At 36.8% G+C, this 350,152-nt stretch carries 357 protein-coding genes, 6 tRNA genes and 3 pseudogenes; 247 read left to right on the top strand and 119 right to left on the bottom strand.

What is annotated here, in order from left to right; all coding sequences use genetic code 11:
• From PHQ93_RS00005 to PHQ93_RS00050, 10 genes and pseudogenes are all read right to left on the bottom strand, one after another.
• Positions 1-232 (bottom strand): annotated as a pseudogene (locus PHQ93_RS00005) (hypothetical protein); the annotation flags it as partial.
• Between the two features lie 162 nt (positions 233-394).
• Positions 395-1,432 (bottom strand): hypothetical protein, encoded by a 1,038-nt coding sequence (locus tag PHQ93_RS00010; protein WP_299939349.1) that lies wholly within the window; start codon positions 1,430-1,432, stop codon positions 395-397.
• A gap of 9 nt (positions 1,433-1,441) precedes the next feature.
• On the bottom strand, positions 1,442-2,713 hold the full coding sequence (locus PHQ93_RS00015; protein WP_299939351.1) for a restriction endonuclease subunit S: 1,272 nt from the start codon (positions 2,711-2,713) through the stop codon (positions 1,442-1,444).
• Positions 2,703-4,331: a class I SAM-dependent DNA methyltransferase gene (locus PHQ93_RS00020; RefSeq protein ID WP_299939352.1), complete on the bottom strand. Its 1,629-nt coding sequence runs from the start codon at positions 4,329-4,331 to the stop codon at positions 2,703-2,705. The genes PHQ93_RS00015 and PHQ93_RS00020 overlap by 11 nt, the downstream gene beginning before the upstream one ends.
• Entirely contained in the window at positions 4,325-7,351 is a 3,027-nt protein-coding gene (locus tag PHQ93_RS00025; RefSeq protein ID WP_299939354.1) for a type I restriction endonuclease, read from the bottom strand. Before PHQ93_RS00025 ends, PHQ93_RS00020 begins: the two co-directional genes overlap by 7 nt.
• Complete coding sequence (locus PHQ93_RS00030; RefSeq protein ID WP_299939356.1) at positions 7,352-9,100, bottom strand: N-6 DNA methylase; 1,749 nt, start codon at positions 9,098-9,100, stop codon at positions 7,352-7,354.
• Positions 9,101-9,211: 111 nt separating this feature from the next.
• Positions 9,212-10,093, bottom strand: a complete 882-nt coding sequence (locus PHQ93_RS00035) for a YafY family protein (protein ID WP_299939357.1) — start codon at positions 10,091-10,093, stop codon at positions 9,212-9,214.
• Between the two features lie 3 nt (positions 10,094-10,096).
• Entirely contained in the window at positions 10,097-10,291 is a 195-nt protein-coding gene (locus tag PHQ93_RS00040) for a hypothetical protein (RefSeq protein WP_299939359.1), read from the bottom strand.
• Between the two features lie 2 nt (positions 10,292-10,293).
• Positions 10,294-11,877: a hypothetical protein gene (locus PHQ93_RS00045; RefSeq protein WP_299939360.1), complete on the bottom strand. Its 1,584-nt coding sequence runs from the start codon at positions 11,875-11,877 to the stop codon at positions 10,294-10,296.
• Positions 11,870-13,606 (bottom strand): hypothetical protein, encoded by a 1,737-nt coding sequence (locus PHQ93_RS00050; RefSeq protein ID WP_299939361.1) that lies wholly within the window; start codon positions 13,604-13,606, stop codon positions 11,870-11,872. The genes PHQ93_RS00045 and PHQ93_RS00050 overlap by 8 nt, the downstream gene beginning before the upstream one ends.
• Before the next feature lie 113 nt (positions 13,607-13,719).
• On the opposite strand from PHQ93_RS00050, the gene PHQ93_RS00055 reads away from it, so the two are divergent.
• Positions 13,720-13,959 carry a helix-turn-helix transcriptional regulator gene (locus PHQ93_RS00055; RefSeq protein WP_299939363.1) on the top strand — a complete coding sequence of 80 codons (240 nt, stop codon included), beginning with the start codon at positions 13,720-13,722 and terminating at the stop codon, positions 13,957-13,959.
• On the opposite strand, the gene PHQ93_RS00060 is transcribed toward PHQ93_RS00055, so the two are convergent.
• Entirely contained in the window at positions 13,956-14,576 is a 621-nt protein-coding gene (locus PHQ93_RS00060; RefSeq protein ID WP_299939365.1) for a hypothetical protein, read from the bottom strand. The two genes, PHQ93_RS00055 and PHQ93_RS00060, sit on opposite strands and share 4 nt — an antisense overlap.
• A 265-nt stretch (positions 14,577-14,841) precedes the next feature.
• Here PHQ93_RS00060 and PHQ93_RS00065 point away from each other — a divergent pair, with 265 nt between their 5' ends.
• The 8 genes from PHQ93_RS00065 to PHQ93_RS00100 all read left to right on the top strand — a co-directional run bounded on the left by PHQ93_RS00065 (position 14,842) and on the right by PHQ93_RS00100 (position 19,156).
• Positions 14,842-15,015 (top strand): hypothetical protein, encoded by a 174-nt coding sequence (locus PHQ93_RS00065; protein ID WP_299939367.1) that lies wholly within the window; start codon positions 14,842-14,844, stop codon positions 15,013-15,015.
• Between the two features lie 141 nt (positions 15,016-15,156).
• The gene (locus tag PHQ93_RS00070; RefSeq protein WP_299939368.1) at positions 15,157-15,966 is read left to right on the top strand and encodes a DUF932 domain-containing protein; all 810 of its coding nucleotides are present in this window, start codon (positions 15,157-15,159) and stop codon (positions 15,964-15,966) included.
• A gap of 18 nt (positions 15,967-15,984) precedes the next feature.
• On the top strand, positions 15,985-16,224 hold the full coding sequence (locus tag PHQ93_RS00075) for a hypothetical protein (protein ID WP_299939370.1): 240 nt from the start codon (positions 15,985-15,987) through the stop codon (positions 16,222-16,224).
• Between the two features lie 12 nt (positions 16,225-16,236).
• The gene (locus tag PHQ93_RS00080) at positions 16,237-16,824 is read left to right on the top strand and encodes a hypothetical protein (RefSeq protein ID WP_299939371.1); all 588 of its coding nucleotides are present in this window, start codon (positions 16,237-16,239) and stop codon (positions 16,822-16,824) included.
• A gap of 12 nt (positions 16,825-16,836) precedes the next feature.
• Positions 16,837-17,577 (top strand): Rad52/Rad22 family DNA repair protein, encoded by a 741-nt coding sequence (locus tag PHQ93_RS00085; protein WP_299939372.1) that lies wholly within the window; start codon positions 16,837-16,839, stop codon positions 17,575-17,577.
• A 1-nt stretch (position 17,578) separates the two neighbouring features.
• Complete coding sequence (locus PHQ93_RS00090; protein WP_299939373.1) at positions 17,579-17,740, top strand: hypothetical protein; 162 nt, start codon at positions 17,579-17,581, stop codon at positions 17,738-17,740.
• Between the two features lie 179 nt (positions 17,741-17,919).
• A complete protein-coding gene (locus PHQ93_RS00095; protein ID WP_299939374.1) occupies positions 17,920-18,216 on the top strand; it encodes a DUF2958 domain-containing protein in 297 nt (98 codons plus the stop codon).
• A 268-nt stretch (positions 18,217-18,484) separates the two neighbouring features.
• Positions 18,485-19,156, top strand: a complete 672-nt coding sequence (locus tag PHQ93_RS00100; protein WP_299939375.1) for an inovirus-type Gp2 protein — start codon at positions 18,485-18,487, stop codon at positions 19,154-19,156.
• A gap of 191 nt (positions 19,157-19,347) precedes the next feature.
• Here the strand turns inward: PHQ93_RS00100 and PHQ93_RS00105 are convergent, their stop codons facing one another.
• The 3 genes from PHQ93_RS00105 to PHQ93_RS00115 form a co-directional block, all read right to left on the bottom strand.
• Complete coding sequence (locus PHQ93_RS00105; RefSeq protein WP_299939376.1) at positions 19,348-22,176, bottom strand: type IV secretion system DNA-binding domain-containing protein; 2,829 nt, start codon at positions 22,174-22,176, stop codon at positions 19,348-19,350.
• A 198-nt stretch (positions 22,177-22,374) separates the two neighbouring features.
• On the bottom strand, positions 22,375-22,788 hold the full coding sequence (locus PHQ93_RS00110) for a hypothetical protein (protein WP_299939377.1): 414 nt from the start codon (positions 22,786-22,788) through the stop codon (positions 22,375-22,377).
• A gap of 4 nt (positions 22,789-22,792) precedes the next feature.
• Positions 22,793-23,011 carry a helix-turn-helix domain-containing protein gene (locus tag PHQ93_RS00115; RefSeq protein ID WP_299939379.1) on the bottom strand — a complete coding sequence of 73 codons (219 nt, stop codon included), beginning with the start codon at positions 23,009-23,011 and terminating at the stop codon, positions 22,793-22,795.
• A 255-nt stretch (positions 23,012-23,266) separates the two neighbouring features.
• Here PHQ93_RS00115 and PHQ93_RS00120 point away from each other — a divergent pair, with 255 nt between their 5' ends.
• Positions 23,267-25,162, top strand: a complete 1,896-nt coding sequence (locus PHQ93_RS00120) for a hypothetical protein (protein ID WP_299939380.1) — start codon at positions 23,267-23,269, stop codon at positions 25,160-25,162.
• 115 nt (positions 25,163-25,277) lie between these two features.
• Here the strand turns inward: PHQ93_RS00120 and PHQ93_RS00125 are convergent.
• From PHQ93_RS00125 to PHQ93_RS00140, 4 genes are all read right to left on the bottom strand, one after another.
• Positions 25,278-25,366: transfer RNA gene (locus tag PHQ93_RS00125), tRNA-Ser, on the bottom strand.
• 28 nt (positions 25,367-25,394) lie between these two features.
• Positions 25,395-25,468, bottom strand: a tRNA-Cys gene (locus PHQ93_RS00130).
• Positions 25,469-25,495: 27 nt separating this feature from the next.
• A tRNA-Leu gene (locus PHQ93_RS00135) sits at positions 25,496-25,582 on the bottom strand.
• A gap of 49 nt (positions 25,583-25,631) precedes the next feature.
• A tRNA-Gly gene (locus PHQ93_RS00140) sits at positions 25,632-25,706 on the bottom strand.
• Between the two features lie 140 nt (positions 25,707-25,846).
• Here PHQ93_RS00140 and ilvD point away from each other — a divergent pair.
• From ilvD to infC, 3 genes are all read left to right on the top strand, one after another.
• The gene (gene ilvD / locus PHQ93_RS00145; protein WP_299939381.1) at positions 25,847-27,532 is read left to right on the top strand and encodes a dihydroxy-acid dehydratase; all 1,686 of its coding nucleotides are present in this window, start codon (positions 25,847-25,849) and stop codon (positions 27,530-27,532) included.
• Positions 27,533-27,651: 119 nt separating this feature from the next.
• Entirely contained in the window at positions 27,652-29,445 is a 1,794-nt protein-coding gene (gene thrS / locus PHQ93_RS00150; RefSeq protein WP_299940103.1) for a threonine--tRNA ligase, read from the top strand.
• Positions 29,442-29,957 (top strand): translation initiation factor IF-3, encoded by a 516-nt coding sequence (infC, locus tag PHQ93_RS00155; protein WP_299939382.1) that lies wholly within the window; start codon positions 29,442-29,444, stop codon positions 29,955-29,957. Before thrS ends, infC begins: the two co-directional genes overlap by 4 nt.
• 24 nt (positions 29,958-29,981) lie before the next feature.
• On the opposite strand, the gene PHQ93_RS00160 is transcribed toward infC, so the two are convergent.
• On the bottom strand, positions 29,982-31,298 hold the full coding sequence (locus tag PHQ93_RS00160) for an MFS transporter (RefSeq protein WP_299939384.1): 1,317 nt from the start codon (positions 31,296-31,298) through the stop codon (positions 29,982-29,984).
• 108 nt (positions 31,299-31,406) lie between these two features.
• On the opposite strand from PHQ93_RS00160, the gene rdgB reads away from it, so the two are divergent.
• Positions 31,407-31,994, top strand: coding sequence for an RdgB/HAM1 family non-canonical purine NTP pyrophosphatase (rdgB, locus tag PHQ93_RS00165; protein ID WP_299939385.1), 588 nt, complete (start codon positions 31,407-31,409; stop codon positions 31,992-31,994).
• 21 nt (positions 31,995-32,015) lie between these two features.
• Here rdgB and PHQ93_RS00170 read toward each other — a convergent pair whose 3' ends face one another.
• Positions 32,016-32,786, bottom strand: coding sequence for an undecaprenyl-diphosphate phosphatase (locus PHQ93_RS00170; RefSeq protein ID WP_299939386.1), 771 nt, complete (start codon positions 32,784-32,786; stop codon positions 32,016-32,018).
• Positions 32,787-32,905: 119 nt separating this feature from the next.
• On the opposite strand from PHQ93_RS00170, the gene PHQ93_RS00175 reads away from it, so the two are divergent.
• The 26 genes from PHQ93_RS00175 (at position 32,906) to PHQ93_RS00300 (ending at position 56,418) form a co-directional block, all read left to right on the top strand.
• A complete protein-coding gene (locus PHQ93_RS00175; protein WP_299939388.1) occupies positions 32,906-34,021 on the top strand; it encodes an alanine--glyoxylate aminotransferase family protein in 1,116 nt (371 codons plus the stop codon).
• Positions 34,018-34,866, top strand: a complete 849-nt coding sequence (locus PHQ93_RS00180) for an ATP phosphoribosyltransferase regulatory subunit (protein ID WP_299939389.1) — start codon at positions 34,018-34,020, stop codon at positions 34,864-34,866. The genes PHQ93_RS00175 and PHQ93_RS00180 overlap by 4 nt, the downstream gene beginning before the upstream one ends.
• 12 nt (positions 34,867-34,878) lie before the next feature.
• Complete coding sequence (locus PHQ93_RS00185; protein ID WP_299939391.1) at positions 34,879-36,129, top strand: adenylosuccinate synthase; 1,251 nt, start codon at positions 34,879-34,881, stop codon at positions 36,127-36,129.
• 12 nt (positions 36,130-36,141) lie between these two features.
• Complete coding sequence (locus PHQ93_RS00190; RefSeq protein WP_299939393.1) at positions 36,142-36,561, top strand: flagellar export protein FliJ; 420 nt, start codon at positions 36,142-36,144, stop codon at positions 36,559-36,561.
• Positions 36,558-37,067 (top strand): PDP protein, encoded by a 510-nt coding sequence (locus PHQ93_RS00195; RefSeq protein WP_299915090.1) that lies wholly within the window; start codon positions 36,558-36,560, stop codon positions 37,065-37,067. Before PHQ93_RS00190 ends, PHQ93_RS00195 begins: the two co-directional genes overlap by 4 nt.
• A 76-nt stretch (positions 37,068-37,143) precedes the next feature.
• The gene (locus PHQ93_RS00200) at positions 37,144-37,695 is read left to right on the top strand and encodes a DUF507 family protein (protein ID WP_299939395.1); all 552 of its coding nucleotides are present in this window, start codon (positions 37,144-37,146) and stop codon (positions 37,693-37,695) included.
• Positions 37,696-37,701: 6 nt separating this feature from the next.
• Positions 37,702-38,829 carry a glutamine-hydrolyzing carbamoyl-phosphate synthase small subunit gene (gene carA / locus PHQ93_RS00205; protein ID WP_299940105.1) on the top strand — a complete coding sequence of 376 codons (1,128 nt, stop codon included), beginning with the start codon at positions 37,702-37,704 and terminating at the stop codon, positions 38,827-38,829.
• Between the two features lie 263 nt (positions 38,830-39,092).
• Entirely contained in the window at positions 39,093-40,586 is a 1,494-nt protein-coding gene (gene ccoN / locus PHQ93_RS00210) for a cytochrome-c oxidase, cbb3-type subunit I (RefSeq protein ID WP_299939397.1), read from the top strand.
• Positions 40,587-40,601: 15 nt separating this feature from the next.
• Positions 40,602-41,294 (top strand): cytochrome-c oxidase, cbb3-type subunit II, encoded by a 693-nt coding sequence (gene ccoO, locus PHQ93_RS00215; RefSeq protein ID WP_299939398.1) that lies wholly within the window; start codon positions 40,602-40,604, stop codon positions 41,292-41,294.
• Positions 41,295-41,305: 11 nt separating this feature from the next.
• The gene (locus PHQ93_RS00220; protein WP_299915085.1) at positions 41,306-41,512 is read left to right on the top strand and encodes a cytochrome c oxidase, cbb3-type, CcoQ subunit; all 207 of its coding nucleotides are present in this window, start codon (positions 41,306-41,308) and stop codon (positions 41,510-41,512) included.
• Positions 41,513-41,521: 9 nt separating this feature from the next.
• A complete protein-coding gene (locus tag PHQ93_RS00225) occupies positions 41,522-42,445 on the top strand; it encodes a c-type cytochrome (protein WP_299939399.1) in 924 nt (307 codons plus the stop codon).
• A gap of 10 nt (positions 42,446-42,455) precedes the next feature.
• A complete protein-coding gene (locus PHQ93_RS00230; RefSeq protein WP_299939401.1) occupies positions 42,456-42,665 on the top strand; it encodes a DUF4006 family protein in 210 nt (69 codons plus the stop codon).
• 109 nt (positions 42,666-42,774) lie between these two features.
• Complete coding sequence (locus PHQ93_RS00235) at positions 42,775-43,473, top strand: 3-dehydroquinate dehydratase (RefSeq protein ID WP_299939402.1); 699 nt, start codon at positions 42,775-42,777, stop codon at positions 43,471-43,473.
• Positions 43,466-43,972: a FixH family protein gene (locus tag PHQ93_RS00240; RefSeq protein WP_299939404.1), complete on the top strand. Its 507-nt coding sequence runs from the start codon at positions 43,466-43,468 to the stop codon at positions 43,970-43,972. Before PHQ93_RS00235 ends, PHQ93_RS00240 begins: the two co-directional genes overlap by 8 nt.
• Before the next feature lie 14 nt (positions 43,973-43,986).
• Entirely contained in the window at positions 43,987-46,332 is a 2,346-nt protein-coding gene (locus tag PHQ93_RS00245) for a PD-(D/E)XK nuclease family protein (protein WP_299939406.1), read from the top strand.
• Positions 46,333-46,375: 43 nt separating this feature from the next.
• Positions 46,376-46,606: a VF530 family protein gene (locus tag PHQ93_RS00250; protein ID WP_299939408.1), complete on the top strand. Its 231-nt coding sequence runs from the start codon at positions 46,376-46,378 to the stop codon at positions 46,604-46,606.
• Positions 46,607-46,627: 21 nt separating this feature from the next.
• The gene (locus tag PHQ93_RS00255; RefSeq protein WP_299939410.1) at positions 46,628-49,363 is read left to right on the top strand and encodes a RecB-like helicase; all 2,736 of its coding nucleotides are present in this window, start codon (positions 46,628-46,630) and stop codon (positions 49,361-49,363) included.
• Between the two features lie 64 nt (positions 49,364-49,427).
• Positions 49,428-49,952: a C40 family peptidase gene (locus tag PHQ93_RS00260; protein WP_299939411.1), complete on the top strand. Its 525-nt coding sequence runs from the start codon at positions 49,428-49,430 to the stop codon at positions 49,950-49,952.
• Positions 49,953-50,080: 128 nt separating this feature from the next.
• The gene (gene rplM / locus PHQ93_RS00265; protein ID WP_299939415.1) at positions 50,081-50,503 is read left to right on the top strand and encodes a 50S ribosomal protein L13; all 423 of its coding nucleotides are present in this window, start codon (positions 50,081-50,083) and stop codon (positions 50,501-50,503) included.
• A 9-nt stretch (positions 50,504-50,512) separates the two neighbouring features.
• Entirely contained in the window at positions 50,513-50,902 is a 390-nt protein-coding gene (gene rpsI, locus PHQ93_RS00270; RefSeq protein WP_299939417.1) for a 30S ribosomal protein S9, read from the top strand.
• A gap of 103 nt (positions 50,903-51,005) precedes the next feature.
• The gene (locus PHQ93_RS00275; protein WP_299939419.1) at positions 51,006-52,502 is read left to right on the top strand and encodes a peptide-binding protein; all 1,497 of its coding nucleotides are present in this window, start codon (positions 51,006-51,008) and stop codon (positions 52,500-52,502) included.
• Between the two features lies 1 nt (position 52,503).
• Positions 52,504-53,142 carry an HAD family hydrolase gene (locus PHQ93_RS00280; protein WP_299939421.1) on the top strand — a complete coding sequence of 213 codons (639 nt, stop codon included), beginning with the start codon at positions 52,504-52,506 and terminating at the stop codon, positions 53,140-53,142.
• 123 nt (positions 53,143-53,265) lie between these two features.
• Positions 53,266-53,823: a pyruvate flavodoxin oxidoreductase subunit gamma gene (locus PHQ93_RS00285; RefSeq protein WP_299939422.1), complete on the top strand. Its 558-nt coding sequence runs from the start codon at positions 53,266-53,268 to the stop codon at positions 53,821-53,823.
• A gap of 10 nt (positions 53,824-53,833) precedes the next feature.
• Entirely contained in the window at positions 53,834-54,229 is a 396-nt protein-coding gene (locus PHQ93_RS00290; protein ID WP_299939424.1) for a 4Fe-4S dicluster-binding protein, read from the top strand.
• Positions 54,229-55,452: a 2-oxoacid:ferredoxin oxidoreductase subunit alpha gene (locus PHQ93_RS00295; RefSeq protein ID WP_299939426.1), complete on the top strand. Its 1,224-nt coding sequence runs from the start codon at positions 54,229-54,231 to the stop codon at positions 55,450-55,452. The genes PHQ93_RS00290 and PHQ93_RS00295 overlap by 1 nt, the downstream gene beginning before the upstream one ends.
• Before the next feature lie 9 nt (positions 55,453-55,461).
• Positions 55,462-56,418 carry a thiamine pyrophosphate-dependent enzyme gene (locus PHQ93_RS00300; RefSeq protein ID WP_299939428.1) on the top strand — a complete coding sequence of 319 codons (957 nt, stop codon included), beginning with the start codon at positions 55,462-55,464 and terminating at the stop codon, positions 56,416-56,418.
• A gap of 159 nt (positions 56,419-56,577) precedes the next feature.
• On the opposite strand, the gene PHQ93_RS00305 is transcribed toward PHQ93_RS00300, so the two are convergent.
• From PHQ93_RS00305 to PHQ93_RS00320, 4 genes are all read right to left on the bottom strand, one after another.
• Positions 56,578-57,354, bottom strand: coding sequence for a CheR family methyltransferase (locus tag PHQ93_RS00305; protein ID WP_299939430.1), 777 nt, complete (start codon positions 57,352-57,354; stop codon positions 56,578-56,580).
• Positions 57,354-57,926: a chemotaxis protein CheB gene (locus tag PHQ93_RS00310; protein WP_299939432.1), complete on the bottom strand. Its 573-nt coding sequence runs from the start codon at positions 57,924-57,926 to the stop codon at positions 57,354-57,356. The genes PHQ93_RS00305 and PHQ93_RS00310 overlap by 1 nt, the downstream gene beginning before the upstream one ends.
• Complete coding sequence (locus PHQ93_RS00315) at positions 57,923-60,505, bottom strand: EAL domain-containing protein (protein WP_299939434.1); 2,583 nt, start codon at positions 60,503-60,505, stop codon at positions 57,923-57,925. Before PHQ93_RS00315 ends, PHQ93_RS00310 begins: the two co-directional genes overlap by 4 nt.
• Before the next feature lie 157 nt (positions 60,506-60,662).
• Entirely contained in the window at positions 60,663-62,621 is a 1,959-nt protein-coding gene (locus PHQ93_RS00320) for a methyl-accepting chemotaxis protein (protein ID WP_299939436.1), read from the bottom strand.
• A gap of 176 nt (positions 62,622-62,797) precedes the next feature.
• Between PHQ93_RS00320 and luxS the strand changes: the two genes are divergently transcribed.
• Genes luxS through PHQ93_RS00335 form a run of 3 tightly spaced genes read left to right on the top strand, consistent with a single transcriptional unit; the run spans position 62,798 to position 64,359 of the window.
• Complete coding sequence (gene luxS / locus PHQ93_RS00325; RefSeq protein ID WP_299939438.1) at positions 62,798-63,301, top strand: S-ribosylhomocysteine lyase; 504 nt, start codon at positions 62,798-62,800, stop codon at positions 63,299-63,301.
• 2 nt (positions 63,302-63,303) lie between these two features.
• Positions 63,304-63,606: a hypothetical protein gene (locus PHQ93_RS00330; RefSeq protein ID WP_299939440.1), complete on the top strand. Its 303-nt coding sequence runs from the start codon at positions 63,304-63,306 to the stop codon at positions 63,604-63,606.
• A gap of 3 nt (positions 63,607-63,609) precedes the next feature.
• Entirely contained in the window at positions 63,610-64,359 is a 750-nt protein-coding gene (locus tag PHQ93_RS00335) for an MnmC family methyltransferase (RefSeq protein ID WP_299939442.1), read from the top strand.
• Here PHQ93_RS00335 and recQ read toward each other — a convergent pair.
• The 5 genes from recQ to PHQ93_RS00360 are packed head-to-tail and all read right to left on the bottom strand — an operon-like array spanning position 64,349 to position 67,981.
• Positions 64,349-66,124, bottom strand: a complete 1,776-nt coding sequence (gene recQ / locus PHQ93_RS00340; RefSeq protein ID WP_299939444.1) for a DNA helicase RecQ — start codon at positions 66,122-66,124, stop codon at positions 64,349-64,351. The two genes, PHQ93_RS00335 and recQ, sit on opposite strands and share 11 nt — an antisense overlap.
• On the bottom strand, positions 66,124-66,735 hold the full coding sequence (gene ribE, locus PHQ93_RS00345) for a riboflavin synthase (protein WP_299939447.1): 612 nt from the start codon (positions 66,733-66,735) through the stop codon (positions 66,124-66,126). The genes recQ and ribE overlap by 1 nt, the downstream gene beginning before the upstream one ends.
• A 3-nt stretch (positions 66,736-66,738) precedes the next feature.
• On the bottom strand, positions 66,739-67,014 hold the full coding sequence (locus PHQ93_RS00350) for a type II toxin-antitoxin system RelE/ParE family toxin (protein ID WP_299939449.1): 276 nt from the start codon (positions 67,012-67,014) through the stop codon (positions 66,739-66,741).
• The gene (locus PHQ93_RS00355; RefSeq protein WP_299939451.1) at positions 67,001-67,261 is read right to left on the bottom strand and encodes a hypothetical protein; all 261 of its coding nucleotides are present in this window, start codon (positions 67,259-67,261) and stop codon (positions 67,001-67,003) included. The genes PHQ93_RS00350 and PHQ93_RS00355 overlap by 14 nt, the downstream gene beginning before the upstream one ends.
• A gap of 33 nt (positions 67,262-67,294) precedes the next feature.
• Entirely contained in the window at positions 67,295-67,981 is a 687-nt protein-coding gene (locus PHQ93_RS00360) for a tetratricopeptide repeat protein (protein ID WP_299939453.1), read from the bottom strand.
• A gap of 249 nt (positions 67,982-68,230) precedes the next feature.
• Between PHQ93_RS00360 and mnmG the strand changes: the two genes are divergently transcribed.
• The 7 genes from mnmG (at position 68,231) to PHQ93_RS00395 (ending at position 74,431) form a co-directional block, all read left to right on the top strand.
• Positions 68,231-70,105 (top strand): tRNA uridine-5-carboxymethylaminomethyl(34) synthesis enzyme MnmG, encoded by a 1,875-nt coding sequence (gene mnmG, locus PHQ93_RS00365; protein ID WP_299939455.1) that lies wholly within the window; start codon positions 68,231-68,233, stop codon positions 70,103-70,105.
• A gap of 2 nt (positions 70,106-70,107) precedes the next feature.
• Entirely contained in the window at positions 70,108-70,974 is an 867-nt protein-coding gene (locus tag PHQ93_RS00370; protein ID WP_299939457.1) for a hypothetical protein, read from the top strand.
• 59 nt (positions 70,975-71,033) lie between these two features.
• Positions 71,034-71,558: a ubiquinol-cytochrome c reductase iron-sulfur subunit gene (petA, locus tag PHQ93_RS00375; protein ID WP_299939459.1), complete on the top strand. Its 525-nt coding sequence runs from the start codon at positions 71,034-71,036 to the stop codon at positions 71,556-71,558.
• Between the two features lie 12 nt (positions 71,559-71,570).
• Positions 71,571-72,785, top strand: coding sequence for a cytochrome bc complex cytochrome b subunit (locus tag PHQ93_RS00380; protein ID WP_299939461.1), 1,215 nt, complete (start codon positions 71,571-71,573; stop codon positions 72,783-72,785).
• A 10-nt stretch (positions 72,786-72,795) separates the two neighbouring features.
• Positions 72,796-73,743, top strand: coding sequence for a c-type cytochrome (locus tag PHQ93_RS00385; protein ID WP_299939463.1), 948 nt, complete (start codon positions 72,796-72,798; stop codon positions 73,741-73,743).
• 185 nt (positions 73,744-73,928) lie between these two features.
• Complete coding sequence (locus tag PHQ93_RS00390; protein WP_299939465.1) at positions 73,929-74,162, top strand: hypothetical protein; 234 nt, start codon at positions 73,929-73,931, stop codon at positions 74,160-74,162.
• The gene (locus PHQ93_RS00395) at positions 74,159-74,431 is read left to right on the top strand and encodes a type II toxin-antitoxin system RelE/ParE family toxin (protein ID WP_299939467.1); all 273 of its coding nucleotides are present in this window, start codon (positions 74,159-74,161) and stop codon (positions 74,429-74,431) included. Before PHQ93_RS00390 ends, PHQ93_RS00395 begins: the two co-directional genes overlap by 4 nt.
• 6 nt (positions 74,432-74,437) lie before the next feature.
• Here the strand turns inward: PHQ93_RS00395 and PHQ93_RS00400 are convergent, their stop codons facing one another.
• On the bottom strand, positions 74,438-74,902 hold the full coding sequence (locus PHQ93_RS00400) for an RDD family protein (protein WP_299939469.1): 465 nt from the start codon (positions 74,900-74,902) through the stop codon (positions 74,438-74,440).
• 298 nt (positions 74,903-75,200) lie between these two features.
• Between PHQ93_RS00400 and PHQ93_RS00405 the strand changes: the two genes are divergently transcribed.
• The 7 genes from PHQ93_RS00405 to PHQ93_RS00435 all read left to right on the top strand — a co-directional run bounded on the left by PHQ93_RS00405 (position 75,201) and on the right by PHQ93_RS00435 (position 80,398).
• On the top strand, positions 75,201-76,442 hold the full coding sequence (locus PHQ93_RS00405) for a hypothetical protein (RefSeq protein WP_299939470.1): 1,242 nt from the start codon (positions 75,201-75,203) through the stop codon (positions 76,440-76,442).
• Positions 76,443-76,581: 139 nt separating this feature from the next.
• Positions 76,582-77,223 (top strand): SHOCT domain-containing protein, encoded by a 642-nt coding sequence (locus PHQ93_RS00410; RefSeq protein WP_299939471.1) that lies wholly within the window; start codon positions 76,582-76,584, stop codon positions 77,221-77,223.
• 151 nt (positions 77,224-77,374) lie between these two features.
• Positions 77,375-78,340, top strand: coding sequence for a GTP 3',8-cyclase MoaA (moaA, locus tag PHQ93_RS00415; RefSeq protein ID WP_299939473.1), 966 nt, complete (start codon positions 77,375-77,377; stop codon positions 78,338-78,340).
• 99 nt (positions 78,341-78,439) lie between these two features.
• Positions 78,440-78,682 carry a hypothetical protein gene (locus PHQ93_RS00420; protein ID WP_299939475.1) on the top strand — a complete coding sequence of 81 codons (243 nt, stop codon included), beginning with the start codon at positions 78,440-78,442 and terminating at the stop codon, positions 78,680-78,682.
• Positions 78,679-79,053, top strand: coding sequence for a PIN domain-containing protein (locus PHQ93_RS00425; protein ID WP_299939476.1), 375 nt, complete (start codon positions 78,679-78,681; stop codon positions 79,051-79,053). The genes PHQ93_RS00420 and PHQ93_RS00425 overlap by 4 nt, the downstream gene beginning before the upstream one ends.
• Positions 79,054-79,058: 5 nt before the next feature.
• Positions 79,059-79,817 carry a 7-carboxy-7-deazaguanine synthase QueE gene (locus tag PHQ93_RS00430; protein WP_299939477.1) on the top strand — a complete coding sequence of 253 codons (759 nt, stop codon included), beginning with the start codon at positions 79,059-79,061 and terminating at the stop codon, positions 79,815-79,817.
• Positions 79,817-80,398 (top strand): 6-carboxytetrahydropterin synthase, encoded by a 582-nt coding sequence (locus PHQ93_RS00435; RefSeq protein WP_299939479.1) that lies wholly within the window; start codon positions 79,817-79,819, stop codon positions 80,396-80,398. Before PHQ93_RS00430 ends, PHQ93_RS00435 begins: the two co-directional genes overlap by 1 nt.
• 223 nt (positions 80,399-80,621) lie before the next feature.
• Here PHQ93_RS00435 and PHQ93_RS00440 read toward each other — a convergent pair whose 3' ends face one another.
• Positions 80,622-81,842 carry a molybdopterin molybdotransferase MoeA gene (locus PHQ93_RS00440; RefSeq protein ID WP_299939480.1) on the bottom strand — a complete coding sequence of 407 codons (1,221 nt, stop codon included), beginning with the start codon at positions 81,840-81,842 and terminating at the stop codon, positions 80,622-80,624.
• 37 nt (positions 81,843-81,879) lie between these two features.
• Between PHQ93_RS00440 and PHQ93_RS00445 the strand changes: the two genes are divergently transcribed.
• From PHQ93_RS00445 to PHQ93_RS00500, 12 genes are all read left to right on the top strand, one after another.
• Positions 81,880-82,287: a hypothetical protein gene (locus PHQ93_RS00445; protein ID WP_299939482.1), complete on the top strand. Its 408-nt coding sequence runs from the start codon at positions 81,880-81,882 to the stop codon at positions 82,285-82,287.
• Positions 82,278-82,955, top strand: a complete 678-nt coding sequence (locus PHQ93_RS00450) for a 16S rRNA (uracil(1498)-N(3))-methyltransferase (protein WP_299939484.1) — start codon at positions 82,278-82,280, stop codon at positions 82,953-82,955. Before PHQ93_RS00445 ends, PHQ93_RS00450 begins: the two co-directional genes overlap by 10 nt.
• Positions 82,956-83,055: 100 nt before the next feature.
• Positions 83,056-83,256, top strand: a complete 201-nt coding sequence (gene rpmE / locus PHQ93_RS00455) for a 50S ribosomal protein L31 (RefSeq protein ID WP_299939485.1) — start codon at positions 83,056-83,058, stop codon at positions 83,254-83,256.
• A 3-nt stretch (positions 83,257-83,259) separates the two neighbouring features.
• On the top strand, positions 83,260-84,075 hold the full coding sequence (gene rsmI, locus PHQ93_RS00460; RefSeq protein ID WP_299939486.1) for a 16S rRNA (cytidine(1402)-2'-O)-methyltransferase: 816 nt from the start codon (positions 83,260-83,262) through the stop codon (positions 84,073-84,075).
• 39 nt (positions 84,076-84,114) lie between these two features.
• On the top strand, positions 84,115-84,795 hold the full coding sequence (rlmB, locus tag PHQ93_RS00465; protein WP_299939487.1) for a 23S rRNA (guanosine(2251)-2'-O)-methyltransferase RlmB: 681 nt from the start codon (positions 84,115-84,117) through the stop codon (positions 84,793-84,795).
• Positions 84,792-85,727, top strand: coding sequence for a hypothetical protein (locus tag PHQ93_RS00470; protein ID WP_299939489.1), 936 nt, complete (start codon positions 84,792-84,794; stop codon positions 85,725-85,727). Before rlmB ends, PHQ93_RS00470 begins: the two co-directional genes overlap by 4 nt.
• Positions 85,721-86,572, top strand: a complete 852-nt coding sequence (locus tag PHQ93_RS00475) for a hypothetical protein (protein WP_299939490.1) — start codon at positions 85,721-85,723, stop codon at positions 86,570-86,572. The genes PHQ93_RS00470 and PHQ93_RS00475 overlap by 7 nt, the downstream gene beginning before the upstream one ends.
• Before the next feature lie 72 nt (positions 86,573-86,644).
• Positions 86,645-87,865: an LL-diaminopimelate aminotransferase gene (locus tag PHQ93_RS00480; protein WP_299939491.1), complete on the top strand. Its 1,221-nt coding sequence runs from the start codon at positions 86,645-86,647 to the stop codon at positions 87,863-87,865.
• 1 nt (position 87,866) lies between these two features.
• The gene (locus PHQ93_RS00485) at positions 87,867-89,126 is read left to right on the top strand and encodes a homoserine dehydrogenase (RefSeq protein WP_299939494.1); all 1,260 of its coding nucleotides are present in this window, start codon (positions 87,867-87,869) and stop codon (positions 89,124-89,126) included.
• A 6-nt stretch (positions 89,127-89,132) separates the two neighbouring features.
• Positions 89,133-89,852: an SDR family NAD(P)-dependent oxidoreductase gene (locus PHQ93_RS00490; protein ID WP_299939496.1), complete on the top strand. Its 720-nt coding sequence runs from the start codon at positions 89,133-89,135 to the stop codon at positions 89,850-89,852.
• A 105-nt stretch (positions 89,853-89,957) separates the two neighbouring features.
• Positions 89,958-92,021, top strand: a complete 2,064-nt coding sequence (locus PHQ93_RS00495; RefSeq protein ID WP_299939498.1) for a molybdopterin-dependent oxidoreductase — start codon at positions 89,958-89,960, stop codon at positions 92,019-92,021.
• Positions 92,022-92,351, top strand: coding sequence for a YraN family protein (locus tag PHQ93_RS00500; protein ID WP_299939500.1), 330 nt, complete (start codon positions 92,022-92,024; stop codon positions 92,349-92,351).
• Here the strand turns inward: PHQ93_RS00500 and PHQ93_RS00505 are convergent.
• Positions 92,348-92,752, bottom strand: a complete 405-nt coding sequence (locus tag PHQ93_RS00505; protein WP_299939503.1) for a thioredoxin family protein — start codon at positions 92,750-92,752, stop codon at positions 92,348-92,350. The genes PHQ93_RS00500 and PHQ93_RS00505 overlap by 4 nt on opposite strands.
• The gene (locus PHQ93_RS00510; protein ID WP_299939505.1) at positions 92,745-92,957 is read right to left on the bottom strand and encodes a hypothetical protein; all 213 of its coding nucleotides are present in this window, start codon (positions 92,955-92,957) and stop codon (positions 92,745-92,747) included. The genes PHQ93_RS00505 and PHQ93_RS00510 overlap by 8 nt, the downstream gene beginning before the upstream one ends.
• Positions 92,958-93,032: 75 nt before the next feature.
• Here PHQ93_RS00510 and PHQ93_RS00515 point away from each other — a divergent pair, with 75 nt between their 5' ends.
• The 8 genes from PHQ93_RS00515 to PHQ93_RS00550 all read left to right on the top strand — a co-directional run bounded on the left by PHQ93_RS00515 (position 93,033) and on the right by PHQ93_RS00550 (position 102,497).
• Positions 93,033-94,448: an aldehyde dehydrogenase family protein gene (locus tag PHQ93_RS00515; RefSeq protein ID WP_299939507.1), complete on the top strand. Its 1,416-nt coding sequence runs from the start codon at positions 93,033-93,035 to the stop codon at positions 94,446-94,448.
• A gap of 24 nt (positions 94,449-94,472) precedes the next feature.
• Positions 94,473-94,880 carry a low affinity iron permease family protein gene (locus PHQ93_RS00520; protein ID WP_299939510.1) on the top strand — a complete coding sequence of 136 codons (408 nt, stop codon included), beginning with the start codon at positions 94,473-94,475 and terminating at the stop codon, positions 94,878-94,880.
• Positions 94,881-94,978: 98 nt separating this feature from the next.
• Positions 94,979-97,528 (top strand): alanine--tRNA ligase, encoded by a 2,550-nt coding sequence (gene alaS / locus PHQ93_RS00525; protein ID WP_299939511.1) that lies wholly within the window; start codon positions 94,979-94,981, stop codon positions 97,526-97,528.
• A gap of 197 nt (positions 97,529-97,725) precedes the next feature.
• Entirely contained in the window at positions 97,726-98,208 is a 483-nt protein-coding gene (locus PHQ93_RS00530) for a hypothetical protein (protein WP_299939513.1), read from the top strand.
• Positions 98,208-98,753, top strand: a complete 546-nt coding sequence (gene maf / locus PHQ93_RS00535) for a septum formation inhibitor Maf (RefSeq protein ID WP_299939516.1) — start codon at positions 98,208-98,210, stop codon at positions 98,751-98,753. The genes PHQ93_RS00530 and maf overlap by 1 nt, the downstream gene beginning before the upstream one ends.
• Entirely contained in the window at positions 98,753-99,847 is a 1,095-nt protein-coding gene (locus PHQ93_RS00540) for a pyridoxal phosphate-dependent aminotransferase family protein (RefSeq protein ID WP_299939518.1), read from the top strand. Before maf ends, PHQ93_RS00540 begins: the two co-directional genes overlap by 1 nt.
• On the top strand, positions 99,844-100,533 hold the full coding sequence (locus PHQ93_RS00545) for an ATP-binding cassette domain-containing protein (RefSeq protein WP_299939521.1): 690 nt from the start codon (positions 99,844-99,846) through the stop codon (positions 100,531-100,533). Before PHQ93_RS00540 ends, PHQ93_RS00545 begins: the two co-directional genes overlap by 4 nt.
• The gene (locus PHQ93_RS00550; RefSeq protein ID WP_299939524.1) at positions 100,530-102,497 is read left to right on the top strand and encodes a penicillin-binding protein 1A; all 1,968 of its coding nucleotides are present in this window, start codon (positions 100,530-100,532) and stop codon (positions 102,495-102,497) included. Before PHQ93_RS00545 ends, PHQ93_RS00550 begins: the two co-directional genes overlap by 4 nt.
• Before the next feature lie 97 nt (positions 102,498-102,594).
• Here PHQ93_RS00550 and PHQ93_RS00555 read toward each other — a convergent pair whose 3' ends face one another.
• A complete protein-coding gene (locus PHQ93_RS00555; RefSeq protein ID WP_299939526.1) occupies positions 102,595-103,017 on the bottom strand; it encodes a hypothetical protein in 423 nt (140 codons plus the stop codon).
• 75 nt (positions 103,018-103,092) lie between these two features.
• Here PHQ93_RS00555 and PHQ93_RS00560 point away from each other — a divergent pair, with 75 nt between their 5' ends.
• From PHQ93_RS00560 to PHQ93_RS00580, 5 genes are read left to right on the top strand one after another with little or no spacing between them, the layout of a single operon-like run.
• Positions 103,093-103,821 carry an outer membrane lipoprotein-sorting protein gene (locus PHQ93_RS00560; RefSeq protein ID WP_299939528.1) on the top strand — a complete coding sequence of 243 codons (729 nt, stop codon included), beginning with the start codon at positions 103,093-103,095 and terminating at the stop codon, positions 103,819-103,821.
• An 11-nt stretch (positions 103,822-103,832) separates the two neighbouring features.
• Complete coding sequence (locus PHQ93_RS00565; RefSeq protein WP_299939530.1) at positions 103,833-105,053, top strand: FtsX-like permease family protein; 1,221 nt, start codon at positions 103,833-103,835, stop codon at positions 105,051-105,053.
• Positions 105,046-106,251 (top strand): FtsX-like permease family protein, encoded by a 1,206-nt coding sequence (locus PHQ93_RS00570; RefSeq protein ID WP_299939533.1) that lies wholly within the window; start codon positions 105,046-105,048, stop codon positions 106,249-106,251. The genes PHQ93_RS00565 and PHQ93_RS00570 overlap by 8 nt, the downstream gene beginning before the upstream one ends.
• Entirely contained in the window at positions 106,248-106,928 is a 681-nt protein-coding gene (locus PHQ93_RS00575; RefSeq protein WP_299939536.1) for an ABC transporter ATP-binding protein, read from the top strand. The genes PHQ93_RS00570 and PHQ93_RS00575 overlap by 4 nt, the downstream gene beginning before the upstream one ends.
• On the top strand, positions 106,912-108,048 hold the full coding sequence (locus PHQ93_RS00580) for a hypothetical protein (protein WP_299939539.1): 1,137 nt from the start codon (positions 106,912-106,914) through the stop codon (positions 108,046-108,048). Before PHQ93_RS00575 ends, PHQ93_RS00580 begins: the two co-directional genes overlap by 17 nt.
• Before the next feature lie 53 nt (positions 108,049-108,101).
• Here the strand turns inward: PHQ93_RS00580 and leuA are convergent, their stop codons facing one another.
• The 6 genes from leuA to pstC all read right to left on the bottom strand — a co-directional run bounded on the left by leuA (position 108,102) and on the right by pstC (position 114,716).
• Complete coding sequence (leuA, locus tag PHQ93_RS00585) at positions 108,102-109,760, bottom strand: 2-isopropylmalate synthase (RefSeq protein ID WP_299939543.1); 1,659 nt, start codon at positions 109,758-109,760, stop codon at positions 108,102-108,104.
• 150 nt (positions 109,761-109,910) lie between these two features.
• Positions 109,911-111,341: a type I glutamate--ammonia ligase gene (glnA, locus tag PHQ93_RS00590; protein WP_299939545.1), complete on the bottom strand. Its 1,431-nt coding sequence runs from the start codon at positions 111,339-111,341 to the stop codon at positions 109,911-109,913.
• A 156-nt stretch (positions 111,342-111,497) separates the two neighbouring features.
• Positions 111,498-112,169, bottom strand: a complete 672-nt coding sequence (locus tag PHQ93_RS00595) for a PhoU domain-containing protein (RefSeq protein WP_299939547.1) — start codon at positions 112,167-112,169, stop codon at positions 111,498-111,500.
• A gap of 43 nt (positions 112,170-112,212) precedes the next feature.
• On the bottom strand, positions 112,213-112,998 hold the full coding sequence (gene pstB / locus PHQ93_RS00600; RefSeq protein WP_299914588.1) for a phosphate ABC transporter ATP-binding protein PstB: 786 nt from the start codon (positions 112,996-112,998) through the stop codon (positions 112,213-112,215).
• 18 nt (positions 112,999-113,016) lie between these two features.
• Positions 113,017-113,859 (bottom strand): phosphate ABC transporter permease PstA, encoded by an 843-nt coding sequence (gene pstA, locus PHQ93_RS00605; protein WP_299939550.1) that lies wholly within the window; start codon positions 113,857-113,859, stop codon positions 113,017-113,019.
• A complete protein-coding gene (pstC, locus tag PHQ93_RS00610) occupies positions 113,859-114,716 on the bottom strand; it encodes a phosphate ABC transporter permease subunit PstC (protein ID WP_299939552.1) in 858 nt (285 codons plus the stop codon). Before pstC ends, pstA begins: the two co-directional genes overlap by 1 nt.
• A gap of 92 nt (positions 114,717-114,808) precedes the next feature.
• Here pstC and ppk2 point away from each other — a divergent pair, with 92 nt between their 5' ends.
• The 8 genes from ppk2 (at position 114,809) to PHQ93_RS00650 (ending at position 122,228) form a co-directional block, all read left to right on the top strand.
• Complete coding sequence (gene ppk2 / locus PHQ93_RS00615) at positions 114,809-115,666, top strand: polyphosphate kinase 2 (protein ID WP_299939554.1); 858 nt, start codon at positions 114,809-114,811, stop codon at positions 115,664-115,666.
• Between the two features lie 57 nt (positions 115,667-115,723).
• Positions 115,724-116,728, top strand: coding sequence for a phosphate ABC transporter substrate-binding protein PstS (gene pstS / locus PHQ93_RS00620; protein WP_299939556.1), 1,005 nt, complete (start codon positions 115,724-115,726; stop codon positions 116,726-116,728).
• A gap of 232 nt (positions 116,729-116,960) precedes the next feature.
• Positions 116,961-118,250 (top strand): hypothetical protein, encoded by a 1,290-nt coding sequence (locus tag PHQ93_RS00625; protein ID WP_299939558.1) that lies wholly within the window; start codon positions 116,961-116,963, stop codon positions 118,248-118,250.
• A gap of 170 nt (positions 118,251-118,420) precedes the next feature.
• Positions 118,421-119,341 (top strand): branched-chain amino acid transaminase, encoded by a 921-nt coding sequence (locus PHQ93_RS00630; RefSeq protein ID WP_299939560.1) that lies wholly within the window; start codon positions 118,421-118,423, stop codon positions 119,339-119,341.
• 36 nt (positions 119,342-119,377) lie between these two features.
• On the top strand, positions 119,378-120,475 hold the full coding sequence (locus PHQ93_RS00635; protein ID WP_299914742.1) for a prohibitin family protein: 1,098 nt from the start codon (positions 119,378-119,380) through the stop codon (positions 120,473-120,475).
• An 8-nt stretch (positions 120,476-120,483) separates the two neighbouring features.
• On the top strand, positions 120,484-121,164 hold the full coding sequence (gene hisIE / locus PHQ93_RS00640) for a bifunctional phosphoribosyl-AMP cyclohydrolase/phosphoribosyl-ATP diphosphatase HisIE (protein WP_299939562.1): 681 nt from the start codon (positions 120,484-120,486) through the stop codon (positions 121,162-121,164).
• A gap of 3 nt (positions 121,165-121,167) precedes the next feature.
• On the top strand, positions 121,168-121,680 hold the full coding sequence (locus tag PHQ93_RS00645) for a DUF2393 domain-containing protein (protein WP_299939564.1): 513 nt from the start codon (positions 121,168-121,170) through the stop codon (positions 121,678-121,680).
• Positions 121,677-122,228, top strand: coding sequence for a DUF2393 family protein (locus PHQ93_RS00650; RefSeq protein ID WP_299939566.1), 552 nt, complete (start codon positions 121,677-121,679; stop codon positions 122,226-122,228). Before PHQ93_RS00645 ends, PHQ93_RS00650 begins: the two co-directional genes overlap by 4 nt.
• Before the next feature lie 11 nt (positions 122,229-122,239).
• Here the strand turns inward: PHQ93_RS00650 and PHQ93_RS00655 are convergent, their stop codons facing one another.
• From PHQ93_RS00655 to PHQ93_RS00680, 6 genes are all read right to left on the bottom strand, one after another.
• Positions 122,240-123,199, bottom strand: coding sequence for a TIGR01212 family radical SAM protein (locus PHQ93_RS00655; protein ID WP_299939568.1), 960 nt, complete (start codon positions 123,197-123,199; stop codon positions 122,240-122,242).
• Positions 123,199-124,554 carry an amidophosphoribosyltransferase gene (purF, locus tag PHQ93_RS00660; protein WP_299939570.1) on the bottom strand — a complete coding sequence of 452 codons (1,356 nt, stop codon included), beginning with the start codon at positions 124,552-124,554 and terminating at the stop codon, positions 123,199-123,201. The genes PHQ93_RS00655 and purF overlap by 1 nt, the downstream gene beginning before the upstream one ends.
• A 93-nt stretch (positions 124,555-124,647) precedes the next feature.
• A complete protein-coding gene (dapB, locus tag PHQ93_RS00665; RefSeq protein ID WP_299940107.1) occupies positions 124,648-125,415 on the bottom strand; it encodes a 4-hydroxy-tetrahydrodipicolinate reductase in 768 nt (255 codons plus the stop codon).
• 13 nt (positions 125,416-125,428) lie between these two features.
• The gene (trxB, locus tag PHQ93_RS00670) at positions 125,429-126,370 is read right to left on the bottom strand and encodes a thioredoxin-disulfide reductase (protein WP_299940109.1); all 942 of its coding nucleotides are present in this window, start codon (positions 126,368-126,370) and stop codon (positions 125,429-125,431) included.
• 246 nt (positions 126,371-126,616) lie between these two features.
• The gene (gene trxA, locus PHQ93_RS00675; RefSeq protein WP_299914600.1) at positions 126,617-126,937 is read right to left on the bottom strand and encodes a thioredoxin; all 321 of its coding nucleotides are present in this window, start codon (positions 126,935-126,937) and stop codon (positions 126,617-126,619) included.
• A gap of 124 nt (positions 126,938-127,061) precedes the next feature.
• Positions 127,062-127,841, bottom strand: a complete 780-nt coding sequence (locus PHQ93_RS00680) for a histidinol-phosphatase (protein ID WP_299939572.1) — start codon at positions 127,839-127,841, stop codon at positions 127,062-127,064.
• A 90-nt stretch (positions 127,842-127,931) separates the two neighbouring features.
• Between PHQ93_RS00680 and PHQ93_RS00685 the strand changes: the two genes are divergently transcribed.
• From PHQ93_RS00685 to PHQ93_RS00795, 23 genes are all read left to right on the top strand, one after another.
• On the top strand, positions 127,932-128,654 hold the full coding sequence (locus tag PHQ93_RS00685) for a chemotaxis protein (RefSeq protein WP_299939574.1): 723 nt from the start codon (positions 127,932-127,934) through the stop codon (positions 128,652-128,654).
• Positions 128,654-129,946: a peptidase U32 family protein gene (locus tag PHQ93_RS00690; protein ID WP_299939576.1), complete on the top strand. Its 1,293-nt coding sequence runs from the start codon at positions 128,654-128,656 to the stop codon at positions 129,944-129,946. Before PHQ93_RS00685 ends, PHQ93_RS00690 begins: the two co-directional genes overlap by 1 nt.
• Positions 129,947-129,978: 32 nt before the next feature.
• Positions 129,979-130,476, top strand: a complete 498-nt coding sequence (purE, locus tag PHQ93_RS00695; protein ID WP_299939579.1) for a 5-(carboxyamino)imidazole ribonucleotide mutase — start codon at positions 129,979-129,981, stop codon at positions 130,474-130,476.
• A gap of 21 nt (positions 130,477-130,497) precedes the next feature.
• On the top strand, positions 130,498-130,974 hold the full coding sequence (locus PHQ93_RS00700; RefSeq protein WP_299939581.1) for a DUF3972 domain-containing protein: 477 nt from the start codon (positions 130,498-130,500) through the stop codon (positions 130,972-130,974).
• Between the two features lie 12 nt (positions 130,975-130,986).
• A complete protein-coding gene (locus PHQ93_RS00705) occupies positions 130,987-131,844 on the top strand; it encodes a DUF89 domain-containing protein (RefSeq protein ID WP_299939583.1) in 858 nt (285 codons plus the stop codon).
• Between the two features lie 66 nt (positions 131,845-131,910).
• A complete protein-coding gene (gene glyQ / locus PHQ93_RS00710) occupies positions 131,911-132,792 on the top strand; it encodes a glycine--tRNA ligase subunit alpha (protein WP_299939585.1) in 882 nt (293 codons plus the stop codon).
• A gap of 3 nt (positions 132,793-132,795) precedes the next feature.
• A complete protein-coding gene (locus tag PHQ93_RS00715; RefSeq protein ID WP_299939587.1) occupies positions 132,796-133,356 on the top strand; it encodes a zeta toxin family protein in 561 nt (186 codons plus the stop codon).
• Complete coding sequence (locus PHQ93_RS00720; protein WP_299939589.1) at positions 133,353-133,532, top strand: hypothetical protein; 180 nt, start codon at positions 133,353-133,355, stop codon at positions 133,530-133,532. Before PHQ93_RS00715 ends, PHQ93_RS00720 begins: the two co-directional genes overlap by 4 nt.
• A gap of 101 nt (positions 133,533-133,633) precedes the next feature.
• Positions 133,634-134,515, top strand: coding sequence for a DNA adenine methylase (locus tag PHQ93_RS00725; protein WP_299939591.1), 882 nt, complete (start codon positions 133,634-133,636; stop codon positions 134,513-134,515).
• Complete coding sequence (locus PHQ93_RS00730) at positions 134,512-136,215, top strand: AIPR family protein (RefSeq protein WP_299939593.1); 1,704 nt, start codon at positions 134,512-134,514, stop codon at positions 136,213-136,215. Before PHQ93_RS00725 ends, PHQ93_RS00730 begins: the two co-directional genes overlap by 4 nt.
• A complete protein-coding gene (locus tag PHQ93_RS00735; RefSeq protein ID WP_299939595.1) occupies positions 136,212-137,093 on the top strand; it encodes a type II restriction endonuclease in 882 nt (293 codons plus the stop codon). The genes PHQ93_RS00730 and PHQ93_RS00735 overlap by 4 nt, the downstream gene beginning before the upstream one ends.
• Before the next feature lie 85 nt (positions 137,094-137,178).
• On the top strand, positions 137,179-137,451 hold the full coding sequence (locus PHQ93_RS00740) for a hypothetical protein (protein WP_299939597.1): 273 nt from the start codon (positions 137,179-137,181) through the stop codon (positions 137,449-137,451).
• Positions 137,438-138,184, top strand: coding sequence for a DNA methyltransferase (locus PHQ93_RS00745; RefSeq protein WP_299939599.1), 747 nt, complete (start codon positions 137,438-137,440; stop codon positions 138,182-138,184). The genes PHQ93_RS00740 and PHQ93_RS00745 overlap by 14 nt, the downstream gene beginning before the upstream one ends.
• 148 nt (positions 138,185-138,332) lie before the next feature.
• Complete coding sequence (locus PHQ93_RS00750) at positions 138,333-140,570, top strand: AAA family ATPase (protein WP_299939601.1); 2,238 nt, start codon at positions 138,333-138,335, stop codon at positions 140,568-140,570.
• A gap of 73 nt (positions 140,571-140,643) precedes the next feature.
• Entirely contained in the window at positions 140,644-141,498 is an 855-nt protein-coding gene (locus PHQ93_RS00755; protein WP_299939603.1) for a TIGR01777 family oxidoreductase, read from the top strand.
• Positions 141,499-141,513: 15 nt separating this feature from the next.
• On the top strand, positions 141,514-142,086 hold the full coding sequence (gene amrA, locus PHQ93_RS00760) for an AmmeMemoRadiSam system protein A (protein ID WP_299939605.1): 573 nt from the start codon (positions 141,514-141,516) through the stop codon (positions 142,084-142,086).
• Between the two features lie 23 nt (positions 142,087-142,109).
• A complete protein-coding gene (gene amrB, locus PHQ93_RS00765) occupies positions 142,110-142,898 on the top strand; it encodes an AmmeMemoRadiSam system protein B (RefSeq protein ID WP_299939608.1) in 789 nt (262 codons plus the stop codon).
• Positions 142,891-143,205: a cupin domain-containing protein gene (locus PHQ93_RS00770; protein WP_299939611.1), complete on the top strand. Its 315-nt coding sequence runs from the start codon at positions 142,891-142,893 to the stop codon at positions 143,203-143,205. The genes amrB and PHQ93_RS00770 overlap by 8 nt, the downstream gene beginning before the upstream one ends.
• A gap of 97 nt (positions 143,206-143,302) precedes the next feature.
• Positions 143,303-144,340, top strand: coding sequence for a DUF475 domain-containing protein (locus tag PHQ93_RS00775; protein ID WP_367278354.1), 1,038 nt, complete (start codon positions 143,303-143,305; stop codon positions 144,338-144,340).
• Between the two features lie 105 nt (positions 144,341-144,445).
• Positions 144,446-145,522, top strand: a complete 1,077-nt coding sequence (locus PHQ93_RS00780) for a CNNM domain-containing protein (protein WP_299939617.1) — start codon at positions 144,446-144,448, stop codon at positions 145,520-145,522.
• A gap of 11 nt (positions 145,523-145,533) precedes the next feature.
• The gene (gene aguB, locus PHQ93_RS00785; protein WP_299939619.1) at positions 145,534-146,388 is read left to right on the top strand and encodes an N-carbamoylputrescine amidase; all 855 of its coding nucleotides are present in this window, start codon (positions 145,534-145,536) and stop codon (positions 146,386-146,388) included.
• A gap of 42 nt (positions 146,389-146,430) precedes the next feature.
• Entirely contained in the window at positions 146,431-146,901 is a 471-nt protein-coding gene (locus PHQ93_RS00790; protein WP_299939621.1) for a DUF2780 domain-containing protein, read from the top strand.
• 80 nt (positions 146,902-146,981) lie between these two features.
• Positions 146,982-147,785 (top strand): J domain-containing protein, encoded by an 804-nt coding sequence (locus tag PHQ93_RS00795; protein WP_299939624.1) that lies wholly within the window; start codon positions 146,982-146,984, stop codon positions 147,783-147,785.
• On the opposite strand, the gene PHQ93_RS00800 is transcribed toward PHQ93_RS00795, so the two are convergent.
• A complete protein-coding gene (locus PHQ93_RS00800; protein ID WP_299939626.1) occupies positions 147,778-148,731 on the bottom strand; it encodes a DUF234 domain-containing protein in 954 nt (317 codons plus the stop codon). The two genes, PHQ93_RS00795 and PHQ93_RS00800, sit on opposite strands and share 8 nt — an antisense overlap.
• Before the next feature lie 12 nt (positions 148,732-148,743).
• Positions 148,744-150,015 (bottom strand): DNA polymerase IV, encoded by a 1,272-nt coding sequence (locus PHQ93_RS00805; protein ID WP_299939628.1) that lies wholly within the window; start codon positions 150,013-150,015, stop codon positions 148,744-148,746.
• Positions 150,016-150,095: 80 nt separating this feature from the next.
• Between PHQ93_RS00805 and PHQ93_RS00810 the strand changes: the two genes are divergently transcribed.
• The 26 genes and pseudogenes from PHQ93_RS00810 (at position 150,096) to PHQ93_RS00935 (ending at position 178,527) form a co-directional block, all read left to right on the top strand.
• Complete coding sequence (locus PHQ93_RS00810; RefSeq protein ID WP_299939630.1) at positions 150,096-150,566, top strand: hypothetical protein; 471 nt, start codon at positions 150,096-150,098, stop codon at positions 150,564-150,566.
• On the top strand, positions 150,559-151,404 hold the full coding sequence (nfo, locus tag PHQ93_RS00815) for a deoxyribonuclease IV (RefSeq protein ID WP_299939633.1): 846 nt from the start codon (positions 150,559-150,561) through the stop codon (positions 151,402-151,404). Before PHQ93_RS00810 ends, nfo begins: the two co-directional genes overlap by 8 nt.
• 48 nt (positions 151,405-151,452) lie before the next feature.
• Positions 151,453-152,661 (top strand): OmpP1/FadL family transporter, encoded by a 1,209-nt coding sequence (locus PHQ93_RS00820; RefSeq protein ID WP_299939635.1) that lies wholly within the window; start codon positions 151,453-151,455, stop codon positions 152,659-152,661.
• A gap of 8 nt (positions 152,662-152,669) precedes the next feature.
• Complete coding sequence (locus tag PHQ93_RS00825; RefSeq protein ID WP_299939637.1) at positions 152,670-154,406, top strand: ATP-binding protein; 1,737 nt, start codon at positions 152,670-152,672, stop codon at positions 154,404-154,406.
• Position 154,407: 1 nt separating this feature from the next.
• Complete coding sequence (locus PHQ93_RS00830; protein ID WP_299939639.1) at positions 154,408-154,851, top strand: nucleoside deaminase; 444 nt, start codon at positions 154,408-154,410, stop codon at positions 154,849-154,851.
• 288 nt (positions 154,852-155,139) lie between these two features.
• A complete protein-coding gene (locus PHQ93_RS00835; protein ID WP_299914631.1) occupies positions 155,140-155,529 on the top strand; it encodes an NAD(P)H-quinone oxidoreductase subunit 3 in 390 nt (129 codons plus the stop codon).
• Complete coding sequence (locus tag PHQ93_RS00840; RefSeq protein WP_299914632.1) at positions 155,511-156,020, top strand: NADH-quinone oxidoreductase subunit B family protein; 510 nt, start codon at positions 155,511-155,513, stop codon at positions 156,018-156,020. Before PHQ93_RS00835 ends, PHQ93_RS00840 begins: the two co-directional genes overlap by 19 nt.
• Positions 156,020-156,826 carry an NADH-quinone oxidoreductase subunit C gene (locus PHQ93_RS00845; protein ID WP_299939641.1) on the top strand — a complete coding sequence of 269 codons (807 nt, stop codon included), beginning with the start codon at positions 156,020-156,022 and terminating at the stop codon, positions 156,824-156,826. Before PHQ93_RS00840 ends, PHQ93_RS00845 begins: the two co-directional genes overlap by 1 nt.
• A gap of 8 nt (positions 156,827-156,834) precedes the next feature.
• On the top strand, positions 156,835-158,073 hold the full coding sequence (nuoD, locus tag PHQ93_RS00850; protein WP_299939643.1) for an NADH dehydrogenase (quinone) subunit D: 1,239 nt from the start codon (positions 156,835-156,837) through the stop codon (positions 158,071-158,073).
• A complete protein-coding gene (locus PHQ93_RS00855) occupies positions 158,073-158,294 on the top strand; it encodes an NADH-ubiquinone oxidoreductase subunit E family protein (RefSeq protein ID WP_299914635.1) in 222 nt (73 codons plus the stop codon). Before nuoD ends, PHQ93_RS00855 begins: the two co-directional genes overlap by 1 nt.
• A 14-nt stretch (positions 158,295-158,308) precedes the next feature.
• Positions 158,309-160,342: an FAD-dependent oxidoreductase gene (locus tag PHQ93_RS00860; RefSeq protein ID WP_299939645.1), complete on the top strand. Its 2,034-nt coding sequence runs from the start codon at positions 158,309-158,311 to the stop codon at positions 160,340-160,342.
• Positions 160,343-160,354: 12 nt separating this feature from the next.
• Positions 160,355-162,601: a 2Fe-2S iron-sulfur cluster-binding protein gene (locus PHQ93_RS00865; RefSeq protein ID WP_299939647.1), complete on the top strand. Its 2,247-nt coding sequence runs from the start codon at positions 160,355-160,357 to the stop codon at positions 162,599-162,601.
• A complete protein-coding gene (locus PHQ93_RS00870) occupies positions 162,598-165,084 on the top strand; it encodes an NADH-quinone oxidoreductase subunit G (protein WP_299939650.1) in 2,487 nt (828 codons plus the stop codon). Before PHQ93_RS00865 ends, PHQ93_RS00870 begins: the two co-directional genes overlap by 4 nt.
• Positions 165,085-165,087: 3 nt before the next feature.
• Entirely contained in the window at positions 165,088-166,074 is a 987-nt protein-coding gene (nuoH, locus tag PHQ93_RS00875) for an NADH-quinone oxidoreductase subunit NuoH (protein ID WP_299939653.1), read from the top strand.
• Positions 166,075-166,083: 9 nt separating this feature from the next.
• Positions 166,084-166,719: an NADH-quinone oxidoreductase subunit NuoI gene (gene nuoI, locus PHQ93_RS00880; protein ID WP_299939656.1), complete on the top strand. Its 636-nt coding sequence runs from the start codon at positions 166,084-166,086 to the stop codon at positions 166,717-166,719.
• An 11-nt stretch (positions 166,720-166,730) separates the two neighbouring features.
• The gene (locus PHQ93_RS00885; RefSeq protein WP_299939659.1) at positions 166,731-167,306 is read left to right on the top strand and encodes an NADH-quinone oxidoreductase subunit J; all 576 of its coding nucleotides are present in this window, start codon (positions 166,731-166,733) and stop codon (positions 167,304-167,306) included.
• Positions 167,303-167,611 carry an NADH-quinone oxidoreductase subunit NuoK gene (gene nuoK, locus PHQ93_RS00890; protein ID WP_011373432.1) on the top strand — a complete coding sequence of 103 codons (309 nt, stop codon included), beginning with the start codon at positions 167,303-167,305 and terminating at the stop codon, positions 167,609-167,611. The genes PHQ93_RS00885 and nuoK overlap by 4 nt, the downstream gene beginning before the upstream one ends.
• A gap of 3 nt (positions 167,612-167,614) precedes the next feature.
• A complete protein-coding gene (gene nuoL / locus PHQ93_RS00895; RefSeq protein WP_299939661.1) occupies positions 167,615-169,537 on the top strand; it encodes an NADH-quinone oxidoreductase subunit L in 1,923 nt (640 codons plus the stop codon).
• 3 nt (positions 169,538-169,540) lie between these two features.
• Positions 169,541-171,094, top strand: a complete 1,554-nt coding sequence (locus PHQ93_RS00900; protein WP_299939664.1) for an NADH-quinone oxidoreductase subunit M — start codon at positions 169,541-169,543, stop codon at positions 171,092-171,094.
• On the top strand, positions 171,094-172,602 hold the full coding sequence (gene nuoN / locus PHQ93_RS00905; RefSeq protein WP_299939667.1) for an NADH-quinone oxidoreductase subunit NuoN: 1,509 nt from the start codon (positions 171,094-171,096) through the stop codon (positions 172,600-172,602). Before PHQ93_RS00900 ends, nuoN begins: the two co-directional genes overlap by 1 nt.
• Before the next feature lie 37 nt (positions 172,603-172,639).
• A complete protein-coding gene (locus PHQ93_RS00910) occupies positions 172,640-175,000 on the top strand; it encodes a lipopolysaccharide assembly protein LapB (protein WP_299939670.1) in 2,361 nt (786 codons plus the stop codon).
• 237 nt (positions 175,001-175,237) lie between these two features.
• Positions 175,238-175,546 (top strand): metalloregulator ArsR/SmtB family transcription factor, encoded by a 309-nt coding sequence (locus tag PHQ93_RS00915; RefSeq protein ID WP_299939672.1) that lies wholly within the window; start codon positions 175,238-175,240, stop codon positions 175,544-175,546.
• Complete coding sequence (locus tag PHQ93_RS00920) at positions 175,543-176,799, top strand: arsenic transporter (protein ID WP_299939675.1); 1,257 nt, start codon at positions 175,543-175,545, stop codon at positions 176,797-176,799. The genes PHQ93_RS00915 and PHQ93_RS00920 overlap by 4 nt, the downstream gene beginning before the upstream one ends.
• Positions 176,800-176,868: 69 nt before the next feature.
• Positions 176,869-177,387, top strand: a complete 519-nt coding sequence (locus PHQ93_RS00925) for a manganese efflux pump MntP family protein (protein ID WP_299940112.1) — start codon at positions 176,869-176,871, stop codon at positions 177,385-177,387.
• Positions 177,388-177,402: 15 nt separating this feature from the next.
• Positions 177,403-177,795 (top strand): annotated as a pseudogene (locus PHQ93_RS00930) (arsenate reductase ArsC); the annotation flags it as partial.
• A gap of 285 nt (positions 177,796-178,080) precedes the next feature.
• Positions 178,081-178,527 carry a rhodanese-like domain-containing protein gene (locus PHQ93_RS00935; RefSeq protein WP_299939678.1) on the top strand — a complete coding sequence of 149 codons (447 nt, stop codon included), beginning with the start codon at positions 178,081-178,083 and terminating at the stop codon, positions 178,525-178,527.
• 9 nt (positions 178,528-178,536) lie between these two features.
• Here the strand turns inward: PHQ93_RS00935 and miaA are convergent, their stop codons facing one another.
• The gene (gene miaA, locus PHQ93_RS00940; protein WP_299939681.1) at positions 178,537-179,433 is read right to left on the bottom strand and encodes a tRNA (adenosine(37)-N6)-dimethylallyltransferase MiaA; all 897 of its coding nucleotides are present in this window, start codon (positions 179,431-179,433) and stop codon (positions 178,537-178,539) included.
• Positions 179,434-179,499: 66 nt separating this feature from the next.
• Here miaA and mqnP point away from each other — a divergent pair, with 66 nt between their 5' ends.
• The 16 genes from mqnP (at position 179,500) to argS (ending at position 193,540) form a co-directional block, all read left to right on the top strand.
• On the top strand, positions 179,500-180,360 hold the full coding sequence (gene mqnP / locus PHQ93_RS00945; protein ID WP_299939683.1) for a menaquinone biosynthesis prenyltransferase MqnP: 861 nt from the start codon (positions 179,500-179,502) through the stop codon (positions 180,358-180,360).
• Positions 180,357-180,878 (top strand): hypothetical protein, encoded by a 522-nt coding sequence (locus PHQ93_RS00950; protein ID WP_299939686.1) that lies wholly within the window; start codon positions 180,357-180,359, stop codon positions 180,876-180,878. Before mqnP ends, PHQ93_RS00950 begins: the two co-directional genes overlap by 4 nt.
• Positions 180,875-181,393: a hypothetical protein gene (locus PHQ93_RS00955; RefSeq protein ID WP_299939688.1), complete on the top strand. Its 519-nt coding sequence runs from the start codon at positions 180,875-180,877 to the stop codon at positions 181,391-181,393. Before PHQ93_RS00950 ends, PHQ93_RS00955 begins: the two co-directional genes overlap by 4 nt.
• A gap of 5 nt (positions 181,394-181,398) precedes the next feature.
• Positions 181,399-182,562, top strand: coding sequence for an FtsW/RodA/SpoVE family cell cycle protein (locus PHQ93_RS00960; protein WP_299939691.1), 1,164 nt, complete (start codon positions 181,399-181,401; stop codon positions 182,560-182,562).
• Between the two features lie 24 nt (positions 182,563-182,586).
• The gene (gene murG, locus PHQ93_RS00965; RefSeq protein WP_299939694.1) at positions 182,587-183,636 is read left to right on the top strand and encodes an undecaprenyldiphospho-muramoylpentapeptide beta-N-acetylglucosaminyltransferase; all 1,050 of its coding nucleotides are present in this window, start codon (positions 182,587-182,589) and stop codon (positions 183,634-183,636) included.
• Positions 183,637-183,680: 44 nt separating this feature from the next.
• On the top strand, positions 183,681-184,262 hold the full coding sequence (locus PHQ93_RS00970) for a cytochrome b/b6 domain-containing protein (RefSeq protein WP_299939696.1): 582 nt from the start codon (positions 183,681-183,683) through the stop codon (positions 184,260-184,262).
• 15 nt (positions 184,263-184,277) lie between these two features.
• Positions 184,278-184,745 carry a thioredoxin-dependent thiol peroxidase gene (gene bcp, locus PHQ93_RS00975; RefSeq protein ID WP_299939698.1) on the top strand — a complete coding sequence of 156 codons (468 nt, stop codon included), beginning with the start codon at positions 184,278-184,280 and terminating at the stop codon, positions 184,743-184,745.
• Between the two features lie 236 nt (positions 184,746-184,981).
• Entirely contained in the window at positions 184,982-185,761 is a 780-nt protein-coding gene (rpsB, locus tag PHQ93_RS00980) for a 30S ribosomal protein S2 (RefSeq protein WP_299939700.1), read from the top strand.
• A gap of 2 nt (positions 185,762-185,763) precedes the next feature.
• Positions 185,764-186,819, top strand: a complete 1,056-nt coding sequence (gene tsf / locus PHQ93_RS00985; protein WP_299939703.1) for a translation elongation factor Ts — start codon at positions 185,764-185,766, stop codon at positions 186,817-186,819.
• A 135-nt stretch (positions 186,820-186,954) separates the two neighbouring features.
• Positions 186,955-188,151 (top strand): FAD-dependent oxidoreductase, encoded by a 1,197-nt coding sequence (locus PHQ93_RS00990; RefSeq protein WP_299939706.1) that lies wholly within the window; start codon positions 186,955-186,957, stop codon positions 188,149-188,151.
• Between the two features lie 18 nt (positions 188,152-188,169).
• Positions 188,170-188,814: an ABC transporter ATP-binding protein gene (locus PHQ93_RS00995; RefSeq protein ID WP_299939708.1), complete on the top strand. Its 645-nt coding sequence runs from the start codon at positions 188,170-188,172 to the stop codon at positions 188,812-188,814.
• A gap of 13 nt (positions 188,815-188,827) precedes the next feature.
• A complete protein-coding gene (gene fliR / locus PHQ93_RS01000; RefSeq protein ID WP_299939710.1) occupies positions 188,828-189,592 on the top strand; it encodes a flagellar biosynthetic protein FliR in 765 nt (254 codons plus the stop codon).
• 48 nt (positions 189,593-189,640) lie between these two features.
• The gene (locus PHQ93_RS01005; protein ID WP_299939712.1) at positions 189,641-190,966 is read left to right on the top strand and encodes a DNA topoisomerase IV; all 1,326 of its coding nucleotides are present in this window, start codon (positions 189,641-189,643) and stop codon (positions 190,964-190,966) included.
• Positions 190,966-191,586: a guanylate kinase gene (gene gmk / locus PHQ93_RS01010; RefSeq protein ID WP_299939714.1), complete on the top strand. Its 621-nt coding sequence runs from the start codon at positions 190,966-190,968 to the stop codon at positions 191,584-191,586. Before PHQ93_RS01005 ends, gmk begins: the two co-directional genes overlap by 1 nt.
• A 106-nt stretch (positions 191,587-191,692) precedes the next feature.
• Positions 191,693-191,941 (top strand): twin-arginine translocase TatA/TatE family subunit, encoded by a 249-nt coding sequence (locus tag PHQ93_RS01015; RefSeq protein ID WP_299939716.1) that lies wholly within the window; start codon positions 191,693-191,695, stop codon positions 191,939-191,941.
• Positions 191,942-191,944: 3 nt separating this feature from the next.
• Positions 191,945-193,540, top strand: a complete 1,596-nt coding sequence (argS, locus tag PHQ93_RS01020; RefSeq protein ID WP_299939718.1) for an arginine--tRNA ligase — start codon at positions 191,945-191,947, stop codon at positions 193,538-193,540.
• Here argS and PHQ93_RS01025 read toward each other — a convergent pair.
• The gene (locus tag PHQ93_RS01025) at positions 193,537-194,217 is read right to left on the bottom strand and encodes a L,D-transpeptidase family protein (RefSeq protein WP_299939721.1); all 681 of its coding nucleotides are present in this window, start codon (positions 194,215-194,217) and stop codon (positions 193,537-193,539) included. The genes argS and PHQ93_RS01025 overlap by 4 nt on opposite strands.
• Positions 194,218-194,279: 62 nt before the next feature.
• Here PHQ93_RS01025 and PHQ93_RS01030 point away from each other — a divergent pair, with 62 nt between their 5' ends.
• Positions 194,280-194,903: an acyl-CoA acyltransferase gene (locus PHQ93_RS01030; RefSeq protein ID WP_299939723.1), complete on the top strand. Its 624-nt coding sequence runs from the start codon at positions 194,280-194,282 to the stop codon at positions 194,901-194,903.
• Between the two features lie 131 nt (positions 194,904-195,034).
• Here the strand turns inward: PHQ93_RS01030 and PHQ93_RS01035 are convergent, their stop codons facing one another.
• Both PHQ93_RS01035 and PHQ93_RS01040 read right to left on the bottom strand, forming a co-directional pair.
• Complete coding sequence (locus PHQ93_RS01035; RefSeq protein ID WP_299939726.1) at positions 195,035-195,778, bottom strand: 3'-5' exonuclease; 744 nt, start codon at positions 195,776-195,778, stop codon at positions 195,035-195,037.
• Positions 195,779-195,901: 123 nt separating this feature from the next.
• Entirely contained in the window at positions 195,902-196,282 is a 381-nt protein-coding gene (locus PHQ93_RS01040) for a hypothetical protein (RefSeq protein WP_299939728.1), read from the bottom strand.
• A gap of 87 nt (positions 196,283-196,369) precedes the next feature.
• On the opposite strand from PHQ93_RS01040, the gene PHQ93_RS01045 reads away from it, so the two are divergent.
• From PHQ93_RS01045 to PHQ93_RS01065, 5 genes are all read left to right on the top strand, one after another.
• A complete protein-coding gene (locus PHQ93_RS01045; protein ID WP_299939730.1) occupies positions 196,370-197,032 on the top strand; it encodes an N-acetylmuramoyl-L-alanine amidase in 663 nt (220 codons plus the stop codon).
• A complete protein-coding gene (locus PHQ93_RS01050; protein ID WP_299939732.1) occupies positions 197,029-198,162 on the top strand; it encodes a DUF819 family protein in 1,134 nt (377 codons plus the stop codon). The genes PHQ93_RS01045 and PHQ93_RS01050 overlap by 4 nt, the downstream gene beginning before the upstream one ends.
• Before the next feature lie 90 nt (positions 198,163-198,252).
• On the top strand, positions 198,253-198,501 hold the full coding sequence (locus PHQ93_RS01055) for a hypothetical protein (RefSeq protein ID WP_299939734.1): 249 nt from the start codon (positions 198,253-198,255) through the stop codon (positions 198,499-198,501).
• Positions 198,498-198,893 carry a PIN domain-containing protein gene (locus PHQ93_RS01060; RefSeq protein ID WP_299939736.1) on the top strand — a complete coding sequence of 132 codons (396 nt, stop codon included), beginning with the start codon at positions 198,498-198,500 and terminating at the stop codon, positions 198,891-198,893. The genes PHQ93_RS01055 and PHQ93_RS01060 overlap by 4 nt, the downstream gene beginning before the upstream one ends.
• Positions 198,894-198,898: 5 nt before the next feature.
• Positions 198,899-199,978 (top strand): dipeptide epimerase, encoded by a 1,080-nt coding sequence (locus PHQ93_RS01065; protein ID WP_299939738.1) that lies wholly within the window; start codon positions 198,899-198,901, stop codon positions 199,976-199,978.
• Positions 199,979-200,073: 95 nt separating this feature from the next.
• On the opposite strand, the gene PHQ93_RS01070 is transcribed toward PHQ93_RS01065, so the two are convergent.
• From PHQ93_RS01070 to PHQ93_RS01095, 6 genes are all read right to left on the bottom strand, one after another.
• A complete protein-coding gene (locus PHQ93_RS01070; protein WP_299939740.1) occupies positions 200,074-203,148 on the bottom strand; it encodes a CusA/CzcA family heavy metal efflux RND transporter in 3,075 nt (1,024 codons plus the stop codon).
• A complete protein-coding gene (locus PHQ93_RS01075) occupies positions 203,148-204,215 on the bottom strand; it encodes an efflux RND transporter periplasmic adaptor subunit (RefSeq protein ID WP_299939742.1) in 1,068 nt (355 codons plus the stop codon). The genes PHQ93_RS01070 and PHQ93_RS01075 overlap by 1 nt, the downstream gene beginning before the upstream one ends.
• Positions 204,216-204,217: 2 nt before the next feature.
• The gene (locus PHQ93_RS01080) at positions 204,218-205,408 is read right to left on the bottom strand and encodes a TolC family protein (protein WP_299939745.1); all 1,191 of its coding nucleotides are present in this window, start codon (positions 205,406-205,408) and stop codon (positions 204,218-204,220) included.
• On the bottom strand, positions 205,405-205,728 hold the full coding sequence (locus PHQ93_RS01085) for a hypothetical protein (protein WP_299939747.1): 324 nt from the start codon (positions 205,726-205,728) through the stop codon (positions 205,405-205,407). The genes PHQ93_RS01080 and PHQ93_RS01085 overlap by 4 nt, the downstream gene beginning before the upstream one ends.
• A 73-nt stretch (positions 205,729-205,801) precedes the next feature.
• Positions 205,802-206,116: a hypothetical protein gene (locus PHQ93_RS01090; protein WP_299939750.1), complete on the bottom strand. Its 315-nt coding sequence runs from the start codon at positions 206,114-206,116 to the stop codon at positions 205,802-205,804.
• Positions 206,117-206,169: 53 nt separating this feature from the next.
• Complete coding sequence (locus tag PHQ93_RS01095) at positions 206,170-207,279, bottom strand: multiheme c-type cytochrome (RefSeq protein WP_299939753.1); 1,110 nt, start codon at positions 207,277-207,279, stop codon at positions 206,170-206,172.
• A gap of 72 nt (positions 207,280-207,351) precedes the next feature.
• On the opposite strand from PHQ93_RS01095, the gene PHQ93_RS01100 reads away from it, so the two are divergent.
• The 3 genes from PHQ93_RS01100 to PHQ93_RS01110 all read left to right on the top strand — a co-directional run bounded on the left by PHQ93_RS01100 (position 207,352) and on the right by PHQ93_RS01110 (position 210,190).
• The gene (locus PHQ93_RS01100; protein ID WP_299939755.1) at positions 207,352-208,611 is read left to right on the top strand and encodes a hypothetical protein; all 1,260 of its coding nucleotides are present in this window, start codon (positions 207,352-207,354) and stop codon (positions 208,609-208,611) included.
• A complete protein-coding gene (locus tag PHQ93_RS01105) occupies positions 208,608-209,603 on the top strand; it encodes a MoxR family ATPase (protein WP_299939759.1) in 996 nt (331 codons plus the stop codon). The genes PHQ93_RS01100 and PHQ93_RS01105 overlap by 4 nt, the downstream gene beginning before the upstream one ends.
• A 71-nt stretch (positions 209,604-209,674) precedes the next feature.
• Positions 209,675-210,190 (top strand): ferritin-like domain-containing protein, encoded by a 516-nt coding sequence (locus PHQ93_RS01110; protein ID WP_299939761.1) that lies wholly within the window; start codon positions 209,675-209,677, stop codon positions 210,188-210,190.
• A gap of 46 nt (positions 210,191-210,236) precedes the next feature.
• Here PHQ93_RS01110 and PHQ93_RS01115 read toward each other — a convergent pair whose 3' ends face one another.
• The 3 genes from PHQ93_RS01115 to PHQ93_RS01125 form a co-directional block, all read right to left on the bottom strand.
• Entirely contained in the window at positions 210,237-212,744 is a 2,508-nt protein-coding gene (locus PHQ93_RS01115) for an MMPL family transporter (RefSeq protein WP_299939763.1), read from the bottom strand.
• Between the two features lie 160 nt (positions 212,745-212,904).
• Positions 212,905-212,979 (bottom strand) — tRNA-Asn (locus tag PHQ93_RS01120).
• A gap of 11 nt (positions 212,980-212,990) precedes the next feature.
• Positions 212,991-213,067, bottom strand: a tRNA-Met gene (locus tag PHQ93_RS01125).
• A gap of 224 nt (positions 213,068-213,291) precedes the next feature.
• Here PHQ93_RS01125 and groES point away from each other — a divergent pair.
• Together groES and groL are read left to right on the top strand one after the other, a co-directional pair.
• Positions 213,292-213,552 (top strand): co-chaperone GroES, encoded by a 261-nt coding sequence (gene groES, locus PHQ93_RS01130; RefSeq protein ID WP_299939765.1) that lies wholly within the window; start codon positions 213,292-213,294, stop codon positions 213,550-213,552.
• Between the two features lie 119 nt (positions 213,553-213,671).
• Complete coding sequence (groL, locus tag PHQ93_RS01135) at positions 213,672-215,300, top strand: chaperonin GroEL (RefSeq protein WP_299939768.1); 1,629 nt, start codon at positions 213,672-213,674, stop codon at positions 215,298-215,300.
• Positions 215,301-215,419: 119 nt separating this feature from the next.
• On the opposite strand, the gene pgeF is transcribed toward groL, so the two are convergent.
• Positions 215,420-216,148, bottom strand: coding sequence for a peptidoglycan editing factor PgeF (pgeF, locus tag PHQ93_RS01140; RefSeq protein ID WP_299939772.1), 729 nt, complete (start codon positions 216,146-216,148; stop codon positions 215,420-215,422).
• 28 nt (positions 216,149-216,176) lie between these two features.
• On the opposite strand from pgeF, the gene ovoA reads away from it, so the two are divergent.
• From ovoA to PHQ93_RS01160, 4 genes are read left to right on the top strand one after another with little or no spacing between them, the layout of a single operon-like run.
• Positions 216,177-218,276 carry a 5-histidylcysteine sulfoxide synthase gene (ovoA, locus tag PHQ93_RS01145; protein ID WP_299939775.1) on the top strand — a complete coding sequence of 700 codons (2,100 nt, stop codon included), beginning with the start codon at positions 216,177-216,179 and terminating at the stop codon, positions 218,274-218,276.
• A complete protein-coding gene (locus PHQ93_RS01150) occupies positions 218,261-219,460 on the top strand; it encodes a pyridoxal phosphate-dependent aminotransferase (protein WP_299939778.1) in 1,200 nt (399 codons plus the stop codon). Before ovoA ends, PHQ93_RS01150 begins: the two co-directional genes overlap by 16 nt.
• Entirely contained in the window at positions 219,457-219,693 is a 237-nt protein-coding gene (locus tag PHQ93_RS01155; protein ID WP_299939780.1) for a hypothetical protein, read from the top strand. The genes PHQ93_RS01150 and PHQ93_RS01155 overlap by 4 nt, the downstream gene beginning before the upstream one ends.
• A complete protein-coding gene (locus PHQ93_RS01160; protein ID WP_299939782.1) occupies positions 219,683-220,105 on the top strand; it encodes a pyridoxamine 5'-phosphate oxidase family protein in 423 nt (140 codons plus the stop codon). Before PHQ93_RS01155 ends, PHQ93_RS01160 begins: the two co-directional genes overlap by 11 nt.
• A gap of 19 nt (positions 220,106-220,124) precedes the next feature.
• On the opposite strand, the gene PHQ93_RS01165 is transcribed toward PHQ93_RS01160, so the two are convergent.
• Positions 220,125-220,304, bottom strand: coding sequence for a uracil-DNA glycosylase (locus tag PHQ93_RS01165; protein WP_299939785.1), 180 nt, complete (start codon positions 220,302-220,304; stop codon positions 220,125-220,127).
• 72 nt (positions 220,305-220,376) lie between these two features.
• Here PHQ93_RS01165 and PHQ93_RS01170 point away from each other — a divergent pair, with 72 nt between their 5' ends.
• Together PHQ93_RS01170 and PHQ93_RS01175 are read left to right on the top strand one after the other, a co-directional pair.
• On the top strand, positions 220,377-221,069 hold the full coding sequence (locus PHQ93_RS01170) for a dUTP diphosphatase (protein ID WP_299939788.1): 693 nt from the start codon (positions 220,377-220,379) through the stop codon (positions 221,067-221,069).
• Between the two features lie 3 nt (positions 221,070-221,072).
• Positions 221,073-221,642 (top strand): ATP-binding cassette domain-containing protein, encoded by a 570-nt coding sequence (locus tag PHQ93_RS01175; protein ID WP_299939791.1) that lies wholly within the window; start codon positions 221,073-221,075, stop codon positions 221,640-221,642.
• Here the strand turns inward: PHQ93_RS01175 and crcB are convergent.
• From crcB to PHQ93_RS01210, 7 genes are read right to left on the bottom strand one after another with little or no spacing between them, the layout of a single operon-like run.
• Positions 221,632-222,021, bottom strand: a complete 390-nt coding sequence (crcB, locus tag PHQ93_RS01180) for a fluoride efflux transporter CrcB (RefSeq protein WP_299939794.1) — start codon at positions 222,019-222,021, stop codon at positions 221,632-221,634. The genes PHQ93_RS01175 and crcB overlap by 11 nt on opposite strands.
• A complete protein-coding gene (locus PHQ93_RS01185; RefSeq protein ID WP_299939797.1) occupies positions 221,990-222,688 on the bottom strand; it encodes a 1-acyl-sn-glycerol-3-phosphate acyltransferase in 699 nt (232 codons plus the stop codon). The genes crcB and PHQ93_RS01185 overlap by 32 nt, the downstream gene beginning before the upstream one ends.
• Positions 222,666-223,802 (bottom strand): hypothetical protein, encoded by a 1,137-nt coding sequence (locus tag PHQ93_RS01190; RefSeq protein WP_299939800.1) that lies wholly within the window; start codon positions 223,800-223,802, stop codon positions 222,666-222,668. The genes PHQ93_RS01185 and PHQ93_RS01190 overlap by 23 nt, the downstream gene beginning before the upstream one ends.
• Positions 223,799-224,473, bottom strand: a complete 675-nt coding sequence (gene purQ, locus PHQ93_RS01195) for a phosphoribosylformylglycinamidine synthase subunit PurQ (RefSeq protein ID WP_299939802.1) — start codon at positions 224,471-224,473, stop codon at positions 223,799-223,801. Before purQ ends, PHQ93_RS01190 begins: the two co-directional genes overlap by 4 nt.
• Positions 224,470-224,712 carry a phosphoribosylformylglycinamidine synthase subunit PurS gene (gene purS / locus PHQ93_RS01200; RefSeq protein WP_299939805.1) on the bottom strand — a complete coding sequence of 81 codons (243 nt, stop codon included), beginning with the start codon at positions 224,710-224,712 and terminating at the stop codon, positions 224,470-224,472. The genes purQ and purS overlap by 4 nt, the downstream gene beginning before the upstream one ends.
• Before the next feature lie 38 nt (positions 224,713-224,750).
• Positions 224,751-225,464 (bottom strand): phosphoribosylaminoimidazolesuccinocarboxamide synthase, encoded by a 714-nt coding sequence (purC, locus tag PHQ93_RS01205; protein WP_299939808.1) that lies wholly within the window; start codon positions 225,462-225,464, stop codon positions 224,751-224,753.
• A gap of 2 nt (positions 225,465-225,466) precedes the next feature.
• Positions 225,467-226,783: a S41 family peptidase gene (locus PHQ93_RS01210; protein ID WP_299939811.1), complete on the bottom strand. Its 1,317-nt coding sequence runs from the start codon at positions 226,781-226,783 to the stop codon at positions 225,467-225,469.
• 140 nt (positions 226,784-226,923) lie between these two features.
• Here PHQ93_RS01210 and PHQ93_RS01215 point away from each other — a divergent pair, with 140 nt between their 5' ends.
• From PHQ93_RS01215 to PHQ93_RS01250, 8 genes are all read left to right on the top strand, one after another.
• Entirely contained in the window at positions 226,924-227,364 is a 441-nt protein-coding gene (locus PHQ93_RS01215; RefSeq protein WP_299914717.1) for a hemerythrin domain-containing protein, read from the top strand.
• 15 nt (positions 227,365-227,379) lie between these two features.
• A complete protein-coding gene (locus tag PHQ93_RS01220) occupies positions 227,380-228,678 on the top strand; it encodes a hypothetical protein (protein WP_299939813.1) in 1,299 nt (432 codons plus the stop codon).
• A gap of 2 nt (positions 228,679-228,680) precedes the next feature.
• Positions 228,681-229,196: a shikimate kinase gene (locus tag PHQ93_RS01225; protein ID WP_299939816.1), complete on the top strand. Its 516-nt coding sequence runs from the start codon at positions 228,681-228,683 to the stop codon at positions 229,194-229,196.
• Complete coding sequence (locus PHQ93_RS01230) at positions 229,189-229,608, top strand: DUF255 domain-containing protein (RefSeq protein WP_299939819.1); 420 nt, start codon at positions 229,189-229,191, stop codon at positions 229,606-229,608. The genes PHQ93_RS01225 and PHQ93_RS01230 overlap by 8 nt, the downstream gene beginning before the upstream one ends.
• Complete coding sequence (hisD, locus tag PHQ93_RS01235) at positions 229,605-230,906, top strand: histidinol dehydrogenase (protein ID WP_299939822.1); 1,302 nt, start codon at positions 229,605-229,607, stop codon at positions 230,904-230,906. Before PHQ93_RS01230 ends, hisD begins: the two co-directional genes overlap by 4 nt.
• Before the next feature lie 363 nt (positions 230,907-231,269).
• A complete protein-coding gene (locus PHQ93_RS01240) occupies positions 231,270-231,908 on the top strand; it encodes a 4Fe-4S dicluster domain-containing protein (protein WP_299939825.1) in 639 nt (212 codons plus the stop codon).
• Positions 231,908-232,807 (top strand): NrfD/PsrC family molybdoenzyme membrane anchor subunit, encoded by a 900-nt coding sequence (gene nrfD, locus PHQ93_RS01245; RefSeq protein WP_299939827.1) that lies wholly within the window; start codon positions 231,908-231,910, stop codon positions 232,805-232,807. Before PHQ93_RS01240 ends, nrfD begins: the two co-directional genes overlap by 1 nt.
• Before the next feature lie 12 nt (positions 232,808-232,819).
• Positions 232,820-236,212, top strand: coding sequence for a molybdopterin-dependent oxidoreductase (locus tag PHQ93_RS01250; RefSeq protein WP_299939829.1), 3,393 nt, complete (start codon positions 232,820-232,822; stop codon positions 236,210-236,212).
• A gap of 130 nt (positions 236,213-236,342) precedes the next feature.
• On the opposite strand, the gene PHQ93_RS01255 is transcribed toward PHQ93_RS01250, so the two are convergent.
• Positions 236,343-236,840: a protein disulfide oxidoreductase gene (locus PHQ93_RS01255; RefSeq protein ID WP_299939832.1), complete on the bottom strand. Its 498-nt coding sequence runs from the start codon at positions 236,838-236,840 to the stop codon at positions 236,343-236,345.
• A gap of 76 nt (positions 236,841-236,916) precedes the next feature.
• Between PHQ93_RS01255 and PHQ93_RS01260 the strand changes: the two genes are divergently transcribed.
• The gene (locus PHQ93_RS01260; protein WP_299939835.1) at positions 236,917-237,417 is read left to right on the top strand and encodes a nitrous oxide reductase accessory protein NosL; all 501 of its coding nucleotides are present in this window, start codon (positions 236,917-236,919) and stop codon (positions 237,415-237,417) included.
• 29 nt (positions 237,418-237,446) lie between these two features.
• Here PHQ93_RS01260 and PHQ93_RS01265 read toward each other — a convergent pair whose 3' ends face one another.
• From PHQ93_RS01265 to PHQ93_RS01295, 7 genes are all read right to left on the bottom strand, one after another.
• Positions 237,447-238,937 (bottom strand): inorganic phosphate transporter, encoded by a 1,491-nt coding sequence (locus PHQ93_RS01265; RefSeq protein WP_299939838.1) that lies wholly within the window; start codon positions 238,935-238,937, stop codon positions 237,447-237,449.
• A 90-nt stretch (positions 238,938-239,027) separates the two neighbouring features.
• Positions 239,028-239,567 (bottom strand): peptidylprolyl isomerase, encoded by a 540-nt coding sequence (locus tag PHQ93_RS01270; RefSeq protein WP_299939841.1) that lies wholly within the window; start codon positions 239,565-239,567, stop codon positions 239,028-239,030.
• 162 nt (positions 239,568-239,729) lie between these two features.
• Positions 239,730-240,014 carry an HU family DNA-binding protein gene (locus PHQ93_RS01275; protein WP_299939843.1) on the bottom strand — a complete coding sequence of 95 codons (285 nt, stop codon included), beginning with the start codon at positions 240,012-240,014 and terminating at the stop codon, positions 239,730-239,732.
• A 96-nt stretch (positions 240,015-240,110) separates the two neighbouring features.
• On the bottom strand, positions 240,111-240,344 hold the full coding sequence (locus PHQ93_RS01280; protein WP_299939846.1) for a hypothetical protein: 234 nt from the start codon (positions 240,342-240,344) through the stop codon (positions 240,111-240,113).
• Positions 240,345-240,348: 4 nt separating this feature from the next.
• A complete protein-coding gene (locus PHQ93_RS01285; protein ID WP_299939849.1) occupies positions 240,349-240,588 on the bottom strand; it encodes an XRE family transcriptional regulator in 240 nt (79 codons plus the stop codon).
• Positions 240,589-240,885: 297 nt separating this feature from the next.
• Positions 240,886-242,559, bottom strand: a complete 1,674-nt coding sequence (locus PHQ93_RS01290) for a flagellar assembly protein A (protein WP_299939852.1) — start codon at positions 242,557-242,559, stop codon at positions 240,886-240,888.
• Entirely contained in the window at positions 242,540-243,211 is a 672-nt protein-coding gene (locus tag PHQ93_RS01295) for a hypothetical protein (protein WP_299939855.1), read from the bottom strand. Before PHQ93_RS01295 ends, PHQ93_RS01290 begins: the two co-directional genes overlap by 20 nt.
• A 113-nt stretch (positions 243,212-243,324) precedes the next feature.
• Here PHQ93_RS01295 and fbaA point away from each other — a divergent pair, with 113 nt between their 5' ends.
• A complete protein-coding gene (gene fbaA, locus PHQ93_RS01300) occupies positions 243,325-244,398 on the top strand; it encodes a class II fructose-bisphosphate aldolase (protein WP_299940114.1) in 1,074 nt (357 codons plus the stop codon).
• A 15-nt stretch (positions 244,399-244,413) separates the two neighbouring features.
• Positions 244,414-245,121, top strand: a complete 708-nt coding sequence (gene cmoA / locus PHQ93_RS01305; RefSeq protein ID WP_299939858.1) for a carboxy-S-adenosyl-L-methionine synthase CmoA — start codon at positions 244,414-244,416, stop codon at positions 245,119-245,121.
• Between the two features lie 196 nt (positions 245,122-245,317).
• Here the strand turns inward: cmoA and PHQ93_RS10710 are convergent.
• Positions 245,318-245,455: pseudogene (locus PHQ93_RS10710) on the bottom strand (hypothetical protein); the annotation flags it as partial.
• A gap of 36 nt (positions 245,456-245,491) precedes the next feature.
• Positions 245,492-246,133, bottom strand: coding sequence for an endonuclease III (nth, locus tag PHQ93_RS01315; protein WP_299939864.1), 642 nt, complete (start codon positions 246,131-246,133; stop codon positions 245,492-245,494).
• Positions 246,134-246,230: 97 nt separating this feature from the next.
• Between nth and PHQ93_RS01320 the strand changes: the two genes are divergently transcribed.
• The 10 genes from PHQ93_RS01320 (at position 246,231) to ruvX (ending at position 255,844) form a co-directional block, all read left to right on the top strand.
• Positions 246,231-247,076 (top strand): peptidylprolyl isomerase, encoded by an 846-nt coding sequence (locus PHQ93_RS01320; RefSeq protein ID WP_299939867.1) that lies wholly within the window; start codon positions 246,231-246,233, stop codon positions 247,074-247,076.
• A gap of 66 nt (positions 247,077-247,142) precedes the next feature.
• Complete coding sequence (locus PHQ93_RS01325) at positions 247,143-247,964, top strand: 1-aminocyclopropane-1-carboxylate deaminase (protein ID WP_299939869.1); 822 nt, start codon at positions 247,143-247,145, stop codon at positions 247,962-247,964.
• Positions 247,965-248,097: 133 nt separating this feature from the next.
• Positions 248,098-250,674, top strand: a complete 2,577-nt coding sequence (locus tag PHQ93_RS01330; protein ID WP_299939871.1) for an AAA family ATPase — start codon at positions 248,098-248,100, stop codon at positions 250,672-250,674.
• An 83-nt stretch (positions 250,675-250,757) separates the two neighbouring features.
• A complete protein-coding gene (rpmH, locus tag PHQ93_RS01335) occupies positions 250,758-250,892 on the top strand; it encodes a 50S ribosomal protein L34 (RefSeq protein ID WP_299939874.1) in 135 nt (44 codons plus the stop codon).
• A 14-nt stretch (positions 250,893-250,906) separates the two neighbouring features.
• The gene (gene rnpA, locus PHQ93_RS01340; protein WP_299940117.1) at positions 250,907-251,230 is read left to right on the top strand and encodes a ribonuclease P protein component; all 324 of its coding nucleotides are present in this window, start codon (positions 250,907-250,909) and stop codon (positions 251,228-251,230) included.
• Positions 251,227-251,562, top strand: a complete 336-nt coding sequence (gene yidD / locus PHQ93_RS01345) for a membrane protein insertion efficiency factor YidD (protein ID WP_299939877.1) — start codon at positions 251,227-251,229, stop codon at positions 251,560-251,562. The genes rnpA and yidD overlap by 4 nt, the downstream gene beginning before the upstream one ends.
• Positions 251,556-253,166 carry a membrane protein insertase YidC gene (yidC, locus tag PHQ93_RS01350; RefSeq protein ID WP_299939880.1) on the top strand — a complete coding sequence of 537 codons (1,611 nt, stop codon included), beginning with the start codon at positions 251,556-251,558 and terminating at the stop codon, positions 253,164-253,166. The genes yidD and yidC overlap by 7 nt, the downstream gene beginning before the upstream one ends.
• A complete protein-coding gene (locus tag PHQ93_RS01355) occupies positions 253,159-254,082 on the top strand; it encodes a Jag N-terminal domain-containing protein (RefSeq protein ID WP_299939882.1) in 924 nt (307 codons plus the stop codon). Before yidC ends, PHQ93_RS01355 begins: the two co-directional genes overlap by 8 nt.
• A 2-nt stretch (positions 254,083-254,084) precedes the next feature.
• Positions 254,085-255,428 (top strand): tRNA uridine-5-carboxymethylaminomethyl(34) synthesis GTPase MnmE, encoded by a 1,344-nt coding sequence (mnmE, locus tag PHQ93_RS01360; protein WP_299940119.1) that lies wholly within the window; start codon positions 254,085-254,087, stop codon positions 255,426-255,428.
• 5 nt (positions 255,429-255,433) lie between these two features.
• Positions 255,434-255,844: a Holliday junction resolvase RuvX gene (gene ruvX, locus PHQ93_RS01365; RefSeq protein WP_299939885.1), complete on the top strand. Its 411-nt coding sequence runs from the start codon at positions 255,434-255,436 to the stop codon at positions 255,842-255,844.
• Here the strand turns inward: ruvX and PHQ93_RS01370 are convergent.
• Positions 255,821-256,321 carry a MarR family transcriptional regulator gene (locus tag PHQ93_RS01370; protein ID WP_299939887.1) on the bottom strand — a complete coding sequence of 167 codons (501 nt, stop codon included), beginning with the start codon at positions 256,319-256,321 and terminating at the stop codon, positions 255,821-255,823. The two genes, ruvX and PHQ93_RS01370, sit on opposite strands and share 24 nt — an antisense overlap.
• Before the next feature lie 91 nt (positions 256,322-256,412).
• On the opposite strand from PHQ93_RS01370, the gene PHQ93_RS01375 reads away from it, so the two are divergent.
• The 3 genes from PHQ93_RS01375 to PHQ93_RS01385 are packed head-to-tail and all read left to right on the top strand — an operon-like array spanning position 256,413 to position 261,843.
• On the top strand, positions 256,413-257,645 hold the full coding sequence (locus PHQ93_RS01375; RefSeq protein WP_299939890.1) for a TolC family protein: 1,233 nt from the start codon (positions 256,413-256,415) through the stop codon (positions 257,643-257,645).
• Positions 257,646-258,737, top strand: coding sequence for an efflux RND transporter periplasmic adaptor subunit (locus PHQ93_RS01380; RefSeq protein ID WP_299939892.1), 1,092 nt, complete (start codon positions 257,646-257,648; stop codon positions 258,735-258,737).
• 1 nt (position 258,738) lies between these two features.
• Positions 258,739-261,843 (top strand): efflux RND transporter permease subunit, encoded by a 3,105-nt coding sequence (locus tag PHQ93_RS01385; protein ID WP_299939895.1) that lies wholly within the window; start codon positions 258,739-258,741, stop codon positions 261,841-261,843.
• 76 nt (positions 261,844-261,919) lie between these two features.
• On the opposite strand, the gene PHQ93_RS01390 is transcribed toward PHQ93_RS01385, so the two are convergent.
• On the bottom strand, positions 261,920-262,543 hold the full coding sequence (locus tag PHQ93_RS01390; RefSeq protein ID WP_299939896.1) for a hypothetical protein: 624 nt from the start codon (positions 262,541-262,543) through the stop codon (positions 261,920-261,922).
• 107 nt (positions 262,544-262,650) lie between these two features.
• Between PHQ93_RS01390 and ilvC the strand changes: the two genes are divergently transcribed.
• Positions 262,651-263,673, top strand: coding sequence for a ketol-acid reductoisomerase (gene ilvC / locus PHQ93_RS01395; protein WP_299939898.1), 1,023 nt, complete (start codon positions 262,651-262,653; stop codon positions 263,671-263,673).
• Positions 263,674-263,916: 243 nt separating this feature from the next.
• On the opposite strand, the gene trpA is transcribed toward ilvC, so the two are convergent.
• On the bottom strand, positions 263,917-264,657 hold the full coding sequence (trpA, locus tag PHQ93_RS01400; RefSeq protein WP_299939901.1) for a tryptophan synthase subunit alpha: 741 nt from the start codon (positions 264,655-264,657) through the stop codon (positions 263,917-263,919).
• Positions 264,654-265,058: an Hpt domain-containing protein gene (locus PHQ93_RS01405; protein ID WP_299939904.1), complete on the bottom strand. Its 405-nt coding sequence runs from the start codon at positions 265,056-265,058 to the stop codon at positions 264,654-264,656. Before PHQ93_RS01405 ends, trpA begins: the two co-directional genes overlap by 4 nt.
• 77 nt (positions 265,059-265,135) lie before the next feature.
• Here PHQ93_RS01405 and panB point away from each other — a divergent pair, with 77 nt between their 5' ends.
• From panB to PHQ93_RS01420, 3 genes are read left to right on the top strand one after another with little or no spacing between them, the layout of a single operon-like run.
• The gene (gene panB / locus PHQ93_RS01410) at positions 265,136-265,927 is read left to right on the top strand and encodes a 3-methyl-2-oxobutanoate hydroxymethyltransferase (protein ID WP_299939906.1); all 792 of its coding nucleotides are present in this window, start codon (positions 265,136-265,138) and stop codon (positions 265,925-265,927) included.
• A gap of 8 nt (positions 265,928-265,935) precedes the next feature.
• Positions 265,936-266,949 carry a Holliday junction branch migration DNA helicase RuvB gene (ruvB, locus tag PHQ93_RS01415; RefSeq protein WP_299939909.1) on the top strand — a complete coding sequence of 338 codons (1,014 nt, stop codon included), beginning with the start codon at positions 265,936-265,938 and terminating at the stop codon, positions 266,947-266,949.
• A complete protein-coding gene (locus tag PHQ93_RS01420) occupies positions 266,946-267,980 on the top strand; it encodes an AI-2E family transporter (RefSeq protein WP_299939912.1) in 1,035 nt (344 codons plus the stop codon). The genes ruvB and PHQ93_RS01420 overlap by 4 nt, the downstream gene beginning before the upstream one ends.
• Here PHQ93_RS01420 and PHQ93_RS01425 read toward each other — a convergent pair.
• Positions 267,977-268,867: a lipid A biosynthesis lauroyl acyltransferase gene (locus PHQ93_RS01425; protein ID WP_299939915.1), complete on the bottom strand. Its 891-nt coding sequence runs from the start codon at positions 268,865-268,867 to the stop codon at positions 267,977-267,979. The genes PHQ93_RS01420 and PHQ93_RS01425 overlap by 4 nt on opposite strands.
• 133 nt (positions 268,868-269,000) lie before the next feature.
• Here PHQ93_RS01425 and PHQ93_RS01430 point away from each other — a divergent pair, with 133 nt between their 5' ends.
• The 7 genes from PHQ93_RS01430 (at position 269,001) to PHQ93_RS01460 (ending at position 275,232) form a co-directional block, all read left to right on the top strand.
• Positions 269,001-269,906, top strand: a complete 906-nt coding sequence (locus PHQ93_RS01430) for a PDC sensor domain-containing protein (protein WP_299939918.1) — start codon at positions 269,001-269,003, stop codon at positions 269,904-269,906.
• Between the two features lie 3 nt (positions 269,907-269,909).
• A complete protein-coding gene (gene hisH, locus PHQ93_RS01435) occupies positions 269,910-270,521 on the top strand; it encodes an imidazole glycerol phosphate synthase subunit HisH (protein WP_299939920.1) in 612 nt (203 codons plus the stop codon).
• A 75-nt stretch (positions 270,522-270,596) separates the two neighbouring features.
• Positions 270,597-271,307 carry a 1-(5-phosphoribosyl)-5-[(5-phosphoribosylamino)methylideneamino]imidazole-4-carboxamide isomerase gene (hisA, locus tag PHQ93_RS01440; RefSeq protein WP_299939922.1) on the top strand — a complete coding sequence of 237 codons (711 nt, stop codon included), beginning with the start codon at positions 270,597-270,599 and terminating at the stop codon, positions 271,305-271,307.
• Positions 271,308-271,387: 80 nt separating this feature from the next.
• Complete coding sequence (locus tag PHQ93_RS01445) at positions 271,388-271,762, top strand: chemotaxis response regulator CheY (RefSeq protein ID WP_299939925.1); 375 nt, start codon at positions 271,388-271,390, stop codon at positions 271,760-271,762.
• Positions 271,762-272,595 (top strand): 50S ribosomal protein L11 methyltransferase, encoded by an 834-nt coding sequence (locus PHQ93_RS01450; protein ID WP_299939928.1) that lies wholly within the window; start codon positions 271,762-271,764, stop codon positions 272,593-272,595. Before PHQ93_RS01445 ends, PHQ93_RS01450 begins: the two co-directional genes overlap by 1 nt.
• A 2-nt stretch (positions 272,596-272,597) precedes the next feature.
• Positions 272,598-274,595, top strand: coding sequence for an ATP-dependent zinc metalloprotease FtsH (gene ftsH, locus PHQ93_RS01455; protein WP_299939930.1), 1,998 nt, complete (start codon positions 272,598-272,600; stop codon positions 274,593-274,595).
• On the top strand, positions 274,585-275,232 hold the full coding sequence (locus tag PHQ93_RS01460) for a phosphatidylserine decarboxylase (protein ID WP_299939932.1): 648 nt from the start codon (positions 274,585-274,587) through the stop codon (positions 275,230-275,232). Before ftsH ends, PHQ93_RS01460 begins: the two co-directional genes overlap by 11 nt.
• A 27-nt stretch (positions 275,233-275,259) precedes the next feature.
• On the opposite strand, the gene PHQ93_RS01465 is transcribed toward PHQ93_RS01460, so the two are convergent.
• Both PHQ93_RS01465 and serS read right to left on the bottom strand, forming a co-directional pair.
• Entirely contained in the window at positions 275,260-277,602 is a 2,343-nt protein-coding gene (locus PHQ93_RS01465; protein ID WP_299939934.1) for a tetratricopeptide repeat protein, read from the bottom strand.
• A 50-nt stretch (positions 277,603-277,652) separates the two neighbouring features.
• A complete protein-coding gene (gene serS, locus PHQ93_RS01470; RefSeq protein ID WP_299939937.1) occupies positions 277,653-278,900 on the bottom strand; it encodes a serine--tRNA ligase in 1,248 nt (415 codons plus the stop codon).
• A 103-nt stretch (positions 278,901-279,003) separates the two neighbouring features.
• Between serS and PHQ93_RS01475 the strand changes: the two genes are divergently transcribed.
• Positions 279,004-281,118 (top strand): GGDEF and EAL domain-containing protein, encoded by a 2,115-nt coding sequence (locus tag PHQ93_RS01475; RefSeq protein ID WP_299939939.1) that lies wholly within the window; start codon positions 279,004-279,006, stop codon positions 281,116-281,118.
• A 6-nt stretch (positions 281,119-281,124) separates the two neighbouring features.
• On the opposite strand, the gene PHQ93_RS01480 is transcribed toward PHQ93_RS01475, so the two are convergent.
• Complete coding sequence (locus PHQ93_RS01480) at positions 281,125-282,036, bottom strand: methylenetetrahydrofolate reductase (RefSeq protein WP_299939942.1); 912 nt, start codon at positions 282,034-282,036, stop codon at positions 281,125-281,127.
• A 54-nt stretch (positions 282,037-282,090) separates the two neighbouring features.
• Here PHQ93_RS01480 and serB point away from each other — a divergent pair, with 54 nt between their 5' ends.
• On the top strand, positions 282,091-282,714 hold the full coding sequence (gene serB / locus PHQ93_RS01485; RefSeq protein WP_299939944.1) for a phosphoserine phosphatase SerB: 624 nt from the start codon (positions 282,091-282,093) through the stop codon (positions 282,712-282,714).
• A complete protein-coding gene (locus PHQ93_RS01490) occupies positions 282,714-283,043 on the top strand; it encodes a hypothetical protein (protein ID WP_299939947.1) in 330 nt (109 codons plus the stop codon). The genes serB and PHQ93_RS01490 overlap by 1 nt, the downstream gene beginning before the upstream one ends.
• Positions 283,044-283,072: 29 nt before the next feature.
• On the opposite strand, the gene PHQ93_RS01495 is transcribed toward PHQ93_RS01490, so the two are convergent.
• The 4 genes from PHQ93_RS01495 to rpsF form a co-directional block, all read right to left on the bottom strand.
• Positions 283,073-284,326, bottom strand: coding sequence for a hypothetical protein (locus tag PHQ93_RS01495; RefSeq protein ID WP_299939949.1), 1,254 nt, complete (start codon positions 284,324-284,326; stop codon positions 283,073-283,075).
• Positions 284,327-284,433: 107 nt separating this feature from the next.
• The gene (gene rpsR / locus PHQ93_RS01500) at positions 284,434-284,697 is read right to left on the bottom strand and encodes a 30S ribosomal protein S18 (RefSeq protein ID WP_299915740.1); all 264 of its coding nucleotides are present in this window, start codon (positions 284,695-284,697) and stop codon (positions 284,434-284,436) included.
• A gap of 27 nt (positions 284,698-284,724) precedes the next feature.
• Positions 284,725-285,246, bottom strand: coding sequence for a single-stranded DNA-binding protein (locus tag PHQ93_RS01505; protein WP_299939952.1), 522 nt, complete (start codon positions 285,244-285,246; stop codon positions 284,725-284,727).
• A gap of 44 nt (positions 285,247-285,290) precedes the next feature.
• Positions 285,291-285,701, bottom strand: a complete 411-nt coding sequence (rpsF, locus tag PHQ93_RS01510) for a 30S ribosomal protein S6 (RefSeq protein ID WP_299939954.1) — start codon at positions 285,699-285,701, stop codon at positions 285,291-285,293.
• A gap of 223 nt (positions 285,702-285,924) precedes the next feature.
• Here rpsF and PHQ93_RS01515 point away from each other — a divergent pair, with 223 nt between their 5' ends.
• Together PHQ93_RS01515 and PHQ93_RS01520 are read left to right on the top strand one after the other, a co-directional pair.
• Positions 285,925-287,028, top strand: a complete 1,104-nt coding sequence (locus PHQ93_RS01515) for a divergent polysaccharide deacetylase family protein (RefSeq protein ID WP_299939957.1) — start codon at positions 285,925-285,927, stop codon at positions 287,026-287,028.
• Position 287,029: 1 nt separating this feature from the next.
• Positions 287,030-287,806 (top strand): DNA-processing protein DprA, encoded by a 777-nt coding sequence (locus PHQ93_RS01520; RefSeq protein ID WP_299939959.1) that lies wholly within the window; start codon positions 287,030-287,032, stop codon positions 287,804-287,806.
• 4 nt (positions 287,807-287,810) lie between these two features.
• Here PHQ93_RS01520 and queA read toward each other — a convergent pair whose 3' ends face one another.
• The 6 genes from queA to PHQ93_RS01550 are packed head-to-tail and all read right to left on the bottom strand — an operon-like array spanning position 287,811 to position 292,682.
• On the bottom strand, positions 287,811-288,851 hold the full coding sequence (gene queA / locus PHQ93_RS01525) for a tRNA preQ1(34) S-adenosylmethionine ribosyltransferase-isomerase QueA (RefSeq protein WP_299939962.1): 1,041 nt from the start codon (positions 288,849-288,851) through the stop codon (positions 287,811-287,813).
• 1 nt (position 288,852) lies between these two features.
• Positions 288,853-289,653: a twin-arginine translocase subunit TatC gene (gene tatC / locus PHQ93_RS01530; RefSeq protein WP_299939965.1), complete on the bottom strand. Its 801-nt coding sequence runs from the start codon at positions 289,651-289,653 to the stop codon at positions 288,853-288,855.
• Positions 289,646-290,065: a Sec-independent protein translocase protein TatB gene (gene tatB, locus PHQ93_RS01535; RefSeq protein WP_299939967.1), complete on the bottom strand. Its 420-nt coding sequence runs from the start codon at positions 290,063-290,065 to the stop codon at positions 289,646-289,648. Before tatB ends, tatC begins: the two co-directional genes overlap by 8 nt.
• Before the next feature lie 55 nt (positions 290,066-290,120).
• Positions 290,121-291,173 (bottom strand): radical SAM family heme chaperone HemW, encoded by a 1,053-nt coding sequence (gene hemW, locus PHQ93_RS01540; RefSeq protein WP_299939969.1) that lies wholly within the window; start codon positions 291,171-291,173, stop codon positions 290,121-290,123.
• A 3-nt stretch (positions 291,174-291,176) separates the two neighbouring features.
• Entirely contained in the window at positions 291,177-292,289 is a 1,113-nt protein-coding gene (locus PHQ93_RS01545) for a methyl-accepting chemotaxis protein (protein WP_299939971.1), read from the bottom strand.
• A 9-nt stretch (positions 292,290-292,298) separates the two neighbouring features.
• Complete coding sequence (locus tag PHQ93_RS01550; RefSeq protein WP_299939974.1) at positions 292,299-292,682, bottom strand: PAS domain-containing protein; 384 nt, start codon at positions 292,680-292,682, stop codon at positions 292,299-292,301.
• A 116-nt stretch (positions 292,683-292,798) separates the two neighbouring features.
• On the opposite strand from PHQ93_RS01550, the gene PHQ93_RS01555 reads away from it, so the two are divergent.
• From PHQ93_RS01555 to PHQ93_RS01580, 6 genes are read left to right on the top strand one after another with little or no spacing between them, the layout of a single operon-like run.
• Positions 292,799-293,269 carry an RNA pyrophosphohydrolase gene (locus PHQ93_RS01555; protein WP_299939976.1) on the top strand — a complete coding sequence of 157 codons (471 nt, stop codon included), beginning with the start codon at positions 292,799-292,801 and terminating at the stop codon, positions 293,267-293,269.
• The gene (locus tag PHQ93_RS01560) at positions 293,270-294,481 is read left to right on the top strand and encodes an aspartate kinase (RefSeq protein ID WP_299939979.1); all 1,212 of its coding nucleotides are present in this window, start codon (positions 293,270-293,272) and stop codon (positions 294,479-294,481) included.
• A 4-nt stretch (positions 294,482-294,485) separates the two neighbouring features.
• Positions 294,486-295,034 (top strand): HobA family DNA replication regulator, encoded by a 549-nt coding sequence (locus PHQ93_RS01565; protein WP_299939981.1) that lies wholly within the window; start codon positions 294,486-294,488, stop codon positions 295,032-295,034.
• A complete protein-coding gene (locus tag PHQ93_RS01570; protein WP_299939984.1) occupies positions 295,021-295,644 on the top strand; it encodes a DNA polymerase III subunit delta' in 624 nt (207 codons plus the stop codon). The genes PHQ93_RS01565 and PHQ93_RS01570 overlap by 14 nt, the downstream gene beginning before the upstream one ends.
• Positions 295,634-296,776, top strand: coding sequence for a dihydropteroate synthase (gene folP, locus PHQ93_RS01575; RefSeq protein WP_299939986.1), 1,143 nt, complete (start codon positions 295,634-295,636; stop codon positions 296,774-296,776). Before PHQ93_RS01570 ends, folP begins: the two co-directional genes overlap by 11 nt.
• Before the next feature lie 11 nt (positions 296,777-296,787).
• The gene (locus tag PHQ93_RS01580) at positions 296,788-298,116 is read left to right on the top strand and encodes a diguanylate cyclase (RefSeq protein WP_299939988.1); all 1,329 of its coding nucleotides are present in this window, start codon (positions 296,788-296,790) and stop codon (positions 298,114-298,116) included.
• Here PHQ93_RS01580 and PHQ93_RS01585 read toward each other — a convergent pair.
• The 5 genes from PHQ93_RS01585 to grpE form a co-directional block, all read right to left on the bottom strand.
• Positions 298,113-300,221: a diguanylate cyclase gene (locus PHQ93_RS01585; protein WP_299939990.1), complete on the bottom strand. Its 2,109-nt coding sequence runs from the start codon at positions 300,219-300,221 to the stop codon at positions 298,113-298,115. The two genes, PHQ93_RS01580 and PHQ93_RS01585, sit on opposite strands and share 4 nt — an antisense overlap.
• Entirely contained in the window at positions 300,218-301,435 is a 1,218-nt protein-coding gene (locus tag PHQ93_RS01590) for a transporter substrate-binding protein (RefSeq protein ID WP_299939991.1), read from the bottom strand. Before PHQ93_RS01590 ends, PHQ93_RS01585 begins: the two co-directional genes overlap by 4 nt.
• A gap of 67 nt (positions 301,436-301,502) precedes the next feature.
• On the bottom strand, positions 301,503-302,486 hold the full coding sequence (locus PHQ93_RS01595; protein WP_299939992.1) for a hypothetical protein: 984 nt from the start codon (positions 302,484-302,486) through the stop codon (positions 301,503-301,505).
• Between the two features lie 154 nt (positions 302,487-302,640).
• Entirely contained in the window at positions 302,641-304,521 is a 1,881-nt protein-coding gene (dnaK, locus tag PHQ93_RS01600) for a molecular chaperone DnaK (protein WP_299939993.1), read from the bottom strand.
• 177 nt (positions 304,522-304,698) lie between these two features.
• Entirely contained in the window at positions 304,699-305,244 is a 546-nt protein-coding gene (grpE, locus tag PHQ93_RS01605; RefSeq protein WP_299915711.1) for a nucleotide exchange factor GrpE, read from the bottom strand.
• A gap of 199 nt (positions 305,245-305,443) precedes the next feature.
• Between grpE and PHQ93_RS01610 the strand changes: the two genes are divergently transcribed.
• From PHQ93_RS01610 to PHQ93_RS01620, 3 genes are all read left to right on the top strand, one after another.
• Positions 305,444-307,456 (top strand): hypothetical protein, encoded by a 2,013-nt coding sequence (locus PHQ93_RS01610; protein WP_299939994.1) that lies wholly within the window; start codon positions 305,444-305,446, stop codon positions 307,454-307,456.
• Between the two features lie 71 nt (positions 307,457-307,527).
• A complete protein-coding gene (locus tag PHQ93_RS01615) occupies positions 307,528-307,731 on the top strand; it encodes a hypothetical protein (protein ID WP_299939995.1) in 204 nt (67 codons plus the stop codon).
• Positions 307,721-308,125: a PIN domain-containing protein gene (locus PHQ93_RS01620; protein WP_299939997.1), complete on the top strand. Its 405-nt coding sequence runs from the start codon at positions 307,721-307,723 to the stop codon at positions 308,123-308,125. Before PHQ93_RS01615 ends, PHQ93_RS01620 begins: the two co-directional genes overlap by 11 nt.
• Here the strand turns inward: PHQ93_RS01620 and PHQ93_RS01625 are convergent.
• The 6 genes from PHQ93_RS01625 to PHQ93_RS01650 form a co-directional block, all read right to left on the bottom strand.
• The gene (locus PHQ93_RS01625; RefSeq protein ID WP_299939998.1) at positions 308,118-310,034 is read right to left on the bottom strand and encodes a bifunctional diguanylate cyclase/phosphodiesterase; all 1,917 of its coding nucleotides are present in this window, start codon (positions 310,032-310,034) and stop codon (positions 308,118-308,120) included. The genes PHQ93_RS01620 and PHQ93_RS01625 overlap by 8 nt on opposite strands.
• Positions 310,028-310,456, bottom strand: coding sequence for a hypothetical protein (locus PHQ93_RS01630; protein ID WP_299940000.1), 429 nt, complete (start codon positions 310,454-310,456; stop codon positions 310,028-310,030). The genes PHQ93_RS01625 and PHQ93_RS01630 overlap by 7 nt, the downstream gene beginning before the upstream one ends.
• Positions 310,457-312,322, bottom strand: a complete 1,866-nt coding sequence (locus PHQ93_RS01635) for a TonB-dependent receptor (RefSeq protein WP_299940002.1) — start codon at positions 312,320-312,322, stop codon at positions 310,457-310,459.
• Positions 312,323-312,376: 54 nt separating this feature from the next.
• Positions 312,377-312,952, bottom strand: coding sequence for a ComF family protein (locus PHQ93_RS01640; protein WP_299940004.1), 576 nt, complete (start codon positions 312,950-312,952; stop codon positions 312,377-312,379).
• A gap of 134 nt (positions 312,953-313,086) precedes the next feature.
• Positions 313,087-314,877 (bottom strand): translation elongation factor 4, encoded by a 1,791-nt coding sequence (gene lepA / locus PHQ93_RS01645; RefSeq protein ID WP_299940006.1) that lies wholly within the window; start codon positions 314,875-314,877, stop codon positions 313,087-313,089.
• A gap of 13 nt (positions 314,878-314,890) precedes the next feature.
• Positions 314,891-315,817 carry a ribose-phosphate pyrophosphokinase gene (locus tag PHQ93_RS01650; RefSeq protein ID WP_299940008.1) on the bottom strand — a complete coding sequence of 309 codons (927 nt, stop codon included), beginning with the start codon at positions 315,815-315,817 and terminating at the stop codon, positions 314,891-314,893.
• 129 nt (positions 315,818-315,946) lie between these two features.
• Between PHQ93_RS01650 and PHQ93_RS01655 the strand changes: the two genes are divergently transcribed.
• The 6 genes from PHQ93_RS01655 (at position 315,947) to PHQ93_RS01680 (ending at position 324,771) form a co-directional block, all read left to right on the top strand.
• Complete coding sequence (locus PHQ93_RS01655; RefSeq protein WP_299940011.1) at positions 315,947-317,347, top strand: mannose-1-phosphate guanylyltransferase/mannose-6-phosphate isomerase; 1,401 nt, start codon at positions 315,947-315,949, stop codon at positions 317,345-317,347.
• 93 nt (positions 317,348-317,440) lie between these two features.
• Positions 317,441-318,214 (top strand): ABC transporter permease, encoded by a 774-nt coding sequence (locus PHQ93_RS01660; RefSeq protein ID WP_299940014.1) that lies wholly within the window; start codon positions 317,441-317,443, stop codon positions 318,212-318,214.
• On the top strand, positions 318,215-319,420 hold the full coding sequence (locus tag PHQ93_RS01665) for an ABC transporter ATP-binding protein (protein WP_299940017.1): 1,206 nt from the start codon (positions 318,215-318,217) through the stop codon (positions 319,418-319,420). It begins immediately after the preceding gene.
• 173 nt (positions 319,421-319,593) lie between these two features.
• Positions 319,594-320,976, top strand: a complete 1,383-nt coding sequence (locus PHQ93_RS01670) for a glycosyltransferase family 1 protein (RefSeq protein ID WP_299940020.1) — start codon at positions 319,594-319,596, stop codon at positions 320,974-320,976.
• Positions 320,973-321,338, top strand: coding sequence for a hypothetical protein (locus PHQ93_RS01675; protein ID WP_299940023.1), 366 nt, complete (start codon positions 320,973-320,975; stop codon positions 321,336-321,338). The genes PHQ93_RS01670 and PHQ93_RS01675 overlap by 4 nt, the downstream gene beginning before the upstream one ends.
• On the top strand, positions 321,328-324,771 hold the full coding sequence (locus PHQ93_RS01680) for a glycosyltransferase (RefSeq protein ID WP_299940026.1): 3,444 nt from the start codon (positions 321,328-321,330) through the stop codon (positions 324,769-324,771). The genes PHQ93_RS01675 and PHQ93_RS01680 overlap by 11 nt, the downstream gene beginning before the upstream one ends.
• Here the strand turns inward: PHQ93_RS01680 and PHQ93_RS01685 are convergent.
• Positions 324,747-324,875 (bottom strand): hypothetical protein, encoded by a 129-nt coding sequence (locus PHQ93_RS01685; RefSeq protein ID WP_299940029.1) that lies wholly within the window; start codon positions 324,873-324,875, stop codon positions 324,747-324,749. The two genes, PHQ93_RS01680 and PHQ93_RS01685, sit on opposite strands and share 25 nt — an antisense overlap.
• A gap of 123 nt (positions 324,876-324,998) precedes the next feature.
• Between PHQ93_RS01685 and PHQ93_RS01690 the strand changes: the two genes are divergently transcribed.
• Positions 324,999-326,141, top strand: a complete 1,143-nt coding sequence (locus tag PHQ93_RS01690) for a glycosyltransferase family 1 protein (protein WP_299940032.1) — start codon at positions 324,999-325,001, stop codon at positions 326,139-326,141.
• Between the two features lie 144 nt (positions 326,142-326,285).
• Here the strand turns inward: PHQ93_RS01690 and PHQ93_RS01695 are convergent, their stop codons facing one another.
• The 7 genes from PHQ93_RS01695 to PHQ93_RS01725 all read right to left on the bottom strand — a co-directional run bounded on the left by PHQ93_RS01695 (position 326,286) and on the right by PHQ93_RS01725 (position 333,475).
• Entirely contained in the window at positions 326,286-327,785 is a 1,500-nt protein-coding gene (locus PHQ93_RS01695; RefSeq protein ID WP_299940035.1) for a nidogen-like domain-containing protein, read from the bottom strand.
• Between the two features lie 272 nt (positions 327,786-328,057).
• Positions 328,058-329,878, bottom strand: coding sequence for a DUF4214 domain-containing protein (locus tag PHQ93_RS01700; protein ID WP_299940038.1), 1,821 nt, complete (start codon positions 329,876-329,878; stop codon positions 328,058-328,060).
• A 78-nt stretch (positions 329,879-329,956) separates the two neighbouring features.
• Positions 329,957-330,151 (bottom strand): hypothetical protein, encoded by a 195-nt coding sequence (locus tag PHQ93_RS01705; RefSeq protein WP_299940042.1) that lies wholly within the window; start codon positions 330,149-330,151, stop codon positions 329,957-329,959.
• Between the two features lie 15 nt (positions 330,152-330,166).
• Complete coding sequence (locus PHQ93_RS01710; RefSeq protein WP_299940045.1) at positions 330,167-331,192, bottom strand: hypothetical protein; 1,026 nt, start codon at positions 331,190-331,192, stop codon at positions 330,167-330,169.
• Between the two features lie 39 nt (positions 331,193-331,231).
• The gene (locus PHQ93_RS01715; protein ID WP_299940048.1) at positions 331,232-331,435 is read right to left on the bottom strand and encodes a hypothetical protein; all 204 of its coding nucleotides are present in this window, start codon (positions 331,433-331,435) and stop codon (positions 331,232-331,234) included.
• Between the two features lie 56 nt (positions 331,436-331,491).
• Positions 331,492-333,186 carry an MBOAT family protein gene (locus PHQ93_RS01720; RefSeq protein ID WP_299940122.1) on the bottom strand — a complete coding sequence of 565 codons (1,695 nt, stop codon included), beginning with the start codon at positions 333,184-333,186 and terminating at the stop codon, positions 331,492-331,494.
• A gap of 124 nt (positions 333,187-333,310) precedes the next feature.
• Entirely contained in the window at positions 333,311-333,475 is a 165-nt protein-coding gene (locus PHQ93_RS01725; RefSeq protein ID WP_299940050.1) for a hypothetical protein, read from the bottom strand.
• A 55-nt stretch (positions 333,476-333,530) separates the two neighbouring features.
• On the opposite strand from PHQ93_RS01725, the gene PHQ93_RS01730 reads away from it, so the two are divergent.
• Positions 333,531-333,764, top strand: a complete 234-nt coding sequence (locus tag PHQ93_RS01730) for a hypothetical protein (RefSeq protein WP_299940053.1) — start codon at positions 333,531-333,533, stop codon at positions 333,762-333,764.
• Positions 333,748-334,131, top strand: coding sequence for a type II toxin-antitoxin system VapC family toxin (locus tag PHQ93_RS01735; protein WP_299940057.1), 384 nt, complete (start codon positions 333,748-333,750; stop codon positions 334,129-334,131). The genes PHQ93_RS01730 and PHQ93_RS01735 overlap by 17 nt, the downstream gene beginning before the upstream one ends.
• A 199-nt stretch (positions 334,132-334,330) precedes the next feature.
• On the opposite strand, the gene PHQ93_RS01740 is transcribed toward PHQ93_RS01735, so the two are convergent.
• On the bottom strand, positions 334,331-334,477 hold the full coding sequence (locus tag PHQ93_RS01740; protein ID WP_299940059.1) for a hypothetical protein: 147 nt from the start codon (positions 334,475-334,477) through the stop codon (positions 334,331-334,333).
• 27 nt (positions 334,478-334,504) lie between these two features.
• Between PHQ93_RS01740 and PHQ93_RS01745 the strand changes: the two genes are divergently transcribed.
• The 5 genes from PHQ93_RS01745 (at position 334,505) to PHQ93_RS01765 (ending at position 336,692) form a co-directional block, all read left to right on the top strand.
• Entirely contained in the window at positions 334,505-334,789 is a 285-nt protein-coding gene (locus PHQ93_RS01745) for a GIY-YIG nuclease family protein (protein WP_299940061.1), read from the top strand.
• Between the two features lie 378 nt (positions 334,790-335,167).
• The gene (locus tag PHQ93_RS01750; protein ID WP_299940064.1) at positions 335,168-335,374 is read left to right on the top strand and encodes a hypothetical protein; all 207 of its coding nucleotides are present in this window, start codon (positions 335,168-335,170) and stop codon (positions 335,372-335,374) included.
• The gene (locus PHQ93_RS01755; protein ID WP_299940066.1) at positions 335,364-335,801 is read left to right on the top strand and encodes a PIN domain-containing protein; all 438 of its coding nucleotides are present in this window, start codon (positions 335,364-335,366) and stop codon (positions 335,799-335,801) included. Before PHQ93_RS01750 ends, PHQ93_RS01755 begins: the two co-directional genes overlap by 11 nt.
• Before the next feature lie 152 nt (positions 335,802-335,953).
• Positions 335,954-336,289, top strand: a complete 336-nt coding sequence (locus tag PHQ93_RS01760) for a nucleotidyltransferase domain-containing protein (protein ID WP_299940069.1) — start codon at positions 335,954-335,956, stop codon at positions 336,287-336,289.
• Positions 336,279-336,692 (top strand): HEPN domain-containing protein, encoded by a 414-nt coding sequence (locus tag PHQ93_RS01765; protein WP_299940072.1) that lies wholly within the window; start codon positions 336,279-336,281, stop codon positions 336,690-336,692. Before PHQ93_RS01760 ends, PHQ93_RS01765 begins: the two co-directional genes overlap by 11 nt.
• Positions 336,693-336,721: 29 nt before the next feature.
• On the opposite strand, the gene PHQ93_RS01770 is transcribed toward PHQ93_RS01765, so the two are convergent.
• Positions 336,722-336,958, bottom strand: a complete 237-nt coding sequence (locus tag PHQ93_RS01770; RefSeq protein ID WP_299940075.1) for a hypothetical protein — start codon at positions 336,956-336,958, stop codon at positions 336,722-336,724.
• Positions 336,959-337,050: 92 nt separating this feature from the next.
• On the opposite strand from PHQ93_RS01770, the gene PHQ93_RS01775 reads away from it, so the two are divergent.
• From PHQ93_RS01775 to PHQ93_RS01830, 12 genes are all read left to right on the top strand, one after another.
• A complete protein-coding gene (locus PHQ93_RS01775; RefSeq protein WP_299940078.1) occupies positions 337,051-340,449 on the top strand; it encodes a DUF4214 domain-containing protein in 3,399 nt (1,132 codons plus the stop codon).
• Between the two features lie 123 nt (positions 340,450-340,572).
• On the top strand, positions 340,573-340,827 hold the full coding sequence (locus PHQ93_RS01780; RefSeq protein ID WP_299940079.1) for a hypothetical protein: 255 nt from the start codon (positions 340,573-340,575) through the stop codon (positions 340,825-340,827).
• Positions 340,828-340,965: 138 nt separating this feature from the next.
• Positions 340,966-341,217: a hypothetical protein gene (locus PHQ93_RS01785; protein ID WP_299940081.1), complete on the top strand. Its 252-nt coding sequence runs from the start codon at positions 340,966-340,968 to the stop codon at positions 341,215-341,217.
• Positions 341,218-341,660: 443 nt separating this feature from the next.
• On the top strand, positions 341,661-341,894 hold the full coding sequence (locus PHQ93_RS01790; RefSeq protein ID WP_299940084.1) for a hypothetical protein: 234 nt from the start codon (positions 341,661-341,663) through the stop codon (positions 341,892-341,894).
• 240 nt (positions 341,895-342,134) lie between these two features.
• The gene (locus tag PHQ93_RS01795; protein WP_299940087.1) at positions 342,135-342,365 is read left to right on the top strand and encodes a hypothetical protein; all 231 of its coding nucleotides are present in this window, start codon (positions 342,135-342,137) and stop codon (positions 342,363-342,365) included.
• 181 nt (positions 342,366-342,546) lie between these two features.
• A complete protein-coding gene (locus tag PHQ93_RS01800) occupies positions 342,547-342,789 on the top strand; it encodes a hypothetical protein (protein WP_299940089.1) in 243 nt (80 codons plus the stop codon).
• A 252-nt stretch (positions 342,790-343,041) separates the two neighbouring features.
• Positions 343,042-343,287 carry a hypothetical protein gene (locus tag PHQ93_RS01805; RefSeq protein WP_299940091.1) on the top strand — a complete coding sequence of 82 codons (246 nt, stop codon included), beginning with the start codon at positions 343,042-343,044 and terminating at the stop codon, positions 343,285-343,287.
• Positions 343,288-344,234: 947 nt separating this feature from the next.
• A complete protein-coding gene (locus PHQ93_RS01810; RefSeq protein WP_299940093.1) occupies positions 344,235-344,804 on the top strand; it encodes an aminodeoxychorismate/anthranilate synthase component II in 570 nt (189 codons plus the stop codon).
• Positions 344,801-345,994 carry a hypothetical protein gene (locus PHQ93_RS01815; RefSeq protein WP_299940095.1) on the top strand — a complete coding sequence of 398 codons (1,194 nt, stop codon included), beginning with the start codon at positions 344,801-344,803 and terminating at the stop codon, positions 345,992-345,994. Before PHQ93_RS01810 ends, PHQ93_RS01815 begins: the two co-directional genes overlap by 4 nt.
• Positions 345,995-346,081: 87 nt before the next feature.
• Entirely contained in the window at positions 346,082-347,416 is a 1,335-nt protein-coding gene (locus PHQ93_RS01820) for an ATP citrate lyase citrate-binding domain-containing protein (RefSeq protein ID WP_299940097.1), read from the top strand.
• A gap of 9 nt (positions 347,417-347,425) precedes the next feature.
• Entirely contained in the window at positions 347,426-349,240 is a 1,815-nt protein-coding gene (locus PHQ93_RS01825; protein WP_299940099.1) for a citrate/2-methylcitrate synthase, read from the top strand.
• Between the two features lie 141 nt (positions 349,241-349,381).
• A complete protein-coding gene (locus PHQ93_RS01830; RefSeq protein WP_299940101.1) occupies positions 349,382-350,026 on the top strand; it encodes a type II secretion system protein in 645 nt (214 codons plus the stop codon).
• The last annotated feature ends 126 nt before the right edge of the window (positions 350,027-350,152 follow it).

The following is a 350,152-nucleotide window of genomic DNA, read 5'->3' on the forward strand; positions in this document are numbered from 1 at the left end:
TAGAGTAAACCTTCTGCTGGCTCTGCTCGTTTGTCTGCCAAAAAAGGTTATGAGAGTATTTTTTAGGGTTAAATACTACTACATCATCAATATCAACTGCGTTTATTTTCTCTTTTGCTTCATCATACTTTAGAGATTCAAGCAGATTATAAAGCCTGTGACGATTTTTCTTCCAATCTCTTAGAGTTCTATCCGGTACATCCAATAATTTACTAATTTGTTGTTGCGTCATGCTAGTACCTCTCTAATTTTTTATTATTATAGGCGAATATCGCCTAATAGTCAATTAAATCTAAAAAGTATTCTTGAAATATTACCTTTTCAAAAAACTAAATAAGCGCTTTGTTATTGATTTTAATACCCAATCTGACGCAGTTTCAAGCTTACATAGAATTTAATTGTCACTACTTTCTTGTGTAATAGTAGCTATTAATTTTTCAATAGTCGTATTGCCATTAATTGTTTTAGTCTTAATTGTAAGTGAGACAGCTGTTCTATTGGCTAAATGCGACGATAAAATACTAAAATCAATATCTTCATCATCAGTATCAAACTCAACAATTCCACTAATCTCAGTAGAAGTACTAGCAATTTTAACTTTATACTTGTTATTTTCCTCTAATGCTTCGATATATTTTACAAAAAAACTATCATTGATAATATCTGTCTCTGATGTACTTCTTTTTGTTTTTAATATCTTTTTGGCTTTTTCTTCATCTATAATATATGGTGTTTTAATTGTCTTATTATCATCATCTAAATTATCAGATGGTTGTAGAGTATAACTGTTATTTTGTCTTACAGGTTTTAATACCGCTTTTTGACCATTTTTAATGGCTTCTTTATATAGAGGTCTTAACTGTATTTCACGGGTTACATCTGAAAATCCTTTGATAATAGCTTGTGTTCTTTCAGTTTCTTGTTGACCTGCTTGTATTGTTTTATTATTCTCATCTTGTTGTTTTAAATAATCAAAATACTCACTACCAATATAACCTGCCGTTAATGCCATAGCTACAATAGCCACTACGATTACTTTTTCTTTTCCAGTCATATCTTCCACCATCTTTTCAAGTAGTTTTCTAATATTTTTTATTATCTCTTTTGTACTGCCATCTGCAATTTTTACATAGATTCTAAGAGCAGCCAATTCTTCATCAGACAAAGTATGCGGTATATCTTGATATTTTATTACTTTGTATAGATTATTGATGAAATCTTGCAAATCAACTATTGCAGAAGCTAATGTAACATCTATCGTTCCATGTAACCGATCTAAACTGTCTTTATAGTCTAATACAAACTCAAAATTTTCTAAAAAATCATCCATAGATATTGACAATACATCATCTGCAACTTCACCATCTTTTACTTTTGAATAATAAAAAAAGATATCATCTAAAGATTTTATTTCAACTGTATTTGTACTCATTTTCATCCTTTATTTTATACTCACTTGCCCATTCATAAGCATTGGAAGAAGCCAATCTCTTAGTTTTGCTAGTTCTTGATTTTGTTGTTCGTTAACATACATTTTTTTCAAAATAGGTTTTATTTTTTTATCAAAAAGCTTAATGATTTCATTACCTGAGTATGCAAATTTAAATGTTTTTAAATCAGTATGTCTAACACCTTTATGAATACTACCAGCTGAAACGTTATTTGTGTAAGCCTTCATAAAATCACTCGACAACAGCATAAACAAAAAGTCTGATGAAACCAAATTATAATCAGGTCTAACCGTAAACACAGATTCATTGATGTTCCAATTTTTTGGTTGCTCTTGGATTAAATATGTAACTCCTACAGGTTGAATACTTGTAAATAAAATATCCCCAACTTTTAGATCAGATCGTTTATTGATTATTTTTAGTGCTTCATCATCAACCTTATCGCATTTGTCATCTAAAATCACTTTCCCTTGTTCAATATTTTTAATAGTTACATAATAATTATTACCAAAACCTAATTTAAAATTATCTCTAGGATTTAATCCTGTGCCAGTTTTTACAATAACATCATCAAGCTTCTTAACTTCCCACCCCTGTGGAATCTCCCTTTTTAATTCTTGATTACAAACCATCTTCCCACCTGATGATTTATAAGGTTTCCCATCTTCATCAGGAAAATCAAACTGCACAAACCAATAATCATAAAGAGTTTTTGCCATAGCTTCTAGTTCTTTATTTATCTTACCGTTTAGTTCTATTTTTACATCAAGGGAAGATAAGATTTTTACTAATAAATTTTGTTGTTCTTGTGATGGTAATAATATAGGACAATCAGCAAAAGTTTGAGCATTGATATTGCCCCTTGTACTTCCTACAGACAAATTTGCAACCCAATTTTTATATTGTTTCGATACTGTAAAATACTTTAAATATTTTGGATTAACTTTTTTTGAATCAAGTCCATATTTAATTAAGAATCCAGCAAATGCCAATGTGCCATTTTTTAACTCATGATAATATGCTCTGCCTGTAGAATTTCCTGTTCTGGCAAAAACTAGATCACCTTCTTTTAGAATGTATTTATCAATATCTTTAGATGAAACAGATTTTTTATCGTTATCCATTAAATTTCCAAAATCATCAATATCACTGATTCTTAAATATCTAGTCTTTTTTATTGAAAAATCTTCCGCAGAAGCAGGTATTCCATATTTGCCTATTTCACCTTCAATACATAGTTCTTTTAAAGGCTTACTGACCATAAACCAACCCTACCAACTGCTTCTTTATCTCATCCTCAAGCTCTTTTGATTCACTAAACATAGCTTCTAAATTATCACTAAAACTTTTCATCTTAGCATCAAACTCATCTTTTGTGATATCTACATACTCTATCTTCACATCAAAATATTGACCTGCACTAAAAGAGTAATTTTTGGTTTTTATATCATCGTAGCTAACAACCACAGAGAAATCCTCTACTTGAACTTTGTTATTGAAAGTATCTATGATTTGTTGTTCTTCTTCTGGCTGTAAAACTGTTTTTTGATTTTTACCATCTTTTACAGTACGACCAAGATTTGAAGCATCTATCAGCACTACATCTTCTTTGTTTGAAGCATCTATAAATACAATAGATACATTCGTACCAGTTGTAGCAAAAATATTACTAGGCATTGATACTACACCACCTAACATTTTCTTTTCAATAAGATATTCTCGTATCGCTTTATCTATTCCACTTTGAGCTGTGATAAATCCAGTCGGTACAACAACCGCTGCTTTTCCATTTGCTTTGAGCGAGTAGATGATGTGCTGTAAAAATAGGCTATAAATAGACATAGATTCAAGTTTTTTAGCTGGAATTTTTGGAATGCCTGCAAAGAATCTCTCTTTATTTTCTTTTGTATCCAAATCATCTCTAAAGTCTGTAAAGTCCATCTTAAATGGTGGATTTGAAACGATATAGTCAAACTTTTTGAGGTTATTATTTTCTTTGTGAAATGGGTGTAACATCGTGTTACCCTGAATAATATTTGAAATTGAGTGTACAAGGTTATTTAAAATAAGATTGAGTCTTAGTAGATTTGATGATTTTTGAGAAATATCTTGGGAATAGATAGTACATCTATCTTCACCGATAGCATGAGCTATATTCATAAGGAGTGTTCCTGAACCTGCACTTGGGTCATAGCACGATACATTTTTAACATCACCAGTTACTAAAATCGCAGCCATAATCTTAGCTACTGCATGAGGTGTGTAATACTCTGCATACTTTCCACCGCTGTCTTTATTGTAGTCTTTGATTAGGTATTCAAAAATCGTTGCGAAGAAATCGTACTTTTGGTTAAAAATACTTTCCAAACTAAAATCAGCAACTTTGTTTATGATGGCTTTACAAAAAGAATCTCTCTTTGATTCATCAGAGATAAAGTTACTTAGTCCATTTTGTTCAAAGAGTGTGATTTTTGTACCACCATCTGTTTTTACTGCGAATATGTCATTGTTTTGTTTTGCTATCTCTCGCAAAGTATCATCAAACAGTTTGGCAAAATCTGCTTCATTTTGTCTATTGTAAAGATGGGAAATAAGATGCTCAGGTTTAAGTATCGCTGTATCAGCACCTAACTGTAAACTTAACATCTCTCTATCATCATCACTTAGAGCCTTAAATGCTTCTTCCCATTTTTGGGCATTTGCTATAGTTTTGTTTGCTTTTTTTAGCTCATGGGCAAATTTATCATTTAGAAATTTATATAAAAATGCTTGAGTGATAATCTTAAACTCATTTCCATCATTGCCAAGTCCATAACTTGCACATATCCCTTTTAGACTATCTATTAACTGTTTCGTTTTTATTTCAAATTCTGCTACCAAGCTGTCACTCCATTAAATTCGTTTATATATTCATTTATTACAAGTTTGTTTATATATTTTGTTACATCTGCATTAATATCAAATTTTTGCTCATTTTTAAATCTATTAATCACATTTGTTATCATCAATCTTTCAAAATAGCTTTCGTTATTTAGCATATCACTATTTGAAAGAACCTTATCATCTGCATCAATTTTTACACCTGTAAGTGCATCAAAGATTTGAGATTCTCTTTTTGAGATGTTACCTCGCTCTATTATCCTCTTATGAATTCTTGCATATTTTGGATCGTTGTTGTATTTGCTACTCAGTAGATTGTTTTGTCTATTGAGTTCTTTTATTTTTGCATCAATTTTTCTAAGTGCTTCAATATTTTTAATCATCTCATCTTGTGTAACTTCACTTAGTTTCTTTTGTTTAAAAAGTCTTTCAAGCTCCTCTTTTAAAGAAATAAATTCTGGGTCTTTTTTGTCAAAATTACTAGCAAGTGCTTCTCTTGTTTTTCGTAAAGTATCTTTGAGTTTATCAGCTAAAATAAGCTCTTCTTCCCCAATTTTCTTAAACATAAATATAATATCTTCAAGTGCTGCATTGAGTAGATTTGTAGTATCTGCTCCATCTTCTATTTTATTTTTGAGATTCAAAATATTAAGATGATTTTGAGCCTCTCTATATAGGAGAGTTAATTTAGCAAAATCTATTTTTTCTAGTAAATCATAATGTCCAAAAAGTCTTATAAGATTGTATAAGCTTTTTACATTATCAAGAACTTTAACAATCCCTTGCATCTGTTTTATATCTTCTATTTGGCTTATTTGCTGTGAAAAGTTTTCAGCATTAAGAGTATCAAATCTAAAAAGCGTATCTTTAATCTCTGTGATTTCGTCCTCTATTTCCTCTTTTGATTTAAAAAGTTTTGAGTACGTTTCCATCTCATCGCCTAACTCACTTTGAAGTTCATCAAAATAAGCTTTGTTTGTAGCATCAAACTCTTTACTAATATCCGCAAAATCAACCACAAAACCGTATTTAAAATCTTTATAAGTCCGATTTACCCTAGTGAGAGCTTGTAGAAGATTGTGTTTTCTAATAATTCTTCCAAGATAGAGTTTTTTAAGTCTTTTAGCATCAAAGCCTGTCAGAAGCATATTATAAACAAACAAAAAATCAATTTTTCCATCTTTGAAATCTTCCACAAAATCTTTTCTCTCTTGTTTTGTCCCGATGTCGTGAAGTATCAAAGCAGCCGATGTAGCAAGTTTTTTATTGTCGGTTACTCTATTGGCATATTTTGAATTAAATATTTCAAACATCTCTTTGGCTTGTTCTGAACTTTCACAAATAACCATTCCACCAATAGTGTTATCGTTAAACCGAACTCTGCTATTTTCAAAATCAGTCACTATATACTCAAGCATTGGCTCTACAAAATTTTTATGAGCATAGATGAACTTCTTATCTACATCACCCTTTAAAATTTCAATATCTTTTAGTATCTGTTCTAGTTGCAGTTTATAGTTAGTTTCTATCTCTTCACGAATGAGCCTAAGTGTGTAACCATCAGCTATTGAAGCATTATAGTAATACTTATGAATATAACCCCCAAATAAAGCCTTAGAGTTATAGTCCTCTCCTAAGAGCGGTGTTCCTGTAAGTCCTATTTTAATAGAATTTGGGTCTGATTCATTTAGATTTGCTAAAAAACTCCCTTTTGGGTTGTAGCTTCTGTGGACTTCATCTAAAAAATACACCCTTTGAACTTCAAAGTTATAATCTTTTGAAGTAACTACATCTGGGTCATCTTTGAATTTTTGGATATTTACGACAGTAATTTCAGCTTTTCCACTATGATTATGAATCGCTGTAGTTTTCTTTATATCTTTTACAAAATCATCTCTTGAACTTATGGTATGGACTACTAGACCACGACTTGTGAACTCCCTATGGGATTGTTGCAATAAGTCTATTCTATCAACGATAAAATAGAACTTAGGAATAACATTTTTAGCTTGAAAATAATCAGTCAAATGTTTTACATTGTAATATGCAAGTGCTGTTTTACCACTTCCTTGTGTATGCCAAATAATACCTTTTTTTATACCCTCATCAAGTTTTGAAGCTATAGCTTTGGTTGCAAAGATTTGAGGGTATCTCATAATATGTTTTTCAATACCTTTTGTTTCATTTACATAAGCAATCCCATATTTTAAAATGAAAGCTAATCTTTCTTTACTAAAGAGTGATGTTGAAAGTTTATTAGTGGGAGTATTTGGATCTTTATTTGTTAGAAATTCTGGACTGTTCTTTATGACATTTAAGTTGTTATCTTTTAAGATGAAATTTTCAGTATCTTCATCAAGGGGAGTAAGCATATCTTCTAAATCAAAATGCTCTTCCTCTCTAAAATAGTTAAATATTGGTTTATGATAAGAGGTTGTAGAATAAAAAGCACCTTGTATAGGCTCGCTTGATTCATTATCATATTCCATATTATTGGAAAAAACCATTAATTGAGTTAAATTTACAAATTTTTTAAATGCTTTGTTTTGGAATCTTGTTTCTATTCGTTTTCGTTCAGCTCTTACACCGTCAGTATTATTTGGTTTCTTAACCTCTATAAATACAAGCGGGATGCCGTTTATAAGTAAGATAATATCTGGTCGAAACTCATCCTCATCTTTTTTGTATGTTAGTTCGGTAACTACATTAAAAGTATTGTTAGAAAAGTTATCAAAATCTATTATTTTAATCCCTGATTTTTCGGTTATTCTGTCGTAAAAAGCACGACCAAGATCATCGTTTTCAAGCAGAAGTAAAATATTCCCATAGAGTCTATTTATATCATCATCTTTAAGCTCTAAACTTTTATTGATATTTTTGATGCTTTTAGCAAAAATATCTTTAAATATGTTTGTCTCTTCATCCCATAATGAATCTTTTATAGAGATATATTCATACCCTAAGCGTGTTAAGTGCAGTATAGATGGTATTTTTACTCTTGTGTCTTCGTTGAACTTCATTTACTTTGCTCCTAAAAAACTGTCATGGATTGATTGAACATCTGTATAAATTTTATTTATTTCATTATACATTTTTATCTCACTGTTGAAGTTTAAAACTGTTTGCTTTTCTTGCTCTTTTGTTAAAATGGGGATACTCAGCTTTTTTATCTCTGCTGTTGCAATTTGTGGCATAGCTACACCCGATACCAAAGTCGAAAGTATGGTTTGTCCTAAATTTGATTTTAAAAACATATAGAGAGCTATTGCTTTTTCTTTTTTATCAGCAGCTTTTAGTCTTATAACCTGTACCGCTTGAGATGCAATGATTGTTTCACTTATTTCACCGACTATTGCTACTTTCCCAATAGTTCCTTTAGTGCTTAGTAGTACATCATAAGGCTCTAATTTGTAAGTTTGAAGTCTTTTATATTGTGAGCCGATTTGCTTGATTTTCCCGCACTCTAAAAGAAATCCAGCTTTATTAAAATCTGAAGGAGATACTTCATAAACTTCTTTTCCCTCTCCCTCATCTTTAAATAGTTGTGATCTTCTGATATCTGCTATGTCTTCTAAATTAATTAATTCAAAACTTTGTAGCTTTTTTTGTACCTCTGCAATCCCTCTGGAAATGATGTATCTATCAATTGCAAAAGAGTAGCTGTTATTGCTTATCTCATCAGAAGTAACAAACCTTGATATACTTTCTATCTCTTGTTTATTTTCATAAATTGATACAATGTTATCAACATCATTAAGCACAAGCTTTCTACCCTCTCTTTGTAAAAAGCTTTCATGCTTTAGATTTAAAAAGTAAATATCATTATTCTTTTTGTGTCTATCGATAATGATAAAGGTCGTTTCAATTGAAGTGGCGTTATGCAGGTTTGGTGGCAGCTGTATAACTGCTTCTAAGAGATTATTTTCAACTAGATATTTTCTAAATTCTTCATCTTGATTGCCTCTGTAGGTGAAACCAACAGGCATCAAAACAACGGCTTTACCACTAGTTTGAGATAAAATATGCTCAAAATGCGCAACTTCTCTATTTGATTTAACTTTATGGAATTTAAATCGATTGAATTTATCAGTATGTAAAAAGTCGTTGTTTGTCGATAATCCCATAGGTGGGAATGAAAGGATGCAATTAAACTGTTCTAATAAGTGTGGGGCGTTGGGGTTAATGTAAGTTGGATTTTCTAGTGGATCTGTAAAAGTAAACTCAATATCAATACCATCTATAATTTTCATTAGCTCTATAACATATTCATTTGCAAATGATTCAGCAACTATTTTTTTATCTGTAGAATACGCAATGTTGTAGCCATTACTAAAAGGCGAATATATTGTATCGCAGTTGCCATCTAGCAACTTCACTCCGAAATTAGCTATCTGATTAGCAACTGAAAAATCCATATAGCCATCAAGTATAGAATAAAAAATATCAAAAACATTTGGTACAGCCAACTCTTCGTTAGCTATACCACAAAGTTTGATAAGTTCATTACTTTCAATTTTATCTATTCTGATATTTTGATTTAAAAAAAGCTCAAATAGTTTTATAGATTTTGATAAATCTTTTACAACTGATTGAAATTTCTTTGTTTCTATCTTTTGATTATAAAAATATTCAAAAGTCAGTTCTTCTTTCTTTATTTGTGGTGATAGTTTTTTCCATGCGATTAAAAGATAGATAAATTTAGCAAAGTGCTCTACTTTTAAACCACCTTTTAATTCTCTAAGTAATACGGTAAATTGTTTTTCATTCATAACGTCACTCCAAAATAAAGTAAATAAAAACTAAATACTAGTCTTGTATTTACTGATTATATTGAAATGTTATCAGTTTTTTAAAAGTTTGTCAAGTAGTCTAGTATTTACTTATTTAAGCAAGTATCCCTTTAAAGAATCATTTAACTTCTCTTTTAAATACTGTGGCTTTACAATCTTGATATAGGGTATCCAATATTTTACAAGCTTTAGTATCTCATCATCGTAAGATATTTTTGTAGAGATGATAAAGTGATTCTCATTTTGTTCTAGTATCTTTTGATTTGCTAATATATCTTTTCTAGTAAAATACTCTTTTGCCTCATTGTCTATTTGAAGTGTTACTTCGATAAGTTCATTTGAAAACCAGTTGGTGTCGTTTTTTACTATTTGCACTAAAAACTCTTTTTTAGGAGTAAATATTTTTATGTCATCTTCCCATCTAAACTTTTGAATCTTTGAAAATGTAAATGTTTTTAGTTTGTCATTTTCATCTGCAAGTAAGTACCAGATAGAATTATTGTTTACAAGTTTGTAAGGGTTTACAGTTCTATTTTTTTCTTTATATTCAAAGTTTACAGGACTATTTTTAACTATAGCTGCACTTAACATTTCAAACCACTCTTTTTTTAAGCTAATATCTTCAAAGCCTTGATTTTTGATAAGGTAGGCACTATTTAGTTTTGCATTTAAAATATCAGTTATAAATTCATTTGATAATGATGGATAGAGTGACTTTATCCCGCTTAAAGTGGCAAAATTTTTAATATCTTCAAAGCTTAGTTTTCCTAGAGCATAACTTTCCATACTGTAGTAATCACCATTTTTTTGTATAGGTATGTAAGAGAGTCTTTCTTTTATATCTCTTTGTATCGTTCTAATACTTACATTAAACTCATCAGATAATTCAATAGCAGTGAATCTTTCACCACTATTGAGTTTTGTAAGGATTAAAGAGAGTCTATAAGCTAGAGTGTCGTGTGATTTTGCCATTTGCTAAAAATATTTTCTAAGAAAAAGTAGATATTTTGATTGTACTTTACCGTACTCTATAAAAAATGATATAGACACAGCAATACCAAAAGCCAACACAAAATCTAAAAACTTGATAGTTGTAAATAGATTTGTGATGACTGCTAAAGATATAAACATTACAGTTAGTATAAATAGTACTTTGAAATATGTTAGCATTATTATTTTCCCTTTTTTATTTCTGCTTTTAACATTCTTTTTAAATCATTGGTAAGATATTCATCCATTGCCTCATCATCAATCTGTCCACTATTGTACCAAGCATAGACTTCTTTTAATGATAAGTGACCAAACCTCACCCACGCAATTAAATTTGTTCTCAATAAAAATTTAACCATATCTCCGCCTGAACGAATAGCCGCATCTGCTCCATCCATAATACATAATGTTCCATGTCCTACTAGCAACATTCTTCTTACTTCTGGAATATTTTCCTTTGGAATGCAATCTTCCCATTTTTTTTGATGATAAAATTTACCTTTCATTGTATACATAAATCTTATAAGTAATTCATTTATTAAAACTGGGATAGCCATAGCTACCCCATGCCTTGCTTCGTAACCTTCTTCAAAAACTTGTGTTGCAATTTTTGCAAATTTTTGTTTATCTTTACCAAACTCTCCAAAATCTAGTAGTAGAAATAGTTCAAAAAAAGGTATAGGTACGCCTTTCCCTCTATTTCCTAATTTTATTGAACTATTTGAACCTGATAAGTCTGACATTATATGTCCAAACCAATTTGCAAAACCACAAAATATTTTAGCAATAAAATTATGTCCTTGTAAATTTATTTCAGATTCATGAGTTTCAAATGTAATTACTTTCCCATCACTTACAAAAGTTGAAGTATTTGTAAATTGATTTAAAATTGATACTATTAAACCTATAATATCGGTTGCATGCCCTAAGTTTTTCAAATGATGATTTGAAGGATATAAATTATTAATTTTCCCATTTGTTCCAGCTTTGCCTTTTTTGTTAGTATGGGTTTGATCATAATTTACTTTAAATTTATTTTCTAAACATTGAATTACTTTTTGTCTTGTACTAATATCTTTATTTTTTTCACATACAAAAGTTGCAAATTTTTCTACAATTTTAAAAGCAAACTCATCAACTTTATCATTAAGTTTACCTTGTTTATGGACTTTTTTAGTTTTTATTTCACCCTTTTTTTTCCCATTTTCGTAATACTTTAAATTACCTTTATCATCAAGCTTTGGTACAGTTTCTGCATCTACATAGACAAATAAAATATCAATTAATCCTGCTATAACACCACATGTTCCTGCTATCATATAGTCGTATTTGTCACATTGAGCATTTTTAAAAGTAAACTCATCTTCTATTCGATTTTGAAATTCTATTTTCTCTGATTCTGTCATCAAGTCTTTAAAAGGGTCATCTTTTAAATCAAGATTATTTCTAAAACCATAATCCTTAACTAAATCAGAATACTCCTTCCAAGTCATATTATTATGAGCTTCAATCTTATCAAGTTCATCAACCACTTTACATGTACTTAAAGTATGCTTTTTTTCATTTGATAATTGAATATCTCCGCCTTGTAGCAATGTATGCATATTGTTGAACATTTCATCCAAAGTTTCATTGTTGATCTCTTGTTCTTGTTTTATGTCCCTTAAAGACTGGTCTATCTCAGTAAGCTTATAAGTAGAACTATTTATTTGGTGTTTTTGTACTTTAAGTGCAGTTGCTTCATCTTTTAAATATTGCTCATCCATTGGGTAAACCTTTAATATTATTTAGCCCATTCAATGCAGCACCTCTTAAGACATTATCTGTTTCAAAATAGCCTAGATTTTCTAATATTCTTGATATTTCATCTAAAGTATCAGTATCAACATATTCATTTAAAAGCAAAGTCTCTTTATTGTAATTTTCAATTACTAATCTATATAAGTGTTCTTTAGCAACATCTGTAGTTAAAATTTTTAATCTTGATTCATCTAAAATTTTAGGAACTTTTATTCTACTCATTGAGTTTTGAGATTGTTTTTGTTTATTATCTATGCATTTTAAGGTACTTGCCATTAAAAGTGTAAGTTCATTTATTTTTGAATTTTGTTTTTTTTGCTCTACTGTAGTGTCATTGAGTGCTCTTATTACATAATTTATGTCATCTATCAACATTGAAATTGTTTTTTGTGTTAATTTAATAACTTCATGTAACATAAATTCTCTTGTCTTATATTTGTCTAGCTTATCTACACCGCTTAAATGCTTGATGCCCTTGTATGTTACTGTTCCAATTAATATGGCAGTTGCTATTCCCGCAGTCATAGGATTTAAAAAACCTAATCCTCTCATACCCAAAAAAGCAAGTCCTGAAGATATACCTGAAGCTGATAGTCCAACTACACTTCCTGATAAATAAACTGCACCTAACGGCACTCCAATACTAGAAGCTGTCGCACCAAATTCAGTAAATATCTTCTTGATTGAATTATCATCAAGATCTTTATGTATAATTTTGTAATCATTTGCAATTGCCAGATAAGCCAAGAATATATCTTCATCTGAAACATTAAATAATTTTCTATTTGTTTCTAAAAAATTAAAATTTATCGATGACATGACTTTTTTAGCTTGTTCTATATCAATTTCTTTATTATTTTTTACAGCTGAATCTATATCTTTTATTATGTGCTCTATACTTTCGTCTTTTTTTGTACTAAAATAAATATTTATCATATCTTTTAAAAGTGATATCATTATTGATTTATAATGTAGTAGATTAGAAGTGTTAATAACTTTATTGAGTAAATCTTCATTAGGTATGATATTCTCATTTGAAATATTGGCAATATATAATCTGATTTCAAATCTTGAATCTTGAGTTAACTCTAATCTGGTTATTAGTAAAAGTAACTCTGCTAATTCTTTTTCATCGATTTTATTATCGTCATCAAATGTCATATTGACAATAATTTTTAAATAAGCAATTTTAAATTCTTCAGGCATTTTATCAAAAGATTTTAGTTTATTTTCTTCTTCTTTATATGTATCAAATTCAGAAATGATTTTATCTATAAACTCTGCAAGTAAATTATAATTAAAGTTTTTAGAAGGCAACATACCGCATAGATTATCTATAATATAATCTTCACTATTCATGTTTATTTTTATATATTCATAAATATTTTGTTTACCTAAAATACCTTTTTTTATTTCAGATAAATATTCAACAGATTTAATATTTTTATAGTTAAATACTACAATTTCTTTACCATTATTATAAAGTATTTTTTCACCAGTAAAAAGTAAACCTTCTTTACCTGTGCCTAATTTTGTAGTATCGTATAAAGCAATCACATATTTATGTAAATTTTCATCACAGTCAAAAGCTTTTATTGCATTGGTTAATTTTTTATCAGAAATTTCTAATAATATAAGAATGTCATCATTTACCGCTTTTATATTATCTTTTATAAATAAATTCACATTTTTCATTACATACCTTTATTGTATTATCTACTACTATACACTGTATTAAAACAGATTGAGATTAGATTGTACAACAGCTAGACTTATAAGAGAATAATCACTATAAGTAGGTTGTACACATGGAAAAACTAACTCCTGAACAGCTTTACCAAATCATTGGTAAAAATGTTGCCAAATATCGCAAAGCAAGGAATCTGTCTCAGCTTGATTTATCTTTACAAATGGGCTATAAGTCAGTTTCTGTCGTATCGGGTTCTGAAATTTGTTATAACAACAAACACTTCAATCTTGAACAACTTTTAAAAATATCACAGATACTTGAAATTGATTTATGTGATTTTTTTACTCCTAAATCTTAATCAATAATCGTTTCTACCTTTCCAAATCCTCTTTTAACTTCTCTTGATATAGTCATCTTGTCATAAGTCATTTTTGAATTATCAATTTTATCTATGGTTGTACAAAGATATGCAAAATTTTCAACAAACTTTTTATCTTCTTCACTGTATGTAGTAAAGTCATTTGAGCTTATGATAATTGTATCAAGGCTATCAAGATGTTTATCAATATAGTGTTTAGTTTTTTGAAGTATTTGTGTAAATTTTTCAATATTTTTTAGAGTCTCATTATGAAAAAATTTAAAGTCATATTTTTCCACTAATTCAATATTTGTAATTACCAGCTCTTTATCTAAGTTTTTTATCTCAAGTAGAGCTGTTCTTAATTCTCTTAGACTACCGTTAAACAGTTTTACCTTAACATCTACATATTTATCTATAGCTTCTTTTAGTTCAGGCAAAACATCTTTGTAATTTGACAAATCTACAAAAAAACTGTGTCCCTTATCTTCTTCATTACTGTTTTTATCTAAAGTATCGTTAATTAGACCATTGATAACACAACAATCTTCAAAGTACCTTTTTACTCCATATCCAGTTGCTGCAAGTGCAACTCCTCCAATTAATTGTTTAACCATATCACATGCTCCTCAATATTCATTTTAAGAAGTATTACATAGTTTACTGACAGGTGGTGTCGTTTTAAAAGTAAAAATTTGTATTTTAAAATTTTTTAACAATATATCATCAATATAGACAAAGTGGAGATTACTTTGAAAACTAAACATAAGGAGAAAACACAATGTTTCAAAAATTAAAAGAGTTTTGTGTGTTCACTACAAAACCGTCATTTGATGATTTGATGTGTGACGGTAAAAATTGGAATAGCTCAAGGGGTATGTTATGAAAATGAAAAATCAACAAGAAAAAGATTTTGAATTAGGATTGTCATTTTCAGAGTGTCTTGATTACTTTTCAAAAGAGCCTACAAGCAAAGAGCTAGATGATATGGAAAAAGAATCTTTTAAAATCACTCCTATCAATAACAAACACTACCAGCCTTTAAAAGGAGCATAAAAATGATACCGCCGTCAGTTTTATTAGCAGTGATTATTGCAGGAGCAACCATTATCAAAGAGACTTTAGAGTCGCAACAGGATTAGTCTCAAAGACTTTCAACCATAGAATAAACATAAAAACTAAAAAAAGGATACACCCATGTCACAATTTCCACTAACCCACGCAGAACTAATGAACCAAGCCCCAGCACTCTTCACAGAGCAACCACACAGCGATGTAAGCGATAAATACCACTTTATCCCGACCATAGATGTCATAGATGAAATTAAGAAAAACAACTGGTATCCAGTCAGTGTATCAGAAGCAAAAGTCAGAGATGAAGACAAAGAGGGATACCAACAACACCTCGTTCGCTTCAGACACTTTGAAGATTTATTGTCTCCACCAGAAAACGCAGTTGAGCTACTTCTGTTTAACTCTCACGACAGAAGCAAAAGCTTTACCATATCAGCAGGCATCTTTCGTTTCGTATGCAGTAACGGTCTTGTCATAGCAGAGAGTGTATTTGAGAGCTATAAGATAAAACACATAGGCGATAGAGAAAACGATGTAGCCACTGCAGTTGCAAACATTACAGCCATCAAACCAAAACTGATGGCAAAGATTCAACTCTTAGAGTCCATAAAACTAAGCCAACATGAAAAAGAGTCATTTGCACGCAGTAGTATTCCTCTAAGATTTGAGAAACACTTACAAGTAGATTATCAAGATTTACTGGTTCCTCATAGAGAAGAAGATAGTCGTGATGATTTATACACTGTGCTCAATGTTATCCAAGAGAATCTCCTTCGTGGCAACATCTCAGGAACCAACAAAGAGACAAAGAGACGTTTTACAAGCAGAAAAATAGTCTCCCTCTCAAAAGACGCAGAAGTCAATCAAAATTTATGGGATATGGCAGAACGCATAGCTTCCATTAAGGAGCCAACTTACCAAGTTGCAGCATAAGCATAAAAAAGTGCATCTATGAAAAACAGATTACATACACCAAACAGACCAACCACCCAAGAGATAATCCTACTAGAGATGAAGTTCATTCAACTTCAACTCTACCTAGCTAAAAAGAGTGCCAATGAGATATATACACTCCCAATCACTCTACCTAAGCTAGAACTCTACCTCGAAAACGCACTCCGTAGTATTCATCATCTCATATCTAAAATGGATGATTATAAATCAAACACAGCAAATGAGCTGCAACAATAAAGGAAACACTTTATGAAAATGACAAACTACCGTCTCCAAAGCGAAATGGAGAACATTAACCCACAAAGCCAAGAGTGGTTCAAAAACTATGTACGACAAGTTTTAGAATCAAACAAACCTTACCATGCAAAAGCCGATTACTTAGGTTTAAGTATCCAAGAAATCCAAAACAAGATAGACTATCTCACAGCAGACATCCAAGAGATGAGTGCTTTAAAGAAAAATCTATCACTTGCAAAAGCTACAGCCCTTGAAGCAACAGCAGCAGTTCTAGCGGAGTATGGCATAGATAGATTAGACGGAACCTCTATATCCTCAATCACAATCACACCTCAAAAGACAAAGCTTACAGAAACTTTTAAAATCATCAACCCAGATGCTCTTATAAAACTTGGATATTACAATGTAGTCGTAGATGAGCAAAGCGTGAAAGATGCAATGCTTACAGTCGATGGTATGAATGAGATAGATTCGTTTGTAGAAGTTGGTGTTACTAAAGAAGAGATACCAGCAAAAATAAAAGTCAACGCTAGACGCTCTAGCTCTAACAATCAAGCTGCAGAACTACTGAATTTAGTAGATTCTCAGATAGCCGCATAAGGAGATAGAATCATGTTCAACGAAAAACAGACACAGGTTCTCTCGTATGAGCTAGACAGTAGTAGAATTAAAAGCCGCTCTAAAGGAAATATCAATCTCTCCTATCTTGAAGCGTTTGATGTTTTAGAAACAGCCAATAGAATATTCGGATACGGGAATTGGTCATATGCTATTACCAGCTTAGCAGAAGTCTCACAAGAGACAAACTCTAATCAGAACATCATCATAGCCTATAGGGCAGTCGTTAATGTAACCGTAAACGACCTCTCACACAACAAACATATCTCAAGAGAAGATGTAGGGTTTGGCACAGGTATTGCAAAAACACTCTCTGATGCACATGAGGGAGCAGCAAAAGAAGCTGTCACAGATGCCATAAAAAGAGCCATGAGAACATTTGGAAACCAGTTTGGTAACAGTCTTTATGACAAAAACCGTAATCAGCAGAACCAACCGCAGCAGATGCAACAACAGCAATATTCTCAGACAAAGCAGTTACAACAGCCACAACAATACAATCAACAGCATACACAGCAACCACAGGCTCAGCAACAGACACAACAATCTCATAATCCCTACGACTACACCTCTCTTTACAATCTTGGACTCACCATCATAGAACAAGGTCAAAACCTAATCCTTGCAGGAGAGGATATGTACAATAAAAGAGACTCTATCAAAGCATGTGGATTTAGATTCGATGCACCTAGTAAAACTTGGTGGAAACCTATAGAACAACAGCAGGCAGCATAAGATGTCAAGTGAGTTCTATTTAAAACAAGAAGCTAAAAAACACTTTAGAGATTGGACGATAGGAGGATTAAAGTTTTTACTCCAAAAAGGTGAACTTCAAACAGATGTAGAAATAGAGTGTAAAAAGGCTATAACAAGGCTCCATTCTCAACAAGACTTATGATCCGAACAATAAAGAGATTATCAATATGCAAATATTAGGTTCAGAAGAAGGGGCGGATATTTTAAAAACTTTTAAACAAGCCATTCCTATTTGAGAGAATTTGCATTTAAAGATATAAATGCCATTGAGTGTATCGGTGATTTTATACGAAATTTAGAACTGTGAAAGGAGGTGATATTATGGAATTAATACCAAAAGAAGTAAAAGCGATAGTCCCTAATCTTTACGCTACGGAGGAAGACAAAGACCCGATTGTTTATGTAAAACTCTTTTTAGACGGCTGGACTTGGTACATTACGGAGCTTTCAATCGATAAAGATATTTGCTTTGGATATGTCGTTTCACCCTTTGGTAGTGAACTGGGATACTTTTCGCTTCACGAGATACAAGAAGTAAAAGGAAGTCTTGGCTTGGGTGTTGAGAGAGATTTATACTTCAAATCTACGCCGCTATCTGCGATTAAAAAGACTTTATAAGTGAAAATTCTATAGCTACTTTTTGGTAGCTGTAGTTTTTATTTTTTTCTTTTCAAAATCTCTAACTCTGTATATTACAACAAATTATAAATCATCGTAAAGCGAGAACTTTACAAATTTTGTATACATAGTTTACTCAGTATATTATGTAACACTCATTTTAGGTTATTAATATTATTAATAATTATAGATATGCACTGTAACCATTATTCTCATAGATATACTATTTAAAATAATATATAAACGTAGATAGAAGTGTAGCTATAGAGTGTCTTCATCTATAACACAAATAAAAAAAATAATTGTATACATACCTTTTATTGAAATAAAAATAAAAGGATATGAAATGTTAAACAACAAAACAGTAAACAAAAGATTAGAGAGTACCAAAGAGTACATAGATGCATTACAAGACAAATACTCTAAATTATGTGTTGTAAGAGTAGACCTTGGATATAAGAAACCTCATAGTGATAATATTGTGCTAGATGATGCTAATGATGATTTTAACCGTATGCTAAACAATAGAAGAGGTAAGCCATCAGTCTTTAAAGACCAAGTAGGATATATGTGCTTAAAAGAGTACACGGAAGATAAGGGAGTTCATTTACACACAATTTTTATATACGATGGTAACAAAGTGCAAAAAGATGCTCATATGGGAGATAAGATTGGTGAATACTGGAAAGAGCTAACAGATGGTAAAGGTAGCCATTTTAATTGTAATCGCAAGAAGTATAAACATAAAGGGGTAGGTATGCTTCATCATAGCGATACTGATAAGCGAGAAATTTTAGATGAATATGTAACCTCATATTTATGTAAAACTGATGAAGAGCAAGATTTAGCACCTGTTAAAAATAACAGTAAAGATAGAGCGTTTGTAAGGGGGATTATGCCAAAAAGTAAAAGTAAGATAGGAAGACCTAGAAATAAATAGTATATTCTGAAATCATACCATTAAACGGGTCATTTTATAGAAAATACATATTTACTGAAAAATGGAATAAAGCCCTTATTTAAGGTATTCTATGGGCTATTCTAAGTGTATTCCAAAGGTATATAAAAATATCTGGAATAAAAAAAGAGCATCCCAGAATGGCTCTGGAATACTCTTGGAATATAGATAAACTACAGTAGCTTGTATCGAAATTTATCATTATATTTTTTGTGATCTTTTGGGTTTTGTTTAAACACTTCATATCTGTTTCGCAGTTCAGATAAAAATAGTTTGTTATCACTGACATGTGCTTCAGAGGATATGATATTGAAATAGAAACTCATTTCAGGTTGAGCAACAAATCTACCATTTTCATCATCTACAAGATTATACAAAAATTCAGCATATTTTTCTGGATACTTTTGTAATTGCTCGAAATATTTTAAATCAATAACTTCTGATAGTAGTTTTCCGACAAATTTATCTACAGCCTCATCAAAATTAAACACTTTGGTACTTCGATAGTAGTTTGTAAGTTGATATTGTTTATGCTCTTGCCATTGAGCATCAGATATCTCTTCTTTGCCATCTAGTAGTTTATCAGTGTTGTTGATTTTAATAATGTCATTAGAACCAGCTGATAGATAAAACTCTCCAGCTTTAAGAGTTTCAACATCCTCTAATTTTGTATTTAGAGTCTTGTTCATAGCTTCAAGGGTTTTATTACTATTTTTACCAATGATTTTAACATTAGTCATAGTCGTCATAATGTCTCTAAGATTTGAGTCTCTTATTTGGGTAATTGCTTGATGGGCAAAAGTAACAAAAAGCTTGTATTTTCTTGACTCAGTAAGTATCTCACTAATAGTTGCTGTTGAAGAGATAAAGTTATGTGCCTCATCGATGTAAAGATGAGTATGTGTTCTCTCTTCTTCTGAAATATCAGCTCTTTTCAATGCCAAAATTTGGATATACTCAACTATAAATCTAATATAGTATTTGTAAGTATTTGTCATCTTACCCTTTGGGATATTAAAGATAATAACCATGCCTTTAGTGTTCATCACTTTTTCTAAATCAATTACATTTTTACCATTCATCATATTTGAGAAAACATGATCATTTAGAAGTTTTTTAAGTCTTCTTCTAAGAGCATCTTTTGTTACTGATACCTTTGGATTTTTAAAATCATCGTCAAAAAATTCTGATTCTAAAGGATTAGGACTATTTATACCAAACTCAATAAGGTCATCATTTCTATTGTCGTTGAGAAACCTATAAAGCTCTTGAAAGCTGCCATTACCTCTTCTAAGTAATACTCTAATACACATCTCTAAATGATCTTCCATTGCACCACTAAAAGATTCATCTGAGTTAATCCCTTTTAATACATTAAGGATAATCTGTGTAACTCTTGCGATGTTAGCTTCACTTTTATCTTCTAAATGAAATAGATTAATAGTTGGTGCTTGATTTTCACCTAGAAATGGATTTAGATAAACTAATCTTGTTTTATCATGAACCATTTTTGCAACTTGTTCACTAAGATCACCATGGGGTTCTAACAGTACAACTGAGCCATCAGCTCTTAAAATATCTCTTAATATCAATGTTTTTAAAAGCTCTGACTTACCACTGCCTGTTTGTCCTGTAATATAACAATGCTTGTACCTTTCAATTACTGGAATCAAATTCTCAAAGTTATCATCAAATGGATCCAACAGATTATTTTTTACAAGTTTGACAATCTCTTCATCTATATCATCAAGTAGTTTGATAAACTCTTCATTTTGATTATGCTTTTGTTGTGAATTATCATAAGGCATACTTCCAAGTACTGAAAGTTCTTTTGAAAAAGCAGTGAGGCTATTTTGTAGTTTATGATGAAAGGATATTTTATCCTCTTCTTGTAGCTTTGTCATGATATTTTCCATAGAGTCTATAAAAAAAATATCACTTGAGCTTAAAAAATCTTTTAAGAAAGGGTGTGCTTTATCCATAGTGATAAAAACTTGTCCGTGAATTGGAACAAATTGATTTTCAATTTGAATAAATTTATCTACTAAAATTGAAATCAATATCTCTCTTAGTTTTTCTCTATCTTGTTCAGATTCTGGGATATGGCTAATGTGATAAATCAGTTTATGTTTTACAATATCTTCCATGCTCATGGTTCGCAACATTTCATCCGTAATAGTTGTACAAAATTGTGACCCAAATATTGGCTTTAGCACTCTGTTGAGTAAAATTCCTTCTGAAACATCTTTATTTCCAACTAGAACAATAGCATTGGATGAATTTAAATGTTTAAAATTTTTTCCTAGTCTACTAGTTAAGAATTTTAAATCTTTTAGATTTGTTATATTCTGGATAACATGTTTAGCATAGCTTTCTGGCTCATTTTTTAAATCAAAATCATAAAACCTATTAACCAAATATGATGAATAAGATAGAGTATTTCTAGAGTGTGAACCTTGATGGTTGACAAATATCTCTTCCATTCGAGTTATATCAAAAACTTCTTCATCTACAACAGGTATAGAGTTTTTAGCAATATATGTTGTATCAATTCTTATATCCATCTTTTTGTAAGATAGGGCATCATTAAGATCACTGACAAAAACTACATTTATATTGTTATACCTACTACTAATTTCCTCAGCTATTTTCTTTTCGTCGCCAATAATTAATGAACTAAATAAACTAGGTCTATAATAAAATTTATCTTTAATCCTCCATAGAAGAATAGATTGGTTTGGTTTATTTATATCTCTAACAATTGCTTGCTCTTTATGTTTAAAGAAATCATATCTCATCTCTTCATTATTCACAATTCGACTATAATCGATTTGAGCATCCCAGTATCTGTTATTAGAGATTTCAAGGTCTCTAACATTTTTGCCATAAAATCTAACTTGACGATACATATCGTCGTTAGCCATTGCTAACCTATTAGCGTCATCTTCATACTTTTGTAAAGCACTTTCTATTTGTATATTTTCATCTATTAAATATTTCATTAAATTTCCTTTTTTAAAATGGTTAAAATCCTTACAAATAATTCATAGTTACAACAACAGGCAATAGCCATGAATCTGAGGTAAGAGTTCTTAAGTAATTGATTTACTTAACACCTTTAGTTTAAAACACAAGCAAAGACATTGAATTTGCTTTGATTAATATTAAACTTTGTAGCGTTTAATGGGCTAATAATCAAACTAACAATTCATAGCTAGTTGAAGCTCTTCAAATGGATTTTTAACTCTCTCTTCATTTGTAAAACCCACAAATCCTTGGTATGTAGAGGAGCTGAAGTGTTCCCTCAAGTACCATTCAATACCGTACGCTTTTATTCTAATTTGTTCAGCCCACTCATCTGCATCGATACCATCGAAACAAAAATTCAACTCTATTGATGCTGCACACGCTTCAAGCTCTTCAGGTATAGTGGCATTTTCAATAGCTAATTCGTAAATGCATTTTTCTAAGCTCTGAAACTTTTCATGTTTTTCATCAACAGCCATACTATTGTTATAATAATGTTTCATGCATTCATACCTTGCAGTATCCATTAAATCTAACAACTTTTTAGTTGTTTTTGCTGTATTCACTTTTTCTATTATATTTTTCATAATCCTATCCTCTTACTTGGTGTTCTTCTAACCATTTATCTATAGAAGCCCTTGAATATCTAATATATTTACCACCAACCTTTGAAAAAGGTATTGTTGAATTTGAGCTTTGCATACGCATTTTGCTTTGTGTGCTTTTGCTAAAACCGTATTCATCTGCTAAATCATCCGGCGACAACCATCTTTTTGTTGATTTTAAATAACCAACTTCTTCTAAATTCATTGACATATTTAATCCTTGGTATAAATTTAGAAATTGCAATTCCTGTTATCTCAGAAGCAAGATGTTTGAGCTCTTTCTGCTTCCGATTAGTGAAAGTATTTATAAAAAGGCATAGTTTTGTGCTGGGAAAATTTTAAAAATTTCCCCAGTAACAATTTAATAGTTAAAAAGTATTAAATTGTTACTAAGAAAGAAAAAAACTAAGTATAAGTTGATTAATTAGGTAAAATCACTATTATGTTTTTAGGATCAATTATGGAAAAAAATTCAAAAGACCCCTCTATTTTCGATTCTTTATTGCGAAAATTTAAATGTGAACTCCCAAATAATTTAAAAACAAAAAAGATATATGAAGAAATTCAAAACTTCAAAGATGCGGAATATATATACTGCATTGCATATGAAATGCTCATCAGAACATATGAATATAATAATCTCCTGAAAGAATATGACATTTTTTTAGATGAGTCATCGAAAGAAATCACCAATGAAGAACTGGTTAGACTTAATAAACTGATTGACAGTATGAATAAACTAGGTCTTAAAAAAACTAGTTTTTTAGGGTTTGATTGTGAGGATGACTTTGATAATGTATTTAAAAAAATAAAATACTATGATGAAATACGCAGTAGTTCTTGGAGTGTAAGGCTATTGCACAAGTTTAAATTGGATCATAAATTAGGGTTTAAGAGTATATTTCACTTGGTAATCGATTTTTATTATAAAAGAGAAAAGTTATATTTTCTTACAGACAATAATGATTGTGAAATAATAAAAAATGTTAATATATCTGAGTTTTTGGATGCGAATGATAGTGTAACTTTAAATCAGCATTTGTATTTATTTTACATTCCATGTACCTTAACTGGAGATGTACAATATAAGTCACTAAGTGATGATATTTATCTTAATGAATTAGATAAAGATTTTGTATCGATTTTAGAAGAGAAAAAAAAGCAAGATTTGCTAATATCAGTAAAATCAGAATATTCAAAACATAATTTTGATTTTTGGTATAAATATTCTATAAATGACATTAAAGATGGCTTTGATAGATTAGTCAATTATCACATACATACTAAACATATATATAATCAGGATTCTGAACATATGGATGTAGCTGTAGAAAAAGTTTTTAATAATCCATCAGAGTTTTATATTCCCTGTGTAAATCGCATAAATGAACCAGTACATAATAGCTGGGAAAAAGGCAATAGCAAAATATCAAAAAATGATTTTACGTTAAAGCTTGAACAAGACGGCTATAAATGTGTCTTTGGAGCAAAAGGATATGTTACAACTCATAAAATCGAAAATATTTATTTAATTAAACTTCAAAAAGATATTCCTCTTATAATATTGGATAGTGAATTTTTAGAAACACTTGAGTATGAGGATTTAAAAAATAACTATATAAATACTGAACCTTTGTTTAGTAGACCAAGATTAATGTTTGATGAGGCAAGGCTTGTAAATATACCTATAAACTTGAACTTATCAAAAGAAGATCTTTTGTTATATGTTGCACAAATAAAAAATGATTATGATAAAAATAAAAATATCGTTAAAAATGATGTAGAGTATTTTTTTGACCTATCACTAGAAAGTGATAGGTCAAAGCTTCCTGAAAATGTGAAACACCCAGAAGAAAAAAAAGACACAAAGAAATTGTTGCCCAATGGAAGATTACCATTTAAAAAAGCAATGGCAAGAGCATTTTACATATATGACCTGTATAAATTTCTTATACCAATAATTGAAAAAGAAAGAAAAGAAATAAAAGACAGTGAAAAGTCTAAGATAGCAATAGTGAAAGAAAAGCATACGTTCACAAGGGATCCTTCTGGTAGAAGAGATGAAATTAGATACATTAAGCAAAATACTAAAGGAAGATTAGATAATAATGATATTTATACAGTGATTGGTAATGTTTTGGAGGATTTGTCAAGAGAGCAAATTATATATTATCTAGATGCTATGAAAGAGTTTATTCATGGAGTAAACATGAAAGATGAAAATAACGTGTTGAAAAAAGAATACACTGGCAATAAAGATGAAAAATATACACCAAAATATAAAGATTTAATTATTGGAAATTCATATCTGCTTAAAAGTAAAATTCCAGATTTGATGAGAAGTTTATTTAACTAGATGTGAAAGGATTGTGTATAAAAGTCGGGAACCAAGTCGGGAACCATATATTTCTTAAGTAAAAAATGTTTTTTTGATTTTTGATTTAAGGCTCTTATTTTATGGGGTTTTGAAGTGGTGGACCCTCAGAGATTCGAACTCTGGGAGGTATAACCCTCGCCGGTTTTCAAGACCGGTGCTATCGACCAACTCAGCCAAAGATCCACATTTGTAAAGAAGTTATTATAAAAATTGGAGGTGCCACCCAGATTTGAACTGGGGATAGCAGCTTTGCAGGCTGCGGCCTTACCACTTGGCGATGGCACCAGTTTCAACAATAACTTATAATAATAATGGTGCCCGAAGCCGGACTTGAACCGGCACACCCTTACGAGCGAGGGATTTTAAATCCCTTGTGTCTACCGATTTCACCACCCGGGCTTCGAGTTTTTTTAAGATATCGGATATCTTTTTTTTATTTAATATTTTATGGAGCGGGAAACGAGGTTCGAACTCGCGACCCCAACCTTGGCAAGGTTGTGCTCTACCACTGAGCTATTCCCGCAATTTTGTCACTTATTTTTTAAGTGGACGGAATTATAGCCGTTTAATTTTCATTTGTAAAGAGTTTTTACGAAAAAATTTGAAAAAAATGCTATAATCTCGTAAATACTAAATATATAAGTTATAAATTAAAGGATTTTTATGAGAAGTGATACTATAAAAAAAGGGTTTGACAGAGCTCCTCACCGCTCATTGCTTCGAGCAACAGGCTTAAAGGATGAAGATTTCGACAAACCTTTTATAGGTATAGCAAATAGCTATATAGATATCATTCCGGGGCATTTTTTCTTGCATGAGTATGGTGAAATTGTAAAAAAAGCTATTCGTGAAGCAGGAGGGGTGCCGTTTGTTTTTAATACTATAGGTGTTGATGATGGAATTGCAATGGGGCATGACGGAATGCTTTACTCTCTCCCTTCTCGCGAAGTAATAGCAGACTCTATTGAAACGGTTATGAATGCGCATAAATTAGACGCTCTTATCTGTATCCCAAATTGTGACAAAATTGTTCCCGGTATGATTATGGGGGCGCTTCGCGTAAATGTTCCTACTGTTTTCGTTTCAGGCGGTCCGATGCCGGCAGGGCATAAAAAAGACGGTACGCCTATAGATCTAGCTACTGCATTTGAAGCAGTCGGTGTTCACGCTGAAGGAAAAATGACGGATGAGGAGTTGTACGACATAGAGTGCAACGCATGTCCAAGCGGCGGAAGCTGTTCTGGTATGTTTACTGCAAACTCTATGAATACTCTTTGTGAGGCTATGGGTATTGCGCTTCCGGGAAACGGTACCATTTTAGCGATGACACCGGAGAGAATCGAGCTTGTTAAAAAAGCTGCTAAGAGAATCGTAGAGATGGCAAAAGCAGATGACAGCAAATACAACTTGCGAAATGTTTTAAATGAAAAAGCTGTTCATAATGCATTTGTTGTAGATATGGCGATGGGAGGAAGTTCAAATACCGTTCTTCACATGCTGGCAATCGCAAAAGAGGCGGGGGTTGATTTTCCAATTGAGAAAATTAACACGATAGCAGACAATGTTGCGCATATCGCTAAAATATCTCCATCATTAACAACTGTTCATATGGACGATATTAACCGCGCGGGTGGTGTAAATGCCGTTATGAAAGAGGTTAGCCGTAGAGGCGGGCTTCTTCATCTTGACAATCCGACGGTAACAGGTGAAACACTCGGTGAACGCATAGCAGATGCTAAAATTTTGGATGAGAGTATTATACATACAAATGAAAATGCTTACTCGCAAGTTGGCGGGTTATCAATTCTTTTTGGAAACTTAGCCCTTGAAGGTGCCGTTGTAAAAACTGCCGGAATTGAACCGAATATGAGACAGTTTAAAGGCACGGCAATCTGTTTTAACTCCCAACCGGAGGCGATAACAGGAATTATGTCGCATAAAGTTAAGCCAGGAAATGTCGTAGTTATTCGTTATGAGGGACCAAAAGGCGGACCGGGTATGCAAGAGATGTTGGCACCTACCGCACTTATTCAAGGAATGGGGCTTGGAGATAGCGTAGCTCTCATTACCGACGGTCGTTTTTCCGGTGCTACAAAAGGTGCAAGTATCGGGCATGTATCCCCGGAAGCTGCAGAGGGCGGTTTGATAGCTCTTGTAGAAGACGGTGACGAGATAGAGTTAGATACTGACAAGCATCTGCTAAGATTAAATGTTAGTGATGAAGAGATAGCAAAAAGAAGAGCTGTTTGGAAACCTTACAAAAATGAGGTTAAATCAAAGTGGCTTAAACGATACCAGCTTTTAGTTTCAAACGCTTCAAACGGCGCAGTTTTAAAAACAGAACTTTAATAATTTGTACGCAAAATGAGCAAAGCCCATTTTGCTGCGCTAGCCGCTGAGGCACTAAAGCTTGCCTCTTTTGAGGCAGAAAATAATAAATAAGGGTAAAAATTTTGAACGCAATAGCAATAAAACACAACGGCGAAATAATTGATCTGCAAACTGCAAAAGAATCAGGTTTTGAGGGTGAGCAGATACTTTTAGATAATTCGGAAGAGTCTTTAAATATTCTTAGACACTCAACGGCACATTTGATGGCTCAAGCAATAAAATCACTTTATTCGGACGCAAAATTTTTCGTGGGTCCAAATGTAAAAGAGGGTTTTTACTATGACTTTAAAACAAGCCATGAGATAGGTGAGGCCGATCTTAAAGAGATTGAAAAAGAGATGCTCTCGATAGCTAAAAAGAAGTATCCGATAGAGAAGTATGAGATTACTATGGATGAAGCAAAAGAGAAGTTCAAAGATGATCATCTCAAACTTTTTGTAATGCAAAGAATCCCAAGCGAAACAGTTTCTATCTATAAGCAAGGTGACTTTGAAGACCTTTGCCGCGGTCCACACTTGCCAAATGTAGGTCTTATAAGATATTTTAAACTTACTAAAATTGCGGGTGCTTACCTTGGCGGAGACTCTAACAATGAGATGCTAACTCGTATATACGGTATAGCGTTTGCAGACAAAGAGGCGTTAAAAGCTCATCTTGATATGATTGCAGAGGCTGAAAAAAGAGATCACCGCAAGCTTGGTGCAGAGATGAAAATGTTTACATTCCGCGAAGAGGTAGGAGCAGGTTTTCCTATTTGGCTTCCTGCAGGAGGACGACTTCGTGCGAGATTAGAGTCACTTCTTTTTAAAGCACACCGTAAACGAGGTTATGAGCCGGTAAGAGGACCTGAGATGCTTCGTTCAGACTTATGGAAAACATCGGGTCACTACCAAAACTACGGTGAAAATATGTATTTTACAAATATTGACGAGATAGAGTTTGGTGTAAAACCTATGAACTGTGTCGGTCATATTAAGATATATGAAGAAGATTTGCACTCATATAGAGATTTACCGCTTAAATATTTCGAGTACGGTGTAGTTCACCGTCATGAGATGACGGGTGCGCTTCACGGACTTTTCCGTGTTCGTGAATTTACTCAAGATGATGCACATATCTTTTGTAGAGCAGATCAGATTGAAGAGCAAATTATAGAAGTTGTTGATTTTGTCGATAAGATTATGTCGACTTTTGAATTTAACTATAAAATGATGCTCTCAACAAAACCTCAAAAAGCAGTCGGAAGTGATGAAGTGTGGGAAGTTTCTACACAGGCGCTAAAAAATGCGATGGATAAAAATGGACTTGTTTACGAGGTAGATGAGGGCGGCGGAGCTTTTTACGGTCCAAAAATAGATATAAAAATTACAGATGCAATCGGGCGTGAGTGGCAATGTGGTACAATACAGCTAGACTTTAATCTGCCAAGCAGGTTTGAGCTTGAGTATAACGGTGAGAATAACGATAAAATTCAGCCGGTTATGATTCATAGAGCAATTTTAGGTTCGTTTGAGCGTTTTATTGGTATATTAACAGAGCATTACGCTGGAGAGTTTCCAATGTTTATCGCTCCGACTCAAGTTGCAATCGTTCCGATTGCTTCTACGCATAACGATTATGCAAAAGAGTTGGCGGATAAATTGATAGATTTAGGCGCAGACAGCGAAATCTACTCAAAAAATGATTCTTTAAATAAAAGAGTAAGAACAGCGGAAAAAACAAGAGTTCCTATGTTAGTAATCATAGGAGATGAAGAGGTCGAGTCTCGTAGCGTTGCGATTCGTGACAGAAGAACGAGAGAACAATACAATCTAAGTGAGAGCGAATTTCTCTCTCTTATACAAACTAAAATAAATGAGGTAAATTTTTGAACAAAAAAGACCGTGTCATAATGAATGACGAAATCCGTGTGCCAGAAGTGCGTTGTAATGTAGATGGAGCAGAATCTTTAGGAATTATTTCCACGGATGAAGCTATGGAAAAAGCAAATGAGTTAGGTTTAGATTTAGTTCTAATTGCTCCTGATGCAAAGCCTCCTGTTGCTAAGATTATGAATTACGGTAAGTATAAGTATCAAGAAGAGAAAAAACTTAAAGAGCAGAGAAAAAATCAAGTTAAGATTGATATTAAAGAGATTAAGCTCTCTGTAAAAATTGCAGAAAACGATATCAATTATAAAGTAAAACATGCAAGAGAGTTCTTGGCTGAAGGCAAACATGTAAAATTTCGCGTATTTTTAAAAGGTCGTGAGATGTCAAACCCTGATTCGGCAAAAGATGTTCTTTTAAAAGTTTGGTCTATGATTGAAGATGTTGCGATTATGGATAAAGAGCCTAAGTTTGAAGGGCGTTACTACAACTTGTATGTGCTTCCTAAAAAATAGACTTTTATAGGGACAAATTTGTCCCTATTTAGATATTTTTTCTCTTAAAATTTCTTCTTCTATTGCATTTGCCACATATTTTACGATAACAAGATTTTCACTCTCATTGATATACCATTCTGCAATATGCTCATTTTCAAGATTTTCAAGCTTTAAGATATCAACATCATCCTGTGAAATATAAAGATGAGAAAACTTTGTCGGATTTTGAAGTTTAAGCGTCCAGAGAAGCCAAAGAGTTGCCGTGATAGCAACGGACACACCGATAGTCTCTCTATCGCTAAATCCTAATAGCAATCCTGCCGATGTTCCTCCGATAAATGTAGAAAAATAAGCAACAGAGTTAGCGATTCCGAGTGCGGCACCTTTTTGGTGTACCTTGGCAAATTTTGTAATCATTGATTGAACCAACGGTTCCATCATATTAAACGCAATGAAAAACATAACAACACCGATTATAAAGAGTGTGCTTGAAGTTGTAAGTCCCATAATTAAAAATGAGCCTATAAAAAGAGCTATAGAGAGTAAAAATATCTCTCTTGGTTTATTATATTTTTCACCAAATACGGCAGCAGGTCCCATCGCAGCCAAACCAAAAACCATAGCAGGCAGATATGCCATATAAAGATCTGATTTTTGCCAAGCAAAATCTTCACCGGTAAGAATAATAGGAATAAGAACAAATGCAACGGTCATAAGACCTTTTTGCATAGCATTTATAATAATCATATTTAAAAGGTTCGGATCTTTTAAGATATCGAAAGTTTTCGCTTTTTCATGGTAAGTATGTTTGATTTTTGGAGGTGTCGGCACTTTAGTAAAGAGAATAATAATTGCTAGAAGTGCAAAAATAGCCGTTAATATAAAAAGAAATCCAACACCGAATTTAGCACCCAAAACAGGACCCAGACCCATTGCTAGAGCAAAGCTTATCGCAATAGAAGCCCCCATAACCGCCATGGCTTTACCGCGAATCTCTTCTTCAACCAAATCTGATATCATTGCCGCAATAACCGAACCGATTGCACCGGCACCTTGGAGAAAACGACCGACCATAAGAGTATATATATCACTTGTAAAGGCACATATGATTGACCCGACTAAAAATATAATAAGACCGACAAGAAGCGTAGGTTTTCTGCCTATTTTATCGCTCATTGCACCAAATGGAACTTGAAAAAGCGCTTGAGTGAGCGCATATCCGCCGACGACGATACCTACTAGAAGCGGAGTTGAGCCCTCAAGCTCAAGTGCATAAACTGAAATAACAGGTAAAACTAAAAACAGACCCAAGAACCTAAGAGAGAGAATTGCCGAGAGAGGAAATACTTTTTTAAACATTGTGTACCTTAAATATTATATAATTCGCAATTATATTTAAAAGATTATTTACACAAACTTTGTGAGTCAAAATATTGCAAGTTTAAAGAAAATTATAAGGGTTATGAGATGAAATTAGTATTGGCTACTTCCAATAAAGGGAAAGTTAAAGAGATAAAAGCACTTTGCGAAGATTTTGAAGTAATTCCCTATAGTGAACTGATGGATGAATTTGAGATAGTCGAAGACGGAAGCAGTTTTAAGGAGAATGCCCTTATAAAAGCCAGAGCGGTTTTTAAAGCTTTAGATAGCGATGATGTAATAGTGATGGCGGATGACAGCGGGATAAGTGTAGATGTTCTTGATGGAAAACCCGGAATTTATAGCGCAAGACATGCGGGTAAAAATGCAAACGATAAAGATAATCTATATAAGCTGATTCAGGATATAAAAGATAAAAATGTACAATCTTCGCCGGCACACTATACGGCAGCAATAGCAATCGTTACAAAAAAAGGGGAGTATACGGTTCACGGCTGGATGTATGGAACTGCAATAAGCGAAGCAGTCGGTGATGGCGGTTTTGGATATGACCCTATGTTTATTCCGCTAGGGTATGATAAAACTTTAGGTCAGTTAGATAATGAAATCAAAAAAAAGCTGTCTCATCGTGCAAAAGCACTTGAGTCGGCAAAAATAATTTTGCAGACTTTATAGCATTTGCCTTTATTTTGTTATCTACTGCCCAAACACGGTTAGAAATAAAATCCCGACAACTATCCTATAAATCCCAAAACTTATAAATGTATGTGTTGTAAGAAATTTCATCATCGCCTTAACGGTTGCAAATGCAACAAGAAATGCTGTTATAAATCCTATTATCAAAAGAGAGTAGTCGTCTATAACAAGATCATTTCGGTTTTTAAATAAATCATAAGCAGTTGCAACAAACATAGTCGGAATTGCCAGTAAAAAAGAAAACTCGGCTGCGCTTTTGCGAGACAATCCGGCAAAAAGCCCTCCTATCATAGTGGCTCCCGAGCGGCTAGTGCCAGGTATCATTGAAAGAGTTTGAAATAACCCTATCATGAAGGATTCTTTTATGCTTAAATCATCTACGCTCTTATCGGAAGAGTCGTCATGGTCTCTTCTGAAATATTCGATAATCAAAAATATAACACCACCGACAATTAGCATTATCGCAACTGTTTCTATGCCAAAGAGTGATTTGATTGTTTTGTAAAATAAAAATCCAAAAAGAGCCGTCGGTAAAAATGCCGCTATTATCTTAAGCCACAAAGTTTTGTTTACAAGAAGCTTTTGTTTAAACAAAAACAAAACTGCCAAAATACTGCCAAGCTGAATAGATACCTCAAATGTTTTGTGAGCGTTTGTTTGTTCAAGTCCTAAGAAATGAGAGGCTAATATCAGATGACCCGTAGAAGAGATTGGTAAAAATTCCGTTAAGCCTTCAATTACTCCTAAAATTATCGAATCAAGTATAGTCATAAAAGCCCTTAAAGAAATTTTTATTGCAATTTTAGCATAAAGGCACCGCTAAAGAGTCAATTTAAGTTATTAGGATATAATACGGACTTTTAAATCATAATCAATTTAGGAATTTTTATATGTTACTTTTTACTCCCGGACCTACTCCAGTACCTCAAAATGTTCGTAATGCTATGTCAGATGAGACAATGCATCACCGTACACCCGAATTTGAAGCTATCTTTGAAAAAACCAGAAAACATCTTTTTAACCTTTTTGGGAGCGATGAAGTTATAATGCTTGCATCAAGCGGAACGGGAGCGATGGAGGCTGCGGTTGTAAACCTATGTCACAACACTCTTTTAAATGTAAACTCCGGAAAATTCGGTGAGAGATTTGGAAAAATCGCAATCGCCCATGGACTTAAAAATGTTGAGATAAAAAATGAGTGGGATACTCCCGTAAGCATTGATGAGGTTGTAGAGGCAGTTAAAAATAATCCTGATATAGATGCTATTGCCGTTCAGATAAGCGAATCGGCAGGCGGACTTCGTCATCCTGTTGAAGCAATTGCAAAAGCTCTAAAAGAGATAAATCCGAATATTATGATTATAGCAGACGGTATTACCGCCGTGGGTGTTGAGAAGATTGATATAACAAATATCGATTGTTTGATTGCCGGAAGCCAAAAAGCGCTTATGCTTCCTCCGGGACTTGCAATTTTAGGACTAAGTAACGCAGGAATTGAGAAAATCGGCAAAGGGAGAGGTTACTACTTTAACCTTGCTACCGAGATAAAATCTCAAAGAAAAAACACTACCGCTTGGACGGCTGCTACGACTTTGACTATCGGACTCTTAGAGATACTAGAAACTATCGAGAAAAACGGCGGATTGGACAAACTTTATGAAGAGACTGCTACTAGAGCAAATGCCGTTATCTCTGCACTTCAAGCAATCGGTTTGCATATATATCCAAAAACTCCGGCACTCTCTATGACTACGATTGACGATGAAAACGCATCTCAAATCAGAAAAATTTTAAAAACTGATTTTGGCGTAAATGTCGCAGGCGGGCAAGATCATTTAGAGGGCAAAATCTTTCGTATAAATCAGATGGGTTTAATCGCTCCGTATGAGATTTCATGGGTTGTAAATTCTGTTGAGCTCGCCCTTGTTAAACTTGGAAGAAGAGCATATGACGGGACTGCAAACAAAGTTTTCAATGAAAAATATTTTAAGTTGGCGAGTAAATGATACTAGAACACGAAATTCCTAGCGGTTCAAAACTCTACTTCGGCAAAAGTGCCAAGATAAAAAGAGAGATAGAAAAAGTCGCTAGCGATATTTTATACTCTAAGGGATTTGAGGAGATTGTTACTCCTATATTTTCATATCATCAGCATAAAAGCATTGCTGATGAGAGAGAGTTGATAAAAGTAAATGATGAAAACAACAACTCTATCTCCCTAAGAGCCGATTCAACAATAGATGTTGTTAGAATTATTGAAAAGAGACTTGGGCGAAATACCGAACATAAAAAATGGTTTTACATTCAGCCGGTTTTTCGTTATCCCACAGATGAGCAGTTTCAAATCGGCGTTGAATTTATGGATGAGAGTAAATTATCATCGGTTTTAAATATTGCAATAGATATTTTTGATAAACTAGAGGTTGAACCTCTTATTCAAATATCAAACATGATGATACCGAAGCTTTTGGTTGAAATGTTCGATGAACTGACTCTTGATGATTTTAGACATATAAATATAGAAAAATTTTTAAATTTAAAAGTTGATTGGATAGAAAAGCTTGTTTATCTTCAACATGTAGAACAAGTTGACGAACTGCTTGAGATTGTTCCCTTTGAAATAAAAACAGAATTAACAAAGATGAAAAATCTATGCGGTGCATTATCTTATAAAAAAAGCGTTTTAGCTCCGATGTATTATGCAAAAATGCTCTACTATGATGAACTGTTTTTTAGAGTTATAGACAAAAATGAAGTTTATGCTCGTGGCGGAAGATATAAAAATTCAGAACTTAGTTCCGTAGGTTTTGCGATTTACACAGATGTATTGATAGAAACAAAAGCGAAGTAAAAGAGGAAGAAAATGAAAGCAGATTTAGTAGTTGGGATACAATGGGGAGATGAAGGCAAAGGCAAGATTGTCGATAGACTTGCAAAAGAGTATGACTTTGTATGCAGAAGCCAAGGCGGACATAATGCAGGACACACGATTTGGGTGGACGGTACAAGATACGCACTTCATCTTATTCCATCTGGAGTATTAAATCCGGCGGCTATAAATATCATCGGAAACGGTGTTGTTTTATCTCCTGCTTCAATAATTAAAGAGATGCAGCAGTTTGATAATCTTGAGGGGCGACTTTTTATCTCCGACAAGGCTCACTTAAATCTGCCTTACCACTCGTTAATTGATCAAGCTCGTGAAAAACTAAAGGGCGAAAAAGCGATAGGAACAACGGGCAAGGGCATAGGACCTTCATACTCTGACAAGATAAACCGTATCGGTTTTAGAGTCGGCGAACTTCTAAATCCGGCGAAATTGTGCGATTCTATTATGGATTATTTTGAACAAAATAGAGCTATTTTTGATATTTTAGATGTTAAAACTCCTAGCAAAAGTGAACTTTTAAGTGAGCTGGAGGAGTATAAGGCTAAATTAGCTTCATTTATCACGGATACAACACAGATGCTTTGGAAAGTACTTGACGAAGACGGTAAAAGAGTTCTTCTTGAGGGCGCGCAAGGTACCATGTTAGATATCGACCACGGAACTTACCCGTTTGTAACTTCAAGCTCAACGGTGAGTGCCGGAGCTTGCACAGGGTTGGGACTCAATCCTAAAGATATAGGAAAAGTGACCGGAATCGTAAAAGCGTACTGTACCCGCGTTGGAAACGGTCCGTTTCCAAGTGAAGACTTAGGCGAAGAGGGTAAAAAAATTCGCGAAAACGGTCATGAATTTGGAACAACGACGGGCAGACCGAGAAGATGCGGCTGGTTTGATGCCGTTGCGTGCAGATATGCAAGCCGCCTAAACGGTTGTGATGAACTTGCACTTATGAAACTTGATGTCTTAGACGGTTTTAGCGAAGTAAAAGTTTGCATTGCTTATGAATTAAACGGAGTTCAGATTGATTATTTGCCTGAAAATTTAGAGAGTGTAAAGCCGGTTTACAAATCTTTTAAAGGCTGGGACGGATCAAAAGGTGCCAGAAAATTTGAAGACCTTCCAAAAGAGGCACAAGAGTACATAAAAGCCATAGAAGAGATTACAAAAACAAAAGTCGGTATAATCTCAACATCACCTGAGAGAGACGATACGATAATTTTGTAAAAGGTTAAAGTTGTGAAAACCCGCTTTAGTTCATTGGTAAAACTTAAAAAAAACAGTATGCAAAAAAGCGAGGAGATGTTACAAAAGGCAAATATAAATTTAAATAGTGCTTCTACGGCATTAGAGTCGTCACATCTTTCTTTAAAAGAGTTAGAGTCTCCAAAGAGCGGTACGGTAGGCGAGATGTTGGCTTCGAGAGTTTTGTTTCATTCTCAGATGGAGACCATAAATCATAATAAAGAGTGGGTCGGTTTTGCGACAAATCAAGTAGTTCAGGCAAAGAAGCAACTAAAACTTGATATGATGGAACATGAAAAATTTCAATATTTAGAGTTTGAAGAGATAAAAGAAGAGCTTAAAAAAAGAAAGCTTAAAGAGGCAAAAGATCTCGATGAAATTGCTTTAATGACATACACAAGGAAAAATAGATGAAAAAACTCGCTCTTGCTCTTTTTATATTAACATCTTTAAGTGCGTTGGAGACAAGTGATAAGCTATTTGAATGTACTGAAATTTTCAAAGCCAGAAAGAGCGAGCTTCTAATAGAGCTTGAGAGAATAGATGAGCAAAAACAATCACTCAGCGCATTAAAGACGGCTACTGAAGAGTTGTTGAAAAAGAAAGAGGCAAAAATATCTCAAGATGAGAAGGTTATCGGGGGGAAATTATCTGAAATTTCATCTAAAGAAGAGTCCATAAAAAAAATGCTTCAAAAAAATGAAGAGGTTTTAAAAGAGATAAAAAATGCAAAAATGAATAAAACTACTGAAACTTTTGCAAAGATGAAAGCAGCCAATGCGGCAAGCGTACTATCGGAAATGGAGCCTGAAGAAGCCGCTAAAATACTCTCATTGTTAAAGCCTGCGACGGTAGGAACCATTTTAAGCAAAATGGAAGCAAAAAAAGCTTCAAATTTGACTTTATTGTTGGCAAAATAACTCTTTTTCTAATCGTAAACTAACCTTACTTATTGTAAAATTACAAAATTTATTTTAATGTAACTAAGGTCTATCGATGAAAATATCACTAAAAACTGTACCTCACATATCAAACAAAATCGCAATAGACTTAAATAAAAGTGGTGTTGTTACAATGACAAAGGGTCTTGAGCCGGTTATGCAAGAGGCGCAAAAAATATTGTTACATAACATTAAGCAAGAGATTGCACTTGAAGAAAAAGCTCATGAAATCTGTGAAGCTAATGAGCAAGAGATAGAATTCAACCTTGTTGACGAGAGACAACTTTTCTATATGATAAAGAAAAAACTAGCTCCCGAGTTTGGTATTATATTGAACTATGAAGAGCGATATTCTGATATTTCACATAAGATTCTTGATGAACTTTATGAAGAAGATTTGATCCATTTTGATGTTACGGAAAACCGTATAAAAAACATCATCTATAATGCGATTACATCGTTTGTCAGCGAGTCTTCGGAGCTGGACAATGCGATAATGGATAAGATTAAAACATACAAAAAGAGATATATTCCCGGAACGGACGAGTTTGATATTTTATATGAAAAGTTATACAGAGAAGAGATGATAAAGAGAGGAATGGAGTAAATGAGTATGAAAAAAGTTTGGATTTATCTTGAAAACGGAACATTTTTAGAAGCGAACAGCTTCGGTGCATCTAATACCGTAGTCGGTGAGATAGTTTTTAATGTCTCTATGAGCGGTTATCAAGAGATAATGTCCGATCCCTCTTATGCAGGTCAATTTGTAACATTTACAATGCCTGAGATAGGAAATGTCGGTGTTAACTCTCAAGATATGGAAAGTTGTGCGGCTCATGCAAAAGGTATGCTGGTAAGAAAATATCAAGATAGATACTCAAATTTTAGAGCAGAAGACTCACTTGCTAACTTTTTAATAGAGCAAAATGTCATGGGAATTTGCGACATAGATACAAGATATATAACAAAGATGCTAAGAAGCGAGGGTGCTATGATGATGATAGCATCTACCGAGATTAGCGACAGAGATGAGCTAAAAAAGATTTTAGAAAACTCTCCGAGAATTGAAGATATAAACTATATAGAGCAAGTCAGTACAAAAGTTTCTTACAAGCACACTCAATCAACATATAACGATAGAGATTTTAAATATGACGAAGCACCGACTCCCCAAGCAAATGTAGTAGTTTTAGATTTTGGCGTAAAAACAAATATTTTAAATGAGTTAGTAAGTGCAAATATCGGTGTAGAGGTTATTCCTAACAATTTTAACGGCGATGATCTTATAAAAAGATATAACGCTAAAGAGATTGACGGTGTATTTTTATCAAACGGACCGGGAGATCCGCTTGTTCTGAAAAATGAACAGCGTGAAATTAAAAAGCTAATAGCTGCAAAAGTTCCGATGTTTGGAATTTGCTTGGGGCATCAACTTCTCTCTATCGCTCACGGGTACGACACATATAAACTAAAATTCGGTCACCACGGCGGAAATCAACCTGTTAAAAATATGAAAACAGGCTTGGTTGAGATTACTGCTCAAAACCATAACTACAATGTTCCTGATAATATCGTAGAGATTGCAGAGGTTACGCACACCAATCTTTTTGATAATACAATCGAGGGATTAAGATATAACAACTCTCCAATCTTTTCAGTCCAACATCATCCGGAATCAAGTCCCGGTCCAAAAGAGAGCAGATATATATTCAGTGAGTTTTTATCTTTGATAAGAAGATAAAAACTTATCCCTCTTTACTTCTTTTTTCCTCTTCTTTTATCACTTAATATACTTTTTAACCACTATTATATTTGTTAAATTTTAGAACATCTTATTGTTAATTTAGCGTTAAAAGTAAATAAAAAATTAACAGAATTGTAAAAATGTCATAAAAATGTCACCGTTTAAGAATTCTTAAATATTTATACTGTTACTATACTAATGTTAATATGTTTAATAAATTTAATTAAACATAATTGCTTTGAATTTTAAGGAGTCCATATATGGTTAATCGTCCATTAGAGTATGACTACACTATTACAAAGATGTTTATGCTTACGACAATCGTTTTAGGGATTGTCGGTATGCTCATCGGTGTAATCTTGGCATTTCAACTTGCTTTTCCAAATGTTAATTTAATTTTCGGAGAAGGTTTGGCTGAATATACTAACTTTAGTCGTCTTCGCCCGCTGCATACGGATGCGGTAATATTTGGTTTCACGCTGAGCGGTATTTTTGCCACTTGGTATTATGTCGGTCAAAGAGTACTAAAGGTATCAATGGCTGAATCAGCTATATTGATGTTTTTAGGTAAATTGCATTTTTGGCTCTATTTAGTAGTTGTAGCAGCTGTTGTTGTTTCGCTTTTAGCAGGTGTTACAACTTCAAAAGAGTATGCTGAATTTGAATGGCCGATAGATATTGCCGTTGTTCTTGTTTGGGTTATTTTTGGCGCAAGTATATTCGGTCTTATCGGTATTCGTCGCGAGAAATCTCTATATATTTCAGTATGGTACTATATCGCTACTTTCATAGGTATAGCAATGCTTTATCTATTTAACAATATGGAAATACCTACAATGTTCGCAACATCTGCGGCAGGCGAGAGCGGGATTGGCTCATGGTATCACTCCGTTTCTATGTATTCGGGTACGAATGATGCGCTTGTTCAGTGGTGGTACGGTCATAATGCTGTTGCATTTGGTTTTACTGTTCCAATTGTTGCGATGATTTACTACTTTTTACCAAAAGAGTCTGGTCAGGCAATCTACTCATATAAACTCTCACTTCTTTCTTTTTGGGGATTGATGTTTGTTTATTTATGGGCCGGTGGGCATCACCTTCTATACTCGACTGTTCCTGACTGGATGCAGACGATGGGTTCTATTTTCTCAGTAATCTTAATTTTACCGTCATGGGGATCGGCTATAAATATGCTTCTTACCATGAAGGGTGAGTGGCAGCAAGTTGCGGCTTCTCCGCTTATTAAGTTTATGATTTTAGCTTCAACATTCTATATGTTCTCAACATTAGAGGGTCCTATTCAAGCTATAAAATCTGTTAATGCGATTGCTCACTTTACAGACTGGATTATTGGGCATGTTCATGACGGTGTTCTTGGATGGGTCGGATTTATGATTATGGCGGCTCTATATCATATGGCTCCTCGCGTATTTAAGAGAGAGATATACTCTAAGTCACTTATGGCGGCACAGTTCTGGATTCAAACTCTCGGTGTTGTTCTGTACTTTACATCTATGTGGATTGCAGGTATTACTCAAGGTATGATGTGGCGTGCGCATGATGAGTTCGGTAATTTGGCTTACTCATTTATCGATACGGTTACGGTTCTTCACCCTTACTACACTATTCGCGGTGTCGGCGGTCTTTTATATCTAGTCGGTTTTTTAATGTTCGCATATAACATCTATAAAACTATGTCTGCTCGCCCTGTTGAAGAGCACGAGCTACAAAATGCATCGCCTATGGGCGCTTAATAGAAAGGATAAAATATGTTTCATTGGTTAGAAAAACATCCGTTCTTTTTTGCGGTAGGTGTGTTTTTAGTAATTTCGTTTGCAGGTTTGATAGAGATTCTTCCAAACTTTGCTCAAGCTTCTCGTCCTGTTATCGGAACTGCTCCATACTCTACTTTAGAGTTGGCGGGTCGTCATGTTTACATAAAAAACAGTTGTAATGCGTGCCATTCACAGCTTATTCGCCCGTTTAAATCAGAGACTGACCGTTACGGTCACTACTCATTAAGCGGTGAGTATGCATACGATAGACCGTTTTTATGGGGTTCTAAAAGAACCGGACCGGATTTGATGCGTGTGGGTAATTATAGAACTACCGATTGGCATGAAAATCATATGAAAAATCCGGCTTCGGTTGTTCCGGGCTCTGTTATGCCGGCATATAGATGGCTATTTACAAACAACACTGATATAAATACTGCATTTGCAGAGCAGTTGACGGTTGCGCAGCATTTCTCAGTTCCTTATAACCAACCGGTGCCGATGAAAGACGGAACTACTAAAGTTGTAAAAATGGGAAGCAGCGTTGCAAATGCGAATGCTATCGCAATAGAAGAGGCAAAAGTAATCGCAGCGGATATGAGAGATCAGGATGTTAAAGATGCAGTTGCTCGCGGTGAGATTCCTGAAATAGTTGCATTGATTGCATATTTGAATAGTCTTAAGTAAAGAGGTTTATAGTGGATATTGCACAACTTCAGGCTTACGGATACTTTATATTAACTACACTTCTCGTGATTGCACTCTATGGTTATATATACCATCTGTACAGTAAAAAGAGAGATGTTGATGGAGTTGACTATGAAAATTATAGCAATATGGCACTAAAAGATGATATTTCCGATGCTCCGGTATCGGCAAAATCTCATGATGACAAAGAGAAATAGGAGAGATATATGAATAAGCTTTATCTTTGGGGAATTATAATAATAGCCGTAATGCTTGGTGCTACTTACTTATCGGTAGGCGGTTCAAAAGGCGGACTAAACGGCGATATCGTCAATATACTTGCGGTTACGGGAGCTGTTTCGCTTGTAACTATTACGGTATTTGTCGTAGTTAAGTATGTTCGCCAAATGCAGGTTGACAGCGCGAGCGGTGAACTTGCCGATGAAAATTGGGATGGAATAGGCGAGTATAAAAATGAGCTGCCTACAGGTTGGGCAGTTATGTTTTTGCTGCTTATGGTATGGGGTATGTGGTATTTCACAATAGGATATCCCGTAAATGCGTACTCACAAATCGGTGAATACAATGAAGATGTTGCAGTGCATAATTCAAAATTTGAAGCAAAGCATAAAAATATCACCGGCGATAAGTTAGTTGAAATGGGTGAATCCGTTTTTCTTGCCGAGTGTAAAGTTTGTCATGGAATTAACGCAGACGGTATTAATGGAGCAGCAGCAAATTTAAATAAAAGAATTGATGAAAAATCTGTTAAACATGTAATTGAACATGGTTCGAACAACAAGCTTTTAGGTATGGAGATGCCGATGCCAGATCGTAACGGTCTCTTTAATGCAAGCACAGGTGCTTTGATTACTGATGCAGAGATTGCTACCGTTTCTAAATATGTAGCTAACGGTATGAAGGGCGATGGTGCTGAAATTTTTGCAGGAACTTGTGTAAGTTGTCATGGTGAGGGTGGAATTGGTATGGATAGTGTTGCGCCAAATATAGCTAAATTTTCACCGGCACTTGTAAGCACTGTTTTAACAAACGGTAAAAAAGGTGTTATCGGTATTATGCCGAAATTTGATAGACTTAATGATAAACAAAAAGAAGCTGTTGGTGCTTATATCACTAGCTTAAGCAAATAAGGGGTCTGGTATGAATGAAAATAGAAGCATATTTGCTCTTGATGGAATAACCGGCATGCTAATTGCAACCGTACTGCTACTGTGCATTTTAGTTGGATTGACAATTTGGGGTATAAATGTTCAAAATGGAAGTGCAAATAATTTTTATGATATTAAAGATGAAGCATCTATTAAAATGTTTGGCTCAAAACAAGCCGACCATGTTGTTAATGCGAAGTAAAGGATAGATTATGGAAAAAATTATTTCTTGGGGGCTTGTAGTTATGGCTCTTTACACACTTTACGCAGTTCTTACTCCAAATCATCTATTTATCGGTTAGGAAATTTCATTGAAGATTTCAAGAGGGCTTATCGCCCTCATCCTCACACTTTTTTTTAACGCCTCACTTAGCGCACAATATTTATATAAAGATGAAGTTATTTTCAATCCTGCATTTAATGCGGAAATTGAAAAATTGGGCTTAGAGCTCTATGAAAAAACAGGAATATCTTTAAGGCTTATAATGCTTAAAGAGTTGCCTCAAGGCATGAGTATAGTAGATTATGAAAAAGAGCTTATGAAAGAGTTTAGCGAACCTACGATACTGCTTACATTTTCAGAAATGAACTCTAAAGTAGATATTTTGGCACAACCTGCATCTTTATATGAGTATTTTGACAAAAAACAGATACTTAGTCCGGTCGCTTCAGCCGTACAGGCATTTGTAATGGCGGTTTTTTATAGTGACGGTTTTTCATCATTTAAAGAGATTGCATCTAGTTACGGCGGGACTATCATTCCCCTTTTGGCTCAAAAAGCAAAAGATGGTGAACTGCTCGGCAAGTACTCAGGGTCTATGTTTAACGGTTATGCCGATATTGCAGAGCAGGTTGCAAAGAGTAAAGGTGTAGTGCTTGTAAATGCGGTAGGAAGCGCAAATCAAAACAGTATACTGGTTGTAAAAGTATTATTTTACGGTTTTATTCTTTACGGTATATTTATGTACATCAAAAGAAAATTATTTATAAGAGGGCAAAAAATTGAATAAAAGTAGCGGCAGAATTTGGCCATACGCAATCGGCGCGTCAATTATATTTGTATTTAGTGCATGTGTAGCGACTATTGTTATCACAAATAAAATGCCTGTAGAGAAGAGCGATACCTATATGATGGGCTATCATGAAGCAGATGAAAAAGTAAACGACATATTAAAAGCTGCAATCGATTTTAACAAAAGGTATAAAGTCGAGTATATTACGGATGCGTTTGAAGCGCAAAATTATGTTATAAAATATAGAGTCAGCGACATAAATTCCAATCCCGTGAATAATGCAAACATAAAAGTCGTTGTAACAAGACCCGATAATCATAAACATGATCAAGAACTAAACAAGCATAGTATTGAGAACGGTATTTACACTTTTGACGCAATCAAGCTTCCGCAAGAGGGTAGATGGGACATTATGGCAAAGGTAAGCGTGGAAGATGCTCAGAAGTTTTATAACATTAAAACAGATACAAGAAGCAAGGAAGTGGTAGAATATTAGGTTATAATTAACCTATGAATAATTCTATTATAGTCCTGCCATCAGCCCGTGCAATCCGACATAAGCAATTGAGTATTGAGGGAGATACCCTCTTTTTACCAAACTACATCACTATGAGTGACTTTATATCTAAGCTCTGCATAGTAAAAGATTTTAAAACATTAGATAGCGACGGCAGAGTTTTACTCCTTTTAGAGGCATCCGACTTTAAATCATTTTCAAAGTTACAAATCCAGAGAAACTTTTTTACTTTTACCAAAAATTCGTCATATATATTCAAATTTTTTGAAGAGTTAAGTGCAGAGCTGTATGACATAAAAAAGTTAAGCACCTCTGATATTTACGGCGAGTATGAGGAGCATATAGCCATACTTCAAGAGTTGTATGCAAGATATGAACTTCTATGCAGTCAAAGAAAGCTTCTTGATAAAATATTTTTGCCAAAACTTTATACTTTTAATGAGAATTTTGCAAAAACCCATAAAAATATTGAGCTTCATATAGAGGGGCATTTGACTAACTTTGAGTTGGAGCTTTTAGATAGATGTACGCAATTTTGCACCGTAGATATTATCTTTAACGCAACAAGGTTCAATACCAAAATGCAGAGCAAGTTTTTGGAGCTAGGCGTGGAGTTGGAGCAGGGTTTTAGATATAAAATCTCACTAAATGCAAAAGAGACACTCCAAAAAGATAGATTGATGCAAAACAAAAAAGTTACATGTGAATCTTTTAGCGAGCCGATTTTACAAGCGGCATTTGTACAAAAGAAACTGTATGATTTTGTAAAAATGGGCTACAAACCTGAAAATATTGCAGTTATTTTGCCCGATGAGAAATTTTCGCAAATATTAAAGAGTTTTGATGAGAAGTCAAACTTTAACTTTGCGATGGGCGAGCCGTTTAGCTCAACAGATATTTATGAGAAACTAGACGCTACTTGTATGTTTATAGAACAGGACTCTAAAGAGAATGAAGCAAGGCTGGCGCGAGTCGGAGATGAATTTTATGCAGAGCTTTTAAAAATTTACTATAAAAGCAGCCAAGAGGCGGATATTTTAGAGTTTTTAAAAAAGTATAAAGAGAGTTTTGCAGACAAAAGAGAGCTAAAAATCTACGAAGAGGAGCTTTACGGTTTTAAAAATATTTTGCCCTTTATGAAAGAGATGAGTATAAAATCGCTACTTAGCGTTTTTCTGCAAAGATTGTGCGCCAGAACCCTTGATGATGTGCGGGGCGGAAAAGTAACCGTAATGGGAGTTTTAGAGACTCGCACGGTAGAGTTTGACGCGGTTGTGATAGTTGATTTTGATGATTCAAATGTTCCAAAAAAGAGCCAAAAGGATATGTTTTTAAATACCGCCATCAGAGAGGCTGCAAACCTACCGACGATGAGCGATAGAGAGAGTCTTCAGAAGCACTACTACGAAATGTTGATAAACAAAAGCAAAGAAGTCGCTATCTCTTTTGTAAAATCTAAAGAGAGCAGCGGTTCTAGATTTTTAAAACAGCTTGGCATAAAAGAGAAAAATATTTACTCTGAAACAAATTACGCAGAGATACTTTTTGACAAAGCAGTGCCGAATTTATATGAAGAACAAGAGATAGTTTTAGAGTATAGTTTTAAAGATAAAAAACTCTCCGCAACAAAACTCAAAACATTTCTTACATGCAAGAGAAAATATTACTACAGATACATAAAACAGATAGAAAATCACGAGATACCAAAAGATATGCCGCAGGAGTATGAGATAGGTTTGGATGTTCACGAGGCGCTTAAAAATCTCTACACAAAAAAAAGTTTTTATAGGGATGCGAGTGAGCTGAAAAAAGATCTGCATGCAGAGTTGGACAACGCTTGCGGAAAAAGTGAGCTTGAGAAGTATCTTATCGCTATGCAAAAAAGAAGAATGGATATCTTTTGCCAAAATGAAGTTAAAAGATTTAATGAGGGCTACAAAGTAGAGCAGTGCGAGGCAAGCTTAGAGACCGAGTTTGCAGGAATGAGATTAGTCGGGCAGATAGACAGGGTTGATAAGATAGACAATGAGATATATGTCCTTGACTATAAAACAGGTTCATATCCTCTTTACACGGAGAAAAATTTTACGGATGCGACAGATTTTCAGCTAGAGTTTTACTATCTTCTAGCCCAAAATTTCGGCAATGTTATCGGTTGCGGATATTATGACCTCAAAGAGTCCAAAATAGTAGATGAGCCATTTTTAAGAGAAAAACTGGCACTTTTAGAGTCGCATGTGAAAGATTTGTTAAACATTGAGGATGTAAATTTTAGTAAGTGCGAAGATTTGAAGAGCTGCACTTTTTGCGAATATAAAGTTATGTGCGGTAGAGAGTGATGTTTATAGATGAGAAATTAAGAAAATATAGCGAAGGAAAAAAATGAGTGAAGAAGAAAAAAACAAAAATAATCCGTTGCATGGTGTCACACTGCAGCATATTTTGGAGACTTTAGTTGAGCGTTACGGGTTTAAAGAGTTGGGCAACAGGGTTGACATTAGATGTTTTTTGATAAACCCGACTATAAGTTCATGTTTGAAGTTTCTTAGAAAAACACCGTGGGCGAGAACAAAAGTTGAAGAGCTGTATATCAGAGAGTGTAAAAACAAGTAGGCTAAAATAAATGGAGATACGGTGTTCATAAATAACCTAGCCTATGAGGCGAGTGCGGGGAGCGGTAAGACTTTTATGCTTGTCGTGCGTTATCTTAGTCTGCTTTTTAAAGGTGCGCAGCCTTCTAAAATTTTGGCTCTTACTTTTACCAACAAAGCTGCAAATGAGATGCAGGAGAGGATTGTTCAAACTCTTGAGGAGTTACAGAGCAGAGGTGAGTTGGATGAGATAGTAAAAGTTACTGAACTCTCATCTGAGTATCTGCTTGCTAATCGTCAAAGAGTTTTAAATGAGTTTTTAAATTCGCATACGAAGATAATGACGATAGATAGTTTTTTTACTCAGATTTTACGCAAATTTTCGCTCTATGCCTCTTTGATGCCAGATTTTTCAACTTTTTCTTCTCAGCATGAGTTAAAACTTCTTTCGCGGTTTTTAAAAGAGGTAAGTGTTGCAGGCAAAAAAGATACTCTCATCACACTTTGGCTTGCTTCAAACAAAAGGCTTACTGATATATTTGAGCTTTTAGACGAGTTTTACATCAAGTTTGGGGAGCTAAAAGATATAGAGTTTAAAAAACAAGATGTTGTGCAGTTTGAGACTCTTGCTCTTGCTTACATGTCGGAGTTAAAAAAAATAGTGACTTCTTGCAAGGCGGCTTCAAGTACGGCTATAAAATCTGTTCAAGCAGAGAGTTTTGATGAGCTTTGCGCTAAAGCTTGGATAGAGAGAGACAGCCTAAACTATAGTACATTTTCTAAGTGCTTTACTCATGTTATGGATGATTTGCTGCTTAAAATAAGAGAGGCTATAAAAGAGCAAAATAGAGCCAAAGAGCAAAACTTCTTCTTTGCCGTAAAAGAGCTTGTAGATATCTATGTAAAGAGCAAAAAAGCACTCTATATGGATGATAGCGAGCTTAGTTTTAACGATGTTACATATCTTGTTTATGAGATTTTAAATCTTATCGACGACAGCGAATTTTTATATTTTAGGCTTGATTCACAGATTGAACATATGCTCCTTGATGAGTTTCAAGATACGAGCATATTGCAGTATGAGATTTTAAAACCGCTTATAAGCGAGATAACGGCGGGTAAAGGTATCTTTGATAACGGAAGTTTTTTCTTTGTCGGAGATGTGAAGCAGTCTATTTACAGATTTCGCGGCGGAGTGAGTGCACTTTTTGATACGGTACGGGAGCAAAACGGCACACGGGTAGAAAAACTTCTTACAAATTATCGCTCGCAAAGGGAGATTGTAGAGTTTGTAAATAGCGTATTTGAACAAAAGATAAAAAACTACACACCGCAGTTGGCAAGAGAAGAAGCAAGCGGCGGTTTTGTAGAGGTCGTGCAAAACGATGAGGTGCTTCAAGAAGTTATAGCTCAGGTTCAAAAATTTTTAGAACTGGGTGCCGATATAAACGAGATAGCCGTTCTTTGTGCAACAAATAAAGACGGTGAAGAGATTAAAGAGGCACTTCATGCCCAAAATATAGATGTAGTAACCGAGACGACCACAAAACTCATAAATCAAAAAAGCGTAAAAGCCATTTTGGAGTATCTGAAATATCTATATTTTGCGCAAGATATCTACGCGCACAACTTTTTTGCTATTATCTCGCAGGAAGTCCGCCCTATAAAAAAGGTTGATTTTAACAAAGCAAAAATTTTAGATGTCGTTAAAAATGTTATAGATGAGTTTGGACTATTTAGCGATGATTTTAATCAAATAAGATTTTTAAACGAGGTGTCAAGGTACAGTGACATTGAAGCGCTTCTCTTTGAGTATGAGAGACTAGAAGCCGGTGCGGCAGCAAGCGAGTTAATCGGTGTCAGGGTGCTTACGATTCATAAGTCAAAAGGTTTGGAGTTTGAACATGTCATAGTTACGGACAGACTCAAAAAAGTCCCTGCTGCTCGTGATGCCGTTATCTACGAGTATGACGGTATAACTCTAAAAAATATCTATCTTCGCATAAAAGGACGGGATGCGGTAGATAGGGAGTATGCAAATGCTTTAGCCAAAGAGAAATATTTAGTTCGTGAAGATAGTTTAAATGCTCTTTATGTTGCATTTACAAGAGCCAGAGAAAATCTTGTCGTAGTTTTAAAATCAAAAGACTCTTCGTTTGATATTTTAGATTTAAGTCCTAAGAGCAGCGGAAGCTTAAAGTGTAAAAACGAGTCTGACACCTTAGCCTCCCGGATACAATCCCAAACTTTAGAGTATAAAGCGCTTTACTACGGAACGCAAAGCGATATTTTAGAGGTTGAAAAAGTTCAAGAAGAGGATTTAAAGTCCATAAACTTCGGACTTGCAATGCACTATATGTTAGAGATGTTAGGTGAGTTTACCTCGGTCGTGCCTGACGCGAAAGAGCAAAACATATCCTATGCAAAAGATATGATGATAAATAAATACGGCACTCTTTTAGAAGATGAAGAGATAGAAGATATAGAAAATAGAGTAGGACTGCTTTTAAAAAATGAAGAGTTTATCTTTTTGACTAGTGGTGAGTTCTACAGAGAAAAGGCTATTAGATACAAAAACAACCTCAGATATATAGATCTTTTAGTAAAAAATGATTCCGTATGGAGTGTAATTGACTATAAAAGCGCTACCTCTTATTCAGAACATCACATAAAGCAGGTTGAGTATTATGTAAAAGCGATAAAAGAGATAACGGGAGATAGTGTGGAGGGTTATATCTGTTACTTACTGGAAAATAATATAAAAATTGTTAAGATATAATCTAAATTAAAGTTTTGTAAGTTTATAATGGTTAAAGCAACTTTAAAAAATAAGAGGAGACCGAATGATTAAAAAATGTTTATTTATTGCTTTTTTTCTTCTTTTCGGAAACCATTTATATGCAAAAAGTCATCAGGTAAAGCAAGTTAGCTCTCCATATCTGCTTGTTGATAAAACAGAAGAGTCTTCATCAAAAAATAAAATCATAACAAAAGCGGAAGAGTATCTCGGCAAATCTTACGGATTTGGAAATAGAAATGATTTCAAAACAGATTGTTCAGGATTTACTCAAGAAATTTTTGAACAATTCGGTTTATCTCTACCAAGATCTGCGGCATTGCAGTCTAAATACGGTTCAAGAGTCGATATTAAAGATTTGCAAGTCGGTGATTTGCTCTTTTACCGCACATACAAAAAAGAGCCTTCTCATGTTGCTATTTATGCAGGAAACGGGCAAATGATTCATGCATCTTTTAGAAGCAGACAAGTTCAGTATGATGATATAGGCAAGAGTTATTATAAGCAGCGATTTATGTATGCAAAAAGACTTGCCCTGGTTGATCAAGATTTGTCTACTCAAACAAACTAGCCTCACTTTTAACAAACCTTAAAAAAACCATAAATTAAGTTATTTATAAGTATATTAAGATATACTTTCGCCAATTAAACAAACCATTATAAATGATTTGTTAAGAAAATTACTTGAAAGGTTCAAGAATGAAATTTACGAAAATTGCAACTCCTGAACAAATCGATCAAAAATGGGTTTTGATTGATGCTGAAGGTAAAACTTTTGGTCGTATTATTACTGAAGTAGCAACAATACTTCGTGGTAAAAACAAACCGTGTTTTACTCCAAATATCGACTGTGGTGACTATGTAGTCATAGTTAATGCTTCAAAAGCGAAATTTAACGGTCTTGGAAAAGTAGCTAACAAAGAGTACTTCTCTCATTCAGGTTACTTCGGTAGTACAAAAAGCGTTAAAATGACTGAACTTTTAGAGAAAAATCCTGAGAAGTTGTATAAACTAGCTGCTCGCGGTATGCTTCCTAAAACTAAACTTGGCGCTAAAATGATTAAAAAATTAAAAATATATGCAGGTGCTGAGCATCCTCACACTGCACAATTAGCTAAGTAAGGATACCGGATGGCAAAAGTATATGCAACAGGTCGTCGTAAGGCGTCAATAGCAAAAGTATGGTTAACTCCAGGCAGCGGAAATATGACTATAAACGGTCTTTCATTAGATGCGTGGTTAGGTGGATTAGAGGCTAAAAAACTTCGTGTTAAGCAACCTCTTGCTCTAACTAAACAAGATACGTCGGTTGATATCGTAGCTACTGTTTTAGGTGGTGGTTTCGGTGGTCAAGCTGACGCTCTTCGTCATGGTATTTCTCGTGCATTAGTAAGATTTAACCCTTCACTAAAAGCGATTTTAAAACCTGAAGGTATGATGACTCGTGACTCTCGTACGGTTGAGAGAAAAAAACCGGGCAAGCGCAAAGCTCGTCGTTCTCGCCAGTTCTCAAAGCGTTAATCGTTTTAAGAACTTCTTTGTCAGTGCTTTTTGCACTGATAAAATCTCCTTTAAAATCTTCCTATTAATAACTTTGGTATAATCACTCAAAAAAAGAGTAATTTTGCGCTATATTTTCCTTCTATTTTTATCTATAAACCTTTTTTCATCAACACTCAATCTTGCGATATCTGCCAATCCATCAAGATTAAACCCTATTTTAGCCACAGATTCAAGCTCATCGGAGATAACAGGCTTTTTGTTTAACGGACTTGTAAAGTACGATAAAGATTTGTCGACAATTATCGGTGATTTGGCAAAAGAGTTCTATTTTGAAGATGAGACGACCCTGCTTTTTAAACTTCACGAAAATATAAAGTGGCATGACGGCAAGAAATTTAGTGCAAAAGATGTTGTTTTTACTTATGAGGTACTTGTATCGTCAAAAATAAGCTCACCATATAGTGCAAATTTTAGGTTTGTAAAAAGTGTTGAAGCGGTTGATGAGCTTACCGTGAGGGTGAAGTATAAAGAGCCTTATTTTAAGGCGCTTGAGACTTGGATGATGGGAATTTTGCCTCGGCATATACTTAAAGATGAGCAAAATTTAATGAACTCGTCGTTTAACACAAATCCCATAGGAACGGGTGCATATAAGCTTCATCAGTTGGAACACTCTAAAAATATTATACTAGTTGCATTTGATGACTATTTTGAAGGTCGTGCAAAGATTGATAAAATATCTTTTCATGTCATAGCAGACCCGATGACACGCTTTTTAATGTTAAAATCATCGGCTTTAGATGTAGGAAGCATAGAGCCTATGCAGTATGAGAAACAGCTTGATAAAGGGTTTTTTAACAAATTTAACATATATGAAAATATTTCGCAGTCATATACATATCTCGGTTTTAATTTGCGGCTTGAGAAGTTTAAAAACCCCAAAATCAGGGAGGCTCTCTCTTTAGCCATTAATAGAGAAGAGTTGGTAAAAATCCTATTTTTTAATCATGCAAAAGTTTGCACGGGACCTTTTCTTCCCGGAACAAAAGCGTTTAACGAAGATGTAAAAGTACCTCTTCAAAATATAAAAAAAGCAAAAGAGCTTTTAAAAGAAGCCGGCTATGATGAAAATAATCCTTTTACTTTTGAGATTGCAACATCAAATTCAAGCGAAATCAGACCATACGCAGCTCAAATTTTACAGCATCAGCTTAAAGAGGCGGGTATAATCGTCACTTTGCGGGTTATGGAGTGGCAGGCATTTTTAAATATGGTTGTTTTTCCTAGAAAATTTGACAGCGTGCTGCTTGGATGGGGACTCTCTCCTACACCCGATCCGTATATGTTTTGGCATAGCCAAAGCGATAAAAAGGGCGGGTTTAATCTGGTAGGTTATTATAATCCGAAGATAGATAAGATGATTGAAGAGTCGCAAAGCATGATAGATAACGAAAAATTGTCTAAGAGCTGGAGAGAGATGTTTCAGGTAATAACCGATGAAAATCCGTATCTGTTTTTATACATCCCAAACTCCATAACGACTGTAAGTAAAGAGATAAAAAATGTAGAACCGAGTAAGGGCGGTATCTGGCATAATTACATAAAATGGGAGAAATAAATTGATAATACTTTTTGATTTAGACGGTACGCTTATCGACTCTACCGAGGCAATTTTGGAGTCGTTTCACCACTCTTTTGATTTTCATAAAGCTCTCAAGCAAAAAGATGAGGATATAAAAGCTCTTATAGGCTACCCGCTTGACACAATGTATGAAAAACTTGGGGTAGAGAGCGATAAAGTTTGGGATTATGTTGCAACTTATAAAGAGCATTACAGAAAAATTGCGACTCAAAAAACCGAGCTTTTACAAAATGCCAAAGAGGCGGTTTTGTTAGCCAAAGAGTTTGCTACGCTTGGGATAGTGACGACAAAAACGGCACTTTATTCTAGGGAGTTGATGGAGCATTTTGAACTTATGAGCTATTTTGAAGTTCTTATCGGCAGAGAAGATGTAGAACATCCAAAACCTCATTCAGAGCCTATACTAAGAGCCTTAGAGAAATTAGAGACTAAAAATAGAGAAATATGGATGATTGGAGATACAAAATTGGATCTAATCTCTGCAAAAAATGCAAATATAAATTCAATAGGTGTTTTGAGCGGTTATGATACGTATGAGAGTTTAAAAGAACATACAAATATTATATTTAATGATGCACTTGAAGCTATGATTTATCTGCAAAATAGGAAAAAATAACACACTTTTTTTTCTTCTTAAAAAAGAGCCCGCTTTCAAGCTATATTTAAGAGCAACTTGTCTAAAATAAGCGGTTAAAATAGAATTGATGGTTCTTATATTTATTAAAAAGAAGGAGAGTTTATGCTAGAAATTAGATGGCATAGTCGTGCTGGACAAGGCGCTGTTACGGGCGCTAAAGGTTTAGCGGATGTTATTTCTACAACTGGTAAGCATGTACAAGCGTTTGCATTTTATGGATCTGCAAAACGCGGAGCTGCGATGACAGCTTATAACCGTGTAGATGATAAAGTGATTATGAATCATGAAAAATATATGAGACCTGATTATGTTTTTGTTATTGACCCTGCGTTAGCAATTACGACTGATATTACAATAAACCATAAAGATAGCACTAAGTATATAATAACAACTCATATGAGTACACAAGAGTTGATTAAGGCTCAGCCTAAGCTTGAGGGGAAAGATGTTTATACTGTTGACTGTATAACAATTGCAAATGAGACTATCGGTCGCGCAATTCCTAATACGCCGATGCTCGGTGCATTTATGAAAGTTTCCGGAATGTATGACATCGAATTTTTTAAAGATAGTATGAAGAGAGTTCTTGGAAAATTACCACAAAAGATAATTGATGCAAATATGCTTGCAATTCAACGCGCTTTTGATGAAGTGAAATAAGGGATTTATGATGGCGAAAAAAGGGTGGGATGAGTTTGAAATCGGGGCTATGCTTCGTACTTTCAACGGAAAAATAGAAAATATTGCAGCAACTCAGCAGCAAGACCGTGATTATTCAGAAAATAGTTCATATACTGCTAGTGTAGCTGACTGGAGGCTGATTAAGCCGATATTTAACAAAGATTACTGTATTGACTGTCAATTTTGTTGGGTATATTGTCCGGATGTATCAATCATATCAAGAGATAAAAAATTGATTGGCGTAGATATGGATCACTGTAAAGGCTGTGGTATTTGTGTTGAGGTTTGTCCTACAAACCCAAAATCACTGCTAATGTTCCCTGAACAAGCAGACGAAGAGTCAGAAATTGCAAACTGGCCGAAAAAAGATGAGAAGGAAGCGTAATGGCATTTGATAAAATGGAATTAAGAGAAGTAGAAGTATGGGACGGTAATTATGCCGCTGCTCATGCAATGAGACAAGCTCAAATTGATGTTGTTGCTGCTTATCCTATTACACCCTCAACTCCTATCGTTGAGAGTTATGCACAGTTTTTAGCAGACGGTTACATCGAGGGCGAGTTTGTAATGGTTGAATCGGAACATGCTGCAATGTCAGGATGTATAGGCGCTGCTGCGGCAGGTGGGCGTGTTGCAACAGCTACATCTTCTCAAGGTCTTGCTCTTATGTCTGAAACACTTTATCAAGCATCGGGAATGAGACTTCCAATCGTTTTAAATCTTGTAAACCGTGCGCTTGCATCACCGCTGAATGTTAACGGCGACCATTCTGATATGTATATGATTCGCGACAGCGGTTGGATTCAGTTTGATGCATTTTGTCCTCAAGAAACTTATGATTTAAATCTTATGGCATTTAAAGTAGCCGAAGATCACGATATAAGACTTCCTGCTATCGTAAATCAAGACGGTTTTATGACATCTCATACTGCTCAAGGCGTTCATACTCTAAACGATGATGTTGCTTACGGATTTGTCGGTGAGTATAAACCGATGAATGATATGCTTGACTTTGAACATCCCGTAACTCACGGTGTTCAGACTGAAGAGGATTGGCATTTTGAGCATAAAGCTCGTCAACATAGCGACTTAATGACGAAAGTTATGCCGAAAATTCAAGAAGTATTTGCTGATTTTGAAAAGCTGACAGGCCGCAAATATAATCCTGTAGAAAAGTATGATATGGATGATGCGGATGTATGCGTTGTTTGTATGGGTAGTTCGGTTGAAACTGCTCGTGAAGTTGCAACGGAAATGAGAACAAAAGGTATTAAAGCCGGCGTTGTCGGTTTACGCGTAGTTCGTCCGTTACCGTTTTTTGAAATTGCAGAGGCTCTAAAAGGCGTAAAAGCAATCGCTGCACTTGACCGTTCATCACCAAACGGTGCCGCAGGAATGTTGTTTAACGAGATTGCAGGAGCGCTGTTCAATACGGATACAAAAGCACTTCTTTCAGGTTATGTATACGGTCTAGGCGGTCGTGACTTAACGAAAGCACATTTAGTTGCATTATATAATGAGTTGCAAGCAAATGCTGATGCAGGTAAAGTGACTACACAATTACAACAATTTATCGGTGTTCGTGGACCGAAATTAGCATTTTTATAGGAGAAAACTGTGAGCGAAGTAAAAAATATTAAAAACTTAAAAGAGTTTTCGACATCGGCTGACCGTTTTGAAGGTGCAAACCTTTTATGTCCCGGTTGTGCACACTCAATTATTGTTCGTGAAGTATTAAATGCAACAAATGATGACTTGGTTTTAGCAGCATCTACAGGATGTTTAGAAGTATGTACGGCAGTTTATCCATACACTTCATGGGATGCTTCTTGGATTCATATCGGTTTTGAAAACAGTTCAACTGCTATTGCAGGTGCAGAGACAATGCATAAAGCGTTGAAGAAAAAAGGTCGCTTAAAACAACCGGATAGAAACCCTAAATTTATCTCTTTTGCAGGAGATGGTGCATCTTATGATATCGGTTTTCAGTGGATTTCCGGATGTATGGAACGCGGTCATAATATGATGCATATCGTACTTGATAACGAAGTTTATGCAAATACGGGAGGACAAAGATCTTCATCTACTCCTATAGGTTCTTCTGCTACGACTGCTCCTGCGGGAAAAATCAGTTATGGCGAGAAGAGAAACAAAAAAGATATGATGGCTATTATGGCAGCGCATGGTATCCCTTATGCTGCGCAAGTTTCTCCAAATAAGTGGAAAGATATGGTTAAAAAGATTCAACATGGTATGGCGGTTGAAGGACCTGTATTTATCAATGCTGTTTCACCGTGTACTACAGAGTGGAAGTTTGATCCAAAAGACACTATGAACATAGCTGATTTGGCGACTGACTCTTTAGTGTTTCCACTTTATGAGATAATTGACGGTCGTGAATTAAATATCACTTATAGACCTAAAAATGTTGTTCCTGTTGAGGAGTATTTAGCTGCTCAGGGGCGTTTTAAACACCTTTTTAAAGATGAGTACAAGTACTTAATCAAAGAGTGGCAAGATAGAGTAGATGAGAAGTGGGCGTACTTACAACGCCGTGAAGAAGCTAGAATCTAAAAAAGCTTTATCTTCGGCGCGCTTTGCGCCTAACTCAGACACGGCATACTGCAGTATAGCCTTAGTCTGAGTTAAACACAAATCACACCAAATCTAAAACTTTCTTCCGTTATTTTATACTTGTCATTGCGAGCGAAGCGCGGCAATCTATTTAAAATCTTAAAACAAATCCGCATGTCCAAAAAATATCTCTTGATTTGGGTCTTTTCTCAAACTCTCCAGTATATTTTTAGCTTTTAATTTTGTCTCTTTATCGAAGTATATAAGCATATTTCTTGAAAATATAAAATCAAACTTCCCTATTGCGGCAAATGACGGATCAAATAGATTTAGCGTCCTAAAAGCCACAAGCGATTTAACGCTATCTTTTAAAACATAGAGATTCTCTTTTTTTGTAAAATATCGCTCAATTATTTGCGCAGATAAATTTCTTACATTTCTCTCTTTGTATATAGCTTCTTTTGCTCTATTTATGGCATCCGAGTTGATATCAATTGCCGTTATGCAAAAACTGCTTTGAGCCACGCCGGCTTCAAGCAGAGCTATGGCGATTCCGTAAGGCTCTTCGCCGGTAGCAGAGGGTGCGCATAAAATATCTACTTTTTTATGCGCAATTTTTACAAGTTTTACAAGCTCTTCTATCTGTTTAAACTCTCTATAAAAAAATGTCTCGTTTGTTGTAAGTGCGTCGATAAGCTCTTGTTTAAGCTCACTGTTATATTTTATTTTCTCAAGAAGTTTTATAAATGAGCCGATTTTTCTATGTTTACAAAAAGTTGTTACTTTGTTTTTTAAGATAGACTCTTGTTTGTCAAATGTCACGCCCGTCTCATCTTTAAAATATACGGCAACTGCTCTTACATCATTATAGTCTTGTGCCAAATCCTCTTTCGCTTCGTTAGCAAATGCCTCTTTTTTTCTAAAAAAACTAAACATTAGCTGCAAAACCCCTTTATTTTTTCTCTAATTCCCTCTATATCCGATACTTCAATGTCTAAAATCTCTTTTCTTGCCCTGCACGGCATACCGTCAACTATGGCGCTTTGAGCATCTTGGGTTATGGTTGAAGCACCCATAAGCGATAGCTCCTTGCATCCCTCCACCCCGTCGTCGCCGATGCCTGTTAGAATAACTCCTAATATTTTTATCTCTTTTGCAAAAGGAGCGATGGATTTAAAGATAGAGTTTATATCGGGATTATATCTATGCTCTTTTGAGGGTTCAACGCTAAAATTTAATTCATAACCATGTTTTTTTATACAAGTCATACCTGAACAGATATATATATTTCCGGCTTCAACTACACTGTTATTGCTAGCAAGAGTAACGGGGTTGATGCCGTGTTCTTGAAGCCTTTTGATAAAACTCGGTATAAAATCCGCTGCCATATGCTGGGCGATAATTACGGTTGTATCATAAAGCTTGTAGAGTGATTTAATGATATTTTCTATCTGCTTGGGTCCTCCGGTAGAAGCGCCTATAATAACTATTTTGCTAGGCATTTTCATGCCAAACTCTCTTTCGCTGCAGAAAAGTAATACCCTTGGGAGTAGTCGATTCCCATCTCTCTTACTATCTTAAATATCTCTTCATTTTCTACAAACTCTGCTATTGTCTTCATGCCAAGTTTTTTTGAAAATTCAACTATTGTTGAGACGACTATAAAAGCATTTTTATCCTTATCAAGATTTTTGATAAGCGAGCCGTCTATTTTTAGGTAGTCGGCTTTGAGTTTTATGAGGTACTCAAAGTTGCTGTATCCCGTACCGAAATCATCTATCGCTATTTTGCAGTTATATTTTTTTACTTGATTTATAAAGTTTATGACACCCTCAAAGTTTTCGATTGATTCCGATTCTACTATCTCAAAAACTACTTTTTGTCCGATGTTATACTCTTGAAGCATCGTTAAAATATAGTTAAATATTTGAACTTCTAATATGTCTTTGATGGATAGATTTATGGAGAACTCTATATCTTTATCTTTAAACATCTCAAATGATTGGCGAATTACAGCTTTTGTGATGTCAAAGTATTGTCTGGTCTGTTTAGCAACTTCTAAAAAGAAAATCGGAGCTATAATCTTATCTTCATCTCTCATTCGTACTAATGATTCATACTTTTCATGCACTAAGTTTGAGTTGTTTACGATTGGCTGATAATAGGTGATGATGTTCTCTTTTTTTATAGCATCGGAGAGTTTTTTAGCCCAGTGTAAGTTATTTTTATACTCATTATTGAGAGAGATATCTTCGTTGTACACTAATAAATTTGAGTTGCTTCTTTTTGCAATCTTTAGTGCCATATTTGCACTTGATAAAATATGCTCTTTGTCCTCAAAAGAGATGCCGCAGCTGCAAGAAGTCAGTATCTGCTCTTCATCTATGTTTATACTCTCATTTATGCTTATTAAAACACTCTTTGCTACCGATTCAAACGCATATTTGGAGTAAGAGGTAGATAAAATTACAAATTCATCTCCCTGAAGCCTATAAAATCTTAAATTTTCATCATCAAAAATCAAGCTGTGTATCTTATTTGCGATTGAGATGATGATTTTATTTCCGAACTCATGCCCGTAAAAATCATTGATTTGTCTAAAATTATCAAGATTAAAAATTGCTAAAGAGATATTTTGCAGTTTGCTTATATCGTTGTTTAACTTTGTTCTGTTTCCGTAACCCGTCATAAAATCAATATTTGATGCCTCTTTTATCTCCGTTATGTTTGATCTGATGCAGATATGCTCTACTACTTTGCCGTTGCTGTTCATAATGGGATTTATAATAGCTTTTACCCAGTATGAAGTGCCATTTTTATTGCGATTTTGTATCTCGCCAGACCACGGCTCTTTTAGCTCTTTTATCGTATGCCACATAGATTTGAATATCTCTTTTGGCGTATCCGGATGCCTGACTATATTGTGCGGTTTTCCTAATAGTTCCTCTTTTGAATATCCGCTTATCTTGCAAAACTCACCGTTTACATAAGTGATAATACCTTTTGCATCTGTTTTTGTGACGATAAAGCTTTTTTCAACAGTTGTTTTATACTGCTCTAAGAGCAAAAGAGAGTTGCCGTATTCTTTCTCCAGCATGCTTGTTGATGAGAGTATTTTTCTTATAACAAATACCATTAAAATAGTAATTAAAACGGCGGTAACGGTTAAAGAGAAGATAAGAAGGGCTATTTTATAAAAAATTGAATCCAGCCTTTCGTTTATCGATTTGGTTACATGTTTAAAAAGTTCATCTTCGGTTTTTTTAAGCAGGTTGATAGACTCGGTCGCTTTTTCAAACCAAAGAGATGCCGAAGTATTAAAGTTTCGGCTACCTCTATTTTTTACGGCATCGCGAATCATTTGAAATGTCTCTTCGATGGCAGGGTGATTGAAGTTATTATTATGAAAAGTAAGCAGTTCCGCAGGCAAAATAAGTTTAAAATCGTCACTGTTTGATTTGTATATTTCTAAATTACCGGCAAAAGATAAAAAAAGATTATCTGAAAATTTGTTGGTAGTAAAGACTTCATTTAGAGTTGCCCTGATTTGTCCTAATGCCTCTTTAGCCGTTGATAAGTCGTTATAAGCGGCTATAAGTGTTCTGTTTTCTTTAGTATTCATAGTTGTCGGTATGGTTTTGATAAAATTAAGAAGAGTTGTTATATTTTTGGTGTAATAATCTTTAGCATCGGAAATCGACATATTTAGAAGATAGATACTTTTTCTGTTTGTTCTAATACTTTCAAGTACATCTAAAATATGACTACTGCTGTTTTGTGAAATATGTAAAAATATGAATTTTGCTTCATCTATGGCTTTGTCCAAATCATCCATCGCCGATAAAAGTTTGTCATCTTTGCTATTTAAATATTCGCTTGCGATAAATCCTGCCGTCATCCCTCTTTCTATCTGCATATAGTGGATAACTTTAGATATCGCTTCTGCTTCAAGGATTCTATACTTTGTAAGTTCAAGATTTTTTTTGTTATCAAAAAGCTCAAATAAAATTATAGATGATAAAACTATAACAAAAAGCAGAGGTATGATTGATAAAAAGAGCAGTTTTGATTTTAGATTTAAGTTCATTATTGAAAAATTCTTTGACTGTACATTAGTTAATCTTTCTGTTTTAGTTGCATGGAGTTTTTGAAGCAAATAGAGATTGCCGCGCTTCGCTCGCAATGACAAGTGTGGCAATCTCCAAGACCGTCATCGCGAGAAGCGAAGCGACGCGGCAATCTCTTTATGTCCTAAAAATCTCAAGCTTTGCATGCAGTTCATCAGTCATAGAGTTTAGATGATCGGCTGCCGCTGCAATTTCTTCAACATTTCTTGCATTTTTTGAAGATATTTCATTGATTTGAGAAACCTGAGATACTATGGACTCTACATTTCTTCCCGTCTTTTCAAAGTCGCTTACCGTTCTATCGCTTGCACGAACTGCTTCATTTACTATCGATACGCTCTCGTTTATCTTCTCTTCAACATCTGCGGCACTATCTGCCAGCTCTTGAATATCATCTGAGTTAGAACTCATCTGTCCGCTTACATCTACGATAGATTGGACTATTACATTTATGGTTGCGTTTATCTCCGTAAGACTTCTTTGAGTTCTCTCCGCAAGTTTACGCACTTCATCTGCAACAACTGCAAATCCTCTTCCGTGTTCGCCTGCTCTTGCTGCTTCGATTGCGGCGTTAAGTGCAAGCAGGTTTGTCTGGTCTGCGATGTCTGAGATAATTTCAAGAACACTCTTAACCTCATTTGCATCATGTGAGAGTGTTTGCATTCTTTGTGAAAGCTCCACTTCAAGCTGTGCGCTGCTTTGAACTTTAGCAGCAAGATTAACTATTTCGTCTCTAGCACGATTTAGATTTTCATTTGCTCTGATGATATCTTTTTTACTGTTTTGCGCCTCATAAATTGCTCTTTGAATCTCATCTTTAATCTCGCTTGCTTTTTTGGTAGCTTCATCTATCACCACAACAGACTTCTCGACATTCTCTCCTACTCCCATAGCCGTTGTAGAGAGTTCATGTGAGATGGAAGCATTTTCGCTTGAACTCTGCTTTGAAGTCTCTATAAGCTCTTTTAATGTTTTTATAAGAGCATTAAAACCGTTTGCCATTTGAGAGAGTTCCAGCGGAGCGTTTTCGTCTGCTTTTATGGTTAAATCATGGTTTGTGCTGATTGTTAATAAAGTATTTTTAAAGTTCTCTATAGGTTGAGAGATAGATACTTTTGTAAGATACCATATAAAAGATGCAAAAAGAGTTATGCCGATAATCAATCCTGCCATCAAAAGCATAATATTGAGAGAAGACTCTTCTATCTTTTTATCCACCGACTTATAGACGGTTTTATACAACTCAAGCTCTACATTTCTAAGCAAGTCAATCGAAGTGGTAACATTTGTAAACCAAACAGACGGTTCAACACCGAATCCGCCGGCAGCGCCTTTTGCTTGTGCGATACCAATCATGGCAAAAGTTTTATCAACAGCGTCTCCTTTAAATGTGCTTTCGTAAAATTTGCTTAACTCTGTCGGAGCCAAAGTAGCAAACTTTCTTGAATTTACATTATAAGCACCTACGCTTCCGCCAAAGCTAAGTAGGGTATTTCCGGCAAAACCGTCTTTTGTAAAAGCGCCGTTTAGATTTGCCCTGATTTGTCCAAGCTGCTCTTTTGCCGAAGCTAAGTGCGTGTATGCCTGAATGGTATTTCTGCCCTCTTTGTCATCCATAAGAGATGGTATTATCGTAGCACTGTCTATAATAGAGACGATAATTTTGGAGTAGTAAGCTCCGACATCCGGTGCACTCATGGAGAGGCTGTCTATGGCAGATCTTTTTTGAGTAAGTTCGCTTAAGTTGTTTAAAACGGAACTATCACCTTTTGTTTTTGCGTAAATTTCTCTTATTTCGCCGACTGCACTATCTACTTTTTGTCTTATCTCAGGCAGCATATCTTTGTTTTTTGTACCGTTGCTTGCGCTAAATCCGACACTCAGTCCTCGCTCTATCTGCATAAAGTGAATGGCTTTTGCTAAAGATTCGACTTCCAAAATACGGTTTTTTGTGATTGTAAGGTTCTCTTTTATGCCGATGTCATAAAATATTCTGCCGACGGACAGCGCTAAAATAACTATAATAGGAACTATTGCTAGAACCGACAATCTCGCTTTTATGCTTAAGTTTTTCATTAACTTCTCTTTCTTTAATTTCTTTTTCTAAGCAATTCTAACATAAAAGTTTTTATTTATAATTAATATTACTTAAAATAATTTAGTTTAGCTAAAGAAATGATTTTTATATACACCTTTTTATTTTTTATGCGATAAAAAAACGATACAATAACTAAAAAATAGAGGTAATACATATGCCGTTACTAGATAGTTTTAAAGTAGACCATACGATTATGCCCGCACCCGCAGTTCGCCGTGCAAAGGGTATGAAGACGCCAAGGGGCGATGATATAACGGTGTTTGATTTGAGATTTGTTCGACCTAACAAAGAGATTTTATCTTCAGAGGGGATTCACACACTGGAGCATCTTTTTGCAGGATTTATGAGAGATCATCTAAATAGCGATAAAGTGGAGATTATCGATATCTCTCCGATGGGATGTCGCACCGGTTTTTATATGAGCCTAATCGGCACTCCGGGTGAGGCAGCCGTAGCGGACGCTTGGAGAGCTTCTATGGAAGATATACTCAAAGTAAAAGAACAAAAAGATATTCCCGAGTTAAATGCTTATCAGTGCGGAACTTATAAGATGCACTCGCTAAAAGACGCAAAAGAGATAGCTTCGGAAGTTTTAAGCAGAGGTATCGGCGTGATGGACAACGATGCGTTGGCACTTGATGAATCAAAGGTAGGATGAGTATGTATATTTTAATTCCGATGGATACTCAAGATAGCGATGAGGGAACTATCTCAAAAATAAATGATGTAAAAAGCTGGGCTCAGATTCTTTTAGAAGAGGGCGAAGTCGTCGAGGTCGCGTTTAATGAAGATAAAGACGCATTTTCTAATTTTAGCGAAGTGCTTATCGTGATGGATGACACTGAATATGTCTGGCCTTTTATTGAACTTGGTATGATGGTTCTTGTAGCACATACGCAAAGAAGCATTGATGATATTATGGAAGCGTTTTTATTTAGAGAGCTTAATGAATTGGCGTATTAACCGATGTTTGATAGTCAATTGCATGAGATGGTTTTAAGCGGGGACGGGAGCTATACCGCATACTCGAAAGAGTACGGTGAACATTACCACTCCACGAAAGACGGTGCGCTTTATGAATCGCTTATAAAACATGTAGAACCTGCCTTTAAAATCAAAAAGGACTCTAAAGAGCTAAATATTTTAGATATCTGTTTTGGTCTTGGTTTTAATACTCTAGCAACTATTTATTACCATAAAAAGAACTCTTTTACTTCAAAACTAAATATTTTCTCACCCGAACTTGATGGCGCTCTAGTAAAATTTTTGGCGAATTTTAACTATCCAAAAGAGTTTGACGAGCTTAGGCATATTATTATAGAACTCGTAAATAATGGAGTTTACAGCGATGAAAATCTGCATATAGAGCTTTTTTTAGGCGATGCCAGAGAGTATATAAAAAAATTTCCAAAAGCCAAGTTTGATATAGTTTATCAAGATGCTTTCTCTCCCTCGGCAAATCCATCTTTGTGGACAAAAGAGTATTTTAGCGACATTAAAAACATCATAAAAGAAGACGGCGTAGTGACTACATACTCAATCGCACTTCCGACAAGATTGGCTCTTTATGAAAACGGTTTTAGTGTTTATATAAACAGCGGAGATGGCTTTAGAGATGCAACAGTTGCCTCTTTAAGCCCTCTTAACGGGTTTACGGGCGTAGATATGGAACATAAGATAAAGTGTAATCCGGATGCGGTTTCGCTTAGGGATTGATAACCTCTAAAAACTGCTCTCCAAACTGCTCAAACTTTTTTTCTCCGACACCGTTAACTTCGAGCATGCTTATTTTGTCACAAGGTTTGCTAGAAGCTAAATTTTTAAGCACTTTATCTGAAAAAATAATGTATGCAGGAACTTTCAGCTCACTTGCCATCTGAGTTCTTTTGATTCTGAGTCTCTCAAAAAGTTCTTCATCAAAATCTACCGCTTCATCTCTTTTGACTTTTTTCTCTTTAACGGCTATCTCAAGTCTTGAAGATTTTATAAAGAGCTCTTTTTTACCCCTTAAAATATCTGCCGCTTCTTGGGTGAGTTTTAAAACGCTAAATTCGCCAAGCAACAGGATTTTTAATTCCAAAAGTCTTTCTAAAACAACAAACCACTCTTTTTTGCTTAAGTCTGTTCCGATGCCGTAAACTGAGAGTCTGTCTGCACCGTTTGCTAAAAGTTTTTGCTCTTTTGAGCCTCTGAGTATGTCGATAATGTAGTTTTTTCCAAAATTTTGCTCTGTTTTATAGATAGCACTAAGTATCATCTGCGCCTCTTTGGTGATGCTCTGTTTTTTCGCATCACCCTGCATACAGTTATCGCATCTATCCATGCATTCATCAAGAGTATCGTCAAAATACTCGGCTAGCTGTTTATGAAAGCAGATTTCGCCTGTTGCATACTTGTAAATCTTGTCTATTTTTTGAGCTAAATGCTCTTTGTACTCGCCATTTTGTATCTCATCTAAAAATCTTTTGTGCTGGGCAATATCTCCTGCATTAAAAAGCAAAAGAACTTCTGAGTCTTCACCGTCTCTTCCTGCCCTGCCTATCTCTTGATAGTAGTTTTCAAGTGATTTTGGCAACGACATATGAGCTACAAAACGGATGTCGCTTTTATCTATCCCCATCCCAAAAGCGATGGTTGCGACCATAATATTTACCTTGTCGTTTACAAAAATTTTAAAATTCTGCTCTCTTACATGTTGAGGCAGTCCTGCATGATAAGGGAGTGATTTATAGCCGTTTGTGTTAAGATAAATGCTTAATTCTTCAGCTTTTTTTCTTGAACTTACATATATAATTCCGCTCTCATTTTTATGGCGATGTAAAAAGGCTTTGAGCTGTAAATGCCCATTGCTGACTCTTCTTTGCGCTGAGATGAAGATGTTTTTGCGAAAGATTTTGCCTTTTAAAAGCAGTGGATTTTCAAGTCTTAACTCTCTTAAAATATCATCGGTTACATGGTCGGTTGAAGTTGCGGTAAAAGCGCAAATTGAAGTGTTTGGAAAATTTGTTCTTAGATTTCCCAAAGCTCTGTAATCATCTCTAAACTCATGTCCCCATTGAGAGATACAGTGAGCTTCATCGACTACAAAAAAGTTTATATTTAACCCTCTTAGCATAGCAATCGTTGCTTGGTTGTTGAGTCTCTCGGGAGAGAGATATAAAAATTTCAGTTCGCCATTATAGGCTTTTTGAATTATCTCATCTACTTCATCACGACTCTGAGCCGAACTTATCATATCAGCACTAATTCGTTGAGCTTTTAGGGCAGATACCTGATCTTGCATAAGTGCGATAAGGGGCGATATGACTATGCTTATGCCGTCTTTTAAAATAGTCGGAAGTTGATAAACTAACGATTTTCCGCCACCGGTCGGAAGAATCATCAGCAAATCACGCCCACTTAATATAGCATCCACACCTTCTTCTTGAAGCTCCCTAAAACTGTTATGTCCAAAATTGTTTTTTAGTGCAGCATATTTCATTAATATCTAGCTGATATAGAGTCGACATCATCCCATGTGAGGCTATTTTTTTTATGAGAGATGATATGTGCGACATATCTTGCAAACATATCCGTTTCTATGTTTATGAGTGAGCCTTTTTTATAGTTTTTAAAAAGCGTCTCTTTCATCGTATGAGGAATGATGGTAAGCCTGAAACTATCGGGAAATACATCGTTTACGGTCAAGCTAACGCCGTCAATAGTTATTGAGCCTTTTGGGATAATGTAAGGGATAAATTTTTTATCAACCTTTATAAAAACATCAAAAGAGTTTCCGCTGTTTTTTATCTCTTTTATTTCTCCGAGGCAGTCCACATGTCCTTGCACGATATGTCCTTCAAATCTATCGCCCATCATCATTGCAGGCTCTATATGAACTTCATTTTTGTAGTTCTCCATTGCCAAAAGCTTTTGACTCTCAGGAGATAGCTCAACGCTAAAACCGTCGTCTAAAACTTCTATAACGGTCAAACAAGCCCCGTTTATGGCGATAGAATCACCAAGTTTTGCTTTATGTTTAGCACGAATAGTAAGTTTACTTCCGACTAAACTTTTAACATGTGCTATTTCGCGTATCAATCCTGTGAACATTTACTATCTCTCTTGATTATTTTTAAAAATATTTAAGATGACTATTTTTTCATCTTCAACCAAATATGGTATACAGTAACCTTTATATATTAAATCTCTGATATTTTCATCAAAATGGTAGAGCGATTTTCTAAATTTAAATGGCATAAACTTCAAATCATCAATTTTTTTATTTAGTTCGCTATTAAATAAAAGAGCCTGATTTAAACTATCTTTAGCAATAAACTCTAGGGTAGATTGAAGAGAGGTTAAAAATTTTACATCTTTAGTTATTTGCATATTTTTCTTTTAATTTAGATATAAACAAATTCATCTCTTCATCGTATTTTTTCTCATCCAAAAGCTCTGCCTTGCCAGCTTTATAATCATTTATTTGTTTACTTAAAGTCTCTTTGTCTTTTTGAAATTGTATATCAAAGCTGCCGCTCTCAAAAGATGTTACAACTATGTCATTTTTAAAATCACTTAAATAGTTAAGAATTTTATTAGCGATTGAAGAGTCGTTTACATTTATAGCTATTTGCATAATTTTCTTCCTTTTTATAAAATTGTATCATAGTTAAAATACAATCTTGCCCTCATCTTGAAGACCTTTTATAATCTCTTTTGCTTTGGCATGTCCGTTGTAGGCAGCTTTTCGGCATAAATCAAGTGCCGTATCATGGTTTTGTTCGCACCCAATGCCTTGATCATAAAGCAGCCCCAAGTTGTAAAGCCCTTCAGCCAAACCACCATCAGCCGCTTTTTTAAAACAGATAAAACATCTTGCCTCATTTTTCTCTACGCCGTGCCCCTCTTTGTATAAAACACCCAAATTGTTAAAAGATTGCAGATGTCCTCGTTTAGCTCCCTCTTCATACCAAAAAGCAGCCTCCGAGTAGTTTTGAAGACATCCCAAGCCTCTCTCAAGCATAAGAGCAACTTCATACATTGCGGGCGGAACTTCTCTGATTGCCGCTTCCATAAAGAGTTCATGAGCCTTAAACTGGTTATGTGTGGCTCCGCCAAGCCCGTTCATGTATAAAATTGCTAAGTTATAAAGGGCATATGGTTGTTTTAACTCCGCCGCTCTCTCATAAAGCTCTAGCGCCTTTGCATCATTTTTCTCACACCCTTGAGCATTTTGATACATGTATCCTAACGATGTCATAGCATCTGCATCGCCGCTATTTGACAATTGCGTATAGAGTTCGAGTGCAGTTTTAAAATCTTTTTTATTATATGCTTCGTGTGCTTTTTTTATCATTTTCTTTAAACCATATTAAAATATATTGTTGAACTGATTTTATGCTATAAATGAGCAAAGCCCATTTATAGGCAGAGACTAAAGTCCCTTGCAACCCCCTAAAGCTACAAAACGAAGTTTCTTTAGAAAAAACAAGTTTTTTGAGATTTGAGAGGGATTGAGCACTCTTTTTCGCAAAAGAGTACAACATCAGTGTTCAAATGATACTCAAAAATGATAAAATTCGCTTTAAGATAGACGGAGCAGTGTATGAATTATGATGTAATAGTAATCGGCGGTGGACATGCGGGAGTAGAAGCTTCTCTCTCGTGTGCAAGAATGGGTAGTAAAACTTTGCTAATCTCTATGTTGGCGGAAAATGTCGGTGCAACGAGCTGTAACCCTGCAATCGGCGGTTTGGCAAAGGGGCATTTGGTGCGTGAGATTGATGCGTTGGGCGGAGAAATGGGACTTATAACCGATGAAGCGGGGATACAGTTTCGTATACTCAATGAGACAAAGGGTCCTGCCGTTCGCGGAAGTCGTGCTCAAATCGATATGGACAGATACCGTGTAATCGCCAGAAACAAAATCCTAACCACTCCAAACCTTGACCTTGTTCAAGAGATGGCGGAGTCGCTTATCGTTGAAGATGGCGAAGTAAAAGGTGTCATAACTAACCTTTTAAACGAGTACGGCGCTAAAAAAGTAATCATCACAAGCGGAACATTTTTGCGTGGTGTTATCCATGTCGGTGAGATAAAACAGATAGGCGGACGATTTGGCGAGCAGAGCAGTGAAGGTCTTAGTGCATCGCTTCGAGCGTGCGGTTTGGAGATGGGAAGACTCAAAACAGGAACATGTGCCAGAGTTGATGCTTCATCTATTGATTTTTCCGTTATGGAGAGACAAGACGGCGATGAGATTCCAAGCCCGTTTAGCTTTAGAACCGACCGCAAAGAGTTTAGAAAAACTAAAAAGCAGGTTCCGTGTTTCATAGCCTACACAAACGAAAACACTCATAATATTATAGAGAGCAATTTTTACCGCGCACCGCTTTTTACGGGTCAAATCGAGGGAACTGGACCGAGATACTGCCCAAGTATAGAGGATAAAATCAACCGTTTTCGCGATAAAGACAGACATCATCTCTTTATCGAGCCGCAAACTTTTGAAAATACCGAGTGTTACATTAACGGTATGAGTACATCTCTTCCGCCTGATGTTCAACAACAGATGATTCACTCCGTTAAAGGTATGGAAAATGCAAAAATTGTTCGTTACGGATACGCTATCGAGTATGATTTTGTGGACCCAAGAGAGTTAAAACACTCTCTTGAGACTAAAAAAATCAAAGGACTTTATCTAGCAGGACAGATTAACGGAACAACAGGTTATGAAGAAGCAGCCGCTCAAGGACTAATGGCGGGGATAAATGCATCGCTTAGCCTGCAAAACAAAGAGTCTCTTATTTTGCGCCGCGATGAAGCTTACATAGGTGTTTTGATAGATGATTTGGTTACAAAAGGAACAAAAGAGCCTTACCGTATGTTCACATCTCGCGCCGAGTACAGACTGCTTTTGCGCGAGGAGTCGGCAGATACCAGACTTAGCCGTTACGGACATGAAATAGGACTAATAAGTGATGATGTTTATAAGAGAGTCGTATTTAAAGATGAGCAGATTCAAGAGGGTTTGAGAGTTTTAAATGAGACTACATTTACCCCAAACAAAGAGTTTATAGCATTTTTAGAGTCAATCGGCGAAGAGAAAATAAGCGATAGTATAACCGCGCAACAACTCGTTGCCAGAAAGAGTTTTGATATACAAAAGATGGTAAAAATCGTTCCTCAGTTTGACAAGTATGACGAGTACATAAAAGAGGAAATTTTGGTTGAGGGAAAATATGCTCGTTATGTTGAAAAACAAGCTCAAGAGATAGAGAAAATGAAAAAATATCTCAAAGTAGAAATTCCGCAAAGCTTTAGCTTTAAAACGATAAGCGGACTAAGCAAAGAGATAGTAGAAAAACTAGAGAAGTTCAATCCGCCGACACTTCAAGCAGCATCGCAAATCAGCGGAATAACCCCCGCAGCAATTGAAATTTTGCATATATTTATAAAAATCGAACAAAAAAAGAGATAGTTGTGAAAATATTCTATTATGTCCATACGGGTCACAGAATAGGGCTTGATAGATTTAGAAGAGCATGTACTATTATCCGTGCTTTGGGAGATGTAGACATTACTCTGCTTTGTTCGGATTTTCGTATAGCTCATCAAGCAAGAGATTTTGGAGTTAAGAACTCTGTCGGCATAGATGATGTTAGAAATATCCCAAAAATAGCAAATCACGGCGATAAAATCATTTTTGATTCCGATGAAGCAAATCCTTTCATGTTAGACGATATGCGAAAATATTTTTCTACTTTTATTCGAATAAGCGATGACAAAAATGATAAAAAAGCAGATAATGAGTTTCTAATCTCTACATATTTGAGCGGTGAGAATATTTGTAACACTATTGTTGTAGATGAGAAATATTTTAAACAAGAAGAAAAAACAATCAAATTGTCATATTTTTTCGGCGATGATGATTATGAGAAAGATTTAGAGAAACATTTAGCGTTTGTAGATGGCTTAAACCCTCATCTGCAGCTTGGTTTCTACTACTTTTTTGATTATGAAGATATGTTAAAAAATAGATTTAAAAATCATTATGAGTTTGAAGAGTATGATGAGACTATTAAAAAATCGCAAATTCTTATATCTGCTTCACCGCAAGCCGTTTTAGAGTCTCTCGCGTCCGGTTCAAAGCCAGTATATGTGCAAAGAGATGACTATACGACAAATTTTTTAGAGCTGTTTGAGAGCTTAAATATACCTATAGTGAAAAATTATGACAAAGCGTATCTTATCGATATTATAAACTCAATAAATAATCATAACTATTTCAAAATGGAACACAATTGCGAAAAAGTAGCAATTTTTATAAAGAATAGCTTAAATTTATAATTAATTAAAACTATTTTAGTATATAATCAGCCTTTTATTTTACAGGAAAGAGAGCAAACATGCATAACAGTAGCCGTAGAGGTTTTATGGGTAAAGCATTTGGCGCCGTAGCAGGTGTTGGTGCAGTTGGTTCATTGGTTGCAATGAAAAAGTCTTGGGACCCGCTTCCAAGCGTTAAAGCTGCAGGTTTTACTACTCTAGATATGTCAATATATCCGGAGGGTGAATTAATAACAGAAAAGTGGAGAGGAAAGCCAATCTTCGTTTTGAAAAAAACAGCAGCAATGATTGCAAAACAGACAGAGAGCCAAAAAGCTAGAGATATCGTTGTAGGCGATGCTCACTTTATGTTAGCTATCGGTTTGTGTACACACTTAGGTTGTATCCCGGCATATATTCCTGCTGAAGAGTCATTCCTTTGTGCATGTCACGGTGGACAGTTCAACTGGGCAGGTGAAGTTACAAAAGTTCCGCCACCGCGTGCTTTTGATATTCCTCCATTTAAAATTGAGGGTACTAAACTAGTTCTTGGCGAAGTCGGTCCGGAATACCAAAAAATGAAAGATAGCGGCATAACGCTGTAAAGGAGGAAAAATATGGCACATTTTACAGAAGCAACAAGTGTTAAAGATTGGTTAAACCAACGTTTAGCAATTGAAAAAGTTGAAAAAGTTATGGCATCCGAGTATTGGATTCCAAAAAACATTAACTTCTTGTGGGCGATGGGTATGGTTCTTGCAATCACATTCGCACTACTTTTAGTTTCAGGTATTTTCTTGTTGATGTATTATCAACCGGATGTAAGAACAGCGTTTTATAGTGTAAACTACACTATTATGAGAGATGTTGACTTTGGTTGGTTATGGAGACATGTTCACGGTGTTGCCGCGTCTGTTGTTTTCTTAGTTATCTATATCCACATGTTTACGGGTATTTACTACGGTTCTTATAAGAAGGGTCGTGAGATGATTTGGATCTCAGGTATGCTTCTATTTGTAACATTCTCTGCTGAAGCGTTTAGCGGTTATATGCTTCCATGGGGACAAATGAGTTACTGGGCAGGTATGGTTATTACAAACATTTTCAGCCTTGGAGGATTGCATTTAGATGGTTTAGTTGAGTGGATTCGTGGGGATTATGTTCCTGCTCAAGCATTCTTGACTCGTTTCTTTATGTTACATGTTCTTTTACTTCCTTTAGCAATTATGGGACTTATCGGGCTTCACTTCGCTACTCTTCGTATACCGCATGTTAACAACCAAGACGGTGAAGAGATTGATTTCGATGCAGAGAGCAAAAAATATTTAGCAGGCGACAAAGCAGGCTCAAAAGTTATGCGTTTCGCAAACGACTTTATGAGTAAAGATTTAATGGTTGTAGGTTTCTACTTGATTTTCTTCTTTTACCTTGTATTTTTCCAATACGGTTTCGCGCTTGACCCTGTAAACTTTGATCCTGCAGACGGACTTAAAACTCCTGCGCATATCTACCCTGAGTGGTATTTCCTATGGTCGTACGAAATTCTTCGTCCGTTCTCTGTTAATATCGGTCTAATAGCATTCGGTTTTGCACAAGTTATTTTTATGTTATTACCGTTCTTAGACAGAAGTCCAAATGCTATTCCGGCAAGTCGTCGTGGTGCATTTAGTGTTTGGTTCTGGGCGCTTTTAATAGATATGATTGTACTAACAGCTATGGGTAAACTACCTCCAGAGGGTATTTTCAGTACTATAGGTTTAGTTGCTGCATTAGCATTTATAGTTTTATGGATAGCACTTCCATTTATAACTATGAACGAAAAAAAAGCGTAAGGAGAATAGGATGAAAAATAAAGAACCTTTAATATTGGTTGTTGTTGTTGCTTTTACTCTCCTAACTTATTGGTTAGTTGAGCCGTATGCACACTCAGTAATGCATAAACATGTAGACGGTCAAAGTTTTACTTATGCTGATTTAGCACCGATTACAAAAACCGGTGATGCTACAAACGGTAAAAATTTAGTAGCGGGTGCTGCTGCTTGTACTGGTTGTCACTCAATCGAAAAAGCTGGAATGCCTGCTGCCGTTGATGCGGTAACTGCTGCACAAACTTACGGTGTAAACCCACCAGATTTAAGTAATGCAGGTGCTATTTATGACGCTAAATTCTTAGCTGATTTGATTAAAAATCCGGCACATGCTCTAAAAGTTGAGCATAAATTTGATGCTGCAAAAGGCAAAATGCATCCGATGGTTGCATTCTACGGTGCAGGCGGAGATTTAGATCAAGAAGTAGCAGATATGGTTTCTTACTTACAGTCAATCGCTGTAAAGCCAAACCAAGTTACTCCTAAAATGGCATATGAAAATGCTTGCGGTAGATGTCACTCGGTTTCTTATGAGAAATGGACTCAAATCGGTGAAAAACCTGCATTTAAATTTGAAAAAGACTCTTTGGCATTTGACATTAAAGTGTTAGAATACCAAGAAGCACTTACAAAATATATGGGTAAATTGCCTCCGGATCTTTCAATGTACATTCGTTCTCGCGGTGAGCATTTTATCACTACATTCATTGAGAACCCTCAAGCTCACCTTGAAGGTACTGCAATGCCAAGAGTAGGTGTTACAGCTGATTCTGCAGGGAAAGTTATTGAGTACCTAGAAGATGCAGGCGATACAAAAAGACATGAAAGAGAGTCAGTAGGTAAAATGGTATTAATTTACTCTATTATATTTGCTGTTTTCGCTCTTCTATGGAAAAAACAAGTGTGGAGAGATTTACACTAATCTTCTAAAATGATCTGCCTCTTTTGAGGCAGGCTTTTTATCTTCGTCATTAAAAAATCAAACATAATATCGCCATAAACTAAACCATGTCTTCCAAACTAATCGCACATCTGTTATATTAACTTGACAAACAGCTGATTTGTATATACAATTAGATATCCACTAATATATAAAGGGCGTTTAAAATGGCAAGCGTAAAAAAACTATTTTCTTTAGATGAAAATATTGTCAAAGAACTTGATATTGTAGCAGCAGCATTGCATAAATCCCAAAAAGAAGTAGTAGAGGCAGCGCTAGATTACTATTTTGATTATACTGACGGTATTGTTGCCGATAAAATTACACAAGATATAAAATCAGGTAAGATGAAAACCTATGATAGCAAAGATGTTTATAGAGAATTAGGCATCGAACTTTGAAAATACGCTACTCAGAACACTCAGTTAAAGACTTAAAAGATTTTAACGCACCTGAGCGAACTTTAGTGGCTAAAAAAATTGAGTACCTTGCCGATAATTTTGAAGTTTTAAAAGCAACAAAAAAAGTACGCGAATTAAAAGGCACACAATTTGAAGGGCAATACCGATATACTATTGCAAGAAAAATACGAGCAATATTTCGCATAGAAGATGGAAATTTGATACTGCTGATTTTAAGGATAGGCAAACGCAAAGATATATATGAATAAAAGTTACTACTTCTTAACAGCCACCACTAAAGTTTGGCAAATCAAATCATGCAGAGCTTTTTTGTCTCTTCTATAAAATGGAACAAATAGTCCTAAAAGAGTTGTTGCCGTAAATAAAAAGGCAACAAACCTAAAAATCGCTCTAACAAAAGTTAGATTTTCTCCGCTCTTATCATCGACTACTTTTATCTCGTAAGCTTTTTTACCGGGAGTTTGTCCAAACTTATTCAAAAGCAGTGCGTAAATAACCCCGTATAAAGCCACTCCGGCAAAAGGAGCAAGTTGTGATGACTGAAAATCATCCTTGCCGTTCATAGCCACATAAGTAATCAGATAAAGTATAGGAGCATATATCATAAACAAATCTGTTATAAAAGCTTTTACCCTATAGCTATAAGGGGCATATATAAGTTTTAACGACTCTTTTGTTTCTATTGTTTTTTTGTTTTTTTTCAGGTTTCTAAATCTCATGATGCAATTATAGCAAATTAGATTCCAAACTTATACCGCAAGTGTATTCCTTTTGGTCATTTGGAATCTAAAATAACATTTTTTGTGTAACTAAACGTCCCATTTTGTACAATTAATAACAAATGGTAAACAAATTGTCTACAAATGGCTTCATTTAAACTTAATTTAAAAATTAGGGGTGTAGAATATGCCAAGTCAGAACTTTCACATAAGTAAGAAGTGATGTATAAGTAATACGAATATTATTTATGCATCACTTCTATATGGGTGATTAATAGACAAAAAACAGGAGAAATAAATGAGAAAAATTATACTATCGGTTGCTGTTGCAGCAATGGCACTTTCTACAGCAGCTAGCGCTTTAGAAGATATTAAAGTTAGCGGTCAAGCAAAACTTTGGTATGAGACTGACAATGCGGGAAATACTGCTGCAAACCCAGGTAACCTTTTTAACAAGACTGATTCATCAGGGGAAATCGTTTTCAAACTTGGTATGACAGGTAAACAAGGTAATGTTGGATTTGGTGCTACAGTATACCAATCTTCTTCTATGGGCTTAGAGGGTAATTTAATTAATAATTACCGTACTGAAGTAACAAACGGCGATATGTTTGTTGGTGAAGCTTATGTTACTGCTCCAATGGGTGCTGGTACTACACTAAAACTTGGTAAACAAGAGTTAAATACTCCGTTCCTATTTACAGAAACTTGGAATGCACTTCCAAACACATTTAACGCAGCTGTGGTTACTAACAAATCAGTTGAGAATTTATCTTTAGTTGGTATGTATGTTGGTCAAGACAATTCAGCTTCATTTAAAGTTAATGGAAATGTAAATGATCAAATATTTGGTGGTGCACTTGTAGCTGGAGCACTTTATAAAAACAATGCATTTGATGTAAATGCTTGGTATACACATATCAGTAATGCTGTTGGTACAACTGCTAGCACAAATGCTACTGGAACTAATGGTATTGTTGAAGTTAGTAGTCCTCTTGGATATACAGGCGGAACAGTGGTTAACGCTTACTGGGTAGACGCTGGTACAAAAGTAGCAGATATCAACCTTAGAGCTTATGCTACACTATTTGATGTTAAAGCTAATGCAGACAGCACAAATGCATTTGCATTAAGCGCTGGTACTAAAGTTGGAGATTTTGATTTATTTGCAGCAGCATCTACTGTAAGCAAAGATGGTGGTCATAATGTAGCTAACGTTTCTACAGGCGGCAAAAAATCTTCTCTTCCAACAGAGGGTGTTTATACTGACGGTGTTTATGTAGCACAAAATGATTCAGTAGCGGTTAAAGCTAAAGTATCTACAAAAGTTGGCTCAACTGGTGTTGCACTACAAGCTGTTAACAATACAAATGATTCAGTAGCTGCAAAAGAGACAACAGAAGTTGACTTATTCTTAACTGACAAATTCGGTGATTTCAGTACAACTGCTATCTTAATGCACCGTAGTTTCAAAGATAATGCGACAGATGATTTATCTGGCGGATTCTACGCTCGTTTCATCGTTGCTTTAAATTTCTAATATTTTATAGTAACCCCGTCATCTTAGCATGACACATCTCTCCCAAGCGAACGCTTGGGGGTTCTGCAAAAATCCTCGTTTATGTTAAATTTAAAAATATTCTTGTATAATCATATAAATTCATAAAAAGACGGTTATCATGAAAAAAATCCTTATTCTATCTTCTCTTCTGGCAGTTGCCGTTATGTTTTCGGCATGTGGCTCCAAGTCACCTTATAAAGAACAAAAGCCGCTTGATGATGCAGCGCTTGTTTATGTTTATGTAGTATCGCAAAGCGGTGTAGCTGATAATAATAAAGATCATGCATATAAAATTAAAGTAAATGGAAAAAATGTAGAGGGCTATGTAAAAGCTGATGAGTATATAGCGCTTGATTTAAAGCCTGGGAGTGTTGAAGTAACTGCTATAAGAGCAGACGTAGAAGCACAGTCAATAAAACTGGAGCTTAAAGCCGGAGATATTAATTATCTAAAAATTAAAAGTTTCTCGGATGGTTTCGCTAAATTTGATATTATTAAATCGCAAAGCGTAGTTGCAAAAAAAGAGATAGCTAAAACTGTAAGTGCTAATTCTAAAAATATAGTAGAAAAAGAGATAGAATCTGCGACAATATTTGCAGAGAAAAAAGAGCCTGCTAAAGAGAGCGTAGTTCAAAGCACACCTGTTGCCGCTTCGGTTTCAAAAACAGATGAGTTAGAAAAAGCTTACAAGCTAAAAGAGAAAGGCATTATTTCAGAAGAAGAGTTTAAAACTCTAAAATCTCAGATTATCACTAAATAATTAGACCCTGAATCAAGTTCAGGGTGACGACCAACCGTCATTCCAAGCTTGACTTGGAATCTCTCTTCTATTTTCAAAATTTCCCCATCAGTACAAACTTTATTTTAGTTCCAAAAGATATAATACATTTATAAAAAATTTAGGAATTATAATGTTAATAGATAGCTACAATAGAGTAGTTGACTACCTACGCATCTCGGTAACGGAGCGCTGTAACTTTAGATGTCAGTACTGTATGCCTGAAAAACCGTTTTCATGGGTGCCAAAAGAGAATCTGCTGACATTTGAAGAGCTTTTCTTGTTTGTAAAAGTAGCAATAGACGAGGGTATCAAGAAAATCAGAATTACGGGCGGAGAGCCGCTGTTGCGAGAAGATTTGGATAAATTTATAAAAATGATTTTTGATTATGCTCCCGACATAGATCTTGCAATGACGACAAATGCGTATCTGCTAAAATCAACGGCACAAAAGCTAAAAGATGCAGGACTAAAACGCTTAAATGTAAGCATTGATACACTAAAACCTGAAGTTGCACAAAAAATAGCGCAAAAAGATGTTTTGGCGAATGTTTTAGAGGGTGTTGAAGAGGCTAGGGCAGTCGGACTAAAAGTAAAAGTAAATATGGTTCCTATGAAAAATATGAACGCAGATGAGATTGTAGATGTTTTGGAGTATTGTAAAGAGCGAGGTATGTCGATTAGATTTATCGAATATATGGAAAATCAATTTGCCTCTAAAGAGATAAGCGGACTAAAATCAAACGAGCTTTTAGCTATATTAAGAGAGCATTACGAGTTTATTGACGAGGGATTTGACGGCTCATCACCGTCTCATTACTACCGTATGAAAGATGGATACAAGTTTGGGATAATTGAGCCGTATGAGGATGATTTTTGTAAACAGTGTAACCGTATCCGTTTAACTGCAGAAGGTCAGCTTATACCGTGCTTATATTTTGATGAAGCGCTAAGCATAGGCAAAGCTATCAAAGAGGGAAATATTGAAGCTGCTGCCGAAGTTTTAAGAGAAGTCGTAAGAAATAAACCGGAAAAAAATCGCTGGGGCGGTGAAGAGGGTGAAGTTTCAACAAGAGCATTTTATGAGACGGGCGGGTGAAACTGCTTTGCCATTTTAAATCAAGCTTGGAACCATTTTATGCCAAGCGTTATGAATATGATATAATTTTAAGTAATATAGTTTTAAAAAGGATGATAAATGCATACATTGACTTTAAATGTAAAAGATAATGCTTACAATAATATTATTTATTTTTTAAAAAATTTGTCTGCTGATGTAGAAATTGTATATGACAAAAAAATTGCTAAAGAGAATGAGAAAATTTCACAAAATAATTTAAAAGGTGTTTTTCACAGATATTGCGATATTTCAAAAATAGATCAAGAAGATGAAATAGTAAAAAAACATGTAATTAACAACTATAAAAAAGAGAATTTTTGATTTTTATAGACACTAACTATATTATCAGATATTTAATGAACGACAATGTAGAAATGGCAAATATTGCCGAAGATGTATTAACAAACCAAAATGTGTATATTTCAAATGAAGTTTTAGCTGAAGTAATTTATGTATTAATAGGCGTATATGAAATCTCAAAAGAAGAAGTTTCAGATATGCTTATTTTGTTAATATCTTTGAATAATATTTCTACATTGGATGAAGAAATAATCAATAAGACTTTAACTATTTTTAAAGAAAAAAATATTGATTTTGTGGATTGCTTGCTTTGTGCATATTCTTCAAATAACACTATTAAAACATTTGATAAAAAGCTTCTAAAATGTATTGAAAATACAAAGAAAGATTAATATAGATGCTTTACTTAGTCGAACATTTTTACAGCATCCAAGGTGAAGGAAGGTATACAGGTACGCCGTCACTTTTTTTTCGTTTTGGCGGATGCAATATGAAGTGCGAGGGGTTTGGTTGTCAAGAGACGGCAGCAGACGGCGCAAAAGTTTTGGGATGTGATACGGTCTATGCGGTAAACAAGGAGCATTTTTTACAAAACTGGATACCCATAAACAGTTCAAATGAACTTTTAAATATTTTAAAACTTTATGAGTTGCCCAAAAAAGTAGATATCGTCTTAACGGGCGGAGAGCCGCTTATCTATGCAAGCGAGGCTATTTTTGTAGAGTTTTTGGAAGCTTTGCACTCCGGCGGGCATAGAATAACATTTGAGACAAACGGTTCCCTGCGGGTGGATTTTGGGCGATACCCAATCTATAAAAAGTGCATTTTTGCTCTCTCCGTTAAGCTTGAAAATTCAAATGAACCTTTTAGTAAAAGAGTTAGAGGCGATGTCATAAACTCCATTGCAACAAATGCAAAAGAAGCTTTTTTCAAGTTCTCAATTGATTCGGAGTCTATAAACTTGGGGCTTGAGGAAGAGATTTCGGAGATAATTTTACATTCGCCAAACACACAGGTTTACTGTATGCCTATTGGCGGAAATAAGAGAGAAGTTGAGGCAAATACCGAACCTCTTATAGAGTTTTGCAAATCAAAAGGGTACAATTTTAGTGATAGGCTTCATATCAGGATTTGGGATCAAAACAAAGGTGTGTGATGATAATTAGAAAACTTTTTAAATTTGAAAATGCCCATATTGTAAGAGGATGTTCTACGATTAGATGTAGAAGTTCTCTGCATGGGCACTCTTATAAAGCAGAGCTTCTTTTTTCCTCAAACTTTTTAGATAACGGTCAAATGGTTTATGACTTTGGACTTATGAAGCAAAATATAAAAGCCATTATTGATAGTTTTGATCATGCCGTTGCTATTTGGAGCGGGGATGAGGGCGAGTATATAGAAGATATGAAAAAACACTCTGATAGATGGGTGCTTATCCCCGTTTCTCCCTCTGCAGAGCAATTTTCCCGTCTGATTTTCGTGCTTATAGATAAACTTTTGGAGTTGACTACAACTATAAACGGAGAAAAAGAGGTAAAGCTTCATAGCGTAATAGTTCACGAGACCGATACCGGATATGCTCAAGCTTTTAGAGAAGATGCCTATTCTAAAAACATGGGTATTATAAACTTGGATGAGATTATCTTTAGCGATGAGATACAAAATAGCTGGCAGGACTGCAAGCTGTTTGAGAAGATAAAAAAGGGTGAGGAGTTTGTTAATCCTCAGAGTGTTTGAAATATTATGGTATAATTCTTTTTGCGAGTAGAACTTTTATATGTATAGTGGGGCTGAAGCCTAGGGGAGTAATTAACCTCTAGGCTTTTTTTTTGTCTATGCAAAAACAGTCCCTAATACATATAAGGGGGATTTTATGAATAAGCTACTACTCGCAATATTACTTATTTGCATTTTTGCAACTAAGCTATGTTAGCTTATTTAGGGGCTTGTCCCCTATCCCCTATCCCCTATTTATTAAATCAACAACTTCTTTAGAATTAAAACTAAATCTTGTCGGAATTATTTTAACGCTGCTGTCTTTTTTAAGAATTTCGCAATTATCTTCTACTATTATATAAGAGTTGGATACTGCTAGCGGTGATATCATTCCGGGTGAGAAATTTTCATACGGTGTAAAAGAGGTACCGTCAAAAGAGCCGGGAATAAGCGTTCTTCTTCCACCTTTTACTATGCACTCATTTGCCATTTTTGTTTCTATCGTATTTATATACTTTGCTTCATCTCCGCTAAGAGCTAAGATAATGCTTTGAGCAAATAGCTCAAAGTTAAGTGCGGCAGCTAGAGGGTTTCCCGGGAGATTTAAGACTAAAGTCTCTTTTACGCGACCAAAAGTTGTCGGTTTCCCCGGCTTAATCTCGATTTTGTCAAAAAATATCTCATAACCGAATGCTCCAAACGCCTCTTTTGTAAAATCGGCATCGCCTACACTTACCCCGCCTGATGTTATGATCAAATCGCTATCAAGTGCACTTTTAATATATTTTTTTATATCTTCAAGCGAATCGCAAGCAGTCCCGATAAAATCAACTTCGCAGCCAAGCTCTATTGCTCTTGCAAAAAAAGTCGGAGTGTTTGTGTTGTAGAGCTGATGCGACTCAACACTCTCGTAATGCATTTTAAGCTCGTTTCCGGAAGCGAAAATAGCTATTTTTGGTTTTTTATAAACTTTGATATGGCTAATGCCTTGTGAAGCTAAAATAGTAATGTGGTGTGCATAAATTCTTTGCCCTTTGTGTAATAAAACGGTTCCGCATTTAATATCTTCGCCGGATAGACGGATATGTCTACTTTTTTTGAGATTATTCGGCAGGATTACTCCGCCTTCACACACTAAAGCATCTTCAATAGGAACAATACACTCGCACCCTTGCGGAATTTTTGCACCGGTCATTATCTTAATGGCAAATCCGTCCTTTAGCTCTTCGCTTGAGTTATCTCCCGCAAAAATCGTATGATTTACTCTAACTTCTCTGCCGCCGTCTTCAATCTTTACTGCATAACCGTCCATTGCGGAGTTATCATATGGGGGAAGATTATGCATTGCCATAATCTCCTCCGCTAATATATGTCCTAAAGCTTGCTCAAGAGGTACTATCTTAACTCCTTTTTGGATAGAGTTTTTATAAATATATTTAAGTGCTTCTTCTATCGTAACAGCCATGCTTCTTCTTTTATTAAATTTATTGTAAGATTTCACTATGAATGAAATGTATGATATGAGTATTGTAACACATAACTGGGGTGTTATGTCGGTTTTGGGTGTGATTTTAATAAATATTTTTATGCTATTGGGCATAAAAAATATAGCAAAATACACAAGGGCAATGTCGCTTTTTACGCCGATTGTAGGAACGACTATAGGTATGGTTATTTTTACGGGCGTAGTTATGATGGCTGCAAAGCATCTCGATTTTACGGTGCAAAATATTGCAATGATAACTTTTGCCGTGATTCTGATTTATCTTGAAGTTAAGCGCTCTAAAGGGCTTCAAAATCTTAATAAAAAAGATGAAAATGCAGTAAAAGAGTATAGAGCGTATGCCTTGAAAATTTTTCTTTTAGAAATTTTCGTAACGCTTAGTATCTCATTTTGGATGTGGCATTGATATATATACTTGATGATGAAGCAGGAGCGCAAACACTCCAAATAAGAGGCGATTTACACAAATACCTAATCAAAGTCCGCCGTCATAAAGAGGGTGATGAGCTTAGTTTTAGAGCAAGGCAAAATATAGAAATTTTGCATAATTACAAGTTAGAGAGTGTTGAAGCCAGAAGTGCGGAGTTATCGCTTATCTCTTCAAAAGTAGCGGAGGTAAAGAGCAAAAAATCTCTGCATATAGGTTGGTGCATTATAGACTCAAACTCCATAGAAAAGGTTCTTCCCTCTCTTTGTGAAATAGGCGTGGAGAAAATATCTTTTATCGCTTGTGAGAGAAGTCAAAAAAACTTTAAACTTGATTTTAAAAGATTTGAGAGAATACAAGAAGCCGCAATGCAGCAATGCGGAAGAAGCACATATATAGAGTTTGATACATATAAAAATATCAAAGAGTTTATAGATAAATTTCCCCATGCGAATGTGTTTGATTTTTGTGAAAACAGTTTGCAGGATTACAGCGATATAAAAACTGTTTTAATCGGATGTGAGGGAGGTTTCTCTTCTAAAGAGAGAGAACTTCTTTCATCATTAAAGAGGTTTAGGCTGGATACTCCTATGGTTTTGCGTTCAGAGAGCGCTGTTTTGGCAGTTGCAAGTAAAATAGTCCTTTAAGATAATTTTTGGTAAAATTCCGCTTGTAAAAATCCGCACCCATACGGATTTAAAAAATATATAGATATTCGCACGTTAACGAGTATCAAAAGGCAAAAATATGAAAAAAGATATCCACCCAAAACTAGTGGCTTGTACAGTAACATGTTCATGCGGAAACAGCTTCGTAAATGAAGGTCTAAAAGAGGAAATGAGAGTAGATATTTGTAATGAGTGTCACCCGTTTTTCACAGGTTCTGAGAGAATGGTAGATACTGCAGGAAGAATTGAAAAATTCAACCAACGCTATACAAAAAAGTAATCTTTGCTTACACTTGTTCCAACTCCCATTGGAAACATCGGCGACATATCGCTTAGGGCTATCGAAGCTCTAAGCGGTGCCGATACTCTTCTATGCGAAGATACCCGCGTTACTAAAAAACTTATCCATATTTTAAAAGAACGCTACAACACCTCTTTTAAATCCGAGCAAAACTTTATCTCACTTCACTCGCACAACGAAAAAGAGTTTATAGAAAAACTCTCTGTTTCTTTTTTTGAACAAAATGTTATCTATGTCAGCGATGCGGGAATGCCCGGTATCAGCGATCCGGGGCAGGCTTTGGTAAAATACTGTCAAGAAAACGGTGTAAAATACGATATATTACCCGGCGCAAATGCTCTATTAACCGCTTTTGTAGCCAGTGGTTTTGTTGAAACAAAGATGCTTTTTTGGGGTTTTTTACCGCATAAGGGTAAAGATAGGGATGCTTCTCTTCAAGGTGCCCTAAATAGCGGATTTACCACAATTTTATATGAATCGCCTCATAGACTTGATAAGCTTTTAAACGAACTTTCACATGAAGACTCTTCGCGAAAAATATTTTTAGCAAAAGAGCTTACTAAAAAGTATCAAAAATACTATTTTGGAACTGCTGATGAGATTAGGCAAAAAGTTGATGCCAATCTTAGGGGTGAGTGGGTTGTAGTAATTGAGGCTGCCGCGACGCAAAATAGCAGTGCAATAAGCCAAAACGATATCTTGGAGCTTGATTTGCCTAAGAAAGTCCAAGCAAAACTTATTAGTAAAATAACAGGCGAAAATACAAAAGCATGTTATGAGAGACTCTTAAAAATATAATTATTCTATTTTTTTATTTTTTTTAGATAGAATTCCTTTATGTTAATTTATGCAAAACAACCAATCAATTATATTATTAATAATCATCCTAGCAAAATCAAGGTTTTGTATCTTGCTAAAGAGATAGATAAAAAAGAGTACTCACGCCTAATGAAGATGGGTTTTGAGATTAAAAGAATTCCTTCTGATGCAGCAGGAGTGATGTGCAAAAATGCTTCTCATCAAGGTATTTTGGCGGAGGTAGATGAGTATAAGCTGCATGATTATAAAACATTTTTAAATTATGAGTTTGTACTTGTTTTATCAGGACTTACGGATATCGGAAACATCGGCGCAATAATTAGAAGTGCGTATGCGTTAGGTGTTGATGGAGTGATTGCATGTGGAGTAAAATCATTGCCTCTTGAAGCTATAGTCAGAACAAGCACTGGTGCGCTTTTTGATATGCCCTTTGCAATAGAGACAAATATCCATGATGTTATGAATGATCTTAAAATGTCCGGTTTTTGCACATACGGAGCGGATATGCTCGGCAGAGATATTCGTGAAGTTAAGATAAAGCAAAAGAGAGCGCTCTTTTTGGGAAGCGAGGGAGAGGGACTTAGTGCTAGAGTAACTTCAAAACTAGATGAAATTGTAAGTATAAAAATGTCGCACGAGTTTGACTCTTTAAATGTGAGTGTGGCAGGGGCTATTTTAATGGATAGGATGAGAGTATGAGTGAAGATTTTGAAAAATTAAAAAGTATCGGTGTCCAAAAAATTCATGAGGCAACTCATATACCTAGAGCACATGTTCAAGCGATACTGGATGAGAATTTTGAAGATTTGCACAGTGTTCAGCTTTCCGGTTTTATATCTATACTTGAGAGAGAGTACTCTCTTAATTTAAGCAGGCTAAGAAATAAGAGTAAAGAATATTTTGAAAGTAAAAAGCCCGTACAGAAATCAAAAAAATCTGCTACTTTACTTATTGCATCTAAGAAAAAAAAGAATTTCACGCTAATCTATACAGTTCTTGGGGTAGTTATTTTTGTGATGTTTGCAATTTTTAATAAACCATCAGACGGTGAAATGTCTAAAATTGATAACAGTGCAATAAAAAGCGCTCAAAATAGTATTTTAGTAGTTGCTGATGAAAAGAACGCTTCTAAAGTTGAGGATAATACGACCGTAAATGCTCAAAAAACGCTAGAGCCTGCCGTGCAGCAAGAGATGATGCAAAATCCGGTAGAACCTGTGGCACAGCCGATAAAACAAGAGGCGGTTCAAGAAGTAGTGAGTCAGGAAGCAATTGCTAAAGCACTTCAAGAAGTAACTCAAGAAGCAAATAAAACAGCAGTTCAAGAGACAGTTAAAGAAGCAACGCAGGGATCATCCTTGAAAATTATTTCAAAAAATAAAGTGTGGCTTGGTTATATTGACTTGAGCGATTATAAACAGCATCAAAAAACATTTTTAGGAGAATTTACATTGGATTCTACAAAAAATTGGCTTTTAGTTTTTGGGCACGGTATAGTAGAAATTGAGGCGAATGGAGTAGTTACAAAATTTGAAAAATCACAAAATATAAGATTTTCATATATAAATTCAGAATTAAAAGAGATAAACACCGATGAGTTTAAAAAACTAAACAAAGGCGTTAAATGGTAAAATTTTTTTTATTTTTTGCTCTGTTTTTCTCTTTTTCTTATGCAGATAAACCGACGACAGTTGACCAAGAGCTTTTGATTAAAAAAATAAAAAATTTGATTAACCCTTCTACATTTACAAAAGATAGAGCTTATATAGATGTTATTTTCTCTCCTAAAGAGGATTATTTTAGAAGTGACGGAAGCGTAAATGCCATTAAAGTTATTCAAACTCTTAAAGATAACGGTATATTGAATCTTTTTTTTAAAAAGCCTCGTGATATCAACGTAACCTTTAAAACTGCGGGCGAACCTCAATTTTTTGTAAAAATAATGAGTGACTCTTTACAAAATATAGGTTATTATAAATATGTAACAAGCGAGTCAAAATTAAGCGAGTCGGAATTTAGCTGGAAAATAAGTTTGACATCCGAATATGCTGCAGATCCTATCATACTAAATCAAGAACTAAAAAAAAGTAAGTGTGAAATTGTTGATGTAATAAGAGAAAACGAGACGGATTGGGTATATGTCATAGATATGAAAAATGCCAAACTTGATGTTAGCGTACTTGAAGATGCTAAAGAGTTTAGATTAAAGAGATCTCTCTACTCATACTGGATTGATGTTTCAAAAATAAATAATATACATATATCAAGTTCTGCTAGAAATGATTGGTATCCGTATATTGCTTATTATGATAAATCTTTAAGGTTGTTAAAGGTTACAAAAATAGATACAAAAAAAACAAATTTAACTCTTGAAATGGGAAATAATACTCATTATATAAAGATTTCAGATATCTATACTCTTAAAAATATTAAAGACGATCTGGTTTTAATGCCGAGTGCTAAAAAATCAGATTAATTGTATATTTTTTTCGATAGAATACCGCTAATTATTTAGGGGCATTATTTAGCATCCCAACGAGGAAACAAAATGTTTGATGAGATACAATTTGATAGAATGAAGAGATTACCGAAGTATGTTTTTGCTGAGGTAAATGAACTTAAGATGGCAGAACGAAGAGCCGGTGTCGATGTTATTGATTTTTCTATGGGAAATCCCGACGGAGACACTCCTGAACATATTAGAGAAAAGCTTATAGAGTCTGCACAAAAAACAAGAACGCATGGATATTCCGTTTCAAAAGGTATCCCGAAACTTTTGGTTGCAATTGCCGATTGGTATAAAAGAAGATACGGCTGTGATTTAGACCCTTCTACCGAGTGCGTTGCTACTATGGGTTCTAAAGAGGGATACGCTCACTTGGCTTATGCTATTACAAATCCGGGTGATGTTGCTATCGTTCCTGACCCTACTTATCCGATTCACGAGTACTCTTTCATCCTAGCAGGCGGAAATGTTGCAAAATTCGGAATCGAGTTTGATGAAGATTATAAACTTAACGAAGATAAATTTTTTGAAGATTTAGAGAGAGTTTTTAAAGAGAGTTCGCCAAAACCGAAATATGTTTTAGTCAATTTCCCTCACAATCCGACAACTGCAACGGTAACGCAGGATTTTTATGTTCGCTTGGTTGCTATGGCAAAAGAGAAAAGATTTTATGTTATCAGTGATATAGCTTACGGCGATATAACTTTTGATGGCTATGTAACACCGTCTATTATGAGCGTACCGGGAGCAAAAGATGTGGCGGTTGAGAGTTTTACGCTCTCTAAAAGCTACAATATGGCAGGTTGGCGTGTCGGTTTCTTTGTAGGAAACAAAAAACTAATCGGCGCACTTCAAAAAATCAAATCTTGGCTGGATTACGGTATGTTTACTCCTATTCAAGTTGCGGCTACGGTTGCATTAAACGGAGATCAGCAGTGTGTTCAAGACATCACGGATAAATACAACCATCGTCAAGAGACCCTGCTAGAGGCGTTTGACAGAGCTGGTTGGCATATACGAAAAAATCAGGCAAGTATGTTTGTTTGGGCAAAACTGCCTGAGTGTTGTGCACATTTAGGTTCGTTAGAGTTCTCAAAAAGACTTTTAAAAGAGGCAGGCGTTGCTGTTGCTCCCGGTATCGGTTTTGGCGTATACGGCGATGATTATGTTCGTATAGCGCTTATTGAAAATGATAACCGTATCCGTCAAGCGGCTAGAAATATCAAAGAGTTTTTAAAACAATTTCAAGACGAAAACAAATAATATGCTAAGAGTCGGAATAATCGGTGTCGGAACTGTCGGAACAAGTGTCGTAAATATCTTAAAAGACAATGCTGCCGTTATTTCTGCAAGGGCAGGTGTTGATATAGTAGTTAAAAGCGGAGTTGTAAAAAATCTAAACAAAGATAGAGGTTTAGATATCAAACTCACTGACAATGTAGATGATGTCTTAAATGATAGTGAAATTGACATCGTTGTCGAGCTTATGGGCGGCGTTGAAGAGGCGTTTGAAGTTGTTAAGCGCGCACTTAAGAGCGGTAAAGCGGTTGTAACTGCAAATAAAGCGCTTTTAGCGTATCATCGTTATGAACTTCAAGAGATTGCAAAAGATATCGCTTTTGAGTATGAAGCTAGTGTTGCCGGCGGTATTCCTATTATTAATGCCCTTCGCGACGGCTTGTCGGCTAATCATATTGAGTCAATCATGGGAATCTTAAACGGTACATGTAATTATATGATGACAAAGATGACAAACGACGGTGTTGCTTACGATGTCGTTTTAAAAGAGGCTCAAGAGTTGGGTTATGCGGAAGCTGACCCTACCTTTGATGTCGGCGGATATGATGCGGCACATAAACTTCTTATACTTGCGAGTATCGCTTATGGGATAGATGCAAAACCTGAAGATATCTTGATAGAGGGGATACAAAATATCTCTCAAGATGATATCTCTTTTGCAAAAGAGTTCGGTTATGTTATAAAACTTCTAGGAATCGCAAAAAAAGATAAAAATGAAGTTGAGCTTAGAGTTCATGCCTGTTTAATCAAAAAAGAGAAGATGATAGCAAAAATCGACGGCGTTATGAACGGTATTAGCGTAGTCGGCGATAAAGTCGGCGAGACGCTCTATTATGGAGCGGGTGCCGGCGGAGATGCAACGGCAAGCGCGGTTGTCGCAAACATAATAGATATAGCAAGAAGCGGAAAAAGTAAACCGATGCTCGGTTTTGACAGACCGATGGAAGCTGGGCTTGTTTTAAAGCCGATACAAAATATAGAGTCAAAATATTATCTTCGTATAAATGTTTCTGATAAAATAGGTGTTTTGGCTAAAATTACTAAAATATTTGAAGATAATTCAATTTCTATAGAAGCAATTTTGCAAAGACAATCATCAAAAGATAGCGCAAATCTGCTTATCTCCACTCACATGGCGGTTGAGAGAGATATACAAGCGCTTATCTCTTCGCTTGAGAAGTTAGAGTTTGTAAACTCTAAGCCGGTAATGATTAGGATAGTGTAAAAAACATTGAGAATATTAATCACCGGTGCAAGCAGCGGAATAGGGCGAGAGCTTGCGAAGCTCTACGCTACAAAAGATAACGAGCTTATATTGTTAGCCCGTAGAGAAGATAGACTTCAAGAATTACAATCGCAGCTTTTAAATGCCAAAAGCGTTGAAATAGTCGTAGCCGATGTCGGTGAGTTTGATGAACTGCAAGAAAAAATCAGAGATATCGGTATTGTCGACACGGTTATACTAAATGCAGGCATATCGCTCGGTCACTCTTTGGAAATCACCCCTTTTTATGATTTTAAAAAACTCTACGATATAAATCTACTCTCAAATCATGCGATATTAGAAGTTTTATTGCCGCAATTTAAAGCCAAAGGGAGCGGAAAAATTGTTTTTATCTCATCTTTGGCTTCACTGATAAGTATGCCGACTTCGGTTGCGTACAGTTCGTCAAAAAGAGCGATGAACGCCTATGCGGAAGGTATTAGATATAAGTATAAAAACAGCGGAATAAAAGTTATAAATATTTTGCCAGGATTTATAAAGAGTGAAATGACTGATAAAAATAGTTTTAAAATGCCGTTTTTGCTTGATACCGATGCAGGTGCCAAGAGGATTTATGATGCAATTGCCAAAGAGAAAAGGTTTTATCCGTTTCCTTTTAGATTTTATTTAATCATCAAGCTTTTAAATTTGCTTCCGCAATTTTTAAGAGATAAGATTGTAGAATGACTGATTTTAAACGCTTTTAGGAACTCGTCCCGACAAGCTACGCAAGAGGCTATGGCACTGAAGCTTGACGCATAAAGCGTCAGAAATTGATAAATGGCAGGTTTTATGGAAAATACAGAGACGATAGATAGCGTTTGTACTTATTGCGGTGTCGGCTGCGACATTGCCGCACATGTTAAAGATAACAAGATTGTAAAGATTTTTGCACATCCCGACGGAGTCGTTTCACAAGGAAAACTTTGTGTAAAAGGGAAGTACGGATTTGATTTTGTCGACTCAAAAGAGCGGCTCCGCATCCCAAGAATCAAAAAAAGCTTTTTAGAGAAAAATCCTGCTATAAAAGAGACGATTTTTTCATCTTTGACCCAGTTTGACGATGTCTGGTATGAGTGCAGCCTTGAGGGGGCAACTACGGCGGCAGCAATGAAGCTAAAGGAAGTTCAGGCAAAACATGGACGAAAAAGCGTAGCTTCTATCGGCGGGGCGAGAACTTCATGCGAGAGCGCTTACATTTTTCAAAAATTTACACGCCATACCCTTAACTCCCCGCATGTAGACAATTGTGCCAGAGTCTGCCACTCTCCAAGTTTAAAAGGAATGAGAACTACTATCGGTGAGGGAGCTGCTACAAATCCGTACAACGACATCTATAACTGCGAATTTATGATAGTTATGGGCTCAAATACAATCGAAGCACATCCAATCATAGCAAACCGCATAGTCGAGATGGCGGTAAAACATGACAATATGGCCGTTTTTGATGTCAGAGAGATAAAACTTCATAAGTTTGCAAAGTATAAAGCAATCGTTCCGTATGAGGCGAATCTATTGGTTTTAAATATGTTGGCGTATGTCATCATAACAGAAGAGCTTTACAGTGAGAGTTTTATAGCCGAGAGAACAAAAGGTTTTGCAGAATTTAGAGAAAAAATCTTAAACGACCCATTTGCAAATCCGAAATATTTTGAGCAAATTGAGGGTTATGAACAACTAAGCAAGATGATTCCAAAAGTAGCTCGTGAGTATGCGCTTAAAAAGTCTATGATTTTTTGGGGTCTTGGGATTACCGAACATATAGACGGTTCGTATGCCGTTATGGCGATAACTCATTTAGCTCTTATGACGGGGAATATCGGAAAAGCCGGTGCAGGGCTTATGCCTCTAAGAGGACAAAACAATGTTCAAGGTGCGTGTGATATGGGAATGTTGCCGTACTATGACCCTGATTATCAAGTGCCAAAAGAGATTGGACTCATGACTCCGCAACTCGTCGATGAGATGTTAGAGGGCAGAGTAAAAGCAGTTTTAAATATCGGCGAAGATTTAATGCATATCCATGCAAATATTAACAAGATAGAAAAAGCTTTAGAGAGTTTAGAATTTATAATGGTGCAAGAACTTTTTATGACGGAGATAGCACAAAAAGCAGATATTGTAATAGGCGTAAAATCGGCTTATGAAAAAACAGGCGTTTATGTAAATGCGATGAGAAGACTGCACCTCTCGCAGCCGCTAGTGCAATCGGACTTACCGGATGATTGGGAAGTTATCCAGATGTTAGATAATAAAATGGGCGGAAGTTACGCTTATAAAAACTCAAATGAAGTTTGGGATGAGGTTCGTGAAGTTGCATACCGCCGCTTTAGCGGAGCGTCTTATGTTAGGCTGGAGCGACATAGAAAAAGAGGGCTTCAATGGCCTGTTCATACCGAAGATACGCCGATACTTCATCAGCTTGATTTTAGAACGGATGACGGTTTGGGCGAGTTTCATTACCATCAGTACAAACTTCGCGGTATGGTAAAAGAGATAGTTGAGAAGAATTTTAGCGGTTATTATCTTACGACGGGCAGAACTATCGCTATGTACAACAACTCTGCCCAAACAAAGCAAACACCGAGTTTGATGGATAAATATAGCGAAGATTTGCTTTTGGTAAACGAAAATGATGCGAATGACTTTAGAAGTGAGAGAGTGATTTTAAAAACAAAAAACGGTCAAACAACACCGCTTAAAGTTAAGTTTACGGATAAGGTGGAACCAAAAACTCTCTTTGTAACATTTCATCATGCCGACTCCAAAATCAATGCGCTCTTTGGAGATGAGAGTGACGAGCTGATTTTAACGGCTGCTTTTAAATCCGTAAAAGTGGAAGTGGTAAACTTATAAATGAGCAGAGCCAAGGGAAACTATGCAGAAGATAAGGCTTGCGAGTTTCTCTTAAATAACGGTTTTATGATAGTTGATAGAAACTTCTATTCTCGTTTTGGGGAGATAGATATCATTGCTATAAAAGATAAAGTTTTGCATTTTGTTGAGGTAAAGAGTGCGATTGACTATGAACTTGCCGTTCAAAATATCACAAAATCTAAGTTATCAAAATTTATAAAAACAAGTTATGTATATCTTAAAAAAAACAGTTTAAATGTAGACTATATGTATGATGCAGTAATAGTTACACCGCAAAAGATTTGGCACTTGGAGAATATAACTATTTAATCCCCTTTTTTTAAACTTACCTCTTCAAGCAGGCTTAAAAATCCGTCCGGTTCGCGGCTTCCTCTGTCTTCGTATATAACAGTACCGTCACTTTTTAAAAAGTAGTGTCTCGGCACTCCTTGAGTCGTAAATTTACTTGGGATTTTATGTCTATCTCTTGACATATAAAGTAATATATATTCCTGCTTTAGTCTGTTTATAACATCTTTTTTTGATAGGGTTAAATCTTTAAATCTATCGCACCATCTGCATGTGTCTGCACCGATAAAGAGGTAAACCATTTTTTTCTCTTTTTCGGCTTGCTTTAGTGCTGCATCATAATCGTTTATCCAGCCCAATTCACTGCCATAAAGGGTAGAGGAGAGCAGAAATATATAGATTAAAAATTTTATTTTATGCATAAATATCTAAACTGCCCTCTACTTTAGGAGTCACCCCTTTTGTTTGTGAATCCTCAAAAGCTGAAGCTTTATTAGCTGCTTTGCTAGTCGATTCAATGATTTGCGGCATATCGCCTCCTTTGTCTTGGCTTGTAGTAGTGTCCGGTTTTCCTATCTGAACCTGATTTGAATAAGGTGATTGAAATATATAGCGAGTTACTTCCATAACATCCTCCTTCTTATTTTTTACACTATAATAACATAAAAATAAAATAGAAAAAATAAAAGTTTGGGGATTTTTATGGTAGCAAATCTATATTTTGGCTCACTTGAAGTAACAAAAGATAAGTATCAAGAGAGAGTAAGTCCATACAGCGGTGAAGTAGTTTCAAAAGTAGCAGTTTGTGACGCAGATGATGCAAAAAAAGCTCTAAGTATTGCAAAAGAGGCTTCAAAAGAGGCTAAAAAAACAACTATTGCGCAGAGATGCAGCTGGCTTTTAGATGTTGCTCAAAAACTAAGAGAGTCTAAGGAAGAGATGGCAAAAACCATAACAGATGAAGTAGGCAAACCCATAACATTCGCAAGAGTTGAGGTTGACAGATGTATTGAGACGCTCACTATTGCTGCCGAGACGATGCGTACTATGCACGGTGAGACTATAAATACCGATGCTATGAGTAGCGGAAAAAAAACTATCTCCTATTTCGTAAGAGAGCCTGCAGGCGTTGTTGTGGCGATTACCCCATTTAACTTTCCGCTTAACTTAATAGCCCACAAATTGGCTCCGGCTCTCGTAGCCGCAAATGCAGTAGTGCTTAAACCGACTCCTGAAGCTCCGCTAACCGCTTATAAATTTGCAAAACTCTTTATCGAGAGTAAATATGCCGTAAAAGATGCTCTAAGTATTGTTTACGGAGATGCAGAGGTTGGAAGTGCGTTAGTGACAAGCGATATACCGCGAGTAGTAAGTTTTACGGGAAGTGTAACTGTAGGTAACATTATTGCAAAGAGTGCGGGAATAAAAAAAGTCTCTCTTGAGCTTGGCGGAAATGCAGCGACATATATAGATGAGAGTGCGGATTTAGATTTGGCAGCTGCTAGATGTACAATCGGCGCTTTTATAAACTCAGGTCAGGTTTGTATCTCGCTTCAACGAATCTATGTAAATGCAAAAATTTATGATGAGTTTGCTTCAAAAATGGCGCAAGAGAGCAAAAAGCTTATTGTCGGTTCCCCATATAACGATGAAACTTTTATGGGACCGCTCATTAATGATGAAGCGTGCCAAAGAGCGATGAAATGGGTAGAGAGTGCCATAAGTGAGGGAGCTACTCCGATGTTGGCTCCTCAAGCAGAGGGAAAAATCTTTTATCCGTGTATAATGACGGATGTCCGCGATGATATGGCGATTGTGTGTGAAGAGGTTTTTGCTCCGATAGTCTCTTTAGTTAAAGTGGAAAGTTTTGATGAGGCAATCTTAAAGATGAATAACTCACCTTACGGTTTGCAATTCTCCATTTTTACAAATGATTTAAAGCTTACGCAAAGAGCAATATATGAACTTGATGCGGGCGGAGTGGTTATAAATGATATGCCTACCTTGCGTTTTGATATTCAGCCTTATGGCGGCGTGAAACTAAGCGGAATAGGCAGAGAGGGACCTCGTTTTGCTATTGAAGAGATGAGCGAGATTAAGAGCGTTGTAATTTGCTAAAATTATTTTAAAGAGGTATGTCTTATGAATTCACAAACATGGTACTCACATTTTACAAAACGGATTGCACGCTTAAGTGGTAGATCAATGACTTTTGTTATGGCAATTGTTTTGATTGTTTTTTGGCTTTTAAGCGGTCCTTTTTTTGATTATAGTAACACTTGGCAGCTTGTTATCAATACGACAACAACTATCATAACTTTTATTATGGTTTTTGTTATTCAAAATACTCAAAATAGAGATACCGAAGCAATACAAGTTAAGCTTGATGAACTTATACGAGCAACACAAGGAGCGCATAATGCTCTTTTGGATTTGGAAGAACTTGAGGATGAACAGATTGATTTCTTTAGAGCTCACTATGAAAATTTAGCAACAGAGGCTCGTCAAAAACTTGGCGATAAAGCCTCTGATATTTTTAATGATGATTAAAATTAATATATAAAAACGGTTTGCAATTTGCTTTAATTTAACAGCTTTAGTGCGATTTTTAGATATAATCGCACAATTTTATAATAAGAGATATGTTTATGGATATTAGAGAAGAGTTTTTAAAATTTTTTGAATCAAAAAACCACAATAGAGTAGCAAGTGCCCCACTTGTGCCGGATGATGCAACACTGCTTTTTAACAATGCCGGCATGGTGCCTTTTAAGTCTATTTTTACAGGCGAGATTCCTGTTCCGCAAAATCCGCGTGCTACTTCATGCCAAACATGTATTCGCGCAGGCGGAAAACACAACGATTTGGAAAATGTAGGCTACACTGCAAGACACCACACTTTTTTTGAGATGCTTGGTAACTTTAGCTTTGGTAATTACTTCAAAGAAGATGCGATTGATTATGCTTGGGAGTTTATAACCGGAGTTTTAAAATTTCCAAAAGAGAAGCTTTGGGTAACGGTTCATGAGAGTGATGATGAGGCTGAAGCGCTTTGGCAAAAACATATAAGCATAGATAGAATTATGCGTCTGGGCGATAAAGATAACTTCTGGCAGATGGGCGATACTGGACCGTGTGGACCATGTAGCGAAATCTTTTTTGACCAAGGTGCTGAGAGTTTCAGCGGCTCAGAAGATTATATGGGCGGAGACGGCGATAGATTTTTAGAGATCTGGAACCTTGTGTTTATGCAGTTTGAGAGAAGTAGCGACGGCAAACTCACACCTCTTCCAAAACCATCAATCGACACAGGTATGGGACTAGAACGTGTTGTTGCAATTAGCGAGGGCGTAACAAGCAACTACTCTTCATCTCTATTTATGCCGATTATCAAAAAAGTTGAGGAGATGCTTAATCAAGAGTATCTTTATGCTACCGGTGCATCTTACCGCGTTATAGCAGACCACATAAGAACCGTACTCTTTTTACTTGCTCAAGGTGTAAACTTCTCAAACGAGGGGCGCGGTTATGTTCTTCGTCGTATCTTAAGACGAGCAGTTAGACACGGATATCTGCTTGGATTTAGTGAACCGTTTATGCACAAACTCGTAGATACGGTAGTAGCGATTATGGGCAAAGAGTATGACTATTTAGCTACAAAATCAAATGCCGTAAAAGAGCAGATAGAGCTTGAAGAGGCGAGATTTTTCAAAACTATCGCATCTGGAATCGAGCTTTTTAATGCTGAGCTTGAAAATACAAAAGAAGTTTTCAGCGGAGAGGTTGCGTTTAAACTTTATGACACTTTTGGTTTTCCGCTTGACTTAACCGAAGATATGTTAAGAGAGAAAGATTTAAAACTAGACTCTGCCACATTTGATATGTTGATGCAAGAGCAGCGCACTCGCGCAAAAGCTGCTTGGAAAGGCAGCGGAGACGACGTGGTTCACGGAGATTTTAAAGAGCTTTTAGAAAAATTCGGCGAAAACAGTTTTGTGGGTTATGAGAGCACAAAACAAAAAAGTAAAGTTTTGGCACTTTTAGATGAGAGCTATCATCATACGGATAAGCTTAGTAAGGGTTCAAACGGCTGGGTATTTTTAGATGTTACTCCGTTTTATGCTCAAAGCGGCGGCCAATGTGGAGATAGCGGAGAGCTTGAGAGTTTTGCAAAGGTGCTTGACACTAAAAAATTCTTTGGACTTAATTTATCACAAATTTCGGTAGAAAAAGAGCTAAAAGTCGGAGATACGGTTGATGCGCATGTAGATATCTCAAGAAATGAGATAACAAAACATCACTCTGCAACTCACCTGCTTCACTCTGTTTTATTTGATGTCTTAGGAGATCATATCTCTCAAGCGGGTTCATTAGTGGAAGCGACAAGACTAAGATTTGACTTCTCACACCCAAAAGCACTTACTCATGAAGAGTTGGTGGAGATAGAGACAAGAGTAAATTATGAGATTTTAAGAGGTCTCGGCGGTAAAACAGAGGTTATGAGCATTGATGAGGCTAAAAAGTCGGGTGCAAAAGCTCAGTTTGGCGAGAAGTACGGAGATGAAGTCCGCGTTGTAAGTTTCGGCGATGTGAGTGTCGAGTTTTGCGGCGGCGTGCATGTAAATAACACGGCGGTTATCGGCTCGTTTATCATAACAAAAGAGAGCGGTGTAAGTGCAGGTGTACGACGTATAGAAGCGGTTTGCGGACATGCGGCATATGAGCATTTTACAGAGCAAAGAGTGTTAATCAAAGAGATTCAGTCTGAAGTTAAAAACTTAGATGTTATGGCTGGCATAAGCAGACTTAAATCAAATATAGCAGAGCTAAAAACAGAGCTTCATGCTGCTTTAAACAGCGTAAAAGCAGATATGAAGGTTGAGCAAATCAACGGTGTAAGCGTTGTTGTCGATGAGCTTTTAAGCGGTGATATTAAAGAGAAGATAGACGAGCTTAAAAATCAACATGATAAACTTTGTGCTATACTATTTCAGGTAAAAGACGACAAAGTTATGATGGCTGCGGGTGTAAAAGATGCAGAGGCTAAGGCAGGAGATTGGATTAAACATATTGCTCCGCTTCTTGGCGGCGGCGGCGGCGGAAGAGCAGATTTTGCACAAGCCGGCGGTAAAGATATCTCAAAACTAGCAGAAGCAAAAATTGAGGCGATGAACTTTATAGTAAAAGCTCTTTCGTAGAATAGGTTTCTTACAGTAAATATATAATTGACCTTATGCACTAAAAGTGCGTAAAGAACCTCTTACTCTCCCGCATTTGCGGGTAGCTTTAGGGGGTTGTAAGGGACAAAGGTGTCCCTGCCGCAAATAGGGGCGGTGCTCCTATTTGTGCGTAACACCAGTATATAACAAACTTTGTGATAAGACGGAGGTTTAAAATGCAAGAGTTTTTTCTGGAAAATAAAGTTATCATTGTTTTTTTACATGTCATAAGCGGTGTGATTTGGGTTGGCGGAATGATTGCGATGCGTTATGCCGCGCATCAATCGTTTTTAAAAATAGAGTCACCCCATAAACGCTTAGAGCATATTGCCTATGCGCTTAAGCGGCTCTTCTACATAGTTTTCCCGTTTGTAATTACCCTGATGGTAACTGCTATTTTTATGATAAAGGGCTATGGACTCTCAGAGAGTGATTTTTCTGTCTATGCATATTTCAAAGAAGTTATCTGGAGTGTTATGTTTCTTAACTTAATGATTATGATTTATTTAAGAAACAGGGGTGAGATGCTTTTAGCAAAGGGCGATATGGTCGGCGCAAAAAATCAGCTTGAGCTTATCGGGAAAATTATGGTGCCGCTAAATATAGGACTTGGTGTTGTGGCAATATTTTTTGGAACTTATCTCTCAAGTAATTTATAGTGATAAGGCTCGCTTCATCTTCGCCGACCCGTGCACGGCTTCTTAAGAGTTCCGGCATTGAATTTATACAAGAGAGTGTTGATTTTGATGAAGATAGTATAGTCGCCTCGTCTCCTAAAAATTTCGTTTATATCGCTACACTCGGAAAATTTGAAGCAAACATTAAAGCATTCGGATACAATGATTATCCGCTTTTGGTTGCCGATACCGTCGTTACGGCAGGCGGTAAAATACTCAGAAAAGCAAAAACGCTAGAAGAGGCGAGAGAGATTTTACTCACTCAAAGCCAAAGCATTACAAGCATAATTACATGTATGATTTTTCAATCAAAAGAGATGAAGATTATAGATATCTCTAAGACGGACTATATTTTTGATGCTTTTGATTTGGATGATGTAGAGAGATATCTTCATGGCGGAGATTGGCGCGGAAAAGCCGGTGCATGTATGGTTGAGGGCTTTTGCAAAAGATACATTAAAAGTGTAAGAGGGTATGAGAGTACCGCTATGGGGTTAAATATAGAAATATTAAAGAGATTTTTGTAATGTACTATACAAAAGAGCTTGAGGCTCTAAAGAGATCAAAAAGATATAGAACCAGAGAGGTTGTCGATAATAACATTTTGGATTTTGCGTCCAATGATTATCTCGGACTTGCTCATAATAAAGAGCTTCATAATGCGACATGCAAAATTTTGTCGGATATGCCGCTGCATAGTTCAAAAGCTTCACTTTTAGTAAACGGATATCATCAAATTCATAAAGATTTTGAAACAGCATTGTGCGAAGCAAACGGCTTTCTTGAGGGGGTGATTTTGGGGAGCGGATTTAACGCAAATATGGCACTCATCGAATCACTCGTGCGAAGAGGCGATACCCTTTTTATGGATGAAAAGTACCATGCTTCTGGAGTTTTGGCAACAAGATTAAACGGTATGGATGTTAAATTTTTTACTCATAACGATATGAGTGAGTTAGAAGAGTTACTAAAAGCATCAAATGCAAATAGAAAAATAGTTGCGGTTGAGGGAATCTACTCAATGGACGGTGATTTGGTTCATAAAGATGTATTTGAAATTTGCAACGGGTATGATGCGATTTTGATAGTGGATGAGGCTCACAGCAGCGGAGTCGTCGGTAAAAAGCTTATGGGAGTGTTTGACTACTATGATGTAGCGATAAAACCAAACCATATCAAAATGGGAACGCTTGGCAAAGCGTACGGGAGTTTTGGAGCTTTTATCTTGGCATCTTCTCATATAGTAGAGTACCTTGTAAACCGTGCAAAACCAATTATCTATGCAACTTCGCTCTCGCTCTATGATACTCTTTTGGCACATAACGCTCTTAATTATATATTAGAAAACAAAGAGTCTTTAAAGCAAGAGATAAAAAAAAGACAAGAGATAGTTTATGAGGAACTTGGCATTAGGATTGAGGGTTTGATAGTTCCGATTGTTATAAACGATAATGAAAAAGTTATAAAAATTCGTGATGAGTTGAAGAGTTTGGGTTATGCCGTAGGCGGCATAAGACAGCCGACAGTTGAGCGTGCCATCATAAGATTGATAGCAAGATTAGGCAATAGTTGCGAGAAGTTAAGAGAGTTGTGTATAAATTTGGCTAAAATAAAAAAATGAATGTCTCAAGGCTGCATATAACAATCGATAAAAAGAGTTTGGTGGATATAGGGTTTAGCATCCCTTCTTCACTGGCTTTGGTAGGGCAGAGCGGAAGCGGTAAAAGTTTGACCATTAAGGCACTTCTTGGAATGTTGCCTCGCAGCATGGAAGTAGAGCTAGAGTATGAAAACGGCTTTGAGTTTATTGCCGGAGATACTTTGGCATTTGTGCCTCAAAATCCGTTTACGGCACTCTCTCCGCTTACAAAGATAAAAAAGCAGTTTTTTATTCCGCTGCCAAAAGTTGAAAAACTTTTTGCGCAAGTGGGATTGGATGCGGGGCTTTTAGAGAGGTTTCCGCCGGAACTCTCAGGCGGACAGCTTCAAAGAGTAGTAATCGCCATGGCGCTTAGTCATGAGCCAAAGCTTATTTTGCTTGATGAGCCGACAACGGCGCTTGACCCGCAGATGAGAGTCGTGATTTTAACTCTTTTAAAAACTCTTCAAAGCGAGTTTGGATTTAAGATACTTTTTGTGACGCATGATATCTCATCTGCCAAGATTTTATGCGAAGATATTTGTGTTATAAAAGACGGACAAGTAGTAGAGAGCGGAAAAATGGATAGTGTACTGCAAAATCCGATTGCCGAGTATACAAAAATTTTAATTGATGCAAATTTTGCAAATAGGAAATTTAGAATATGAAAATTATAAAAAAAATATTTTTTACCGTCGTTTTGCTTGGATTGTTAATCCCGTTTTTAATGATGGGGTATTTTCTTAGTGAATATAGGTATGACATATCATCATTGACTGATTATAAGCCACCCGTTACAACAAGATTTTATGATAAAAACGGTGAAAAAATCGCAAATATTTTTGATAAAGAACATAGATATTATGCCTCTTTTAATGAGATTCCGCCAAGAGCCATAGAGGCACTTTTAGCAATAGAAGATACCACTTTTTTTGAACATACCGGTATAAATGTAGATGCTATTTTTAGAGCAATTATAAAAGATGTTCAAGCAGGCAAGATGGTTGAGGGTGCAAGTACAATTACGCAGCAGCTGGTAAAAAACAGACTCTTAAGCAGAGAAAAAAAGTTAGAAAGAAAAATGCAAGAGGTTATCTACTCTATGATAGTGGAAGCGGCACTAAGTAAAGAGGAGATACTGGAGAGATATTTAAACGAGATATATTTCGGTCATGGATATTATGGGATAAAAACGGCGGCGGACGGCTATTTTCATAAAAAATTATCCGAGTTGACACTAAAAGAGATGGCTATACTTGTAGGTTTGCCAAAAGCGCCTAGCACTTATACCCCGACTAAAAATTATGAAATATCTATGGGCAGAGCAAATCGTGTAGTATCAAGAATGTATTCTCTTGGCTGGATAGATGAAGAGACGCACAATAAAGCTCTGCAGGAAAAACCGAAAGTTTTTGATGATACGCTAACACAAAACAGTGCTCCGTTTGTAGTGGATGAAATTTTAAGAAAAGCCGAAGAGTTAGGTATCCATGATATAAAAACAGGCGGGTATGAGATATATACCACGATAGATATAAAGCTTCAAGAGGCGGCGGAGAGTTCGTTGAAAAAAGCTTATGATATGTCGATAGAGAGAATGAAAGGGTATAAAATTGACGCGGCAACTTTAGAAGCTAAGACAAAACTTTTAAACGGTGCACTTGTTTCATTGGACTCAAAAACAGGAGATATCTTGGCACTCGTCGGTAGTGTTGATTATAAGAAAAATTCATATAACAGAGCAACGCAGGGTCGTCGTCAACCGGGTTCTGCATTTAAGCCGTTTATATATCAGGTCGCGATTGATTTGGGATATTCGGGTGCAACGGAACTTGTAGATATTGCTAAAACATACACATATGAAAGAGACGGCGAAGAGGTTAAGTGGCAGCCGAAAAATTATGAAGACAATTATGAGGGTATATTAACGCTTAGAGAAGCGCTTATCCACTCAAGAAATCTAGCGACTATCAATCTTGTAAGCGATATAGGGCTAAGCCAGCTTCTTAAAGAGTTTAAAAAGTTCGGCATTGCCAATGTTCCCGAAGATTTGTCAATAGCGCTTGGGACTATCTCTCTCTCGCCTTTGGATTTGGCAAAATACTATACATCTTTTGCAAACTCAGGTATTCAGATTGAACCAAATTTGATACGATACATAGAGAAGGGCTCGGCTAAGATTTATGAGAAAAAAGAGAAAACCCGTTTTATTACCGAAAAAACACAAGCCTATATAATGACGACAATTTTAAAAGATGTCGTAGAAAGAGGAACGGGAAAACAGGCTAAAGTTGAGGGGATAGAACTTGCAGGAAAAACCGGAACTACAAATAACAATATAGATGCATGGTTTGCAGGGTATTCGCCGACGATTCAGACTGTTGTCTGGTTTGGAAACGATGATAACACTCCTATGTACAGTATAGAGACGGGCGGTAGAGTAGCTGGACCTGCTTTTGCTTTATACTATCAGCATATATTAAAACTGTATCCTCAGATTCAGAGAAAGTTTGATGTCCCAGAAGGTGTTAGAGAAGTTACTATAAACGGTAAAAAAGAGTACTTTAGCAATACTTCAAAACCGCCTCGCGCCGAAGCGGAGGTTACTGCCGGAGATAAACTGCTTTTTTAACTGATGTTACGCACTAAATGGGCTTCGCTCATTTAGTGGCAGGGACAAAATGTCCCTTGCAACCCCCTAAAGTTACGAAAAACAAGTTTTTTGTGTTTTAATATTCGTCGCGGACGAGATTATGACAGCGAAAACAAGCGTGTTCTATGTAGGTGTAAGCTCTTTGAGCTTCCTCTCTGCGAACTATGCCTGATTGATTGCGCTTATTTTCAATAGCATCTAAAATAATTTGAACATTATGGCTGATAATCTGCGCACTCATAACGGCTTCACTTGCTTTATGCTTTTTGCTAGCAGGAAGCATTTCCGAAAACTTTTCTTTGTTTCCAAGCAGCTCTTGCGAATGTTGGGCAAAACGCTTAATAGATTTTTCTACACCGCTTTGATCGCTTGAGATAAACCCTCTTTGAACTTCGCGAAGCTCTTCATTGAGAAGCAGCATATTTGACTTTAAATCATACGCCGCAAGTGATGTAAATAGCAACGGTACAAGACTTATTAACACTCTTTTTTTAAACATAGTTCCATCCTTAATTGTTATCTTTTTCAATTGTATCATAATTTTATAGTAAAATTAAAATTGCAAAGGGCGGCAATGGGCAAAATATTTTTAAGTATATTTCTGTTTAGTACATATTTAGTGGCTGATGAAGCGCATGAAATTATCAAAAAACTTGATGAAAATTTCAGAGGCAAAAGTATCTATATGCAGTTAAATATGAAGATAGTCTCTATGGGGCATGAACGGGTTATGAAAGTGCAGAGCTACTCACAAGGAACAAAGAAAAGTTTTGTGAAAATCATCTATCCTCCAAAAGATGAGGGAATAACCTTTTTAAGCCTTGATAAAGAGATGTGGCAGTATGTGCCGAAGATAGAGAGAGTTATAAAAATTCCGCCCTCTATGATGCTTCAAAAGTGGATGGGAAGTGACATAACCAACGATGATATGGTAAAACAGAGTTCGATGGTAGAGGATTATGAACCAAAAATCATCAAAAGAGAGGGCAGCGTAGTAACTATCGAGCTTATACCAAAAGAGAATGCTCCCGTGGTTTGGGGTAAAATCATAACAAATATAGACACCGCGACTTACACTTCCCATAAAGATATCTTTTACGATGAAGAGGGCAAAGAGGTGAGATTTTTTATATACGAGAAAGTAAAAAAAGTAGGCAGCTATTTTATCCCTACTTATTGGAGAGTAGAGGCAAGCGACGCAAAGGGCAGATATACCGAAATGGTTATAGAAGAGGTTGAGTATGACACGAAAATCTCTGATGAGTATTTCACCAAAAGTGCGTTGAAGAGGTTTTCAAAGTAGGATGAGCAGAAATGTTTAAACTTGCACTTAAAAATACTCTTTTTTACAAAGGTCGCTCTATTGCGACGGCTATTTTGACCTTTGTATCGACGATGCTTTTTATACTTTTTATATCCTTGCAAGACGGTTCACACAACTCCATGCTTGAAAATTCACTTAAAATTTACACGGGTGCCATAGAGATTTACCGCAAAGATTATCGCGATGTAGGCGGTAACGAGTATCTTATAGAAGACGCCAAAGCTATTACTGACAAACTTGCTAAAATAGATGCTATTGAAGCTTTTAGCACAAGGTATGAAACTTATGGTCTATTTTCAAGCAAAGAGTACTCTGCGGCTTCTATGGTTGCGGGTATAGAGCCAAATAAAGAGAAAGTTTTAAGCTCTCTTGGCTCGGCGCTTAAAGAGGGTCGGTTTTTAGATGAGAATATCGGGAATTGTATCTATATGGGTGCAGAGTTGGTTAAAAAACTAAAGCTTGGCATCGATGATGAGGTTGCTTTTGTCGGGGGTGCAAGTGACGACTCTTTTGCGGCTGATATATTTAAGCTGTGCGGAGTTTTTAAAACGGGTTTGTTTGAGTTTGATTCCAGTGCCTCTTTTGTCTCAAGGAGCTATCTTGATGAGTTGATGCATGCAAAAAACAAGGCTTCGTATATAACTATAAAGCTAAAAAACATCAATGATGCAGAGAAAGTAAACAGCGAAATCATAAAAATTCTCGGGGATAAAGAGTTAGAGTCTCTTACATGGAAAACTCTTATGAAGAGTATGGTTGAAGCTATGGAAATTGATGCTATTTTTGGATATATCTCCCTCTCTTTGTTTCTTGTAGTAATATTTTTTGTTATTATGATTTACGGTTTCATAAATATCAGTTCTCGCATAAAAGAGTTTGGAGTTCTGCGCTCTATCGGACTATCAAAGAAAAATATCTTTTTGCTTCTTTTTTATGAGATTTTTATACTTTCGACTATTTCGGTTATTTTAGCTACGCCGATAGCTGCTTATATCTGTTATTACTACCATATAAACCCTGTCGTAATCGAGGGAATAGCCGATATGTACAAAGATTACGGAGTAGTTTCGGATGAGATACCGTTTAATTTTGACATCTTTACCATCTTTTGGAATGTCACGATTGTATATATGCTGAATTTTTTGAGCATTTTGTATCCATACCTATACATAAATTCATTCAAACCTATTGAGGCGACAAGACATGTATAAACTCATACTAAAAATGGCTTGGAAAAACTCGTTTATAAGACTCTCCCGCACGCTTCTTGTCATAATTATGATTGCCGTTAGTATGAGTATGATGCTTGGAATTCAAGGTATTTATGACGGTATGGTCAATAATATGGTAGATAAAAACAAAAGAAGCGACAGCGGAGATATCAGTATTTTTGCAAAAGATTACAGGGTAAACAGAGATTTGATTTATAGAGTAAAAAACGCACACGAGATAAAAGATGAGATACAAAAGATGGATGGAGTAGAGGCTGTTGCTTTGAGGCTAAGAGCAGAGGGGCTTCTCTCTACCGCCAGAAAATCATCCTTTGCTTTGGTTATCGGCATAGATTTAAAAGAGGAAGAGCGTTTTGGAAAGTTTAGCGAGTTTTTAAAAGAGGGTGCTATCGATTTGCAAAAGCAAGGCGCTATCATAGGGATAGAGTTGGCAAAAACATTAAAAGTTCGTGTCGGCTCGAAGGTCATTTTTTCTACTCAAGACGGCTCGGGAGAGATAAACTCTATAGCGCTTTATATTAGAGCAATTGTTCAAACGACAAACATCGCACTCGATAACAGTGCCATTTTTATAGATATAGATCAACTGCATAAGTTTTTAGGCACTGCTTCAACGGAAGCTACGCAGATTGCCGTTAGAGGTGATGGGCTATATGATAAACTTAAAGCAAAATACCCAAATCTCGATGTTAAGAGCTTTTTAGAACTGCAGCCTATGATAAAGCAGATGCAGGATTTGATGGTTATATTTAACTCTGTTACTTTTTTTATAGTTATGAGCGTTGTTTTTGTGGGAATATTCGGCGTTATGTATGTTTCAATCCTTGATAGAATCCGTGAATTCGGAATTATGCTAAGTGTCGGAATGCACTACAAGTATATAAGATTGCAGATATTTTTTGAAGCTCTGTTTGTCGGTCTCATAGGATATCTAAGCGGAGCGGTTTTGGGAGCGGTTATATTGATATATCTTAAAAATCATGGGATTGATTTAAGCTCGTTTTCTGACGCTTTGGAGATGTGGGGTTATGAATCTACTATACACGGCACCATAAAAATCTCATATTTTACGACCACTTTTGCCTCGATTATAACTGCATCGATTTTAAGCATACTCATTCCGCTTAGAAAAATAAAAAAACTAAATCCAATCGAAGTAATCAAGGCTGACAAATGATAAAACTCCAAGGTGTAAATAAGTACTTTTTCAAAGGCGAGCCAAGAGAGGTTCACGCACTTCGCGACATAAACCTAACCATAGAAGAGGGAGAGTTTACACTCTTTAGCGGAGCATCGGGCTGCGGAAAGACAACGCTTTTAAATGTAATAGGCGCGCTTGATAGCTGCGAGAGCGGTAAAATATTCCTTGATGAAAAAGAGATAAGTTCATTGGATGAAGATGCGCGTACTACGCTTAGGCTTAATGAGTTGGGATTTGTTTTTCAGGCATATAATTTAGTTCCGGTTTTGAGTGTTGAAGAGAATATAGGTTTTATTATGAGGCTTCGCGGCTTTAGCGATGAGGAGATAAGAAGAAGAGTTTTGGAGGTTGCAACGCTTTTAAAGATAGAAGATAAGTTAAAGTCACTTCCAAATACGCTAAGCGGAGGGCAGCAGCAAAGAGTGGCAGTTGCACGTGCCGTTGCCGCAAAACCTAAAATCATCTTAGCCGATGAGCCGACTGCAAACCTTGACTCTAACAACTCGCAAATACTTATGAATATGATGAGAGAGCTAAATGAAAAAGAGGGAGTATCTATTTTGTTTGCTTCGCACGATGAGTTGATTATGCGAAGTGTTAGAAGGGTTATAACACTCAATGACGGTGCGGTCATAGATGATTACAAGCAATAAAAAGTTATTTTTCTTGCTGCTTTTTTTTGCGGAGTCTCTCTTTGGGGATATTGATTATAAGTTTACAAATACCAATATTACCGTAGCAGGGGATTCAAGCCTTCAAAACGAAAACAGAAGTTACATCTACAACTATAACAGAGCCAGATTTTATGTCAATTATGTAAACGAGGGCTATTTCGGCAGTGCAATCGGTGACGCTGTTAACTATCACGGCGATAGCTATACGGACTCAAACTCATTTAATTATCTAAAAACATTTCGCTCCGACACTCCGTTTAAAACACAAACAAATTTCAAAGATTACGGCGAGGGTGCGGCTTATGCAAAACTATATAGACTTTACGGAGGTTATGAGGATGCAAAAAACAGAGTCGTAATCGGTCTGCAAAATATATCTATGGGAGTAGGGCGGATATGGACGCCTACAAATATATTTAACCCGAAAAATATCTACGCGATAGAGCCTGATGAGACTTTCGGCGTATCTGCACTCTCTTATGTAAGACATTTAAACGATACTTCGCATATAACACTTGTCGCTGCTCAAAACAGAGAACACGATTTTAAGTACGCAGGGCAGTACAAAGGCTTTTTAAACTTTGCAGATATTGCAATAAATGTCGTGAATTCTAATAATACCAAGATGGTCGGCTACGAGATAGAGGGTAATCTGGCAAATACGGGAATAGAGCTTAGAAGCGAAGCGGGATACATAAGAAGCAATCTTTTGCATTTAGATAACAGAAACTATGAGGAGGAGCTTTTTCAGGGAATCTTAGGGGCAGAATACGGTTTTAAAAATGGAGTAACTTTGGTAGTTGAAACGCTATATAGCTCAAAAAAATTCTCTTATAATGAGGTACTCTTTAATCTTAATTCAGATATTTTATCAAATTTAGTTTACTCAAACTTCTACACTGGAGCAACTCTCTCATACAGTTTCAATCTGTTTTTAGATGCTTCACTGCTTTATATAGAGAGTTTTGACGATAAAAATTTGCGTTTTGTATCGCCGAGTATAAATTATATATTGAGTGAGAGTAACTCGTTTACGCTGGGTGCTCAGATGCAAAACGGTAAAAATAACTGCTTTTTTAAGTGGAGCTTATCATTTTGACTAAATTATATTGCCGCACTTGTCATTGCGAACGAAGTGCGGCAATCTAAAATCTAATGAAACGCTCTATTTAACGCGCAAAACAGCGCTTTTATGGAAGCCATAGCGATATCGTTATCGGCTCCTACGCCAAAACAAGATAGGGTAGTCTCAGACTGTATCTCGATGTAAGCTATCGCCTTTGCAGAGCTTAAATGTCCGCAAGAGTGTTCATAGTATGAATTGATGATAAAACTGTTTTTATAATCTTTCATCAAAGCATTTTTACATGCGTCAACAGGACCGTTTCCCTCACCTTGTGCGATAATCTCTTTGCCGTTATAGATATATGTTAAAGTACATTTTGAGACGCCTTTTACGGAAGCAAGAGTAAAATCGACTAGCGATATATGCTCTTTTACTTTGAAATAATTTTCATTAAAAATCTCTAAAATTTCATTTGCACTTAGCTCTTCGCCTTTTTTATCGCTTACATCTTGGACAAGCTTTCCGACTTCCGGATGCATCGCTTTTGGAAGCTGATATCCGAAGTTTTTCTCTAATATATATGCAACTCCGCCTTTTCCGGATTGCGAATTGATACGGATAATACTCTCATAACTTCTTCCGACATCCTCAGGGTCAATCGGGAGATACGGAACTTCCCAAAAAGCATCTTTATGCAATTTTCTATGTGCCAAACCTTTATTGATGGCATCTTGGTGCGAACCTGAAAATGCGGTATAGACAAGTTCTCCGACATACGGATGACGAGGATGTGTTTTCATCTCCGTACATCTCTCGACTACATCTAAAACCTCATTTACATTGCTAAAGTCAAGATGAGAATCTATACCTTGCGTTGTCATGTTTAGAGCAAGCGTAATGATATCGACATTCCCTGTTCTCTCACCGTTACTTAAAAGCGTTCCCTCAACTCTGTCAGCTCCGGCTAAAAGTGCAAGTTCCGTTGCCGCGACACTCGTTCCTCTGTCGTTATGCGTATGAGTTGAGATGATTACATTTTCGCGATTGTCCAAGTGATTGCTCATCCACTCAATCTGGTCTGCATAGATATTCGGCGTTGCCATCTCCACCGTTGCGGGAAGATTGATGATAACTTTTCTATTTTCATTTATGCCCCATCTAGCAGTCACGGCGTTTGAAATCTCTGCCGCATACTCTAACTCAGTTCCGGTAAAGCTCTCCGGTGAATACTCTAAAAATATCTCCCCGTCATGCTTTGCTTCATACTTTTTTACAAGGTCAACACCCTCTAACGCAAGAGCGATTATCTCATCTCTTGATTTTTTAAAAACCATTTTTCTCTGCGCTGTTGAAGTAGAGTTATAAAGATGCACGGTTGCCTTTTTTACACCCTCAAGCGCTTCAAAAGTTTTTGCGATTAAGTGCTCTCTTGCTTGAACCAAAACCTGAATCGTCACATCATCGGGAATTAAATTCTCTTTAACCAATCGGCGTAAAAAGTCAAACTCAACTTTTGAGGCAGAGGGAAAACCGACTTCTATCTCTTTAAATCCGATTTTGAGTAAGAGTGCAAAAAGTTCAAGTTTTTTGTTCATGTCCATAGGGTTGATAAGTGCTTGATTGCCGTCGCGTAAATCTACACTGCACCACTTAGGAGCTTTTGTTATGCTATTGCTTGGCCATTTTCTATTTGGCAAATCTATTTTTGGGTAGGGACGATATTTCCCTTGAGGAATATTTTTCATAATAAACCTTACAACTTGAATTTCAATAACGCACTCTTACATACTGTTATTGTTGCGGAATTATAGCGAATTTGTGATTAGTTGATTGTTTTTGATGTAGAATTTTTAAGAAATATTTTTGAATAAATCCCGCAAAAGCGGGATTTATTATTAGCAGCTATAAGTTGTTTTAAACTCATATGCTGTCGGGCGGCTCTCATCCGGCCAGATTTGTCTCTCAAACATATAGTGTTGATAATCTTCGATAAATCTATCTGTAAATACAGGTTTTAAGAAGTCATTATCAGCGATAAGTGCTTCAGTAGCCTCTCTTAGAGTATGTGGCATTTGTTGGATACCTTTTTCGCGAATCTCATCAAGAGTAAGTTCAAATAAATCCTCATCCATCGGTCCAGCCGGAACAGTTTTATTTTTGATACCGTCAAGTCCCGCCATCATCATAGCTGAGAATGCTAAGTATGGACAAGAAGTCGAATCCGGGAATCTCATCTCGATACGAGTAGCTTTTTCACCTGCACCGTATGGGATACGGCAAGATGCAGAGCGGTTTTGCATAGAGTAAGTTAAGATTGAAGGAGCTTCAAATCCAGGGATAAGTCTTTTGTATGAGTTTGTTGACGGGTTAGTAAGTGCCGCAACTGCTTTTGCGTGCTGGAAAATTCCGCCTGCATAGTGAAGAGCCATCTCTGAAAGGTTAGCGTAGTTACCCTCTTTATAGAAAAGGTTTTTACCCTCTTTCCATAGTGATTGGTGAACATGCATACCGTTTCCGTTGTCGCCGAAAAGCGGCTTTGGCATAAATGTAGCAGTTTTACCGTTTAGGTGAGCTACCATTTTTACAACATATTTTAGTTTTTGAACATTGTCTGCTGCACCGATAATGTCAGAGAAAACGATACCGATTTCGCCTTGACCTTGTGCAACTTCGTGGTGACCTAAAACTACTTCAAGACCTACTTGTTCTAGTACATCCATCATTTCAGCTCTTAAATCTACCTGTGTGTCAAGTGGAGCTACCGGAAAGTAACCGCCTTTTACGCCGCCACGGTGACCTGTGTTGTAACCGTCTTTATAGCGAGTATTTGAGTTCCACTCACCCTCTTCGGTGTCAATTTTATATCCTGCTTCATTCATGTTGTCGATAAATCTCACATCGTCAAAAACAAAAAATTCATTTTCAGGTCCAAAATATGCAGCATCTGCGATTCCTAAAGATTCAGCATGTTTAAGTGTTGCTTTTGCGATTGAACGAGGACATTTCTCATACATTTGACCTTTGTAGATATCGTAAACATCACAGAAAATGATTACGGTAGGATCAGCTGTAAAAGGATCTAAAAATGCAGTAGGAACATCAGCTTTTAAAAGCATGTCCGACTTGTTAATCGGCTGCCATTTTTCTATAGACGAACCGTCAAAAGGGAAACCGTTTGTTAGATTTCCTTCGTTTACAGCGCTCGCTCTATATGTAACATGGTGCCATGTTCCTTTTAAATCAGTAAATCTTAAATCTACATATTTAACATCATTTTCTTGGCAAAAAGCAAAAAATTCTTCTATGTTGTTTACAAATTTCCCCATTAGTTTTCTCCTAAATTTTATCGGCAATAGTATACCCAAATAGCTTATGAAAAAAAAGAGTTAGCTGCTTAAATTTTAAGCAATTACAACATAATTGTAAAAACATCTTGCTATTCTCGAAAAATAATTTTTTCGAAGCTTTAGGGGTGCGTAACATCAGTTAAAAAGTTTAATCTCTCCGCCTTGTTCGGCATACATCATTAGGTTTGCGATATTTACGCTTCTGTCGCATGATCTCTCAAGTTTTCTTAAACTTCCTAAAATCTTGACATAATCAATTGAAAGCTCTTTTTCGTCTATGATTTTGTGAAGAATCTCTTTTTCAAGAACCGCAAAAAGGTCATCGTTCATACTCTCTTCGACAAGAACCTTTCTGTAAGTATCTTCATAGTTGCACTCCTCTTTTTTATTGAAGCACTCTAAGATATATTTTAGAGCATTTACGCTACTTTTATGCAGAAGCAAAATGCTTGGTTTAAAAGGCTCAAGGTTGCATCCGCTAGTTGTATGTTCGCTCATTCTTTGGGCATATTTTTTTACACCCTCTCCCGTACGAACAATCTCGTTTGTCATTTTTAGGTATGCGACTAAAGAACGAAGCTCTTTTGCCTCAGGTCCGAAAAGAGCGAATGTTTTGATGATTTCATTATCGATATCATCACCTTTTAATCCGATTTTATCGAGCATATTTTCAACTTCTTTAAACTTTGCCGCATTTGATGATTTAAAAGCCTCCAAAGAGAACTCATCTGCCGTTGTAATCGTTTCTAAAAGAAGAGATATTTTTCCTCTGATGTTATTTATTTTTTCATGATATTTTGTTGACACTTTCTGTTCCTTATCTATAATCTATTTTTATAAAATTTGTTTATCAACCAAACTTACCGGTTATATACTCTTCCGTCAATCTTTCTCTAGGTGTTACGAAAAGCTCTTCCGTTCGCCCAAGCTCTATAAGCTCTCCCAAATACATAAATCCGGTATAGTCGCTTACACGCGCAGCTTGTTGCATATTGTGAGTCACTATAATGATTGAGACTCTATCTCTTAGCTCAACGACTAACTCTTCAATCCCGCCGGTTGAAATCGGGTCTAGCGCGGAGGTCGGTTCATCAAAAAGTAAAACTTCAGGCTCAACCGCAATCGCTCTTGCGATACAGAGTCTTTGCTGCTGTCCGCCCGATAAGCCGTTTGCATCATGTTTTAGTCTATCTTTAACTTCTTTCCAAATTGCTGCATCTTGAAGCGCTTTTTCAACTCTTCCTTGAAGTTCGGTTTTGTTTTTTATCCCCTGAAGCCTCATCCCGTAAGCGACATTGTCAAAAATGCTCATCGGAAAAGCCGTAGGCTTTTGAAAAATCATCCCTATTTGAATTCTAAGTTTGATTAAATCCTCTTTGGGGGTTAAGATATTTCTATCTTTAAAGATAATTTCTCCGTCATATTTGTTACCGGGATATAAATCGTGTATGCGGTTAAAACTTCTAAGAAGCGTTGTCTTGCCGCAGCCTGAAGGTCCTATAAGAGCCGTTATGTTATGTCTTGCAATAGGCATTGACAGCTTTTTTATGCTAGGTGCATCTGCCTTTGCGTAAGTAAATTCAAAATTCTTAACTTCTAATGCTTTTGGTTCGTTTATTTCAATAATTGTCGCCATTATCTACATCTACCTTTATTATTTATTTTTCTTTTTAAGTAAAAACAGTCGTCCGAATATGTTTAAAGATAAGATAAACATACTTAAGATGAATGCGGCAGCCCATCCGAGTTTTTGCCAATCTTCATACGGACTTGTCGCATAGTTATACATAGTTACGGTAAGTGATGCCATCGGCTGGTTCATATCCATATTTAAAAAATTATCATTAAACGATGTAAAAAGAAGCGGTGCAGTTTCTCCTGCAACTCTGGCAACACCGAGTAAAACACCCGTTAAAATCCCTGCTTTTGCTCCGCGATAAACGATTTGAATAATTACTTTATATTTCGGTGCACCAAGAGCAAAGGCAGCCTCGCGAAGGGTTGAGGGAACAAGCTGCAACATGTCATCGGTTGTTCTTAAAATAATAGGTATCATAATAATAGTAAGCGCAATTGAGCCAGCCCAACCGCTAAAATGACCCATGGGTGAAACTACAATCGCATAAACAAATGCGCCTATAACGATTGATGGAGCAGACATCATAATATCTGAGATATCGCGTATCGTTTCTGACAATTTAGATTTCAATCCGTACTCGCTTAGGTATGTCCCTGCTAAGACGCCAAGCGGAACACCGAACAGTGCCGCATACGATACAAGCATAAGCTGACCGATAAGAGCGTGTTTTAAACCGCCGTTATCATTTCCCGGAGGTGCTCCTTCATTGGTAAAAATAATCATACTAAGCGCATCCAAGCCGTTTATAACCAAAACGCTAAGTATCCAAAGTAAAAAACCTATTCCTATAACTGCAGAGAGCGTAGATAAGAACATCACTATATTATTGATTAAAATTCTTTTTTGCGTGTGTGTCATCAAGCAATCCTTTTTCTTCGTAAGAAGTAGAATTTTGCTACGGAAATAATCGTAAAGCTGATAACCAACAGAAAAAGCGATAATTCAAATAAAGATGAGTAGTAAAGTGCGCTGTCGGCTTCTGCAAACTCATTTGCAAGTGTTACGGGAATCGATGTTGCAGGTTCGGTTAGATCTACTGAAATTTTATGAACATTACCCATAACAAATGTTACAGCCATAGTCTCACCGATTGCACGACCGAGTGCAAGGATAAACGAACCGATAATTCCTGCTTTTGCATACGGAATTATGATATCTTTGATAACATCCCATTTGGTTCCGCCTAATGCGTATGCAGACTCTTTAAGTATATCTGGAGTCGTATTCATGGCATCTCTTGTTACCGCTGCCATAAACGGAAGTATCATAATGGAGAGAATAATCCCTGCCGTTAGCATACTTATTCCGATTCCGCCAAAAGTGTCGCGGATAATCGGCACGAAGTAAAAAAGTCCCCACATACCGTATATAACAGATGGAATAGCCGCTAAAAGTTCTATGGATATGCCTACTGGTGCTTTTAGTTTTGCATGAGCAATTTCGCTTAAAAATATTGCAATTCCGATGGCAACCGGAACGGCTAACATCATTGCCAAAAATGTTGACACGACCGAACCGTAAATAGCAGGAAGCGCACCGAATTTTTCTACATTCGGCGCCCATTTATCTTCAGTTATAAATGTGAATCCAAAGGCTTTTATCGACTCGACGGAGTGTTCAAAAAGTACTACAAATATCCAAGCGACAAGTAGTAGTACGCCAAAAGCGATAAGCTTTGTCGTGTTGGCAAAAATTTTATCGACTATACTGCTCAATAACTATCTCCAAATATAAAAGTTTTGCATTTTATGATTGTTTGATTACAAAAAGGTTACAAAAAAATATATACTTATACAAAGGATTTTTTATGAAAGAAAAAAGAGAAGCCGGTACGGATAGAAGAGAAGTAGATAGAGACAGAAGAAAAGAGTATAAAGAGGGAAAAGTCCGAATCTGGGTTAAAGAAGAGACACTTCTTTATGAAAAAGAGCTAGTAAAATTGCAGGTTGAACTTTTAAAGTATCAAAACCATGTCAAAGAAAAAGGGTTGAAAGTTTTGATGCTTTTTGAGGGTCGCGACGCGGCGGGCAAGGGCGGAACCATTAAGCGAATAACTGAACATTTAAACCCGAGGGGTGCTAGAATCGTTGCACTTGCCAAACCCAATGAGCAAGAGAGGACGGAGTGGTATTTTCAAAGGTACGCAGAGCATTTGCCAAGTGCAGGTGAGATAGTTATCTTTGACAGGAGTTGGTATAACAGAGCAATGGTTGAACCGGTTATGGGATTTTGCAGCGATGAGGAGTATAGCAGATTTTTAAATGATGCGCCTACTTTTGAACAGCTTATAATAGACAAAGATACGAAAATTTTTAAATTTTACTTCTCAATATCTAAAGAAGAGCAGGCTAAAAGGCTTCAAGATAGAGAAAACGACCCGTTAAAACAGTATAAACTCTCTGCTATTGATCAGTCGGCACAACGGCTTTGGGATAAATATACGGCTGCAAAATATAAGATGCTAAAGGCGACAAATACAAAATATGCCCCTTGGACGATTATAAAAAGCGATAATAAGAAAAAAGCCAGAATAAATGTGATGAAACATATTTTAAATCTTGTAGATTATCCGAATCAGATTGATTCAAAAGAGATAACCGTAGATAAAAATATAATCATCGATGCAAAAAAAGAGGTGCAGAGAATGGAGAAAGATTCTTTGTAATCATCTTGTAATATAGGGCTCATATAATTTCGCAAAACATTCGTAAAAGGATAAAAAATGTTAAAGAAATTAGCTCTGGTTGCATTGATTGCATCTGCGTCTATCAGTTCTGTTTTTGCCGAAGATAAAATAAACGGTGCGGGTGCGACTTTCCCTGCTCCGCTTTACTATGATTGGGCATTTAATTATAAAAAAGATACAAACAATCTTGTTAATTATCAGTCAATCGGCTCAGGCGGAGGGATTAAACAGATAGCTAAGAGAACGGTAAATTTCGGAGCATCCGATGAGGCACTGGATACTTTAGAACTTGCAAAAGATAATTTATATCAGTTCCCTGCGGCTATCGGTTCTATCGTTGTTGCGTTTAATGTAGCAGGAATAGCGGATGAAAAATTAAAATTAACCAACGAAAATGTTGCAGATATTTTTGCAGGAAAAATTACGACTTGGAATGACCCTGCAATTCTTGCAAACAATCAAGGTTTAAATCTTCCAAACCAAAAAATTACCGTAGTTCACCGTTCAGACGGTTCAGGAACGACATTTAACTTTACATACTATCTTTCACAAAGTTCTAAAGCATGGAAAGAGAAGTTTGGAACAGGCAAAGCAGTTGATTGGGCTACGGGAATCGGCGGAAAAGGGAACGAGGGTGTAACAAACTTAATCAAACAGACTCCTTTTTCAATCGGTTATATAGAGCATGCGTATAAAGAGAAAAACAATCTAAGCGCTGCCGTACTTCAAACTGCAAGCGGTAAATGGGTTGCTGCAAAAGAAGAGAACTTCAAAGCTGCTGCAAAGTATGCGACTTGGACGAAAGAGAAACACTTTTACTCTGTTTTGGCACTGCAACAAGGTGACAACTCTTATCCAATCGTTGCGGCAACATTTATTTTGCTTCCTAGAGAAGGCGGCGACATGAACAAAAAAGTAATAGCTTTTTATGATTACGCATTTAAAAACGGCGATGAAACGGCTAAAAAGCTAGGTTATATCCCTCTTCCTGAGGACACTAAAAAGATGATTAGAGAGTATTGGGCAGCCAATATTAAATAGTTATCAAATTTTACTCTGTTTTCCTTTTTAAACTCTCCTAAAAAAACCTCTCTTTCTTGACCAAAGAGAGGTTTTTGCATTTAAACTTCTTTTTTTCTCGCCATAGACTTCACTATATAGATAAAGCTTAAATTACGGACTTAAATCCGTGTTGTAATAAATTAACCGCTGTAATCTTTTCGTAACCTAGCCGTTTTATAATTCTCCCAACAAAAAAACAAGGGATTAAAAAATGAAAAAAATCGTTCTATCTGCAGTAGCTGTATTAGCGGTTGGCGTAACAAGCTTAAGTGCTTCACAACAATTTTATATAGATGAAAAAGGTCAAGTGTTTACGACATCTGCACCTGATCGTGTAGCTTTAAAAGATGAATCAAGCTCGGTGTTTTCTAAGGCAAAAAATCTTGAATTTAGCGGAACTCACTATTTCGGTTACACATCTGCTAATCCAAATACTACGGCACCGACGGCAGATGCTTCCGTTCCTACAACAGTCGCCGTAGGAAGTGATACGGCTAAGTATGCAGGAAGTTCCAACGGTTTTGAACTTAGAAGAAATTATCTTCAAGTAAAAGGATTTTTTAATGATAAAGATTACTGGCGTGTAACTCTTGATACGACAAAAGAGTTGGCATCAACTACATCTTATGCAAACGCTTATGTTAAATATGCTTACCTCTATTTAGACGGAATACTTCCATATACGGGAGTAGAGTTCGGTATCGCTCACCGTCCATGGATTGACTATGAAGAGCACAACAGCTGGTACTATCGTTCATTTAACAAAGTTATGCTTGAAGAAAAAGGAACTGCAACAGAATCCGGTCTTGATCTTGTAAATTCGGCAGACCTTGGGATAAATTTTCAAACTAAAACAGATATGTTTAGCTCTGAAATAGGAATCTTTAACGGTGAGGGCTATCATGCGGATAAAAAAGCAGCCAACCAAGAAAATAGTTCAGATTTATCGGTAGAGTGGCGCTTAACGGGTCACCTTATCGGCAGCGGAACTAAAGTTGGCAAAAATGACCGTACAAAAGATACTTATGCGCATATCTCGACATTCGGTTTGATTTCACAAAATCATAAAGACGATACGGTAGCAATAGGAGGAGCAGGTGAATATGACCGTGCATTTTACGGCATTCATGCAGTGTATAACCAACCGTTATTCTTGATTGCAGCACAATATCTCACTGCAAAAGATGATGCGCGAAATACCGCTCTTACAGATGGCAAAGAGTACGATGCCTTCTCAATCAATGCCGAAATAAGACCGTTTAAAGATTGGGCAATAATCGGAAGATATGATGATTACAAGATAGACAAAATCGCTAAAATAACAGGCGACAAAACAGTTTCGACAGACGGCACTAAAGTTATCGCTGCTTTGGCATACAAATACAATAAAAATGTAAGTTTTATCGGCTCGGCAAAATTCATCAATGAAGAAAAAGCAAACGGCGGCGACACGGGTGAATCAAAAGATGTTTATATGTTTACTACCGAAGTTAAATGGTAAAATCATATAAAACAAAATAGTTTTTCCCTTTTTTCTTTCTCCCCTAAATACAAAGCTCTAAAGGCTTTGTGTTACCAAATCAAACTCATAAAAACCGATACTTAATACAATATAAACACCATTTTAGATAGAATACAAAAATTTTAATATTATTACGATGGAGACTTTAAATGGATGCTGCCAAATATATTTGGATGAATGGAAAATTTGTAGCTTGGGATGATGCAAAAGTTCATGTTCTATCGCACACTATTCATTACGGAAACGGTGTAATAGAGGGAACAAAAGCATACAAAACTGCCAAAGGCTATGCTATTTTTCGTCTAAACGACCACACAAAAAGACTCAAAGAGTCTGCAAAAATGACACTTATGAACATACCATACAGCGTTGAAGAGATGAATGCTGCTCAAGTGGAGTTAATCAGAAAAAATGAATTTACGGGCGATAATGTCTACATTAGACCGTTTGCATTTTTAGGCTACGGCGTTATGGGAGTTTACCATAAAAATGCTCCCGTCGAAACTGTTATGTCTGCTTGGGAATGGGGTGCTTACCTTGGTGAAGAGGGTATGAAAAAAGGCATAAAGCTTAAAATCGTCTCCATGACAAGACCTGCAAACACATCAAATATGGGTAAAGCAAAAGCAACGGCAAACTACTTAAACTCTCAAATGGCAAAATATGAAGCAATCGACTGCGGATATGAAGAGGCACTTTTACTTGATGATCAGGGTTATGTTGCAGAAGCAAGCGGGGCTAGCTTTTTTATGGTAAAAAACGGTGTGCTTATAACTCCTCCAAATGACAACTCATTAGAGTCTATTACTCAAAAAACAGTTATAGAGATGGCTGAAAATATGGGTATAAAAGTTGAACGCCGCCGTATAACCAGAGAAGAAGTTTACATTGCCGATGAGGCGTTTTTAACGGGAACTGCTGCTGAAATAACGCCTGTTCGCCATGTTGATGGCAGAGATATCGGATGCGGTGCACGCGGTGAAATGACGGAAAAACTGCAAAGTGCATATTTTGATATAGTATTCGGTCGAAATAAAGAGTATGAGCATTATTTGACTTATGTAAACTAAACCAAGGAAGTATAAAGAATGAAGGATAATATTTTAATGGCGTCAGATATGAATGACTACTTTAACAAAAAAAAGAGTGAGGGCGGAGGTTTTGAAAAGAAACCAAGCGGTGGAAGCGGCGGCGGAAACACTCCGCAAATGCCGAAAATAGATTTTAACTTCGGCGGCTCAAAAGCAGGTATCGTTTACTTTCTAATTGCCGTTGCCCTGATATTGGTTTTGTCAAAACCTTTTACAATCATTCAAGAGGGTGAGAGAGGTATTTTGAGTACAAACGGTAAATATTCCGATCAGGCACTTCTTCCGGGGCTTCATTTTATAATTCCCGTTATTCAAAAAGTTTATATAGTTGATACAAAAGTTCGTATAATAAACTATGCGTCAAGCGTTGAAGCAGGAAGCGGAAATATGTCATCCGGCATTAGTGTCAAACCTGCTATTACGGTTCTTGACAAGCGCGGTTTACCGGTTTCTATCGAACTTACGGTTCAGTATAGACTTAATGCACAATTTGCAGCTCAAACCATCTCAAACTGGGGCTTTAGCTGGGAAGATAAAATTATCAATCCTGTCGTAAGGGATATTGTTCGTAATGTTGTCGGTAAATATGACGCAGAAGTTCTTCCGCAGATGAGAGACAATATCGCCGCCGATATAGAAGCCGGAATAAGAAAGAGTGTAACAGGGCTAGAAAATGCTCCTGCTGATTTACAGTCAGTTCAACTTCGTGAAATTTTGCTTCCTCCAAAAGTAAAAGAGCAGATAGAGAATGTTCAAATAGCAAAACAGCAAGTTCAAAAAGCTGAACAAGATGTACAGCGTGCCGAACAAGAGGCTTTAAAACGCGCAGCGGAAGCAAGAGGTGTTGCTGAAAAAGCTAGAATTGAAGCTCAAGGTATTGCAGATGCAGTAACTATTGAAGCGGATGCAAAATCAAAAGCAAATCATCTAATCTCTAAATCATTAACTTCAGACCTTTTAAAGCTTGAACAGATTCAAATTCAAGGTAAGTTTAATGATGCTCTAAAAGAGAACAAAGATGCTAAAATTTTCTTAACACCGGGCGGTTCGACCCCAAATATCTGGGTTGATATGAAAGACGCTAAACAGAGAACTTCAACAGCTTCCGAGTAAGTAAATAGATGCAAGAGATTATAAATAAAATAGACTGGCAAAAGATAGAACTTCTGCCGGTTATCGTTCAAGATGTGCTAAGTAACGAAGTTTTGATGATGGCTTATATGGATAAGAAAGCATTAGAACTATCCCTCTCAACAAGAGTTGCGCACTACTTTTCTCGCTCCAAACAAAGAATTTGGAAAAAGGGCGAGAGTAGTGGACATATCCAAGAAATTCACTCTTTTAACATAGATTGCGATAACGACACGCTTCTTATTAAAGTTACGCAACACGGTGTAGCATGTCATACGGGACGACCGTCATGTTTTTTTACGGAGTTAGAAACTGGTAAAATCGAGAGTGAAGTCAAAGTGAGCAGTGAAGCGATTTACGGCGTCATAGATACTCTTTATCATACGATTCAAGAGAGAAAAAATGCAGACCCCTCAGTATCGTGGACGGCAAAACTTTTAAGCAAAGGCGATAATACGATTTTGAAAAAAGTTGTAGAAGAAGCGGGAGAGTTTAGTTTTGCATGTAAAGATAATAACGAACATGAGATAATATATGAAGCCGCAGATTTGACATACCATGTACTTGTGGCACTTGCGGCTAAAAATATCTCTCCTGATAGGATTAAGCAAGAGTTGGCAAGAAGGTTCAATATGAGCGGCATTGCCGAGAAAAGCTCAAGAGACGCCTAAAAAATGAAGGGTATAATCACTAAATATATAAATGAGTTGATAATTTATGATTATATCCTCTTTGGCGGCTTGCTGCTTATTTTTCTTCTATTTATAATTATAGGAATCATTCTTAGAAACAGAGTGGGTCTGGCACTTTTTTTTATACTATTTGCATTTATAGAGCTTGTTGCGGGTTCTACCTACGGATATATAAAGATGCATGAGTATCTCTTTAAAAACGAAATTTCTATCACAACACAAAAAAAATTAACTTTTACCCAAGCAATAGTGATTTATGGGACAATAAAAAATATATCAAAAAAAGATTTTGCAAGCTGTAAAATAACGGCTAATGTTTATAAGGTAAGCGAAAATAAATTTAAAGATTATGTGCTAAAATTAAAGCCGATTAATAAAATGTCGATTATTGAGAATGATATTCCAATAGGTCAAGAGCATGAAATAAAGCTTATAATTGAGCCGTTTACATACGAATATGACTATAATATTTCAATAGGAGCTGATTGCAAATGAGTACGCTATTTAATTTTTGGCACTATTTGGCACTATTTATTTCACTACTTATTTTTATAGGCGGCGTCGTGCTTGCATTTCAAGAAGAGGGCTTTATATACAGAATACAGGTAATCTTTGCGTTTATTCTTATATCTATATTTGTAGCCGTTTTTAGTATATATGCGATAGATGTATATACAAAAGAAGCAAAGCTTTATAAGTTAGAGAGTAAAAGGATATTAAGCACCGAAAAAATTATGTTTACCGGAGTTGTAAAAAATGAGGGAAGCTATGAAATAGGAGAGGTCGTTTTAGAGATAAAACTGGTAAATAGAGGAGACGCCGTCGGCAGTGTAAAAACAGGCGAATTCTTTAAACAGGGCAGTTTGCTTGATTATTTCTCATATAGCAATCTTCATAGAGATGTTAAGCCTCAGCAAATTACTCAAGAGAGCGTGGTAGCTAAAAATTTAAAGCCGGGTGAAACTAGGGATTTTGCAATTTATCTTGATTATCCGCCTTATTTTAGCGGTGTTTCACACTTTCCAAAGATTTATGCACATTAATATCTAATTATTTAATATTTAAGTTTTAATGGAATTAAAGCTTGATTTATTTTTTTTATTTGACTATTTTTATCTCTACACCAATCAGGAGAGAGCAGAGAGTCATCATCTATCCCTGCTGTTACTCTTTGGACGGAGATGTTTCTTGGTTTCATTATTATAGATTTTATCAGCACATCAAGATAATCATCTTCAGTGATAGGGGTGAATTTCCCCCTTATAAAATCATTTGCAAGAGCCGTCTTTTTCACGATGTAAAGCGGATGATATTTTACTGAGTCGATTCCCCACTCATAAGCTTGTTTTGCGGTCTCTAACATCATCTCCTTGCTCTCGTCGGGAAGACCGAATATAAGATGACCGCATACATTTAAGCCTTTGCTTTTTGCTTTTAAAATCCACTCTTTTACATTTTTGCTGTTATGTCCGCGGTTTATCTTCTCTAAGGTTTCATCAAAAACGGATTGGATGCCAAACTCAATCCATATCTCTTTTTTAAGATTCAGCTTTGCCAAATAATCCAGTGTTTCATCCGTTATACTGTCTGAACGAGTACCTATGCTAAGACCGACAACATTATCAAATGAGAGTGCTTTATCATAGAGTGCTTTTAGCGTTTCAAAGGGTGCATATGTATTTGTAAAGGATTGAAAGTAAACTAAAAACTTCTCGGCACCATATTGTTGGCGCTGTTTTTTGCTAATAGCATTAAACTGGAACTCTAGCTGTTGTAGTTGTTTGTCTAAATTTGGATTTGATTTTGAGTTAAGGTTTAGGTAAAACCCTTTTAATTCTTGAGTTTCGCCCGTACTTGCACTAAAAGAGTCATTTTCGCAAAATGTACAGCCGCCTTTGGCAACTGTGCCGTCTATGTTCGGGCATGTAAAACCGGATATATTTACGCCGACTTTATAGACTTTGCAACCGAATTTATTTTTTAAATAGTTGCCAAAGGTGTAAATCTGCTCCATTAAACTATGTATTTTCCTGTGAAACAAGCAGTACAGTAGTTATCTTCTTTCGTATTTACGCTTCTAAGCAGTGATGCTTCGTCTAAATATGCAAGCGAGTCCGCTTCTATGAATTTACAAATATCATCAAGACTCATATTTGCCGCAATAAGCTTGTTTTTGTTTGGCGTGTCTACACCGTAGAAACATGGGTCAGTCGTCGGCGGAGAAGATACTCTCATGTGAACTTCTTTTGCACCTGCCTCTTTTAACATTCTTACGATTCTTTTTGAAGTTGTTCCGCGAACTATCGAGTCGTCAACTACAATAACCCTTTTGCCTTTTATAATATCAGTCATCGGTGAGAGCTTCATTTTAACTTTTAAGTCTCTCATCTCTTGCGTAGGTTCAATAAAAGTTCTTCCGATGTAATGATTTCTCATAATTCCCATCTCATAAGGAATACCGCTCTCTTGCGCATATCCGATAGCTGCCGGAACTCCGCCATCAGGTACAGGGATTACCATATCTGCTTCAACAGGTTTTATGCGTGCGAGCTCTATGCCCATATTTTTTCTAGTTTGATAAACATTTTGCCCAAAAACTCTTGAATCAGGTCTGGCAAAATATACATACTCGAAAATACAGTGCTTTGGAGTCGGTTCAAACACTTTTATACTCAGGGGTTCTTTGTTCTCATCAAAGATTAAAAGCTCACCCGGCTCAACATCTCTAATAAATTCTGCTCCGACAAGGTCAAATGCACATGTCTCACTTGCTACAATATAACCTCCGCTTGGAATTTTCCCTAAACTAAGCGGACGAAAACCGTGTCTGTCGCGCATAGCAAACATTTTTGTTCTGCTTAGAAAAACAAGTGAAAAAGCACCCTCTATTCTTTGTACGGCATCAATAATTCTATCAAGAAGTTTTCTTTTTTCACTTTTTGCTATAAGGTGTATAAGATTTTCAGTGTCCATAAATGTTTGAAAAATCGCACCTTTGTCGATTAATCTATTGCGAATCTCTTCTGCATTAGTTAAATTTCCGTTATGAACGATTGCCATCTCGCCTAAATCATATCTGGCAAATACCGGCTGAGCATCTAAGATAGAGTCGTCTCCCGCTGTTGAGTAGCGAGTATGCCCAATAGCACTTGAACCTTTTAGTGTTTCAAGTTTTTTCTCATCAAATACGCGCATAACTAAACCGCGCTTTTTAATCGTGTGGAGTTTTTTACCGTCTGAAGAGCTTATTCCGGCTGCTTCTTGACCACGATGCTGAAGTGCATGTAGTGAAAAATAAGCCAGTTTAGAAGCCTCTTTATTGCCATAGATTCCTACAACTGCACATTTTTCATTTACATCTTCTAGCATATTTTTCTCCTAAAGAATAGTTAAACAATTTTGGAATTATACAAAAGAGCACCTCTAAAAACCCTTAATAGAATTTTGAAGGAGAAAATTGATTTATATATCCAAACAGTCGCTTATTGTATAAAGTCCCGCTTCTTTATCGGCAAGCCAAGATGCGGCTCTAAGAGCACCTTTACTGAATGTGTTTCTTGAAGTTGCCGTATGATTTAACTCTATAAATTCGCCGTCATTATAAAATCCGACCGTATGACGACCGACTATATCGCCGCCGCGAAGTGCCATTACGGCAATCTCATCTTTGCTTCTTGCACCGATATTGCCGTCTCTGCCGCTTATACGAACTTTGTCTAAATTTAAGTCGCGACCCGCAGCTGCCGACTCTGCAAGAGTAAGAGCGGTTCCGCTAGGGGCATCTTTTTTGTGCCTATGGTGCATCTCGACTATCTCGATATCAAAGCCGCCGAGAGCAGCTGAGGCTTGATATACAAGTTTATTTAATAGTGCCACTCCCAATGACATATTTGTAGCATAAAGAACAGGCATATTTTCACTTGCTTGTTTAAGAAGATTAAGCTGATGCGTATTTAGTCCCGTCGTCCCGATAACTAGCGGTTTTGGAGTTTGAAGACATGCTTCAAGCAGAGACTCGCAAGCCTCGGGAAGTGAAAAATCTATAACAACATCACATGCATTTAGAAATGATTTTATATCGGTAGTAACCAAAACAGAGGGGTCGATTGAAAAATCAAGCGAATTTCTAACAAAAACCGAACTCAAACTAATGTTTTTCGTCGTTTTTAAATCATCTATAAGAAGTTTTCCGACTCTGCCGTTTGCACCGAGAACACCAACTTTTACTATCATTTGAATACCTTTAAGAATTTAATTTTTCATCAACATATGAGATTACCTGCAGTGCCGCAACTGCACCGTCACCCGCAGCACTCACAACTTGTTTTGGAGCGGACAGACGCATATCGCCTGCTGCAAAAAGCCCGGCAACGGATGTTCTCATATTGATATCTACTACGACTTCGCCATGTTTGTTAACATCACACAAAAAACTCCCGTCTTCTTGAAGAAGGATTTTATTATTTATATCATTTCCGACAAAAGTAAATACACCAAGAACTTGGATATCTCGAACCTCTCCTGAGCTGTTTTTTATGCGAAGTCCCGTAACACCCATCGCATCACCGTAAACTTCTTCGGGAATAGAGTTTAAAATAAGTTCGATATTTGCACTTTTTTTCACTCTCTCCACAGTATTTGGAGCCGAGCGAAAACTATCTCTTCTATGAATCAGATAAACTTTAGAACATATTTTTGCCAAGTAGAGAGCTTCTTCAAGTGCCGTGTCTCCGCCGCCGATGACTGCAACCTCTTTTCCTCTGTAAAAAAAGCCGTCACATGTAGCACATGTACTCACGCCTCTTCCAAAAAGCTCATCTTCACCTGCAAATCCGGCGCGTCTGGGAGCTGAACCGGTACAAATTATAACACTGTGAGCTTGTGTAATCGTTCCGTCTTCTTTATAAATTTTAAAAATATCGCCATCTTTGCTAACCCGTGTTACTTCTACCATTTCATGTTTTAGACCAAATTTTTGGCACTGGGCAGGCCACGGCATCATAAAATCCATACCGCTTATTTCACCTACTACACCGGGATAATTTTCTATCTCTGAGCTTTGAGTGATTTGCCCTCCCGGCATACCCTTTTCAAACATAACCACATTCTCTAAACCACCGCGTGTCGTATACATTCCGGCTGTTAATCCGGCAGGACCGCCGCCTATGATAGCGCAATCTAGTATCATAAATAATCCTTAATTTTATTTGACAACCCATTTTAATTATCTAGTTTTAGTATGATACTATCTTGTTTATAAAGGTACTCTTTGTTTTTTTTAATAAAAAAATATATATGGAATTTTATGATATTTATATTTTATGAATGTATCGCTGAAGTTTAAAGAATAGCGCCAAAAAAAAAGCAAGCAGAGTAAGATGTAAAGAGAAAGGATTTTTGCCTTTCTCTTAGGTGTTACATTGTTTTTAAGTTATGCTAAAAGAGCGTCTATTTTTTGTGCAAGAGCAGCTTTTGATTGTGCTCCGACAACTTGATCTACCATTTTACCATCTTTAAAAAACATAATCGTAGGGATAGAACGAATGCCGAATTTAACAGCGATATCTTGCTCTTCATCGGTATTTACTTTACAGATTTTAGCTTTACCGTCGTAATCATTTGCCAACTCTTCAATTACGGGAGCGATCATACGACAAGGTCCACACCACGGCGCCCAGAAATCTACCAATGATACACCTTCGTTCAAAGTTGATTCAAAATCTGAACTAGTTAATTCTATATATTTACCCATTGTTATTTCCTTATTTAATTTTAAGTACGACCATTATACAAGTCTAACTCTTTAAAATTGCTTTATCATTTTTTTTAAACGCAAAACCCTACAAAGTCCCGCTTTGCTACGCTAGGCGCTGAGTTTAAAGCTTAATAAACTCTTTTTTTCTATTGCGATAGATAACGCACTCTTCATATCCGGCATTTTTTGCCATCTCTATAGCTTCGTCGCTGTAGAGTCCGACCTGTTCAGGTTTGTGGGCATCTGAAGCAAAAGTAATGGGAATATCTAGTTTTTTAGCCTCTTTTAAAAGAGCCAAAGATGGGTATGCTTCGCCAATCGGTTTTCTAAATCCCGCTACATTTATCTCTATCGACATATCTGCTTTTTTTATTGCAAGAAGTGCATTTTTTGCAATTTCAACAACCTCAATGCTAGGCATAAATTTAAAAATTTTGATAAGGTCTAGGTGAGCGACAATGTCAAATAGTTTGCTTTGCGCCATCTCTTCTATGGCATTAAAATATTTTTGCCAAATCTCGTCTATATTTTGATCTGCATAACCGCCTATAAATTCTGGATTGTCAAATCCCCACTCTTCTATAAAGTGTACGGAGCCTATGAGATAATCAACATCGGCATTTAAAACCCTATCATCCATATAACCTCTAAGATAGTCTACCTCATAACCTAAAAATACCTCTATCTTCTCTTTGTACTTCTCTTTTGTACTTAAAACAGCCTTTTCATACTCTCCCATCTGCTCAAAACTTATGCGATATTTTTCATCAAAATTCATCGGGGCATGCTCGGAAAAACCGAAATATTTTATGCCGCACTCTATCGCTTTTTCGATATATTCAAATATCTCTCCCTCTGCATGATTGCAAAGTTTGGTATGGTTATGCAGGTCGGCTATCATTGGATTTATTCTCGTATTTATATAATTTTATGATATTATAGTGGTAAAAATTAAATTTAGCGAATTTTATATAAAAATGGAGAATTGGTTATGACTCAAGAAGAACTTGACGCTTTAATGAGTGGTGATATTGATGATATGGAGTCTTTTGAAGATAGTGCTGATAGCTTTGCAGAGGATAATCTGTCCGCCGATGATTTCCTAGATGAAGAACCGGTAGTAAAATCAAGCGCAAAAGAACAAGATGAGCATATTTACGGCAATCAAAAAAAAGATACTATTCTCCCGATGCCGGCTACAAACGAGAACAAAATGGTTCATCAGCTGGACGATGTCACAAAAGAGTCTGAAGAGAAAGCAAGTGAGATTTTTGATATCATAGACGGTGTTTCAAATCAATTGATGGAGAGCGAAGGGGCTATGAACAGTGTTCTTGAGACATTAAATAGCAATATTGAACTTTTTACGACTTTAAATAAAAAATTCCCTGATGTCGGAGCATTTGCGGCACAACTAGAAAAAAACAGCTCTGCATTAGAAGAAGCAAATCAAACCCTTGAAACTCTTCGCTCAAGCGGCGAATCTATAATGAGCGTTATGGATATTATGCAATATCAAGATATTCATAGACAAAAAATAGAACGCGTTATAAATGTTATGCGTGCACTCTCTAACTATATGAATAGTCTTTTTGAGGGCAGAATCGAAGATGAAAAAAGAGTTTCGTCTGCTCACCATATAGCCGGCGACACACACAATGATCTTGCTTCAAATGAAGATATAGAAGCGCTTTTAGCACAGTTTGTAAAATAATGCAAAAAGTAGAGTTACTATCTCCTGCGGGAACGCTGGAAAAATTAAAAATAGCTATTGATTTCGGTGCCGATGCCGTGTACGGGGGCGTGAGTCACTTCTCTTTGCGTATTCGTGCAGGAAAAGAGTTTAGTTTTGAAGAGTTTGCCGAAGGCATTGAATATGCACACGCAAGAGGCAAAAAAGTTTATGCAACTATTAACGGGTTTCCGTTTAATTCGCAGCTGGGTCTTTTGAAAAAGCATATTTTAAAAATGGCGGAGTTAAAACCCGATGCTTTTATAATCGCAACTCCGGGTGTGTTAAAACTTTGTCATGAGCTGGTACCTGATATGCCTCTTCATCTCTCAACTCAAGCAAATGTTATGAATGTTCTTGATGCAAAAGTTTACTATGATATGGGTGCTACCCGCATTATTACGGCGAGAGAGATATCGCTAAGGGATTTAGTTGAGATAAAAAAAGAGTTACCTGATTTGGAGCTGGAAGTTTTCGTTCACGGTTCTATGTGTTTTGCGTATAGCGGAAGATGTCTTATCTCAACGCTTCAAAGCGGGCGCGTACCGAATCGCGGAAGCTGTGCAAACGACTGCAGATTTCCTTATGAGATGTACGCCGCAAATCCTGAAACAGGAATGCTCTTTAGGCTGGAAGAGGATGACGGTGTCGGAACATATATAATGAACTCAAAAGATTTGAATCTGGCTTCGCATTTAAAAGAGATTTTAGATACTGGTGCGGTGGATTCAATCAAAATTGAAGGTCGTACAAAAACCGCTTATTATGCGGCGGTAACCGCAAAAGCTTACAGAATGGCGATTGACGACTACTACAACGGCGTAAATGATGTAGATAAGTATCAGTATGAGCTTAACTCTCTTCAAAATCGCGGCTATACGGATGCTTATCTTATTACAAGACCTTTTGAGAAGCATGATACGCAGAGTTTAGACTTTACTATGCAGCTGGGAACTCATCAGGTAAGCGGACAGGTTGAAGAAAACGGGGAGTACTTTTTATGTAAATATAAAACACTGCCGAATGATGAGCTTGAGATTGTCGCTCCGCTTGACTCCGTTATAGAGATTGTGGATAACGAGATAGGCACGACTTATGAGAAAGACGGAAAAGTTTATATGAAGCTAAAACAACTCTTAGCAGAAAATAAAAAAGTTTGGAACGAGGTACATAGCGGAAATGTAAACCCTATAAAGCTTCCGACAAAACTCCCGCCTCATACATTTTTAAGAATTCCGTCACATCCGGATATGGGAACTTATCCAAAAGTATAATATAATTTCAAAAAATTAAGGAAGACAACTAAATGAAATTTGTTTCAATTGTAATAGGCTCAAGAAGTGATTATGAGATTATGAAATCTTGTTCGGATACGCTAGAGGCTTTTGGTGTTAAGTATGAGATGATTATCTCTTCGGCTCATCGTTCACCTGAGAGAACAAAAGAGTATATTATCACGGCTGAAAAAAAAGGTGCTCAAGTGTTTATTGCCGCTGCGGGAATGGCTGCGCATTTAGCTGGCGTTTTATCTTCTAAAACCGTAAAACCTATTATCGGTGTTCCGATGAGTGCATCGGCTCTAAGCGGAATAGATGCACTTCTCTCAACTGTGCAGATGCCGGCGGGTATGCCGGTTGCTACTGTTGCAATCGGAAAAGCAGGGGCGATAAACTCGGCTTATTTGGCTATGCAGATTTTAGCGCTTGATAACGAAGAGTTGACTATCAAACTAAAAGAAGACCGCATAGCAAAAGCTAAAAAGGTTGAGATGGATTCTATGGAGATAGAGACAATCCTCTCTTAAAAATTTGCAATAGGGGCATAAATGAAGTGGATGCGTGATGAAGAGTATATGGAACTCACAGGGCTTGAACTCTCTGCTATCGATGATTTGGCTGATAGAGGAAAACTTACTACAAAAGTAGAAAATGGAGTTAGATACATTGACCCGTCTAAAGGCAGCGGAGAAGTAGTTCCCGTCCAACTCAGAGAGTTGTCTTTTCACAATACCAAAGAGATGTTGGTGCAGCCCCAATTTGTTGAAAAAACCATAGGTACTATAATAAATCTTCATGAAAAAGTTCTTGACGCAAAAGATGAAACCCTAAAAGCGGTCAGAGTTGAAAATGAGTTTTTAAGAGAGGCTTTAGCTTCTCTTCAAGAGCTATATGATGAAGATAGAAAAACAATACATACGCTTCAAGAGCAGCTAAAACTTTCACAACAAGAAGTTGAATTTATGAGAAGAAAATATAAACTGATGTGGAATAAAGCTATAGAAGAACATACAGATAAACAGTAGATATCTCATAATATGACTATTGATGAGGCTTGTGTAAGCTGTATAATAAATCAAAGCGTTAAAGTTGCAAATGCCATACACGCAGATGATTTGCTCTCAAAGAGATTAACATCCACGGTTGAAGAGATGAGCAAATCTTTCTCTTACAACGATGCTCCGCCTGAAATCGCCTCCTATGTCTATGAAGAGATGGCTCGCATAGCCCATAAAACAGACTTGTATGATGAGGTTAAAGAACTCTCAACAAAAAAAGCGCTCTCATTTGTTCCGTTTTTAAAAGAAAAACTTTTTACATCCCAAAATAAGCTTTTAACTGCCACAAAAATAGCAGTAGCCGGAAATGTTATAGATTTGGCGGCAGAGGTTGAATTTGATTTGGATGAAGAGTTAGAGAAGATATTTCATACGGAGTTTGCTCACGATGATTTTGCTCTCTTTGAACAGAAACTTTGTCGTGCAAAGAGTGTTTTAATAATCGGCGATAATGTCGGAGAACATATATTTGACTATCTGTTCATAGAGACACTCAGAGAGTCTTATCCAAATAGTGCATTTTTGTATATGGTTAGAGGAAACCCAATCATAAACGATGTGACTATAAAAGAGGCAAAAGAGGCTGGGTTTGATAAAATTTGTGAACTAGTTGACAGCGGAGTAAATACTCCGGGTTTTACATACAATCGAGCAAACGCATACTCAAAAGAGCTTTTTGACAGTGCAGATTTGGTTATAAGCAAAGGGATGGGAAACTATGAGTGTATGAGTCCCTCACACAGAAAAAATATCTGTTTTTTGCTAAAGGTAAAGTGCAGTGTCGTTGCAGCATCTCTACAAAAAGAGGTCGGTGATATCATCTGTAAAATGGCGTAACCTCAATAAATCTAATTTTTAACTCAGCTTGGTATAATTACAAAATAATAAAATCAAGGCATATAGATGATAACTTTTAGCTCCATGTTACTAAAACTACAAGAATTTTGGATGAAACAGGGGTGTAACATTGTTCAGCCTTACGATATTGCCGCAGGTGCGGGAACATTTCATCCGGCTACATTTTTGCGCTCACTGGATTCTACTCCGTGGTCGGTAGCTTATGTGGCACCTTCTCGCCGCCCGACAGACGGAAGATACGGTGAAAATCCAAACCGTCTTGGAAGCTATTATCAGTTTCAAGCGCTTATAAAACCATCACCTGACAACATTCAAGAACTTTACCTAAAGTCGTTAGAATATTTGGGTCTTGATGTAAAAAATCACGATATCCGCTTTGTTGAAGACAACTGGGAGTCGCCGACACTCGGAGCGTGGGGACTTGGCTGGGAAGTTTGGCTAAACGGAATGGAAGTTACACAGTTTACTTACTTTCAACAAGTCGGAGGGATAGAGTGCAATCCCGTTGCAGTCGAGATAACTTACGGAACAGAGCGACTTGCGATGTACTTGCAAGGAGTTGATACCGTTTTTGACATCGTTTGGGGTGAAAATGAGCATGGTAAAACGCTTTACCGTGATGTTCACAAAGAGGCAGAGATAGAGTTTAGTAAGTATAACTTTGAAGTAGCGGATACTGCAATGTTGTTTGCGGAGTTTAATGCAAAAAGTAATGAGTGTTTAAGAACTATCGAAGCAGGGCTTCCTCTTCCCGCATACGACCTATGCATGATGGCGGCAGGAACTTTCAATGTACTTGATGCCAGAAAAGCAATCAGCCAAACAGAGCGACAAAACTACATCCTAAAAATCCGTGAACTATCAAAAGGATGCGCGGAGCTTTATAAAGCGCAGGAAGTTGATAGAAATAAGAGGGTTAAAGCGTAAAATATGGAAGCTGAAAAAACTCTATATATTATAGCAGGTGCGAACGGAAGCGGAAAAACTACCTTCGCACTTAGTTATGTAGAGTTAAACAACCTTCATTTCATAAATGCCGATGAAATAGCTAAAAAATATGATCCTCAAGATATTCAAAAATATAAAGTAAAAGCTGGTAAAGAGTTTTTTAGACAGCTTCATTTAAGCCTCACAAAAGAGAGTTCTTTTATGATAGAATCTACACTATCCGGAAAATATCTTGCCAATATTATAAAAGAAGCTAAAAATAAAGGATTCGTGGTAATATTGATATACCTTTTTTTAGAAAATGATGTTGAAAATATACTAAGAGTGCGAAACAGAGTGCTCAATGGCGGGCATAATGTACCAGAGGAAGATATTAAAAGAAGATATATTAGAAGTAAAAAACTTTTTTACAATACATATAAAGACATGGTAGATGGGTGGATGCTATTTTTTAATGGCGATGATAATTATGAACTAGTTGCTAATAAAGAGCAGATATTTTTGGATGACTTGTATAATAAATTTTTAAAAGGGTTGATATGAAAGATTTAAAACTTGAAATGGATATTTTAAAAATAGCTTCAAAAGCGGTTAAAGAGGCTCAAAGAAAGAGCTTGGAAAATGGGGTTGCTAATGTTTACGCCAAGAACGGAACTATCTATTTTCAACTCCCAGACGGAACAATAACGCAGCAGATGCCAAAAGAGTATATTAGATAAAAAAGAGAGTTAAAGCGTACAGTATGGCAATTTGTCATACTTTGTAGATATTTAAAAATAATTTATTAGACTTTTACTGAGATAAATTTACAGGACAAAAGATGACCGCACCGATAAACCAATCCAACTTTACAAAGTATCAGCCGTTTGTAAAATGGGTTGGCGGTAAAAGGGGTTTGCTTTCTCAGATTCTCCCGCTTATTCCAAAAGAGTTTAACAACTATTTTGAGCCGTTTGTCGGAGGCGGTGCACTTTTTTTTGAACTCTACTCGCTTGGAATTTTAAAAGACAAAAAAGTTTATCTATTCGATATCAATTCAGAACTCATCAATGCTTATAATGTTGTAAAAAACAGTCCCTCAGAACTTATAAAAAATCTAAGAGAGTTTAGAGAAAAACACTCCAAAGAATTTTACTATGAGATAAGAGCTTGGGATAGAGAAGAAAGTTTTTTAGGAAAAGGTGATGTTTTAAGAGCAACAAGATTTATCTATCTCAATAAAACCTGCTTTAACGGGCTTTATAGAGTAAATAGCAAAGGGTATCACAATGTACCGATAGGGCACTATAAAAATCCAAATATTTGTGATGAACTCGTAATATATAACGCAAGTGAAGCCTTGCAAAAAGCCACTATTTTAAATTCTTCATACAAAGAAGTAATGCAACACGCTTCAAAAAATGATTTCGTATATTTTGATCCTCCGTACTATCCACTGACTCCTACATCTAGCTTTACATCATATAGTGAATTTAATTTTTTAGATAAAGAGCAGATTGAACTTTTTGAAGTTTTTAAAAAGTTGGATAAAAAAGATGTTTTTGTTGTACACTCAAACTCTGATACAGAGTTTATAAAAAGTTTATATGGTGAATTTCATATCGAAGAGATACAAGCGAATAGGTTTATAAATAGCAAAAGTAGTGGGCGAGGGAAGATAAGTGAGGTGTTAATTAAAAATATTAAAGGAATAAAAAAATGAAAACGATTAGATCTTTTCAAGATTTTCAACTAATAGATACAAAATTAAATCTTTCTTTGAAGGAGTATGGGCAAAAGTATAAATTTACTGAAAAATCAATTGCTTATATGTTTTTTGTTCTGGAAGAGCTTTTTGAACTTCAAGATGATGAAATACATAATGCGTTAACAGATACTAGCTTTATTACTAGACAATCTGAATACAATGACAAAGAACATTTTCCGCATGATAAGGGAATTGATGCAATTATTATTGATGAAGAAAATAAAGTTGTACACTTATTTAATTTTAAGCATATTTCTAATTTTGAAACTGCTAAAGGCAAAAAATTTGAGAGTGGAGAGATTGATAAGATTCTAAATTTTCTTACTTCTCTTTTCGAAAGAGATCCTGACAAAAATTCCAATCCTAAAATAATAGAAAAAATGCAGGAAATATTCTTAGCTCAAGAAAACGGTGTTGTATTTACTTATAAAATATACTTTAGTGCGAACATTTACGAAGGATTTACACCTGATGAAGAAAAAAGATTAGAAGAGAAATTAAAATCATTTAGAGGAGTTACATTCGATTATATACTTATTGATTCGATTATAAAAAAAATTACCTCTTATAATGAACAAATAAATGCCAGATTTAAAGTAATTGATAATCATTTTTTTGAAAAAAGTGAATACGGACGCAGAGCACTTATACTTGAAATGTATGTAAAAGATTTAATTAGAATAGTATCAGATGATGAAAAATTAAGAAGTGATATTGAAGCGAGTGATGAAGTGATAAATGAAGCAAAAATTAATGAAAACGCTTTTGAAGATAATGTAAGAATTTATAAAGAACAAGGTACAAGTGTAAATAAAAATATTAAAAGTACTGCACTAGATGAAAATGAAAGTAAAAAATTCTTTTTTTATAATAATGGAATAACTATTACATGTAATGAATTAGATTATCAAGGGCATAGAAGTATGCCAATAACTTTGAATGGGTTGCAAATTGTGAATGGAAGTCAAACTATTCATTCTTTGAAAGATGCTATGCATGAAAATAAAGAATATTTTAATGATATATCAGTATTGTGCAGAATATATGAAACAAAAGAACAAAGTTTTAAAAGTAAAATTGCAGAATATACAAATAACCAAAATCCTGTTACAAATAGAGATATTAGATCTATTGATGTTGTGCAAATTAAATTAGAAAAAGATTTATTTGCGCACGGTTATTTTTATGAAAGAAAGAAAAATCAATATAAAAATGAAGATAAAGATAAAAGAATTGACTCTGAAAAACTTGGACAAGCTTTTTTAAGCTACTACGAAAAAATGCCGGCTGAGGCAAAAAATAAGAAAAGCATTATATTCTCAAGTAAATATAATGAAATTTTTAATGATAATATAACAGCTGAAAAAGCATTGAAAGTTTATAATCTTTATAACTTAGTAGAAAGTAAAAAACTTGAATATATGGATGAAAAACCATTTTTAGCACATGCATCATATTATATATTGTATTTTATTTTTTTAATATCTGAAGATAGAACAATAGATTCTATTGATTTTTATGACGAAGCTATTGAGAAGATAGAATATATTCGAAATAAAGAAAAAGATAAATTGTCAGATAAATTTTCTGATGCAGTTCTATTTAAGGGAAATATACCTAAAAATTACTTATCTGAGTTAGGAATATCAAAATGAAAAACTTTGAAATCCTAAAAAACACACTTCAAGACTCTATTTTTACATGGAATTATTTTACTGACTTTGAAAAAGTAAAAAAGAATGTCAAAAAGATAGAAAAAGAGTTAAATCTTCTTAATTATCTCATTGGAAAAGAAAAGCTTGAGGAAGAGTTTTTATCTTTAGTCGAAGAGTATCCCAAAGTGAGAAAAATACTCCCGATACTTATAGCGATTAGAGATGACAAGCTATCTTCTACGCCTGTTATTACAAACATTGAAACTTTGATGCCTGAAAATAAAAAATATATTTTTCATGATCCGATTGATGAAAACATAAAAAAAGAGCTGCTTATATTTTTTAAAGAGAGTGGATTAAAAGATATTTTTGAAAGCAAAGCGATTAAAAATTTAGTTGATTACTGTTTTGGTGTTGAGGTCGGTTTTGATACAAATGCTAGAAAAAACAGAACGGGCGACATTATGGAAAAACTTGTCTATAAGTTTTTAGAAGAGTTTTGTGATGAAGACAAAAACCTGCAATTTATAGAACAAGCAACGCAAAAAAGAATAAAAGAATTTTTCAACTACGATATAAAAATTGATAAAAATAGCAGAAGATTTGACTTTGCTTTGTTCGATAAGACAAAAAACAGACTTTTTTTGATTGAGGTAAACTACTATAGCGGCGGCGGTTCTAAGCTTAAAGCAACCGCTGGCGAATATCAATACTTAAATAATTTTGTAAAATCTCAAAATATTGATTTTATCTGGGTAACAGACGGTAAAGGTTGGCTTACCGCACTTAAACCTTTAGAGGAAACTTTTATTCATAATGATTATGTAATAAATTTAGATATGTTAAAAAATGGAGTTCTAAAACAAATCTGTTTATAGTTAATTATATGACAAATTGCAATATTTCTTAATTTTTGCTACTCAATTTGATATTATATATTTAATATTATTTGAGGATAAAACCATGAAAAAAACATATTATGAATCACTCTATATATTAGATGTTGATGCTTTAGAAGAGGATGAACAAAATAATTTGCTTATGTGCGGTTCACAAAATTGGGATTACTATTTTCATGTAAATTCTGAACAAGCGAATATTGAAACTTTCTCAAATGTTAGTATTGTAGAATTTGAAAATATTGATGATTTTAAAAAATTTGTAAATTCAAATCAGATTATTGATTATTCAATTGAACATGACAATCAAATGGTATTAGTTTATGGCAAAGATTAAAAAGCTTCATCCCGAAGAGTTTGAACAAGAGTGTACGACGGTTTGGAGTTTTAAGCGTCGTGGTAATTGGGCTACGCATAACTCAAAATATCGAGGTAATTGGGCACCAGAAGTGGTTAGAAACTTGCTTTTAAGATACTCAAAAGAGAGAGACTGCATTCTTGACCCGATGATTGGTGGAGGAACTACTGCCGTAGAGTGTAAACTTTTAAATCGCCATCTTTTAGCCTTAGATATAAATCCGCATGCAATAGAGTTGACGAAAAAAGCACTTGAATTTGAGTGTGAATACAATCCCAAAATAAGAGTTGAGCTTAATGACGCAAGAGATTTATCGCTTCTTAAGGACGAAAGTATCGACTTTGTTTTAAACCATCCGCCTTATGCAGACATTATAAAATACAGCGAAAAGCAGATTGAACAAGATATTTCAAATATACATGACTTAGAAAAATTTTGCGATGAGATGCAAAAAGTGGCACATGAGCTTTATAGAGTTTTGAAAAAAGATAAATACTGTGCTATTTTAATTGGAGATACAAGAAGAAATAAGATGTATCAGCCACTTGCTTTTATGGTGATGCAGCGGTTTTTAAAAGCAGGGTTTGAACTCAAAGAGGACATTATAAAGCAGCAGCATAACTGCAAAGCTACGGGGTTTTGGGTAAAGAAAAGTAAGGAAGCAAATTTTTTACTAATAATGCATGAACATCTGTTCGTATTTAAAAAATAATAGTATTTACAAAGTCTATTTGAAGCCAATTGACTATGATAATGTCGTATTATTAGGAATGGATTCCTTATTTTGGGTATAAAATATGGATTGCACTCTTTAAAAAAGTTGCTTTGTACGATGATAATAAAATAGATAGGTTTAAATATTGAATGAAACCCTAATAGGTCAGATTGACAAAATCCTTTTTGAAGAGGATGGTTTTTTTATAGCAGTTTTAAAGAGCGGCGAGAAGATAAGCGGTACATATTTTGAGAGTAGCGTTTCGCACTTAAAAGATTCTGCTATCACGCTAAGGGGGTATTGGGAAGAGCATAAAAAGTATGGAAAAACTTTTAAATTTGAGTATATAAAAGTAAATCAAAACGAGCTTTTTTTCTTTTTAAACAAAATCATAAAAGGGTTTACAAAAAAGCTTACTGCTGAGCTTATAGAGCATTTTGGAAATGATGGACTTGTTGAGATTTTGGACAATGATATTGAGCGGCTTTTGGAGTTTAACGGCATCAAAGAGAAAAAACTCAAAAAGATACAAGTTTCATGGAAGAAATTTCGTTCTATGCGTAAAATCGGGGAGTTTTTAGCTCCTTATGATGTGACTCCCGTACTTTTAACAACAATTGCAACTGCTATGAGAGATGTTGATGAGCCGTGTGAGAGGATAAAAAACAATCCCTACATTTTAACTTCCGTAAACTCCATAGGTTTTAAAAGAGCCGATGAACTAGCACTCAAGATGGGTGTAAAAAAAGATGATGAAAATCGCATAGGCTCGGCTATGGACTATCTGCTTTTAAACTATTGCGAAGGGTACGGTAACTCATGTGTAGAAAAAAGTATACTTTTTAGCAAGCTTGATGAGTTGTTAGCTTTTAGCGATAAAAATCATCTTTACGAAGCAACGCTTATAGAAAGAGTAAGCGAGGGCAGTATTGTTTTGATGAAAAATGAGCGTGTTTCACCCTCTCGTCTTTACGATGCGGAGAAGTTTTTATATGACGAGTTTAAAAGAAGATCAAAGTTAGATAACGGCGGGTTTGTAAAAGATTTGGACGAGTTTTTAAAAGATAATGAGCTCCAACTCGGCGAGCAGCAAAAAGAGGCAGTTTCGTACATAAACAAGGGTGCGTCTGTACTATTTTTAGTCGGATATGCAGGAACCGGTAAAAGTACGACTTCAAGAACTATACTTGATTTGTTAAACACAAAGTATGACAAAAAAGAGATTATTACTTGTGCACTCAGCGGTATAGCTTCACAGCGCATTGCAGATACGACGGGTTATGAGAGTGCTACTATTCAGTCTCTGCTGGTTAAATTTGAAGATAGAGATGATTTTCCATACTCCGTAGTGCTCATAGATGAAGCGTCTATGATAAACTCCTCTCTTTTTGCAAGGCTGGTTTCAAAAATCAGCAAAAACGCAATTATTATAATTGTCGGGGATGATGCACAGCTCCCTCCCATCGGTGCTGGAAATGTTCTAAGCGATGTTTTGACACTCGGACTTGCACCTATCGTAAAGCTTACAAAGATTTACAGGCAGAGCGAAGATAAAGCCATAACGGTTATTGCAAACGATGTGCGAACGGGTGTTGTACCTGAGTATAAAAAAGAGTACGAAGATTTTGAGTTTATAGATATCTCCATACAAAACTATTATGCGCTCAAAAATCAACTCTCTCAAAAAGAGCTGCAAGATTTAAGAGAGAAGAACTCGGCACAAATAGTTGCCGAGATTGCCCATAAAGTTGTGGAGTCTATTGAAAAAGCAAGATATAGACTAAACAATAAGCAGATAAAAGAGTACCTAAACTATTTTCAAGTTATTACTCCGATGAAAGGCGGAACTCTGGGCGCAAATAACTTAAATGTAGTTTTGCAGGAGTATTTCAATCCAAATCCTAAAAAATGCGTAAAAAAGGGCGGCGTAGAGTTTAGGCTTATGGATAAAGTAGTTCACACAAAAAATGAAAATATGACCTCTTGGAGTAGCGAAGGGTTTAAAAACGGCGAAGATTCGGCAATTCGGCGTATATACAACGGTATGAGCGGGCTTCTTTTTAAGATAGAAGAGGATGATGAACAGGCGTTCGTTTTCTACCCAAACGAAGATGTCGTGGTCGTTTACGATAACGAGGAGCTAAAATCTCATCTTATGCTCTCCTATGCCCTGACGATTCATAAAGTTCAAGGTATGGAGTATGACATTGTAGTAATTCCAATGAGCTTTTCTCACTACATTATGCATAACACAAAACTTATCTATACCGCTATAACAAGAGCAAAACATCGCTGCGTGGTTATCGGCGAGAGCACTGCATTTGAGAGTGCATGCAAAAAACTTGAGATAACGGCAAGAGATACGGTGCTTTTAGAGCTATAAGCACTATTTTATAAATATAGATTTATAATGACTCATCTAAGTCGTGGAGTTTTGCATGTCGATAGGAAATAGATTGAAAATAGCTATTTGCGGTAAAAGTGGTCTGGTAGGCTCAAAACTAGAGAGACTGTTTACCTCACAACACAATGAAGTTATCGGTATAAAAATTCGTGAAGATACATCAGCCCTTGATGTTGCAAAACAGATTGAGAAGTGCGATATTTTAATCAATTTAAGCGGAGTTACCATTTTAGCCCGATGGAGTGAGAGTTACAAAAAAAAGCTCTATAGCAGTCGTGTAGATACAACAAAAAAATTAGTTGACGCCATAGAGATTTGTAAAGAGAAACCGAAACTTTTTTTGAGCGCTTCTGCTGTGGGTATTTATGACTCTGCTCATTCGCATGGCGATGATTCAACAAATTTTGCCGATGATTTTTTATCTATGCTTTGTAGGGATTGGGAAGCCCAAGCAAACAGAGCTAATAACTTCGGAGTTAGAACCGTTGCAATGCGTTTTGGCGTAATCTATGCAAAAGAGGGCGGTGCAATGGAAAAAATATTACCGCCTTTTAAAATGGGAGTCGGCGGAAAGCTTGGAGACGGAGAGCAGATGGTATCGTGGATACATATAGACGACCTCTTAAGAGCGATTTTGTTTATAATGAAGACTCCGGATATAAGCGGCAGCGTAAACTTTACTTCTCCGTTTCCTCTTACAAATAGCAAACAGACTGAAATTTTAGGCAAGATTTTAAATCGTTCTACATTTTTAGGCGTTCCGTCATTTGCTATTAAATTGGTTTTTGGAGAGGGTTCTAGGGTTGTGCTTGACTCAAAAGAGGTTTATCCTACAAAGCTTCTAGAACACGGATTTGTTTTTGATTATGAAAAATTTGAAGATGCTTTGCTGGAAATAGTAAAGTAGCCAAAGGAAAACAAGATGTTAGATCCAATTTTACTAAGAGTTGCAAAAAGTGCGATAATGCGTAAGTTTGATAGCTCGTACATATTTGACGAAAAAAATTTGCTTGAGGCTTATCCGCCATTAAAAAAAGAGGGCGCAGCTTTTGTGACGCTAAAATATGATCATCATTTACGCGGCTGTATAGGTTCCATCATCGCACATCGTTCATTGTACGAGGATGTAGTTAACAATGCTGTATCGGCTGCATTTAATGACCCAAGATTTCATCATCTGCATGAAAATGAACTTTCGCATATTTGGGTTGAAGTCTCCGTTCTTACCGAACCGGAAATCTTAGAGTATGAAGATTTTAATGATTTGCTTCAAAAAGTAGAGCAGGGTGTTGACGGGCTTATCATAAAACACGATATATATCAGGGAACTTTTTTGCCTCAAGTTTGGGAGCAGTTAAAAACGCCTAAAGAGTTTTTGGAACATTTAAGTATGAAAGCGGGTTTAAGCCCGTCCGTGTATGACCTGCATCCCGCTATATATAGATATCATGTTGAAGCAATAGAAGAGAAATTTGATGATATATTGCCGCTATAGCGATAAAATCGTAGGAGTGTAAGATGAAACGAAAGATGAATGTAAGCGGTGCTTTTTATCCGGGAAGAGCCGTCGAGATTGAGAGATATTTTGAACACTTTAGTACAATCTATGATGAAGACAGCGTTTTGCCGAATATAAAAAGCAAAATAGTCATAGTTCCCCATGCCGGTTATGTCTACTCCGGATACAGCGCAAATGTAGCTTATAGGGTATTGCAAAAGAGCAGAGTGAAAAAGTTTGTCGTAATCGGACCGTCGCATAAAGTTGCGTTTGAGGGGATATCTCTATGTGCATTTAGCTCGTATGAAACTCCTTTTGGAGATATAGAGTGTTCGGACTTTTTACTGCAAAGCCTAAAGGAGCAGTTTGATCTTCCATGTATCTTGCAAGCGCATGTCGAACATAGTACGGAGGTTCAATTTCCTTTCATAAAACACTATATTGAAGATGCCCAGATAGTAGAGTTGGTATATTCGCAAGTTGAAGCCGAGGCGTTATCAAAAGTTATAGATTTTGTTTTAAAACATGATGATTGCGGTGTTATCATAAGCAGCGATTTAAGCCATTTTTACACTCTTAGCAATGCAGCTAGGTTGGACAATATCTGTTTAGAAGCAATCAAAAAAATGGATACGCATACGCTTCATGAAGGGTGTGAGGCTTGCGGGATGACGGGTATTGAAGCACTGCTTATAAGTGTTAAAAAAAAGGGTTTAGCTCCTCTTTTGCTTGATTATAGAACCAGTGCGGATGCAAGCGGCGATATGCATAGAGTAGTCGGGTATGTAAGCGCATGTTTTTATGAATAAAAATATATTTCAAAATATTCCAAAGCCTTGCGAAAATGAGTTTTTTGAAGAGCTTATTTTAAAAAATGGAGTAAAAGTAGAGAGAATTGTCTCTTTCGGGCACACGACGACAGAGTTTGAGTGGTATGACCAAGAGAGTGATGAATGGGTAGTTTTGCTTCAGGGAGAAGCAGTACTCTCTTTTTTAGACGAAAGCGATGTAAGAATGAAAGCCGGAGATTATATAAATATACCGGCTCATAAAAAACATAGAGTATCATGGACAAAGCCGGATGAAGAGACTATCTGGTTAGCCGTGCATTATTAAGATGTATAAAAATTAGGTAAAATGCCGAATTAAAAAATTAGATTATAAATGACCAAAGGAAATGCCCTTGTGGTGCAAGTTTGGAATAAGGATTGATATATTGAAACATTTTAGGCTCTCTTTTATTTTTACAATTATATGTTTGCTTATCGCCGGAGTGTGGGGGTATAAGTTTGGAGGTTTGGTTAACGCCGTAAATTTAATGTTTATAGCGTTGATTCTCGGACTTATGGAGGTATCTCTCTCTTTTGATAATGCCGTCGTAAATGCTTCTATCTTAAAAACTTGGGATGAGCATTGGAAAAAACTCTTCTTAACGGTCGGTATAGTGGTTGCGGTTTTTGGGATGAGACTCCTTTTTCCACTTGTGATTGTGGCTCAAACTGCTGATTTGGGACTTTTAGAAGTTTGGAACTTAGCACTTGATAATCCTGTAGAATATTCTAACAAGCTTGTTGCTCATCATGCCGAAATATCTGCTTTTGGAGGGATGTTTTTACTGCTTGTTTTTCTTAACTTTATGCTTGATGAAGAGAAGAGCGTTCATTGGTTTGAAGCGCTTGAAGAGAAGTTGGGATTGCTTGGAAAGATTGAAGCCATCTCTATTTTTATAGCGATTGTAATTTTAATGATTTTTAGCTCTTTTATTGGGCAAGAGAGCAAATTAGTCGTGCTAAGTGCGGGACTATGGGGGATTGTTATATATGTAGGCGTTGATATTATCGGAGTTATTTTAGAGAAGGAAGAGGATGATCCTTCTCTTGCCGATGTTGTAAAAAGAGGGAGTGTAGGCAGCTTTTTATATTTAGAAGTTTTGGATGCATCTTTTTCTTTTGACGGCGTAATAGGCGCTTTTGCCATAACAAAAGATATAGTAGCCATTATGCTGGGTCTTGGAATCGGAGCAATGTTTGTGAGATCTTTGACTATATATCTGGTTGAAAAAGGAACGCTTGACGAGTATGTATATCTGGAACACGGTGCACATTATGCTATAGGAATATTGGCTCTTATTATGCTCTTTGGTATGGAATTTCATATACCTGAAGTATTTACCGGACTTATCGGTATAGCTTTTATAGTGTTATCGTTATGGTCTTCGGTTAAAAAAATAGAGCTTGAAACAAAGCAGTAATTGAAATATGCTATAATACTGCCATAAAAAATAAAGGAATTTTATAATGACCCAAAGCGACCCCGCCTCGCAAAGTTTTAACCATGCTGACATAGGAATGTGCCTATGACACTATTGATAATTTATCTCTCAATCGCTCTCTTGATATCGTTTATGTGTTCCGGTTTGGAAGCAGTTTTACTCTCAAGCACCAATTCGTATGTTGAAAGCTTGTCTAAAGATCATAATGAAGATTTAGTCAACAAAATCAAAAGATTAAAAGCAGACATAGACAAACCAATCTCATCAATTTTAACAGTAAACACTTTTGCCCACACTATGGGTGCAGCAGGTGTAGGTGCTCAAGCTCAGATTGTTTTTGGTGATGAGTGGCAAACACTTATTGCTTTTATCGTGACGCTGCTTATATTATATTTTTCAGAGATTATTCCTAAAACATACGGTGTTTTGTATTGGAAAAAATTGCTGATTCCATCGGCTCATTTGATCTCGTTTTTAGTGGCTATTACTACGCCTTTTACATGGTTTTCTTCGTTTTTAACAAACTCTATTTCAAAAAATAAAAAACATCAAAGCAGTTTTTCGCGAGATGAGATTATGGCAGTTGTTGCTCTGGGTGAAAAAGAGGGAACTATCCTTAGTAAAGAGAGTGACCTTATTGAAAATCTTTTAAAACTAAAAAATATTAAAGCTAAAGATATTATGACTCCAAGAAGTGTTGTTTTTGCTATGTCTGCTTCTACGACGATAGAAGATGCCATAGAAGACGACCGAATGTATATCCATTCGCGTATACCTATTTTTAGGGAGACTCTTGATGATGTCGTCGGTATTGTTTTTAATCAGCGAATCCTTGAAGAGAGCAATGAAGATAATGACAATATTACTTTAGAGAGCATCTCGCATGAAGTGCATATGGTGTCTGAAAATCTTCCTGTTCCAAATCTTATAGACCAGTTTGTAAAACGAAAAACACACCTTTTTATAGTGTATGACAACTATGGACAAACGGTAGGCGTCGTTACTCTTGAGGATGCCATTGAGACTCTTTTGGGTGTTGAAATCGTAGATGAGATGGATGAGATCGAAGATATGCAGGTTTTTGCAAAAGATAGAAGCAAACAGTTTCAAGACCGTATGAAAATTGAGAGAAAAAAACTTGAAAAAGCTAAGCTTGCTTAGTGGAGAAGAGCATGGTTAAAGTAAGCGCAATTCAGATGAGTATGAGCGAAGATAAAGTCTCAAATGTCGATAAAGCAGAAGCATTAGCAAGAGAAGCTTCAAAAAACGGCGCACAAATCATACTTTTACCTGAACTTTTTGAGGGTTTTTACTTCTGTAAAGATATGGATGAAAAATATTTCTCGTGGGCAAAAGAGAGAGAAGGCAATAAACTTATCGAGAGATTTAGCAACTTGGCAAAAGAGTTAAAAGCCGTTATCTTGATTAGCTATTTTGAAAAGAGTGATGAGGGATACTTTAACTCTTTGGTTGTTGCGGATGCAGACGGCCGCGTTATGGACAACTACCGTAAGACTCATATTCCCGATGGTCCCGGATATGAAGAGAAATTTTATTTTAAACCTGGGAACAGCGGTTTTAAGGTTTATGATACCGCTTATGCCAAAATAGGCGTGGGAATTTGCTGGGATCAATGGTTTTGTGAAACGGCAAGGGCTTTGACGCTTATGGGTGCGGAGATTATTTTTTATCCCACAGCTATCGGAAGCGAGCCTGAGATAGGACTTGACTCTAAAGAGCATTGGCAAAGAGTTCAGATGGGACACGCTGCGACAAATACCGTTCCCGTTGTTGTAGCAAACCGCATAGGTGAAGAAAAAGGCGATACATGTACGCTTAATTTTTACGGCTCATCATTTATAACGGACTATACAGGTGCAAAAATCGCCGAGGCCTCAAGAGATAAAGAGGAGATAATCTACGCCGAGTTTGACATCCAAGAGAACCAAAAACAGAGACACTACTGGGGACTTATAAGGGATAGGCAGCCAAAAGCGTATAGTAATATTTGCGATATCAATAACTGATAATTTACTATAATCTATAAAATAGACAAAAAAGGGGAAAATATGAGAAAAATACAAATTTCGTCACTTTTGGTTTTAAGCTTGTTTGCAACACAATCTTTTGCGCTTGATATGGGTTCGATGTTAAAGTCGGTTGCTCCTATAGCTGTAGATAGTGTTGCGCAAACTCAAAGTGTTAAAGATAGTGCTCTTTTAAACTCTTTAAGCTCTTTGGGCGTAACACCGGCTCAAGCGGCAGGCGGTACGGCAGTCCTTCTAAATAGTGCAAAAACCAAGATGGAACCGAGTCAATTTTCGACACTGACAAAACAAACTCCTGATCTTAATGATATTTTAAGTAGTGGAACTGCCGCTTCGTCACTATTGGGCGGTGCGAGTGTTGGAGATCAATTTAAGGGTTTAGGAATGAACTCTTCAATGATTGGTCAATTTACTCCGATAATACTTAATTATGCAAAAGGGTATGTCTCTCCTGAAATAGCAGCGGCACTTTCCGCAGCACTATCTTTTTAAAAGAATCTACTTTTTATCAACATAAAAATTGGAACTGTTATTGCTTTAAATAGCAAAACAGTACAAAAAAGGTTATGTTGATGGAGATCGTATTAAGAAATAATCTTATTCTTGTTACTACCGACTTTGATACATTAAATACCCAGTGGATGAAAGAATTTTTAAACAATCATTCAAGAGGTATGCTTTTTTTACCAAAAGCCGTAATGGTATTTAGAAATGAAACTTTATCAGAGTCAAGAGAAGAGTTTATAAAAGAGTTAAGCCAGTATCATGCCTCAAAACACGACTTCTCTCACGAGTTTTTCCTGCGTTCAATGTTAAAATTTGGAAATCAGCCCATTAGAATAGAGCTAAAGAGAGATGAAGAGCCGCAAAATGTCAAAGTCAATCTTTATGCCTACAACAGCGATACGGTACTGATTACTCTTGATTATCCAAACTCATGGGTTTTAAGCTATCTTCGTTCCCAGCTTGAAGTTTATGTAGAGAGAGGAACGGATACATCTTTGGTTCTTGATGTCTCTGATTATAGAGCAAAAGCCAGATTGGAGAGAGCTCTAAATAAACGCCATGTCCTACACTATCAAATAAGCTATAGTTATAATAACCGTTTTATTAGCAAACTATATAGTGATTTTGCAAACTTTAGTTTTGGAACTCTTTGCAGGGATGAAGAGGATACTCAAAAAAACTATTTTTATACTGTTTTACAGTGTCCAATCGGAGCTAGCCAAGACGCTATAAAAGATAGTTATAAGAGGCTGGCAAAAGCTTATCATCCGGATAAAATCCTACAAGAATCTCCACATATGGTAAAGCGTTACACTCAAAAATTTCAACAGTTACAAGAGGCATATTCTGCACTTCGAGTAGTCAGTTAAACGCATCTTTAAAAAGTTCTTCCCTCGGCTCATCTTTTTTTATATTTTTCAAAAGTGCGTTAAAATCATTTGCCGTGTATAGTGCCAATTTTTTGCCTTGGTCTTTTGATAACTCTTTTGAGAAGCCTCTTTTTGAAAATATAACAATTTGAGTCGGCTCAATCTGCAGTTTTTCGCACTTCTCTACGATTCTGTGCCACTCGCTTTTGTTTACTTTGTGGTTTGTCCACTTGCACTCCGCAACATAAATTTTTTCATCTTTTGTTATCGTAAGTATATCTATCTCGACATTCGCATCCCAGTAACTGCCTGAACTAAGGATTTGCGAATCTCTGAGATTATAATTTAGAAGAATCTCGGATAGTTCTTCAAAAACCAGACTTGTATAACCATTTTGTCTTATCTGAAAATCTTTAAAAAACTCATCATATTCGCCTTGTTCTATTTTTTTTGCATTCGGAGCTATAAAGTAGAACCAAAATCTTATAAAAGGGTGCGTGAAAAGCACTTTATGAGATATTCTATGTCTTGCAATCTCTCTTTTTAGTTTGCCGTTTGGGTTGAGGCTGCGTGCGGGTTCTTCTCTTGAGAACTCTATTTGAATCAGCCCTTTTTGCACAAGATAGTTTAAAGCGCTTCCGCCGTTTGCATTGTTAAGACCTGCTCTGTTAAATGCTGAGAAAATCTTTCTATCACCCACCGCTAAAGCATGTAGAAGTCGTAAGCACTCCCTGTTTGCTAAGGTTAAATCTTCTATTTTCTTATTTATTGTTTTGTAATTCTTAAGTATGAGCTCTTTTATTAAAAAAGTTATCTCTTTGGTGGTATCTATCTCCCAGCCAAGTCCTCCAAACACCGCAAAGTACTCAATCTGCACTTCCATGTCATCGGGATAATTTCTTGCATAAAATGAACGAAATTGTTCTAATAGTTTGTTTTTTAACATAAATTTATTTTATCATAATTCACTTCCCCATTTCAACATATCGATACCGTATTTCTCTCTTATGTTTTGCGAATGTTGTGTCAGTTTGTGCATTTTTAGCTCATCATGAAATCCTATAAGCGATAACTCTTTTTTGGATTCTCTCGTAAAACTTGAACAGTTTATGCTTATCCTGATTACATGAAGTCTTTTATAAACATCTGCTTCGTTAAAAAGAGCCAAACATAAAGAGTCAAACTTCTTTTCGGTAAAAATCTCGCATAAACTTATGTTTGTATGGGATTTTTGATTCATCTCGTAAGCGATACTTAGATGAAAAATGGTAGGAATAACCTTTAGTTTTAAGACGGCAAAGCTTAGATGACGAGCAAGGATATGGACTCTCCTCTCCAACTCGCCTCTGTCGTATAGGGGGTCAAAAGTTCGTGATATCCCGATGGATTTTCGCCTGTGCTGGGTTTGAATCTCGTCATCGCTAATCCCGCACACTCTGGCATATAACTCTTTTGCATAAGCTCCCCATGATTCAACGGTTCCCCTTCTTTTTTTTAACTCACCAAGCGTATGAATTTGTGCAGATTTTAATTTTTCTTTCATACTTTTACCGATTCCCGCAAACTCTTCTACGGGAATTTTCTCTATAAAACTTTCCAACTCATGCGGATATACGACTCTGCACCCAAACGGTTTGGCGTAGGTCGTAGCAAGTTTGGCAATGTAGCGGGTTTTTGCCGAACCGATTGAGACGGGAAGTTTTATAGTCTCTTTTATCTCATTTTTTAAATTTTTTATAAAATCTTCCACATCGCCATCTTCAACCCAGCCGCTCAAATCTCCGTAAAACTCATCAATGCTCGCTTGCTCGATTAACGGTATCTTTGTTTGCAAAAACTCATGAAGCTCATGTGAGAGTTTTTGGTAGAGCGACATATCGGGCGCTTTTATGATTAGATGCGGACACAATTCCAAAGCCTCTTTAATGCTCATAGCGGTTTTTACTCCGTAAGCTCTTGCTTCATAGCTAGAGGTTGTAAGTATGCCTCGCACACGCCCGTCTTCATCCCTAAAAGCATCTATATCATCATCGCTTTTGTCATAAGTTTTATAAAAAGTCGGCACAAATGAGCCTGAATTTTGCAGATTTATGCTTTGGTTCTTTGCTTCTTTAGAGAAGATTTTCGTATCGCTTCTTCCGCCTATCGCAACGGGTCTTCCAAGAAGTGACGGCTCTTTAATCCGTGCGGCACTGACAAAAAAGCAGTCTATATCTATGTGTATTTTCATAAGTTAATTATAGATAAATTTATGGATTGAAATTAAAAATATGGCAAATTGACAATAAAATTATTGCTATAATTTCGCTTATGAAATATATATTACTAATTTTTGTTCTTCTCTTTAGCGCATGCGGCACTAAAAAATATGAGCAAACACAAACAAAAATCATCACCATAAAATCACCCAAGATTAAGTTTTCCGATGTCGGATACCTGAGAAATAGCGACAAAAGTGTTGAATTGGAACTTTTTATGGCGGGCAAGTGTATAGAAAAAATTGCCGTAAATCATCTAATCTGCACCAGTACCGGATGTATGAGCAAAAGCGGATTTAACAAGGATTATCTAAATCAGATATATCCGGATGATATTATGCAAAATATGCTTCTCTCCCATGCTATCTACAACGGGAAAAACTTGGTAAAAACAGATGGCGGATTTGAACAGCAAATCAAAGATGAAACCGTAGATATATTTTACAAAGTTGACTCTCACGGCGTGCAGTTTAAAGATAAAAAAAATGACATAATTTTTAAGATTAAGGATACCGATGAGTAAATTTGTAGGAGCTCATGTAAGTGCAAGCGGGGGCGTTTTTAATGCAGTTGCAAATGCGTGCTCAATAGGCGCAAAAGCGTTCGCGCTATTTACAAAAAACCAAAGACAATGGAACGGCAAAGAGCTTGATAGTAATACAATAGATAAGTTTAAAAAAGCATTGGATGATAGCGGAATTTTACCCAAATATGTACTTCCGCATGACTCATATCTTATAAATCTCGGACATCCGGAAGATGATCAAAGAGAGAAGTCTATGGAGGCTTTTTTAGACGAAGTAGAGAGATGCGCGCTTTTAGGTCTTGATAGACTCAATTTTCATCCCGGAAGCCATCTAAAGAAGATAAGCGAAGATGAGTGTCTGGGTAAAATTGCAGATGCCATGAACATAACGCTGGAGAAAACAAAAGGCGTGAGTTTGGTTATTGAAAACACCGCAGGGCAGGGGAGCAATCTTGGTTGGAAGTTTGAGCATTTAGCACAAATTATTGACAAGATTGAGGATAAAAGCCGTGTCGGAGTCTGCATAGATACTTGTCATATGTTTAGCGCGGGTTATGACATACGAACAAGAGAAGCTTATGATAAAACATGGAGCGAATTTGACAAGATTATAGGGTTTAAATATCTTATGGGTATGCACATTAATGACTCAAAGGCAAAATTCGGCTCACATGTAGACAGACACCACTCTTTAGGCAAAGGCGAAATCGGTCTTGATGCGTTTAGATTTATAATGAATGATGAGAGAATGAACGATATTCCGCTAATCCTTGAGACGATTGATGATAGCATCTGGAGCGAGGAGATAGCACTGCTTTACTCTTTTGTAAATTAAGGGCGATTTGTGTAAAATCAACCATTGTTTATTAGAAAAGGGTTGATAATGAGAAATGTTTTTTTATTTTTTTTATTTGGAAGCAGCCTAATCGCAGGCGGCTATAAAATTCCTGAGACTTCGCTAAACTCGGTTGCCCTAAGTGCCGCAACCGTTGCACACTCAAATAGCGCAGACACGGCTTATTACAACCCTGCAAATATGGTTTTTATGAAAAATGAGAACGCATTAGAAGCAAATTTGATTTATATCGGACTTAGCGATGTAAACTATAAAGGCTCGTATACAAACAGTTTAGGTACGACAACAACGGGATATGATATAGAGTCAAAAAGAGAGAATTTTTTTGTTCCATCGTTTCATTATGTATCGGAAGATTTTAGCGGTGCCCGTTTTGGACTAAGTATAGTTTCTCCTGCAGGACTCTCTAAGAGATGGAACTCTGCCCCTGCAATTTACAGCGCAGAGGAGTTTACGCTCAAAACGGTTGAGGTAAATCCGAGTGTTGCATTTCCTATCGGAGATAAAGCGGCATTTGCAGTCGGAATTAGAGCAATCTACTCCGAGGGCGTAGTTAAAAGCAGTTCATCTATGGCATCTCGCGATATGAGCGGTGATTCTATTGATTTTGGATACAACTTGGCACTATCGTATAAGCCTACATCAGAGTTAGGGTTGGCTTTGACATATCGTTCAAAAATCGACTTGAGCGTAGAGGGTGATGCCGCACTCTCATATTTAACAAACAGTTCTACTAGCGGCGCATCGGTCAGCGTGCCTGTTCCGGCTCTGCTAAATCTTGCACTCTCTTACACATTGCCGAGTGATACGACGATAGAGTTTGTCTATGAGAGAAACTATTGGCACGCATATAGAGAGTTGGACTTTAACTACGGTTTTGGTGTAAATCCGGTTGCAAATATCGTCTTTGGCGCGCCGATAGCAAAAAACTGGAAGGATACGGATGTTTTTCGTTTAGGTATTACCCAAAAGTTGGATAAACTTACTTTAATGGGCGGTTTTGTTATAGATAAAACACCTGCTCCAAATTCTACAATCGGGTTTGAACTGCCTGATAGCGACTCCTTGTCTGTATCGTTTGGTGCAAGATATCAGATAAGCCAGAAGATAAACATAGGAGTAGCGGCTCTCTACTCGATGAGAGAAGATAGAGCGGTTTCAAACAGTGCGATAAACGGGGAGTTTAAAGACTCAAATGTATTGATAATTTCGTCCGCATTAGAATATAGATTTTAAGGAATTCTTTGGAAACATTAATAAATTTTTTAGAAGCAAAAAATGTAGAGAAATCTATCATTTTTGCACAACTAAAATGTAGTAAAACAGAAGCCGTATTGTTGCAAACTTTAGCAAAAAGATATATGCGCGGGGAAGATGATGTTGTAGTTCTTGAACTTTTGCAAGAGATTTACGGCAAAGATAAATATGAGGGTATAAAGCATCTAGGAGAGGTAAAAATTCTTTTAGAACTTGGCTGGTTGCATCAGCAGAGTTTTACGCCTATAAAAATTTCTGAAGTGACACCGCTGGAACTTTTAAACAGTGCAGTCGGCTTGTCGCCCTCATTTCTAAAGATACTCCAAGACGGTGCTATTGAGAGTGAGTTGCCCGATATCAAGCCGTATTCGGATCATCTTGAGTACTTGCAAGACCAGTTTCTTCGCATAGACCTTTATCAAAAAATGAGTGCAATTCGTCAAAATGTTCATGAACACTCACTTGGAATTGACAGAATGCAGACCAAACTTAAGCTTTTAGAAAAACGCATAGAAGACAGGGTTGAGCAAACGACGGGGAAACTCGTGCTTGACAAGTTTTTTAAACAAAAAAAGATGAGTTCTAAAGAGCAGGTGATTTTTTTGGCTCTTCTTCGTGAAGAGTACAGCGCAACGGACGCTTCGCTTAGAGAGATGAATGCTTTGATTGAACTCATTTCGCTTGATGAGTATGAACGCATTAAAAACCGTTCACTTTTAGAAGACGGCTCGAACCTTATAAATGACGGAATCATCGACTATGAAGAGATGTTAAATCCTTTCGGCGGGATTTCAAGAGCTTTTTACATAGTTGATGAGGTTTTACACAACATAATCCATCCTCAAAAAAACAAAAAAGTTCGTCGCATAAAACTAAATACGCTTATAGATGAGCAAGATATTTTTGAGTTGGTAGACCCTGAGACTTCGCTTGAAGATGTTGTTTTGGCAAAAGAGACGCAAGAAACGCTTAAAAATCTTATGAGACAATTGGATAAAGAGGTTATAGGTAGACTTGTAGAGTGGGGAGTGAAAGACAAAAAAAGCGGAATTGACGCAAGGATAATCTTCTACGGAGCAGCGGGAACCGGTAAAACGATGACTGCATATTCGCTTGCAAAATCGCTTAAACGACAAGTTTTGGCATTTGATTGTTCAAAAATTCTCTCTATGTATGTCGGCGAGAGCGAAAAAAATGTTCGTAAAATTTTTGACACTTTTTATGATTTGTGCGAAAAAACAAAATCAGAACCGATACTTTTGTTAAATGAGGCAGACCAGTTTTTAGGAGCTCGTTCAAGCGGAGTAAACAGCGGAGCTGATCAGATGCATAACCAGATGCAAAATATTTTTTTAGAGCAGATTGAGAAGTTCAAGGGTGTTTTGATAGCGACTACAAATCTGTTGGAAAATATAGACAAAGCATTTTCAAGACGATTTAACTACAAGATAGAGTTTAAAAAACCAAATAAAGAGCAGAGACTCTCTCTTTGGAAAAAAATGCTTCCCTCAGGTGCTCCTTATGAGAAGAATTTTGATGTGAATGCTCTTGCCGATTATTCTCTTACGGGCGGGCAGATAAATCTGATTATAAAAAATACGGCATACAAAGTAGCCGTTAGAGAAAAGCCGCTATTTTCCTTAGAAGATTTTGAACAAGAAATCAAAAAAGAGAAAGATGCAAGTTTTGACAGTGAAAAATCTATGGGATTTTTAAATAAATAGTATGAATGTCTATATGCACCAAGCCGTAAAAGAGGCGCTGGATGGAGTACAAAAAAATCACGGCGGACCTTTTGGCGCCGTGATAGTAAAAGATGGCATGGTTATAGCAAAAGCTCACAACCAAGTCTTAAAATCAAATGACCCGACCTCTCACGCCGAGATAAATGCGATAAAAAAAGCCTCCAAAAAACTAGGCACATATGATCTTAGCGGGTGTGAAATCTATACGACTTGTATGCCTTGTCCAATGTGCAACGGGGCTATTAAATGGGCAAATATAAAAACTGTCTACTACGGCGCGACAAGCGGGGATGCAGATAACATCGGATTTAGAGATAAAGAGTTTTATGAGAAAGAGTTTTTAGATATAAAAAATATTGATAGAGCGGAGTGTCTAGAACCCTTTAGGGTATGGCAGGCAAAAGAGGATAAGACAATCTACTAAAACTAAATTTAGAGCCTCCCTCTAGGTAATTAGTGTTACAAATCTGCATTTTGTAATTTTTATATCTCAAAAACTGTTTCTAAAATACTCACTAGCTATGATAGCCCAAAAAAATGTGTAGTATTTGGTAACAGTAATCACTTCAAATATCATCATAATCTTTTATTTAATACTCTTTTTGCTACAATCTATGCAACTGTTTTTTCTAAAAATATGTGAAGATATTTAAGTCAAACGGCTTATGTTTTTGTGCGTTTTAAAACAATAATAATAACAAAGGTGGGTTATATGGAGCATATTAGTACTGCAAATCCGTATTTTGGGGTATTTGTACTTTTTCTTGTAACATTCGGTGCATTTACGATAACGACGATTGTCGCTCGTTTGGCAAGTCGCGCTTTAGCAGCTAAAAATAGCGAAAAAATCAAATTATCGGTTTATGAGTGTGGACCTGAGGTTACAAAGCAGCCAAATAGAATATCTCCGCAGTTTTATCTATTTGCACTACTTTTTTTACTCTTTGATGTAGAGATAGTTTTTATGTTTCCATGGGCAGTTGATTTTAAACTACTTGGATGGTTTGGTTTTGCCGAGATGTTGATGTTTATACTTTTATTAACAATCGGGTTTGTATATGCATGGAAAAAAGGAGCGCTAGAATGGCACAACATAAAGTAAATTATACGCAAAACGGCGGTTTGCCGGTTGCACTTACAAGTATAGATAAAATCGTAAACTGGGGTCGTTCAAACTCTCTTTGGGCGCTTACTTACGGTCTTGCTTGTTGTGGTATCGAGATGATGGCAAGCGGTGCTTCAAGATATGACTTCGATAGATTTGGGACAATCTTTAGAGCATCTCCTCGTCAAGCCGATGTTATGATAGTTGCAGGAACGCTTACGAAAAAACATGCAGAGTTCATTAAAAGACTTTATGACCAAATGACTGAGCCGAAATGGGTTATCTCTATGGGTTCATGCGCAAATACGGGCGGTATGTTTAACACTTATGCAACGGTTCAAGGCGTGGACAGAATTATTCCTGTGGACTTGTATCTTCCGGGCTGTGCGCCAAGACCTGAAACACTTCAGTACGGCGTAATGTTACTACAAAAGAAAATTCGTGCAAATCAAGCTTCAAGAGCGCAAAAAGCTAAAAGGTTAATGTAATGAGAGCTTATAAACCTAAAGACAATGTACAAGCAAAACCGTACTATACGGATAGATTTTATGTATCTCCTCAAGTTCCGAAATTTGAAGTAGAGAGCGATGAAGTTTTCGCGCACGATTTAGAGGCGATAAAAGCAAAGTTTGATGTACTTGACGCATACATTCAAGTCGGTCAAATGGTTGTTTTTATCAATCCTGAGGATAATTATAAAGTTTTAGAGCTTATGAAAAATGAGCTTGAATATGTTCAACTCACGGAGCTTAGCGCGATTGACTGGCTTGCTGCAAGAGGCGGTTTTGAAGTTTTTTATCAAATGCTAAGCATGAGCAAACGCAAACGCGTTCGTATAAAAATGTTTATCAACAAAGGTGAAGCCGTAAATTCCGTTGAAAAGCTCTTCCGCTCTGCTGATTGGTCTGAGAGAGAGATGTTTGATATGTTCGGCATAGAAGCAAACGGACATCCGTTTATGAAGAGAATTCTTATGCCTTACGATTGGCAGGGGCATCCACTTCTAAAAACTTATCCGCTTCAAGGCGATGAGTTTGCCGCATGGTATGAAGTAGATAAAATCTACGGTAAAGAGGCAAGAGATATAATCGGACCTGAACTTCGCGATACTGCAAAAGTCGACAGATACGACAGCGAGAGATTTGCCCGTCTTGGACATGAAGTGCCTAAGGGAACAAAAATTACGGGTAACGAGCCTAAGATAGTTCAAAACTATCAAGAAGAGGGCGGTGTTTTCATGGTTAAAAAATTCGATAAAAAAGATTCGGTCGTTATTGACGATCCTCAAAGATAGGTAGTAATATGCAAGTAAAAAATAGATTAAACCCGTTTTTTGAAAATATCACTTTTGATAGAGAAGATAATGAGATTATCCTAAACTTTGGTCCTCAACACCCATCGGCTCACGGACAACTTCGTTTGATGCTTCATCTTCAACAAGAGATGATTGTAAAAGCTCATCCGGATATCGGATATCTTCACCGCGGTATGGAGAAGATGGCTGAAAATATGATTTACAATGAGTTTATGCCGACGACTGACCGTATGGACTACATCGCATCATCTTCAAACAACTACGGTTTTGCTTTGGCGGTTGAGAGACTTATCGGTCTTGAAGTTCCTCGCCGTGCAAAAGTAATCCGTATGATGCTCTTAGAGATTAACCGTCTTATGAGTCATCTTTTCTGGCTGGCAACGACTGCGCTTGATATCGGTGCTATGACGGTTTTCCTTTTTGCTTTCCGCGAGAGAGAGTATCTGATGGATATCATCGAAGGTTATTGCGGAGCTAGACTTACGCATGCCGCTATTCGTATCGGAGGAGTTCCCTTAGATATTCAAGATAGTTTCATATCTCAGCTAAGAACATTCTTAGACAAACTTCCTGCAAATATTAAAGATTATGAAGATCTTCTTGACACTAACCGTATCTGGTTAATGAGAATGGAAGAGGTCGGAACTATATCAAAAGAGATGGCGCTTTCTTGGGGCTGTTCAGGTCCTATGCTTAGAGCATCAGGCGTTGCATGGGATATCCGTAAAGAAGAGCCGTACGAGCTTTATGACGAAGTAGAGTTTCGCGTTCCTTACTCTGATAAAGGTGACAACTTTGCAAGATATAGAATGTACATGGAAGAGATGAGAGAGTCTGCGAAGATTCTTTATCAAACTATCGATATGTACGAGAAATGCGTAAAAGAGGGGCAAACTGAGCTTATGGCACATGCGCCGAAATATGTTTCAGCTCCAAAACTAGACATTATGACTCAAAACTACTCTTTGATGCAGCACTTTGTTCTTGTAACGCAAGGTATGAGACCGCCTGTCGGAGAGGTTTATGTTGCAACCGAATCACCAAAAGGCGAGCTTGGTTTTTTCATAAATTCTCAAGGCGGACCGTATCCGTATAGACTAAAACTTCGCGCACCGTCATTTTGGCATACGGGAATCTTAACAGACCTTTTACCGGGACATTACATTCCCGATGTTGTTTCAATCATAGGTACTACAAATATCGTATTTGGTGAGGTTGATAGATAATGAAAAGATATGATTTAAGACATTTAAAAGATGGTTTTGAGCCTCGTATGAGAGAGATTTTAGCATCTCATAAGGTTGGAGAAGTTGCAATCTTTTTATTTGAAATCGGTGATTTTACTCCAATTCAAAGATCTGCGGATTTGGTAAAAGAGTGTAGATATGAGTTACTTAACTCTTTAAAGTTTAACGAAGTCGACTGGACTATCGTAGTAAAAAAATAGGCAGGATGTAGATTTTGAGTAAAGTATATTTTTCTACTTGGAACGGTGAGTTTGTTAATAATATTAACACGCCGCAAGAGGAGTGGAAAGAATCAGCTTATAACTTACCGGCACAATATGATAGCCACCGTGCGTCAAAAGCTTTTATAGGCTGGGACGGTGTTGCGCTTTTTGATAAAGATGTAGATGTTATCCGTTTAGCGATGGAATATGCCGCACAGTATCAAGAGTATTCTGAAGCATGTGGAAGATGTGCGCCCGGACGATGGGGTGGACGAATTTTATATGATTTGTTGGATAAAATTGCCCGCGGTGAGGGAAGCAAAGCTGATTTAGACCATTTAAAAGAGATTGGCAAAAGTATGCAAGTCACTTCAAAATGTGAGATTGGGAAAACCGTTCCAAATCCTATTATTGATTTGATGGAACATTTTGAAGCTGAATTTTTAGAGTGCATAGATGAACAAAAACACTCAAAACATTACCATGAAGAGGTTGGTTATATAGCAAAAATAACTGCACCTTGTAGCGATGCTTGTCCTTCGCATGTGGATATTCCTGCGTACATCGAGGGAGTAAGAGACCTTAGAATGGACGACTCTTTGATGGCGACTCGCCAAACAATGCCATTAGCGCATGTTTGCGGTCGTGTTTGTCCACATCCTTGCGAAGAGGCTTGCAGAAGAACAAATCTTGACGAGCCGATTTCTATTATGTCGCTAAAGAGACTCGGTGCCGATTGGGAAACCGATCACGGATACGATTTCTTTCATCCGATGCAGAAAAAACCGAGCAACGGCAAAAGAGTTGCGGTTATCGGCGGAGGTCCTGCAGGACTTACGACGGCTTACTATCTTGCAGCCGATGGCGTAGAGGTTGATGTTTATGAAGAACTTCCAGTGCTCGGCGGTGAAGTAGCAGTCGGTGTTCCTGAGTACAGGATGCCGATAGGCAAATACAACAAAGATATCGAATGTGTTAAAGATATGGGTGTTAACTTTATAGTAAACTCTAAAATCAATGCGGACGATATGAGAAGATTTGAGCAAGAGTATGATTCTGTTATGGTTGCAACCGGTACTCGAATCTCTAAAAAAGTTTACTGCAACAACGAAAGAGCGGATATAAAAGGGTATTGGGGCGCAATAGACTTTTTAGATAAAGTAAATCTTTATGAGAAGTACGGCTATAAAATATCAAAAGAAGAACAAGAGAAAAACCTTTTAACCACCGACTTTGTTGATTTAACGGGGAAAGTCGTTGTATGTGTGGGCGGCGGTTTTACATCTATGGATGTCGTTAGATGTGCCATCAGAGCAAATGCAAAAAAAGTTTATATGATTTACCGTAGGGATGAGAAAACCATCATCAAAAATACGACATATGAAGAGTACCATGAAGCAGTAGAAGAGGGTGTAGAGTTTCTGTTTCACTCCGCTGTTGCAGAGATGGTTGATGAAGAAAATATCTTAAAATCTCTTTTAATTGATAAGTATGAGTTGGTTCCCGATCCAAACGGCGGTCGTGCAGAGCTTGTAAAAGTGGAGGGTGCTTCTTATATCATAGAGGCTGATTATCTTATCCCTGCCGTTTCTCAGTCGGCTGACTTGAAACTTCTACCTCCTGAGTGGGAGATTGAGATGACCTCTTGGGCGACTATTAAAACAAACGGCAAGGACTATATGACATCTCGCAAGGGTATTTTTGCCTCAGGGGATTGTGAATACGGTCCTATGACGATTGTAAATGCGGTCGGTCAAGCAAAACGCGCGGCTTCGGTTATGAGCAGATATGTTTTAAGCGGTGAAGTCACCCTAAGCGATGATGAGATTATGGAAGATCATCTTAGAAAACTCAAAGTTTATGACAAAAAAGAGAAGATTACCGGTTGGTTAAAAGGCGTTGCCAGACAGCACTCAGAAGTTCTTGAAGTTGAAGATAGAAAATACAACAACAAAGAAGTGAACTTAGGCTTTACGCAAGAAGAGGCTATGAGTGAAGCAGAGAGATGTATGCGCTGTTACTATATAGCTATGGTGCAGGCGTAGAGGATGGGAGATATGAATAAATTGATTAATTTTAAAATTGACGGTATCTCTGTAGAAGCACAAAGAGGCGAGACTATTTTAACAGTGGCTCGCAAAAACGGGATTTATATCCCGACTATGTGCTATATATCTAAAACTTCGCCGTGTGCGTCATGCCGTATGTGTGTCGTTGAAGCTGAGGGAGTTGAGGGTTTTATTCTTAGCTGTAACACTCCACCGACTGAGGGCGTAGAAATTACGACAAACACGGCTGCATTGCAAAATGAGCGAACGAACATAATGAAGCTTTATGATGTAAATCATCCTTTAGAGTGCGGTGTTTGCGATAAATCAGGAGAGTGTGATTTACAAAATAAAACTTTAGAGTTTAGTGTTGAGAGACAAAGTTTCTCCGCTCGTGATCAGCTTCGCCCGCTTCAGCATTGGGGACTTATAGACTATGAACCGTCGCTATGCATTATGTGCGAAAAGTGCGTGCATGTATGTAATGAGGTTATCGGCGATGACGCAATCGAAGTAAAATTCGGCGGATATAGTTCGACGATTATTCCAAAAAACAGTGAAACTCTTGATTGTACTTTTTGTGGAGAGTGTATTGCAGTTTGTCCTGTCGGAGCGCTTGTCAGCAGCGGTTTTAAATATAGAGCAAATGCATGGGAGTTAGAACGAGTTCCCGCAACATGTGCTCACTGCTCGGCAGGCTGCCCTCTTGAGTATGAAACAAGACACGCTTCCCTAAACGGCGCTGATGAGATATTTAGAGTTAAAAACAATTTTGAGTTTGCTTCACTTTGCGGTGCAGGGCGATTCGGTTTTGATTTTGACAACAGAGCGCTTAAAAATGAAAACGCATTTAACAGAGCGATTGAAGCGTTAAAAAATGCAAAAGCCATAAGATTTTCTTCTATGATTACAAATGAAGAAGCGCATATTTTAGAACTTCTAAAAGATAAATTGGGCGTAAAACTATTTAATGAAGATGCAAGAAAATTCGCCGAGTTTATGAAGTCGTATAGCTCTATAAGCTCAAAACTTCATCATAGCGGCTCTCTTGATGCAATTAAACAATCAGACGCTCTAATCGTTATAGGAAGCAGAATAGCAACGGATAATCCGGGTGTTAGATACGCTCTAACGACTGCTTCAAAACATAACGGTGCGAAAATCGTCTATGCGCACCCTATGGAAGATACTTTGATGCAGAGTGTTATAACTCAGATGATGAAGTATGAAGTAGGAACGGAAGAGGGCGTTATGGCACTTCTGGCTCATACGATTTTAAAAGATAGTGATTTGGATGAGAGCGAGAGAGCATTTTTTGATGAGCTGGATTTCGGCTACTTGTATGCCGAGACAAATATAGGCGAAGAAGAGCTGTCTCATATGATGAAATCATTTATGCGAGCAAAAAAACGCACTCTTATCATAGGTAATGATTTGATTGCACATGATCGCTCAAGCAATATAGCTAAATTAGCTGCTCTGATAGAGAAGTACAGCGATTTTTCTTTGATAGTAGTCCCAAGAGAAGTAAATACCCTTGGCGTATCGCTTATAAATTCACTGGATCGTGATGAGAAGATATCAGATGTCGTAGGTTATAACGCTAAAGGCGACTTTGTTATCTCTTCGCTAGAGGGTGCCGATTTGGCAATTCCTTCGCTTAACCAACAAGAGGGGACTTTTGTAAGTATCGATAACAGAGTATTGCCTACGAATGTAGCGTTAGAGTTTGACGGATATACGCTAAATGATATTGCAAATGCTCTTGGAATTTATAATAAAAACACGATTGACTATACAAAAGAGTTAAATAAAAATTCCGGATTTAAAGATATAAGCTTTGATGATTTAGAGAATTTCTTATCGCCTCTGGGTGAAGACAACCGCGGTTATCTGCTTGATGAAGTTGAGTGTGCGGCGGACGGTAAACTTGAAGAACTTGACGATATGCCGGAGTTTAACGGAACTATTATCTATCAATGTAATCCGGTGCTTCAGTTTAACAACTATACTTTTAAAACTGCGCAACTCCCTAAAGAGAACTTTTTGCGAGGTTCAGCTCAGTTTGGGGTCGCGGCTAAGATAGCAGACGGCGATATGGTTGAGATTAGTTACAAAGAAACAAAAATTCAAAGAAAATTTAAGCTAGACAGTGAGCTTAAAGGAACTATAGCGCTAAATCCTACTTTTGATATAAGCGTAGATGCAAGCAGATATAGATTTGAAAAATCCAAAATAGAAAGAGTAATGCAATGAGTAAAATTACTATAAATATTGATGGAAAAGAGATAGAGACGCAAGAGGGCGAGTATATACTCAATGCCGCTCGCGCAAACAATATCTTTATACCGGCGATTTGTTATTTAACACGATGCAGCCCTACGCTTGCGTGCAGATTGTGTCTTGTTGAGGCAGACGGAAAGCAGGTATACGCTTGTAACGCTAAATCAAAAGACGGTATGAGTATTACGACGACGAATGAAAATATAGCAAAAGAGCGTCGTGCGATTATGGAAGTTTACGATGTAAATCATCCACTTCAGTGCGGTGTTTGTGACCAGTCAGGCGAATGTGAACTGCAAAACTATACTTTAGAGATGGGAGTTGACGCTCAAAACTATGCTATCAAAGATGTTAACAGAAAAGATAAAGATTGGGGGCATATCCACTACAATCCTGGTCTTTGTATAGTTTGTGAGAGATGTGTAACCACTTGTAAAGATATGATCGGCGATAATGCTCTAAAAACAGTAGCACGCGGTGCAGATGCGATAGAGGCAGAGTTTAAAGATAGTATGCCAAAAGATGCTTATGCGATGTGGAATAAACTCAACAAATCTCTTATCGGTTTAACAAGCGGCGAAGAGATGCTTGATTGTACGAGCTGCGGCGAGTGTGCAGCAGTTTGTCCGGTCGGCGCGCTTGTAGATACTCACTTTATCTACACTTCAAATGCGTGGGAGTTAAAACAGATTCCTGCAACTTGCGGACACTGTTCTGCAGGATGTCAAATCTCTTATGATGTTAAACATACAAGTATCGACAATACGGATGAGAAAATCTACCGTGTTATGAATGAGTGGAACTATGTTGCACTCTGCGGTGCGGGAAGATATGGATTTGACTATCAAAATGAAGTTAAATCAAAAGACGAAGCGGCATTTGCCAAAGCAGTAGAAGCATTTAAAAAAGCAGATACTATAAAGTTTACTTCAACTATTACAAATGAAGAGGCTTACTTGCTTCAATCTTTAAAAGAGAAATTTGGATACAAACTTGTCAACAGTGAAGCAAAAGCATTTCAAACATTTTTAAATGATTACAGCGAGATTAGCGGTACTAAGCTTTACGGTTATGACCTTGAAGCGACTCATAATGCAAACTTTGTTATTTCGGTTGGAGCGGCTCTAAAGAGCGACAACCCAAATGCAAGATATGCGTTAAATAACTCTATGAGCATAAACAAAGGTGCGGGATTATATTTTCACCCTGTAAAAGACCCTGTTATAGAGGGGCTTGGAAAAAGCATAATGACGCTATATCATGCTCCGCTTCAAGAAGAGGCTGTGCTTTACTTGATTCTTGATTTGTTTGCAAATAAAGAGAAACTGCCATCAGACATAGCAGACTATTTGGCGACATTTCACTCGCAAAAAACTATAACCGTTGAAGAGATAATCAAAGAAGAGATTATAGAGATAGTTAAAGTCGTAAAGAAAAACGAAGAGACGGGCGAAGACGAAGAGATAGAGGAAGAGAAGAAAAAGATGGTTCCTAAGAAAATCTCTAAAGAGGTTGCCGTAGATGATAACCGCCTTTTAGCTATTTTAGGAGCTGATGATAAATTTATGGAAAATTTAGAGAAGAACTTGGCTAAAAAAGATAGTTTTGCTCTTATTGCAGGAGCAGACCTCTATACGCATCCAAACTCTAAAAATCTTGCTCGTCTTTTGGCGTTAATAGAGAAATATACGGCTTTTGAATTAACGATGATTCCAAATTTAACAAATACTCTTGGAGTATCTCTAATCTGCGAGCTTGACGATGAAGTAGGTTCATATACGATAGGCTACAACACTAAAGGAGATTTTACTCTCTCAGCTTTAGGCAACGGCGATTTGGATATGCCTGCTATCAATCAGCAAGAGGGAACTTTGACAAGTATAAACAAAAGAGTAAATCCTACAAATGCAGCAATCGGCTACAAAGGGTATGAACTTAACGATATCGCAAATGAGCTTGGTTTAAGAGCTGAATTAGTGATTGATTATACCTCTATGTTACCGACGAACAAAGGATTTAAGAGTAAAAACTTCGATGATTTGCCGAACCATTATGAGAATGACGGAACGGAATGCCGCGGATATCTGCTTGATAATGTAGCGGTTGCGACAAGTGGTAACGAAAGCGTTGCAAAGTTTGGCGAAGAGAAGCTTAGCGGAACTCTTATATATCTTGCAAATCCTGTAAGACAGTTTACCGATTTTACAAATAAAGCTACCAACCTTGATGAGATAAGCGGTATCTATATGAGTGAAGAGTTCTTAAGTAAATCTGATTTGAATGAGGGGGACAGCGTGAAGGTTAAAAACGAAAATGGCGAAATTATTGTTAATATCGTAAGCGATAATAAAATCAGCGGCGATATTGCACTTTTACCGACATTTGATTCTAAGATAAATTCAGAGGCTCTGTTTAGCGGATACCGTTTTGCAACAGCTTCGATTGAAAGGGTGTAGTAGATGGAAATGGCATATTTGATTGAAACGGTTATAAAAATCGTTGTAATTTTACTTATATTTTCTGCATTAGCGGGAATTGGAACATATTTTGAGAGAAAGGTTCTCGCATTTATGCAACGCCGCCTTGGACCGATGAATGTCGGTCCTTTTGGGTTACTGCAAGTTGCAGCCGACGGTGTTAAGCTATTTACGAAAGAGGATATTGTTCCGACAAATGTAGTCGCTCGTGTATTTAAAATTGCACCTGTTATTACGGCGGCAACTGCATTTATGGCTGCTGCTGCAATTCCGTTTTTACCGTCGTTTACGCTCTTTGGATATGAAGTTCATCCGATAGTGGCAGATGTTAACATCGGTATTTTATATATACTCGGAATCATGGGTGTCGGTCTGTACGGTCCTCTTCTTGCAGGTATGGCTTCAGCAAATAAGTTTTCGCTTTTATCTGCTGCAAGGGGTGCTGCGGTGTTTATCTCTTATGAGGTTATCACGGGTCTCTCTATCCTAGCTCCGATTATGATGGTCGGTTCGCTCTCACTGATTGATTTTAATGCTTATCAAGCAGGCGGCATTACAAGTTGGATACTCTGGTCTCAACCGGTAGCATTTGTGCTATTTTGGATAGCTGCATTTGCTGAAACAGGTCGTACACCGTTTCACCTTATAGCAAACGATCACGAGATTATTGATGGATTTGGAACAGAGTACTCAGGTATGAGATGGGGACTTTTCTTCATCGGTGAGTATGCAAATATGTTCTTTATCTCTTTTGTAATCTCTATCATTTTCTTAGGCGGATATGGAGACGGAAGCTTTTTAGGCGCACTCGGACTTCTTGGCAAAGTTGCATTTTTCTTCTTCTTCTTTCTATGGACAAGAGCGGCTTGGCCTGATGTTAGACCTGACCAACTTATGTGGTTGTGTTGGAAAGTTTTAATGCCGATAGCAGTTTTAAATATTTTAATTACTGCTATAGTAATGATGTAAGGGGTGGCTATGCATATTGAACATATTGACGAACATTTTAACAATAGAAATGTAACTGAAATGAATAGTGACTATTATTTAGTCGGTATTGAAGATTACCCTACGGACAATTGGGGTAGATTTAAGAGAGTTATAAAGAGAAGCTTTAGAGGCGAACTTTTTGTCGGTCTTTGGGTTGTAATGCGTGAAATGATTAGATTTGATATTCACACTGTTAAATACCCTGAGGAGAAGATGCCTATAGGTCCAAGATACCGTGCTATTCATCAGATGAAAAGACTTTGGGAGTCTGACGCTGAGAGATGTATCGGCTGCGGGCTTTGTGAGAAGATTTGTATCTCTAACTGTATCCGTATTGAGACAAAGCTTGATGCTTCCTCTCGAAAAGAGGTGTCTGAGTACAGTATCAATCTCGGTCGTTGTATTTTTTGCGGGTATTGTGCCGAAGTTTGTCCTGAACTTGCGATTACGCACGGCGGAGAGTATGAAAATGCGAGTGACCAAAGAGAGCATTTTACGATGTATCAAGATATGTTAACGCCGCTTGATATGATGAGAGCAGGAACACAGTTAGAGTTTGAAGGCTTTGGTTCGATTACACCACATGAAGACGAGCGTGTTAAAAAAACACCTCTAGCATATTAAGGAGTTTGGTTATGTTTGAAGCAGTTGCTTTTTATCTGTTTGCTTTTTTGACAATAACGATGTTTTATATAGCGGTAACGACTTCACAGGCGTTATACGCTTTAAGTTCATTGGCAGCAGGAATGATTTTTATATCGGCATTTTTCTTTATTTTAGGTGCCGACTTTTTAGGTGCGGTTCAAATCGTTGTTTACTCCGGTGCCGTAATGGCTCTTTATGCTTTTGGTATGATGTTTTTTGATACGACAAGAGATGTAAAAGAGAAACAGGGTAACAAAGCAATAATTTTGGGACTAAGTATTTTATCTGCAATCTTGCTAATTGTAATAGTTTCCGCTCCGATAGTCGGTAACAATATAGAAGCACTCTATCCTGTCGGAAATGCTGGTAATGTTCAAGAGGTCGGCAAAGTGCTTTTTACAAAGTATCTTGTTCCTTTTGAAGTTGCGGCTGTTATGCTTCTAGTTGCCATGGTAGCAGGAATCGTACTTGCAGGAAAGAAAATGGATCTCTCTCTTACTCTTATGACTGAAGCGGAGATTTTAATGATGAAAGAAGAAGATAAAAATAAAAAGGTGCTCTCATGATGGAAATAGGACTAAATCACTATCTTGTACTCTCAACCATCCTTTTTGCTATAGGTTTAGTCGGGGTCATGAGAAGAAAAAATTTACTTATGCTGTTTTTTGCAACGGAGATACTGTTAAACTCGGTAAATATCTCTTTTGCTGCAATTTCACACTATTACGGTGATTTAACCGGACAGATGTTTGCATTTTTCGTAATAGCGATTGCTGCATCAGAAGTTGCCGTAGGACTTGGTCTTTTGATTGTTTGGCATAAAAAACATAACAACATAGATCTTGACAATATGTCAACGATGAGGGGATAATAGATGGAACTGTTTTTATATACCGCACTTTTCTCGCCGTTAGTCGGTTCTTTATTTGCCGCACTATTTGGTGCGTCGCCTAAGACAAAAATAGCAGGAATTGTTCCGAGTGCTTTGCTTGGAGTCTCATTTTTAAGCAGTCTTGTACTTCTTGTTTTGGTTATGGGCACAGGACTTACTCTTCATGTTGAGATGATGACATGGATGGCAACGGGAGATTTATACATTCCTTTTGGATTTGTCGTAGATCAGGTAAGTGTTACTATGATGATAGTCGTAACGCTTGTTTCAACCGTTGTACATGTATACGCTATCGGTTATATGGATCATGACAAAGGGTTTAATAGATTTTTCTCTTACCTTTCGGCATTCGTTTTTTCAATGATGATACTTGTTATGAGCGATAACTTTGCAGGTCTTTTCATCGGTTGGGAGGGAGTAGGTCTTTGTTCATGGCTTTTAATCGGCTTTTGGTACCACAAAGAGAGTGCGTCTTGGGCGGCAAACGAAGCGTTTATTATGAACCGTATTGCCGACCTTGGGATGCTAATCGGTATCTTTTTGGTTTACTGGAACACGGGTACGCTTCAATATAAAGAAGCTTTTGCAGTAATGCCGTCTTTGGATAATGCAATTTTAACTTGGATGGGAATCTTCCTTTTTATCGGTGCAATGGGTAAATCGGCTCAGTTTCCGCTTCATACTTGGCTGGCAGATGCGATGGAGGGACCGACTCCGGTTTCAGCTCTGATTCACGCTGCGACAATGGTTACTGCGGGTGTTTATCTTGTTGTTCGCGCTAATCCGCTTTACAATTTAATACCGCATGTCGGACTTTTCATAGCTTCTTTAGGCGCATTTGTAGCACTTTTTGCAGCTTCAATGGCGCTAGTAAATCGAGATATGAAGAGAGTTATTGCGTACTCGACGCTCTCTCAGCTCGGATATATGTTTGCTGCTGCAGGTTTGGGTGCATACTGGGTGGCACTTTTCCATCTTATGGCTCACGCATTCTTTAAAGCGCTTTTATTCTTGGGTGCAGGAAATGTTATGCACGCTATGCACGATGAACTAGATCCGTTTAAAATGGGAGGTCTAAGCAAGGTTATGAAGGGTACATTTTTAATGATGACTATCGCTTCGGTTGCACTTGCAGGTATCTTTCCGCTTGCGGGATTCTTCTCAAAAGATTTAATCTTAGAGGTAGCGTTTGTAGAACATCACTATATTATCTACTCAGTATTGCTATTTACTGCCGCTTTAACAGCATTTTACTCATTTAGACTTGTTGCACTTATTTTCCACGGAGAAGAGAGATACAAACTATTCGGTATCCATCCGCACGAAGCGTACAAATTTATGCTTGTTGCTATGAGTCCGCTTCTTCTTTTGGCAATCATAGCAGGTGCATTCAAGATGAGTTACTTTGAGATGGTTTCTAAGCTTTTACCGGCTACCGAGTATCATGTTCATTCGGCTGCGACTTACTGGATAATGACAATCGGAACTCAGCTTTTAGTTATTTTGGCGATTGCTTATGCGTACAAAAAATATACAAGCAGAGATATCGCGGTGCCTGATGGAACTTCAAAAATGGAAAATAGTTTTGCATATAAACTGCTTATCAACCAATACTATATTCCATATTTTTATCAAGAGTATATCGTTAAAGCATATAGAGAACTCTCAGAGGTTTTCTGGACAAAAATTGATCAAAAAGTTGTTGATGCTACTGTTGACGGTATTGCAAATGTGTTCTATCAAACGGGTGAGCGAACAAGAGTTATGCAGAGCGGTAATCTATCGACTATGCTTAAGTGGATGGTAGCAGGAACTGTTGCCTTGTTATCATTAGCTGTGGTTTTTGGACTAGCAGCTAGATATTCTGGAGAAATAAGAGTATTTCTTTCAGGTTTAGGAGTTTAATAGATGTTAGACCATATCTTATCGATTTTAATTTTCTTCCCTGCTCTTGCTGCAATGCTTGGGTTTGTAGTTCACAAAGACAGTATGCGCTCTTACGGTGTAGCGGTTGCGACTATCGAGTTTGCACTCTCTTTATGGCTTTGGTTTGCATTTGACTCAACTATATCGGGAATGCAGTTTATGGAGCAAATTGCGCTTGTTCCGACATTTGGTATAAACTACATAGTCGGTGTTGATGGAATTTCGCTATTTATCATCATCTTAGCATCATTTTTTACTATGATAGGTATAGCATCTCTTGGTGAGACCAAAGATGTTAAAAATATGATTATAACGCTTCTGTTTTTACAGATGACTATGGCGGGTGTATTTGCCGCGCTTGATGCTATCGTGTTTTATCTGTTTTGGGAACTATCGCTTGTACCGATGTTATATATCATCGGTGCATGGGGCGGACCGCTTAGAATCTATGCATCCGTAAAGTTTTTCTTGTACACATTTGCAGGTTCGCTTGTTATGCTTGTGGGTATGCTGTTTATGGCGTACTTTTACTTTCAAGCGACGGGACAGTGGAGTTTTGCAATTCTTGACTGGTACCGTTTGATTTTGCCGGAATCATTCCAACTTTGGTTATTTGTGGCATTTTTTCTCGGTTTTGCTATCAAAGTTCCGATGTTCCCGTTTCATACATGGCTGCCGTACGCTCACGGTCAAGCGCCGACTATCGGTTCTGTAATACTTGCGGCAATTTTGCTAAAAATGGGTACATACGCATTTATCCGTTTTTCACTGCCTCTGTTTCCGGATGCGTCGGTTTACTTTATGTATCCGATAGCGGTTTTAGCGATTATTATGATTATCTATACTGCAATGGTTGCATATGCGCAAAAAGATATTAAGCAGGTTGTTGCTTACTCTTCAGTTTCACATATGGGTGTAATTATTCTGGGTACTTTTGCTTTAAATGTTGAGGGTATTTCAGGTTCAATTTTCCTTATGATAGCTCACGGTGTAGTCTCAGGCGCACTCTTCTTCCTTGTCGGTGTGATTTATGATAGAAGACATACTAAGTATATGAGTGAATTCGGGGGTTTAGCACATGTTATGCCGAGATATGCAACGATATTCGGGCTAATGATGATGGCTTCTGTCGGGTTACCTTTGACTATCAACTTCGTAGGTGAGTTTTTAAGTTTATTAGGGTTTTATAAACAGTCACATGTCTTAACGCTTTTAGCGGGAACTGCTATCATTGTTGGCGCAATTTATATGTTATCGGCATATAAAAAGATGTTCTTTGGCGTAATCACAAAAGATGAGAACAGAAATCTTCCCGATGTAAATAAAAGAGAACTTCTTGCTCTTATTCCATTGGCGATTATAACTGTTTGGTTGGGTATATATCCTAAGCCTGTTTTAGGAACGATTGACACAAGCGTAGAAGCAGTTGTTTCGTTAATGCATGAAAAAGCTATATCTAAAGAGGCAAAATCTAGAATTCCTAATATTGCTAACGAGACAGATATGACTAAAAATTCAGTAGAGGAGGCACACTAATGTTATCATCTGTAAATGTTTCAATCGAGTCGTTAAATTTAATGACTCTGGTGCCAATGTTAATTCCAATTATCGGCGCTTTATTAATTTTAGTTATTGACCTATTTAAAAGCGAACAAGACAGGTCTTTATATGTAATGTTAAGCCTTCTTGTTTTAGGGGTTGACTTCGCTTCTTTAATGGATTCGGCCGGTGTGTTTTCTAAAAACGGTACGGTTACGGGCGTTTTTGATGTAATGCTTATAGACGGTTTGGCTATTTTATCGCAATTTATAATTGTCGGTGCATCTATGCTGTTTATTCCGTTGGCACTTACTCATAAAAGATTCCATGAGTTCTCGTATCCTGAGTTCTTTGCACTCTTTTTGTTTATGATTGGCGGTTTTCAGTTTATGGTAGCAACCGACAATCTTATACTAGTTTTTGTAGGACTTGAAACTGCTTCATTAGCGCTCTATACACTTATAGCTATGCATAACCGCGATAAATCGTTTGAAGCTGCCGTAAAGTATTTTACGATGGGCGCATTGGCTGCAGGATTCTTTAGTTTCGGCTCGATGATATTCTACGCTCTTACGGGTTCGGTAGAGATAAGCCAAATAGCTACGGTTCTCTCTGCTAACAATTATGCAGACATAGGGTTTGTTCTTATCGGCGTAGTATTTTTACTTGCATCGTTTGGTTTTAAACTCTCAATGGTTCCTTTTCATACATGGACGCCGGATGTTTACGAGGGTTCATCGGCAGCACTGGCAGGTTATATGTCGATTGTTCCAAAAATTGCCGCATTCGTCGTAGCTATGAGATTTTTTGAATTTTTAATTCATAGCGGCGTTGTTTGGCTAGAAGTTATCTTATATATGGGCGTAGTTGTTACTATGACAATGGCAAATATATGGGCGTTGGTTCAAACAGATGTAAAAAGAATGTTAGCTTATAGTTCTATTTCTCATGCCGGTTTTGTTATGGCGGCAATTTTAATAGGTACGACACAATCAAACAGTGCGCTATTTTTATATTGGATACTTTTTAGTTTTACAAACTTGGGATCATTTTCTATGTTATGGATAAGCCGACAAAAAAATCTCCCTGTTCATCAGCAGTCGGATCATAGTTACAATAAATTTGCGGGAATGATTAAGACGGCTCCAGTAGCTGCGACAATTATGGCTCTTTTTATGTTAAGTTTGGCAGGTCTTCCCCCGTTTGGGTTATTTTGGGGTAAAATGTATATGATAAGTTCGGCAGTTACCGGCGGATATACGGTTTTAGCGCTTATTATGGCTCTAAACTCGGCAATTGCGGGTTATTACTACTTAAAACTTATAGTTTATATGTTTATGAGAGACCCGATTGTTGAAGATGGCGGTCATATTTATAGTGCAAATGCAACGCTTCCGTTAAAAACTATCATCGGTATTGCCGCGATAGGAACTATTTTTGCTTTTTTAGCTATTAATAAACTTTTAGAGTTTGTTACGGCATTTGTATACAACAGCGGATACTAATTAAAATAGATTCTTATATAAAGGTAGGGGAGAGCGTTTGTTTAAAATAATACTCCTTGTCTTTTTGTCAATAAATGTTTTTGCCCTTGAGATTTCTCTTCAAGGAGCAAAAGAAAAACATCAAGATTACTCAACACTTCACTTAAAAGATAAAGATAAATTTTTATGCCAAGAGATAAAAGACGATTTTGGCGTTGTTGTTAAGATAGTTTGTGCATTTACAAAATCCCCGACACAAAAAATACAAAAAATACAAAACAGTTTTTTCGAAATAGATACGGAGTCAAAGAAAAAAACATTTTTTTTGGTTATCAAGCCTTATCATAAAATGAAACTTATGCCGATAGTTTTTAATTTGACCAAAGATGATACGACTTTTAGTTCTAATGTAGAGCTATCAAACCACTGGATGATTGTAGGATATAAAGAGGTGATTCCATATATGGATAAACGCGCAGATTCCGATGTTTCTATTAATTTCCCATTTACATCTTCAGAAGATAAATTCCCGTATGTCGGCAGTCTTGATATAAACGGTAATCCCGTATATGTAAAAAGAGTAGGAGATGTTACGGATTATATAAAAATTAAAAAGAACTATAAAGAAAAAAATTATGAGCATACTTTAGGGTTAATTAATGACATTATGAAAGAGTATCCAAATTCGCTATTTAAAGCTGAGCTACTTTTTTATAAAATCAGAGTTTACTCAAAACTCGGCGAGAATGAAAAGCTTATCGAGGTTGCAAAAGATTATCTTAGAGATTATTCTTCCGATGAAAATGTTCCTGAGGTCTTGTCTCTTATAGCAAGATCATGCGATAAAGCCGGTATGAGCAGCGATGCAGATTATTTTTACGATAGGCTATTTAGCGAACATGCAGATTCTGTCTATGCCAAATGGGGATACATCTATATGGCTCAAGCTCTAGAAATATCAGGAAATTCGGCAAAGGCTAAAGCTCTATATGAAAAAGTGCTTAAGGAGACTGACAATATAGATGTTGCATTAGAAGCCTCATATAAATTGGCACAAAATAATTTAGCAAGCTCAAATTTTAAAGAGGCCGCAGAGCATATACAAAAAATAATAAAAGCCAGACCTGAGTTTTTTTCAAACGAAAATACGGACAGATCAATGGGTATGATGTATGAGTTTATAGATAATTCTGATTATATATCCGGTACTACAATAGCTAAAGCAATATTTGAGCATATGGAGCCGGATGATGACAGGTATGAGAAGCTCTCAAAAAATATCGGTATCTGGCTGAGTAAAACAGAGCAAAAAAAAGAGGCTTTAGCGGCTTTGAATGTCTATCTTGAGAAGTTTAGCGAAGGCGATTTTGTAAAAGAGGTGCAAGTTGCAAAAGATGCCCTCTTTTTTGATGTGAACGATGAGAACGCATCTGCTAAACTTACTGCTTTTGATAAGCTGATGCAAGAGTACGGCGGAGACAGTATCGGGAATAAAGCTATATATGAAAAAGCGAAACTCTTAATGTCGGAGGGTAAGTTTAAAGCAGCACTCGATATGGAGAAACAGCTTCTTACATTGGATGCACAGGAGTATCAAGATATTCCTAAACTAATTACCGATGCTGCAATAGGAACAATGAAAAAAGCATTGGAGGCAAAAGAGTGCAACAGTGTGCTTGTCATCTCTTCCCAACACAAAATAGAGTTATCAAACGAGTGGGATGATGGAATCTATGAGTGTGCCATGAAAGGAGCCGACTTTATGCTGGCTAAAAAAATGGCGGATAGAAACTTAAAATCAAAAGATATACAACAGAGAAAAAAATGGCTCTACAGATATATAAAAGTTGATTTTGCCACAGGAAACTATAGTAATGTTATCGAGGCATCCAAAGAGCTTATTACGCTTATAGGAAATGACCAAAATTCAGAGTACAAAGATGTGCATAGATATATTTTTGATACCTATCATAGGTTAGAAGATGCAAACAGGATGATAGAGGCTATAACTAATCTTATAAAAGTGTATAAAGACGACTATGTCGATGTAGATAGATATGTGGCTATTATGGTAGTCGGAAGCAATAAAAAGGATAATAATTTAGTCATTGAGTATGGTGAAAAGATTATGAAAATACAAAAGATTTCGGTATCGCATGCACAGAGCCCTTTTGTCGAATTTGCACTATATCAAGCATATATAGATAGAGAAAATTATAACAGAGCGTACGAAGTTATAAAATCTTTAGATACTTTAGAACTAAACAAGAGTGACAGATCAAGACAAAAATACCTTTTAGGAAATATTCTTACAAAACTTTGGAAAGATAAAGATGCGCAAAAAGCTTATCAAGAGGCTATTGACGCAGATAAAAATTCAGCATGGGCTCAACTTGCAAAGAGTGCTAAAGATATGTAGCTCTGCGTCAGTTTTGCTAAAAAAAGACTTTTTACAATAGACTTCTTTCTATAATACCCTCAAGTAACTAAAATCTTCAAATTATATTCCAAGTGAGCTTGGAATGACGAGATTTTTGAACTTTCGTCATCCTGAACTTGATTCAGGATCTAAGTTATAGAAAGAAGTTTAATTTATATATCAATATATCTTGATATTTCGCTATAATTTTGTAATTTGAATATTTCAAGGAGTTATATGGAACTGTTTTTGCAAACCGTCGGTTCTATCTACGACGAGACTAGAGTTAAAATTTTAAAGTTTATAAACAAAAACGGTGAGCTTTGCGTTTGTGATATAGAGAACTCCTTTGAGATGATCCAGTCTCGTATATCAAGACACCTGAAAATCCTAAAAGATGGCGGTTTCTTAAAGGTTGAGCGAAGAGGAACTTGGGCGTACTACTCTATCCGCTCGCCTCTTGATGAGTTTAGACTCTCCGTGCTTAAAGAGATTGATTTGCTAGATATTGAGATTCCGAAACTAAAAAAAGGGTGCGCTTTATGATTGCTTCAAGTTTTATTTTTTTAGCGACTCTTATCTTTGTTATATGGCAGCCAAAAGGGCTTAAAATCGGTACAACTGCGATAATAGGCGCAATAGTCTCTTTGACTCTTGGTACGGTAAGCTTTGGTGATGTGCTTATTGTAAGCAACATTGTATGGGATGCGACTTTGGCGTTTATCGGCATTATTATAATGTCTATGATTTTGGATGAGATAGGTTTTTTTGAGTGGTGCGCTATAAAAATGGCAAAATTAAGTCATGGCAATGGGCATCTTATGTTTGTTTATGCTCTGCTTTTGGGTGCTTTTGTTTCTGCTCTTTTTGCAAACGACGGTGCCGCTCTCATACTCACACCTATACTTTTGGCGAAGATGAGACTTCTAAAGTTAAACGCAAAAACTATCATTGCATTTTTGCTTGCAGGCGGATTTATAAGCGACTCGGCATCGCTTCCTTTTGTCTTTTCTAACCTTACAAACATAGTAACGGCTAACTACTTTAACATAGGATTCGTGGAGTATTTAAGCGTAATGTTTATGCCGTTTGTTGTAAGCGTAATTATCTCCATATTGGTTCTATGGCTTGTTTTAAATAATGATATACCAAAAACTATAGATGTAAATCTGCTTAAAAATCCCGATGATGTACTAAAGAGCAAACCGCTTTTTTACATATCATGGTTATTTTTGGCGCTTTTGCTATTTGCTTATTTTATAGGCGATGCTTATCATCTGCCGATTTCACTCTTTGCACTGGGCGGGGCAGTTCTCTTTTTAGCTATTGCATCGTACATGGGGGCTGCTCGGGCAGGACTTACTATAAAAAATGCTCCATGGCAGGTTGTATGGTTTAGTATCGGACTCTACATTGTGGTTTATGGGCTTAAAAATGCAGGGCTAACCGACTATCTGACTCTTGTTTTAAAAGATTTGGCAACACAAGGCGATTTTATAGCGATAATGGGAACAGGCTTTATTAGTGCGATTTTGAGCGCTGTTATGAACAATATGCCAACGGTAATGATTATGGATATAGCACTCGTGGACATACCGAATAAGGCGTTGGCTTATGCAAATATCATCGGGTGCAATTTAGGGCCGAAAATGACTCCTTTTGGCTCTTTGGCAACTCTTTTATGGCTTCATGTGTTGGCACAAAAAGGTGTAAAAATCAGTTTTTGGGAGTACTCTAAGTTTGGACTTCTTGTTACGCCGCCTGTTTTATTTGTAGTATTGCTAGCGCTTTGGTCTTAAAACAAAAGTTGATTTTTTTATAAAAAGGATATAAGTTTGGAACTATTTTTGATTGCAATTGCATTAGCGATGGATAGTGTTGCGGTAAGTATCGCCGGCGGAGTAAAATATAAAAAGATAAATCTATTTTTAGCTCTAAAAATCGCACTCTTTTTTGGTTTTTTTCAGGGTTTTATGCCGATGATCGGTTTTTATATGGGTAATTTGTTTGCCGGTTTTGTAGATGACTATGACCATTTTATCGCTTTTTTTATATTGGTCTTTTTAGGATACAAAATGATAAAAGAAGCCAAAGAGAATGAATTTGAAGATGAAGTTACGGATTTAAAAAACAGAACTCTACTTTTTCTAGCGATTGCTACAAGTATCGATGCTTTAGCCGTAGGTATAACATTTTCATTTCAGAATGTTGATATTTTATATGCGGTCGGCTTGATAGCCATCGTTACTTTTGTGCTTTGTGCGGCAGGAGTCTATATCGGTAAATTTTTGGGTGGTTATTTGGAAAGCAAGGCTGAGTTTTTAGGCGGGGTAATTTTGATAATTTTGGGTTTTAAGATTCTTCTTGATGGTCTAAATTTAATTTAATAAAAGGGTTGTGTTATGAAAAAAGTTTTAGTTTTATGTACGGGAAATAGTTGCAGAAGCATTATCGCAGAGGCGTTGATAAATGCTAAGTTAGACGGTGTGGAGGCAAAAAGCAGTGGAGTGAGAGCTAGCGGAAAAGTAAACCCAAATGCAAAAAAACTGCTGGAAGAGAAGGGAATCTGGAGAGAGGAATACCACTCAAAAACACTAGATACCGTGATAGATGAAGAGTTTGATTTGGTTGTTACGGTTTGCGACCACGCAAACGAGACATGCCCGATGTTTCCCCGCCCCGTAAAAAAGATACATGTGGGCTTTCTTGACCCGGACGCTAAGGGCTATGAGGCATTTGAGGCGACTTACAAAGAGATAGAGGAAGTTTTGCTTCCAAAAGTAAAAGAGGAGTTATTTGGGATGAAAAAAGAGGTAACACAACTGCGTAGCGGCGTGTCGATAAAGTTCAGCGGTGCGGTGCAAAAAGAGAGTATTGTTAAAATGGTGCAAAACTGCAAAACAGGTGCGTGTGAGTGCATGAGTGACGACACAAAAAAGAAGATAAAAGATATGCAGGTGAGTGGGGATGACGGCGAAGTGCTGCTTGAACTCAGCGGAGAGGTTAAAAAAGAAGAGATAGAAGCGGCACTTGCCAAATCAAAAGCTTTACAACATTAATAAAATTTAAAGAGGGTAAAAATGAAAAAATTAACAATAATCTTATCTTTGGCAGTTTTAGCTTTTGGCGGTGATTTAAAACAAAAAGATTTTGATGCGTATCTAAAGAGCTTTAATGTTCAAGAGACCGCAGATATGAAAATAAAATCTACTGATATGCTCGAACTTATCAAAAGCAATGAAGCAGTATTGATAGATGTGAGATTTGCCGAAGAGTTTAAAGCGTGGAATATGCCTTTTGCAAAAAATATTCCTCTAAACGAGTTGCCAAACCGCCTTGCTGAACTCCCCAAAGACAAACTTATCATCACCGCTTGCCCGCATAACGACAGGTCAAATATGGCAAGAGTTTATCTAACTATGAAAGGGTACAATGCAAAGTACCTAAATGACGGACTTTTAAAAGTAACCGATTACCTAAAAGGCGGCACCGCAGTTGGATTTATGCAAGAGTTAGAGAAAAAATAGAGCATAGCCTTAAAGTTTTATACTAGATAAAATAAGACCTTCTAGTTCCTCAAGCGGTGCATTGATAACACCCTCAAACTGAGTACGGTTAAAAGTTTGCTGTCGTTTTGCCAGTTGTGCCGTATGGGTTGAGATATTTTCACACATCTCATCTTTTGTGACTTTGCTATCAAGATACTCTAAAACTTCAACTATTCCGATTGTATTCATAGAGTGAGGAAGTCTCGTGTAGCGCTGTTCTAAGCGGCACACTTCATCTATCAGACCGCCCTCAAGCATCTTTTGTGTGCGTTTTTTTATCCGCTCTCTTAAAATATCTCTATCAACATCAATGTTATAAATAGGAAGATTCTCTATAACGGGTTTTGGCGGATTTTGCCTAAACCATTCGCTTGGAGTAAGCTTTGAAGCTTCATAGATGAGAAGTGCTTTTTCTATCCTGTATCTGTCGTTAGTAGATATGTTTTTCATATACTCACTGTCTTGTGTGCATAAAAAATCATAACTCTCTTGCAGGTTAAGCAGCCTTTTTTCAACTCTTTTTTTTGTTGTATCATCAATTTTCGGGATATTAGAGAGACCCTCAATGAGAGTTTTGAGATAAAATGAAGTTCCGCCGACGATGATGAGGTTTTTAGCGTCATCTTGGCACTTTTGCAGCACCTCTTTGTAAAGCCGTATAAATATATCAACGCTAAAGTATTCATTCGGGTATAAAACATCTATGCCGAAATGCCTAACCTCTTGGAGTTCCTCATTTGAGGGTTTCGCAGAGACGATATCTATCCCTTTGTATATGCTAAGAGAATCTATTGAAAGTATATAAGCGTTGATTTTTTTAGCGATTTTGATAGCTAAATCACTTTTTCCCGAAGCTGTTGGACCGATAATGGCTAGTTGAATCATGACGAAATTATATCATTTTAAATCAACTTTGGGTAAAATGAAACAAAAAGTAATTTAGGGTTAAATTTGCAAAAATATATAAATAAACTTAAAGATTTTAATGAACTGGTTATGTTTGAACACTCCATATTTTCACTTCCTTTTATTTTTATAGCTATGATAGTGGCGGCTGATGGATGGTTTGGCTTTACTCTGCTTATTTTAGGAGCGCTTGCGGCAGTGAGTGCTAGAAATTTTGCAATGGGATTAAACAGATTCGCAGACAGAGACATAGATGCGCAAAATCCCAGGACGATGTCGCGGCCGAATGTAGACGGCAGGCTTGATGCTTCATCTATATTAATTTTTATTGTGGTAAATGCTTTTGCTTTTGTCGGAGTGGCATATCTCATAAATTCTTTGGCATTTTATCTTAGTTTTCCGATTTTAGTCGTTCTTGGAAGTTACTCATATTTTAAAAGATTCTCATCATTGGCGCATATAGTACTGGGGATGTCGCTCGGGCTTGCTCCGATTGCCGGTGTTGTTGCTGTGAGTGCCGAGATAACTGCTTGGTCGGTTATGCTTAGTTTGGGTGTTATATTTTGGGTTGCGGGTTTTGATCTGCTATACTCTTTGCAAGATATGGATTTTGACAGAGAAAAGGGGTTGCACTCTATTCCCTCAAAATACGGCTCCGACGCAACACTTAAAATTTCGGCTTTTTTTCATATGCTAACCGTAATTTTTTGGGTGTTGTTTGTCTGGGTTGCAGGGCTTGGAGTATTTGCTTATACTGCCGTAGCTTTGAGCACTTTTATGCTCGGCTATGAACACTATTTAGTTAGAAAAGATTTTACTAAGATAGACCGTGCTTTTTTTACGGTAAACGGTTATCTCGGTATTGCTTTTTTTATTTTAATCGTATTGGATGAGGTGATATTATGAGTGTAAGATTAGTTAGCGCGCCGATTAATATAGTTTTTAGTAAAGTAGATGCGGACAAAGAGGCATATTTAAGAGAGTATCAGTACTTAAGCGAGAGTGAAGATGATTCAATAAATCAGTGGTTAAAACTGGCTCGCGCAAAGGGCGAAACAAACGATACTGATCCTGTTTTGTTAAATCTCATAGTAGAGCTGCACAAAAAGATAGACGCCCTAGAGCGTTTTTTAAAAAATGAAGAGCCTAAAAAATTGTCTCTGATGTATGAGATTCCCATAGAGTCTATAGGATTTGAGCACTTTAAATTATCGCAGGATATTTTAGAAGAGGGCGTGGAGTATTACGGCAGAGTTGAAATGCCTGTTCGCCCAAGAAGAGATGTCTGCATATTTTTTACTGCAATCGATAAATCACTGGCTAAAATAACTAAAATACATGAACGAGAAAACAGAGAGTGGGCTGCATATTTAACTGCAAGAGAGAGAGTACTCATTCGTGAAGCGAGAGAGAGCAAAGAATGAATTTTGAGCATATAAACATAGAGTATTTAGTGGTTGCTATGGGAGCCATGATTTTGTATTTAATCTACTATGTTTTTACAAAAGATTCAGAGTATAATAAAAATATTCGCGCAGTTGCGACTGTGGCAGAAGAGTTAAATAAAGAGATTTTTTACCTAAAAAAAAAGCTAAACGATACACAAATCAATATTAAAAATAATAGTTCTCGTATGAACGATGAAGATATTTATCAAGAGATAGAGAGAACGGTTTATGATATGGTTAAGCCTATTTCGCTTAGTATAAAAAGATTAGAAGAGGGTATCCAAAGAATAGATGAACATGTTGATGCAAGAATTTCTTCACTGGAGAGCGGTGTGAAGCAGATATCTATTCCCGCTTCGATACACGGAAATGATGATGAAAAGATTATATCGCTATATAAACAGGGAATAACACTCGAGACTATCTCAAAAGAGCTTCATATATCTAAAGCAGAAGTTGAATTTGTACTGAAAATCAACAAGATAAAGTAACATATATGGCGGATAGAAAACTCTTTACATTTGTCTCAATGTTAATCGGCATTAGTATTTTTCTCATATATTCACTCTCCGTATATACGACTATACTTTTTGGAGTAAACGAGTTTCATTTTGCAATAAGACAAACAGCTTTTGGGTTTTTAAGCATATTAATAATTTGGCTTTTAGCTCAAGGAGATCCCGATAAACTTTTAACACCCATAGGGTTTACACTCTTTATCGGTTCGGCAATTTTGATGATAGCTATGCCGTTTTTGCCCAGTTTTTTGGTTTCAGCAGTAGGCGGAGCAAAGAGATGGATAAAAGTTTTTGGATTTTCACTAGCACCGGTTGAGTTTTTTAAAGTCGGATTTGTATATTTTTTAGCATGGAGTTTTTCAAGAAGACTCGGACATCACGGCGGCATGGGAGTAAAAGAGGAGTTTATCAGATTTACTCCGTACGGGATAGTTTTTATACTCTCTATGTTTATTATAGCTTTTGTTCAAAATGACTTGGGTCAGGTTGTGGTACTAGGTCTTACTCTTCTTTTTATGCTTATGTTTGCCGGAAGCAGTTTTAGGTTCTTCTTGACTCTCATGATTGGCGCGGTACTCTTTTTTCTATTTTTCATTTTTACGGCAGAGCATAGGATACTGCGTATAAAATCTTGGTGGGCGTTGGCACAAAATAGTGTTTTAGAGATTTTTCCAGAAGCCGTAGCGGCACGCTTAAGAGTTCCGACAGAGGTTGAACCGTATCAGATAGGACACTCGCTTAATGCTATTCATAATGGAGGACTCTTTGGCGTGGGAGTGTCAAACGGAACTTTTAAGTTAGGATTTTTAAGTGAAGTTCATACCGACTTTATTTTAGCAGGGCTTGCCGAGGAGTTCGGGTTTATCGGGGTTTTGGTTGTTGTAAGTATATTTATATTGATGCTTCAGAGAATTTTTAAGATTGCAAATAGAACAGATGACTCAAGAATATATCTATTTAGTTTGGGTATTGGATTTTTACTCGCTTTTGCATTTTTAGTAAATGCGTACGGAATCAGTGGAATTACCCCGATTAAAGGAATCTCCGTTCCGTTTTTAAGTTATGGAGGATCTTCGATTTTAGCCGCTTCCGTCGGAATAGGTATGGTTCTTATGGCATCTAAAAAAATAAAAATGGATTAATATATACATAATATGGAGAGATAGATGAAGTTTTGCATTACAGGCGGCGGCACGGGCGGACATTTGATGATTGCAGAGGCTCTGGTCGAAGCTGCGGTAAATGACGGACATGAAGCCATCTTTATAGGCTCGATGAGCGGGCAGGATAGAAAATATTTTGAATCGCACAGCCTTTTTTCACATGTATATTTTTTGGAAACGACAGGCGTCGTAAATCAAAAAGGTTTTGGTAAATTAAAAGCTCTTTGGCTTGTGTTTCGCGCATTTTTTGAGTCAAGAAAAATACTTAAAAAGCATAATATTGAGGCGACTTACAGTGTAGGCGGATTTTCGGCCGCTCCCGCATCAATTGCCACGCTAAGCAGATTTATGCCTCTTTTTATACATGAACAAAATGCGGTAGAGGGAAGATTAAATTCACTCTTAAAACCATTTAGCAAAAGATTTATAAGTGCGTATGATAAAAATTCGCCCATTAAAGGCTATCCGGTTAAAGATGAATTTTTTAAAACCGCAAGAGCAAGAAGCGAGATAAAAACTATTATTTTCTTAGGCGGTTCACAAGGTGCAAAAGCTATAAATGATTTGGCTTTAAGTGTGGCAAAAGAGCTTCAAGAGTTAAGCATAAAGATAATCCATCAAGCCGGCGAGAGAGATTTTGAGAGAGTAAAAAAAGAGTATGAAGAGTTGCAGGTAGAAGCAGAACTTTACTCATTTACAAAAGAGATGAGTTACCTAATGTCTAAGGCGGATTTAGCTATAAGCCGCTCAGGTGCGAGTACGCTTTGGGAGTTGTGTGCAAACGGTTTGCCTGCACTATTTGTTCCGTTTCCTCATGCGGCATCCGATCATCAATACCATAATGCTAAGTTTATAGTTGAAAATGATTTAGGTTGGTGCAAGAGAGAAGATGAGGATTTAAAGTCAATTTTAATTTCAATTTTGCCTCAAAACTTAGAGAGTAAAAGCAGAGCTCTTTTAGACCGTTCAAGCAGAGATGTAGCAAAAAAGATGATTCAGGATGCGGTTGAGATAGTAAATAAAAAGAGTGGTATATTTAATAAAATAAAGTAGAATGTTAACAGGCTTAAATAAATTACAGACATAAAGGATTTTGTATGAAATATACATTGAAATTTAGAATTTGGCACTGGTTAAATGCGATAGTTATTCTTGGTTTATTGGCAACCGTATTTTTGCGTAAAACATTTCTTAGTTACAAAACAAATGCAGAGATTTTAATGACTAAACTCTCGGATATGGGAGTTGAAATAACAATCGAAGATGCAAAAATATTAGCAAAAGCGATTCGTGCAGGTATGTGGGAGTGGCACATAATATTGGGTTATGCGCTGGCATTTTTGGTGCTATACAGAATCTACCTATTTTTTACGGATAAAAGCAAAAAAGAGGATTTTAACTCGTTAACACTGCATAAAAAAGCGGTGAAAATATCATACTATGTAGTATATACGACTATTTTATTTATGGCAATAAGCGGTTTTGCCATATATTTTTATAAAGAGATAGGTATGAGCAAAGAGTTTGCAGGTGCTATTAAAAATATTCATGAATTTGCTTTTAATATTATTATGATTTTTGTACCGCTTCATATAGCCGGCGTTATCGTAGCTGATGCAAAAGAGGAACATGGGCTTATTTCAACCATGATAAACGGAAAAACAAAAGAAAATTTTTAAATTAAAGGTATAAAAATGGTTAAAATTGATAGTACGGCTCCTGAGTTTTGTCTGCCAAACCAAGATGATGTCGAGATATGTTTGAGAGATTTAAAAGGTAAGTGGATAGTGCTATATTTTTATCCAAAAGATAACACTCCGGGGTGTACGACTGAAGCTTGTGATTTTAGCGATGCCGCGCCGGATTTTGGCAGTTTAAATGCTATTGTGATAGGAATTAGTGCAGATAGCACAAAAAAACATCGTGACTTTATAGAGAAAAAAGATCTCTTTATAACACTGCTTAGCGATGAAGATACTTCAATGTTGCAAGAGTACGGCGTTTGGCAGTTGAAAAAAAATTACGGAAAAGAGTATATGGGGATAGTTCGCACAACCCTGATTATAGACCCAAGCGGTGTTATAAGAGCGATTTGGGAGAAGGTAAAAGTTAAAGATCATGCACAAGAGGTTATGAAAAAACTTCAAGAGTTGCAGGCATAACAATTACAAAATTATATAACATGAACTTGTAGAAGAAAATAGTTCCTTAAAAGCTTGGCTTAAATATTTTTTAGATAAAATTCGCGGATTTTCTTTGCCGCAGATAAAGCCAAAGAAATATTAACAGGTATATATCATAAAGTCAGTGCAACTCCCTCTTTAGGTGCAGATTTGCCCGATATTGCCGAAGCTAACTGACAAAAAATCTGGCTGAAAATGCCCTTAAAGGACCTTGAATGGTAACTATGAAAGACTTATTAGAGTGTGGTGTACACTTCGGACACCAAACTCGTCGTTGGAATCCGAAAATGAAAAAATATATTTTCGGTGTTCGTAAAAACATCTATATTATAGATTTACAAAAAACTCTTCGTTACTTCCGTAACACTTACCAAATCGTTGTAGATACGGCAGCTGAAGGAAAAACTGTTCTTTTCGTCGGTACTAAAAAACAAGCTCGTTCTTCTGTAAGAGATGCAGCAATCGCTTGTGGAATGCCGTATGTGGACAATAGATGGTTAGGCGGTATGCTTACAAACTTCCCGACTATTCAAAAATCTATCCGTAAACTTGATGTTATTTCTGAGATGCAAGAAAACGGTCAAATCGACCTTTTAACTAAAAAAGAAGCACTTATGCTTTCTCGCCAAAAAGAGAAACTAGAAGTATATTTCGGCGGTATCCGCAATATGAAAAAACTTCCTGATATGCTTTTCGTTATGGATGCAGTTAAAGAGCATATCGCTGTTTTAGAAGCTCGTTGTTTAGGTATCCCTGTTGTTGCTCCGCTTGACACAAACTGTGATCCTGATTTAATTACTTACCCAATTCCGGGAAATGACGATGCAATTCGTTCTATCCAACTTTTCTGTCGTGAAATGACTGAAGCTATTAACGAAGGTAAAGCGTTAAGAAGCGGCGGACGTGATGATATTCAACAAGAAGTTGCGGCAGCGCCGGTTGCTGAAGATATGGATGCTTTTGAAGTAGAAGATTTCGATACAGAGGAAGCATAATCATGGCAGAAATAACAGCAGCAATGGTAAAAGATCTTCGTGCATCAACTGATGCACCGATGATGGATTGTAAAAAAGCTCTTGTTGAGTGTGATGGAGATATGGAAAAAGCGACAGCGTGGCTAAAAGAGAGAGGTATCGCACAATCTGCTAAAAAAGCAGACCGTGTTGCAGCTGAAGGTCTTGTTGGACTAAAAATTGCAGACGATTTCTCTAAAGCTACTGTTGTTGAAATTAACTCTGAGACAGACTTTGTTGCAAAAAATGAGGGCTTCCAAAACCTAGTACTTAGAACAACAGAAGAGATTTATGAAACTTCTCCTGCAGATGTTGAGAGCCTAAAAGCTACATCATTTGGTTCTTATTTTACAGAGAGCGTTGCAAAAATCGGTGAGAAAATCGAACTTCGCCGTTTCAAAACGATTAAAGCTAGCGATGAGACCGTTGCTATTAACGGGTATGTTCACTCAAACAACCGTATCGCAGTTATCGTAGCTGCAAAGTGTGACAGCAAAAAAACTGCCGATGCACTTCGTCCTATGCTTAAAAATGTTGCAATGCATGCATCTGCTATGAAACCAAGAACGCTATCTTTTAGAGATTTTGATATGGATTTCGTAACATCTGAAACGATAGGAAGAATTGAAGCTATCAAAAAAGAGAATGAAGAGTTAGCAAGACTTAAAAAACCTCTTAAAAATGTACCACAATATATCTCTATGGCACAGCTTACTGATGCAGTTTTAGCACAAGCTGAAGCAGAAATCAAAGAGGTTCTTAAATCTCAAGGTAAGCCTGAAGCAATCTGGGACAAAATCGTCCCGGGTCAATTAGCTCGTTTTATTGATGATAACACGACTTTAGATAAAGAACTTGCTCTTTTAGATCAGACTTATGTTTTAAATGATAAATTAACAGTTGCTCAGGCTGTTGAAGCTGCTGCTAAAGAAGCAGGCGGAAATGCTGAGATCGTTGATTTCGTTCGTCTTGAAGTAGGTGAAGGAATTGAGAAAAAAGTTGACGACTTCGCTGCTGAAGTTGCGGCTCAAATGGGTTAAGGATTTATCCTTACCCATACTTAGATAAAAAAACCGCTTTTTAAACTCTCTTACTCTCTTCCACCTGACTTTCTTGTAGCATAGATGCTCTAAAAAAATGATATAATTTTTTCATATAACTCAAAGGGTTTTCTTTTGAAAAAAAACAGAATAATTGTTATCGGCGGTGGCTACGGCGGTCTTCGTGTTGTTGAAAAGTTGGCAAAAAATCCTCAAAATGAAATAATACTTTTTGATAAAAACCCATACCATTTTATGCAAACCGATGTGTATGACTTGATAGCAAATGAAGATGATTTTGCACAGGTTACGGTTGATCTTTTTACTTTTTGTTCAGGATTTGAGAGCAATGTAACTTTTTTAAAGCAAGAAGTCGGCAATATTGATTTTAAAAACAAAAAAGTGATTACTTGCGTACAGAGATATAGTTATGATTATCTTGTGATAGCCGCCGGTGCCCGTACAAAATTTGCATCAGATGTTATCGGGCTTCGTGAGTATGCCCACGGTATAAAATCATTGCATCGCGCTATGTATTTTAAACAAAAATTCGAGATGTCGCTCTTTCGTAAAGTTGATGAGGGTGGAACAAGTTGTACACCGATTAATATCGTCGTAGCGGGTGCAGGTCTTAGCGGAGTTGAAATAGCGGCGCAAATGGCATCGTTTTCTAAAGAGTTTTATAAAAACAACAACTTTATTTGTAGAAAATTAAATATCGTCTTAGTTAATTCTTCTAAACATGTTTTAGGAGGATTTGAAGAGGAGCTCGCAGGTAAGACGGATAAAAGATTAAGAGAGTTGGATGTAATTATCAAAAATGAGAGAAAAGTAGTCGAGGTTACGCAAAACAGCGTGAAGCTGAGCGGCGGTGAGATACTTGATATGGATTTTATGATATATACCGGCGGTATAGAGCCAAATGGTTTGGTGAATAATCTAGCGCTGGATAAAAATGAGAGAGGATATATTGTTTCAAATAAATATCTGCAATCTCAAAATTATAGCGATGTATTTGCTATCGGTGACTGCACGACGATATACAATAATGATAAAATCGTACCTCCGACTGCCGATACTGCAGAGCAGATGGGCGAGTTGTGTGCCAAAAACATAAATAACCTTATATCAAACAAACCTTTGATAGAACATCATATCAAGTCGCGGGGTGTGCTTATTGCTCTTGGAAGAGGTTATGCCGTTGCTAGAGTTTTCGGGTTTTATTTTAGCGGATACTTCGCCTATATAATGAAAAATATTATCGAGAAAGTTTATTCAAAAAGATTAGAAATTCGTTCAAGAAAAGGGTGTAAAAAGATATTTTGCGAGTAAATAGGTTATAATCTCCTTATGAATTTATTATCTGCAAAAAAATTATCACACACCTTTGATTATGAGCTTTTTTCCGATGTATCGCTTGATTTGCAAGAGGCGGAATCAATAGCAATTATTGGAATAAGCGGCAGCGGAAAGTCGACTCTGCTTAATATCCTCTCAACGCTTTTAAAACCGAATGAGGGGAGCGTCTCAATATTCGGTGAAGAAGTTTCATCCATGAACAAGAAGAGATTGTCTCAAATAAAAAGAGATGATCTTGGACTTGTTTTTCAATCTCATTACCTGTTTAAAGGGTTTACCTCCTTGGAAAATCTAGAAGTAGCTGCAATTCTCTCAAATCAGAGCATAGATACCAAACTTTTAAAAAGATTAAAAATAGACGGCACTATGGAGCAAAAAGTAACGGAACTCTCAGGCGGTCAACAGCAAAGAGTCTCAATTGCCAGAGTTTTAACAAAACAGCCTCGCATCCTTTTTGTTGATGAGCCGACCGGCAATTTAGATAAAACAACTGCAAATGAAGTTATGGATATCTTTTTTGAATATATACAAAAACATAATGCAGGAATGATTCTTGTAACGCATGACGAAGAACTTGCGCATAGATGCCATAAAGTTTACAAACTAATCAACAAAGAGTTAGTAAAAGTTAACTAAGAGGATTTGTTAGATGAATTGGCCTCAGATTTTTAGCGATGCTTACATAGTCGGCTTTATTCTTCTTTTTTTTAGATTCGGCGCACTCTTTATGGCTGTGCCTATATTTTCTCACAATAGTATACCTGCCGAAGTAAAAGCGTCAATGGCATTTTTTTTCACTATAGTTTTTTACTCTTCTATGCCCCCTCTAGCAATACCCATAACCGTACCAAGCATAGTATTGGCAATACTAAGCGAGATGTTTTTTGGCTTGGCAATAGGCACGATTTTGCAACTTGCATTTAATGTTATAACCTTTGCCGGTGGACAGATATCTTTTATGATGGGTTTTTCAATGGCGAGTGCGATAGATCCGCAATCTGGTATCTCAATGCCAATTGTTTCTCAATTTCTCTCTCTTATAGCACTTATGATTCTCTTTGCTATTGATATGCATCATTGGATGCTGCTTTTTATAGATAGTTCATTGCAGCATATTCCGCTTGGCGGTTTTTTAATGAATAATGATTTCTTTGGTTATCTTATAAAGGCAGCATCAAATATGTTTGTAGTCGGTTTTATGATTGCATTTCCTATTACTGCCCTCTCTTGGCTTGCCGATATGATATTTGGAATGCTTATGAAAACAATGCCTCAATTTAACCTTCTCGTAATCGGTTTTCCGATAAAAATTACGGTCTCATTTGCCATACTTATTGCGACATTTAGCGCGATTATGCTGATTTTAAAAGGGCAAATGCTTGAAGCTTTTAATTTTTTAGAGATGTTTTTTTAGTTTTTTTTGATACAATAATGTCAAAAGAGCCTCCAAAGGGAACATGTAATGAGAATATTACTTTTAAACAATAATCCTGTAGTAAATAAATTAGTAACTTTAAGTGCGCAAAAGACTTCAAATACACTGGACACCGCAGATAGCGTTGAGGCTGTAGAATCAAAAAATTATGATATCTTGATTATTGATGATGCTTTGTATAGCGAAGATGCTATGGAAAAGTTAGAGAGTAAAATAGAATTTAATAAATCTCTTTATATTTGTTCAAAAGACGCAAAACCTCAAGATAGGTTTACCAGAACTCTTAAAAAACCTTTTTTACCTACTGATTTAGTCGAGTTGTTAATATCTTTGGTAAAAGAGGCAGATACGATTAATCTCGACAAATCGGATAAAAGTCTAGACACTTTTGATGAAATTGATGAGATTGATGAGATTGATGAGATTGATGAGATTGAGGATCTTGATAAAATTGATGAGATTGAGGATCTTGATAAAATTGAAGATTTTGATGAGTTAGAGAGTTCGGATGAAGGGGAGATAGACTTCGATGAGTTGCATGATGACGATTTAGAATCAAGTCAAAAGATGACTGATAGCATTCTTGATAAAGATGAACTTCAAGAGGTACAAAATCTTTTAGAAGAGACTGAAGCCCAAGACGATGCGATAGAAGATACATTTGATGATTTAGAGTTTGGAAATGACTTAGAACTCGGTGATGACTTAGAATTTGATGAAGATGAACCGAAGCTTGAGGATGATTTAGAGTTTGGTGAAGATGAGCTGAAACTTGAAGATGATATACAAGAAATTGAGTCAAATGAAGCCGATAGTTTAAATTTTGATGAAGAGATAAAAGATGATTTAGAGCTTGAAGATAGTTTGGACTTTAATGAAGAGGAGAGTTTAGAAAAACTTGAATCAATTGACGAGCTTGATGAACTTGAAGATTTAGAAGATTTAGAATCTCAAATAGAGAGTGCGGTAAAAGAGTTAAGTGACGAAGATTTACAAAGCGAGATAGATGAAAATATGCTCTTAGATATTGACTCTTTAACAAGTAGAGATTTGAAACTCGCAATCGGCGAAGAAGTTAATGATGAAGAGTTTGATGAATCCGGAACAATTAATGAAGTAGAGCCGCATGATGAAGAGATTCAAGAGAGCGGTATGAGTAAAAAAGAAGAGCATAAAGAGAGAGCAGTAGAGGATTTTGATAAAAAAATAGATGTTTTAAAAGAGCCAAGCGAGAGTTTAGATGAAGGAGTAGAAGCTCTAAAAAAACTTTTAAAGGCATTGTCAAACGAGGATGTGGTCGCCTCTTTAAAAGGGATGAAGATAAGTATCAATATAACGCTAGGTGACAAGTAGTGAATCATAAATCGGGTGCTATTTTAGTTTTGTCGGGTCCAAGCGGAGCCGGTAAAAGCTCTTTACTAAATAAAATAATAGGCGATATAGGCGAGTGTTACTTCTCTATCTCAACAACAACACGCTCTATTAGAGAAGGTGAAATAAACGGTGTTCATTATCATTTCGTAAGCGAAGAAGAGTTTAAAAAAGATATCGAAGATGAATTTTTTTTAGAGTATGCGTTTGTGCACGGTAATTATTACGGAACATCGATAAAACCGGTAAAAGAGGCTTTAAAAACGGGAAAATTGGTTATATTTGATATAGATGTTCAAGGAAACGCGACTATAATAAACAGACTCGGCGATATTACAACTTCCGTGTTTATCTCTCCGCCCACGCTCTCAGAGCTAAAAAAAAGACTTGAATTTCGTTCGACAGATACGCAAGATGTTATTGATCGTCGCATAAATATGGCAAAGAGAGAGATGCAAAGAATCAGTGAATATGATTTTTTAGTCGTAAACGACAATATTGAAGTTGCCGCAGATATATTAAAAGTCATAGCAAACGCAGCTAGAGTTAAAATCCCGGCAAATGAGATAAATGATTTTGTTAGAAAATGGGAAGATATATAGTGTTATAAAACTATAATATTAAAACACTATAATATTATAATAAGCAAAGTTACAGCAAGCAATAGATACAATCTGGGCTAAATTTTAAAAAAAGAGGAACACAATCATGAGTATGCCTAGCGGAATGGAGTTATTGCTAATATTTGGAATTATCGTTCTAATGTTTGGTTCAAAAAAAATACCTGAGTTAGCAAAAGGTCTCGGTCAAGGTATTAAGAGCTTTAAAAAAGAGATGAAAAGTGATGAGGTTGAAGATGCAACTATAAAAACTGCTCAAACAGACGCTCCTAAAAAAGTAGAACCGACTGGAACCGCTGCAACAACTGAAGCTCCAAAAACTACACACCAAGCGTAAATCTTGAAACAACGAGTATCGGCGCTTTTGCGCGAAAAGTTTGGTCGTGAAGTTGTTTTAGAAAAGCCAAAAGATCGCTCTTTTGGTCATTTTGCCACTCCTATAGCCTTTTCTTTAGCAAAAGAGCTTAGGGAATCTCCTATGAAAATCGCTGAAGAGTTAGCCTCTTCATTCCATGAAACCGATATATTTAGCAGTGTTGACTCAGTAAAGGGCTACCTCAATTTTCGTCTTAGCGAAGATTTTTTAAATGAGTATGCACAGTGGGCATTAGAAAATAGGACTGCGTTTGCAAAAGGTGAAAAAAAAGAGAAAATTCTTTTAGAATTTGTTAGTGCAAATCCAACAGGACCGCTGCATATCGGACATGCAAGAGGTGCCGTTTACGGAGATACTCTTTATAGACTGGCAAAACACTTAGGCTATGATATAACGGCAGAGTATTATGTAAATGATGCCGGAAATCAGATAGATTTGCTTGGGCTTTCAATTCAGCTTTATGGACGCGAAAACATACTTAAAGAGAGTGTTGAGTACCCGCAGAGTTATTATAGAGGCGATTATTTAGCACCTTTGGCACAAAAAGCGGTAAAAGAGTTCGGTATAGAGATTTTAAGTGATGAATCTCGTCAAAAAGAGCTGGCACTTTGGGCTAAAGACGGTGTTATGGAGATCATCAAAAATGATTTGGCAGATACAAATATCTTCTTTGACACTTTTGTTTATGAATCGTCGCTTTATGATGATTGGGACAGAGTTATGGCAAAGATGGGCGATGGCATCTATAAAAAAGATGATAAAATCTTTATAGCATCAAGCCAAAAGGGTGATGATGCCGATAGAGTCGTTGTTCGTGAAGACGGCAGACCGACATATCTGGCGGGTGATATAGTTTATCACAATCAAAAATTTGAACGCGGATATGATTATTACATAAATATCTGGGGAGCCGATCATCACGGATATATAGCTAGAGTAAAAGCGGCAGTAGAGTTTTTGGGTTATGAGAGTTCTAAACTTGAAGTGCAGCTTTCTCAAATGGTAAGTCTTTTAAAAAACGGTGAACCGTATAAGATGAGCAAGCGCGCCGGCAATGTAATACTTATGAGCGATATCGTAGAAGAGATAGGTTCCGATGCTCTTAGATTTATTTTTGCTTCAAAAAAGAGCGATACGGCACTAGAGTTTGACTTGGCTGAATTTAAAAAGCAGGATAGTTCAAACCCGATTTTTTATATCCAATATGCACATGCCAGAATTAAAACAATTATCTCAAAGAGTAATTTGAGCCAAGATGAAATAATGTCGGCAACGCTAAAAAACTTAGATGAGAATGCCGATATTTTGATGTTTGATGCTCTGCTTTTGCCTGAGATTGTCGATGATGCGTTTAGCTCAAGACAAGTTCAAAAGCTTCCCGAGTATCTAAAATCGCTTGCGGCTTCTTTGCATAAGTTTTATTATGATTGCAGAATCATCGGAACTGAGGATGAAGCAAAACTTCTTAAGCTTTTAATGCTTGTCGGTCTGTCTCTTAAAACGGGATTGTCTTTGATGGGGATAGAAGCAAAAGATTATATGAGTAAAGAAGAGAATTAAAACTCAAGTTTTGGATATAACTTCGATATTTGACCTAATTGCGACTTCGTAATTTGTATAAGAATCGGGTTTTTACTCTTATCCAGCCAAGAGACTATTTTTAGGATATCTTCTAGCTTCATAGAAGTACACCCTGCCGTGGGTGCATCTTCTGAGCTTTCTACATGTAAAAATATACAAGATCCTGCTTCTCTTATCTGCTCTTTATTGTGTCCTACAACTATGCCCAACTCATACTGAGCGTCGTCTCTTCTCATCTCTTCAAAGCTTTTTGGCATTACTTTTGGTGTTTTAACGATTTGATTGTAAAAGCTTGACTCTGAATCATCAACGCAAATCAGATCTTTTGTTGCATAGAGATAAGGCATTTTTATTTTTATATCTTCATCGTACCCAAAAACGGCATCAAGAGTGAAAATACCGACAGGCGCTTTTTTATCGCCCTCTTGTTTTAGAGGCTCCGATGGAGTGTGCAAAAGCTCTATTTCTCCCAAACCATGACCGAGACCGCCTTTACCGATATTTACTTCAAATGAGTCAAAAACCGGTTTATTATCTTCAAAACAGCTAAGCGCTGCTTTTTGAGAGTTAAAATCATCAGCTATTACCAAAATTATTTGCTCATCGGCAAATAGAAAGATTTTGCAAATTATAAGAATTAAGAAACTTTTTACCATAAAGTATGTTACTATTACTAAAATATGAAACAGATTAATTTTTTAGATATGGAAAAAGGTTTATGAGTATTAACATAAGAAAAGCAACTAGTGCCGACGCACCGTTTTTAGCGCAAATGATTTTACAAAGCACTAGAGCTGATAAAAAAATCGGAGTTTATGATCTGATTTTTAAAACCACGAATGACGAGCAGATTTTAAATTATTTAGAAAAATTAACAAATACGACGGCGAAGTGTAGTTGTCATTTTAGTAACTTCTTAATTGCAGAAATTGATGGCAGAAGTGTCGGTTCACTTTGTAGTTATGAGCCGAGAATTGTAACAAGAGAGGTTTTTATAGCCGCTCTTGGTGAAATCGGCATTAACGGCGAAGAGAGTGAATATCTAGGGCTTATGGATATTTGCGGATTCAGCCTTAACAATAGAACTCTTGTTTTTGACTACATGGAAGAGTTAGAGGGTTTTATGGATGTCGGAATCTTAAAGGCGCTTATGCATAAAAGTTTGCTCAACGCAAGATTAAAAGGGTATCGCATCGCGCAAACGATAGTTGAAATAGGCTCGTTGGAGACTTTGCTCTATTATAAAAAACTTGGTTTTAAAGAGATAAAACAAAAAGAGTGTGAGCCGTATAAAGAGATTTTCGGCAGAGCAGGTTTAGTTTTATTATCGATTGAATTTTGAGAAGTTAAGCATATAAATTCCTATACTTTTACTTTTGCCGTCTTTTATAGCTACTTTTGAACTTTTTTTCTCTTTGCCTCGTTTGGCACTTGTTCTTAGCTATATTATAGACCGTTTTATCTTTGTAGTGTTTAGTTTCCTAAAACTTCATTGATAGAATATTTTAAATCTTCATCAAGCTTTTCCATGCCGCCAAGCATCCATCTTAGATAAGCGGCGTCGCTTGAGGCAACTTCTTCTAAGGTTTTACCTTTGTATTTTCCGAAGTTGAATGATTTTATTAAAATAGGAGTTAGGGTTAAATCAACCATTTTCTCAACCGGATTTGCAGTCGGAAATTTTGCTAAGACCATCTCTTTTAGCTTGCTTAAAAATAATTTTAAAACTAAAACATCACCGATAGCATCGTGAGCTTTTATTACTATGCCCAAAGCATCTGCCTCTTTTTGCTCATCTTTATAGAGATTCATTTTATAACGAAAGTATTGAAGTCTATGAGCCTCTTCATCGGGAAGAAGATGTTTTGCGACTCTAAGGGTGTCTATAACTCTCATTTGGGTTTTAAAACCCTCTCTCTCAAGCATCGTTATATCAAAAGGCGCATTGTGAATTATGAGATAGTTCTCGTTTGTATTGAGTTCTAATAGTCTTTTATATGAACCGCTATCTCTGCACTGGGGTTTGCCCTCAAGCATATCAGGCGTAATCCCGTGAACTTCCATCGCGCCAAAGCTAATAGGAACACTTGAGCTAAAAAACTCATTTTGCACTTCTATATTTTTTTCACCCAAAACCATAAACCCGAGCTGTATAACTCTGTCCGTTTCACTAGTTCCCGTTGTTTCCGTATCTAAAATAATATATCGTTTTGCCAAATTTTTACCTTTTGTTTTTCTGCCTTAAAAAGCCTCTTGCGTTCAAACCATCTGCCGCTTTATGCGGCAAGCTTTAGTGCCATAGCGGCTAGCGTAGCCAAAGGAATTACTTCCTTTGGCGTTTTAAAATAATAAAAAAGAATCTAACATATATTCACTTTGAGCGTGCAAATACTCAGGGCTTAACTCTATTTTTATGGTTTCTTCCCCGATTTTATAGTTGCAAAATTGAATGAATTTAAGCTGTGTCGTCTCTCCGTGAAACTCAAAATTTCTAACGGCAAGCGGTTCGTTTAACTCTTCTAATAAATTTTTTATATCTGTTATAGAGTCTGCACACGGATGAAGGTTTAGAAGTTTGAAAAAAGTCGGGATTTTTATCTCTAATGAGAGTTCCTCATCTTGCGCTATATAGGTGTTGTATATACCGCGCGCCAACTTTAGCGCATTTTGGCTTAACGGTTCTGCTAATAAATTTTGTTTTACAATCTCTTTTGACTTCATAATTGCTATATTATAAAGATAAGCATTAAAAGCATATAAAAGTTAATTGTAATATACTGTCTTTAAATCTTTTTTGAGGCATTTTGCATGTATAAAACCTTTTTATTAGCTCTTTTTGTTCCTCTTTTTTTGACGGCTTTAGAGATAAAACAGACTCCCATAGAGTTTGGCGAGATAAGAGTGGAACTTACGAAAAAATATATCAAATCCCACTATAATTTAGATGTGCAAGATATAAAAATAGTTCCCAAAATTGTTATGATTCATCATACGGCGATAGATGATTTTAATGATTCGCTCTCAAGATTTACTTCGCAAACATTGCCAAGCGACAGACCGGATATAAATAACGGTGGGGCAGTTAATGTCTCGGCTCATTTTATGGTTGAGAGGGATGGAACTATCCATCAGCTGATGCCGCTTGATTTTATGGCAAGACATGTAATAGGGCTTAACTATAACTCAATAGGGATAGAGAATGTCGGTGGGCAAAACTCTAAGGATAACCTAACACAAGAGCAGTTAAAGGCGAATATAGAGCTGGTTAAAGAGCTTAAAAAAAGGTTTTCGACGATAGAGTATGTAGTCGGACATTATGAGTACAGATGTTTTGAAGCAGACGAGATTTGGCTTGAGGTCGATAAAAAATACAGAACGCATAAGGATGACCCTTCGGTAAGGTTTATGAGTGAGCTTAGAGCAAATTTGAGCGGTTTTAAGGGTGCGCCTTGCACTAAAGTGCATAAATGATTAGTTCGCCGCTTCTATATCTTTTGGCACTTGTATTTTTGGCTTCTGCTATTAGTTTTATTGAGCAAAAGAGCAAGTCGAAATTTTTTAAATACCTTCCTGCGGTTGTGTTGATTTATATATTTAGTATGGTTTTGGCTTCTTTAAATGTATTTGAACAAAATGAAGCTATAGATACCGTTTATGAAAATGCAAAAAAGTATCTGCTTCCCGCTATGCTTTTTTTGATGCTCTTACAAGTTGATATCAGGGATTTTTTCAAGCTTGGAAAATCTCTTCTTATCGCATATACTCTGGCTGTTTTCTCCATTGTTTTTGGTTTTATAGCCGTCTCTTGGGCATTTAGTTTTGATACCGATATGGCAGGGGCATTCGGTGCATTAAGTGGGAGTTGGACTGGCGGCATGGCAAATATGGTGGCGGTAGGCACGGCGCTGGATGTAAGCCAAGAAGCGTTCGGATATGCGCTTATAGTCGATAGCGTGAACTATACGATATGGATGATGTTTTTGCTTTTTTTGACCCCGTTTGCGCACTATTTTAACTCGTTTACGACTTCGCATGAGCAGATGGCAAAACTTGAAGCAATAGGGTGCGTATCTGCCGTTGGAAAAAAGAGATATTGGCTTTTGATATTTTTGTCTGCTCTTGTTTCCATAAGTGTTAATTTTTTGGCATATAGTGGATTTGAGATATTGAACTACACCACTACAACCGTAATCCTTGCAACCGTGCTTGGTATTTTAGGCTCATTTACAAAACTAAAAAATATAAACGGCTCTAGCTTGGTAGGTTCTGCAATGCTCTATATGCTTATAGCTCTCATCGGCTCAAAAGCGTTGTTTGAAAACTTTAGCGGAGTCGGGGTATATGTCATTGCCGGATTTTGTATATTGGTTATTCATTCACTAATAATGGTCGCAGGTGCAAAGATGTTTAAACTTGACCTCTTTAGTGTAAGCGTTGCTTCACTCTCAAACATCGGCGGAGTAGCATCCGCATCCATTTTGGCGGCTACTTACAACAAAGCACTTGTCGGCGTCGGTGTTTTGATGGCAGTTATGGGCTTTATAATAGGCACTTTTGTCGGTTTAATGGTAGGTAATATTTTGATTTGGATGGCGGGGTAATAGATTAAAAAATTATATATGTTTTAATTGACAAGTAAATATATATATGATAATATGTACATATTTAAAAGGAGTCTAAAAGGAGTCACTATGTTAGAACTTGGTATCTCTCAGGCACAAGCGCAGTTTACAAAGCTTTTATCTCAAACGGTTTTTATAATTGATAAAAAAGCACATCAAAAAAAAGCGGTTATTTTACCTTATGAAGAGTATGAAAAATTAGTAAAACAATCTACTACAAAAGAGAGCCTAAAGAGTGGTTCTTTCAATCAGTTTGTCGGTATTTTGGATAATGACTATGAGATAGATGATGAAAAATATAAAAGAGTTGTTCAATGAAAATTTTCATTGATACTAATATTTTTTTAGATTTGCTGCTTAAGCGAGAAGGTTTTGAAAAAGCATTGTTAATTTTTAATGCAATAGAGAAGAAACTTTTTAGCGCTACTATTTTGGATATTACGATTTTAAATATTGATTATATAGCAAGTAAGCAAGTCAAAGATATAAAAGCTTTTTTAAATCTTGTAAACAAACATTTTGAAGTAGTGGGTGCTACCAATGAAATGATAGATTTTGCATTACAAATGCAAAACAGTGATCTTGAAGACAATCTTCAATATATATGCGCCAAAAAACAAAAATGCGAGTGTATTATCACAAATGACAAAAATTTTTACTCTCCAGATATTGAAGTTTTGACGAGTAGCGAGTTTAGCGAGAGAATTTAAAATTTATGGCAAGTGATGATGAGATGTGGGGCAAAGGGTGGATATTGGATTGTAAAATGAAAATAACAAAAATAGAAACAGAAATAAAATATATAGAGCTAAAAACCCCGTTTAAAACTGCTCTTCGCACCGCTACTCATGTGGAGTTTGTCAGGGTTTATGTGGAGTGTGATAACGGATTTGTTGGGGTTGGCGAAGCACCTGCTACGAAAGCGATTACGGGAGAAGGGATAGAGGATATTTTAAACTCTATCGGTAGTGTCAAAAAACTGTTTTTGGGGCTTTCGCCAAAAGAGGCACTTGTCAAACTCCATGCTGCACAAATCGGCTCAAGTGCAAAAGCTGCACTTGATATAGTGTTTGTGCATCTGCTTTCTCAAGAGGCAAAAAAACCGCTTTATGACTACTTTGGTGCAACGGATTTAACTCCGCTTCAAACGGATGTGACTATTAGTTTAAATGATGCGAATGTTATGTTAAATGATGCTAAAAAGGCTTATGACGAAGGTATGGAGATACTTAAAGTAAAAGTCGGCGGCGATATAGAACATGCGCTAAAAGTGGTAAAAGAGATTGCCGATGCACTGCCGAGTGCAAAAATATTGGTCGATGCAAATCAGGCTTGGAGTTTGGAAGATTCACTTTTTTTTATCCAAAATGTAAAGGGTACTCAGATAGAGCTTATAGAACAGCCCGTTATTGCTTCTGATTTGGATGGTTTAAAAAAGATAACAGAGGCTTCACATATCCCGATTTTAGCCGATGAAGCTGCATTTACTCTTGAAGATGTGAAAAAAGTGCTAAAGTCAAAGAGCGCTGACATGATAAATATAAAGTTTATGAAGTGCGGCGGAGTGAGCAAGGCGATAGAGATTTTGGAGTATGCAAGAGAGAAAAAAGTCCCTTGTATGCTTGGTTCGATGCTTGAGGGTCCATACTCTATAAATATGGCGCTGCATCTGGCGTTTGCTTATAGAGATGTTATAAAGTATATCGACTTGGATAGTCCGCTGCTTTATAAAGAGATGCCTCTTGAGCTTGATTTTGAGTTTAGGGGCTGTAAAATAGTTCTCGTTTCTAAATAGACTTTTTTTAGATTGCTTCACTTTGTTCGTGATGACGGTTATTTGAAGTCTGATAACTCCTGCACATAAGAGTGCAGAAGTTTTTAAAATTAGCTCTATTCTTTCTCTAAATCATACTGCTTAGTAAATTTAAGATAGAGTAGCGGCAGTACGATTAGAGTCAAGAGTGTTGAACTAATCAAGCCATTTATAACGACAATTGCAAGCGGTTTTTGTATTTCTGATCCCGGGCCCGTTGCAAAGAGCAGCGGCGCTAAACCGAGTGCGGCGATGGTCGCAGTCATAAGAACAGGACGAAATCGTTTTATGGTACCCTCACGTACGGCATCTATGACTTCATAGCCATTTTGCACAAGATAGTTGAAGTAGTTGACTAGCACCACACCGTTTAGTACCGCGATGCCAAGGAGTGCGATAAACCCGACCGATGCGGGAACAGATAGGTATTCGCCGCTGATATATAGTCCTGCAAAACCTCCGATAAGAGCTAGTGGTACATTTATTAAGACCAACAGTGCTTGAGTTATGGAGTTGAATGAAACAAACAGCAGTATAAAGATTAAAAATAGTGCAATCGGTACGATTATAGTCAGTTTTGCGGCTGCTCGTTGTTGATTTTTAAATTGACCTCCATAAGTTACATAATAACCGGCAGGCATTTTGACAGTTTGTTCAATTTGTGTTCTTACATCTTCGACAAAACCTACAAGATCTCTACCCATAACATTGCTCTGCACGACTGTTTTACGATACCCGTTTTCATGCTCGATTTGTACTGGTCCGGTTGTTTTTTTAAATGTCACAAAGTTGGTTAGAGGAATGCTTCTGCCGTCTGCTAAAGTATAATGGAGCGTCTGTAATGTGTTTAGTGAGTTGTGCATAATATCTTCACCCTTAACCATTAGTTTTATGCGGCGCATCCCCTCTTGGATGATACCTACTTGAACTCCCGTAACCATAGTTTTCATAAAACCTGCAATATCTTGTTCGTTTAATCCATAGTAACCTAGCGCCTCTTTGTTAAAGCTAAGTTCAAAATACTCAATCCCTTCATTGCTTTTTTTGTACACATCGCTGCTTCCGTGAGTCTGCTCTAAGATGGTTTTTATTTCGGCGGCTATGCGTTCAAGCTCGCTATGATCGTCTCCAAAAACATTGATAGCTAAATCACCGCGCACGCCTGTTAGCATCTCTGATATGCGCATTTCGATAGGTTGGGTAAATACATGTCCAATACCGCCCATGCCATCAAGAGAGTCCCTTATGCGATTTTTTATCCACTCTTTTGATTGTTCTCGCCACTCTTTTGTTGGTTTGAGAAGAAAAAAGGTATCCGTGTCATTAAGGCTCATAGGATCCAGCCCAAGCTCATCGGTACCGGTACGAGCGATAATAGATGAGATTTCTGGTATATCAGCCATAAGCTTTGTCTGAATTTTTTTGTTTAACTCTATACTCTCTTCAAGGCTGATGGATGGCAGAGATTCTATCATCGTAACTAAAGTCCCCTCATCCATTATAGGCATAAAAGCTTTGCCTGTTTTTGAAGCAAGATAAAGAGAAGCTCCAAACATAAGTATCACCGTTATAAATACGGTAGTGGCATGTTTGATTGCAAAATCAAGAGTAGGTTTGAAAAACTTTAACAAGGTTCTAATCAACCAAGACTCTTTATCGGGATGAATTTTTAAGATAAATGAGCTAAGTACGGGAATAAGAGTAAGAGAGAGGATTAAAGAGCTAAAGAGTGCAAAAACTATGCTTAGTGCAACAGGTTTAAACAACTTTCCTTCAAGCCCTTCAAGCGTTAAAAGCGGCATAAACACTATGATAATAATGAGTACTCCCGTAATAATCGATGGTGCCATATCAACGGCGGCATTATATATAATATTTATTTTGTTCTCATTTTTGCGTTTTTCATTTCCTAGTTCTGCCATAATATGTTCGACCATAACAACGGCGGAATCCACTAACATACCTACGGCTATGGCGAGTCCGCCTAAGCTCATTAAGTTGGCGCTTAACCCAAAATAGTCCATAGCGATAAAACTCATCAGTAGTGCAAAGGGCAAAATAAGCGCAACGCTAAAGGCAGAAGCAAAATTTCCAAGCATCAGTAAAAGAATGATAATAATTAATACAGTGGCTTCAAATAGTGAATTTTTAACAGTATTAGTCGCCAAATCAACTAATTTTGAGCGGTCATAAAATATATCTATTTTTGTGCCCTCAGGGAGCATTGATTCCATTTGAGCAAGTTTTTCTTTTACCTCTTGGAGTACTTTTTGAGTATTTGCACCTTTTAACCCAAGAACTATTCCCTGAACCGTTTCACCCTGTCCATTTTTTGTTGAAAAGCCGGCTCTTGTTAGGTGACCTATATTTATATCCGCTATATCTTTTATGCAAATCACCTTACCATCAACCGTGGCAACGCTTAAGTGACCAATGTCAAAAATATCGTTGATGCGCCCGACACTACGCACAAGAACACTGTTTACCCCTTGCGTAACTCGTCCTGCACCGTCATTGAGGTTGTTTTTTTCAAGCGTGGATATAAGCTGCGCTAAGCTGATGCCGTATGTACGCATCGTATTGAGGTTAGGAGTTACCTCATATGTTTTTACCTTACCTCCTAGAGTATTGACCTCTGCAACTCCGCTGGTGGAGCGAATTTTTGGCGAGATTACCCAGTCTAAGAGAGAACGTTTTTGTGTTAAATCAAGCGTTTGCGACTCAATTGTAAACATTAAGATTTCACTCAAAGGCGTGCTTATTGGAGCAAGTCCGCCTTCAAGATTTACAGGTAACTCATTCATTATAGCATTTAGACGTTCGCTGACTTGCTGGCGTGCCCAATATATGTCGGTTCCCTCTTCAAAGTCGATAGTAATATCACAAATACCGTATTTGGCGGTTGAACGCATAATTGTTTGATGAGGTATGCCAAGCATTCCCATCTCAATGGGAATAACTATACGCGATTCGACTTCATCGGGTGTCATACCGCTGGATTTCATGATGATTTCTACCTGCGTAGGTGAAATATCGGGAAAAGCATCAACAGCAAGATTGTAGTATGACTTAACGCCAAAACCTAAGATTACAAGAGCCAACAAAGAGATAAAGAGCCGCTGAGAGAGCGTAAAAGAGATTAAATTACGCATTATTTGCCTTGTTGCAGCTTGTTTTGCAACACGCTAGTTGCAGTAATTGCAATCGGTTCTTTTAGTTCGGCATTATAATCAAGATAACATACCTCACGATTCTCGGCAATAATATTTACTTTTAGGGCATGGTATGTTTGACCTCTTTTTATAAATACTATAGTATCTGCACCGTTTTGGATTAGAGCCTTTTTATCTACTACAAAAGCTTTTCTCTCAACACTAAGTTCAGCTTTGGTTCTTAGCCCGGCTAAAAATTTTGTCTCCTTTGGCAGGGAAAAACGAACATATCTACTTTGGTTTAGAGGGTTTAGAGTAGGAGATATAAGCAATATTTTTGATTTTATCTCTTTATCGTCTATTTTAATAATAACCTCTTGTGATGATTTAAGAGTAGTTGCGACTGCTTGAGGAAGATCACCCTCGAGCCAATCCTCTCCATCGGTTTTGATAAGAAAAAGAGCGTTTGAAGATGAGATATTTTTGCCCACTTCAATATCTGTTTGTAAAATCACCCCTTTGACCGTAGAACGCAGTTCGATGCTTGGAAAAATAGTAAGGTCTTTAAAGAGTGTTTTTATCATCTCATCGGTTGCACCGTAAGTTTTAAGTAATGCTTTGGATGATAAAAGTTTTATAGTATCTGTTTTAACCTCTGCTTCTGCCGTAATGCACTCTTTTTGAGCGATAATCTCCTCTTTACAAAGCTTTGATTTGCGACTCGCTTCACTCTCGCTGTGCGTTAGTTTTATCAAAGCGGCAATTGCCTCTTTTTGAGCTTCAATCCATTGAGGCGAGTTTAGAAGAGCTAAAACCTCTCCTTTGTTAACGCTTTCAAAATTTGCTTTATTTAGCTGTATAACTTTAGCTTCGTAAGGCAGTGAGATTGTATGCAGAAGTTTTGGCGGAGTCGTAACTCTCATCATATACTCATCAAGAGGCACATGCGTAACCTCCTTACCAACGGCTGTTTGAATCTGCCAATTTTTCTCTTCTTGGGGCGTAAGCGTGACATTTGCCATAAGCGATATAGTTAACATTAAATGTAAAATAATAGTTTTTTTCATAATTACTCCTTGATTTGTAAAACACTATAGAGTTTAAATAATGTTTCGTAATATTTTTTATTGTGTACGGTAAGTTCTTCTTTTAACTTCCATAATTCTCTTTGACTTAACAGATACTCGATAGCCGAATCCTCACCCAAAGCATATCCGCTCTCGATAAGAGGCATCAGCTCATTTTCATACCTTTCTAACATAGCATTTTGTGCAGTGATACTCTCAAAACTTTGTGTCAACTCTTTTTTTAACGCCTCGGCATTAGATGCTTGCAGCAGTTTAAGCCCCTCTTTTTCATACTGAGCGGCACTTTTTTTATGCATAGCTGCCGCACGGCTCTCTTCGTTGATAGATGTAGTAAAGTTAAGAGGTACGGATAAGCCAATGGTAAATCTAGCTGCATCGATCTCATTTTGGTAAGATGCTCTGAGTGCAAACGAATCAAACGGTGCGTTGTATTTATCAAAATCACTTTGAAGGCTTTGGATTTTCTTATTTAGCGACTGCTCTTGCAGAGATTCTTGTGCATCGTTAAATGGAAGCTCGTTTGTAACTGTTTTGATATCTCTGCAAGAGAGTTCTTTGTCTTTAAAAAAAGGCAGAAGAATTTTAGATTGTAAATTATCACGAGAAATTTTTACTTCATTCTCATAAAATTTATACTCATTTTTAAGCCTATCTAGTTCGATTTGAAGCTGTAAAAGCTCTTTTTTGGAGATTTCTCCATATTTGTAGGACTTCTCTTTTTTCATATATAGCGCTTCAAAAGCTAAAAAAGATTTTTTATACTGCTCTATATTTTTTTGATCAAGGCAGTTTATGTGGTAAAGAAGCCGTACCTCATTTTCTAAAAGCGCAAAATCATGTTTTAAGCTTAAAATCTCAGCATCGCTCGCATACTTGGCAGATTTTATTGTATTTTTTTTAACACTCGGATGCATAAAGTTTTGTTCAACTCCAACGCTATACTCATATCCGGACTTATCAAAATCAGGTTTTGCGTAGGTTCCTTCTGTAAAAAAACCAAGCGGCTGTCTTGATGATATTACCTTGTTTTGTGAATCATAGGCATGCTCAACGGCTTGAGTTGATTTTGCCATAGGATGTTCATGTTGGAGTTTTTGCAAAATCTCATCTAAACTAAGTGTTGTTGCATGTAAAAACAGAGTATATACAAGCAGAAAAAATAGAGCTTTCATTTAGGCTCCTTTTCTATAAGAGTACCGTCGAGTGCATTTATGATAAGAGTATAGTGCTCTGTGGATACCTTGTAAATGAGATAATTGCCGCTGGTTGTTAGTTTTAGATATTTACTCTCTTCCTGCGTCAACTCTTTAATGATGGATTTTGCTTCTTGCTCGTCTATTTTATGCAGTTTATGCATTCTTGCTTCCTGATTATATTTTTGTCTAAAAGGCTGCTTGTCCGCATTGTTAAAATAGAGAGAATCGGAGACACTCATCGTCTCGCCTGAAGCAAAAATAATAAACGGAATGATTAATAGTATAAAAGTTTTCATAATTACCTTTTTTATTACGCATAGAAATATGCGGCTGTGTTTTAAATTTTATAGGTTGTGATTAAAAAAAGGGTTATGCTATAGGGGGTTTAAAAAAGCTGAAGTAGTCTAATGAAAGAAATATCTCGTTGTATGCGAAAAAATCCTCTCTTTTTTGGATGATTGGGATGTAAGCTGATTTTTCTAAAAAAATATACGGTGTATGATATTCTGTATGAATCTTGCATAATGTATCTGTTGTTTCAGTTGAAAATGCAGACGACAGTTCGCTAATGCACCCATTTGCAGAGCAGTGACTGCCATCCAAAACGGCAAAAGTATAGTCATGCAACATTGAGAAGCTCATTGCAAAGAACAATAGCAGTGACCATATTTTTTTTGAATTCATGTCGCTATTTTACTAAAAAAACGGTTAATGTTATATTTTTATTGTCGCTCTTGTTAAAATGAAAAGCTTTGTTTTTTAAACACTCTAAACTCCGTTGCCGCTTTTTCGTTTTGCAGTCCAAGTGATTCAAGGGCTTGAGGATTTACCAAGTACCATCCCAATACGATATCGACTTTGTCGCCCTTTTCCAGTTTAAACTCTCGCTTTACGGCTCTTTTTTCGTTTGCTTGTATCATAGTATCTTTTAGAGTCGTATCAGCCGCCCACGGCATGGCAGGCTTGCCATCTTTTCCTATCACTCTGACAAAAACCTCTTTCTCCAATTCTATGGTTTTTTTATCTCTAATTACGCTTATTTTTAAAACCGCTAAACGCATAGGATGAAGCAAAAGCGCATGTGAAGAGCGGTTGTCAACATTTACTATAAAGTGGTCTATATTTTTAAGAATAGAGATATCGACATATTTGCCAAGCATCTCAGAGTTATTGTGCGCTCCGGCAAAACCGTGAAATGAGTGAGTTTTCGTCTCAATTATAGATGAAAAACTACCTTCAACTTTTGGCATATGACAGCTTACGCAATTTGCTTTGTTCATTTCATTATTTACATTTGTCGAGCAGAGGTTTAAATCAAATTGGTTGACATTGTGTGAATGGCATCCGACACAGACATTTCCGTTTGCAAAATGCTCATTCTCTTTTGTCATAATCTTATGATACGGAGAGTCAAGAGAGCTTCTTCCCGAACCGTAGTACTCTTTTTTGGTTTTGCTTATGATGTTTGTGTTGCTCTGTTTATGCTCTTTGATACTCTCGATACGATGGCAATATGCACAGCTAACTGCCTCTTGATGAGTTTGGTTTTTAACGTCAGGCATAGCTTTTTGACCATCAGTCAACATTTTGTCTAAGTCGTTTGCAGCAGGAGAGTGGCATTTTCCGCAAGAGTACTGCTCAAGCTTCGTATTATGCGGATGTTTGTCCCAAACAGCTTTATGTATTACATCTTTATCGGGCGTTGAGTTGGCGTGCATCGAGCCATAGTACTCACTATATATTTGCGGATGGCACGCTTGACACTCTTTACTTTGGGCAAACTCATGAACGCCGTCGTTGGCAAACATAGCAAAAGCCAGAGCCAAAAATAGAGATAATTTTTTCATAAAAAAACCTTTTTATATATCTAACCTACTATTATAACACGCTTCTTAATCAACCGGTGCTATAATTTATGTATGAATTTAAAAGAATTAAAAGATAAAAAAATAGTGCTTTTTGGTAAAAGCCGCGCTTTTGGCATGGATGAGTTTTTAGCACAGTTAAAGTTTCACAAGATAGGTTTGGTATCTGAGTTTGAGGATGGCGTGGAGCTTATTGTTGAGGGTAAAATGATGACGCCTTATGAGCAAAAAGCAAGTGATGAGTTGTATGAAAAAGAGTTTTATAGATTAAAATTTATACCCATAGATGTTTTAGAAAAAGAGCTGGCAAAAGAGATTGACGAAAATACTCTTTTGATGAGTTTAAAACTTAGCCACGATAAAGAGAGGCTAAGGAATTTTATTCAAAACGGAGCGATAAGCGATAAACTTTTCTTTAAACTGCTTAAGATGTACAAATGGGGCGGCGAAGATTTTTTTGAAAACGACTCTAACCGCGATGTGAGTGCCGCTATAATTTTACGGTTTTATAAAAATATCGAGCGAAATCACAATGTTCAGTATGCAACTTCTGGATTTATACATTTAATAGCGCAAACCCATAGCAAGGAGCTTATAGAAGCTCTTTTGGAACTTGAACCGCTGCAAAACAGCGCAAATTCAAAGATTAAAACTCTTATAGCGATGCGAAATGATTGTGATGAAAAGATGCAAACGGCTCTTTATAACTCTATGGATGAGAGCGTGCTCGAAGCGCTTTGCCGAAATGAAAATCTATCCAAAAATGTACTTTTTAAGCTTTTGAGTATTGAGAGATATGCAGATGATTTAGCGCAACACGCAAAACTTGATGATGAACTTTTTGAGAGATTTTTACAAAACAATCCGCTAGAGTTGGCTAAAAACGGCACTTTAACACAAGAGATGCAAGAGAGATTAATCGCTTTGGATGATAAAGCCATAAATCTCTCTTTGGCTTCAAACGAAAATATCGGTGCTTCGGTAGTAAAAAAACTGCTCTCTTGCGGCTCTTTTGAGATAAAGTCGGCGATTTATAAAAACCCGACTACTCCCGTAGAGATGCTCAAAGAGGCATACAAAGAGAAGCAAAATCATATCTCTTTGGCGCACAATGAAAGTACGCCGTCGTATATACTATCGGCAATGGCAGATGAGCTTGATGCGGAAATTTTAAAAGGTTTGGCTAAAAATCCAAGCACGCCGATAGAAGTTTTATACCAACTGCAGCTAGACTCCAGATTTGCACGCGCGGTAAAAGAAAATCCGACATTCGGCAGACATATACAACAAGAAAATATAGGATGGGAAGTGTGAGAGCAACAAATTTAATAGCGACTATAACCTCTTTGGTTGAGCAGAGAGTTCCGACATTTTTATGGGGTGCTCCGGGAATCGGAAAGTCATCCATCGTAAAGCAGATAGCCGAAGACAAAGGAATCGGTTTTATTGATTTAAGACTTGCTCTTATGGATCCGACCGACTTAAAAGGCATCCCGTTTTACGACAAAGAGTCTCATACCGCACTTTGGGCGCCTCCGGCTTTTTTACCTAAGAGCGGTGAGGGAATTTTGTTTTTAGATGAGTTAAACTCTGCACCGCCAAGCGTTCAAGCCTCTGCATATCAACTTATACTGGATAGAAAAGTAGGCGAGTATGAACTTCCGCACGGCTGGGCGATAGTCGCTGCGGGAAACCGCGAGGGGGACAGGGGTGTGACTTACCGTATGCCAAGCCCTTTGGCAAATAGATTTGTTCACTTTGAGATGGAAGTCGATGTCGGAGATTGGCGGTTGTGGGCTTATAAAAAAGGGCTTGATGAGAGGGTTATTTCATACATCTCATATAAGAATGAACATCTGTTCACTTTTGATGCAAAGAGTGATATAAAAAGCTTTGCAACCCCGAGAAGCTGGGAGTATGTAGACAAGATACTAAAGAGTACGATTACAAAAGAGCTGCTTTTAGATACTCTTAGCGGAGCAGTCGGGCGAGAAGTTGCGGTCTCCTTTTTGGCATTTGCAAAAGTTGCGGACAGATTGCCGAGTATCGAAGATATATTAAGAGGTGAGGGCGGCGAGTACAGCAATGAGGTTGATGTTCTTTATGCTCTAAGTACAGGACTTGTCAGTGGGTACCTGAAAGATAATCGAGATGAGAGATTGGAAAATCTACTCAAGTATACGCTTGAGTTAAAGAGCGAATTTGCGGTTATGATAGTTCAAGATTTGCAAAGAAATGGTGTGAGGATGGAACACTCGGAGGTTTTTAAAGAGTGGGTTAAGAGATTTGCTTATCTTTTAGCCTAAATTTTTAAAACGAAATTAATAAACTTAGCTGTAAGATGGAGTGATTTAAAAATTTTTAAGAGGAGTGCAATATGGCTAGAGTAGGTAATTCGATTATCAAAGGTATAGAAGTCTCAGAAATCATTAAACTTTTAAACAAAGCGTATGCGGATGAGTGGTTGGCGTACTATCAATATTTTATTGAGAGCAAAGTCGTAAAAGGGATTATGAAAGATGCTGCAATCGTAGAGCTAAATCAACATGCTGCAGATGAACTAAGACACGCAACTATGATAGCAGATAGAATCATACAGCTTGGCGGAACACCGCTTTTGCACCCGAAAGAGTGGATGAAAAAAACAAATTGCGGTTACGAAGAGCCTAAAAATTTTGATGTCGTAGCGATTTTGCAAGATGCTATAAACGGTGAGCAGTGCGCGATAAAAACATACTCAAGTATAGTTGATTTGACAAGAGAAAAAGATATAGTGACATACGATGTCGTCTCTCAAATCCTTGCAGACGAAGTTGCACATGAAGAAGATTTGCAGACACTGCACGATGATATAACAGAGTTTGTAAAAGATTTGAAAAAGAGCCTAAAATAATACTTTGAGACTGCCACTCTCGTCATTGCGAGCGAAGCGCGGCAATCTATCTCTTTAGCGTAAAAGGTTTAAAGAACACCACCAAAAGCGGTGAGAAGAGAAGGTCTGAGACGATAGCTACAAGTAAAACTATAACGGTCAAAAGACCAAAAATAAGCGTCGGGATGAAATTAGAGGTTACCAATACCAAAAAGCCGACAATAGTTGCAAGCGAGTAGTAAAACATTCCAAAAGCAATAGTTCCGTGTGCTCTGTGCATAGACGCCATATAGTCTCCGTCGCGCGCAAGCTCCTCTCTAAAACGGTAGAAGTAGTGAATGGTATTGTCTACAGTGATACCGAGCGCTATTGAGGCTATTGTTATGCTCATAATATCCAAAGGAATTCCCGCAACACCCATAATGCCAAAAATAACACTGATTGGTACCATATTGACGGTGAGCGCTACAATTGCAATTTTTAAAGAGCGGAATAAAAACAAGAACATTGCTCCAAGTGAAAGAAGCGCAAGCCCAAGTGTCGATATTTGCGAGTCAAAAAGGGATTGGAGCATGTTATTGTAAAGTACCATCATGCCCACGAGTTTGAAGTTCTGCGGCTCGAGCCCAACTTTTTTCTCAAGATCTTCTTGAATTTTTTGAAGCAGTTCGTCGCGTCTGAGATCTTTGTTGGAGTCTACTAGTCGAACTACAAAACGCGCCTCGTTATACTCGGTATTGACATACGGAGAGAGAAGAATTTTTTTAAACTCCAGCGGCAACTCATTGTACATCAGTGCCAACTCAACGCCGTCAAAATCTTTACCCTCTTTCAAGATTCGCCCAACTTTTGTGAGCGTGCCTAGCGAAGATACATTTCCCACCTCAGGTAAAGAGACCAAATAGTCATGCACTTTAAGTATGGTCTCCATTTTTTGTGCTGTAAACCAGTATTGTGCGTCATTACCCGTCTCTTTAAATTCGTTTGTAAAACTATCAAGTTCATCAGAAGCAGCCGTACTTTTCGTCTTTTCTTGAGGTTCTGCGCTTTTTGGTTTCTCCTCATTCTCCGTTTTAGGGAATTTTACAACTATTTCCAAAGGTGTCGTACCGCCTAAATCGTTGTCGATTTTTTGCATACCTTTATAGATTTCGGTACCCTTTTTAAAGTAGTTAATAAAACTGTTTTCAACTACCAATTGCGTGGTGCCAAAAAGGCTAAAACCGAGAATCGCAACTACTATCGCAATTATTTTTTTACCGTGATGTTCTACGGTATGAGCAAATATGGTATTGAGCGTAAAAGCTTTATCAAATGTAAGCACAGGCTCTTTTTTAGCAAAAAGCATCATCATAGACGGAAAAAGAATGTACGCCGCAATCAGCGAAATGGTTACACCGATATTCATCATCGTACCCAAATCGATAATCGGTAAAATATCGCATGTCATAAGCGAGCCAAATCCGGCAACTGAGGTAAGGATTATAAAAACAGATGGAACCGACATACGCTTTAGTGTAATCTCAAGAAGCTCTTTTTGTGAAAAATGCGGGTAAAGTGCATACTCTTCACGGTAACTTACTATAAGATGGATAACTATAGAGAGCGTGGTGATGAGCTGTATTGCAACATAATTTGATGAGACGACCGTTACTTCAAGACCCAAAAGTGCGTTAATGCCCGTCGTAATTACGACGGCACAAAGCGATACTACGATAGGCAAAACCACAAAACGCACTTGTCTGAAAATAATCCACAGCATTAGCACCATAATAATCATAATAGCCGTTCCGTAGATGGCAATATCGCTCTTTACAAAACCTATCATATCATCCGCAATCATCATAACTCCGCCTAGGAAAAGCTCCCCGTCTTTGCGGAACGGATCTATGGTAGAACGAACATTTTCAATCAATTGATGGACTTCATCCCTCGTGCTGTAACCATACTCTTTAAAGGCTTTTTTTGAGGATTCAAACTCTTTTTTTTCTTCTTTGCTTAGTTCTCTTTTTTGCTGCAATTCTATAAAAACATTTCGTTTTTGAAGAAGCTCGGTGTATTTGGCATCTTCTTTGAGATTGACTAAAATAGCGGTTGTTTTAAAATCATCGCTTACGAGATTTTTTGCGTATAGAGGGCTTGAAGTAAACTCTTTTTGAACCATCGTTTTATTGATGTCAGGGGATGAGAGAGTACGCACATTTTTTACAACTTCGGAAACTGCCCTTGGCGGACTCTCAAGTAACGGAACATCGAGCAGCGTAGTAACGCTTTCAACTCCTTTTATCTTCGACAAAGAGTCTTTAAGCGCTTTTATCGTAGCAAGTGTAGTATCGGAGAGCATATACTCTTTAGGGCTAAAAGCGATTACGAGATAATCGGGGCTGATGTAACGCCCGTGAACTTCACGCGTTAACTTCAAATCAACATCATTTTCCAATAAAAGCGTCTCAGCCGAAGCGTCAATACTTAAAAATTGTGCATAATACCCAAAAATCCCCGTCGTTATCGCTACTAGAACCAAAACAGTTTTGAAATAGTGTGTTGTAAAATCAATATATCGTTGTAAAAACATAGTGCAACTTTCATAAAAAATTTATTTAATTTTTGAAATTATAGCTTTTCATTTATAAATTGCTGATATATCGTTGAGTGGGAGTGGAATTTAGCTACTATATAGTCACCAAAATTTTTTAAAGCTTTGAAATATCTTATCTAAGGGATTTTAAATGTGGTGGCTCCGAATACTGGATTCGAACCAGTGGCCAAGTGATTAACAGTCACCTACTCTACCGCTGAGCTAATTCGGAATCTTAAAAAATGGTGTCAGAGGGGGGACTCGAACCCCCGACCCCCGGCTTATGAGACCAGTGCTCTAACCAGCTGAGCTACCCTGACATCTTTTAAGAGGCAGAATTATACTTGTTTAAAACTTTAAATAACCTAAGATAGGAAGAAGATTTATTAAAAAATAGAATGAAAAATAAAAAAAGCTTATTGCCATCAATAATCTTGAGTGCGTCTTGTAAATAAGCCTTAGTCGTACAGGCTAAGAGTATTGACTTTGTTACCTTTTTTATGTAATATTGCGCGTGTAAACAATATTATTTAAGGAGTTTTATATGAATTTTCAACCATTAGGTAAAAGAGTCCTAGTAAAAAGAGTAGAAGAAGCAAATACTACAATAAGTGGTATTATTATTCCTGATAATGCGCAAGAAAAACCATCAAGAGGCAAAGTGATGGCAGTTAGCGCAGAAGTTACAGAGCTGGCTTGCGGCGAAATTGTAGTTTTTGGAAAATTTTCAGGTAGTGAAATTTCACTTGAGGGTGAAAAGTTTCTAGTTTTAGAAACAGATGATATTTTTGGGATAATTAACTGATATTACGCACTCAAACGAACAAGTCCGTTTGAGTGGCAGGGACAGATGTCCCTACAACCCCCTAAAGCTACGAAAAATGAATTTTTCGAGATTTATATAATAAATAAAAGGAAATAAATATGGCAAAAGAGATAATTTTTTCAGATAACGCAAGAAATGCATTAGCTCGCGGTGTTGCAAAACTAACTGACGCGGTAAAAGTAACGATGGGACCTCGCGGTCGCAATGTTTTGATCCAAAAAAGTTACGGTAATCCGGTTATAACAAAAGACGGTGTTTCCGTTGCAAGAGAGATTGAGTTAAAAGATAAGCTAGAAAATATGGGTGCTACTCTTGTAAAAGATGTGGCTTCTAAAACTGCCGATGAAGCAGGTGACGGTACTACGACTGCTACCGTTTTGGCAAACGCTATTTTTTCTGAAGGTCTTAGAAATATCACTGCAGGTGCTAATCCTATCGAAGTAAAAAGAGGGATGGATAAGGCTTGTGAGGCGATTTTAGCAAACCTTAAAGCGTCAAGTAAAGCAATCAACGGTAAGAAAGACATAGCGCAAGTTGCAACTATTTCTGCAAATTCTGATGAGCAAATCGGTAATATGATAGCTGAAGCTATGGAGAGAGTCGGTCAAGACGGTGTTATAACCGTTGAAGAGGCTAAAGGGATAGTTGATGAACTTGATGTTGTTGAGGGCATGAAGTTTGATCGCGGATATTTGAGTCCATATTTCATTACAAATCCTGAAAAAATGATAGCTGAGATAGAAAATCCGTGGATTTTACTAGTTGAGAGCAAGGTTACTTCACTTAAAGATCTGCTTCCTGTTTTAGAGCAAGTTCAAAAAACTTCTCGTCCGCTTTTAATAATCGCTGAAGATGTAGACGGTGAAGCGCTCTCAACTCTTGTCGTAAATAAACTTCGCGGCGTATTAAATATCTCTGCCGTTAAAGCTCCGGGTTTTGGAGATAGAAGAAAAGCGATGCTTCAAGATTTAGCAATACTTACGGCAGGAACCGTGATTTCTGAAGAGACTGGTCATACGCTAAGCGGTGCTACTATTCAACACCTTGGACAGGCTTCTCGCATCGTGATAGATAAAGACAACACCGTAATCGTAAACGGGGCAGGAAAAGCTGAAGCGGTAAAAGCGAGAGTTGCCGAGATCAAAGTTCAAATGAACACGACTACCAGCGAGTACGACAAAGAGAAGCTTCAAGAAAGACTTGCAAAATTAAGCGGCGGTGTTGCGGTTATCAAAGTCGGAGCTGCAAGTGAAACTGAGATGAAAGAGAAAAAAGACCGTGTTGACGATGCCCTCTCGGCTACAAAAGCTGCCGTTGAAGAGGGAATCGTTATCGGAGGAGGAGCTGCGCTTGTTCGCGCCGGTGCAAAAGTAAAACTTGACTTGAGCGGTGATCAAAAAATCGGCTGTGAGATAATTCTTCGCGCCATAAAAGCTCCGCTCAAGCAGATTGCAACAAATGCCGGTTATGATGCAGGTGTGATTGTAAATGCGGTTGAGAATGCTAGCAATGAGAATATCGGCTTTAACGCTGCAACCGGCGAATATGTAGATATGTTTGAAGCCGGAATTATCGACCCGTTTAAAGTAGGACGCGTAGCACTGACAAATGCTACATCAATATCTAGTCTTCTTTTAACTACTGAAGCGGCAATTTACGAGATACCTGAAGAGAAACCTGCAGCTCCGGATATGAGCGGTATGGGCGGTATGCCGGGAATGTATTAATCATTCCCGTTCTCTTAAAATTCTGAATAATTAGATTGCTTCGCTGCACTCGCAATGACAAAACTGCGTCACTGCGAGGAACGAAGTGACGCGGCAGTCTAAATAAATATTCAGAAAGTTCAACTATCTTTTATCATTAAAACTCCCGCAAATCTTCCCGTCTGTTTCTCTGCTCTGTATGAGAAATATTTGTGTGTGTTACAGCTTGTACATTCGTTGAAAATCTCAATATTTTGCTCATTTATACCGCACTCTATAAGTTGTTTTTTTAGGATTTTATTTACATCGAGATAAAATTTATCATCTCTTTTTTGCATAGCGTACTCCAAATGAAGTGCTTTTGCCTCTTTATAAATCTCGCTCCCGACTTCATAACAGCAAACTCCGATACTCGCTCCGATGCTAACTTGCATATCTTTTGGATTTGAGCCGAACGCTTTAGCCATTTTATCGACTACGATTTTTACTATATTTTTAAATGCTCCGGCTCGACCTGCATGAGCGGCAGCTATAGCTTTTTTTTCATCATCGTAAAAAAGAACAGGAGAACAATCCGCCACCATAACCATAAGCGGAGTATTTGGTCTGTTTGTGATGAGCGCATCGCATGTCGGCGGAGCGTTAAACTTCTCATCGCTTACAATACAGACTAAATCTGAATGAATTTGTTTCATATGAACAAGTGTTTCTTTCTGATATTCAAGAGTATTTGCCAGCAGAATATGATTTTTTTCTACACTTAACTCATCATCGCCGACATGAAAAGCTAAATTTCCACTTTTTCTTGAAGTAAAAGCGTGAGTGAGATTTGTAAATGGAGTTAATTTTTTACTATAATAAAATTTCATAGAAAAATTATATCTAAAAGGTTGTTTTTTGAGTAAATTTAGTTTATATCCGCCTACACTTGATGGCAATGACATAGAAGCAAAACGCAAAGAGATAAGAGAATATTTTTATAACACATATAACATCTTTGAGAAGATTTTTGAAGTCTTAAAAGAGGATGAAGTTTTTTACAAAAAATCGGAGCCGACAAGACATCCGATGATATTTTATTTCGGACATACGGCAACATTCTTTATAAATAAACTAATCAATATGAAGATAATCAAAGATAGGATAAATCCCGAGTTTGAGTCGATTTTTGCCGTCGGTGTAGATGAGATGAGTTGGGATGATGTAAATAGCAGTAATTATAAATGGCCAAGAGTAGAAGAGGTTAGAGAGTATAGAGCAAAAGTAAGAGAGTTTGTCGATGAACTGATAATGACTCTTCCTTTGACTCTGCCGATTACTCAAGAGAGTGCTATGTGGGTAGTTTTGATGGGGATTGAGCATGAGAGGATTCATATAGAGACTTCTCTTGTTTTGCACCGTCAGATGCCGCTAGAGTTCGTAAAAGAGGTAAAAGAGTTTAACATCTGCCCTCATAGTTCAAGCACTCCAAAAAACGAGATGGTCTCTCTTGGCGGCGCAAGCGTTGTTTTGGGAAAAGAGGTTTCTCATAATCTTTACGGATGGGACAATGAGTATGGAGAGTATAAAGAGAGCGTGAGTGATTTTCAAGCTTCAAAATACCTTGTAAGCAACGGCGAATTTATGGAGTTTGTAGAAGAGGGCGGTTATGAAAACGAGGAGTTTTGGGATGATGAGGGAAGAAAATTTTTAGCCATAAGCGGTGCGAAATATCCTTCGTTTTGGGTCAAAGAGAAAGACGGCTTTAAGTATAGGGCTTTGGCAAAAGTTATAGATATGCCCCTTGATTGGCCCTCTGATGTAAATGCACTTGAAGCCGAAGCGTTTTGTCGCTACAAAAGCAAAAAAGATGGAGTCCTCTACTCATTGCCGAGTGAGGCGGAGTACCGCATTATGTATGAATATGCAGGGTTAAAAGATATTCCTGAATTTCATCAAAGCAGGGCAAACTTGAATTTCTACCACTATTTTAGTTCATGTCCGGTCAATGAGTTTGGTTTTAACGGTATCTATGATGTTGTCGGAAATGTTTGGCAGTGGAGTAGAACGCCTATTTTTGGCTTTAAAGGTTTTGCTGTCCACCCCGCTTACGATGATTTTTCAACGCCGACTTTCGATGATAAGCACGCGCTAATTTTAGGTTCATCATGGGCTAGCAGCGGAAACCTTATTATGAAACACTCTCGCTATGCATTTCGTAAACACTTCTTTCAAAACGCGGGTTTTAGGTATGTGATATCTGATTCAAGCGTAAAGAAAGAGTCGGATGTTTATGAAAGTGATGAACAGGTCTTGCAATACTGCGAGTTTCAATACGGTGATGAATATTTTGGAGTTAAAAATTTTGCGCCAGAGTGTGCGAAAATAGCTTCAAAATTTGCAAAAAATCAAAAAAAAGCACTTGATTTGGGATGTGCAACAGGGAGAGCAACATTTGAACTCGCACAAAGTTTTGATGAGGTAGAGGGAGTTGATTTTTCGGCTAGATTTATAGGAGTCGGTGTAAAACTCAAAAGTGAGGGCTATGTCGCATTTTCTTCAAAAACTGAGGGCGATTTGGTGCAGAAAAAAAAGGTAACCATAGAGGAACTCGGCTACGAAAATCTAAAAGAGAGAGTCTCTTTTTGGCAGGGAGATGCTTGTAACTTAAAGCCAAATTTCAACTCTTACGATTTGGTAATGGCAACAAATCTCATAGACAGAATTTATAATCCTAGACTATTTTTAGAAGATATCAAAAATCGTATAAATAGCGGCGGGATTTTGATGCTTACCTCCCCATACAGCTGGCAGGAGAACTCAACAAAAAAAGAGTTTTGGCTCGGCGGATACAAAGATGAGAGCGGTAAAGAGATTAGAACGCTTGATACTCTAAAAGAGATTTTGAGCGAAAAATTTGAACTTATCCATCTGCAAGATTTGCCTTTTGTCATAAAAGAGACGGATAGAAAATTCCAGCATAGCGTTGCGGAGGTTAGTGTTTGGAGAAAAATATGAACTACGACTTTTCAACCTCTGCTAGTAGAGAAAACACAAACGCAGAGAAGTACGCCTTAAGAGAGAAACTCTTTGGTACAAACGATGTTATGCCTCTTTGGGTGGCGGATATGGATATAGATACGCCCGATTTTGTTCTTAGTGCGGTTAAAAAACGCCTAGAACATCCAATCATAGGTTATGAAGAGGTGCCAAGCAGTGCATTTTTGGCGCAGATAGAGTGGATGAAGAGGGAACATAATATAGAGTTTGCACTTGAAGATATGCTCTATTCGCACTCGGTGGTTGCTAGTATGAATGTCGCCATTGAAGCATTTACGCAAAAAGGCGATAAAATCATAGTCCAAACTCCGGTATATCCGCCTTTTTTTCATAGTGTGATAGAGCATGAGAGAGAGCTTTTAAAAAATCCGTTAAAGCTAAAAGATGATGGAACTTACACTTTTGATATAGAAGATTTAAAATCAAAGATAGACGAAAAAACCAAACTTTTGCTTCTCTGCTCTCCTCACAATCCGGTTGGGCGAGTTTGGAGAAAAGAGGAGTTGGAGCAGATTTTAGAAGTATGTTTGAAGCATGACATAGTCGTCTTTAGCGATGAGATTCACTCTGATTTGGTATATGCGCCAAATATACACATCCCCTTTGCCTCACTCTCAAAAGCTGCAAGAGATATAACCGTAACTGCCATAGGAGTAGGAAAAACATTCAATATGGCAGGTTTTGCAATGAGCAGTGTTGCCGTACCGAATTATGAGCTGCGAGAAAGATTCTTAAAAATATATAACCGTGTTCACTTTGCGCAAGGAAATGTACTCTCTCACGCTGCTTTTGAAGCGGCATATAAAGAGGGCAAAATTTGGCTTGAAGAGTTGAAATCGCATCTTTTTAAAAATTTTCTTCTCTTAAGGGAGCTGTGTGATAAATATCCGCATCTTATAAAAATAACTCCGATTGAGGGAACTTACCTTGCTTGGCTTGATTGTCGCGGTATGGGATTTCGTGATAAGGAGCTTAGAGATTTTTTTGTTTATAAAGCAGGGTTGGGTATTAGTGCGGGAATTGGTTTTGGCAGAGAGGGCAGTGGATTTATGAGGTTGAATTTTGCCGTCTCATCTGCTAAAATGTTGCAAGTAGTAAAAAAATTAGAAAAAGCCCTACAAGATTACGGGAGCAAAGATTGATTGAAATAAATTGGGAAGAGTTTAAATTTTTTAAACAGTATAGCGATAAAAAAAGTGATAATTTTGAAGTTTTGCTCGATTTCTTAAAAAGTCATTATAAAATGACATCCACAAAAGAGATGTTTGAGACTATGATGAATGATGATATCGCACAACTTATGTTAAAAAAGAGAGATATGTACTCATTAGAAGATTTAGAAAAGTATCTATACAAAGGTTTTAATGTCAAGTGATTTGCAAAAGGTAAACTCTTTTTTACAAAAACATCATGTGCTTACACTTGCCACGACGGATGGAGGAGAGCTTAGCGCATGTAACCTCTTTTACGTATTTGATAACCAAAAAATCGCTTTTGTTGTAGCAAGCGGTGACGATACGATGCATATAAAAAATATAACAAAAAATCCAAAAGTTGCAGGAACTGTTGTTTTGGAGACAAAAACAGTCGGTAAAATAGAGGGAATTCAGTTTAGAGGTGACTTTTTGCCCTTAGAGGATGACGAGTTAAAAAAACAATACTTTAAAAATTTTCCTTACGCGCTTGCTATGAACCCTAAGCTTTGGCAGATAAAAATAAACTACTTTAAATTAACGGATAATACTCTGGGATTCGGCAAAAAGATTATTTGGCAGGAGATATCTTAAGGCTTTAAGTCAAAGAGAGTTACTGATTTTTAGGAGTACTTTTCTCTTTAAACATAGTACACTCACTTCCGCTGCTTTGAAAGACAACCATAGACGGAATTTGTGGCGATTTAAACCCGTAAGCCTTGCACCCGTGAGGTCTCGCGGCTTCCCATGTAACAAAATAGTATTCACATCTTCTGCAATTAATTCTTTTCATATATATCTCGGTTTTAAGTGCGCTATTTTAGCATATTTGGTACAATAGAGAAAAATTTTTAATGAGAGAATTATGGATAAAATATTACTTATGCTGCAACTTCAAGCAACTTTAAACGAGGCTACAAACGGGGAAAAATGGACTGAGGGCATTACAAAAAACGGCAAAGTTATAAAATGGAAGAGATGTATCTACATGGAGTGCGCCGAAATGATAGATAGTTTTTCTTGGAAACACTGGAAAAACATTGACAAAGAGGCAGACTGGGCTAACTTGCAGATAGAAGTTGTCGATGTTTGGCACTTTATTATGAGTTTGGCAATAGAGAACTATGCGCAAACACACAGAGGCACACTAGAGGATTTAGCACTTAATATATCTCATTTAAACACTTTTAGCAAGATAGATACTCAAAATGAACTCTTTGCCGCGCAGGATGAAATTATACAAAATATTGAATCCATTATGCTTGATACCCTCTCAAAAGAGACGCTAAACCTTGAAAAACTTATCTCAGATTTCTTTGATTTGGTGGATATGAGCGGATTAAATTTAGAGACTCTCTATAAACTTTATGTCGGAAAAAATATTTTAAATCAGTTTAGACAAGACCACGGCTATAAAGACGGTTCTTATATAAAAGTTTGGGATGGCGAAGAGGACAATGTCGTTATGAAGAGAGTCTTGGATGCAAACAGCTCTCTTGCTCCTCAAGCACTTTATGCCGAACTTGAAAAAGTTTACCAAACACTTCATAAGAGTTGATAGTTGAATAGCGTATTAGAAGTTGAAAATCTCTCTTTCGGCTATAAGAAAGAGTCTTTGCTTTTTGATAACCTCTCATTCTCTTTAAAAAAAGGCGAGATAAAAGCTATCGTAGGAGCAAGTGGAGCAGGAAAAAGTACTCTTTTTGAACTTATTTTAAAAAACCTGAAACCGCTTGGGGGAACAATTAAAAGCTCATTTTGCTCAGAGGTTTTTCAAGACCCTTACAGCTCATTTCATCCAAGCTATACCTTGCTAAATCAGATAAAAGATGTGGCAAAGCTCGATGAGTTGGAACTCTATCTCAAAAATATAAATCTTGATTATGAACTGCTTTTAAAACTTCCTCATGAACTCTCAGGCGGGCAGCTTCAACGCGCTTCCATTCTTCGCGCAATGCTAATGAAACCGGATTTGCTTCTGCTAGATGAGCCGACTTCCGCACTTGATAATGTTATTCAGTTAGAGGTTATGAGTATGCTCATAAAACACCTTGATAGGATGGGAATGCTGCTTATCACACATGATTTAGATTTAGCTAAATGGTGCGCGGATGAGATTATTATGCTTTAAGAATATACTTCACTATATAAAAACCGCCGCCTGCCATAAAGATAGAACCAAAAGCATTAAGAGAGATGTTCGCAAGAGCCAGAGCTATTTGCCCGCTGTTTAGAAGAAAAAAACTCTCAATAGCAAATGCCGAGTAGGTTGTAAGTCCGCCCAAAATACCGGTTGTTAAAAAAGATTTTACGTGAAGTGGAAAAATAGTAGTGTACATAAAATAGGCTATAAGTATACCCATTATAAAACTGCCGACTAGATTTACTCCCAGAGTTCCAAAAGGTAAATCGTGCGGCATTTTGTGTGATATGACGCCGTTTAGATAAGCCCGAAGTACGGCACCGATAAAGCCGCCGCTACCTACTGCTAGGATTGTTTGCCAACTCATCATTATACACCTTTTGCATTTTTATTCGCAAGTCGCTAAGCCAATTCTCATCGCTTTTATCCGCTATAAACGACTCCAAAAAGATTGCTTTTATGCGTCCAGGTTTGTAGTAAAATTTTTTTGTATTATAATATTTTCCACTTTGCATAAGCACTACGGGCTGAACACGAAGTTTGTTTGCATCGGCTACTATTTTTGCGCCGGATTTAAAAGGGAGCATTACATCTTTTGTAGAACGCGTACCCTCAGGAAACATAGCTATTGCGCGGTTTGTTTTAAGAACATGTTTCGCATCTTTTAGAAGTTTTATAAGTGATGTTTTACTCTCTCTCTCAACTGCTATATCTTGTGGCAGTTTAAGCGCTAAACCAAAAAAAGGTATCTCAAAAAGCTCTTTTTTGGCTACCCAAGCGATATCTCTCTTTGTTATCGTCTCTAGAACTACTATATCCAAGTCGCTTTGGTGATTGAGTAAAAACATTTGAGCATCAGAATCTTCTTTGCCCTCTACTTCTATTCTAAAAAATATAGCAGTTCTGATAAGCCATGCGGAAAATTTTCTACTATATGGTCTAGGCAGCATATAAAAAGTTATAATCATAATAGTAAGAGATATTGCTATTACTATTGTTGCAAATAACCAACTAATGTGAGCAAATATCTTCATTTTTTACCCAGCCTATCTTTTTGTTTTCTAGCTGCACTTTAATCCAACCTTTTACTTCTTCCTCTTTTTGCAGATTGTATTTGCTTTTGGTTGTTTCAAATATAGTTCCGTTTGCAACAGGAAGCAGATATATTTTTGCTCCCTCTTTTATACATACCTCTTTAGAGGGAACACCGACATAAAGAACATATGAAAGAGGAACAATGACAAAGATTAGGTAGATATAATTTTTTTTCCATAAAAGCATAACAAGAGCAAGAAAAGCTACTATTGCGGCTATGCTCATCTTTAGTATTTCATTAGACTGATCTTTTGGTTTTAGATCACTCTGTGTTGTAACGCTGTCGTCGTTTACGACTATCGGTAAGTCAATAGTTATAAATTTGTTTTTAGTTATGTTGAAGTATGAAAAGGACAAATTTTCTACTTTTTTATCAATGATTGCATAATAGATGATTTTAGAGTCAAGGTGCGACTCCGTGATAGATTCCGTTCCCTGTTTGTATACATTATGCAGTTTAAGAGCGGAGATATCGCAGTTTGTAGCGGTAGCTACAAATACTACTATATTTCTAGCTGCGTCATAGCTTGTAGTTTTATGTTCTACAATTTCAAAAGAGCTTGCTACTATATTTGAAAAATCTTTGCCGGGGTTGAGTGAGATAACATTGAGTTTATCACCTGCTAGAGTCGTCGTTGCATATCGCGTATTGTTTTTGTCTATCAATGTAGCCGTAAAATCAGGAAGAGTAGCGTTCTCTGATGTTGCGATAAAATAAAAAGTTTCATAATAGTATTTGGACTCTACACTTCTAGTCGGAGAGTTATTTAAAAGTTTCAAACCTTTTGAGTTTGATAGTTCATATTTTATATCTATAAAATTTTTAACGGTAGAGATGGTTTTAATAGTTACTTCAAATACTTCACCTTTTAAAACTCTTGATGGAATTTTTTCATAACTTAAGTAGATAACTTTTGCTACCTCTTGTGCTTCTGCTTCGCTAGAATTTGCGATGTTTTGCGTATTGGCAGAGTTATCCGCCTCCGGTGCATCGGTAGGAGTTGCAAACAGAGTTGTGCATAGAAGCAGCCATGCTAATAGAAAGGTTTTCACGCTTGTAAAAAACCTTGCAGCATTTTAATACCGTCATTGCTTCCAAGAAGTTTCTCCATCGCTCTCTCAGGGTGAGGCATAAGACCGAAAACATTTTTCTCTTTGTTGCAAACACCGGCAATTGAATCTACGCTGCCGTTAGGATTTTTATCATTTCCCTCTTCATCGCAATATTTTAAAAGAATTTGATTGTTCTCATACAACTCTTTTAACCCGTCTTCATCTATATAATAATTTCCGTCATGATGTGCAATAGGAATATTGACAATATCGCCGTTGTGAAGTTTTTCTAAAAATATATTGTCGTTGTTTACAACTTTTAGATGATGATGTTTTGAGAGAAAGTGCAGGCTCTCGTTTCGCTTAAGGGCACCCGGAAGAAGACCCGCTTCCGTTAAAACTTGAAAACCGTTACATATACCTAAAACTTTTCCGCCGCTCTTTGCATATTTAGTCACGGCTTGCATAACAGGACTAAATTTTGCGATAGCACCGCTTCTTAGATAATCACCGTAGCTAAAACCGCCGGCAACGACTAGTAAATCGGTATCCTTTGGTACAACTTCAGATTTATGCCACAAAATTTCAGTATTTGCACCTAAAGATTTAAATGCGTGCTGCGTGTCATATTCGCAGTTCGTACCGGGAAACTGTAAAATCGTTACTTTCATTTGATTAGCTCGATTGCATAATCTTCAATTACGGTGTTAGCAAGAAGATCTTCACACATTTTTGTAACATCTGCCATAGCTTTTTTCTCATCACTCTCATCGAGATTGAATATTATCTGTTTTCCGACACGAACATTGCTAACATTATTAAAGTGTAAAGACTCAAGCGCATGATGCACCGCTTTACCTTGAGAATCTAAAACACCCGCTTTTAAAGATACATTTACAATTACTTTCATCTATTACTATTCCTTAATTTTATTTTTTGCACTAGTGCTTATTTACCTAGTATACGGTTTAGAACTTGCTCGTAAGCTACTTTTAGACCGCCTAAACCTTGGCGAAATCTGTCTTTATCCATCTTTTCGCCACTTTCCATATCCCAAAAACGACAATTATCAGGACTAATTTCATCAATAAGGATAATATTACCGCTCTTGTCTTTTCCAAATTCAAGTTTAAAATCAACCAACTTTAAACCCTTGTCCGCAAAATAAGGCTTGAGTATATCATTTACTTGTCTAGCCATCCTTCTAAGCTTGTCTAATTCATCTTGATAATCAACTAGACCTAAAATCAGTGCATGTTGATCATTAAGTTTCGGGTCTCCGAGTGCATCGTTTTTATAGTCAAACTCAACCAAAGTAAAAGGAAGAACCGTTCCGTCTTTGATTCCAAGATTGCGAGTAAGACTTCCCGTGGCAATGTTGCGAACGATTACTTCGATCAATATAACTTTAGTTTTTTTATGTAACATATGATTGTCATCTAACATTTTTACAAAATGAGTCTGTATACCGTTAGCTTCTAAAAGTTTAAAAAGTTCAGTTGAAATCTTGTTATTAAGTGCGCCTTTGCCGGCTTCACTTGATTTTTTTTCTCCGTTAAATGCAGTTAAATCATCTTTAAACTCTGATATAACTAGATTTTCATCATCTGTTGAAAATAGCTTTTTTGCTTTTCCTTCATAGAGCAGTTCTCTTTTTTCCATTTTTATAGTCCTTTTGTAATAATTAAAGCTTTTATAATATCAACACCGGCTTTGAGTTGACTATCTTTATTCATCGTCTCATCGGTTATGATAAGTTTTGAATCCTCTAAAGGTTCATCTTTGCCTTTTTTCCCGTCAACTTTCTCTAGCTCTTCTTTTAAGTGTTTCTTTAAGTCAGCCTCTTTTAATGCGAAATCATTTTTAGTAGTATTTATTTCACCAGGGAAAACTACGATATCAGGTTTTACGCCCACAGCTTGAATAGTTCGCCCGCTTGGAAGGTAATATCTTGCGATTGTTAGCTTAATCGCTTCTTCTTCCGTTACGGGAAGCACAACCTGAACGCTTCCTTTTCCGAATGTATTTTGACCGACTACTATAGCGCGTTTATGATCTTGCAGCGACCCGCTTACGATTTCGCTCGCACTGGCACTTCCGCCGTTTACAAGCACGACTAAAGGTACTCCGGTTAAAGTGTTTTCAGGTTTTGCCGTATAAATTTCATCATCGGCTTTATTTCTGCCTTTTTGAGAAACGATATTGCCTTTTTCAACAAATATGTTTACAAGCCCGACAGCTTGATCAAGAAGTCCGCCCGGATTGTTTCTTAAATCAAGAATGATTCCTTTAGTTGTCGATTTTTTCTTCTTAATAGCTTTAGTAACCTCGCCGATAACTTTTTTATCAAAACTTGTTACGCGAATATATTGAATATCATTGCCGATAGATTTTGTATATACCGATTCTATTGTGATATTTCCTCTTACTATACTAATTTTAAGAGGTTTTGCCTCTCCTTCTCTTACAAGTGTCAATTCAATCGGAGCGCCGATTTTACCTCTCATAATTGCAACAGCATCGTCAATAGTCATATTTAGGGTAGATTCATTATTGATTTTAAGAATTATATCTCCGGCTTTTACGCCCGCTTTATCGGCAGGAGTGCCTTCAATAGGAGCAATAACGGTAATGGCACCGTCTTTTATCCCTACTGTAATTCCAAGTCCGCCAAACTCCCCGTTTGTTTGAACTTTTAAATTTTTATAATCTTTTTGCGTTAGATAGTTAGAGTGAGCATCAAGATTGCTCATCATGCCGTTAAGTGCTTTGTCCATCAGCTCTTCAATAGTTACGTTATCAACATTGTACTGCTCGACGATACTGATAACTTTTGTAAACTTTGCCAAAGCCTCAAGTCTTGAAGCCTCTTTGCTCCCTTTTTTCTCCCCGGTAGCGGCAAACAGATTTGTAGAAAACAACAAGGCAAGAGCAACCGTTATAGATGCAAAACCAAGTGTAATTAACTTTTTGTTATTCATTATTTTTCCTATCGAAATTAAAAAATGCCATTATAGTAAAAAGCTCTTTAAATACAAATTTAATAAATTATTGATTTATAGTAATTGTTCTTAAAACTATTTTTAATATAATACGAAAAAAAGATAAACAAGGCTTAACAATGAGTACGATAAAAGAATTTTTAACTACAGATCACGGTCGTTGCGACGAACTATTTGCAAATATGGAAGATGCGGCGGCAAAATCTATCGAGAGTGCTAAAGAGGCATATGAAGAGTTTGCAAAATCGACTGAGAGACATTTTCAAATGGAAGAACGAGTTATGTTTTTAGAGTTTGAGCAAAAAACCGGCATGACGCAAGGTCCTACTGCTATGATGAGACATGAACATGCTCAGATGAGAAACTTAATAGCAGAGATGGGTAAAGCAATAGAGGCTAAAGATAAAGATAAATTTTTCGGCAATAGCGAAACATTAATGATTTTAATGCAGCAACACAATATGAAAGAGGAACAGATGCTCTACACTATGGCTCAACAGCACTTAAGTGCAGAGTCTGATCGTATAGTAGATATGATGCAATCAATGATCGCTCAGTAAACAGAGGAAAAAGATATGGAATTTGACGGATTATCGGTAGATCAAGCACCGCCCATATCGGCACCGATTAGATTCTTTGTAACGGCGCCTCTCTTTGCTATTTTAGCAGGGATTTTAATATTTTTAAGTGATGCCCAAGTTTTAGCCAGTAGATACTCGATTGAAACGATTGTAATTACACATGCAATAACTATCGGTTTTTTAAGCTTTGTAATGTTTGGTGCGCTCTTTCAAATGCTTCCTGTTTTAGCCGGAGTGAAAATTTCAAAAGTAGATATAATCTCTAAAATTTCATATACTCTTATGTTAGTCGGTACTTTTTCTATGATTTTTGGGTTATGGCTAAATATATCAAAATTGATTTTAGTCTCGTCACTTCTGCTTGGCGGTGGTTTTTTAACGGTAATTATCTCAATGTTGGTTGCATTTAGAGGCGTTATAAATGTAACCCCAAGTGTTAGAGCGATGATTACGAGTTTAGTTTTTGCTTTCATTATAGTATTGATAGGAATGCATCTTTTAGCATCTTACGGAATCGGTAAGTTTTCCGGTTTGCATGGTTTGTTTGCAAATATTCATAGCGTTTGGGCAATTTTCGGTTTTGCCGGAGTTTTGATTATCGGCGTGGCTTTTCATGTGTTGCCGATGTTTTATGTCGCACCGAGATTTAAGAAATTTTGTAAACAAAAAGTCGTATGGCTCATAACTAGCGGACTTCTGCTGTGGCTAGTTTTAAATATATTTGCAGAGTCATATAGCACAATCGCAAAAATATGGGTAGCTATGTTTTTTTGGGCATTTTCGACAACCGTTTATCTTAAATTAAATGCCCGCCGCCGCAGGGTGAGTGATATAACCGTTTGGTACTGGAGAAGTGCGGCTATTTTTATGACTTTGGGTACATTTTCTTGGGCATTTAATGATTTTTTCGACGGGAAATATATAGTTATTGTGGCGATTTTAATAGGCGGCGGATTTATTTTCTCAATTATGTCGGGAATGTTATATAAAATAGTTCCGTTTTTGGTATGGTTTCATCTAAACGCTAAAGGTTATATGACTATCCCGACGATGAATGAAATGATAAATAAAAAATTAGCAACTGCTCAGTTTGTACTTTTTATAATCTCTTTAGTAGGTTTTATCATCTCTTTTTTCATTCCGAGCATTTTGCCTATATTTGCTATCTCGTTTATAAGCAGTATGGCAATATTAGAGTACAATATTGTTATTCCAATTTTGATTTATGCAAAAATCATAAAAACCAAACCGGAGTTTGATATGAGCATGTTTACAATGAAAGTAGAAAAATAGAAGTGAAAAATATTATCTTAATAGGCTTTATGGGTGTAGGCAAGGGCAGTGTTGCCCGTGAAGTAATCAAGCTCTCCGATTATGTATCCGTGGATACCGATGATCTTATAGAGAGTATGGAGAATAAAGCCGTCAAAAAAATATTCGCAGATAGCGGAGAAGAGTATTTTAGGTCTTTAGAGAAAAAAGTTTCACACTGGCTTGAAAAAAGTGTTAAAAACACTCTCATTTCAACCGGCGGCGGATTTTATAAACAGAAAAATTTAAAAGATATCGGGGTAGTTGTTTTTTTAGACTCTTCGTTTGATAAGATACTAGAGAGAATAAATTCTCATCCGAATGCGGTAAAAAAACTTAAAAAAAGACCGCTTTTAGAGGACTTAAAAAAGGCAAGAGAGCTTTATAACGAGCGTTTGCCTCAGTATAAGGCTTTAGCGGATGTTGTTATAGACGTAACCGATAAAAGTGCACTTGAGTGTGCTAAAGAACTTCTTTCAAAGGTAAAAAAACATGGGTAAAATTTTTATATATTTAATGTTGAGTATTGCTACTCTTATGGCTTCTGAAATAAAGTGGGCGAAAGATTTCAATAGCGGGGTCGCAGAAGCAAAAAAAGTTAACAAACCGATACTTTTTGTGTCTTCAAGACACTCATGTAAGTATTGTGTTATTTTAGACGAGACTACATTTAAAGATAAAAGAGTCATAGAAGAGCTTAATAAAAATTTTGTCTCAATAATCTCGTATAGCGATCAAAATGATTATATGCCTAAAGAGTTGTGGCAACCGGGTACCCCTGCAATATGGTTTTTAGAGCCGAGTGCAGAACCTATGTATCAACCGTTAATGGGTGCTATGGATGCTGAAAATTTCTTAAAAGCATTGGTTATCGTTAAAGAAGAGTTTAATAAGGAAAAAAAGAAAAAATGATTTTTACAAATTCAAAAAGTACTGATTTTAAGGCTGAATTTGACGAGCTTCTCGGACGAGGCAAGATGGATATAGCCTCTGTTAGTGCAATAGTCGGAAATATTATCGGTGAAATTAAAAGCGATAAAAATGAGGCGCTCAAACGACATATCGCTAAGTTTGACAAGTGGACTCCAAAGAGCGACGAAGATTTGAAAATTTCGACGGAGTCGATGAGTCGGGCTTATGCAAATCTTGATGAAAAGCTAAAAAGCTCTCTTCATTTGGCGTATGATAGAATTAAGATATATCATGAAAAGCAAAAACCGAGATCTTGGTTTGACGATGAACCAAATGGAACGATTTTGGGTCAAAGAGTTACACCGGTTGATAGCGCGGGGCTTTACATACCGGGCGGAAAAGCAGCTTATCCCTCTTCGCTTCTTATGAATGTTATTCCGGCTCAGGTTGCAGGGGTTGAGAAGATAGTAGTTTGTACACCGACACCGGACAATGAGCCGAATGAACTTTTGCTTGCGGCATGTCATTTGTGCGGAGTAAGCGAAGTTTATAAAGTCGGAGGTGCCAGTGCTATTGCGGCTATGGCATACGGTACAGAGACTATTCCAAAAGTCGATGTTATCACGGGACCGGGAAATATTTTTGTCGCGACAGCAAAAAAGATGGTTTTTGGCGATGTAAATATTGATATGATTGCAGGACCGAGCGAGATAGGTATACTTGCGGATGATAGCGCAAACCCGTCACATTTGGCAATTGATATGCTCTCTCAAGCGGAACATGACGAGATGGCAAGCTCAATTTTAATAACTCCTTCACAAAAGTTAGCCGATGAGGTAAAAGTTGAACTTGAAAATTGGCTGAAAAAACTTCCTCGTGAAGAGATAGCAAGAAAGTCTATTGAAGAGAGAGGCGCAATAATAGTAACATCCGATATGGAAGAAGCAATTGTGCTGATGAATGAAATCGCGCCGGAACATTTAGAAGTAGCAACACTCTCTCCTTTTGAACTTCTGCCGCTTATAAAGCATGCAGGAGCGATATTTTTAGGACACAATACTCCTGAAGCAGTGGGTGATTATGTAGCAGGTCCAAACCATACTCTGCCAACCGGAGGAACTGCCAAATTTTACTCTCCTCTTGGAGTTGAAAACTTTATGAAAAAGACATCAATTATCTCTTTTAGCTCTAAAGCGATAAACGAGGTAGGCGAAGAGTGCGCATTAATCGCAAAAACAGAGGGATTAACCGCGCATGAGCTCTCTGTCAGAGTCAGACTTAATAGAGTTCTTGCATAACTAAAAAATTAGATCCCAAATCGAGTTTGAAATGACGAGATTCTTAAGTTTCCGTCATCCTGAACTCGCGTGCCCTTTGGGTATGATTCAGGATCTAGGTTATGAAGTCAAATATATAATCTTCTATTTATATATAAAGCTATTAGTTTTCTTTGATAGCTTCATTATTAATAACCCAAATATTCCCAACAAATAAAAAATATTATAAAATTATCACATTTTTATAACTAATTTAAGCTTTATGTAGGTAGTATTTAGGAAGTAAGAATTCATAAAACTTGCAAAATAAGGGTTTCTTTTTAAAAAGATTAACTAAAGTTATAAATCTTAAAATTTGTCTGCAAAGGGCTATAAGGAGAATATATGCAATTAGGCTTCCTGGTTGATTTACATCTATGTATGGGATGTAAAGGGTGTGAGGTCGCATGTAAAGTGGAAAATGAAGTTCCGCTGAGTACATGGAGACTTCGTGTTAAATATGTAGATGTAGGAACTTTTCCTGAAACAAGAAGAACATTTACGCCGCTAAGATGTAATCATTGTGAGAATGCGCCGTGTGAGAGAATCTGTCCGGTTAGTGCGCTTCACTATTTAGAAAACGGTATCGTAAATATCGACAAAGAGCGTTGTATCGGTTGTGCAGGTTGTGTTATGGCTTGTCCGTACGGAGCAATTTATATCGATCCTCAAACGCAAACTGCCGATAAATGTACATTCTGTGCTCACCGCGTGGCTTCATCAATGATGCCTGCATGTGTTGTTGCATGTCCTGTTCAGGCAAATATTTTTGGAGACTTAGAAGATCCTACTTCAAATATCTCTAAATATATTCAAATTCATCAAGGCGGAGTTCAAGTGCGTAAACCTGAAAAAGGAACAAATCCTCATCACTTTTATGTCGGCGGCGGAAATGTTACGCTTAACCCGCTTGCTTCACATAGAACGCATGGACACTCACTGTTTAATAACATCACAACACTTCCAATAGGAGGACATCACTAATGGCACATGAAATATTAGCAGCGACGAATGCTGTAGTTACTTTAGATGCAGCAATACCGGGAATAGTATGGCCTTGGTTGGTTACGGTAAATATGTGGGCGAAGAGTATAGGGACAGGTGTTATCTTTATGCTTTTTATGCTTCTTAGAATGTATCCTGAACAAGCAGGAAAGTTGAGATTGCCGACGGCGATAGTTGCTTTTGTATTTATCAATATCTTCTTGTTGTTTACGCTTGCGGATTTACATCAACCGTTTAGAATGTGGCATATATTTGTTTATTCAAACTGGACATCTGCGATAGCAATAGGTTCTTTTATGGCTTCAACATTTTTGGGTCTTTTGACTTTTTTAGGATATATGGCATATAAAAAAGATTATGCAATGTTTGACAAAGTATTGCTTTGGACAACCATTCTTGCAATTCCGGTAACGCTTTATACTGCCGGTCTGATGGCTCAGTGTACGGCTCGTGAATTGTGGCAAATGCCGACAGAATCTGCTCAAATGATTTTAGCAGCTCTTCTTTCTGGTTCTGCATTTATGATACTTATGGGTGGAAGTACGCTTAATGATAAAGCTAAAAACACTCTAGGCGTTGTGCTTGGACTAAGTGCGTTAATGGCGTTTATTATCTATATGTCAGAGTATATATTCGGACCGATGAAAGCAGAAGAAGTTGCTGCTACTATTGATTATGTCAAAAGCGGCGGACAATACTCGGTTATGTTTTGGATAGGCCAGTGGATGACATACATTTTACCGATGTTATTTATCGTCTTAAGTAGAACAAGCAAGAGCGAAAGTATATTAAAGCTTGCGGCTATTTTAGCGTTAGTAGGTCTAGCTATAGTTAAACATGTATGGCTAATGATTCCACAATTATTACCAATGAGTTAGGGAGAGATTTTAATGTATTTAGAAAGTAGAAGAACATTTTTAAAAGGCGCTGCATTTACTGTTGCAGGTGCCACTATCGCAAAGGGTGTATTTACATCCGATGCTATCGCTGATTCAGTAAAGGACAGCAAGTTTACAAATACTCCGGGCTCTTTATCATTTTATCCTCCGATAAACGAGTGGAATGATTTTAAAGAGTTAGACGGTAATGATTGGAAAAGAGGCGGTATAGATCGCCACGGTGTAAGAAGTCAGTCAAATCCTAAAGGTATTGAAGTAAATGATTACGCTATCGTTCCTACTGCATGTTCAAACTGTGAAGCTTCTTGCGGTTTAACTGCATGGATTGACAAAAAAACTTTTACGGTTAAGAAGTATATGGGTAATCCTTTCCATCCGGGAAGCCGCGGTCGTAACTGTGCGAAAGGTTATGCAGTTCAATCTCAAATGTATGATCCCGATCGTATAGCGTTCCCGCTTAAACGTGCTCCGGGTTCTGCTCGCGGAGAGGGCAAGTGGATTCGTACTACTTGGGATGAGGCTATGACGACTATCGGTAAGAAGATGGGCGATACCATAAGAATCGGTGATGAAATTTCAAAAAAATCGGTAATGTATCATGTAGGTCGTCCAAATGAAAACGGGTTTGTTCCTGCTATTTGGCATACATTAGGTTTGGATTCTTATAACTCACATACGAACATCTGTTCAGCAAATGGTCGTACTGGTACGATTCAGTTTGCAAATGACGATAGAACATCACCTGACTGGGCAAATGCTAAGTTAGTTTTCTTAAACTCTTCGCATGCAGCAGATGCAGGTCACTATTTTGCGCAATCTGCGGCATTTATTGCCGATGCAAGATCTAAGGGTGCAAAGATGGTCGTTATGGATCCTCGTTTGTCAAACTCTGCGGGTATGGCTGATTTATGGATAGCTGCATGGCCGGGTACTGAACCGGCTATTTACCTTTATTTAACGCAAAGAATTTTAAATGAAAACAAAGTTGATAAAGCGTTTGTTAAAAAATGGATAAATTGGGAAGTATTTTTAGATAATAAAAAATATTTAGAGTTTATGGTTAAAAAAGGGTATATTTCTAAAGTTCCTGCGGGAGATGATTTTGATACGTTTTTAGCAGTTTTAAAAGAGCTATATTCTCCTTATACTTTAGATTTTACCGTTAAAGAGACGCATGTTCCTGCATATAAACTTGAAGCGCTTTATGATATGTTTATATGGGCAGGCGATTCAATATCTACATACTTTTGGAGAGCATCTGCTGCCGGAAACCGCGGTGGCTGGATGGGTGGTCGTACAGGCTATTTTGCGCTTGCTCTTCGTGGAGCAATCGGACCTGAGGGTGGTACATTCTTCCACCACTGGCATGTTATCTCTGTATCAGGAAAGGGCGGTAGCTCTACCGTCGGACAAGGTATGCGCGGAGTAAATGTTCCAAAAGTCGATGTTTATAACGAACTTACATATCCGCCGGAATGGCCTCTATCATCTTATGAGATGTCGTTTCTTTTACCGCATCTTTTAAGTGACACCGAGTGGCAGGAAAAATGGATAGCAAAAGGGCTGAAAGTTCCTCAAAAACTATCCGTTTATATCCCTCGTATGTATAATCCTGTATGGATTAATCCAGATGGATTCAGATGGATAGATGTTCTTAAAAATGAGTCTAAGATGGAGCTTACTATGAATCTCTCTCCTGTTTGGTCAGAGACAAACTGGTATATGGATTATATTTTACCTGTCGGACTTGCAGGTGAGAGACACGATCAACACTCAGAAGCTACAATGCCTGCTCGTTGGACATCTTTCCGTCAACCTGTTTTAAGAGTTGCTCTGGAAAAAGCAGGATGGAAGGCTAAAAATCCTGCTCGCGCGACACTAGAAGCTCATATTAAAGCCGGACTCGGTGAAGTTTGGGAAGAGAATGAGTTTTGGTTTGAACTGTGTGTTAATTATATAGACCCTACAGGTGATCTTGGTATTAAAAAGATGTGGGAGTCTAAGAAAAATCCTGGGAAACCTGTAACGATTGCCGAGTGGTACGATGCTGCATTTGGCGATAACTTGCCAAATCTAAAAGCGACGGCAACAGCAGATGAGAGATACAAAAACTCTGAATATCCGGTATATGAGTACTTAAGAGATTACGGTGCATGGATGGAAGAGAATAAAATCTATTCAGCACAAGAGCGTGAGATAAAGGATGACGGAGAAAATTATATTTCTCACGGTCATAAATATGATAAAAAGCATGTTCATATTAATAAAAGAACAGGTGTTATGACGGCAGAGCATGACGGTAAAAAAACACCTATGGGTATTGAAATTAACGGTAAAAAAATGGAAGGTTTTGAAACGCTTGATAAAAAACTAGACTTCTTCTGTGAGTGGTTCGCCGATGATTGGAAATGGCCGGAGTATGCTATTCCGTTTTATCCAAGAAACGAACAAGAGAAAAAAGAGATGGTTCATATCGTATCGCATGTAAACCACTCTTATATGACAGAGAAGAATTCATATGCTTTAAATACGGTTTTCCGTTTACCGTATAATATTCATACACGTTCTGCCAACTCGAAACATTTGATGGAGATATCTCAAAATCATGACCCTATTTGGATCTCAACTTCTGATGCTAAGAGACAAGGATTTAAACGCGGTGATGCTATCCGTGTTAAAATTGTGGACAGCTTAACAGGTCTAGAATCAGGTCACTTTGTTGCGATGGCTATCCCTACAGAGGGCGTACTTCCGGGTACGCTTGCTTGTTCACACCATGGAGGACGTTGGAAATTATCTAACTCCGTGTCTATTCCAAACGGTGTAAGTGATGGAAAAGTTAATCCACAGCCGATAGCAAGAAATGTAAATGATCCTAAATTTATCGCTCATCCTGTTGATAATGTAGGTAAAGACGGAGCACAGATTAAAATTGAAGATTATAGCGGAAAAGCCGGAATCAATAGTTTCGGTGTTCCTACTGCAGAGCTTCAAATGGACGGAAAAGTCGGTAAACTCAAATATGTAGAGGGTATCAAGCCGTTTAAAGCAGAGAGATTTGCAAATTACAACAGAGATAGCGGAAATATCTGGTGGGACGGACTCAGCGGTTCATGGCAAAATGCCGTGGCAGCTCCGCATCCTGACCCGATTTCAGGTATGCACTGTTGGCACCATAAAGTTATTTTAGAGCCTGCACAGCAAGGTGATAAAATCGGTGATATTTATGTAAATTATGATAACAACTTTAAGGTATATAAGGGATGGAGAGATCAGCTTACGCGCGGGTTGGATGAACATTCTACACTTCGTCGTCCTGAGCATGTCAAACGCCCTTGGGTACCTCTGTCTCATAAAGCGTATGTAGTTAAAATCGGAAAATAGCTTTTCTAAAGCTCTCGTAATGAACGTCATTGCGAGAGCTTTAGCTCGTGGCAATCTGCAACTACTCTATCTCTATTTTCATTAATCATTTTTTTAAAAAACTAAAGAGTATTTTACGATTAGTAAGTTTTTACAAACTTACCCACCACATTTTAAGCCACAGTCCTAGAGTAGTCGTATATCCTACATCGCTAAATAACTCATTACCCTCTCTATCATAAATAATTGTTGTCGGAAAGACGGAGATATTAAATTTTTGGGTGATAGAACCGTCATAATCATTAATAACTCTAAAACTTAGGTCTTGACTCTTCAGATACTCCTCTATTTTTGAATCATTTCCCGATTTAAGTGCAACTGTTAAAACATTAAATTTTTTTGATATTAGCTCAATATTAGGTGCCTCTGCTCTACATGTAGGACACCAAGTTGCCCAGAAGTAAATTAAAACGGGCTCACCTTTTGGCAATGTATATGAGCTGTTATTTATGAGAGTAACGGGCGGCATATTTAATGCGCTTTTATTTAAATCACTGCTTCTGTATAGACTTAATATATTTGCGAGAATAGTCATGATAATAAAAAAAATAGCTATCTCTTTGAGGTATTTTGCTGTTTTATCTTTCATAAGTATCCATATTTTTGTTTATTTTAACACTTTAGTAATTATTTATTGCTAACATTACAAAATTATAGGAGTAAATATGTATAAAATTGGAATCCCTTTAGCAATCGCTTTTTTACTAGTCGGCTGCGGAGGCGAAAAAAATATTAGTCCAAAATCTAGTATGTTTCAAAGTGTTCATGAACATGAGGCAATTTTGCTTCAAGACGGTAAAAATAAAAATTATTGCTGCCGATGCGGGATGGATTTGGTTAAATATTATAAAACAAGCCATAGTGCGACACATGATGACACGGTATATCAATATTGCTCTATTCACTGCTTGGAGGATCATTTAGGTGAGGGTATTATGCTTAAAAACCCTAAAGTTGTAGATGTAAGCTCTCTAAAGTTTATTGATTCTACAAAAGCTTACTATGTTGTAGGCAGTCAAAAAAGCGGCACTATGAGTAAAATAAGCAAGTATGCTTTTGCCAATGAAGAGGACGCTAAAAAATTTCAAGCCCAGTTTGGCGGTGAAATTATGGATTTTTACAAGGCTTTAGAGATTGCTAAGAAAGATTTTAAATATTATAAATAAAAACTCCTCAACAAAGAGAAGTTTTTAAATTATTTTGCTATAAAAATAAAATTAAGACAGTAATAAATCGCCGAGCTCAGTAATGCAGTTACAGGCAACGTAAAAAGCCATGAAAGTAAAATGGTATTTACGGTACTTTTCTGTACGCCGCCTCCCGGTTCTGCAACCATAGATCCTGCAACGGCACTAGATACGATATGCGTTGTGCTGACCGGAGCGTGGGCAAAGTTTGCCAATAGAATCGTCATCATTGCCATCGCTTGTGCAACCGTACCTTGCATATAGCTAATCGGCTGAGATCCGATTTTTTCACCGATTGTAAGGACTATTCTTTTATAACCTATCATCGTTCCGATACTAAGCGCAAGTGCCACCGCTATAATTACCCAATTTGGGACGTATTCGGTAGCGGAGAGCATCGTTTTTCGTTGAATCGCTATGTAATCGGACTTATCCTTATCTGTTAACAAATACGTTTTTTCTACTTGTCCAAAAAAGTTATCCGAACATAAAATAGCCGTATGAACACTCCAACGATCTTGTGAAGAAAGTTCCGAATATGACTTTAGACCATTTAGTTTTGTAGCAATCAAAGAGGTTGTGTCGTAAACTTGATTAACATTACATTCGGCAATTGTATTTTTTGTTTTAAGCGCGCTGATTAGATGTTTCTCGTTTACGAGTTTGTTGAGTGTTTCGTTGTTCTCGGCATAAAATTTTGCTAAATTTTCGGCACTGTCCCGCGTTTGTTGAATTTTATATTGATGCGAATCCATATTGAGCGCGTAATAAGTCGGCAATATCCCGATGAGGATAATCATGATAAGACCGATTCCTTTTTGCCCGTCATTTGAACCGTGCGCAAAACTAACACCGGCACCTGTTGCAATAATCCCCATCCTCATCCAGAAATTCGGACGCTTTCTTTTTACCTCGCTATCGGGTGTTTTGTAAAACTTTGTGCCATGAATAAATTTTCTCGTAGCTTTCATAAGTAAAAACGCAAAACCAAACCCTAAAATAGGAGAAAGAGCCAATGCCGTCAATACACCGTACAATGCTTTCCAATTTACGCTTTGCGAAAACTCAAAACCGTTCATAACACCAAAGACTGCACTGACTCCGATAAGAGAGCCAATCAGCGAATGTGAACTCGAAACAGGCAAACCGAAATACCACGTTCCGAAATTCCATATGACTGCGGAAATCAACAGGGAGTAAATCATAACTAGCGTCGCATTTTGATTGGATGCTACCATAATATCAAGCGGCAATAAGTGGACAATAACATATGCAACGCCTATACCGCCCATAATAACACCAAAAAAGTTCATAATACCGGACATGATGACAGAATATTCTGCCTTCATAGAGTTAGTATAAATGATCATTGCAACTGCATTTGCGGTGTCATGAAAACCGTTAATCATTTCATAAAAAAGAGCGATGGCTAACGATAAAAGTAACAAAGCAATAGTGATAGAGTTGACATTATTTAGTGCTTCCCAAATTACAGACATTTTGTCTTTTCCTTAGACTTGAAATTTATTCCAAGTTTATTTATTTAGATTAAAATTATATTATAAAATCAATTAGAGAATTATTATAAGCTATTTAATATACGCCCTTATTATTTTTTGTTCTTCAACCGGTCTGTCTCCGCCTCTTTGTCCAAGCGTTGCGACATTTTCAAGTTTTTCTATAACACTTAACGATTGAGCCGTTGCTTGTCCAAATATCGTGTGTCTTCCGTTTAACCAAGGCGTGGGAGCAGTCGTTATAAAAAACTGGCTGCCGTTTGTATGAGCTCCTCTATTTGCCATGGCAAGTACCCCTGCGCGGGAAAAAACTCTATCTTTGTACTCATCTTTAAAATCTTTTTTCCAGATACTCTCTCCGCCTCTTCCTGTTCCGCTAGGATCTCCGCCTTGAATCATAAAATCTTTGATGATACGATGAAAAATAAGTCCGTTGTAGTAACCATTTTTTATGTGCGTAGTAAAATTTTCAACCGCCAAAGGAGCAATATCCGGGAATAGTTCAAATTCAATAGTCCCCTGCGTTGTCTCTAATACAACATGCGGATTTTTATCTTGAGCATAAAGATTTAACGATAGCAGAAGCAATAGTGCAAGCATGATTTTTTTCATTTTTTCTCCAATTTAATGTATTTATGACTATATTGTACCAATTTTTACTAAAATTTAGAGATTAATAAATGATTTTTTGCTAAAAGGAAGTTGATATTTTGAGTTTTTAAGAAGTGTATGTTTTTTTATAAAAATTTGTCGCAAAAATGCGACAAATCTAATTTATTTACCTGCTAAAACGCGGTCTTTAAGACCTTTGCCGGCTTTAAATTTTGGAACCATCTTATCTTGTGTAGTATAAGTTTTGCTTGTACCCGGAACTTTACCACTTTTACCTTTTTGAAGAGAAGCTTCAAAGCTTCCAAATCCAACCAAAGAAACATTCTCTTTTTTTACTAAAGCAGATGCTACCGCTTCCGTAAAAGCTTTGATAGCTGCTTCAGCTTCAACTTTAGTTTTGTAATTACCGCTTGCTTGCACTAGTTCAACGAATTGAGCTTTATTCATAAATCTACCCTTGAATTTATAAAGATTTTCCGAAATTACTAAAACTTTAAAATGCAATCTAGAAGTCAAGTAATTCAGCTTTAGACACTTTATAGTTTATTTGCTTAAAAATTTCTTCTTTTTATCAAAAAATGAGAAAAAAGGTGCTGTTTTTCTTTTTCTTAGTCCAAATTTTGCACGTTTAAGCAGTTTTGAGAGAACTATACTTATATCGGTAGTTGTAATCAAAGACGATAACTCTTTTATTTTTTTATACCTATTGTTCTCTGTATGTATAGATAAAAATACATCCTCTAAAGCGTCTCTCTCTTGTTGTGTCAGTGCGCTCATTAACTTAATCCTTAAGTTTATTGATTTTTCTCACGGCTCTAATGATCTCTTCGTCTTCAAGTCTTCCTAACATTTGCATAACCGTTATAGCGGCTTGCGGCTTGGCACGACCGAGCTTCCAATCTTGGTACGTACGCATTGATATCCCTAATGAATCAGCCATATCTTTTAGAGATATTTTTTTCCCATTATTTTGAGATTCTATGGAGTTATGAAGAATGTTGAACAGATCATTAATTTGCATAAAGATATTGTACGGAATAAATACTTAAATATACATTTATATAATAATAATATACTTTAAAAATACATTAATATAGGCTTTATGGTTTATATATATGTAATAAACATATAATATATAAATAATATAATATATAATACACGGAATACCGTATTATATTTATAAAAAAAAGTAAGTTTTTAATTAAAATAGTAAAAGAGTTTTTAATAAAGGGCTGTAATTATAGATTTTTAGATTGCAACACCTCTTTTAGAGGCTCGTAATGACGATTATTGCAGAAGTCTTAAGAAGAAAGAGCGCCTAAGACTCTATGGAGATTTTTTTGTTTGTGGGATGGAGCGTGATGCTGTTTTCAGACATAACTAGGTAAAACGGTTCATATGCTTTTGCATCTGTTTTGTAAGTAAGCTCTTCACCGTTTGTAAGTGTAAATGTAATAGTATTTAAACCTCTAAGCGGCTCATTGATAGTAATTTTAGCATGTTCGACACCGTTTATAATTTTACTCTGCTCCCCTCTTAATTCACCGATTTGTTTTTTTATAACAGGAACTTCCGACGGGGTATGCTTTGAGACACTTTCAAGTCTGTATTTTAAATCCTCTATCTCTTGCGATATAAAATCATATTTGCTGATTAGTGTAGGAATCTCTTTATAACTGATTTTAAACAGATTGTCTTCACCGCCTACATGTTTGATGTTGATTGAGTTGGATGCATAAATTTTAAGATTATTTTTTATGCGCCCGACAGTTACATTTTCTGCATAGATTACACCGCCGAGAGAATTTTCTACTTCAACATTTGTAGCGTGAACCTCCCCGCCTTCTAAAAGCTTTATTTTAGCATCGTGACATCTTAGTTTGCCTTTGTGTCTGTTTATAGTTGCAAATTTTGCTTCTTGAGTAGAATCTTTGTGTGTTGCACCGTCTATCGTAAGATTTACCGCTCTTAGAGATGATTTTGCACCGATATGCCCGTGTATATGAATAGTTTCCGATGTTAGCTGAACACCCTCACCTAAACTATCCAAGGTCGTATCGCTTTGAGAAATAACAACTTCAATATTATTATCCTCCTCTTTTGCCACGGAGCTTTGAACGCGGGAGAGTCGCTGCATTTTTATCTTATTGTCGATATAAAAATTTTCCTTATCAAAATGAACATACCCTTTTACTCTGCTTTTATAACTTTTTCTTTCGTCGTTTTCAAAGATTTCAATACTTTTTTTATCAATGTTGCACTTTAAATCTTCGTTATTCTTTAAGCCCGTGTTGTCGACTATATCGCCAAAAGCATTAAAGCCGTTATTTCCAAAGACGGGTTTGATATAATCAACCAATACTTCGCCGGCGTCAACTTCTATGATTTGATGCGTAGTCTCTTTTTCCAAAAATCTCATAATGAGTTTGCTGCTTTTTCTTAACTCAACTTTAATCCCGTTAAAAAGAGGAATTTTGATTTTATTAACAAATTTGCCGTTATAGAGATATTTTACAAATGCTTTTAACTTCTCTTTCATCTGTTCGTCAAAAATATTTATTAAAATATTGTTTATAGCTTTTATATTGTTAAACTCTTTTAGTAAAAGCATATATATCTCTTTTGGCTGATACTTTTTGTAAGGAATTTGCGATTCAGGATGCAAAATAATTGCAGGCGTAGTTTTGTCATCCGAAAAATCTATACTGTATACCAGTTTTATTATACTTTTCGGTTCTTTTTTTACGGTAATTATAAACATCTGTTTTATTTGCACATGTTCGTCGATCATTTTGTCGTGATTGCCATAATAGTTGTTTACATCTTCGTTGTAGAGTATAAAACTGTCGTTAGTAATCGTCTTGATGTAAGTATCGACATTGTTTATGGTAAAAGAGAACTCTAGCGGTGAAGAATCATTCTCCGCCGCAAACTTATCTATGGTAGCGCTGATATTTTTTGTTTTAAATTTTTTAGTAAGCAAGCAAGTCACTATAATCGTATTTTGAGAAATCTAAATACAACTTTCCATCTTTATGTATTACTCGTATATCGTTATCGTAGGCATCTAAAAATCGTTTTTTTATAATTTTTCTTTGAGAAGATTTTATATTTAATGTTCTTAAATACTCTTTTAGTTCTATAAGAGCCGGTTTTTCTAAAAGTTCTGCCTCATCTTCTTGATGATGAAAGCTCTCTATCTCGTGAATGGTCGTCTTTTGTTGTTCAAGCTTCATCTTTTTGTCTATAAGCTCTAAAATATTTTTTAGTTGCATATCTTTTGAGCTATAAATCCGCTCTATTTTGTCTATCTCGTCGCGAAGCATCTGCTCTTTATCGTCTATAAGTTTATCTATCTTGGTTTCTAACTGGGCTATCTTGTTTTTTAAGAAATTATTCTCTTTTTGGTAGAGTGCCAAAACGGTTGCTACCGTTGTCTTTGGTCTGGCAACTTGGCTGTTTTCATTGGTTAGAATCTTTTTTTCTTCAGAAATATTCTCTTTCTTTAGTGGATTTTGCGCTACTATAATATATATTTGGTTCTCTTCAATAATATAATCTAATTTTTTTGCTCTAATCTTCGAATTAACCATCTCTTTAGACATCTTAAAATGTTTACAATATTCATCAATAGTTAGTTTCATTGCAATTCCCGATTATTTTTTCGGTATTTTAACATAATAAAGTTTTTATGAAAGTTATTTTAAATGAAGCCTATAATATAATTTTAGATAAATTTTATAAAAAGAGTCTGATAATGGGTATTTTAGATATTGTAAAGCCGGGTGTATTGTTTGGTGATGATGTACAAAAAGTTTATAAATATGCAAAAGATAACGGTTTTGCCATTCCTGCTATAAATGTTGTCGGAACCGATTCTATAAACGGTGTTTTAGAAGCTGCTGCAAAAGTAAAATCTCCCGTGATTATTCAGTTTAGTAACGGCGGGGCGGCATATTATGCAGGAAAAGGTTTAAGCAATGAAAATGAAAAAGCCGCAATAGTCGGTGCGGTAAGTGGAGCTATACATGTGCATATGATGGCTGAGAGTTACGGTATTCCCGTGATTTTGCATACCGACCATGCAGCAAAAAAACTTCTTCCTTGGATAGACGCACTTCTTGACGCAGGCGAGAGTTACTATAAAACTCAGGGCAAACCGCTTTTTTCTTCTCATATGTTAGATTTATCCGAAGAACCGTTAGAGGAGAATGTCGCTATTTGTAAAAAATATTTAGAGAGAATGAGCAAAATCGGTATGAGCATAGAGATAGAGCTTGGCGTAACCGGCGGAGAAGAGGACGGTGTAGATAACTCTAGCGTAGATAACTCTCTTCTTTACACTCAACCTGAAGATGTTGCATACGCTTACAAAGAGCTAAGTGAAGTTTCTCCAAACTTTACAATTGCCGCATCTTTTGGAAATGTTCACGGTGTTTACAAACCGGGAAATGTTGTACTTACTCCAAAAATATTGGATAACTCTCAAAAATATATTCAAGAAAAATTCAGCACTGCCGACAAACCAGTAAATTTTGTATTTCACGGCGGTTCTGGCTCATCACATGAAGAGATTCGTGAAGCAATCGGCTACGGTGTTATTAAGATGAATATCGACACGGATACTCAGTGGGCGACATGGGTCGGCGTTAAAGATTACTACGAGAAAAATAGAGCCTATCTTCAAGGTCAAATCGGAAATCCTGAGGGTGAAGATAAACCGAATAAAAACTATTATGACCCTAGAAAATGGCTTAGAGACGGTCAAAAAACACTTGTAAAAAGAGTGGAAGAGGCGTTTGACGACCTAAATGCAATAGGCAGAAATTAGGCAAAAAGATAATTAATGAACGATAAAGTATTTGCAAAGCCTATCAAAAAACAGTTTGAGTTTGATGAAGAGGTCGCAGCTGTTTTTGATGATATGTTGCAAAGAAGTGTGCCGTTTTATAAAGAGTCACAAAAAATTACACAGTTTTTTGCTATAAAACAGCTGGAAAATGGCGGAATTATGTATGATTTAGGTTGTTCAACCGCCACTTTGCTTATTGATATAAGTAGAAAACTAAAAAACAGAGCAGTTTTAATAGGTCTTGATAATTCCGAAGCAATGCTAGAACAAGCAAGAAGAAAATGTGAAGCATTCGGTGCAAAAATAGAGCTGAAAAATGCAGATATTTTAGAGTACGACTATGAAGAAGCCGATGTTTTTGTAAGCAACTATACGCTTCAGTTTATCCGCCCTCTCATCCGCGAAGAACTTGTTAAAAAAATAGCAGCTTCTCTTAAAAAAGATGGACTTTTTATCTTTAGTGAAAAAGTGATAAGCCATCACTCAAAATTAAATAAAGATTTGATTGAGTGCTATTATGGTTTTAAAAAAGAGCAGGGCTATTCAGAGTATGAGATAGCTCAAAAAAGAGAAGCATTAGAGAATGTATTGGTGCCCTACAGCGAAGAAGAAAATATAAAAATGGCTAAAAACTGCGGCTTTTCTCACTGTGAAGTAGTATTTCGCTGGGCAAATTTCGCAACTTTCATAGCTATAAAATAAAATTACTTCATATTTCGTCGTTAATTTATTTCAATGTAATAGAGTACATTTTCAATAAATTGCCTAGAACTATTTTGTAATTTTACCAAACATTGCCTTGAGGTTTTTCAACCTTTTCTTCCTCTCCGACGACAAAATTAACGATTTTGTCCTTTTTTTCACCAATCTCTTTATAGGTGATTATGTTGTCATCTTTGCAATCTTTGTGATAATAACCCTGTACATCATAATATTCATTGCAATCATTTGCATAATATTTAGCCGAGATGCCGGTTTTGTTCATACATCCCAAAAATAGAAACAGTGTAGAAATTATTAGTAAGTATTTAATCATAATCAACCTCAAGCAAAAACCAATCCAACTTTTAAACTATACCTTAAAACTCTCTTTTGTTTTGCAATATTTGATTAAAAAACACTCATCGCATTTTGGGTTTTTTGCTTTGCAGATGTAGCGGCCAAAGAGTACCATTCCCTGATGCAGTGCATTAAGATTATTTTTGAACTTTTTAACAAGCGTCGCTTCCGTGCCTATTGCAGTTTTATCATCGCTTAGCCCTAGTCTGTGAGCAACGCGAAATACATGAGTGTCAACTGCCATCAAATTTGCACCCGTATACTCTATCATAACCACATTTGCGGTTTTTTGCCCGACACCGCTTAGCGTCATCAACTCCTTTTCATTTAAGGGAATTTTACCGCCGTATACTTCTACCACTTTCTTTGCCATTTCTACTATATTTTTTGCTTTATTATTGAAAAATGAACAACTGTTAATTAGCTGTTTTACATCATCAATATCTGCGAGTGCCAGAGATTTTGGATCAGGATATTTTTCAAACAGGGCAGGCGTAATAATATTTACTCTTTTATCCGTACATTGTGCCGAGAGAATAACCGCAATAACCAATTCATAAACATTTTTATACTTAAGCTCCGTTACGGCATCACTATATTTATCGATAAAAAGTTGATGAATCTCTTTAATCTCTTGTTTTGTAGCTTTTTTCATAGTGAAATTATATACAAAAGAGGAGTTGTTTAATAACCATTAGTATAAAATTATTAGAATTACCAATAATTAAAAGGTAGTTCTTTAAAGGAAGAAAATGAAAACAGTAACAAAAATAGTAGCGTCTTTGGCAATCCTCTCAACAATATCTGCATCTGCCGCACAAACACAAACACTTGTAACGGTAAACGGTACGGCGATTACTCAGCAAGATGTCGATAAAGAGCTTATGGCAGCAACTCAAGGCAGATTTAACCAAGTTCCTGCAGAGAAGCAGAGTGAGTTTAGAAAACAAGTTTTAGAGCAGTTAGTTGCAATGGAGTTAATTTTCGGTGATGCAAAAAGCAGAGGTGTTTTAGAGTCAAAAGATTTTAAAGAAAAATATCAAGAGATTACAAAACGAATAGAAAAAGAGATAGCTACTCAAGTATGGCAAAAACAGGAGCTAGACAAGATTAAAATCACTGAAAAAGAGCTAAAAGATTATTATGATGCAAACAAAGACGAGTTTGCAGAGAATGAGAGCGTTAATGCGCGTCACATACTTGTAAAAGAGGAATCAGAAGCAAAAAGTGTTATAGCAGAGCTTAAATCGTTAAAAGGCGATGCGCTTAAAAATAAATTTATAGAGATTGCAAAAGCAAAATCAACATGTTCAAGTGCTGCAAACGGCGGTGATTTAGGTTATTTTACAGAGGGCCAAATGGTACCTGAGTTTAATAATAAAGCCTTTTCTATGAAAGCTAAAGAGATGACTATGGAACCTGTAAAAACACAATTCGGATACCATGTAATCTATATAGAAGATAAAAAAGCAAAAACAACGAAAAGCTTTTCTGAAGTAAAATCGTTTATCGAGCAAAGATTGAAAATGGAAAAATTTAAAACTTTTATGCAGGCTAAAATTCAAGAATTACATAAAAAAGCTGTAATCAAACAGTAGATGTACCACCGAGAATATTCTCTAAAAGTCCCGTCTGAAATTAGTAATATAGTTTTAGACGGGAGAGTGTTTTATGTTAAAAGAGATGATCTCATAGATCCTCATTTAGCAGGAAACAAATATCGCAAACTTTACACACTTCTGCAAACCCAACCAAATCAACTTAGTCGAATTATCTCTTACGGCGGAACTCAGTCAAATGCAATGCTCGCAATCGCTGCTATGTGCAAAAGAAAAAATTGGGAGTTTATATACTACACAAAGCCTTTAAGCGATACCATTAAAAATGAAAATTGCGGAAATTTTTACCATGCAAAAAAGCTTGGGATGCAGCATTTTGAGATAGAACATCAATACTATAAAGATTTTATATCATCATTAAGATTTAATTTGGATGAAAAAACATTTATAGTAGATCAAGGCGGAGCCGTAAAGGAGGCCGAAGAGGGGCTTAGGGTATTGGCCGATGAGATAAGAGAAGCTGATTTTAATGTAAAATCTTTAGCCACACCATCAGGAACCGGAACAACGGCACTTTTCTTAGCTTTGATGCTTCCTGAATATAAAATTTATACGACACCTTGTGTGGGAGACGAGGCATACTTAAGAGAGCAGATATCCTCACTTCATAAAATACCGGATAATTTAATAATTTTAAAACCTCAAAAGAAGTATCATTTTGCTAAGCCGTATAAAGAGTTTTTAAAAGTGTGGCAAAAACTTTTCCAAAGCGGAATCGAATTTGATCTGATTTATGCACCGAGTTTATGGATATCTTTATTGCAGCAAACCGATGAAGAGATAATCTATATACACAGCGGCGGTGTTAGCGGAAATGAGAGTATGCTTAGGCGGTATGAGAAAAAAGGTTTTTTATCTAGTGTATAGTGTGTAGACTAAAAAGACTTGACATCATATCACTCAACTTGATATAATTTCCATGTATATAACTTTAGTCGCCTCAGCGGCGTAAGCGAAGACAAAGAAATTACTTTTTAGAATAAAATTAAGGAACATATCAATGGATAATATTTTTGAAAAACTAACGAACAATATGAGTGAAACGATAGAGTCGTCCGTATCACTCGCACTTTACAATAAAAATCAAGAGGTTGAGCCGATACATTTTTTATGGGCGCAGCTGACAAACTCAAACTCTGTTTTAAATCAGATGTTTAATAAGATGGGAGTAAGTAAAGCTGCCGTTGAGTTAGATGTAAAGAGCATAAGCGAAAAGCTGCCAAAATCGTCATCCGTAACAAAAGAGAACATTAAGCTCTCAAGAAATTTTGTTCAAACACTGCAAAACGGTGTAGGTCTTATGACAAAAAACGGAGACTCTTTTTTAGCAGTCGATACTTATATGTTGGCGAATATAAAGAGTGAGCCGTTTTTTAGCCTGCTAAAAAAATACATAGATGTCTCAGAGCTTATAAAAAATTTGGAGAGTTCCCGCGGCGGAGCAAAAATAAGTTCTCAAAGTTCAGATGAGACGTTAGAATCGCTCTCAAAATACGGAATAGACTTGACCATCGAAGCAAAAGAGGGGAAACTCTCTCCTGTTATCGGGCGTGATGAAGAGATAACGCGAATGATGCAGATTTTAATCCGTAAAACTAAAAACAATCCGATGCTGCTCGGTGAGCCGGGAGTCGGTAAAACTGCTTTGGTTGAAGGACTTGCACAGAGAATAAGCGACGGGGCTGTTCCGACATCTCTGCAAAATAAAAAAGTCATCGCTCTTGATATGAGCGCGCTAATTGCCGGTGCAAAATATAGAGGAGAGTTTGAAGATAGACTCAAATCTGTTATAGACGAGGTTAAAAAGAGCGGAAATATCATACTCTTCATAGATGAGATACACACGATTGTAGGAGCAGGGGCAAGCGAAGGTAGCATGGATGCTGCAAATATACTAAAACCGGCTCTTGCGCGCGGTGAGCTTCATACCATCGGGGCAACGACACTTAAAGAGTATAGAAAATATTTTGAAAAAGATATGGCGCTTCAAAGACGCTTCTTGCCAATTAGCGTAAATGAGCCAAGCGTAAATCAATCTTTACAGATACTAAGAGGTATAAAAGAGAGATTGGAGACCCATCATAATGTTACTATCACTGACAGTGCTTTGGTTGCGGCGGCAAAACTCTCGGATAGATACATAGCGGATAGATTTTTACCAGACAAAGCAATCGACCTTATAGACGAAGCTGCAGCTGAACTTAAGATGCAGATAGAGTCTGAGCCTAATGCTCTAAGCAGTGCCAAGATAAAAAGATCCGAACTTCGTGTTGAGCAAGAAGCGCTTAAGATGGAAGAGTCGCCGGCAAATACAAAACGGCTTGAAGAGATAAAAAAAGAGCTGGCTGATGTTGAAGAGAGAGTTAGAGGTTTAGAAGCACAATTTGCGAACGAAAAAGAGGTGTTTGGAAAAATATCAAGCATAAAAAACGAGATTGAAGCAAAAAGAAGAGAAGCAAATGTAGCTAAAAGCACATCCGAATTTAATCGTGCGGCAGAGATTGAGTACGGTGAGATACCGTCGCTGTTGGCAAAAGAGAAAGAGATTGCGCAAAATTGGGAGAATCTTCAAAAAGAGGGAACTCTTCTCAAAAACAGTGTAGATGAAGAGTCAATCGCTTCGATTATTTCAAGATGGACGGGCATCCCGATTAAAAAGATGCTTCAAGCTGATAAAGATAAGATTTTAAATGTTGAAGACGAGTTAAACAAAGAGGTTGTCGGGCAAAGCAAGGCAACTCATGCAGTTGCCCGTGCAATAAAGAGAAACAAAGCAGGTCTTTCAAGCGGCAATTCTCCAATCGGAAGTTTTCTATTTTTAGGACCGACAGGCGTAGGTAAAACACAGACTGCCAAGACTTTGGCTAAGTTTTTGTTTGACTCCCCCGATGCTATGGTGCGAATCGATATGAGCGAATATATGGAGAAGCATTCTGTTTCAAGACTTGTCGGTGCGGCACCGGGATATGTCGGATATGAAGAGGGCGGACAGCTAACCGAGGCAGTAAGAAGAAAACCGTATAGCGTTATACTTTTTGATGAGGTTGAAAAAGCTCATCCTGATGTATTTAACATCTTGCTTCAAGTTTTAGACGACGGAAGATTAACCGATAACAAAGGCGTAACTGTTGATTTTACAAATACGATTATTATCCTGACTTCAAATATAGCAAGTGACAAGATTATAAACAATCCCGATTCGCAAATGCTTCAAGAGCTGGTTATGGGCGAGCTAAGAAAGTCATTTAAGCCGGAATTTTTAAACCGCTTGGATGATATAGTTATATTTAATGCACTCGGTCGAGAACAGATAGTCGGAATCGTAGATATTTTCTTTAATGATATCGCTAAAAAGGTTGCGGGTAAGGAGATAACTTTAACGCTGAGCCAGAGTGCAAAAGCTTATATAGCAGAGGCTGGATTTGACCCTGTTTATGGGGCTAGACCGCTGAAACGCGCTCTATATGAAATAGTTGAAGACAGACTTGCGGAGTTAATACTTGAAGGTAGAGTTGAAGAGGGATCTCATGTGGAGTTTGATTTTCAAAACGGTAAGATAGAGGTGAAAATATCTTAAATAGGGCAGAGTGTATAATCTTAACCGCACTTTAAGTAACTTTTTTGTAACATTCGCAACTTAATTTCAAAGAAGGATGTGTCATGAAAAGAACATACCAGCCTCATAGCAAACCGAGAAAGAAAACTCACGGTTTTAGAGCAAGAATGGCAACGAAAAACGGTCGTAGAGTACTTAACCGTCGTCGTGCTAAAGGTCGTAAAAAATTGTCAGTTTAGGAAATTTCTATACGCTGAAGCTTCATCGTGAGTTTCAGTACATATATAGAAAAGGAAAAGATACTCATTCAAGCAGTGTAGTGCTTTTTTTTCTTCCTGCTAATGGAATTCATAAAGTAGGGTTTACGGCTACTAAAAAGATTGGTAATGCCGTAAAGAGAAACAGAGCCAAAAGAAGACTTAGAGCGCTGTTTCTTGAATTCTCTCATTTACTCAAAGACGGCACATATATATTTGTAGCCAAACAAACAATCAGTGAAACAACCCACCAAAAACTTAAAAATGATTTTGAAAAAGTTTTAAATCGCTCTAATGCAATCAATAAAGAACTGAAATGATTAGAGAGTTTTTATTAAAACTATTATGGCTTTATCAAAAATTTTTTACACTCATCGGATATGGGAGTTGTAGATATTACCCGTCTTGCAGTCAATATGCAAGAATTCATTTCGAAAATAATTCCATTTCAAGTGCTTTTTACCACACTTTTACTAGAATACTGCGTTGTAATCAATTATTTGACGGCGGAATAGAGCATCCTTTGCTTGATAAACTGTCATTAAAGCCCGCAAAATTGGGGGTTGATTCTATAAAATATTGGTTGGTTCCAAATAAAAAAAACCGTTTTTATATTATAAAAAATTTTTCTTTTAAGGGCAAATCGTGTTAGAAAAAATGACACCAAATCAAAGATTAATGATAGCAATAGTGTTATCAGTTCTATTTTTCGTAGCCTATACGGCAATTTTTCCACCTGAGCAGCCGCAGAGCGCAAAAGTAGAGCAGACAAAAACTCAAAATTCACAAACTTCGAGTCAACCTCAAGTTTCAAAAGCAGAAAATATAGTTAAGCACGAAATTTCTACCGATGAAAAAAACCCCGCAAATAGTTCAACTACGCTAGTGACCGTAAAAAATAGTAAGTTTATACTTAAATTAGATACATTAGGTCGTATCTCTTCAAAAGAGCTGCTTCAAGAGAAGTATAACGATAAAAATAATAAGCATGCAGAACTTATTCCTCCTAACGGAATGAAGCCTCTTTTTGTAAGGTTTTTGGATTCAACTTTGAATGAAGAAGCGATAAAAGTTGCATACACGGCGGATTTGTCAGAATTGTCAGTTGAAGACGGCTCTCAAAAAGTTACATTGACTCAAAAGCTATCAAGTTTAACGGTTACCAAAGAGATTATATTTTATGCGGATGGACATTATGATGCAAAAGTATCATTGTCTGATGATAAAAGATATGTCGTCTATTTAGGTGAAAGACCTCGAATAACGGAGCAGATGATGACCGTATCGGGTGCTATGATCTATACAGACGATAAAATAGTGACTATAATCGAAGATAAAAAAGCAGATGCAAGAAAATCTTTTAACGCAGTAGAGCTAATTTCTGCTTTTGATCAATACTCTGCATCAATTATGTACGGGTTTTCAAAAGATACAAATATAGTAGTTGAAAAAGATAAAGAAAACAACCCTGTTATCTATTTTGAAGCACTTCAAAATATGCCTTTTAGCGGCTATATAGGTCAAAAAGAGTACAAAACATTAAATAGCATAAATCCTGTTTTAACTAACGCTATCGAGTATGGCTGGTTTACTTTTGCATCTAAGCCGTTGTTTCAACTGCTCTCATGGCTACACGGTATGTTTGGCAACTGGGGTTGGTCTATTATAGCACTTACTCTTATAATTAGAGTTATTCTTTACCCTTTAACATACAAGGGTATGATCTCTATGCAGAAGATGAAAGATATTGCACCACAGGTTAAAGCAGTTCAGGCAAAATACAAAGGCGATCCTCAGAGAGTGAATTCTGCCGTAATGGATTTATATAAAAAACACGGTGCAAATCCTCTTGGCGGATGTCTTCCTATGTTACTTCAAATACCGGTATTTTTCGCAATCTATCGTGTACTTTTAAATGCGGTTGAACTTCAAGGTGCCTCTTGGATGTTATGGGTAGAAGATTTATCGAGAATGGATAGCACATTTATCCTGCCGATACTTATGGGTGCTTCGATGTACTATCAACAAAGACTTACGCCAAGCAACTTTACAGATCCGTTGCAAGAGAAAGTATTTAAATATTTACCTGTAATATTTACATTCTTCTTTATAACTTTCCCTTCAGGTTTGGTTCTTTACTGGTTTGTTAATAATCTTTTCTCTATCGGGCAACAGTTTATCGTAAATCAGCAGTTTAAAAATGCAAAAGATTTGGAGATAGCTGCTCATAAACATGCGGAGAAAAAAGATGATTAGGATAGAATCAACCACTTTAGAGCAGGCATACAAAGATGCCGCATCTGCGCTAGAGTGTTCTGCCGCTGACTTAATAATAGAGGTCGTTCAAGCTCCGAGCAACGGTTTTATGGGACTTTTTAAAAAAAACGCGATAATTGTTGCCGCAAAGAAAAACCAAGAAGTTAAAAAAGCAGACACTCCGTTTGTACAAAAGGTCAAAGAAGAGGTTAAACAAGAGACTTCATATGTAGAAAAAGAAGAAATTAAGCAAGAGCCTAGAGAAGAGATAAGAAAAGAGTTTAGACAAGATAGCAGAGCAAAAAAAGATGTCGAAAAGCCTCAGCACAGTTTTGTCAACGATACGATGATGCCGCAATCATTTGTGAGTATGCAAGATGATGATTATGATATGGATGACATCAACTATACAGCCGATTATGAAGATGAGGAAGAGGGTATAGAGTCAAATGTCAGTGCATATGACATAGCTAAGAAGGTTGAAAAAGAGATTAACGAGCTCTTTAATCAAATATGTTTTAAAATTGACAAAATAGAAGTAAGCGCTTATGATGATGTTACGCTTCTTGTTGAGTTTAAAGGCGAAGATGCGGCGTTGCTTATAGGAAAAGAGGGTTATAGGTATAAAGCTCTTTCATATATGATTTTTAACTGGATCAATACCAAGTATCAATTGCAGCTGCGTTTGGAGATAGCAGAGTTTCTAAAAAATCAAGAAGAGTCTATCATGAGGTATTTGACTACGGTTTGTGAAAACATAGATAGAGACGGACGCGCTCAAACTAAAATACTTGACGGTGTTTTAATTCAAATAGCATTAAAAGAGCTTCGTGATAAATATCCGAATAAGTATGTAGCCGTTCGCTCTACGCGCGACGGGCTTAAATTTATCATTATAAATGATTACCACAACTAAGCATAATGAATAACGATACGATAAGTGCCGTTGCAACCGCCAACGGCATAGGCTCTATCGCCATAATCCGCATTAGCGGCGATAGAGCTTTAGAAATTGCAAAAAAAATTACCCGCAAACAAGATTTTTCTCCGAGATATGCAACTTTAACAAATATATATAATTTCAACAACGAGCTTATAGATGAAGCTATCGTTATCTATTTTAAAGCGCCGTTCTCTTTTACCGCCGAAGATGTAGTCGAAATTCAGTGTCACGGCGGTTTTATAGTTGCACAAACTATTTTAAAGGCAACTATCTCTTACGGTGCAAGATTGGCAACTGCAGGCGAATTTTCTAAAAGAGCTTTTTTTAACGGTCGAATCGATTTGAGTGAAGCCGAAGCCATTGCACAGCTGATAGAAGTAAAAAGCGAAGAGGGTGCAAAAATTTTAGCAAAGCAGATGAAGGGTTCACTAAAAGAGTATATAGAAAAAATTCGTGATGAAATTATCCATATACTTGCATATTCCGAAGTCAGCATAGATTATGCCGAAGAGGATTTGCCCGAGGATCTGGTTTTGCAAATTGAGGCAAAGCTGGAGGAGTTGAAAAAATCTCTTGAAAAAACACTCAAAGCAAGCAGGGCAAGAGAGGGGCTTATGCAGGGATTTCGCGTGGCAATTGTGGGAAAACCCAATGTCGGGAAAAGTTCACTCTTAAACTCTCTGCTAAACTATAATCGTGCGATTGTCAGCGATATCGCAGGAACGACGCGAGATACGATAGAAGAGCAGGTAAAAATCGGCACGCATCTTATCCGTATAGTCGATACTGCAGGAATACGCGAGGCAAGCGATGAGATAGAGCGCATCGGGATTGAGCGCTCACTTGAAGCGATAAAAGAGAGCGATATCGTTATAGCGCTTTTTGACGGCTCAAGAGCTGCCGATAGCGAGGATGAACAGATGTTATCTCTTATAAAATCAGATGCTAGCGATAAACATGTTTTGTATGTAAAAAACAAGATAGATTTGGAGCCGAAGTTTTCAGATATAGATATAAAATTTGATATGGAGCTTAACTCAAAAGAGAGTGTCGATGAGCTTGTAAAGGCTTTGGAAAATATTATGAATATAACAAACAGCTCCGATGAGATGATGCTGATATCTCAAAGACAGATATCGGCGGTTGAAAATACGCTAAAAAATATAGAAGAGGCACTTTTTCCGCTTCAAGACCAAGAGTTGGAAATATTCTCGTTTTGCTTAAACGAAGCGGTAAAAGAGATGGCTTCAATAACTAGACCTTTTGAAAACGACGAGATGCTTGACAAGATGTTCGGCAGTTTTTGTTTGGGGAAATAGAGATAGTGAAGTATATTGCTATTGATTTGGGGCTTAAACGGATAGGTTTGGCATACAGCGCGCATAAAGATTTGGTAAATCCGCTAAGGGCCGTTGAGCGAAAAAACAGAGACCAAGCCGCAAGAGATGTAAAAAAAGTTCTTGACGAGTGGGAAGTTGATGCCGTTGTCGTCGGTATACCGATGGGTGGGGGCAGTGAAGATGAGATGAGACGCCGTGTAGCTCACTTTATGAATTTGGTCGGTTTTAAGGGTGAGATTTTTTATCAAGACGAGAGTAACTCATCCGTTGAAGCAGAGAGTATGATGCGAGGCGAGATAAAATATATCCGTGACGGACGCATCGACTCAATCTCCGCTATGATTATTTTACAGAGATTTTTAAAGAGGCTATTAGTCAACGCGGTTAATATTTAAAAGAATCTTTTTTAAAAGCGTGCTAAAGAGTTCTCTCTCTTCCTCGCTAAAGGCTTCAAAATACTTACTGCACTCTTTTGAAATTTCATGAAGGGATTTTATAATAAGCTCTTCTCCGCTTTGAGTCAAACAGACAAGCATACATCTCTTATCGCTTACATCCTCTTTTCTGCATATCAGATCTCTCTCTTGAAGTCTTTTTAACACTTTTGTCATGCCGCCGGATGAGAATATCGTCATATCATAGAGCTGAGTCGGGGAGAGCACTTTGCCGTTAGTGAAGAGAGATGCTAAAACATCCACTTCAGAATTTAATAGGTCAAATTTCTCTTTTAAAAAATTTTCTGAATGAGAGAAGATAGTTTTATGAATAAGCGCTATGGGAAAAGTCATCAAAAAAACCTCAGAAAGCTCTTTTGAATCTACTTTGTCGTAGAAGTTAGTGATAAGGCTAGTGTGTACTCTATTTTTTTTCATAAAGGAATTATAGCAGAAAATATATCTTTCTGGCAAGATATATTTAAGAGTTATTGTGATAATATTTTATAAAATTGATAAAGGAGAGCAGTTGAGACTTTTTTTGCCGATGCTTTGTATACCGATGTTTCTCTACTCGTACACTTTGGATGAGTTGGTAGAGTTGTCACATAAAAATAGAGTCGTAGAGTCAGCTTCACATCTTTTAAACTCAAAAGAGAGAGCTTACGAGAGTACAAAAAACTCTTATCTGCCAAATATTGAAGTAGGCACGACCTATCAAAACGCTTATAAAGAGAGTCCGTCACTTGCGCAAAATACATTTAAAATTCAAGCAAGTTTAAAGTACACTCTTTATGACGGAGGAAAAGAGCAGAGCCTTTATTCACAGCTAAAATCAAATATTGATTCAAGCAAGATGGGTGTAGAGGCGACTAAAAAGAGCCTATCGCTTGATGTGGCTAAGCTTTACTTCAGCTATCTTGCATTTGACGCGGATAAGATAGCAAAACTTCAGGAGATTGAACAGCTAAAAGCGGAGTTAAACAGGCTTCAGCTTTTCTATGAAGCAGGAACTATAACGCATGACGAACTTGACAAGATTGACTCAAGAGTTAAAAATGCGATGGTGAAACTACATGAGATAGAGCTTGAGAGTCAAAAGATTCTTCATGCGCTTGAGTATTATACTTTGCAAAAGATAGACTCTTTAGAGGAGGGTTCGCATGTAAAGTTTGTTTATGAGCAGGACTCTTCTACAAGAGCAGATATCAAAGCGCTTGAACATAGCACAACATCAATGCTCTATGAAGCACAGAGCAAAAAAAGCCAAAATTTACCGCAAATCACTTTTAATGACACGCTGAGTTACAGCGACTACTATTTTAATAATAAAAATTTTGAGAGTAATTTTTTGATAGATAAGCAAAATATAGCAATGCTTAATCTTTCATGGAATATTTTTGATTTTGACACGACCGCAAAGAACTACGAGTCAAAATTCGAAGAGTATTTGAGCAAGAAATCTACGCTTGAACATGAGAAGCATAAGGCGGATGTAGAGTATAGGCTTGCAAAAAAATCACTTGAAATAGCAAAGCTCAAAATTGCCGCAGCCAAGGCTACTCTTGATGCCGCAAATGCAACCTATGAGCTTGTCAAAGTGAAATACCAAAATAAAACTATCGATAATGTTGCCTATCTTCAATCATTAAGTGAAAAGTTTGATGCACAAAGAGATTATGAAAGAGCGCTTTTGGATGTAGAGATGAAAAAAGCCGAGTTGATTTACTATAGCGGAAAAGATATAAAGGAGTTTTTATAGATGAAAAGTTTAACATTATCCATAGTAGCGGTTGCACTGCTCTTTATCGGCTGCAGCGAAGATAAAAAAAGTGCGCCTGCCGCACAAGCGGCTCAAATGCCTCCTTTGCCGGTTAAAGCGCAAAAGATAAAGTTCGATAAAGCAAATTTTACAAAGAGTTACTCTGCCGTGCTTAAGCCTTTTAGAGAAGTAGATGTAGTGGCTCGCGTCAAAGGTGTTTTAGTAAAAGAGAATTTCAAAGAGGGCACATTTGTAAAAGAGGGTGCTACTCTTTACGAGATACAAAAAGATGAATACGGCGCAGCTCTTGAAGAGTCAAAGGCATCTTGGCTTAAAGCCGAAGCAAATTTTAACAAAGCTTCAAGAGATTGGGAGAGAACTGAATTTTTATTTAAAAACAGTGCGATAAGCGTGCAGCAAAGAGATGATATATTGTACGCTTACGATAGTGCAAAAGCTGAAGTGCAAAAAGCAAAAGCGGCTCTTAAAAATGCAGAGCTAAATTACGGTTATACGACCATAAAAGCACCTATCGACGGTGTTGTCGGACTTAGCAGCAGAGATGTCGGGGCTTATATAGAGACGCAAAACTCAAAGCTTACGACTATCACAGCGCTCAATACTCTTTACGCAGAGTTTTCCATACCCAGCAGCGATGCTTCAAAATATGCATCCCAGATAAAAACGGGCGCAAAAGTGACGCTAAAGAGCGGAACAAAATCATACGAAGGCACGGTTGATTTTATAGCGCCCAAACTAGATTTACAAACAGATACGCTTCTTCTAAGAGCAGTATTTGAAAATCCAAAGAGAGAGCTTATTTTAGGTTCATATGCTGAGGTTAGTTTAGAGGGATTTAGTTATGATAGTGTTGCAAAAATTCCTCAGGGTGCACTTATAAAAACTCCCGATGCTACAGTCGTTTATATTATAGAAAACGGCACCGCATCAATGAGAGCGATTAACGTTTTACATGTACAAAACGGCGTGGCAATGGTTGAGGGTGGAGTGCAAGAGAATGAAGAGATTGCAATAAGTAATATTGCAAAGTTAAAGCCAAACGCTAAAGTAACAGTTATGGACGGTAAATAAGATGCTTTCTGCTTTTTTTATAAAAAGACCAATTTTTGCATCTGTTATCGCCATTATTATCGTTTTAGCAGGTGTTATCTCTATGCGTTCTCTTCCTGTCGGAGAGTATCCCAGAGTTATTCCGCCTCAGATAGTAGTCACGACATCTTATCAGGGAGCGAGTGCCGAGACTATCTCAAAAACGGTTGCGGCACCTCTTGAAGAGCAGATAAACGGGGCTAAAGATATGCTCTATATGAACTCTCTCTCTTCAGATAACGGTTCACTTAGTATAAGTATATTTTTTAAAGTCGGAACAAATCCCGATGATGCAAAAATTGATGTAAACAATCGTGTTCAAGCAGCACTCTCAAAACTGCCTGAACAGGTAAAGCGACAGAGTGTCAGAGTCGCTGAAAAATCGCCCGATATGCTTCAAGTAATCATTCTGCATTCGCCAAAACAGAGCAGGGATGTGACATTTTTATCCAACTATGCGCTTATGAATGTCGTGGATGATTTAAAAAGGGTTAAAGGTGTCGGGGATGTAACTATCTTTGGAGCAAAAGATTACTCTATGCGTATCTGGATAGATCCGCTTAAACTCCAAAAATACTCTTTAACCGTTAATGATTTGATTGTGGCGGTAAGAGAGCAGAATGAGCAATACGCTGCCGGAAAACTATCTTCTGAACCGGTTGCAAAAGGCGAGATGTTTACATACACGCTTGAGACGCCGCAAAGGTACAGTGAGCCGTCACAATTTGCAAACATTATCATAAGAGCAAACGAGGATGGAAGCTCGCTAAAGTTAAAAGATGTAGCAACGATAGAACTCGGTTCGCAAAGCTATGATATGAAAAACAAGCTCAACAACTCTCCGGCAGTTCCCGTAGCTATATTTTTACAAAGCGGTGCAAATGCTATCGAGACGGCAAAAGAGGTTAGAAAAGTTATAGACGGTATCAGTAAAAATTTTGTCGACGATGTGCAGTATGTTATCCCTTACGATATTACCGACTTTGTTCAGGTCTCTATAAACGAGGTTGTAAAAACTTTTATAGAAGCTATCATTTTGGTCGTATTTATTATATTTTTGTTTTTGCAGAGTTGGAGAGCTACGCTTATTCCCATATTGGCAGTTCCAGTCTCCATTATCGGGGCATTTGCGGGAATGTATGTTTTGGGCTTTAGTATAAATCTGCTTACTCTTTTCGGACTTGTTTTAGCTATCGGTATAGTCGTAGATGATGCGATTATCGTTATAGAAAATGTCGAGAGGCACATCAAAGAGGGACTCACTCCGCTTGAAGCTTCACTTCAGGCCATGAGAGAGGTTTCAAGCGCGCTTATTGCAATCGTTTTGGTGCTCTCAGCCGTATTTATTCCTGTTGCGTTTTTGGGAGGACTAAGCGGTGAGATGTATAGACAGTTTGCAGTAACGATAGTTATCTCTTTGGCTATTTCAGGATTTGTAGCACTTACTTTAACACCCTCTTTATGTGCGTTAATGCTCAAACCGACTCATAAAGAACCGAAATATTTTTTTAAATGGTTTAACAGTTTTTTTGATTGGGCTACAAATGGTTACTCAAATACTCTAAAACTTACTATTCGATACTCATTTTTGAGTATGCTTCTATTTGGCGGACTTATATATGTTACCTACGATATGTTCAATACTCTAAAAACCGGACTTGTCCCTATAGAGGATAAAGGAACCGTATTTGTATTTAGCTACAACCCTCCGGGAGCCTCACTTAGCAGAACGGATGCGCTTACTTCGGAGATATATAACATAGCTTCAAAAGATAAAGAGAGCATAAAAAATATAGTTCAGTTTGCAGGTATGGATTTTGTAACATCTTCGCTTAGAACAAATTCGGCGGCTACTATTTTAAAACTTCAACCGTGGGATGATAGAACAAAGCCTGAGCAACATGCAAGCCAAATAGCCGCACAGATGGGTAAAAAACTCTCCGCAACTAGTGACGGTTTCTCTTTTGGCGTCGTTCCTCCGCCGATTATGGGTATGGGAGTCGCAGGCGGTTTTGAACTCTATGTACAAAATAAAACAGGCTCTGATATAAAAGAGCTTCAAAAATATGTAAATGAGATTATTCAAAAAGCAAACGCAAGACCTGAACTTATGGGAGTAAGAACAACGCTTAATGCAAATGTGCCTAAGTATCAGGTAAGCGTAGACACTGCAAAAGTAAAGGCAAAAGGAGTGAGTGTAGATCAGGTTTATCAAACGCTTAGTGCAACTTTTGGAAATTTTTATGTAAATGATTTTAATCTTTTTGGCAGAACCTATATGGTAAATATGCAGGCAGACGAGTCATTTAGAAAAACACCAGAAGATTTGAATAAGATTTATGTAAGAAGCAACAAAGGCGAGATGCTGCCTCTTAGCTCATTTGTAACGCTTAAACAAACACTAAGTGCCGATTTGGTGGAGCGGTTTAATCTTTTTAGCGCGGCAAAAGTAGCAGGTCAGGCAAACATAGGATATAGTTCGGGAGATGCGCTAAAAGCGATAGAAGAAGTTGCAAATGAGGTTCTGCCTCAAGGGTACAGCATCAGCTGGATCGGTACGGCATATCAAGAAAAACAGATCTCAAGCGCAGGAAATATGGCATTTATATTCGGGATAATATTTTTGTACCTTATCTTAGCAGCGCAGTATGAGAGATGGCTTATGCCTGTATCCGTAATCTTGGCTGTACCGTTTGGTATCTTTGGAGCCGTTGCGGCAAATCATCTAAGAGGCTTGGAAAACGATATCTATTTTCAGATAGGTATACTCGTTTTAGCAGGACTAAGTGCAAAAAATGCAATCTTAATCGTAGAGTTTGCTATGCAAAAAAGAGAGCAGGGTATGGTATTGGTTGACGCTGTTTTAGAAGCTGCAAAGATTCGTCTCCGCCCGATTATTATGACTTCGTTGGCATTTACGCTCGGAGTTATTCCGCTTGCAATCAGCAGCGGTGCGGGAGCTGCAAGCAGACACTCAATCGGTACGGGGGTTGTAGGAGGAATGTTGGCTGCTACATTTTTAGCTATCGTTTTTATCCCTCTTTTTTATGTTCTTGTTTCAAAGTTGAGAAGAGGGAAAGAGGCGTAGCATTTTGAGTCAGCCGTTCCTCGCAGTGACAGTTGTGTCGTCATTGCGAGGAGCTTGCGACGAAGCAATCTAGTGCTTAAATAGCTATCCCAAAAAACTTTGCAGCTTCTATCTCGTCATCGCTTAAATTATCTTGTGCATAATCTTCATCTTCATTTATAAGTCTTTGAACCTCTTTTTGACAATACTCAAACAAAACATCTTTTGCTTTTTCTAAATCGTCTACAAAACCAAGACCGCTGAATTGGTAGGGATTTTCTTGCTCTATGCAGATAAGAGTACCGTCACACTGCTCCTCCAAGACATCGACCAAGTCTCTATATTTTATACCGAATTCCGATGCGTGCCAGCCGATATCTTCCATCTCTTTTGTCGAGAGCTCATCTACGCCGTCGGACGTCGTGTCGTTATAGGTTGCTCTAGGGGCATTAAAGCCTATAATCTCCTGCCAAGCAGCAAAAGCTTTCATCAAAACTCTCTCATTATCCACGACTACCTGATAGTTTTTGCCAAAAGCGCTCTCTAGCGGCATATCTTTATTTGCAACGCCTTTGTAGATTAAAATATCATGTATAGTGAAGGGTTCGTAGCAGATTTTGCCGTCAACTCGTATGCCAAAAGTTTTAAAGGAGCCGATAGCCTCTTGCAAATCCTCTCTTTTAACTACTATAATTTCTTTAAAAAGATTAAATTTATTCAAAAACAGTCCTCAATTTTTGCTGACATTATAAAAGTTTTTGCTTTATTTTAGTATAATGCCGAAAATTTTTTAGGTATCCAAGCCTAATAAAACTCAAGGAAAAAGCAATGGCATTAAGTGTTTACTACGATAAAGATTGTGATATCAATATAATTAAAAGCAAAAAAGTTGCTATGATAGGCTTTGGCTCTCAAGGTCACGCACATGCAGAAAACCTAAGAGACAGCGGCGTTGAGGTTGTTGTAGGTTTAAGAAAAGATGGATCTAGCTGGGCAAAAGCTGAAGCTAAAGGATTCAAAGTTATGACGGTTGCAGATGCAAGTGCTTATGCTGATGTCGTTATGATTTTATTGCCGGATGAAAACCAAGCTGAGATTTACAAAAATGAGATTGAACCAAACCTAAAAAATGGTGCAACTATCGCATTTGGACACGGTTTTAACATTCACTATGGAAGAATTCACCCAAGAGCTGACATCAATGTTACTATGATTGCTCCAAAAGCTCCTGGACATACTGTTCGTTCTGAGTTCGTTCGTGGCGGCGGTATTCCTGACTTAATCGCTGTTGGACAAAATCCAAGCGGAAAAACTAGAGAGTTAGCACTTTCTTATGCATCGGCTATCGGTGGCGGAAGAACTGCAATTATTGAAACAAGTTTTAAAGATGAGACTGAAACTGACCTTTTTGGAGAGCAAGCTGTTCTTTGCGGCGGAGCTGTTTCACTTGTTCAAGCTGGTTTTGAGACATTAACTGAAGCCGGATACGCTCCTGAACTTGCGTACTTTGAGTGTCTGCATGAGCTAAAACTTATCGTTGACTTGATGTTCCAAGGCGGAATAGCGGATATGAGATACTCAATCAGCAACACTGCCGAGTACGGTGACTATGTTTCAGGTAAACGCGTTATCAATGCAGAGTCTAAAGCTGCGATGAAAGAGATACTAAAAGAGATTCAAGACGGAAGATTTGCAAAAGATTTCATACTTGAAGGTCAAGCAGGATACCCAAGAATGAACGCTGAGCGTGCAAATGCTAAAGCTTCTTTGATTGAGCAAACAGGTGTTAAATTAAGATCTATGATGCCGTGGATATCTGCAAATAAAATAGTAGACACATCTAAAAACTAATCTTTTTGCTTATTGCACTTCATCTTTAAATGATGAGTGCAGTCAGCTACTTCAGTAGCCTCCTTTACTCAAACATTTGAATCTTATGCACACTAAACAAAAATCTTTAGTTTTTATATTTCGTTTATTTTTTAATGTACTTTCTTATTATGCGCCTTGAAACTACATCACTTTTTTAGTTTTTAAAATGACGGTCATTGCGAGCCTCTGCAAGAGGCGCGGCAATCTAACCTTGATTTAAAATTAGCTATTTATCTCACTCTTTAATATTTGAGCAAGTTCCTTGCAGTTGTTTATCTTTTGCGTGTAGTTTAGATCATCGTTTAACAGTATCTCCACAAAAGCACTTCCCACGATTACTCCATCGGCACCTCTTACTTTATCTTTTGCCGTTTTTTTGTTTACGCCGAATCCGACATAAATCGGGGTTTGCGTATATTTTTTTACAGATGCAATTATCGGTTGAAGATCCTCTGAAACACCGGAACCAGTTATTCCCGTGTAGGCTACCATATATATAAACTTTTTAGAATTTTCAACTATCGTTTTGATTCTCTCTTGGCTGTCCGTCGGAGCGACAAAGCTGATATTTGACATCTTGTTTGCGTCAAAAAGTTCTTCGTATGCCAAAGCCTCTTCATGCGGTAAATCAGGTATTATAAAACCGTTTACTCCTAACTTTTTTGCGTGGGGAATCAGTTTATACATATCATGCTGATAGAAGCTATTAAAGTATCCCATCCACAAAGTGTCGATTTTAGGAGCAACAACTTTTGAAATCTCTAAAAGATGCGCAAACTTAAATCCAAGTTCAAGCGCTTTATGATTTGCCTTTTCTATCAAAGGACCATCAGCCACGGGATCAGAAAAAGGAACACCGAGTTCTAGCGTATCTACACCGCTCTCTCCAAGTGCGAGGGCTAAATCAATACTAAAAGATTTTTCCGGATAACCGGATGTTATATATGCGACTAATTTTTTCAATTGTTTTCCAAATCAGGTAATTTAAGTAGAGAATATTTTATATGAGTGAGCTCTTTGTCAAGTTTTAAGTCATTTTTCCACACTCCAAACATATCGCTTATGCTTAAGAGCCAGTTTGTAGTCTCTTCATTGATGCTACTGTGATTGGCTCTTATCTGTTCAAGTACATCTTCTACAAAAGCGGAAAGTTTATTCATTTGCGCGATTTTTAGGTATCCTGAAGCCGATTTTATATTATGAAAAACACGAAAAAGCTCATTTATGCTTCGAGTATACATATCCTCTTTTGATAGGTCTAAAATCATAATCTCCATTGCGTCAACCATCATTGAGTAGTGATCTAAAAATTCATCGACTATTTCAAAATCAAAGTTAGAATATAAATCACTTTTTACACCCATAAAATATTTCTCCATATAGTCAAAATTATAGCAATTTTTAGTTAAAATACTTTTTATTAAAAGAAAGAGTTTTAAAAATGACTAAAAAAATGACAATAACTTCTATCAAAAAAAGCAAGGGTGTTTCGCCTTTGGTTATGATAACGGCTTATGATGCTCTTTTTGCAAGACTCTTCGAGACAGATGCCGATATGATTTTAATCGGAGATAGCTTAAATATGAGTTTTGCCGGTAAAAGTGACACGTTAAGTGCGACTCTGGAGCAGATGATATATCATACAAATGCAGTTGCAATGGGAGCAAAAAACAGTTTTTTGATTTGTGATATGCCGTTTGGAACTTATGTAAATAAAAAAGAGGCGCTTAAAAACGCTATAAAAGTATTTCAAGAAACTCCCGCAGATGCTATAAAGATAGAAGGCGGGGAAGATAGAGCCGACATTATAGAGTATCTATGCTCAAACCAAATTGCGGTTTGCGGGCATATCGGGTTACTGCCTCAAGCGGTTCGTTCAGAGGGTGGATATAAAATAAAGGGTAAAACCGATGAGGAGAGATTGCAGCTCATAAGAGATGCAAAGGCGGTTGAGAAAGCAGGTGCATTTTGTATGGTGATAGAGGGCGTAAAAGCTGATGTGGCTTGTGAAGTCGCAAAAAGCGTAGAGATACCGGTAATCGGTATCGGTTCGGGTAAAGATGTAGACGGTCAGGTTCTTGTCTTTTCGGATATGTTGGGACTCTTTGAAGAGTTTACGCCTAAGTTTGTAAAGAAATATATGGACGGTGCTACTTTGGTTAAGAGTGCAGTCAAAAATTATGCAGATGAAGTCAAATCGAGAGAATTTCCTCAAGATATACACACTTACTAAGAGAAGATATGCAAAGATTGGTCGAGATAGAGAGATTTGACAGCGAGGAGAGCTCTGAGGTAACTCTTCGCCCCAGCGCTTGGAGTGAATATATAGGGCAGGAGCAGATTAAAAAAAATCTCGGTGTCTTTATAGAAGCTAGTAAAAAAAGAGGTGAGGCACTCGATCATGTTCTTTTTTTTGGACCTCCGGGGCTTGGCAAAACCACTTTGGCTCTCATAATTGCAAATGAGATGAATGCAAATATCAAAGTAACAGCCGCTCCCATGATAGAAAAAAGCGGTGATTTGGCAGCTATTCTTACAAACTTAGAAGAGGGCGACATACTCTTTATAGATGAGATTCACCGCCTATCTCCCGCCGTTGAAGAGATACTCTACTCATCAATGGAAGATTTTAGAATCGACATTATCATAGGAAGCGGACCTGCTGCGCAGACCGTAAAGATAGATTTGCCCCGTTTCACGCTTATCGGTGCTACGACAAGAGCGGGTATGCTCTCAAATCCGCTTCGCGACAGATTCGGTATGAATTTTAGAATGCAGTTTTATTCTCCTGAGGAGCTGGCAAAAATCATCTCTCAAGCTTCAAATAAATTAAATAAAGAGATAGCGCATGAAGCTAGCATCGAAATAGCAAAAAGAAGCCGCGGAACTCCTCGTATAGCTTTGAGACTTTTGCGTCGCGTAAGAGATTTTGCAGATGTAGCAAATGAAAAAAATATATTGCACTCAAGAACTCGTTATGCGCTTAATGAACTCGGCATAAATTCGCATGGATTTGACGAGATGGATATTAGACTTTTAAATCTTTTAGTCGGCGCAAACGGAAGAGCTATGGGGCTTAGTACTATTGCAGCGGCACTTAGCGAAGATGAGGGAACGGTAGAGGATGTTTTAGAGCCTTACCTTATAGCAAACGGATATTTGGAGAGAACGGCTAAAGGAAGAAAGGCGACAAAAAGCACCTATGATGTTTTAAATGTCAATTTTCCTGCCATAGATGATGGAGGTCTATTTTGAAACCGCAATATTTTGTAGGGGTACTTTTTGCCACATCTCTTTACTGGATGTATCTTCTATATGCGCCGTTTTTACTGGCTATGACAATAGCCGCACTGCTTGCAATCTCGACTTCAAATATACAGGATATTTTTTTAAAATATTTAAAAAACAGATTTTATGCCTCTATGGCATCTGCATTTCTGCTAGCGGTTCTATTTTTTGTTCCTCTTGGATATTTTTTGATAACTCTGAGTATAGAGTTAAATAACTTAGATCCTCAGATTTTGATAAACATTAAGCAGTATGTATTGGCAAAAATTGAAAATCCTCCTGAATATCTTGCGTTTGCAAAACCGTATATATTAGAGAGTGTTGAAAAGCTGGACATCGCTTCATTCGGAGAGAGGGCACTCTCTTATACGGGAACCGTAGGTGCATTTAGCGTCGGCTTTTTAAAAAATTCATTTCTTATAATAATTTTTTACTTTTTTGTTTTATATAACGGAGAGTATATTTTTACATTTTTAAGAAGAGTCGTTCAGATGTCCGTTGAAGAGAGTTCCATACTCATTAAAGAGCTTTCATCCGTTATGGGAGTAGTTTTTTACTCAATCATCGTAAATGCTATGTTTCAAGGTATTTTATTTGGCTTGGCAATATCATACATCGGGTATAACGGAGTTTTATTCGGCGTAATGTACGGATTTGCCTCGCTGGTTCCCGTTATAGGCGGAGCAGTTATGTGGCTGCCGTTTATGCTTTTTGAATTTTCGCTCGGAAATGAGTCAAACGGTATCTTTATAGCTATGTATTCGGTGGTAATGATCTCAATCGTTGCAGATACTTTTATAAAGCCGCTTATTATAAAAGAGATCAACAAAAGACTCCTCAAAGAGGACGATGCAAGGGTGGACGAGCTTGTGATTTTCTTTGCTATTATTGCAGGACTTGCGACATTCGGTTTTTGGGGAATGATTTTAGGACCTGCAATAACGGCGCTTTTTTTAACGCTGTTGAAGTTGTTTGAAGCAAGAGTTAAAGATAGTTAATCTTTTTTTTCATAAATTTCTTTATGTTCGCCTTTGAATCTGCGATGTATCCAAAACCAAAATTTTGGCTCATCCGTTATAATTTTAGTAAGCCAATCCGCTTGAAGCTGCGTCGCTTTTTGGATATCTTCTTCTTCATTATCGCTTCTCTCTACCGGGATTTCGTCAAAAAATATTAAAGTATAATTTTCCTCATCATCCGTTTTTATTATAACAGGGATAATCGCCGCATTGTATTTTCTTGCCAAATAAGCCGGAGTCGATGTCTGACGGGTACTTTTTCCCAAAAATTGAACTTCTACGCCTTCTCTCTGATTGATTCCCGTATCAATCAAAATACCGCAAGCCTCACCGTTTTTAATGAGCCTTATAAGAGGTTTTATCACATTTGATTTTTCTAGTGATTTGTTTTTGAATTTGGAACGGGATTCTAAAACCCACTTTTGATAGTGGGAATTTTTCATCTTTTTATAAACGGCAGTTATGGGTTCTGCAAAAGCTCCTATCGCCGCTCCGCCTAATTCCCAAGCACAGTAGTGAGATGTAACATATATTACCGCTCTTTGCTCTTCATGTGCTTTTTGCACCGCTTGAATATTCTTTATGGTTACTTTTTTTGCCAACTCTTCTTTACTCATATGTCTGATTTCCATTAGATGTAAAAAATTAAGCAGCAGGTTTTTAAAGCTGTACTTAACAATCTCTTCTTTGGCTTTTTGACTAAGCGTATCACTGAATGTAAAATCTAAATTTATAAATCCGATACTTCTGTATCTAGGAGATAGATAGTATGCCAGTTTTGCTAAAAAAACAAAAAAACTTTTTCTACATTTTTTCGGCAAAATCATTAAAAAATTTTCAAATATTAAAAAAAGTTTAAATCCCATCGGTAAAATAGCTCCAATTCATTTTAAAAATGGATTATATCAAATGAAAAGAGATAAAAAAATAACTTATGAAATTGTTACAATGCCTTTGGTATAATCACGACAATTAAAAAAATTAATAAGGGTTGCAAAAATGGTTATAGGGGATATTCAAAATTTTTCTGAAGGTCGTACCAAAGCAAGAGCATATTTTTGTTATCTTTTTTCAAAAAATATTCCAAACAGATTGCCCTCTTTATCCGTTGAGATGATAGTTCCAAGGCTTTTAAAGATTAAAGCGGATTTGGAGCATTGTGAGGGGGTATATCTTCTTGATAATCGCGGAGTTCAAATTTCACCGACATATACGCCGGCAAAACAGATTGATGAAGATGCCGGAAAAATAAGAGCAGACCGTGCATACTATTATCGCGCAGTCAGGGAAGAGAGATGTACGATAACCGACCCGTACCCGTCCATTATTACAGGCGAGCTTTGTGTCACGGCATCTCAACCTATTTTTGATGAACACGGTGAGCTGAAATATGTAGCATGTCTTGATATGCCTCTTGAAGAGGTTATTTTAATATCTCGTTCAAGTAATTTTGATAGACTTTTTATAAATCTTTTTAGATACTCATATATGGCTTTTGCACTTGCTTTAATAGCGGTTTCCGTACTTCTTTTTTTCAAAGGTATGCAGAGTTTTTTTATATACGAGATAACTCCTCAGCATTTTGAGATAAAGGATGTGTTTGAAGCTACGATTTTAATAACGCTGGCACTGGCAATATTTGATTTGGCAAAAACGATAATAGAAGAGGAGATATTCGGCAAGGATAAAGAGCATAGCATCTCCGGACCGCATAAAACCATGGTTAGATTTTTAGGTTCAATCATTATAGCTCTATCAATAGAAGCATTGATGTTAGTATTTAAATTTGCAATTACAGACCCTGAAAAAATTATCTATGCCATGTATATAGTTGCAGGCGTTTCAATGTTGCTTATAACTTTAGCGATATATATAAAATTTACAAAATTAAAGATTGAAGATTAAAGAATGATAGGAATTGTTGATTATAACATGGGAAATTTGGCAAGTGTGCAAAACGCATTTGCCTCTTTAGGTGAAAAAACGGTTATAGAGAGTAACCCGCAAAAATTTAAAAATTATGATAAGTTGCTACTTCCGGGAGTCGGCGCTTTTGGCGATGCGATGGAGCATTTAAAAGAGCGAAATATGGTAGAGGCTTTAAGAGAGTTTGCAGATAGCGGTAAGTATATGTTTGGCATATGTCTTGGAATGCAGCTGCTTTTTCAGAGCAGCGAAGAGTTTGGTTTTCATGAGGGCTTGGGTCTGATAAAAGGCAATGTTACCGCTTTTGATACGACTAAATTTAGCGAGCCGTTAAAAGTGCCTCATATGGGATGGAATAGGATGTTTACAAAAGAGCACCCGCTTTTTAAAGATTTAGATGAAGCGCACTATCTCTATTTTGTTCACACATATCATGTAAACTGTGCAGATGAAAAAGATATCATAGGTCGCACAAACTACGGATACGAATTTACATCGGCCGTTGCGCATAACAATATTTTAGGAATTCAGCCACACCCTGAAAAAAGCCATAAAAACGGGCTTAAAATATTAGAAAATTTCATAAATTTGTAAAACAATAAATTCCGGCGCAAAGAGCCAACCTTCAGTCGCCTTAGCGGCGTATGAAATAAAATTAAGGAGAAAAAAATGACTTTATACCCTGCTATTGATTTAAAAGACGGAAAAGCAGTAAGACTTACAAAAGGTCTTATGGATAGTGCAAAAATCTACTCCGATGAACCTTGGATGCTTGTAAAAAAGTTTGAAGAGATGGGAGCCCTGTGGGTTCATCTGGTTGATTTAAACGGTGCCTTTGCAGGTGAGCCGAAAAATTTGGAGCAGATAATAAAAATTAGGCAAAATTGTAGTGTTAAGCTTGAACTCGGCGGCGGCATACGCGATGAAGCAACTATCAAAAAGATGCTTGAAATCGGTATAGACAGAGTTATTTTAGGCTCAATTGCAGTAAAAAATCCACAATTTGTTAAAGAGATGGCAGCAAAATATCCCATAGCAGTCGGAATCGATGCCATAGACGGTTTTGTTGCAGTTGAGGGGTGGGGTGAAGTTAGCTCAATGAGAGCAACCGACTTGGCTAAAGAGTTTGCAAATGCAGGTGTTGAAGCGATTATATGTACGGATGTAAGCAAAGACGGAACTCTAAGCGGCGTAAATGTGGAGTTCACGGTGGATATCGCTAAGGCTAGCGGAGTTAGCACGATTGCAAGCGGCGGTGTTAGGGATGAGAGAGATATCCAAGCTTTAATGGCTACAAAAAGTGTTGACGGCGTGATTATAGGCAAGGCATATTACGAGGGAACTCTTGATTTGCCAAAAATGTTTAAGTTGATTAATTAAGCCCTGCTTAATCATAAAATAAATAAAATTTAGGTAAAATTGATGGTTAATTTGCAAATATTTATAGAAAAGGATTTCATTTGAAATTACTTGTTGTTGATGATAGCTCTACAATGCGTCGTATTATAAAAAACACATTACAAAGATTAGGGCATAAAGATATTTTAGAAGGCGGAGACGGTGTTGAGGGTTGGAATACTTTAAATGCAAATCCGGATGTTGATATGCTGATTACAGATTGGAATATGCCTGAAATGAATGGGCTTGAGCTTGTTAAAAAAGTCCGTGCAGATGCTCGTTTTACGGATTTGCCTATAATTATGGTAACGACGGAGGGCGGTAAAGCAGAGGTTATAACGGCTCTTAAAGCAGGGGTTAATAACTATATAGTGAAGCCTTTTACACCGCAAGTTTTAAAAGAGAAGCTTGGCGCAGTTATGGGTATTGAAGGTTAATGCAAGATCATTATTTTGAATTAGTAGTCAAGGTATCTTCTCATCATTCACTCTTTTCAGATTTTTTAGCAGATACGCTTCCCGTCGGTTTTGAAGAGACTGATGAGGGCTTTATTATTAGAAGTGAAGATGAACTTGACACTATAATATGGGGATTAGAGCAGTTCGCGGAAGCTTTGCAAAAAGCATTAGGTCAAAATATAGAAATCGAATGCAAGCAGACAAAACTCAAAAGCAGTGACTGGGTGCAAGTTTATCAAAATAGCATCAAACCTTTAACTATAGATAAGTTTTATATCCATCCGACATGGGATGAGCCAAGCAGTGAATTGATAAATATAGTTATAGATCCGGCTTTGGCGTTTGGTACGGGACATCATCCGACAACGGCATCATCACTAAGAGCAGTTGCAAGATATGTAAAAAAAGGCGACAGGGTTCTTGATGTAGGCTGCGGAAGCGGTATACTCGGTGTCGGAGCGCTTAAACTGGGCGCTATAGTCGATGCATGCGATACTGATGTCGTATGTATAGAAAATAGTGAGTTGAATGCTCAGCTAAACGGGGTGAAATTTGAAAACTTGTGGGAAGGCTCTTGCAGCTTGGCAAAAAATAAGTATGACATTGTCGTAGCAAATATAGTAGCCGATGTTTTGACTTTTATAGCAAATGATTTAAAAAGTGTTTTAAAAGATGGCGGAGTGCTTGTTTTATCGGGAATATTAGATAAATATGAATCAAAAGTTTTAAAATTTTATCAAGATTTTGAAATTGAAGAGAAAATAACTCAAGATGAGTGGGTTACATTAATACTAAAACAAGGTAAAAAATAGATATGCAAAATCAAAACAACAATGAAAAAGATAATAACTTTTTTAATAAAAATCCGCTGATAACTTTTGCAATCTTTTCAGTCATAATTATTTTACTTTTTAAGACATTAATGGGGGAAAACAGCGGTTCTGAAGCGGTTGTATCCGCAAGTAAAAAAGCAAAACAGATAAGTTATTCGGAGTTAAAATCATTAATAGAATCTAAAAGTTTAAAAAAAGTCGATATCGGACAGAGTTATATTAAAGGATTGTCAACAGATGGTTTAACGATTTATACTACTAGAATAGTTCCGGGTGATTCAAAGCTTACTGAAGAGTTGGAGAAGCAAGGCATAGAGTATGGAGGATTTAGCGAAACTAACTGGTTTACAGAGATGTTTGGGTGGCTGTTTCCTTTTTTAATAATTATAGCTATATGGATGTTTTTTGCCGGACGAATGCAAAAAAGTATGGGCAGCGGCATTTTAGGCATGGGCGGTTCTAAGAGAATGATTAACTCCGAAAAGCCAAAAACAAAATTTGATGATGTAGCCGGAGTAGAAGAGGCAAAAGAGGAAGTGCAAGAGATTGTAGACTTTTTAAAGTATCCTGCCCGTTATGTCGAGATTGGTGCAAAAATTCCAAAAGGCGTCCTTTTAGTCGGAAGTCCGGGTACCGGAAAAACACTTTTGGCAAAGGCCGTTGCGGGTGAAGCGGATGTTCCGTTTTTTTCGGTAAGCGGTTCTAGTTTTATAGAGATGTTTGTCGGTGTAGGAGCGGCTCGTGTTCGTGATCTTTTTGAGCAGGCAAAAAAGGATGCGCCGAGCATAATTTTTATAGATGAGATAGATGCTATAGGAAAAAGTCGTGCAGCCGGTGCAAATATGGGCGGAAATGATGAGAGAGAGCAGACTCTCAATCAACTTTTAGCAGAGATGGACGGATTTGGGACGGATACTCCTATAATTATTTTAGCTGCAACAAACAGACCTGAAATTTTAGATCAGGCGCTTTTGCGTCCAGGACGATTTGATAGACAAGTTTTGGTTGATAAACCGGATTTTGAGGGTCGTATAAAAATTTTAAAAGTGCATGTTAAGGGCGTTAAAATGGACGCTGATGTTGACCTTGAAGAGGTTGCGCGTCTTACAGCCGGTTTGGCGGGTGCCGATTTGGCAAATATTGTTAACGAAGCAGCACTTTTAGCAGGTAGAAAGAGCCAAAAAACAGTTACTCAAAAAGATCTTTATGAAGCAGTTGAGCGTGCTTTGGCAGGTCTTGCTAAAAAATCTCGCAGAATCAATCCGAAAGAGAAAAAAATTGTGGCATATCATGAGAGCGGACACGCACTCCTTGCAGAAACAACCGTCGGTGCAAAGAAAGTTTCAAAAGTCTCTATCGTGCCTCGCGGTTTAGCAGCTTTGGGTTATACTCTTAATACTCCTGAAGAGAATAAGTTTATGATGCAGCATCATGAGCTTTGGGCTGAAGTTGATGTACTTCTGGGCGGTCGCGCCGCAGAAGAGGTATTTATAGGTGAGATATCTACGGGTGCAGGAAATGATTTGGAGCGTGCTACTGATATTATAAAATCTATGGTTCAAACTTACGGTATGAGCGATGTTGCAGGACTAATGGTATTGGAGAAAAGCAGACACTCTTTCTTGGGCGGTTATGGACAATCATCAAGAGAATATAGCGATAAGATGGCTGAAAATATGGATGAATTTATAAAATCATCACTTCAAGAGAGATATAAAGAGGTTGTAAAAAGACTTCAAGATTATAGACCGGCAATCGAAGATATAGTAAAGCTTCTTTATAAAAAAGAGAATATTACCGGTGAAGAAGTTAGAGAGATTATTATAGGTTTTGAGAAAGAAAACGGCTTAGAGTCAAAAGTAAACTTAGTCGTCGATGATATTGAAGAGGAACTTAAAGCTGATGCTAAAATGGTTCAAGATGATGAGAATAGCGAAAAAAATATAACACAAGATAAAGAGGAATCAGATGAGAAATAATCTTTTACCGATTGCTAAAGAGGGGTGGAGTTACATAGTAGGAGCTCTTTTGTTGATGCTGGTTTTTATGCTTCTTCATTTGGCATTTTTACAGTTTTTTGCTTTTTTAGCTACACTGTTTTTTGTTTTTGTTTTTAGAAATCCTGAGAGACAAAACATGCTTTACCAAGAAAATAGCGTTGTTAGTCCGGTTGATGGAACGGTAATTTCTATAGAAGAGCTAGATAATGATGATAGCTATGCATATAAAGTAGATATTGATAACAGCTACCTAGATGTCTCTTTGTTAAGAGTTCCTTTTACATCGGTGCTAGAACATGTCGAGCTGCACAGAGGTACAAGACTCTCTAATATGTCTTCTCTCTCAAAAGTGCTAAATGAAAATGCAAAATTGGTATTTAGCGATAAAAACTCAAACAATAAAGTAAAAATTACCCATACATTAAAGCAGAGCTTTAAGAGTATAGATTTGGATGTAGCAAATTTACAAAATTTGCAGCAAGGTTCAAGATACGGTCTTATGATAAACGGGGTTACAACACTTTATTTACCACATAATTTTAGATTAAATATCAGTTTGGGCGCTGAACTAATAGCTTCTGAATCGCTTCTAGGTTATTTTACAAGCGAAAAATAATCTATAAAAAAATCTCAGAAGCAGAAACTAATTCTGAGATTTACCTTTTTCAAACATCAATTTATCAGAATCAATATTAAAATTAAAATATTCGGAATTAAAGTTATTTTTGTTTATTTTTGAGAGCTGTATTACCGCTGCTTTGTTGTTTTTTGCCTCTAAATAAAGAAGACCGAGTGCATATCTGCTCTCTAAAAAATTTATATCTTTCATTTTAGATAGTTCTAAAAGAGCTATCGCATTTTCATGATGATTTGCCGCCGTTGAAGCAACAGCACCTAAAAATAGAGTTTGAGCATCTTGAACCTTAAGATTGTCAATAAGATTGTTATAGAGTGCATATGACTCCTCATAAGCACCGTCATAGAGTGAGGCAAGTGCTAATGCACTCGTTAATTCGTGCGTTTGCCCGGTTGTTGATTCTAATGATTTTCTTATGTTTTCTCTTAAAAAATATAATTTTCCCGTAATCAAATTTTGTTGGATATATAGATATCTTGTAACATATGCACCAAAATTAAAATCATTGAAATTGAACTCCTGCATTTTTAAATAGTTCATGACATCACTTGCATACTCTTTAGACCCTGTTTTGTTAAAATATGCATCAATATACATCAGATGCGGCAATATCTCATTTGGAAGAAGCGCAGTAAGCTTGTTTGCGGATTTTTGAGCCGTTTCTAAATTATTTAGTTTAAGTGCTATGATTATATCCAAAGCTAAATAGAGAGGTTTTTTTTGATATTTTTTATCCGGCCAATCGCTGGCTGAGAGAGTATTGCCCTCACTGATATAAATCAGGGTATTGTAAAGGTCGATATCTTCGGAAGATTCTTCGCGTGAGACAGCATCTTTAACAATTGATGCTAATTTTTCGCTCTCTTTGTTTATAAGCTGAGAGGTCATAATTGCATATATTCCGGATAGATAATTTTTTGCATCTAAATTATATGAACGCAAAAAATGTTTATTAGCATCTACCATATTACCCATTTGAGCGTAAGTCAAAGCTAGGTTATAGTGTAAAATAGAGTGTTTAGGCTGAATATCGACTAATTTTAAAAGCATCTCGTTTGCTTCTCTGATTTTAAAAGAGAGAGCTTTTTTGATAGCAGCGGCAATTCCTGCATTTACACTTGATAAAGAGGAACTTTTCGTTAAATACTCTTGTGCAGAACCTACATCATCAATAAAAATATTTGCATTTCCTTTTCGTATGTAGCTTATTGTTTGATTTGCATTAAATATTTTATACGGCGAGAAGTAAAATATCTTTTGATAATCTATCTCTTTGCTGTTGATTATTAGGCTTCTATATCTTTTTTGAGCCAAATCCTGATTAAACAAGGACTCTTTTAGTTTTACTTTAATCGGATAGGGTTTATAAATGTCATCTCTAAACATATCGGTAGCATTTTCTATCTCTTTTGCCGCTTCCTGAACTTGACCTGCCTTTAAGTCTATATAACCAAGAGCAAGCTGGGCTTTCATCGGTTCAATATTATTTTTAATAGCGTTTTGTAAATATTTTTTTGCAAGCGTCAAATCACCTACTCTTGCATACAGAAGACCTAAGCTAAAATAGTCGGATGGTGAATTGTTTTTTTCCATACTCTCGATAGCGCTAATGTCATTATTAAATAAAGCGTTAATCTTTGAGCTTAGATTATTTTGAGTTTTTATATACTCATTTGTAGTCGGATTTTTAAGTGCGCTTAGAGCTTCTAGGTAGTTACCGTTATAGTAACTGATAAGCGCATAGTAGTATGAGTATAAGGGAGACTGTCTCTCTTGCGGCAGATAAGCATATGCCAAATCAATGTAATATCTAAAATTTTTCTCATTTTCAAGATATAGTGAACAAACAGCCGCGTTTATGGCACTTACACATCTTTTTTCATTGTTTTGTATGGCTTTTTGAAATGAGTTTAGAGCTGTTTCATACTGACCGTCTTTAAGTTGAGCAACTCCCAGATTGTAGGCTGAAACTGCTTCGCTATAGTATGCAATCTTCTCATAAAGAGAGAGAGCTTCGTTTTTTGAGCCCGTGGAGTAAAGATAATCCGCTTTGGCTATCATATTTTCTATTTTGCTCGGTTCAACGGGTTCACTAATCTCTTGAGAGAGTTTTTCTTCTATTTGAGCTGCAGGAATATTTGTATGCTTTTTTGCTTTAACTTTAATGAGTATAAAAGCGCCGATTGCTATTATTAAGAGAACCCCGACACCGATACCTATATATATAAGCTTTTTTTTCTTCTCGGATGATGAATCTTCCCCGCCTGCCGATTTGCCCGAAGAGGCACTATCATTTGCGGCATCACTGTCTTCAATGATTATTATCTCTTCTTCTAATCCATCAGCCATTCTCTACCTTGCCATCGTTTCTTTTTTAAAGCAAAAAAGGTACCATAAAGTTAATTTAAATACGGCTCAAGCGCCTTTGGAATCGTAATAGTTCCATCTTCATTTTGAAAATTCTCCATTATAGCGACCATTGTTCTGCCGACTGCCAACGATGAACCGTTGAGAGTGTGTACAAAAGAGTTTTTATCTCCGTCTTTAAATCTAATCTTTGCGCGTCTTGCCTGAAAATCTCTAGTATTTGATACTGAACTTATCTCTCTGTAGCAGTTTTGTCCAGGTAACCAAACTTCCAAATCTACCGTTTTTGCCGCACCGAATCCTAAGTCTCCGCTGCAAAGAGTCATAAGACGGTGAGGAAGCTCTAATGCGCTTAGCAGATCTGAAGCAGTCTGAACCATCTCATCAAAAATTTTATCGCTATCTTGCGGTTTTGTAATGCTTACGAGTTCAACTTTATGAAATTGATGCTGTCTTATCATACCTCTCGTATCTCTTCCTGCAGCGCCTGCTTCTTTTCTAAAGCATGCCGTATAAGCAGTCATTTTTATAGGCAGTTTATCTGGAGCTAAAATTTCATCTTGATAAAGATTTGTAACGGGAACTTCCGCGGTTGGAATCAAAAATAGTTCTTGGTCTTGTACTTTATATAAATCATCTTCAAATTTCGGAAGTTGACCCGTTCCCTCTAACGCCGCTCTGTTTACTAAAGAAGGTACGCTTACCTCCTCAAATCCTCTTTTGGAGTTAAAGTTAAGCATAAAGTTGATAAGTGCGCGTTCTAGTTTTGCACCCATGCCGAATGAGACGCTAAAGCGGCTGGTTGCTAGTTTTACGCCTCGCTCAAAATCTATCCACCCATTTTGTTCAGCTAGCTCCCAATGCTCTTTTGGAGTAAAGCTAAACTCTATTGGAGTCAGAACTTTTTTAATCTCGACATTCTCGCTGTCGTCTTTACCGTTTGGAACACCATCGTCGGGAATGTTTGGAATAGACATAGCAATAGACTCAAGTTCTTCTTGTCTGACTCTTTGAACTTCAAGAGCTTCGGCTATTTTTATCTTATTTGCATCGACTCTCTCTTTTAATTCGCTAGTGTCTTTGCCCTCTTTTTTGTAGATGCCGAACTCTTTACTCATCGTATTTTGAGCAGCTTGAAGAGTCTCATACTCAATTTTTGCAACTTTTAACTCTTCGTTTTTTCTCTTTAAAGAATCAAGAAGCTCAACACTCACGCCTTTGCGGATAAGTTTATCGCTAACGCTCTGAAAATCTTTTTGTAGTAATTTTAAATCAATCATTGTTGTCCTAAAAAATAAGTAGCGAATTATATCAAAATAAACCATACTGTTACATCTATGTGATAAAATACAATACTTTTGAAATAACTATAGGAAAGTAAGTATGCAATCATCGTTTAATGACAAGGCAGCTGATTTATCAGAGCAAGAACTTTACTGTAAAAGACTTTACTCAGGTCTTATGCAGGCACAAGCTTTGGCAAATATCGGTCACTGGGAGCTTAATCTGTTAAATAACACTCTTTACTGGTCGGACGAGGTGTATCGTATTTTTGGGTTAGAACCTCAAGAGTTTGATGCAACTTACGAAGCATTTTTAAGATATGTTTATCCTGAAGATATAGCTATGGTAAATGATACATACACTACATCGCTAAAAGAGAAGCACGGTTATTTTGTCGAGCATCGCATAGTTCGTAAAAACGGTGAAATCGGATTTGTTGAAGAGAGATGCGAGCATGAATTTGATGCTAGTGGAAAGCCGATAAGATCTATCGGCACGGTTCATGATATAACAAGACGAAAAAATGCAGAGAACGAGCTTATTTTGGCATCTGCCGTCTTTGAAAAAATGAGTGACGGTGTTCTTATCACAGACTCCAATCAAAAAATAATCACGGTAAATAGCGCATTTAGTAAAATATCGGGATATGCGTTTGAAGAGGTTAAAGGAAAAACACCAAATACATTTAGTTCAGGTTGGCACGATAACGCTTTTTATCAAAAACTATGGAGTGATATAAATAAAAAAGGTCAATGGAACGGAGAGGTAATTGATCGCAGAAAAAATGGAGAGCTATATACGGCAGAGCTAAATATTATCGCGCTGCATAATAAAAACGGCATATTGACAAACTACATATCCATAGTAAACGATATAAGCGAAAAGAAACAAAAAGAGAGTCTGATTCACAATCTCGCCTATTTTGATTCGCTTACAAATCTTCCCAACAGGGTACTGTTTCAAGAGCGTGTCGTTAGCAAAATACCTGCGCTAAAACGGGACTCTAAAAAAATGGCCCTGCTTTTTATCGATATGGATAATTTTAAAAATATAAATGATACATTCGGGCATTTAACTGGTGATAAATTTTTAATCGAAGTAGCAAAATCAATAAAATCTCTTCTCCGCGAACAAGATACTTTTGCACGGCTTGGCGGTGATGAGTTTACCGTAATATTGGATGATGTAAAATCGATTGTAGATATCGCTTCGGTTGCCGATAAGATAACGGGTATATTTAAAAATCCGGTTATGATAGAGGATAGAGAATTTTTTACGGGTGCTAGTGTGGGCATTAGTATCTATCCTGATGACGCACAAAGCTACGAAGAACTTATGAGAGCGGCAGATACGGCAATGTATCATGTAAAAGAGAGCGGAAAAAACGGTTATCAGTTTTATACGCAATCAATGAATGATAAGATAACCGAGCGGATGCTTATAGAAAATGATTTGCGTAACGCTATAAATAAAAACGAACTATTTTTAGAGTATCAGCCAAAGGTAAATTTAGAGACGAAAAGCGTCTACGGGATGGAAGCGTTGATCCGTTGGAATCATTCGGAAATAGGACTTATTCGACCTGACAGATTTATCGGAATATCCGAAGAGACGGGTCAAATTTTAGAAATCGGTTTGTGGGTTGCAAAACAGGCAATTAACGATACGAAGATATTTCATAATGAGGGTAACAAACTTACCGTCTCTATAAATGTTTCAAGCAAACAGTTAAATGATCTCTCTTTTGTAGATGATATTTGCAGTATCGTAGATGATATAGGGCTTGACAAGAGTTACATTGAATTAGAGATTACTGAGAGTCATATTATGAAAAATGTCGACAAAGCGCTAATTATTTTAAATTTGCTGCATGCAAAAGGCTTTAAACTCTCCATTGATGATTTTGGAACAGGTTACTCATCGCTAAGTTATCTTAAAAAATTGCCTGCTAAAACTATAAAAATAGACCGTAGTTTTGTACTTGAGATTGATAAAAACGAGGATGACCGCTCAATTGTTTCGGCGATTATCGCAATGACTAGATCTTTAGGAAAAGATGTTATTGCCGAGGGTTCCGAAACTAAAGAGCATGTCGATACTTTGAAATTTTTAAGCTGTAACCAAATACAGGGGTACTATTTTAGCAAACCTCTAAAAATAGATAAATTTAGAGAGTTTATCTATAATTTTAAAGGCGAGGGTAAATCAGTCTAGTGAAATTTAAGAGAGTATATCTTTAGCCAGCTGGAACTGGTTTGCCGTCATAAGGTGAATTTTGGGGTGAAGCTTTTTTAAGTCTAAAAAGAGATTTCTGCTAAGCTCAAATCCGACTCTATACTCCTCTTGGCTCCCTTTTTCGTTTGCCTCTCTTAGTGCTTCTATCCAATCATTTGGCACATTTATACCCGGAACATGGGCAGATAAAAACTGCGCAGTTCTAAGCTTCGTGATAGGAAAAATTCCTAAAATAAGCTCACCCTTCTTGTTCTCGTTATCGCACTCCGCATTTGCGGCATCTTTTAGCTCAAGAAGAAGTTTTGCGTTCTCTATGTCATAGACCGGTTGCGTTATAATCCCCAGTGCTCCATGCTTTATCTTCTTTTGCATCTTTTTTTGAAGAGTTTTCGGATTTTTAGCATAAGAGTTTACGACCGCAAAAGGGTAAAGTTCTTTTGGCTTATGCGCCAAAGGTTTGCCTGCATAATTAATTCCGCTGTTAAAACAAGAGATAATGTCTAACAAAAGGGAACTGTCTGATTCAAAAACTCCCTTTGTGTGCGGCTGATCCGATATTGTTGCAGGATCTCCCGTAAGTGCCAAAATAGCTCTTATATCTGCCTCATTTGCTCCAAGAAGATCTGATTGAAGTGCAATCTTGTTTCTATCACGCATACTCATAGTTGCAATAACCGGCTTGTTAAATCTATCCTGCAACATCTTCGCGGCAAATAGTGAGTTGTACTTTAACTTTGCAAGCGGATTGTCGGTTGTCGTAAAGCCGTCCACTAGCTTATCAAGCCCTAGCTCGGCTATCGTCTCAATTATAGGAGAAAAAATAGGAGAGTGACCGGGAGTAGTTTCAAGCGTTATGTATGTATCGTTTTTTAGTTTATTTATGAGTTCATCAAACAAAAAGCATCCTAAATGGGTATAATTGCGCAATTATAACAGATAGGGAAATAATATATGTTGAAATTGGCTGTTTTTGATTTCGATTCTACGCTTATGGACGGCGAGACGATAGATTTTTTTGCAGAAGAACTAGGGCTTGGCGAACAAGTAAGTAAAATAACCGAGGCTGCGATGAGCGGCGAACTTGATTTCTTTGAGTCGCTTCAGCAAAGAGTAGGGCTTTTAAAGGGCTTGGAGTATAGCGTAGTCGAGAAGATTAGCCACAATTTACCGTATATGAAAGGTGCGCGCGAAACAATCGCCGAGTTAAAGGGCAGGGGTATGAAAGTAGTCTGTTTTAGCGGCGGATTTAGAAGTGCAACGGGATATGCAAAAAACATCTTAGGATATGATGCGGATTTTTCAAATGTGCTGCATCATAAAAATCAGATACTTACGGGTCTTGTCGGCGGAGATATGATGTTTAACTACTCAAAAGGCGATATGCTGATTCGCTTACAGGGTTTATTAAAGGTTACGCCTGAGGAGACGCTAGTATGCGGAGACGGAGCAAATGATCTCTCTATGTTTGCCCATGCAGGAACGAGAGTCGCTTTTTGTGCAAGAGAAATTTTAAGAAAAGAGGCAAATATAGTGATTGAGACAAAAGATTTAACACAAATTTTGGAGAAAATATAATGCTAAAAAATAGTATTTGGAGACAGTATAACAGCGAGAATAGTTTTAGAGGGTTATTGGCTAAATTTTGTAGATTAAGCGAAGTTGATTTGATTGAAGATGATAAAGCTCTCTATAATGCACTTAAGACGAAATTGACAAAAAAAGAGTTAAAACTTTTTGCAATGGATAGTGCAAACGAGAGCGATGAAGCAATAAAATCTGAATTTTCATATAATGATGAAGAGTTAGAAAAAGCTAAATTTAAACTCTATAAAAAACTAAAACAGGATAAAGTAAGACTCAGTTTTAGAGCAGGTAGCGAAGATACACAAGGGTATGAGGATTGATTAAAACCTCTGATTAAATCAAAAGAGAGTCATTTTGATTTTGTCGGCTTTGTCGGTATTTTAGCCATAGAGAGGTCTTTGTTGAGTTTTACTATCCACATATTCGTCTCTTGAGAATCTTTGTTTGTGTAAATCCCCGCAGCGGCGATCTGAGAGTTGTGAAGGATGCTAAGGGCATTAAAGGAGTCATGCTCATCTGAGCCGTAATGCTCCTGATTAAGCATAGAAAATTTATTATCAAGCAGCATCGCAAGTCCGTCCGTATTATGAGAGTCTCGGACATATCCTACTCCTACAATCTTGGTGTCGCTAAACTCTTTTATATCCTTTAAAACACTTGCGTATGTTGTCTGAATCATCTTATCTTGTAAAATATTTTTTTGCAAATCTATCTTAATAAGTCTTATCTGCTCTTTGTTTGTATCATCATTTTGAGAAAGCGAGATAACAAAATTGTTATCTCTTAGTTTAATTATTTTATGAGGAGTTAAATTTTTCTCATTTTTATACTCTTTTATCCAGATTTTATCGCCGTTTTGCGTAATCCTTAAAATGGTTATGCTTTTAGATTTTTTTTCACTTATTTGCCCAATCACCATAAAAGAGCCGTCATCCGCTTCAGCTGCATCTACTCCTATATCATCTTTTAGGGTTCCGTACTTTTTGCTCCATAAAATCTCTCCCTCTTTTGATAATCTGGTTAGATATATATCGCTTAGACCAAGCCCGCTCTCAAAAAGATTGTCGTTTGGAGATCTTGAAACTACGGATGAACCGATTGCTAAAACTCCGCCGTCTCGAAGCGGAATCATTTTGCTCATTTTATCTTGATTTGCGGTTCCGAATGTTTTATGAAATATCGTCTGGGCATTTGAATCCATTTTTAAGACTAAAAGCGAGCCATCAAGGGTGTGTCCACCTATGAAATAACCGTTTTGCGGAGTTTTTGCAATTGAGACCGCTTCATTAAAATATGGTAGATTTGTTGATTTTCTAAGTGTTATATCCGCCTCATTGTTTACTTTTACTAAATGTGTCTGTGAGCCGTTGCTGTTATTTGAAAGAGATGCCAGATAATCAAAGGCATTTGTATAAGTCGTATCTGCTTTTGCTTGATTGTTTTTATATTTTTTAATAAAACCTACGGCACTTATATCTCGGTCATAATCTTCAGTTATATCAACTAAAGCATTGCTAAAGGGCTCGTTTATTACAATCGAGAAGTCATCACTTTTTGCATAGAGAAAAGATGTCAGTAAAATAAGGGTTAGAATATAGTGCATAGTGCTACTTTTTTACTTTGTATGTAGCAAAAAATATTCCTAAATTAAAAAGTGTTTTGTTTGAGAATTTTATGGGAGTGGATTTGGTGCAAAAGCACCAAAAAAACCTATTTTAGGTTCTCAAATGGTGCAGTTACAACTGTTTTTCTAGTTACAGTGTATGGAACTAATGCTGCTGCACGAGCTCTTTTGATAACTGTTGATATCATATCTTGGTGACGTTTACAGTTGCCTGTTAAACGACGAGGCATAATTTTATATCTTTCTGAAAGAGAGAAACGAAGTGCTCCTACATCTTTATAGTCCATAAAATCAACTTTTGCTTCACAATACTTACAAAATCTTTTTTTGTATTTTCTTCTTTCTGCCATGTTATTTCCTTTTGTTATCTATGTTTTCTAAAATGGAATTTCATCTTCATCAATATCTATTTCCGGAATAGAGTTGCTACTCGGCATTTGTCTGCTTTGTGAGTAAGCTTGCTGAGTACTCGGCTGTTGATAGCTTTGCGGCTGTTGTTGGTAATTAGGCTGTTGATAACCTTGCTGCTGATTCTGAGCCTGTTGAGGCTTGTAATCGTTAGCATTTTGGTTATCGCCTTTACTATCTAACATTTGCATAGTTTCAACAACAACAGAGTGCTTCGAGCGTTTCTGTCCGTTTTGATCTACCCATTGATCAAAGTTAAGTCTACCTTCTACAAGGATTTTACTCCCTTTTCTAAGGTATTGGTTGGCAATCTCTGCACTTCTGGCAAAGAATGTAATATCTATGAAACAAACTTCCTCTTTTTTTTCACCGTTTACGGTAAACTTGCGGCTTGTAGCAAGACCTGTGCTTGCTATGCCCATGCCGCCTTGAGAGTATCTAAGTTCAATATCTCTAGTTAAGTTTCCAACCAAAATAACTTTGTTATACATGAATCTTCCTTATTTGTTTAGGCGTTAGCCAATTACTCTGCTGTTTATTCAGCCTCTTCTTCAAGTGCTGCAGGTATTACAACTTCTTCTACCTTAGCTTCGCCTGCCGGTTGTGTAGCTTTCTTTTGAGCTTTTTGCACTAACTGATTCCAAGCCGTTACTTCACGATTTGTATCATATTTGATAGTAACAAAACGAAGAAGATTCTCGTTGATACGGAAGCGTCTTTCAATTTCACTAATTGCCGATGGAGCAACTGAATAGTAGATAACATGGAAATAACCACGCTCATTTTTGTTAAGAGGATATGCTAATTTTCTCATACCCATAGTGTCTCTAGCAGCTATTTCGCCACCGTTAGAAGTAATAACTTCCTCAATAGCACTGATGTTAGCTTGAATTTCTTCAGCTGTTAATGTTGGTTTTACGATTACTAGGTTTTCGTAATTTCTCATAGAGTATAATCTCCCTTTGGTATTTCGCCTAAAAATAGGCTTTTGTTTCCCTTTCGGATGTATATATATCGAAAAAATTCGATACAAAGAGAAAGGAACGCGGGATTATACAAAAATTATACTTAAAAAAAACAATGTCCTTATATAAACTATTTTGGGTTTTTAGGATATAGTTTTACAAAAAAATTGTTTCTATAATAGAGATGTTTTACATGGAGATTTAATGCACAAAAGGAAAAAAAGTAGTTCCAAAAAGCAATCAAAAACTTTAGTTTATATAGCATGGATTTTAACTTTTATAGCGGTTGCATTAAGCTCGGTTGTTGCAGGATACTACTTTGGATATGACGATGCGAAAAAAGAAACAGTAAAAAAAGAACAGATAAAAGAAGAAAAAAGATCCTCCGTACTCAAAAAACTTGAAGATTCAGGTGCTAAAAAAGAGGATTTGGATGTAAACAACAGACTCAAAGAGGTATTAAAAAAAGAGAGTAAAACGATAGCGGAAGATAAAGAGGCAAAAGAAGAGAAAGAAGTTAAAGCCAAAGACGAGAACCAAACTAAAATAGAGAAAGAGAAGGCAAGGGAAAAAGAGGCGGTAAAAGAGTATGAAGATGCTTCGCATGAGGTTGAGGGCGCAGTGTTGCCGGCACCGCCAAAACGTGAAATCGTAAAAATTTCTACTAAAGCGAAGTTGGCGATTATCATAGATGATGTAAGCGTTAAGTCACATGTTAGCGCCGTAGAGAACCTTAAACTTCCTATAACAATGTCTTTTTTGCCGCCGAGTGAACTTAGACCGAACTCCCATGTTCTGGCATCAAAAGAGAAATTCTATATGGTTCACTTACCTATGGAAGCTAAAAATTTTAAAAGAGAGGAACCCTTTACCCTTAGGGTAGAGGATTCCCAAGAGAAGATATCACAAAGAATTATAGAGATAAAAAAACTTTTTCCAAGAGTTAAGTATATAAACAATCATGCAGGCAGTAAGTTTACATCAGACGAAGGGGCGGTAGGTAGATTGATTCATGTGCTGAATGAACAAAATATTAGTTTTATCGATAGCAGGACTATCGGCGAATCAAAGGTGCCCAGCGTAATGAAAAGTTATAAAAAACAGTATGTAGGCAGAGATGTTTTTTTAGATCATCAGATTGATAAAGATTATATAAAATCACAAATTAAAAAAGCAATCGAAGTAGCTAAGTTGCACGGAAGCGCAATCGCAATAGGGCATCCGCACGCAAATACGATTTTAGCAATTGATGAATCAAAACACCTCTTTAAAGATGTTGAGTTGGTTTTGGTAGATAAGCTTTATTAAAATGAATATAGTTAAAAATGAGATTCACGAACTGCTCTCTATGAAAAGCTATCCTTCACAGCTTTTTTATGACGGAAATCTTGAACTCTTAAAAAGAACAAAAATCTCGATTGTCGGAAGCAGAAAACCGACAAAATATTCACGGGAGATTATTCAAAAACTCTCATCCGCACTTTGTAAAAACGGAGTTTGTATCGTAAGCGGCGGTGCTATGGGCATAGATGCGGTAGCTCACGCGGGTGCCGGAAGCTCAAACACTATCGCTGTTTTACCGTGCGGGATAGATCTGCGTTATCCGGCAGTAAATAAGAGTTTGTTAAACGATATACAAAAAAACGGGCTTTTGCTTAGTCAGTTTGAACTCGGATTTTGTGCGACTCCTTGGAGTTTTGTGGTGAGAAACGAGCTTGTCGTTGCACTCGGAGATGTCTTAGTAGTCGGTGAGGCAGAGATAGACAGCGGAACTATGAGAAGTGTAGAGTTTGCATTAAAAATGAAAAAAGAGATTTTCGTACTTCCGCAGCGTTTTGGTGAGAGCAGCGGTACGAACCTGCTTGTTAAAGAGCAGAGAGCAAAAGTGATTTATGATATAGACGAGTTTGTTGCAAGATTTTCTACATCTAAAAATCAGCAACTGCCAAAGAGGGATGATTTTATAGAGTTTTGCACGGCAAATCCCACTTATGATGAGGCTTTGGCTAAGTATCCGCAAAGAGTTTTTGAAGCTGAGCTTAGCGGTGAAATAGAGATACTCGGCGGTAAAATTTTTGTGTTGTAGCAATCTATAATATTAACATAGCATCACCGTAAGAGTAAAATCTGTATCTTTCTTTTATGGCTATGTCGTAGAGTTCCATAGCTTTTTCTAAGCCGACAAAAGAGGCGACAAGCATAAGCAGTGTTGATTTTGGCAGGTGAAAATTTGTAAGCAGATGGTTTACTCTTAGCGGTCTGTTGTTTGGGTGTAAAAATAGATTTGCTTCACCCCTTTGCAACTCTTTGTTTCTTGCATAAAACTCTACCGTTCTTGTAGAAGTTGTTCCTACGCTTAAAATAGGTATCTCGGAATCAAGAAGTTTTTTGGCTTCATCGGAAATATCATAATACTCGGAGTGCATCGGATGTTCTGTTATCGTATCGCACTCTACGGGCTTGAATGTTCCGCTTCCTACATGCAGTGTTATAAAAGCGTGAGGAAATTTTGAACAGACTCTCTCGTGCTGCTCTTTTGTAAAATGAAGCGATGCCGTAGGAGCCGCAACGGCACCTTCTTCTTTGGCAAATACGCTTTGGTACTCATTTTCATCTTCTTTATTGTCTTCTCTTTGGATATACGGAGGGAGGGGAACATGACCGATTTTATCTATAATAGGGAGCAGCTCTTCAAAGCGTAAAGCTTCTTTAGTAAAGTTTTCGTCTTGATAAAAATTTACAATTCTGCTTCCCTCTTCAAGCAACTCTTTTACATCCGCAATTAGATTTTCATTAAAAATGATTTTGGTGCCGACTTTTACTTTGCCCCTGATATATACACTTATGTCGTGTGCATTTAAGGCTCTGTTTATAAGAAGTTCGATTTTTCCGCCGCTTGGTTTTTCGCCGAAAAGCCTTGCTTTTATTACTTTTGTGTCATTGAATATAAGTGCGCAATTTTTCGGGATAAATTTTTCTAAATCCCAAAAATTAACATGTGAAATTTTGCCTGTTGTTCTGTCGTAAACTAAAAGTTTTGCACTGTCTCTGGGAGAGGCTGGGTAGGTCGCTATAAGTTCTTTTGGAAGGCAAAAATCATAGCTAGAAGTGAGTAGCTCTTTGCTACTCACTTTATCTCTCTAATTTTTTCATATCGGCATCAATCTCGTCTTCATCTTCTTTTTCCTCTTCAAGAGGAGGTGCAGGATTTACCGCTTTAACGATTAAAATAGAGATACCGTATAAAATGGTTAACGGGATTGCCATAAGAAGTTGAGTTAAAACATCCGGCGGAGTAAGAACGGCAGCAACTATAAAAATAAGTACTATCGCATATCTAAAAAACTCTATCATATGTCTGTCGTTTATCATGCCAAGAAGTGCTAAAGAGTATGCAAAAATAGGCAATTCAAAAGCAATTCCAAAACCAAACATAATTTTTGTAAAGAATCCTACATAATCTTCTATGTTTATAAGCGGAGTAAATTTAAAACTACCGAATTCTATAAGAAAATCAAAGCCTAACGGGGTAACTACATAATAAGAAAATAAAACTCCGACTATAAACATTGTCGTTCCGCCGAATATAAACGGAAGTACTAGTTTTTTTTCATTTGCATAGAGTGCCGGCGCCACAAATGCCCATATTTGAGCCAAAATTATAGGCAAAGAACCTAAAATTGCCGCAAAAAACGACACTTTAAGAGCAACAAAAAATGTTCCGCCGACTTGAGTCGTCGTAACCATACCGTCAGCTGCATGTATGGATGTTTTACCGACTTCGATAAGTGCATTATTCAGCGGCGCGACTATCCATTCTAAAATCTCTTCATGAAAAGAGAACATTACAAAAAACATTACAAATAGGGTGGCAATAGATATTGCCAATCTTTTTCTTAGCTCAATTAAATGCGGTCTTATCTCATCAAACATTTTTCTTATCTTCTTCTACTTTATTTGTCGCTTGTGCAGTATCGTTCTTTTTGAGTGTTACCTCTTGCGGCTGAGTCGGAGCAGCTTTTTTCTCCGGTTCTTTGAGGCCCTCACCCATATAAAAATCATCCTCAAGCGTTGTTAGCTTTGCCGCCATTGCTTTAATATCCGTAGAGCTTTTTACTTGATCTGAAACATCAAGAAGCTCTTTTTTGTATGCCAAAGCTTCATCTTTCATGCTTTTAACATTCAACTCTTCTTCAAAACTATCTTTTATAGAACTGATAGTATTTTTAGTGCTTTTAAAAAATTTAGCTAACTCTACCATTGCACCCGGTAGTTTATCCGGACCAAGAAATAAAATAGCAACAACAGCGATGACGAGTATCTCTCCAAAATCCATACCAAACATAAAAAAATCCTTAAATTATATAATAGGGCAAGATTCTATCTAAAGAATAATTAAATTAATATATAAAGAGTGCAATCTCATCTGATAAAAGGTAGTCGTTGTTGTAAAAAGTATCATTTTGTAATATAAGTTTTTTTTCATCAACCAAAAGATAGGCTTTTTTTAATTCATTTGAATTTAAAATAGTTTTAGATATTCCCACACATGAACGAAGACCTAAAAAAATACGCTCTGTTTTTTTATCTTCTAGGGTTAATGTTTCACTCCTTATATTTAGCGGATTTTTAATATACTCTTCAACGCTGGGAGTCGGATAGTATCTCTCTGGGCCCAGTTTGCCAACGGCTCCGCTTCCAAGCCCTATATAATCTTTGTACTCCCAATATCCAAGATTGTGAGTGCTTCTGTAAGAGCCGAAATTGCTAATTTCATACTGCTCAAATCCGGCATCGCCTATTTTTTTAAAGAGCCAAGATGTTAGTTTTAGTCTCTCTTTTGACATATGCGGTTTTGACTCAAAGGGCGTGCCCTCTTCAATGGTCAGGGCATAAGCGCTAAGATGATTTATGGGCAGAGAAAAAGCGGTGACAAGGTCGTTTTCTAAAAGCGCTTTTGTATCGCCCAGCGTTGCATAAATCAGGTCAAGCGAGATATTTTTAAATCCGACTTTTTCTGCATTTAAAATCGCCTCTTTTGCTTGAGTGGCGTTATGCGCGCGGTTTAGAAGCTTTAGTTTGTCTTTGTTAAAACTTTGCACTCCGAAACTTATACGATTAACTCCAAGTTCAAACATTCCTTCAAGCCACTCAAAAGTTGCGCTGTTTGGATTTGCTTCGCTTGTTATTTCTATATTATCGCCAAAATAGGGTTTTGACATCTCAAAGATTTTTTTATAAAGTTTCGGTGAAACGGTAGAGGGTGTTCCGCCGCCGATAAAGAGTGATTCTATCGCTTTTGGCGTGGCGCTAAATCTTTTTAGCTCAAACGCAAGCTGAGTACAAAGAGCCTCCATATAGTGCTCTTTGAGGTGAAACTTGTCTACATAAGAGTTAAAAGCGCAGTAAGAGCATTTTGAATCACAAAACGGGATGTGTATGTAGAGTAACATTTCCTATCTTGAAAGATTGCTAAGCGTGTTGATAATCTCATCCATTTTATCGCTGATGAGTCCGACTTCATTTGAGATATCGTTAACTTCATCGGCATTTCTGTTTAGCGCATCGGAACTCTCAGAGATAGATTGGATTAGAACATTTGTTGTCGCTGAAGTCTCGGCTAAACTTTTTTGAGTTCTCTCTGCAAGTTTTCGCACCTCGTCGGCAACAACGGCAAATCCTCTTCCGTGTTCACCTGCACGAGCCGCTTCAATAGCCGCATTAAGCGCTAAAAGATTTGTCTGTTCGGCTATATCGCCGATGGTAGCTAAAATGCTTTTTGTCTCATTCGCATTTGCTACTAGAGTTTGAAGGTTATCAACCATGTCATTCTCTTTTTGAGCAACATTGTGGATTCTCTCTACTGTCTCGTTAATCATCTCTTTTAGGTCTCTAATCGTGCTGTTGGTAATTTTTGAGATGGTTTGGTTTAGCATATTTGAAGATTCGACTATGGTCTCTTGACTCTCTTTGTTTTTTTGTTCCATATCCTGAAGTGCTTGACCGAGATTGTTTATGTTTGTGAGCAGTTCAGCCATTTTTGCTTCGACATCGATTGTGCTTCTTGTCGAAAACTCTCCGTTTGAAAACTTCTTAAGTGTAGAGATGGCATTATCGATATTTTTTTCAGAATGGTTCAGCATATTGTTTAGGCTGTTTTTAAGTACATGTACATAAGGAGTTTTAGAGTCGGATGAAATTCTGCTTGAGTAGTCCCCTCTTGAAACTTTATCAGCCAAAAGAACCATCTCGCCTGCAACTTTCGTATCTTCAAGTACTGAATTTTGGTAACTGTTTACAATCTTGTTGAAGTTTACCTCCGCTTCATCTTGAGTGTTGTTGTTAAGCTCGATTCTGTTTCTGTTAAACTCCATCATGTCGATTAACTCGACTCTTTTTGAGTTTATATAGGCGTTACCCGGACTCTTTATCAATCCGAGCGCGATTGTAATCATAAAAGTTACTACTGCAAGAACTGCGTGAATGATGGTAGACTCTACCAAAAAGAGTGATGCCAAAAGTATTAAAAAAGCTATAGATATGATTATATTTTTTTGTGTAGCGTTCATCTGAATTTCCTATCTTAATGTTTTATATAGCTCTAGGGCTTGTTGAATCTCTTGCTCGGATGGTTTTCTTCGGCATGAAAGATAAGTTTTCTCTTTTCTTGTTTCATCATATAGCGGATAAACGGTTGCATAAACCCAGTAAAACCCGCCCTCTTTGGTTCTGTTTTTTACATAACCGTTCCAGACTTTATCGCTCTTTATTGTCTCCCATAGACTTTTGAATGCAGCTTTTGGCATATCGGGATGGCGAACGATATTGTGAGGTTTTCCGACTAGCTCCTCAAGCGTATAACCTGCAACATTACAAAAGTCATCGTTGGCAAATAGTATTATGCCTTTTGAGTCGGTTTGTGATACTAAAAAATCGTTCTTTTTTAAAACATACTCTTTCATTCAAATAGCCTCTCTCTTTTTATCTAAAAGTTTACAATAATAAAATGAAAAATAGTTGATTTTAAATGCTAATTTTGTATAATTCCAAATTCAAAACTTAATATCGAAGTGAAGCTATGAGCAAAAAAGATTTATATCGCCCTAATGTTGCTATGATAATAGTATCAGACAGCTATCCGCATAAAAAAGAGATTTTTTTAGCTCAAAGAAATGATTTGCTTGATGTATGGCAGTTTCCTCAAGGCGGGATTGATGAGGGAGAAGAGATTATAGAAGCTCTTTTTCGTGAACTTCAAGAGGAGATAGGCACTGACAGAGTTGAGGTGATTGCTGAGTTTCCTGAGTGGATTTCATACGACTTTCCTCCAAGAATAGCACAAAGCATGAAGCCTTTTATAGGGCAGACACAGAGATATTTTTTGGTTAAATTGCAAGAGGATGCAACGATAAATATCAATACGGAGCATCCGGAGTTTCGTGATTATAAATTTGTAACTGCCGATGAGGCTTTAAATCTTAGTGCCAGTTTTAAAAAAAATGTTTATGAGAGTGTGATAAATTATTTCAAAGAAGAGGGATTGTTATAAATGTTGATAGTTCAAAAATTTGGCGGAACGAGTGTAGGCGATTTAAATCGCATTCAAAATGTTGCCAATCGCGTAAGTAAAACAAAAAAAGCCGGACATGATGTCGTTGTAGTCGTTTCGGCTATGAGCGGAGAGACAAATAAGCTTATAGATTATGCCGAACATTTTTCTAAAAATGCTTCTCGCGCGGACATGGATATGCTTCTTAGTTCAGGAGAGCGCGTAACTGCATCGCTTCTCTCAATAGCTCTAAACGAGATGGGACTTCCCGCAGTTGCAATGAGCGGGCGAAAAGCCGGAATAGTAACGGATACCCATCATACAAAAGCGCGCATCCAAAATATAGATCCGACTGCTATGCATGAAGCTCTCAAAGAGGGTAAAATCATAGTAGTTGCCGGTTTTCAAGGTGTAAACGAGAGCGGTGACGTAACGACTCTTGGACGCGGCGGAAGCGACTTAAGCGCCGTTGCTATTGCAGGAGCGGTTAAAGCGGATTTGTGCGAGATATACACCGATGTCAGCGGAATATTTACGACTGATCCGAGAATTGAGCCAAAGGCTAAAAAGTTAGAGAAAATCTCATACGACGAGATGTTGGAATTGGCGTCTTTGGGTGCGAAAGTGCTTCAAAACCGTTCAGTTGAACTGGCAAAAAAATTAAATGTAAATCTAGTAACAAGAACAAGCTTTTCAGATGAAGAGGGAACTTTAATAACTAAGGAAGAAAATATTATGGAAAAACCGTTAGTAAGCGGAATAGCGTTAGACAAAAATCAAGCTCGCGTGTCGTTAATAGGCGTAAAAGATAGACCGGGAATCGCATCTGATATCTTTACTAAACTTGCAAAAAATAATGTAAACATTGATATGATTATCCAAAATGTCGGACATGACGGCAAAGCGAATATTGATTTTACGGTTCCGGTGGGCGACTTAAACGACGCAAAAGCGGTAATGGATACATTTGTAAAAGAGTCTGAAGTAGATGAAGTGACTTATGATGAAAATATCTGTAAAGTCTCTATTGTCGGTGTAGGTATGAAATCTCATACGGGCGTTGCCGCAAAGGCATTCTCTACAATGGCGGCTGAAAATATCAATATCAATATGATTTCAACTTCAGAGATAAAAATCTCTATGGTTATTGCTGAGAAGTATGCAGAGCTTGCGGTTAGAGCTCTTCATAGTGCTTACGAATTAGATAAGTAACTTTATGTCGGATTTTGCTCAATGGAGCCTAGACGCTATCAGAGAAGAGGGCGGTTGTTTTAGTTGGTTGGAAGAGCAGCGGTTTGACTGGACGACTACGACTTCACAGGCACTGGAGCAGATTCTTAGCGGTAAGACGGTCATTCTCATTACTGATGAGAAGAGAAAATGGCTTGAGACTTATATCCTTGATTTTTTAAACAGCGCTCAACTTGAGCGTCCGCTTCTTCCGATACTTAGCATAGATAGTATATACAAGCACTACAACAGCATAAGCGGCGGCGAGATGATTGATATGGTTGAAGATATGATATCTTTAGCTCATAAAGATGATTACTTCTTTTGGTATATCGGCAGGGGCGATGACAAAAGAGCCGATATCGCAAAAAGAAAAGATACAAGCTATTTTTGGATTTTTGATGAAGACTACCTCAATGCTTTTACCCTAAAATCTTACGATAAACTGCTCGATATAAAATTACTACAACTTTACCGACTTTTTAATGCATCTCTTAATGCTGCGATGTTTGGAGAAGTTGATGTCAACTCATAACTCTAAAAAAGGGTATATTTTAATCTCCACTAACATCCAAGCGGAGTTTGAGAGGCTAAGAGAAGAGTTAAAACCAAATAGAGTTGTCGGTTTTATAGAAGATGAGTTTAAAATAGAGCATGCAAAAGCAGTCCTTGCAGAGTCATACATCAGCGAATCGCAAACGAAATATATCGTTTTGGGTGCTAATAATTTTAACAGCGTTTCGCAAAATTCGCTTCTAAAACTACTGGAAGAGCCGCCTAGAAACATAGAGTACATTATCATATCCTCCACAAAATCAAACCTGCTTCCTACCGTACGCTCAAGAATGCCGATTTTAAAAGGCGAAACAGAGCATACGGCACAAGAGATCAATATTAATCTATCTAAGATAGACTATGCAGAAGTTTTTGAGTTTTTAAAAGCAAACGAGAGAGTTAAAAAAAGCGAAGCGAAGGGTCTTGTCGAAGCGCTTTTTAACAGAGCCGTTAAAGAGAGGGTTACACTTAGTGTTTCACAACTTCAAAATTTTGACAGAGCGTATAGACTCTTGGAGTTAAACTCAAGACCGCAGAGTGTTTTGGCTATGCTTCTTATGAGTTTTGCGGGAGAAAAAAATGCAAATTGAACTTTTATCAAATAGTATTGATATAAAAAAATATCTAAAAGAGCTCGGCGTAGAGAGCGGCGGAGTAGGTATCATGTCGGCAAAAGCGGCACATCACACTCTCTATATCAGAGATTTGCATGTAGGCGGAGCCAATATCTTAAAGCAGGATGCCCTAAGCGTGGGTGCCGATTTGGCGGTGCCTCGCGGAACGGTCGTGGCAAAAACTCCGCATGTGGATTGCATACTCATCGCAACTTCAAAACAGTTAGAGCTTCTTAGTAAAAAAGAGCTGCTTCAACCCTTTGGACTAAAAGAGGCGGCAAAAAAATTTCAAGAGATTTTAAAAATCAAAAAACCAAAAGATGTAGAAGTCATGGGCGTTATAAACGCGAATGACGACAGTTTTTTTAGCGAGTCGAGATTTAAAGAGGGCAGTGCGATAGAAGCCATAGAGCGTATGATAGCAGATGGCGCCCATATCATAGATATCGGCGGAGTTTCATCTGCTCCTAACTCTGCACGGGTAGATAAATATGAAGAGTTAAGAAGAGTAAAGCCGATTCTTGACGCAATACAAGGCGAAAAACTCTTTAATAAAGTAAAATTCAGCATTGATAGTTATGAGCCTGATGTTATCTCTTATGCGCTTGATAGCGGATTTAAGATAGTAAACGACATAACGGGTTTGGCGGATAAAGAGGTTTGCAGGCTTTGTGCAAGTTATGATGCGACTGCAGTGATTATGCATATGCAAAAAAAACCGCAAACTATGCAAGAAAATCCGGAGTATGAAAATATATTAAGCGATATCTACTCATTTTTTGGGCAGAGAATCAAAGAGGCCAAAGCGATGGGTGTTAAAGATATTGTCCTAGATGTCGGAATAGGGTTTGGTAAAACGCTAGAACATAATTTGATGCTTATAAAACATCATGAACACTTTTTGACACTCGGCAAATCTCTGCTCATCGGTGCTTCAAGAAAGTCGATGATAGATAAAATCTCGCCCTCTCTGCCAAAAGAGAGGCTTGCAGGGACTATTGCTCTGCATCTTGAAGCTGTGAGAAACGGAGCTTCTATCATCCGTGTGCATGATGTAAGAGAACATATTCAAGCGTTAAAAATTCAACAAGCATTAAATGCCATTTAGAGGTTAAAGTTATGAAATTCCCGACAATCGGCAGTATAGCAACAACTTCAGTTGTTTCAATAGATATAAACAAGACGATTTCAGATGCTATAAAAATGATGTTTGAGAGCGTGCATAGAAATATAATAGTAATAGATGAAAATGTTTTTCGTATTTTAACGGTAAACGACATTTTAAATATTAAAATTCAAAATATAGATTTGAATGATTCGCTTAAGAGCTTAAAACTTAATAGCGTTTCCGTAGCACATAAAGATAAAAATATTTTAGAGATAGTTGATTATCTAAATTGCGAAATAGAGTATATATGTGTAATTGATGGAGACGGTTCGCTTCACGGGCTTGTTTCGCATACGGATGTTACAAGCAGTATAGACCCTGAGACACTGATGGATAATTTTTGTCTGCAGGACTTTTTAAAGCTTAGCAGAAGAGCCAAGTGGATAAATAAAGGTATGAAGACGCTTGATTTGCTTGAAGAGATGATAAAAAACCGTTACGAGAGCGTAATGATTGTAGAAAACTTCAAGCCTATAGGAATCTTTACTACAAAGGATGTTGTAAAAATCATCAAACATAACGAAGATTTAGAGCTGCCTGTAAGTAACTATATGTCATCTCCAGTTGAGACGATAAGTAAAAACAGTTCTATAAAAGAGGCTTTGGCATTTTTGAAAGAGAAGCATTATAAAAGAGTAGTAGTTGTTGACGATAACGGAGATATGTCTGGGATAATTACGCAAAAAGAGCTTATTTCCCTCTCATACTCAAGATGGGCAATGCTTATGAAAGAGCATCATGATGAGCTTTGTCAAATCAATGCTTCTCTTTTAAACAAGAGCAAAAAGTATGAAGCGATGGCTTCTATAGACCCTCTTACGAGTTTATATAACCGCAATAAATTTTTAGAACTATATCTCTCATCATACAAAACTATGGCAGAGAGAGATAACAGTATGTCATTAATCATAATAGACATAGACCATTTTAAAAAGATAAACGATGCTTACGGGCATAATGTCGGGGATGAGGTTCTTGTAAAAATCTCTCATGAGCTGCAAAAAACCCTAAGAAACATAGATATAGTATGCAGATGGGGAGGAGAGGAGTTTGTTATACTCCTTCCTGCGACAGATATGGATAATGCACTTTTATTAGCCGAAAAATTAAGAGCTCATATAGAAGAGTTAAATATAGATAAAGCAGGCAAAATTACTGCAAGCTTCGGAGTCACAAAAGTAGTAAAAGACGATGAGCTAAAGAGTGTCATCGAGAGAGCCGATAGAGCTCTCTATGAAGCAAAAGCTTCGGGTAGAAACTGTGTTAAGGCGATTTTTTAATCCTCTCTTATGCAGACTCTGTTTCTTCCGCTGTTTTTTGCCTCATAAAGAGCATCATCCGCTCTTTTTACTATTGTTTCAGATGTATCGTCATCAATAAAGCTGCTTACGCCGAAACTTGATGTTTTTCTCCCCACGGCTTCAAATCGGTACTGTTCTATTTTTGCTCTTAAAATTTCTGCATGTTCGGCAGCTGCTTTTATATCCGTTTGCGGAAGTATAATCATAAACTCTTCTCCGCCCCAACGACCTACAATGTCTGTTACCCTTGAGTTCTCTTTTAATATTTTTGCAACATCAATAAGTGTTTTATCGCCGATGTTGTGCCCGTAAGTGTCGTTTACGGATTTGAAATGATCTATATCCAACATAATGACGCTAAAGATTTGTCTGTATCTTGAGGCTCTCTCTATCTCGCTATCAAAAATAGACTTAAGTTTTAGCCTATTGTATAGTTGCGTTAATTGATCCGTCACTGAAAGCTCTTCTGTAATCTTTTGAGCGGTTATATCGTATCTTAAGGAGGTATAGCCGATTTTCTCCCCTGAGGCGTTATATATCGGAGAAATTGTTGCGTGTGTCCAATAAGACTTACCCTCTTTTGTAGTATTTCTTATCTCACCCCTCCAAGTTTCGTCTCTCCTTAAGGCTCCCCACATCTCTTTGTAGAGTTCGTTTGGTGTGTTAGGATGTCTCATTATATTGTGTTTTTTACCTATGAGTTCATCCTTCTCGTAGCCGGTAAAATTACAAAATGCACTACTGACTTCCGTAATAACTCCGTTTAAATCCGTTGAAGAGGAGATAATATATCTATCCACAATATCAAGATATCTTTTCATAGAAGCGTTTGTTTTGCTAAGCTCATTTTTTGCCTCTTCAAGCTCTCTTGTTCTCTCTCTTACTTTATCTTCAAGGCCGATAGCATGCTTTTTGATAATATTTTGCGAATTTTTAAGTTTTTTAGCCATTTTGTTGAAGTTGCGCGCCAATACTCCTATTTCGTTGTCCACATAAACATCTACTCTGTTTTTTTCTTGATTTTCCAAAGAGAACTCTTTTACTCTTTTTATAAGAGCATCTATCGGAAAAACTATATGTTTTGTCGCCATAATGATTGCAATAGCAATAAAAACCAAAACAATGAGGATAACTGCAATTGAGATTAATTCTTCTTTATGTATAGGTTTTAAAACTTCATCCAGATCTATTTTTACGATAACTCCCCAATTAAGCGCGGGAATATACCCCCACGCCGTGATAACTTCAACTCCTCTATAGTCAAGACCTTCACCGCTGCCGTATCCTCCTCTTGCAGCTTTTGCAGATGCCAACTCTTTGTTTTCGTTAAATTCAAATTCGTTTTCTACGGAGTTTTTTATATATTTTAAAGGCGTAGTTGATATTAATTTATTTTGAGAGTTTATGGTAGATGCAAAAAATTCACCGCTCTCACCTAAGCCTTTTTGATCATCAAATATTTTAGAGAGCCTGCCTTTTGCAAGTTGAATTGCAATAACACCGATAATTTTATCTTCATTATAGATCGGATGTGCAACAAAAGCCGCATGGGCTTCAGAAGGCAGATAATACTCAAAACTGCTTATCTTAGTGTTTAAAAACATTTTTGCATCTTTATATACGGAAGCCAAGTTTGTATCTTTATAGATACCTGTTATAAGATTTGTACCCAAATCTGACTCTTTTTTGAACGAGTAGATTATATTTCCGTCCATATCTATAAAAAAGATGTCATAAAATTTATCTTTATCTGTAAAGTTGTTTAGTATTTTGTTAAGTTTTTCGTCATCGCTAATTAGATGATTGTTTTGCTCAAAATTATCTTTATGTTTTAAAAAACCGTTAACCATACATGGAAAAGAGGCTATAAGCTTTGAACTTTTTTCGATATCTTCTATCTGATATTCTAATTTTGATATTTTTTCATTTAAGGTAAGCTCAAGACGCTCTTTTGCTTGGGATTTAAACTGATTTTTGTAAAAGAAATAGTTTATACTAAAGAGAGTAATAATTGGAATAACGGAAACTACGATAAACCAAAATAGAATTTCATCTCTTATATGCAAATTGAACCGTCTACTCATTTTGTATCACCTTTGCCTTCCCAAGAGTTACCAAAAGATTTATAAATCTCGTTTATACCGTTTTCCCAAAAATCAATCTCTTTAAACGGCGGATAGGGTTGAGGGTTTATTATATACTTAGATTGCCATACGATATCAAACTGATTTTGGTTATTTATTTTGCCTATAAATACTTTTCTGTGAACATGTTGGTTTATGGGGTCTACATAAAAGATGTTATCAGATATATTAACACTTGTTCTTTTTATATTTTTAAGTATCTCGGCGGAAGTTATTTCTTTTGATTTCAGTACCGCTTGTTTAAAAAGCTCTATGCCGAGATACATTGAAAACATAGCATCTGTTGTAAACTTATTTTGACCGTCGTTAATACCTTTAAAATAGCCCCATGTTGCATAGTGTCCAAGAGTTGCGCTGTTTTGCACATGTTTGGAAATCTCTAAAAGCGATGCTTCATCCACGCTTAGTGATATCACAGGAACTATATCTGATGTTATGTTAAACTCTTGAAGTTTTTTAAAAAATTCTATGTTTGAATCGCCGTTTAGGGTATTTATAATTGCATCGGGTTTTTTAGATTTTATATCTTCAAAGAGATCTTTAAAATCGCTTGAGCCTAATGTAAAATATTTCTCTCCCACTACATGTAAATCGGTTAGTTTTGACAACTCGTTTATGTAAAAATTTGTAGCTTTTGGGTAGATGTAGTCTGAACCGACAAGATAGATATTGTTGCCGAAATTTGATTTGATAAAGTCTATAGTCGGGTTGACCTGCTGATTTGCGCTAAGACCTAAATAGACTATGTTTGGCGAACTCTCAAACCCTTCATACTGAACGGGGTAAAATAGTATGCTGTTTGCTGATTCGACTATCTCTTTAACCTCTTTTCTTGAAGCGGAAGTCCAACATCCAAAGATAGCTACAACGCCTTTGTCGATAAGCTCTTTGGCACCTTTTTTAAACTCTTTTGAATCAGATTTTCCGTCAAACTCGATGATTTCTAGCTCTCTATTTAGCAGACCGCCGCTTCTGTTTATCTCTCTTGCGGCAGCTCTTAGTATATCTCCTAGAGGTTTTTCGTTTGTGCTCATGGTTCCGGTTGCCGAGTAAAGAAGACCTATTTTTATACTCTCTTTTTTTATTCCTACAAAGGCAACTAACAAAGCAGCTATAAAAGTCGCAATGCTAAAGATAGCGATAAAAGTTCTCATAGCTTCTCCCAAGTCAAAATGGTCGAAAATAAACTCTTATGTTTTTATATATAGTACCTCAATATCTTTAAAAAGTAGCAGGTGCTATATATTTTCCATTGACAAAACGGCAGCCGTGACCTTTTGGAAAGAGTTTCTTTGCATCAATCCATAGCTCGTTTACACTCTCTTTATGGGTAAAGTCGATTTTTGCCTGAGACTCCTTCACATCAACGACTAAACCGCAATTTGTTTCTACACCTTTTTTAATGTTTTTTCTAAAGTTTTCAATGCTTTTTGTGTAGTTGTCTATAGCTTTTTGCTCCATTTTTGCTAAGTTTATATTCTCTTTTTCTAGCTGTTTTTCGCTCTTTAGTATCTTTTGTTCGCTTGCTTTTGCCAATCGCTCTTCTTCTAGCTTTTTATTTTGCTCTTGGATTTTTAAATTATCGCGATTTTTTGTAGCAATAGGAATTAAAGTAGAGGCATAAGCATAAGATGAATATTTTTCTATAAATGCATCAAGCTCGTTTACTGTTTTAGCTTCAAGAAATAGGCGGTCACATTGTGCACGCTCAAATATAATTTTTTTATTCTCAATAGCTTTAAACAGGTTTGTCTGTCTTATGGCTTCATCAATCAGCTCTTTATCGACATACTTTTGTTTAGGAGATTTAGCATCAAGATTTTTTATGAGGCCTACGATATTTTCCGGAGTAACAGCACTTGTTAGATTGCTTGTACACGGAGTATATTGACCGGTATTATTTGAGTCACGGCATACATATACATTTGAAGAGTTCATCGCAAAATTTGGGTTTACTTCGCCATTTGCCTCATTTACTTTAAGAATCTCTTGATTCGTTTTTGCTCTTTTTTCTATTTCGGTATCTTTTATATCGACTATTTTCCAACCGGTATTATTTTTTTCAATCAATGCATAATAGTAACCGCTTTGGCTCACATATCCGCTCTTAGATGCAGATTTTGCATTAAGAGCCTGATTTGAGGTACTGCATCCAAAAAACAGGATAGATAAAGTAAGCGTATAAATAATATTTTTGTAAAACACATAATTCCTTTTAAGGTTTAAGTAGTTGAGATGTTTAATCAGACCTGTAAATTAATTTTACATCGTGAAATATTAAAAAGCCGTTAAGCTCTTTAGAATGTGGCGGGTTTTTAAGGATACTCTCACACGTATTTGTGTGAGAGCAAAGCTGTTTTTACTCTATTTCAGCATCGATGACATCATCATCTTTCTTCTTTTTTGAACTATCTGCGTGAGCTGCAGTATCATCTTTTTTGTACATCTGCTCAGCCATTTTGTGACTTACTTCCGTTAAAGTTTTCACTTTTGCTTCAATCTGCTCTTTTGTAGAGTTTGTATCTTTGAGAACATCTTTTAGTTCAGATATAGCACTCTCTATCTTAGTTTTTTCGCTTGCATCGATTTTAGTACCGATTTCGCCTAACGATTTTTCAGTTTGTGCTATAAGTGCATCGGCTTGATTTTTAAGGTCAACCAACTCTCTTCTTTTTGAGTCTTCCGCTTTGTGTGCCTCTGCATCTTGAACCATTTTGTTAATCTCTTCTTCGCTAAGTCCTGAAGAACCGCTGATTGTGATTGATTGAGATTTGCCCGTACCTTTGTCGGTCGAACTAACAGTTAAAATTCCGTTTGCATCGATATCAAAAGTTACTTCGATTTGAGGCACGCCTCTTGGAGCCGCTGCGATGTTTCCTAGTTCAAATAGACCTAAAGATTTGTTATCTCTTGCAAACTCTCTCTCACCTTGAACAACCGAGATGCTAACGGCAGGCTGGTTGTCTTCTGCAGTTGAGAAGATTTGAGATTTTTTAACCGGAATCGTCGTACCTTTTTCAATGATTTTAGTAGCAACACCGCCTAAAGTCTCGATTCCAAGGGAAAGCGGAGTAACATCAAGTAGAAGTACATCTTTAACGTCTCCTCTTAAAACACCGCCTTGGATAGCTGCACCCGCCGCAACAACTTCGTCAGGGTTTACGCTTTTGTTTAGGTTTTTACCGCCAAAGTAATCAGAAACCATTTTTTGAGCAAGCGGAACACGGATTGAACCGCCGACCATGATAATCTCTTTGATATCGCTGTTTGATAAACCTGACTCTTTCATAGCAGTTTTGATATGCTCGATAGTCTCTTCAACAAGTTTTTCAATCATACTCTCAAATTTAGCGCGAGTAAGTTTGATAACCAAGTGTTGAGGACCTGCTTGCGTCATAGTGATAAACGGCAGGTTAATCTCTGTTTCAGTAGATGAACTTAACTCTTTTTTAGCATTTTCAGCTGCATCTTTTAAGCGTTGAAGTGCCATTTTGTCGTTTTTAAGATCTACGCCGTGAGTATTTTTAAACTCGCTGTTTAGGTAATCAACGATTTTGTTGTCAAAGTCGTCCCCGCCTAAAAATGCGTTACCGTCAGTTGAGAGAACTTCAAAAGTACCGTCACTTATCTCTAAAACAGTAACATCGAATGTCCCGCCCCCTAGGTCATAAACAAGTACATTTTCATCCGATTTGCTCTCTAGTCCGTACGCAAGTGCAGAAGCGGTAGGCTCGTTGATGATACGAAGAACATTAAGACCCGCGATAGTCCCCGCATCTTTTGTAGCCTTTCTTTGTGCATCGTTAAAATACGCCGGAACCGTAATAACCGCGTCAGTTACGGTAGAACCGAGGTAAGCTTCAGCATCCTCTTTTAGTTTAGAAAGGATCTTAGCCGAAATCTCTTGCGGAGTGTAAATCTTGCCCGCAACATCAACGGCAGCCATGCCGTCTTTGTTAACTATGTTATAAGTTACTTTATCGTGAGCAGCTTTTGCATTTTCCTCGCTCATCATAAGACCCATAATTCTCTTGATTGAAGAGATTGTTTTGTTTGGGTTTGTTATCGCTTGGCGTTTTGCAGGATCTCCTACTAAAACTTCACCTTTATCCGTAAATGCAACTACCGAAGGAGTCGTATTTTTACCCTCTTTATTCGGGATGATTTTCGCCTCACCGCCCTCATAAACAGCAACACATGAATTTGTCGTTCCTAAATCTATACCTATTACTTTACTCATTTTTTTATCCTTAATTTGATTTTATTTTATAAAATAAAATAAAATGAAGGGAACCTCCATCTTATTTGTCGCAAAAGGAACAAGTCCCTTTCGCTTTCGCTAGCCGCTAAGGCACTAAAGTTTGACACTTTTGTGTCAGATTTGATTTTTTATCTTATAAAACTATATGAACGAATGTTAATTCGCCACAACAACCATCGCTTCGCGAAGCGGTCTCTCTTTATATTTATAGCCTGTTTGGAAAGTTTGAACTATCTGTCCGCTCTCTACCGTGTCGCTATCTACGCTTTGTATAGCGTTATGAATGTTCGGGTCAAAAGGTTCGTCGTGAGAAACCATCTTTACGCCGTGCTTTTCCAAAGCGGTCGTGAGCTGCTTTAGCGTAAGCTCAATCCCCTCTTTTAATTTTTCTAAGTGTTCTACGGGGTCTGCTACGCTTGCAGTCGATGAGAGAGCCATTTGAAGTGCATCCATAACTGGAATCATATCTTTGGCAAATTTCTCGTTTGAATATTCGACCGCAGTATACTTCTCTCTCTCCAATCTTTTTTTGATATTATCAAAATCAGCATGAACGCGAGCATATTTGTCTTTTAGTTCAGCCATTTCGGCTTGTAAAAGATTAAACTCGTTTTCAACGGCTGCTGCTTCTGCCGCCGCATCATCTAGTTCAACTTTTTCAAGAGTTTCGCTTTGAACCTCTTCATTATTTTCTTTTGACATAGTTGTTAAATCACTCCTTTTCTAAAAAGATGACAGAATTATACATATTGAGCGTAATAATGTCAAGGGCAAGTTAAATGTTTTTTGTCAACTAACTTTAGTCCGTTTGTATCAACTATACGGTTTACAAAAAAAATCATTAATATTGTATCATTATAGAAGAAGTTTTGATATCAAATTTAGCGGTAGAGGAGACGGCGTGAAGTATTTAGCTTGGATTGGCGGAATTTTATTAATATTTGCAGCAACTGCATATGGAGTTTTTTTTTCGCCGCTAGGCAATAGCTTGATAAAGCCGATGGTAGAGAGCAAAATACGAGAGCAGACAAAATTAGAGAGCAAACTTACCAAATTTTCACTCTCTACAAGTAGTTTTGAGATAGTTTTAGAGTTAAATAGCAACAACACCATAAAGATAAAAGGGGATTACTCTCTCTTGTCGCGAGCATTTCAACTCTCCTATGAAGTAGGTTTTCAAAAATTGGAGAGTTTGGAGCCGTTTACTCTAACTGCGCTTAGAGGAACGCTTTATACAAACGGAACAGTAAAAGGCAGCATGGCATTTATGAAAGTTGACGGCAAAAGCGATATCGGAGATAGTCATACGGCTTACTATGTCGAGCTGACTGATTTGAATCCGACTTCCATTATCGCAAAAATGAAAGATGCGAAACTCTCTTCTTTGCTTCATACGGCTGCTAAAAATCCATACGCGACGGCAGATATAGATTTGGAAATAAATTTTAAAAATATAAACCCGCATACAATGGACGGAGATATAGTTTTAAAGAGCAAAAACGGAAATATAGACCCAAAATATATGAAAAGCGATTTTAATGTAACTATCCCCAAAACCTCTTTTTCTATGAATCTTGATGCAAAACTAAAAGGTGACGATGTAGATTATAAGTATGATTTTTCTTCAAATCTATTTAAAATTGCCACTTCGGGCAGGGTAGTTCCACAGCCTCTTAAAACGGATATAAAATATTCGCTAGATATCCAAGAGTTGGAGGTGCTAAAACCTATTACCGGCGCAGATATCAGAGGTGCATTGAAGCTGGCGGGAGAGGCAAAAGGAGACAAAGAGAGACTTGCAATAAGCGGTATAAGCGATTTGGCTTCATCAGAAAGTGTATTTGAGGCAGTTTTAAAAGATTTCGAACTTGCATCGCTTCGTGCTAAAATAGAAAATTTAGAGATAGAAAAACTGCTCTTTATGTTAAAACAACCGCACTATACGGACGGATTGCTTTCTATGAACGCGGATATAAGCGATGCACGAAGCGATAAACTGGATGGAAAAATTACGACTAAAATTACAAAAGGTCTTTTAAACTCAAACTACTTGACAAAAGCCTATGAGTTCAAATCGGCTATGCCGACAACGACTTTTGACTCTGCGACGACAACTATGTTAAACAAAAGTGTAGCCGATACTAAAGTCGTTTTTAACTCAAATATTGCAAATATTGACATAAAAAACGCAAAATTTGACATAAAAGATGGCTCTCTTAAGGGTGACTATACGGCTAATATCGCGGATTTGAATAAGCTTTTTTTTATTACAAATCAGCATCTAAGAGGTGCATTGGCTGCAAATGGAGAGTTTAGCAAGGCAAAAGATTTGGATTTTACGATGCATACAAATATTGCGGAGGGAAAAATAGATGCAAAACTTCATAATAATGATTTTTATGCGGATATCGGCTCCGTAAAAACCAAAAAACTGCTCTATATGTTTCTATATCCGGAGCTGCTCGACGCTACTTTAAATGCTAAGATAAATTACGATTTGACTCAAAGCAGAGGTACATTTAACGGGCAAGTTGCAAACGCAAAGTTTGAAAAGAATCAACCTTTTGATTTAGTCAAACAGTATGTCAAGTTTGATATGTACAAAGAGTTTTTCAGCGGTGATATAAATGCAAAAATACATAAAGAAAATATTTTAGCATCGCTTGACCTTCGTTCGATAGAGGCTTCCATAAAGATAAAAGAGGCTAAAATCAATACAAAAACAAAGCAGATAGATAGCGATATAACCTTGCAGGCAAAGAAAAATGTTGTGAGTGCAACTCTAAAAGGTGATATTGATGCTCCGAGAGTGTCGATAAATTTGGAAGAGTTTATGAAAACAGAAGCCGGCAAAGAAGTTCAAGAGAAAATAAGCAAAGAGGCAGACAAACTCTTTAAAAAGCTGTTGAAGTAGTTAGTTTTATTTGACTTATTTGGATTGAGTTGAGTATAATCTTTATATAAAAAATTAAGAGGTCTTAATATATGCATACTTTGAAATTGAAAGTGCAAGACAGTGTATTTGATAAAATTATGTATTTTTTACAAAATCTTCCAAAAAGTGAAGTAGAAATTGTTGAAGATAAAGTGACATTAAAAAATCAGCCGGATTTTATTGAGTATCTTTCCTCAAATCCTGTTGCCGTAAATAGTGACTTCCTTAGTAGAACAGAAGCTAATGCCAGATAAAGTTTTTTTAGATACAAATATTTTATTATATGCATTTAGCACAAAAGATATAAATAAGCACAATATAGCAAAAAATATTGTTTTGTCTCAGGCAGTAATTAGTACTCAGGTCATTAATGAGGTAGCTGTAAATCTCATTAAAAAATTTGATTTTTCTGAAGATAACATACAAAAATTTCTAAGTAGCAGTTATTCAAGATACTATGTTGTCGGGTTAGATTATGATGTTTTTTCTGCTGCTTCTGATTTAAGAAAAAAATATATGTTCTCATATTATGATAGTCTAATTGTTTCAGCCGCACTTGCGTCACATTGCACCATCCTCTACAGTGAAGATATGCACCACGACTTACTCATCGAAAATAAACTAAGAATCATAAATCCCTTTAAATAGCTTTTACGGAGTCAAAAAGCTCTTCTTTCTCAATCAAAGTAGCTTTTGGCGGGGAGATATAGTAGCCTTGCATAAAGTCGACATTTAACTCAACCAGCTTATCAAAAACATTTTTCGAGTGAACAAACTCGGCGACTGTTTGCATATTGCTCTGCGAAGCAAAGTGGATGATGCTCTTTGCAACTTTGTAATCTTTAATGTTTTTATCGATATTTTTGATTAGTGAGCCGTCTATTTTAAGGTAGTTTGCCTCTATGTCGATAATGGTTTTAAAGTTTGAGTAGCCGCTTCCAAAGTCGTCTATGGAGACTTTTGCTCCCAAAGAGTGAAGCAGATTTGTTTTGGTTTTAAAGAGTTCTACATCATCTATCTCATCACTCTCAAGTATCTCAAAAGTAACGCTGGATGCCAACTCCGGATTGCTTTTGAGATGTTTGATAATCGTCTCTTCAATGTCTGCATTGATAAGGTCTGAAAAATTTATATTTACGCTTATATTTTTTTTACTCTCTTTTAGTTTATCAAAAACAATTTGTAAAATTCTCTGAGTAAGTTTATAGTGCATATTTGTCCCTTTTATTTGAGGCAAAAACTCAAAAGGGGTAACGACTCTCCCATCGGCTGCTATTATCCTAACCAGTGCTTCATACTTGTAAATCTCACATTTTTTGTAATCATATATCGGCTGATAGTAGCATGTAACTCTATCTTCATCAAGTGCTTCTTTTACAAAACTTATGTCTTTTGAGCTGTCATTTTTTTCAGAGATTGATTTTTCATCATAAATCTCTATCCTGTTTCTTCCGTTTTTCTTTGCATTATAGAGCATTTTATCCGCTATTTTAATAGCTTCGTGCAGATTTTTTTCTAATGCCGGATGTTTATGCAGACCGATGGAGACACTTAAGCCGATTTCATTGCCCTCATAAAAATAATCTCTTGAAGAGATACTCTCCTTAATCCTTTCGCACACTTGCAGTGCAGAGCCGCTTCTGTTATGGATAAGCAGTAAAAACTCCTCTCCGCCGTATCTGACAAGTATGTCGCTGGCTCTGATGGAAGCTTTAAATATTTTACTGGCTTGAACAAGCACAAAGTCACCTGCTTGATGCCCGTAAATATCGTTTATGGATTTAAACTTATCAAGATCTAACATAGCAATACTGTAATTATTTAGATTTATGACATTTTGCAGCTCTTCGAGGTAGTTTCTGTTAAATGTATTTGTAAGCGGATCCGTAAATACTCTTTTTCTTGTAGCAAAATAGTGAAAAAGCTGCATAGCTATCATAGCCATAAAGAGAACTACGACAATTATTAAAATAATAAAAAAGTTCTCTAAAGGCTTAATCGATTGCAGAATTATATCTTGGATTTTTGTCGTGATATCGACGCTAAAAAGAGCGGCTACTTCATTGTTGATTATTATGGGATGAAGAAGAGTTATATAGAGATTTTCTATATCCTTTTGTTTTAAAATCACGGGTTTTTTAGTACTATATACATCAAAATACTCATTTTGAGTAACATCAAATTTTTGGTAAAAACTTGCTTTGTCTGTTTTTGAAGCATCTAAGATAAATCTAAATTTGTTTTTCTCGTCTTTATATAGTATATAGGCATATTTTATATTTGCCGTCATAATCAAAGAGATAATATCTTCATATTTTTTTGCGTTCTCTTCTTCCATAAAAGCATTTAGCAGTTCATCGGAATTTCTGATATTTAGAGATGTCGTAAAATCTCTCTGCACTGCATTTAGTATGGTTGAGATCTGCTCTATCTGATCTGTTTCAATGCGATTGTAAACATCCTCTTTTGTTGTTTTGATATTGCTGTATATGTAGACGAAAAATAGACCTAAAACCAGAAGAAGAAAAAAGATAAAAAAATCTTTGCTCTTTACCATATCTTATCCTCAACATAATCATCCAGTTTATCCGAGACTATTATTGATTGTGCTTTTGCTCTAGGCGCAATTATAACGATATTGGGTCTGCCTTTTTTCCAAAAAATAGCACCGAAGCTTTGCGGAACCTCTTTTAAAAGAGCATAGTCAAGTACGAAAATCGCTTTTTCATGGCAAGTTTTGTCTAGGTTTTTTTTATTTTCCAAGATAAGGAGTGTGGCATCTTTGCAATAAGCCGTTGTTGCATAAGAGCCTTTTTTATCAAACTCTTCAATCAGCTCTTTATCATCGGACCAGATAACCAGCCCTTTTTTCATAGAGATATTTGCAAATATTTTTTCTAATATCTCAGCTTTTATAGCATGCGTATTATCCGCAAAAGCTAAAGCGATTAAAAAAAATACCCCGATTACAGTTCTCATCTAAAAAGTGTACTCCAGCGTAAAAATAGCTCTTCTCTCTATCGCTGAGGTAAAGATACCGTTTATATTTGACTGGCTTGCTTTGTCAAATATATTTTCGCCCTTTATCTTTAAGTCTAAATTTTTGTCGTAATGGTATATGGCACCTGCCGTGTAGTCATATCCCGCATCTATTTTATAGCCCATCACATCTATGTATGAAGATCTATATACAAGCTCATTATAGAAGTCAAATCTACCGACTTTGTTAAATAGCTGCACTAACGCACCGTTGTCCGAACTAAGATGAGCTTTGTCTTTATCGGCAATAAAATATTCCACAAAAAGTTTATTGTCTTCATCAAATTTATATTTTGTGTTTACAAAGAGTTGCCTAAAATCGGCAGTGTCGGGATTATTTATATATCTGCTGTTAGCCCTGTCGAATGCGATACCGTTTTTGCTTTTAGCTTCACCCACTCCCAGAGTAAGAGTTAGCGCATCTTTTTTGTACTCACCCTCAATTTTTAATAGATTACCGGTAGTAGCTTCTAGGTTTGGATTTGGATAGTAAAACGGGGAGAAAGTCGTCTGTGCAAATATCGGGTAGGTATAATTTTTTTGAGCAAAAAATTTAATTGAAAAATCCTCTCTAAGTTGCCCGTTGTAAGCAAAACGAATCAATTTTTGTGTAGCTGATTCGCTCATGTAGTTTTTGTAGTAGTCAACTTTTGTGCCGAGTGTTATAGAGTGATACTTATTGAATTTATATTCATCTTCTATGTAGAGCATATAGATATCAAGATCTCTTGGTCCGACTATTACGGTTTTATCTACGCCGTTGCTCTTAAATTCGTCAAGGAAAAACTCTTTAAATCTAGCCTCTGTACCTACTAAAATATAGTTATCCCCATAAACGAATCTTTTTTCCAAAGTAGCACTGTTTGTTCGTGAGCCGTTTTTAATAAGTAAATCATAAGCTTTCGTTCTGTCTTGCAGAGTCATGCCCATGCTGTCCGAGTTGCTTACTCTTACCTCTTCATAATCGCTTCCAAAAACAAATTTTATATTATTGTCAAAATATTTTGTAAAGCTTATATACATATTTTTTGTGTCAAGATAACCGCCTCTGACCGCCGGACCAAAACCGGCAAAAATATCACTTTTTTCTCCTCCGGCGCCAAGCTCTACTAAAAAGTCATCCTCTTTTTGCAGACTGACATAAGATTGAACTCTTTTGCCGTCTCTTGAGAATTTGGCGCCGTTTGTACCTGTATGTTTATCATAGTTACTTATCCCGACATCAATATTTGCCAGATATGAGTATCCGTCAAGCTTTTTTGCCTCTATAAGCTGAGCTCTGCCGCCGCCGCTTTCTGAGTTTATAGAAGTTTGCAAGACCGTTGCATCTTCTCTTGAGGGATCTTTTGTATACATTCTTATGGTCATATTGCCGGGTTCACCGCCAAAGGAGATAGAGTTTGAAGCTTGGTATATCTCGATATGGTCTATAAAATTTAGTCCTATTTTTCCGTACTGAGTCATCGCAGTTCCGGCAGTTAAGGATTTTAGCTCATGTGAATTTATAAATATTTTAACAGAAAATGTTGTCGCTTCAGAGTAGGGGCTTTTAACAAGGGTGTTCATTCCGATTTTTGTATTTTTGAGTGTAAAGAGTCTTATTGTTTTTAAAACATCATTGAGCGTATAAGCCTGCATTCCGTCAAGGTCTGCACGGGAGTATACTATAACATTCCCTGAGTTTTCCTCTTTTGTCTCATTGTATAGTTCTCCTGCTTCCCTGTACTGAGATAACAATTCATTGAGATTTTTTTCTTCACCAAATAGTAGAGCAGTTAAAAGTATTAAAATGAGGTATATTTTCACTTATAAATTCCAATAATGTTTAAAAATAGAAAATAAAGTATATATAATAACACCTTATTTTATACTTGCATCGGCTAATGATAGACAAAAAACAACATTATGACTGTTTTTTTGCAGAGTTCCAATCGCTTGAGTAAAAGTCAAACCCGTAGTAACTATGTCATCGACTAAAATCAGCTCTTTTTCTTTAATGTTTTTTACTTCAAAATCTCTTGGATTTAACATCCTAAACTCTCTGCTTTTTCCGGAGTAAGTCACTCTGTTTTTTGCTCTAAGTTTATTAAACTCCGGTTTTATATATCTGCTCTTGAGTGCTTTGTTGAGGATTGCCGTATGAGAGTAGGCGTCTTGCACAACATCGTCAATCGCAACGGAAGTAACCGTATGTTCATAGTTAAACTCTGCAGCAAACTTTTTAAATGAGTTTTTCGCCAAAATAGTGTAGATGTAGTAGCCCAAATCGGTATGTTTGGTATGAAGCAGATTTTTTATGTCGTCATATTTGTAAAAAGAGATAACTTCGATATTTCCTAGGATTTTTCTTTTATAGATGGAGGGAGTTAAAAATGTATTTTGACATTTACGGCAGATATGCGAGAGTGACAGGCTCTCACAAAGTAAGCATCTCATAAACTACCTTTCTTTATCTCTCAGACTACCGCGTCACTTCGTTCCTCGCAGTGACGAGTGTGTGTCATTGCGTATCTCGTAATTGCGAGCGTAGCGCGGCAATCTCAATGACAAGTGCGGCAATCTATAAATCATCAGTCCATCTTCAATACAGACATAAATGCCTCTTGCGGAAGTTGAACTTTTCCTATGGACTTCATTCTCTTTTTACCTGCTTTTTGTTTATCTAGCAGTTTTCGCTTTCTGGTAATATCCCCGCCGTAACACTTAGCGGTAACATTTTTCCCCATACTCTTAACAGTCTCTCTTGCGATTACCCTGTTTCCAAGTGAAGCTTGGATAGCCACTTCAAAAAGCTGACGAGGAACTATCTCTTTCATGTTCTTTACAAGCGCGCGACCGCGATACTCAGCAGCTGAACGATGAACGATAATGCTAAGTGCATCTACCACATCGCCTGCTACAACGACATCAAGCTTAACTAAGTCGCCCTCTCTAAATCCGATAGGCTCATAGTCAAAACTTGCATAACCTTTAGAGATTGACTTTAGTTTGTCATAAAAATCAACTACAATCTCATTCATAGGAAGAGAGTACTCAAGCATAACTCTGTTTTCATTGAGATATGTCATCTTGTCTTGCGCGCCTCTTTTGCTAACCAAAAGGTTGATGATATTTCCAAGATAGTCCGTAGGTGTGATAACCGTAGCTTTTACATAAGGCTCTTCGATTCTATCTATATAGTTTACAGGCGGGAGTTCCGATGGGTTTTGCACTTCAACCATATCGCCGTTTGTAAGATAGACATTGTAGACAACAGACGGAGCAGTAGCGATGAGGTCAAGGTCAAACTCTCTCTCAAGACGCTCTTTGATAACCTCCATATGAAGCATACCCAGAAATCCGACACGAAAACCAAATCCAAGTGCTATGGAAGTCTCAGGCTCATAAGAAAGTGAGCTGTCATTTAGTTTTAGTTTATCAAGCGCATCTCTTAAGTCTTCAAATTTATCGGTATCTATCGGATAAATTCCTGCAAAAACAAACGGTTTAGCCGGTTCATATTTTAAAACCGGTTCTGCCGTTGGATTTTTGGCATCCGTTATAGTATCGCCTACATTTACGATATGTACCTCTTTTAGACCAAGAACGACTATGCCTATTTCACCGGTTTTTATAACGGAAGTTTTTTTGCGTTTAAGCGGATGAGGGTACATCAAATCAAGCACTTCATGCTCTTCGCCGTTGCTCATAAGTCTTACTTTTTGCCCTGTTTTTATCTCGCCGTCAAAGACGCGAACAAGAGCTAACGCACCCAGATATGAGTCAAACCAAGAGTCGTAAATGATAGCTTTTGTAGTTGCGTTTGGGTCTCCTACGGGAGCAGGAATCCTATCTACGATAGCGTCAATGAGTTCACGAATCCCGATTCCTGCTTTTGCAGATACGAGTACGGCGTCCGTTGCATCTATCCCGATGCTGGTTTCTATCTCTTCTGCTACTTTTATAGGGTCGGCTGCAGGTAAATCTATCTTGTTTATAACAGGAATAAGCTCTAAATTGTTCTCCATAGCCAGATAAACATTTGCGATTGTCTGAGCTTCAACGCCCTGAGCCGCATCCACTATAAGAAGTGCACCGTCACTAGAAGCCAAAGATTTGCTAACTTCATAAGAGAAGTCGACATGCCCTGGAGTGTCGATAAGGTTAAGTATGTAATGCTCGCCGTCTTTTACATAGTCAAGGCGAACACTTTGCGCTTTGATGGTGATGCCGCGCTCTTTTTCGATGTCCATCGTGTCCATCATCTGCTTGCCAAGCTCTCGATCGCTTACTGCTCCGCACTCTTGGATAATACGGTCTGCCAAAGTGCTTTTTCCGTGGTCGATATGTGCAATGATAGAAAAATTTCTAATGTTTTTCAATTAATTCCCTTAGTTACGCAAAAAGTGAATTAACACTTTCGTTATGATAAACTCTTCTGATAACCTCTGCAAAAAGAGGTGCAACGGTTAAAACTATGATTTTATCGTGCGGTTTTGACTCTAGTGTATTTGTAACGATTAGCTCATCAAGCTCGCCGTTTTCTATATTGTCATACGCTTTTCCGCTTAAAACGGCGTGAGTAGCACATGCCATAACAGAATTTGCCCCTTTGTTTTTAAGAGCAGTTGCCGCTTTTACCATAGTTCCGGCAGTATCAACCATATCGTCAATCATGATGACATCTTTGCCCTCGACATTGCCGATGATATTCATAACTTCGCTCTCGTTTGCCTTTTCACGGCGTTTATCAACGATTACCATCTCAAGCCCCATGCGTGAAGCAAAGTATCTAGCGCGCGCAACACCGCCGATATCCGGAGATGCAATAACGGGATTTTTAAGATTTTTACTTCTTATGTAGTTTTCAAAAGTCACGGAGCCGTAAAGGTTATCGACGGGAATATTAAAAAAACCTTGAATCTGTCCCGCGTGTAAGTCAATGGTTACAACTCTGTCGATTCCCGCTGCCTCATACATATCTGCAACAAGTCTGGCAGTTATGGGAACACGGGGAGCAGCTTTACGGTCTTGTCTTGCATATCCATAGTAAGGAACAACAGCCGTGATAGTAGAAGAACTGGATCTGCGAAGAGCATCCGTCATAATGAGAAGCTCCATTAAGTTGTCATTTGAGGGTGCACCGGTTGACTGGACGATAAATACATCACGACCGCGAACACTCTCGGCAATTTGAACTGAAATTTCACCGTCGCTAAATTTTTTAATATCAGCTTTAGCCAATGGAACATCTAAGATTTGACAAACCTCTTTAGCGAATTCTATGCTGGCAGAACCGGCAAAAATTTTATAACCGCGCATGGGATACCTTTTGGAAAATTTAAGTGAGATTATACAAAAATAGTGCTGAGGAGTTGTTAAAACAAATTTCCTTAATTGATAAATCAGTATGCAAGTGCTACAATCACATCAATAATAAGAGGATGATAGATGACAAATATTATTTTATGCGGCGGTAACGGCACGAGATTGTGGCCGATAAGTAGAACTCTTATGCCAAAACAGTTTGTAAAACTTTTCAATAAAAACTCATTGTTTCAGCTCACGGTTGAAAGAAATTCTAAGTTATGCGGCGGCAGAATGATTGTCTCAAATTCGGAGCAATATTTTTTGGCTAAAGATCAGTTGGATGAGTTTGCTTTAACGCCTAATGCTCAGCATTTAACATTGCAAAAGACCGATTTTTTGCTTGAACCTGTCGGTAGAAATACTGCTCCGGCAATCGCTCTTGCTTGTATGGTACTGGATAAAGAAGAGATTGTTTTAGTTACGCCCTCGGATCATCTTATAAAAAATGAAACAGAGTATCAAAAAGCGGTTAGTCTTGCAAAAGAGTCGGCAGAGAAAAGCTACCTTGTCACTTTCGGCATAAAACCAACATTTGCCGAAACGGGGTTTGGATACATAGAAGCAGACGGCGATGTTGTAAAAGCTTTCCATGAAAAGCCTGATTTTGATACGGCTACCGCATATTTAAAAGCGGGGAATTACTACTGGAACAGCGGAATGTTCTGTTTTAAGGCAGGAGTGTTTTTAGAGGAGCTTCAAAAATATTCCCCAAAAATTTATGAAGCATCAAAAATTGCATTTGAGAATTCATTAAACGTTCAAAATTCAAAATACAACATTCAATTAGATGATATGCAAAATATCCCTGAAGACTCCATTGACTATGCCGTTATGGAAAAATCATCTAAAGTAAAGGTTATACCATCGGATATAAGCTGGTCGGATGTCGGAAGTTTTGATGCACTTTATGAAGAGTTGGGAAAAGATGAAAACGGAAATACTATAAATGAAAAATATGTCCAAATAGATAGTAAAAATAATCTTATTTACGGAAATGAGAGAAAAATAGCAACCGTAGATATAGAAGATTTGATAATAGTTGACACAGGCGATGCGCTGCTTATCTCAAAAAAAGGCTCATCTCAAAAAGTTAAAAATATCGTACAAAAGATTAGATGTGATACCGAACTCCACAATATCCACTTAACGGCACATAGACCTTGGGGAACATACACCGTATTAGAAGACAATCCAAAGTACAAGATAAAACGCATTGAGGTAAAACCGGGAGGCAGACTCTCTCTTCAAAAACATTTTCACAGAAGCGAACACTGGACTGTTGTCAGCGGAACAGCCGTAGTCACATTGGGTGAAAAAGAGATTATATTAAGAGCAAATGAGTCCATATACATTCCGATGGGTGAGCTTCATAGACTCCAAAATCGCGGTAAATTAAACTTAGTCATCATAGAAACTCAAATCGGCGACTATTTGGGTGAAGATGATATTGTTAGAGTAGAAGATGATTATAGAAGGTTCTAATATGGACTGCCGCACTTCGTTCGCAGTGACTATCTCTCGTCATTGCGAAGAGCTTGCGACACGGCAATCTCCTTTGATATTTAAAGGTCTCAATTGAAACACAATATTTTACTAGCATTTTTTTTCGCTTCAAGAGATTTTAAAGAACGATATGTAGGTACGGGTCTGGGGCAGATTTGGTATATACTCTCACCCATTATTACTATTTTTATCTATACCGTAATCTTTTCAGATTTTATGAAAATGAAGCTTGATATTGTGGATAACAGCTACTCCTACAGCATCTATCTTGTTCCGGGACTTTTGGCGTGGACATCTTTTAGTACGATTTTGATGAGGTTAAACGGCTCTATTTTAGAAAAAGCAAACCTGATAAAAAAGATAAGCGTTCCTGCTTTTGTCTATCAACTAAGCATTATTATTACCGAGTTTGGCGTTTTGATGCTCTCTTACTTGCTTGCACTAATCTTTTTGCTGCTTGTAAATCATCCCATAACCTTGACTTTTCTCTATCTTATCCCTATTTTGTTTTTGCAGACACTGTTTGCTTTTGCACTTGGCGTAATTATCTCGCTGTTTACCCCGCTTTTTAAAGATTTAAAAGAGGCAGTTCCCATCTTTGTTCAGCTTTGGTTTTGGATGACACCTGTCATATATATGAAAGAGATGATTGCAGACAAATTCCCTTCTCTTTTGATCTACAACCCGTTTTACTACTTTGCGCAAATTTATCAGGATATCTTTCTTTACTCAAAAGCACCCTCTCTGCACGCTATGTCAATTATACTAGCCATAAGTATTTTAACTCTGCTTTTAGCGGGATTTTTGTATAAAAAGATGATCGGCACCATCAAGGATATTATTTAGATGAAAAAAATCTTAGAAGTAAAAAATGTATCAAAAATTTACAAGATGTATAAAAATAACTTTGACAGGTTAAAAGAGATTTTTTTAAATAAACCCTATCATAGGGAGTTTGTATCCAACAATGGTATCTCTTTTGATCTTTATGAGGGTGAAACACTCGGTATTATCGGTGTAAACGGTGCCGGAAAATCTACAATACTTAAAATAATAGCAGGAGTCATAAATCCCACAAGCGGAGAGGTGATTAGGCGTGGCAGAGTAACCGCATTGCTTGAACTGGGAACCGGTTTCAATGACGAACTAAGCGGATATGAAAACATCTTTTTAAACGGAACACTTATAGGGATGACGCAAAAAGAGTGTGAACAAAAAGCAAAAGAGATTATCGCTTTTAGCGAACTAGGCGACTATATATACGAACCTATCAAAACCTACTCATCGGGAATGAAAATGCGTCTGGCTTTTTCTATAGCCATTCATTCGGAACCGCAAATTCTCATAGTCGATGAAGCGCTCTCTGTCGGGGATGCTCACTTTGCGGCAAAATGCACAAAAGCTCTTAGGGAGAGAAAAGAGAACAATATGTCTATTATCTATGTTTCTCATGACTTAAACTCTTTAAAACTACTTTGTGACAGAGTTATTTTGCTTCATCACGGTGAAGTTGTTCAAGAGGGCAACCCTGAAGCCGTTATGAATAGTTACTACTTTTTGATATCGAAGTTAAATGATGAAGCGCAGGAGATAAAGATAAACAACTTGAGTGAAAACTCTTTTGGAAGTTTTGAGATAGAGATAAAAAAAGTGCTTATATTCGGCGAAAAATCAAAATCTCAAATTATTTCTTCCGGTGAATACTCCACTATACAAATTTATCTAAAATCATCTGCAAAGTTTGATAATATTACAATCGGTATCCATATAAGAGATAGATTCGGTCAGGATATTTACGGTACAAACACCTACTATCAAAAGGTAGACATCTCCTTAGAAGAGGGCGAATATATGTGTAGTTTTGAGATGCCTCTAAATATAGGTGTCGGCAAATACTCTTTAGGATGTGCAGTTCATACTGGAGATTATCATACGGATAAATGTTTTCACTGGCTAGACCATGCCGCCGAGTTTGAAGTTGCAGGAGTCGAGGGAAATATTTTTATAGGACTTTGCAGGCTTGAACCAAAAATTACTTTATCTCGTCATTGAGATTGCCACGGCAAAAGCCTCGCAATGACAAGGAATCGTCACTGCGAGGAACGGAGTGACGCGGCAGTCTAAGAGAGAAAGAGAAGATTGCTTCGCTTCGCTCGCAATGACAAGTGAGGCAATTTAGTTTTTAAAAAACACCTTTAGTTAAATTTAAAAAAAAGAGTATAAACATGAAAAAAATATTTGTAGACTGCTCGTATCTTTATAATAATACGGAATCAAATACCGGAATACAAAGAGTTGTAAGAAAAATTACCGAAAATTTACTGGAACTTTCAAAAGAAAACGACAGTGAAATCATTTTAGTTGATATTGCAAACGGTAATTTTTTTAAAATCGAATCCCAAATGTTGTATCCCTCCGTTTCTGCAAATGTACAAAAAGCATCTCATTTTGACATAAATAAACTGATAAGATTTGCAAAAGAGTATCTGAAAAACATTTATAAAGCACTCAAAAATCTTATATTCGCACTGCTTCCATTTTCTGTCGTCGGTAATTTTTTACATGCGCCTAGAACAAAATTCGGCTTAAACTTTCTTATAGATACGCTAATAATAAAACCTTTAAAAGCAATTACCAGACCGCAAAAAAAAGAGACTGCAGTAGCTGCCGAGGCTGCTCCGCTTATGGTTGAGGGCGGTGATATACTTTTACTTCTTGACTCGACTTGGCATTTAAATATATGGTCAAGCGTATCATCTTTTAAAAAACAAGGCGGCACGGTAATCGGAGTTATATATGACATTATTCCTATATCTCATCCTCAGTTTTGCGATGATTCTCTCACTAAAGTTTTTAAAGAGTGGTTTTATGACTCCTTAAAATATGTCGATGGATATATCGCAATTTCTAATACTATAAATATCGGACTCAAAGAATTTCTCTCTAAAGAATTTGCAGGGCAAATAGAAGATAAAAAGTTTGATTATTTCCTGCTTGGAAGCGATTTTGAATATAAAACGCTTAGTGAACCGATTGTCAGACCGGCTTTAGAGGAGATGTTTTTAACAAACAAATCAGTTTATTTGATAGTATGTACGGTAGAGCCTAGAAAAAATCATGCATATCTGCTTGATATATTTGATCAGTTATGGAAAAATAACTTTGATGTTTCATTATGTATTGTGGGAAAAATAGGCTGGAAAATAGAAAAAACTATAAATAGAATCAACTCGCACGATATGCTTAATAAAAAATTGCATTTTTATAATGATTTAAGCGATGCTGAGCTTCAATATTGTTATAAACACTCAAAGATGTTACTTTTTCCTTCGATTGTTGAGGGTTTCGGCTTGCCTATAGTTGAAGCTTTGTCTTTCGGTTTACCTGTTTTAGCCAGTGATATTGCAGTGCATAGAGAGGTCGGAGGCAAGCAAATAGGATATTTCAACATATCAGATACCAAAGATTTGGAAAATCAAATAATAGGCATAGAACAAAATGAAATTCCGGCTTCTTATATCCCTCCAAAAGATTACAGGTGGATGAGTTGGAGAGAAAGTTCTCAAATGTTGCTTGAAAAAATAAAAAAAATAAGTAGCCAAATATGAAAAATTTTATAAAAAAATTACCGTTGATAGGTTTTCTTGGTAGATATTTGTATAATTTATTGAGAATAAACAATATCAAGCATAGATTGGTCGTATTGGAAAATCTCACTATCACTCAACAGCGGCAGATTCAAGATCAGCAACAACAGATAGATGCGCTAAAAAATGAGCTTGAAAGCAGTAAAAATATTATAGATTTTAAGTTGGCAGACTTGATGTTACATCACTCTTTATCGCTTCGCCACCGCATAGATCAGTTTGTTTTTGATGCAAATATAGAGTTGAAAAATAGTATAAATTCACCTGAAGAAAAACTCTTAAACATCGCTGCTATGGCAACAAAACTCTCAGATGAGAAGTAAAGTTTTTTCTATACATCAGTTTACCCCCTCTATCGCCGACGGTGACGGAGTAAGCGGTGGTGTTTTATGGACGGCGGATATTTTGCGTGGGTTTGGTTTTAACTCATTGGTTTATGCAAACCACATAGATCCTAAGTTAAAAGATAAAGTTCTTCATATAGACTCTTATGTTCCATCGCCGGATAATGTATTGATTTACCACCACTCGATAGGGCATGAGCATCATGAACAGATTCTTGCTTTTGCGGATAAAAAAATATTATGCTATCACAACATAACCCCTTCACATTTTTTTAACAACTCTCCTCATCTTCAGCAGGCATGTGACCTTGGCAGAAAGCAGCTTGCATCATCTGCTAAAGCCTTTGTGGCTTCTTACGCAGATTCAGAGTACAACGCTAAAGAGCTTCACGCTTTTGGATACCAAAATCCCAAACCCATACCGTTGTTAGTTGACATTACGAAAAAAAATTTAATTCGTCCCAATGAAACTATAATTAAAAATTATTCTAAAACATTTACCATACTCTTTGTGGGGCGCATCGTATCTAACAAATCACAAGAGATGCTCATAGAAACTATCTACTACCTCAAAAAGCTTCTATCTTTAAAACTAAAACTTATTTTAGTAGGCAGTACATCGGAACAGGCGTATTTTGATTATCTAAAAAAACTTGTCGTTTCGTTAAAACTAGAAGATAGCGTACTGTTTGCAGGTAAGGTGTCACAAGAGGATCTCGCAGCTTATTACTCTGCTGCAGATATATATCTTAGTTTAAGTGATCATGAAGGCTTTTCTATACCTATCATTGAAGCACTCTCTTATGATACGCTTACCATTGCTTACTCGACTTGCGCCCTTCCTGACACCTTGGGAGAGCAGGGAACTATTGATTTTAAATCGCCTGATTTGGTCGCTAAATATATATATGACATTATAAACGACCCCTCTTTGCGAGCAAATATTTTAAAACGCCAAAAGAGACATTTTTTAAAATTTCATCAGGACAATCTAAAGAAAAATTTTGCTGATTTTTTAACTGCCGTTGATATAGATATTCCAAATTATCCCTCATCCGTTAAATCTTTTTCTGATAAAACAATACGCATAGAAGGCTCTTTTGACTCCTCTTACTCTTTGGCTATCGTAAATAAAACTATCGCAAAGGCTCTTGGTAAACAAGGTTGCAATGTAAAACTCTATTCAACCGAGGGTTTTGGAGATTTTGAACCCAATTTGTCATATATTTCTGATTTGGATATTTTAGGTATGTATGAAAATACTCAAGAGTTTGTAAATACAACCATAAGAAATCTCTATCCGCCAAGAACAAATGCGATGCAAGGTGAAAATAAGATTATCGGTCCTTACGGTTGGGAAGAGTCTGTTTTTCCAAAAGAGTATGTAGATTTTTTTAATGCCCGCCTAACAACGATTTTTGCGATGTCGGAGTATGTAAAAAAAGTTTTGAAAAATTCAGGCGTTTGTGTTCCGATAGTTACAACTGGTATTGTAGCCGATGATATTATAGAGACGCCATCACAAAAGTTAGATTTTGAACTGCCGCACGGTTTTAGACTTCTTCATATATCGTCGGCTTTTCCTCGCAAAGGCATAGATAAGCTTTTAGAGGCATTTGAACTTCTTGATGAAAGTTTTTCTATTATCTTAAAAATATTTCCAAATCCTCACAACAATGCCATAGAACAACTCTTAAATATCGGTTACATTTTGACAAAAACTCTTCAAGAGGGAGTTTTTTTATATGTCAAAGAGAACAAAACTATTTTATGTATAAATAAAGATTTAAAAAAAGAGCAGATACGCTATCTTTATGAAAACAGCAATCTTCTCGTTGCGCCAAGTTTTGGAGAGGGGTTCGGTCTGCCTATGGCAGAAGCCATGCTTTGCAATCTACCCGTCCTTACAACCGGATATGGCGGGCAGACGGATTTTTGTAACGATGCAGCATCTTGGCTTATAGATTTTGATTTTGCCGTAGCTTCAACACATTTAAGTGAGCCAAACTCTATCTGGGCAGTACCGAAAGTATCTCATCTAGCATATCAGATAAAAAAGATAAGTCAAACTCTCAGCAATGAGATAAAGGTAAAAACAGATTTTGCAAGAGAGATTATTTTAAAAAACTACTCAAAAGAGGCAGTAGCCGCGAAAATCTTATCGGCTATAAACTCAAGCGATTCCCCTGTCATTGCGAGCGAAGCGCGGCAATCTTCTCTTCCCTCCACTATACTGCCGCGTCACTCTGTTCCTCGCAGTGACTGTTTCTCGTCATTGCAATCTTCTCTTCCTGTCATTGCGAGCGAAGCGCGGCAATCTGCTCTTTTGCGCGGCAACCCGTCTATAGGAGTTTTTTCAACATACAACACCAAATGCGGCATTGCCATATATACAAAAAACCTCATATCTTCATTTGTAGATAAAACCGTAATCTTTGCCAATTACACACAGGAGCCGACTGTTGCGGATGATCCAAACATAGTCCGCTGTTGGCATAGCGGTAGAGACACTTCAGACATAGAAGCACTAAAGAGCGCTATCGTTTCAAAAAATATAACAACGCTGATAATCCAATATAATTTTAGTTTCATACCCCTTTATCTTCTTGAAGAGTTACTCTTTTTTTGTAATCTTAACTCTATAGATGTACATCTCTTTTTTCACTCTACTAAAGATGTTATAACAGCGGAGTATATTGACTCTATAGGGTCAATATCAAAATCCGTAGAGAAGACGACAGCAATTTATGTACACTCCGTAGAGGATTTAAACTATTTAAAACATTTCGGTGTTTATAAAAATACTTTTTTAATTGTTCATCCTTTCAATGCGGCGCTAATGGATATGTCAAAACATATACAAAAAGTCTCAAGCGATTTTGTGACTTTAGCTACATTTGGTTTTTTACTGCCTCAAAAAGGAGTATTAGAGCTGATAGATGTAGCCGAGGAGCTAGATAAAGAAGGGATAAAAGTAAAATTATTACTTCTTTGTGCTATTCATCCTGCACCTGTTTCACAGATTTTAAAAAAGCGTATAGAAGAGAAGATATCTTCATCCCCTATAAAAAATCGTATAGAAATATGTTTTGATTTCCTTCCCGAAGAGCAAATCGTCGCACGACTATCTGCAGCAGATAAGATAGTTTTTGCCTATCAAAACACGCAAGAATCATCAAGCGCTGCACTAAGAATCGGACTCTTAAGCCAAAAAGAGATTATAGCAACGCCGCAGCCGATTTTTAACGATGCAAAACATACGGTTACCTTTTCTAGCGATTCATCGGTAGCCTCTCTTGTTAAAACTATAAAAAAATCACTTTCATCTGAGTTTGATCCATCAAAACAAATAGAGTGGATTTTAAAAAATGATATTAAAACTGTTAGTCAGAGATTTTTTAATTCGTTATGATGGTATTTGTAATTGCGATTTTTTCTGTCATTGCGACCTTCTCCGTCATTACGACCCTCTTCGTCATTGCGACCTTCTCCGTCATTGCGAACGCAGTGAAGCAATCTCTCCCTTGCTCTTTCTCGTCATTGAGATTGCCACGGCTAAAGCCTCGCAATGACAAGCATTCTAAGCTGAGTTTTAGAAGTACCAATATCTTATATTAACAATACATCGGAGTTTAATAAATGAAAAAAGTTCTTATAGATGCAGTTTCTCTGCTCTCACCGTTAACCGGAATAGGGCGGTATACTTATGAGATTTCCAGCCGCTTACAGAAGTTATCTGCAGATAAGTATGAGATTTTTTTTAACTACGGATTTCACTCAAAAGAGCTTTACGGACTATTGGATAAACAAACTACTGCAGAGCAAAAAGCCAAAAAACTGCAATCTTTCATAAAAAAATTTCCTCTGCTTAAAAAACTCAGCAGAAGTTTTTACCTATTTATTACAAAATTTTATAGAGTAGAGTACGACCTATATTTCCAGCCAAATTTTATTCCAAATTCAAATATAAAAGCCAAAAAACTTATCTGTACGGTTCACGATTTCTCATTTATGCTTCAACCTCATTGGCATACAAAAGAACTAATAGACCATTACAATAAAAATTTCTTCAAACTTATAAAAAAAGCCGACCATATTATCACTGGTTCAAACTTTACAAAGCAAGAGATCATTGACTATATGCAGATACCCCAAGATAAAATCAGCGTAATTTACCACGGAGTTAACCACGAACTCTATAAGCCGTATCCGCAAAATGAACTTCAAGATACAAAAGCTAAATTTGATTTGCCAAAAAAATTTTTACTTTTTGTAGGCTCCATAGAACCGCGTAAAAACCTCTTGACTCTGCTAAAAGCTTACAATCTGCTCACTAATGATGAAAAAGGAGAACTGCCTCTTATTTTAGTCGGTTTTAAAGGGTGGGAAAACAGAGAAATTATGCAAGAGATCCAAAAAAATAGAGATTTCATTCGCTATCTAGGGTTTGTCTCCGATAGTGAGCTTGCCCATATCTACAATCTTGCTACAGTTTTTATCTATCCCTCACTTTATGAGGGTTTTGGTTTGCCGCCGCTTGAAGCCATGGCGTGTGGTACTCCCGTAATCGTATCAAGCGTAGCGTCTCTGCCTGAAGTTTGCGGCGATGCAGCTCTCTATGTCGAGCCGACTGATGAGTTAGATATAAAAAACAAGATTTTAGTTATTGCAAAAGATGAAAAATTAAGAGAAGAGTTATCGCAAAAAAGTAAAACTCAAGCCGCCTTTTTTTCGTGGGAAAAATCAGCGGCTGAACATTTTGAAGTTTTTGAAAAAGTTTGAGATTGCCACGTCACTTCGTTCCTCGCAATGACGCGGTTCTGTGTCATTGCGCCTCTTCCGTCATTGCGAGCGAAGCGCGGCAATCTCTCTCTTTCTCATCATTGCGAGGAGCTTGCGACGCGGCAATCTTAAAAAGTAACTTAATTAGATAAGTATATACCCATCAAGCGGAACTGCTGCTAGATAGGTGTCTATTGCAGCTTGAGTATTGTTAGTGTACTCTCCGGAGTTTGCAAAACTAACAACCATCCCGCCTCTGTTTCCGGCTTGATTTATTTCTGTTACCCAGTAATCGTATCCAGCCTGATCAGCAGCACGATGTAATATGTTTTGATAAAGTAAGTTTACAAAATCATAATTATTTACTGATGGTCCATATAAGCTTTGAAATTCAGTAGAGTCGGTAAATGCTTGTGCGGCTCCTTGTATCGTATTTCCTCTTCCGCCGTAAGAAGCGTCTATGAGGTCATTTACCCAGTAAGCAAGCCCTGCATTATCAGGAAGTCTATTAAAAAGAGCATTGTAAAATCTTGAAAATTCTTCTTGATTGTCTCTTACTTCAACGGCATACCCGACACTCATGCTGCCGTCGTCAAATCCAATATACTCAATGCTATTTAAAAGGTCTTCAAGTGAATCACGATTTACCGTATATGTTCCGTTACCGTTATCTTGTATATTAAGAGTGTTTCTTATTCCAAGATAAAGAGCAGAGTCTGTACCGTCTCCTCCAAATAGCTGATTGTTTCCATAGCCCCCGACAAGTCTATCATTACCGATTTCGCCATAAAGAACATCGTCTCCGTCCCCACCGCTTATGTTGTCATCACCAAGACCGCCGTAAAGCGTATCGTTTCCGCTTCTTCCGTCCATTATATCACTAATATCTGTTCCATGTATCGTATCATTACTGTTTTCAAGTCCCATACCCGTAACACTTCCGCCGTTTACATGGTATGTCCAAACACCTGCCTCTTGAGTTCCGGCTAAAACATTATTTTCTAAGTTAAGCATAAAGTTTTGATCTCCTGAGAAATAAAACTCGTAGTAGTTTAACCCGTCACCTGCAGAAAAACCGGCTCTTGCTACAGTTCCGCCAAGACCTCCGGTTCCACCGCTTGCATCACCCGTAACCCAGTTTATATCCTCATATCTGTAAATTATGTCAAAATTCCCATTGCCTGTAGAGACAAGCTGAAGTTGAAATGCATTTAGTTTATCCGTATTTGTACTATAGTATCCGACATCATCCCAAGTCACGGTAAGCGTATTGGTTGTTGTATCTATGTCATACCAAGTAAGGTTTGAACCTTGAGAGGTGCCTCCTGAGGTAGGCGTTACATTCCCTGCTATAGTGCTGTTTGAGTAATTTCGAGTATCTACATCCGCCCAAAATGGTGCGATAATAGGGTTGGTAGAACTACCGCCTATTGCCGTAGGAGTAAAAGAGTAAAGACCGCTTCCAAAAGTCACATTTCCATTGTTGTTTACATACAAACCGGTCCATACAGTACCGAAAAAATTTATCCCACTTGGAAATATAGAACTCAAATCTATAAATGAAGTATATCCATCATCATTCCTCGCAAGATAATTTTCACCAAAACCGACATCCCCGCCAAGATTATTTACTAACGCTGCCATGTCTCATCCTTTAATTGTTTATAGTTACATTCTATTGCATATAAACTTAAAGTAAATAATTTTTTAAAAAAATCTTTTAATTTGTTGTTGCAAGCCACTTCGTCATTGCGAGCGAAGCGCGACAATCTCTCTCTTTCTTGCTCGTCATTGCGAGGAGGCGTAGCCGACGCGGCAATCTCAAAGCGCGACAATCTCTCTAAACCCTACCCAAAAAACCCTATCTCTTTTTCTCGTCATTGCGAGCAAAGCGCGGCAATCTGCTCTCTAAGGAACTACCCAAAAAACCCTATGTCTTTTGTCGTTCCGTCACTAAAAACAACACTCTCAACCCCTGTTAAAGTGGCAGCAAACCCATTCCCGACAAAAAGATATTTATCGGCAGAAATTTTTTCATACTCCACCCCAGATAACAAAGAGTTAAAAACTACTCTGTCCAACCCGCTTCCGCCGTTGACTTTGTCCCATCCGCCGTCATAAAGATAGACTATATCATCACCGCCGCCTAGAGATATATCATTATTCACTTTATTATCAAAAATGATATCGTCAAAATCTCCGCTTATGATATTTTCTATCACAACTCCATACGCTATAGCAAAGTTGTCTTCTCCTGTATATATATCATTTTCATAACTATAAAATGCATCATGAGCCCATTGATTACGCCCGTATATTCTCGCATTACTTAGCTCTTGTTGAAGGCTTGCCACCTGATCATCTATGCTCAAATAGCCGACCGTATTTACACTGCCGTCTCTCATATCTAAAAAAACGCTACCAACACTCTGCGAAAAATCAAGCGTATCTTCTCCGCCGCCGTCCCAGATAGTTTTTAACTCTCCAAACTCTATGCTGTATGTATTATCACCGATGTTTGTATTCAAATTTGCACCGTATTTATCTTGTAAAGCAAGCACATCATATACGGAGTAGAGCTGTGGGTTAATCCATTCAAGCGACACCCCAAAATTATTACCGTTTATATATGGTATAGCAAGCAGTGTTTTTCCGCTTGTGTACGACATAATAGTATGAGAAAAATTGTCAAGTTCCTCAGACAGAGTCGTACTGCCCTCAAAAGGATGTTTTAGCCCAAGTGCGTGACCTGTTTCGTGAACTATCGTACTCCAGCCGTACTCTCCCGCTTCAAGACCGTAGTTTTGCGGATAGCTATTAAAAATAGAACTTAAAAAAACATCGCCTTGATATGTGTAGTATGTACCGGGATAGAAAGCAAATCCCGCACTATCGCTCTGATGAGTTATGTTATACTGTATATTGCCGCCGCTTGCAACTTCTACAAAATCAATATCTATCAACTCTTCAAGCCCATGAAAAACATCTCTTACAGCCAATTTTTGGGCATAATTAAGTGCTGCCCAGCCATCAGTCAAGTCACCGCCCCAAGCACCTATGTAAGATGAAGGTATTGAACTGTTAAAACTATATGTTACGACGGAGTTATTCCATTTTAGAGTAGAATCGAGTGCCGCGATATACCCGTCAACCTCACTCGCCGTATATTCTGTAATTCCATTATCAACAAAGCTTCTATTTTCTGCTGCATGCGCCATCGCAGGCGAAGTGTGACTGTTTTCATATAAACCGTCCACTAAATTTTTTGCTTCTTTTACACTATTTTCTAAATAACTAACCACATTCATAACTTGATATGCTTGTGCTACATCATTAAGTCCGGTATTGGCAAAATACAACCCAATCTCTGTTTTATTCGCTAAAGCAGTCGCATCCATAGCTACGGTATTATCTTGCGCCCCGTTTACAAGAGCTATAAGCATACTGCTCTGACTGACTCTTCCGCTTTCCAGCTCATTTACCCAGTAAGTAAGTCCGGCAGTGTCACACGCTCTGTCAAATAAATTTATATAAGCCGCTCTAACTTTTGCTTCAATGCTCATACTCGGCAAATATATAGCCTGAGCTTCGGCACTGTCAAAAAAGCTCTCCGCTATCTGCTCTAAAGTAGCATTTCCGCCAAAAGAATTGTTCACCCAGTAAGAAAGACCGACGGCATCTGGAGCACGGTTAAAAGTCGCTACATACACCCTCGCCACCTGTTCTGTAGTTACCATAATTTTTTACTCTCTTTTAAGATTATTTATATACTAAAATTGTAGCACATTAATTTGTCATTGCAACCCACCCCGTTATTACAACCCCCTCTCGTCATTACAACCCCCTCTCGTCATTGCGAGCGAAGCGCGGCAATCTCTCCATCCCGTCATTGCGAACGCAGTGAAGCAATCTCTCTCTTGCTCTCCGTCATTGAGATTGCCACGGCTAAAGCCTCGCAATGACAAACACGGCAATCCCTCCATTTCGTCATTGCGAACGAAGTGAAGCAATCTCTCTCTTTCCCGTCATTGCGAGCGAAGCGCGGCAATCTCTCTCTTGCCCTTTTGCACCGCAACCCACCCCATAAACTCCCTATCACTCTCCAAAAGCCCCTCTAATTTCTTAGTATGCACGACTCTAGCCTCATCAGTTAAATGATAGTCGGTATTAAACATCATATCCCTCTCATACATAAACTCATAAGGATTTCCCAAAAATTTCACACCGATTTTATCCCTAAGTCCATTATAAAAATCTCTCTCTTTCTCATCACTTTTGTAAAATTCATGTTCCATCATTGCAGGCGGCAAGAGTATCAGTTTCGCGCCTTTTTCTCTCAGATATTCAGCATAATTTTCTATCCACTCAACCGCTGCTTTGTTTACTCCACTATCACCGTATCGTCTCGGCAGCTCTTTTAGTGTAGCTTCCATATCGTTTTTCCACTGCACGGCATCACTCTTAGAAGTTTTTATCTGATTGCCGTCCTCATCAACATTTGCATACCCGTAAGGACCTATCATTATCTTCTCTCCGCCTTTTGCCAAAAAACCGTCATAAATGCGTTTTACCTCCGTCATAAAAAGCATATAAAACTTTTCTTTTACTCCAAGCTCCCAAAAAAATGACAAATCCCTAGCCCATATCTGGTCTATCATCTGCGCTCCGGCTACCCCGTCATAATTATAAAAACTATACTCAAAAGGCGCCAAAACAATATCCCCTTTTTGAACTATCTCTCTGCTTTTTAGGAGTACATACGGCAACATAAGCCCCGCATTTACCCCGCCGTTTATGCTTTTGACCCCAAAATGCTCTTCCAACATTTTCGAGTCAACCCCAAAAAGCGCACTAGACCCGCCGACTATGATGATTCTTCCTCCATCACTTGCTTTGTTGCTAGCCTCTTTTTTTATCTCATATACATCCGCCACCCATTGCGACGAAACCGTATATCTTCCACCCTGTAGCCAAACAGCCGCCACCCACAAAAGAGATAAAACTAAAAATCCGCCAAATAAACCTAAAAAAAATCTCATATTTTCATTCATCCCTTTTTGTTATTATCATTATCATCACGACCCATCCCGTCATTGCGAGCGAAGCGCGGCAATCTCCTCCGTCATCACAACCCACATTGTCATTGCGAGCGAAGCGCGGCAATCTGCTCTTCCGCTCTTTTTATCGTCATTGTAAACCTCTCTGTCATTTAGATTGCCACGGCTAAAGCCTCGCAATGACAAGCGCGGCAATCTCTCCATCCCGTCATTGCGAGGAGCAAAGCGACGCGGCAATCTCTCTCTTTCTCTTGCCCTTTCTCTTCCCCACACCAACCTTCATAACTCATAACTCAAAACACAAAATAAACAAAACTTCTCGATGGCTCACCCATCATCATTTTAAAAGCCAAAAATAGCACGACACCGACTAAAACTCCATCCATAATCCCAAGCTTCTTTTCCGTCATTGCAACACTCTCTGTCATTGCGACACTCTCTGTCATTGCGAGCGAAGCGCGGCAATCTCTCTCTTGTTCCGTCATTGAGATTGCCACGGCTGAAGCCTCGCAATGACAAGCGCGGCAATCCATTCCATACCCCACAATCTCCGCAGCACTTCTGCCAAAAAAGATTACCGCATACCCAAGCACCAACATCCACCAACCCTCAAACAGCGCTATACTCTTATCAAATAAAAACAATTTCTTATAAAACACTATAGCCGCTTCAAAACTCTCACTTCTAAACAAAACCCAAAGAAGCATAACAGTAGTAAAAGTCATCACAAAACCACCAGCTTTTACAACCCCTCTCGTCATTGCGAGCGAAGCGCGGCAATCTCTCTCTTTCTCTTCCCAGTCATCACGACCCACTCCGTTATTGCGAGGAGGCAAAGCCGGCGCGGCAATCTCTCTCTTCCTCTCCACAAAAAACCCTCTAAAAAGATGATTCACCCCCAAAGCCGCACCGTGTAAAAACCCCCACGCTACAAAACTCCAAGCACTGCCGTGCCAAACCCCTATAAGAGTCATCGCGACCAAAATAGCCACCCCTTGTCTAAACTTCCCATGCCTGTTTCCGCCAAGCGGTATATATAAATAGTCCCTGACAAAGTCAGACAAAGTTATATGCCATCTTCTCCAAAACTCTATCATAGAAGTAGCTTTGTACGGGTTTTTAAAGTTCAAAGGCAGATATATCCCAAACAAAAGCCCGACCCCTATAGCCATATCCGCATACCCTGAAAAATCAAAATATATCTGCATCCCATAAGCCAAAACCCCGCTCCAAGCCTCAAAAAACCCGACTCCCGCACTGCCTTCAAAAACCCTATCGGCTATTTTCGCAGCACCATCGGCAAAAACCGTTTTTTTAAAAAGCCCTATAGAAAAAAACATAACCCCCATTGCTATTTTGCTTTTTTTAAAACTGTTTTCTGCCAGTTGCGGCATAAACTGTGCAGGACGCACGATTGGACCCGCTATCATATGAGGAAAAAATGCGACAAAAAGCAGATACTCTAAAAACCCGCTCGCCCTAAACCTACCTCTATATATATCTACATGGTAAGCAAGTTGATGAAATGTAAAAAAACTAATCCCAAGCGCCGACAAAACACTAAAACCTACAATATATTTTGAAGCGCCCAAAAGAGCAAGATTAAAAACCACAGCCAAAACCAAAAGAACTTTCGCATCATTACTCCATCTCGTCATTGCGAGGAGGCAAAGCCGACGCGGCAATCTCAAAGCGCGGCAATCTCTCTCTTGCCATTGCTCTGTCACTGCGAGCGAAGCGCGGCAATCTCTCTCTTCGTCATTGAGATTGCCATGGCTAAAGCCTCGCAATGACAAGCGCGGCAATCCCTCCATCTCGTCATTGCGAGGAGGCAAAGCCGACGCGGCAATCTCTCTCTTTCTCTCCTCCACCGCTCTTTGCAACCGCATACCAAGCAAAAAGTTCACGACAACACTAAAAAGAAGCAGAGGCAAATGTTTAGCATCAAGCGTCGCATAAAACCCAAGCGAAACCAAAATCAAAAACATATTTGCCACTCTGATGTTTGACCTTTGCAAAACATACCACACACCAAACACAGTAGGCAAAAACAAAAATATAAATCCAAAACTATTAAAAAGCATCAAAGCACCGCTACTATTTTTTCTAAAATTATACTCTATTAATTTTAGAGTGCTGTTGTAACCATCTCGTCATTTCTTCCCATCTAGTCATTGCGAACGTAGTGAAGCAATCTGCTCTTTTGTGCGGCAATCTCTCTCTCTTTCTCGTCATTGCGAGCGCAGCGCGGCAATCTCTCTCCCTCTCTTCTTCCACATCCTTCTCCTAAAATATGATATAATCACCAAATCATAAATAGAGGTAAATAGAGATGGTACGAGAGATTATAAAACCTACAAGCGAATTTTACAATTTACATATACCAAAAGAGTATATAAACCATGAAGTAGAGATACTAATATTACCTTTTTCATACGATAAAGAACTAAATAGTAAAAGAACTCAAAATGATGATACTTTTTCTAAAACATCAGGCTTATTAAAATCTAAAAATATAGACCCCTTAAAATGGCAAGAAGAGATAAGAAATGATAGAGAAATCTAGATACCTCATAGACTCAAATATCATCATCTACCATTTAAACTCAGAGTCTATAGCTACAAATTTTTTAAAAGACAACTTAGAAAATCTTTACATTTCGAGATTGACTTTTATAGAAGTGCTATCGTTTGATTTTACCGATGAGGAAAAAGAGCAGGTTATAGAGCTTTTAAGAAAATTTGAGATTATCGATACATCCGATGAGATAGCTCTAAAATGTGTCGAAAATAGAAAACTAAAGAAAATAAAACTAGCAGACAACATAATAGCATCAACCGTTCAAGTAAATAATTTGATTCTTGTTACAAGAAATGTAAAAGATTTCAATAACTTAGATATACAAATCTTAAATATATTTTATAATAATTAATCCCCCCTCTCGTCATTGCGAGCCCACATCCCCGTCATTGCGAGCCACATCGTCATTGCGAGCCCCATCGTCATTGCGAGCAAAGCGCGGCAATCTCTCTTTTTCTCTCTTCCCCCCCGTCATTGCGAGGAGCGCAGCGACGCGGCAATCTGCTCTTGCCCTTTCTCCGTCATTGCGAGCGCAGCGCGGCAATCTCTCTCTAGCCATGACAAGCGCGGCAATCCCTCCATCCCGTCATTGCGAGGAGGCAAAGCCTCCGCGGCAATCTGCCCTTTCTCTCGCCATTGCGAGCCACATCGTCATTGCGAGGCTTTAGCCGCGGCAATCTCTCTCTATCATCCCCCATTAACCAAACCCCCGCTAAACTACCAAAATGAAAACAGGTTACACATACATCCTATCAAACAAATCAAAAACTCTATACATCGGAGTAACAAGCAACCTCATAAAACGCATATACGAACACAAAAATAACCAAACAGACGGCTTCACCTCAAAATACAACATAAAAGACCTAGTATACTATGAGATATTTGACACCATAGAAAACGCCATCATAAGAGAAAAACAACTAAAAGCCGGAAACAGAGCAAAAAAAATCACCCTAATAGAATCCCTAAACCCAACATGGAAAGATTTATATAACGAACTATTATAAATCTCCCCATCCCGTCATTGCGTCCCCCCCCCGTCATTGCGTCCCCTCCCGTCATTGCGTCCCCTCCCGTCATTGCGTCCCCTCCCGTCATTGCAAGCCCCATCGTCATTGCGAGCGCAGCGCGGCAATCCCTCTCTTGCCCTTTCCCTTGCTCTGTCATTGCGAGCGCAGCGCGGCAATCTCTCTCTTCCGCCCGTCATTGAGATTGCCACGGCTAAAGCCTCGCAATGACAAGCGCGGCAATCCCCCCCCCGTCATTGCGAGGAGCGCAGCGACGCGGCAATCTGCTCTTAACCCGCGGCAATCTCTCTCTTAATCTTCACAAATCCACAAAAAATATAGTACAATTCATAAAAGAGATAAAAAAGGAAATCGCAAATGTATGCAATAGAATTTGAGGCAGATGTGAAAAATTACATCATAAAAATACCAAAAGAGTATGAAGAGCTAGAGTCAAAGCATATCAAAATTTTCGTAGTAGAGATTCAAAACCAAACAACATCTCTCCCAAAAGGCTTTTTAGAACCAATCCAAGTACAAAGCTATACTCAAATCGCAAAAAGAGACGATATCTATGAGAGATAAAGTATTTATAGATACAAATGTCTTTATCTACGCTCTCACGCAACCAAAAGACCCTAAAGAAAATTTCAAAAGAGACTCATCCATAGAACTATTAAAAAAAGTGATAAATTCTAATCAAATAATTATTTCCACACAGATAGTAAATGAGCTACACTTCAACTTGCTAAGAAAGTTCAATATCGAAGATAAAAAAGTATTTGAAACCATCGAATCAAATGTAGTAAAAATATCAAATATTGTACCCCTATGCCAACTCACATACAAAAAATCTTTTGAAGTTAGAGAAAATTACAAACTCTCTTTTTGGGATTCACTAGTTGTCGCATCAGCCCTTATAAACAACTGCTCAACTCTATACTCAGAAGATATGCAAAACAACCTGTTAATACAAAATACTTTACTTATAAAAAATCCAATTAATTATTAATTTTCCATTCTCCCTCTCCCCCCCCCGTCATTGCGAGCAAAGCGCGGCAATCTCAATCTCCCTCCCGTCATTGCGAGCGCAGCGCGGCAATCTCAAAACAAAGCATAAAAACTTATAGTATAATTACAAAATCGTAAAATTGGAGATTTTCAATGGTGGATATAGAAGTTTTAAAACATGAAATCGTAGAACGACTTAAGCCACTTGACCCTGATAAGATAATTCTCTTTGGCTCCTACGCCTACGGCACTCCAAACGAAGATAGCGATATTGATTTGTTTTTAGTCAAAGATGATTTAGAAGTTGATAATCTTAGAAGTTACACACTTGAATCTCAAAAGCATCTTTTTGATTTACAGAAGAAGTATCTTGTCGGAGTCGACCTATTCGCAGATTCTACATTAAGAGTAACCAATAGACTCAAAAGCATAAAAGACCAATTCTACTCAGATATTTTCAACCGAGGAGTGATTATCTATGCCAAATAAAAGTTATGCAGTTGAATGGCTCTACTTTTCAAAAAGAAACCTTGAAATTGCTCAATTACTATTTGATGTCGGTCATTATGAAGATGCTGTCGGCATAGATTTGCAACAATCACTTGAAAAAATGTTCAAAGCTATATTAGCTTGGGATAGTATCAAAATACCTAAAGATCATGATTTGGTAAAGCTCTATTTTCTAGTCGAGCAAACCATTCCACTTACCCAAGACGAGATTATATTATTAAGAAAAGCAACCAACTACTTCAAAGAAGATCGATATCCAAATCCATACTACACTTTACCCCCGCGTGAAGAGATCAAAGAGGTACTAGACTTTACAAACACTCTATTTAAAGAGATTTGCACCATCCTAAACATCTCCATAGATGAGATAAAAGCGCAATAACCACATCCCCGTCATTGAGATTGCCACGGTTAAAGCCTCGCAATGACAAGCGCGGCAATCCCTCTCTGTCCCGTCATTGCAAGCCCCATCGTCATTGCGAGGAGGCAAAGCCGACGCGGCAATCTCTCTCTTCCGCCCGTCATTGAGATTGCCACGGCTAAAGCCTCGCAATGACAAGCGCGGCAATCTAAAACCCACCCAAAAAATGTACCCCACCACCACAAACCCACAACCTCCGCCCAAAAAAACCCCATACCTATTGACATTTAAGCTAAGAGTGTAATATAATCCGTCTCAAGTGTTGTATGCATACATTTTTAAACAATACTAAATTTCAAAAAAATAAAAAGGAGTAACTATGGCAGTTACAAGACAACAAGTTGCAGAATTATATGTTGCAACATTCAACAGAGCACCGGACGCGGCTGGTCTTGATTATTGGGTAAACCTTTCAGGATTAAGTATCGAAAATATCGCTAGAAGCTTTTTCGACCAACCGGAAACACAAGCGTTATATCCAACAGGAAATACAAACACTGCGTTTGTAACATCTATCTACACAAACCTTTTTGCACGCACTCCTGATTCAGCTGGTCTTGCATACTGGGAATCAAAACTTACTAGTGGTGCTATGACTCGTTCAGTAATGATCGAAGCTATGAAAAACGGTGCATTAGGTACAGATGCTACTATCATTGCAAACAAAACTACAGTAGGTTTGGCTTATGCTGCTGCTGGTTTAACAGGTACAACTTTTTCACTTGCTTCAGTAACTGCTAGTGCTGCTACTGTTTCTGCTGCTCTTAACGATGTGGCTGATCTTTCTAACCCTGGTAATGCTACTTTGGCATTGACTACAGCTACATCAGATGTAATTATCGGTACTGCAGGTAATGATACTATCACTGCTACAACAGCAACTGATGATGCGGCTGATATGATTATTGATGCATCTACAACTGATAACGATACATTAAACTGGACGGCTACGGCAGCTACTGCAGCAGTAACTGTTACAAATGTTGAAAATATCAATGTGACAACATCTGTAGTTAATGGTGGTGTAAATACTGTAGCAGCTGGTACATTCTCAGGTGTTCACAATCTTACAATTACGGGCACTAATGTAACTGTAGGCGGCGTAAGCATAGCTGGTGAAAAAGATGTTACAGTGACAGGACTTGATGCTACTAAAGTTGCAAAAGTTACTACTGGTGCAGGTACAGAAAATGTTTCAGTTACTCAAGCAACTAAAGCAGGTGTTACAGTTGACGCTTCAACTGCAACTGGTACAATCGCTGTAACTGGTGCTGCAACTGTAAATGCTGATTTAGCAGCTAGTACTGTTGTAATGACAAAATTGAATGATACAACTGAAGATGCTAAAGCAGTTACGGTTAACGCTGCTCTTGCAACATCGGTAACAACTGCAGATACTGGTTTTACTGGTGCGGTTACATTCAATGCAGCAAAAGCAACAACTATCACAATTCTTAATGCTACTGGTGGTGCAACTGTAAATGGTGGTACAACATCAACAACAGATACTACAATTACTGTAAATAATATTGATGCAAGTGGTGCTACTATCACTACAGGTACAGGTGCTGGTACTGCTGCAACTACTGATAAAGAAATCGCAATCAACTTAGATGGAACGTCTGCAACTACGGATGTTGCAACTATTTCTGCTGCTGGTGCTATTTCTTTAGATGCAAATACTGCTGAGTTAGTAGAAACTGTTAATCTTTCTGGTAATGGTGCTGCTGTAACTTATACTATGGTTTCTTCTTTACCAACTACGTATAATTTAACAGGTGCTCAAAGTGTAACTGTAGCTAATACAGCTGAAAGCTTTGCTGGAATGACTGTAACAGATGCAACAACAGCTGGAACAACAACTGTTAAAGTAAATGTTGCTGTAAGTGCTGGTGATGATGCTACAAATGATTATTCAGCTATCGCTGCTGATAAAATTGAATTTGCTGTTGATTTGAACAATGATAGTGTTGACACTATTACATTAGCGTCAGGTGCTCATGTAGTTCTTTCAGCTGACCAAACAGATATTTATCTTGATGGTAAAACAGTTGGTGCGACATTAAATATTGCTACTGCAGATGATACTGCTGCAAATGGTACAACTATTGATCTTACTGTAGGTACATTTGATGCTGCTACAAACTTTACGACTGTAAATCTTGATGCTACTGTAGGTAAATTTACTGCAACAGCAACTACATTAGATGTTGCTGCTGCGACAGCTGCGACTTTGAATATCACTGGTACTAAAAATGTAACATTGGGTACCGCTGCGGTTAACACTGTAAATGCTGCTGCATTGACTGGTGTATTAAGTCTTACAGCAACAACTACTGCTGCTACAATGGCTTTAACTTCAGGCTCAGGTAATGATGTAATTGTATTAAATGATACAAACTCAGCGACAACGGTTTATACGGTAGATGCTGGGAACGGAAACAACACTGTAACAATTACAGCTGCAAAAGTTGCTTCGTCTATCACAACTGGTAGCGGTACAGATACTATTAATGTAAATGCTGCTGCTTCATATGTTGTTATTGCTGGTTCAGGTAACGATGCTGTTAGCATTGCAGCTGATATTGATTCAGATTCAATTATCGTTGCTGGTGATGGTACAGATACATTAACATTTAGTGACACTGATGGAAATGATTTTTCAAATAACACAAACTTTAACTTCAGTGGTTTTGAAACTCTAAATATTTCTGCGTTGACTTCAGGTGCTATTACTGTAACTGCAGCACAATTTGCTAACCAAACATTTGCTTTAACAGGTAATGCTACTGCGGATTCATTTGTAATTTCTGGTACTGCAAATGCTGATACTATTGATGCGTCAAATGTAACAGTTACTACTGCTACAATTACTATCAATGGTGCAGCTGGTGCTGATATTATTACTGGTTCTGCTGGTAATGATGTAATTAGTGGTGGAGTAGGTGCGGATACTATCAATGGTGGTGACGGTACAGATACATTCACTGCTGCAGGTACTGCTGATACAACTGAAACTGGTACACAAACTGGTATGGTAATCAACTTAAGTGCTGCTGCTATAACTAATACTACAGTATTGGGAACAGGCGCAGGATATACAGCTGATACGGTAACTTCTGTAGCTTCTAACACTGCAACTTACCTTTACGCTTCATCAGTATCTACTAATGCAGCAGTTACAGATACTCTAGTGGGTATTGAAAATGCAACTGGTACAGATGGCAATGATTATATCGTTGGTTCAGCAACTGCAAACACTATTACTGGTGGACTTGGTGCGGATGTAATGGCTGGTGGACTTGGTGCGGATACTTTTGTTTATGCAACGGGTACTACAGATACTGTGGCTGCTGCTGCTAGTGTTGCTGGTATTGACAAAATTACTGATCTTGTTCTAAATGGAGCAAGCGCCGACCTTATCGACCTTACTGCGGTTGTTGCGGCTGTAGGTACAGCTGTAACTGGTGCACTTAGTCAAGGAACATTTGTTGCTAACATGAATACACTATTGGCTGTTGGCGGTGGTGCTGGATTTGATACAGCATCTGCAGGTGGCATTGCGGCTGCATTAGTAACTGCGACTTCAGGCGATTTAATTGGTCATACTTACCTTGCAGTTGACTTAAATGCTTCAGATTCATTTACTACAGCAGATTTTGTAATTGATGTAACAGGTATTACTGCTACATCTGTTACTACTGCTTCTTTCATTTAATTTTCTTTTTCTAGCTCCACCTCTCCCGAGGTGTAATGCAGACAAAAGTTAGTTAAACTAAAGCCTCACTTTCTCTCAGGAGTCAGTGAGGCTTTTTTTGTTTTAACAATAAAAAGGAAAAAAATGTCTAATATATATTTTGTTGTACATAATATTGATACAACACCAGTGATTGTCCCTTTACTTGATTTTGTGAGATATTTAAAAGAGATAGATGTAAAAACAACAGAAGATGTAAAAACAACAGAAGATGCGCTTAAAGAGCTTAAAAGATTGGGATATAAATGTTTTTTGCAACAAACAAATGCAACGGGCAGTGAAACAATTGTTATCTATTATAAAGATTACTTAAATAAAGGGTGTCAGGCACTCCTATAATATAAAAAAGGGTGTCAGGCACCATTTTATGCTTTTTCTTATTTATTGCTTAAACTTCTCTCTTTCTTCGGTTAACCTAATGCGCATTCTATTCAAATAAATTTCTCCTATTCTTTTATATTTTGGTATAATTTCCTTATGAGTAAAATTGATAAACTAAAAGAAACAAAATCAGATTTAAAAGAAGTTTTTAAAGCATTATTATATTTCATCCTTGGAATATTAACTGCAATAGGAACTATTGCGTATAAAGTACTGATTCACGAGATTGCAGTATATATGATTTTAGTTGCTGGATTAGGTTTAATAGTTGTGTTTTTACTTGGTATTTATGCTTTAAATCTTTGGTATAAAATGCAAAAACTAAATGAGGAAATGGAAAATGCTTGATATAAATGTGATTGCAGGATTTACAATAATTTTAATTGGTAGTGCATTTATTATATGGTTTGCAAATCAGTTAACAAAAAGTATTCATTAAAAAGGTGAAAAAAAAGGGTGAAAAAAGGGTGTCAGGCACCATTTTACCATTTTATGCTTTTTCTTATTTATTGCTTACAATTATAATGAATTAAATAATCTTAAACGAGAGATAGAGGAACTTTAAATGGAAAATTTAGGATTGTTCGTATTAGCTATAGGTTTTATTTTAGCGTGGATTATTGGTACTGTTGCTAATAAGAAACATTGGAAAATAGGTAATATTTTCTAAAAAAAAAAATAAAGGGTGTCAGGCACCATTTTGCAACTTTTCTTAATCTTTCCTTCAAAAACTAATTTTTATATTTTGAATTCTTATGATTTTTTTATTTTTGTTTGTGTATAATTCTCGCATGGCAAAATTAGATGAATTAAAAGAAGAGATTGGTGCAATTAAAACTTACTTGGGTTTTATTGTTGCATTTATTATTACAATAGGTGCTGGAGTGTCTAAATTATTTTTAGACAATTCATCTGAATTATTACTAGTGCTTGGAGTAGTAGGTATTTTAATTTTTGCAATTATTTTTGCTTTTTTAGCAAGAGTAATGCACAATAAAATAAAATCTTTGAAGGATATAAAATGACTTTAATCACTATCGGCATTGTTGTAGCATTTATAGCTGTAATTGTTTCAGTAGCATATGGAGCTTATCAACTAAGTTTAAATTAAAAAAAAGGGTAAAAAAGGGTGTCAGGCACTCTTTTTTACCCTTTTCTTATTTATTGCTTAAACTACTTTAGATAACATAATGCATATTCTCTGAAATAAATTTCAATCCAATCATTTCTATTCTTTTTTTATTTTTATTGGTGTACAATTACACATGGCGAAAATAGATGAAATAAAAGCACATATAGATTGGCTCAAAGAGTTGTTTAAGATTTTGGTAACAATATTAGTTGCTGATATTGCTGGTATATCAAAACTATACTTGGATGGGGATATAAACTTGCTCTTTTATTCAGGTGTGGTTCTTGTTATAGTTTTATCTATTTCAGCATCGATAACATCTAAAAAAATAGAAAAGCATATTAAAGAATTAGGAGATTTGTAATATGGAACAATTACTTATAATAATTGCGTTAATTGCTGTTGTTTCTACATTTTCATATACTGTTTTAATAGCAAAATAAAAAAAAAGGGTGTCAAAAAAGTAAAAATGGTGTCAGGCACTCTTTTACTACCGCTCTTTTATGAAAAATCAACAAATTACAAAAAAATGATATAATTCTGACATGGAAATAAAAGATAAAATAGATATCATAAACAAAAAAGCCGATATTGCAAACAAGAAGCTTATAGCATTTTTAGCAGTAGCTGGAGGTACATGGGTTTATGGGGTAAATGAAGCAGTCGATAATCCAGTTGTCACGATTTTATCGTCAATAGCTTTTTTTATAGCTGTTTTAGGTATATCTACCAATTTAATAAAACTTGGTGATCTACAAACAAAATTAAAGGACTTATATAATGAATGATTTACAATTTCTTTTTCCGCTTGCACTTTTAATTGCACCTGTAGTTGCTTATATAGCATATAAAAAACATTGGAGAATTGCTGATATTTTTTAAAGGGTGTCAAAAAAAAAAAAAAGGGTGTCAGGCACCATTTTATGCTTTTTCTTATTTATTACTTAAACTACTTTAGATAACATAATGCAGATTCTCTCAAAACAAATTTCTCTTTCTATTTAATTTCTATTCTTTTTTATTTTTGGTATAATCTCAACATGACATTACAAGAACGAAAAGACAAAGTTGATATAATTGCTAAACAAAGTGAAGTTATAAACAAGAAGTTAATTGTTTATCTCGCTATAGCCGGTGGAAGTTGGATATATGGAACGAAAGAAAGTGGTATAATTGGTCTCTTTGCTTTTGTGCTTTTTATGCTCGTTTCAGTCGGTGTTTTTGTAAATTTACTTAAATTAAATAAAATTGAAAATGAAATAGAGGAGCTTAAAAAAGATGAATGATATTATTCCATTACTTTACCCGATTGGTGCTATTGTTGCAGCTATGTTCGCTTATGTAGCCTATAAAAACCATTGGAAAATAGCAGATTATTTTTAAAAGAAAAAAAAGGGTGTCAGGCACCATTTTATGTCAGGCACCATTTTATGCTTTTTCTTATTTATTACTTAAACTACTTTACAAAAAAGGGTGCACTAAAGTATATAGCAGATTCGAATATTGTTGGATATGTATTTGCTGTTATTTTTATATTTGTTTCGATAGCAATTGTTGTAACTTATGCAAAAATGAATTTATGGACAAAAAATCTCGAAAGGATGTCTGATGAGTGAAATAGGAATTTTAATAATACCTTTAGGTTTTGTATTTGCTACCATTATAGGTTTTTTAGCTGTTAAAAGACATTGGAAAATAGCAGACTACTTTTAAAGTTTCTCGTTCCACCTCTCCAGAGGTGTAATGTAGACAAATATTAATGGATTAATTGGGATAGGCTACTTTTAAAAAAATGGTGTTATTGCGAGCGCAGCGCGGCAATCTCTCCCTACTCTCAGACTGCCGCGTCACTCTGTTCCTCGCAGTGACTTTTTCTTTAACATAACGCATATTCTATTCAAATAAATTTCCCACTTCTAATCTTTTTTTACCGAACAATAATATTTTTAGTTATAATTTCAGGTCTAGTTGGCGGTTATGATTTGTTTGATTGTATTGCGAGGTGGGACAGGGTCAGCCTAAATAATTCATTTGTTTTCTTTTTAAGAGATTAATTAATTTAAAATGATATATTAAGTATCATATTGGTTAAATTTATATATACAAAATAAAGATGGAAGTAATAGTAAAATAAATCTAGTTTTAGGGTAGATTTAGGGTAGATTACAACTGATAAATAAAATTATAGAATTAGAAACCCTTTTTTTCTGGGGTTTAAAGGAATGAATATAATATGATTTTAATGATTGATAATTATGACAGTTTTACTTATAATATTGTTCAGTATTGTAGAGAATTGGGGGCTGACCTTAAAATTATTAGAAATGATGAGATGAGTGTTGAAGAGATAGAGGCGTTAAAGCCTGAAAAAATCATAATCTCACCCGGTCCGGCAACTCCTGATGATGCCGGAGTTACTTTAGAAGTGATAAAACATTTCAAAGATAAAGTACCTATTTTAGGGATATGTTTGGGGCATCAAAGTATTGCACAAGCGTTTGGCGCAAAAGTTGTTCGAGCTAAAAATATGATGCACGGCAAAACTTCTACTATGAAGCGAACAAAAGAGTGCGCGCTGTTTAATGATATCCCAAAAGAGTTTATAGCAACAAGGTATCACTCGTTGATAGTAGATAAAGAGTCTCTTCCTAACGCAGTAGAACCAACTGCATTTAGCAGCGATGATGATGAAATAATGGCTTTAAAGATTAAAGACAAAGAGATCTACGGTGTTCAATTTCATCCGGAATCGATTATGAGTCAGTACGGGCATGAGATGATTGGAAATTTTTTAAAAATATGAGTATTAGATACATCTTCTTCTTAATTTTAGGATTAGATGCGCTGACGCTTATATTTCAGAGCGGTGAATTATCTATATCTTACAGTGAAACATTGCTGCTAAACGGTGATTTTTCATTTTTACAGGCTTTGATAAAATCTTCAATTTTTATTTTTGGTCAAAATGATTTTGCTCTGCGATTTCCTATGATAGCAATGCATCTATTAAGTGTGATACTGCTGTTTGAAATATCTAAGAATTATCTAAAAATTGAGAGAAACAGGCTCTGGTTATTGCTAGTTTTTATCCTTTTACCGGGGGTTATGAGTTCGGCCATTATAGTAAATAGTGCCGGTTTAATCCTATTTGCTCTGCTCTTATTTGTGTATGTATATGAAAAATATTCTATAAAATCTACTTATTTTTTACTTACTTTTTATATGCTAATAGACGGCAGTTTTGCAATTTTATTTATGACGCTTGCTCTGTTTTCTTTATATAAAAAAGAGAGAAATTATTTTCTATTTAATCTGATACTGTTTTTAGCTTCGCTATTTATCTATGGAATCGATACGCATGGTTCTCCAAAAGGCTATTTTATAGACTCTATCGGAATATATGCTGCTATATTCTCTCCCCTAATATTTATTTATCTTTTTTATGCACTTTATAGAAGATTCTTAACAAAAGATTTCGATATGTTATGGTTTATATCAACCGTAGCATTTATTTTTTCACTGTTGCTCTCATTTAGACAACGCATTAATATAGAGTATTTTGCACCTTATGTGATACTTGCACTTCCTCTTGTCGCCCAAACTTTTGAACACTCATATATGGTTCGTTTAAATATTTTTAGAAAAAAGTACAGATGGGCTTTTATCATCTCTTTATCGTTTTTATTGGTAAATAGTTTGGTCGTATTTTTTAATAAATACCTTTACCAAGTAGTAGAAGCGCCAAAAAAACACTTCTCTTATAAAATGCATATTGCCAAAGAGCTATCTAAAGAGCTTAAAAACAGAGGTATACATTGCGTTGATACCGATACGAAAATGCAAAAAAGATTAGAATTTTACGGTGTAACCAAATGCAACAATTTTTTACTTAAAGAAAATTCTTTAAATTTTGCAAAACCAAGTGATGTAACAATAAGTTACATAAATAGAGCTGTTTATAATGCTAATGTTACAAAAATAAACATAAATTAAATTTATGTAATACTTAATTCGTACAAATGCCACTAGATTGGTATACATATGATAATATTTTGTAAATATTAAAAACAGGGAGTTGCAATGGCTCAAAAAGCGATTAGAGAATTTGACGCAAAGTCAATTTTGGCTAAGCATTGGGATAAATATTTTCCAAACTTTACTTATGCATATGAAACGGTTATGGTTCAAAATGGAACAGAACTAACAAATGCTGCAAAAGAAAAAACTTGGTTAAGCAAGAAAACGTTGGTTGCTAAACCGGATATGTTATTTGGTAAAAGAGGAAAAAACGGTTTAGTTTTATTTAAAGACTCTAAGCCGGGTGATGTATCTTTAGCAAAAGCGTCATCTTGGATTGATGAAAAATCAAGTTCAAAACAATCGGTTTACTTCTCTTTTGAAGGCGATACACCGCACGGTGAAGCAAAAGTTGATATGCTGACTCACTTTATCGTTGAGCCGTTTACTCCACACTCTCAAGAAGAAGAGTACTACATTTCTGCTACATGTGTAGGCGATAACGATGTTCTTTACATGTCGGCTGAGGGCGGTATGGAAGTTGAAGAGAATTGGGACAAAGTTATAGAAGTAGCATTTCCAATTACGGCAACGGAAGAAGAGATTGCAGAAAAAATCAAAAAAAGTATTCCAAAAGATGTAGCCGCAAAAGATAAAGACGCATTCGCAGAGTTTGCAATAGGATTTTTCAAAGCATACAGAGAGTTGAATTTTGCATATCTTGAAATCAATCCATTTGTTTTACAAGGCAAAAAAGTTGAACTTTTAGATATGGTTGCTAAACTTGACGATACAGCTGGATTTATGATGAGAGACGAGTGGGGCAGTGTAGATTTCCCGACTTCATTCGGTATGGAAGAAAAATCTCCTGAAGTTTTAGCTATCGAAGATGCAGACAGCAAATCAGGTGCGTCGTTAAAACTTACTATCCTTAAGCCGGAAGCGAGAGTATGGACGATGGTTGCAGGCGGCGGAGCTTCTGTTGTTTATGCGGATACTATTGCTGATTTAGCAGGTATCGAAGATCTTGCCAACTATGGTGAGTATTCAGGCGGACCGACTACTAGCGAGACAAAATTTTATGCTGAAACTATTTTAGACCTTATGACAAGAAGTAAAGACGCTAAGGGCAGAGATAAAGTTTTAATCATTGGTGGAGCTATTGCAAACTTTACGGATGTTGCAAAAACATTTACAGGAATTATTCAAGCTTTTGACAATTATGCTGATAAAATGAAAGAAGTCGGTATAAAAATTTATGTTAGACGCGGTGGACCAAACTATGAAAAAGGTCTAAAAGATATTAAAGAGGCTGCTGATAGACTTGGTCTTTATATAGAAGTTTACGGACCGGAAACACATGTTACTGACATCGTGCGTATGGCACTAACAAAGTAAGGGGAATATATGTCACAATTATTTACTAGAGACACACAAGCAATTTTTTGGAATAACAACACAACGGCTATTCAAAGAATGTTGGATTATGACTATACGATAAAAAGAACTAAACCTTCAGTAGCGGGTATCGTCGCTCCTACAAGCAATAGCAAATTTGATAAGTTTTTTTATGGTCCGGATGAAATTATGATTCCGTTGTATAAAAATACTGCGGAAGCTAAGGCTGCTCAGCCACAAGCTGATGCGCTCTTAAACTTTGCATCTTTTAGAACTGCATATGATGTAACTATGGAAGCATTAGAACTCGGTGGTTTTACTTCTATTATGGTTACCGCTGAGGGTATCCCTGAGAGATTAGCTAGAAAAATGAACGCAACGGCAAGAGCAAAAAATGTAACTGTAATCGGGCCTGCAACTGTTGGTGCTATTGCTCCGGGAGCTTTTAAAATTGCAAATATCGGCGGAACGATTGAAAATATTGTTCAGTCTAAACTTCACCGTGCAGGTTCATGCGGTCTTGTAACTCGTTCAGGCGGTCTATTTAATGAACTATCAAACATAATCGCAATCAATGCTGACGGTATCGCTGAGGGTGTAGCAATCGGTGGAGATAGATTTGTCGGTTCGGTATTTATTGACAACTTACTTAGAATGCAAGAAAATCCGGAAGTTAAATATATGTTGCTTCTAGGAGAAGTAGGCGGAACTGAAGAGTACAAAGTTATCGAAGCAGTAAAAGACGGCAGAATTACTAAGCCGATTATTGCTTGGTGTATCGGTACAATTGCTAAGTATTATGACAGCGGTGTACAATTCGGTCATGCAGGAGCATCTGCAAACGGCGATATGGAAACGGCTGAAGCTAAAAATAGAGCTATGAAAGAGGTGGGTATCCATGTTCCTGCATCTTTTAATGATTTACCGGAAATAATTAGTGCTCTTTACCATGAATTACATGCAGAGGGTATAGTTAAAGATATTACTGAACCTGCAATGAATACATGTCCAAAAGTTAGAAAATCTAAAGAGTTTATCTGTACGATTTCTGATGATAGAGGCGATGAGGCTACTTATGCAGGTTTTCCAATCTCTTCTCTTGCAACACCTGACACCGGTAAAGGAATCGGTGATGTTGTTTCACTTTTATGGTTCAAAAAACAGTATCCAAAATGGGCTACGGATTTTATTGAAACTGTAATTAAAACTGTTGCAGACCACGGTCCGGCAGTTTCAGGTGCTCACAATGCAAAAGTAACGGCAAGAGCCGGCAAAAGCGTTGTTGAGTCACTTGTAACAGGATTACTTACAATCGGTCCGAGATTTGGCGGTGCAATTGATGATGCTGCTAAATATTTTAAATATGCAAACGATAACGGTATGAATCCGGCAGAGTTCTTAAATCATATGAAAAAAGAGGGTATTCCAATTCCGGGAATCGGACATAGAATTAAATCTCTTAAAAACCCTGATTTACGTGTAGAAGGACTTAAGAAGTATGCTGCTAAATGTTTTCCTGCAACACCGCTTCTTGATTATGCACTAACTGTTGAGCAGTTAACTACATCTAAAAAAGAGAATCTAATTCTTAATGTTGATGGAACAATCGGTATTTTAATGGTTGATATGTGGAGAGCACTCGGTTATACGGAAGAAGAGATAAATGAGTTTATATCAAGCGGAACTCTAAATGCATTCTTTATAGTTGGAAGAAGTATAGGATTTATCGGTCATGTACTTGATGAAAAAAGACTTGCTATGCCGATGTATAGACATCCGATGGATGATATATTATATGATGTTCAAGTAGCAGAAAAAATATAATCTATTTGTTTTAAATTTCAAGGAGAATTATCTCCTTGAAACCTCTTCTATAAACTCTTCATACTACTTTTTATATAAAACATTTTTAACTTTCACTTCTTTTTTGATATACTTATTGCAAATATATTTAATTGGACTATTATGAAAAAAGCTTTTACTATGTTGGAACTTGTATTTGTAATCGTTGTAATTGGGATTTTAGCCGCAGTCGTAATTCCAAGAGTAGGATCAAATAGCTTACAGGAAGCCGCAACTCAAGTCCTATCGCATATTAGATATACACAGCATTTAGCGATGGTTGATGATAAATATGATGCAAATGATGCAACATGGTATAGAGAGAAGTGGCAAATACGATTTAGAAGAAATAGCGGCAGTAGTGGATATGTCATTTTTTCTGATTATATAAATACGCAAGGAAATGTTAATAATGGAGAGCGTGCAATTGATCCTTTAAGTGGTGAAGGAATAGATGGATTTTTAAACTATAAAAAAGCGGATTTAACAAGAACCTATGATATAAAAGGAGATGATACAGGTATCGTTCAAAGCTGTTTTACCGCAGATGGCAGCTTAGTAACATCAAATAGAGGAGTTTTTGCATTTGACCACTTAGGACGACCTTATTCCGGTTTAAGTAATGCTAGTTCGGCAACTCAATATTTAATAACTAGCAATTGCGACTTGAGACTTACAGACAATAGTGGAGCATCTGTGAGGATTCGTGTTCATCCTGAAACAGGGTATGCTTGTATTATAAATGAAGCAACTGGCGGGTGTATTTAGAAAATCTTTCCAAATCCCCCTAAAATTTAAGCCTCTCCTAAGAATCATTTGTCTATAATTCCCATCCACAAACACAGAGACCTAAAGTTTAGGACCTGAAGAAGCCTTAAGTAGAGGTTTTTAGAT

It is taken from the genome of Sulfurimonas sp. (assembly GCF_028714975.1).
Lineage (GTDB): Bacteria > Campylobacterota > Campylobacteria > Campylobacterales > Sulfurimonadaceae > Sulfurimonas.

What these genes read in the sequence shown, in the direction of transcription:
- PHQ93_RS01115 (WP_299939763.1), bottom strand. Translation starts at nt 212,744, where the DNA reads ATGTTTTTACAACGATATATTGATTTTACAACACACTATTTCAAAACT.
- PHQ93_RS00335 (WP_299939442.1), top strand. Translation starts at nt 63,610, where the DNA reads ATGTTTGATAGTCAATTGCATGAGATGGTTTTAAGCGGGGACGGGAGC.
- PHQ93_RS00250 (WP_299939408.1), top strand. Translation starts at nt 46,376, where the DNA reads ATGAGTGAAGAAGAAAAAAACAAAAATAATCCGTTGCATGGTGTCACA.
- ftsH (WP_299939930.1), top strand. Translation starts at nt 272,598, where the DNA reads ATGCAAAATCAAAACAACAATGAAAAAGATAATAACTTTTTTAATAAA.
- PHQ93_RS00510 (WP_299939505.1), bottom strand. Translation starts at nt 92,957, where the DNA reads ATGGAAGTAACTCGCTATATATTTCAATCACCTTATTCAAATCAGGTT.
- PHQ93_RS00400 (WP_299939469.1), bottom strand. Translation starts at nt 74,902, where the DNA reads ATGAGATTTAGAAACCTGAAAAAAAACAAAAAAACAATAGAAACAAAA.
- PHQ93_RS01295 (WP_299939855.1), bottom strand. Translation starts at nt 243,211, where the DNA reads ATGAAACTAACTATTGATGAATATTGTAAACATTTTAAGATGTCTAAA.
- PHQ93_RS01730 (WP_299940053.1), top strand. Translation starts at nt 333,531, where the DNA reads ATGGTACGAGAGATTATAAAACCTACAAGCGAATTTTACAATTTACAT.
- PHQ93_RS00305 (WP_299939430.1), bottom strand. Translation starts at nt 57,354, where the DNA reads ATGTTTAGTTTTTTTAGAAAAAAAGAGGCATTTGCTAACGAAGCGAAA.
- PHQ93_RS00075 (WP_299939370.1), top strand. Translation starts at nt 15,985, where the DNA reads ATGAAAAACAGATTACATACACCAAACAGACCAACCACCCAAGAGATA.
- PHQ93_RS01760 (WP_299940069.1), top strand. Translation starts at nt 335,954, where the DNA reads ATGGTGGATATAGAAGTTTTAAAACATGAAATCGTAGAACGACTTAAG.
- PHQ93_RS00630 (WP_299939560.1), top strand. Translation starts at nt 118,421, where the DNA reads ATGGATGCTGCCAAATATATTTGGATGAATGGAAAATTTGTAGCTTGG.
- ccoN (WP_299939397.1), top strand. Translation starts at nt 39,093, where the DNA reads ATGGTTAATCGTCCATTAGAGTATGACTACACTATTACAAAGATGTTT.
- PHQ93_RS00495 (WP_299939498.1), top strand. Translation starts at nt 89,958, where the DNA reads ATGGAAAATACAGAGACGATAGATAGCGTTTGTACTTATTGCGGTGTC.
- PHQ93_RS00170 (WP_299939386.1), bottom strand. Translation starts at nt 32,786, where the DNA reads ATGACTATACTTGATTCGATAATTTTAGGAGTAATTGAAGGCTTAACG.
- PHQ93_RS01370 (WP_299939887.1), bottom strand. Translation starts at nt 256,321, where the DNA reads ATGAAAAAAAATAGAGTACACACTAGCCTTATCACTAACTTCTACGAC.
- dnaK (WP_299939993.1), bottom strand. Translation starts at nt 304,521, where the DNA reads ATGAGTAAAGTAATAGGTATAGATTTAGGAACGACAAATTCATGTGTT.
- PHQ93_RS00770 (WP_299939611.1), top strand. Translation starts at nt 142,891, where the DNA reads ATGAATAAAAATATATTTCAAAATATTCCAAAGCCTTGCGAAAATGAG.
- PHQ93_RS01695 (WP_299940035.1), bottom strand. Translation starts at nt 327,785, where the DNA reads ATGGCAGCGTTAGTAAATAATCTTGGCGGGGATGTCGGTTTTGGTGAA.
- PHQ93_RS00195 (WP_299915090.1), top strand. Translation starts at nt 36,558, where the DNA reads ATGAAAAAACTCGCTCTTGCTCTTTTTATATTAACATCTTTAAGTGCG.
- rpmH (WP_299939874.1), top strand. Translation starts at nt 250,758, where the DNA reads ATGAAAAGAACATACCAGCCTCATAGCAAACCGAGAAAGAAAACTCAC.
- petA (WP_299939459.1), top strand. Translation starts at nt 71,034, where the DNA reads ATGCATAACAGTAGCCGTAGAGGTTTTATGGGTAAAGCATTTGGCGCC.
- PHQ93_RS00835 (WP_299914631.1), top strand. Translation starts at nt 155,140, where the DNA reads ATGGAGCATATTAGTACTGCAAATCCGTATTTTGGGGTATTTGTACTT.
- bcp (WP_299939698.1), top strand. Translation starts at nt 184,278, where the DNA reads ATGGTTAAAATTGATAGTACGGCTCCTGAGTTTTGTCTGCCAAACCAA.
- PHQ93_RS01775 (WP_299940078.1), top strand. Translation starts at nt 337,051, where the DNA reads ATGGCAGTTACAAGACAACAAGTTGCAGAATTATATGTTGCAACATTC.
- PHQ93_RS00440 (WP_299939480.1), bottom strand. Translation starts at nt 81,842, where the DNA reads ATGGCTGTTACGATAGAAGAAGCACTTAAATATATTTATAAAAACTCT.
- PHQ93_RS01090 (WP_299939750.1), bottom strand. Translation starts at nt 206,116, where the DNA reads ATGAATTCAAAAAAAATATGGTCACTGCTATTGTTCTTTGCAATGAGC.
- fliR (WP_299939710.1), top strand. Translation starts at nt 188,828, where the DNA reads ATGAATTGGCCTCAGATTTTTAGCGATGCTTACATAGTCGGCTTTATT.
- PHQ93_RS00410 (WP_299939471.1), top strand. Translation starts at nt 76,582, where the DNA reads ATGAAAAAAATCCTTATTCTATCTTCTCTTCTGGCAGTTGCCGTTATG.
- nth (WP_299939864.1), bottom strand. Translation starts at nt 246,133, where the DNA reads ATGAAAAAAGCTACAAAACAAGAGATTAAAGAGATTCATCAACTTTTT.
- purS (WP_299939805.1), bottom strand. Translation starts at nt 224,712, where the DNA reads ATGAAAGTAATTGTAAATGTATCTTTAAAAGCGGGTGTTTTAGATTCT.
- pgeF (WP_299939772.1), bottom strand. Translation starts at nt 216,148, where the DNA reads ATGAAATTTTATTATAGTAAAAAATTAACTCCATTTACAAATCTCACT.
- carA (WP_299940105.1), top strand. Translation starts at nt 37,702, where the DNA reads ATGAAAAAAGTTTGGATTTATCTTGAAAACGGAACATTTTTAGAAGCG.
- PHQ93_RS01030 (WP_299939723.1), top strand. Translation starts at nt 194,280, where the DNA reads ATGAGTATTAACATAAGAAAAGCAACTAGTGCCGACGCACCGTTTTTA.
- PHQ93_RS00160 (WP_299939384.1), bottom strand. Translation starts at nt 31,298, where the DNA reads ATGTTTAAAAAAGTATTTCCTCTCTCGGCAATTCTCTCTCTTAGGTTC.
- PHQ93_RS00080 (WP_299939371.1), top strand. Translation starts at nt 16,237, where the DNA reads ATGAAAATGACAAACTACCGTCTCCAAAGCGAAATGGAGAACATTAAC.
- nuoI (WP_299939656.1), top strand. Translation starts at nt 166,084, where the DNA reads ATGCATATTGAACATATTGACGAACATTTTAACAATAGAAATGTAACT.
- PHQ93_RS01015 (WP_299939716.1), top strand. Translation starts at nt 191,693, where the DNA reads ATGAGTATGCCTAGCGGAATGGAGTTATTGCTAATATTTGGAATTATC.
- PHQ93_RS01380 (WP_299939892.1), top strand. Translation starts at nt 257,646, where the DNA reads ATGAAAAGTTTAACATTATCCATAGTAGCGGTTGCACTGCTCTTTATC.
- glyQ (WP_299939585.1), top strand. Translation starts at nt 131,911, where the DNA reads ATGATAACTTTTAGCTCCATGTTACTAAAACTACAAGAATTTTGGATG.
- pstA (WP_299939550.1), bottom strand. Translation starts at nt 113,859, where the DNA reads ATGACACACACGCAAAAAAGAATTTTAATCAATAATATAGTGATGTTC.
- PHQ93_RS01075 (WP_299939742.1), bottom strand. Translation starts at nt 204,215, where the DNA reads ATGAAAAAAACTATTATTTTACATTTAATGTTAACTATATCGCTTATG.
- PHQ93_RS00540 (WP_299939518.1), top strand. Translation starts at nt 98,753, where the DNA reads ATGTACTATACAAAAGAGCTTGAGGCTCTAAAGAGATCAAAAAGATAT.
- PHQ93_RS00570 (WP_299939533.1), top strand. Translation starts at nt 105,046, where the DNA reads ATGTATAAACTCATACTAAAAATGGCTTGGAAAAACTCGTTTATAAGA.
- PHQ93_RS00820 (WP_299939635.1), top strand. Translation starts at nt 151,453, where the DNA reads ATGAGAAATGTTTTTTTATTTTTTTTATTTGGAAGCAGCCTAATCGCA.
- folP (WP_299939986.1), top strand. Translation starts at nt 295,634, where the DNA reads ATGCAAATTGAACTTTTATCAAATAGTATTGATATAAAAAAATATCTA.
- PHQ93_RS00015 (WP_299939351.1), bottom strand. Translation starts at nt 2,713, where the DNA reads ATGGTCAGTAAGCCTTTAAAAGAACTATGTATTGAAGGTGAAATAGGC.
- PHQ93_RS00285 (WP_299939422.1), top strand. Translation starts at nt 53,266, where the DNA reads ATGCTAGAAATTAGATGGCATAGTCGTGCTGGACAAGGCGCTGTTACG.
- PHQ93_RS00700 (WP_299939581.1), top strand. Translation starts at nt 130,498, where the DNA reads ATGAAGTGGATGCGTGATGAAGAGTATATGGAACTCACAGGGCTTGAA.
- PHQ93_RS00470 (WP_299939489.1), top strand. Translation starts at nt 84,792, where the DNA reads ATGAGTGAAGATTTTGAAAAATTAAAAAGTATCGGTGTCCAAAAAATT.
- nuoH (WP_299939653.1), top strand. Translation starts at nt 165,088, where the DNA reads ATGGAAATGGCATATTTGATTGAAACGGTTATAAAAATCGTTGTAATT.
- rpsI (WP_299939417.1), top strand. Translation starts at nt 50,513, where the DNA reads ATGGCAAAAGTATATGCAACAGGTCGTCGTAAGGCGTCAATAGCAAAA.
- PHQ93_RS01285 (WP_299939849.1), bottom strand. Translation starts at nt 240,588, where the DNA reads ATGCAAATTAATGATCTGTTCAACATTCTTCATAACTCCATAGAATCT.
- nuoD (WP_299939643.1), top strand. Translation starts at nt 156,835, where the DNA reads ATGCAAGTAAAAAATAGATTAAACCCGTTTTTTGAAAATATCACTTTT.
- PHQ93_RS01625 (WP_299939998.1), bottom strand. Translation starts at nt 310,034, where the DNA reads ATGGTAAAGAGCAAAGATTTTTTTATCTTTTTTCTTCTTCTGGTTTTA.
- nuoK (WP_011373432.1), top strand. Translation starts at nt 167,303, where the DNA reads ATGATGGAAATAGGACTAAATCACTATCTTGTACTCTCAACCATCCTT.
- PHQ93_RS01045 (WP_299939730.1), top strand. Translation starts at nt 196,370, where the DNA reads ATGTATAAAACCTTTTTATTAGCTCTTTTTGTTCCTCTTTTTTTGACG.
- hisA (WP_299939922.1), top strand. Translation starts at nt 270,597, where the DNA reads ATGACTTTATACCCTGCTATTGATTTAAAAGACGGAAAAGCAGTAAGA.
- PHQ93_RS00555 (WP_299939526.1), bottom strand. Translation starts at nt 103,017, where the DNA reads ATGTTTAAAAAAAGAGTGTTAATAAGTCTTGTACCGTTGCTATTTACA.
- PHQ93_RS00110 (WP_299939377.1), bottom strand. Translation starts at nt 22,788, where the DNA reads ATGAAAAATATAATAGAAAAAGTGAATACAGCAAAAACAACTAAAAAG.
- fbaA (WP_299940114.1), top strand. Translation starts at nt 243,325, where the DNA reads ATGGGTATTTTAGATATTGTAAAGCCGGGTGTATTGTTTGGTGATGAT.
- PHQ93_RS01550 (WP_299939974.1), bottom strand. Translation starts at nt 292,682, where the DNA reads ATGAAAGAGTATGTTTTAAAAAAGAACGATTTTTTAGTATCACAAACC.
- hisH (WP_299939920.1), top strand. Translation starts at nt 269,910, where the DNA reads ATGATAGGAATTGTTGATTATAACATGGGAAATTTGGCAAGTGTGCAA.
- PHQ93_RS00095 (WP_299939374.1), top strand. Translation starts at nt 17,920, where the DNA reads ATGGAATTAATACCAAAAGAAGTAAAAGCGATAGTCCCTAATCTTTAC.
- PHQ93_RS00885 (WP_299939659.1), top strand. Translation starts at nt 166,731, where the DNA reads ATGTTTGAAGCAGTTGCTTTTTATCTGTTTGCTTTTTTGACAATAACG.
- rdgB (WP_299939385.1), top strand. Translation starts at nt 31,407, where the DNA reads ATGAAATTAGTATTGGCTACTTCCAATAAAGGGAAAGTTAAAGAGATA.
- PHQ93_RS01355 (WP_299939882.1), top strand. Translation starts at nt 253,159, where the DNA reads ATGATTAGGATAGAATCAACCACTTTAGAGCAGGCATACAAAGATGCC.
- PHQ93_RS01790 (WP_299940084.1), top strand. Translation starts at nt 341,661, where the DNA reads ATGGCAAAATTAGATGAATTAAAAGAAGAGATTGGTGCAATTAAAACT.
- PHQ93_RS01755 (WP_299940066.1), top strand. Translation starts at nt 335,364, where the DNA reads ATGAGAGATAAAGTATTTATAGATACAAATGTCTTTATCTACGCTCTC.
- PHQ93_RS00560 (WP_299939528.1), top strand. Translation starts at nt 103,093, where the DNA reads ATGGGCAAAATATTTTTAAGTATATTTCTGTTTAGTACATATTTAGTG.
- PHQ93_RS00060 (WP_299939365.1), bottom strand. Translation starts at nt 14,576, where the DNA reads ATGGTTAAACAATTAATTGGAGGAGTTGCACTTGCAGCAACTGGATAT.
- PHQ93_RS00830 (WP_299939639.1), top strand. Translation starts at nt 154,408, where the DNA reads ATGAATGTCTATATGCACCAAGCCGTAAAAGAGGCGCTGGATGGAGTA.
- PHQ93_RS01690 (WP_299940032.1), top strand. Translation starts at nt 324,999, where the DNA reads ATGAAAAAAGTTCTTATAGATGCAGTTTCTCTGCTCTCACCGTTAACC.
- rpsB (WP_299939700.1), top strand. Translation starts at nt 184,982, where the DNA reads ATGGTAACTATGAAAGACTTATTAGAGTGTGGTGTACACTTCGGACAC.
- groL (WP_299939768.1), top strand. Translation starts at nt 213,672, where the DNA reads ATGGCAAAAGAGATAATTTTTTCAGATAACGCAAGAAATGCATTAGCT.
- PHQ93_RS00105 (WP_299939376.1), bottom strand. Translation starts at nt 22,176, where the DNA reads ATGAAATATTTAATAGATGAAAATATACAAATAGAAAGTGCTTTACAA.
- PHQ93_RS01620 (WP_299939997.1), top strand. Translation starts at nt 307,721, where the DNA reads ATGCCAGATAAAGTTTTTTTAGATACAAATATTTTATTATATGCATTT.
- purQ (WP_299939802.1), bottom strand. Translation starts at nt 224,473, where the DNA reads ATGAAAGTAACGATTTTACAGTTTCCCGGTACGAACTGCGAATATGAC.
- PHQ93_RS00355 (WP_299939451.1), bottom strand. Translation starts at nt 67,261, where the DNA reads ATGCAAATAGCTATAAATGTAAACGACTCTTCAATCGCTAATAAAATT.
- PHQ93_RS01740 (WP_299940059.1), bottom strand. Translation starts at nt 334,477, where the DNA reads ATGGGGGATGATAGAGAGAGATTGCCGCGGCTAAAGCCTCGCAATGAC.
- PHQ93_RS00935 (WP_299939678.1), top strand. Translation starts at nt 178,081, where the DNA reads ATGAAAAAATTAACAATAATCTTATCTTTGGCAGTTTTAGCTTTTGGC.
- groES (WP_299939765.1), top strand. Translation starts at nt 213,292, where the DNA reads ATGAATTTTCAACCATTAGGTAAAAGAGTCCTAGTAAAAAGAGTAGAA.
- PHQ93_RS00175 (WP_299939388.1), top strand. Translation starts at nt 32,906, where the DNA reads ATGTTACTTTTTACTCCCGGACCTACTCCAGTACCTCAAAATGTTCGT.
- PHQ93_RS00320 (WP_299939436.1), bottom strand. Translation starts at nt 62,621, where the DNA reads ATGAAAAACTTAAGCATAAAAGCGAGATTGTCGGTTCTAGCAATAGTT.
- PHQ93_RS01710 (WP_299940045.1), bottom strand. Translation starts at nt 331,192, where the DNA reads ATGAATGAAAATATGAGATTTTTTTTAGGTTTATTTGGCGGATTTTTA.
- PHQ93_RS01055 (WP_299939734.1), top strand. Translation starts at nt 198,253, where the DNA reads ATGTTAGAACTTGGTATCTCTCAGGCACAAGCGCAGTTTACAAAGCTT.
- PHQ93_RS01085 (WP_299939747.1), bottom strand. Translation starts at nt 205,728, where the DNA reads ATGAAAACTTTTATACTATTAATCATTCCGTTTATTATTTTTGCTTCA.
- PHQ93_RS01110 (WP_299939761.1), top strand. Translation starts at nt 209,675, where the DNA reads ATGGCTAGAGTAGGTAATTCGATTATCAAAGGTATAGAAGTCTCAGAA.
- PHQ93_RS01095 (WP_299939753.1), bottom strand. Translation starts at nt 207,279, where the DNA reads ATGAAAAAATTATCTCTATTTTTGGCTCTGGCTTTTGCTATGTTTGCC.
- PHQ93_RS00805 (WP_299939628.1), bottom strand. Translation starts at nt 150,015, where the DNA reads ATGAAAATACACATAGATATAGACTGCTTTTTTGTCAGTGCCGCACGG.
- PHQ93_RS01770 (WP_299940075.1), bottom strand. Translation starts at nt 336,958, where the DNA reads ATGTCAATAGGTATGGGGTTTTTTTGGGCGGAGGTTGTGGGTTTGTGG.
- PHQ93_RS01210 (WP_299939811.1), bottom strand. Translation starts at nt 226,783, where the DNA reads ATGAATAACAAAAAGTTAATTACACTTGGTTTTGCATCTATAACGGTT.
- PHQ93_RS01220 (WP_299939813.1), top strand. Translation starts at nt 227,380, where the DNA reads ATGGAATTTGACGGATTATCGGTAGATCAAGCACCGCCCATATCGGCA.
- PHQ93_RS00010 (WP_299939349.1), bottom strand. Translation starts at nt 1,432, where the DNA reads ATGAGTACAAATACAGTTGAAATAAAATCTTTAGATGATATCTTTTTT.
- serB (WP_299939944.1), top strand. Translation starts at nt 282,091, where the DNA reads ATGTTGAAATTGGCTGTTTTTGATTTCGATTCTACGCTTATGGACGGC.
- PHQ93_RS01170 (WP_299939788.1), top strand. Translation starts at nt 220,377, where the DNA reads ATGGATAAAATATTACTTATGCTGCAACTTCAAGCAACTTTAAACGAG.
- PHQ93_RS00840 (WP_299914632.1), top strand. Translation starts at nt 155,511, where the DNA reads ATGGCACAACATAAAGTAAATTATACGCAAAACGGCGGTTTGCCGGTT.
- PHQ93_RS00740 (WP_299939597.1), top strand. Translation starts at nt 137,179, where the DNA reads ATGAAAAAAACATATTATGAATCACTCTATATATTAGATGTTGATGCT.
- serS (WP_299939937.1), bottom strand. Translation starts at nt 278,900, where the DNA reads ATGATTGATTTAAAATTACTACAAAAAGATTTTCAGAGCGTTAGCGAT.
- PHQ93_RS01800 (WP_299940089.1), top strand. Translation starts at nt 342,547, where the DNA reads ATGGAAATAAAAGATAAAATAGATATCATAAACAAAAAAGCCGATATT.
- PHQ93_RS00790 (WP_299939621.1), top strand. Translation starts at nt 146,431, where the DNA reads ATGAGAAAAATACAAATTTCGTCACTTTTGGTTTTAAGCTTGTTTGCA.
- PHQ93_RS01720 (WP_299940122.1), bottom strand. Translation starts at nt 333,186, where the DNA reads ATGTTTTTGATTTTGGTTTCGCTTGGGTTTTATGCGACGCTTGATGCT.
- pstB (WP_299914588.1), bottom strand. Translation starts at nt 112,998, where the DNA reads ATGGCGACAATTATTGAAATAAACGAACCAAAAGCATTAGAAGTTAAG.
- PHQ93_RS01565 (WP_299939981.1), top strand. Translation starts at nt 294,486, where the DNA reads ATGTCGGATTTTGCTCAATGGAGCCTAGACGCTATCAGAGAAGAGGGC.
- PHQ93_RS00575 (WP_299939536.1), top strand. Translation starts at nt 106,248, where the DNA reads ATGATAAAACTCCAAGGTGTAAATAAGTACTTTTTCAAAGGCGAGCCA.
- PHQ93_RS00960 (WP_299939691.1), top strand. Translation starts at nt 181,399, where the DNA reads ATGGCGGATAGAAAACTCTTTACATTTGTCTCAATGTTAATCGGCATT.
- PHQ93_RS00310 (WP_299939432.1), bottom strand. Translation starts at nt 57,926, where the DNA reads ATGAAAATGCCTAGCAAAATAGTTATTATAGGCGCTTCTACCGGAGGA.
- PHQ93_RS01255 (WP_299939832.1), bottom strand. Translation starts at nt 236,840, where the DNA reads ATGAAAGATAAAACAGCAAAATACCTCAAAGAGATAGCTATTTTTTTT.
- purC (WP_299939808.1), bottom strand. Translation starts at nt 225,464, where the DNA reads ATGGAAAAAAGAGAACTGCTCTATGAAGGAAAAGCAAAAAAGCTATTT.
- PHQ93_RS01655 (WP_299940011.1), top strand. Translation starts at nt 315,947, where the DNA reads ATGACAAATATTATTTTATGCGGCGGTAACGGCACGAGATTGTGGCCG.
- PHQ93_RS00065 (WP_299939367.1), top strand. Translation starts at nt 14,842, where the DNA reads ATGAAAATGAAAAATCAACAAGAAAAAGATTTTGAATTAGGATTGTCA.
- amrB (WP_299939608.1), top strand. Translation starts at nt 142,110, where the DNA reads ATGAAACGAAAGATGAATGTAAGCGGTGCTTTTTATCCGGGAAGAGCC.
- PHQ93_RS00445 (WP_299939482.1), top strand. Translation starts at nt 81,880, where the DNA reads ATGAATGAAATGTATGATATGAGTATTGTAACACATAACTGGGGTGTT.
- PHQ93_RS00725 (WP_299939591.1), top strand. Translation starts at nt 133,634, where the DNA reads ATGACCGCACCGATAAACCAATCCAACTTTACAAAGTATCAGCCGTTT.
- PHQ93_RS00430 (WP_299939477.1), top strand. Translation starts at nt 79,059, where the DNA reads ATGCTTTACTTAGTCGAACATTTTTACAGCATCCAAGGTGAAGGAAGG.
- leuA (WP_299939543.1), bottom strand. Translation starts at nt 109,760, where the DNA reads ATGAAAAATATTCCTCAAGGGAAATATCGTCCCTACCCAAAAATAGAT.
- PHQ93_RS01665 (WP_299940017.1), top strand. Translation starts at nt 318,215, where the DNA reads ATGAAAAAAATCTTAGAAGTAAAAAATGTATCAAAAATTTACAAGATG.
- PHQ93_RS01265 (WP_299939838.1), bottom strand. Translation starts at nt 238,937, where the DNA reads ATGTCTGTAATTTGGGAAGCACTAAATAATGTCAACTCTATCACTATT.
- purE (WP_299939579.1), top strand. Translation starts at nt 129,979, where the DNA reads ATGAAATTTGTTTCAATTGTAATAGGCTCAAGAAGTGATTATGAGATT.
- PHQ93_RS00505 (WP_299939503.1), bottom strand. Translation starts at nt 92,752, where the DNA reads ATGCATAAAATAAAATTTTTAATCTATATATTTCTGCTCTCCTCTACC.
- PHQ93_RS01810 (WP_299940093.1), top strand. Translation starts at nt 344,235, where the DNA reads ATGATTTTAATGATTGATAATTATGACAGTTTTACTTATAATATTGTT.
- PHQ93_RS00545 (WP_299939521.1), top strand. Translation starts at nt 99,844, where the DNA reads ATGAATGTCTCAAGGCTGCATATAACAATCGATAAAAAGAGTTTGGTG.
- PHQ93_RS00185 (WP_299939391.1), top strand. Translation starts at nt 34,879, where the DNA reads ATGAAAGCAGATTTAGTAGTTGGGATACAATGGGGAGATGAAGGCAAA.
- purF (WP_299939570.1), bottom strand. Translation starts at nt 124,554, where the DNA reads ATGCTAGAAGATGTAAATGAAAAATGTGCAGTTGTAGGAATCTATGGC.
- PHQ93_RS00035 (WP_299939357.1), bottom strand. Translation starts at nt 10,093, where the DNA reads ATGGCAAAATCACACGACACTCTAGCTTATAGACTCTCTTTAATCCTT.
- PHQ93_RS00580 (WP_299939539.1), top strand. Translation starts at nt 106,912, where the DNA reads ATGATTACAAGCAATAAAAAGTTATTTTTCTTGCTGCTTTTTTTTGCG.
- rpsR (WP_299915740.1), bottom strand. Translation starts at nt 284,697, where the DNA reads ATGGCAGAAAGAAGAAAATACAAAAAAAGATTTTGTAAGTATTGTGAA.
- PHQ93_RS01025 (WP_299939721.1), bottom strand. Translation starts at nt 194,217, where the DNA reads ATGGTAAAAAGTTTCTTAATTCTTATAATTTGCAAAATCTTTCTATTT.
- PHQ93_RS01460 (WP_299939932.1), top strand. Translation starts at nt 274,585, where the DNA reads ATGAGAAATAATCTTTTACCGATTGCTAAAGAGGGGTGGAGTTACATA.
- PHQ93_RS01185 (WP_299939797.1), bottom strand. Translation starts at nt 222,688, where the DNA reads ATGAAGATATTTGCTCACATTAGTTGGTTATTTGCAACAATAGTAATA.
- PHQ93_RS01040 (WP_299939728.1), bottom strand. Translation starts at nt 196,282, where the DNA reads ATGAAGTCAAAAGAGATTGTAAAACAAAATTTATTAGCAGAACCGTTA.
- PHQ93_RS00385 (WP_299939463.1), top strand. Translation starts at nt 72,796, where the DNA reads ATGAAAAATAAAGAACCTTTAATATTGGTTGTTGTTGTTGCTTTTACT.
- PHQ93_RS01830 (WP_299940101.1), top strand. Translation starts at nt 349,382, where the DNA reads ATGAAAAAAGCTTTTACTATGTTGGAACTTGTATTTGTAATCGTTGTA.
- PHQ93_RS00625 (WP_299939558.1), top strand. Translation starts at nt 116,961, where the DNA reads ATGAAAAAAATCGTTCTATCTGCAGTAGCTGTATTAGCGGTTGGCGTA.
- PHQ93_RS00480 (WP_299939491.1), top strand. Translation starts at nt 86,645, where the DNA reads ATGTTTGATGAGATACAATTTGATAGAATGAAGAGATTACCGAAGTAT.
- recQ (WP_299939444.1), bottom strand. Translation starts at nt 66,124, where the DNA reads ATGAAATATGCTGCACTAAAAAACAATTTTGGACATAACAGTTTTAGG.
- PHQ93_RS01465 (WP_299939934.1), bottom strand. Translation starts at nt 277,602, where the DNA reads ATGGCTGATGGATTAGAAGAAGAGATAATAATCATTGAAGACAGTGAT.
- luxS (WP_299939438.1), top strand. Translation starts at nt 62,798, where the DNA reads ATGCCGTTACTAGATAGTTTTAAAGTAGACCATACGATTATGCCCGCA.
- PHQ93_RS00295 (WP_299939426.1), top strand. Translation starts at nt 54,229, where the DNA reads ATGGCATTTGATAAAATGGAATTAAGAGAAGTAGAAGTATGGGACGGT.
- PHQ93_RS00650 (WP_299939566.1), top strand. Translation starts at nt 121,677, where the DNA reads ATGAGTACGCTATTTAATTTTTGGCACTATTTGGCACTATTTATTTCA.
- PHQ93_RS00900 (WP_299939664.1), top strand. Translation starts at nt 169,541, where the DNA reads ATGTTAGACCATATCTTATCGATTTTAATTTTCTTCCCTGCTCTTGCT.
- PHQ93_RS01330 (WP_299939871.1), top strand. Translation starts at nt 248,098, where the DNA reads ATGGATAATATTTTTGAAAAACTAACGAACAATATGAGTGAAACGATA.
- ilvC (WP_299939898.1), top strand. Translation starts at nt 262,651, where the DNA reads ATGGCATTAAGTGTTTACTACGATAAAGATTGTGATATCAATATAATT.
- mnmG (WP_299939455.1), top strand. Translation starts at nt 68,231, where the DNA reads ATGAATTATGATGTAATAGTAATCGGCGGTGGACATGCGGGAGTAGAA.
- PHQ93_RS01215 (WP_299914717.1), top strand. Translation starts at nt 226,924, where the DNA reads ATGAGTACGATAAAAGAATTTTTAACTACAGATCACGGTCGTTGCGAC.
- PHQ93_RS01750 (WP_299940064.1), top strand. Translation starts at nt 335,168, where the DNA reads ATGTATGCAATAGAATTTGAGGCAGATGTGAAAAATTACATCATAAAA.
- PHQ93_RS01430 (WP_299939918.1), top strand. Translation starts at nt 269,001, where the DNA reads ATGGTTATAGGGGATATTCAAAATTTTTCTGAAGGTCGTACCAAAGCA.
- PHQ93_RS00870 (WP_299939650.1), top strand. Translation starts at nt 162,598, where the DNA reads ATGAGTAAAATTACTATAAATATTGATGGAAAAGAGATAGAGACGCAA.
- PHQ93_RS00360 (WP_299939453.1), bottom strand. Translation starts at nt 67,981, where the DNA reads ATGATAAAAAAAGCACACGAAGCATATAATAAAAAAGATTTTAAAACT.
- trxA (WP_299914600.1), bottom strand. Translation starts at nt 126,937, where the DNA reads ATGGGTAAATATATAGAATTAACTAGTTCAGATTTTGAATCAACTTTG.
- PHQ93_RS00735 (WP_299939595.1), top strand. Translation starts at nt 136,212, where the DNA reads ATGAAAAACTTTGAAATCCTAAAAAACACACTTCAAGACTCTATTTTT.
- PHQ93_RS00705 (WP_299939583.1), top strand. Translation starts at nt 130,987, where the DNA reads ATGACTATTGATGAGGCTTGTGTAAGCTGTATAATAAATCAAAGCGTT.
- PHQ93_RS00995 (WP_299939708.1), top strand. Translation starts at nt 188,170, where the DNA reads ATGAATTTATTATCTGCAAAAAAATTATCACACACCTTTGATTATGAG.
- rlmB (WP_299939487.1), top strand. Translation starts at nt 84,115, where the DNA reads ATGTTAATTTATGCAAAACAACCAATCAATTATATTATTAATAATCAT.
- PHQ93_RS01100 (WP_299939755.1), top strand. Translation starts at nt 207,352, where the DNA reads ATGAATTTAAAAGAATTAAAAGATAAAAAAATAGTGCTTTTTGGTAAA.
- hisIE (WP_299939562.1), top strand. Translation starts at nt 120,484, where the DNA reads ATGCAAGAGATTATAAATAAAATAGACTGGCAAAAGATAGAACTTCTG.
- PHQ93_RS00520 (WP_299939510.1), top strand. Translation starts at nt 94,473, where the DNA reads ATGAATTCACAAACATGGTACTCACATTTTACAAAACGGATTGCACGC.
- PHQ93_RS00970 (WP_299939696.1), top strand. Translation starts at nt 183,681, where the DNA reads ATGAAATATACATTGAAATTTAGAATTTGGCACTGGTTAAATGCGATA.
- PHQ93_RS00050 (WP_299939361.1), bottom strand. Translation starts at nt 13,606, where the DNA reads ATGAAAAATGTGAATTTATTTATAAAAGATAATATAAAAGCGGTAAAT.
- tsf (WP_299939703.1), top strand. Translation starts at nt 185,764, where the DNA reads ATGGCAGAAATAACAGCAGCAATGGTAAAAGATCTTCGTGCATCAACT.
- PHQ93_RS01320 (WP_299939867.1), top strand. Translation starts at nt 246,231, where the DNA reads ATGAAAACAGTAACAAAAATAGTAGCGTCTTTGGCAATCCTCTCAACA.
- PHQ93_RS00795 (WP_299939624.1), top strand. Translation starts at nt 146,982, where the DNA reads ATGGAGATCGTATTAAGAAATAATCTTATTCTTGTTACTACCGACTTT.
- nrfD (WP_299939827.1), top strand. Translation starts at nt 231,908, where the DNA reads ATGGCACATGAAATATTAGCAGCGACGAATGCTGTAGTTACTTTAGAT.
- rpsF (WP_299939954.1), bottom strand. Translation starts at nt 285,701, where the DNA reads ATGAGAAATTACGAAAACCTAGTAATCGTAAAACCAACATTAACAGCT.
- PHQ93_RS00085 (WP_299939372.1), top strand. Translation starts at nt 16,837, where the DNA reads ATGTTCAACGAAAAACAGACACAGGTTCTCTCGTATGAGCTAGACAGT.
- PHQ93_RS00315 (WP_299939434.1), bottom strand. Translation starts at nt 60,505, where the DNA reads ATGAACTTAAATCTAAAATCAAAACTGCTCTTTTTATCAATCATACCT.
- PHQ93_RS00715 (WP_299939587.1), top strand. Translation starts at nt 132,796, where the DNA reads ATGGAAGCTGAAAAAACTCTATATATTATAGCAGGTGCGAACGGAAGC.
- nuoL (WP_299939661.1), top strand. Translation starts at nt 167,615, where the DNA reads ATGGAACTGTTTTTATATACCGCACTTTTCTCGCCGTTAGTCGGTTCT.
- PHQ93_RS01505 (WP_299939952.1), bottom strand. Translation starts at nt 285,246, where the DNA reads ATGTATAACAAAGTTATTTTGGTTGGAAACTTAACTAGAGATATTGAA.
- PHQ93_RS01805 (WP_299940091.1), top strand. Translation starts at nt 343,042, where the DNA reads ATGACATTACAAGAACGAAAAGACAAAGTTGATATAATTGCTAAACAA.
- PHQ93_RS01270 (WP_299939841.1), bottom strand. Translation starts at nt 239,567, where the DNA reads ATGAAAAAAATCATGCTTGCACTATTGCTTCTGCTATCGTTAAATCTT.
- PHQ93_RS00720 (WP_299939589.1), top strand. Translation starts at nt 133,353, where the DNA reads ATGAAAGATTTAAAACTTGAAATGGATATTTTAAAAATAGCTTCAAAA.
- PHQ93_RS00655 (WP_299939568.1), bottom strand. Translation starts at nt 123,199, where the DNA reads ATGGAGCAGATTTACACCTTTGGCAACTATTTAAAAAATAAATTCGGT.
- PHQ93_RS01560 (WP_299939979.1), top strand. Translation starts at nt 293,270, where the DNA reads ATGTTGATAGTTCAAAAATTTGGCGGAACGAGTGTAGGCGATTTAAAT.
- yidD (WP_299939877.1), top strand. Translation starts at nt 251,227, where the DNA reads ATGATTAGAGAGTTTTTATTAAAACTATTATGGCTTTATCAAAAATTT.
- PHQ93_RS00730 (WP_299939593.1), top strand. Translation starts at nt 134,512, where the DNA reads ATGAAAACGATTAGATCTTTTCAAGATTTTCAACTAATAGATACAAAA.
- PHQ93_RS00530 (WP_299939513.1), top strand. Translation starts at nt 97,726, where the DNA reads ATGCAAGAGTTTTTTCTGGAAAATAAAGTTATCATTGTTTTTTTACAT.
- PHQ93_RS00045 (WP_299939360.1), bottom strand. Translation starts at nt 11,877, where the DNA reads ATGGATGAGCAATATTTAAAAGATGAAGCAACTGCACTTAAAGTACAA.
- PHQ93_RS00550 (WP_299939524.1), top strand. Translation starts at nt 100,530, where the DNA reads ATGAAAATTATAAAAAAAATATTTTTTACCGTCGTTTTGCTTGGATTG.
- PHQ93_RS00745 (WP_299939599.1), top strand. Translation starts at nt 137,438, where the DNA reads ATGGCAAAGATTAAAAAGCTTCATCCCGAAGAGTTTGAACAAGAGTGT.
- ribE (WP_299939447.1), bottom strand. Translation starts at nt 66,735, where the DNA reads ATGTTCACAGGATTGATACGCGAAATAGCACATGTTAAAAGTTTAGTC.
- PHQ93_RS00680 (WP_299939572.1), bottom strand. Translation starts at nt 127,841, where the DNA reads ATGATAGCCGACCTGCATAACCATACCAAACTTTGCAATCATGCAGAG.
- PHQ93_RS01580 (WP_299939988.1), top strand. Translation starts at nt 296,788, where the DNA reads ATGAAATTCCCGACAATCGGCAGTATAGCAACAACTTCAGTTGTTTCA.
- PHQ93_RS00350 (WP_299939449.1), bottom strand. Translation starts at nt 67,014, where the DNA reads ATGCAAATAACTAAAGATGTAAAATTTTTAACCTCTCTTCAATCTACC.
- PHQ93_RS01780 (WP_299940079.1), top strand. Translation starts at nt 340,573, where the DNA reads ATGTCTAATATATATTTTGTTGTACATAATATTGATACAACACCAGTG.
- PHQ93_RS01475 (WP_299939939.1), top strand. Translation starts at nt 279,004, where the DNA reads ATGCAATCATCGTTTAATGACAAGGCAGCTGATTTATCAGAGCAAGAA.
- PHQ93_RS00405 (WP_299939470.1), top strand. Translation starts at nt 75,201, where the DNA reads ATGAGAAAAATTATACTATCGGTTGCTGTTGCAGCAATGGCACTTTCT.
- PHQ93_RS01785 (WP_299940081.1), top strand. Translation starts at nt 340,966, where the DNA reads ATGAGTAAAATTGATAAACTAAAAGAAACAAAATCAGATTTAAAAGAA.
- PHQ93_RS00645 (WP_299939564.1), top strand. Translation starts at nt 121,168, where the DNA reads ATGAAGGGTATAATCACTAAATATATAAATGAGTTGATAATTTATGAT.
- PHQ93_RS01260 (WP_299939835.1), top strand. Translation starts at nt 236,917, where the DNA reads ATGTATAAAATTGGAATCCCTTTAGCAATCGCTTTTTTACTAGTCGGC.
- rplM (WP_299939415.1), top strand. Translation starts at nt 50,081, where the DNA reads ATGAAATTTACGAAAATTGCAACTCCTGAACAAATCGATCAAAAATGG.
- PHQ93_RS00565 (WP_299939530.1), top strand. Translation starts at nt 103,833, where the DNA reads ATGTTTAAACTTGCACTTAAAAATACTCTTTTTTACAAAGGTCGCTCT.
- PHQ93_RS01070 (WP_299939740.1), bottom strand. Translation starts at nt 203,148, where the DNA reads ATGCGTAATTTAATCTCTTTTACGCTCTCTCAGCGGCTCTTTATCTCT.
- aguB (WP_299939619.1), top strand. Translation starts at nt 145,534, where the DNA reads ATGGTTAAAGTAAGCGCAATTCAGATGAGTATGAGCGAAGATAAAGTC.
- PHQ93_RS01520 (WP_299939959.1), top strand. Translation starts at nt 287,030, where the DNA reads ATGAATATAGTTAAAAATGAGATTCACGAACTGCTCTCTATGAAAAGC.
- PHQ93_RS00690 (WP_299939576.1), top strand. Translation starts at nt 128,654, where the DNA reads ATGCAAAAAGTAGAGTTACTATCTCCTGCGGGAACGCTGGAAAAATTA.
- moaA (WP_299939473.1), top strand. Translation starts at nt 77,375, where the DNA reads ATGTTAATAGATAGCTACAATAGAGTAGTTGACTACCTACGCATCTCG.
- PHQ93_RS01615 (WP_299939995.1), top strand. Translation starts at nt 307,528, where the DNA reads ATGCATACTTTGAAATTGAAAGTGCAAGACAGTGTATTTGATAAAATT.
- PHQ93_RS01585 (WP_299939990.1), bottom strand. Translation starts at nt 300,221, where the DNA reads ATGAGTAGACGGTTCAATTTGCATATAAGAGATGAAATTCTATTTTGG.
- glnA (WP_299939545.1), bottom strand. Translation starts at nt 111,341, where the DNA reads ATGGGGAAATTTGTAAACAACATAGAAGAATTTTTTGCTTTTTGCCAA.
- PHQ93_RS01005 (WP_299939712.1), top strand. Translation starts at nt 189,641, where the DNA reads ATGAGAATATTACTTTTAAACAATAATCCTGTAGTAAATAAATTAGTA.
- PHQ93_RS01230 (WP_299939819.1), top strand. Translation starts at nt 229,189, where the DNA reads ATGGGTAAAATTTTTATATATTTAATGTTGAGTATTGCTACTCTTATG.
- PHQ93_RS00115 (WP_299939379.1), bottom strand. Translation starts at nt 23,011, where the DNA reads ATGAATTTAGAAGAAGTTGGTTATTTAAAATCAACAAAAAGATGGTTG.
- murG (WP_299939694.1), top strand. Translation starts at nt 182,587, where the DNA reads ATGAAGTTTTGCATTACAGGCGGCGGCACGGGCGGACATTTGATGATT.
- PHQ93_RS01745 (WP_299940061.1), top strand. Translation starts at nt 334,505, where the DNA reads ATGAAAACAGGTTACACATACATCCTATCAAACAAATCAAAAACTCTA.
- PHQ93_RS01545 (WP_299939971.1), bottom strand. Translation starts at nt 292,289, where the DNA reads ATGAACGCTACACAAAAAAATATAATCATATCTATAGCTTTTTTAATA.
- hisD (WP_299939822.1), top strand. Translation starts at nt 229,605, where the DNA reads ATGATTTTTACAAATTCAAAAAGTACTGATTTTAAGGCTGAATTTGAC.
- PHQ93_RS00475 (WP_299939490.1), top strand. Translation starts at nt 85,721, where the DNA reads ATGGTAAAATTTTTTTTATTTTTTGCTCTGTTTTTCTCTTTTTCTTAT.
- PHQ93_RS01515 (WP_299939957.1), top strand. Translation starts at nt 285,925, where the DNA reads ATGCACAAAAGGAAAAAAAGTAGTTCCAAAAAGCAATCAAAAACTTTA.
- PHQ93_RS00925 (WP_299940112.1), top strand. Translation starts at nt 176,869, where the DNA reads ATGGATAGTGTTGCGGTAAGTATCGCCGGCGGAGTAAAATATAAAAAG.
- PHQ93_RS01820 (WP_299940097.1), top strand. Translation starts at nt 346,082, where the DNA reads ATGGCTCAAAAAGCGATTAGAGAATTTGACGCAAAGTCAATTTTGGCT.
- PHQ93_RS01630 (WP_299940000.1), bottom strand. Translation starts at nt 310,456, where the DNA reads ATGAGAACTGTAATCGGGGTATTTTTTTTAATCGCTTTAGCTTTTGCG.
- ilvD (WP_299939381.1), top strand. Translation starts at nt 25,847, where the DNA reads ATGAGAAGTGATACTATAAAAAAAGGGTTTGACAGAGCTCCTCACCGC.
- PHQ93_RS01675 (WP_299940023.1), top strand. Translation starts at nt 320,973, where the DNA reads ATGAAAAATTTTATAAAAAAATTACCGTTGATAGGTTTTCTTGGTAGA.
- pstS (WP_299939556.1), top strand. Translation starts at nt 115,724, where the DNA reads ATGTTAAAGAAATTAGCTCTGGTTGCATTGATTGCATCTGCGTCTATC.
- PHQ93_RS01590 (WP_299939991.1), bottom strand. Translation starts at nt 301,435, where the DNA reads ATGAGAACTTTTATCGCTATCTTTAGCATTGCGACTTTTATAGCTGCT.
- amrA (WP_299939605.1), top strand. Translation starts at nt 141,514, where the DNA reads ATGTTAGATCCAATTTTACTAAGAGTTGCAAAAAGTGCGATAATGCGT.
- ppk2 (WP_299939554.1), top strand. Translation starts at nt 114,809, where the DNA reads ATGAAAGAAAAAAGAGAAGCCGGTACGGATAGAAGAGAAGTAGATAGA.
- PHQ93_RS01275 (WP_299939843.1), bottom strand. Translation starts at nt 240,014, where the DNA reads ATGAATAAAGCTCAATTCGTTGAACTAGTGCAAGCAAGCGGTAATTAC.
- PHQ93_RS01815 (WP_299940095.1), top strand. Translation starts at nt 344,801, where the DNA reads ATGAGTATTAGATACATCTTCTTCTTAATTTTAGGATTAGATGCGCTG.
- PHQ93_RS00955 (WP_299939688.1), top strand. Translation starts at nt 180,875, where the DNA reads ATGAATTTTGAGCATATAAACATAGAGTATTTAGTGGTTGCTATGGGA.
- PHQ93_RS01050 (WP_299939732.1), top strand. Translation starts at nt 197,029, where the DNA reads ATGATTAGTTCGCCGCTTCTATATCTTTTGGCACTTGTATTTTTGGCT.
- PHQ93_RS01795 (WP_299940087.1), top strand. Translation starts at nt 342,135, where the DNA reads ATGGCGAAAATAGATGAAATAAAAGCACATATAGATTGGCTCAAAGAG.
- PHQ93_RS01450 (WP_299939928.1), top strand. Translation starts at nt 271,762, where the DNA reads ATGCAAGATCATTATTTTGAATTAGTAGTCAAGGTATCTTCTCATCAT.
- PHQ93_RS00260 (WP_299939411.1), top strand. Translation starts at nt 49,428, where the DNA reads ATGATTAAAAAATGTTTATTTATTGCTTTTTTTCTTCTTTTCGGAAAC.
- PHQ93_RS00230 (WP_299939401.1), top strand. Translation starts at nt 42,456, where the DNA reads ATGAATGAAAATAGAAGCATATTTGCTCTTGATGGAATAACCGGCATG.
- PHQ93_RS00390 (WP_299939465.1), top strand. Translation starts at nt 73,929, where the DNA reads ATGGCAAGCGTAAAAAAACTATTTTCTTTAGATGAAAATATTGTCAAA.
- PHQ93_RS01700 (WP_299940038.1), bottom strand. Translation starts at nt 329,878, where the DNA reads ATGGTAACTACAGAACAGGTGGCGAGGGTGTATGTAGCGACTTTTAAC.
- PHQ93_RS01555 (WP_299939976.1), top strand. Translation starts at nt 292,799, where the DNA reads ATGAGCAAAAAAGATTTATATCGCCCTAATGTTGCTATGATAATAGTA.
- PHQ93_RS00025 (WP_299939354.1), bottom strand. Translation starts at nt 7,351, where the DNA reads ATGAAGTTCAACGAAGACACAAGAGTAAAAATACCATCTATACTGCAC.
- PHQ93_RS01670 (WP_299940020.1), top strand. Translation starts at nt 319,594, where the DNA reads ATGAAAAAAATATTTGTAGACTGCTCGTATCTTTATAATAATACGGAA.
- PHQ93_RS00290 (WP_299939424.1), top strand. Translation starts at nt 53,834, where the DNA reads ATGGCGAAAAAAGGGTGGGATGAGTTTGAAATCGGGGCTATGCTTCGT.
- PHQ93_RS01250 (WP_299939829.1), top strand. Translation starts at nt 232,820, where the DNA reads ATGTATTTAGAAAGTAGAAGAACATTTTTAAAAGGCGCTGCATTTACT.
- hemW (WP_299939969.1), bottom strand. Translation starts at nt 291,173, where the DNA reads ATGTTACTCTACATACACATCCCGTTTTGTGATTCAAAATGCTCTTAC.
- PHQ93_RS00040 (WP_299939359.1), bottom strand. Translation starts at nt 10,291, where the DNA reads ATGCTAACATATTTCAAAGTACTATTTATACTAACTGTAATGTTTATA.
- PHQ93_RS01060 (WP_299939736.1), top strand. Translation starts at nt 198,498, where the DNA reads ATGAAAATTTTCATTGATACTAATATTTTTTTAGATTTGCTGCTTAAG.
- PHQ93_RS00515 (WP_299939507.1), top strand. Translation starts at nt 93,033, where the DNA reads ATGGTAGCAAATCTATATTTTGGCTCACTTGAAGTAACAAAAGATAAG.
- PHQ93_RS00865 (WP_299939647.1), top strand. Translation starts at nt 160,355, where the DNA reads ATGAATAAATTGATTAATTTTAAAATTGACGGTATCTCTGTAGAAGCA.
- PHQ93_RS01405 (WP_299939904.1), bottom strand. Translation starts at nt 265,058, where the DNA reads ATGGGTGTAAAAAGTGATTTATATTCTAACTTTGATTTTGAAATAGTC.
- PHQ93_RS01495 (WP_299939949.1), bottom strand. Translation starts at nt 284,326, where the DNA reads ATGCACTATATTCTAACCCTTATTTTACTGACATCTTTTCTCTATGCA.
- PHQ93_RS01680 (WP_299940026.1), top strand. Translation starts at nt 321,328, where the DNA reads ATGAGAAGTAAAGTTTTTTCTATACATCAGTTTACCCCCTCTATCGCC.
- PHQ93_RS01280 (WP_299939846.1), bottom strand. Translation starts at nt 240,344, where the DNA reads ATGAGCGCACTGACACAACAAGAGAGAGACGCTTTAGAGGATGTATTT.
- ruvB (WP_299939909.1), top strand. Translation starts at nt 265,936, where the DNA reads ATGCAAAGATTGGTCGAGATAGAGAGATTTGACAGCGAGGAGAGCTCT.
- nuoN (WP_299939667.1), top strand. Translation starts at nt 171,094, where the DNA reads ATGTTATCATCTGTAAATGTTTCAATCGAGTCGTTAAATTTAATGACT.
- grpE (WP_299915711.1), bottom strand. Translation starts at nt 305,244, where the DNA reads ATGTCAAAAGAAAATAATGAAGAGGTTCAAAGCGAAACTCTTGAAAAA.
- PHQ93_RS00090 (WP_299939373.1), top strand. Translation starts at nt 17,579, where the DNA reads ATGTCAAGTGAGTTCTATTTAAAACAAGAAGCTAAAAAACACTTTAGA.
- PHQ93_RS00855 (WP_299914635.1), top strand. Translation starts at nt 158,073, where the DNA reads ATGAAAAGATATGATTTAAGACATTTAAAAGATGGTTTTGAGCCTCGT.
- tatC (WP_299939965.1), bottom strand. Translation starts at nt 289,653, where the DNA reads ATGTTTGATGAGATAAGACCGCATTTAATTGAGCTAAGAAAAAGATTG.
- ccoO (WP_299939398.1), top strand. Translation starts at nt 40,602, where the DNA reads ATGTTTCATTGGTTAGAAAAACATCCGTTCTTTTTTGCGGTAGGTGTG.
- miaA (WP_299939681.1), bottom strand. Translation starts at nt 179,433, where the DNA reads ATGATTCAACTAGCCATTATCGGTCCAACAGCTTCGGGAAAAAGTGAT.
- PHQ93_RS01160 (WP_299939782.1), top strand. Translation starts at nt 219,683, where the DNA reads ATGTCAAGTGATTTGCAAAAGGTAAACTCTTTTTTACAAAAACATCAT.
- PHQ93_RS00070 (WP_299939368.1), top strand. Translation starts at nt 15,157, where the DNA reads ATGTCACAATTTCCACTAACCCACGCAGAACTAATGAACCAAGCCCCA.
- PHQ93_RS00330 (WP_299939440.1), top strand. Translation starts at nt 63,304, where the DNA reads ATGTATATTTTAATTCCGATGGATACTCAAGATAGCGATGAGGGAACT.
- PHQ93_RS01080 (WP_299939745.1), bottom strand. Translation starts at nt 205,408, where the DNA reads ATGAAAGCTCTATTTTTTCTGCTTGTATATACTCTGTTTTTACATGCA.
- nfo (WP_299939633.1), top strand. Translation starts at nt 150,559, where the DNA reads ATGAGTAAATTTGTAGGAGCTCATGTAAGTGCAAGCGGGGGCGTTTTT.
- PHQ93_RS00200 (WP_299939395.1), top strand. Translation starts at nt 37,144, where the DNA reads ATGAAAATATCACTAAAAACTGTACCTCACATATCAAACAAAATCGCA.
- PHQ93_RS00845 (WP_299939641.1), top strand. Translation starts at nt 156,020, where the DNA reads ATGAGAGCTTATAAACCTAAAGACAATGTACAAGCAAAACCGTACTAT.
- PHQ93_RS00800 (WP_299939626.1), bottom strand. Translation starts at nt 148,731, where the DNA reads ATGTTAAAAAACAAACTATTAGAACAATTTCGTTCATTTTATGCAAGA.
- PHQ93_RS00180 (WP_299939389.1), top strand. Translation starts at nt 34,018, where the DNA reads ATGATACTAGAACACGAAATTCCTAGCGGTTCAAAACTCTACTTCGGC.
- PHQ93_RS00245 (WP_299939406.1), top strand. Translation starts at nt 43,987, where the DNA reads ATGAATAATTCTATTATAGTCCTGCCATCAGCCCGTGCAATCCGACAT.
- PHQ93_RS00635 (WP_299914742.1), top strand. Translation starts at nt 119,378, where the DNA reads ATGGCGTCAGATATGAATGACTACTTTAACAAAAAAAAGAGTGAGGGC.
- crcB (WP_299939794.1), bottom strand. Translation starts at nt 222,021, where the DNA reads ATGAGTTGGCAAACAATCCTAGCAGTAGGTAGCGGCGGCTTTATCGGT.
- PHQ93_RS00810 (WP_299939630.1), top strand. Translation starts at nt 150,096, where the DNA reads ATGAAATATATATTACTAATTTTTGTTCTTCTCTTTAGCGCATGCGGC.
- alaS (WP_299939511.1), top strand. Translation starts at nt 94,979, where the DNA reads ATGGATATTAGAGAAGAGTTTTTAAAATTTTTTGAATCAAAAAACCAC.
- PHQ93_RS00225 (WP_299939399.1), top strand. Translation starts at nt 41,522, where the DNA reads ATGAATAAGCTTTATCTTTGGGGAATTATAATAATAGCCGTAATGCTT.
- PHQ93_RS01735 (WP_299940057.1), top strand. Translation starts at nt 333,748, where the DNA reads ATGATAGAGAAATCTAGATACCTCATAGACTCAAATATCATCATCTAC.
- PHQ93_RS01570 (WP_299939984.1), top strand. Translation starts at nt 295,021, where the DNA reads ATGTCAACTCATAACTCTAAAAAAGGGTATATTTTAATCTCCACTAAC.
- PHQ93_RS01765 (WP_299940072.1), top strand. Translation starts at nt 336,279, where the DNA reads ATGCCAAATAAAAGTTATGCAGTTGAATGGCTCTACTTTTCAAAAAGA.
- PHQ93_RS00780 (WP_299939617.1), top strand. Translation starts at nt 144,446, where the DNA reads ATGACACTATTGATAATTTATCTCTCAATCGCTCTCTTGATATCGTTT.
- PHQ93_RS00915 (WP_299939672.1), top strand. Translation starts at nt 175,238, where the DNA reads ATGGAACTGTTTTTGCAAACCGTCGGTTCTATCTACGACGAGACTAGA.
- panB (WP_299939906.1), top strand. Translation starts at nt 265,136, where the DNA reads ATGACTAAAAAAATGACAATAACTTCTATCAAAAAAAGCAAGGGTGTT.
- cmoA (WP_299939858.1), top strand. Translation starts at nt 244,414, where the DNA reads ATGAACGATAAAGTATTTGCAAAGCCTATCAAAAAACAGTTTGAGTTT.
- PHQ93_RS01640 (WP_299940004.1), bottom strand. Translation starts at nt 312,952, where the DNA reads ATGAGATGCTTACTTTGTGAGAGCCTGTCACTCTCGCATATCTGCCGT.
- PHQ93_RS00950 (WP_299939686.1), top strand. Translation starts at nt 180,357, where the DNA reads ATGAGTGTAAGATTAGTTAGCGCGCCGATTAATATAGTTTTTAGTAAA.
- PHQ93_RS01385 (WP_299939895.1), top strand. Translation starts at nt 258,739, where the DNA reads ATGCTTTCTGCTTTTTTTATAAAAAGACCAATTTTTGCATCTGTTATC.
- PHQ93_RS01240 (WP_299939825.1), top strand. Translation starts at nt 231,270, where the DNA reads ATGCAATTAGGCTTCCTGGTTGATTTACATCTATGTATGGGATGTAAA.
- PHQ93_RS00435 (WP_299939479.1), top strand. Translation starts at nt 79,817, where the DNA reads ATGATAATTAGAAAACTTTTTAAATTTGAAAATGCCCATATTGTAAGA.
- PHQ93_RS00030 (WP_299939356.1), bottom strand. Translation starts at nt 9,100, where the DNA reads ATGAATGAAAAACAATTTACCGTATTACTTAGAGAATTAAAAGGTGGT.
- PHQ93_RS00485 (WP_299939494.1), top strand. Translation starts at nt 87,867, where the DNA reads ATGCTAAGAGTCGGAATAATCGGTGTCGGAACTGTCGGAACAAGTGTC.
- PHQ93_RS00420 (WP_299939475.1), top strand. Translation starts at nt 78,440, where the DNA reads ATGCATACATTGACTTTAAATGTAAAAGATAATGCTTACAATAATATT.
- PHQ93_RS01650 (WP_299940008.1), bottom strand. Translation starts at nt 315,817, where the DNA reads ATGCGCGGTTATAAAATTTTTGCCGGTTCTGCCAGCATAGAATTCGCT.
- PHQ93_RS01490 (WP_299939947.1), top strand. Translation starts at nt 282,714, where the DNA reads ATGCTAAAAAATAGTATTTGGAGACAGTATAACAGCGAGAATAGTTTT.
- PHQ93_RS01825 (WP_299940099.1), top strand. Translation starts at nt 347,426, where the DNA reads ATGTCACAATTATTTACTAGAGACACACAAGCAATTTTTTGGAATAAC.
- PHQ93_RS01065 (WP_299939738.1), top strand. Translation starts at nt 198,899, where the DNA reads ATGGCAAGTGATGATGAGATGTGGGGCAAAGGGTGGATATTGGATTGT.
- PHQ93_RS00685 (WP_299939574.1), top strand. Translation starts at nt 127,932, where the DNA reads ATGACTCAAGAAGAACTTGACGCTTTAATGAGTGGTGATATTGATGAT.
- PHQ93_RS00120 (WP_299939380.1), top strand. Translation starts at nt 23,267, where the DNA reads ATGGAAAAAAATTCAAAAGACCCCTCTATTTTCGATTCTTTATTGCGA.
- PHQ93_RS01165 (WP_299939785.1), bottom strand. Translation starts at nt 220,304, where the DNA reads ATGAAAAGAATTAATTGCAGAAGATGTGAATACTATTTTGTTACATGG.
- PHQ93_RS00920 (WP_299939675.1), top strand. Translation starts at nt 175,543, where the DNA reads ATGATTGCTTCAAGTTTTATTTTTTTAGCGACTCTTATCTTTGTTATA.
- PHQ93_RS00055 (WP_299939363.1), top strand. Translation starts at nt 13,720, where the DNA reads ATGGAAAAACTAACTCCTGAACAGCTTTACCAAATCATTGGTAAAAAT.
- PHQ93_RS00500 (WP_299939500.1), top strand. Translation starts at nt 92,022, where the DNA reads ATGAGCAGAGCCAAGGGAAACTATGCAGAAGATAAGGCTTGCGAGTTT.
- tatB (WP_299939967.1), bottom strand. Translation starts at nt 290,065, where the DNA reads ATGTTTGGTATGGATTTTGGAGAGATACTCGTCATCGCTGTTGTTGCT.
- PHQ93_RS00380 (WP_299939461.1), top strand. Translation starts at nt 71,571, where the DNA reads ATGGCACATTTTACAGAAGCAACAAGTGTTAAAGATTGGTTAAACCAA.
- PHQ93_RS01425 (WP_299939915.1), bottom strand. Translation starts at nt 268,867, where the DNA reads ATGGGATTTAAACTTTTTTTAATATTTGAAAATTTTTTAATGATTTTG.
- rpmE (WP_299939485.1), top strand. Translation starts at nt 83,056, where the DNA reads ATGAAAAAAGATATCCACCCAAAACTAGTGGCTTGTACAGTAACATGT.